Genomic DNA, 461,373 nt, shown 5'->3' with positions numbered 1-461,373 from the left:
GCATCGACGGCGCGGGCAAGACCACCCATCTGGGCTGGTTCCGCGAACGGCTCGAGGCGAAGCTCGCGCCGAGCGGCCGCTCGGTCGTGATGACACGCGAGCCGGGCGGCACGCCGCTCGGTGAGCAGATCCGCGATATCGTGCTGCATCAGAAGATGGATCTCGAAACCGAGGCGCTGTTGATGTTCGCGCTGCGCCGTCAGCATCTGGCCGAGGTGATCGAGCCGGCGCTCGCGCGCGGCGACTGGGTGCTGTCCGACCGTTTTACCGATGCCACTTTCGCCTACCAGGGCGGCGGCCGCGGCTTGCCGCGCGACAAGCTGGAGACGCTCGAGCGCTGGGTGCAGGGCGGTTTCCAGCCGGATTTGACCGTGCTGTTCGATTTGCCGCCCGCCGTCGCCAACGAGCGGCGCAGCGCGGTGCGCAATCCGGATCGTTTCGAGAGCGAGTCGGCGGCGTTTTTCGAGCGCACGCGCGCCGAATACATGCGCCGCGCCGAAGAAGCGCCATATCGATTCGCTATCATCGACTCTTCGCAGAGCATCGTTCGAATTCAGAAGCAGCTTGAGGAGTTGATTGCAACCCTCTGATTCGAAATAGATATAACCGCTTCTTATAATTTCGTGCAACGTTCACTCGACATCTGAAGTAGCGCCTACAACCGATTGATTCAAAAAGACAAACGATGATCTATCCGTGGCAAGCCGATGACTGGAATCGCCTGCAGCAGCTGCACGGCCACTGGCCGCACGCATTGTTGCTGCACGGCCAGGCGGGCATCGGCAAGCTGCGTTTCGCGCAGCACCTCGCGCAGGGTCTGCTGTGCGAGGCGCCGCAACCGAACGGCGAGCCGTGCGGCGCGTGCGTGGCCTGCAACTGGTTCGCGCAGGGCAATCATCCCGACTACCGCATCGTCGTGCCGGAGGCACTCGCCGCCGAAGCCGGCCTCGCGAACGCCGCGAACGGCGCCGACGACAAGGCCGAAAAAGCCGATGGCGACGAAGGCAAGAAGACCCGCACGCCGAGCAAGGAAATCAAGATCGAACAGATCCGCGGTCTGCTCGACTTCGTCGGCATCGGTTCGCATCGCGGCGGCGCGCGCGTCGTCGTGCTGTATCCGGCCGAGGCGCTCAACGTCGCGGCCGCCAACGCGTTGCTGAAGACGCTGGAAGAGCCGCCCGCGGGCGTCGTGTTCCTGATGGTGTCGGCGCGCGTCGACCGTTTGCTGCCGACCATCATTAGCCGCTGCCGTCAGTGGCCGATGAGCGTGCCCGCGCCGGACACCGCCGCGCAGTGGCTGGCCGCGCAAGGCGTTGACGACGCCTGCGCGCTGCTCGCCGAAGCGGGTGGCGCGCCGCTCGCCGCGCTCGCGCTCGCCAGCGACGAAAACCGTCCGCTGCGCGACTGGACGCTCAAGCAGCTCGCGGCCGGCGCCGGGTGCGACGCATTCGCGTGCGGCGAGGCGCTGCAGAAGCTCCCAGTGCCGCTCGTGCTCGGCTGGCTGCAGCGGTGGATGTACGATCTGCTCGCGCAGCGCACCGCCGGCGCGCCGCGCTATTTCCCGCAGGCGTCGGCCGCGCTCACCCGCTGCGCCACCCAGGCCGACGCCAATGCATTCGCGCGTTTTCTGCGCACCGTCACGCGCCAGCGCGCGGTCGAGAACCATCCGTTGAACGCGCGGCTCGTGTTCGAGGAACTGTTCATCGGCTATCGCGCGCTGTTTGCGTGAGCCCGCAGCCGGACAGCCTTCCGTCTTTTTTTCATTCAAGCCAACCGCCATGAGCCTTTCCTACCGCGACGCCACGCTCGACGATCTGCCCGCGATCGTCGCCATCTACAATTCGACGATCCCGTCGCGCCAGGTCACCGCGGACCTCGAGCCGGTCAGCGTCGAGAGCCGGCATGGGTGGTTTCATGCGCACAGCCCGCAGAAGCGGCCGCTGTGGGTGGTCGAAGATCCGAAGCAGGCGGGCCGCGTGATCGCGTGGCTCAGCTTTTCCGATTTTTATGGCCGGCCGGCTTATCAGCGCACCGCCGAAGTCAGCATCTATCTCGACGAAAGCGCGCGCGGCCAGGGACTCGGCAAGCAACTGCTGGCGGCGTCGCTCGACGCGGCACCGGGTCTTGGCATCGATACGGTGCTCGGCTTCGTGTTCGGTCACAATGAAGCGAGCGTGCGGCTGTTCCGCGGCTTCGGCTTCGATGCATGGGGCACGTTACCGCGCGTCGCGGTGCTGGATGGCGCCGAGCGCGATCTGGTGATTCTTGGCAAGCGTCTTGCGCACGCCGGTTGAGCACGCTGCGCAAGCAGCGCCACCTGAGCTGTCCCAAGCGGCCCCGGCCACGCCATCGCCCAGCCGCAAGCCCCTTTTTCGCAGGACCTGACCATGTTTGTCGATTCACACTGCCACATCAACTTCGAAGGACTCGCGGACCGTCTGCCGCAAGTGCTCGAAAACATGCGCAGCCATTCGGTCTCGCACGCGTTGTGCGTGTCGGTGGATCTTGAAACGCTGCCGTCGGTACTGGACATCGCCAGCCGCTATGACAACGTGTACGCGTCGGTCGGCGTGCATCCCGATCACGAGCACATGCGCGAGCCGAGCGTAGCCGAGCTGGTTGAACTGGCCGGGCACCCGAAGGTCGTCGCGATCGGCGAAACCGGGCTCGATTACTACCGCCTCGAAGGCCGCTCGATCGCCGACATGGAGTGGCAGCGCGAGCGCTTTCGCACACACATCCGCGCCGCGCACGCGACCAGCAAGCCGCTGATCATCCACACCCGCTCGGCGTCGGAAGATACGTTGCGCATCATGGCCGAGGAGCGCGCCGGCGTGCCGGGCGGCGTCATGCATTGCTTCACCGAACCGTGGGCCATCGCCGAGCAGGCGCTCGCGCAGAATTTTTACATTTCGCTGTCGGGCATCGTCACGTTCAAGAGCGCGACCGATGTGCAGGACGTCGCGCGCCGCGTGCCGCTCGACCGTCTGCTGATCGAAACCGACTCGCCGTACCTGGCGCCGGTGCCATATCGCGGCAAACCGAATGAACCTGCGTACGTCAGTTATGTCGGACGCTTCATCGCGCAGCAACGCGAGATGCCGGACGAGGCGCTGGCCGCCGCCACCACGCAAAACTTCTTCAGACTGTTCGGACTCGCCGCACCGGCCGGAATCTGATCCACAAAGCCGCGTAACATCAAAGGGATAGGAAGATTTCCTAAAGTACCATATGAAAAATATTTCGACGTCGTCCGCTGATTTCCAACCGCTGTCCGCCGGGTCGGCCGCCCGGGCTCTCGCGCCGGCGCGCCGTCTCGCGTGCGCCGCCGCGCTCGCGTGCGCGGCGCTCGTCGCGGTGCCCGCGCATGCGGCGCCGATCGACTCGCTGATCAAGTCGGTCAAGTTCGACGACGTCGACGGCGTCAACAAGCTGCTCGCGAAGGGCATGGACCCGAACAGCGTCGACAATCAGGGCATCCCGCTGCTCGTGATCGCCGCGCGCGAGAAATCCGACAAGGTCGCGGCCGCGTTGCTTGCGAATCCAAAGACCGATATCGAGATTCAGGACAAGGCCGGCGAAAACGCGCTGATGATGGCGTCGCTGGTCGGCGACCTGAACTTCGTGAATCTGCTGATCGCGAAGGGCGCCGAGGTCAACAAGAAGGGCTGGGCGCCGCTGCACTACGCGGCCGCGAACGGCCACGACGACATCGTCAAGGTGCTGCTCGACCACTCGGCCTACGTCGACGCGGGCTCGCCGAACGGCACCACGCCGCTGATGATGGCCGCGCGCGGCGGCCACGTTTCCACCGTCAAGCTGCTGCTCGACAACGGCGCGGACCTGTCGGTGAAAAACCAGATCGGCATGACCGCGCTCGATTTCGCCAAGACCTACAAGGAGCCGGACGTCGTCGAAGGGCTCACGGCGCGCATGCAGCAGACGCAGCAGCAGAAGCAATGACGTTTTGTCGGCAGGCGGCGCGGTGCGCCCGCGAAGCGTCAGGCGCCTCGCCATGCCGTGCCGCTTTGCAGCCGTTTTGCCCGAGCTGCGCGCCTGCCGGCCTGCTGCCGCCGCGTAAAACAGTGCAGAATGACGACTTCGGCGCGCCGCGTAGCGCGCCGTCCGGACGCGGCAGAAAGACCGCGTGAATAAACAACCCTGGAAAGGAACACCATGCTGCGGGCTTTGATTTTCGCCGGCGCGCTTGCCTTGCCGCTTTCGGCAGCCGCGTTTACGGGAGGCGACCTCAACAAGCTGTGCACCAAGACGGACGTGGCTTCGCGTAGCGCCTGCGCGGCCTACATCGAAGGCGCGGCCGACGGCATCTTCAACACGATCGACGCGATCGGCGGCACCACCGGTCCGCGCGTCGGCCAGTACTTCTGCCTGCCGCCGGATGCGCGCTCGGCGCAGTTGACCGACGCGGTGCGCAAGTACATCGCCGAGAACCCAAACGCCGCGGGCTACAACGCGAGCACGGCGATTTCGCTGGGTCTCGGCAAGGCGTTTCCCTGCAAGAGCGGCGGCTGATCGATAACCGCGGCGCATCGAAGAACCCGTTGTAACGCCCAGGCGCGGTCGTGCCCCCCGGATGTCAGTAGTCGCGCAGGCGCGCCGCCGCTCATCGAGCCCGGAGGAAGATGCCCGTTATGCCTACTATCGACGACTTCTACCGCGTGGCGGCCGCGCCGCTGCATACGTGGCTCGGCACGCTGATCGTGACGGCCATCGTGGCGATCGTGGCGAGCGGCATTCACCGCTTCGGCGCGCGCGTCGTGAAGCGTCTCGCGCGGCCGCACGCGCTGACGAGCGTCGTGCTGCGCTACATCGACAAGCCGTCGCTGTTCGCCCTCGTGATCCTCGCGTTCGCGTGGGTCTGGTCCGAGGCACCCGACACCCTCAACTTCATCGAACCGGTGCGCGACATCACCGGCATCGCGCTGATCGCCGCGCTGACGTGGCTGTCGGTGCGCTCGGCCGCGGCGATTGGCGAAGCGATCATCCGCGCCCATCCGCTCGATTCCGCCGATAACCTGCAGGCGCGCCGCATCCATACGCAGGCGCGCGTACTCGCGCGCTCGGTGATGATCGTGATCGTGATCATCGGTGTCGGCGGTGCGCTGATGACCTTGCCCAACGTGCGGCAGATCGGCGCGAGCCTGCTGGCGTCGGCGGGTGTCGCCGGTCTGGTCGCCGGTATCGCGGCGCGGCCGGTGCTCGGCAACCTGATCGCCGGTTTGCAGATCGCGCTGTCGCAACCGATCCGCCTCGACGACGTCGTCGTGATCCAGGACGAGTGGGGACGCATCGAGGAGATCACCGGCACGTACGTGTCGGTGCGGCTGTGGGATCAGCGCCGTCTGATCGTGCCGCTGCAATGGTTTATCGAAAATCCGTTCTCGAACTGGACCCGCAGCAGCTCGCAGATCATCGGCACCGTGTTCCTGTTCGTCGATTACCGGATGCCGCTCGCGCCGCTGCGCGAGGAGCTTGCGCGCATCGTCGAGAACGCGCCCGAGTGGGACCGTCGCGTGCAGGTGCTGCAGGTGACGGACTGCACCGAGCGCGCGATGCAGTTGCGCGCGCTCGTCAGCGCGCCCGATTCCGGCCTTGCGTGGGATCTGCGCTGCCGCGTGCGCGAAGGGCTGCTCGATTTCGTTCATCGGCATTACCCGGAATACCTGCCGCGGGCGCGTGCCGAGGTGTCGGCGGAGCTGGAGACCGGTGGCGCTGGCCCGAGCGACTGGCTGCCGCGCAGCCGCCAGGCGCCAGCCGGCAGCACCGCCGCGCATACCGAAGCCGATCCGGTGGCGAGCCGCATCGACCGCACTGGCGCGGGCGAGGTCGCGCAGAAGGCGAAGGAGCAGGCTTAGCCGGACGTTGCGGATCGCGAATCGCGCGTGGCGAGTGGCAAATCGCGAGTTGGGTATCGCGAGTGGCGTGCGGCGACCGCCCTCGGCAAGCCCGGCGATGCGCGGGCACGCCGATTGCTACTAACGGGCGCGCCACGCCTGCTCAGGCGTCGCGGCGCATCGCAAGAATGACGGAGGACATGCACTATGGGCCGATTGATCGTCGTGTCGAATCGCGTCGCGACGCCGACGGAGACCAAGGGATCGGCGGGTGGACTCGCGGTCGGCGTATTCGGCGCGCTGAAGGATGCAGGCGGCGTCTGGTTCGGCTGGAGCGGCGACGTAGTCAGCGAAACGGTCGCCAACGCGGGGCCGATGCTCGAGCAGGACGGCGCGGTGACCTTCGCAACCGTCGGCCTCACGCGCAAGGACTACGACCAGTACTACCGCGGCTTCTCGAACGCGACGCTGTGGCCGGTATTCCACTACCGCAACGACCTCGCGCGCTACGAGCGCGAGGAGTACGCGGGCTACCGGCGCGTCAACGCATGGCTCGCTCACAAGCTGGTCAAGCTGCTCGAACCCGACGACATCATCTGGATTCACGACTACCATCTGATCCCGTTTGCCGAGGCGCTGCGCAGCGAGGGCGTGACGAACCGCATCGGTTTCTTCCTGCATATTCCGTTTCCCGCGCCGCAGATCCTGCTCAACATTCCGCCGCACGAGGAACTGGTGAAGTCGATGTCGTGCTACGACCTGCTCGGCTTCCAGACCGCCACCGACCAGCAGGCATTCCACGACTACGTGACGCGTCACGCGCGCGGCACGGTGAGCGCGGACGGCATCGTCGAGGCGTTCGGGCGCAAGCTGCGCACCGGCGTCTACCGGATCGGCGTGTTCCCCGACGAAATCGCCGAGCAGGCCAAGCGCTACGAAAGCCGCCAGCACGTGCTCGAGCTGAAGCAAAGCCTCGAGGGGCGCAAGCTGGTCATGAGCGTCGACCGGCTCGACTATTCGAAGGGACTGGTCGAGCGCTTTCGCGCGTTCGAGTTGCTGCTCGAACGCTCGCCCGAATGGCGCGGCAACGTCACGCTCGTGCAGATCGCGCCGCCTACGCGCTCGGACGTCGCGACCTATCAGAAGATCCGCCAGGATCTCGAATACGAGGCAGGGCGCATCAACGGCCGCTACTCGGGGCTCGACTACACGCCGATCCGCTATCTGAACCAGCAGTACGACCGCTGGAAGCTGATGTCGCTGTTTCGGGAGTCGCAGATCGGCTTCGTCACGCCGCTGCACGACGGCATGAACCTCGTCGCGAAGGAGTACGTGGCCGCGCAGAATCCCGACGATCCCGGCGTGCTCGTGCTGTCGATTTTCGCGGGCGCGGCCGCCGAGCTCTCTGGCGCGCTGCTCGTCAATCCGCACGATGCGATCGGCATGTGCGAGGCCTTGCAACGCGCGCTGCAAATGCCGCTCGACGCGCGCCAGCGGCGTCACGAGATCGACATGGCCGCGCTGCGTAAGAACGATCTCGGAGTGTGGCGCGACAGCTTCCTCAGGGATTTGCGCAGCATGCCAGTGCGCGGGTCGGCCGAGGGCGGCGGCCACAAATGACGGCGCGTGGTCGCGTGTCACCGGATGTAAGCCGCTTGTAACAGCACCGAGCAATTGCAAGACCTGCGGCTTTTCGACCGATGTCAGGGAATAATTCCCCGTAGCGACGATGCATGCGACGCTTAGGGACCGCGTTAGGGACCGCGCGCATTGTTCCGACGTCATGGCGCTGTCATACTCGGCGTCGCCGACGGCATCGCGATTGCGCGCCAGCCGCCGGCTCACGGAGACACAATATGAAGATTGCGCAGATCGCCCCGCTGACCGAATCGGTGCCGCCGAAGCTCTACGGCGGCACGGAGCGCGTCGTGTCGTACATCACCGAAGCGCTGGTCGAGCAAGGCCACGACGTGACGCTGTTCGCGAGCGGCGACTCCGTCACGAGCGCGAAGCTCGAAGCGGTGTGGCCGCGCGCGCTGCGGCTCGATCCGGGCATTCGCGACCGCGTCGCGCCGCATATGCTGTTGATGGAACTCGTGCGCCGCCAGGCCGAAGAGTTCGACGTGCTGCATTTCCACCTCGACTACTACTCGTTCTCGGTATTCAAGCGGCAGGACACGCCGTTCGTCACGACGATGCACGGCCGGCTCGATCTGCCCGAGCAGCAGCCGGTGTTCGACACGTTCAACACCGCGCCCGTGATCTCCATTTCGAACGCGCAGCGTCATCCGCTGCCGCAGGCGCGCTGGCTCACCACCGTCTATCACGGCCTGCCGGCGCAGCTCTATACGCCGCAACCGGTCGAGCAGAAGTACCTCGCGTTTCTCGGCCGGATTTCGCCGGAAAAGCGCGTCGATACGGCGATCCGCATCGCCGGCCGCTGCGGCATGCCGATCCGTATCGCCGCCAAGGTGGATGCGGCCGATCGCGAGTACTTCGAGCGCGATATCCGGCCGTTGCTCGACCTGCCGTACGTCGAGTACATCGGCGAGATTGCCGATCATCAGAAGGCCGAGTTTCTGTCGGGCGCGCATGCGCTGCTGTTTCCGATCGACTGGCCGGAGCCGTTCGGTCTCGTGATGATCGAGGCGATGGCTTGCGGCACGCCGGTGATCGCGTTCAACCGCGGCTCGGTGCCCGAAGTGCTCGAAGATGGCGTGACCGGGTTCATCGTCGAGGACGAGATCGGCGCGGTGGCGGCCGTGAACCGGCTGCACAAGGTGTCGCGCGCGGGCGTGCGGCGGCGTTTCGAGGAGCGCTTCACGTCGCACCGGATGGCGCGTGAGTATGTGGAGGCCTATCAGTTGGTGATTCGCGCACAGAAGCGCTCGAGGTTCAAGGTGGTCGATTCGTCGGGCGGTTGACGCGGGATCGTTCGGACGTGTCGAAGAAGGACGGCGGTGCGCGATGCGCGGCGCCGTTTTTTTTTGCGCGCGAGTTTTTCCGTTCCCGAGCGCCGGCATCGGCATACATAACAAAAAGACCGCGCGACGACCCGCACAGGGTCCACCGCGCGGCCTTCGCCGCGATGCGCGCGCAAGTGATCAGTGAAGCGCGCCGATGAGCGCGCTCAGATCTTCAGCCGCGTGACCTTCGTGCCTTGCAGCGAGACGTCGCCCATCAGGCCCGCGTTCGTCAACACGAAAACCTGCACCGGCGCAGTGGCCGTGGTCGTGTCGACGGCGCCATTCGCGCCGATCTTCACGAGCGCGACCGATGCATCGACGCCGGCCGACCAGCCCTCCGCGTTGCGGAATTTGTCGAGCGAATCCTGCGTCATGAACAGGAAGATGATCGCCTTCGACTGCGCGCCCGCCTGCAGGCCGAACGAGCCCGACGCGGTGCTGTAATAGCCGACCGTCGCGCCGCCCACCCGCAATGCGCCTTCGCCATACTGGCCGCCGACGATCAAGCCCGCCTGCAGCACCGACGGGAACACCAGCACGCCGCGCGCCTTCGACACCAGCTCGCGCGAGCCCGGCACGGTCGTGAATAGCTTGGACAGCGTGCCGTCGACGCTGGCGTCGATCGACTGTCGTTTCGAGGCGTCGACATGAGCATTTTCCGGCGTGTTGCCCGTCGTCGTGCAGCCGGCGAGTGCAAGGCCTCCGAAAGCAAGCGCAGCGGTCGTCTTCAACATGAAGTGTCGTCTTTGCATCGTTTTTCTCCGTCATGGATCCGGGGCGCAACCGTGGTGGTGTCGCCTGGTTGCCTTTGAGTTATAACACAGGCTGGTGCAAAAGGCGCGTTGCGTGACAACGCGAAAAGCCTTATGGGACAAGGGTTTGAGCCTGATCGCAAAAAGTCTTCCCAGTAAATTTGACCGGCCTTGCGCGCGACTTCCGAGCACGCGTCGAGCGACGATCCGAGGGGCGACGCTAAACAGCGCCCGAGTCGCGGCGATTGTGGGGACGCTTCGGCGTGGCCGCACGATGGGCCGGTTTTTACCGATTTTCGCGTTGCGCGGCGGCCCATCGACATGGCAATGAGAGTGTTGTTTCGGCGCAGCAAATTGCGGCGAAGTGTAAGCGGCGCGGCCGCCGCTCACCCGTGATTCGCCGGACTCTTGACCGCGGGCGGGCGCCGCAGCGCGCGGCGCACCATGCCGATGATCGCGCCGATCGCGAACAGCATAGCCGCCGGCACGATCCAATAGCCGACGAATGCGTGCCACAGATAGGCCAATAGCGTCGAGCGGCGCACGCTGTATTCGTTGATCGCGTCCTGCTGGCGCGGCGCGTTGGCGGCCAGCACGTCGGCCGGGCAGCCGGCCGCCTTGGCCTCGTCGGGCTTGCCATGGCAATGCGCGGGCGCCCCGGCGGTGCGCTGCGCCTGGGTGAAATTCCAGGTGGTCAGCGCGCGGTCGAGATCGACCGCGTTGTACGACATTTCCTCGCGAATCTCGTTGACCGCCACGATCGCCACAGGCACGGCCCAGAATATGATGACCAGCAACCACCGCCTTAACCAGCGGTTTTTGTGCTTCGATACCATCCTTGCCTCCGATCGATGCTCAGTAGCACCAACGACAAGATGGCGGCCCGCGTAGTTGTTTGGTTCTATATGAGTGAGGGTGGGCCGTCTCCGCAGCCATCATAGAAGAAAACGGCGCGTTGCGGCGGGTGGACGACGAAGCGGGGGGACTCGATCGGAGCGCCGCGTGGGCGCAACGATGCGCCGGCGCGGCGTCGATCGGAGGGCGCCGGCGTGGGGGACGGCTCCGCCTTTCGCTCAGTTGGCCGGCGCCGAGGAGGACAGGCAGGTCTTCATGAAGGCCTTGCGGTCGTCGCCTTTCTTGTCGGCCGCCTTCTTGTTGCACACCTTCATCTTGTCCTGCTGGCTCATCGGCGCGGCGGCGGCCGGCTTCGCGGAAAGACAGGTTTGCATGAACGCCTTGCGCTCGTCGCCTTTCTTTTCGCCGGCCTGCTTGTTGCAGTCGGCCATCTTGGTTTGCTGGCTGTTCTGCGCAAACGCCGGCGATACGAGTACCGCGCCCAACACCAGCGTAGCGATAGCGGATTGAATTTTCATGGGACACTCCATCGGTGGTGAAAACGTTTCTGATCGTTCATGCGCGCGGGCGACGACGGCATTCATGGGCCCATCGGCGCATCCATTATGGCAAATGCCGTCTGCGAGAACGGCTCAAAATGCATTCCGGTTGACAGCGGTCCGCGCTCGTTTTCCCTGAGCAGCGTGGCGCAACTGGCGCCGCGGCGTTTGAAACAATCGAATGAACGAGAGCGCGAATTTTGTCATGCAATGCAGATTGCTCGTGACGTTTATTTCAAGCTTATTGAAACGAAATTACGGTTTCCGCTATTTTGATCTATGGTTAACAGGCAATGAGAATTTTCATATTGCTGCGAATGCAACTGAATAGAAAATAGGCATGAAATTCGGTAGTCGCCGTTATCCTCGACTGCGCTCCGGTGCATGCCGCTCCCTGCCAACCCTCAACCTCGCGAGGAGACTCACCATGCATTACCTGTTGATGTACGAGTTGGTACCCGACTATCTGGAGCGGCGCGGCGAGCATCGCGACGCGCATCTGAAACTCGCATGGGCCGCCGCCGAGCGCGGCGAACTGCTGCTCGCCGGCGCGCTCGCGGAGCCGACGGACGGTGCGGTGCTGCTCTTCACCGGCGCGTCGCCCGCGGTGGCAGAGGCCTTTGCTACCGCCGATCCGTACGTACTCTCCGGACTGGTTACGCGTTGGCGCGTGCGCGAATGGACCACGGTCGTCGGCGAGCACGCATCGAAACCAGTGCGCCCGTAACGTCGTTCGAAGCGACTTCGTCGCTTCTGTCACGCCTCGAACTCCGCGCATGCGCGGCCGCCGCGTGTGCGCCTCCGGTTGCCTCCATGTCACCGCGCGGGCGCGTCGCAGTCCGTTCGCCGACGCTCGAAACCGATGTCACATCAATCATCAAAGCGCATAGAAATGCATGCTGGATCGGCAATTACATTTCTAAAGCCCATTCTGTTCGGTGATGCGGTATTGTGCTTTGCAATAGACAGATCCGATGCCGGATAAGCAGCGGCTTCTGTTACGGCAATACGAGAATCGACGCAGCGAAACCGACAAGATTGTTTCTATCCGTAACACTTGTCTCAACTGTACTCATGCAAAGATTGGAATGGTATGCTTCGTGCACAAATTTTCCCACGCACGAGTGAGACCGCGTTTTGTGCTTCGTAATAGGGAAGAGCCGCACCACGTGTGGGCGGGCTGCTCCAGCGAGCCGAACGGACCAAACAAATTTGTGCAACCGAGGGCCGCACACGGGTCGTGAACGCTGAGAATCCGTGGCAGGCCCAACGCCGCGGCCAGGCCAGGCCGCGTGGAGAAAATCCAATGTTTTTCGATGAGCTAAACAACGACGAATGGGCGCTGCTCGCGCCGCTCGTCTCCGACGAGCCGGCCGTCCGTCTGAACCGGCGCGGCCGGCCGCGCGCCGAACCGCGCATCGTGACGAATGCCGTGCTGTGGATCATGACCACCGGCGAGCCGTGGTCGAAGCTGCCGGGCCGCTATCCGTCCGGTCCCACCTGCCGCCGCCGCTTCGAAGAGTGGCAACTGAACGGCACACTGCTGGAAATGGTCCGTCTGCTGTCGCAGAGCGGGCGCACGTTCGCATACATTCCCCAACCGGCGCCGCCCGTTACGGCCAGACCTGCGGCACCGGTTGCGCAAACCCCGAGCCCGCGCGAAGACAATAATCTGCGCGGCGTGTCGTGGAAGAGTCCCGAGTCGTGGCAGGCGCCCGGCGTCGCGAGCGCGTTGAGCCAATGGCGTACGGCCGATCCGATCGGCGACATCACGCGGCAATTGTCGGGGCTTGCGCCGGCGAGCGCGGTGGCGACATCGGCGTTCGCGACGTCCGCAGTGGCGAGGTCCGCGACGGCGGCGCAGATGCGCGTCGAACCGGCCGCATCCGGCACGGTCGAGCCCGTCGCGGTCGACGACCCGCGCCCGTCGCTGACGATGGGCCTCGCCCCGCGCGGCATGCAGGTCGCCGATTCGCGCGGTTATCTGATCTACGTGGTGGTCGAGGAAGTGCCGAATGCGATGTATCGCGGGTGGGCGGAGATCATCAGGGACGGCAAGCGCGTCGAGCGCTCTGGCCTCGTCGGCCCGCGCTTCGCGGATGCGCAGCACGCGCAGCAGTTCGCGCTCGACTGGGCGCGTCAGTGGATCGATCGCGAATGCGCGACCGACGCGGCGGCCACGACGATGGTCCACGCAACGGCCGCGCCCGCGTCGGCGAACCTTGCGCAGCGGTCCGCGGAGCGTTCGTTGTCAGGCCTGCGTCATGCGCCGGAACCGGCATCGGTCAATGGCATCGCGAATCACCCGGGCAATCACGGCGCGCCGTTGCACGGGCCGCTGAAGCCATCACTGAATGCATTGCGCGGGACGCTGCGCCGCTATCCGTCGGACACCGCGACCGCGGGCGGGGCAAGCACGCCCACGGTGACGACCGACAGCGGCACCGCCGAGCGCTTATCCGCAACCTACAAAGAACTCATCTCATACGTGGGATGAGCCCGGCGGTCCCCGCGGCCGCTTTGCGCCGCCGCAGGTTCCCGCTTCGTCATTGCGACCGGTCGCGCCTCATTGCCTTCCGTACGTATCGTCGAAGCGCACGATATCGTCTTCGCCGAGGTACGAACCCGACTGCACCTCGATCATTTCGAGCGGCATCTTGCCCGGGTTTTCGAGGCGATGCGTAACGCCGAGCGGAATATAGGCCGACTCGTTTTCGGACACGATAAAGCGTTCGTCGCCGCGCGTGACGAGCGCGGTGCCGCGCACGACGATCCAGTGCTCCGCGCGGTGATGATGCATCTGCAGCGACAACCGCGCGCCCGGCTTCACGACGATCCGCTTGACCTGGAAGCGCTCGCCGGTGTCGACGGAATCGTAGTTGCCCCACGGCCGATGCACCTTGCGATGATTGGCCGCTTCGAGCCCGCCATCCTCGCGAATCCGGTTGACGATCTTCTTGACGTCCTGCACGCGTGATTTGTCGGCGACCAGAATCGCATCGGCGGTCTCGACGACGACGAGATCCTGCGTGCCGACGCAGGCAATCAGTCGTCCTTCGGAATGCGCGAAGGTGGAGTTCGCGCCTTCGAACATCACGCGGCCGCGGCTCACGTTGCGATCGGGGTCCTTCTCGCTGATGTCCCAGATCGCGTCCCACGAACCGACGTCGGACCAGCCGGCCGCAAGCGGCACGACCACGCCCGACGCGATGCTCTGATCGGCGCCGAGCTTTTCCATCACCGCGTAGTCGATCGAATTCGACGGCGAGCCGCTGAACGCATCGCGTTGCAGCCGGAAGAAGTCGCCGTCCGCCGTGCTGCCCGCGAAGGCCGATTCGCATGCTGCGTAAATGGCCGGCTGAAAATGGCCGATCGCTTTGAGCCACGTCGATGCGCGCACGATGAAAATACCGCTGTTCCACCAGTATTCGCGTGATTCGACATAGCGCTGCGCGAGTTCCAGATGCGGCTTTTCGACGAAACGGTCGAGGCGATGCGCGACCGGGCGAGCCGCTGCTGCGGTCTGCGCATCGTCAGAACCGAGCGGCGCGCCGATGCGGATATAGCCGTAGCCGGTTTCGGCACGCGTCGGCACGATTCCCATGGTGACGATGTGGCCAGCGGCCGCATGCTGTACGCCGGCGGCGAGCGCCGCGTGAAATCCTGCGCTGTCGGTGACCGCGTGATCGGCGGGCATCACGACCATGATGCCGTCTTCATCCTGCGCGGCGACGGACAGCGCGGCCACCGTCAACGCGGGCGCGGTGTCACGGCCCACGGGTTCGAGTATCAGCCGGCTCGGCTTGGCGCTCGTGCGCAATTGTTCGGCCGTCGTGAAGCGCTGTTCTTCATTGGCGACGACCACGAGCTGGCCGGCAAGCGGATAACCGGCTTCGAGCCCATCGAGACGGCGGGTCGTCGATTGCAGCAGCGACTCTTCGCCGAGCAGGCCGATCAGCTGCTTCGGATGCTGCTCGCGCGACATCGGCCACAGCCGGGTGCCCGAGCCGCCCGCGAGAATCACGGGATGAACCTTGAGCTTGACGCTGGTTGCGGTTGAGGGCATGGGCGATTGGGCGGGGGTGGGCCGGGTGCCGGCAGGCGTGACCGGGGCCGGAGCTGTCATGGTGAACTCTCCTCGAGGCTGGATGAATGCGTCGAGTTTTATCACGAAGTCGCGAATCAATAAAAGCGCGTTAAATACAATTCCGATAAAAGGCGCGTCGAATTTATTCGAAATTCACCAAAAAATGTCTCGTCGATTTATTTATAAATAAAAATTACCTGAAAAAAATCAGCAAGCATTTTTTTCGCTTAATGATGCGCAAGAATGACAGCGCGAGTGGCGCCAGAGCTTCGCGCCAGAACTGTTGGCAAAGCGAAAGCTTCTACATGAAAGCGCTCGAATGGGCTGCCCGGAATGTTATGTCGGGCCGCATTGCGGCAACAATTGCCGCACAAAATGCATAAAAAATGGCGAAATTTTGACCGATACAATTTGAGATTTTTTGCGGTCTTGTCGTGGGAATTTTAATACCGCTTTATTGAGGTATGAACAAGGGTATTCACTCATTCGCATTCGGAATTTGCGGTCTGGCCATTCAGGCTCATTCAGTCCAGTCGCGCCGCCAGGCAGATCGGAAATAAAAAAGCCCAACGATGAAACCCGCATGCAACAGCCATTTCAACCAACCGACGGATCGCACTTGACTGACGAACAGAGGGGCGGCGCATGCTGAGCGTTCTAGCGAGAATCATCGACATCGCCATGGTCGCGCTCGCCGCGGTGCTGGCGGCGGGCGTGCACAGCGGCAGAGTGGTATGGCTCGACGATATGCAAAGCGTGTCGCTCGCGTTCGGCTGCCTGCTCGTGGTGGTGTTCTTCCCGCCGCTCGGTATCTATCAGTCGTGGCGTGGCAAGCCGCTCTACGATCTGCTGTCGCGCGTCACGGGCGGCTGGCTGATGGTCGAAGTGACCGGCGTGCTGATCAGCTTCAGCGTGCACCGCGCCGACAGCCTGTCGCGGCTGTGGCTCGTTTACTGGGCGCTCGCGTCGATCGTGCTGCTGGTCGTCACGAAGGTGATCGTCTATTCGATCCTGCGCGGGCTGCGCCGCGAGGGCTTCAATCAGCGCGCGGTCGCGATCGTCGGCGGCGCGCCGTACGGCCGCTTCCTGATCGAACAGATGCGCGGCCGTCCCGAAGCTGGCTTCAAGCCCGTCGTCGTGTTCGACGAGGACGGTACGATCAATCCCTACGAAGACCCGGACGCGGCGCACGCGGTCGCGGGCGTGCCGGTCGAGCGCGACTATCAGCGCATGATCGAACTGGTACGGCAGCGCGCGATCCGCGAGTTGTGGCTCGCGCTGCCGATCTCGAAGGAGAGGGCGATCCATCGCTTCGTGATGGATCTGCGCAACGACTTCGTGAACATCCGCTTCATCCCCGACGTCGGCAGCCTGACGCTGTTCAATCAGCCGATGGTCGAGTTGCTCGGCGTGCCCGCGATCAATCTGGCCGCCTCGCCGATCACCGATCTGCGCGTGCTGCCCAAGCGCGTGTTCGACAGCCTGTTCGCGTTCGGCGCGTTGCTCGCGCTGTCGCCGCTGATGCTCGCGATCGCGCTGATGGTGAAGCTCAGCTCGCCGGGGCCGGTGTTTTTCCGCCAGCGGCGCAAGGGCATCGACGGCCGCGAGTTCGAGATCTTCAAGTTCCGCTCGATGAAGGTCCACACGGAAGCGGCCGGCAAGATCACCCAGGCGACGCGGCGCGATCCGCGCATTACCGCGGTCGGCGCGTTCCTGCGCCGCACCAGCCTCGACGAGCTGCCGCAATTCATCAACGTGCTGCGCGGCGAGATGTCGGTGGTAGGTCCCCGTCCGCATGCGCTCGAACACGACGACATCTACAAGGATCTGGTGAAGGGCTACATGCACCGCTACCGGATCAAGCCGGGCATTACCGGCTGGGCGCAGATCAACGGTTATCGCGGCGAAACCGATCGCATCGAAAAGATGATGGGCCGCGTAAAGCTCGATCTGTACTACATGCAGCACTGGACCTTCTGGCTCGACATCAAGATCGTCGTGCTGACGCTGTGGAAGGGCTTCGCGGGCAGCAACGCCTATTGAACGCGGGGTGCCGGGCCGCGCCGATGCCACGCATCGCGCGAGCGCATTCCTGAATCAACTTTTTTACCGAGGTGCAATCCATGAACCTGACGATCATCGGTAGCGGCTATGTCGGCCTCGTGACCGGCGCGTGTCTGGCGGACATCGGCCACGACGTGTTCTGTCTCGACGTCGACGCGCGCAAGATCGACGTGCTCAACAACGGCGGCGTGCCGATCCACGAGCCGGGGCTGCAGGAGATCATCGCGCGCAATCGCCGCGCCAGGCGCCTGACGTTCTCCACCGACGTCGAGGCCGCGGTCGCGCACGGCGACATCCAGTTCATCGCGGTCGGCACGCCGGCCGACGAGGACGGTTCCGCCGATCTGCAATACGTGCTCGCGGCCGCGCGCAACATCGGCCGTTATATGACCGGCTTCAAGGTGATCGTCGACAAATCGACGGTGCCGGTCGGCACCGCATCGCGCGTGCGCGAAGTGGTGGCCGCCGAGCTGGCCGCGCGCGGCGTCGAGCCGATGTTCTCGGTCGTGTCGAATCCGGAGTTCCTGAAGGAGGGCGCGGCCGTCGAAGACTTCACGCGGCCCGATCGCATCGTGCTCGGCTGCGACGAGGACGTGCCCGGCGAAAAGGCGCGCGAACTGATGAAGCGCCTCTATGCGCCGTTCAACCGCAATCGCGAGCGCACACTGTATATGGACGTGCGTTCGGCCGAATTCACCAAGTACGCGGCCAACGCGATGCTCGCGACGCGCATCTCGTACATGAACGAGCTCGCGAATCTGGCCGATCGCGTCGGCGCGGATATCGAGGCGGTGCGCCGCGGCATCGGTTCCGATCCGCGCATCGGCTATGACTTCCTCTACGCGGGTTGCGGCTATGGCGGCTCCTGTTTTCCGAAGGACGTGCAGGCGCTGATCCGCACCGCGGCCGACCACAATGCGAACCTGCGCATTCTCGAAGCGGTGGAAGCGGTCAACGATGCACAGAAGCAGATCCTCGCGCAGAAGATCGTCGCGCGTCTCGGCGAGGATCTGTCGGACCGCACGTTCGGCGTCTGGGGTCTCGCATTCAAGCCGAATACCGACGACATGCGCGCGGCGCCGAGCCGCGAGCTGATCGCCGGGCTGCTGGGCCGCGGCGCGCGCGTGAAGGCCTACGACCCGGTCTCGATCGACGAAGCGAGGCGCGTGCTCGCGCTCGATCTGAAGGACGTGCCGCAGCAGCATGCGCGACTTTCGTTCGTGAGTGAAGAGATGGAAGCGGCGAGCGGCGTCGATGCGCTCGTGATCCTGACCGAATGGAAGGTCTTCAAGAGTCCAGATTTCGATGCGCTGAAGCGCATCCTGAAGACGCCGCTGATTTTCGACGGCCGCAATCTGTACGAGCCGGACGTGCTGCTCGAACTCGGCATCGAGTATCACGCGATCGGCCGGCGGCACGCGTTGCGCAACGCGCCGGCGCGTGTCGGCGCGAAAGGTTCGATGCAGGTGGCGGACCTCGCCGCGACGGCAGCCTCCGGCCGCTGAAGCCGCCGCGATCGCCGCGCGAGAGAGTCCGCCATGTTCGACAACGTTCTGATCGTGTGCCACGCCAACGTGTGCCGCTCGCCCGCCGCCGAGATGCTGTTCAAGGCGAGCCAGGCGCGCGCGCCGCGCTCGGGGGCCGCACCTATCGCGTTTCATTCGGCGGGCATTCGTGCGGTGAACGGCCACGGCATGGACCCGGTGATGCGGCGCCTGCTCGAAGAGCGCGGCGTCGCGGCCGGCGTTCACCACGCGCGGCGCCTCGAACGCTCGCTCGTGCGCGCGGCCGATCTCGTGCTGGTGACCGAGCGCGCGCAGGTGAGCGAGGTCGAAGCGCTCGATCCGTCGGCGCGCGGCAAGGTCTATCCGCTCGGCAAGTGGGAAGCCGATTCGGACGTCGCCGATCCGCACGGCGGCGCGGAAGACGAATACAGGGAGAGTCTCGTGCTCATCGAACATCTGGTCATGGGATGGCTGAAAAAAATATGCTGAAGAAACCCCGCATCGAAAACTCATTCGCGAGCTTGCGCACGAAGCTCGCCGCCTCACTTCTGCTGACGTCCTTTCTGTCGGCCTGCGCGACCGCACCGGGCAATTACCTCGACACGTCGCGGCTCAAGGACAACGATCAGGCGCCGAGCGAAACCTATCCGGTCCATCTGATCGACGCGAACCTGATCATGGCGCAGGCGCAAGCCGCCGCCGCGAAAATCCAGCCGTTGCCGCCAGCGGCGCTGTCCGATCCGTCGCTGTACGTGTACCACCTCGCGCCGCAGGACATTCTCGGCATCACCGTGTGGGATCACCCCGAGCTGACCACGCCGCAGGGCAGTACCTTGTCCTCGGGCGGCAATACCACGCAGACGATCGCGGGTGCGTTGCAGCAGCCGTATACGGCCGCGCTGCCGGGCCAGGCCGATCCGTACGGCCAGACCATCGCCGCCGACGGCACGATCTTTTTCCCGTTCGTCGGTCGCATCCAGGCCGCGGGCAAGACCACGACCGAGCTGCGCGATCAGCTCGCCGCCCGCCTCGTGCCTTATATCCGCAATCCGCAGGTCGACGTGCGCGTGCTGTCGTATCGCGGCCAGAAGGTGCAGGTCACGGGCGAAGTGAAGCAGCCGGGACCGCTCGCGGTCAGCGACGTGCCGCTGAAGCTGGTCGACGCGATCACGCGCTCGGGCGGCACGAACCCGGACGCCGACATCCAGCGCGTGCGACTCACGCGCAACCACAAGCTCTATGTGCTCAATGCCGATCGCATGCTCGATCAGGGCGATACCACCCAGGACGTGATGCTGCAGAACGGCGACGTGGTCAACGTGCCGGACCGCACCGACAGCCGCATCTTCGTGTTGGGCGAAGTGAAGACGCCGATCCAGGTGCCGATCGCGCGCGGCCGCATGACGATCGCCGACGCGCTCACGCAAGGGGGCGGCATCCTCAACACCGACGCCAATCCGCGCCAGATCTACGTGATGCGCGGCATGCGCGAGCATCCGACCACGCCCGAGGTGTTCCGCCTCGACATGACGCAGCCGGACTCGATCATGCTGTCCTCGCAGTTCCAGTTGCAGCCGCTCGACGTCGTGTACGTGGGCACCGCCGCGTCGACCACGTTCAACCGTGTGTTGCAGCAGGTGCTGCCGAGCGTGCAGACGCTGTTCTATCTGAAGCAGCTGACGCGCTGAACGTTTGGCCTGTAACGTCCCGCGCCGCTGTTGTCCGGGCGGTGCGGGACGTGCAACGAAAGCAGAAGTACCGCTGACGCGAAAGCCGAAGCCAACGACACGGGATGGAACAGTGAGCAATCAACTCTCTCCACACATGGCTGGTCCGATCAAGACCGAAGAAGAAGACGTCGTCCTCGGACAACTGGTGCAGGTGATCCTCGACGACATCTGGTGGCTGCTCGCGATCACCGCGATCATCGTCGCGATGGCGGTCGCGTACTGCTACCTCGCCAGGCCGACTTATTCGGCCGATGCGCACGTGCGCGTCGAGCAGTCCGACAGCATGTCGCAGGCGCTCACGCAAACGCAGACCGGCGCCGCGATCACCAGCGGCTCGACGTCGCTGCCGACCGACGCCGAGATCGAAATCATCAAGAGTCGTGGCGTGGTCGCGCCGGTCGTGCAGCAGCTCAAGCTGAACTTCAGCGTTACGCCGAAGACGATCCCGCTGCTCGGCAGCATCGCCGCGCGCCTCGCCACGCCGGGCCAGCCCGCGCGCGCGTGGCTGGGGCTCACGTCCTACGCATGGGGCGGAGAAAAAGTCGACGTCGATTCGATCGACGTGACGCCGTCGCTCGAAGGCGAGAAGCTGCTGCTGCGCGTGATCGACGCGCAGCACTATGAACTGTTCGCGCCGAACGGCTCGCTGCTGCTGCGCGGCCAGGTCGGGCAGCAGGCACAGGGCGGGGGCGTGACGATGGTCGTCAACACGCTGATCGCGCGCCCCGGGCAGGAGTTCACCGTCGTGCGCTCGAACGATCTCGATGCGATCACCGCGTTCCAGTCGGCGATCACGGTGCAGGAGCAGGGCAAGCAGACCGGCGTGATCCAGATCTCGCTGGAGGACAAGAGTCCCGAGCATGCGGCGCTCGTCGCCAATGCGCTCGCGCAGTCGTATCTGCGCGAGCACGTGTCGAACAAGCAGGCCGACGCGAGCAGGATGCTCGACTTCCTGAAGAGCGAGGAGCCGCGCCTGAAGGCCGATCTCGAACGCGCGGAGGCCGCGCTGACCGCTTATCAACGTCAGTCCGGCTCGATCAACGCGAGCGACGAGGCGAAGGTCTACCTCGAAGGCAGCGTGCAATACGAGCAGCAGATCGCCGCGTTGCGTCTGCAGATGACGCAGCTCGCCGAGCGCTACGGCGACGACCATCCGACGCTCGTCGCCGCGCGTCAGCAGATGGCCGAATTGCAGGCGCAGCGCACCAAATACGCGGACCGCTTCCGCAATCTGCCGGCCACCGAAGTGAAGGCCGTGCAGTTGCAGCGCGACGCGAAGGTCGCCGAAGACATTTACGTGCTGCTGCTCAATCGTGTGCAGGAGCTGTCGGTGCAGAAGGCGGGCACCGGCGGCAACGTCCATATCGTCGACGCCGCGCTGCGCCCCGGCGCGCCGGTCAAGCCGAAGAAGATGCTGATCATCTCGGCGGCCGTGATTCTCGGGCTGATCGCGGGCACCGGTTTCGTGTTCCTGCGCCGCAATCTGTTCAAGGGCATCGACGACCCCGATCACGTCGAGCGCGCGTTCCATCTGCCGGTGTTCGGGCTCGTGCCGCAAAGCGCCGAGCAGGTGCAGCTCGAAAACAGCTATGCGCGGGGCGGCGAACGGCTGCGTCCGGTGCTTGCGAACGCGCGGCCGAAGGACGTGACGATCGAAAGTCTGCGCAGCCTGCGCACCGCGATGCAGTTCACGCTGATGGACGCGCGCAACCGCATCGTGATGCTGACGGGGCCGATGGCCGGCGTCGGCAAGAGCTTCCTCAGCGTGAACCTGGCGATGCTGCTCGCCCATTCGGGCAAGCGCGTGTTGCTGATCGACGGCGACATGCGGCGCGGCACGCTCGAACGTTACGTGGGCGGCTTGCAGGAAAACGGCCTGTCCGAGCTGCTGAGCGGCCAGATCTCGCTGGAGGAGGCGATTCGCGGTTCGAGCATCGAAGGCCTGAGCTTCATCTCGTGCGGCCGCCGTCCGCCGAATCCGTCCGAGCTGCTGATGTCGCCGCGTCTGCCGCAGTATCTCGACGGCCTCGCGAAGCGCTACGACGTGATCCTGATCGACACGCCGCCGGTGCTCGCGGTGACCGATGCGTCGATCATCGGCGCGTATGCGGGCTCGACGTTCTTCGTGATGCGCTCGGGCATGCACAGCGAGCTCGAGCTGGCCGATGCGCTGAAACGCCTGCGCTCGGCGGGCGTCCACGTGCAGGGCGGCATCTTCAACGGCATGCCGGCGCGCTCGCGGGTCGGCTACGACCGCGGCTACGCGGCGACTCAGGCATACCTGAGCACGTGACGCGGACTCCGCACTCGAGCACCGACTTCTGCACGACAGGAACAGAGGACATCACGATGAAACTGACGGTACTGGTACCGACTTATCGCCGCCCGGCCGATCTGGCGCGCTGCCTCGCGGCGCTCGAGCGGCAATCGCGCGCGCCCGACGAAGTGATCGTGGTCGCGCGCGTCGACGACGACGCGACCCATGCGTGCCTGCGCGATCCGTCCACGGGCGGCCGCCTGCCGCTCGTGATCGCGCCGGTGGACATACCCGGCCAGGTCGCGGCCCTGAATCGCGGGCTCGACGCCGCGAGCGGCGACGTGATCGCGATCACCGACGACGACGCCGCGCCGCGCCGCGACTGGGTCGAGCGCATCGCGGCCGCGTTCGAAGCCGATGCGCGCCTCGGCGCGCTGGGCGGGCGCGACTGGGTGCACGAGAAAGGCCGCGTGCTCGACGGCGAGCGGCCGCTGGTCGGCAAGGTGACCGCGCACGGCAAGATCATCGGCAATCATCATCTGGGTGTCGGTGCGGCGCGCGAGGTCGACATCCTGAAGGGCGCCAACATGAGCTACCGGCGCGAAGCGGTGCGCACGATCCGCTTCGACGCGCGTCTGCGCGGCGCGGGCGCGCAGGTGCATAACGACATGGCGTTCAGCCTCGCGGTGAAAAACGTGGGCTGGAAGCTCGTGTACGACCCGCAGATCGCGGTCGATCATTTCCCGGCCGAGCGTTTCGACGACGACAAACGCGACGCGCAGACGATGGCCGCGCTGCGCAACGCCGCGTTCAACTTCCATCTGATCCTGCGCGACCAGTTGCCGCCGCTGCGCCGCGAAGCCGCGTGGTGGTGGTGGACGCTGGTCGGCACACGGCTTTATCCGGGCCTCACGCATGCGGCGCTCGCGCTGCTGTCGAAGCAGGCGCAGTTGAAGCTGTCGCGCTGGCGCGAGGTTCGCGCAGGCGCCCATGAGGCGCGGCGCGCGCTGTCGAAGAGCGGAGTGTCCGCATGAGTACGAAGGTTCACGTTCATCTCTTTTACGGCGCCGATCCGCGTTTTTATCGCAAGGGCGACGATATCGGCTGCCTGTACGGTTATCACCATGCGCAGTCCGAAGCATTCGCGCTGACTTATTCGGAAGACGCGCGCGAAAGCCGGCCCGTGCGGCTCGTACGGCGCGCGCTGAAGGCCGCGCTCGGCTTCGATTTCATCCATACGTGGCGCAATCGCGCGCAGATGCTGCGCTCGGACGTGATCTGGACGCATACCGAGCAGGAATGGCTGTCCGCCGCGCTGATGCTGCTGCTGTGCGGGCGCAAGGCGGGGCCGGGTGCGTCGCCGTTGCTGCTCGCGCAAAGCGTGTGGCTGCTCGACAAGTGGCCGTCGTACGGCATCGTGCGCAGCTGGTTGTATCGCAAGCTGTTGACGCGGGCGGATCGCTTGACCACACTCGCTAGCGAAAACGCCGGGTTGTGCCAACGCTATTTCCATCGCGACGCGACGCCGCTGCTGTACGGCCTGAACACGCGCGACTTCCCGGTCACCGCGCCGACGCAGTGGACGCCGCGCACGCCGCTGCGCATCGCGGCGATCGGCAACGATCGCGACCGCGACTGGGAGACGCTGATCAAGGCGGTCGGCAACGATCCGCGCTACACGGTGAAGCTCGCGACGCGGCGGCGCATTCCCGCGTCGCTGCGCGCGTCGAATGTCGAGATCGCGCTGTTTTCCGGCATCAAAAAGCAGCACGAGCTGTACGACTGGGCCGACGTGATCGTCGTGCCGCTGCGGCCGAACTCGCACGCGTCGGGTATCACGGTGATGCTCGAAGCGGCGGCGCTCGGCAAGCCGATGGTCGCGACCGACGTCGGCGCGCTGCGCGATTATTTTCCCGCCGACGAAGCCGCCTACGTGCCGCCGTTCAATCCGCAGGCACTGCGCGATGCGCTCGACCGGCTCGCCGCCGAGCCTGACGAGGCGCTGCGCCAGGCACAGGCAGCCGCGGCCGGTCTGCTCGCGCGCGATCTGACCACCCAGCACTACGCGATGCAGCACGTGCGGATCACGCGCGAGATGCTGAGCGCGCGCGGGCAGGCGAGCGCGCATGCCGGCGCGGCCACGCACGCGCAGCCCGCCGCACCCGGGCGCGAATCGCGCGGAGGCCTATAAGCGATGTCGACGATTCCGCGCGCGAACCCGTTGCCGCCGCCAGACGCGGCCAACGCCGGCCCTGCAAAAGACGCCGCGAGCGGGCTGCTGTCAGGCGGCCCGCGAGAATGGCTGCCGCCGCTCCTGCTGTGGCTGATCGCCGCGGTGCTGATCGTCGCGCATCAGGGCACGGTGCTCACGCTGGCGTTCCCGGTGCTGGCGATCCTCACGGGTCTGTGGCTCTACTTCAAGAGCCCGGCGCGCTACATCGGCTTCATGTGGTGGCTGTGGTTCCTGAGCCCCGAAGTGCGGCGTCTCGCCGACTGGTCGAAGGGCGCGTTCACGCCGACGAGCCTGATCCAGGTCGCGCCGCTCGCCGTCACGATGATCAGCGGGCTGTCGCTGCTGCGCTACTACCGGCTGCTCGCGCAGCGCCGCGGTTTGCCGGTGCTGCTGATCCTGCTCGGCCTGATCTACGCGTTCCTGATCGGCGTGATGTCGAGCGGCCCGCTCGCGGCCACCTACGACCTCGCGAACTGGCTCTACCCGATCCTGATCGGCTTTCACATCATGGCGCACACGCGCCAGTATCCGCAGTATCGCGACACGATCATCAACACGTTCATCTGGGGGATGCTGGTGATGGGCGGCTACGGCCTGATCCAGTTTTTCATCATGCCGCCGTGGGACGCGCTGTGGATGCTCGGCTCGCAGATGAACTCGCAGGGCGACCCGGTGCCGATGGGCGTACGCGTGTTCAGCACGATGAACTCGTCGGGCCCGTTCGCGTTCGCGATGATGGGCGCGATGGTGTTCGTGATGGCCGCGCAGCATCGCGTGCGCTGGATCGCCGCCGCGCTCGGCTTCTTCTCGTTCGCGCTGAGCCTCGTGCGCTCGACGTGGGGAGGCTGGGTCATCGCGCTCTTGATCCAGCTCGTGAAGTCGAACAACAAGGTGCGCGTGCGCATCGTCGCGAGCGCGGTACTGCTCGCCGGCTTGTGCGTGCCGCTGCTCGCGGTCGGCCCGGTGGCCGAGCGGATGCAGGCGCGGCTAAACACGATCGTCAATCTGCACGACGACCAGAGCTACGCGGCGCGTAACGAGTTCTACGCGACCTTCGCGAAGACCGCGTTTACCGACGTCTCGGGCGAGGGCATGGGCGCGACCGGCACCTCGACGAAACTGTCCAACGACGGCGGCCAGCTCGGCCAGTACGGCAACTTCGACAGCGGCGTGATGAACATTCCGTTCGTGCTCGGCTGGCCCGGCACCTTGCTGTACATGTCCGGCATCGTGTGGCTGCTGACGCGCGCGGTGCTCGGCTCGTTCAGGCTGCGCGACGACAAGTTCGTCTCCGCGTGCCTGAGCCTGTGTCTTGCGACCTTCGCGATGCTCGTGTTCACGAACTCGCTGGTCGGCACCGGCGGCCTGCTGCTTTTCATGGGCGCTTTTTCGATTCTTTCCGCGGTTCACCACGAAAAAATGAACCGCGCACGCACGCTATTTCTCCACGGAGGCACGGATTGAGAGTCGCCATTGTCACGCACGTAGTGCGCCATAACGACGGCCAGGGGCGCGTCAACCACGAGATCGCGCGCGCGGCGCTCGACGAGAACATCCGCGTGACGCTGGTCGCGTCGCACGTGGCGCCCGAGCTGCTCGCGCATCCTAACGTGCGCTGGGCGCCGGTGAAGATCGGCCGCTGGTGGCCCACCAATCTGCTGCGCCAGCAGGTGTTCGCGGCGAAGAGCGCACTGTGGCTGCGCGCGCATCGCCGCGACTACGACGTGCTGCACGTGAACGGCTTCATCACCTGGATGCGCGCCGACGTCAATACCTCGCATTTCGTGCATAGCGGCTGGTTCGCGAGCAAGTACTACCCGTTCGGTCTCACGAAGGGCGTGTGGTCCGCGTACCAGTCGGTCTATACGCGCTGCAACGCGTTGCTCGAGCGCTGGGCGTACCGGCGCTCGAAGGTGATCACCGCGGTGTCGCAGAAGGTCGCCGACGAAATCCGCGCGATCGGTCTCACGCCGCGCAACCGCGTGGACGTCATCTACAACGGCGTCGACACGCAGGGCTTCGCGGCGGCGAGCGGCGATCGCGCAAAGTTCCGGCTACCAGACGATGTGTTCCTGCTGCTGTTCGTCGGCGACCTGCGCACGCCGCGCAAGAATCTCGGCACCGTGCTCGCCGCGTTGAAGCATCTGCCCGAGCATGTGCAGATCGCGGTGGCCGGCTTTCTGCCGGGCAGCCCGTATCCGGACGAGGCGAAGGCGCTCGGCATCGCGCATCGCGTGCATTTTCTCGGGCTCGTGAAGGAGATGCCGGTGCTGATGCATTCGGTCGACGCGTTCGTGTTCCCGTCGCGCTACGAAGCGATGAGTCTGTCGCTGCTCGAAGCGATGGCGGCGGGGCTGCCCGTCGTGACCGCGCGCACGGCCGGCGGCGCCGAGATCATCACGCCCGAGTGCGGCATCGTGCTGGACGATCCCGACGACCCGCAAGCGCTCGCTCGCGCGGTCGCGCAACTCGCCGGCGACGACGGCGCGCGCCACGCGATGGGCAAAGCCGCGAGCGAACTCGCGACCGGCTTCGGCTGGGCGCGCATGGCCGCGCAATACATCGCGCTGTACCGGCAGCTGGCCGGGCAGCAGGAAAACCGCCGGCGCAGCCAGACGGAAGCGACGGTCGTCGCGCAGAACGATGCGCTGACGCTGAACCATCTCGCCGGACAGAAGAGCGTGGAATGACCGCGCGAAGCGGGCCATCCACGTCTACACATAGCAACTCACCGCAAGCAACACACAGGGGCACACCATCATGACGACTGGCTCAATCAAATCACTGCAGATCGGGATGCACTGGTTTCCCGAACGCGCGGGCGGCCTCGACCGCATGTACTACTCGCTGGTCGGCGCGCTGCCGGGCGCGGGCGTCGCGGTGCGCGGCGTCGTCGCCGGCTCGCCGAAAGTCGCGGCCGATACCGGTGGCGCGATCAACGGCTTCGGCCCCGCCGCGCAATCGCTGCCGCTGCGGCTAATGGCGGCACGCCGCGCGCTACGCCACGAAATCCGCACGTCGCGGCCCGATGTGATTTCGTCGCACTTCGCGCTCTATACGTTTCCGGGGCTCGACGTGACGCGCGGCATTCCGCAGGTGTCGCATTTTCAGGGACCGTGGGCCGACGAGAGCCACGTCGAAGGCGCCGATTCGTTCGGCCAGCGCGCGAAGCGTTATCTGGAGCAGTCGGTATACGCGCGTTCGTCGCGGTTGATCGTCCTGTCCGACGCGTTCGGCAAGATTCTCACGACGCGCTACGGCATCTCGCCGGAGCGCGTGCGCGTGGTGCCGGGCTGCGTCGATGTCGAGCAGTTCAATCTGCCGATCACGCAGGCCGAGGCGCGTCTGCGTCTGCAATTGCCGCAGGACCGACCGATCGTGCTGGCGGTGCGACGGCTGGTGCGGCGCATGGGTCTCGAAGATCTGATCGATGCGGTGAAGCTGCTCAAACGCAGCGCGCCCGACGTGCTGCTGCTGATCGCGGGCAAGGGTCGGCTCGAAGGTGAGCTAGAGGCGCGCATCGCCGACGCGGGGCTCGAACACAACGTGAAGCTGCTCGGCTTCGTGCCCGATCAGCATCTGGCGGCGCTGTATCGCGCGGCCAACATCAGCGTCGTGCCGACCGTCGCGCTGGAAGGCTTCGGCCTCATCACGGTCGAATCGCTTGCGTCGGGCACGCCGGTGCTGGTGACGCCGGTCGGCGGATTGCCCGAGGCGGTGGCGGGATTGTCGCCCGATCTGGTGTTGCCGGAGACCGGCGCAGCTGCGATCGCCGCGGGTCTCGCCGGCGCGCTGAACGGTACGCTGAAGTTGCCCGATGCGGATGCATGTCGCCGCTATGCGCGCGAACGCTTCGATAACGCGGTGATCGCGAAGCGGGTCGCGGCGGTGTATGCCGAAGCGATTGCGGGGAACGTGCTGCATTGAAGCGCAGCGGCCGCGGTTCAATCGAATGAAAAAAGGGCGAGGCTCGGATCGCTGCGTTCGGGCCTCGCGTTCATGTCGCCGCAAGACCGGCAAAAAAACAGGCCATCAATAACGGCACTTTTCTGTTGAACTTGAGCCCGAATCAGCCCTTGGCCGCGATTTTCCGATCTTATTTTTCAAATCCCTGAAACGTGGCGCCCGGCGTCGACTTCGTCACGTTTACGTCACACATCCGCGACGATAATCCCCGCGCCCGAAAGTACAAAAACACACGGGCGTCCCGCCAGAAAGCGGGGACCTTGTATTTTCAGATCTCGGGGATTTTCAGATGACCATCCGCCACCGCATTACGCTTCTCGTCATTCTGATGCTTGTCGCGCTATCCGCCATCGGCGGATACGCCGTGCTTCAGACCCGCAACAGCGCCGCCAACGTCAGGCAGGTCACCCAGGGCGTCGTGCCGAGCGCGCTCGCGTCGGCAGACCTCGTATCGCAGGTCAAGGACGTGCAGCTCGCGATGATGACGCTCGTCTATGCGCCTGACGCGAACATGGTCTCGCAGGCTCAAGACCTGCTGAAGAGCAAGGAAGCGTCGTTGCAGGCGGCGCTCGACGTGCAGGCGAAGGCCGCGCAAGGTCAGGCCCAAACCGGGCTCGTGAGCCAGGCGCGCGACAGCCTCGCGAATTATTTCAACGCGGTCAACGACACCGCGAAGATGAAGGCCGACGGCAAGAACGAACTGGCGCAGGCCTATCTGTTCGCGAACGTCGCGCAATACCGCGATGAACTCGAAGGCATCGTCGAGACGCTGCGGATCGAAAAGAACCGCCAGAAAGATGCCGCGATCGACGAACTGAACAGCGCGCTCGCCACCACGACGACGGCGATCGGCGCCGCGACCGGCGCGGCCATCGTCGTGCTGTTGCTGATCAGCGCGCTGCTGTATCGCCAGATCACCCGGCCGCTGAGCCGCATGCAGGTGGAGATGAGCGAGATCGCGGCGAGCCAGGACTTCACGCGCCGCGTGCCGGTCGGACGCATGGACGAGATCGGTCATTCGATCGTCGCGTTCAACGGCATGATCGAGAAGATCCAGCAAAGCTCGCTGCAACTGAAGCAGAAGACCGCCGATATCCAGGCGATGCTGCAAAACATGCAGCAGGGGATTCTGACGGTGGTCGAAGGCGTGGTCGTGCATCCGGAGTACTCCGCCTATCTCGAGGCCATCTTCGAGACGCGCGAGATTGCGGGCCGTCCGTTGCTCGATCTGGTGTTCGGCGGCACCGAGATCAACAGCGATGCGCTCTCACAGATCGAAGCGGCGCTGCAGGCATGCATCGGTGAAGACAGCATGAACTTCGAGTTCAATCAGCACCTGCTCGTCAACGAGATCGCCAAGCCGATGGCCGATGGCCGCGTGAAGACGCTCGACCTGAGCTGGTCGGCGATCACCGACGAACACGACGTCGTGCTGCGTTTGATGCTGTGCGTGCGCGACGTGACCGAACTGCGCGCGCTCGCCGCCGAGGCCGGCGAACAGAAGCGCCGGCTGGAAATGATCGGCGAGATTCTCGCGGTGAGTCAGGAGAAGTTCCATCACTTCGTCGAAAGCGCGACGGGCTTCATCAGCGAGAACGAACGGATCATCCGTCAGCATCACGAGCCAAGTCACGAAGCCGTCGCCGAGCTGTTCCGCAACATGCACACCGTCAAGGGCAATGCGCGCACGTACAGCCTTCAGCATCTGACCGGCATCGTCCACGAAACCGAACAGCGCTACGACGCATTGCGCCGCGCTGACAGCAGCGAAGCGTGGGACCAGCAGCTTCTGATCGAGGATCTGCAGCGCGTGAAGGCCGCGCTCGAAACCTACGCGACGATCAACGAAGTGAGCCTCGGCCGCAAGGGGCCGGGCCAGAGCGGCGCGGTGGATCGCTACCTGATGGTCGATCGCGAGTTGATCCAGAAGCAGCTGGATCTGCTCGAAAGCGCCGATCCGGCCGACCGGGACGCGCTCGTGTCGATGCGCGAATCGTTGCAGCGCGAACTGCGTCTGTTGGGCACCGAATCGATCTACGAAGCGCTCGCGGGCGTGCTCGACTCGCTGCCGTCTCTGGCGGCCGAACTCGGCAAGGAGGCGCCGGTCGTCAGCATCGACAACAACGGCTACCGCGTGCGCAGCGAGGTCAGCCATACGCTGCGCAATGTGTTCACGCACCTGCTGCGCAACTCGGTCGACCACGGCATCGAGCCTGCCGCCGAGCGTGTCGCGAACGGCAAGGACCCGGCCGGCGTCATCGAACTGGAAGTGGGCGTCGACCATCACGCGCTGCAGATCACCATCAGCGACGACGGCCGCGGTCTCGCGCTCGCGAAAATCCGTGGGGCCGCGATCGAACGCGGCTGGATCGACGCCGATGCCGCGCTCAGCGACGAAGCGATTGCCGAGATGATTTTCCGTTCCGGCTTCTCGACCGCGCAGACCGTCAGCGAGATTTCGGGCCGCGGCGTCGGCATGGATGCCGTGCGCGATTTCGTGCGGCGCGAGCATGGCCGCATCGAATTGCGTTTCACCGACGATCGTCGCGGCGCGGACTATCGCCGCTTTCAGACCGTCGTGTCGTTCCCCGAGGACTGGGCGGTGGACAGTCTCGACGCGTCCGCCGATGCAGCGCGCGAGCGTGACGCGGATGCGGTAGCAGGCTGACGGCCTGATGGATTGATCGAAGCGATGGGAGCAGGTTGTGCTTGAAAGTTATCTTTTGGCGGCAGGCGTTGGCGGTATTCTCTGCGCACTCGCGACGGGAATTTTTTATCGTCGCAAGCTTCGCGCGGGTGCGCAGGCGCAGCGTGTCGACGCGCTCGCGCGGCAGGCCCTCGAGCAGCAACTCGACGCGGCGGTCCGGCTCGGCGAGCAGGCCAACAGCGAGCGCGCCGCACTGGAGTCGGTGCTCGCCGATCTGCGCGCGCAAGCCGGGCAGTGCGCGCACGATCGCGAAGCGTTGCAGACGTCGCTCGACGCCGCGAGTTCGCGAAGCGACGAATGGCTGCAGCATGCGACGCGGATCGCGCACGAGGCGGGCCGTCTGAAGACGCTGACCATCACGTTCGAGCGTTGGCACGAGCAGATGATTTCGCTGATGTCGCAGAACCGCGACATGCACAAGAAGAACCAGGAGCTGTCGGCGATCGTGCAGCACGTGCTGATCGTTTCGCTGAATGCGTCAATCGAAGCGGCGCGCGCCGGCAGCGCGGGTCGCGGCTTTTCGATCGTCGCGGGCGAAGTGCGCTCGCTGGCGTCGCGCTCGCAGGAGTTGTCGAAGAGCTATCGCGAGAGCCTGCATCGCAACGACCTGACGACGGCGGCGACGTTCCAGGACATCCAGGCCGGCGGCAAGATGATCACGGCGTCGCTCGGCGGCGTCGAAGTGCTGGCGACCCAGTTCCAATCCCGGCTCGAGCAGGCCGCGGCGTGATTACCGATCAGGCGAAGCAAAGCATCGCGGACATCTTCTGTCACGCGGCCCGCGCGAGATTGCCCGCGACGCCGGGCGATTCGTGCGAGATCACGGCGGTTCCGAGGTGGGATCGCGATCATCCGGCCGGACCTTGCGCGATGGCGTTGACGATCTCGTCGATCGGCTTTCGTCTGCTGTTCGTGCTGCATTTCGGCAAGGACGACGCGACGCACGCCTACTACGCCAGCGGCGACACGACGCGTTCGCTGTCGGAAACGCTGATGGAACTCGGCAACCTGTGCTGCGGCTACATGAACCAGCAACTGGTCGATCATTTCCCCGATCTTGGCATGTCGACGCCGTATGAATTGAACAGCGCCTGTGTCGAGTATCTGGACGAGTTGCGGCCCGATCACGTGTGGGCGTACGAGCTGACGATCGGCGGTGCGGCCCGGCTGGGTGTCACGTTATGTCTATGCGCGCAGGCGCCCCTCGATTTCAAGGCTGAACTCGCCACGGCCGACGAGGCCGAAGGCGAGCTCGAACTTTTCTAGCCCCTCAACACTGCATTCGCAGACTGAAACACGATGAATACCAGCAAGCCCGTCAGCAAGGTGCTCGTGCTCGACGACTGTCCGGCACACGCGCAAGCGCTGAAGCTCTTTTTCGACGAACACAACCTGATCGCACTGAAGGTGCGCGACAGCAACCGCCTCGGCTCGGTACTGGCCACCAATATCGATCTCGGCGGCGTTCTGCTGGCGGATAACTACGGCGGATCGGTCGAGCAGGCGGCGACGAGCGCCGCGCGCATCAATGCCTTGCGCCCCGAACTGCCGGTGATCCTGCGTTCGAGCGGCCACGCGCCGCTCGAACGGCTTCCGAAGCCGTTGACGAACGCGGCATGCGCGCATTTCGATGCCGCCGATCTGACGGCGCTGCGTGAAGCCGTCGATCGATACATCTTCAGCCTCGACTTCCCGAACGCGCTCGTGCGCGGTATCGCGGAGATCACTGAAGCGCGGCTCGCCACGTCGTTCGACGGCGTCACGGTGCAACGCGACACGCCCAGTATCGTGCGCGATCGAATCATCTTCGGCGAGGTCTTCAGCCTGATTCCGCTCGAAGGCAGCTGGTGTCGCGGCTATATGTTGATGCGGGCCGAAGAGGAGCCGCTGCTCGGCATGATCGATCGCGATCGCGCGGCACGCGAGCCCGGCATGGGCGCGGGGCAACCGGGCTTTCGCGATCTGAACGACGTGCTCGGCGAATTGACCAATCTGATCTGGGGGGCATTCAAAAACCGCTTCCTCGATCAGCAGAACGCTCGCGATGCAAGTCAGGTGCAGGTGCAGGTGCCACTGCTGGTCAATCACAAGCATCGCTACATCTCGTTCGGCTCGGACAATCCGCAGTTGCGGTTTCAATATCGATTGAGCGACACCGCGAGCGGACAGTCGGTGTCGATCGACCAGCGCTTCGTTTTCAACCTGAGCTGGTCACCCGAAGATTTTTCTGAAAACGCGGTGGATGTCGACGATCTCGTCGAGTCCGGCGAACTCGATCTGTTTTGATACGACGCGTCGGTGACGCAAGGGAATGGTTATGGCAAAGATTCTGGTGGTGGACGATTCGAGCACGGTACGCGATGAAGTCGCGGGTTTTCTGGCGAAAAATGGTCTCGACGTCGCGACGGCCATCGACGGCAAGGATGGCCTTGCGAAGCTGAAAACGGATTCGAATATCCGCCTGATCGTCAGCGACGTGAACATGCCGAATATGGACGGCCTGACGATGGTCGAAAAAATCCGCGGCGAACTCGCGAACAAGACCGTCAACGTGATCATGCTGACGACCGAAAGCAGCCCCGCGATGAAGGAGCGGGGCAAGGCCGCCGGCGTGAAGGGCTGGATCGTCAAGCCGTTCAAGGGCGATGCGGTGCTGGAGACGTTCCGGAAACTGGCGGGTTGACGGGGCAGTGTGCGGCGAGCCCCGCCGCACACGGATGCCGGGTTAGAACGTCTCGTGGTGCTCGTTGCGCGCGATGTCCGCCTGCACCATCATCTGGCAAAGCTGTTCGAGCGAGGTTTGCGGTTGCCAGCCGAGCGTGTCGCGCGCCTTGTCCGCGCAGCCGATCAGCAGGTCCACTTCGGCCGGCCGATAGAACTTCGGATTGACGCGCACGAGCGTCTTGCCGGTCGCGACGTCGATGCCGGTCTCGCGCTCGTCCTTGCCCGCCCATTCCAGCTGATAGCCGGCCGCCGTGAACGCCATGCGCACGAAATCGCGAACCGTTTCGGTGCGGCCGGTCGCGAGCACGAAGGTGTCGGGCGCGTCGGCCTGCAGCATGCGCCACATGCCCTCGACGTATTCGAGTGCGAAGCCCCAGTCGCGCTGCGCGCTCAGGTTGCCGAGTTCGAGCACGTCCTGCTTGCCGAGCTTGATCTTCGCGACCGTGTCCGAGATCTTGCGCGTGACGAATTCGCGGCCACGTAGCGGCGATTCGTGATTGAACAGAATGCCGCTGCTCGCGAACAGGTCGTACGATTCGCGATAGTTGATCGTCGACCAGTGCGCGAACAGCTTCGCGACGCCATACGGGCTGCGCGGATAGAACGGCGTGCTTTCGCGTTGCGGCACCGCCTGCACGAGGCCGAACATCTCGGAGGTCGACGCCTGGTAGAAGCGTGTCTTCGGGCTCAGGATACGCAGGCCTTCGAGCAGATTCAGCGCGCCGACGCCGGTCACTTCGGCGGTGGTCACTGGCTGGTCGAACGACACGCCGACGAAGCTCTGCGCGGCGAGGTTGTACAGCTCGTCGGCCTGCGTGCCGTCGAGCAGGCGCAGCGTCGAGCCGAGGTCGGTGAGGTCGTGTTCGACGAGACGCAGATTCGGATGATCGAGCACGCCAAGCTCACGCATGCGCCAGAAGTTGACCGAACTCGTGCGCCGGTAGGTGCCGGTCACGTGATAGCCCTTGTCGAGCAGCAGCCGGGTCAGATAGGCGCCGTCCTGTCCGGATACGCCGGTGATGATCGCTTTGCGTGGTTGGCTCATAGCTTGCCTTCTAGTTTGTGGGAGAAAAGAGAACGGAACGCGCGTAAGGGCCTGGCTCAATGCGCGTTGTCCAGCAGCCGCCGCACCACCGGTTCGACGACCCGATAATCCTGTTCGGCCTTCAGCCGGTACAACTCCGGCTTTGGATGCGCGCCGTCCGACATCAGCGACTTCCAGTCGGGCAGGCTGCTCACATACGCGTATTGATCGACGAGCGGCACCTGCTGTTCGGCGGCCACGCGTCGCGTCATCGCTATCATCGCGGCGAGCCGGGCGTTGAGCCGGTTATCGGGCATCGGGTTCGAGGTCTGCAAAACAGGCTCCTTGCCGAGCGCTCGCGCGGTTTGCACGAGCGACGTCTCGGCCGCGTAAAACTGCTCGGGAGTCTGGTTGTGCATCACTTCGTTGATGCCGTAGTTGATCAACACGATCCGCGCGGGCGAGGCGGCGAGACGTTCGCGCCACGGCAGTCCCGCCGTCGGCCCCGCGCGACGATTGCCGGTGCCGTCGCGCAACTGCCAGGCCATCGTGCCGCCGACGCCGTAGTTCGTGACGCGCACGCGCTCGCCGTCATGCGCCTGCAACGCTTGCTGCAGAAACGTGACGGCGTTGCGGGCTTGCGGGCCGCAGTGGCCATCGCTGCAGGTGATGCCGAGCGTGGTCGAGTCGCCGTACGCGTCGATCAGCAGTTGCGTCGGCGATGGCACTGCCGGTCCGGCCACGGCCGCGCGCGTTGTCGGCGCGACCAGCATCAGCGCCGACACGACACCCAGCACGTGGGCAGCAACAACGGCCGGGCGGCTCATGCGCGGCCTTGCGGTGCTTGCCGCGCAACGTTGGCGCCGGCGCCGGTCGTCGCTCTCGACCCGCGCGCGCCGAAAATCAGGCGCTTCTCGAATGCGAACCACGTGATGCTCGCGTACACGAGCGTGATAGCGAGCGCGATCGCGGCGCTCAGATAGCGATTCAGATGCAGCGGCCACACCATGTACAGCACGCTCAGGTGGATCAGATAGATCGTGTAGCTGATGGTGCCGATATAAACGAGCACGCGATTGCACAACAGCCGCTTCACGATGCCCTTGCTCTGCAGCGCGATCACGACGATCGATGTACACAGCACCAGCGACACGCTATACAGCCCGGCATTCGACAACGGTGTATTCGCTGCGCGAAAACGCGGGTAGTGCAGATGCAGCCATGCCAGCACCGCGAGCGCGGCCAGAGCGCCGAGCACCGCGAGTCCCTTGAACGGTTCGAGCGCATTGCGATCGCGCCGCACGGCAACCGCGAGCAGCGCGCCGGCCGCGAGCAGATCCATGCGGAACGGCGTCAGGTAGTAGATCGGCCAGAACGAATCGAACCACGGCGTCGCGAGCGCGCGCAGCAGCGGCACCAGCACGATCAGCGCGGCCGCCACCAGCCCAAGCAGACGCTCGGGCACGAGCAGGATCACGAACGGCCAGAAGATATAAAACTGCTCCTCGACCGCGAGCGACCACAGCACGTTGAGGCTGTCATGACCGCTTTGATTGAGCGCATCGCCGATATTGGTCGCGAAGAACGCGTACCAGTACCAGTGCCGCGCCCACGCGAGGCCGAACAGCAGCGACGACACGGCCATCAGCAGCAGGTACGGCGGCAGGATGCGGCGCGCGCGCCGCGCATAGAAATAGCTGAAATACGACTGCTGGCGCGACTTGCGATCGAGCAGGATGCCGCTGATCAGAAAGCCGCTCAAAACGAAGAACAGATCGACGCCCATCCATAGCGGCGCTTTCAACGCGTGCTGCGCGAACACCGCGAGCACGGCGATCGCGCGCAGACCGTCGAGCTGCACGATGCGGGAATGGGAGGGCGCGAGGGGCAATGCGCTGGCTGTCATGAACCGTCCATGGTGTAAAGCGGATGAGCCGGGCGAAGCGCCGCGCGGTTCGCCACGGATTGCCAGCGAACAGGCACGCGCTTCGCGTCGCAACTGAAGTGCAATCGATTCTAGGGAAAAGAAACTCGAGAAAAAACCCGTTGGAATGGGCTAATTGAATCAGATTGAAACAGGGTATTTCTTTGGCCATTCCCGAAAGATTTATATGTTTATGTGGTGAGCATCGGGCAATCCGTAATAAATGCGCATTGCGTGATATCACATCGGTAGGAACGGGGGATCGTCGCGACAGAGGCGACTGACGGCGAGGCTTGCGCTTTTATCGATTTTTAAAATCGTTTCTTTTTCGACGTATAAGCGGACGAATATTTTTGAATTATTTTCGATTTTCGTCACCGCATTTTTTCCGCGTAACTTAGCCGTGCGGACGGCTGCCTTCAGGCGCCGCGCTTCAATCGGTTGCGCTTCGTTTCGCTTTGCCACATCACTGAATTTCGCCCCGAGCGGGCGCAGGTCCGCGTGCATCGCGTTGACCGGACATCGACTGGAGGTTCCGCCTTGCGCCGTATCACGTTCAAAAGCTGGTTCGCCGTGACAGCCTGCGCTGCCGGCGTCGTCGCCGCATCGGCCAGTCTGCCGGCGCGCGCCGAAACCGCTTTGAACGCGAAGACCTCATGGATCGGCAACAGCTTCGGCTTTGGCGATGGCACATGGACGCAGATCGATATCACCGCGATCGCGGTCACGCCCGACGGCAAGGTCTATACGAACGCGCCGTGGGACGAAAGCGGCGCTGAAGCGAGCGTCTATCAGGACGGCAAGATGCTCGGCTTCGCGGGCGGCACGCATGGCTGGGGCAACGCCGGCGGCAATGCGATCGCGGTCAACCGCAAATATGCATTCGTTGCGATCGCGGTCGGCAATGAGAAGGGGCATCTGGTCGAGCCGGGCGTGTGGCCGGACAAGGGTAAGCAATGGTTTGGTATCTCGCGGCGCCTGATCGACGAGCCGAAGCGCGTGGCACCGTTTCAGCCCGCGGCTAAAAACGCGGACCCGCACGCGCAGCTCGCGGCCGGCTTTCTGATGATGAACGAAGTGCCGACCGGCACGAACGCCGAGATCGGCGGGCTCGCCGCGAACGACACGACGCTGTTCGCGGCCAATACCGCGCGCAATCGCATCGAAGTCTACGATGCCGAATCGATGCAGCAGAAAGCAACGTGGAACGTGCACGAGCCTGGACGAATCGCGCTCGCGCCCGACGGCACGCTATGGGTGCTCAGCGGCACGCGCGGCGATCGCGCGCCGGGTATCGGGCATTACACGGCGACCGGTCAGCGCATCGACGAGACCATCACGCTGCCGGCCGATACGGTCGCGGTCGGCCTCGCCGTCGATGCGCAAGGCCGCCTCCTGATCGCCGATAACGGTCCGCGCCAGCAGGTGCTGTTCTTCACGAAGCGCGACGGCCGCTACACGGAGTCGGGCACGCTCGGCGAGCGCGGCGGCATTTTCAGCGGCGTCGCGGGCAAGCCCGGACCGTTGCGATTCAACGGGCTGACCGGCGTGGGTGTCGATGCGCGCGGCAACGTGTACGTGTCGACCAATGGCATCGGTCCGCGTTACGAGCCGATCGGCGCGGGCCTCGGCGCGACGCTCGAAAGTTATGCGCCGAACGGCAAGCGCAACTGGCAGGTCGAGGGGCTGCTGTTCGTCGACGGCGCGTGGATCGATCCGGCCCGGCCCGACAGCGTCTATACCGGCAACAAGCGCTTCGAACTCGATTTGTCGAAGCCGTCTGGACAGGACTGGAAATACGCGGGGTTCCTGTCGAATCGGTTCAAGTACCCGGACGATCCGGTGTTCCATACCGACCAGTATCCGGGTCTGCCGATCGCGCGGCGGTTGAAGGGGCACACGTTCCTCTATCTGACCGACATGTATGCGGATCATCTGAAGATCTATCGCTTCGATCCGCAGCATGACGGCGAGACCGCGATTCCCTCGGGATTTATCGCAGGTCGCGAGCGCGCGGTCGCGAAGGTGCCGAATGCACCGCCGGGCGGTGACTGGATCTGGCGCGACACGAATGGCGACGGGCGCTTCGATCGCGACGAATACACGCTGAACACGAGCGGCACGAAGCTCGCCGGCGGCTGGGGCTGGTGGGTCGACATGGCCGGCGACATCTGGCGTACCCGGGATACGAAAGGCATCTATCGCTTCCGTTTCGGCGGACTCGATGCGAAGGGCAACCCGGTCTACTCGTACTCGAACCTGACGCAGTACCCGGTGCCGGCACCGTTCAGCGAACTGCATCGCGCGATCTATGAATCGGACACGGACACGATGTACGTGAGCGGCTATACGGCCGATATGCCGACCGCGCAGGGCTTCTGGAAGGAAGTGGGGCGCGTGCTGGTGCGCTATGACAAGTGGTCGAGCGGCAAGCCGGTGCAGCGCTACGCGATCACGCTGCCGTGGCAGACGCAGAGCAAGCCCATCGCGACGATCATCGGCGTCACGGTCGAGGGGCAATACGTGTTCGGCGTCGAGCCGGTCGGCGCGGTGCACGTGTGGGACAAGGACAGCGGCAAGGAACTCGGCGTGATCCGGCCGGGCCCCGAAGTGGGCCGCGCGTCGGGTTGGGTCGACGTGCCGAACGGTATCAGCGCGACGAAGCGCGGCGATGGCGAGTACCTCGTCTTCGTCGAGGAAGACGCGCGCGGCAAGGTGCTGATGTATCGCTGGAAGCCTTGAGGTGCGTTGGCCTCGCTGACGCAGCCCCGCACGCAATCTAACCGCAAAACCGAAGGGATTCGATGGACAAAGGCATTCTCAGGAACGTGGCGATCAATTTTTTCGGGCTCGTGCTGCCGACGTTCGTGTCGCTCGTGACCGTGCCGTCGTATATCCGGCTGCTCGGCGTGGAGCGCTACGGTGTGATCAGTCTCGTGTGGACGCTGATCGGCTACTTCGGGATTCTCGATCTCGGCATGAGCATGGCCGCGCAGAACCATATTTCGAAGGCGCGCGCGTCGGGCGATCAGCAGGAAAGCGCGCGCGTGTTCTGGAGCGCAACCTGGCTCAATCTGACGACCGGGGTTGTCGGCGGTCTGATCATCTACTTCGGCGCGTTCCTGTACACCGCGTATTTCACGAAGGTATCGCCCGAGTTGCAGCACGAAGTCTATATGGCGCTGCCGTGGCTCGCGGTTGCGATTCCGATCGCGAACGTGTCGTGGGTGTTCGCGGGCGCGATCAATGGCGCGGAACGCTTCGGCGTCTACAACACGAACCAGACGATCGGCACGTTCCTGTTCCAGCTGCTGCCGCTCGGTGCCGCGTGGTGGCTCGGCGCGACTTTGCAGAACGTACTCGCCGCGGCAGTCGTCGCGCGGATTCTCGCGGCGTTGCTGCTCGGCCGCTACGCGCTGAAAGTGCTTGAAATACGCAGCATTCAGCCGCCGCGGCTCGGCGTCGCAAAGGGGCTGTTCAACTTCGGTGGCTGGATGCTGATCGCGAGCGTGACGACGATGGTCGCCGATTCGCTCGATCGCGTCATGCTCGGTTCACGGCTCGGCGCGCGTTTCGTCACGTACTACACGGTGCCGCAGAACCTCGTCACGCGTCTGAACATCGTGCCGACCGCGCTGGTACGCACGCTGTTTCCGCGGCTTTCCGCAGTCGGCCGCGCCGACGCCGACACGATCACGCAGCAATCGCTCGAATTTCTGAACGGCGTGTTCACGCCGGTCGCGCTCATCGCGATGCTGGTGCTCGAACCGTTCCTGCATCTGTGGGTCGGCAACGAGATCGCGACGGTCGCGGCGCCCGTGGGCCGCATCATGATCGTCGCCGTGTGGCTCGTCGGCCAGGCGAACGTGACGCGCATCCTGATTCAGTCGCAGGTCAATCCAGCCACCGCCGCGCGCATCGGCCTCGTCGAGTTGCCGCTTTTCGCCGGCGCGTTGTGGCTCGGTATCACGCATTTCGGGCTGACGGGCGCGGCGGTCGCGGTCGCTGCCCGCGCGTTGTTCGACTACGCGGTGCTGCTGCGTTTCGCCGCGATCCGCGCGCGCCAGATCGTGCTCGACATGCTCGCCCATCTCGCCTTCCTGCTCGCCAGCCTGTGGCTCGCCAGCTTCCTGCCGAGCCTCGCGCTCGCGATCGCCGCCGGTGTGCTGATGGTCGGCGCGAACGTCGCGTGGTCGATCACGATGACGCCCGCCTTGCGCAATCTTGCGCGTTCACTGCTATTGCGACTGAATCCGAGGAAAAGCGCATGAATCAAGACGTCCTTGAAAAAGACCTGTTGAGGCCCGCGACGCGCAGCGCGCTCGACGAGCTGACGAGCGTGCCCGGCATCCAGCCGGCACCGCGCCGTACCGCACCGCGCGCGAGCAAAAGCGTGCGCATCGCGATCGTGCACGACTGGCTCGTCACCTACGCGGGCGCGGAGAAAGTGCTCGAGCAGATCATCGCGTGCTTTCCCGATGCGGACCTGTTCAGCCTCGTGGACTTTCTCGACGATCGCAGCTTCCTGCGCGGCAAGCCGGTGACGACGTCGTTCATCCAGAAGTTGCCGCTCGCGCGCAGCAAGTACCGCTCGTATCTGCCGCTGATGCCGCTCGCGATCGAGCAGCTCGACGTGTCGGCGTACGACGTCGTGATCTCGAGCAGTCACGCGGTCGCCAAGGGCATTCTGACCGGTCCCGATCAGGTGCATATCAGCTACGTGCATTCGCCGATCCGCTATGCGTGGGATTTGCAGCATCAGTATCTGCAGCAGTCGAAGCTGACCAACGGCCCGAAGTCGGCGCTGGCGCGGCTGATTCTGCATTACATGCGCAACTGGGATATCCGCACGTCCAACTCGGTCGACGGCTTCGTCGCGAACTCGGCGTTCATCGCGCGACGCATCAAGAAGGTGTATCAGCGCGACGCGCAGGTGATCTTCCCGCCGGTCGATGTCGAGGCGTTCACGCTGTGCACGCAGAAGCAAGACTTTTATCTGACCGCCTCGCGCATGGTGCCGTACAAGAAAATCGATCTGATCGTCGAGGCGTTCGCGCGGATGCCCGAGCGCAAGCTCGTCGTGATCGGCGACGGGCCCGACATGGCGAAGATCCGCGCGAAGGCGGGGCCGAACGTCGAGATCATGGGCTATCAACCGTTCGAGGTGCTGAAGGACCGCATGAGCCGCGCGAAGGCATTCGTGTTCGCGGCCGAAGAGGACTTCGGCATTTCGGTGGTCGAGGCGCAGGCTTGCGGCACGCCGGTGATCGCGTACGGCAAGGGCGGGGCGCTCGAAACGGTGCGCGATCTGTCGGAGCCGAAGCCGACCGGCATGTTCTTCGATGAACAGGATACCGACTCGATCATCGCTGCCGTGAATCGTTTCGACGAGCTTCGGCACCGGTTCCTGCCGGAGAATTGCCGCGGCAACGCCGAGCAGTTTTCGGCCGCGCATTTCCGCGAGCGCTTTTTCTCGCAGGTGCGCGCGGCGGTGCCCGCGTTGCGCACGGCGACGCTGCCGGCCTATACGCCGTATCGGCCGGCCGTGCAGGGCGCCGCGAACGTGCCGCGCATTCTTGCCGTCGATCAGAGCGGCGTGCTCGGCGGCGCCGAACTGTCGCTGCTCGAAATCGTCAAGGCGCTGCGCTCGCGCATCGAGGTCGTGCTGTTCGACGACGGGCCGTTCAACACCGCACTCGCGAAAACCGGCGTCGAGGTCACTGTACTCGATGCCGGCGCGCTCAAAAATGTGCGCAAGCAGGGCGGTTCGATGCCCAAAGGTCAGGCGTTGAAGGGACTCATCTCACTCGTGCGTGCCACCGCGAAACGCGCGCGCAAGGTGGATGTGATCTACGCGAACACGCAGCGTGCGATGGTGATCGGCGCCGTGGCCGGCAAGCTCGCGAGACGGCCGGTGGTCTGGCATTTGCGCGACATCGTCAGCGCCGAGCATTTCGGCGGCAAGCAGCTTGCGATCATCAAGTGGTGCGCGCGGCTCGGCCTCACGCACGTGATCGCCAATTCGGCTGCGTCGGCGCAGGCGTTTGCGAAGCTCACGCGGTTCGACAGCAAGCGCATCGACGTCGTGTTCAACGGGATCGCCGCGGAACCGTTCGACGCATTGCGCACGGTGCCGCAAGCGGTGCTGCGCGAGCGCCTGAATCTGCCGCGCGACGCGTTTCTCGTCGGCTCGTTCAGCCGGCTTGCGCGTTGGAAGGGGCAGCATGTGCTCCTCGAAGCGATGGTGCTCAATCCGCAGATGCATGCAGTGCTGGTCGGCGCGGCGCTGTTCGGCGAGGACCAGTATGAGAGCGAACTGCGCGCCTTCGTCGCCGCGCACAAGCTTGGCGAGCGCGTGCATTTTCTCGGCTTCCAGCACGATATTCCGGCCTGCATGTGCGCGGTCGACGCGGTCGTGCATACGTCGATCACCCCGGAGCCGTTCGGTCGCGTGATCGTCGAGGGGATGCTCGCGCAGCGGCCGGTCGTGGCGTCGCGCGCAGGCGGCGTGCTCGAAATCATCGACGACTACGAGAACGGCGTGCTGTGTACGCCGGGCGATGCGCATGCGCTCGCCGATACGCTCGCCGAATTGCGCTCGAACGGCGAGTTGCGCGACAAACTGGTCAGGAACGGCCATCGGACCGCGCAGGAGCGCTTCGGCACGCGCAGCTATGTGGATGGGGTTGCGCAGATTCTGACCGGCGTGGCAGCGCGGTGACGAGGTGATTTTTACGCGAGGGTAGACGAGGGCTTGGCCAGTCCTTGCTTGGCGTAGCGGAGCGAAAGTCTCGAACGACTTTCGCTCCGTTTTTTTTATTCCTCGCGCAGCGACAGGTTGATTACTCGCTCAGAAGGCGCTTGAGTTCGTCAAGGAATGAAGCAGTAGTGTGGCCCCACAGATTGGGATCAATCCCTGCGCCGTAATCTCTTTCGAACGCAGAATCGAGGTCGGACGGATGCTCATTCATGAATGAATTTATTTCATCAACTATTTCCTTTTGATATTCCAGTGGGCTATCATTTCTATAGCATGAGACAATTTCAGAGATTGTGTTTCCCCACAAATCAAAATCCTCATTGAAATACGCACCGAAAAGCTCGTACATTCTAGGGTAGCGATCTGATAGCATTGGCTATCCTTAGCCCACGTGGGCGGTAAATATGTAATACGGCATATTATTATATTCCTGAAACTTCAAAATTACGGTGACTTCGTTCATCTTGGTCAGTTCGTTGGTTTTTCTCGTTACCCCGTATCCTATATCGCCACAAACTTTCTTGACCAATGTAAGGGGAATGCGGTTTTTCGGAGATTGTATCCAGCTCTGTATTTTCAAGGCATTTGAGTTCATTACATCAGATATCGCCAACTCTGCCACCTGAAGATTATAAAACGATGAAACAACCCTTTTTTGGGGTTCCCGTTTAAGGCGTTCCCGTAGCCATGCCTCGTCCTTCTCAACATGCTTCAGAATCGTATGCCCGCCAAGCCTTGGATTAATGGCCTTCGCCTCATGCATTTGCAGATTGATCCTGCCCATCGTGACGCTGGCCACGCGTGCAGCCTTGATCGAGCCAGCGAAGCCAAACGGCACGATCATATCAACTGACAGGCCGATCTTGTTTGCCAGGTCAGGACTGGCCTTCATCGCCTCGGCCAGTTTCGTCGTACCTTGCTGGGTCAGCGTGGCCGTATCCCGGCCCGTCCAGATTTGTCGCAAACCTGCCGACGCCGTATCTGAGCCATGCACGCCGAACACAACGCACCCCGCCTTGCTCGCCATCGTCGGTTCGGGCAGCACACACAGAGCCGCCGCCCCGACCATTTCCAATACCCCGCCGACAACCTGCAAACCGCCCCATAGCCGGTTGGAAAGCATTTCGGTGGGGCTGATCGACTGGCGGGAGAGCACCGCCGCCAGTTGAGGCGCACTGAGTACCACTCGCACGGCATCCGGATCGTGTTGATACGACATTACGATGTCCCCTGGAGTTGTTGGGCTACCACGCTAGCAGGCGACTACAGGGAGATGGAATGGGCGACGGATGATTTTAGGGGGCTTTGCCTGTGTCAATCAAACGGCGCGCGGCGAGTGGCGGTCGAAATCGAGACTTCGGCATGCGCGCGAAGCGCCTCAGCCACAAGTTGCCCGCATCAAGCTGGCACGCAGGATTATCCGCGAGCCGCAGCGCGCCGCTGCAATGGATGCAATAGCGCTGATCACGCAGAACACCGGCACACCGGCCGAACCCCGGGCGGCATCGATTCCTGACGGTAAAGGTGGCTCAACGCCGCCCTTTTTGTTGAACCGCGATTGCGGAAATATGCATTGAAAATGAGATACGCGAAATCATCGTGAATATTTGTCAAAAAGTCTTAATCTCAAATTAAAGGTGTTGACCGTGGCTGCTTCGGATGATTAATTCGTCGGTGTGTTCTGGAAAATCAGCAGAGGTCAAATGGAACAACAGAATCAGAAAAGTGCCATGGACGAGGAGGAAGAGTGCCAAGTTTGCCGTATCACCTATTCAATCTACTCAAACTTCCCGCCAATGCCGTCTGCAATGGTGCTGAACGCCGAAACCGGCGAATGGCTTCCGTTCGATAGGTTGAAGTCGTATTCAAACGGTTACGACATGGCCGAAGCCCTCGGTTACGCATGGGCGTGCGATTGTCGCGGACGCTCACGGAATCGTTTCGATCAGCGGTTCACGCTAACCGATGCTGGAGGTAATGCACTCCCTAATACGTATTACACCGCCCAACTTCCATCGGGCGCACTTGTTCACGGCATTACCGATTCGCAGGGACGCACCAAGCGCTATCAGACACATGGTGCGCGATCCATTCACGTCTTTATTGGTCATAGGGAGGCGTAATGCGTGATGCACTGGAGCAGCACTAACAGATACAAACCCGAATTCACTTGTAATTCTCCAGTCGGACAGGATCGGCAAGCCGTGGAATGTTTCCCAAGCTGGAGTTCAGTTCACTGCGCAGTGGGAGGCCTTTCGGTCGCATTTGTACGATAAGGATGGAGGTGGCGGCGGCGGAAATTCCACGATCGGATACGGACATCTGGTCCATATCGGACCAATATCCGGTGCACCTTCCGAAGCGCTTTACGGAAATGGAATTACCGAACCGCAGGCGCTGAAACTGCTTCATCATGATCTACGCGAAGCCGAGCGAATTGTAAATAGCAGAATTTTTGTTCCGTTGTTTCAGTACGAGTACGATGCGGTTGTTGATTTCATCTTCAATCATAGAAGTGGAAATAACGAGTTTTTCGCGCTCGTTAATACCGGTCATTACGATCAAGCGCCGTCGAAATTTCTGCAATACACAGCGGCGCATGGCAAACACCCACTGGGGTTGGTCAGGCGCCGTCGTGCTGAGGGCCGACTGTTTGCTACGGGGAATTATGATGCGACTCACTAAGATAACGGTTGCAGTGATCCTATCATGCGGCACGTCGGCCGCCTTTGCAGACGCGACTTGCGAGGCATCCGCGAAAACGCGCGATGACTATCTGGCGTGTACAAATGCCGACACGAAAAGCATGCTAAGTGACGCTGAAAAACTCTATCGAAATCTCCACGCCAACGCTAAGGGCGAAGCGCTCGCGGAACTCGCGAAAAATCACAAGCTGTGGGAAGAAAAATTGCAATCCGATTGCAAGTTATTTGGGATGGCATTCAACGACTGGAAAGGCGGTTATATGCCTGATACAGACTTCCAGGTGGCGGCCTGCAGGCAGGATGCGGCAAAACAGAGGCTCGAATTTTATGAATGGTTGTCTTGTCCGGACGATATGGAATCGTCGGAGCATCCGGAATGCTCAACGGTTAAAACGATTCTTGGACGCAAGAAATAAATCGAAATTGAGTTGAGTCCGATCTGTAACGAGAGGGAACTGCGCGTGGATGTGCGACAAGCTGTTGAACTGCGTACGGACACTCGTTGAGGACGTGCCGCTTGCAGAAGGGAAAACGCGTTCAATTCCGGTGAAGGATCATCCGAATCTGATCGTCGTGGCTTGGCGTGCAGGGAATGGGCGATGAGTGATCCGATCAATAAGGATCTGCGATTGCTTTTCCAGTGCTGCCCACGGAAGCACGATTTTCTGGACGCTTAACCCCGACTATCTGAAAGCGACAGGCGCCAAAGCATACCGATGACAATCACTACGATACTGGTGGCGGCTATGGCCGCCCTATCTGGCAGCGCACATGCGGCTCAGTCTTACGACAGCTACGAAGCCTTGTACGTTGCCCAGGCGGGGGCAGTGTTTGGCGACCCGATCAAACGAAACGGTGACCCGACCGATCAAAACGCCGGCGTGGTCTATTCCTACCCAGGCGAGCCAGGCACTTTTATGAAGCTGCAAGCCAAACTGGAACGGAAAACGCTAAACATTGAACTCTGGAAGGATCGCCTGGCAGTCGACGGCAAATCCTATCGCTTTGCGCACGCTACGACATTCCCCGGAGAGCATGTGTCGGAAATCTTTCCGCAATCAGCCAACGTATTCATTGCAGCGCGAACCGATACGCATCCGCCCTTACTCTGCGTGGAAGGGCACGGCAACGGTTCGGGCGAAGCCGGAAGTCGATACCGGCAGATCTCGCTGCTGGTCAACCCTCTAGCGCGCAAGCCGACGTTTCTTCATCTGCCGAGTTTACTTTCGTCATGTCGGGCCGTCGTGGCGACGAAGGAAGGGAAGCTTGCCTTTCCGAATAACAGTTACGTATTCGACGATGCACAGGCATCCCGCGTTGGCCTGTTAGTGTCGTACTACACGTTTAAGAATCAGCGATTTGTCCCGGTCCCGGCTCTAAAGCAACTCCGGCTCAAATTTACGCATCCAGAGATACCGTTTCAATTTTCCATTCAGGACGAGCACCAGGTATCGACGTTGCTATTCAGCGAGATCAAATGATGGTGAAGCACCCGAACGCGCGGGATTGATCCAATGTCAACGTTCTATCAGCGCCCTTTAGGCTTAAAACTCGCCGACCACCTCATCGCAGGCAACTCAACGAGCCGATAGAACACATAGGCGGCCGGCACCGCGACCAGCATATAGCCGAACGACGGCCAGATCGACATCTGCAGTGACGAACGAAACAGCCACGCCGACAGCAGTACGAAGATCGGCAGATGGATCAGATACAGCGAGAAGCTGAAGTCGCCGACGCGCGACAGCAGGCGCGCTACTGCATCCGACCCGGCACGAAGCAGCGCGTGCACGCCGCCCGTTTCACGCCGGGGGGCATGACGTCCATCGAGCGCCTTGTACAGATAGCACGCGAAGCCGAGAGCCCATATCTGGAACGCGCCGTACTGGCCGAAATGAAACGCGACGCAGCCTGCCGCGATCAATACCGCCGCGAGCACGTACAGCGATGCCGGCGCACGCGCCGCTTGCACGCTGCGCGCTTTGGCGTCGGCGATCCACGCACCGAGCGTCCAGGAGAACCAGTACGACGTGAAGAACTGCAGATCGTGGCGCTCCAACCCGTACGCGGACGCAACGTTGATCGCGCCGACGAGCGCGAGCACGGCGTTCATGCCGATGCGTCTGCGTAGCGCGAACAGCAGCGGATAGATCGCATAGAACTGCACTTCGAGCGACAGCGTCCACAGCGCGCCGTTCGAGCCATACGTTTTACCCGCCACACCCTGCAGCGAAAACAGGTTGACCAGAAACGGATGCCAGCCGATGTCGCGAATCTTGTGACTGACGGGCGGCAATTGCAGGCTCAACGAATCGAGCGCGAAGGTCAGTACGAGCGCCGCGAGCAGCACCGGGTAGATGCGCGCGAAGCGCCGCAGCCAGAAGTTGCCTGCATCGAGCCGGTAAGCGGGATTGCCCGCGAGCCGCAGCGCGCCGCCGCGATGGATGCAGTAGCCACTGATGACGAAGAACATCGGCACACCGGCCGAGCCCCATGCGATCGGAAACGTCAGATACGCGGCGAGACTACTGGGACTCAATGAATGTCCGACGCTCTGATGAAACGCCTGCATGCCGACCCACACGATCTGGCGGCAATGAAAGTAGGCGACCAGCAGCGCGGCGAAGCCTCGCATCGCGTCGATCGCGTGCTCCTTGCCGGCGCTATCGACACGCGCGTCGCTGCGCGCATGCGCCGTGGCCGGGTTTCTCTCCGGGCGCGGCAGCGGGGAGAGGGGCAGGGATGAGCCGGCGGCATCCAGTGCTGGGTCGCTCATACGCGGTCCTTATCTGAAGCGGAAAAAAGAAAAAATTGCGCGGAACAAGCCTTCGAGCGGGCGTCTTGCGCACCCGCGACGCATCCATCCTAGAGCACCGCAATCCTGAAAAATGATTAAAAAATTCCATTTCGCATTGAATCAGATATCGATTTTGTGACGAATTGTAATTGCGCGTCGACGTATGGGGTATCGAATTATTTATCGCTTTTGTCGTGCTAATTTAAAGCAAGGATTTTCTGACCCCGAGGTGAAGTCATGAACCTGCATTTACTGGCCGGCGTGGCCGTCCTGCTGATCCTGGTGGCCGCCTCCGCCTACCGCGATGCCTTGCGCAACGAGCCGATCCGTCGTTACCGGATGAACCCAGGCAAGCTGCCACCGGTCGACGAACAGGAATGACGTGCTGCCGAAGCCGGTCATCGGGTCGCCAGGCGACCCGTGGCAGGGGTCGTCCGAAAGGTAAGACTTTCGGATTTGCTCGATCACCAACTGGCAATGGATACGTAATAATTTCCTCAATTTGTCACAATATCCAATTGCGATTAATGCGTGAATTATCCGAATTAAATCGGAGAAAAACGCTTGCGTGAACCTCGCAGTTTTTCTGCTAGTCTTGCGCCGGCGTTGATTGGCCGCCAGGTCCGCGAACACACCAATTTCTAACCGATGTGGGAATGCCTACCATGCTGAAAGTCACCAAAGCCGTGTTTCCCGTAGCGGGCCTCGGGACACGATTCCTGCCGGCTACCAAAGCAAGTCCGAAGGAAATGCTGCCGATCGTCGACAAGCCGCTGATCCAGTACGCGGTCGAAGAAGCGATCGACGCCGGCATCACCGAGATGATCTTCGTGACGGGCCGCAGCAAGCGCGCGATCGAAGATCACTTCGATAAATCCTATGAGATCGAGTCCGAACTCGAAGCGCGCAACAAGCAGAAGCTGCTCGACCTCGTGCGTAGCATCAAGCCGGCCAACGTCGACTGCTTTTACGTGCGCCAGGCCGAAGCGCTCGGTCTCGGCCATGCGGTGCTGTGCGCCGAAAAACTGGTGGGCGACAGCCCGTTCGCGGTGATTCTCGCCGACGACCTGCTGCATAGCGCGAAGCCCGTGATGAGTCAGCTCGTCGATACCTTCAACCACTATCACAGCTCGGTGATCGGCGTCGAAACGATCGCGCGCGAGGACAGCCGCTCGTACGGCGTCGTCGACGGCCGCGAGTGGGAAGACAACGTGATCAAGCTGTCGGGCATCGTCGAGAAGCCAGCGCCGGATGAGGCGCCGTCGAATCTCGGCGTGGTGGGCCGCTACGTGCTGATGCCGACGATCTTCAAGCATATCCGCGCGCTGAAGCCGGGCGCGGGCGGCGAGCTGCAACTGACCGACGCGGTGCAGTCGTTGCTGACCGAGGAGCAGGTGCTAGCGTATCGCTACTTCGGCACGCGCTTCGATTGCGGCAGCAAGCTCGGCTATCTGAAGGCGACCGTCGAATTCGCACTGCGCCATCCCGAGGTGAAGGCTGAATTCGAGGCGTATCTGCAAGCCTTTATGAAGAACGAAGCGTCAGGTGGCGAGGCGGCGCAATTGACGGCAGAAGCCGCGTGAAGTGACACGACCTGGAAGGAAAAACGGGCGCCGCATTGCACGGCGCCCGTCGTCGTTTCGGCCGGACGGCCTCAACCCTGCTTCTTCACCGCGAGCCGGAACTTGTGCAGCAACGGCTCGGTATATCCGCTCGGCTGCTGGCGCCCCTCGAAGACGAGCGCCTGCGCGGCCTTGAACGCGATCGTGTCGAAGCCGGGCGCCATCGGCTGGTAGAGCGGATCACCGGCGTTTTGCGCGTCCACCACCTTGGCCATGCGCTTGAACGTCTCCTCGACGAGCTCGCGCTTGATCACACCGTGATACAGCCAGTTGGCGATGTGCTGGCTCGAAATACGCAGCGTCGCGCGGTCTTCCATCAGGCCGACGTTGTGAATGTCCGGCACTTTCGAGCAGCCGACGCCCTGGTCGATCCAGCGCACCACATAGCCGAGAATGCCCTGCGCGTTGTTGTCGACCTCGGCGCGGATTTCGTCGTCGCTCCATTGCGCCTTTTCGACGACCGGAATCGTCAGCAGGCCGTCGAGCAGTTCGTCGCGCACCGTCGCATAGTCGGTGCGTTCGAGTTCCTGCTGGACCGCCTGCACGTCGACCTGGTGATAGTGCAGCGCGTGCAGCGTCGCCGCGGTCGGCGAGGGCACCCACGCGGTGTTCGCGCCGGCCTTCGGATGGCCGATCTTCTGCTCTAGCATCGCGTGCATCAGGTCGGGCATCGCCCACATGCCCTTGCCGATCTGCGAGCGGCCGCGCAGGCCCGCGCTCAAACCGACCAGCACGTTGCTGCGCTCGTACGACGTGATCCACTTGCTCGACTTCATGTCGCCCTTGCGCATCATCGGGCCCGCTTCCATCGCCGAGTGCATCTCGTCGCCGGTGCGATCGAGGAAGCCCGTGTTGATGAACGCGACGCGCGCCGACGCTTCGGCGATACAGGCGAGCAGATTCACGCTGGTGCGGCGCTCCTCGTCCATGATGCCCATCTTGATCGTGTTGCGCGGCAGCTTCAGCAGGTCTTCGACGCGCGCGAACAGTTCGCTCGCGAACGCGACTTCGGCCGGTCCGTGCATCTTCGGCTTCACGATATAGATCGAGCCGGTGCGCGAGTTCAGCTTGTTCTGGCGGTCGCGCAGCGCGCACAGCGTGGTGATCACCGCGTCGAGAATGCCTTCCGGAATCTCGTGGCCATCTTTTGTCAACACGGCCGGGTTCGTCATCAGATGGCCGACGTTGCGGATGAACAGCAGCGAGCGGCCATGCAGCTTGACCTGCGACTTGCCGTCGGCGCCGATGTATTCGCGATCGGCGTTGAGCCGGCGCGTGAAGGTCTTGCCGTTCTTCGTGACCTGTTCGGTCAGGTCGCCGTTCATCAGGCCGAGCCAGTTGCGATAGAGCTGCACCTTGTCGTCGGCGTCGACGGCTGCGACCGAGTCTTCGCAATCGATGATCGTGGTGACGGCCGCTTCGACGACGATGTCCTTCACATGGGCCGCATCGGTCTTGCCGATTGAATCGTTCGCATCGGTCTGGATCTCGACGTGCAGGCCGTTGTGCTTGAGCAGCACCGCCGACGGCGTGCTCGCGTCGCCCTGATAGCCGACCAACTGCGCGGGTGTCTTCAGCGCCGTGGTGCCGCTCTTCAGCGCGACGACCAGTTGGCCGTTCTCGACGCTATAGCGCGTTGCGTCCGCGTGCGAGCCGTTCGCGAGCGGCGCGGCCTGATCGAGGAACTTGCGCGCGTACGCGATCACGGCTGCGCCGCGCACCGGGTTGAAGCCCTTCTGCTTTTCCGCGCCGTCCGTTTCGGGGATCGCGTCGGTGCCGTACAGCGCGTCGTACAGGCTACCCCAGCGCGCGTTTGCGGCGTTCAGCGCGTAGCGCTGGTTCGACAGCGGCACGACGAGCTGCGGGCCGGCCTGTCCGGAGATTTCGCTGTCCACGTGGTCGGTCGTGGCCTGGACGCTGGTGGGCACGGGCACGATGTAGCCGATGCCTTCGAGAAACGCACGATACGCGCGCAGATCCCCCACCGGGCCGGGATTGGCCCGATGCCAGTTGTCGAGTTCGCTTTGCAGGCGGTCGCGCTCGGCGAGCAACGCCCGATTTTTGGGCGCCAGCTCGTGCACGAGGGCGTCGAATCCCGACCAGAAAGCGGCGCTGTCGATACCGGTGCCGGGCAGGGCTTCGGATTCGACGAACTGGTCGAGGTTGGCGGCGACCTGCAGTCCGCCGCGCGGGTTCATCTGAGTCATCGACTGCTCCATCTGTTATGGGACCGACGAGGGGGCATCGGTCCGCGTTGTGTCTCGGGATTGCTTTGGCGCTCGGCGCTTTACACGCCGAGCGCCTGAATGCCGGCTTTCGCGATCTGCGCATCCTGCTCCGACTTGACGCCCGACACGCCGACCGCGCCGACCACGTGGCCGTCGACGATCACCGGCACCCCGCCTTCGAGCGTGCCCTGCAGCGGTGCGCTGAGGAACGCGGTGCGGCCGTTGTTGATCATGTCTTCATAGACCTTGGTTTCGCGCCGGCCGAGCGCCGCGGTGCGCGCTTTTTCGGTCGCGATATACGAGGTGGAGGGCGCCGCGCCGTCGAGACGCAGCACCGCGAGCGGATGGCCGCCGTCGTCCGCGACGACGATCGCGACAGGCCATTTGTTCTTCTCGGCCTCCGCGCGGGCGGCATCGACAATGCGGGTCGTCTCGGCGACGGTCAACACGGGTTTGCTCAGCATAATGAATTTCCTGTCTCGGTGATGGGAAGGTGGCGTCTACAGCTTCTTTCGGTAACCGGCGATGCGGCGCTTCAGAAGATCCTCGGGGCTCCGTTGCAAGCTTCTTGCGGCTCTCCGGCGCGCGCCTGATCCGACGATTTTACTTCCGCGCGAGGCAGCGCGAAACGGCGGCCTCGCCAGGCAGCTCTGCCCGTGCGCTCGACAGTGCCGCCGCAACGCCACGCGCCGGGCGGTCCACAAGCGCGGCCTGGTTCAGAAATAACGAGGTAGACCAGCCGATGAGCTGGTTTTCGAAGCCTTCAATGCGGCCAGACAATGGTCGCGCCGCCAGCCGTAGCGGGGGCGACGGCTTCGGTTCATCGTTGGATGACAGCGGCCAAGCGAACGAGGCCCGGTTCACGCTTTCACGAGTGATCCAGACCCGCGCATGGGCGACGCGAACACCGCTTAGCCGCCCCCGAACCAGTCGAAACCAGTGGAAGGCAGCCGAAACTGGCTGATACGCCCGAAGAAACGTTCGATCTGCGTTCGACCTCTATCAGGTCGGTTTCCCGCACTCGCCGACAATGAGGCCAACCGGGGCAGCAGCATTGACTATGATCGCGCTGTCAGTCCGGACCAAACGATGACGGCTCGGCGGTGCGACCCAGTCAGCGATCGGGGGGCGTTGATGAATCGCGATCGTGGAGAAATCCTTGCAGCCAGTTTTCGGGGCGACGTCCGAGGTCGGGTGCGCGATGGCAAGGTGGGCGAAGCCCAAACATATTCCAGCGCATAGTGCAGGCAGCGTACGCATGGTGTGTCCTCCTTGTGCGAGAGAACCAGTAGAGTGCCAGTCAACTGTCTGTCAGCTTCGATCAGTGGGGCTCTGCAGCGATCGACCTTGCTCCGCGTCGGCAGTGGCGGATCGATCGTTGGCTCGTTGAAGGCACGACAGGCCTGGTACGCTTTCAATCTATGCAGTGGCGATTAAAGCAGGCTTAAAGGCTTTCCCCGTGCCGGCACGATGATCGCCCGTTCTCTCCACGGTGCGGGGACGCCTTGTGGCAGGTGCATGCTATCCATACGCTGAAGGCCCCGGCAAACGAAGAATCTCGCGGATGTGAGCGCCGATGGCCGACCCGCATTGCAGGGCCGCGGCGTCAATATCAATCGGACGATCCAGCAGTCCCGCCGAAAAGGGGTGTCTGTTGAACCTGAAACTGCCCCAGCGCCCAACCGAATGACTCGATTTCCCGCTTATGCAGCATCGCGAGCTTCAACAGGCACCGCTCGCCTTTTTCCGTCAGGTGGACCTGCACGAGTCGCCGGTCGGAAGCGTCGGGGTGACGCTCGACGAGCCCGGCGGCTTCGCGGCGGGACACGAGCGCCGCGGTGCCGTTGGGCGCTGCCTGCAACCGTTCAACCGGTTCGCCGATACTGGCCCAGGAGCGGTCGGGAAATCCCCTGACGTGAAGCAGCATCTGATATTGCAGAGGCGTGACTCCTTCCGCGTGAGTAATTTCTTCCGAATACCGCAGGAACCTGCGTAACTGGTAACGGAATGCCGACATGGCTTCGAGATCCTGCTTGTTGGGCATGCCGACCCGGATGTGCGGTGATGTTTGCTTCACTTTGCTACCTGGTATTGCGTGACCCTAGCAGGAACTTCCCGCGTCCTCGACCGTATGCCGCGGCTATGCCTCCTCGCCTTTTTCATCCTGTCCGATAACGACGCTCGTCGACGACGCAAACATGTAACGCGGCACATCCAGATTCTGGGGCGCGGGTTTGTCTTTGAACACTCGACCGGCCAGGTCGTAAGTCGAGCCGTGACAAGGGCACAGAAAGCCCCCGGGCCAATCGTCGGGCAGACTGGGTTGCGGCCCGGGCTGGAAGCGGGGCAGCGGGGTGCAGCCGAGATGGGTGCACACGCCGATCACAACGAGTATGTTGCGATGATCCGGGCGCGACCGGTATTCGTTGTTGCAGTAGGCCGGCAGCGGTATCGAGAACGGATGCACGGTATGCGGGTCGGCGACCATCGGGTTGGCCTTGAGCACGGCCGCCAGCATCTCGTTGGTTCTGTTGACGATGAAAATCGGCTTGCCGCGCCACGCCACGGTCATCATGCTGCCAGGCTCGAGTCTGCTGATGTCGGCGCTGACTGGCGCCCCGGCTGCCCTCGCACTCGCTGGCGGCGCAAACGAGTCGACAAAAGGAACGACGACCGCCACGCCTCCTATGGCGCCGACGGCCGATGTGGCGATGAGCCATCTGCGGCGGGTTTCGTCGAGAGGCTCGCTGGAACCGTTTTTCATGGCAAGCTCCGAGTCGGTTCGGTTGCCCATCGCGACTTTTCACGAGTACCGGTTACGAATGCACCACCGCGGTCGTCATGCGCCGGAAAGCCGGCGAATCGGATCGCGTGCGGCCAGAAAGGCGAAACGCCGGTCTACATCGACCACAGGAACACTTCATGCACATGCGACGACGGAGCGATATTCACGTCCCTGCGCTCCGTCTTGCCGTTATATGTGGCGCTTACGCTATACCGGCCGTGAGGCAGCGACGCCAACAGGAAAGGACCCTTTGCGGTGGTCTGCAATATCGTATTGCCGTGCATGTCGGATAGCGTCACCGGGATATTCGCAAGGTATTCGTTGCCGCTAGCCGCCTTGCCCGCAAACTCGAGCGTGAGTGGATACCTTGGCATGACCTCCTTGATAGCGGTGGATTGGCCAAGGCCGATCCCGCCGCTCAGGAACGTAACCTCACCCTCGTGCTGTACCGCGGGTAAAGGCTGAGTTGCCGCGAACGCGTATTGGACGCTTGCACTCAGTGCGAGTGCCGTGAAGCCAACTTTGACGATTGCGTGCTGGTTCATTTCGAGCTCCTCGTAAGGTGTGGCGATGAGGTACGCGCCGCCACTGCGCTGCCAGGGTCTATTTACATATATAAACAGACCCTAGCCCATGTCGATGGTGACGAACATGCGCTGTCCGTCGCGTTGGACCAATAGCGCGACCGCGTTACCGCTGTTCGCCGCTTTCCGCCGGAACTGGGCGGGACTTGCTACATGAGTGCTGTCGACCATCAGGATGATGTCTCCCGGTTCGATGCCGGCGAGCGCGCCGGCCCCCGTGCTTTTTTCGACCAGGACACCACCTTCGACACCTGCGTCGTGTCGCTCCTGTGCGGTCAAACCGCGCACGGTCAACCCATCGGGAGCTGCGACCTGCGCAATGGCCGGGATCTCGGCAGGAGTGGCATTCAGACTGCCAAGCGCGACTGTCGTATCGTGCGTGGCGTTATCGCGCCAGTACGCGAGATGGACGGACGTGCCCGGTTTGAGATCGGCTACTGTGACGGGCAACTGGGTCGAATCTGGAATATCAACGCCATTGACCTTCATGATGACGTCGCCTGGTCTGAGACCGGACCTGGCAGCCGGTCCTCGCGGGTCGACCGAGCTGACGAGCGCCCCTTGCGGCCTGTTCAGACCGAAAGATTGCGCAAGCGGCCAACTGACATCCTGAATCGTGATGCCGAGGCGTCCGTGTTCCGCCTCGTGGTGCAGTTGCAACTGTCGGGCAACTTTCATCGCTTCATCGATCGGCAGCACGAACGCGGCTCCTTCAACGTCGCCGATCTCTTTCGTGATAGGCATTTCGATCCCAATGACGTTGCCGTTCAGACTGAACACCGGGCTGCCTGCATCGCCCGCATTTTCGGTCACGTCAGTCTGGATAAGCGGTACATACGACTCGCCTGGCAAAGCCCGCGACATGTTGCTGATGATGCCTGCCGTCACCGTGTCGTTCAGTCCATAAGGGGAACCGATCGAGACGACCCACTGACCGGCCTTGTTCGCGGACGGTGAGCCAATTTTGACTGTCGGCAGTTTGGTGGCGGGAATCTTGAGCAGCGCGATACCGCTCGCTGGGTCGTCGCCGACCACCTTGGCCTTGAACTTGCGACCGTCCTTTAGCGTCACGCTGATTCGGGTTGCTTTGGTTATCAGGCTGGAGTCGGTGAGAATGTAACCATCGGCGGCGATGATGAATCCAGAGCCGCTGCGTTGCGAAGCCAGGCCTGGCGCGCCAGGAGGGGCGTAGGCGAACTGCTGGAACTGCCGGGTAAAAGGATCGTCTTCGCTGCCGGCCGGCGGCCAGAGGGGAGTGAAGGTGGCGACGGGTTGAGCCGCTGTCACGCTGATATTGACGACTGCTTTGCCTTCTTCGCTGACGAGGCGCGAGAAGTCCGTCACTATCGCGGGCGCCGTGTCGTGGCCTGGAAGCCTGGCAGCCGGCACATTCGCGCCAGAGCTTACGTTGTTCGGAGGGGATTGCGCCATGCAGCCCGCGGACACCGCCACGGTCAGACATTCCACGATCAGGAAGTACTTGAGGTTGTCGCGTCGCATCACATGCCCCCCGACACGAGCAGTTGAATCGGTTGAGTCGGAGTAACGCGTCTGTCCGATGCGTTCTCCATGCTGCTGTGATTCGACTCTAGGTCGCCACTTTTAAAACAAGCTTAAAAAAAGCCCGATGAGAGGGTCCGGCTCGCACGTCCACGTCAACGCTAATTTCGGTACTATACGGATCTACTTTCAGTCCCCGATTTTCGCCGGAACTGCGCTCCCGACCCGCGTGCAACCATGCCTACCATCAACGAACTGTTCGTCTATCCGATCAAATCCTGCGCGGGCATCGCGCTCACCGAGGCGCGGCTGTTGGCGACGGGCCTCGAATACGACCGCAACTGGATGATCGTCGATCCCGAAGGCGCAATGTTCACGCAGCGCGCGTATCCGCGCATGGCGCTGATCAAGGCCGAACTCGGCGCAGAGGATCTGATCGTCAGCGCGCCGGGCATGCGTAAGCTGCGCACGCCGCTCGATGCCGCGCGGCTCGCCGCGGCACCCAGGGTCGCTACCGCGGTGTGGCGCGACGCGGCCTACGGGCTCGACACCGGCGCAGAAACGGCGGCCTGGTTCACGGAGTTCCTCGGTCTGCCCGCGCGCTTGCTGCGCTTCGATCCCGAGCGGGAACGCGTCGTCGATCCGGACTATACGGACAGCACGGGGGGCGCCACGACCTTTTTTGCCGATGGCTTTCCGCTGCTGGTGGTCGGCCAGGCCTCGCTCGACGATCTGAACGCGCGCCTGAACGGCAAAGGCGCACCGTCGATCAGAATCGATCGCTTCAGGCCCAATATCGTGCTCAGCGGCCTCGATGCCTATGAAGAGGACTATGTCGAGACACTCGCCGTCGGCGCGAATGCGGACTCGAGCGCGCGCGTCGAGTTACGGCTCGTCAAGCTGTGCTCGCGCTGTCCGATGCCGACCATCGATCAGGCGCGCGGCGCGCCCGATCCCGACTGGCCGAACGAACCGACCGACACGATGCTCGGTTACCGAGTCAGCGAACGCTTCGACGGCGCGGTCACGTTCGGCAACAACGCGCTGGTCGCGAGCGGGGCGGGGGCCTGGCTGCGCGTCGGGCAGCAGGTCGACGCGGAACTCGGGTTCGGCGATTGATGGGATGAAAGGCGGGCGAGGCCCGCTTCGAGCGCCGATCAGGCTGCCCGCGCCATGGCCGACGCGGGTAGTGTTTGCCCATCTCGATTGCCGCGAGCTTCGCGTTCCCAGCAAGGCGCTTCGGCGCTCTCGCCAACCGCATTGCCCACCAGAATCACCGCCGGACTGCCGAAGCCGGCGCCGAGCGCATCGGCGGCGAGCCGATCGAGCCGCGTCAACAGGCGCCGCTCGCCGCCGCCGCCGGCCCACTGCACGACCGCGGCCGGCGTTTCGGCCGGCAGGTGCGCGAGCAACGCAGCGGCGATGCCGTCGATGCGCCGCATGCCCATATAGATCGCGAGCGTCGTGCGCGTCGCGGCAAGGGCGCCCCAGTCCGGCTCGCCGTGATCTTCGGTGTGCGCCGTGACGAAGCTCACGCCGTGGCAATGCCGCCGATGCGTGAGCGACATGCCGAGACCCGCGGCGGCCGCGAAGCCCGACGAGATGCCGTTGACGATCTCGACCGCGAGGCCCGCATCGCGCAGCACCGCGAGTTCCTCGCCCGCGCGACCAAACAGCAGCGCTTCGCCGCCTTTGACCCGCACCACGTGCAGACCCTTCAGCGCATAACGCCGCATCAGCCGCTCGATGAACGCCTGCGGCGTTGAGCGGCAGCCGCCGCGTTTGCCGACGCGAATCACGCGCGCCTGCGGCGCGAGGGTCACGATGTCGGGATTCGCGAGGTCGTCGAGCAGCACGACGTCAGCGGCCGCGAGCGCCTTGACGGCCTTCAGCGTCAGCAAGTCGAGCTCGCCCGGGCCCGCGCTCAGCAGCGTGACCTTGCCGGTGTTGGTGTTCATGTCGGTGTCCTTATGCCGTTGGTTTCCGTCGGCCCGAAACGAAAACGGCGCCCGCCCGTGAAGATCACGAGGGGACGCCGTTGTCCATTGCATTGCCTGTCGACGGTTGAGTCTGCGCGTCGCGACGACGTTGCCGCGATGACGTTGCGCAAGAGCAATGCAAGGACCACGCCATCGATCCGATCAAGGCGCACAAGCCGTTGCCACACATTGCGATTCACGCGGAAAACATGACGGCGATCGCACGCCCGTGCGCCTTCGTTTCGCACGTCGACAGTGCTGCGTCGCACCATCCCTGTGCCTGGCCGCCTCAAAACGCGTCGCGCGCGGGCTCCGGTCCGAAGCCGCGCGACTTGCCGCAAATCCCCGCCACACCGCGCTTTCGGGCGCATTTATCGAAATTGGCACAGCCCTTGCAATAAGCGTTGCCATCGGACCAACGTGGGTTCGTCGCGCTTGCAGCACAACTGCACGCGCCCCGCAGCACCCAACAGGACAACGGCGTCCCCCGAATTCGGCCCCTCGGCTGGATTCGCGGGACGCCGTTTTTATTTCCGCAATCGCTTTCGCCAGACACCAGAGGACAGCGCGCTCATGAAAATCATCGTTATCGGTCACGGGATGGTCGGCCACAAGCTGGTCGAATGCCTGGCGCAACGGCCCGCGCACGATCTCGACATCACGGTGCTGGGCGAAGAATCGCGACCGGCCTACGATCGCGTGCATCTGTCCGCGTTCTTCTCGGGAAAGACCGCCGATGACCTGTCGCTCGTCGAGCCGGGCTTCTTCGAGCGCCACGGCGTGCAACTGAAGCTGAACGCGCGGGCGGTCGCGGTCGATCGCGACGCGCGCACGGTGACGGTCGCGACCGGCGAAACGCTGCCGTACGACCGCCTCGTGTTCGCGACCGGCTCCTATCCGTTCGTGCCGCCGGTGCCGGGCCGCGAGCGCGGCGACTGCTTCGTCTATCGAACGATCGACGATCTCGAAGCGATGCGCGAATGCGGCGCCCGCTCGAAAACGGGCACGGTCGTGGGCGGGGGCCTGCTCGGTCTCGAATGCGCGAAGGCGCTGCGCGACATGGGTCTGCAAACGCACGTGGTCGAATTCGCGCCGCGCCTGATGGCGGTGCAGGTCGACGACGGCGGCGGCCGGGTATTGCGCGGCCGGATCGAAGAGCTTGGCGTCACGGTGCACACGCAGAAGAACACGACGGCGATCGTCGACGGCGAAGCGGGCACGCACCGCATGCAGTTCGCCGACGGCAGCCATCTCGACACCGACATGATCGTGTTCTCCGCCGGCATCCGTCCGCGCGACGATCTCGCGCGCGCATGCGGCCTCGAACTCGGCGCGCGCGGCGGCATCGCCATCGACGACGCGTGCCGCACCAGCGATCCGCACATCTATGCGATCGGCGAATGCGCGCTGTGGCACGGCCAGCTGTTCGGGCTCGTCGCGCCCGGCTACGAGATGGCGCGCGTGGTCGCGAAGCAGTTGCTCGGCGACCCGGCCGAATTCGCCGGCGCCGACATGAGCACGAAGCTCAAGCTGATGGGCGTCGACGTCGCCAGCATCGGCGACGCGCACGGCAATACGCCGGGCAGCCGCACCTACCAGTTCAGCGACGAACGCAAGCAGATCTACAAGAAGCTCGTCGTGTCCGATTGCGGCAAGCATCTGCTCGGCGGCGTGATGGTCGGCGATGCGAGCGAATACGGCACGCTGCTGCAGATGATGCTGAACCGCATCGAACTGCCAGCGTCTCCCGAATTCCTGATCCTGCCGCAAGCGGACGGCAGCGCGAAGCCGGCGCTCGGCGTCGAGGCGTTGCCCGCGGCCGCGCAGATCTGCTCGTGCAACAACGTGTCGAAGGGCGAGCTGTGCGCAGCCGTGTGCGCGGGCGCGACCGACATCGGCGCGTTGAAGAGCGCGACCGGCGCGGGCACCTCGTGCGGCGGCTGCGTGCCGCTCGTCACGCAGGTGATGAAGGCCGAGATGAAGAAGCAGGGCCTCGCGGTGAACAACCACGTCTGCGAGCACTTCCCGTATTCGCGCCAGGAGCTGTATCACCTCGTGCGCGTCGAGGGAGTGCGCAGTTTCGGCGCGCTGCTCGCCAAGCATGGCCGCGGGCTCGGTTGCGACATCTGCAAGCCGGCGGTCGCGAGCATTCTCGCGTCGTGCTGGAACGAATTCGTGCTGAAGAAGGAGCACGCGTCGCTGCAGGACACCAACGACTACTACCTCGCGAACATCCAGCGCGACGGCACCTATTCGGTCGTGCCGCGCATGCCGGGCGGCGAAGTGACGCCCGACGGCCTGATCGCGGTCGCGCAGGTCGCGAAGAAATATGGCCTCTACACGAAGATCACCGGCGGCCAGCGTGTCGATCTGTTCGGCGCGCGCGTCGAGCAATTGCCGTCGATCTGGGAAGAGCTGATCGCGGCCGGCTTCGAATCGGGTCACGCGTACGGCAAATCGCTGCGTACGGTGAAGTCGTGCGTCGGCTCGACGTGGTGCCGTTATGGCGTCGGCGATTCGGTCGGTCTCGCGGTCGAACTCGAGAATCGCTACAAGGGCCTGCGCACGCCGCACAAGATCAAATTCGGCGTGTCGGGATGCACCCGCGAATGCGCGGAAGCGCAGGGCAAGGACGTCGGCGTAATCGCGACCGAGAAGGGCTGGAATCTGTACGTGTGCGGCAACGGCGGCATGAAGCCGCGTCACGCGGAACTGCTCGCCGCGGACCTCGATAAGGCGACGCTCGTGCGCTATATCGACCGCTTCCTGATGTTCTACGTGCGCACCGCCGACCGACTGCAACGCACCAGCGTGTGGCGCGACAACCTCGAAGGCGGGCTCGACTATCTGATCGACGTGATCGTCGACGATCGCCTTGGCGTCGCCAACGAGCTCGAAGTGGAGATGCAGCATGTGGTCGACACGTACGAGTGCGAATGGAAAAAGGCCGTCACCGATCCCGAAACGCGCAAGCGCTTCCGCCATTTCGTCAACAGCGGCGAGTCCGATAGCAACGTCGCGTTCGTCGAGGAGCGTGGACAGATCCGGCCGGCAACGCCCGCTGAGCGGCAGGTGCAGCGCATCGAGATTCCCGTTGTCGTCGAGACGGTTTGACCTCATCCGATTCCCGCTTAACTCAAAAGGAGCCCAGTCATGAAGAACGAACGCTTGCCCCGCGCCTGGACCGCGATCTGCGCACTCGACGACATCGTGCCGAACACCGGCGTTTGCGCGCTCGTCAATGGCGAACAGGTGGCCGTGTTTCACGTCGATGGCGGCCAAGTCGAGTCGCCGGCCGAGCCCACGGTCTACGCGATCGAAAACTTCGATCCGGGTTCGCACGCGGCGGTGCTGTCGCGCGGACTCGTCGGCAGCCTCGGCGAGCGCATCGTCGTCGCGTCGCCGATCTACAAGCATCACTTCGATCTGCGCACCGGCGAATGCCTCGAAACGCCGTCGTATTCGGTCAGCGCATTTGCCACGCGCGTCGAAAACGGCCAGGTGTGGGTCGCCGTTTGAGGTAGCGGCCTTTGTCCATCGTTCTGATGTTTCAACCCGATCATTCGCGCATGTCTGCTACCAGCGTAAAGAGCGTGTGTCCGTATTGCGGCGTCGGCTGCGGCATGGTGCTGCACGTCGAGGACGGCCAGGTCGTGAAGATCGCTGGCGACAAGGAGCATCCGGCCAACCTGGGCCGGCTCTGCACCAAAGGGCAGTCGGCCCACGTCGCGCTGCGCAAGTCGGGTCGTCTCGAAGGCGCGTTCGTGCGTCGTGCGCGCGACGAAGACCCGGTGCCGCTGCCGATGGCGCAGGCGCTGAGCGATACCGCCGCGCGTCTGCGGCGCGTGCTCGACGAGCATGGTCCAGATGCGCTGTCGTTTTACGTGTCGGGGCAGATGTCGCTCGAAGCGCAGTATCTGGTCAACAAGCTCGCGAAGGGCTTTATCGGCACGAACAATATCGAGGCGAATTCGCGCCTGTGCATGGCGAGCGCGGCGAGCGGCTACAAGCTGTCGCTCGGCGCGGACGGTCCGCCCGGCTCGTACGAAGACTTCGATCACGCGGATCTGTTTTTCGTCAGCGGCGCGAATATGGCCGACTGCCACCCGATCCTGTTCCTGCGCATGATGGATCGCGTGAAGGCGGGCGCGAAGCTGATCGTCGTCGATCCGCGCCGCAACACGACCGCCGTGAAAGCCGATCTGTTCCTGCAGATCAAACCCGGCACCGACCTCGCGCTGCTGAACGGTCTGCTGCATCTGCTGCACGAAAACGGCGCAACGGATGCGGCTTTTATCGCCGAACACACCGAAGGCTGGGACGCGATGCCCGCGTTTCTGGCCGGGTACACGCCGGAGAACGTCGCCCGCATCACGGGCCTCGCCGCCGACGACATCCGTCGCGCCGCGCAGATGATCGCGTCGGCCAAAGACTGGATGAGTTGCTGGACGATGGGCCTGAACCAGAGCACGCACGGCACGTGGCACACCAACGCGCTGTGCAATCTGCATCTGGCGACGGGCCGCATCTGCCGGCGCGGCAGTGGACCGTTCTCGCTGACGGGCCAACCGAACGCGATGGGCGGCCGCGAAATGGGCTATCTGGGCCATGGTCTGCCGGGGCAGCGTTCGGCGCTGGTCGCCGCAGATCGCGCGTTCGTCGAAGCACTGTGGGGCATCGCACCGGGCACGCTCAAAGCGGACGCGGGCCACGGCACGATCGACATGTTCGCGCGCATGGCCGCGGGCGACATCAAGGCGTGCTGGATCATCTGCACGAATCCGGTCGCGACCGTCGCGAACCGGCAGACCGCGATCGCCGGTTTGCGCGCGGCCGAACTCGTGATCGCGCAGGACGCGTTCCTCGATACCGAAACAAACCGCTACGCCGACGTGTTGCTGCCCGGCGCGTTGTGGGCCGAAGCCGAAGGCGTGATGGTCAACTCGGAGCGCAATCTGACGCTGATGCAGCAGGCCATCGAACCGCCCGGCGCGGCGCTGCCCGACTGGCAGATCATCGCGCGCATCGCGTGTGAAATGGGCTTTGCCGATGCGTTCAGCTATGCGAGCGCCGACGAAGTGTTCGCCGAACTCACGCGCGCGGCGAATCCGGCGACCGGGTACGACCTGCGCGGCGCGAGCCATCGCCGCTTGAAGGACTCGCCACTGCAGTGGCCGATCGCGTCGGCCGATTCGTCCGAGCGCAATCCGCTTCGCTATCTGAATGACGGCGTGAGCCAGACACTCAGGGAGTCGGAAGATGGCGGCCACCCGCGCATTGCTTTTCCGACCGCGAGCGGCAAGGCGAAGTTTTTCGCGCGTGCGTACCAGCCCGCGGCCGAGTTGCCCGATCGCGAGTTTCCGATCGTGTTGAACACGGGCCGTCTGCAGCATCAGTGGCACACGATGACCAAGACCGGCAAGGTCGCGATGCTGAACAAGCTGAACCCGGGACCCTTCGTCGAAATTCATCCGGACGACGCGGCCGAACTCGGGATTCGCGCGAAGGACGCGGTCGAGATCCGTTCGCGGCGCGGCCGCGCGGTCCTGCCCGCCGTCGTCACCGATCGTGTGAGCGCGGGTCAGTGCTTCGCGCCGATGCACTGGAACGACGTGTTCGGCGACGAACTGTGCATCAATGCGGTGACCAACGACGCGGTCGATCCGGTTTCTCTGCAGCCCGAACTGAAAGTCTGCGCGGTCGCGCTGAGTCCGGTGACGGCGGATCGCGACGCGAGCGCTCGCAATGACGACGATGCGCTCTCTACCCCCGCCGACGCAGCGGTTTTAGCGCCAAGCGCCAAGGATCAACCCATGCCTCGTATCGAAGCCCTCACGACTTTGCTGCAACTGCCGCCCGAGCCCGCGCCCATGCTGTCGCTCAGCGATGCGGAGCGCGCGTATCTGGCGGGTTTCGTCAGTGGCCTGCGCTCGGCCGAAGCGCAAGGTCTCGCCAACGTGCCGGTGCTGCCGCACAGCGCACCGTTCGATGCGGTGAAGCGGCTCTATGTCGATGGTCTGCTTGCGGGACTGTATAGCCGCAGCGCGACGACAGCCCAGACGTCGACCGCTGCCTTGCGGCCGAATCTCGCACAGGAAGAGCCACGCGAATCGGGTGTGCGCATCGTGCGCATGCGGCCGAAGGTCACGCTGTTGTGGGCCTCGCAAACCGGCAACACCGAGTCGCTGACCGAGCGTTACGCGACGCGTCTGATGGAATCGGGCTTCGAAATCCGCACCGCGTGCATGGCCGACTATTCGTTCGCGACGCTCGCGAAGGCGCAGTACGTGCTGCTGATGACGAGCACGTTCGGCGACGGCGATGCGCCCGACAACGCGCAGGACTTCTGGACGCAACTGAACGCCGCCTCGGCGCCGCGCCTCGACGGCGTGCGTTTCGCGGTGCTCGCGCTCGGCGATCGCAACTACGATCAGTTCTGCGGTCACGGCCGCCGTCTGGACGAGCGGCTCGCCGCGCAGGGTGCGCTGCGTCTGAGCGAGCGCGTCGATTGCGATATTGAATATCAGCAGGGCGCCGATGCATGGCTCGAACGCGTGATCGTCTGCATCAAGCAGGCGGATGCCGCGCTGTACGCGGTGCCGCCGGGCGGCATGATCAACGCGGTGGTAGGCGCGGTGCCGACCAAGGCGCGGCCGGCCGCGTCGCGCGTCGTCGGCAATCTGCGCCTGAACCGGCAGGGCGCCGCGAAGGATACGCGCTACGTGTCGCTGCAAACGGGCGAGACGAACCTCGAATACGAAGCGGGCGATGCGCTCGGCGTGTGGCCGAGCAACTGCCCCGAACTCGTCGACGAACTGATCACGCTGAGCGGTCTGCACGCGGAGGCATCGGTGCACGTCGCGGGTATCGGCGACATGCGGCTCGCCGATGCGCTCGGCAAGCACTACGAGATCGCGCGGCCGAGCGCCGAAGCGCTGGCGTTCGTCGCCGCGCGCAGCGGCAACGGCGCGCTGGGCGATCTGCTCGCGCCCGAACGCAAGGCGGATCTGAAGCAATGGCTATGGGGACAGCAGCTCGCCGACGTATTGCACGAGTTTCCGGTAAGCCTCTCGGCCGCCGAGCTGACCGGCATGCTGAAACGCCTGCAGCCGCGTCTGTATTCGATCGCATCGAGCCCGAAGGCGCATCCGGGCGAAGTGCATCTGACGGTATCGGCGGTGCGTTACAGCAACGGGCGGCGGCACCGCAAGGGCGTGTCGTCGACGTTTCTCGCGGATCGCGCAAGCGACACCGACGTGCCCGTATTCGTGCAGAAGTCCGCGCACTTTCGTCCTCCTCATCAATCGGACACGCCGATGATCATGGTCGGGCCGGGCACCGGCATCGCGCCGTTTCGCGGCTTTCTGCACGAACGGCAGGCACGCGGCGAGCGCGGCCGCAACTGGCTGTTCTTCGGCGAACAGCATGCCGCGACCGACTTCTACTATCGCGACGAACTCGAAGCGATGCGCGCGAGCGGTCTGCTGACCCGGCTCGACGTCGCGTTCTCGCGTGACCAGGCCGACAAGATCTATGTGCAGGACCGCATGCGCGAACACGGTGCGCAACTGTGGGCATGGCTCGAAGACGGTGCGCATTTCTATGTATGCGGCGACGCGAACCGGATGGCGCGCGATGTCGATGCGGCGCTGAAGGACCTCATCACGACTCACGGTGGCATGAGCGAAGAGAAAGCACTCGAATACGTGAGCCGTCTGACGCGCGAAAAGCGTTATGCACGCGACGTGTATTGAGCCGCCGATGCGTTGCAGAAGATGCCTTTAAAAAGGCCTCGTAACAGACAGCCCGATGGCATGACGCTTGCGTGTCGAGTCCCAGTGAAAACTCTGGGCGACATGCCGGCGCAAAACACAAGTAACGCAGCAACTGGACTACCCGTCATTTTATTTACTGAGGATCTCTGATGAAAAACGTGATGCACTCCCTGCGAAGCGGTGATTGGCGCGCACTGGTCGCCTGCTTTCTGTATTTCGACACGGGCTTCACCGTCTGGGTGCTGTATGGGCCGCTCGCGCCGTTCATCAGCAAGAGCATCGCGATGACGCCCGCGCAGCAGGGTCTGCTCGTCGCGGTGCCGGTGTTGTCCGCGGCGATTCTGCGCGTGACGCTCGGCAATCTGTATCAGTCCGCGCACGGCAAACGCATTGCGTTGATGGGCGTGCTGCTGTCGGCGGTGCCGACGATCGTGCTGCCGTTGCTGCAATCGGTGCCGTCGTACGAAATGCTGCTGGTGCTCGGCGTGTTCCTTGGCGTCGGCGGCGCCAGCTTCGCGGTCGCGCTGCCGATGGCCGGCAGTAACTATCCGCCGAAAGTGCAGGGCCTCGTCTTGGGGCTGGCCGCGGCCGGCAACATCGGCGCGGTGCTCGACGGCTTCCTGTTCCCGCAACTGGCGACGCGCTACGGTTGGCAGCTCGCCGCGGGCGGCGCCTTGCCGCTGCTCGCGATCGCCGCGATCACGCTGTACTTCTGGGCCAACGACGCGGGCGTCAAAACCGGCAGCGTGCTGCGCGCCTTCGGCAGTTTCGCGACGACGCTGGTCGGCCTGATCGCGCTCGTGCTGCTCGTCGAAGCGGGGCTATTCGGCGCGGGCAAGACCGGCGTGCTGCTGCTGCCGGTGATCGGTGCGCTGCTGGCGATCGCGGTGCTGCCGCAACGCTACCGCTCGGTGCTCGCCGAGCGCGATACGTGGGTCATCATGCTCGTCTATAGCATCACGTTCGGCGGTTTCGTCGGCATGTCCTCGTATGTGTCGCTGCTGCTGACCAACCTCTATCAACTGTCGAAAATCGACGCGGGCCTGTTCATGGCGCTGCTCGCCGCGACCGGCGCGATGGTGCGCCCGCTCGGCGGCCTGATTGCCGACCGCGTGTCGGGCGTGCGCGCGCTGACCGTGCTGCTGGCGATCATCGCGGTTTGCGATTTCCTGTTCGCGGCGGCGATGCCGTCGCTCGCGGGCGGCATTGCGTTGCTGCTGTGCCTGTATGTCGCGTTCGGACTCGGCAATGGCGCGACGTTCCAGCTCGTGCCGCATCGCTGGGCCGGCCGCACCGGGCTGATGTCCGGCATCGTCGGCGCGGCGGGCGGCATCGGCGGCTTCTATCTGCCGGTGGTGATGGGCATCGCGAAGGAGAGCACCGGCAGCTATCAAATGGGCTTCGCGACGTTCGGCACGCTGTCGGCTTGCGCGTTCCTTGCGATCGTCGCGCTGCGCCGGCCGTGGATGGCGTGGTCGATGCAAACCGGCGTCATGCACGCGCATGCGACGGAGTAAGGCGCGGCGCGCGGCGTCCGGTCGTGCCGGCGCCGCACGCATCACGCTCTGAACAAAGCGCAGTCGAATGCTTGCATATCGGAGGCGGTGCTTCTAATATGCAGTCAGGAGGCTGCATATGAACTCATCGACCGATCGCATCGAAAAGCAGGTTTTGTTGAAGGCGCCGCGCTCGCGCGTCTGGCGTGCGCTGTCCAACGCCGAGGAATTCGGCAAATGGTTCGGCGTGAATCTCACCGGCAAGCAGTTCGTCGCGGGGCAATCCACGCAGGGGCACATCACCTATCCAGGCTATGAGCATCTGCTGATGAACGTGCTGGTCGAGCGTGTCGAGCCCGAGCATCATCTGTCGTGGCGCTGGCATCCGGCCGCGATCGACATCACGATCGACTACACGCCTGAGCCGACCACGCTCGTGGAATTCGATCTGAGCGACGTCGAGTCGGGCACGCTGCTGCGCGTCGTCGAATCGGGCTTCGACCAGTTGCCGATCGGGCGCCGCGCGCAAGCGTTCCGGCTGAACGACGGCGGCTGGGAGCAGCAGATGGTCAACGTCGAGCGATATGTCGGCGCGAGCTAGGGCGGCCCCCGCGAGGGCGGGCCTCAAGGCGGCGACACTGCGCAGTTCGGCGGCGGTGTTCGCGGCGCTCGGTGACGAGACGCGTCTGCGGCTTGTCGCGGCGTTGTGCGCGGGCAGTGCGATGTCGATCGCGCAGCTGACGGCCGGCACCGACATCACGCGGCAGTCGGTCACGCAGCATCTGCAGGTGCTGGCCGACGCGGGCCTCGTGCACGACGTGAAGGTCGGACGCGAGCGCCTGTGGGCGTTCGAGCCCGCGCATCTCGACGCGGCGCGCCGCGCGCTCGACGCGATTTCGCGGCAGTGGGATCAGGCGCTGCTGAAGCTGAAGACGATGGTCGAAGAATGAAGGGCGGGCGTCCGTGGTGATTGCACGAACCGAGCCGGCACGCGGATTGGCCGCCTGCCGGTAGGCTGTGCGCGACGGCGGGTGCCGCATTTTTTACCGACTGCGAGCGGCACATCGTGCACGGAAGCGCGGAACAACGCAAAAAGGGGCCAAAAAATTGGCCCCCAATCCGCTGTAAAAAAGGAAGAAAAACGAGCCCGCGACTAATCGGCGATCCGCTTGTCGGCCAGCGCGTTCTGGCAGTCGGCCAGAACCTGCCGGACGAGCCGGGCTTGCGGGTCGAGTTCGTCGGTATCGAGAATTTCTTCAACCGCGTCGCGCGCCCAGTCGGCATCGACGAAGCGCGCGTGGCGCCGCGCGATTTCGACCGCGGTGGCCGACAGCTTCGCGACGCACAGCCAGTCGGCTTCGCGCGCGCGGCGGTCGAGCCACTTGTGCGCGGACTGCACGTGAAACGCCGCGTCGGGCCAGTCTTCGTTCAGATAATAAGCGCCGAGGCTTCCGCATGTGAGCCAGCACAACAGCTCCAGGCGGTCACGGGGACTCAGATGTTGGCGTACATCACTCATGGCGACGCTCGCTGCAGTAAATGGCTTCCCGGTGAGGCCGGCGGGCGCCGTCCTCCGCTTTTTACACACGCTTTTTACAAACAGTAGCATGCGGAATTCCCGGGCGGCAATTCCTGACCACCCTTAGCGTGCGGCGCCGCCACAGGTGCGGTTTTCGGGCGGTGCGTCAGCGTGGTGCGCCGGCGATCTGATCGCCGCGGGACGACCCGCCGCAGCCGAAGTGCCGGCATTTACCGGCTCGCAGCGGTTCCCGGCGCGGCTTCAACGTTCGCCGCGCGTCGTCGCGACGATGAAAAACCGCGGAAACGGCAGCAGCACCGTGCCATCGGCGAGCGCCGGGTAGGCTCTGACGATTTCGTCGCGATAGCGTTGCACAAACGCGCCGCGTTCGGCGTCGTCGAGCGCGGCGAGAAACGGCCGCAGCGCGCTGCCCTTGAACCATTCGACCACCGCGTCGGCGCCCGCGAGCGGGTGGTGATAGACCGTGCGCCACACGTCGACGCGCGCACACAGCGGCTTGAGCAGCGCGTAGTACCAGTTTGCGTCGTAGCGCATGGTGCGCTCGATACCGTTCAGCTTCGTCGCCCAAGGCCCGTCGATGGCGATTTCGCGCAGCAGCCGGTGCGCCGGTTCGTCGAGATTGTCGGGCATCTGCACGGCGAGGCTGCCGCCCCTGGCAAGTTTGGCCACCAGCGCGGGGAACAGCCGCTCGTGGTCCGGCACCCATTGCAGCACCGCGTTCGCGAGGATCACGTCGTAGGGGCCGTGCGCGTCCCACGTCGAAACGTCGCTGATGTCGAAGCGACATTGCGGCAGCCGCCGACGGGCCGCCGCGATCATGTCGGCGGAGCTGTCGATGCCGCTGACCGACGCGCCCGGCACCCGCTCGGCCAGCACCTCGGTCGAGTTGCCCGGGCCGCAGCCGATGTCGACCGCGAGCCGCGCGCCGTTCAAGGGCACCGCCGCGAGCAGATCGCGGACCGGCCGCGTGCGCTCGTTCTCGAACAGCATGTACTGCTTCGCGTGCCAATCACTATGCTCGTTGGTGGTTTTGTCGGTCATCTTTTGCTCCTTCGCGGGGTTCGTTGCGGCCATTCTCGGCCGCTGACAGCCCAGAGTAAAATGAATTTATGATCCCGATTACTTCATTTTTCTAATGAAAATCGACACGCTCGGCGTGCAGGCTTTCGTCGCGATTGCCGATCGCGGCAGCTTCCAGAGCGCGGCGGATTCGCTGCACGTCACGCAAACCGCGATCACGCAGCGGCTGCGCAAGCTCGAAAGCTATCTCGGCGTCACGCTGATCGAGCGCACCACGCGTTCGATGGCGCTCACCGAAATCGGTCGCAATTTTCTGCCGCAGGCGCGTCGGCTGCTCGGCGAGCTGGCGGACGCGCTCGTCGAGATCCGCGAAACGGGCATCGCGCGACGTGGCGACGTGTCGATCGCGTGCGTGCCGACCGTCGGCGTGCAGTATCTGCCGCGCATCCTGCAGGCGTATTCGGCACGCTATCCGCACAATCGCATCAAGATTCTCGATCACGCGTCGTCGGCGGTGGAGGAGGCCGTGTTGCGCAGAGAGGTCGAGTTCGGCATCAACATCGCGCGCGAGCATCATCCCGATCTCGCCACCGTGCCGCTCACCGAAGACCGCTACGTGCTGATCTGCCACGAGGACCATCCGCTCGCGAAGCGGCGGCGCATCGCATGGCGGCAGTTGCAGCCGTTCCCGCTGATTTTCGCCGGCGAGGTCAGTGGTAATCGCGCGCTGCTCGACGTCGCGCTGGAATCGAGCGAGCTCGCGCTGCGTTCGTTCTACGAGGTGCAGCGCAGTTCGACCGCCGTCGGACTCGTCGCGCAACGCGTCGGCGCGGCCGTGGTGCCCGCGCTCGCGCTGCAGAACGGCGCGTATCCGAGCGTGCGCACCGTCGAGCTCACGCAGCCCACCGTGTCGCGCACGCTGGTGCTCGTCGCGCGCAAGACCGCGCAGTTGTCACCGGCCGCGCAGGCGCTGTACGACATGATCCGCGAACAGGCGACGCTGAAAACCGGATGACGGCGCGCCGCGCGCAAGGCAAACTGGCTGGCTTCCGAGTTTCATTCCTTCAACCCGTTCAATCCACGCGACACCCAACGACTCATGCTGCAGATACTCGGCAAGACCACCTCGATCAACGTGCGCAAGGTGTTGTGGACCTGCGCGGAACTTGGGCTTGCGTTCGAACAGGAAGACTGGGGCTCGGGCTTTCGCTCGACCGAGGTCGCCGAATTCCGCGCGCTGAACCCGAACGCGGTGGTCCCCGTGATCCGCGACGGCGACTTCGTATTGTGGGAATCGAACTCGATCATCCGTTACCTCGCGAACCGTTATCGGGGTGACGGGCTATATCCGGCCGATCCGGTCGAGCGCGCGCGCTGTGATCAATGGATCGACTGGCAGGCGAGCGAATTGAACCGCTCGTGGAGCTACGCGTTTCTCGCGCTCGTGCGGCACTCGCCCGAGCATCAGGACCCGCGCCAGATCGCCGCGTCGTGCGCGAACTGGTCGAAGCATATGGCGATCGTCGAGCAGCAACTCGCGCGCACCGGTGCGTATATCGCGGGCGACGCGTTTTCGCTCGCCGATATTCCGATCGCGCTGTCCGCGAACCGCTGGCTCGAAACGCCGCAGCAGCACGACGATTTGCCGGCGCTGGCCGCTTATATGGCGCGCCTGGCCGAGCGCGACGGGTATCGCAAGCATTGCCGAAACGGCACACCGTGATCGTTGATTCGCGCGCTTCTGCAATCTGTCGGTGCTTACAGAATCCGCCTTTGCTTACGCTCTGCTTGTGAATTCCCGCGCTCGACGGCTTCTGCGCGGTGCACCCGCGTCGCCTACAATGGCGGCCATCTAGCGACATTGAAGGTTCAACGATGCGGTTAACGAAATTCGCGCTGGCTTTGCTGGCGGCGTGCTTCACTCTGAACGCGAGCGCGGAAATGACGGCCGCGCAATACAAGCGCTGGGCACACGCCGACAACAACTCGATCTATGCGGCGTACATCACCGGCACGATCAACGCGTTCGGCTGGGCGAACGGCGATCTGGTCGCGAGGAAACAGCCGCAGCTGTTCTGTCCGCCACCAACGCTCGCGATCGGCAACCAGACGGTCTATCCGTTGCTCGATGCGTTCTTCGCGAACCATCCGGGCATTTCCGAGGATTTTCCAATCGGGCTCGCGATTCTGCGCGCGTTGCAGGGCGCGTATCCGTGCTGACGTGCTGACGTGTTGAAGGAGTGAGGGGAGGCAGGCGAGGAGGGGCAACCTCAGGGGCAAACTCGCGAAGCGGGCCCGCCCCCGGTGGATCAAACCTGCACGAGATTCGGAATCTGCACGTCCGGATTGACGTCCGCGTCGTAATCGACGCCCTTCATTTCAAAGCCGAACAGGCGCAGGAAATCGGTCTTGTAGCCCGCGAAATCGGTGAGTTCGTAGATGTTGTCGTTGCTCACCTGGTTCCACAGCTCCTGCACGCGGCCTTGCACCTGCGGATCGAGTTCCTTGTAGTCGGCGCGCAGACGGCCTTCGTCGTCCAGATGCGGCTGGCTGCCATAGAGGCTGTCCTTGTACAGGCCGTAGACCTGCTCGATACAGCCTTCGTGCGTGCCTTTTTCCTTCATCACCTTGAAGAGCAGCGACAGATAGAGCGGCATCATCGGAATTGCCGAGCTTGCCTGCGTGACGACTGCCTTCAGCACCGCGACGCGCGCATCGCCGCCCTTGGCCGCGAGCTTTGAGCGGATGCCGAGCACTTTCTGGTCGAGATCTTTCTTGGCCGCGCCGATCGAGCCGTTCCAGTAGATGTCGTGGGTGATCTTCTCGCCGAGGTAGGTGAACGCGGTGGTCCTGGCGCCGTCGGCGAGCACGCCGGCTTCGCCCAACGCGTCCATCCACATCTGCCAGTCCTCGCCGCCCATCACCGCGACCGTGTGCGCGATTTCTTCCGGCGTCGCCGGTTCGAGGACGGTTTCCTTGATCACTTCCTTGTCAGTGTCGATGCCGCGCAGATTGACAGCCTTGCCGATCGGCTTGAGCACCGAGCTGAACACTTCACCGGTCTTCGGGTGCTGGCGCTTCGGCGCCGCGAGGCTATAGACGACCAGATCGACCTGGCCGAGATCGCGCTTGATCACTTCGATCGTGCGCGCCTTCACTTCGTCGGAGAACGCGTCGCCGTTGATGCTGGTCGCGTACAGGCCTTCGGCGGTGGCGAACTTCTCGAACGCCGCGGTGTTGTACCAGCCGGCCGTGCCAGCCTTGGTTTCGCTGCCGGCGCGCTCGAAGAACACGCCGAGGGTCGACGCGCCCGAGCCGAACGCTGCGCTAATGCGGGCGGCGAGGCCATAGCCGGTCGACGCGCCGATCACGAGCACCTTCTTCGGGCCGTTGGCGATGGGGCCGCGTGCCTTCACATACTCGATCTGTTCCTTGACGTTGGCTTCGCAGCCGGTCGGATGGGTCGATACACAGATGAAGCCACGCACACGCGGTTTGATGATCATGAAGCACCTCTTGTCGGAATTGGCGACATTATAGTGGCCCCGCCGGAGCCGCACTCCATGCCGCGAACGAGGCAAAAACCGGCGCACCCCCCACATCTTGGTACGATTGCGCCTTTCCCAGCCGACGACAGCAAGTGAAGCGCCTCTTTTCCTCCTTTCTGGCGGCCCTCGACAAAGGGCTGACGCTCGCGAACCCGCTGTTCGCGAAGGCCGCATGGCATCTGCGCCATCCGACCCGCCGCACGTTCGCGTGGGGGCTCGCCGCGCTGCCGGTGCTATTCGTACTGTACGTGCTGCTGCTGATTCCGTTCACCCCGAGCATCGGCGACATCCGCAAGGCCAAGATCGAGCAGCCCGCGCAGATCGTGTCGGCGGACGGCAAGCTGCTCGCCGAGTTCAAGCCGTCGAACCGCGAGTGGGTCAAGCTGAAGGACATCTCGCCGAACGTCGTGAACGCGCTGATCGCCACCGAGGATCACCGCTTCTATCAGCATTTCGGGCTCGACTGGCGGCGCACCGCTTCGGCCGCGCTGCACACGTTCTCCGGCGACCGCCAGGGCGGCTCGACGATCACGCAGCAACTCGCGCGCAATCTGTATCCCGACGAAATCGGCCGCGCGCCGACGTTGACGCGCAAGCTGAAGGAAGCGATCACCGCACTGAAGATCGAGGCGTTCTACACGAAGGACGAGATCCTCGAAACCTACCTGAATACGGTCCCGTTCCTGTACAACGCGTACGGCATCGAGATGGCTGCGCGCACCTATTTCGACAAGTCCGCATCCGACCTGAACGTGCTCGAAGCGGCGACGCTGACCGGCATGCTGAAGGGCAACGCGTACTACAACCCGGTGCTGAACCCCGAGCGCGCCTTGCAGCGGCGCAATACGGTGCTCGCGCAGCTGGTCAAGTACGGCAAGCTGACACCCGCCCAGTACGACACGCTCGCCCGCAAGCCGCTGCGTCTCGACTTCGAGCGCCAGATCGAGCCGCCCGGACCCGCGCCGCATTTCACGCAGCAACTGCGCAAATGGCTCGTCGCGTGGGCCGATCGCAACGACTACAACATCTATTCCGATGGACTCGTCGTGCGCACGACGATCGACTCGCGTCTGCAGACGATGGCGACCCAGGCGGTCACGCTGCAGGGCAACCAGTTGCAGAACATCGCGGACTCCGCGTGGGGCACGCGCGCGGGCTGCTCGGCGGACAAGGACCTGCTGCGCACGTTCCTGCGCGAAACGCCTGACTTCCGCGCGGCCAAAGACACGGGCCTCGCCGACGACGACGCGCTGAAACGCCTGCTCGCCGATCGCAAGCTCGTGCAGAGCGTGTGCGACACGAAGACGCGCGTTCAGGCCGACTTCCTCGCAATGGACCCGCGTACCGGCGAGATCAAGGCGTGGGTCGGCAGCCGCGACTTTGGCGTTGATCCGTTCGATCACGTGCAGCAGGCGCGCCGTCAGCCCGGCTCGACCTTCAAGCCGTTCGTCTACGCGGCGGCCTTCGAGGCCGGCGCGAAGCCGGACGACAAACTGCCGGACAATCCGGTTCAGATCGAACTCGCCGGCGGCGAAATCTGGAAGCCGAACGACGAGGACGAGCCGAGCGGCCGCATGATCAGCCTGCGCGACGCGCTCGCCTATTCGCGCAACCGCATCACCGCGCAGGTGATGGAGTCGGTGGGTCCGAACAGGGTCGCCAGGCTCGCGCGCGCGATGGGTGTGCGCGACAGCCAGCTCGATCCGGTGCCGTCGCTCGCGCTCGGCACGAGCCCGGTCACGCTTAAGGAAATGGTGTCGGCGTACGGCACGATCGCGAACCTCGGCGGCTACGTCGAGCCGCTGATGGTCACGCGCATCGAGGACCGCAACGGCAACCTGCTCGCCGAATTCAAGCCGGCCACGCCGAGTCGCGAGTTGCCCGCCGACACGGCGCGCACGCTCGTCGACGTGATGCGCGACGTGATCAGCCGCGGCACCGGCGCGAGCATCCGCACGCGCTTCGGCGTGCGCGGCGATGTCGCGGGCAAGACCGGCACGACCCAGGGCAACGCGGATGGCTGGTTCATCCTGATGCAGCCGCAACTGGTGGCGGGGGCGTGGGTTGGTTTCAACGACAGCCGCGTGACGCTGCGCAGCGATTACTGGGGGCAGGGTGCGCATAGCGCGCTGCCGATCGTCGGCGATTTCTTCCAGCGCGCGCAGCGCTCGCGGCTCGTCGACAGCCACATGAAGTTCGATACCGCGCAGCAGCCGGGCTGGTTCGCCGAGCGCGCCGAACGCTTGCGCGACTGGATCGGGCACCTGTTCACGCGCACGCCGGCGCAGCCGGACAAGCAGATCGTGGCGCGTGCTCCGGCGCGGCGCGCGCCGGTGGCGTCGGTGCAGCCGCCGACGTCTGCCGTGGCGGCACCGGCGGCGGCGTCAGAGGCAGCGGGTGCGTCCGCGGTGCAGGGCGAAGCGCGCGCGTTGCCGCCGTTGCTGCCGGCGCCGGGGTCGGGGTCGGCTCCCGCGCCGGCGCCGAGTAATACCGTCGACGGTGAAGCGCACGGCGGCGGTGCGGCAGCGCTCGCGCCAACCCCGACGCCGGACGACATCGTGCCGCCCGATGCGGGCGGTCAGGGCACAGAAGGGTCGAATAACGGCAGCGGGGCGAATTGAAGGCGACCCGGGCGGGCTGCCCGGGTGCGTATTGAACGGCGCGTGGGACTAGCGCTAAGACCTCGCGACCCCCGCTTCACCCGGCGGTCGCGCATGCGGATTGCCATGCGTCGTCTCGAGCGACGTGTCGTGATGCAGCAGCAACACCGCCGCCATGCCGATGAGTCCCGCGCCCGACAGGCATAGCAGCCCGGCGCCGAAGCCGCCCGTGCTGTCCTTGATCCAGCCCATCGCGAACGGCCCGAAGAAACCCGCCAGGTTGCCCAGTGAGTTGATCGCGGCGATGCCGCCCGCGGCCGCCGCGCCCGACAGGAACGCGGCCGGCAAGGTCCAGATTACCGGCAGGCAACCGAAGATGCCGAAGCCGGCAATCGATAGCGCGATCATCTTCTGCACCGGATCGTCGAGGCCGGCCGCGGCCGCGATGCCGGCCGCCGCGACGAACAGCGCAATGGCGACGTGCCAGCGGCGTTCGAGGTGGCGATCCGAATGCCGTCCCCACAAAATCATGCTGACGAGGCCGACCACGTACGGCAGCGACGTCACGAAACCCGTCTGCAGATTAGTGAGGCCGAACGACTTCACGATCTGCGGCAGGAAGAAGCTCAGGCCGTAGTTGGTCGCGTTCGCCCCGAAATAGATCAGCGCGATGGCGAGCACGCGCGGATTGATCAGCGCCTCCTTCACGCTGAAGTGGCGCACCGCCTCGCGATGCTCGCGCTCCTGCTTCTGCCGCGCGATCAGCCAGTCGCGCTCCTCGGCGCTGAGCCAGGTGGCGTCGGCGGGCTTGTCGGTCAGATACAACAGCACCGCGACCGACAGCAATACCGCCGGCACCGCCTCGATCAGATACAGCCACTGCCAGCCGCCGAGTCCGCCGCGGCCGTCGAGCGACAGCAGCGCGCCGGAGATCGGGCCGCCGATCACCGTCGACAGCGGAATCGCCGCCATGAAATAGCCGACCACGCGCCCGCGATACGCGGCCGGAAACCATAAGGTCAGCAGAAAGATGATGCCCGGGAAAAAGCCGGCCTCGGCGACGCCAAGCAGAATGCGCAGGCCGAAAAACACGTGCGCGGGCGAGAGCCCGGTGAAGCGCGCGATGTCCGGGATAAACGCCATCGCGCCCGCGAGAATACCCCACGTAAACATGATCCGCGCGATCCAGCGGCGCGCGCCGAATCGTTCGAGCAGCAGGTTCGACGGCACTTCGAAAAAGAAGTACGCGATAAAGAACACGCCCGCGCCGAAGCCGAACGCGCTCGCGGACAGATCGAGCGCCTTGTTCATCTGCAAGGCCGCGAAGCCGACGTTGACGCGATCGAGATAGGCGATGAAATAGCACAGGATCAGGAACGGCACGAGCCGAACCGTGACGCGCTGAAGGGTACGTGCCTCGAGATCCATATATGTCTCCTCCGGTTCGGCGACCGGTGTATGCCGCTATGTGGTGGGGTCCGTCTGCGGTTCGAAATGCCTGTCCGTCGAACAGGCATCGTTACAGACTAGACGCTCAAAAGGGATTCTGGAAGGTCTTTTGTGAACCATGTGGTCCGCTCATTGCCGACGCCGTCGCGGCGTGGCGCTCGCGTCCATTGTTAGGACTCGCGCAACAGTGTTTTCGGTTGTATCGGCTGATCTTGGGCGAACGATTCCGGATAATTGCTGCCTGACTAATCAGTTAAAAATGCAGGTGATCCACGATGTCGAATCAGGGTTCGGACACGCTCGCTGAGGCGCGCAAAACGGTGCGGGTACGCGAAGTGGCGTCCGTCGCTCGAGCGGAAAGCACGAAAAGGAAGAGGGCGCCGCTGCCCACGCGCATGCGCGCGGTGGCGGCGGTGGCGCTCGCGTGCGCGAGTCTCGTCGGGTGCGTGTCGAGCACGGATGTGGTCGCGAGCGGCAAGCCCGGCAGCTACACGGTCGCCGCCAGCGCGACCGGAGGACGCATGGCCTGGGCGCGCGCGCACGAACTCGCGATGAACGAGGCGCGCGACTACTGCGATCGTCTCGGTATGCAAAGCAGCGTGAATACGGAGACGGTCAGCGGCGTCAGCGCGATGACCGAGCACGGCTCGTCGGTCAGTTTCGAGTGTCATCCGCGGTTCTGACGCAGCGTTGCGCGCGGGCGGCGGGTGCCGCCGCCCCATGACGATCACTTTTTATCGAACGTCACCAGGTGTAACCACTTATCGCGACTCGCGTGGTGACATGCCGCCGGGGCGCCGGCAGTCGTCAGTCTTCGCGTGGTTTGGTGTTGGTCGAACGTTTGACGAACGGTGCGCCCGAGAAGCCCACCGTCGCGCGGCCCTGCACGGGTGATGTTTCGCGGGCGCGGCGGGCAGGGCGCGCGGACGTTTTTTCTGTTCGCGCCGTCTCGATCTGCCGCGAAAGCGTGTCGATACGCTGGCGCAACAGGTCGGTCGCCGCCACCCGTTCAGCCAGCAACGCATCCTTTTCCGCAAGCTGCCCGCGGGTCGCGGCATGCCGCGCAGCGGAGGCAGCCAGTTCTGCCTTTGATGCGGCCAACTCGTCCCGAATCGCGTCGCGCTCGGCCCGCGATTCGGCTTCGAGCGTCGCCGCCCGCTCGTGACTCGCCTGGAGCTCCTTGCGCAGACGTTGCGCCGCCGCTCGTTCACCGTCGATTTCGAGCAAGGCGCGCTTTTCCGCCGCGGCGAGCCGCTGCTCGTTCTGCTCGTGCGAGCGGCGCAGCTTCGCGAGTTCGTCGGCGAAATCGCGGCGGGCATCGGCGAGCGCGGCGGCTCCTGCCGCGATTTCTTCCTTCGATGTCGCCAGTTGCGCCGTCAGCATGTCGTTGGCCGTCTGCAGCTCGACGACGCGCGCGTCGAGTCCGGCAATCCGCGCGCGCAGGGTCGCGACATCGTTGGCCGCCTGTTCGGCTTTGTCGAGGGCGTCCTGACGCTGCCTGTCGTGTTGCTTGGCCTTTTCTTGCGCGGCGGCGATTTGCGCGTCCGCGTCCTGCCTGAACACGTCGAGCGCGGCGTTCGCGGCGTCGCTCGACAGACGCCACAGCTGGGCCGCGAATTCGCCGGCAGCCGCTGCGACCTCGGGCGGCAAGTCCGGACGGCCGACGTCCACACGCGTCTTGTCGCGCACGTCGGTCCAGAAATCGCGCAACGCCTTGGCCGGCGCGCTCATGCTGCCTTTGCGCACCAGTTGGTACAGGCGGTTCGCGGTCGGTGTTTCGCCGTAACGGAAAAACAGCAACGCGCAGACCTCGCGATAAAGCGTCTGCGTGTCCGACGCGTTTTGACGGACGACTTCGATGTCGGCTTCGAGGGTCATGTGGAAGCGGCTTTGGGGAATATGGATGTGTTGATAATACAACGTAAAACGCACCATATACTACACAACTCAACCATCAACACGACATTAGTACTATAATGTCGTGTTTAAGATTTGGCTGCGAATTGTCGATCGTTAGCGTCCGTCTGTTAGCGCGTGGAACTAAATTTCCAACATTCAGGGAACTAAATGACCCACAAACATGCAGCGCAGGTTTGCGCGATATTTAGTTCCAACGTTTATTCCAGCGGCAGACACGACTTCGAGGCTTTTTGGAACTAAATTGTGCGCAAAACACGCACCGGTAGGAATGTCGTGAATTTAGTTCCAAAAGCGGACCAAGCCGGCCTGAGTCGGATCTGGATACATAGAGCCTTCCCCGGAGTAAAGTGACCACGAACCTGAACCGCGCCACCGGGTAGTTCGTGAGGGTCTCTCTTGAGGGGGCAGATCATGAGGCCAATTTCGGAAATCGTGCCAGTTTGCCTCACCGACTTCCTATCCCAGCAGAGAGATTTCGACGGGAGCTCGGGCACGAACCGTCTTCCTCCGGAACTCCGGCCGAACACTCCATCCAACGACCTTGAGGCGGTGCGTGCATGGATCGAGCACTGCGCGCGCAACAAGTCGACATTCGAAAATTATCGTAAAGAGGTTGAACGACTTTGGTTGTGGGCGCTTACCCAGTGCCACAAGCCCCTCTCATCACTAACTACCCAAGATTTGAAAGTTTATGCGGAGTTCATAAAAGCCCCAAGCCCTCCTAGTCTTTGGATATCGGCCAACGGTGCTAGGTACCCTCGTTCCGATCCGCGCTGGAGGCCTTTTAGTGGCCCGCTTTCGGAGTCCAGCCAGCGGCAGACCATGGTGATTCTCGGTGGGATGTTCGGTTGGCTGGCAAGTATTGGATACCTGCGAGCCAATCCGATGGCTCTGTGCAAGATCGTGAAAAATCGGAGATTTTATTCTGAAAGGTATTTGTCAGATTCATTATGGAATGACGTTAAGTGCTTTATTGAACAACTGCCTCAAGATACATCCTATTACTTCCGCTGCCGGTGGCTAACAACCTTGTTCTATCTGCAGGGCATGCACATTTCCGAGGTTGCGAAAGGTCAGATGAGGCAATTCGTTTGTCTCTCAGGACCAGACGGGAACGAGCAGTGGTGGCTAAAGATGCCATCCAAGGGCGGAAACCCACGTCTCGTGCCGGTATCTCTCGAATTGATTGAGGAGTTGCAACGGTACCGCAAAGCAATGGGCCTATCCTCGATGCCTTGTCGTGCGGAGAAGACACCCTTATTACTTCCGCTTGGAGGCCCCAGGCGATGTCTGCATCGCTCGACGGTTCACGACGCGATCAAAAGCGTTTTCAGCAATACCGCATCTTGGCTTCGTTCCAAGGGCCCTGATTTTGAGGCTCGCGCCGACCAGGTGGAAAAAGCGTCCGCGCATTGGCTACGACGCACCGCCGGTTGGGATATGGTTGGCAACGGCGTTTCGCTTCAAACTGTTCGCGATAATCTAGGCTATGAATCAGCAACAAGTGCTTTCAATCTTTACTTGTACCCCAGAAGTCCTCAAGTGCACCCTTTGCCCGACGACCGCTATAACGAGACGACCAGGCTACACAAAATCCGATGGGAAGTCGCTAACCCGGACACGGACAGGACGGATCGCTGACCTGATACCGTCACGCATTCCGTCGCAACTATAGAGGTCGCTGTTCCCGGACAGCCGACGGCTGATCGTCTTACGGTGGTCTACCGAGCGAACGTCTGAATTACAACTTAGCCACCACAACACAACGGTTGTCGAGGCCAGATAGAAATGTCCGGGTTCCAGCAAGATACAGATGTCGGGGTTGAGGGTCGGTTTTGGGTGGTGGGTTAGGGTCGTTTTGCAGTCCTTTTATCTCTCTCTGGATGGGTTTTTAGCACCGAGCCTCCCGGGTTCTGGTGTGTCCCCATGACTGCCGCATTCCAGTCCTCGAGCGTGACTTCGCGCTGCTTCCTCGTGCCAGGCAGCCGCGCCTTCGTACGCACGGGTTCACCGCGGTTCGTGCGTGACGGTGAGCCGGATATCCGGCGGTTGTCGCGCTGTGCCTGGATCGCCTGGGCGACCTGCAGCGCATGACCAAGACGCTTGTGCTCCACCACCGCGCCCTGGTCGATCTCGGCAAGCTTGTCGTACTGGACACAGGGCAGCGCGACACCATCGGCGCGGATCTCGAGGCGTCCGTCCGGATACTCCCACACGTCGATGTAGCGGTGAATCAGCCTGCGGTTGGCCGGCGTATCGTCAAGCAGCCAGATCACGCGGTCGTTCAGCAGCGTCAGTGAATCCGAGACCTTGCGCAGAACCCGCCAGGTCAGGATCGCGTCGAGATTCTCGTCGGCGCGCACGGGTCGATGCGCATCGAAAGCGCTGCGTGGCGGCTTCGCAAAGCGCGCGTTATAGGCTGCCATGTAGGCGGGCGCCCAGGCGTTGGCGGCCTCGATGGTGCTGATGCCGCGCAGCCGGAGCTCCTTGACGAGCCGATCCTGCAGCGTCAGGTGGGCGCGCTCGACGCGCCCCTTGGCGGGGCTTGAGTTCGCGCAGAACGTGTCGATGTTCAGCTCGTACATCGCCCGGCCGAACTGCGTGACACCTTTGCCCGCTGTCTCCGAGCGTCGCTTCACGTAAAAAACGCTGGCCCTGTCGCTGTAGAACGCCACCGGCTTGCCATGCTGCTCCAGATACGCGCGCGTCGCCTCGAAGTAGCTGAAGGTCGATTCGGTCGCCGTGAAATGCAGCATCATCAGGCGGCTCGTGGCGTCATCGACGTACACCAGCAGCGTGCAGGCCGGCGCCCGGTCCTCGAACCAGCGATGGTCGCTGCCGTCGATCTGCACCAGCTCACCGAAGCACGCACGCCGGGCCCGCGGCTGGTAGACCCTGGGCGGCCGCTGCCGGCGCGGTACCCACAGGCCGGCGTCCGTCATCAGGTGTCGCACGGTTTCCTTCGACAGCACGAGGCCATGACATTCGCGCAGCTTCTCGCAGGCCAGCGTCGGCCCGAAGTCGGCGTAGCGCTCGCGAATGGTGGTCAGAGCCCGCACAGCCAGTCCTTCATCGAGCTTCCGGTTGCCGGGCGATTTGCGCTTGCGTGAGGCCAGTCCCGCCGCGCCAGATTCACGATACCGCGCTACCAGCCGCTCGACCTGACGCACGGTCAGGCCAAGTCGCCCGGCGGCACGCCCGGGCTTGAGCCCGATGTCCACCACGGCCTGGATCACCTTCAGACGGTCGAGTTCGCGCATGTTCAATGTCACCAGTGCGGCTGGGCTCATGACTGGCTCCTGCGATCGCGCAGCAAAATGCCAGCTTGCCAGTCACGGTAAAACACGACATTTGTATCTTGCTAGAACACGACATTCTCATATTGCCGCTACAACGGTGCCGGTGATAATAAAGATTATGTCAAATGATCCGCTGCTCGTCGATGAATCTTTACGGCGAGCTTTCGCTGCGCATGCCGGCTGTGTCGATCTGGACGACGCCCGCCGTGCCGCTGCTCGAGCCGCGCTTTCGTGAAGGCACGCTTAAGCAGCTGACGCTGCACGGCGGCACGCCGCGCATCGGCATGTATCTCGGGGTATTCGTCCTTTTCGTGCAAAATCTGGCGCTTTGCTCTGAAAATTCTTGAGTTTTCACTGGCTTGAAGGATCAGGCGTCGCGTAACGAACGCAAAAGCGAAAGCCTTACCGGACGGGGCTCTCCGGGAGACAACCGCCAGATTTTGCACGAAAACGACGAATACCCCAACTGGGAGTCACACCGGCGGTGTGGGAATTGTACGCTGCGCGCGACGAGACCCGTCGCGAACATCTGCAGGAACTGCTGACCAGACAACTAGGGAAACACTGATTTATCAGGCTCGGCCGTCATCGCTGACGTGTCCGAGTACGTTATAGAAGGAAGCTCACGGAACGGACCAATAGTGATGAAGCGGCAGATCAGCTTTGCAGAAGCGGAGAGTGCGGGCAAGAAACGGGTGACCAGGCGCCAGCGCTTCCTGACAGAGATGGAGAGGGTCGTACCGTGGCCGCGGTTGCTGTCGGCGATCGAGCCGTATTACCCGAAGGGTGAGCGTGGCCGTCCGCCGATTGGTCTGGAGCGCATGCTTCGAATCTACTTTCTGCAGCAGTGGTACGGCCTGTCGGACGAAGGTCTGGAAGACGCGCTGTACGATAGCATTGCGATGCGCGCCTTCGCCGGCATCGATCTGGCCGTCGAGAACGCGCCGGATGCGACCACGCTGTTGAAGTTCCGCCGCCTGCTGGTTGAGTACGATCTGACGCGGAAGTTGTTCGACGAGATCGGCATCTCGCTGTGTGAGCGCGGACTGATGATGAAGGAAGGCACGTTGGTCGACGCGACGATCATCGAAGCGCCGCCGTCGACCAAGAATGCGGAGAAGAGCCGAGACCCGGAGATGCATCAAACGAAGAAGGGCAACGAGTGGCACTTCGGGATGAAGGCCCACATCGGAGTCGACGCCGATTCGGGTCTGGTGCATAGCGTGGTCGGCACGTCCGCCAACGTGTCGGATGTCTCGCAAGCCCACGCGCTGCTGCACGGGCACGAAGAGGAAGCGTTCGGCGACGCGGGCTACATCGGCGTAGACAAACGCGACGAAATGAAGGGCAAGTCGGTGAAGTGGCGCGTGGCGGCCAAGCGCGGAAAGATCAAGGCGATGCAGGATGGTCCGCTGAAGGATCTGGTGATCGCGGTCGAGCGGACCAAGGCGCAAATTCGTGCTCGGGTCGAGCATCCGTTTCATATCGTCAAGAATCTGTTCCGTCATCGCAAGGTGCGCTACAAGGGGCTGGCCAAGAACACGGCGCAACTGTTCAGCCTGTTCGCCTTGGCCAACCTGGTAATCGCCCGAAACCGGTTGCGGTCAGTTCACGGGAGTAGTCCGTCATGTGCATGAAAAAATGCGAGGAGTGGGCTCCGAATCCGGGCAAACCCCGCCTCGCTTGCGACCGAATTCCTTCGACATTCTGATAATTGCAAGCTGACTCGTCGGCAACGCCGGCGACGAGCTTATTGATCAGTGTTTCCCTAGCGGTATTCCGGCACTTTTCTGTTAGCACAATTACTGACCACGGCTCGCGGAATCATCGCACATCAACACGTGCTGCACAGATAGCGCTCAGCCATCTGTTCAATCCAAATGAGGCAGTCGGGTGTGTGCGATGCTACAGATCCAGCACAATATCGGATGTAGGCTTACTGCAACACATCAGTCGAAGACCTTTGTCGATCTCACGCGGGCGAATCCCTCCGTTGTGCTTCATGTCAACGGTTCCCTCGAGCAGCGTGGTCTTGCAGGTGCCGCATATGCCCTGGCTGCAGGACGAAGGTAGCGGCACACCCGCCTTACGCGCTGCAGCAAGCACCGTCTGCGATGCGTCCATCGTGAAAGTCTTCCCGGAACGTGCCAGACGCACAGTAAAGCAGGACTGAGCGCTAGCCGTTTCCCCTGGAGCGGCTTCGACAACTTCGACGGTCTCCGCGAAATTGAAGCTTTCCTGGTGATACCGTGAAGGGTTGTGGCTTCCGTCGAGGAGTGTCTTTCTGACTGCCTCCATGTAACCCGCCGGACCGCACGTAAAGACCTCCCGTTCCTGATAGTCGGGCACGCGCTCCTTCAGCAGATCGAGACTGAGTCGTCCCAGAGGACCTCGCCAGTCGCCTTTTTCACTCTGCGCTTCACAGATGTGGATTACGCGGAGCGTCTTCGACATCTGTTCGAGCGCAGCAAGCTCTTTGGCAAAGATGATGTCATCGGGCGTTCTGGCACTGTGAACAAAAACTATATCGCGATCCTGTCCGAGGTCGAATGCCGCACGCGTCATCGCCATCAGCGGCGTGACGCCGGACCCGGCCGACAGATAGAGCGCTTTTTCCGATGGCCCGGCCGAAGGCGTGAAGATGCCAGACGGGCCGTAAGCAGACAGCGTCCTGCCTTCGGTCATGTTGTCATGCAGCCAGTTCGACATGACGCCACCCGGCGCCCGCTTGACAGTTATCGAGAGCGTGTAAGGGCGGGTTGGCGGCGACGATATGGTGTAGCACCGACTGACCGGCTTACCTTCGATCTCCGCGGTGACCGTCACGAACTGCCCCGGCTCGAAGCCGAACGGTCTTCCCCGTTCGGCTGCAAATACGAATGTGCGGACGTCGTGCGTCTCGACCAGCACGCGGCAGCAAACCAGCGTTCGTTGCTCGTGGCTTGGCCACTGCGCATCCGCACGTTCCCATGTCGAGGCAAGACTGAAGCGGTCTGCCAATTCGGATCTCTGTTCAGGAACGCAAGTATCCACGGCGATGTCCATATCGTTCTCAGACCCCGCTCTGTTTCAGGCGCGCGACGTACCAGCGCGAGAATTCGTCCAGCGGCGCTTCAGTGAACTGTGAGAACGGCCCAGGCCGGTAAGCAGGATCCTGCGTCCCGTTATGAGCGTTGGCAACAAGTTCGGCATCCTGATTGGTCGTGGCATTCCAGACCTCGGTCAACTTCTGCAGGTCATAATCGACACCCTCAACCGCGTCTTCGTGAACGAGCCATACGGTGCGAACCAGCGTCTTGTCAGGCGCAAGCGGCACGATGTAGGCGATCACAGCATGGTCGCTCATCACATGCGTCCACGAGTGGTGACCCCACATGTGCACGTCGCCGAGGTCCCGACGGGAAACGTTGCCTAGCAACTTCGTGCAGGCCACTTTCGTGTCCATCGTTTGCGACTCGTTCGCGCCGGCAATCACCAGCCGCTGCGTACGGAAGTTCGTATGAACGCTTTCATCCACCGACTCGAACCGCTCGCAGATCCAACCGTCTTTTTCCCATGCTTGCTGAGTGGCCGCGTTGCGCGTCACGTAGTCGTCGTAAGCTTTCAGGGCGTCCTCACCCTGGCCGTCCGGACAGAAACCAAAATCCTCCGGCTGGAACGAGTTCACGAGTTCGGGATGCGTGCCCGCGCAGTGATAGCACTCGCGGTTATTTTCCATCACGAGCTTCCAGTTGCCGTTTTCGATGATCTCCAGCTCATGCGCGACCTTTGTGCCCGTGAGATCGTACGGAGCGAAGCGCGGCGCCATGACCGTTTCCAGCTTCGAGAAATCCTCCGGCGGTTCATCGGCGAGGCAAACGAAGACGTGCGCTCCAACGGTCTTCAGATGAACCGGAATAAGGCTGTGACAACCCGGGTCGAAATCTTGGCCCATGTGCGAACTGTGGCGCAGGCTTCCGTCGAGATCGTACGTCCATTGGTGATACGGACACACGAGCATGCCTACGGTTGCCTTGCCCGCTTTCTTCATGATGCGCGAGCCGCGATGGCGGCACACGTTCCGATAGGCGCGAATGTTTTCGTCGTCGTCGCGAACAATGATAATCGATGCCTTGCCAATGTCGACGGTATGGACGTCGCCCGGCTCCGGCACATCGGCCGTCACGCCGACAAGAATCCAGAGCTTGTGAAAGAAGACCTCGACATCGGTCTCGAACACGTCCTGGCGGCCGAACAACTCCCCTGGCATGCCGTGTCCCGGTTGCCGGCTGTCGAGCAGTTCGCGATGAGTTTTGATCTTGATTACGGATGACATGGTCGGTCTCTTCGTCGGTATGCGCCGCAGCGCTTCGTGCAGCATTGCATTGAGTATTGGATCGCCAATATGCACCGTCAATGCGCTTTATTTGCCTCCTCCTATTCCTTTAAGTCATGCGAAAATCAAGCGCGGGCGACGTGCTCGCGCAAGCCCGGGAACACATGTAAACCCAGGCTTCGCTGCACGGGAGTGCCCGTCACATGGGGCTGTCCAAACCTTGGCAGATGCCCACCTTCTTACGACTACAGCATCGAACAGAGACATAAGATGAAAAGTTCCAGAGGAACGAAGGGCTACCGCAGAATTGTTCCGTCGCTTACGGCTTTGGTGGAGTTCGAGGCGGTGGCTCGTCTGGGCAGCTTCACGCTTGCCGCGGCTGAACTTGGCGTTACCCAATCGGCTGTCAGTCGTCAGATCAGGTTCCTGGAAGAAACGCTGGGCGTGCGTCTGTTCCATCGTGGGCATCGTTCCATTGAGCTGACCGCCGAGGGTGAGGCCTTGTATCTTGTGGTTGCGGAGTCCATGCAGAAGATCGCGGGCGTGTTCGATCGCCTCGCGACAGGCGAGCAGCGCGAACTGGTGCTGGCATCAACCGCAGCTTTTTCGCAGTTCCGGCTTCTGCCGCGACTGGCCAATCTTAAAAAGCTGAAGCCGCCACTTCAACTGCGCCTGACAACGCAGATGTTCACTGCGGACCTGCGGCATGTCGAAGTCGACGTTGCCGTACGTTATGGAGACGGGCAATGGTCGGACGGGACCTCGACACTGCTCTTCGACGTCGAGATCTTTCCGGTTTGCTCCCCCGCATTCCTTAAAGAGAACGATGCGCCGGAGTCACTCGAGCAGCTTGCCAGCATGGCGCTCGTCGAGTCTGACTCGACCACAGAGGGCTGGATGGACTGGACAGAGTGGTTCCGTGCGGTCGGCCACCGTCCGCCGCGCCTCAACAAGGTGCTTCGCTGCAGTCTTTACACCGACGCCGTGCAGGCGGCCAAATATGGACAAGGTATTGCACTTGGATGGAGCCGACTGGTAGAAGACCTGTTGGCATCTGGAGAACTCGTTCGACTCGACGTTGCCACCTTCAAGCCAGCAGATTCATACTTTGTGGTTGTGCCCCACGGCCGGACCATCTCGCCGGTGATCACGCAACTGATCGACTGGCTTCGCGGAGACCTGGCGGTTCGCTAATGAAGCGCTGAACTCGCAAGGCATGCACGCGGCACTCCTTGGGTAACTTAAAGTCATGCGAGAAGGAAAATAAAGGCCGTTGACCGACTTTTTCGTCTTTCCGATACTGCCTTGGAGAAGCATGCCGACGCCGGCCCAACCGGCTCATTCAAAACCAGAGCCGCAACGCATCTGATCGGCCCCGCCCTCGCACATTCAATGAGTTTCCGGCTCGCTGCGCCATGACTCGATCGCCCCACGGAACACAACAGGAGAATAATTTATGCCGGGGATTTCCTCGCTTCACGGCGCGATGCCCGAGTCCGCTGTTCCAGGCTGCCTGCCGCCAGGGTTGCTTGATCGCGTCCGTCACTATCGGTTGGAGCGCGTACGCCGCCAGCTAAGAAAGGGTCGCCTACCGGCAATCGTCATGTACGACCCGGTGAATATCCGGTACGCGACAGACACGTCCAACATGCAAATCTGGACGGGCCGCAATCCCACGCGTTACGTGCTCGTGTTTGCTGATGGACCAGTGATCGGATTCGAATTTCACAACTGCGAGCATGTCTGGAACGACGTGCCGGTCGATGCGGAAATCCGCAGCGCGGTGTGCTGGAACTACTTCAATGCTGGGCCAGAAGCCGCCGCGAAGGCAAAGCAGTGGGCGCGCGAAATTGCGGACCTGCTGCATCAACACGCTCCATCGGAACGGCGGATCGCAGTCGACCGACTTGATCCAGAAGGTTTGCATGCCCTCGGCGAGGAAGGTATCAGCGTTGTGGATGGTCAGGCTCTCATGGAAGTGGCTCGAACCATCAAGTCCGACGATGAACTCGTGGTGATGAAAGCCGCGATCGACGTTTGCGAACAAGGCATTCAGCGAATGCACGAAGCTTTGCGGCCGGGCATGAGTGAGCAGGAACTGTGGGCGCACCTGCACTTCGAAAACATCAGACTCGGCGGCGAGTGGATCGAGACGCGGCTGCTGGCGTCGGGCAGCCGTACGAATCCGTGGATGCAGGAGTGCGGCCCGAGGTTAATGCAGAAAGGCGAACTGGTTGCGTTCGACACAGATCTGGTCGGCCCCTTTGGATACTGTGCGGACATCTCGCGAACCTGGACGGTCGGCCACGTCCGACCGACCGATGATCAGCGGCGGCTTTACGCGGCAGCCTACGAGCAGCTGCATACCAACATGGTACTCATCAAGCCGGGCATGACGTTCAATGAATTCGCCGAACGAAGCTGGGCAATGCCTGACACGTTCTTCAAAAACCGGTACAGTTGCCTCGCACACGGCATCGGCATGGTCGACGAGTATCCATCCATCTCGTACTTCGAGGACCGGGGCTATGACGGCATGTTCGAGGCCGGAATGACTCTCTGTATCGAAAGTTATATCGGCGATGAAGGCGGTAAGGAAGGAGTAAAGCTCGAGCAGCAGGTGCTACTCACGGACCATGGCTGCACGCCGCTATCGACGTTCCAGTTTGAGACCGACTGGCTTTGACTGTTGGAATGTGCAGGCGCACCGTAATGGTCGCCTGCGCCTATTTGATGTACGCCCGCACGCGATCCATAACGTCCGCAGGAACGTCTACCTCATGAACCTTGATATGGCTGCCAGGGATGCGCACGCCGGACTGCGCAAGCCTGTCGATATGCGCTGAGAGACGTTCCGTGAATCCGGCCACCAGTGCCTCCGGTCTGAATGCGACGAGAAACAGACCGACTCCGGGACTCTCGCTGCCAAGCGCATAGTGAGGTGCGTCCATCGACCAGTTGGCGCCCGTCATTCCGGCCGCGAGTATCTCCATGATCATGGCGATATTCGCGCCTCGCGCGCCACCGAACGCGAGCAGTAGTCCTTTCACCGCTTCTCTGGCATCAGTGGTGGGGTGGCCGTTCTGATCGACCGCCCATCCTTCGGGAATCGACTCCCCGCTTTCCGCCGCTTTGCGCACGCTAACGAACGCTGTCGCGCTGGAGGCCTGATCGATGACCAGTGGCTGCCGGCCCCGCGCCATCGGCGCAGCGAATGAAAGAGGGTTGGTTCCGTAGGCGGCTTTGCCAGATTCCAGCGTCGTCATCTGCGCAGTGGCGTTACAGGTAGCAAGAGCGACAAGTCCGCGTTCGGCGCAACGCCTCGTGTAATACCCGAGCTCTCCGACAGTGAAACTGTTGGCGATGGATAGAACAGCAACGCCGTAATCCGTCATCCGCATCGCCAGGTCTTCGCAGCTGCGATCGAACGCAAGTTGGGCGATGCCCTGCTTCGCGTCGATTTTTATGGCCGCCGGGACTGTAGCGTCGATATCGGGCTCTGCATTCTTCGAGATCCGCCCCTTTGTAAAGCCGTCCAGATAGTCCGGAAGATGCGCAAAACCGACAGCCTTGCTACCCGCCAGTTCGGCAGAAATCACCGCCGCGGCGAGCGACCGCGCGACTGCGTCGCTCGCTCCAACCGCTTTGAGCGCTCCGTACGCGGCTCGTCGTGCGTCTTCAGGTTCGTATCGCATCGTTGCCACAGTCTATCTGCCTGCCGCCAGGCGGATTGCATGCTGCGCTTCAGGCCCACATGTCACCCATCGTGAAGCCATTCGGGAAAGGATCGTCCGGATCGAGCACGTATGTGTTAAAGCCGTAGATCCATGAGCGTCCGGAGATGGTGGGCACCACCGCATGAATCTCTCCGACATTCACCTGCTCTACGAGGCGTCCGGTGTAGACCGTCCCCAGAACGCCCTCGTGACGGAACGGCTGGTTTATGTCCAACTGGCCTTTTGCATGCAGTGTTGCCATCTTGGCCGACGTGCCCGTGCCGCACGGGCAGCGATCGATCGCTCCCGTCCAGGTTGCAGGGTTGGCAAAATCAATTGCCCCGCTAGCGACGGTTACGGCGTTTCTCCAATCGGCGTTCGGGTTGCTTGTGGGACCTGAGAGTTGGGCGATCGTGATCCCATAGCCCGGATAATGCGGATGCGCGACGGGCAGTTGTTCCTGTGCCGCCTTGAGAACAAGTGCCGACACGCGCGTAATTTCACGGCCGTGCTCCGGGATCAATTCAAGTCCTTTGAACTGACGCACGTCGGCGATCACATAAAACATGCCGCCCCAACCGACGTCAACCGTGACTTTTCCCAGATGTGGCACATCGATGACTTTCTCGATATGTGCTGCAAAGGCCGGAACGTTCCTGAACGTTACCTGCGTCACTTTTCCGTTCGCGCATTCCGCCCGGATTCCAATCAGGCCCGCGGGCGCCTCGAGCTGGAATTCGGTCACAGGCTCCTGCATCGGAATCATGCCCGTTTCGAGCAGCACTGTCGCGACAGAAATCGTATTGCCGCCGCTCATGACCGGTCGTCATTCACCTCCAGCCACTTCATCTGCTCATACACTGTATTGCCGGGAATATGCGAAACGCCGCCGGTGATAACCCGCATGGGCTCGCCCGAGTGAGTTTCTACAGCGTGAAAGATCCGTTTGAACGTCATGGTTTTCTCGACACTTCAGCGAAGCGCCAGGGGCTCTTCCATGACGGATTGCGCCGTCGCTGAGCCTGGCATGATTGGCGCCCGGTCAACATTGGAAGCGTCCCGATTCCTGGCCTGGAACAGCGGCGGCCAGTATTCGATATCAGTTTCGTGCAACACCCGTAGCGTGCCTCTACGGTTAGGTCCTGCCAAAAAAGAGGCGTACGGATTCGCACGCCTCAACTTCCACCTTGGAGATACCTCAAGCCGTTCGCGCAGAGCGCACGAGCAGTATTACTTCGTGCCCAGCCAAACCGCGAATCTCTGGTTCAGATCGTCGGCATGATCCGCCCAGAAGTTGATATCGATGTTCACTGCGTCCTTCTGGTTTGCGGGGTTGGTCGGAAGGTACGGCATTACCTTCGGATCGACCATCGCAATCGACGATTTGCGCATGGGTCCCAGAGCCGTCGCCGTCGCAAGCTTGGCGAGCGATTCGGTCGTCGTCGAATACTTGACGAAGTCCTGCGCTGCCTTCAGGTTCTTCGTGCCCTTGACGATCGCGAGACCTTCGATGTTCATGACCTCGCCATCCCACAGGAAGCCAAATGGCTTGTTGTTCTGAACAACCGCAACCCAGATCCGGTTCGGATAGGCGCTGGTCATCGCGACCTCGCGGTCGGCGAGCAGTTGCGGCGGTTGAGCACCGGCTTCCCACCAGACGATCGACGACTTGATGGTGTCGAGTTTCTTGAACGCGCGATTGAGGCCTTCGGGGGTCGCCAACACCTTATAGATGTCCGCCGACTTGACGCCGTCGGCCAGCAGCGCCCACTCGAGCGCACCCTCCGGCGACTTCCTCAGACCGCGCTTGCCCGGAAAACGCTTGAGATCGAAGAAATCGGCGATCCTGGTCGGCTCGCCATTCTTGAATGCGTCCTTGTTGTAGGTGATCATCGTGGACCAGCCCACGTTGCCGATCATGCAGTCGGACAGACCGCCCTGCAGGAAGTCGGCCTTCGCCGCTGCGCCCGTTTTTGCACCGGGCGGCAGCGACGCCGGATCGATCTTCTCCAGCAATCCCTCGTCGCATGCGCGCGTTGCGTCGGCGAGTTGCATGTCGACGACGTCCCACGTGACGTTCTTCGTTTGCACCTGACTGCGGATCTGCGCGATGCCGCCGTTGTAGGTATCGGTCTTGACGTCCGTTCCCGATTTCGCGGCGAACGGTTTCGCCGCCAGTTCCACTTGCGAATCCTGGTACGAGCCGCCCCACGTCGCGAAGACGATATCACTGGCGTAAGCGGAGGCGCTTACCGCGCCTATTGCAACCAGAGCTGCGATCCGCGCGATCAATTTCGTGTGCAGTTTCATTCTCTATGTTCCTTCTCGTCGTCTGATGGCACCGTATCGCCATTCAATTTAGGATTTAAAAAGACCACTTGTGCTGCTACGACCTCACTTCTTTTCGCTGCCACGCGGAGCCGATCATCCGGAATCTCCGGGCAGACGTGTAATCGCCCGTCGATGAGCCAGTGCGCGTTACGCGTCCCGTCACTGTTCTCCCTCACTCAACACCATCAACTGGGTATTACCTCCTGCCGCGCTCGCGTTCACCGTGGTGATCCGCTCACGGACAAGCCCGGTGAGATCGCAACCCTCGGAAAAATCGGTTTTGAGCAGTGCAATGCGCTGTCTGATGCAGGCTGCCGAAAAAGCTGGCGCAACGCGCGCCTTTCGCGAAACCAGCACGACGTCAGGCCGGGCTCCTGGCTGTTCAGTCTCCAGGAGGTTTTGCAGATCGGACGTTGCCGCGATGACGCAGTGTTCACCAAGCACGCGCTTCACCGCTGTCGCTACATCGTCTGCGGGAAGCACAACCTTGTTGCCGAACGCGCTGGCGATCATCGCCTGGAAGACCCTTTCGTGGGGCTCGCCTGCGACACATAGGGCGGTTCCACGGGGCAGGAATTCAAGTGTGTTTTCCTCACCGGATAGCGCGGGCAGAGCAAGCGGATCAGACAACGCGATCAGGCGGATGAGCGAGTCGCGAGCGCCGGCCACCTGGTCTGTGTTCAGACGATCTCCTGCTCCGGCGCAGACAAGCGCGAACAGGTCCTCGATGGCCTTTGTGCGGCGGGCCTTTTCTGCCGCCAGCGCGTTGCGACGCGCAATGAAACGATCCTTGCCCGACTCAACTGGAATCTCGTAGAACTTGCTGTCGAAACGGTCGCAGCGTGCGAACGGTCCCGCCTCAGAGGAAAGCTGACGCGCGCCGGCTTTAGTCAAGGCGGACAACGTGAGCGGACCAGCCAGCATCGGGCCCGTTCCCGCCGCTCCAACTCCGGCTGAAGGTTGCATACCGACGAAGGTGGAATGCATCGCGCGATTCACGCACACGCTGCTTGCCGTCGTCCTCGATAGCAGCTTGCCCGCCGCTTCGTTGATGCGCGTATGCAGTCCGATTACGCCGCATCCAATACGATTGAGCTGTTCGAGTAATTCGTCCAGTTGACCCGTGCGATAACGAACGACGTGGAGGATCGGACCGCTCACATCCGCTGCAATCGACGCGAGGTTCCCGGTCGTGCCAAGATCGACGATCGCCGGGCATACGTAGTTTCCGCTCCTGTCGCCCCTCACCGGCCTGCCGCGGGTAATCGCAAAGCCCGCGCGTTGCAAGCGCTCGAGATAGGCTTCTGCCTTTTGTCTTACCTCGGGGGTCGCGACCGGTCCGATGTCGGTGGACACGTCAAGCGGGTTGCCTGTCGCCCGCTCGCTCAGGATGCCCTTGAGCATTCTCAGCGTTTTCTCGGCAGTCGAATCCTGCAAGCACAGAATTCGCAACGACATCGCCGCTTGTCCGGCGGACCTGAACGCCGACACCGTCGCGTCGAAAATGACCTGCTCCGGAAGGGCCGAACTGTCCACGATCATCGCGTTGGCACTGCGTAGCGTGAACAGAAGCTTCGGTGCGTTGGACAGAGTGGCTGCGTGCGCCGCAATCTTCGCCGCCATGTCCTGATCGCCGGTGAAGAGCACCGCCTGGACACGCCGGTCGATCACCAGAGTACGACTCAGGTCGTCTTCGCCACCGGCAAGCAGTTGCAACGCGCCGGCAGGCACACCGGACTTCAGGAAGGTTCTAACCGTCTCGAACGCTACCATCGAGCCACACGCTGCCGGCCTTGCGATGACCGCGTTGCCCGCTGCAAGCGCAGGCGCGACCTGCCCAACCAAGCCCATTAGCGGATTGAATGCGGAAGTGATGGACGCGATCACGCCGAGCGGCTCGCTGGTCTGCAACCAGCGTTCGTCGCGAAGTTCGCACGCATAGAGCCGGCACAGATTGACTGCGCTGCGCACTTCTTCGGCCGCTTCGGACATCGTTGCGCCGGTTTCCTTCACGAGCAGCGCTGCAAGCGCCGGTCCGCGTTCCTCAAAACCGTTCGCGACTGCATCCAGTATGTCTGCCCGCGACTCCGCGGTGGTGCTCGTCCAATCCGTAGCGCCGCCTGCTTTTTGCAAAGCGTCTTCGACCGTCGCGGGACGGCATGCTTCGATACTGCCGATCACTTCGCTCGAATCTGCTGCGCTATAGACAAGGGTGGTCGCACCGGCGCCGGAAATCAGCTCGCCCCCGACGATGGAGCGTACGTTTATCCGCACGGCACGGAGCTCAGCAATCGCCATGCTGAATTCCGTCGATGTCGCGAGGTCTAACGACGCGGCGTTCAGACGTCCCGGCAGAACATTTCGCGGGCTCGGAATGCCCTCATGCATCCGCCCTTGCGTGCGGGCGGCCTTGTCGATCGGACTGGCGACGATGTCGGCGATACTCACCGACGGATCGACCACCTGGTTGACGAACGAAGAGTTGGCGCCGTTTTCCAGCAGCCTGCGTACGAGGTAGGCCAGCAACGTTGCATGCGGGCCGACGGGCGCGTACACGCGGCACGATCTGCCCAGCTTGCCAGATCCGACGATCTGGTCATAGACGCTTTCACCCATGCCGTGCAGACACTGGAATTCGTATTCGCCATCGCCTGCCAGCGTGTGCACCGCAGCGATCGAAAACGCATTGTGTGTCGCGAACTGCGGGAAAATCGCGTCCGGTGCGGCGATCAGAATTTTTGCACAGGCGATGTAGCTGACGTCCGAATGGACTTTTCGCGTGAACACGGGGTAGCCGTCGCTACCGGCATCCTGCGCGAGTTTGATTTCGGTGTCCCAGTAAGCGCCCTTGACCAGCCGGACATTGAAGCGGCGACCCGTCGCGCGCGCGAGCGCAATCATCCAGTCGGCGACGAACCGTCCGCGCTTCTGATAGGCCTGCAGTGAGATGCCGATGCCATTCCATCCCATGAGACTCGGCTCGTACGACAGCCGCTCGAGCATTTCCAGCGTCAGATCGAAGCGCGCCGACTCTTCCTGATCGAGGTGAAAACCAATGCCGTATTTCTTCGCCAGTTGCGCGAGGCTCAGCAACCGCGGATAAAGCTCCTCCATGACGCGCGCGCGCTGCGACAGTTCATAGCGCGCGTGCAGGCCGGAAATCTTCACCGATACGCCCGGTCCGTCAATCTCGCCGCGTAGCGACGCGTCCTTGCCAATCGCTTCGATCGCGTGGCGGTAGGACTGAAAATAGGCCTCGGCGTCTTCTTCAGTCAGCGCCGCCTCGCCGAGCATGTCGTAGGAGAAGCGGTAGCCCTGTCCTTCCCGCGTTTTCGCCAGACGGATCGCTTCTTCGATCGTCTGGCCGGTGACGAACTGTTTGCCCAGCAAGCGCATTGCATAGGCGACGCCCGATCGCACTACTGCTTCGCCGCCTTTGCGGACTACGCGCGTCAATGCCTCCGACAGTGATTTTTCGTCGGGCTGCTTGAGCAGCTTACCGGTGACAAGCAGTCCCCATGCAGTCGCGTTGACGAAAAGCGAGGGTGACTTCCCGAGGTGGGCACGCCAATCCGCATCGACGATCTTGTCGCGGATCAGCTGGTTTCGCGTGGGCGTGTCGGGGATACGCAGCATCGCCTCCGCAAGACACATCAGCGCAATACCTTCGCGGCTATCGAGTGAAAACTCCTGGGTGAGGAGGTCCACCCCTCCCGCGTTGATGCGCGTATCGCGTACGCCCTGGGCAAGGCGCGAAGCCAAAGCCTGCACACGGGTAAGCGTATCGGGATCCAGGTACGCAGTGTTGATCAACTCCCGAACGACGACGTCTTCCGGGAGGCCGGATGCATCCCGTATCCGTTGACGAAGAATCGACAGATCGGATGTCTGCGCCTGCATTTCCTGAATTTTGGACAGCATGATCGATTGAACGGTAAGAGGCGTAGAAGAAATGACGGCTGTATTCGGCAACATGAATTCAGGCAACATGACTGCTGCTGCCGCGAAGTCGCTCCGTGCGACGACGCAGCGCTTCGAGCGTCAACAGCAGCAGCGTCGAGATCACCACCAGCAGACAGGCGACCGCAAGAATCGTTGGGCTGAGTTGCTCGCGAATGCCCGCCCACATTTGCCGCGGAATAGTGCGCTGGTCCGGACCGGTCAGGAAAAGCGCGACGACAATTTCGTCGAAGGAAGTCGCGAACGCGAACAGCGCTCCCGATACGACGCCGGGGGCGATGATCGGCAGCTTCACCTGCAGGAACACGCGCAACGGAGAGGCGCCCAGACTGCGGCCTGCCCGGCTCAGCGTTTCATTGAAGCCCGCCAGCGTCGCCGTAACGGTAACCACGACGAACGGCGCGCCCAGCGCAGCGTGCGACAGGATGAGACCGACCAGGCTGCCAGTGAGGCCGAGCGGACTGAAGGCGAAGTAGACGCCCACTGCGGTGATGATCAGCGGCACGATCATCGGCGAGATAAGGACGGCAGTAATCAACTGCTTTCCCCGGATGCGGCTACTGGTCAATCCCAGCGAAGCAGTCACACCGAGCAGGGTTGCAATGACGGTCGATACGACGCCGGTGATCATGGTGTTCTTCAGCGCCAGCATCCAGTCCGAGCTCCCGAAGAACTCCTGATACCAGCGCAGGCTCAGTCCGGGAAGCGGATAGGTAAAGTAAGGCTGCGAGTTGAAAGACAGCGGCATGACCACGAGAATCGGCAGCACGAGGAATAGCAGCACCGTGAGCGAAAGCGCGACAAATGAGACGCGCCCGACTCTTCCCCAAACGGTCACGTAAGCAGGAAAGTTGAACATGTGCATTACCCCAGTTTCACGCCGGCACCGCCGGTGATGCGCACGAAAATGCCGTAGATGAGCAATACGCCCACGAGGAGGACTGAAGCCAGTGCACTCGCCAGTCCCCAGTTGAGCGTGGCGTTCACGTGATTGGCGATGTAGTAGCTGGCAAGCTGATCATCGGGTCCGCCCACGATCGCGGGCGTAATGTAGTAGCCCACCGCCAGAATGAACGTCAGCATTCCGGCCGCTCCGACGCCAGGCAGCGTTTGTGGAAAATAGGCCTGGAAAAACGAGCGAATCGGCCCTGCTCCGAGCGAGCGTGCGGCCTTCACGTAGACCGCCGGGACGCCCTTCATCACGCTGTACAACGACAGGATGGCGTAGGGCAACAGGATGTGCGTCATCGAGACCAGTACGCCGAACCGGTTATAGATCAGCGCCATTCTGCTAATGCCGAGCTGAACGAGCAGATCGTTCACGACCCCATGCGTCTGCAGCACGACAACCCACGCAGTCGTTCTCACGAGGATCGAGGTCCAGAAAGGCAGCAGGACCATGATCATGAACAGATTGCCGTAGCGCGCGGGAATATTGGCAAGGAAGTAAGCGACCGGGTAACCAAACAGCAGGCATAGAAAACTGACGAATACGCTTACCCACGCTGTGCGGACAAAGACATCGACGTACAGGCGTTGCCCCTCGCCCTGACGGACGATCGCGCCGGACGCGTCCCGCTTGAAGTCGAAGGCTTTCAGGTAATAGTCCAATGTCCACGGAGAGGCCGCGTATTTCAACGTGCTCCAGACGGCAAGGTCGTCCCAGCGCGAATCGATCGTCGTCAGGCGGCTGTGCCAGGAGCCTGACTGATCATCGCCAAGGTGTCGCGACGTTTTCATGATGAGGCTGCGCAAACCGGCTTCGTCGTAATTGAGCCGCGACGCAACGCGGCTCACGCCGTCATTGCCCTTTGCCGCCGTGAGATCGTTGCCGAATGCAGTGAAGACTGCATCGCCCGGCACCTTGCCTGAGGCAGGATCCCAATTGCGAAGCAGCGCAGCCGCGTGCGGCAGTTCGTTTGAAATCGTCGGGTCCCGAAAGCTCTTGAGCAACAGGCTTCCGATTGGAACCAGAAACGTGACGAGCAGGAATGCCAGCAGCGGAAAGACCAGCAGAAAGGCCTTCGCGCGCTCGGTGCGTTCCGCCCGGCGCAGTCGGGCCTTAAGCCCTTGCAGGTCGTCGGCAATCGCTGGAGGGGCGTCACCCGCCGGGACGGTCATATCAGTGGGAAGGATCATTTTGCAGTACGGCAGAAATTCCGCCTTGTCTGGTTGGCGCGGAGTCTCTGGATGACATCAGAGACCAGTACAGCCTGATGGCCAGGCTGGGCTAGAGGTCGCCGGGCGTCGGATGATGCCGGCGTCATGTCCTCACAGACCCGGTTCCTATTGCAATGCCCTGCACGCGTCGGCCATCCAGCCGATGTTCACTGAATCCCCGACTCGCAGCGTGCGGGCGACGCCGTCATTCGGGAGCTTGACAATGAAGTCGTCCTTGCCGCAGATATGCATGACCAGACGAAGATGATCGCCGTAATAGATCAGGTCTTTCACACCGCCGCTGAACACGTTGTCGCAGCCCTTGGCCGACTCGCCGATTGCCACGCGTTCCGGTCGCAGCGACACGCACGCGTTGTCGGAAGCCCGAATGGCCACGCCGGTGCTTGCCTTGATGGTATGACCACCGTTGAGCTTGACGGTGCACCGCTCCTGTTCGACCTCGGCGATGATGCCCTTCAGCTCATTACTCTCGCCAATGAAGCGCGCTACAAACACGTTTTCCGGCTGCTCGTACAGCTTCGACGGCGTAGCGAGTTGCTGGATGATCCCGTTGTTGAAGACGGCGATGCGGTCGGACATCGTCATCGCTTCGCTCTGGTCGTGCGTGACATACACGACCGTCAGACCGCTTTGCGCATGGATCTGCTTGATCTCGTACTGCATCTGTTCGCGAAGCTGCTTGTCGAGCGCGCCAAGCGGCTCGTCCATCAACACGAGCGCAGGCTCGAACACCAGCGCCCGCGCAACGGCGATACGCTGCTGCTGCCCTCCGGACAACTGACCCGGCATGCGATTGGCGAACTTCTCCATGTTCACCATCTTCAATGCGCTCCTGACCTTCGTTTCGATGTCGGATTTGCTGACCTTGCGCACTTTCAGCGGGAAGGCGAGGTTCTCGGCCACGGACTTATGAGGAAAGAGCGCATAGCTCTGAAACACCATGCCGATATTTCGACGCTCGGGCGGGATGCGGTTGATCGGGCGCCCCTGCAGCAGGATCTCTCCGTGAGTCGCCGTTTCGAATCCCGCCAGCATCATCAGGCAAGTGGTCTTTCCCGAACCGGACGGCCCCAGCATCGTGAGAAATTCACCTTCCTTGATGTCAAGGTTCAGGTTTTTCACTACCAGAGTTTCGCCGTCGTACGTCTTCTGGACGTTTTTGAAAGAGACAATTGTCGACATCACCGTTCCTCAAGAAAAGCTCTTAAATCGTTCGCAACCTTTCGCTCACCGCACTGTTACCAAAGCGTCTCGCGGCGCCCGGGCCGGATGCAGTTTCGACATGCTGCGCTAGCCAACTGAACACACGATCAGGCGAATTCCCGCTTAAGCTCTCAGATGGGGCATCGTAGCCTGAACGCATGTTCAATTCATTTGGCGTTTTCCCTACTATAACGAAGCTGGGAATGTGTCAAAAATAATTTCTCCCTATACTTTGTGCCCAGTCTTCCTGCGCTCGGCCGAGACGGACCAACTCAACGCGTTGATTTTGGTCGACGCTAAATGAACGGATGTTCAGTAATATGGGGCCTTGGTAGCCCGTGGTTCGGTAAACATTTGTTCAAACCAATCCCACCAAGTAAGATGGCTGCATGAGACGCGTCAGTTGGCTGCCCACCTGCGTGATGCTCGGTAACTCAAACTCAGGATCTTTAAATGCAAACGGCGTCTGAGGTCGCAACGGCCAACTCCCGGAAGGAAGACGGCTGGCAATATGAGGGAATGCGAGCGAGACTGCTCGACGCCACACTGGCGGTGGTCGGAGATGTCGGGCTCGAAAACCTCACGATTCGCAAGGTGAGCGACTACGCCGGTGTATCGGTCGGCCTCGTGCACCACCACTTCGAGAACAAAAGCAATCTCGTGTACAAGACGTTCATGTATCTGATCCGACGGATGCGCGAACGGTTGACGAGTGGCCGCCGCACCATCGCCGACCCTGTCGAGCGCATGAAATTCACGGCGGACATGTGCTTCAACCAGGAAGTCATGAGTCCAGGCGCCGCGAACGTATGGCCGCATATGTGGAGCTCGTCCGCGCACGAAGCGGAAGTCCAGAGGTTGTGCGCCGCGTTTTCGCGCCGTCTGCGGTCCAACTTCCTGTTCGACCTGAAGCAGGCCGGCTGTGATCCGGCGATGGCGCGCATACACGCAATCCAGGCCATGGCGCTTGTGCATGGGTTATGGATCGAGCACAAGGTCGCTGCCAGCATTTCGATGGATGAAGTCATTGGAATATTCCATGGCATGATCGACAACGCCACCCACTGGGTCTGGAAGTCGAACATGAAGCGTGCGGCTTCGGCGCCTTCGGCGCATTAGTGAGCATCGTCTTGACAGGCGCGATGTCGTCCCCGCTCTACATGTTTGAGTAGTTCGGGCCGCCACCGCCTTCAGGCGTCACCCACACGATGTTCTGCGTCGGGTCCTTGATGTCGCAGGTCTTGCAGTGCACGCAGTTCTGCGCATTGATGACGAGCCGCTCGCTGCCGTTGTCGTTCTTCACGAACTCGTACACTGCGGCCGGGCAATAACGCGACTCCGGTCCCGCATAGGTCCGCCAGTTCACGTTGACCGGCACGGTCGGATCTTTCAGCGTCAGGTGCGCCGGCTGGTTTTCTTCGTGATTGGTGTTCGAGATGAACACCGAGGACAACCGGTCGAACGTGAGCTTGCCATCCGGTTTCGGATACATGATCGGCTTGCACTGCGACGCCGGCTTGAGCATTTCGTGATCCGAATGCTGGTGATGCAGCGTCCACGGCACGTTGCCGCCCAGCAGCTTCTGCTCGATGCCGACCATCAGCGTGCCCAGATACAGGCCCTTGCCCATCCACTGCTTGAAATTGCGCGCGCGATGCAGTTCGGTGTGCAGCCACGACGTCTTGAAGCTCTCCGGATAGGCGGTGAGTTCATCGTTCTGGCGCCCCGCCTGCACCGCTTCGAATGCGGCGTCGGCGGCCAGCATGCCGGTCTTGATCGCCGCGTGCGAACCCTTGATCCGCGAGGCGTTCAGGAAGCCCGCATCGTCACCCACCAGCGCGCCGCCCGGGAACACCAGCTTCGGCAGCGACATCAGGCCGCCAGCGGTAATCGCCCGCGCGCCGTACGACACGCGCTTGCCGCCTTCGAGAATCGCGCGGATCGCCGGATGCGTCTTGTAGCGCTGGAACTCCTCGAACGGTGACAGATACGGATTCGTGTAGCCGAGGCCAACCACGAAGCCCACCACCACCTGGTTGTTGTCCATGTGGTAGAGGAACGAGCCGCCGTAGGTGTCGTTTTCGAGCGGCCAGCCGGCCGTATGCATCACCAGACCCGGCTTGTGCTTCGCGGGATCGATTTCCCACAACTCCTTGATGCCGAGGCCATAGACCTGCGGATCGGCGCCGTCGCGCAGCTTGAACCGGTCGTTAAGCTGACGGCCGAGGTGGCCGCGCGCGCCTTCGCAGAACAGCGTGTACTTCGCGTGCAGTTCCATGCCGAGCTGGAAGTTCCCGGTCGGCTGGCCGTCCTTGCCGATGCCGAGGTTGCCGGTCGCGACGCCCTTGACCGAACCATCGCCGTTATACAGAATCTCCGCCGCCGGAAAGCCCGGGAAGATCTCCACGCCCAGCGCCTCGGCCTGCTGACCCAGCCAGCGCGTCACGTTCGCGAGGCTGATCACGTAGTTGCCGTGGTTCTTGAAATTGTCCGGCAGCGCCCAGTTCGGCACGCTCTTCGCGCCCGTTTCCGACAGAAACAGGAAGCGGTCCTCGGTCACGTCGACCGTCAGCGGCGCGCCTTTTTCCTTCCAGTCAGGAATCAGTTCATTCAACGCACGCGGATCCATCACGGCGCCCGACAGGATATGCGCCCCGATCTCCGAGCCTTTTTCCAGCACACACACGCCAAGCTCGACGGCCTTTTCAGCCGCCAGCTGCTTCAGCCGGATCGCCGCGGACAGCCCAGCCGGGCCGCCGCCGACGATGACGACGTCATACTCCATCGACTCGCGGTCGATCGCGTCGCCCGCTTGAGTGCCTGTGTTCATGTGTCCAAACCCCATGTGGTCAAAACATTTCGCAGCGCATCGTAGTTGGCGACAAAATGTCTTGCGACGTTATCAATGGTGCTGATGCTGCAAACAAGCGGCTGTTGGATTGATGTCGCTCGTTGGGCGACAAGTTTGGTGCAATCCCCTACGGAGCCTCCGTACAAACCCGAGAAACATCATCTGCGAAGCGCAACTGCACGAACCGTACTTTTGCTAAACATCGCGCTGGTTGATATTCGTGCGGCTTCGGTTCGGAGACCTCACACTGCGCTAACTGTGGGTAACCCAAACAAGGAAGCGGAATCGTGAATACCTATGATGTGGTGGTGATCGGAGCGGGTGTGATCGGCAGTTCGGTCGCGTTTCACCTGCAGAAGCTCGGCGCGCGGAACGTACTGGTGCTCGATCGCGCCACGATCGGAGCGGGCACGACGTCGCAGTCGTCGGGCATCTTGCGTACGCACTATTCTGTAAAGGAAAACGTCGAACTCGCGCGCAAGTCGTGGTCGGTGTTCAGCGACTTCGCCGCCTATATCGGCGACGACGAAGCATCGTGCGGCCTCGTGAAGTGCGGCTATATGATCGTCGCGGCCGACGGCGACAAGCTCGAGCCGTTGCGCGCGTCGCTCGACCAGCAGAAGGCGCAAGGCATCCCGCTTGAACTGCTCGATGCGCGCCAGGCGAAGGAACTCCTGCCGATCGCGGAATTCAACGACGCCGCGTTGATCGGCTACGAGCCGGAAGCCGGCTTCGCGGACGCGTATCTCACGGCGACCAGCTTCGCGCGCGCAGCGCGGCGTGGCGGCGTGACCATCCGCGAGAACGTGACCGTGAACAAGCTGCTGATCGAAAACGGCAAGGTGGTTGGCGTGTCGACCAGCGCGGGCGATTTCGCGTGCTCGACCGTCATCAGCACACAGAACATCTGGACGCCGGAGCTCGCCAGCTGGACCGGCAAGACGCTGCCCATCGCGCCGGAACGCCACGCAGTCCTCGCGCTCGATTGCGCCGGCGCCGCGTACACGTTCAAGATGCCGGTGTTCAAGGATCTGGCGTCCGAAGGCATGCTCTATTACCGCAGCTACGGCGGCAACCAGATGCTGGTGAGCGAAGGCGTGGTCGGCGAGAAACTCAGCGCCGCGGACACCGAACAGGGCGACATTCCGATGGACTATATCGTCGATGTCGGGGCCCAGGTCGCCGAGCGCTTCCCGGCCTACGAGGCGGCGGGCATCGCGTCGTCGTGGACGGGCGTCTACGACGTGACGCCGGACTGGAATCCGGTGCTCGGACCGCTGCCGGGCATCGAGGGGCTGACGGTCGGCTACGGCTTCTCGGGTCACGGCTTCAAGCTCTCGCCTACCGTCGGCAAGATCCTGGCGCAAAGCGCGCTCGGCGTGACGACGGACGTGTCGCTCAAGCCGTATTCGATCGAACGCTTTGCCGCCGGCGAGCTTCTGACCGGCAAATATGGCCTTGGCGCCGTTTCCTGAAGGGCGCGTGCCGACCGGCCTCACGATCCGGCCGCTTGCGTCGTACGCGTTGCAGCCGTGGCGTAACGGCGGCGGTCGAACTCGCCCTCTCGCCGAAGGCGCCGACGGTGCCTGGCGCATCAGCCTCGCTGAAGTGGAGCGCGATGGTCCGTACTCACGTTTTCCTGATATGGACCGGCTGTCGCTCGTGGTCCAGGGCCCGGGAGTCGATCTGCGACACACCGGAAACCACGTCATGCTGGAGCCGGGTCGTGCTGTTGAATATGACGGCGGAATCGATTGGCAGGCCACGCTGCGAGGCGGTCCGGTCATCGCGCTCAACACGATGGCGGCGCGCGGGCGCTTTCGCTCGCGCGTTGTCCCGTTGCGTGAAACCACCCTCATACCGACCGGCAGTTTTGCGCTCGTGTTGCCGTTGAGCGGAACCTGCGCCTGGCGAACGGAAGACCGGACCAGGGCGATGGCGCTAGCGTCAGACTCCCTGATCACGCGGCACGTCGACGGACCGGACCTGCTGGTCACACCGCTGGCGGATGCCGTACCAACGCCGTTGTTTCCGTCAGCTTCGGGTGCCGCCGTTGCGCTGGTCCTGATCGAGTCAGTGGGTCAATTAAAACTTCGCAATGAAGGAAACGTCACATGAAGATCTTTGCTGCAGTCAAACGCGTTGTCGACTACAACGTGAAGGTCCGCGTGAAAGCGGACCAAACGGGCGTTGACATAGGCAACGTGAAGATGTCGATGAATCCGTTCGACGAGATTGCCGTGGAAGCGGCCACACGCCTCAAGGAAGCAGGCAAGGCGAGCGAAGTCGTCGCGCTCACCTGTGGCCCGGCGCAGAGTGCCGAAACGCTGCGTACCGCGCTCGCGATTGGCGCGGATCGTGGCTTGCACATCCAGACCGATGTGGAGTTGCAGCCGCTTGCCGTGGCCAAACTGCTGAAAGCGGCGGTCGAACGCGAGCAGCCGCAACTCGTGATTCTCGGCAAGCAGGCCATCGACGATGACGCCGGCCAGACCGGCCAGTTGCTCGCCGCGCTTCTGGACTGGCCGCAGGCAACATTCGCGAGTCATATCGAGATCGGCGCCGAAACAGCGACGGTGACGCGCGAAGTAGATGGCGGACTGGAAATCATCGAATTGCAGCTGCCCGCCATCGTCACGACCGATCTGCGGTTGAACGAACCTCGCTACGTGACGCTTCCCAACATCATGAAGGCGAAGAAGAAGCCGATTGACACGGTCAGCCCTGCCGAGCTCGGCGTCGATCCGGCTCCCCGCCTCAAGACGCTAAAAGTGGTGGAGCCAGCCGTCCGCCAGGCCGGCGTGCGCGTCGCCGATGTGGCTGCGCTCATCGACAAACTGAAAAACGAAGCGAAGGTAATCTAAATGACCACTCTCGTCATCGCAGAACACGACAACGCGCAGATCAAGGCTTCGACCTTGCACGCCGTCGCAGCAGCGCGTCAATTGAACAACGGCGTCCATGTACTCGTTGCCGGTCACAGCGCCGAGGCCGCGGCCCGTGCCGCGAGTCAGATCGCAGGCGTGGACAAGGTGATCCTGATCGACGCACCCGAGCTGGCTGACGGTCTCGCCGAGAACATCGCGGCGCAGGTTCTCGCGCTCGCGTCTTCTTACTCTCACCTCCTTTTTCCCGCGACTGCGGCGGGCAAAAACGTGGCGCCGCGCGTCGCGGCGAGGCTCGATGCATCGCAGATTTCCGATGTGATCGCAATCCACTCGGACGATACATTCGACCGGCCGTTCTACGCCGGCAATGCAATTGCCACTGTGCAGTGCGACGACGCAGTCAAGGTCGCGACAATCCGGACGACCGCGTTCGAGGCCGCGCCAGCGACAGGCAGCTCAGCGTCTGTCGAAAAGAGGGAGGCGACCGCGACCACGGCGCGCGTGCGGTTCGTCCGCAGAGAAGTGTCGACCAGTGAGCGGCCGGAGCTGACGTCCGCCCGAATCGTCGTCTCGGGTGGTCGCGGCATGGGGAGCGCGGAGAACTTCGCCCTGCTCGATCCGCTCGCCCAGAAGCTGGGCGCTGCCGTCGGTGCGTCACGTGCCGCGGTCGATTCCGGGTTTGCTCCGAACGACTGGCAGGTCGGGCAGACCGGCAAGATTGTCGCGCCGCAGCTTTACGTCGCCGTCGGCATCTCCGGCGCGATCCAGCACCTCGCCGGCATGAAGGATTCGAAGGTCATCGTCGCGGTGAACAAGGACGCCGAAGCGCCAATCTTCAGCGTCGCGGACTACGGTCTGGTTGCCGACCTGTTCGAAGCGGTGCCGCAACTCACTCAATCACTCTGATTAACCCGAGGGCCGGCGGCATCACCTGGCCACCGTCACCGCTGATCCGCGGTGACGGCTTTCTTGCATCTACTCTCGTCTCTATCAGGACAGACGTCGCATGGCTTCCAGCGCCGCCGACATCATCTGCTCCACGACTGGCTTTATGCTTGCCGCGATGTCTGGCCGATAGTCGAACGGCGCGTCCTCGTTCATGTAGGTCGACTGACACATCTCGAGCTGGATAGCGTGAATTCCCTCTTCCGGCCGCCCGTATTCGCGCGTGATATAGCCGCCTTTGAACCGGCCATTGGCAACCCATGAAAATGGCTGCCGGTTCAGGGTTACCGTCACCGCATCCAGAACCTGCGGCGCGCACGACTTGCCGGAGTTCGTGCCCAGGTTCAGGTCGGGAAGCTTGCCATCGAAGAGACGGGGCAGCACGCTCGCAATCGAATGCGCTTCCCAAAGCAGAACCTGCCCATGCTCGGCCCTCAGCTCTCTGAGCGTCTCGCGTAGCTTCGCGTGATAGGGCGCATGGAATGCCTGAAGCCGTGCCGTTATCTCTTCGGACGAGGGCACTTTCCCATCGGCGTATATCGGCTCACCACGAAACGTTTCGCAAGGGCACAGCCCGGTAGTGGTCTGCCCTGGATAGAGACTCTCGCCGGAAGGCGGACGGTTCAGATCGATGACGTATCGAGAGACGCGCGCACTCAGGACGGAAGCGCCGGCTTGCGCGGCGAAGTCGTAGAGCTGGTCGAGGTGCCAGTCCGTGTCAGCGACGGTGCGTGCGGCATCCGTGCATCCGTCCAGCAGGTCGTCCGGGATGATGCTGCCCAGATGCGGAATGGAAACCAGCAATGGCAAGGAGCCCGCCTTGAAATCAAACACCCGTGAGTCGGTCATGTCTGGAATTCTCCACTATAGACTTGCGCATGGCGCGACTGACCGCCTGGGATCGGAGGGTTCGCACGGAGCCCTGCCAGCCTCCGCCATTACGACGACTGAATAAAAAAACCGCGCGAATCGACGATCCGCGCGGCTTTCTGCCCAGGTTAGCTTAGCTGCCGAAAGACCACTCGCGCGGCGGCAAATAGGTTTCCTTCACGACCCGCGGCGACGTCCAGCGCAGCAGATTCAGGTACGAACCGGCTTTGTCGTTGGTGCCGCTCGCGCGGCCGCCGCCGAACGGCTGCTGACCAATCATCGCGCCCGTCGGCTTGTCGTTCAGGTACAGGTTGCCGGCCGCATTGACCAGCGCGGCTTCAGCTTCATGCAGTGCGAAGCGATCGGTGCAGAAGATCGAGCCGGTCAGCGCGTACGGGCTTGTCGCGTCGATCAGCGCCAGCGTCTCGGACCACGCATTGTCCGCGTAGACGAACACCGACAGCACTGGGCCAAAGAGTTCCTGGGTCATCAATGCGTGCCCCGGATCGCTGACTTCGAGCACCGTCGGCGCGACGAAGAAGCCCGGCTCTGACCACGTCTTGCCGCCCGCGACGATCGTAACCTTGCTGTCGTCCTTCGCGGCGTTCAGGACGGCGGTCAGTTTCGCATGCGACGCCTGCGAGATCACCGCACCCATGAACGTCTTGCCCAGATCGGCCGGATCGCCCACCTTCAGCTGCGCGAGGCGTTCGACGAGCTGTTCGCGCACGGCTGGCCATAAGCTCTGCGGGATGTACGCGCGCGATGCGGCGCTGCACTTCTGGCCTTGATACTCGAACGCGCCGCGGATCAGCGCGATCGCCAGTTCCGCCGGATGCGCCGACGGATGCGCAAGCACGAAGTCCTTGCCGCCAGTCTCGCCGACCAGGCGCGGAATCGTGCGGAACGCACCGACCTTCGAGGCGACACCCTTCCACAGCGACTGGAACACTGCCGACGATCCGGTGAAGTGGATGCCCGCAAGATCGGGCGAATCCAGCACGGCGCGGGTGGTCAGTTCCGCATCGCCCGGCACGAAGTTGATGACGCCAGCGGGCAGACCAGCTTCTTCGAGCGCTTCGTAGAAAATCCAGTTGGCGAGTGCCGATTTCTCGGACGGCTTCCACAGCACTGTGTTACCCATGATCGCAGGCGCGGTCGTCAGATTGCCGCCGATCGCCGTAAAGTTAAACGGCGACACGGCATACACGAAGCCTTCGAGTGGACGCCAGTCCGTGCGATTGACAGCCGTCGAGACGGACAGCGGCTGTTCGGCATACACGCGATGGGCGTTGAATGCGTTGAAGCGCAGAAAGTCGATCAGTTCGCATGCCGAGTCCGGCTCCGCCTGATCGATGGTCTTGCTCTGCCCGAGCACGGTCGCGGCGTTGATGCGCATGCGCTGGCGCGTTGCAATAATGTCAGCCGCGCGATGCAGGATCGTCGCGCGGCTCGCGTACGACAGCGCCGCCCAGTCGCGCGAAACTGACTTCGCATTGGCGATCGCCTCGCCGATCTGCGCGTTGGTCGGACGGTGAATGCGCGCGAGCAGACGCGAATGGTCATGCGGTGCGCGGACCTCGACGACGTCATTGGAGAAACAACGTTTACCACCGATGACGGTCGGGATCTCGACGACGTCGCGTACGCTCAATGCCTCGGTAAGCTGCTCGGCGGCCTTGGAGCCGGCACCGAAGTGCACTTCGGGCTCATTGGCCGGAAGTGGAAAATTTGGACTTGAGTTCAACCCCTGCTCCTTCAAAAACGATGGGACGAATGGCCGGTCGACGCGAGTTTGTCCTCGAAGGCGGAAAGGCGAGGCCGGTCGGTTCAGGTACAAGACTAGCCCGTCTTTGTGCGGGAGTTGATTAAGCCAATGTCTCTTATGTATAGAATCGGCGGCGTTTGTGCAGCGGACTCTGGATCAGGCCCCGTCCATCGTATAGACGTCTTCGGGCGCGAGCGAAAGCGCGGCCGCAATGTCTCGCCCCACCTGCCGCTGAAACGCAAGTCTCAGCATGTCATACATGTCGACGGGCAGCCGGCCAAGTTCGTTCTCGCGAAACGCGAGGTAGAACGACCGGCTGAGTGTCTGGTAGGGGCGGCCGTGCCGCGAAAACGACGTCAGCGGCACGACGCGGACATCGTTCAGATACTGACGCGACTGCCATAGGCACATGGGCGTGGTCAGCGCAAAACCGAGTCCGGCTGCGACCAGACTCAGTAACGGGTCCGTCGCATCGAGCTCGTACGTGCGTTCGATACTCTCTGCGTTCGCCGCCAGATACCCATCGACGTGCTGACCGATGACCGACCTCGCGCTATAGCGGATCAACTGGAGATGCGTTGAGAGATCGGTCAGCGTACCGTAACGGTCGATCTCGAAGTTGCGCGGCAGGACGACCAGATAGGGTTCGGAAAAAAGCCTTTGCCGGATGATTCCCGGCGCGCCCGTCTGGCCAGACGTGGTCACTGCGATGTCGACCTGCCGTGCTTCCAGCTGGGCCTCGAGCACCGGACCAATGCCCGACCACAGACGGATCTGATGCGACGTGCCCGCAAGCGCGCGAATGACGATCGGGCCCATCGTGGCCGCGAAAGAGTCCACGCAACCCAGCCTTACGACCACACGTTTCGCGCGCGTGACGCTGCGCACGCTCTCCACCATCTGGCTCGCGCCCTGCAGTAGCACGGTGGCGTGTTCAAAGAGCCTTTGCCCCGCCGAAGTGGGGCGGGCGGGACGGGTCGCCCGGTCGAGCAAGGTGGTATCGAGCAGCGTTTCCAGCACCTTGATGCGATGGGACACACCGGCTTGCGAGATGTCGAGCCTGATTGCTGCGTCGGAGATCGACCCTGCTTCCACGACGGCAACCCAGCTTGCGAGCAAGTCCCAGTCGGGAAACTGTTCAGGAAAGCGCTCTTTCATTTCCGGCGGCTCATGGGTGACTGAATGTAGCACGATGTTCAGCGAGGCGATTTCCCCGCAACGGGAACTCTACAACTGATGCGCACCGGTATGCCGGTCAGCCTCCGTCCGGACGGCCGCGGGCAGACCTCGCAGAACATTTTCGAAGGTCTCAAGCAGCGGCGCCATGGCGGTGTCGACGAGGCTCGTGTTTCGGTCCCGCGACGCTCGCAATGCACCGCCATCCGCCGGTCCCGCCAGCGCCCGGTCAGCCTCGGATGCGCAATCGACTCTCCATTGGCCCGAAATCTCCAGGTTCAACACATGAATGCCGGATGCGGGGTTTCCGTAGTGCTCCGCGGTAAAGCCATCGGCGATGTTCCCGTTAACCACCCACGAGCGTCCCTGGGCCTTGGCGGATTCCGTCAGCGCGCCGACGAGTTTCCGGTCGCAGGCTTTACCGTTGTCGGTTCCGACGTTGCAGTCGCGGCCGGCGGACTCCTCGCGAAATGGCGAAAGCCAGCAGCTCGCATGCGGCACAAGCAGCAGAATATGGTCATGCAGCGCGCGAAGACGCCGAATTTCTTCTGCGACGGCCAGATGAAATGGTCGCCACAGTCGTTCGACGCGCTCATTCACCTCGGCGGTAGTCAGCGGCATATCCGGCTCATATAGAGACTCTCCGCGTGACGTGTGCGTTCGACACAGCCCTCCACGATCCACTCCAACAGACAACGGAGGACCATCCGCGGACACCATGAAATCGATCACGCATGGATGATATCGGGCGGAGATCAGGGTGGTGCCGCAGCGGCGCGCGGCGTCATGAAACAGAAGTCCGGCAGGATCGGCCAGCCGGCCCTCGACAGGCACCCAGCCAGCGTGCTTGCGCAACTCTTGGGGAATCAAGGTACCCGTGTGGGGCGTAACGACAAGGACAGGCGAATCGCCACGAAGCAGCGTGTCGCAACCGGGGTTCGGCATATCAGTTTCCATGGCTTATAGGCGCAAAAGCCCTCTCGCGATTACACCAGGGCACCTGAAACTTAGCATTTCCCGCTCTCCTGCGGAATTGCACAAGCCCGCTTTGCGCTAACTATAAGCCGCATGAAATTCGATTGGCGCGTCGCGGCTCGCGAATACACTCCCGCACAGCTTCTACGTTGCGGCAGTCGCTTGATGCCGGCCCCTCCAAGGGAAGCAAGAGCGCTCGTCGCGCGACATCCTCTCCGAGAAGCATAACCGCAGCAGGGAAAGACCGTGATTCGGATTTACGCTGCCTTCGCACTTCTCGGAGTTTTTTGGGGCTCGAACTTCATCTACATGAAGTGGGCGTCAGGACTCGTAACTGCAGGACAGATTTCCCTGTTGCGCGTCTTCTTCGGGTTCGCGCCGCTCGCGGTGCTTGCCTGGCGTAAAAGAGTCGTCCGTTTCGCCCAGCTCAGATACCTCCATCACTTCACCATCATGGCGGCTTTTGCGACGGCGTTCTCATACTTTGCGATGGCGCAAGGCACTGCGCTTCTGCCATCCAGCATTGCGGGCGTTCTCGGCGGATCACCCGCGCTCTTCACGTCGATTGCGTCGGGCGTCTTTCTGCGCAATGAACGCATGAACCGAATGATGGCATCCGGCGTGCTATCAGGAATCCTCGGTATCGCTCTCATCTCGCGACCATGGACGAGCACGAGCCCCGATGCTGCGATCAGCGCGATCGGGGTAGCGTGGATGCTGGCCGGATCGATTGTGTTCGGTCTATCCTACATTTATGTGCGCCGGTATCTGTCTGGGACTAGCGTTCCTCCGCTGGCAATCGTCACATGGCAGATGGGACTGGCGTTGCTGATTCTCGTTAGCCTGACGGATCTGCACGGGGTGAGCCGAATTCTGCAAGACTGGAAGGCCGCGACGGGACTTGCTTTTGGTCTGGGACTGCTCGGCACCGGCGCCTCTTTTCTGCTCTATTACTACCTGCTCGAGAAACTCGGGGCAATAGCCGCCGCGAGCGCTGTGTACGTCACGCCGGTCGTCGCGCTGCTGATCGGCTGGAGTGCGGGCGAACGCGTCGGCCCGCTCGAACTCATAGCCGTATTCATGATTTTCGGAAGCATTGCGCTCCTTGAGTTCGGTCGCCAGGCAGGCGCACGACAAAAAGCCGCGCCTATAGCGCCACCTGCCGTCAGCTTTGACTGACTGGACGAGCCATGTACGCACGACAGAAAACCCTGCAGGATTTCATCAACGTTGCGCACGTTCTTTTCCAGAACCAGGCTTTACCCCAAGCTGCACGGGAACTGTCCTGCAAGGTGTTCAGGCGTCTGGCAACAGAGAGCGATGACGGGAAAAGAAATCTGACAAGCTACCCTGCGTGCACCTACCTCGACCGCGCGCTTGCATCTGTGCCGCCAGGTGATACGCCCTTGGCTTGCGCAGCACGATCCGTCAAGGAGCTCGAACCGTTCATTGGATGGCAGCGCCGAACGACGGGACTGAACGGAAGCGAGAACTATGTCGAAGACCATGTGAATGGGATGATAGTTGGCCCCGGCGGAATGGAAAGTCGTTACGACGTTCAGCTTGGCTTTTCGTTGCTGGCGCCGAACACCCGGTACCCGGACCATCAGCACGTCCCGGAGGAGGCCTATGTTCTTCTGACGGCGGGGGAATTCAAACAGGGAAACGGTGACTGGTTTGAACCTGGAATCGGCGGTGGGCTGTACAACAGGTCCAACATCTCTCATGCGATGAGATCGAGGAACCTACCGTTTTTTGCATTCTGGTGCCTGCTGGTCTAGAACGTGCTGCGCGGGAACGCGGCTACGCGACGATCAACGAAGTCTTCGCGCCGGGCAGGACCGCAATGGCCGCGCCCGTGCAACGGCGAGGTTATCCCGCGATCGGCGTAGCGTTCCGCCCAATACTACTGTGTCACAAAAACATGGGAGTAACGCAGCAATACGGGGCACCTCCGTAATCGTCTGGAGATGTCCGCAGCAATTCGCCAGCGCAGCGTTGCAATCGAGTCAGGTACGTGTCGCTGCATGCGCTGGGGAGCCGCGTGGGATATATAGTCCGTGGGTAAGGCAGGTTCGCTGCGGATTTGAGGGCACCCGATACGCTCGCTTCGGAGGCTTTACGCGCGACCCTCACGGTGTCGCGCGCCCTGCTTCAGATCGGAGATGAAGATTTCGGCGCACCCGTTCAAGCTGGCTGAGGAAGCTGGTCGACCGCCCCGTGCCCGTGTAGCCCGCTGTGCCGATTGCCATGTATTGCGCGGGCGACAGGAGCAAGTACGGCGAGTAGCCAGTTCCCGCTCAACCGTGCTTTTCCCCGAGGCAGCCTCAATGTGTCTCACCGAGCCGTCAGCCGTAGACCAGGATCCTTTCGCCCACCTTCGAGCGCGGAACAGGCGATTCGACCACTTCGCCAGCCTACTTCGAGTGCTCTAATACGAACTCGGTCGTTTCTTCGATAAGTGCGTCGACTGTCTTGGCACTTTGCTCGACGTCAAATCCGTGATCCACCGGTCTCGTCCAGAGTACATGTGGTCCGTGGTGATAGCTCAGGAGCCCCTCCGCTGCAAGAGGCTGCGGATATACGATCGTATCCTTCGTACCTACCGCCAGCAGCAACGGACCACGATATTTTTCGATTTCTGCTGCAGGAACCGTCGTGTAGAGGCTCTTGAAGAATGCGGATTTTAACTTGACGGTTTTCCCACCCCCTCTCATGGTCACGGCAATTGCCTGATCGCCGCTACCCAACCCGGCTTTCATGACGTCTTCACCATAGATCGAAGTAAATGCGGCAGGCAAATTGATGCCGGGATTCCAGAGTACGACCGATCTGAGCGGATGCGTCGTCCGACCGGCTACCGCGGTCGCTACCGCGCCGCCCAGGCTCATGCCGACAACAGAGATCCGCCGGCTGTCGATGTCATGCCGCGACGATAGAAAGTCCAGCGCTGCAAGTGCATCCTTGATCTCACTGTCAACAGTCATATCTTCAAACTTGCCATCGCTCTCGCCGCTACCACGAAAATCAATACGCAGGCTCGCCACGCCCTTTTCGGATAGAGCTTTCGCGCCGCGACCAAACAACCCGTCTTTGACTACGGGCGACGACCACTCGTTGCGAGTACCGGTGAAGCCGTGCAGCATCAATAGGACCGGCGGCGTTTGTACATTTTCGGGAAGTTCGAGCGTCCCGGATATCTTCTGACCATCGACGGTGAAACTGATCGCCGTCTCTGCTGCATGACCCACAGCGGCAGCGCTCAGGCCGGCGACAAACAACGAGCACGTCAGGGCTCTTCTCAATCCGTACATAGGTACCTCTCCATGAAGCGAGTCTTTTTTAATGGACCGTCGTTATCAGACAAGCAAATCGGAACACCGTCGCCAGGACGGCCGATATTCTCTTGAACCATCAAGCGAAGTTGGCCTCCGCGAATGGCCAATTGATCAGATTGTCGAGGAAGGCCTCGACGTAAGACAGCCGCGCGTTGCGATGATCGATGTAGTAGGCGTGTTCCCACACGTCGATCGTAAGGAGCGGCCGCACATCGCTCGTGATCGGCGTGGCAGCGTTGCTGGTCGACACAATGTCCAGTGAGCCGTCGGCTCTTTTCACAAGCCAGGTCCACCCGGAACCGAAGTTCGAGACTGCTGCGCTTGCGAACCCACGCTTGAATGCCTCCAGCGAGTTCCACCGGCCCTTGATCGCATCCGCAAGTGCACCGCCCGGCTCCCCGCCACCCTGCGGCGATAGGCTGTTCCAGAAGAACGTGTGATTCCATACTTGAGCGGCGTTATTGAACACGCCACCCGATGATGTTCTGACTATCTCTTCCAGCGCCAGATTCTCGAACTCGGTGCCCTGGATCAGTTTGTTCAGATTTGTGACATACGCCTGGTGATGCTTACCATAGTGGTAATCGAATGTCTCCTCCGACATGTGAGGGGCCAGCGCATCCTTCGCATAGGGGAGTGGGGGAAGTTTGTGTTCCATTGGGTTTCTTTTTTTGTGCAGGAAAAAATGTATCCGGCTTCCGCGCCAGCGAAACGGTTCGAGCACGGGCTGCCAAACCGAGCCGGCTTGTTTGACAATATGCGCCGCAGCCCCTGCTGTAAAACGACGATTCATGATGGGTAACTTCACTGACAGTGAATCATCATCCCGGTCATCCGTCCCGGCGCAACACCGAGTTTCCTCCTGGTACGGCATCGTCATCCCGGACATCGATCGCGAATTGGCAGTAGTTCATCAAAAGCGATCGTCACCATCACGAATCGTTATTTGATGCGTAAAAATGGCCGGCATATCGTCTAATCCACACAGCGCTGCCATCCCACGCCAACCGAATATCATGGGCTGCAGCAAGCACCGACAACCACACGCAAATGGAGCAGCCAAATGGCGACAACTACATGTTCCGGGGTCGCGCAGGCCCCCCTGTTCGATATCCTCGTCAGGCGCCGCAGACGATTCGTGGCTTGTCTCACCGCAGCGACGATCATCCCCTACTACGCCTTCATTCTTGTCGCCACATACGCGCCCTATCTCCTCGCCACCAAGATTTCCAGCACAAGCATTGTGAGTACCGGATGGGTGATCGGCGTAACGCTAATCGTCGGGACCTGGCTTCTCACCGGTTTGTACGTCCGTCGCGCCAATGGTGAATTCGACGGAATTACCGCGCGGATTCTGGCGGGAGAGCAGAAATGAACCGCGTGCGGCAGTTCCTTCTTTCCGCAACGATCCTTTGCCTGTCTACGACAGGCTATGCGGCGTTTGAGACCGTGCATGGGGTTAAAGCGCACGCGATCAACATTCCTGCGATCGTGATGTTTCTGATATTCGTCGTGGGGACACTGGGGATCACCTGGTGGGCGTCATCAAAAACGCAGTCGATGGACGATTTCTACACTGCGGGCGGCGGAATCACCGGGTTCCAGAACGGGCTCGCGCTAGCTGGCGACTACATGTCGGCCGCGGCGTTGCTTGGCGTGACCAGCATGATTTTCTTTAACGGTTATGATGGCATGATCTACGTGGTCAGCTTCTTTATCGCGTGGCCGTTACTTCTCTTCCTGTTTGCAGAACGCATCCGGAACCTGGGGCGCGTGACGATAGCCGATATCGCGTCCTATCGACTCGACCAGAATCGGATCCGCTCGCTGACGGCAATCGGTTCGCTGACCGTCGTCTGCTTCTATCTCGTGGTTCAAATGGTTGGCGCAGGCCAACTGATCGAGTTGTTGTTCGGCCTTCCTTACAACTACGCGGTGATTTGCGTCGGGTTGTTGATGGCAGTCTATGTAACCTTCGGTGGCATGGTCGCCACGACATGGGTTCAGATCATCAAGGCGACCTTCATGTTGTTCGGGGGGACGTTGCTCGCAGTGCTCGCACTCAGCAAATTCGGTTTCTCCTTTGACGCATTGTTCGAGAGCGCAGTGGCAACGCACGCGAGCGGAGCAGGTATTATGCTGCCGAGCAAGCATGTGTCGGATCCGATCGCGATGCTTTCCCTTTCTTTCGCACTGGTTTTCGGAACGGCGGGTTTGCCGCACATCCTGATGAGGTTCTTTACCGTTCGAGATGCCCGCGAAGCAAGGAAGTCGGTCTTTGTCGCGACCGGGCTGATCGGTTTCTTCTTCCTCGTCATCGTGATACTCGGCCTTGCTGCAATCGTGATCGTAGGCCGGAATCCGGCCTTCTACGAGGCCGGTCGCTTGGGCGGAAAACTTATCGGCGGCAACAATATGCCGGTGATGTATCTCGCCAAAGCACTCGGCGGAGACCTGTTTCTCGGCTTCCTGTCAGCCGTCGCATTCGCGACCATTCTCGCGGTTGTCGCGGGACTGACCATGGCCGGCACTTCCGCCATTTCGCACGACCTTTACGGGACGGTCCTCAAAAAGAACCGTGCCAGTCAAGCGGACGAACGACGTGTGTCGAAGATCGCAGCGGTTTGCATCGGCGTGATAGCGGTGGTGCTGGGCATCCTGTTCAAGGGACAAAACATCGCGTTCCTCGTCGCGCTTGCGTTCACGATCGCGGCCTCCGTGAATTTCCCGATCCTCGCACTCTCCATGTATTGGAAGGGACTCACGACTCGTGGTGCGCTGCTAGGGGGTCTTGCCGGACTGGCAAGTTCCGTTGCCCTCGTCGTTCTCTCGCCGGCTGTCTGGGTCAAAGTGCTCGGCAACGCTCACGCGATTTTTCCGTACGACTATCCGGCCGCCATCTCAATGAGCATCGCATTCTGCTTCAGTTGGTTAGGCTCTGTTACGGACGGCAGTCCTCGCGCCATCAGGGAACGGGCCAGCTTCGAAGAACAGTTCGTTCGAGCGCAAACAGGGCTCGGTGCATCTGGCGCAACGAGTCACTAGCTCGCGTTGCCCACCCCGAGCATCATTCAAGGAGACAAGCATGCAATTGCGAGATAACGGCCTCGGGTTCTCGCCTCTCACTGTGGTACTGCATTGGTTGGTAGCAGCGTTGCTCGTTTCAATCGTTGCATTGAGCATCGCCGTCTCGTTCCCGGTCGATGCCGCACCTGCGATGAATTTGATAAAGATCCGGAATTTGCTGGGCGTTCTGCTTTTTCTGGGATCAGTCTATCGATTCTGGGCGAGAATTTCTTCCTACCATCCCCTGCCTCTAGGCACCCCCAACCCTATCGAAGTCATCGTCAGCAGATCGGTCGCGGTCGCACTGGCGTTGGCAATGGTATTGCTGCCCGTCGCCGCATGGCTGTCGTGGTCGACCGCTGGAACGGCGATGCCGCTGCCGTGGGGAATCGCGATACCGGCAGTCATCGGGCCCAACGCGCAAGCACATCGAGTTATCGAATTCCTTTTCAGATTCGGTTCGACAGCCTTTCTCGCGGGCCTGAGCCTGCATATCTTCGGCGCGCTCAAGAATCACTTCGCTCTTCGGAACGATGTGCTGAAACGCATGCTTGGCAAACACGTGGAGCTTTGAAATCATGCGAAACATTGAAAACGGGTTTCTCGGAAACGATGTGACCCGGCTATGCGGCGTGCGATACCCAATCTTTCTCGCAGGCATGGCAGCAATCTCGGGGCCGAAGCTGGTCGCCGCGGTCGCGAACGCAGGGGGCATGGGCACGCTCGGCGGCCTCCGATTACCGCCGCGTGTCCTGCGTCAATGGATACGTGAGACCCGGCAACTAACGGAACGGCCTTTCGGCGTCAACCTCGTTCCCTCCTTCGGCGGCCCGGATGTATTCGAAGCGCAGTTCCGGGTCATTCTCGAAGAAAGACCGAGGATGCTCTCGCTGTTCTATGCAGAGGACTACGCCGACATGATTCCCCGCGCCAAAGATGCCGGCCTGGCAGTAATGGTGCAGGTTGGCTCCGTCCAGCTCGCCCGGTTGGCGATCCAGCGCGGAGCAGACATCATCGTTGCGCAAGGCAGCGAGAGCGGCGGACACCTCAATCGCGGCACCATCGGGCTGCTTTCTCTGCTGCCCTCGATTATCGACGTTGCGCAAGGACGCCCCGTGCTTGCGGCAGGGGGCATCGTGAGTCGCGCCGATGTGGCAGCTGCGATGGGATTGGGGGCATCCGGCGTGCTGGTCGGTACCGCATTCGTCGCCAGCGAGGAGTCGAACGCTCATCCTCTCTACAAGCAGAAAATCGTTGATTCCACGGTCGACGATACCGAATATCGGACGGGCTACTCGTTCGGCTGGAAGTACGGCACGCCACACCGGGTGATTCCCAATCGCAACAAGTGGAATCTGCTTCGTTTCATCGGGGGCGGCGCCCGAGCGATCGACAAGCCGCGCATGGCACAGAAACTGTCCCTTTATGCCGGACAGGGTGTGGGGAAAATCAGTGCCGTCGTTCCCGCGGCCGATCGAGTCGCCGAGCTCACCGAGGGATTGCCCCATACATCCGTTTCCCGGGAAACTGCGAACGACGAGGCCGCCTGTCAATCGCTGCCCTCGTCGATACGGCAACTCATCGTCGCAGGGGGCGCCAACTAATGAATACCGCCGGCCGCCCTTCGGCTGGCGGATCATTCCGGAAATCTAGTGAACACCGGTCTCGATCGTGCCGGCAACCATGTGATCGAGTGAAATGCTTTCGTCGAGACCGGATTTAATGTCGCCGTTTGGCGGCGTGAGCTGACAGCGCGCCAGATCGATGAACGCGGTCAGTGCTGGACTAGCGAAGGTGTCGTTCCTGCGAATGAAAACCGTCTTGACGATGGCGAATTCGGTCGGCAATTGGTGATATCTGATCTCCTGCCTCGACCCATAGCGCTCCACGATTGCCTTGGGCAGCAAGGTAACGCCCATGCCCGCAGCCACACACGAAAGAATACCGTCCAAGGTCCCAAGCTCCAGGATCTCCTTTGGCATCAGACCCGCCTGATAGAACCAGTTCTCAAGCGTAGATCGATAGAAGCACCCCGTGCGAAAAACCAGCACAGTCTGAGCAGGCATAGTGTGGATCAGCGCAGTCAACGAATCGATCTCTGAGCTGCTGGCTAGAACGAGCTCCTCCTCGAACACCTCCTCCTGGAGCAGCGTCAGGTTCTGGTGAATCCCGCCCACAAACGCGCCGTCAAGCTCATGATTCTCGATGGCCTTGATCAGCTCGACGGTCGTACCGGTTACCAACGACAGCTGCACCTGCGGGTACCTCTGCCGATACTTCGTCAACACCTGCGGCAGACGTATCGCGGCCGTCGTTTCCATAGACCCGAGACGAAGCTGTCCGCCAGGCGTCGACGTATCCAGCATCGCAGCTCGACTCTCATCGGCCAACTGAAGGATACGGCGCGCGTAACCCAAAAAGGTCCGCCCCGCGGATGTAAGCAACACGCCGCCCTTGTTACGGATGAACAGCTGCTGATTGAGCTCCTGCTCGAGTTCCTTGACTCGCATGGTGACGTTGGACTGGACAGTGTGCACCTTCATGGCGGCGGCGGTGAAACTGCCGCACTCCGCTACCGCGCAGAAGATCTTCAAATGACGCAGTTCCATGACACCACCTAATCATCACCGAGAGTGATTCATTTCATCTCTTATTATCACTTTACTGGGTCTCCGGGGCACGGCACAGTGGCGTAAACACCTAACGGCAGTAACCGCGACCATGACGCTTAGCTCGACGATTGAATGCCTCTTTGCAGGAGGAACTGGCGCCCTTGACCTCGAAGGACACCGGAGCGGCATTTTCAAACGACAGATTCACGGCCACGCACGCATTGAGGTAGACGGCTTAGTCGGGGATGAGCACGCCGACTCAAGGGTGCACGGCGGCCCTGAAAAGGCAGTCCATCAATACGCCGCCGAAAACTATGCACGGCTCGCAGACGCTTTCGCGGAGCGCGCAAATGCACTGGTTCCCGGCGCCCTTGGAGAAAATCTTTCGGCGTACGGGCTGTCGGAATGCAACGTGCACATTGGCGACGTGTTCGCAGCCGGCACGGCAGTGCTGCAGGTTTCTCAGCCCCGCAGTCCCTGCTGGAAGATCAATCATCGCTTCGGCGTCGACCGTATGTCCGTCTATGTGATGCAGACCCGCATCACGGGTTGGTACTATCGGGTCATCAGTCCAGGCGTCGTTCGAGCAGGCGATCAGATGACACTTCTGGAACGTCAGACGGACCAGGTCTCTATCGATCGTTTCTGGCAGGTGCAATTGGCCCACCGCCCCACCATTGAAGATCTCACAATCCTGGCCAACGTCCCGGGCCTCGCTCCCGATTGGAAGCGGCGTCTCAGTGAGCGGATGAGGTGGCTTTCAGCACAATCCTGTCCCCCGTCCTGAAAATTCGAAAACGCTGGAGAACTGCCACTGCAGTCAACGCACGGACGCAGCCACTTGACGCGCTGAAAAATCCTTCCGGCTCAAAGTCGTATGCAAACCAGGCGCGGGCAACCCTCGTCTGTCGCTCAACAACATCAGCGCATCACCCGCTTATCCCTCGCGTCACAATCATATCGGAACATTGTCGTAGTACGCGTACGCCTAACGCGCGTTGCTCTCATTGACTTCATGGGAGAGCAGGACCACGCACTCAACCGCCGTCGTCCGCACGATTGTTCGATCGCTTTCACACGAGCGTCCACGCGACATAGCGCTCGCGGGCACGGGAGGCTCTGAACGCTCGGATCGCCGGCGCGTGCTCCTCGTTAGTCGTTACGTTCGTCATTTACTCTCGCCGCACAGATTCCAGGCCGAATTGCCCTCCTTTCGCGCGACTACATCACCGGCCGAGATGGAACGAATCAAAACAAAGAATTTCACCTTTTTATTTCGGATCGCAACCATGTTGGCAGCCGATGAGAAAACATCGGCAAAAGATCATTGCAGCATGCACCGAGATGAGCCAGCAATCAGCTCATTCTCTGCGCACTCTGCATTTGCCATTCAACTGACGAACGGGCGACCATGGAGGGTAGATCAATGAAATTTACACATAACGGAGCAATCGCAATCGGCGCTGCGGGAATGGTGGCCGCCCTCGTTGTATCGGGATGCGGAGGCAGTACCACCACCTCGTCGTTCCCGACCACTGCGCAGAGATCGGCCTGCTCAGGATTGGTAGGCTCATCCTTTGGTCCGGCCACCGTCACAGCAGCATCTATTGTCGCCGCCAGCGGTGTGGCGCCGGAATACTGTTCAGTGATCGCAAACGCAAACGGCAACCCGAACGGATTTCAGATGGAGGCCTATCTGCCGACCACGTGGACCGGCGATCTGATTCATGGCGGTGGCGGCGGGCTCGACGGAAGCTTGCCGAATGGCAACGCGCTATGGAATAGCCGCCAGCCGCTGCAGGATGGATCCGTCTTTATCGGCTCCAACGGTGGGCGAAGCGATCCGACGGGCACCGGTGCCGGCTTGACCGACAATCAGGCGCTAACGGACTATTCCTATGCCGCTATCGGCGATACTTATGCATTCGGGAGGGCAGTAGTCAAGAGCTACTACAAGATGGATCCTTCCTACAAGTACTTCGTCGGTTGTTCAAGGGGAGGCGTCGAAGCCGCGGTGGCGGCCGAGACGTACCCCGACAATTATGATGGTGTCATCTCTCAGGCGCCCGCCCTTCCTTTCCTTGGCTTTCTCATCCGTGCCGAGTCCCAGGTCGCGTCAACGGCAATGTCCAATGACGACTGGACAAAGATAAACAACGCATACATTTCGCAGTGCGACTCTCTGGACGGCGTCACCGACGGCATCGTCAGTAACCCGTCGGCGTGCAGGTTCGATCCAACTACCATTACGAGCTGGTCACCAGACCAGCTTAAGGCGATCAAAACGCTCTACTCGGACATGGTGCTGGCGGACGGTACAACCGTGGCCTATAAGCTCGGCTTCGGACCACAGCAGCTGGGCTATAACGGGCTGAACATGTACCAGGCAATGGCATCGGTTGGCGCGGCGATTGCAAAGTACGTCGTATACAAGGGAACGTCATATGATCCCGCCGCATTCAATGTTGACACCGACTGGCAACGACTCGTGACCGCTGCCGCACCATATCATCTCGAGGTGGACCCTGCCGCAGTAGCGTCCTTTCTCAAGAAGGGGAAAAAAGTCCTCTTTTACCAGGGCACCGACGATGCAGCGCTGTCCGTTGATGCAACAGCCAACTGGTACCAACAGATTGCATCATTGGCCGGCGCTTCCGGAGCTAACACACAGATGCGGCTTTTCCCAGGAGTAGGTCATTGCGGGTACACGGGACCTACCATGAAAGGTCCCGTGCAGGCGGATATGATTGGGCAATTGCGCAACTGGGTGGAAAAAGGCGTGCCCCCCAGCGAGCTCACCGCCTCCAACGTGGATTCATCCGGTAACGTCACGCTGTCGCGCCCCATCTGTCAACTCGGAAAGTATCCAAAGTACAACGGCTCCGGCGATCCCAATCAGGCTCAGAATTTCTCGTGCGTACCAGTTGGAACTTAAACGGCGTAGCTCGATCCGACCGGGTCGGGTTCGCACCTCTCGGTCGGTATCTGCATCCATTCATATCGTTGTGCACGACGTGTGTGTCAGCGTCCATCTCAAACGATGTCAACGCGTGTCGCGCCATGACGGTGTTTCAGTCAATCTTCAGATTCTTCGGAGCTGCCCGGCAAGATTCTGGAATGCTGGCACATCGTAGTCGTTGCGCCAGATCAGGCAGGTTTCCGCGTAGCCCGCATGCAACGTCTTAAGAGACTGCGGCGCTTTGGCCAGCTCAAGGACACTTTTGGGCAGCAACGCAACGCACGCACCGGCGGACACGCATGCAATCATTGCGTGGTATGAGCCCATCTCCTGTACGTTCCAGTCGGTCGTGTCGGCTATGCCCAACCGCTCTTCCGCGATAGCGCGATACGTGCAGCCCTGCGAAAATGCTGCCAGCGATCGCGCCCGGACATCGGCCGCCCGACGCACCGACGATTCGCCGGGAGGCAACAGCAACAGCAATTCTTCCCGCCACACGCTTTTGGCCAATAGCCCCATATCCTCCAGTGTGACGTCATCGCCGATACCGGGGGGCAGAGCGAGAAAGGCACAATCGAGGCGGCCGGTGCGGACCTGCTCGAGCAACTGCCGCGAAGGCCCGGTCGTTACTTCCAGGCGGGTCGCCGGAAAGCGTGTGTGATAGCCCGCCAAAAGGACGGGGAGGCGACTGGCAGCAGTACTTTCCATGCATCCAATGCGCAATGCCCCTCCGTCCAGTCCGCCCGTCACCACGTGACGCGCCTCTTCCTCCAGCGCCAGAAGACGCTGCGCATAGCCGAGGAAGCATTCGCCCGCCGTAGACAGGCTCATGCGTTTTCCGGTCCGAACGAACAATTCGACCCCTACGTCTGCTTCCAACTGCTGAATGCGCGTCGTTACGTTGGACTGAACACGCCCTAGACGTGCGGCGGCGCGCGTGATGCTCAGCTCCGCTGCTACGACACAGAATATCTTGAGCGACTCCAAATCCATGCTATTCTCTATTGAGGAATTATTTAATGATTATATTCTATTTTTGGGATTCAATCAGACTCCGCGCATGTATTCTTGAAAGGAGATATTTCATGAGTTTGTCCAGCGACTTCACCGCTCGACTCGGCGTTCAGTACCCAATCATTCAGGCACCCATGGCCGGCGTGGCCACCCCTCGACTAGCGGCGGCAGTGTCCAATGCCGGAGGACTAGGCTCACTCGGCCTGGGCGCGAGCACGACTGCACAAGCGCGCAAGATGATAGAAGAGACGCGGGCACTGACGAACCTGCCATTCAACGTGAACGTCTTTTGCCACCGGGCTGCCCAGCGAGATGTGGCGCGCGAATCGGCCTGGCTACAGCATCTCGCGCCTCTATTTGCGGAAAGCGGGATCGATGTGCCGGCGTCCCTTGACGAGATCTACAAGACATTCGTTGGCGATGAAGAAACGTTCAACATGTTGCTCGAACAACGACCCGCCGTCGTCAGCTTCCACTTTGGACTTCCCCCGTCCGATTGCATCGACGCCCTGCGCAAGGCAGGCATCGTTACGATCGCGAGCGTGACCAACGAAGCAGAAGCCACTTTGGTTGAGCAAGCTGGCATCGACGCCATCGTAGCCCAGGGAATCGAAGCCGGAGGTCACCGGGGGATGTTTGATCCCGACGCTGTCGATGAGGGCCTCAGCACAGCAGTGCTCGTACGCATCCTGGTCCGCCAGACAAAGCTGCCGGTAATTGCCGCTGGGGGAATCATGGACGGTCGAAGCATCCAGGCCGCACTGGATCTCGGAGCGGCAGCAGTACAACTCGGAACTGCATTCATTCTTTGCCCGGAATCCGCGGCGAACGAAAGTTATCGGACAAATCTGAAGCATGAGCGAGCAAAGACGACTCGACTTACGACGGCCCTATCAGGGCGCCCAGCGCGTGGCATGGTCAATCGCCTGATCACCCACGGCAGTGCTATCGGCAGCCCCATACCCGCCGACTATCCAGTCGCCTACGATGCAGCGAAACGGCTCCATGCCGCCGCCGCCAAACTCGGCAATCATGAGTTCGCTGCACAATGGGCGGGACAGGGGGCACCACTGGCTCGTGAACTGCCCGCCGGCGAACTGGTACGCACACTGGTCGAGGAGTGGCAGAGTGCGGTCGAGTAACGCCACTTTCGATCCGTATGCCGCGACTTGACTTTTGTCCTTGCTGTCGACGATCCGCGCATTCGTGCGCGGATCGTCGACAGCAAGATTTAGCTCCATCGCAAAAAAGCGTTCGCTGCGCGGGGCCGGCAAGTAGGCTGTCAGGTGGAATCGTAGCGTGCAGCCATCAACCACCAAAAGATCCACGCAGCGCCCGAGCAAGATCTTCCCGCAAGTCGTCCGCGCTTTCCAGACCAATCGAAAAGCGCACCAGATGACCTGTATAACGTCCCGCACCGTCGCGGATGCTCGGAAGGTCATAGGGCATCACAAGGCTCATCGGCCCGCCCCAGGATAGCCCAATTCCGAAAAGCCCTAGCTGGTCGCAGAATGAATCGACGTGCGATGATGTATAAGCGTCGTCGACGAGAACGGAAAAGAGTCCCGCCGCAAGGCTGCAATGTGTCGCCCAGTGTTCGTGGCCCGGACTCCCTTCAAGCGCCGGGTGGAGAACCTTTAGGATGGCGGGTTGCGCGGCCAGCCATGACGCAAGATCGCGAGCGGTCGCATCATGCAGATGATATCGCGCCTCCATCGTCGGAAGACCACGCAGCACGAGCTCGACGTCATTGGCGCCTACACCCATGCCCAAATCCAGGTATGCGATCCGAAGCCGGTCATGCAGTGCATCATCGTTGGTTGTCACCGATCCCATCAATACATCGGCCCCGCCCGAAGGATATTTCGTCAAGGCGTGGATGCTGATGTCGACTCCGAGCTCGAAAGGCTTGAACGCGATGCCCGCCCCCCACGTGTTATCAAGCGCAACAACTGCGCCTTTGTTTTTCGCGATCGCTATCAGCTTACGAAGATCAGGGAACTCCATGGTGACAGAGCCCGGTGCCTCCACCCAGACGAGCTTCGTCCTTGAAGTCAGCTTGCGCTCCAGGTCGGCGGGGTCCATTGGGTCGTAACACTGGTGCGTGATGCCTAGCGGGGGCAATGTAGTACGTGCGTGTCGCAACGCGGGCCCGTATACATTCGAAGGAAGCAATAACTCATCCCCGACCGAAAGGAGGCCAAGATTGACGAGTGCGATGGCTGCCTGTCCGCTAGGCCCCAGCAGGCAGTGACGCGCGCCTTCCAGCGCGCACAGACGCTGCTCGAGCGTGTACGTCGTCGGCGTTCCGTAAAGGCCGTAACTGTATCCGTCGCGCAAGCCAAATGCCTTAACTCTCTCGCGCACCGTGGCCGCGTTGGGGAACAGTACTGTCGAGCCCTTGAATACGCCCGGCGGAACCGCCTTGTAGCCTGCAGGCGGAACGTAGTTGTTGTGAATGAGCTTGGTACTGGTATCTTTAGCCATGGGCAAACCCGCAGTCAGGAAAAAATGCGAACGAAGTTCTTCGTTTGCGACAGTTGAACGCGCGGCCCCGAAAGACTGCGGCAACGCGATCGTATCCGCATGACCGCAAGGTGCCGCAATCTTGATTTCGCACTGTACGCGCAGGAATCGCGTTTCACCACCCGGAAAAGAATCACTGGCCAGTGCAAATTTGCACAGCCACAATATTCACCAGCTCTTCTCTGGAAAGACTCATGAATATCAACCGGCTGAGCTGGGATGATCTGCGCGTTTTTCTGGCCGTCTCGCGCGCCGGCAGCTTTTCGAATGCAGGCCGTAGTCTTTGCATGGACCACGCCACCGTTGGCCGCCGAGTTTCTGCACTCGAGTTCGCAATGGAAACGCCACTCTTCGAGCGAGACCGTCATGGTTGTCGCCTCAATGCTCAAGGGCGCATGATACTGGCTCATGTTGAAGCGATCGAAGCGAATCTGCTCTCGCTCACTGACACGCTAGAAAACGGCACTCCCGCTCCCGCCGGGCACGTGCGCGTTGCAACAATGGAAGGGATTGCGTCGCTTTATCTGAGCGAGCAGTTCGCCCGCTTCAAGCAGGTACAGCCAAGCATCACTATCGAACTCGTGACGTCGTCTCACGACGTGCGCATCTCACAGCGCGAAGCCGATATCTTTCTCAGCTTCTTCGAGCCGCATGGCCTCAATCTCGAAGTGTCGCGGATCGGACGTTTTCCATTGCATCTCTATGCGAGCGCCGATTATCTCGGGCGGCACGGAACACCGATTTCGGTTGATGCATTGCGCAATCACGCGTTCGTCGGTTACATCGACGATCTGATCCAATTGGACGCCGTGCGGTGGCTCGATGAAGCGATCGCCGGGCCGGCGATCGCTTTCTATTCGAGCAGCATGCTCGCGCAGATGTTCGCGGCAGTCGCTGGCGCCGGGATAGTCATGTTGCCGGCGTTCGCGCGCACTGAACGCTTCGGTCTCGTACCCGTGCTGCCTCAGCTTATCCAGGTAAACCGCGATGTCTGGGTGAGCACGCATCAATATCTGAGCCGGCTGCCACGAATCAAAATCGTGCTCGCCTTTCTCAAGGAAACGTTTGCGGCGGAGTTTCCGTTTTAGGCGATGTCGTCAATGCGGACATCGACCCGCCACTGTTCGCCCCCGCCGCCGGGATGCCGACGGAAAATCAGCGTCGGTCGCGATGTTCCGTATCTCGCGGAACGCGCGTAACACGACGGCACGATTGACCAATCCAAGTCAGCTCCTACCCCGTGTTGCGTGTGGGCCAAGCAACAACAGCGACTCCTTAGGCAAGGCGGCGGGTGAATCCGATCGCCTTTCACATTCTCGTTGTGAGAATATTGTGATACTATCATTTCCTCTTTAAGAACCAAAAAAGCGGCGCTTGGACATTCATGATTGGTAGCCGACGAGGCGAACCTCGCTCACGACAGACGCGTTCAGTTGTTCACGCGAACACGAGCGTTCCTATCGCCGTCGGCGCGAATCATCGCTCGATATTGCGAATGTTAAATGGAAGATTCAACAAATGGATCCGGTGAGCTTCAGCATCCCGGGAGAAACAGCGTGAATGCCTCGTCATCAATATTTGCCCAACGCTATGCATTGGGCCCATCGCTCGCCGCTGCTGCAGTCCTGGCTATCGGCATGGGATTCGGGCGCTTCGCCTTTACCGGCCTCTACCCGTTGATGATCAGTGACCAGATCCTGACCGTTCATAGCGGAACCTTGGCCGCATCCGCAAACTATGCAGGTTACCTGGCTGGCGCGCTGCTGGTGGCACGTGCCCGACCTTCCGACGCGCGCGGTCTGTCCATCGCAACCGCCATCATCAGTATCATCTGCATGGGTGCGTTGGCCTGGGTTCACGGTCCGTGGGCTATCGTCGTGATTCGTGGACTCGCTGGTATTGTCAGTGCGATTTCGATGATTGCTGCGTCACTCTGGCTGCTTCAGCACATGGGGCACGCCCACGGCGCGCCGCTTTTGTATTCCGGTGTCGGCGCGGGTATTGTCCTGTCCGCGGAACTGATCGCGGCAGGCCATGCCACCGGGCTTGACAGTTCGATGATATGGCTCGTCCTGGCAATCAGCAGCTTGGTCATGGTGCTCGTCGCGATGCCCGCCCTGGGAACCCAGCCGAAGCCCGAGTTGCATTTTGGCCGCGATGGCAGCGGCGCACGCGAGGACAATAGCTCCATACTCGACGCGGTCCGCCTGATTGTCATCTACGGCCTTGCCGGGTTCGGATACATCATCACCGCAACTTATCTTCCTCTCCTGATCAAGGGAGCCTTGGGCTCGGTGAATCCGATACAGGTCTGGGCCGTCTTTGGTCTTGGCGCCGTGCCGTCGTGCTTTCTTTGGCACACGCTGCAGGTCCGGTATGGCACGCGTTTTAGCCTCGTACTCAATCTTGTCGTACAGGCGATCGGCGTCGTGCTCCCGGCACTGGATCATTCCGCACTGTCGTACCTCACAAGCGCCTTACTCGTAGGCGGCACATTCATGGGAACCGTGACCATCGCAATGCCGGCTGCGCGGCGTGTGGCACATGCAGTACGTTTCAACATGCTCGCCGGCATGACAGCAGCCTATGGGATCGGCCAGATCGTCGGGCCACTTGTGGCCAATGCGCTGTACACGAGTAGCCACACCTTCACTGGATCACTCTTTACAGCAATGGGCACGCTGATCCTCGCGGCAATCCTGGCGATCGGCGTCGGCCCCGCCCATATCCGTTGATCACTTGTATGCGGTCCACGAACGACGCCACTCAGAGGTGCTCTGAAGCGTAAATTGTGTGGCAGGGAGAAGGGTCAGCGGAGATTGGCGGGCATCTTCCACGGCAACAGCGCGTCGTAGTCGTCGACGGTCTTCGCCAGTGGCAGACGTTGGAACAGCCAGGTGAGGTAGCAGTACGGGTCGATGCCGTTGGCTTTTGCCGACTCGATCAGCGAATAAAGATTCGCACTCGCATGTGCGCCAGCAACTGTATCGGCAAACAGGAAGCTTTTGCGTGCGACGACAAACGGGCGAATGGAATTTTCGCAGGGATTGTTCGATATGGGCCAGTTGCCGTTCTCGACGTAACGGATCAGCTTGGGCCACTGCCCATGCAGATAGGTCAGCGCCTTGCCGAGTAAACTTTGCGGCACGACGCCGGGCGACTGTTCGAGCATCAGCTTTTCGATGGTATCGAGTACGCGCGCACTGTATCGTCGTCGCAATCGCTGTCGTCGTTCAGCCGGCCACGTTTCACTGCGCGCCTCCGCTGCGAACAGCTTGCCGATCAGTTTGATGAAGCGTGTGGCGAGCAGATCGGGGGAGCGGGCCGCCTTGGGCACGTTATCTTCGGCCTTGACCAGATACCGTCTCGCATGAGCCCAGCATCCGAGATGCACGAGCTGATACTGTTGCGCGATGCCGTTGTAGGGCTCGTATCCGTCGGTCATCAGAACCGCACCCTTGCGAATGCCGGCGAACAGTTTGTCGGCCAGCTTCGCGCCGCGACCAGCCGTATAGGCGAAACAGCGGATAGGCGTTCCCGATCCGGTCATTTGCGCCCAGAGATAGCTTTTCGTTTGCGGCTTGCGCCCTTCTTCCTTCAGGACCTGGAACGTCGTCTCGTCGCAGTAGATCACGTCAGCATCGAGCAACGCGTCGCGCATCAGATTGATAACGGGCTGCGTCGCGTGACCGACGCGGACCATGCTCGCGGCGAGCGTGTTCGACGAGATGTCGCCACCGAAGCGTCGCAGCAGACCAGCCTGGCGATAGATCGGCATGCCGAACTGATACTTGCCGGTGGCGACCCACGCGAGTGCCGATTCCGTCAGCAGCCCACGCGGGATGATGCGCGCCGGCGCCGGCGTAACCTTGATGCCGAGGTCGCAGCACGGACAGGCATATTTGACGCGCTGGTGCTGGATGACTCGAACCTGCTCGGGGATCACGTCGAGCTGCTCGCTCGTTTCGACGCCGATCTCGACGAGCGCGTGTCCGTCGTGGTTGCAGAAGCGTTCGGCTTCGGGAAGTTCGTGCCGAACGACTTCGCGCGGCAGACTGGGATCGAGCGGTTTGCGATGACCGCGCTTCTTGCGCGTGTGCGCTGCGATCGTGGTTTCGCGAGTATCTTCCTGCGCGGGTGTTGCGTTCGTGCCGAGCACTTCGGCTTCATTGAACAGACCGGGCTGATCCGATGCGCGGGCTTCGCTCTTCGCGCCGAACAGCTCGCGCCGGTAAGCGCGCAGTCGTTCCTCGGCCAGGTCGCGCTCCGCAGTCACGAGACGCAGTGCGCTGCGTAACCCGTCACGCTCTGACTGAAGGGCGTCGTGCTCCTCACGTATCGCGAGGAGCGCCCTGAGTTCGTCAGCGTCGATGGTCACGTTGATCGGCATGCCACTTAGACCGGCACGCCGATGCCGTGTTCAACTCACGCGAGCATAGTGGCGTTTCGGATGCCGCTGAAGAGCAGCAATGTCGGCACCTTCGAGAAGCCAGTGCAGCAGATCGACGGTCAACGTCACGACTTCGGTTTTGCTGTCAGGCCAGACGAAGCGATCATTGGCCTCGAGTCTCTTGAGCATCAGCCAGAAACCGTTGTGCTGCCAACCCAGGATCTTGACGCGATCGCATCGCCGGTTGGTAAAAACGTAGAGCGAGGAATCCATCGGATTCAGGCGCATCGCCTGTTCGACGAGAATCGACAGACTGTTCATTCCGTACCGGAAGTCGACGGGATCGCGGTGCAGGTATACCGTCAGCTTTTCGTCGAACCGGAACACGGCATCCTCCCGAACATCTGGACCACGGTGCTCAGCTCGTCGATGCTCGCTGCACTGAGATCGAGCTCCACGCCGTTCGACAGACATACATGCAGTGAGAGCGTCATCGGCGGTGCCGGAGATACGGGTGGTGGCGGCAGTGCCGGTGGTAGTGGCACGACAGGAATAAATGCAGAGGAGGATTCTGCCGGCGCGGGCCGCTTACGTGAATCCGGCATATCGATGGCTTTGCCATCCATTACTTCGACTGCGGGTGGTGATGGGGCGCGCTCGTCGGCGTCGTCCTTCAGCGATGCCAATGAGATGCCTTTCTCACGCTCCATCAGGTACTTCGTAGTCCATTTGCGCAGCAGGTTGGCGTTGATCCCATGCTCCTGTGCCAGACGGGCTACCGACACGCCCGGGCGCAATGCAGCCTCGACCAGCGCGCGCTTACCGTTTTCGTCATAGCGACGGCGCCCGTCGCGGCTTAGACGAACTACTCTTAACTCTGAGTCATTGCCAGCCATTGGTGTCCACCTCCACGTAGGTGGACACCAATGCTCCTCGCTCATGCCGCCAGCCGATAGACGTCGAAGATGGACCGCTTACGATCACTTCACACGGACGGGCTCTGGGATCGTGACCGGCTGGACGAGCTGTTTACGCGATTGCTGGCAACAGATATCAACGCGGCAGCGAGCTGCGACTTCACGTCATCGCAAAACATCCGCGTCACAACCTGCCGTGTTGCGCTGGGGAAAATCACTGACAGTGAAACGAGGCATCATCAATTGGCATTTTACGTAAAGTGCCGTCTCGCCTATCGTTCGAGGGGTCCCGCGCGAGTCGCCAAAGAAGTGCGACGACCGCCCGAATGATCTGTGGCTGGCAACTCTGGGTGCCTTGAAAACGGCACCGGGACCAGCCCCTCGAGGAGTGGCTTTTCCATGCTGACAAACGCCCAACGCGATATCATCAAATCGACTGTCCCGCTGCTGGAAACGGGCGGGGAGGTGCTCACCTCCCATTTCTACAAGCTTCTGCTCGCCGAAAACCCACAGGTGCGCCCCCTCTTCAATCAGGCGCACCAGACAAGCGGCGTGCAGCAGCGCGCACTAGCCAACGGAGTATTGCAGTATGCCCGCCACATTGATCAGCTCGAAGCGCTAGGACCACTCGCGGCACAGATCGTCAACAAGCACGTGGCGTTGCAAGTTCAGCCCGAGCACTATCCGATCGTGGGTGCATGCCTGCTGCGGGCGATCAGTGAAGTACTCGGCCCGGAAATCGCCACCGGCCCTGTGATCGAGGCTTGGGGCGCGGCGTATCAGCAACTCGCCGATCTCCTCGTTGCGGAGGAGCGTCAGGTTTATGACAGACTCGCGATGGCGCCGGGAGGATGGCGGGGCGCTCGACCGTTCCGCGTCGTACGCAAGGTCCCGGAGAGCGCAGAGATCACTTCATTTTACCTAGAGCCCGTTGATGGCGAGCGCGTCGCGGACTTCGCTCCAGGCCAGTACATTGGGCTGCGTCTGACTATCGACGGCGAGGAAATTCGCCGAAATTACTCACTGTCTGCCGCACCGAACGGTCACGGCTACCGCATAAGTGTCAAACGCGAGCATGGCGGCAAGGCGTCGAACTACCTGCACGACCACGTATTGGAAGGCAGCACCGTGGACCTGTTTCCTCCGGCAGGCGAATTTACCCTTCTGGATAGCAGCGCTCCCGTAGCCCTGATCAGCGGCGGCGTCGGCATTACGCCAACTCTGGCGATAGCCGAGACTGCTTTGACATCCGGGCGGCCAGTTGTTTTCATCCACTACGCGCGCAATGAACGGGTTCACGCCTTCGGCGGCTTGCTCGACGATTGGACCGCACGTTACCCTCAACTGCAGGCGTACGTTGTCTATGAGCATGTCGATTCGGCAGACAAACGCACACCTGACGCAGTCGGCCGGCCCACTTTCGAGCAGTTGCGTCAGTGGCTTCCGGCCGATCAGGCGTTCAATGCGTATTTCCTCGGCCCGAAGCCGTTCATGGGTTTCGTGAAGCGAACGCTGCGCGATCTGGGGCAGCCCGACGAGCGTTGCCGATACGAATTCTTCGGCCCGGCAGAGGCGCTGGATTGACAACGAAAAGATAGAGTCGACTCCTGATCTCGCTGTATTCGGTCTGCAGGAGACTCGCGCCCGCGGACAGGAACTCGCTATCCGGCGTCGTGCTCGCCAGAGTCCCACCGGGTCAGGACGCCGGAGCAGGCTCGCTTTCGCCGAGGAGATCTATTGATTCGGATAAGGAACAAGACCGTCTCGGCGAAGAGTGCTTGTCGTACGACAGGCCGCCGAAGTGGCGTGGGAATGACTCAACGCACCGGTTGTACGATCCTCTCGATGTGTCGTACCTGGATGCACCCGCACCAGTCAACAACACACGGGACGATGCAGTTGTCGTGAGGCCACAGCAGCCTGTCTGCGCGAGTCCGAAACCTGTCCGCACCGTACCCCTCCTCCTCGCGCAGCAAGATCAGGCATGAAGCGGATTTACGACTCACTGGACCAGACGCGGGTCGTAGTCGAACTCCGCCCGAATGCCGCCAGGCTCGTACACCATTGCATGGCGCTTCGGTCCGGCTCCGAGCGCTTTGGGCGAAAATGCGACTCGCACTCCAGGCCACTGGGATACTTTCGAAAACACTTTCACAAGGGCATCTTCACTCGCGAGACGAAGCGCAAGATGGTGAAGCCCGATGTTGGTCTTGCGATCGAATTCAACTAGCGAAGTCCGGTTCTTGACTTCCCACAACGTCAATGTCACCGCACCGTCCGACACGAAAACGGCGGGATACTCGGACGCTCGCCTACCTAGCGCCAGCCGAGACATTCAATAAAAATCACGTGTGGTCGCAAGATCAGGGACGGTCAACCCGATATGGTCGATACCGGCAGTCAACGGGGCGTTGCTCATGCACCCTTCTCCTCACGCGTGTTTACGCATTCGATCTGCTTGACCGACCACCATGACCGCCCTATCCGACTTTTCCTCGCTGTCCGACGTGCCACCGTAGTCCGGCGCCAGCCGCTGACGCGAAAAATGCCCAAACGTCCACCGGCTCGCAAATGATTCCGCCCGGACGCGCTACACAACACAACTTCCCGCCGACCGGTATGGTGTTCGAATGTCCTCAACCCCGGGGCAGGCGTCGCATGAAGCCGTGAACGAGTGCTGCAATCGCGTCGGGCTGTTCGTCCAACGCGAAATGACCGGCGTCGATCACATGAATATCAGCTTTCGGAAGATCCCGAGCGTAGGCTGCCGCTTCCGCGATCTGAAACGACGGGTCGTACCGGCCCCACACGACGAGCGCCGCCGGTTGCGCCCTCCTCATCCAGTCCTGCCATGCCGGATAGGACGCGACGTTCGTCCGGTAATCATAGAAGAGCTCCGTCTGTATTTCCTTCTGACCCGGTCGATTCAGAAACGCGTACTCGTCGGCCCACAGATCCGGGTCATACCGCTCGGGATTAGGCGTCGATCCCAGATGACGTTGTTTCGTCGCCTCCAGAGAAAGGAAGTTGCCCTGCAGGGCGGCTTCGTTGGCTTCGCGGTCAGCCCAGAACGCACGGCGCTTCTCCCACAGAGGGCCAAGCCCATCCTCATGCGCGACCGCATTTTGCACCACCAACCCGGCGACCCGCTCCGGATGCGCCATCGCAAGCCGGAAGCCGATCGGACCGCCATAGTCCTGCATATACAGCACGTAACGCCTGAGCCCGAGCGCTTCAACGAAGTCATTGGTCACCGAAGCAATGTGATCGAATGTGTAGGCAAAGTCCGTCTGGGAAGGTGCAGAGCTATGACCGAAGCCTGGATAATCCAGTGCAACGAGGTGATATCGATCCGCCAGCCGCGCGAAGAGCGGCTCGAACATGCGTGATGAGGACGGAAAGCCGTGCAGCAGCAATATCGTCGGCGCATCGTTTGGGCCAGCTTCGCGATAGAAAATATCGAGGCCGTCGACCTTCACCGTTCGATATGTGGTCGGATAACGCGCAGCACTACTGTGCGCGGATAAATGGGTGTTGTCGTTCGCCGCAACCGCAAACGATGCGGCCAGCGATGTGATCAACGTCAAAAAACTCTTCTTCATCATCGACTCCCGTGAAATTTACAACTCGCTTGACGAGTACAGCGAACGCAAACCCGAGTATAGGGACCTGCGGGTTTGTACAGAAGCCGTCGATCGTTCGACACAGTGTCCGTTTTAACAGGACAATCTGGTGGCGGGTGTGCGTTACAGAAGTACTCGCACGGCGGTGCGCGTGGCTACACGCTGGCATCCGGAACGCTACAACCGTATCTCTGGACAGACGAATCTTCGATGGTGCTCAAGGCGAAGACCGGTTCGGCGACTGCCAAGCCGGGTTCGCCCCACGCAAGATCATCTATCGCCGGTGCACTCCTGTCCTGGTTCGCCTGGGCTGCCGCAAGCAGACACCGGCGCGTTGCGTCCAATCATTCGGCAGGTTGCACCTTTTCAATTACAGTGAAAATTCGAAGTCAACAAGAGTATTCGATAAATCCGGACGATACGTTGAAGAGCGATGGCCGAACTTGTCTCGATGAAACGAGATCTAGCCGTCGCGCTTCGGCACGAACGGGAGGCCGGAAAACTTCGCAGTCCGCTATAGCTAGCATCGGCTATGGCCGCTCCAAAGAGCGCACGTTCCTTGGAAACTCCAATCTGAGCAGCCGCCTGGCCGGCGAAAGGCAGCGGCTTATCAAGGAGGCATTGGAGCGCTGAGCGCAGGATCGTACCCGCGCAGCCGCGCGTTGCTGCATCGCGAGTTCCATGCGATAACACCACACATGAAAGGCTGAGCGGAAAGGAAGTTTGCCGGCTCGCGCGCAAGAAACAATTGGTTGGGCAATCTCATTTCGAGCGTGCTATCTCTTTGCCCGCTCGATTCTCAGCTGATACTGGAACGCATTGCCGCAATAGCTCAACGCTTCAGAAAAAACGGTGCGCCGTCGCCGCTGCGCGAGCAACGCCCCGGACAGCGTGTCTTGATCGTTGTTCTTGCTTTGTCGGGTATCAGATTGCCCGTCAGCGGATCATAAAGACGCGCCCTCCCCTGGTTACATCAAGAAGGGTTTCATCGGCCTTTACGTGTCAACGAGCGGTCGCCGCGCGGCATCAAAGCTGGCCGGCATCACGTCAGTTCCTTGGTAATGAACTGCGCGCGCCCCCTGCCGAAAGACCAGTCAGCGTCGTCGTTCTCGACAATCGAAACGATCACGTCGTCCGGCGAGATGCCACACTGCGTTTGCAGGTTCTCGACGAGCAACCGGTAGAACTCAATTTTCTGCGCTTCGGAGCGCTTCCGGCTCACCGCCGTCAGCAATACGACGTCTTTTGAACGCCTGTAGCCGAGCCCCGTATCCTCTAAGACCAACTCGCCAGGGCGATGCTGCGTGACGCATTGATATCGGTCGGAAACCGGTACATTGAAGGCCTGTACCATCGCCTCGTGCGTTGCATCGAGAAGGTTGCGCACCTGTTCGTCGGTGCGGCCCTGGATGAGGTCGAATTTCAGCATCGGCATGGGAATTTCTCCTTGGAAAAGACAGCTTCACGGCGGCACCCCGGCATCGGGACACGCCCGGTGTGCCGTGTTTCGGGAACAATGCCTACGAGAAGGTCGACTGATCTGTCAATACCGCATCACGAACGGCTGACCGCATCGCTTGTCGTCGGCTCCCGTTGCGTCGCGCGTACGATCGAAGCAAATTTTCACGCAGGGTTATCACGCTCAATCAAAGCAACGTCGCCAGTTGATGAATCTCGGCAACCACCATAGTGAATATCAGCTTTGCCGCGTCATTATTTGCGTAGCAATGGGGTGCATCTGTCTTCGCCGCTGCCGACGAACCGGCAGAGACGGCAAGCTCCGCATCCCCTACCGTCATCGTGAGTCGCCCATGCTCCACATGACATAGCTCGAACGTTCCCTGCGGATGTCCGGGCGACTCAAACCGCTCTCCAGGCTGCATTTCCCAGCGCCACAATTCAATCATGTTCGGCCCGCTCGTGCCTGCAAGCAGACGCGCCGACCCGCCCTTGGGGCCGGTCCACAAAGTCGGGATGTCCGTGTCCGCGATCAGACGCATCGACGGCGCGCTAGCTACGTCGACGATGTCCGCCACCGACACACCCAACGCCGCCGAAATCCTGCACAGGATCGCAATGCTTGGATTGGCAGCGCATTTCTCAATCTCGACCAGCATGCCTTTGCTAACGCCAGCGCGCCGCGAAAGCTCATCGAGCGAGAGCTTGCGCTCCTTTCGGTACCCTTTGATCCGGGCGGCAACCGCCGCACTGACGGCCTCGACGTTTGCTCCCGAGTCGGTCGATATATTGACTTTTTTGGTCATTGGTCGGTATTATAGGACAAGAATAGTCACTGGTGCAGTTTCCAATGTTCAGAGTTCTTCCGTCAATCGATCCGGCCATTGCGAGCCTCGCGCCAGGGTTTCGCGCGCTCAGCATCAGCGTTGAGCCCACCCGGATCGTCGACCCGAGTGTCGGCGCCAAAGCTTTGGTACGAGCTTGCCAAGCATTGACTGCCAACGACTCAGGATGGAAAGAAACTCATCTGTCGGCCTGGGCGGAGTTGTTCAGGAGGTTCGGAGCCAAGCCACAACGGACGCCATGTTCGGCTGATGCCTTGCGAAAACGAGCGATGCGCGACGGCAGCGTTCCAGGCGTGAACCCGGTAGTCGACCTGTACAACGCCGTCAGCATTGAATACGCCGTTCCCGTCGGCGGCGAAAATTTTGCCGCCTACATTGGCATGCCGAGGCTCGTGATTGCCAACGGAACGGAGCACTTCGACACCGTAAAGGACGGTGCGCCCGTCCACGAAATGGTTGACGCAGGAGAAGTCGTTTGGCGTGACGATCACGGCGTCACATGCCGGCGCTGGAACTGGCGTCAGGGCACCAGAACCAGGCTGGATTCCGATGCAAAACAGATGTGGTTTATTCTTGAAAGCTTGCCGGCCATGCCATTGGAAGCGCTTCATGAAGCAGGCGCTCGATTGACCGACGGACTCAATCTTATGATGCCAGGTGCAATGATCGATTCGAGATTGATCGGCTTCGGCTCCGACTAGCGGAAACCGGAGCGGCCGCTAGTTTCCTGCTGCCGCCCGAAGCCACGCAGGTCGTCGCACTCGCCGGGAGGGGCGCCGCCCTCTTCGCTGCGGATGCCGCCGTGCACAACAAGGGCAAAAGATATCCACCACCGGAGAATTGCCGGGAATCGCGCGTGCTCCTCCTGGCCCGCGCCGCGATGCTGCGATTGTCGTTGCCAATGGAAGGCCATACCTCCCGGAACGCCGCAATACCCATAAACGTTCGCGTGAAAAGATGGATTCATTCTCTTTCTGCGCCCACATCCACAGACCGAGCCGACATGTATCTACCCTCCCACTTCGCCGAGTCCCGAACCCGCGTTCTGCATGAACACATTGTCAAACGCTCGCTTGGCACCCTGTTCACGCACGGCAGCAACGGACTCGATGCGAACCACATCCCGTTTGACCTTGCAGCCAACGAAGGGGAACTTGGCGTGCTAAACGCGCATATCTCGCGAGCGAATCCCCTATGGCACAACGTCCTGAACGGCGATGAAGTTCTCGTCGTCTTCCAGGCAGGAGACGCCTATATCTCGCCAAACTGGTATCCGACCAAACAGGAATCGCACCGGCAAGTGCCGACGTGGAACTACATTGTTGTTCACGCACACGGACGTGTGCGCTTCCGCGACGACGAAAGATTTGTACGAAGCGTGGTGGCCAGACTCACTCGCGCACATGAAGCGTCGCAGCCAGTCCCGTGGAAGATGAGCGACGCGCCGGCAGACTACCTCGACGAATTACTTCAACGTCTGATCGGACTCGAGATCGAGATCACCCGCCTCGTTGGCAAAAGCAAACTTGGGCAAGACGAAGTTGGACGTGACGCGCAAGGCGCTGGCAATGCGCTCGTGCAGCTGGGAAACCACGAAATCGGCGACGCAATGCTCGCTCACGCTACAGGAAAACCGGAGTAGCGCTGGCGCCCTTGCGTCGCGCGCATGGAAGGTCACACGAGTTGCGGTCATCGCGTGTTGCAAAAATGCACGACACCGTGCGGATTCGCCTGTTTTCGGGATTCCACCGGCAATGTAATCTCGATGTCCAGGGATGTGCGGGTCGACGCCCGCTTCGGCGACTGACGCACAAGACGCGGACTGACAAGGATAGCGATGCTCGAGACAAAAGTAACGGAGTCCGGAGAGGTGACGCTCACTCGCGAGGGATACGCGTTGCGGTATCCCGAGCATGGAGTCGCCGACCTTACGTCCTACGTTACAGACGACGACACGCTGTTTGTTGTTACGCACATGGCGCTGGCAAGCATTCGACCTGAGACCTGGCGCCTTCACATAGGTGGCCTGGTGGCCCGTGAAAGAACCCTCACGCTGGCGGACATTCTGCGATTGCCGCAACATGAAATTGTCTCCGTGCATGAGTGCGCCGGCAGTCCGCTCACACCGAGGGAACCCAAACGGCGCGTGGGCAATGTTGTGTGGTGCGGCGCGCGGTTGCGCGACGTCCTGGACAGTTGCGATCTTCTGCCTGAAGCGGCGTTCGTCTGGACTCAAGGTCTCGAATGGGGCGAGTTCGCCGGTCTGAAAGACGAACCATTCGTAAAAGATCTCCCGCTGGCGAAGGCGCTTTCGCCGGATGTCCTGCTGGCGGTGTCGATGAACGGAAAGCCGCTTACGTCGGACAGGGGCGGGCCGGTGCGGCTCGTCGTTCCAGGTTGGTATGGAACGAACTCCGTGAAGTGGGTCGGGCGGATATCGGTGTCGAGCACTCGCGCGCCCGGACCCTATACAACCCGGTTCTATAACGACATCACCGCGACGGGAACGAAACCGGTCTGGGAGATTGCGCCGGAGTGCGTGATTGTCTCGTCAGGCGCTGACGCCATGGTGCGAGCCAACCATGAGTTTCGCGTCACTGGATGGGCGTGGGCGGAAGCCGGTGTGTCGCGCGTCGAGGTCAGCGTCGACGGCGGACAGAACTGGCTTGCGGCGATGGTTGACGCTCGCGAGGGATTCGGGTGGCAATCGTTCTCGATCCCCGTGTCGCTTGGACCGGGAAAACACACGCTGTCCTGCCGCTGTTTCGATGCAAACGGCCAAGGGCAACCCCAAGCGCACGCGCGTAACGCCATTCATTCCATCGAACTTGCGATAACGGAATGACTTGCAGTCCCGAAATGGGACTCGAACGTTAGGGTCGAGACCGGATTGGGCGTCGACCCGGTTCGACGCCCACAATTGTTGTCGGCGGCGCAAATCCGACACTAAACGGCGGCGTAAATCCGCTTGCATGGGAGCGGACGTCGCCGCTCCCATGTCTCAGCATATCGCCCCTTCGCGACGTCAAGGGTCCGCTTCGCCAAGCTCCGCTTGCCCTTGACCCCGCTACGGGACTTTTCGTCAAACAACGCCAAGCAACAAGCGTGCTCAAAAAACACGCGCCGCCATTTAGTGTCGGATTTCGACCGCCGTTTACAACAATACATGATCGGAGAAAGCCTGATTTAGTAAGTATCCCTACATTTATGCAGGTCTAGGTACACACGGTCTCCAGACCGCAGATGCGAGTTTTCCATCGAGCCACTATCGAGCACAACATGACACTTCCAACCGTAAAAGTCGCAGCCGCACACGTCGCCTCCGTATACATGAACGCACCTGCCACGGTGCAAAAGGCGCTATCCCTTATCGAGGAAGCAAGCAGAAACGGTGCCGAACTGATTTCGTTTCCTGAATCCTTCATCCCTGGGTTCCCTGTATGGGCAGCGCTGTGGGCGCCGATTTACAACCACGAGTGGTTCAAGCGCATGGTCGGGAACAGCATCCACGTCGACGGCCCGGAAATCGCACTGATTCGGGCTGCGGCGAAGCGATGCAGCGTTTTCGTTTCGATGGGCTTTAGCGAAGCCACCGACGTCAGCGTGGGCTGCCTGTGGAACTCCATCATCCTCATCGGCGATGATGGTCAAATCATCAATCATCATCGCAAGCTCGTTCCGACGTTCTACGAGAAGATGGTCTGGGCACCCGGCGACGGCTTCGGACTAAAGACTAAAGGTCAGCAACACCAGAATTGGCAAGATCGGCGCGCTCATCTGTGGCGAGAACACAAATCCCCTCGCCCAGTACTCCCTCGCGGCGCAGGGCGAGCAGATTCATATTTCCGCATGGCCCGCTATCTGGCCGACACGCCCGCCCGGCTCCGGCACGAACTTCGACAACCTCGCGGCAAATCGGATCCGTGCAGGCGGTCACTCGTTCGAGGCGAAGGCCTTTGGGATTCTGAACGCAGGATTCATGGACGACACAATGCTCGACGCTCTCCATTCGAACGGCGACAAGCAGGCACGCGAGGTGCTCGAGACGACGCCCCGGGCAGCGACACAATTCCTCGACCCAACCGGCGCCGTGATTGGCGACACATTGCAAACCGAAGAAGGCATTGCTTACGCGACCTTCGAGCTGGAACAGTGTGTCGAGCCAAAGCAATTTCATGACATCGTCGGCTACTACAACCGGTTTGATGTCTTCGATCTTGTGATCGACCGTCGACGACTGAGCCCTGCCACATTCAAGGAGAAGCGAGCTATGGAGCGCACCGTACCGCCAGTTGTTGAAATATCCGCTTTCGATGGGGCTGGTGAGCGGGCGGAGCGTTAGTCAATTCGTGATACAGCCTTGTTCGGGCACTGGCAGGTTCATACCGCGGCGCAACTCCCAGTATGGCGGGTCGGTGCCCGAGAGTACTGAGGCTCGCGATCGGGACGTCAGAGGGTTTTCTGACCATAGCGTTGCTGTTAGACCTGTTGCAAAACTCCCTCCCCGGGGCAAAAACTTCCACCTCATCATCGCTACTCGACTGCGCTCGCGCGCACATGGGCTACGCCAGTTTCAGGTCGTAGGCGTGAACAACGGGCGACGACATCAGGCCGCGGGGGCCGCTTCTGCTGCCTGCCAGTCGCCGGGACCAACTGACGGCTGCTCCGCTCCGACCTCGCCGCACTCTGGACCGAGACGTATGTGCCTTGTTGTCGTGGGTCGCTTGACGTCCAGGCGGCAGCGAAACGATGTAGATCTGCCGTTCTTCGCTCACGGACGTGCAATGGTTCGTCCGGCTGTCGATCGGTTCAGCGCCTGATGGTTGATGCTATCGACGCTGCCGCGCCTTCGCCGAGATCCCACCACACGCCTGCCATTAATGCGAGTGCTTCACGCGCGACCGAGGCAAGGAGGTGTTCATTCGGCGCATGCTGCGAACAGGCGGGATACGAATGCGGAATCCATATGGTGGGCAAGCCAAGCGTCTGCGCGAATACAGCGTTAGGCACGGTCCCACCAAGATTAGGTATAAGCGCCGGACGCTTGCCAGTGGTGCGCTCGATCGATGTCATGGCCCAATTGACCCAGGGATGCCTGACGTCGAGACGAGTTGCCTTCGATACCGACGTCACCGTCACCTGTACGTCGCTGATCCCGCATTCCTTCAAGTGATTCGTAAGGTGTTGTCCGGCGTTCTTCCAGTCCGTTCCAACGACAAACCGCATCTGACAGTAAGCCTTGGCAGTCGGGGGAATGGAGCCGACCGGAGCCTCGGGGTTACCCGCGGTAAATGCCAGAACTTCGATTGTGTTCCATGCGAGAACCCGTTCCGCGATTGTTAAGCCGGGCTGCCCCCAGGCAGGATCTATATACGGCGCGTTACTGTCTTTGCCAATCTCAATACCCGCAATTGCATCGCGCACGGCGTCCGGTATGGGCGGAGGCAGCAGCTCCTTAACCTGAAGTCGGCCGTTGTTATCGATGATTGATGAAATTGCGCTCGCCAACACAGTTGCAGGATTTCGAAGGATTCCGCCCCAGTTCCCTGAGTGATGCCCCCCTTCGCGCAGGGCCACCGTCAGTTCAAAGTTCAGTTCGCCTCGCGATCCCAGGAAGACCGTCGGCCGCTCGGCGGACACGCGCGGACCATCGGACGCGATGAACAGGTCGCCGGCGAGAAACTTCCGTTCGGAAGCGCACAGCGCGTCAAGGCCCGGCGAATCAATCTCCTCACCGGTCTCGAAGATCACTTTCACGTTGTAGCCGAGCTTGCCTCTGCGGGCCTCAATCACTGCCGCCAGTGCGGCCAGGTTGATCGAGTGCTGCCCTTTGTTGTCCGCGATCCCCCGACCGTACCAGCGATCGTCTTCCACCACGATGCGCCACGGCTCCAATCCGAAGCGCCATTGCGCATCCTGGCCCCGCACTACATCTCCATGCGCGTACGTGACAATTGTAGGCAGTGATTCGCTCTCCCACCGCGAGGCGAGCAGAATTGGCGCGTCCACGCCAGAAGGATTGCGCACGCATCGCGTCTCGAACCCCAGCCTTTGCAGCGTGGGGGCAATCTCATCGGTGAGATATGACAGCAAAGTCCCCGCCTTAGCAGAATCCTGGCTTTCCGTCCGGTAGTGTACGCGTCGGTCAAGGTCGGCCAGGAAATCGCCGGAGTCGAAAACCACCTCTGCCAGCCTGATGGCTGTTTGCCGGTCACCTGTCTCGTTCATCATGTCTTCGTACCAAGTCACAGTTGTGCGGAATACGCGGGGTGCCTACCTGCCAGCAAGCGCCACCCGAACGACCTCTGCGAAGTAGCGAGCACCCCTATCAAGAATGTCGTCGTTGAAATCGTAAGCCGCGTTGTGCAATGGAACATTGCCGCGCTGCGACTCATCCCCGTTACCGATGAAAATGAAGTTCCCAGGCACAACCTGAAGGAAGGCGCCGAAGTCCTCGGAGATCATCATCGGTTGGACGTTAGCGTCCACCTTTTCTGAACCGGCTACGTTCGCGGCTGCGGTTACCGCTGTGTCTACGAACTCTGCGCTGTTCACGGTCGGGGCGAACTCATGCGTATAGCTGAAGTCGCACTCGATACCGTTCGTGCGGCAGATACCTTCGCTAATCTCACGCATCCGGGTTTCAAGCAGGCGCTGCACTTCAGGGAGATAGCTACGCGTGTCCCCCTTGATCGTCACTGTCGATGGAACCACATTGCGAAGTCCATCTGTTATGAACTCGGTGCAAGAGATAACGGCAGAAAGACTCGGGTCGAGATTGCGCGAGACGACCGTCTGGAGCGCAAGCACGATCTGAGACGCGACGACGATCGGATCGACGCCCATATGCGGACGCGCGGCATGCGTGCCTCGCCCCCGGACGACGATGACGAAGTTGTCCTCGCTCGCCATGATTCCGCCTCGGCGGGTCGCAAAACTGCCTGCAGGCATGCCTGGCATATTGTGCGCGCCGAAGATCGCTTCGACCGGGAAGCGCTCGAACAGTCCATCCGCCATCATTGCTTTCGCACCGCGACCGTGTTCTTCGCCGGGTTGAAAGATGAACCGGACCGTGCCATCGAAATCCTTACTTTCAGCTAGCAGCCGCGCGGCTCCGAGAACCATGGCCATGTGCCCGTCGTGACCGCACGCGTGCATTTTGCCCGGCGAGCACGAGGCGTAAGCCCGACCAGGTGCGTTTTCGGCGATCTCCAGTGCGTCCATGTCGGCACGCACGCCGATGGCTCGATGACTGTTGCCGACCTTAAGGTTGGCAACCAACCCCGTGCCACCGATATTGCGATGTACTTCGAGGCCGAGCGCGGAAAGAATCCGTGCGACATAGTCGGAGGTCCGGACCTCCTCAAAGCCCGTCTCCGGGTTCCGATGGAGGTGGTGTCGCCAATTGCGCAAGCTTTCCTGCAACGGACGGCCGAACGCGTGATCCAGTTCAACAGTCATATTCATCACTGTCACCGTACAGCGCAGCCCTGCAGCCACTCCTGCTGCCGCGCCAGCACCGATTGAGCGGATTCTCCAACAAGTTCGGAGTAGGTGTTCGGTGCCGTGGCCCCTTCCGTACTGATCACCAGCACCCGCGATTCGGACGTCAGGCCCACCTCGCGAGCTTGCTCTGGGTTTTGCGCCAACACTGTCACGCCGGCGTATCCCGCAGCGCCGGATTCGCCGACAACCAGCGGCGCATCCCTTTCAGTGCCTCGTGCCAGTGTTTGCATCGCCTTCACCGCGTCATCGTCTGAAATCGTCATGAAATGGTCGACGCATGGTTCAAGGAACTTCCATGCGAGTGGAGAAGCTTCACCACAAGCCAAACCCGCCATCACGGAGTCGACCGAGCCGGTGGCCGTAGTCGCGTAGCCTTCGATTGCGCTCTGATAGAGGCAATCCGCCTGTTGAGGCTCAACCACGATGAAAGTTGGGCGTTGCACACCGTAGTGCTCCCAGAAATACGTCGCAATGCCAGCCGCGAGGCCGCCAACGCCGCCCTGCAGGAACACGTGTGTGAAAGGAGCCTTCGATGGTGAGCTTTCCAGCTGTGCGACAACTTCGTCAGGAATGACGCCATAGCCTTGCATGACATCGCGCGGGATGGCTTCGTACCCTTCATAGGAAGTGTCGGACACGACATGCCAGCCGTTTGTCTGGGAGAGATGCGCTGCATGTTCCACTGATTCGTCGTAGTTGCCCGAAATCCGGATGATCTCGGCGTTGTATGCAGCAATCGACTTTTCACGCTCAACGCTGACATTGGCGTGCAACACGATCACGCAGCGGCACCCAATGGCTTGAGCCGCCGCCGCAAGCGACTTTCCGTGATTACCATCGGTCGCACTGATCACAGTGAGACCTTCAAGCAGGCCGGAATAGCCGCCATTGATCAATACTCGTGGATCGAACATCGCTTCCGAGCTCCACAGCCGAGCGATAAGGCGCATCAACGCCACGGGAGCGCCAAGCGCCTTGAAGCTGCCAAGAGGCGACCGCACCGACTCGTCTTTGAGACACAGTTGTGCAATCCCGAAAGCTTCTGCTGCGTCCGGAAGATCCCACAACGGCGTGACCGACCGGTTGATCTGATTCCAGTGTGAGAGCCAGATACCGCTTTCCTGCGCTGACTTGATATTCATCACTGCGCGCAGGTCGTCCGGATAGGCGCGGCGGGACGCTTGGGGATTTTTGATCAGCATCGCTATCTTTACTCCATGTGAGGTGCCGAACAGGCACGCGATTCTTCCGTGACAGCCAAAACGGCTTCAATAGGCGACACGTGTCAGTCACAATAATATTTCATCACCCCGGCAATTACGTCTCTATTAACGGAGCTCAAATGCAAATTTTTATCGTCGTCGGCTTTGATCACTCTCGACTCATTCGATCGCATGCTGCCCGCACAGACACAGCGAGATTCCAAAGCGCCGCAGGGCGGTGCGGCGCAGGGTGGGCTCAGCGCGAGGGTTCAATCTCCGGGGCTGCGCCGTCCCACGGGTGACGTAAAGGCTGTGTGAACTGTGGCGCCGCCTGTTTCTCATCGTTCGAAAAGAACGCGGGGCGAACGCGTCAATCGTTCCCCACCATCCTTCCTGACGACTACCGTCTCACTTAGCGCGATCCCTGCCGCTGAGGTATAGACATGAAACACCATGCCCGCTTCGAGTTTCCAATCAGCTTTCGGATTGAAGCAACGATGAAGATCGCTGGTCCGCTGGGTGGTGATCGGGGTCAAGCCGAGCGTGTATCCAGTGATGTTCTCGTAGGTTTCACGCAGGCCGGCTTCGATTACTCCCCGTCGAACAATGCTGTCTATCTCGGATGCAATCGCTCCCGGCCGCATTGCTTCGATCTGCCGATCCTGAATCTCGGCAAGCAACGCCGTTATGCGCTTCTGTTCAGAGCTGGCACCGCCCACAGCGACACAACGCATGATGCGAGCGGAGTAACCCCGCAGGCGCGGCAAAAGCTCGATATGAACCAGGTCTCCGGCTTTCAAAGGCCGTTCGGGCATGAATCCATGCAACGAATCCCATCCTGTAGCGACCGTAATCGGGCCAATGAATCCGTCGTCGAACCCGAGCTTATAAACCTGTGCTGCCGTCTCGGCTGCAACGATGCGAGGCAGTACACCCTCACCGATCGAAGAAACAGTGTGCTTCAGCGCCTGGTCGACAAGCGCGGAAGCTCGCCGCATCAGTGTAATTTCTTCTTCGGACTTGCAGCGGCGCAGATCCCACAGTGAGCGGTTCAAATCGCAGATATCTGCGCGCGGAAGAAGCTCGCGCAGGTCCCTCATCCGCGCAACGGTAAATGAGTGCGATTGAAAATCAACCGCCACACGCTCAAGTGCGAAATTCAGCGTTCGGGCAGTTCCAACCAAAAGCGGCAGTGGATCGTCCCAATCAAGAAAGCCAACAATGTGTTTGAACCAGCTCCGCTCCTTCGCGGGTGCCATGTCCAATTTCCTCACGAGCAAAACCGGCTCGCCGACAGCCGGAACTGCACACGCGCGCCAAAGGTTTTCGGTCGTCCAGTAGCCGGAAAGCCAGCCCATCATCTCCGGCTCGTCCAGAATTGCGACGTCGATCTGCTGCGCGCGAAGTTCTCGTTGAATTAATTCAAGTCGGTTGCGGTATTCGTCGATGGTGAAAGCAAGGTCCGTCATGGTTCGTCCTACGGTCTAAATGCTCAATTGATGGCCCACATCTCTCGCGGGGCCCGAACGGTCAGGACGTCGGCAAAACCGTCCTCTGTAATGGTGATGTTCTCTTCATGGACAATCATCTTTCCTGGCTCGTACTCCATACCAGGCTCGATGGTGATGACCATGCCAGGCTCCAACACTGCCTCGTCCGCGGCACTGTTTGACGGAGGCTCGGTGACCTGAAGGCCAAGTCCGTGACCGAGCCGTCCGACGTTGTTGCCGCGCATACCAGCCCCTTCGAGAACTTCCATCATCGCCTTCCAAAGATCCCGGACCTTTGTGCCGGCTCTCGCGGTGTTGATCCCAACTTCAGTTGCGACCCAGACTGCATCGTGAACTCGACGAGCATCGTCCGAGATTTTTCCGACGGCGTAGTTGCGATCGAAATCGCAAAAATATCCATCGATGGTCGCGCCGACGTCGATAATCAGCACATCGCCGTCCCTCAACTCACGCCGGCTTCCGCGTGCGATGATCTGATCGTATCCGCCGGGCCCCGATGCACACGCCACGTACGGCACCGTGTCGGCACCACGCAAGAGAATATCCACCGTCAGATCCCGAGATGCCTGCGCTTCAGTCACCCCCAGCTTCGCAAATTCCGGGACCGATGCGAAGGAGCGGCTGACGATCTGACCGGCCTGACGGATTTTCTCGATTTCGGCACGTGACTTAATGTTGCGCACTTCCCAAATGCAAGGCGACCCGTCAACCGCCTCAGACGTCAACAAGTCGCGCAGCCGCAGAAAGTCGAGTACCGGCATACGCAAGGCGAACTCACGACCCAGCTCGAATCCAACCTGTCCGAACCGGCGGGGCAGATCGTTCACGACGGACGCGAGAAGCGACACGCCCTCGTCTTCGGGCCGAGGCGAGGGCCACGTCCTCACGCTGCCCGCTACACACTGCTTCACGACAACTTCAGCAATGGCCGGGACAATCGCGATGGTCGGGCCGCTGGCTGGAATCACGAGAAACCAGGGACGGGTGGGGCTTTCCCAGAACTGACTGTCCAGACCTGTGAAGTAACGAAAATTCGCAGGCGTCGTTAGCACGAGCGCATCCAGTTCCGCTTTGCGCATAGACGCCTGCGTTCGTTCTAAGCGAGCATCAAACTCGCTTACCGGGAATGGCAAAGAGGTCATCGTTTTGTTCCTGTCGAAGCTGAGAGGTCCGTTATCAAGCCGTTGCCGTGACGTGCTCGTGCTCTTCCCGGCATCCCTTCAAGAAGCGGGCCACGCGGGAATCACGCGGCATGGCCTGGTACTGCGCGGGCGTCATGTCGTGGGCGACGACGCCACCCTCCATGAAGAGAATTCGATCGGACACTTTCATTGCGAAGTCGATTTCGTGCGTGACGATGATCATCGTCATGCCTTCCCGAGCAAGGTCTTCGATGACACGCAAGACTTCACCAACCAGTTCGGGATCAAGCGCCGACGTCGGCTCGTCGAACAGCACGATGGACGGCTCCATGGCCAGCGCGCGCGCAATGGCAACTCGTTGCTGTTGGCCTCCGGAGAGTTGGTGCGGATACTTGTACGCATGCGCCCCCATGCCCACCTTGTTGAGCAACTTCAGACCGTGGCGCTCCAGCATCTCGCCCTTGAGTCGGGAATGATATTGCGGGGCTAGGGTAACGTTCTCCAGGACGGTCCGGTGAGGAAAGAGATTAAAGCTCTGGAACACCATGCCGATGTGCAGAATGCCTTCGTGATAAGCGGCACGCGACTGATGGGAGCTTTTGTGATTCGAGAGGAACGGCCTGGTGTTGAGTCTTACTTCACCATCGTCGATCAATTCGAGTCCGTTCAGCGTTCGAATCAGCGACGTTTTGCCCGATCCGGACGGCCCGATGACAGAGATTACCTCGCCCGTCATCACCTTCAGATTGATCCCTTTCAGTACATGGTGGCTGCCGTAATGTTTACGGATATTCGCTGCCTCGATAGCGGTCGTTGGCTTGCAATCGGGCACAACAATCGGGACTACCTTTTCCGCGACGGCCGCGTCTCCGGTATGAACGTCTCCGCTTCGGCGCGTGAAATCGAGGTGTTTCTCGACATAACTTAGGAGATACCCGAAGACCGTTACGATGAGGACGTAATAGACCGCCACAGCGAGCATCGTTTCCAGAACTTTGAAGTTCTGGGTATACAAGCGCTGGCCGACGAGCAAGATTTCCTGAAGCGAAATAACAGACACCAGCGACGTCAGCTTGACCATGCTGATGTACTCGTTGATGAGGGCCGGAAGGGCGACACGGAACGCCTGCGGCAGAACGACGAGCCGTTGGAGACCGATGTAGCCAATCCCGAGTGCTTTTCCAGCCTCAAGCTGACCCTTATGAACGCCGGCAAGACCGCCCCGGTGGATTTCCGCTACGTATGCGGTCTCGCTGAGTGACATGGCTATCAGCCCGGCCCAAAACGCATTGGAGAGAAACGAGCCCGTCCATGGAAAAATCTGCGGAAGGTTGTAGACAAAAATCAGCAGCACGAGCAAAGGCAGGCTGCGGAAAAACCAGACGTAGCTGCGACACGCCCATGAGAGCGGCCGCCACGTGGACTGCTTTCCGAGAGCGAGCAGGAAGCCTGCCACAATGCTGATGAGCCATGCGGCCAGACTCAGTTTGATGACCAACCATACGGCGTTCCAAAAGTCTGCGAGGGTCAACAGCGAGAGAGCGTAGTGCCAGTCGAAAATCATGGGGTGTCTCCTACAAAGTCAGCCGATTGCTGTTAAGGAACCTTATTACTGTGCGGTTCCCATCGCCTTGGCGATTTCGGCCTCGGTCGGTGCAGCAACGTTGTATTTCTTCAGAAGCGCCTGATATTCGCCCTTTGCCTTCATCTGAGCGATTGCAGATTCGATTTGAGACTTGAGTTCTGTGTTGCCTTTCTTCATCGCGAGTCCACATACGACGGGATCGAGCGGACCGTTCGACGTGATCTTTAAACGGCCGCCGGACTTGTCGACGATGAGGCCCGCGATCGACACGTCTTCGTACTGTGCGTCGATGCCTTGCGAAAGGATGGCTTGAGCCGTCTCAGCGGATGTGTCGTACTCGCGCACCTGAACGGCCGGTTTGCCTTGAGCAACGCAAGCCTTATCTGACGCGGCATTGATGTATTTGATCCATGCTGCGCCCTTGATCGAGCCGATTCGCTTTCCGCACAGATCGCCAACGGTCTTGGGGTTCAGCCCACCCGTTGAGCTAACCATGATGGAACCGCCGGTCATAAAGTACGGCACGAAGTCGACGACCTTGGTGCGCTCCGGCGTGACGTACAGGGCCGATGCAACGATGTCGTAACGCCCGCCCGTAACGCCCAGAATCAGATTCGCAAATCGCGTGTCGACAAACTTCGTCGTGTCGTTCATGTAAGAGGCGACCTTGCCGACAAACTCCGGATCAAAGCCGGCCGGTTTGCCGTGATCGAGATAGGTGTGAGGCGGCAGCGTCATGTCGCTGCCTACCGACAGCACGCCGGGAGTCAGCGTAGCCGCGGCGTTCGCGGCGCCGCATGCCAAGGCAGACGCTGCGGCAAATGCAGCCAGTTTCAGTAAGCCTGCGGACGAACGATTCTTCATGCTGGACTCCATGTGTGTCGCGTGGAAAAGCAAGCGCTGCCGGTACACGATGAGCTGGAGCGAGGATTCGTCTTCAGCCAACCGGTGTGATATAACGCTTGATGAAGAAAGTTTATTTCGCCGTCGAATTTAAAAGTTATCTATTTTTGCCAGTTAAACGAGAAAATTTCTCATGCCTACCCGCCGATCTAGCTTAGAACTGGACGACTTTGATCTAAAGATTCTGGAGATTGTGCAGCGCAACAACCAGACTCCGCACCGAGAAATAGGCCAGCAGATCAATCTCTCAGTGCCGTCCGTCGCGCGGCGTCTGCAACGCTTGCGGGGTACGGGGGTGATCGCATCGGATCGCAGTGTCTTAAACCCCGACGCTTTGGGGACACGGATCACGGTCATCGCACACGTGTCCGCCGAGAATGAAGCCATCGAGTTGTTAGACGAGATGCGAGCCCGATTCGAAGCGTGCGAACAGGTCCAACAGTGCTACTACGTCACCGGCGACGTCGACTTCATCTTGATTCTTTGCTGTCGCGATATGGCTGAGTACACGGCTTTGACTCGCTCGTTGTTCTTCGCTGAAGGAAACGTCAAGAGCTTCCGTACTTTCGTTGCGATGGAGCGCGTCAAGATAACCCTCAATGTTCCCGTCGTGTAGGCGTCGCGGTTGAGCGAGCCAATAAGTCCAGCCATTCGTCCTGCCGTCTGTCACCTACGTGGCAGCCCCGGCTTTACGCTAGTTGGACACGAGATACTCAACTTCTGGTCTGTGAGGTAAGGCCTGTACGCGCATCGATGAATCTAGCGGCCGCACGCGAAAAACTGGCAGACTGAGAGTCACTGCCTCACGAGCATGGCGTGACGTGCTGGCGTGGCATTTGATAATCATATAGCCGCCGGGTTGGGTAAGATGTTGCGATGAAAAAGACGAGATCGCTCTATCAGGGCCACCGTTTTCCCGCCGTCGTCATCAGCTGCGCGGTTCGCTGGTATTTCAGGTTCAGCCTGAGCCTGCGCGACATCGAGCAACTGCTGTTCGAACGGGGCATCGTCGTGACCTACGAGACGATCTGCTGCTGGTGCGAGAAATTCGGCGCGGTGTTTGCCCGTCAGGCCAGGGCCGCCCGACCCAAGCCCGGCAGCACCTGGCATCTGGATGAGATGTTCGTGACGCTGCGTGGCGAGCCCTATCTGTTGTGGCGTGCGGTCGACGAGCATGGTGCCGAGCTTGACGTGCTGGTTCAGAAGCGGCGCGACAAGGCGGTGGCCAAGAGCTTCTTCAGGCGGGTGCTGCGTTCAAACCCGATGCCGTGCAAGATCGTGACCGACCAGTTGCGCAGCTATCCTGCCGCGAAGGCGGAGATCCCGGAGCTCGCTCACGTCAGGCATGTATTCGTCAAGGCGGCAGCGCGTTAACAACCGCGCAGAGAATCGCCACCAGCCCACCCGCCGACGAGAACGCCAGATGGGGGGTTCGCGACCCCCAACACACGCAGGCATTTCTTTCCAGCTTCGGACCGATCCGCCAGCACTTCGCGTTGCCCAGACACCGGATGAATGCCTCGTGTCATCGTATCGAAGTCAAGGCGCGCCTGGCGGCATGGCAACGCTGGAGTGTGGACGAAGCCTGCATCAATACCAAGTGATTAGGATACCAATGCACTTTCACTCCGATTCAGCCGGTATCCGCCAACCTGACAATGCCCTCTGACGGCATCAAAGTCCAGTACGGGACCGGTCCCTGACCCTGCAGGTGATCTAGGACGAGATTCGCGACGCAAACGGCCGCTTCGGCAAGCGTCTACACGGCATCTCGATCGATTTCGGCCGGCGGGCCCCTACCGCGCTTGGCGCGCTGAAGTTCGATGCAGGCTACCAGTATCCGGGCGCGCCGGAATCTTCTGACGCAGGCTATTGCGGTAGCGCAACGCCGACGGCGCGGCTTGGGGGCGTCTCGCTGCCCACTGCGGTCGATCCCGTCTGGCTCGGCATGACGGGGCAGGTGAATCCTGCGACGCTAACGGACGCGGTCTATCACGCGAACGCAAACCATGGCAACGGCAATGCGGCGATGGTCACGCTCGCCAGCACATACAGCCTGTCGAAGCAGACGCTCTTGTGCTCGGAAGTCGGCTATCTTCGCAACAACGCAATCTCGAATCGGGGCCTGAACGGCGGCCAGTATGGCGCGAGCACCATCGACGATCCTGCTTCGGGCGGCACGTCGAGCAGCGACCCGCGTTGCGGCCATAGCCAGTTCACTACGTTCGCAGGCAAAGCTGTCAGTCACGTTCTAACGTATCAGCCAGCCCTACCCGGTTCGGTGCGATACTCGTGGCCTCCGATCGCGCCGGGCACCACACATCGGCGGAAATGATCCAGCCGCCTCGAAACGGGCAAAAAAAGCGCCACGCAGTAACATCGCGCGGCGCGTGACTGACTAAAGCAACGCGCGTCGGCCTTACTTCGCTGTCGGCATCGCGAACTCAGCGCCCTTTTCGATGCTTTCCGGCCAGCGTTGCATGATGGATTTTTGCTTCGTATAGAACCGGACGCCTTCTTCACCGTACGCGTGCGTATCGCCGAACAGGCTGCGCTTCCAGCCGCCGAACCCATGCCAGGCCATCGGAACCGGAATTGGCACGTTGATGCCGACCATGCCTACCTCGATCCGACGGCCAAATTCGCGTGCGATATGACCGTCGCGCGTATAGCATGCGACGCCGTTGCCGAACTCATGCGCATTGATCAGATCGACGGCCTCAGTGAAATCGTTGACGCGAACGCACGCGAGAACCGGTCCGAAGATCTCTTCCTTGTAGATGCGCATGTCAGGCGTGACGTTGTCGAACAGCGTGCCGCCGGTGAAGAAGCCGTCCTCATGTCCCTCGACCTTGAGACCGCGACCGTCGACCACCAGCTTTGCGCCTTCGTCGACGCCCGTCGCGATGTAGCCCTCGATGCGCTCCAGTGCCTGACGTGTGACGATAGGGCCCATTTCGGCGTCGGGCTCCATGCCGTTCTTCACGACCAGGTTGCGTGCGCGTTCGGCCAGGCGCGGAATGATCTTGTCGGCGACGTCACCGACCAGAACCGCGACCGAAATCGCCATGCAGCGTTCTCCGGCTGACCCATATCCGGCGCCCACCAGCGCATCGACAGCCTGATCGAGGTCCGCATCGGGCATCACCACCATATGGTTTTTTGCACCGCCGAGTGCCTGTACGCGCTTGCCATTCCTTGCGCCGGTCTCGTAGATATATTTTGCGATCGGAGTGGAACCTACGAAACTCACAGCCTTGACGTCCGGATGGGCGAGCAGCGCATCGACGACGACCTTGTCGCCTTGAACCACATTGAAAATGCCATCGGGCAGTCCTGCTTCCTTCAGCAACTTCGCCATGAACAACGAAGCGGATGGGTCACGTTCGCTCGGCTTCAGGATGAAAGCGTTACCGGCGGCAATCGCAACCGGGAACATCCAGCACGGCACCATGCACGGGAAGTTGAACGGTGTAATGCCGGCTACAACGCCGAGAGCCTGACGAACCGTCCAGTTGTCCATTCCCGTCGAAACCTGTTCGGTATAGTCACCCTTGAGCAATTGCGGAATACCGCAGGAAAATTCGATCACGTCGATGCCGCGTGCCACCTCGCCCTGTGCGTCGGAAAACACTTTGCCGTGTTCGGCTGTGATGATCGCGGCCAGTTCGTTGCTATGCCTGTTCATCAGTTCGAGGAAACGCAGCATCACGCGGGCACGGCGGATCGGGGGCGTGTTGCTCCACTTTGGAAAGGCGGCCTTCGCACTTGCGACCGCCGTGCCGACATCGGCCACCTCGCCCAACAACAACTGACGCGGACGCTCGCCCGTCGCAGGATTGAAGATAGGCTGGGTTCGCTGCCCCGACCCACGGACTACTTCACCGTGAATGAAATGCGCCACATCGGTCGTATCGTTAAACGCTTGCATGTCGACTCCTCTAGTTTTGGTTTCGATGAAGCAGTGTATGAAGAACCATTGACCCTGCAAAGGCGCTAAGATTGAAATGACTGTTTTGAATAGTGAACAATACACTCATGGATATCGAAAAGGTCGAGGGCCTCTGGATGCATTTGCACTGGTTGACTGTGCTTGCGGAACAAGGAAGCTATACTGCCGCCGCGGCTCGCCTCGGGGTAAGCAAGGCGGCGATGAGCCAGCGCATCGCGGAGCTGGAACGCGTCGCGGGCGTTTCACTGGTACAGCGAACTACGCGTAGCGTGCGCTTCACCGAAGCCGGACAGCGGCTCGTTGAAAACATACGGGGAGAGTACGAACACATCGCGACCAGTTTCGCGACGGTCCGGGAAATGGCCGGCGTGGCACGCGGATTAATCCGGGTGACAGCGCCTGTGGCATTTGCCCGACAGCAACTAGTGCCGAAAGTGTCGGACTTTCTGCGGGCGAATCCTCAAGTCCGCCTGCAACTCGAAGTGTCCGACCGACTCAGTTCGATTGCCACTGAAGGATTCGATCTCGCAGTCAGGCATAGCGCACAGGTACCGGAAACACATGTCGCCTGGAAACTGTGCGAAACACGCTCTGTGATCGTTGCGACGCGGGCTTACGTCAAGCGGCGAGGCCTTCCAGAATCCCCCGCGGACCTGGCGTCTCACAGTTGCCTGTTTTACCCCCGTGCGCTAGGTGCAGGAATCTGGTCATTTGACCGCAGGACGGCACGCAAATCAGATGCCGGACCAGTCACGGTCACGGTAAACGGGCAGTTTTCAGCCAACAACAGCGAGGCTTTGCGAGACGCCGCGCTTGATGATATGGGCATCGCACTCCTCCCTGACTTTACCGCCGAGACGGCCATTCGAGCAGGCAAACTGGTCGTCCTTTTGCCGGATTGGCGCCCCGTTGGGGCCTTCGCCGAACAGCTCTATGTCGTCCGACCCTACGCGCCTCACGTGCCGCGTGCCGTCGCACTGTTCGTCAAGTATCTTCGTGAAACGTTTGCCGGGGGCTTTTCAGTCCAATAGCGGCGTCAACAACAACGGCAACGGCGTTCATTAATTCTCTGGAGGAGGCTAAAAATTGGCGGAGGACGGCCGCCTGCACCAACCTTTTCGAAACGCGCGTCGGTGGAGGTGACGAATGAATCTCCTGAGCTTCGCGCCGTACTTCGCTTTCCAGAGGACGCGGGTTATGCTGCCGTATCCTTTGCATGCCGGGCCTCGAGCCACTCTTACATAAGCTCGATTGGCGACGACAAAGCCGAGCGACGGACGAAGGCGACCGTACGTCGGCCGGCCGCTTGCGCTGCATGGTGGCACCATGCTTCCATGCTGTATCTCGCCGCCGGTCCCTCACGGATATACTGTGCGACCGTGCTCACTACTCGCAAACTGGATCCCCAAACAGATCCAAGGTCGTGCAATCTGCTGCGCTGGCATTGCATCGCTGCGGACCTGCGCAACTACTTCCGGCGGTACCCACTGGTCTTCCATCGCTTCGATGCCCCTGTCGATCAACTGCTTGAGAAAATGCGACTGGCTGCGGCCTGTGACTTCCGCCAACTGCGTCAATCGCTGTTCGATCGCCGCCTCCACGCGTACAGCGATGACGTGCGACCTGTTCTCTTGCTTTCTCCTAAACCTTTACTCCTGATGCATCTGTGCGCCGCAGCCTGGCGTCGGGCGGAGTAAGGAGAGTTACCGACACTATGTCGATGTGAACACCGGCACATCCCTCACAAAGGGGTCCGCAGAACAATCCGTGAAGATGTACTCCCCTCAAAATAACGAGCGCCCAATAGCACTCTTAATATAAGTTTTCTTCTGTTTACGGCGGCATTTCGTTGCATAAGTTGGGCAATACAACACGAGGCGGCTGATGACGCGGCCGCGCCAGTCCGGCCCTGATCAGTCATTGATGCAGAGCCCCGCGGCGACGAGCTATCCGTCACCGCCGTCTGCCGCGCGAACAGATCATGGCCCGCTGTAGCCCGCTGTCAGGCGCCGTTCACGGCATCCTTGAACGCCTTGCCCGCCGTTGACTTGACCGTCTTCGCCGCAGCGATCTGGATCTCGGCACCGGTCGCCGGGTTACGGCCGACCCGCGCTGCGCGCGCGCCCGTTGAAAACGAGCCAAACCTGATCAGCTGCACGGTGTCGCCCTGGATGACCGCCGTCGTGATGGTGCCGATCAGCGCATCGAGGGTTTCGGCGGCCAACGCCCTGCTGGTACCGGTCTGCGCGGCGACGGCGTCAACGAGTTCCTGCTTGTTCATCTGGATTCCCCGTTAAGGTGATAGGAAGCCGCCCCCTACCCAATTCACAGGCCCGCGCGCAATGAGCGTTCAACGTCCGCAGTCGTGACCGATGCCCGGACAGGACAACCTCCAGTGCCAGGCCGTTGCGGGTTGCGGCATTGATACCAACCGCGTGGTCCGACTGGGACTTCCAACCGGCCGACGGAAAATACGCCCAGTTGCATCGCCTCTTGGCGCGCGGATTAGCCGCGATAAGGGCGTTTATCATGGCGGGCACGTTTTTAACTGCGACAAATGCGGTTTTCTTGCGTTAGCGCTGTGCGTAATCCACACTGGAAATCCCGCCCTGCGCCCCGTGCCGCGGATTCCGCCCGTCGCCCCTGGCGCGCTGCACTGCTGCAGTGCTGGTTTCCGGAGTCCGCCATGGCCCGCCCCGCCGCTGTCACCCCCGATGCGATCCGCACCACCGTGCTCGCGATGCTCGCCGAGGCGGGCGAGACCGCGCCTGCCTCCGACGCCCGTTTCCGCCGGATCGTATCAGTCCGCAAACTGCGCGCGCGCCTGGGCGCCGGTGACCCCGCCACGCTGTCGCGGCACCTGAACGCCATCGAGGCCGAACTCGTCCACGCAGGCCTCGCCGGCTTCGCCGTGCCGGACGTGCCGCCGGCGATCGCTGCGCAGATGCGTGCCCTGTGGGAAGCCGCAGTCGCGACGCAACTCGAGGGTATTGTCCAGCTGCGCCGCGAGACCGAAGCCAGGGTGGAAACCGCCACCGAGGCGCAGCGCAACGCCGGGCTGAAGGTCGAACTGCTGCGGGTCGAACTCACTGACGTGCGCAGCCAGCTCAGTGCGCGCGACGCGGAACTGGCCGTCGCCCGCGCCGCGTTCGAGGCGGCCGAGAAACGTGCCGCTGTTGTCGAGAACACCCTGGGACAGCTGCAGACGCAGCTGAAGAACGCTGAGACAGCGACGGCCGAGTCCGCCCGTCGGCATGCCAGCGGACTGGCGGCCGAACGGGCACGCTATGACGGCCTCTCGAAGCAGTTGCTGCGGGAAACGGCGCACCAGCGCGAGACGTTCCAGACCGAACGCGTGCGCCTCGAAGCGGAAATCGCTCGCGCGGCGGAGCGCCTCGCGGCCTTTGAATCGCTGCGGGATCGGCTGCTCACCGAACTGGCGGAGGAGCGAAATTCGCGGCAGCACGCCGCGGCGGAGGCGGCCGCGCTCGCCACCGTGGTGGAGCAGCAGCGGCAGACGCTGGCGCTCGTCGGCACCGCGACGGCAAAGAAGCAAACTGCCGGTGGCCGGCGGCCAGCGCGCAGCGCGACCCGAACGACAACGGCGGCCCCCAGCACGTCGCCGAGGAGAGCGCGATGATTCCCTCCGACTGGCTCGATACCGGCTGCCGTCCCCCACAGCGTCTGCCCGATTCCGTCGAGGCCGCGCTCGAGTACCTCGCGCACGCACTCGGCCACCCGCTATACCTCCGCTGGACCCTCACCGCACTCAAGCGTGGCTGCCCGTCGCTGGCCGACGCGAAGCGCGAGCACCCCGCCGTGTTCGCGCTGCTGCTCGGGCACGACACCGCCATCGAGTACTGGGAACGCGGGCGTCTCAAGGTCGTGCCGGAAGCCGCGGCGCCCTCCGCCGCTACCGTGCTCGAACGCGTCCTGCGGCAGCACCGCTGGCGCTTCCGCCCCGCAGCACCGGATAACACACCGGATGACGCACACGACGGTGTCTGCGTCGCACGCACTGGGCCTCACAGTGAGGACCTCGCGCCAGTGCCGGCCGGGGTCGAGCCGGCGTGGCTCGCGCGCGCCGGACGTTTTGTAAATCCGCTACGGCTCACCAACACGCTCGGTGTCGCCGATGACGCACAGGCAGCGAAACTGTTCCTGCGCGAGCGCGCGTCGCACTCCCCGCACACGCTGCGCGCCTACGTCTCCGAACTGCGGCGCCTCGCCGCCTGGTGCCGGCGCGAGGGGCTCGGTCCCTTCTCGGATCTCACCCGGCAGGACCTGATCGCGTACCGCGACGCGCTGCAGGCGCCCCGCGACGACGCAGCAGGCCACGTCACGCGGCCGGCGCCGGCGAGCGTGTCGCGCGCGCTCGCGGCCGTCTCGAGCCTGTTCGCGTGGTGGCACCGCACCGGCTATCTCACCGTCAATCCGGCCGAGGGACTGGCCGCCGGGCGCCGCGCGCGCCTGACCTGGACCCCGGTGCGGTTCCTGCCGGCCGCCGCGCTCACGCACTGCGATGCCGTCGCCGCCGGTGACGCGCCACCCGATTTGCCGGCGGTGCTCTGGATGAGGCGTCGCGCGATCTGGGCGCTGTACCGCTATGGCGGCGTGCGGCTCGCGGAACTGGTGTGGCATGAGGAACTGGCGCTGCCCCGGATCGATGTCGACGAGGCCCGGCAGTGGACGCTGCACGTCACCGGCAAGGGCGGCAAGGAGCGCGCAATTCCCCTGCCGTCGGCCTGCCTGCCGGCCCTGCGCACGTACCGGCGTTTGCGGGGGCTGCCCGCGGAGCCGCCGCCAGGCGAACGATTACCGCTGATCCACAGCGAGCGAGGTCGCGCGCTCGGCGTGAGTGGGCTTTATGACGAGGTGCGGGCCGTGTTTGCGCTGGCCGCTACGCACGTGCCGATGGGAGACAGCGCGATGCGCGCGGCACTGGAACGGGCCTCCACGCACTGGCTGCGCCATGGCTATGCCCGTACACTCGTGGTCGACCACCGCGTGCCGCTGCCGGTCGCGCAGGCGCTGCTAGGGCACGCGTCGGTGCAGACCACCGCCGCCTATGCGCGCACCGGGCAGAGCGAGGCGCGGGCGTTCGTCGAGGGGAGTTTTCCGACAACTTGACCCGAGACCCGCTGGCTCAAGATCTTCGCGGGCGATCAGTCTCATCTATAGGCAATAACCCGACCCACGGCTACGTCAAATCTCGCTGCACATAACGTGCTGACTAAAATTGATCGAATTCGCGTATTGGCATCACCGATATCGCCAACCTGGCGCAAAGGCTTGCATTGCTTTCCGGCCGAATCCATTGTGGCTAGACATACACGTAATGGTACGCGTTGCGGAATTGCGACTCATGATTGCGAGCGGCAAACAGCAAGCTTTCGTCCGTCACGTCCCCGCGCGCGCGAGCATACGCTGCGGGAGCCCGCGCCATCGGCATACCGCTGGATCGTCGCTTCGAACACCGTTCCAAGGCGATCGCTGAAAACTGCGCAGCAGAAGGAATCAGGCAAACCACCTCCTTATGCCCCTCGCTTCCGACAACAACGTGTGGAATGCGCTTTAGCACGGATCCTTCGGCTGATAATTCAATTTTGCATGCCGACACAGATGCGCAATGCTCTATTTGCGCCCAGATGCGGAGAAAATTCGCAAAGTTGAGGAGCTCATAATTGCCGCCGGGCGCCAGTGAGCCAACAGATTCAACGACGTCGAGCCGCGGACGGGAAACCCGTTTAACAAGGGGGTCAAAAATTGCAATTTGTCCCTCATGCGCCGCGCGCCAACTCAGAAAGGCAAGGCACACAGTGCATAGAGTAGAGCGGTCAAGCGATATCCTCTCGAAAGCGTCCATCGCCTGCAATTCAGTCAAGCATTCTGCATGCGGCAAAATGAATTGCCGAAAAATACACTTCCGGACCAATCTGTAGGCCCTGTGATATTCCGCTGCGTCCAGACACTGGGCTCCTTTTCGCACAGGAAATCGCAGAAAGGACCCGGCGGCAGACGTGGAGGGAGTGATGCCCCACCCTGGCGGCGGAAGGCAGACTCCTGCCGCCCAGTTGAGTCGCCACATCCAGTCACAGTCAAACGGCCGAACGGTATTCGCTAGCGGATCTAGCAGGGCCGATGCGTCGCCGGCTGCCCGTTGAATTGTCGTCCACCAATCGATCAAGCGTTGACAGTGAACGCGAATTTCGTTTTCTGTCTCGTCCGATATCCGATTTACATTCCGGACTGCGTCGAGGTCAACAACATAACCGCAATCTGGGCAATTCCATCGCGGCAAGTCTCTCCCGGGTCGCCAACCTCGACGTGTTGGCGACCTCCCGCAACGATCGCAGCCGTGTACCAATTCCTTCTCATGCCAAGGACAACGCGAAACAATCGGCAAGTTGAACAATGTGCAGTGATAGTTCACCGCCATGCAGTCAGGGCAATGGCGTACCGCGTACTGCCCACCCTCGGGTGCTGGAAAACCTAGACAGTCAATAAACGCCGTGCGAATTCGCGAGATGTCCACGTGCAGGCAAGACGCGATGCGTAGAACGTCCCAATCCGAGTGGGAAGTGAACAGCCGACGGGTCTGACCGTCTCGGTAAGAGACTAGACCCAGTTGGCTCAGTTCGTCAAAACCAACGGCATTAAGTAGCTGCACCTTTAACAGTAAGTTCCACGCAGATTCGAAAGGCGCGGGTCCTTTGTCACTCCAGGTTAGGCGCTCATTATGTGGCGTCCCTTGCGAAGTTCGCTCCATTATCCAAACCCGGCATAAAATCGAGCCTTCAAGCGCAGCCAGACATCTATCCCGTCAGCGACGCGCGGGGAAAACCGATCGGAGTCCAGAAATCCGGCGCACGGAGGCGGGCCAACACTTGTTGTCCCCTGGCGGTCTCAAGAATCAAGTGCAACGTTTAGCCAATCCAGCGGCGGCCAATTCCATCGCCATCGCCTCTTCAGGAGTTTTCCAGTTGAGGTTTGACGAGGACGGCCGTTCATCAATCTGGCAATGTCGTTCAGGTGCGTCTGCGTCACGCCTGACAGGTCCGCGCCCTTGGGCAGAAACTGACGCAACAGGCCGTTCGTGTTCTCATTGCTGCCCCGTTGCCAGGGAGCGTAGCGATCCGCAAACCAGATGTCCAGATTCAGCCGCCTGGCCAACTCGACATGACAGGTCATTTCCGATCCGCGATCGTACGTCAGACTCTCACGCAAAAAGGCCGGGAGCTTCTGCATTTGGCGCGTGAAGCCTTCCAGCGCGTCCTGAGCCGTGCAGCCGCCCATGCGGCACAGCACCACGAACCGCGTCTTGCGCTCGACCAGCGTGCCCACGCAAGAACGATTGAAAGCGCCTTTGATGAGATCGCCTTCCCAATGACCCGGCCACCGGGGCGTTTCGATCTGCCCAGGCCGATGGATGATGCGTAGTTCCTCCGGCACGAAACTCCAGCGGCGCGCCAGCGTCTTGCGCGTGTTGCCGCGCGCCGGCTTCTCCTGGCGCAGGGCTTCGATCATCGCCTGCTTCAAACCACCGCGAGGATGGGTATAAATCGCGGCGTAGATCGTTTCGTGACTGACACGTTCGTTGGGGCTGTCGGGATGCATCTGGCGAAGTCTGGCAGCAATTTGCTGCGGCGACCAGCGCCGATAAACCAGATCATGATGCACCTGCCAATACAGTGCACTTCCGGCCGCCAGCTTCGGTTGACGCCGGCTGCGCTCACGGCGCCGCGCGGTACGCTCGGGCCGCGCACGTCGCGTCATAACCGCGCGCCGATTCAGTGTGATTGCGCGCCAGCTCCCGCGTGATCATCGACGCACTGCGACCCAGCAATCTCGCAATCGCCCTGACACTCGTGTTCCTGGCCCTCTGGATCATGATGGCCGCGCGCTCTTCGGCGCTCAGATGCTTGTATTTCTTCATCGCAACACCCTATCTTATTCCAGGTGTTGCACTTGAAACTAGAGTCTAAGCCTTCATTAGACATCAATGATGCGTCTAGACGCTCGGTGTTTGTGGTAAGACGCTCGCGTAATGCTCCCACGCACAATAAATCTCGAGGTCGTCTGGAAAATTGGCGATCAGATATCCGCCGATGACAACGCATTGTCAATGTCCTCGGGGGAAAGGACCATCCCGGCCGAATCGAATCCCCTCTTTCCAATATAAATCCCATTTACAGTCAATGTTATAGACTCCATCGTAAAGCCCCAAGTCCTGCTTGGCGATGCGGTCACAAGAGCGTTCCAGATAGGGTTCGCGTATTGATGGAGCCTGAAACCTGCGCGGAATGCCTTCGGAAAGAAAAAATTGGTATAGCTACAGCCTGACCCTTCTGGCCACTCTGTTTGTTCGTCAAGACTCTGCAGCACAGCGGCGAGTGTTTCCTCGGAATTACAGCATAGAAAAGGTACAGGTTTTCGAAAAAAGCGAGCGATTATTTGGAACTCTTCACTTATCCGCAGGCTGGAAATCAAGTTCAGAACTGTTGATTGTCCAAACGAAATCGTCGTCATCTTGACGCCCTTCATCTCAAGCTTATTGTGAATTTGCAGTAGCTCCGTCAAGTCTAACTCGTTGCAAAGATTGACCTCGTCCAGAATAAGTACAAACTGGTCGCCACCCAGGTGCGACACATTGGTCAAAAGGTCAGAAATTACGGTCTGGAACAGGTCATCAGGCTTTGAACGGGCAGCGAGTATGTGGTCACTACCCTCCAAGATCAGCCGCGACATTAGTCCTTCGCGTGGGGTTTTGGAACGTCGACAACTAGCCATCGTAATATAGATCGATTCAAATTCTTCTCGTAGCAAATACATGACGCTTCTGGCGCAAGTTGTCTTCCCAACCCGCGGCTCGCCATAAAACACAATTCCGGTTCTGCGCGTCCAAACCCGGTCGCGCGATTCTTCGTGTGCGTGTACCACCATCGGTGTTGGTATCGTGTAGCGCCGCTTTACGACTGGGTGATCGGCCAGGCATTCGTCACGACGCTCAATTGACCACGAACGGACTACATCAGTTTCATCGCCTTTCGGGGCATTGCCAGATGCTGCCTGCTCCGTGCCAGGCAAATCGCTTTCTGAAGCCCTTTCTTCTGGTAATGAACGTGGCTTGTCGTCGGAAGGTATGGACATGTGGTACCTCTTTATCGGTTCGTAACCTTGTACCGTTTCTGCGATGGCGGGACCAGGCGGAGGTGCGACCTTTCAGTCGATTCAACCGCAGGATCTATCGGTACTCCATCAGAAGAAGCGCTGGCCAACGTCGGAGTCACATCGGCCTCTTTCGCAACTCGCGCAAGGTCCGTTGAATCTTTTAAGGAACCTTTCCCACCTTTGCTAGACTTCTCAACGTGCTTTGCCAAATGTAGTAGGTAAACCTGCACTGGATCAGCCGATTGACTTAAAACTAGGATCCGTCTGCTTACCAACTGAAATATCGCTTTGCGCGTTGCGAGGCTGTGCTTGGTCAGATTCCATCCACGCGTTGCGGTCAGGATTCCGAGTTCATATCCATTCGACGTGAATGCCTTGACCGTACGAAGATCTTCATCGTCAACGTAGATTGTCAATTCGGTATTGACAAGCTTTACACTTGTACTCAGAAGCGGACTGGTATAGAGCACATTTTCGAACTGAATATAGGGTTTCCGGCCGCTTTTGACGCCGCCTCGTACAGTGCAAAGCTCCCGCCTGAGCAGCAAACGGGCACGGGTTGATCCCGCGAACGGCAACTTTCGGAGCATCACTCTGGGCGAGGGGCCGTTCAGAAAATACTGTAGCGTCTCAAGCGGAGAATTGTAGAAATTGCCTTGCCCGGGCAATCCATTGTGTTCGGCAAACACAACGTCTAATAGTTGTTCTACATCATCGGCGCGAATTCGGTAATGCATGGCCGCCCCGGCTGCGTCGTCCGCACGCCCCGATTTCGGATCGGATCCTGTCGTAGATGGCAAACGAAGAAATATATCGTCAGTAATCCGTTTGAACGTCCGTTCGACGTTTGGGCGACGTTCAAAGTGGCCGGGCGGACCCCAATTGATCACAAACCCGATCTCTCTGCGAAGCGTGTCATGCACGAGCTTTGATAGATGCGCAAGAGCACCATCGAACATGGTAACCGTCCAAACGGCCCCATCGGCCTCGGGTATCACGCTGCTCGGGAAGCCACCCCGTGCAGGGTATTTCAGCCCTCCTATTGTTAGGTCCTTCGGTATCCAACGCTTACCTATCGCGTCACGAATCAAGAGCTAACGTCAAGAGTGGTGTATGAACATTTTGATGGCGGTCGATTTCAAGCGGCGAGTTTCTGCTGAACCGGTCGATCGTCTTGCACCGGTTCGCCGTCCTTGAAGGCCACACCCTCGAGCAACAGCTTGATCTTTTCCGGGCCGTTGATACGGCGCCAAGTTTTCTCGGCTTCCTCAATCAGCTTGAATGCCAGGCCGAGGAAGGTAGGTCGCGACACGCAGTTACGCGTACGTGTCGTACGGTGGCGCACCGTCGCGAACGTCGATTCAATCGCGTTGGTGGTACGCAGATGCTGCCAATGTTCGGCGGGGAACTCGTAGAAGGCCAGCAAGCTCTCTCGGTCCTTCTTCAGCGTCTCCGCCGCCTTCGGATATTTGGCCGCATAGATCGACACGAAACGATCGAACGCGGCATGGGCTTCGGCACGCGTCGCGGCCATCCAGATCGATTGCATGTCGGCCTTCGCGCGCGCCTGCTGCGACTTGGGCAGCGCGTTGAGCACGTTGCCCATCTTGTGAAACCAACAGCGCTGACCACGCGTTGTCGGAAACACTTCCTCCAGCGCCGCCCAGAAGCCCATCGCGCCGTCGCCGACCGCCAGCCGTGGACCCGCCTTCAGACCGCGCTTTTTCAGGTCGAGCAACAGTTCCAGCCACGATGCTTTCGTCTCGCGATACCCATCGCCGATCGCCACGCGCTCTTTGCTCCCATCCGGCCTCACGCCGATGATCACGAGCAAGCATTGACCGTCCGAGTTCTCGCTGCGCAGCCCGGTGTGAATGCCGTCCACCCACCAGTACACATAGTGTGATTCCGACAAGTCCCGCTTGCTCCAGGCCGCATGATCTTCAGCCCATTGCGCCTTCAGCCGACTCACCACGTTGGCCGACAAGCCCTTGGCGTCATCGCCCACGAGCACCTTTAACGCTTCGCCCATGTCGCCCGTCGAAATACCCTTCAGATACAGCCACGGCAGGGCTGCGCTTACGCGGGGCGACTTCCTCACGTACGGCGGCACGATCGTCGAGTTGAACTTCACGCCGAATCCTGATCGATCACGCACCTTCGGTACCTTCACCTGAATCGGCCCGGCCGCCGTCAACACATCGCGTTCCGGCAAGTAGCCGTTGCGGACCACCGCGCGCTGTCCATGCATGGTCTTGACGTTCGCGAACCGCTCCATCAGCTCTGCCAGCTCCGCTTCAATCGCTTGTTGAATCACTTGCCGTGCCCCTTGACGAACCAAATCGTCCAGCCCCAGGCCGGCGCCCAATAGACCGACAACTGCTTTTTCCGTATCCTTGCTCATGGTGGATGGTTTGTTGTTTGCTGGTTTCCGACTTCGACAATCAGATTCTCAGCTGAAACCTCCACCGCCTTCAACTTCCCGCCTCAACTCCCCCGTACACCAGATTCGACTTTAGCTCACGAATCAATCCGGCAACGTCGACAGCGGTCACTTCCGTTCTATAAATAACCCGATATGCGAGCACAGCGGTAGACAGTCGTTCGACTATAGCAATCAGCCAAAGTCTTTCTAGGACTGATTCGACCTCCGTCCCCATTGGAGTTTTGAACGCAACTGTGAAGAGCGCGTCGATATGATGCGCGTCAATCTCGACGGCATCATAGGGCTCTGAAAACGGAATTATGGGCGATACTCCCGAACCGGTCGCAAAATGCGCTTTCGCGTCCTTCTCACCACGCGCACTCACAGCCGCGGCGGCGTCATTTTCGAGCACGGCACGCATAAACAAATTAATGCTCTTCCTTCCGTTATATTTCGCCGAAAAAGGCCATTCATTCTCACCAACGCCTGCGCCCTTTAGGAACGCCGTGAATATCCGATGTAAGTCGGTTCCCTTGATTCTAAACTCTGGAATCGTCCCTTGCTCTTTCTCCTTACGAATCTGCCTGATCATCTTCTGCTCAAGGTCGGGGAACCGAGCAAGAATGCTTTGCAACGCGCAGGACATCCCACCCTGTTGATCTCTCCGTTTCGGAGCTATCGGATTTCTGCGGATATTGTTGTTCAATCGCGTGAACGGCAGCAGCCCCCGAAATCCCATAATCCTTCCGTCTTTGGCGGGCGAAAGGCAAAGCATCGTGATTCGTCTGGCCTGGTCTCTACCTATCCCGGTGACGTCTCGAATGTCTTTATATTTTCTCCCTGCAATCACCATTCGGACCGCGTTTTCCCTATTCTCGAGAAATTCCTGATCCTCCTTTGACAGCTTGGAATAGTCAAGTTTCGGCCATTCATCGGGTGGAAGTACATTCGCCCGGGCCGCCTTTTTCGACCATTTCATAATGCTGCCCTCCAAACCCACGGGGAGGAAAATGTGAAACCCGCCGTAGAAAGGTCCAGCGCGACGTGACCCAATACCGCCATACGGGAAATGATCCCAATGGCAATCTGGGAATCGAAATCCCGCATTGCTTGGACTACGTCACGAATGGTGCCACTGCCCAGCCCGCGCATGATTGTGATCGCAGTTTCACTGGCCCCCGTTTGCGCCTCATCGCGAATAGCGGCACTGTAAGACAGAACCTTCAGCCACCTCATAGCCTCTTCGGCACGCGCCGAAAGGTCGCCCTCTGTGAAGATGCGTACATTCTTTTTGTCGGACTCGTTGACCTCCAAGGGAAGACCGCTTCGGTCTTCAGCGGTCGCTCCGAGCAGGAGCTTATGGTACTCACGCCCACCCGCCGTCAGATCTGCTGCAGCGTCAAAATCCAGCTCCTCCGATCCGCCTGCTGGAGGATTATCGTCAGGTTCTAAGGCAAACGACCGGACGTCAGGGTTAGTTTCAAGAAAGAGGATCCAATGCACAAGATGGCGATCACTGCCCAAGATCCAATCGCGGTTCATTTTGAGGCTATAAACAAGCCATAAATTTCGATTGGCTCTGCCACGCGAACGATAGGCGAGCAGCACACGCGCTCGCTGCCGTGACGGCAAGGTGCGACTCTTAGGCATCGTACCTCCAAATGAAGCCCGGTTTTCCAGGATCCTATTCAGGAGAGAGGCAATCCGAGTGTAGGTCAGCCCGCAGAGATGCGCAAAATTTAGTTCCATGCGCAGAGATGCGCGAAATTTAGTTCCAGAAAATGGAACTGATTGGTGCGCATTTCAACCAGTGCCGACTGCGCTGTCGCTCTGGAACGCCCGCAGCACGAGGCGTCTCATATCGTGGAAAGTTGATTATTTAGTTCCACGCGCTCTGTTTGCACAATTTTGTTACCGACAGCTGGAAAGAGTCCGCGAAGCCTTGGCGAAGTACCAGCTTCTGGACGCGCAATCGTCGCCATTGGCACAGGCCCAGGCGGACCTCGAATTTCACGACACAATTCTGGTGGCAGCAGGCAGCCATATATTGACGACGATCACGCGACAGGTACTGGCGGTCACCATCACCCACCGGTCACGATACGCGTACACGCCTGAACAACTGAAGCAGGCGCAAACTCAGCACGAGTCAATATTCAATGCGATCAGCACTGGCGACTATGCGTTGGCCAAGTGGCTGATGGCCGAGCACGTGAACAAGTCTAGCGATCTGGCTGCTCAACATCTTTCGTCGTTCGCGTAGTCTTGTGCGACCCCACGGGGAACACCACGTTCTCCCGTGGCTCTGCGGTAGTCTCGCCCTGGGCGCTCCCTCATCTGCGCAGTACGCAGCGGGATGCATCCGACAGCAGCAATCCGGCTAACCCGAACTTTGGCCCCTCAGACAGCCGGAACCGGGGTGATCGCCCTTTTCCTGCAGTTTGATACGGTTAATCAGCGCGGGTTGCAGCTGATCCGCCTGGTCTCATTGCGGTCATCCGAGCCATCGTCGTACAGTTCGTATTCGTCAGCGCATCCCGTCTTGAACGCACGTACGCGCGGTGCGAAGGTGTAGCCATCGTAACGACGGAGCAATGCGATGGAGAACACCAGCGCTCAGCGCGACAAAGGACGCGGCGAATGCGCGCACGCATGCGCACCCAGCGCGGTGGCCGCTTCATCTTCCGGCTCCGCGGACAGATCCCGCTTGAAAGTCTCGGCGAGGAAAAACGCGCACACCAGGCTCAGCAACCCCGTCGCCGCGATATAGATCGAAATGGGCAGCGTCTGGCCATACGTGGCGAACAGATAAGTGGCGATCAATGGCGTCGGCCCTGACGTGATGATGCCGGCGATCTGATACGGCAGCGACGCACCCGTATAGCGCACCCGCGTACCGAACAGCTCCGCAAACCACGTCGATTGCACGCCGTACACGGACGCCTGGCTTAACGCGATACCGCAGACGTACGCCACGAGAATCAAGGTCGGATTGCGTGTCTCGAGCAACGGAAAGAACGCGAATCCGTAGATCGCCACGAACACCGCCCCGAACATGAAGACGGTCCGGCGTCCGATCAGATCCGACAGTTTGCCGAACAATGGCAGCGTGATCAGCGCGAAGGCGCAGCCGAGAATGATGGCGTTCAGCAGGAGTCCGCGCGGCAGGCCGAGCCGCGTCGTGCCATAGACCAGCACGAACACATTGATCACGTTGAAGGTGATGTCGACCGCGAAGCGCGTGCCGATCGTCAGCACGAGGTCTTTCGGATGCCGGCGCAGCAATTCGATCAGCGGCGCCTTGACGACCTGCTTGCTCGCCTTGATCTGTTCGAATACCGGCGATTCCATGACGCGCAGCCGGATAAACAGGCCGATCGCGATCAGCGCGACGCTCAGCAGGAACGGCAGGCGCCATCCCCAGGTATAGAACGCGTCCGACGGCAGACTCGACACGGCTTTGAACACCGCGGTCGAGAGCATCAGCCCGAGCGGCACGCCCAATTGCGGGAACGCGCCGAAGAAGCCACGCTTGCTGGCCGGCGCCGTTTCTACCACCATCAGCACCGCGCCGCCCCATTCGCCGCCCACGCCAAGCCCTTGCAGAAAGCGCATCGCCACCAGCAGGATCGGCGCCCAGACGCCGATCGAGGCGTAAGTCGGCAGCAGTCCGATCACGAAGGTGCCGACGCCCATGATCGTCAGCGTCGCGACGAGCGTCGCCTTGCGTCCGATGCGGTCGCCAAAGTGCCCGAAAAACACCGCGCCGAAAGGCCGTGCGAGATAGCCGACCGCAAAACTCCCGAACGCCGCAATGGTGCCGACCACCGGATCGAACGAGGGGAAGAACAGCCTGGCGAAGACCAGCGCCGAAGCGGTGGCATAGAGAAAAAAGTCGTACCACTCGATGGCGGTCCCGACCACCGAAGCGACCAGCACACGGTTGACGGCCGAGCGGCTGATAACCGGCGCGTTGCCGGATGAAACGGGCGATGTGTTCATGTCTCCTCCCTTCTCTGGGAATCTATGTTTTGAACTGCTGCGTGTCGGCGGCGCGGGTCCGCCGGCACGTTACGATAAATTCACTGTGCTCACCAGTGCAGTTCCATCGGGAACTGGTCAAGCGTTTCGACGCCGCCCGAGGTCAACCGCACGATACGTTCCGTGCGCAAACCGCCGACGTTCGGCACCGTAATGGTCGCCTTCAGGGTAAAGACCATGTTTTCCTGCAGCACGGTCCTGTTGCCCGGCCCGATCCACGGCGCTTCTTCTTCCGGGTCCATGCCGGTGCCGTGACCGGTGCCATGGCCGCGCGCTTCGCTCGAGTATTGCTCGTAGTTCGATTTCACCAGCGCCTGCTGGATCACCGCATTCAGTTCCATGGCCGCCATGCCGGGACGCGCGGCGGCAAGCCCCGCTTCGACCGCGCGCGCCGCTGCCGCGACGATCGCCATCTTCTCGGGATTCGCCGGACCGTAGGTAAAACCGCGTCCGCCATCGGCCACGTACCCACGATAACGCGCGCCGATGTCGGTCATGATCAGGTCGCCCGGTTGCAGGATGCGGTCGGTGGGGCGCGCCAGGTTATACGCCGAGCGCGGACCGGATTGCACCATCGAATCAAACGCGGTCCGGTCTGCTCCTCCCGCGAGCATCGCGCGGTCAGCGATCAGAGCGAGTTCACGCTCGGTGTAGGGACGGCGGTCGGCGAGCGCGTCGCGAATCGCTGCCATCGCCGAATCGGTCAAGGCGGCGGCTTTGCGCATCAGTGCGACTTCGGCGTCGCTCTTGATCGCCTTGATTTCGGCCAGCACCATCGTCGGTTCGAGCTTCAATTCGTTGAGACCGGCGTTCAGGCGCTGCAACAGGTCCGCGGGGATATAGGCGGCGCCGGCGAGGCCGACCGTGCCGCTGCGATGCCGCGCCGAAAATGCCTGCACCTGTTGCGTGACTTCACGCAGGCTGCGCACTTCGAAGGCGGTCACGCTCGTCGCGTAGTCGAAGCATTGATCCGACACGAACAGCACGGGGTCGCCGTCCACGGGCAGCAGCAGGATCGCGTTGGCAATGTCCGATACGCCGTCGAGCGGGCGGAATTCGGTAAAGTAGCCGATGTTCGCGCCACGCCAGCAATCGCCGAAGGCAAGCAGGCCGACCAGCCCCGCCTTGTCGAGTGCGCTGCGGACCTTGGCGACGCGGCCGAGGAACTCGTCGGTGGTGATGCCTTCCGGCGGGATGTCTGTGGTACGAGTGTTCATTACTTCTTCGTCTCCTGTGTGGCTGCAGGATGCAGCCCGCCTCAATGCCCATGAAGGGAATTCGCCCCGCCTTGGAATGCAGGCCGTCCTCTGCATAGTAGAATCGACCGATATGCTTTGATAATGAAAAATAACGCAAAACCTATATCGATACGGAATACATGGAGGCGACATCGTGACCTCGGCAATTCATCCGGACACCGGCGCAGGGGCCATCGCGACGAGCCGCTTCGACCCCACGCGTCTGAAGACACGTCAATTGGCCCTGATCATTCAGCTCGATACCCATCGCTCGGTATTGCGGGCGGCGAACGCCGCGCACATGACGCAGCCCGGGGCGACCAAGTTGCTGCGTGAACTGGAAGAGACGATGGGTGTGGAGCTGTTCGAACGGCATCCGCGCGGTGTCGAGCCCACCTGGTACGGCGAGGTGCTGATCCGCCATGCACGCAGCGTGCTGGCGGAGTTGCGGCACGCGTACGACGAAGTGTCAGCGCTCAAAGCCGGCCTGACCGGGCAGGCGATGATCGGCACCGAGGTCACGGCGGGCACCAACCTCGTGCCTCAAGCGGTGGCGCTGCTCAAGAAGCGCTTCCCGCAGATTCGCGTCAACATCGAGATGGAGTTCAGCGAGGTGCTGGTGCAGCGTCTGCAGGAAGGCAAGTTGGATATGATCGTCGCGCGAATCCGCAATCCGGACGACCTTGCGGAGCTGCACTATGCGCCGCTCGCAGAAGCACAGCACGCGCTGTTCGCACGCGTTGGCCATCCGCTCGTCAAGCGCAAGGCGCTGAGCTGGGACGAACTGGCGCCGCAAACGTGGATCTTGCCGCCAAAAGGCAACGTCATGCGCAATCAGTTCACGCAACTGTTTCTCGAACGGAAGCTCGCGTTGCCGACGGATGTGGTCGAGAGCTCGTCGCTGCCTGTCATCACGAGTCTGCTGCAAATGAGCGATATGATCGCGCCGCTTGCGCGCGAGCCGGTGCGGCCTTATTGCATTGCCGGTGCGCTCGAACCGCTACCGTTCGAACTCGATCTGAAGCTCGGACCGGCGGGCATCGTCACACGGCGCGGCGACAGGCTCTCGCCGGGCGCGCGGGCGATGCTGCAAGCGCTGCGCGAGGCCGCCGGATTCGACACCCAAGGCCCCGACGCCGACAGCGATTGACTTACCGCAACGGGACTCAGCGCGCGCCGTCCACCGCGACCCTTGCGCCGGGTTGTAGTAACCATTCATGAGCCGGCTCGTTATGTACGTGCCAGGCGCGGCGCGGGCCGGCCATCACGTTCAGGTAGTAGAGGTCATAGCCGTGCGCGGCGGCAACCGGGTGATAGCCGCGCGGCACCAGCACGACATGCTTGTCGTACGCCGCGAGCGTTTCGTCGAGACTGCGGTCGTCGGTATAGACGCGCTGAATCGCGAAGCCCTGCGGCGGCGAGACCCGGTGGTAATAGGTTTCCTCGAGATAGGTCTGCTGCTCGCCATTGTCGGTATCATGCCGATGCGGCGGGTAGCTCGACCAGTTGCCCGCCGGCGTCACCGATTCCACCACCAGCAAGCTCTCCGCCGGCTCGGTTTCCGGAAGGATGTGGCGCACGTGACGCAGATTGGCGCCAGCGCCACGGGTTTCCTGCCTGACCTCGTCAGGTGCAATGAAGCGCGGCGGCAGGCCACCCTTCGCGGGCGCGGAACAGATGCCGAGTTCGACGTCGTGCGTGGCCACGACCGTGTAGCGCGTATGCGGCGGCACATACATGGACCACGGCGCGCCATCGAACGGCGATATCCGTGCGCCGATCGCGCGGCTCGCGAGCCCTTCGCATCCGACTATTGCGCGCCCCCTGACAAGCACGACCACGACTTCGCGATCGCCCGTCTCCCGCGTAAGCCTGGCGCCGGCGTTCAGGTCGAAAACGTCGAAGCCGACGTATTTCCAGCCGGCGCTCGCCGGCGTGATATGGATGATCTGGCCGTCTTCGGCATGCTTTGACGGTCTGACGAGCAGGTCGCTCATGTCTTCCTCCCGTTATTTAGGGCTGCTACTCTGTCTGCAGAACGTGGCGGTCGCTGCGGCTACGTGCATGGCCGTGAAGCGGTACAAGCGCCCATGGCTTTGACGACGCCTTGTGCGCGAATCGCCGCCAGATGGCGTGCGACCTGCGTGACGAAGCGCGGCTGTGCGCGCAGATCGCATCCGAAAATCGACTCGATTTCGAACAGTGTTTGTACCGCATCGATGGCATCCGCGTGCAAGGTCGAGCGGACCGCCTCGGCCAGTGTGTCGGCGAGCGGGTCCGCGATGGCGTAGGTGCGGCCCGTCTCGTCCTGACCGCTGAGGTACGCGATCCAGCCGGCCAACACAAATGCGAGACGTTCGGTCGGCGCGCCGCTTTTCAGGTTGGCGCGCACGCTTTCCAGCCAGCGCTGCGGCAGTTTCTGCGAGCCGTCGGTCGCGATCTGTTGCAAGCGGTGATCGAGCGCAGTGTTGCGAAAACGCGTGAACAGTTCAGCGCGATAGCTGGCCAAAGCGGGGCGCGACAGCGTCGGCTCCACCTCGTCGCGCAACATGTTTTCGACAAAGTTCCGCACGGCCGGCGCCGCGATCGCCTGATCGACGGTGTCGTAGCCGATCAGCGACCCGAGGTACGCGAGCGCCGAATGCGCGCCGTTCAACATCCGCAATTTGGCCTGCTCATAGGGACGCGCGTCACCCACGAGCGTCGCGCCTGCGCGCTCCCACGCCGGCCGCGGCCCCGCGAAGCGGTCCTCGATCACCCATTGCGAAAACGGCTCGGTCATCACCGGCCACGCATCGTCGGCACCAAGTTGCTTCGCCACGTGCATGCGATCGGCGTCGGTGGTGAGCGGCACGATCCGATCTACCATCGTGTTGGGAAACGCGCCCTCTCGCTCGATCCAGTCGGCCAGCACAGGATCCGCTTCGCGCGCGAACGCCAGCGTCAACGCGCGCATCGTGCCGCCGTTGGACGGCAGGTTGTCGCACGACAGCACGGTAAACGGGCCCAAACCGGCCGCGCGGCGCAGCGCCAGCGCGCGCACGACGAAGCCGATCGCGCTACGCGGCGCGGCGGCCTCGCGCAGATCATGAACAATCTCGGGATGATCGAACTGCAACGCGCCGCTGGCCGGATTGCGGCAATAGCCTTTCTCGGTGATCGTCAGGCTGACGATATGGCAGCGCGGATCGCTCATCGCATCGAGCACGGCGGCGGGCGACTGCGGCGCGACCAGCGAAGCGATCAGCGCACCGACCACCTGGAACGAATCCGCATCGCCGTTTCGCACATTCACGGTATACAGATGGTCCTGCGCAGTGAGCGCCTCCGACGTGTCCGCACGCCGCAACGAAACGCCGACGATGCCCCAGCGCTGATCGCCAGCGCGCAATGTGTGCTCGGTGTACACGGCCTGGTGCGCGCGATGAAACGCCCCGATGCCCAGATGGACGATGCCCGGTGCAAGGCTCGTGCGATCGTAGGCGGGAACGACGACTTCGCCAGCGGCGCGCGGCGCGAGCGAAGCCACGACGGCATTACTCAGCTGCATGATAGGCCGGATGTTTGGCGAGGCCTTCCCAGATGCCGTTCAGGTAGACCGCACCCAGCGCGCGATCGAACAGCCCATAGCCGGCGCGGCCCGTTTCGCCCCAGATCATTCGCCCATGGTCCGGCCTTGCATAGCCTTCAAAGCCGGTTTCGAAATAGGCTTTGACGATTTCCGCCATGTCGAGCGAGCCGTCGGCCGAACGATGCGAGGTCTCATGAAAGTCGCCTGCGGCATTGGTTTGCACGTTACGCAGGTGCGCGAAATGAATCCGGCCACGCGCGCCGAACTCGCGCACCAGTGCCGGAATATCGTTCTGCTGGTCCGCGCCTAGCGAACCGGAACACAGTGTCAGGCCGTTGGCGGAATCGTCGACGATCGCCAGCACGCGCTGCAGGTCAGCGCGATTCTTCACGATGCGCGGCAGGCCGAAAATCGGCCGCGGCGGATCGTCGGGGTGGATCGCCATCTTGAGGCCGGCTTCTTTGGCCACCGGAATGATCGCGCGCAGGAAGTAGTCGAGATTGGCCCAGAGATCGGCTTCGTCTAGCGCTTCGTAGTCGCGCAGCAGGACTTTCAACTGTTCGGGCCGATAGCTCGCGTCCCAGCCGGGCAACTGGATACCCTGGCTGACGTCGAGCTCGCGGATCGCTTGCGTGTCGAACGCGAGCGTCGTCGAGCCATCGGGCAGGTGCATTTCCAGCGAGGTGCGGGTCCAGTCGAAAACCGGCATGAAGTTGTAGCAGACCACCTTCACGCCGCAGGCGCCGAGGTTACGCAATGTCTCGCCATAGTTGGCGATGAGCCTCTCGCGCGTCGGTCGGCCCAGCTTGATGTCCTCGTGCACCGGCACGCTTTCGATCACTTCCAGTGTCAGCCCGTGAGCCTCTATCTTCTGCTTCAGCGACAGGATCCTGTCGATCGGCCACACCTCGCCCACAGGCACGTCATAGATCGCCGAGACGACCCCGACCATGCCGGGGATCTGGCGGATATAAGCGAGCGGCACAGGGTCCGCGTCGCCATACCAGCGGAAGGTCATTTTCACGATCGAGTCTCCTCCTCGTACGCTCGCCTCGCCTTCGACGCAGGCAGCGCATCAATGAATGGTCGGTTCGGCCCTTCCGTATTGGCCCACGGCGGCGAGGCGGCGTCTGGACGCCTTGCGCCTGGGTTCACGCGTCGGGGCGCAGCCAGGAGTCTGCATACTAGCGGGGATCGACATGCCTTTATAATGAAGAATAACGCTTGATCTATACCATTATGGAATACATGAGGCTGCGCGGTTGCCGCTCGCCTGCTGCCAGAAACAGTACGCGCGACTCGTTCAAGCCATCTGCAGCCTGCCAGTTCTACTCGTTGGTGACGTACGCTATCCTCATCATGTCGTCTTTGTACGACTCAACCGCCTTACCGCGACAGCCCCCCTGATCGAACGGCGCAAGGTGATTAGCTCGCTACCGACTCACGACGACAGATCCGCCAGCCGCCCTAACCACAGACCTTCAGGCACGTTCCGCTCGAGGAATATGTTGCAGGCGAAGTCCGCGTTGCGCTCGGGAAAGTCTTCGCGGTAGTGACCACCCCGGCTCTCGCGCCTGACAAGCGACGCCGAAGCCATCAATTCACCGACCTGGATCAAGTTCGCCAATTCGATGCCCCGCATGAGCTCAGCCGGCGTGCCGATCACCGTGTCGTGAAACAACTGGTTTCGCGTCTCCCTGCAGACACGGCTGAAGGTCCGGAGCCCGGCTTCCTCGCGCACGATCAGCAAATACCGGTTTGCACACTGCTGAATCCGTGCTTTCAGTTCGTCCAGCGTGTGCCTGCCATTTCGGCGGAATTGCTTGGCGACCGTGCGGTTGTCGTCCAAGGCCCCGGTCATCGCGCGGTGCGTCATCTTTTTCGCGCGTTCGGCCGCGGCCAGGCCCGCCCGGCGGCCGAAGACCTGGCACGTCAGGGCCATATTGCCGCCGAGACGGTCTGCGCCATGTGGACCCGCTGCCACCTCACCCGCAGCGAACAGACCCTTCAGATTGGACTGTGCGTTTTCGTCTATAAATAATCCGCCGTTGATCGCATGCGCGGAACAGGTGATCTGCACTCGGTCCCGATAAAGGTCGACGCCGTGCTCCTTATACCATTGGCAGGTTAGCGGCCACATCCTTGCGATGCTTCGGCTCTTGTCGGCCAGTATCGATTCGAGATCGCATCCGGCGAAGTCGAGAAACACGCCTCCTTCAGCCGTGCCGCGGCCATCGTTGAGTGCCTTCTGAATCGAAATTTCGACGTAGCGTGAGATGTCGCTCGAGCTGAACGGAAAGTGCCGCTCTTTTTGCCGAATGACATCTTCCTGAGCCAGCCCCGTCGGCAGATAGTCAGGGACGAACGCCCTGCCATCGCGGTCGGTGAGATTCGGGTGCGCGTCCCACAGGTAGTTGCCGAACAGGTTGACGAAAGGCGTCAGCACGCTCACACCGGCCTGCATGAACTCCATGTTGACCAGTCGCGCGCCCGCGCGATAAGCCATTGCATAGCCGTCGCCGGTAATGTCCGATGGATACAGGTTTTGGGCGAACAGCTGACTTGCACCCCCGGTGGTAAGAATCGTCGACTTGGCACGGATCAGCATCGGGTTTCCATCCGAATCGATCGCGTATGCGCCGAGACATTCGCCGTCCTGCGACAGCAGGTCGACGATCATCAACCGGTCCATGACCTTGATGCCGCGCCGGGACGCTTCGGTCCCCAGCGATTTCACGATTGGTTTGAAGTGCTCATGAATCACATGCGAGCGCGGTTTGGAAGAAAAGCATGCGCGAAAAACCAGGTAGTGGTCGTCCTCGCGCTCAAACTTTACGCCGTATCGTTCGAGGTAGCGCAGAGACTCATGCGCTTCGTTCGCGAGAATCGCGCTCAAGCGCGGGTCCGCCATGCCTTGAGCGGCATGCAGGATATCGGCGAGAAAAACATCAGGATTATCGCTGTGATCCCCTGCTCCGTCCGGCACATTGAAGGCGCCTACTTCAGCTACGCTATGAAACGTCGCGCCGCTTTTGCGAAATGCCCCTTTGATCGCAACCAGCACGTCAGCGCCGCTGGAATCCGCCTCGAGCGCGGCCCGCAGCGCAGCGCCGCCGCTGCCAACGACCAGCACATCCGTACTGACTTCCCTGCACCTGTCACTCATGCCTGCTTCCCCTGTTTTCATCGACGCGTACGGCACGCTCGCCGCATGGATGGCTTCAAACCCGCTTCACGCGACTCCGCCTTTTGCCGCGGCCGCCGCAACGGCCTCGGCGTCCTCGGCAACGCCGATTACGCCGTCCGCCAGCAGCGAGTCGATCATCGGCCGGTTCATTCCCACCCCTGACAAGATGTCGATCGTGTGCGCGCCCAACCGTGGCGGCGGCATACGGATAGCTGGCGCGCTGCCGTTGTAGCGCACCGGGTGATTGACGAGCGTCACGGGGCTGCCGGTTGCACCCTCGACTGTCTCGAAGCTCTTCAAGTGGCGCACCTGCGGATCGGCGACCACCTGCGCATAGTCGTTGACGCGCGTGTGCCAGACATGATGCCGTTCGAATAGTGGCAACCAGTGCGCCGTCGTGTCCTGCGCAAGCCGGCGCGCAAGCCGGTCGGAGATTTCCTGCTGCTCGTCGAATGCGCGCTTCGCGGGAATCCGTTCCTTTTCCGGGATCCCAAGGATCCGATAAATGATGTCGAGAGGACTCAGCGACAGTGCGATGAAACCGTCCGCAGTGGCATATATGCCGTACGGTGCGGGGAAGTACCAACCTGATACACGCCCCGCCTGTCGCACGTCGTCATGGCCGTCGCCGTTCAGGAAACACGTGAGAGACTCCTGTTGCAGATCGAGCGCAGCCGCCAGCAAGCTTACGTCGACCCGGCAGCCCTTGCCCGTACGCTCGCGGTTGAGCAGTGCCGTCAGGATACCGTTCGCATACAGCGCAGCGCCGTGATGATCCACGACAGACACGCCCACCGCGCGTGGACCGTCCTCCCGGCTTCCGGTGATTGTCGCGATACCCGACATGGCCTGAATGATCAGGTCCTGCCCCGGCCGGCTGGCATAGGGTCCATCCGGACCGAATCCCGAGCCGGACGCATAGATGATGTCCGGCTTGACTGCCTTGAGCGCCTCGTAACCCAATCCCAGCTGTTCCATCACACCGGGACGGTAATTCTCGGCGACCACGTCGACTTGAGGCAGCAAGCTCATGACGATATCGATCGCCCGCGGGTCCTTGAGATTCAAAGCCAGACTGCGCTTATTGCGATTACCCATCAAAAGCAGCATCGTCTGCCCATCGATGGCGCGGTTCGCGCCGCCCCACTTGCGCTGAAATGCGCCGTCGACGGGTTCGACCGATATGACGTCGGCCCCGCAATCGGCGAGGTGCTGCACGCCCAAAGGCCCCATCAGAAAATGATTGAAGCTGAGAATGCGGATACCATTCAGCCCGTTCATATAATCTCCGTTACGTCGTGAGTCCGGCTGTCGGGGTGAGGTGGAACAGGGTTCTACTGAACTCCGCGTTCGCCCTGAACATTCGGAAGGCCGCGGCGTGGATATCTGCATCGATGCCGGTCAGAACTAAAGGAAAGCGTTGCCGATCGCGTCGAGAGGCGCATGCGCGAGGCACCAATGGTCAGCGACCCTTGAAGCGCGGCGGCCGCTTTTTGACGAATGCGCGGTGGCCTTCGGCGCGATCCTCGGTCTTGAACACGTCGAGATTCGCCTGATGCTCGCACTGCAGGCCTTGTTGGAGGTTGGTCTCGAACGAATCGAGCACGGCGCGCTTGGCCAGTCGGACCGCGAGCGGCGCGCGGGCGGCGATCAGCGACGCGATCTCGACGGCGCGTGCGATGCTGCGTGCCGGCGCGACGACCTCGGTCACAAGTCCGTGGCGCTCGGCCTCGGCTGCCGTCAGCGGCTCGCCGGTAAGCACGAGTTTCATCGCCAGTGTCTTGCCGAGCACCCGCGGCAGGCGCTGGGTGGCGCCATCGCCCGGAAGCGCGCCGATGACGATCTCTCGCTGCGAGAAGGTCGCGTCGTCCGCCGCGACGACGATATCGGCCAGCATCACCAGCTCGTGGCCACCACCGATGGCGAAGCCGTTGACCGCGGCGATCAGCGGCTTCGGAAAGGTTTCAATCGCCTTCCAGCTCGCGAGGCGCACCGGGTCCGCATACGCTGCGACCCCGCGTGCCGCCATGTCGGCAATATCCGCACCGGCGCTGAAGAAACCCTCGCCGCCGGTGAGTACGACAGCCCTGACTTCGTTGCTGACTTCGGCTGCCGCGAGCACGCGCGCCAGTTCCACCAGCAGCGGCACACACAGCGCATTGCGCTTGTCGTGATGATTCAACGTGATTAACCAGACGAAGCGAAGTGGTTGTTCCAGCTTCAGGTACTTCAGGTCCTCGAATGCGGCCAGCGGGACCGGCGCCGCGCCGCTTCGCTCGACGTGAGTCGTGTTCATGATGAGCCTCCGTTCTCGTGTTATTTGATTGCCAGCAAGTTCGGCAGGAAGCGTGGGATATGCGGGAAGACGATGATCAGCAGCAGGTCGACCGCCAGCGCGAAGATGAACGGCAGGATCGCCCGAGTCGCTTTTTCGACGGACACGCCGCCGATGGACGCAGCCGTAAAGAGGCAAAAACCAATCGGTGGCAGGTTGATGCCGATGGCTGAGTTGACCAGTACGATGACGCCGAACACCACCGGATCGATATGCATTTGCACGACGAGCGGCAGGAACACAGGGATCACCACCGCAATACTCGAGATCGTTTCGAGTACGGTATGGGCTACCAGAAGGAAGAGATTGATCAGGATCAGCAACACGAACGCGCTGGTCGTCACGGCCAGGAAGCTGTTGGCGACGTGTAACGGAATTTGCGCCTCAATCAGATAGCGGCCGAGCACGAACGCGAGCCCGAGAAGAAACGATACCCGCGTGGTATTGATGGCCGTGCGCGTGAGTATTTCCCCGAACTGCGACAGCTTGAGCGACTTGAAGATGAAGGCGCTCACCAGCGTCACATAGAACGCCGCGACGACGCCTGCTTCTACCGGCGTGAAGACGCCGCCAAGGATCCCGCCCAGAATGATCACGGGCGTCAGCAATGCCCAGATCGCCTGTCTGAAAGTCGTCCACAGCCGCCTGGCGGAAAACGCTTCGACCGCCGTATAGTTCTGGCGCACCGCAGTCAGGTAGTTCACGAGCATGAAGGAAACGACCACCAGCAGCATCGGCACTATCCCCGCGACGAACATCGTTCCGACCGAAACGTTGGCGGTGTAGGCGTACACCAGCATGCTCATCGACACGGGCGACAGCAATCCGAGTGAGCCCGCTGCCGACTGCAGCGCGACTGCGAACGCGCGTGAATATCCCTGCTTGACCATCCCGGGGATCATGACCGAGCCGATCGCTGCGGTATCCGCAGTCGCCGAACCGGAGAGGTCGGCGAAGAACATACTCGCAACGATCGTCACCTGTCCGATGCCGCCGCGCATGAAGCCGACAAGCGCCTGCGAAAAGTCGATGATCCGGCGCGAGACGCCGCCCGCATCCATGATTGCGCCTGTCAACATGAAGAACGGGATGGCCAGCAGGCCGACGTTATTCAGGTTCGAAATCAGCTGCTGCGGAATCACCAGCAGCGGGGTTCCATTCAGCGTCAATGCAATCGTCGCCGCAATGCCGATGCAAATGGCCACCGGTACACCCAAGCCGAGGAACCCGGCGCCTAGAGCGAGTGCCCACATGTTGATTCACCTCAGATATGTTCGGAGACGCCCTGCAACAGAGACTGCCTCGTTTGCGCGCCGGGCGCGAAATGAGAAACCGCGATTCGGACCGCGGAATGAAAGACCAGCAATGCGCCGCAGACGGGAATCGAGAGATATGGGTACACCATTGAGATCGGCAGAGAGGTCGCAGTTTCGGTGCCCATCAGCTCCAGCATGTCGCCACCGTACATAAGGAAGACCACGCCGAGCGCGAGGACTACGCAGTCGGTAAGGTCCGTCAGTGTCTGCGCGAAAGCGGGCGGACAACGGTCGGCCAGTACCCGCACCTCCGGATGAACCCGCAGCTTGGCTCCTGCCGCCGCACCGAGGCACGTGAGCCACACGAACAGATAAGCCGCGAGCTCGTCGGACCACGACAGCGAGTTGTGCAGGATGAAGCGGAAGACCACCCCGAGGCCAGCGACGAACACCATCATGAGAAGTAGTCCACCGCATAGGAACAGCGTGATCTTCAGGACCAGGTCATCGATAAACAGGAGATTACGGGCAAGCTTTTCCATGGCACTCTCCCTTCATTTCGAAGCGACAGCGGACTTGTCGGCCGCCTTGATTTCCTGATAAAGCGCCTGGCCATCGGGAATGTCGCTGAGCAGGCCCTCGCGCGCCCTTGCGGTCGCGGCGGCCCACGGCACCGTGTTTATCTCGGTCACCTGGGTGCCATTCTTCTTCATCGTTGCGAGCGCGTCGTCGTACTCGTGCTTGTATTCCTTCATGTCATAGTCCGCGGCGACGGCGGCAGCGGCATGAAACGCCTGCTGCTCGTCAGGCGAAAGACGCGTCCAGGCGCTCTTGCTGATTGCCAGCACCACGGGCAGGTAGTTCACGTGGGTCAGGTAGTAATGCTTCGCGACATCGGAAAATTTGTCCTGGATGAACTGCTCCGGTGACGTATCGCCGCCGTCGACCAGGCCTTGCGAAAGCGCCAGAAATAACTGGTTATAAGGCAGCGGCGTCGGATTTGCGCCCAGTGCCTTATAGCCCGCGATATAGCCGCGACTCTGCATCACTCGAACTTTCATATCCTTCATGTCATCGAGCGAGCCGACGGGCTTTTTAGCCGTGAACAAATTGCGTTCGCCCACCGACAGCCACGTCAAGCCGATCATGTTGACCGCCGGCATCATGTCGAGGAACTTGCGGCCGACCGGTCCTTGCAGAAGCCGGTTGGCGTCGTCGATGCTGCTGAAGAGATAAGGCGTATCGAAGATCTGCCACTGCTTGATCGTGTTTCCGATCGGCGCCTGTGCGGAAATCATGAGCTCCTGGGTGCCGGTGCGCAGCGCTTGTGCCATCTGCACTTCGCCGCCGAGCTGTGACTGCGGAAAGATCTCGATCTTGACCTTGCCGTGGGTTCGCTGCGCGACCTCCTTCGCGAACACTTGGGCAGTCAGCTGATAGTGGTTGTCCGGGGCGAGGGTGTGGCCCAGCTTCATGACGATCGGCTCGTCCGCACGGGCAACGCTTGCGACAACGACGCCCGCTGCGAGCAGCGTACCCACCATCATGGTGCGCCATGCGCGGCGCGCGCTGAAGAATGATTTCATTTCGTCTCCTTCCGTACTGGAATGTAATTTTCGCGCCGCGTCAGGCCGATCCGTCTGCAGGCGCTCCAAGTATTCGTGAGTGCACGCAACGGGCGTTAGGACCGGCCGACCGATTTCTTGTACTTTTTTACGGCGTCTTCGATAGCACGCGTTTGCCAGACTGCCTGGCGATTTATCCGGCGCACACGAGGCGAAAACCCTTGGTGGTATTGACTGATAGCTGACCGGGGGCAGTCTTCGGCCGCTTGCGGATCGGCCGAAGACTGCAATCACTGCGTGCATACAGTCAAAAAAGTCCAAGCATTCGCCCAAACCGTCCTAACGGTCAGCAACCCGCACTCATTAAATTTGAGTCACACCCGCCGGCCCCAATCAACAAAGAACAGGCCGGCTCCGCAACCGACTCTCACTTCCAGAACCACCATGGCCAAACGCCCGCACATGGATTGTTACGCGGTCGGCGACACTGCCGATTTCGCCAAGACCGTAACTGAATTCGATATCTACGGCTTCGCCGGGATCGTCGGCGATTTCTATGCGGTGCATTTGAACGAGGAATTCGCCAAAACCACGCGCTTCGAGAAGCGCATTGCGCAAGGATGTCTGTCGGTCGGCTTCTTATCGACCGTGATGGGCTATATGGCGCAAAAGGCGCCGAGCCCCGGTGCGGTTTCTTACCGATACGACATCACGTTCAATGCGCCAGTATTTATCGGCGACACGGTCACCGCCCGCCTCACGCTGCGCGAGAAGGACGACGATCGCAACATGTGCGTTTTCAGGGCAGACGTCACGCGCCAGGACGGCACGCTGGTCGCATCTGGCGATACCTATCTGAAGGTGCTGTAACGCAGCCCCCTGCTTCAACCCATCTCCCGCTTTTTCACAGAGTCGAACATGCCGCATTGGTTAAACGAACAACACACCGCGATACGCGACGCCGTGCGCCGTTTCGCGGAAAACGAAATCGCTCCTGTCTCGGAAGAGCTTTGGGAAGCGGAAGCCTTTCCTTACGACATCTGGAAGCGTGCCGGCGAGCTCGGCTTCGCCGGCCTGCCTTATCCGGAGAGTTGGGGTGGCGGCGGTGGCGAATGGCTTTCCTATGTAATCGTGTTAGAGGAACTCGCACGGGTAGATTGCGCAATCGCCAACTCTCTAATGGCCAATTCGACGGTCGCAAGCCTGCTTTCCAACTATGGCACCGATGAGCAAAAGGATCGTTATTTGTGCCCTATCCTCGACGGCCGCAAGGTCGGCGCAATCGGATTATCGGAGCCCAACGCGGGCTCCGACGCGGCCAACATCGCGACGCGTGCGACGCTGGAAGGCGACCAATACGTCATCGATGGATCGAAGACCTTCATTAGCAATTCCGGCACGGAAGTGACCGGGCCGGTCGTCATCGCCGCGGTAACGGGAACGCGCCCCGACGGCCGCAAGGAAATTTCTAACTTCATCGTGCCCAACGGCACCCCCGGTTTCAGCTACGGACGCAAACTGCGTAAGATCGGCTGGCGCGCATCGAGCACCTACGAGTTGTTCTTCGAGCGCTGCACGATCCCGACCGCCAACCTGCTCGGCGAACGCGGTGCGGGCTTGCGACAGACGCTCGCCCAGATCAGCACGGGCCGAATCCTGATCGGCGCGCTCGCGCTAGGCATCCTGCAGGGTTCACTGGATCGGTCGATCGCGTACATGAAGGAGCGGCGCGCATTCGGCAAGCCGATCGCCGAGTTCCAGTCGCTGCAGTTCAAGATCGCTGACATGGCGGCCCACGCGCACGCCGCGCGACTGATGCTCTACGATGCCGCCGCGCTCAAAGATGCAGGCGTTCGCTTCGATCAGCAGGCGTCGATGGCCAAGCTCTTCGCCACCGAGCGCGCGATGGAGGCGGCTCATCAGGCGTTGCAGATACATGGCGGTTACGGCGTGATGAGCGAGTACCCAGTGTCGCGCGCATTCGGCGACGCCAAGGTGCTGGAGATCGTCGAGGGCACCTCGGAGATTCAGAGAATGATCATCTCGCGAAACCTGCTTGCCTGAACCCTCAGTCAAACAGATACGGACACGCGGTCGGGAGACAAGTCATGCTGGAAGGCATCAAGGTGTTAAGTTTTACTCACTTCTTGCAGGGCCCCGCCGCCGTGCAGATGTTGGCCGACGTCGGCGCGGGCGTGATCAAGATCGAACCGCCGGGCGGCGCGTTCGAGCGCAGTTGGACCGGCTTCGATGCGTATGTCGAAGGTGTGAGCATGTTTTTTCTGCTCGGCAACCGCAATCAGCGCAGCATCTCGCTGGATCTGCGCGACGAGCGCGCGCGCGAGATCGTCTGGCGGCTGATCAAGGAAGCCGATGTCCTGATCGAAAACTACCGGCCAGGCGTCCTGCAGCGCATGGGCTTCGGTTACGACGATGTCCGCGAGATCAACCCGCGGCTCGTGTACTGTTCGTGCACCGGCTACGGGTCATCGGGACCGTATCTCAAGCGGCCAGGGCAGGACCTGCTGCTGCAGGCCATCAGTGGCATGACGATGCTCTCCGGCGAGGCCGATTCCCCGCCCACGCCCGTCGGATCCGCGATCGTCGACCAGCACGCGGCGGCGTTGGCAGCCTTCGGCGTGGTCGCGGCCTTGCAGGCGCGTGAACGCACCGGCAAAGGCACGCTGGTCGAAAGCAACCTGCTCAACGCGGCGCTCGATCTTCAGATCGAGCCGTTCACCTACTACCTGAACAAGGGACCACTCTGGCCGCGCACGAACCCGCCGACCGGCAGCCGGTTCCATCCGTCGCCCTATGGGGTTTACAGGACTCTCGACGGCTGGATCGCCGTTTCGCTCACGCCCACTGAGAAGCTGGCGGCGGCCTTGTCTCAGCCCGTGCTGGCCGGGTTTTCGCACCCAAAGGACAACGTGCGCCGCCGCGACGAATTGAACCGCATCGTTTATGACGCGCTGACTGCGCGCACGACGGCCGACTGGATGACGACCTTCGATGAGCACGACATCTGGTACGCGCCCGTGAACGACTACCATCAGGTCGAGGCCGACCCGCAAGTGGCGCACAACCGCATCATCATGGAGGTCGAGCATCCGCAGGCCGGGCCGATTCGTTTGCTCGCACATCCGGTTCGATACGACGGCGCAGCACCACCGCTCACCCGTCAGCCGCCGCGGCAAGGCGAACACACCCGCGAGGTGCTCGCCGAACTGGGCTACGAGCCGGACGAAATCGATACGCTGGTCGAAGCGGGCGCGGCGCTGACCGGGCGGAGAACTGCATGAACACTCATCTGAATCAGTGCCACGAGATGCTGCGCTTTGACGATATCCAGATTGGCCGCTGCCAGGTACTCGTGCGTACCATCGCGGAAAGTGACGTGAACGCTTTCGGCCATCTGTCGGGCGACCTCAATCCCTTACACATGGATCAGCACTTCGCGGCACGCACGCCATTCGGCCACCGCGTGGCGCACGGCCTGCTGACCGCGGCATTGGTGTCGACGACCCATACCGGGTTGACCGGTCCCGGCTTCGTCTACGTCGGGCAGGAGTTGCGCTTTCTCGGACCCGTCTTCATCGACGATACGATCAGGATCCATGTGACCGTAGTCGAGAAGAAACCCGCCAAGCGCATCCTCGTGATGGACACCATGGTTCGCAATCAGGACGGCAAGCCGGTGCTGACCGGACTGTCGGCGCTGAAGGAATTGCGTTTCCAATGATCTGACAATCGGCAGGCGAGGCCAAACCTTTGCGGGTTTTCGACAACAGCCGTCACGCCGATTTGCTATTTACAATTACACTACGTTCGATGCCGACCGGCGAAGGAGAAACAGCACGCTTGATTTAGCCAAGGAGTGAGCTGGCTAAGCGAGCCAAACAAGTGAGCTGGATGCAGGAGACAAATTAAATGCTTAAAGGTTGTGGTTGTCAGTTGCCGGTCTTCAAGATCGCCAACTATGAGTATGGGTCGCGAATCAAGTCGATCGACTTTCATTTCGCACCCCTCGAAGATATGAAATCGACGTTGCCGTATCCTCATCGGCACGAGTTCTATCACATCGTCTGGGTCGTGTCGGGCAGCGGTCACCACATCATCGACTCGATTCGCTACGAGGTGCGGCCCAATACGCTGTTCTTCATGGCGCCAGGCCAGATCCACGACTTCGCATTGTCCGAAGATACAGTCGGCCACGCGATAAGTTTCTCGTCCGAATTTTTCGCCTTCAAGGTTCAGAACCGCCATTCGCAGACGGAAATTCCGGTCTACGATTTCGAGCGAATTCCGAACACGGTTTATATGAGCGACGCACAAGCTCAGGACCTTCATCATGTGCTGGATGGAATCGATGCGGAATATCAGGGTGAAGAGGCAGGCTACGAGGACGTCATCTGGTCATATCTGCGCATTATGCTAATCAAGTCCGTGCGTCTGGGCGGCGACGCCGTGACCGACGTCAATTCGTCGCGTAGCGTGCTGTTGTCGCGACGCTTCAAAAGCCTGCTGGAAAAACATTTCACCACGGTCCACGACGTCGCTCGCTACGCATGCCTGCTGAACGTCACAGAACGCGCGCTGAACGATGCGACGCGCCAGGCGCTCGGCAGCACGGCGGCCAAGCTGATTCGTGAACGCGTGATGCTGGAAGCGAAGCGTCTGTTGCTGCATTCGGAGGTCAATGTGGCGGAGATCGCAACACAGCTTGCCTTCGACGACCCGGCCTACTTCAGCCGATGTTTCCGCAAGCACACGGGCCGCTCGCCAATCGACTTCCGCCGCAGCCTGGAGAAACTGAGCATTTGAAGCAGTGGGACGATAGGCGTCCGGCTGCGACGTAGGAAAGTCCAATATAAAGCCGCGCTTCGTCCTAACCGCTGGAACCGCCGCGCTCCTAGAATTTGCGTGCCCCCGTCACTCGGGAAACGCGAAAGTCATCAGGAGACAAAGGCGTGAATGCTTCGTACCAAGACCAAGGACTGTCCTCTGACCGGTCCGCCCTCTTCACCGATATCCTCGATCGCATTGCGACCAAAGTTGCAGAGGACGAGCCGACGCTCGGCGTCGAATTCCCCCAGATCACAGCGCCCGACGGAAAGTGGGTCCGGCTTCCGGCGTCGCTGTCCGCAGGCTACAGCGGTTCAGCGTGGAGCCACGGCAATTGGTTTTGCGGGTTCTGGGTCGGACTTTTGCTAACGTCGTATTTGCACACCGGCAACGACAAATACCTCTCGTGGGCCCGCGAGCGCATGCGTCTCGTCGCGCAGCGCGCGCAGGATCCTAACACGCACGACATCGGCTTTATCTTCGACAGCAGCGCCGTCCCGGGCTACGAAATCACCCGCGACTCGTGGTACGCGCAAATTGCGATGGAAGCCGCGGACAAACTGCGCGCGCGTCTTGTCACCACGCGCAGCGGCGCCTATCTCGCTTCCTGGGGCCCGCTTGACGATCCGCGCGGACGCAGCGCCTCGGCTATCGACACGATGGCTAATCTATCGTTGCTTTACTGGGCGGCGAACCATTCCGGGGACGGCAGTTATCGCCTCGCCGCCGAAGCGCACTCCGTCATGACCGCCAAGGCGTTTATCCGCCCCGACGATTCGACGTATCACGCGGTGGAGTACGACGTGACAACAGGTGCGCGCCAGCGCGGCTACACGTTTCAAGGCGCATTCGACGAATCGGCGTGGAGCCGGGGCCAGGCGTGGGCCGTCTATGGCTACGTGAACACGGCGCGTGAAACCGGCAAGCGCAACTGGCTAGACCTTGCCGGGCGGCTAGCGGCGTACTATCTGCGCCGGCTCGATGGACGTCCTGTGCCACCGTGGGATTTCGACGCCACTGGCGCGGACGCGGAAATCAAGGATACTGCCGCAGCAGCGGTGATGGCGTCAGCGCTGATCGAGATGGGCCGTCTGCATCCCGACCCTGCTGATGCGGTTCGCTGGCGCGAACACGGACTCGCGATGCTCGAAGCTCTATGTCGTGACGAGTTTGCCTACGAACCTGCGCAGCGGGGACTTTTGAGGAATTCCTGCTATTCGAAGCCGCACAATGAAGGCGTCGATGGCGCGACGATGTTCGGCGATTTCTTCTTCGCGGAAGCACTGAGTCGCGTGATGCTGCCAGGCAGGCTTCGGCCGGCCGACCCGCAACGCGTATCGCTCGCTTGAAGCGTATCTCCCCTCGCGGTTCCCAACTCTCGCTAGCCAGGCCGTCCATGATATCGAACGATCTTCCGCATTTTGTACCTACTGACCTACCCGATGCCCTGCTGGTCGGACGCATCTGGCGAAACGCGCCGATAGACGGGCCGTCGGTCGTCGTTGTTCGTGCCGGTCAGGCCTTCGACATCACGGCGTCGGCGCCGACGACCTCCGACCTGTTCGAGCACGTGGACCTCGTCGAGTTTGCGCATCACGTCGAGGGCGAGGCGCTCGGTCCCGTCGAGAACATCGGCCGCGCATTGCTGGCGCCGTGCGATCTTCAGGCCATCAAGGCATGCGGCGTGACCTTTGCCGTGAGCCTGCTCGAACGGGTCATTGAAGAACAGGCTAACGGCGACGCGACTCAAGCCGACACGGTCCGGGCGACGATCGCGCAACTGATCGGCACTGATCTCTCCAGGATTCGCCCCGGCACGGCAGCTGCCGACTGTCTGAAGCGGGAACTGGAACGGCGCGGCGCATGGTCGCAATATATGGAGGTCGGCATTGGGCCGGACGCAGAGGTGTTCACCAAGTCTCAACCGATGTCGGCGGTCGGCTACGGCGCGGACGTTGGGCTGCACCCGGCCTCCCGATGGAACAATCCCGAGCCAGAAATTGTGCTGGCGGTAAACAGCCGCGGAACGATCGTCGGCGCAACCCTCGGCAACGACGTCAATCTCCGCGACATCGAGGGCCGCAGTGCGTTGCTGCTCGGCAAAGCGAAAGACAACAACGGCTCATGCGCGATCGGTCCTTTTATTCGGTTGTTCGATGAACGCTTCACCATGGACTCGGTGCGGGCGGCCAGCGTGTCGCTCAGGATAGAAGGCGCGGACGACGGATTTATTCTCGAAGGCGTGAGCCACATGCGCGAGATCAGCCGTGACCCAGAGGAACTTGTGGCCCAGACTGCCGGGCCGCATCACCAGTATCCAGACGGCTTCATGCTGTTCCTCGGCACGATGTTCTCTCCAATTGAAGACCGGCATGCTCCGGGCAGCGGCTTCACGCATCACCTCGCGGACAAGGTGACGATTGCAACGCCGGAGCTCGGCGCACTTGTCAACACCGTGCAGTCGTCAACCGAAATCGCGCCCTGGCGATTCGGCGTACGCGCTCTTTACGAGACCCTTGCAAAACGGCGGGCGCTTACCCGCGCCATGGCGTAGGTACCATTCACGTGGACCGCCTCCGCGGATTCCAGCCTCGCCAAGCTACAAAGACTTTGTTCGCGAATCAGCGGAACGGGATACTAAATTTAGAAGCCCGGCGTCAGGACGACTTTCCCTGACGCCGTCCTGCCGTTCTGCAAATCGTCGAACGCCTGGCTTCCGGCATCGAGCGGCCGCACGTCGAGCCAATCCAGCGAACCGAACGCGCCTTCGTGCAACGCCGAAACCGTCGCGCGAAGATCCGCCATCGTATAGGTGTACGTACCCAGCAGCGTGATTTCAGCGAGCGTCAGCTTGCGCATATCGATTTCGCTTGCCCAGTCCTGGAGGCCGATGTGCATCACGACGCCGCCAGGCTTCACCGACGATAACGCGAGCGCGCGTGTCGGCTTTGCGCCCACGGCATCGATCACGAACTCAAACCGGCTTTCAGGCGCCGGCGCGTGCAACGGATCCCATGTCTCGCACTGCGCATGCTGCTCCGCCGATCGTCGACGCAGCGGATTGACCTCCGCCATTTCAACCGACCGGCAGCCGTACGATTTCAGTAACAACGCCGACAGCAATCCAATCGCCCCGCCGCCAATGACCAGCGCGCGGGTTTCCGGCAACGGTCTTTGCAGCGCGCGCATCGACAGATTCAGCGCATGCAGCGCCGTAGCAGCCGGCTCGGTCACCGCGGCGTGCGTTGCGGGCATCTCCTGCGGAATTTCGACAACGCATCCCGCAGGCAACGACATATATTGGGCAAATGCACCCGGACGCGTCATGCCGACCATCGTCCGGTTCGCGCACAGATTGTCGCGCCCCTGCACACAATATTCACAGTGCCCGCAGGTGATCAACGGATTGCCCGTGACGCGCAAGCCTTTCATCAGATGCGGTGCGCGCGTCTCCACGATCGTGCCGGCGAACTCATGACCGAGAATGAGGCCGGGTTTGCGTCGCGGATCGTGGCCGTGGAATGCATGCATATCGGAGCCGCAAATACCGACCGCATCGATCCTGAGTATCACCTCGCCGTCGGCTGCCAGCGGTTCGGGCCGATCCAGCAACTGGACCTCATTGGGCTGCGTGTAGACAAGTGCTTTCACAAGCGTTCTCCGTCGTGCAATTGCGTTACCGCCTACCGCGCGGTGTACCCGCCGTCGACCATGATGGTCTGGCCCGTGACGTACGCGGACGCGTCACTCGCAAGAAACACCGTGACGCCATACAGATCGTCGAGTTGTCCATTGCGTCCGATGCACGTGTTCTGCGCGTGCATGTCCGCGACGCGCGCGTCGTTGAAAACGGGAGCCGTCAGCGCAGTGGGGAAAAAGCCCGGCCCAATCGCGTTGCACGTGATGCCGTAGCGTGACCACGCCTGCGCGATAGCACGCGTCAATTGCACGACACCGCCCTTCGCCGCGCCGTATGGCGCGCTATCGTTGAATGCACGGTATGACTGCAGCGACGCGATGTTGATGATGCGACCATGTCCGCGCGCCTTCATCGAGGGTGCGAGCGCCTGCGTCATGAAGAACGGCGCGCCAAGATGCAGTGCGAGCTGCTGTTGCCACGCTTGCGGCGTCACTTCATCGAATGGTTGACGCAGATTGACGCCCGCCGCGTTGACGAGAATGTCAATCTGGCCGTGCTGTGCCGCTGCATCGAGCGCGCAGGCGCGCGCCGCATGCGCGTCGCTCAGATCGCATGCGTGCATGTGCGCATCAATACCGTCATCCCGCAGCCGCATTGCCGCTTCGTCGAGCGCATCACTTCGCCGCGCCACCAGCACGACGCGCGCACCCGCCCCGCCCAACGCGCGCGCCATCGCTTCGCCGACGCCCGAGTTGCCGCCGGTCACGAGCGCGGTTCTGCCATTCAGGTCGAATAGTCGAGCGATATTCAACGGTGTCCTCCTTTGTCGTACCGATTGCACATGCCGATGGCGTTCATACCTGTACCGGTTCGCCACGCACGAATGCTTCGTCGGGAAAGTACTTCTGCAAGCGGTCGTCAGCGGTACGGGCGTGGGCTTCCATGCCTTCGAGCCGCGAGATACGCGCCGTCACTTCGCCAATGCGCTTCGCCGCATCGCGCGTCATGCGCTGCCACGTCAGCGTCTTCACGAACTTGTGCACCGAGAGCCCCCCTGAATAGCGCGCTGCGCCCTTGGTGGGCAGAACGTGATTCGGACCGCTCGCCTTGTCGCCGAATGCGACCGTCGTTTCTTCGCCGAGAAAGAGCGAGCCGTAGCAGGTCAGATGTTCGAGCCACCAGTCCAGATCGGCAGCCTGCACTTCGAGGTGTTCCGATGCATAGCGGTCAGACACGTCCACCACTTCCTCTCGCGTGTCACACAGGATCACTTCGCCGTAGTCGCGCCACGCGGCGCCTGCGGCATCGTGTGCGGTCGGCGGCAACGCATCGATGAGTTGCGGAACCCGCTCAATGACCTCGTCGGCGAGCGCCTTCGACGTCGTGAACAACCAGGCCGGCGACTCGTGGCCATGCTCGGCCTGGCCGACCAGATCGCTCGCGACCATCGCCGGGTCGGCACTGGCGTCGGCGATCACCGCAACTTCCGACGGCCCCGCGAAGACGTCGATCCCAACCTTGCCAAAGAGCGCGCGCTTCGCCTCCGCGACGAACTTGTTGCCCGGCCCCACCACAACGTCCGCCTGCTTGCCGGTAAAAAGCCCATACGCCATCGACGCGATCGCCTGCACGCCTCCCAGCGTCATCACGACATCGGCGCCTGCCGCCTTGAACGCATACAGCACATACGGATGGATGCCGCCTCCGCGAAACGGGCTCGAACAGGCAATCACCGTCTTCACGCCCGCTGCCTTGGCAGTCGCAACGCCCATGTATGCCGACGCGATATGCGCGTACCTGCCAGCAGGCGCATAACAGCCGACCACGTTGACGGGCACCACTTTTTGCCCTGCCGTCACGCCTGGATACAGTTCGACCGAGAAATCCCCAATCGAGCGCCGCTGTGCGAGCGCGAAGTCGAATACCTGTTGCGCGGCGAAATCGATATCGGCCTTCACGTGCGCGGGCACTTCGAGCGCACGCCGTTCGATCTCATCGGCGCAGACGATGATCGGACCGTCCCAGTTATCGAGTTTCTTCGCATACGCACGCGCGGCGTCTTCGCCATGCGCCTGAATCTGCGCAAGCATTTCACCGACCACCTGTTGCGCCGTCGCGGTCTCGGTTTCCGGCGTCTTGGCTGCTTTCTTCAGGTAAGTCACGCTCATCGCCTTCTCCTTCATCGATGTTAAAAATAATGCAAGCGCTTGCAGCGAGGGGCTTTTAAAAGGCCACACCGTGGCCTTTTTGCGCGATCGCGACCGCGCGTTATTTGCTGCCGTCCATTGCGAACGCCGCGAGTTTAGGGTCGCCCAACACACGCTTCATCGCGCTGTCGTCGATATAGTCTTTTGCTTCGGGGACGGACGCGAGCGCGCCCGATGCATGCATGAACTGCGCGATCTTCGTGAACGAATCGTCGGCCTGCGATGCGCCTTTCGTGCGGTCCATCGCGGCGAGTTGCTGCTTCAGGTCGAAGGTCGGGCGCGTAGCGAATTCCTTGCGCATCGAATCGTCGCTGATGTTGACGCCGCCCTCCTGGTAAAACTTCTTCATCATCGCGACGGCCTGGTCAGGGTGCGCCTTCATCCACGCCCATGCATGCAGATAGACGGCGAGAAACTTTGCCACCTCATCGGGATGCTGCTTCTCGAATTCGCCACGCGTGACGAGCGCGCCGGGCACCGATGCGCCGCCGTCCTTACCGGAGCACAACACGCGCGCGCCCGCCTTCTCTTCGAGCGTATAGTCATACGGCGCCCACACGCCCGCGTAATCAGCATTGCCCGACGACACAGCGGAAATGATCTCGGCCTGGCCCATGTTCTTGAGCGTCACGTCAGCCTTCGTCAGCCCATACTTTTTCAGGCATGCCTGTACCGCGTAATCACCCGTCGAGTTGGACGTCAACACGATGGTTTGGCCTTTCAGCGACGCCGGATTGCGGCGCACCGCGTCATAACGCGCCTTGCTCGCCATCAGAACGTTGCCCTGCGATTCGTCGTTTGTCAGGCCGATCACCTGAATGCCGAAGCGCTTGTAGCCGAGCACCGCCGGCACGGAACCCGTGCCGCCCACGTCCCAGGATTTCGACGCCGCCGCCGCAATCTGCGGCACGCCTGCGGGAAACACCGAAAACTCGGGCTTCAATCCGACCTCTGCCCACCACCCTTTTTCGGTTGCGACATAGAACGGCAACGCCCAATACAGCGCGGGCTGATAGCTGACCCTGATCGGAGTGAGATCGGCGGACCACACCGTGCCCGGCAACGCCGCACTGCCCGCGCAGAGCAACGCAATGAAAGGGATCGCGCGCAGACGTTTCATGTTGGTCTCCTGTTTTATGGGGTATTGCGCTCAGCCGTTGGAACCGGTGGCAGTTTTATGCAGCTTCATGCAGCGACACGTTCGACAGCGCCGTGTTCGTCGCGCAACGACTTCCAGATATGCGTGCGCAACCGGACGAACGATTCGAGATCCATCACGTCTTCGATCCGCTTGCACGCGTCCCAGCCATGCTGCTCGCGCACGGACTTCACATCGATCACTTCTTTCACGCGCCCCGGCCGGCCCGTCATCACGACGACGCGATCCGCGAGATACACCGACTCTTCGACCGCGTGCGTGATGAACAGCACCGTGCGCGGATTCACGCGCGTGAGCCGCACCAGTTCTTCCTGCATGACGACCCGGGTTTGGGCATCGAGCGCGCCGAACGGCTCGTCCATCAGCAGCACGCCGGGGTCGAGCGCATACGCGCGCGCGATCGCGACGCGCTGCTGCATGCCGCCCGATAGTTGATGCGGATACGCCTGCTCGTAGCCGCGCAGATTCATCAGCGACAGATAGCGTTCGATCGTTTCGCGTCTTGCGTCGGCGGCCATGCCCTTCGCGCGCAAGCCGAGATCGATGTTGTCCCACACTGTCTTCCACGGGAACAGCGCGAACTGCTGAAAGACGACCGCGCGATCGGGTCCTGGCCGTGTCACCTTGCGGCCCGCCACCGTCACGCTGCCCGACGTCGGAAACTCGAGACCCGCGACCATCCGCAGACACGTCGTCTTGCCACAGCCCGACGGCCCGACGATCGCAACGAATTCCTTGTCGGCGATTTCCAGTTCGACGTGTTCCAGCGCGACGACGCTCGCCTTGTCGCGCCTGAACATGCGGGACACATCATTGAAACGAATCATGCTCATCGTGCGCTCCGTCACGGTTGAGAGAGTGAAGCCACGGGTGCTAGTGCCGGGCGACGCGCCGGTTGCGCATCGCGTACGCTTCGATGCGTCCAAGCAGCAGGTCGATTGCCGCGCCCACCATACCGATTGCGATCATCGCGCTCATCACCGTCGCAGTGTCGATTGCCGCTTGTCCCTTGACCATCATGTAGCCAATGCCGCTCGACGCGACGATCAGTTCGGCGCCGACCAGCGACATCCAGCCCAGTCCCGCCGCGACGCGCACACCTGCGATCACCGACGGCAACGCGCCTGGCAGCAGCACTTCGCAGACGATCATCCGGTTCGACGCGCGCCGAGCATGCGCGCCGCTTCGAGCAGCCTGCCGTCGACCTGCTGCGCACCGCGATAAGCATTGACGACGCACGGCGGAAACGCACCCGCAAAAATGATCAGCACCGGGCCACCGATGCCCGTGCCGAACCACAACGCGGCAAACGGCACCCATGCAATCGGCGCGATGAAACGCACGGTTTCGAAGAGCGGCGTCACGCAGTAGTCGAGCCAACGGAACCAGCCCATCGTCAGACCGAGCGGCACACCCAGCGCGACGGCCAGCAAAAAGCCCATCAGATAGCGCTGCAAGCTCGACCACAGATGCACTTCGAGCGTGTAACCGACAAACGGATGCGTGAGCAGATCGGCAAACTTGTGAACGACTGCAAGCGGCGTCGGTAGAAAGATCGCGGGGACGAGTTCTGCTGCCGATGCCAGCCACCAGATGCCGAAGAACGCGATCAGCCCCGCGGCATTCAGCGTCCAGAGCGGCACGTTGCGTCGAGCCACAGCACGCCCAGGCTCGCTGACCATCTTGCGCTGGCGCAACGTGCGTGCCGCACTGCCGGACTCGCGATTGACGCCGACGGGCTCGATGTCAGGATGCGCGACACCGCGCAGATGACCCGGTTTCATCTGTTCGCTCTCCAAGGCATGAGTTGCCGTTCGATTTGCCCAAGCGCGACCGTCATCAACCATCCACACAGCGCGACCGTCAGCATTGCAACGACGATCATCGCCGGATAGATGTCGAGCGAGCCTTGCGTCAGCAGATGCCCGAGACCTCTGACCGCACCGATCAATTCGCCCGCCACGAGCGTCGTCCATGAAGCCTGCAATGACAGGCGCAAGCCTGTGAAAATCATCGGCAGCGCGCCGGGAATCATTACTTCCAGCACGAAGCGCGAACGCCGCAAGCCCAGCATCTCGGCGGCTTCGAGCATCGGCACGTCGAGATTGCGCACGCCCGCGAAACTGTTGATCACGCATGGCACGAACGCCGCGAACCAGATCACCATCACCTTCGCGGAGTCGCCGAGTCCAAGCCAGACGATCGCGAGCGGAATCCACGCGAGCGGCGGAATGGGTCGCAACAGCAGAAAGATCGGGTTGAAGAACGCTTGCGCACGCGCCGAGTAGCCCATCCATAGGCCGAGCGGCACGCCCGTCACCGCCGCCGTCGCGAAGCCGTATAGAACGAGCTTCACGCTCTGCACGATGTGCTGGTCGAGACGGCCGTCGGCATAACCGACCGTCACCACCTGGGCAAGCGCCTGCCAGGTATCGAACGGAGTGGGGAATCTCGACGCTGCGACGATGCCTGTGAGAGCCGTCAGCACGTACCACGCGGCGAGCGTTGCTGCGAGCGTGCCGATGCTGCACAGGAAGCGCGGTGAACGGAATGCGGGGAACACATTGTCTCCTGCCTGTTCAGCGGCGTGAAATGCAACGCGCCGCGCAATGAAATGTAACCGCTTGCATTTGAATATAGACGCTATGATCACGGGTCACATCGGGATTTATACCGATTCGAATGATGTTGCACTGTCGCTCGCTTGCAATCGGGCACTACAATCAATTGAGCCTATCCAAACCGGTCTGATCTGCCGCAATGAATACCTTGCCACGCGCCCGTATCAGCGATGTCGCCACACTCGCCGGCGTCTCGACGGCAACTGTGTCGCGCGCTCTCTCCAACCCCGACATGGTGAAAGCGGACACGCGCGCGCGCATCCGTGATGCGATCGCCACGCTGGGATATGTGCCCGACGGCGCGGCGCGCGCGCTTGCGCTGGGCCGTGCGCGAATGGTCGGCGCAATCGTGCCGACGCTCGACAACGCGATCTTTGCGCGTGCGGTGCAAGGCTTGCAAACCACACTGTCGAATTCCGGCTATCAGTTGCTGATCTCCGCGCACGAGTACAACCTGTCCGCGGAAATCGAAGTCGTGCGCGCGCTGCTGGAACGTGCTGTCGACGCAATCGTTCTGGTCGGCACCGACCATGCACCGCAAACCTATGAACTGATTCGCGCGAGCCACGTCGCGCTGCTGCTGACCTGGTCGCACGCCGAGCGCCCCGGCGCAGCCGGCAGCGGCGACGCAGATACACCGCCGTCGATCGGCTTCGACAACCAGTTGATCGGGCAACTGGCCGCTGAACATCTGCTCGAACTCGGTCATCGCCGCTGCGGCGTGATCTCGGGCTTCACGCGCCATAACGACCGCGCGCGTCAGCGGATCGAAGGCTTCCGGCGAACCCTTGCACAGCACGATATCCGTCTGCCTGATGCGAACATCATCGAACAGCCATTCGGCTTCGAAGGCGGTCGCGCCGGGCTCAAGCTACTGACGCAATTGCGCCCTGCTCCAACCGCCATTTTCTGCGGCAATGACGTGCTCGCGCTGGGTTGCCTGTTCGAAGCGCAATCGGCCGGTATCGCCGTGCCGCAGCAGTTATCGATTGTCGGTTGCGACAATCTGCCCATCGTCTCGCAGATCACGCCAGGTCTCACTACCGTGCTGTTGCCCACTTACGAACTCGGCGAACGCGTCGCGCGCGCACTGCTGCGCTGGCTCTCGGACGGCGTGCCGCCGCAGCGCGAGTGTCTGCCGATCGAACTGATCGTGCGTGGCACGAGCGGCCCGGCGCCCGCGTGAAGTGCGCCGGGTTCCTTTCGGCGCATTCGCGCATCACGCGACCAAGGTCTGCAACTGTGTGAGCAACGCATCGGGAATCTCGATTCCATCGCGGCTTGCCGCGTCGGCCAACGCATGCCGCCGTTGCCCTGGCAAACGGACATCCGCATCCTGCAACATCGCCGCGACAAGCGCCTCGACCCGTTCTACGTACATCTCATTGCCCGCCAGCGCGCCCGGATCGATGGCCCAGAACAGATGGCCGATCCGCGAGCGTGCCCCCTCCTCGGTCAGGAACGATCCCGCTTCATAGCCGAAGTTCGCGCCCGCCAGCGCCGCCGCCAGCAGTTCGACCATCAGCGCGAGCATCGCGCCTTTCGCGCCGCCGAACGGCAGCATCATGCCGTCGAGCGCCGCCTTGGCGTCGGTGGTCGGCGTACCGTCGCGGGCGGTCGCCCAGCCGGACGGTATGGGCTTGCCTTCGCGCGCCGCAACCATGATCTTGCCGCGCGCCACTTGCGACAGCGACAGGTCGACCATCAATGCGTCGCCATTGCGGCGCGGAAACACGGCGGCAATGGGATTGGTGCCGAATAGCGCATGACGCCCGCCCCACGCGGGCATCGCCGCCGGGGAATTGCTGAACGCAAGGCCCACCATGCCCGCCGCGCCGATCGGCTCCAGGTGATATGCGCCGACGCCGAAATGATGGCTGCGGGTCACGCTCGCCACTGCGCTGCCGTGTTCGCGTGCACGGCCGATCAAGGTCTCGACAGCAAGCGCGCAGGCGGGAAACGCCATGCCATCGGCGGCATCGACGAGCACGGCGGCGTTGCGCGTCGCAACAATGGAGGGCTTCGCCTGCGGATCGACGCGCCCGTTGCGCAACTGCGCGACGTACATCGGCAAACGCGAAACACCGTGCGACGACAACCCGCACGAGTCCGCATACACCAACGCGCGGGCCGTGGCCGTTGCGGTCTCCGGCGTTGCGCCCGCGTTGCGGACGGCGCGCGTCGCGAGTTCGAGCAGTTCGTCGGCTGAGACTCGCGTCATCGTGAAATTCCTTCGGTTACGTGTGAGTCATGCTGCGCAAGCAGGGCCTCCGTCACGCGCGCCGCAACGAGCGTGCTGACACGTTCGTTCGACTGCATGGTCAGCCCCGCAATGTGCGGCGTGAGAATGAGGTTTGGTGCGTCGGCCAGCGGGGAACGGGCGGCGAGCGGCTCATCGTTGAAAACGTCGAGCGCCGCGCCGCCAATGCGGCCTTCGCGCAGCGCCAAGGCAAGCGCCGCTTCATCGACGATCCCGCCGCGCGACGTGTTGACGATAATCGCGTGGCGCTTCAGCGCCGCGAGTTGCGATGCGCCGAGCAGATTGCGCGTGCTGTCGACGAGCGGCACATGCAGCGTGATCACATCGGCGGCACGCAACGCTTCGTCGATGCTCACGCGGCGCGCGCCGGTCGCGGCCCAGCACGCCGCATCGGCCGGCTGCAGCGGATCGTAGGCGAGCACCTGCATGCCCAGCGCGCGCGCGAGTTGCGCAACGAGTTGCCCGATGCCGCCGAAGCCGATTACGGCAAGCGTGCTACCCGCCGCTTCGCGGCCATTCGAAAGCGCCGCGCGCGGCCATTTGCCCGCCGCGACCTCCATGCTCGAACGGTATGCACCGCGCAGCAGCATCAGTGCCGTGGCGAGCACGTACTCGGCCACCGCGCGTGCATTCGCACCCGTCGCCGGGAACACCGATACGTTGCGTTGCGCGCATGCGTCCAGATCGATGTTGTCGAGCCCGACGCCCAGACGCCCGACTACGCTCAGACGCGGCGCGGCATCGAGCAGCGCGGCCCTTACCTGCGTGCGATTACGCACGATCAGCGCGTCGGCATCGGCCAGCAACGCGTTCAACGCAACGGGTTGATCGACAAGCGACGCATCGGCATGCACGTCGAAGCGCTCGCTGAGCGCTGCGACTGCGCAAGCGTCGATGAATTCGCTGATGACGATCTTCTTGCGCGTCGCGCGCGGATTCGTATTCAGGTTCGTGCTCAATTCGAGCGCTCCTGTACATACGCGGGCGGCGCCATGTCGTTGACATCGCTTGCGTTCGCTTGCGGCTCGCCGCGTTGAACTTCCGGCGGCGCGGCCAGCAGTTTGCGCGCGGCCTGCACATCGAATGCGCCTTCCCAGCGGGCGACGACAATCGTCGCCACCGCATTGCCGATCATGTTCACGATCGCGCGAATCTCGTTGAGCACGCGATCGATACCGAGTATCAGCGTAATGCCCGCAACCGGAATGATGTTGTGCGTCGACAGTGTCGCCGTCAGTGCGACCAGCGCCGCACCCGCCACGCCCGCGCCGCCCTTTGACGTCACCATCAATATCGCCAGCAGCCCGATCTGTTGCAGTAGCGTGAGATGGGTATTGGTGGCCTGCGCGATGAAGAGCGAGGTCATCGTCAGATAGATCGCGGCGCCGTCGAGGTTGAACGAATAGCCCGTCGGCAGCACGAGCCCGACTACCGGCTTCGGACACCCAAGCCGTTCGAGCTTTTCCATCAAACGAGGCAACACCGATTCCGTTGTAGACGTGCCCAATACGATCAGCAGCTCCTCACGCAGATACTTGAGCAGCGGCCACAACCCCACGCCCGCCCAGCGGCAGATCGTGCCCAGCACCAGGGCGATGAAGAGAATGCTCGTCAGATAGAAGCACACGATCAACAGACCGAGTTGCTGCAACGTCGAAATGCCATATTTTCCGACTGTGAACGCCATCGCGCCGAACGCGCCAAGGGGAGCCAGGCGCATGATCATTTCGACGATCCGCATCAGCGCTTCGCCGCTCTGTTCGATCACGCGCGACAGGAAGCGGCTGCGCCGCGACATGATCGATAGCGCGATGCCGAACAACACCGAGAACAGCAACACCTGCAACAGATCGCCCCGCGCGAACGCGCCCACGACCGAATTCGGCACGATCTCTTCGAGGAAGCTGGTGTTCGACTGCGCGTGAACTTCCGTCACGTAATGGCTGACTGCATGCGTATCGAGCGTCTTCGGATCGATGTTCAGCCCGGAGCCGGGGTGCAGCAGATTGGCGACGACAAGGCCGATGACCAGCGCCACCGTCGTCACCGCTTCGAAGTACACGATGGTTTTGAGGCCGACGCGCCCGACCTGCTTGAGATTCTCCATCCGCGCGATGCCGACGGAGACGGTACAGAAGATCACCAGCGTGATCAGCATCTTGATGAGCCGGATAAAGGTATCACCGAACGGCTTCATCTGGACGCCGAGATCCGGCCAGAAATAACCGACGAGAATGCCTGCCGCAAGTCCGATCAGAACCTGCACGTAAAGATGTTTTAGCACGCGCAAGATGGTGTCTCCTCCACTCGCTGCTGCTGGAAAATGGAACAGCGCCGTGCGGCGCGTGCCGGGCTTCTCGGGCCCGAGACGTCACGCGTGTGCGCGCTGCTGCGAAAACTCCATTGAATACAGGGGATCCGAAGCTGACCCGAAGCTAACTGTCATCGCAGCCGCCTGCGCGATCAGGATTCGTGCGCTATGCAGCGCGGCCCGTCGCGAGGACGGGCCCGGAGAAATTACGCGCTTTCGAACAGGCGCGTCAACACGAACTCGCGGTGGCCCAGCGCTTCCGCCGACGTAAAGCGCCCGTTCGCGGTGCGCAGCATCGATTCCAGCAGTTTGTCTCCAGCCTGATCGAGATTCTGTTCGCGCTGCAACAGTCCCGACACATCCACGTCGATATGCTCGCTCATCGTGCGCACCGTACGCGGGTTCGCGCAAATCTTGATGACAGGCACGATCGGATTGCCGATCACGTTGCCCTGCCCGGTCGGGAAGAAATGCACGGCAAAGCCCGACGCGGCGCACAGCGTAACCATCTCGGCCGCGGCTGACGACGAATCCATGAACCACAAGCCCGGCCCCGTCGGTTCCTCGGCCTTGTCGAGCACGCCGTCGACTCTGCACTTCTTGCCGATCTTCTGGATATTGCCCAGCGCTTTTTCTTCGATGGTCGTCAGGCCGCCCGCGATGTTGCCTTTGGTCGGCTGCGACTCCGACAGATCGTCGGTCTTCCAGCGGTTGATCATGTCCTGATAGCGGTCGAACATGAACTGGAAGCGCTCGCGCACCTGGTCGTTCGCGCAACGCGCGGCAACGATCTGCTCGCCGCCCGTGAGTTCGGACGTCTCGCCGAAGACGAGCGTCGTGCCCAACCCGTAGAGCTTGTCGAACGCATTGCCGACAGTCGGGTTCGCGCCGCAGCCGGACGTGGTATCGGATTCGCCGCACTTCGTGGATACCCACAGGTCCGAAATCGGGCATTCTTCGCGATCGAGCGACGTGGCGTACTGCACCATCTCTTTCGCGGTTTTCGAGGCACGCATGATCGTATCGTGATCGCCATGCAGTTCGATGCCGAAGCCCATCACCGGCTTGCCTGACTTCGCAATGCCGTCTACGACGCGTTTGGTCCAGCCTTCCTCGATCCCGATCACGACGACCGCCGCGACATTCGGGTTGCAGCCGGCGCCGATCAGCGTGCGGAAATGCAGATCGAGGTCGGCGCCGAACTGCAGGCGGCCGTATGGATGCGGTAGCGCCATCGTGCCTTTGATGGTCGTTTCGACGGCCAGCGCGGCGGCGTTCGACAAATCGTCGACGGGCAGGATGATCACATGGTTACGCACGCCGACGCGTCCATTGGAACGGCGAAACCCGCGGAAAGTGGTGTTCTGGTCAATCACGCTCATGGTGGCTCTCTTCGATCTGGCTCTGTTGAGTGGGGAAGCTCGCTCGCAATGTCGATGCGCGAGCTGGTCGATCCTCGCGCCGGCTACCAGCGCTTCGTCTTGATGTTGTGAACATGCGCATGTTCACCCGCGCGGATCGGCGCAACGACCTTGCCGATGTCCACGCCGTACTTGAACACCGTGTCGCCGACCGCCATGTCTTTTAGCGCCACCTTGTGACCGATCGGAATGTTCTGTTTCGCCGAGATCGTCACGAGCTCGTCGTCGTCCATGATCCACGCGTTCAACTGGGTCCCCGCCTTGATGCCTTCGACAACCGCCACACCGACGGTGTCTTTCGCTTCGTGCAGCACGATATGAATCGTTTTGCGGTCTGACGAAGGGCTGGCGGAAGATCCTTCACCGGATTGTTGCGGTGCACCTGCTGCGGTGTGGCTCATCAGTTGTCTCCAGTCTGTTGGTACGGTTTGGTTCGCCTGCGTGAACCCATCTTAGGCGGCACATTTGCATATGTCAACCATATCATCTATATGTGTTTGATGAACCGTATGAAGTAGAATCAATTGAAAGACAGCAGCAATGAAGATGCAACGACAGGATGAGATCGATGAATACGTTGACGACGGGTATCAATCTACCGAACGGTGCGGCCACCACGCCGGCAATCGGCGGCACGCGCTACAAGGAAGTGAAGAATGCGATGCTGGCCGCGCTGGCCGCGCACGAATGGAAGGGCGGCGAAACGATTCCTTCGGAAAAGCGGCTGGCCGAACGCTTCGGCGTATCGATCGGCACGCTGCGCAAGGCAATCGACGAACTGGTGGCCGACAACATTCTGGTGCGCCATCAGGGGCTCGGTACTTTCGTCGCGCAACACCAGCGTGATCGTCATTTCTTCCGCTTCTTCCGCATCGTGCGCCAGGACGGCGACAAGACCTACCCGAGCGTAACGCTCGTGCAGTTCAGGAAGGCCAAGGCTACGCGCGATATCGCGACGCTGCTGAAAGTCGAAACGGGCGCGCGCGTGTTCACGTTCATCAACCGTCTGGCGCTGCATGGCGAAACGGTGATGATCGACAACATCACCGTACCCGAGGCACGTTTTGCGGGCCTGACGGAAGCCGCGCTGCGCAGCCGGCCGAGCACGCTGTACAACTTCTATCAGGATGCGTTCAACATCAACGTGCTCGGCACCGAGGAACGCGTGCGCGTCGCGGTAGCCAATGAACTCGAAAGCAAGCTGCTGGAAGTGCCGCACGGCACGCCGCTTCTTGAAGTGCGGCGCGTCGCGTATTCGTATCATCAGGCGCCCGTCGAAGTGCGGATCTCGCATGCGAACACCGCACGCTACGAATACGTCGGTGCTTCGGCATCGCACGAAGAGCCGCTCTGACAAGGCCGGAAGCCAAGCGCGGTGCGCAGCGCCAAAAGCCGCCGGCCGCGCGCCGCACATGTCACGTTTTCCCGCATTTGCAATCAACAGCACGATCACCTACACTCGCTACTCATACAGATGAGTTAAATCACACGGCGCTGAATTCGCTGAATGCCACAGTCACCGAAGCAAGGCATTTCACGCGCGATCCGGTTGCCCACAACACACCATCTGTGAACCTGATTCCGGCCGCGTCGCGCAAACCGTTTTGTCGCGAGCAGGCCGGCAACAAGGAGACACTCACGATGCGTACCCCGCCTCATCGTCATCCCGCTCATGTCCTTCATGTCGCGCCTTGCCGCGTGACGCATGCGTTGCGCCGGCCGCAGCCACGCGAGACCGAATAGGCACACGCAGCCCCCACCCATCCGGTTTATCCGGTGTCGCATTTCAACAGATTGGCCGTGCCGTTCCTGTCGCAAGGAGTGTCCAGCGATGAGCCTTCGTAAAGTTGCCGTATTTCTCTCAACGCTGCTCGCTCTCGGCGCAGCTCTCACCAGTGCGCCCGCCCGCGCCGAACTGTCGGAGATCCGGATCGCGCGCCAATACGGCGTCAGCTATTTGCCGCTGATGCTGATGCAGGATCAGAAGCTGGTCGAAAAGCACGCCGCGCAACTGGGCGTGCCGAATCTGAAAGTGTCATGGGTCGAATTCGCGGGCGGCAACGTGATGAACGACGCGCTGCTGTCCGATTCGTTGCAGATCGCGTCAGGCGGCGTCGCGCCGCTCGTGCTGCTGTGGGCGCGTACGCGCGGCACGCCCGTCGAGGTCAAGGCGCTGTCGGCGATCAATTCGATGCCGCTGCTGTTGAACACCAACAATCCGACGGTGAAAACGTTGAAAGACTTCACCGGCAAGGACAAGATCGCGCTGCCCGCAGCGAAGGTGTCGATCCAGGCAATCACGTTGCAAATGGCCGCGGAAAAGGCCTTCGGCGCCGGCAACCAGGGGCAGCTCGATAAATACACTGTCTCGCTGGCTCATCCCGATGCGCAGCAGGCGCTGCTGTCGGGCAATAGCGAAGTGACCGCGCATTTCGGCTCGCCGCCGTTTCAGGAACAGGAATTGGCCCACCCTGGCGTGCGCACCGTTGTGAATTCGTATGACGTTCTGGGCGGCAAGTCGACATTCAATCTGGTCTGGTGCATGACGAAGTTCTATCAACAGAATCCGAAACTCGTGCAAGCCTTCATGGCCGCGCTCGACGATGCCGAAGCGCAGATCACCAGGGACAAGCACGCGGCCGCACTCGCCTACCTGCGCATCAGCAAGGACAAGAGCAATGTCGCCGACATCGAAAAGATGATTTCGTCGCCCGATGTCGCCTTCACGACCACGCCCGAAAACACGCTCAAATACGCGGATTTCATGGCACGCACGGGCCTGATCAAGACCAAACCCGCCTCGTGGAAGGACATGTTCTTTCCGACCGCCCAATCGCTTCAAGGGAGTTGATCATGCATCGCACGCGTGCTGGAGCCACCCGCGCCACATCCTCGCCGAGCGGCATGCCGTTACTGGATGTCGCCGGCGTAACGCTGCAATACAAGACGCCGCGGCATCTCGTGATGGCAACGTATCGCGTCGACTTTCAGGTATTCGAAGGCGACCGTTTCGTTTTGCTTGGGCCATCGGGTTGCGGCAAGTCGACGTTGCTCAAGAGCGTCGGCGGCTATCTGCTGCCGACGGAAGGTTCGATCACGCTGAAGGGCAAGACGGTGACGAAGCCGGGCCCCGACCGGATGATGGTCTTTCAGGAATTCGACCAGTTGCTGCCGTGGAAGACGGTCAAGCAGAACGTGATGTTTCCGCTGCTCGCTTCGCACCGGCTGTCGGCGCGCGAAGCGGAACAGCGCGCGATGCATTACATCGACAAGGTCAACCTCACGAAATTCTCGGACAGCCATCCGCATACGTTATCGGGCGGCATGAAGCAGCGCGTGGCGATTGCGCGCGGCATGGCGATGGAACCGGACATCCTGCTGATGGACGAGCCGTTCGCCGCACTCGATGCGCTCACGCGCCGCAAGATGCAGGACGAACTACTGACGCTATGGCAGGAAACGCGCTTCACCGTGCTATTCGTCACGCATTCGATTCCGGAAGCGATCAAGGTCGGCAGCCGGATTCTGTTGCTGTCGCCGCACCCGGGGCAGGTCAAGGCAGAACTCGATACGGCGGCGGCAGGCGAATCCGCTGCCACGCTCGAAAAACGCATCCAGCACATGCTGTTCGAAGACGAAATCCACGAGGCAGAGAATGTCTGACGCTACCGCACACGGTTCCGCATCCGTCCATCCGCCCCGTAACGACATGATCACGCACGCGCCGCGCGGCGAGATCATTCGCGAACCCAGCGATGCACAGCATTTCAGCGTCGTCGAAAAGCCGCTGTCACTGTTCGAGCGCCTGTACAACCAGAGCTGGCTGCGCAAGTTCCTGATCCTCGCGCTGCTCGCGCTGGTCTGGGAAGGCTACGGACGCTGGCTCAACAACCCGTTGCTGTTTCCCACTTTCAGCGCGACCGTCGACGCGTTCTGCACGAGCATCGCAAACGGCGAACTGCCCGGCAAGGCATGGGCGTCGATCCACGTATTGCTGCTCGGCTACGGCTGCGGTCTGCTGCTGGCCGCGTTGCTGACGGCCGCCGCGATCACCTCGCGCATCGGCACGGACTTTCTCGAAACGATGACGTCGATGCTCAACCCGCTGCCCGCCATCGCGCTGCTGCCGCTCGCGCTGATCTGGTTCGGGCTCGGCAACGGCAGCCTGATCTTCGTGCTCGTGCATTCGGTGACATGGTCGGTCGCGTTGAATACGCACTCGGGCTTTCTGTCGGTGAGCAACACGCTGAAAATGGTCGGGCGCAACTATGGGTTGCGCGGCGGGCGCTACGTCGCCGCGATTCTGGTGCCCGCTGCGTTCCCGAGCATTCTGACCGGCCTGAAGATCGGCTGGGCCTTCGCGTGGCGCACGCTGATCGCGGCGGAACTCGTGTTCGGGGTGAGTTCGGGTTCCGGCGGCCTCGGCTGGTTCATCTACGAAAACAAGAACCTGCTCGACATCGCGAACGTGTTCGCGGGTCTGTTCACGGTGATTCTGATTGGCCTCGCCGTCGAAAACCTGATCTTCCGCGTACTCGAACGCCATACCGTGCAACGCTGGGGCATGCAGTCGTGAAGCATGACGTGCACGCACGGGAGGCTCGTTGCTAAGCGCCGACATCGCGCTGCTGGTGATTGGAGGCAGCGCGGTCGCGGGCTTCGTGTCCGGGCTGGCGGGATTTGCGTTCGGTCTCGTCGCGATGGTGTTCTGGGCATGGGCGCTGCCGCCGCAAGCGATCGGGCCGATGCTCGTGGTCGGCTCGCTGGTCGGACAGATGCTAACCGTGCATACGGTGCGCTCGCAGATACGGCCGAAGATCATCGGTCCGTTCATCGCAGGAGGCATCGTCGGCGTGCCGATCGGCGCGACGCTGCTGCCGTTCATCGATCCCGTCGGCTTTCGGATCGGCGCCGGTCTGCTGATGATCGTCTATTGCGGCGTGATGCTCGCCGCGAAAGATCTGCCGACGGTGACGGCAGGCGGTGCCTGGGCGGACGGCGGCGTCGGTGTGGTCGGCGGCATTCTGGGCGGCATTGCGGGGCTCGTCGGTCCGGCACCGACCATATGGTGCATGCTGCGCGGTCACAACAAAGATACGCAGCGCGCGATCTGCCAAAGCTTTTTCATCGCGATGCAATCGCTGACGCTCGTCACGTATGCACTGACGGGCCTGATCGGCAAGCAGACGCTAGTACTCTTCGCCTGGATGCTGCCGTCGTCGCTGCTGTTTGCGTGGCTCGGCTCACGGCTTTATCGGCGTCTGTCGGACACCGCGTTTCGGCGGGTGCTGCTTGCGCTGCTGTTCGCTTCGGGCGTGGCGCTGCTGGGCTCATCGCTTGTTCACGCGATAAAGTAATGCCGATGCGGCAACGTCAAGCGGAGTGAGCGTCATGAGTGCGATTCGCTATTTCGTCACGTTTCTGTCCGTCGCGCGCCACGGCTCGTTCGCCGCAGCCGCCGACGAAGTGTGTCTCACGCAGGCCGCCGTGAGCCTGCAGATGCGTTCACTGGAACGCGATCTCGACATGGTGCTGTTCGAACGGGGCGCGCGCTCGGTCGCATTGAGCGAACGGGGACGCACGATCGTGCCGCTCGCCGAAACGCTGGTCGCCAACTATCGGCGGATTCTGGCCACGGCGGGCCGCGACGAACTGGCGGGCGTCGTGCGGGTCGGCGCGCTGGTGTCGTCGCTGATGGGCGCGTTCGCCGATGCGATGCTGAATCTGAAACGCCGCTACCCGCGCCTCGAACTGAAGCTTTTCACGGGCCTGTCGAGTGACTTCACGCTACGCGTGGAGAACGGAGAACTCGACGCCGCCATCGTCACGCAGTCGCCCACCGGCTTTCCCGCCGCGTTGAAGTGGACGGTGCTGTATCACGAGCCGATGGTGCTGATCTCGTCGGCTGACAATCCGCGCGCGCAAGTCGACACGCTGCTTCGTGAGCCGTTCATCCGTTTCGACCGGCAGACGTGGACAGGCATGCTGATCGACGACGCGCTGCGCGGCCTCGACGCTTCCGTGCACGACATCATGGAGTTGAACTCGCTCGAATCGATCTGCGAAATGGTGAAGCGCGGTTTCGGCGTTTCGGTAGTGCCGCGTCTCGCGAATGCGAACTGGAATCACGAATCAGGGCTGCGCGTGACCGAGTTGCCCGAGCGGATCGCGCCGCGCCGCGTCGGCCTGCTGGAACGGCGCGAACACGGACGCGAAGCGTTCACGGCCGCCGTGAAGCGTCACTTCACGACGGCGGCCGACGTTTCCGCCAGTGGCAATGATTCGTCGAGCAGCGACTGACCAGGCTTCACGCGCGTGAACTGCACGCGCCGGCGGCTGGTTTCGAAGGCGTTCTGCTGAAGCCGCAGGCATACATACTCGGATGTGTCCAGATCTCCGGCATCGGGAAAGTCTTCGCGGAAATGCGCGCCGCGCGAATTCTCGCGCAGCAACGCCGACTCGGTGATCGCGCGGCTCACGAGCGTCAGGTTGTGCAGGTTCATCCAGTCGTGCCACGACAGGTTGAAGCGCAGATCGCGTCCATCGACACCCGTGCGGTCCAGCCGTTCGCCGATGTCGATCAACGCGCTTCTCGCGCGCAGCAAGCCCTGCCCGTCGCGCAGGATGCCGACGTCGCGCCACATCAACTCGTACAGGTCGTCGCGTATCGATTCGAGATCGCCCGCAGGCTGGCCGAGCGGCCGCGTGCAACGTTCGATGGCGCGCTCGATCTGACTGGCATCGGCGGTGGCGAGGCGCCCATGGCGCGGCACCCAGCGCGCGAGCGTCTCACCCGCAATGCCGCCGAACACCGTCGAATTCGCGACGCCGTTGCCGCCCAGCCGGTTCGCGCCGTGCACGCCGCCCGCATCCTCGCCCGCGACGAAGAGGCCCGGCAGCGTCGTCGAACAGTCGGTCTCGAACAACACGCCGCCCATCATGTAGTGCGCGGTCGGCACCACTTCGACCTGGCCGCCCGCCAGATCGAAGCCGCAATCCGCGCAGCGTTCGACCATGCCCTTGAAACGCTGGCGCACGCTGTCGGGTCCGAGATGATCCATGCGCAGATAGACGCCGCCGTTCGGCGTCGTGTTGCCCGCGCGCAGTTCACGGAAAATGCTGCGCGAGACGATGTCGCGCGTCGCGCGCTCGCCGCGCGGATCGTAGCGGTGCATAAAGCGCTCGCCGTCGCCCGTCAGCAGGTAGCCGCCCGCGCCGCGCAGCCCTTCTTCGAGCACGGTGCCCGTCATGCGCGTATGAGTGCCCGCCAGCAAGCCCGTCGGATGGAACTGCACCATCTCCATGTCGCGCAACGTGAGGCCGGCACGCAGCGCCATCGCCATGCCGTCGCAACTCTTGTCTGCGCTCGGCGTGTGGTACTTGTACATCGTGGGGCCGCCGCCCGTCGCGAGCAGCACGGCCTTCGCGCGCACGAAGACGAATTCGCCGCTGCGAATGTCGATCATCAGCACGCCGGCCAGTGCGCTGCCGTCTTCGGACTCGATGAATTCCACCGCGCGATGTTCTTCGAGCCGCTCGATCCCGCGCGCCCACACCTGTTCGGCAAGCCGGTTGATGATCTCGATGCCAGTCTGATCGCCCTTGTGCACCGTGCGGTCGAAGGTTTGCCCGGCGAATGCCTTCTGCTTCAGCGTGCCGTCCGGGTTGCGGTCGAAGAAGCAGCCCAGTTCGTTTTCGAGTTCGTTGATCCGCTCGACCGCGCGTGTCACCAGCGTCCACGCGAGTTCCTGGTTCGACAGCCATTTGCCGCCTTCGATCGTATCCATGAAGTGACGTTCGATCGAATCGCCCTGTGCCAGCGCGACGTTATAGCCGCCCTGCACCATGCGCGTACAGCCGCATTTGCCGAGCAATCCTTTCACGGCGATCGTGATGCGCAACTGCGGCGCGTCGGCCTGCGCATGCAGCGCGGCAAACAGGCCCGCGCCGCCGCTGCCGAGAATCAGGATGTCGGTATCCACGTGCTTCATGGTCGGTTCCCCGTGATGAACGACGCTGCGTTCGTTCAGCTTCTGATGCCCAGCGACGCGAGCACCGCTTCGCGCCGCTCACGCGTGCTCTGCTGGACCTTCGTGTAGACGCTGTCGCCGTGACTATCCATCGCGACGAGCAGCGGGCCGAATTCGCCGATCCTGAAGCGCCATAGCGATTCGGGGTTCAGGTCGTCGAGATCGACGTCTTCGATCTGTTCGATCCATGTCGTCTCCAGCGCCGCCGTGCCGCCGACGATCGCGAGATACACGCCGCCGTATTTTGCGAACGCATCGCTCGACGCCTGCCCGAGCCCGCCCTTGCCGATCACGATGCGCACGCCGTATTGCGCCATCAGCGCCGCGGTGAAGCGCTCCATGCGTGCGGACGTCGTCGTGCCGACGCAGACAGGCTCGTAGCCCGCCGGATGTGCGTCCGAGCGTGGCACCTTGCGCACGTTCGGCGCGGTGTGAATCACCGCATGGCCGCGCAGATCGAAGCGAGTCGTGCGGCCACGGTCGAACATGTGGATCTGCGTGGCGTCGCGGATGCCGAACAGCGTGCCTGTCAACGTAACGGTGTCGCCCGTGCGCAACGCGCGAATCTGCGCTTCGCTAGCGGGCATGGACAGCGTGTGATGAGTCATCGATCGTTCCTTGACGGTGTGCGTGCCGATGCGGACAGCCCGCGCGTCAGTAGCCGTACTCGACGCCCGCCGGCGTCAGCGTGGCGCGCGCGCGGCGGGCCGAATGACACTGCATGTTCACGGCAACCGGATTCATCGTGATATGCGTCGCCGCCAGTTCGAGGTGGACCGCGAACGATGTCGCGTCGCCGCCGAGCCCCTGCGGGCCGACGCCCAGGCGGTTCACCGCGGCCGACAGTTCCTCCTCCAGCGCGGCCGCCGCCGGATCGTCGCAATGCGTACCGAGCGCGCGCGTCGCGGCACGCTTGGCGAGCCACACGCACAGATCCGAGGTACCGCCGACGCCCACGCCTACAATCGTCGGCGGACACGTCTTGCCGCCCGCATCGACCACGCAGTCGATCACGAAGCGTTTGATCGCGTCGACACCTTCCGCCGGAATCGCCATTTTCAGAAACGAGTTGTTTTCCGAACCGCTGCCCTTCGGAATCATTTCGATCACGAGCGTGTCGGCTGTCGAGTCGAAGTCGATATGGATCGCGGGCATCAGCACGCCGCAAGACGAATGTTCGTTGTTCCGCGTCAGCGGATGCACGACCGACGAGCGCAATGGATGCTCGCGCGTGGCCCGTTCGCAGCCGCGCCGGATCGCTGCTTTCAACGCGACGCCGTCGAGCGCGAGGCCCGTGCCGATCGTCACGTTGTAGATCGGCAGCCCGGTGTCCTGGCACAGCAGGTTGTCCTGATCTTCGGCAATCGTGATATTGGTGCGCATTGTGCCCAGCACGCGGCGCGCGGTGTCGTCGGTTTCAGCGCGTTCGAGGCGCGCGATACCGTCCTTGATGTCGGGCGGCAAATGCTTCAGCGCGCGTATGTACAACTGCTTCGCGACCTCTTCGATCTGCTGCATGTCCATTGATGAATCTCCGTCGGGGGACCGTGCGTTCACGACGTAAGCGACAGCGCAAACGCCAGCCCGATGACCAATGCGCCGCCCGCTGTCGCCGCGATCAGGTTCTTGCGCAAACCGCTCCATGGCCGGTATTCGATGAGCAGAATGCGCACGCCGCCGAACAGATGCGCGGCCAGCAACGTGACGAGGCCCCACTCGGCGAATACGAAGGCGGGTTGCCTCGTCACGGCGAGAAACGACTCGAACGATGCTGCGCCGTGCAAAGCGGTGCCGAGCGCCCAGAAGTGCAGCGGCAGAAAGAAGGCGAGCGCGAGTCCGGACAGACGGTGCACAAGAAAGGCCCACCACGCGGGATGGTTGCGCGCGCGCGAGTCGGCGCGCCGGCCAGGGGTGCGGTGTCCGGCGTGGTTCGTGTCTGTTGCCGGTTTCGCTGCGCGTGCCATGTCGCTCATTGCGGCCCTCCTACCAGCGCGAAGACCGCGCGCAGACCGGCAATCGCCAACGCAATGCCGACGATCACGCTCGCCACCCCGACGCTGCGCCCGCGCCAGCCGAGCCACTCCTCGGCGATCCTTCTCAAGCCGACAGGCACATGCGCGGACGACGCAAGCACGAACACTGAATAGAACACCGCCCACGCCGTATTGCCGTGCAGACGCGCGATCACGTTCGCCGCGCTCAGCCCGCCATGCACGACGATAATCATGGTGACAAGATGGACGGCCACGCATAAGGTCAGCACCATCGCCGACAGGCGCTGCAACTGCCAGCCGCTCATCATCGCGGTTCTCCTTTCGGCGCATGGCCGCGAAGCCGCTTCAGGCCAGCAATGCTGGCCGTCGGCTGCAGCGACTTGGGACACCGTTCGGTGCACGAGCCGAGCGTATGGCACGAATGACAGCCTGCGTCGTTGGAGACGGCTGCGACGCGGGTTTGCTGCTGGATGTCGCGTACGTCGTTGACGAGCGTCCACGCACGGTTGAGCGCGGCGGGTCCGAGATAGTCGGGGTTCCATGCGACGACGTCGCAGCTCGCATAACAGACGCCGCAGCCAATGCATTCAATCCCCGCGTCGGCCGCCTTGCGTTCGGCGGAGGCGGGATCGACGCAAGCGGCAGGTTCGTGACGCGTGTGCTCGCCCTTGAAATAGCCCTTCGCGTCGCGCCATTTGTCGAAGAAGGCGGTCATATCCGTCGCCAGATCCTTGATGACAGGCAGGTGATTGAGAGGCGCGATTTCGAGCACGTCACCGGCGTGCTTCATGACTTTGGTGACGTGCGTGCGGCAGGTCCATCGCGCGCGGCCGTTGACGGTCATTGCGCATGAACCGCACATGCCGACCCGGCACGCAAAGCGATAGGACAGCGTCGCATCCAGATGGCGCTGGATGTGGATCACGACGTCGAGCACGGTCTGACTTTCCATGCGCGGCACGTCGAAGCGCTGAAAGCTGCCTTCGTCGTTACCGCGCCAGACGTCGACCTTGAGTTGCGGGGGAGTGGTTCGCATCGTGACCGTTGAGGTTCGAATGATTGCGAAGCCAGTCTAAGGGGCGCGCGCCGCCCGTCAAAGCCAAAGATTCTTGTTGCAAGCTCAAGGTTTTTTTATGCTCGCGGGCGTGCGAGTGCCTGTGAGAACGCTCTTGAAACCGCCCCACCAGGCTTGTCATTTCAGAGTGTTCGAAATTCCGCGCTAACATATGTTCGATTGCCCAATTGGAGTGCGTACGCACTCGTCGACGCCTGGGAACGCCGCCGCGTCCGCGGGTCTGGTGGATCCTGAGTTGCCGCAACACGCAACTAATCCACGAAGTCGGACAGCTTTAGTCAAACGGTCTGCAGAATGAGAAAACGATTACCTCCGCTTAACTGGTTGCGCGCATTTGAATCCTCTGCCCGGCATCTCAGTTTCACCCATGCGGCGACCGAGCTGAGCCTGACCCAGGCGGCGGTAAGCCAACAGGTGAAGGGACTCGAGTCGCAGTTGGGGGCAGTCCTCTTTAAGCGCTTGCCAAGAGGACTCGAGCTCACTGAGGCCGGGCTAGCCTATTTGCCGGTTGTCCACGAGGCCGTAGAGCGACTGGCGGCCGCAACTGAAGAGATCTTCGGGCAAGGTCACGGCAGAGTCCTTACCGTTCGGGTCAGCCTGGTGTTTTTTACCCATTGGCTGGCAATGCGCTTACCCGACTTTCGTGAACGCCACCCCGAGGTCAATCTGCGTATCACCAGCAACATATGGGGGGGCGATTCGAGCGTGACCGACGTCGAAGCCGATATGGAAATCCGCTATGGACATGGAGAATGGACGGGACTCAAGGCCGAGCGGCTGACCTGGGATACGTTGCTGCCGGTCTGCGCCCCATTCTTGCCCTCCGAACAGGCGCCACTGGCTACGCCGAAGGATCTCCGTTACCACGAACTACTCCACGTCCTGGGCTACGAGGAGGGCTGGGGATACTGGTTGAAGAAAGCAGGCGCGGGACAGGTCGACTCTTCGAAGGGAATGCAGTTCGATACCTTGATCTCTGCTTTGAGAATGGCCGAGCTTGGTCAAGGGGTGGCCTTGGCGCGCTCGTCGCTGGTCCAGTCGATGCTGGACACCGGGCAACTGATAGCGCCTTTCGAATCCCGGCTTACGACCAGTGAAGCTTTCTACCTGGTCTATTCTCCGCACAGCATCGTCAACCCTGATGCCGCGGCGTTCGTGGCCTGGCTGAGTGCGAAGGCTCAGGAGGGGCGTGCGCGGAACTGATCAGGCAGGTGGACATCGCACGTCCATTTCGCCGGGCTGCCAGTGATCGACTGGTCATTTTCCGGCGCATTCACTCCGCCGGCCTCAGCCATAAATAAAATAGCCCCATCCTCGGTTTTTTTATTGCTTTACCGGCTCCCCGTTGTATCCGACAGTGATCCCCAGTTCGTCGCCAAGGCCCCTCGCCTCGCATTCGAAATGCGGTTGATTGGTGCTGGCGGCGACCCACCACAATGATGACCTGCGTTTCGGAAGATCTGCAGGTCCTGGAGATGAGTCGGTGAGCCATGGGAAAGCATGATCAACTGCCTTTTAGCGGCGTGAAAGTCATCGACTTTGGCCAGTACATCGCCGGCCCGGCCGTGGCGATGATCCTGGCGGATCTCGGCGCCACCGTCATTCACATCGATCCCCCTGCTGGGCCGCTTTGGGACAGCCCGGCCAATGCCGTACTGAACCGCAACAAGTATTGCTTGCAGCTTGACCTGAAGTCCGCGCAGGGGCTCGAGGCGGCCATGGCATTCATCGCGCGTGCCGATATCGTGATCGAGAACTTCCGGCCGGGCGTCATGACCCGGTTGGGTCTGGACTTCGCCGAGCTGCGTCGTCAAAGGCCCGAGCTCATTACGCTGTCCATCCCTGGCTTCGCCAGCAACGACCAGTTGCGTCGTCATTGGCGCGCCCTCGAGCCGATTATTGCGTCGGCCTCCGGGGTATTCACCGATATGGGTCAGAACCGCGTACTGATGGGGATAAACCCGAGCTTTTCGCCGCTGCCGCTAGCCTCGTCCTACGGCACCATGCTGGCTGTCTCCGCGGTGGCACTCGCTCTGCAAGCGCGGGAGCGCACGGGAGTGGGTGATCAAATCGAGGTGCCTCTGGCCGCGGCGGTGATGGAGGGACTGTCTTACAACTCGATCAAGATCGACGGTTATCCCGAACGCTACAAGACCTTGCGCGAAAAGGAAATTGAGCGGCGGCGGTCGGAAAATCTTCCGATGAACCTCGGCTACGAAGAACTGCAAGAATATCTCGACCCCTTTTACCGCACATACGAGTGCGCGGACGGTCGCAAGTTCTATGCGGTATGCCCGTCACACCGCTCGCACGCCAGGCGTTGCCTTCAGGCGATGGGCTTGTACGAGGAAATGCTATCTGCCGGGCTGCCGACAGTGAGCGACCCCTACCTTCCTATCTCTCAGTGGGAGGGGGACGCCTCACTCGGTGTCTACCCGTTGCCTGACCATTGGGCACGGCGCATTTCGGCACGCATGAAGGAGGTGTTCCTGACCAGGACAGCGACCGAGTGGGAAAAAATTTTCGGCGAAGGCCGGTTTCCCGGTGCGCCCCACCGATCGACTCAAGAATGGTTGCATGACGAGCACGCCAACGCCGCGGGTCTCGTGGTCGATGTCGACGACCACCAGTACGGCAATATGAAACAGCCCGGCGCGATCGCCTGGCTGGAAGACAGTGCCGACTTGATGCTCTCGCCCGACTCACGCCGCACGGTGAGTCTCAAAGAAGCCCTGGCCATCCTGGATAAGTGCGCGCCCACGGCACTGCCGCCCCCATCTGAACAGCATGTTGGCGGCTGGCTTGACGGTGTGCGTGTCCTCGATCTGACCAATGTCATCGCGGGTCCGCATTCGACCTCCTACCTCGGCCGGTTCGGCGCCGAGGTTATCAAGCTCGACCCCGTAACGCCCAACTATGATCCCTGGAACACAGTGGTCTTTGGCATGTCTTCGGGCCGCGGCAAGCAAAGCGTCCTGGTCGACCTGAACCACCCTGACGGACGCGAGGTGTTTAACCAATTGGTTCGTTCGGTTGATGTGATCGTGATGAATGCACCGGATCGTCAACTGGCACCTTTGGGTCTTGACGAAGCCAGTCTCCAGGCCGTCAACCCTGGCGTGATCTTCTGTCAACTGGATTGCTTTGGGGGACCGCGTCGCGGCCCGCGGACCGATTATCTCGGTTACGACGACTTGATCCAGGCCAGCACCGGCATCATGCTGCGCTTCGGCGGCGGCATGGCTACGCCAGAGGAACACGCTCACGTCGGAACCATTGACGTGAATTGCGGGTTCGCTGCAGCGCTCGGCATTGCCGCCGCGTTATATCGCAAAGCCAGAACCGGCCAGATCAGCCGTGCCCGGACCTCCCTGGCATCGCTCGGCAACCTGGTGCAGATTCCCTTCTGCTACGACTACGCACGCCGGGCCCCGTTCGATGAGCCTTCCGGCCGTAGCGCCCAGGGCTTTGGCAACCTGTCACGCTTCTTTCGCGCCGCGGATGACTGGTTGTATGTGGACGCCAGCGAAAAGGAACTGGACAAGCTAAACGCCGTAGAGGGGCTGACGGGCATCCGTGACGCGGCAGATCCCGCAGCGTTTCTCAGCTCCGCGTTCGCCACGGCCTCCGCCGAAACCTGGCAGACGCGGCTGCAAGCGGCCAATGTGGCGGCAGCCATTCCGGACAATATCGACAACTTGCGCCAACGCTACAGCCGCCCTGCAGACAATCGTCCGGGTATCGATAACGCCAGCTATTCATTCAGTGTGTATGCCGAGCATCCGAGTGGACGACGCGTCATCCAACTCGATCCTTTTGCGATTCGCCCTCACGTTGCTCCGATCCGCGCACTGGCGCCAGCAGAAAAGTTTGGTGCCTCGACCCGAGGGGTTCTGCGCAAGATGGGCTACAGCGATACCCAGATTGCGACGTTGATTGCGCGAGGGGCAGTCGGCGAAAGCTGGAGCGAGGAGTACTTGCCCAGCTGAACACGTCACCGTTGCGGGCAAGCCGGAACAAATCGCGACCGCTCCGCTGATGTGTGGGCGCGGCCGATAGCAGCAAGCACCTTAGAAGAAAAAAGGCTGTAGCGAAGGGGTGTTCGAATATTTATAAGATTGGAGACGAAGATGCACGTACGACACCGCAAGCTCCCGGGTACCGAAAACACCCGGCGAGGCGCAGAAATCGTTATCGAGAACCTCAATCGAGCTACGCAGCACATGGCGCGAAAACGCCCATGGCGAGGCACGGGGAAGGAAGTACCCTGCGCGCCTCCCTGTCGCCGCAGCCGATCTGCAGACACAGCACTACCGCCTGCGCTGCCAGGTGCCTTCCGCACCGAAAGACATTGAGGGTAACGATCATGCAAGACCAGGGCAACACATTTGTGAGCTTCCGCAATGTTCGGAAGACATACGACGGAGAAACACTCGTCGTCAAAGACCTGAATCTCGACATCCAGAAGGGGGAGTTTCTCACTTTGCTTGGTCCGTCTGGCTCGGGAAAGACCACCTGTCTCATGATGCTCGCCGGGTTTGAATACCCAACCGATGGAGAAATCTGGCTGGATGGTCAGTTACTTAATCGTATTCCGCCGCATAAACGCGACATTGGAATGGTATTTCAGAACTATGCACTCTTTCCACACCTGACCGTCGGACAGAACCTCGAGTATCCCCTCAAGGTTCGCAAGATGCCGCCAGACGAGCGGGCCGCGCGCGTCAAGCGGGCGCTCGAGATGGTCCACATGGAAAAGCTGGGTAAGCGAATGCCAGGTCAGCTCTCAGGCGGTCAGCAACAGCGAGTGGCGCTTGCGCGTGCGTTGGTGTTCAATCCAAAGCTTGTGCTGATGGACGAACCGCTTGGCGCGCTGGACAAACAGCTGCGCGAGCACATGCAGATTGAGCTCAAGGCATTGCACGAATCTCTTGGCCTGACCTTTGTGTACGTCACACACGATCAAGGTGAGGCGCTCACGATGTCTGATCGAGTAGCGGTCTTTGATCAGGGGGTGATCCAACAGCTCGACCGGGTCGACTCGCTCTACGAATCGCCGAGGAATCTGTTTGTAGCCAACTTCATTGGTGACAGTAACCGGGTGGAAGGCACCGTCGTAAGCCGGGATGGTAATTATTGCGAGTTGCGCATCGCAGACGGTACGACCGTACGTGCGCTGAATGTTGCCGGGCTCAATGTCGGTAGCCACGCCACAGGGGTGATCCGTCCCGAGCGGCTCTCGATTGGACGGCAATCCGAACAGCAGCGCAATGTCATCAACAGCGAAACGCTTGGGATGATCTACTTCGGCGATCACGTCCGGCTACGCTGCCGCTGCCCCGGAGAAACAGAGTGTTTCGTGAAGGTTCCGCTCGGGCAGGACGGGGCGGCCCATGTCCAACCGGGAAATCGAATCGCGTTGTCGTTTCATGAAGATCATCTAAGAGTTTTCAATTGACCACGCGTAGCGAAATCACCTTGTGCCAAGGAGAACGAAATGAGGTTCTTTAGAAATACGGTCGGCGTGGCTGCCATGATGTGTTGTTCCGCTTTCGCATTGGCCGACGGCCTTACGACGGTCAATTACGGCGGCGCCGTGGGGAACGCCGAGAAGGCTGCCTGGGTTGAACCGTTCTCGAAAGCGAGCGGTATTCCGACGAATGCGATTGAGTACACGGGCGAAATGGCCAAAGTCAAAGCGATGGTCGACGCCAAAGATGTCACGTGGGATGTCGTTGAAGTCGAGTCGGCAGACATCGGACGCGGCTGTCAGGACGGACTCTTCGAGAAGCTCGACTGGTCGAAGATCGCGAAAAAGGGTGATCTGGTGCCTGGATCGGTGACTCCCTGCGCTGCCGGCACATTCGTGTGGTCGACCGTGCTGGCATACAACCCGACGCTGACGAAGGGCACGCCACAGGGCTGGAAGGATTTTTGGGACGTCAAGAAATTTCCTGGCAAGCGTGGCATGAAGAAGGAGGCGCGTTATAACCTCGAGTTCGCACTGATGGCAGATGGCGTTCCGGCGAAAGACGTGTACACCGTGCTGGGCACGGAGGCTGGCGTCAATCGGGCGTTCAAGAAGATGGCCGAGCTCAAGCCATACATTCAGTGGTGGGAGGCTGGCGCGCAGCCGCCCCAGTTCCTGGTCGCCGGTGATGTTTCGATGTCCACCGCGTATAACGGCCGCATCGATGCCGCAATGCGGGCGGGGAACAAGAACCTGGGTATTTCGTGGTACCAAAGCATCTATGAGCTGGACTATTTCGTAATTCCGAAGGGCTCGAAAAATAAGGACGCAGCCGAGAAGTACCTTGCCTACGTGCTCGAACCGCAGTCCCAAGCTGCGTTCGCGCAGCACATTCCGTACGGGCCAACCAACAAGGGCGCCTTAAAGTTGCTTGATGCAACCACTCTTGCAAACCTGCCTAACTCGCCGAAGAATGGCAAAGATGCTATCCCCAACGACGTAGGGTTCTGGACCGACCATGGTGATGCGCTAGAACAGCGTTTCACCGCGTGGGCAGCGCAATAACGCGAATCGCGTACCCATCGCTCGAACACATGGGTACGCGAAGGAGAGAGACATGAGCGCGGTAACTACTCAGCAGCAGGATTGGCATTTGCGTGAGCTCAAGCGATCGCTTAGGAACGTGAATTTACGTAAACAGATGGCGGCGCTGGCGCTGGTCGCTCCTCTTGCTATTTTCATTTTTCTGGTATTCGTGATGCCCGTTGCATCCATGATTTCGCGGTCGATTCAGAGTCCGGAAGTCGTTGACGCGTTGCCAGACACGACGGCGGCGCTGCGAAACTGGGATCGGAAATCGGCAGTTCCGGATGACGCTTTTCGCGGGCTGATGCTGGATATCGAGCGCAACGGCGGGAACAACAGTTCGGGTACCGCTGCCGGTCGACTGAACGGGCAGAAGGAGGGTTTCCGTTCGCTGTTTTACAAGACTTCCAGCGCACTTCCGTTCGGCGACGATGATTCAGCGCTGCCTGCGCACGAGGTGCGACAAAAGCTGATCGAAATCGACCGGCGTTGGGAAGATCCCGGTTACTGGCAGGTAATCGCTAAAGATTCATCCCGATACACAAGCCAGTATCTCCTCGCGACGATGGACTACCGTCGCAATTCTGCCGGTAACATCGTTCCGGTTGATCCAGGCGCCTCGGCATATCGGGAGGTATTCATGCGAACGTTCGTGATTAGCGGCCTGGTAACGCTCGCCGCGCTGCTCCTCGGCTACCCCCTGGCATACTGGATTTCCAGTCTGCCGGCGGGTAAGGCAAATCTGCTGATGATCCTGGTGCTCCTTCCCTTCTGGACTTCGATCCTCGTGCGGATCTCCGCCTGGATCGTCATCCTTCAAGGATCGGGCCTCGTCAACAAGGCGTTGCTGTCGCTGGACCTGATATCGTCTCCATTGACACTGCTGTTCAACCGGACGGGGGTGCTGATCTCGATGACTCATATCCTCCTGCCGTTCATGATTCTGCCGCTGTACAGCGTCATGAAATCAGTGCCAGCCAGCTATACGAAGGCAGCGATCTCGCTGGGTAGTCACCCGTTCGGCGCGTTCTGGAAGGTCTACTTTCCGCAAACGCTGCCAGGAGTCGGCGCCGGCGGACTGCTGGTATTCATCACGGCTTTGGGCTACTACATTACTCCGGCATTGCTGGGCGGAGCCGGCGACCAGATGGTGAGCTACTACATCGCCTATTTCACGAATGTGGCCTTGAACTGGGGCATGGCGTGCGCACTGGGAGCGGTTCTGCTTCTCGTGACGTTGATACTCTTCGCTGTTTATCGAAAGATCGTTGGCAACGAACTGAAGGTAGGTTAGGACCATGAAAACGACCGTATTGCGTTTTGCACCTTATACATCGGCTCCCGAGATCGCGTGGCACTACTTTTTGCGATCGACCAATGTCATGATCCTGCTTTTTCTGGTCTTGCCGATACTGGTGATCATCCCGCTTTCTTTCACGGACAATACATTCCTGGTCTATCCGATACACAAGTTCTCGTTCAAGTGGTACCACAATCTGTTTACGTCCATTGACTGGCTTCGTGCCGGAAAAAACAGCTTCATCGTAACCCCGCTTGCCACGATCCTGGCCACTGTCCTCGGGACGTTGGCCGCGTTGGGCCTCAACAAGGCGACGTTCAAAGGCAAGGGCGCGCTGATCGGCATTTTGATCTCGCCGATGATCGTGCCGGTGATCGTCACTGCCGTCGGGATGTATCTGTTCTTTGCGAAGTGGGGCTTAGCCGGGTCGTACCTTGGTCTGATTTTGGGTCATACCGCTATCGCTGCTCCATTCGTGGTGGTCACTGTCAACGCCACCCTTGCCGGGTTCAACCAGAATTACGTGCGCGCGAGCCTGAGCCTCGGTGCGTCGCCCGTCAGGACGTTCTTCTCCGTCACCCTGCCGATCATTGCGCCGGGCGTTATTTCTGGAGCCCTGTTTGCATTCGCCACGTCGCTCGATGATGTCGTCATCACGATGTTCATCGCGGGTCCGACACAAGGTACATTGCCGTTGCAGATGTTCATCGGCCTCCGGGAAAACATTACGCCGACGATTGCTGCCCTTGCGACAATTCTGATTGTATTTTCGAGCCTGCTTCTGGTGACGATGGAGTGGCTGAGGTCCAGAAGCGCGGCGCGGCAGATAGCGACGTGACATTGCTTGCCGCGGCACCTGTCGCCTTATGCCCGTGGAAGCCGTCAGGCATGGCGCAGTGGTACATCCTTGAATGGTTTATGTTGTCCGGATGTATCACTTCGCCATGCCTGACCGCCTGCGTTTTACCGTCAAAGAGGTCAAGCATGGCTTTTTCAGCCCTTTATCTGCAGCAGAATGACAGCGGTTTTTCGGCCGGGGTTACCAGCCTCGATGACCGAACCCTCGACGAGCATCCCCTCGCAGCCGGCGAAGTGCTCCATTCGTATCGCGCACTCGACGCTTAACTACAAGGACGCGCTAGCGGTCACGAACCGCGGTCCGGTCGTACGCGCCTGGCCAATGGTCGCGGGTATCGATGGCGCCGGCGAGGTGGTGACATCGACAGATTCTCGCTGGAAAGCGGGAGATATTGTCCTCGTCAACGGATGGGGCCTCGGCGAAACACACTGGGGGTGCCTCGCAGAGAAAGCCCGCCTGAAGGCCGACTGGCTGATTGCGGTACCGCAGGGACTATCAACGGCCGAAAGCATGGCAATCGGGACGGCCGGTTACACGGCGATGCTATCCTGCCTTGCGCTGGAACAGGCCGGTGTCAAGCCGGCCGACGGTGAAGTCCTCGTGACCGGCGCGAGCGGCGGTGTGGGCAGCGTGGCAATCTCGCTATTGAGCAGTTGGGGATTTACGGTCGTGGCATCGACGGGCAAGCCGGAGCAGGCGCATTTTCTGAAGCGTATCGGCGCCGCCGATGTGGTCGATCGGGACTCGCTGTCGGCAGCCGGCAAGCCGTTGCAGAAAGAGCGCTGGGCGGCGGTGGTGGATTCTGTCGGCTCGCATACGCTTGCCAACGCATGCGCACAGACGAAATATGGCGGCGCCGTAACGGCATGTGGTCTCGCGCAAGGCATGGAGTTCCCGGCGAACGTTGCGCCTTTCATTCTGCGCGGTATAAAACTGTTGGGCATCGACTCGGTTATGTGTCCGATCGCTCATCGTCAGATAGCGTGGAATCGGCTCGCTGCGGATCTGGATCGAGCAAAGCTCGCCGAACTCACGCACCGAATAGCGTTGCACGACGTGCCGGAGGCAGCCGTGCAAATGATGGATGGAAAGCTGAGCGGTCGCACGGTTGTCGACATTTGCCGCAGCGCATGATGTCGGGCGCTTCCGTTCGGATTTGAAGGTCTGCGACTTCAGGACCGGTGGTGTGCTCTCCCGTGCCGGGATGTGGCAGCACGGGAGCTGTAGCGGGTTTTGCAGTGGAAAGACTACCTCGCCGTCGGCATCGCGAATTCGGCACCTTGCTCGATACTCTCCGGCCAGCGTTGCATGATTGACTTCTGACGCGTATAGAACCGGACGCCTTCTTCGCCATACGCGTGCGTGTCACCGAACAAGCTACGCTTCCAGCCGCCAAATCCGTGCCACGCCATCGGTACCGGAATCGGTACGTTGATGCCAACCATTCCAACCTCAATTCTCCGGCCAAACTCGCGCGCGATGTGTCCATCGCGAGTGTAACAGGCGACGCCATTGCCGAATTCGTGCGCGTTGACCAGGTCGACGGCCTCTGTAAAGTCCTTCGCACGGACGCAGGACAGCACCGGTCCGAAGATTTCCTCTTGATAGATGCGCATCTCGGGCGTGACGTGGTCGAACAACGTGGCACCGGTAAAAAAGCCTTCCTCGTGCCCCGGAACTTTGAGGCCACGTCCATCGACAACCAGCGACGCGCCTTCTTCGACGCCAATCGCGATGTAGTTTTCAATGCGTTCCAGCGCCTGACGTGTGACGATCGGCCCCATCTCGGCGTCGGGCTCCGTGCCGTTCTTTACTATTACGGAGCGTGCTCGATCAGCGAGCCGCGGAATCAGCTTGTCCGCAACGTCGCCTACGAGGACTGCGACCGAGATCGCCATGCACCGTTCACCCGCGGAGCCGTAGCCTGCGCCGACCAAAGCGTCGACGGCTTGATCAATGTCAGCGTCGGGCATCACAACCATGTGATTCTTCGCTCCGCCAAGCGCCTGGATCCGTTTTCCGTGCTTTGCTCCCGTCTCGTAGATGTAGTTGGCAATCGGCGTCGAACCGACGAAACTGATCGCTTTTACGTCAGGATGTTCGAGCAGAGCATCCACGACTATCTTGTCCCCTTGCACGACGTTGAACACTCCGTCAGGCAACCCGGCTTCCTGCAGCAAGCGGGCCATGTAGAGCGACGCTGAGGGATCACGCTCGCTGGGCTTCAGAATGAACGCATTGCCTGCGGCAATCGCGATCGGAAACATCCAGCAAGGAACCATGCACGGAAAGTTGAAAGGCGTGATTCCCGCGACAACGCCGAGTGGTTGGCGGGTCGTCCAGTTGTCGATGTCGGTCGACACCTGTTCCGTATGGTCACCCTTCAGCAATTGCGGAATGCCGCAGGCAAACTCGATCACATCGATGCCCCGTGCCACTTCGCCTTGCGCATCGCTGAACACTTTTCCGTGCTCGGCGGTCATGATCGCTGCCAGTTCGTCCTTGTGCTGGTTCATCAGTTCGAGAAAGCGGCGCATGACGCGCGCGCGACGGATGGGTGGCGTATTACTCCATCCCTGGAACGCCTGTTTCCCCGACGCTACGGCGGCACTTACGTCGGACGCGTCGCCGAGGTGCAGCATGCGTGCCGGAGAACCGGTCGCGGGGTTGAATATCGGCTGCTTTCGAGTGCCTGAGCCAGGCACGCGGCGACCGTTGATGAAGTGAACCACGTCTGCGTCGTCGTTGAAGGGCTGCATTTCATACTCCTTGCTGGGATCGGAACAGGCTCTAAGGGCCACAAAAATGGGCGATGGGAATAGGGTTCTGCTTCCCGATGCCAAGAGTTGTTGTCGCATCTGAATGACCTTCACTTCGATAGCTCAGATGCGGTTTTTTTGAGGGGGGAATTTGCTTACCACAGACCGCGGTAAAGCTCGACCATTTCCTCGACCGAGGGCACGCGTGGGTTATTGCCAGGCGAGCCGGAGGCCAGAGCCTGCCGCGCCATGGTCGGCATCAAGCTGAAGAAGCGCTCGCGGTCGATACCAAATTGTTCGGGCGTCGGCACCTGAAGGTCATCGTTGATCGACCGCAATTCAGCGAGCAACCTGGCGTTGGCGGCCTGCGTACTGTCCTGGCTGTCGGCCACGCCCATGGCACGAGCGCAATCAGCGTAGCGTTCTTCCGCCGCCGGGATCGAGAACGCGGTCACACTGGGCAGCAGCATGGCGTTGGACAGCCCATGGGGAACGTGGAAAAAGGCGCCGATCGGTCGACTCATGCCGTGTACCAGCGCCACGGACGCAGCGGAAAACGCCACACCGGCGAGCGTCGAACCGAGCATCAGGGCTTCGCGGGCGGCTGTATCCTGGCCGGATCGATAGGCTTTACGCAGATTGGGGCCAATCAAGCGCATGGCCGCCAGGGCCTGACTGTCGCTGTACAGGTTGGCTTTCTGGCTGACGTAGGCTTCGATCGCGTGGGTCAGCGCATCAATACCCGTATCGGCGGTGACGCGCGGCGGCAGGCTGAGGGTCAGGTTATAGTCGACCAAGGCTGCCACGGGCATGAAGCCGATGCCCACACAGAGCATTTTTTCGTCGTTCTGCTGGTCAGTGATGATCGTGAAACGGGTCACTTCCGAGCCGGTTCCCGCAGTGGTGGGCACCGCGATAATGGGCAACCCAACCTCGGTAACAACGCGCGGAAACTTATAGTCGCGCATTTCTCCACCATGCTTGGCAAGAATGCCAATCGCCTTGGCGCTGTCGATCGGACTGCCGCCGCCCAGTGCAATGATACTGTCGTAGTCTCCTGCGCGAGCCTTCTCCACGCCAGCTCGAATCGAGTCAACCGTGGGCTCGGGGACCGTATCAGCGAAAATTTCGGCTGTCATGCCATTGGCGGCGAGATTTTCCTGAATGCGCCCGGCATAGCCCAGCTGCACCATCATCTTGTCGGTGATGATCAGAGGTCGACTGCAGCCGAGAGTCGCCAGAACCGTGGGAACTGTCTCGCTGGCGTTGGCGCCGACCTGGAGGATGCGCGGCAAAATCACATGGTTAGACATATCGAATCCAGTATGAATGTCGGTTAAATATAAAAAGCAATCCGGGATCTAATCATTAATTGAAGTCTTCATCTCGATGCCTTGTCTTTCTGATAATTTAGATAACCAGACATCGATATCTTTGCTATTGGGAATGGTGAAACTTGCCGGAGCGGTATGGTTTTCGGTGTTCGTTAATTCCCAGTTAGGCATCACCCTTTCGAGAGGTCCCTGCAGGCGTGCATCGCGATGACGCAATAAATCCAGCGTCATTAACAGAGATAGCGGCAAAGTGATATGCCCATGGCCGGGCCGACCGTGCGTTGCCCGAAGTGAATGGCCCTGACTTCGTAAGCCGATAGTTGATTAAGCTTCCACATGACTCATCGTCTCGTCTCCCGGACCCGCAGATTTGCTGCAATGCAGGTCATCATTGTCGTCGGTAGCCGTCAGCACTGATCAATCGCGTTTCGGCTGCAAGCTGCCGTGGCGGCGCGCTGAGGTTACTGTCGGTTAGAACGAGGAGCGGGTAAAGCAATAAAAAAGCCGATGATGGGTCCGCTTTACTTATGGCTATGCCCGTCGGGGCGAGGTGGAAGGCTATTTTTGCCCGTCCCCGCCGAACTGAGCGATCTGAAGAAGCAGTTACATTGATCTCGTCCACGTCATGTGAGCGGTCGCCGCGCGCGAGAGCGACCTACGGCGGGGACATCTGCGCTGATCCGCCCCGCCGCCCTCGATCGATATTACAAGCAGTTCTTCTCCGCTTCGAACACGATGTCGGTCGCGACGTTCGGCTGGTGCGAGCAGGAATGCTTTACTTGCATATAGGACTTCAACGCCTGATGCCCTCCAGTGGCGCCACACAGACTGAACGTTCGGCGCTGCAATGGCCGTTGCCAAGCCGGATCTTGAGGCGGGTGCCGCGCCTCACAGCGATCTAGCGCCGCTGTCTCAGCAAGTCGAATTGGCGCTGTTGTCTCAGCGAATTCAGTTCGCGCTGCTGCCTCAGCAAATCCAGGTCGCGCTGTTGTTTCAGTAATTGGAGTTGTTCGTTCTGGAGTTCGATCTGTTGCTTCTGCGCTTCCAATTGCGCTCTATAGGCCCCCATGCTTTGGTCAGCCAGCGCTCCCTGCGGGTAAGTATGCGCGTAGGCGAGGGAACAGCCAGCCGTCAATGTCGCAGCAACGATAAGTGCTTTCATGATGCCCCCGGGCGGATGCTCTTTTGAGATATTTTAGGCCAGAAAGGTGGGGCATCGGCGGGACCGACGTGGCTGTCGGCGTCGTGCCTGGATCGGTGATTGCGTATGTTGAGCGAGCGGCGTGCGTGGCAACGAGAGGCCGGCATCGACCCATCGGAGACGTAAGTTAGTAATACCTCCAACGGCCGAACTTGGCCGGGCAACCGACATCTACCGGTCCGCGAGATAAGTGCCGCGGCTCTCCTTTCGGTGAGTACGATGTCTCAATTGACGCTCGCCGTCGGTGCCGCAGTGAAGAAACAGTTGGGCATCGTCCATCGGCATTTGCAGCAAAACAATGGGGACGTGATTTTTCCGAAGATGCAAGACTTGACCGACGGGGATGACAAATGCCCATGGGTAAACCCGCAGCCGTAGATCGTTCCACCTACGAACAAGCAATCGCCGAATTTGACCTGGCGATATGTGAAGCAATCGCCGTGAGCCAAGCATCCTCTTGGCGTCAAGCGACGATGAACGTAGGCTACGCTTCCTATGTGTTCACGCGCATGTGCGGTGCAGGTGTATCGTTCATACGCGCTGCACCTAAATCCCGGTGGGTCCGCGCCGACTTTGACGACTGGCAACTTGGGGCTGTGGCAGGACACGCGCGATCGCTGTTAGACGGTTTCTTACTCTTCAACTATTTGATCGAGCCTGCGAAGAGCGAGGCAGAGATGGGGGCGCGCATCAACGTGATGCACCTTAACGATTGCACTAGGCGCATCGAGCTACATACAAATCAAGGACTGACGCAGCACCTCGAAGGTTTTGGGAAACAGCGCGAGGAGTTGCGCCAACGCCTCGAACAGAACGAATATTTCAAGTCATTGCCGGCTGGAGTGCAAAAGAATTGCCTCAACGGCCGCTTCTTAATGATCGACACTCGGGACGAGATGCTCGCGAAGGTCGGCTTCCAGAAGGGACAGTTCGATGCTCTCTATGACCTGTGGTCACAGCACGTGCATGTTCTCCCACTATCGTTTTACCGCATGGAGCCAAATGGGCGGGGAACGGGAGTCGAGAACGAAGCAGACCGCGGTTATATTGCACAGGCCTTGAGAATCGGTGCTGCGCTGCTGACCCAAGCGACGGACAAGATGGTCGAGCAGTTCCCCGAAACTGCGAGCGTCAGAAAGGGCACAAAATCGAAGTTCCGCCCTGGGCCTTCAGAAAATTTACCGCCAAAACCTGCACCGGTTCAGAAGAGCTCGCCGCCTGCGCCGGTTAAGGAATCGTTGCTAGCCGCAGCCATGAAGAAGATCTATGGCAGATAAGGCTATTGAAGCGTCGGCGTATTCCTCAGCGTCCGCTTCCGAAGCGCTACCGACGCTCGGATGTCCAACTGCGTCTGACAGCGAAGGTCGCTTGTTGGCCGACTATCGCCTCATGCGCGCAGCGTTTGCCACTCCGCAAGTGGCGCTCGGCTTTCTCACGCACGGTCGCTGGCGAAAGGTTGGTCTCAGGTAGTTCCGCGGCGCGCGCCACCCCAACGAGTAACCGGCAGCAGGCCGCTGCCGGTTTCAACTACACTCTCATCCGTCAATTTGCTGAATGCCGGCCAGTCGCCACGCCTGGTTGCCACGTGCGTCGCTGACCATGTTCCAGACTTCCTGGAACGGCTGGGCAGTCGGCGCATCGTCTTCCCGCATTTGACCGTAAAAGCGAACGCTAACCAGCGTTTCATCCGCATTGCATTCTGTGCCAAGCACTTCCGCGTCAAGTTGCGTGACTTCCGTATGACTCACCTGGCGACCCCGAGCTTCGAGATCCCGCTTGATTTGCGCGAACATCTCCGGCGTCGTCAATTCGAACAGGTCACCCTGCTCGTTCCGGTCCCATGCGCCTTGAAGGCGCATGAACAAGGTCTTTGCCGATACAAGAAACGCCGCCTGATCTTGCTCGCGTGGTAGTCCCGTTGTCCTCTCCGTGTCCGCTGCTCCCGTCGAACCCATCGCCGCGTTCGGCCAGCCCCGCAAGTTCGCTTCAGGCCGCGCTTGCGGGATCTGATTCAGAAACCGTGAGCCGTTCGTTTGCTGGCGGTTCACGGGACCGTGTCCATAGGCAAGATCCGGACGACGCCGGTTGGCGATAAAGCGGAATAGCATCACGCCGGCGAAAATCACCGCCCCGATCAGCAACGCATTCGACAGCATCTGCGCCAGCCCTTCGCCCAGGCCAAACGACGACAGTAATGCTGCAATCCCAAGGCCCGCAGCGAGACCCGCCAGCGGGCCCATCCAGCGGTTACCCGCTGCCGCAGCAGGCGCCTGCGCGGCCTGTTGTGCCGGCTGTGCCTGTTGTGCCTGTTGGCTTTGCTGCGCTTGTCCAGACGGCGACGCCGTCTGCGACTGCCGCCCGATGCTTTGACTCCCGCCTACGCGCTTCGCCTCGGCGTCGTTCGACGCCACGGCGCCCAGCGCCAGCAGTCCCGCCAGACCCAGCACGGCCGTCCCGCGCGTGACTGCACCGGCAGCAAGTCGTAATTTGTTGATGATTTGCGTGTACATAAAAACCTCTTTCGATGAGTCGCGAAACTGCCCGCAACGCGCTCCATTTGCGCGCGCAAATACATTACGAACAGTAATATTTTTAGCTACGCAAGCTCGCCGCTAGTTGTGCCTTCGATCCATCAAAAGCGGCGTGAAAACCGTTGCCGTGGATGTAGTGCTCCAGTTGCCGGATGGTGTGTTCCTGCTCGGAAATCAGGTTCTTGATCAGGTCGCCGATCGACACCATTCCTGTCACCTGCCCTGCCCTGATCACAGGCAGATGGCGAATCCGATGTTCTGTCATGATCGCCATGCACTCGTCCGTCGTCTGCTCCGGACTGACATAACGCACCGCCGTCGACATGATGTCGCGCACAGGCGTATTCGTTGACGAGCGTTCCATCAGAACGATCTTCCGGGCGTAATCGCGCTCCGTCACGATGCCGGCTATGCGCCCGTCGTGCGTGGCGATGAGCGCTCCAACCTCCCGGTGAGCCATGATCGATATCGCGTTGCAAACCGAAGCGGATGCCTCGATCGACCACACTGTCCGGGAAGCTTTCGCACGCAGCAATTCTGCAACCGATGCCATATGTCACCTCTGTCAGCTGTCATGAAACGCCCGCCGACGCTTCGGGGCGAGGTTTCAATCTAACTGAACCCATGCCAACATAAAATTCGTATTTTTATTGTTGATACTTCGAGAAAAACGTATCTTTCCGTAATCGGTGGAGGGTTCGTGAATTTCAAGCATCTCTATTACTTCTGGGTCGCGGCTCGCGCGGGCGGCATCGTGCGCGCGGGCGAGCAGTTGCACATCACGCCGCAAACGCTCAGTGGCCAGATCAAGCTTCTCGAAGAGGCGCTGGATAAGAAGCTGTTCAGGAAAACCGGCCGCACGCTCGAACTGACCGATGCGGGGCGCCTCGCGCTCGACTACGCCGACGAGATATTTTCGTTAGGTTCGGAACTCGAAAGCGCTGTGCGGCGCGAAAGCGAATCCGGTGCGCAAACGCGGTTTCGCGTCGGGATCGCGGATTCGGTCCCCAAGGCGATTGCGTACCGGCTGCTGGAACCCGCGCTGAGCGCGTCGGCGTCGCTGCGCATGATCTGTCACGAAGGCAAACTGCACGCGCTGCTCGCGCAACTGGCCGTGCACCGCCTCGATCTGATCATCGCGGACGCCCCCATTCCCGTCGACGTCAACATCAAGGCATTCAATCACCGCCTCGGACGTTCGACGCTAAGCTGCTTCGGAACCCAGGCGCTGATTCAAGGCAGCAAAAAACGCTTCCCGATGTCGCTCGACAAGCTGCCTGTGCTACTGCCCGGCACGGAATCCGCCGTGCGGCGCAAGCTGGATCACTGGCTCGCCTCGCACGCCATTTCGCCGCGCATCGTCGGCGAGTTCGACGACGGAGCGATGACCATGGCATTCGGCCGCGAAGGCCGCGGCCTGCTGTTCGCGCCAACCGTGCTCGAAAGCCAGTTGCAGACAGAGCACAACCTGACGATAGTCGGGCAGATCAATTCGATCGTCGAGGAATTTTTTGCAATCTCTATCGAGCGCCACATCAGCCACCCGGCTGTCGCGATGATCATGGACGCGGCGCGTAGCGAACTGTTCAACGTTTAGCGGGGTCGTTTCCGATGTGAACGCGACGTTCGAATGTCCTCGTGAGAGGACGTGCCGGTGGGTGGCGATGGCCGCACCCGGCCGGATGGCCACGCACTCGCATAAGCACCACGAATTGAGCAGCGGCGATAAATGAATAGGCTCCAGCAAAACGGTGGCGTTGGTATCAGGCGGAATGCCAGCAGGCGGAACCCGACTAAGGCGCCGGCGTCGTCCGCGATACGGCTGCGCTGACGATGATCGCAATGCGATAGTTCGATTGGGCCGATCGCGCCTTGCGAGCCGAGAAATGGAACGGTGCAAAGGTCGCCCATCGACCCTTTATGTCATTCGACAACAGCGCTTGCCACCGTCTCTTCCTGAAGTACTGCGGTCGTTCGTTCACTACTTTACCAACGGATGCTGGTGGAAAGCCGGCAGTACGCTGTTTCGCGGGTATTGACTGCAGTCGCACAATCGATCTCGCCTTTATCGCGGCGACGTCCCGGCAATTCGTCGCCGCGTTCGCCGGTTGCAACCGACTGAGGGGCCCGATATGGCAATGCCAGGAAGCGAATTACCCGGCGGCCGCCAAGCTCCGGTGATAGGTAGCGCCCAGCGGTGCGTTGCTATCCGAGCCTTCCAGAACCAATCGAGCGGCATTGTTTTAGGGGCAGTCCGCTAGGCCTTGTCGCGCCTAGAGGCCGCTACCCCGGTAAACGGCATCGAAATCACGGGGACCCCGAGTCGCAATGCGCGCCTGCTGCCTGCGGATGATCGAACGCGCCGCGCGGGCCAGCGCGAGATCGAGTGCGCCGCGCCAGTCTCTTGCGATCGACGTCACGACGACAGGCGTCGCATCGGGCGTCTGCACCTGCACCTGGCAGCGTTTGTCGAGTCCGCCGCGCGGGCCGTTGATGTCCGACATGCTGACGGTCGCCTTCGAAATCAGCCAGTCCATGCGGCGAAACACGAACCGGATGCGTTGGCGCGCGAAGCTGCGCAGACGGACGGCTTCACGGTCGCGGGACTTGAACAGGACTTGCATGAGACACCTCCTTCGTGGGTACGGCTCAAGAGTACGGTGAGAAGGCGTCGAGGAAAAAGCAGAAATAACGGAAATGCAGCTTCGGAAAAACCGAACCTTCTTTTTCGTGATCACGAACGCGCTCACGCATGCGCCGCACTCAACACCTTTTGCGTCAAAGGAGCAAGAATGGCATGGACGGCCAGCTTCGAAATGCCATCCGTCAAGCCGACCGCGAAGCGCGCGACGGTCCCGCTGGCCGCTTCGCGCACTTCGTCGTGCAACGCGCGCCCGGCCGCGTCCGCGGCCCTGCACCTGCATCAAATGCGCTCGCCAACACGAGCAGGGCACCGCCGGGAACCCTGTCCGCTTACGCGCCGGCACCCGTCTCATCGAAGAATGAGGTTTTGTCCGTCCCGTTCGCTTTGGCGCGATACATCGCGCTATCGGCCTGGCGCATCAGGGCGTGTACATCAAGACGTTCGTCCGCGCTATTGGCACCGAGCATGCGCACGCCAATGCTGGCCGATACGGCGACGGGATGACCGCCGATCTCTCGAAGCCCATGAAGGATGTCGTGAATACCGTCGGCAATCGCGCGCGCGCCGGCGTCGCCATGCACGTGGCGGGCGAGCACCGCGAACTCGTCGCCTCCCAGGCGGGCAACCGTATCGCCGCGGCGAATGCGTGTCTGCAGACCGTTGGCGAAGCACTGCAACAGTTCATCACCCACCGCATGCCCATAAGCGTCATTGACGTACTTGAAGCCGTCGAGATCGATGAACATCAAGACAGACTGTCCTTTATCGTCGTCTCGCGCCGCAGTCGCTTTAGCGATCGCCTGCTCGAGGCGAATGCGGTTGCTGAGTCCTGTCAGAGGGTCCGTCGCAGCCTGCCGTTCGAGCCGATGCACGAGGGCCATCAAGTACACGGAAGTCGCCGCGATGCTGAGCATGATGCCCAATCCCACCGCGAGGTTTTCTCTCCACCACGGCTCGACGTGCATCAAAATCACGACGCCTGCAAGCGCAACTGCACATGAAAGTAGCAACGGCCGCTTGCCGTGGCGGCAACCGGCACCCACAAGGAACCAGAACACGACCCAGAGCAAGGGCAGCGCCACGCGCCCGCCGAGCGCCAAGGCAGTCATGACAAGCGCCTGGTCTGCAATGGTGGTGACCGTCAATCGAAGGCGCGGCCGAACTGTCGCGGCGGCCGCGGCTATGTATGTCACCACGCCGAATACCACGTATGCGAAAACCACACCCAGAGTGTCATACGCGGCGGCCGTGCGTTGGAGCGCGGCGACGGCGATATAGCCGATCAACACGACCGTGCCCAGGCATATCCGGAGGAGCGCCTGCTCCTTCTCAGGTTGTCCGCGAAAGACACCTAGAAACGTTTGCTCATGCCAACGCTGCGCGCCCGGCCGCTCCATGCCGTGTACCCCGTCAATATTGTCTTTTGCAGAGCGGGCATTCTATCGCTTTTGCCGGCGACCAATGCTTCTTGCCGCTCTCTCCGTCTACTCACAGGCCCGGCTTAATGCAGTAGCAAGGCGGCTCAATGAACGCCCCCGGAAAACATTAAACTTCGACACACCAGCTGAGCGATTTCATCAAACTGTTGCATCGACCGGTTGAATCCGCAAGCCAGAACGGCCGAAAGATCGATCAAAGCAAGAGGGCGACTTTCCGGCGAAGACGCTTTGAAGGGGGCAAACCAGGGTGCTTTCCGGCAACGCTCGCTCGGCGACACCACGCCTCGCAGACGAGGCCACAACCGGTTCGACCCCCCGCAACCGAGGAGTTCCACGATGCCAGCTCATTCGCTCAACTTAAACGATCGTGTCGCCTTGGTGACCGGCGGCTCGCGCGGAATCGGACGCGCCATTTCGATCGCGCTTGCCTCAGCCGGCGCAGCAGTCGCGGTCAACTATCGGCAACGCGAGAACGACGCGGCCGACGTCGTCGCGGAAATCGAACGCGCCGGAGGCCGCGCGATCGCGGTATGCGCCGATGTATCGGTCGCAGACGACGTCGAAGCGATGATCGCCGAGGTGGAAAACCGCCTCGGCCTGATCGACGTGCTCGTGAACAACGCGGGCACCGCGACGATCGTCGACATAGACGATCTCGTGGAAGCGGAGTTCGATCGAACGCTCGCCGTCAATCTGAAATCGGCGTTTCTCTGCACGCAGGCAGTGCTGCCCGGCATGCGCGCGAGGCGCTGGGGCCGCATCGTCAACGTCTCGTCGGCCGCCGCCCGCGGCCCCGGCTTGGTTGGCGTTCACTACAACGCATCGAAAGCCGGCCTCGAAGGCTTGACGCGCGGCTATGCGGCACGGCTCGCCCGCGAAGGGATCACCGTCAACGCCGTTGCACCGGGACCGATCGACACCGAAATGGCTGGACCGCTTAAGGCGTCCAACGTCGCAGAAAGGCTGCCCGTCGGGCGCTTGGGCGAAGCGAGCGAGGTCGCGGAGGTCGTGCTGATGGTCGTCGGCAACGCATTCATCACGGGCCAAACGATCCCCGTCAACGGAGGCGCAAGCTTCATATAGATCCTTGGCCGCATCGCGCGCGGGCAAGATCCGATATGGGCACCGCTTGGACCACGCAGCCGCAAACGGTCCAGTTTGAGGATGCGTTTAAAGCAGATTGCTTGACGTGACGCGACAACTGCGTTGACAGCCGCCGGTCCGCTGATAGTCAATGAAATATCAGCGGACCCACGGGCAATGGAGCGACTACGACTCCGCTTTCCCGGTATGCCCACGAAGAATGCTGGCGAGCAGTGCGCCGACCCCAAACTCCCAGGGCGCAATGCGATGCGAATGGTTGACCGTGTTGATGAGCGCACCGAATCGCGGGCTCGATACCGTCACCGTATCGCCGATCTGATGCGTGAATCCTTGCCCTGGCACGCTACGATCCGCGGTCGGTGCAAACAACGTCCCGAGATAAAGCATCATTCCGTCCGGGTATTGATGGTGAGAGCCCATCGCTTGCGCAACGAGTTCTGTCGGGTCCCGGCTGATGCGTTTCATGGAGCTCGCCCCTGTCAGAACATATCCATCTGTTCCTTCTACGCGTAGCGAAAGCTCCGCAGCCCGAACATCATCGAGACCGAATCTACTGTCGAAGAGGCGAATGAACGGGCCAATCGAAGCTGACGCGTTGTTGTCCTTCGCCTTACCGAGCAGCAGCGCACTCCGGCCTTCGAAATCCCGGAGATTGACGTCGTTCCCAAGCGCGGCGCCGACGATTTCCGCCCGGCTGGTCACCGCCAGCACGATTTCAGGCTCCGGGTTATTCCACTGCGAATTTTCATGAATTCCGATTTCGCTGCCGGTACCGACAACGGACATGGGCTGCGCTTTCGTGAAAATTTCCGCATCGGGACCGATGCCGACTTCCAGATACTGCGACCACATTCCTTCCTGAATAAGTACGTGGCGCACCGCTTCGGCTTCGGCAGACCCCGGGCGAACGCTTGCGAGCCGATCGCCCAGTACTGACATGACCCGCGCGCGCACTTCGTCGGCCCGGCTCGCGTCGCCTCCCGAGCGCTCCTCGATCACCCGCTCCAGAAGGCTTTCGACGAACGTCACACCGCTCGCCTTGACCGCCTGAAGGTCACATGGCGCGATGAGCCAAGGAGTTGACGGATCGCGCCGATCGAAGGCGGAATTGGCAAGAACCAGGTCCATTGTCGCAAGTCTCGGCAGGTTCGCAGCGGCCTCCTTCAGCCGAAGGCCGATTCCTGGCTGCTCAAGCAGCGTGCTGGTCGTCAGCGCGAACGACGACACATCCACCAGTGCGCCACCGATAACGGCAACAGGACACGGCGCGCCGATATCGGGGCACCACGCGCGCCCCACGAGCACCGCCTGCTCCAGATCGTCAGGCAACGCGGATCGGTCATTCAATGGCATCTAATCTTTTTCCAACCTGGTATGGGTTATTGCTGAGCATCAGTGCGGTGCACGCTCTACTTGTGCCTGACAACAGCGGCTCACATGATTGCGCTGATTTGCCAAGGCACGAATTCGTTTTGCCCGTAACCGTGCTGCTCGCTACGAGAGCGTTTCCCGGAGGCCACGTCGAGCAGCAGTTGGAACAGCACTGCGCCAAGTTGCTCGATCGTTGTGCTGCCTTCCAGCACTTCTCCGCAGTTCAGGTCCATATCGTCGGACTGACGTTGCCACAGCGCGGTGTTTGTCGCGAGCTTTACCGATGGCGAGGGCGCGCAGCCGTAAGCCGAACCGCGTCCCGTCGTAAAGCAGATCAGGTTCGCACCGCCGGCAACCTGGCCGGTCGCCGACACCGGATCGTAGCCAGGCGTGTCCATGAACACGAGACCGCGCGCCTTGACCGGCTGAGCGTATTCGTACACCTCGACCAGGTTCGTGGAGCCTGCCTTTGCGATGCCGCCCAACGATTTCTCGAGGACGGTCGTCAAACCGCCGGCCTTATTGCCCGCCGACGGATTGTTGTTGATCTGCGCCCCTTGCCGCTGCGCGTATGCTTCCCACCACCTGATGCGATCGACCAGTTTCTGTCCCACTTGGGGCGTTACCGCGCGGCGGGTCAATAAGTGCTCGGCGCCATAAATCTCCGGCGTCTCCGAGAGAATCGCGGTACCGCCGCGCCGCACGAGCAAATCGACGGCTGCACCCAGCACAGGATTGGCCGTGACGCCCGAATATCCGTCCGACCCACCGCATTGAAGGCCAATAGTGAGATGACTTGCCGAAACCGTTTCCCGCTTAACGTCATTCGCGTCGGGCAACATCTGCCGAACCAGTTCGATACCTTTTGCAATAGTCAGGGTCGTGCCACCGGTGTCCTGAATCGTGAAGGTTCGCAAGCGGCCGTGTTCCCTGAGCCCCTGAGTTTCGAGCAGCCGCGAAATCTGATTCGTTTCACAGCCCAGGCCGATAACCAGCACGCTCGCGAAGTTGGGATGGCACGCATAGCCGCCAAGTGTGCGCTGGAGGATCGCGAGGCCGTCGCCTTCGGAGTCAATTGCGCAACCCGAACCATGGGTGAGCGCGACGACGCCATCGACGTTCGGAAACGCGGCCAACGCTTCAGGATGAATGTCACGGCGGAAATAGTCGGAAATGGCTCGCGCGACCGTGGCGGAGCAGTTCACCGAGGTAAGGATGCCGATGTAATTGCGCGTTGCCACACGGCCGTCTTCACGCACAATGCCGCGAAATGTCGCCGATTCAGTTGACGGGACAGTGGCACGTACGCCCTGACTGAATGCGTAGTCACGGGCGAATTCGCCCATCGCGAGATTATGGGTGTGAACGTGCTGCCCCGCGCGGATCGGCTGACTCGCAAAGCCGATGATCTGGCCATAACGGTGCACCGCTTCACCTTCACCGATGTCGCGTGTCGCCACTTTGTGACCGGGCGGGATCAATCCCGAGACCGTCACCGCTTCCTCATCCAGCACCGTGCCGGACATGAGCTGATCGAGGGCGATGACGACATCGTCAGCGGGATTGAGTCGAATGACGCGAACCGGTCTGACTGCGGTCGATGCGACGGACTTGCCCGCAACAGGGGACGACATGGAACTACTCCTTCGTTTCTCAATGCGTAACGACGGTTTCAGGATCGGCTGCACGACGTCGCATTACGCGCGGTGCAGCCGTGTTCAAACGACGTTTCAGCCAGCGCTCCACGGTGTCTTGCAGCGCGTGTACTCGAGTTGATAGAGCGTGGAGTCCGGCGCAACCGCAGCGGCCCCTGGCAAAGCAGTGAGCCCGGCAAGGAAAGCGTCCACTGTTGTGCGGACATAGTCGGCACGGCATCCTTCGATCATCACGATCCATGTCGGCACCTGGGTGCCTTCCGAACGCGCCTTCTTCTCAGCAGTTTCGACCTTGCTGACGGCCTCATCGGCCAGACACAGGTGCACGCCCGTGATCCCTGGCCGGTCGACGAGCGGCGGCAAGACCCGTTGACGCAATCCCTTCACGATATCGGCCCGCGCCGCGGAAGGCACGTCGAAGCGCACCGTCATGAGACTGGCGCCCTGCCCAACACCTTCCGAATACGCCACATGGCAGATCGAGCGGGCCACGCTGCGAAACGAGGCGACGACCTGCTTCGTCCACGGCGTCGGCGAATTGAGCCGAAGCAGGTAGTCCTGCGCGCCGAGCACCTCCACGGTGTCGGCTTCGTACAGATTGAAGTACTCGGGGCCCGCATCCAGCGCAATGTAGCGCCGCCCGCGCCTGAACCCCGGAATCCCGGCGCGTTCCGGCATGTGCTCGCGGTTGTGCCACTCGTAGAATTCATCCTTCGCTTCCGGCAGCAGGTCATGCCAGATTGCGACGACGCCCGTTCCAGCAAGGCTCATATCTCCTCCTTCTACAGATCGAATCGTTTTATCGTGCCAACGGATATTCGCCACGGCCCCATGCCGTGCCAAGCGAATCCGCATACCGCACGACCTTCTGGCTCTGCTCGCCGAGTCCGCTGCCGCCGAGGGTCATGGTGTCGCCCGCTTTCAGAAAGACGGGCGGCTTCTGACCGAGGCCGACACCGGGAGGCGTCCCGGTAATAATGACGTCGCCAGCCATCAGTGGCATGAAGCGGCTGAGATACGCCACGATATGCGCGACGTTAAAGATCATCGTGCGTGTGTTGCCCGTCTGACGACGTGTGCCGTTGACGTCGAGCCACAGGTCGAGCACCTGCGGGTCGGGCACTTCATCGCGCGTTACGAGCCACGGGCCGAGCGGCGCAAAAGAGAAGCCGCTTTTGCCCTTGGTCCACTGGCCTTCGCGTTCGAGCTGATACGCGCGTTCGGAAACGTCATTGGCAAGGCAGTAACCCGCCACATGATCGAGCGCGGTGGCTTCATCGATCTGCCAGGCGGGTTTGCCGATCACCACGCCCAGTTCAACCTCCCAATCCAGCTTTTGCGCGTCTGCCGGCAAGATGACCGGATCGTTCGGACCGCTGATCGAACCCGTATGCTTGTTGAACACGACAGGTTCCCGCGGGATCGGCGTATCGGTTTCAGCGGCATGGTCGGTGTAGTTCAGACCAATGCACACGAGGTTACGGACATTGCCGATACAGGCGGCGAGGCGCGTGCCCGCTTCCACGACGGGCAGGCGATTCAGATCGAGTTCGCTCAGCTTCGCAAGGGCCGCAGGCGAAACAGTCGTTCCGTCGATGTCGTCGACGACGCCGGTCAGATCGCGGATCACGCCGCTCGAATCGATGACACCGGGATGCTCCTGACCAGGCTGGCCGAAACGGACGAGACGCATTGAAGACTCCTATCAAGACAAAAAAAGTATCGGCAACGTGCCGAGATCACCGAAGCCGATATGCAACTCACAACCAATCGGTAACTCGAGCACGCCCGCGTAAGAGCCCGTGATCACTGCCTGGCCGGCATGCAATCCAAGGCCGCGGACGCGGAGAAAATTGACGAGCCAAACGATCGGCGCGAGCACGGTGCGATCAGGGTGGCGGCCAGCAAAACTGACCGTGTCGTGTCCGGCGCGAGTCAGACTGACGGTGAATTCGACCGGGAGATCGGCCGGCGTCGCGCCCTCGCGCAATTGAACGCGCGGCCCCATGACAAGACCGGCGTTGAACAGACCGTCTGCCAGCAATTCAGGAAACGTCAGCGATTCTGGATGCGCATAGCGACTGCCCAGCAGTTCGAGCGCGAGGTGAACATTCCCGAGAGCGTCGAGCACCTCGGCTTCGCCATACGATTCGCGCCGTGGCGGCAGATCGCGAGCCAGCAAACAGGCGAGTTCAGGCTCTGCCCTTACCAAGGACTGCCCAGGCATGGCGCGAATGCGGCATTGGGCGCCTCGATGGATGACGGCGTCGTAGATTGGCGCAGCGATGAGTTTGCCCGCCGGCGGCAGCGCACATTTCCACGCGCCAGCCTGCCGGCCGAGCTGATCGCCCACCTGTTGCTGGATCGCGAAACCCTCGTCCAGATTCGCGGGCCGCAGCTCGATGGGAAGGCGCTCCACGAGCGTGCCTTGCCGGCGCGCCGCGACGAGGACACGTGCTGCCTGCTCATCCAACGCGGTGAGTCGCTCGAGAGCCTGAGCTGCGCCCGGCGCGTTCATGCCGCCTCGCTCGCATGTGCACCGACGCCCTGGCGCGGCCATACGGCACCCAGCTTCGCGGACGCTTGCTGCAATAGCGCGTAAAAGGCCTCGTAACGCTCCGGCTGAACCCGTGTGACCGGCCCGGCAATGCTCATGGTGCCGACCACCGCACCGTCAGGCAGCGCACGCACCAGCACCGCCAATGCGACGACACCCGGCTCGGCCTCTTCGACGACAAGGCCATAGCCACGCTGCCTGGTCCGCTCCAACTCCGGAATCAGCTGCTCGACGCTGGTAATGGCCTTCGGCGTCCATGCGCCCGCGGCGGTCGCTTTTCCGAGTCCACCACGCAGGGCGTATTCGATCGCCTGGTCGTTCGGCATTCCAGCCAGCCACGCCTTGCCAACCGATGTGGCATGCAAGACGATGGGACTATGCATGGACGGCGAATACATCAGGCCCGGTGCCGCGCCCTGGGACGCTGCCAGCCATGCGAGTGTTCCTTCGTTGACCACCGTCAGCCGGACCAGCTCGCGGCACTGACCCGCGACCTCATCGAGGATCGGCTGCACCAGACCCGGCAGACCAAGCCCATGCAGGTACCGCTGACCGAGCAGGGACAGCTTCAAGGTCAGACGGTACTGGGAGGTCTGTTCATCCTGTTCCGCCCAGCCCTGCTCGCACAGTTGCGCGAGTACGCGATGCGCGGGGCCCTTCTCCAGCCCGAGTTCGGCGGCGATATCGGAGATGCGCATCCAGCGCGCCTCACGTGCGAGCAACTCGATCGCCTGCAGCGACCGGTCAACTGCTCCCTTGACAACTCTCATAATTGACGTAACATGATTCTTAATGGAACGGTGTTACAACAATAGACAAACAGCGCCGGAAAGTCAATCACGATGGAGACAAGCATGAATCGGAACACCCGGGTTAAGCCTCACGGCAAGCGCCAGTCGAAGATCGCCGCGGCCAGCGGCTGGATCGGCTCGGCGCTGGAGTACTACGACTTCTTCATTTACGCGACTGCGGCGTCGCTGGTGTTCCCGCAGCTCTTCTTTCCCTCTGATAATCCAACGGTCGCCATCATCGCCTCACTGGCAACCTTCGGTGTCGGCTATATCGCCCGCCCGGTGGGCGCCGTCGTCCTCGGCCACTGGGGCGACCGCCACGGCCGCAAGACGGTGCTGCTCCTCTGCATGTTCCTCATGGGCTTTTCAACGATGGCCGTCGGGGTCCTGCCAACCTATAAGCAGGTCGGCATCTGGGCGCCGGTGCTGCTCGTGGTTCTTCGCCTCATCCAGGGCTTCGCGGTCGCCGGGGAGCTCTCCGGCGCCAGCTCGATGATTCTCGAGCACGCACCGTTCGGTCGGCGCGGCTACTTCGCGAGCTTTACCCTCCAGGGGGTGCAGGCCGGACAGCTCATGGCGGCAGCGATCTTCCTGCCTCTCGCGCATTTCATGCCCAGGGACCAGTTCACCTCCTGGGGCTGGCGGATTCCGTTCCTGCTCAGCATTGTCGTTCTCATCGCGGGCTACGTCATTCGCCGCAAAGTCGATGAGACCCCGGCGTTCGCCGAGGAGCGCGTGCACGGCGAAATTCCCGCCTCGCCAGTCGTCGAAGTGCTCCGGCAGAGCTGGGACGATGTCGTGCGCGTGGTCTGCATGGCGCTTACCGCCGTAATCGCCCTTGTCGCCGCGGTCTTCGGCACCGCCTACGCGGTTCAGCCGGCGTACGGCATCGGCTTCCCTCCCGGCATGTATCTGTGGATCCCTGTTCTGGGCAATATCTGCGCAGTGATCCTGATTCCCTTCGTCGGCAACCTCTCAGACAGGATTGGTCGCAGGCCGCCAGTCCTTGTCGGCACCCTCAGCGCCGGACTGCTCTCGTTCGTGTATCTGTACGCTATCAGCATCCATAACGTATGGCTGGCGATGGTTCTCTCGGTGCTCATGTGGGGCATCGCCTATCAGGGCTTCAACGGCGTATTCCCGAGCCTGTTCTCCGAACTGTTCCACACGCGCGTGCGCGTGTCCGGGATGGCCATTGGACAGAACGTCGGGACGACGCTTTCCGCGCTGCTCCCGGCATTCTTCGTCGCGGTCGCGCCCCCCGGCTCCGCCAATATTCCACTGAAGATCGGAGCCCTGACATTCGGCATCTGTGTCGTGGCCGCGATTGCCGCCTTTACCACGCGCGAGACGTACCGGGTCCGGCTCCACGATCTCGGCGACCGCAACGCGGTCCCTGTACCCAAAGGCGAATACGATCGTCTGCGCGCCGAGATGTTGCGTGAGACGACCGGAACAGCCGGCTCACAGGATCTGACGAACCAACTGCGCTCGTAGCCGAAAGCAAGGGCCATCTCGGCAGCGACCGCCCGGCGCAACTTACGCTGTTCGGACGAGCCGGGCAGGAACACGCGGCCGCGGCACTCGCCAATATCTGATGCCACACAGGAGAAAGACACATGCACAACCAAGGTACGCCACGTTACGATGGCCCGCGCGAACTCGCGCAATCCCTGACTCCGTTCGCACGTGTGAGCGCATCCGCAGCGGTCTGGAACAAGGAAGGGCTGCGCGCGGACTCCGAGTATCGCGACCTCGGACTCGCCGCGGTGACCAACGGTCGCATCGGCGCCAAGCACATTCGCGCACTGACCCCGTTCACCGATGCCACGGGCTGGCATTGGCACGACATGACTGCGCACTATCTGTATGTGCTGCGCGGATCGGTGACGTTCCGTTTCGCCGGCGTCGAGGGCGATGTGACTCTCAATGCCGGGGACGACCTCTCGCAACCCGCCGGCGTTCCGCACAATGTGATCTGGCGCTCCGATGACCTTGAAGTCATCGAGATTAACGAGCCCGCTGTCTACGGAACATGGGATCTCGCCGAAGCCCCGGCACCCTGGAAGTGAGCAGTAAGCTATGACTGCACCTTCCGTCAACATCGGACATGAGGCCGCAATGCATCCACATATCACGGGAAGAACGCGACTTTACGGGTTAGTGGGCGATCCGCTGACGGCAGCCAGGTCGCCGCAACTGCTGAACCAGCTTTTTATCGAACAGCGCGCGGACGCGGTCTGCGTTCCGTTTTGGGTCAAGGCGGAAGACCTGTCCGCATTCGTCGCCGGCGCACGAGCGTTACGCAATCTTTCCGGCCTGCTGGTCACAATGCCTCATAAGCAACGGATGCTGGATTTTGTCGACGAACTCCATCCCACTGCTTCCAGGGTCGGCGCACTCAACGTGATACGTTGCAACGAAGATGGACGCTGGGTCGGCGCCATATTCGATGGCGTGGGCTGTGTGCTTGGCATGCAATGGGAAGGCAATCATCCGGCGAATAAGTCCGTTCTTCTCGTCGGTGCCGGAGGCGCGGGCAGGGCTATCGCATTTGCAGTCGCGGCGGCGGGCGCCCGAACGTTAACCATATCCGACGTTGACGAGCAGCGGGCTGGCGAGCTCGCGGAATCCGTTGCTGCCGAAACCGGTTGCATCACGCATTCCGGACCTCCCGACCCGCACGGTTTCGAAGTCGTGATCAATGCCACACCGCTCGGCATGAACGCGAATGACGCCATGCCGGTAAATCCCGAGCGGCTCGCACCCGGCACCATCGTCGTAGACATCATCAATGCGCCAGAGCCGACGCAGCTTCGCCGCGCCGCGCATGCGCGCGGCTGTCGTACCCAGGACGGGGGGCCGATGCATGAAGGGCAGGCAGTGCATGCCCTACGCTTCCTTGGGTTCGATTACCACCCTGCTGGCAGGTCAGCACCGGACGACGGCGTGCTTTTCGCGCCTGCAACGAACGCAAGTCGTTAATGCCCTAACGCCTCTGGGAAAGCGCCCGGAATCGACAGTTTTACCAGTTTGAATGGAGGGAAGATGCGATGAACAGTTTCAACGTTTCCACATTGGTATGTGCGGCCAGCTTTAATGCGCGCATCGCGCAAGCACGGAGTCGATTCGTCGACGGTGCGAAGGGAGAACACGCATGAAAGTCGCATTGCTGGAGGCCAGCCATTGGCATGTCCCACTCTATCTCGATGCGCTTGAGGCGCCCGGTATCCAGGTGGTAGCCGTTTCAGATGCGGAGCAAGTAAAAGGACAGGCAATTGCCGCGCGCTTTGGGAGCACGTTGTACTCGTCGGCGTATGAGTTGCTCGAGCGCGAGGATGTCGATTTCGCGTTTGTGTTTGGGCGGCATTCCGAAATGCCGACGCTCGCGGAGGCGGTGATCGAACGAAAAATTCCGTTCGCGCTGGAGAAACCCTGCGGCGTAAACATGTCGCAGGTCACGCGGCTGCGCAAACTGACCGAGGAAGCCAATCTTTATTGCGCCGTACCGTTGATCTTCCGGATGAGCGAGTTGCTCGGCGCACTGGAAGATGCGGAGGATTGCATACCGTCGGACTTTAACTACATGTCTTTCCGTTTCATTGTAGGTGCGCCTGGTCGTTACGAAGCTGCAGGCGCAGGTTGGGCACTCGATCCTGTGTATTCCGGAGGCGGATCCACGATCAATGTCGCAACCCACTTCATCGATCTCTTCAGATTACTGACTGGCAAAGAAGTCGCGCGAGTCTCCGCCACCATGAACTCCCGAACGCATCGAGGCGCCGTCGAGGACTACTCGTTGCTGACAATGCAAACCGAAGACGGCGTGATCGGGCTCGTGGAGACCGGATACAGCTTTCCCAGTACTCAAGACGAGCAGCGCGAATTCTCCTTCACCCTTTCATCCGATCGCATGTACGCAAAATCGGGCCCCGACCGGATCGAGATTCGGGACCGGAACAATCTTGCCGCCGGCACTCGCAGTCGCCGTCTCCAGTTAGAGACCGACATTTACTACCCACTGTTCGTCAAGCGAGTGCTTGGTGAATGCCGCACAGGTGCAAGGCCGATCGCGTCCTTGCGCGACGCCGAGGCGATGATGCAGGTCATGGATGCGGCCTACGCTTCTGCTCGGCAGGGGGGTGCGCTTCAGACTCTTGAACCGATTTCCGGGTAATCCAGGCCATCGGATTGCGTCGCACGCCTATGCCGCTAACGAGATATTGCAATTTGGCCGATTATCCTGCACCGAAGGAAGGCGACTGGATCGCGCGAGACTTCCGTTTCCACACCGGGGAGGTGATGCCGGAGGTGCGGCTACACTACCGAACCATCGGCGACCCGTCCGGCGAGCCGGTCCTGGTCCTGCACGGCACGACGGGCACAGGCGCCAGCATGCTGACGCCCGCGTTCGCGGGAGAGCTGTTCGGGCCCGGACAGCCGCTTGATGCCAACAATTATTTCATCGTCCTCCCGGACGGAATTGGAGCCGGCGGATCGTCCAGGCCGTCGGACGGGCTGCGCACGCGGTTCCCGGCTTACAACTACGACGACATGGTGCTCGCGCAGTACAGGCTCCTGACCGAGGGCCTGGGCATCAGGCACTTGCGCCTGCTGATCGGCAACTCGATGGGCGGCATGCACACGTGGATCTGGGCGGTGCGATATCCGGACTTCATGGACGCGCTGGTGCCAATGGCGTCGCAACCGACCGAGATGTCCGGCCGCAACTGGATGCTGCGCCGCATGCTCACCGAGATGGTCCGCGACGACCCGGAGTACCTGGATGGCAATTACGCCAGCCCGCCCCGCTCCTTGCGCATTGCCAGCGCGTTCTTCGCGCTGGCCACCAACGGTGGAACGCTGGCCTACCAGAAAGCAGCTCCGACAATGGAGTTGGCCGACAACTTCCTGGACACCCTGTTGGCCCAGCCTTTCACGTTGGATGCCAACGACTTCTTATATCAATGGGGTGCCTCGCGCGGCTATAACCCGGCACCCGGCCTGGAGCAGATCCGGGCTATGGTGCTCGCCATCAACGCGGCCGATGACGAACGCTATCCGCCCGAGACCGGTCTGATGGAGCACGCGATGCAGCATGTGCGCCACGGCCGGCTGCTTTTGATCCCTGCCAGCGAGGATACGTGCGGCCACGGTACCAACGGCCTGGCGCGTTTCTACAAAGCCGAGTTGCAGGAACTGCTGCAATCAGCCCCACGCCGCGCCTCCAGGCGATGCTGCCCGGACAATACGGCGCCCCTTCGTCCGGCGCCTCGCTATTGAGCTGGACCTACACAACATGTCTTTCGAGCAACGACCATGTTCCGTTCGGCGATGGGCTGTTGCTGTCGCCGTGCGGCAGCGGGATGTGACGCATACGCTGCCCTCGCGTCCGCCTTGAGCGTCCGCCCGATGGTGTTGTCGCTGCGGTGCTCGTTTCTGCCGCTCGTGGATCAAGCGAACTGGCGCCAAGGCCCGTTGCGCCACAGAGGCGCAGCGGGACGAATGGAAGCGTCCCGCGAATGGATTTACGCCGGAGGGATTCCAGCATCTCGCGTTCAGGTTCATCGTTGGCCCGATAGCTCGGTATGAGCGCGGCGGGTGCAGTTGGATGCTGGATAAACGGCACGCAGGTGGAGGGTCCACGTTGAATGTCGGGGTTCATTTCATTGACCTGATCTCATCCCTCACAAACAGATCCCATCACCCACGTCTCGGCGCAGATGCGAACGTATCGACCTGATGTGACCGTCGAGGAGCAAGCCGTGTTCACGTGCCGAAACGCTGCGGGACAAATCGGCGTGGTTGAAACGGGTTACCTGTATCCATCGACAGCGGAGGATCAGCGAGACTTCGCGTTTTCCATCTCGCATACCTCCTCCTACGTCCGGGGTTATGCCGACCAGCTTTACATCAAAGCGCGGGGCCAACAGCAACGGCGCGCCACGAAGGTGGAGTACAACACGGACGAGTTTTATTCGGTGTTCTTAAAGCGCAGCTGGGCCGATCTGGCGAATGGTTGTCCTCCCGTTGCAGGGTTGCGGGAGGCCGAGCATGCGATCGCTGTCGTCGAGGCAGGATACCGCTCTGTAGCCAACGGCGGCGCACCAGAACCGGTCGACAATGCCTTCCAGGACCGTTGCCGCCTAACGGCTCTACCCGCCGCTACGCCTTGCGACGAGTTGTTGTGCGAGTCAAATTTCAACGCAGACCTTAACTCCGCCGCCAAGGGGCCGCTCTTCGCCGCTTGCGGAAGACCGCACCACGCGCGCCCGCCCTCGCCTCTCGACATTTGCCGATCCTGAACCTCTCGACGGATGCGATTGTTCTGGTTGGCAAGACGGTTGTTCACTTCGACGCGCCGGGGATGGTTGGCGGCCCATTGCCCCGCTTGCGCAGTCGATGCGATGGCGAGTGTCCCGGCCATCGCGACGACGACACTGCCAATCAAGGTTTTGCGGCGCGCGGCAATCGAAACTCGCGAAGCGATCGCTGCATTCCTTGTGGCGCGCGAAGTAGTATTCTCGCAATGCACGCGGTCGACCGATCATCTGACTTGAGGAGCCGGGCCAATGGGAAGCATCGACACACTTGTCGTGGCGGCATTCGCTTTTGTCGGCAGCCACTTTCTCCTGTCCCATCCGCTGCGGGCGGGTATGGTCCGGGCAATCGGCGAACGGGGTGCCATGGGCGTCTATTCGCTGATTGCGATACTGACGTTCGGCTGGATGGTCATGGCTTACGACAGGACGCCCGTCTCCGCGCCGCTATGGCCGGCAGGCAACGCGCTGTGGGCAGTTGTGACCGTGCTCATGCTGATCGCGTCGATCCTTCTGATGGGCTCCCTGATCCGCAACCCGGCGTTGCCCACCGGCGGCCGGCCCACCGCGTTTCCCGACGCGGCGCGCGGCGTGTACGCAGTGACCCGTCACCCGATGATGTGGTCGTTCGCGCTTTGGGGACTGTGCCATATCGCCGTGTTCCCGGTCACCCGGAACATCGTGCTTGCCGGGGCGATCATCATCCTCGCGCTGGTCGGTGCCGCGCTACAGGACCGCAAGAAACGGCGGCTGCAACCCGATCTGTGGCCCGCATGGGAATCGAAGACGAGCTATCTGCCGTTCGCGGCGATCGCCGCCGGCCGCGCGCGGCTGGGCGGGTTCGGCATGCACGCGCTGGTGGGCGGCGTCGTTTTCTGGCTCGTGGCGACGTGGGCTCATATCCCGCTCTCCGGTTGGCCGGCGGGCATCTGGCGCTGGCTCTAGCCGCACGGTTCCACGAGATTTGTTCTCGTGGCGCAAGACTCTTTGTCCACGGTGTGTGTTCGAATTCGCGGCGGATGCGCCTACAGTGCCCTCCATCGGGTCCATCGATTCGAACGGCCAGCAGGCCAGATCAATCACACTGTGAGACAAACCATGAGCACTTCCAAAGTCGTCATCGTCACCGGCGCATCGCAAGGCATCGGCGCTGAAACCGTCAAAGCCTTCCGCGCGCAGGGTCATCGCGTCGTCGCCACGGCTCGTTCCATCGCACCGGCCGTCGAGGCCGACTATGTCGCCGTGGCCGGCGACATCGGCGACGCCGCTACCGCCCGCCGCGTCGTCGACGCTGCCATCGAGCACTTCGGACGCGTCGATACGCTCGTCAACAACGCGGGCATCTTCATCGCGAAGCCGTTCACGCAGTACACCGCCGAAGACTACGCGGCGATCCTGAACGTCAACCTGAACGGCTTCTTTTACATTACCCAGTACGCGATCGACGCGATGCAGAAGCACGGCAGCGGTCACGTGGTCAGCATTACCACGACGCTCGCCGAAAAGGCGAACAGCAAGGTTCCGTCGGTGCTCGCGTCATTGACGAAGGGCGGCCTGAATGCCGCGACGCGTTCGCTCGCCATCGAATATGCGCGCGCCGGTATCCGCGCCAACGCGGTGTCGCCCGGCATCATCAAGTCGCCGATGCATCCCGCCGAATCACACGCGACGCTCGCCGGGATGCATCCGGTCGGGCGCATGGGCGACATGAGCGACATCGTCAATGCGATCCTCTATCTCGACTCGGCACCGTTCGTGACCGGCGAGATCCTGCATGTGGACGGCGGCCAGAGCGCAGGCCAGTAAGTGGTCTGGCGTCACCCGCACTCGCCCGGCAAGCCGACCCACACCGCACCCATGACGCGATTCATCGTCAGTGCGGGTGTCCGCACATTGCGCGCATGATCTGATTCGCGCGCTCGACGCCCCACTCAAGGAGCCCACCATGTCCGTCCAACAGAAACTCGCAGAACTCGGTCTCGAACTGCCCTCTCCTGCGCAACCGCTGGGCAGCTATACGGCTGTCAGCGAAGCCGGAAACCTGCTTTTCATCTCGGGACAGGTGCCGCTGTCCGACGGCAAAATGGTCTATTCGGGGCGTGTGGGCGAGAACCTGACGCTCGAAGAGGGCCGCAAGGCTGCCCAACTCGCCGCGCTCAACGTACTCGCGCAGATCTCGCGTCATCTCGGCGGTTTCGAGCGCCTGCATCACATCGTTCGCGTCGAGGGGCACGTCAGTTCCGCCGATGGATTCTACGGGCAGCCCGCCGTGGTCGACGGCGCTTCGGATCTGTTCGCTGCCGTGCTCGGCGACAAAGCGGGACATGCGCGTTCAGCGTTCTCGCATAGCCAGGGTCCCGCCGACGCCGCTGTCGTGATCGTCGTCATCGCCGAATTCCTGCCCGCCTGATCAACGCGCGCCAGGCGTGACGCACGCCCTTCCCGCTTGGCGGCGCGGGCCTCGAAACGCCTCCAAACGTGCTTGCCGCCAGCCTCCCGCTGATCGCGAGACGGGATGAAAGGCCCGGTGATCATCTCCGCATAGCTTTGTCCCGGCCCGACCATGGGAAACACATCGGCGTTCTGGTCGATCATGACTTCGAGGAACGCCGGTCCGGCGAATTCAATGAACGCCCTGAGTTTCTGTTCCAGTTCAGCGAGCGATTCGTCGGCGCGGCGGTCGGTTACGACGAAGCGGCTTCGGATGGCGGCGGCAATCGCGCCGCGGCCCATGCCTGGCGTCAGCGATCCGCCCGCCGCGATACGCGCGCGGGCGTCGTTGGAGTCACCACTCCTTGACGGCCACCTCGTAGTTGTCGTCGTAGAACGCGACGAGAAATTCCTCGGGCATCAGCCACGAGTCGACGCTCACGCTTTGCGTGCCAACGTCGACCGCGACTTTCGCGTCGGGATCGACCGACTTCATCGCATGCTCGAGCCTGGTAACATCATCTGCACGGATTTCAGTTTTCATCGAGAACTTCATGTTTCACCTCACCAGTCATCTACGTTCGAACCAGGCGGCGGCTCGCGATCAATCCGGGCTCGCCTGGACCTCGACCACCGTCCCGCGAGGCGTGCCGATCCAGTGAATCGCGGCGGCGAGACTGCCGAGCGCGATACCGAACGCGACGATGCCCGTCCAGCCATAGCGTGTCATCAACCAGCCGCTGACCGTCGCGCCGACAGCACCGCCGAAAAAGGTGGCCGTCATATAAAGACTATTGATACGGCCCTGCGCTTTCGGATCGACCGCGAACGCGCGCGTCTGGTTCGATACGAGACCGGACTGCACGCCGATATCGAGCACGATCACGCCCACGATCAACAGCGTCAGCGAGTTCGCCGCGCCCGACAGCAGCAGATACGCGAGCGTGACGATGCCGATACTAGCGCCGATCACCTTGCGGAATCCGACGCGATCGGTCGCATTGCCGCCGAGTGAAGCGGCGAACGCGCCGGCCGCGCCGATCACGCCGAAGCCGCCTGCCCATGCGCTGCCGAGATGCCACGGTCCGCTCGCGAGAAGCGCGGCGAGATTGACCCAGAACGCATTGAAGCAGGCCCACAGCAAGGCCTGGATCAGCATCGATTCCCGGATCGGCCGATTGTCCCTCGCGAGCGGCCACAGCGAAGCGAGCAGGCGCCCATAGGAGAGATTCGTCGACGGCACGCCGCGCGGCAGCAGCGCCGCGGCCGCGATCCAGACCGGCACCATGAAGGCCGCTTCGGCGACGTACACCGCGCGCCATCCATACGCCGCGCCGATCACGCCGGCGATGGTACGGCCGCTCAGGATGCCGACCATGATCCCGCTCACGACGGTGCCGACGTTGCGCCCGCGCTCGCTCGGCAACGACATCACGGCGGCGAACGGCACCAGCTGCTGCGGAACGCAGCTCACGATGCCGAGGCCGAACGACGCCGCGACGAGCGCCCAGATGCCGGGCGCGACGGCCGCGGCGACGCCGAACACGCAGGCGAGCGCGATCTGGATCAGCACCAGCTTGCGGCGATCGAACCGGTCGCCGAGCGGCAGCAGCAACGCGAGCCCGCTCGAAAAACCGAGCAGTGCCGCGGCGGCGACGAGATCGACCGTCGTCACGTCGACGCGCAGACCCGCGGCGATCAGCGGAAGGATCGGCTGCGTGCAGTAAATGTTGGTGATCACCGCGCCGGCGATGATCGCCATCATGACGATCTTGCCGCGCGATGCGAATGCGGGCGTGGCGGCACTATCGGCTGAATGGGTTGAATCGCGCATGACAAGCTCCTTGTTGTTCGTTCGCTCCCGTATTCGCAGCGACATGCCGCGATCCGGTTCCAGTATTGAACGGCGGGCGGCACGTTGCCCGCTATCCGCCGTAGGTCGACTCCCATCCCCCTCCCAGCGCTTTACAGAGCGTGATCAGATTGGTCGCGGCGGTGGCTTTGCTCTTCTGCAGATTGCTCTGCGCTTCGAGCAATTGCCGCTGCACGTTCAGCACGTCGAGATAGTCGAGCGCGCCCGCCTTGTAGCGTTCCCGCGCAACGGCCAGCGCGCGCTCGTTCATGCTGACGGCCGTGGCGAGCCGATCGCGGCGGCGTTGTTCGGCGTCGTAGGTGACGAGCGAATCGTCGACTTCCCGCCACGCGCGCAGCACCGTCTGCCGGTAGACGATGGCGGCTTCCTGTTGTTGTGCTTCACGCAGTTGCAGCGTGCCCTTCAGACGGCCTCCCTCGAATATCGGCAACGTAATCGAAGGCCCGACGACGAACTGCCCGGACGCCCAGCTGGCGAGATTCGACAGTTGAAGACTCTGAAACCCCGCGCTGCCGTTCAGCGTGATGCGTGGATAGAAATCGGCCTTCGCGACGCCGACGGTCGCGGTTGCCGCATGCAGGTCCGCCTCCGCCTTGCGGATATCGGGCCGGCGCTGCACGAGCTCGGACGGGAAGCCGATCGGCACCTGCGCGGGCAGCACCGGCACCTCGCGCGGTTCGGCAAGCGTCTGCCGCAGCGCACCGGGTTCCTGCCCGAGCAGCAGCCCGATCGCGTTGATCGTGGTCTCGCAGTGCGACTCCAGCGTCGGAATCAGGCTTTCGATGTTTTCCACCTGTGCGGCAGCGTTCGACACGTCGAGATCGGTCGTGACGCCTTCATGCGCGCGAACCCGCGTGAGCTTCAGCACATCGTTGGCGATGTCGAGGTTCTGTCTCGCGATCTGCAGCAGATCCTGCGTGTCGCGCAGCTCGATATAGTCGCGCGCCAGTTCCGCGCGCGCTCTCAACAGCACCGCGTTGCGGTCCTCGTATGACGCCTGGGACAGCGCGCTCGCCGCTTCGACGCTGCGTCGCACGTGCCCCCACAGATCGATCTCCCACGACGCATCGAACCCGGCCTGATACAGGTTATAGGCGGGCGAGCCCGCCGAGCCGGGCAACGGAGCCACGCCCAGCGGCGCGCTGCCGGAAGCCGATTGCGGTTGGCTTTGCGTCGGCGTGACGCCGAGCAGCGACAGGATGCCGTTCTGGCTGCCGCGTTCGCGGTTGTACGAGGCGGCGCCGTCGAGCGTCGGGTATTCGGCGGCGCCGGCAACGCGCCGCTCGGCCCGGCTTTGCAGCAAACGCGCGGAGGCCGCGGCCACGTCGAGGTTGGCGTCGGCCAGCTGCTTTTCCAGCTGGTTGAGTACCGGATCGTTGAACAGCGTCCACCAATCCGGACCGAACTGGGATTCCACCGCCCGGCTCGGCGACTGCGCGGTTTGCGTACGCTCGAAGACCTGCGGCGTGGCGGTCTGTGGACGTTCGAAATTCGGACCCACCGTGCATGCCGTCAGCGCGACACAGGTCAGAAGCGCTGCGACGATCGCGCGCGCAGAGTAGTTGCTCGTGTTCATTCTCTTTGCGCTCCCTCGGCCGTCGCCTCGCCACTGTGGCCCACCACGACGTCCGCTTCGACCGAGAGCCCCACGCTCAATGCCGCTGCACTCGCCTGGCCGCGATCGATCGTGATCTTGACGGGCACCCGCTGCACGACCTTCGTGAAGTTGCCGGTGGCGTTGTCGGGCGCGATCGGCGCAAAGCTCACGCCGGTCGCCGGCGCGAGGCTATCGACACGGCCGCGGATCACGATGCCGGGCAGGCTATCCACCGTCACGCGTACGCCTTCACCCGGTCGCATATTGGTGATCTGGCTCTCCTGGAAGTTGGCGACCACGTACGCGTCCGACAGCGGCACGATCGCCAGGACTGGCGCGCCGGGCGTCACGAATGCGCCGACCCGCGCCGAACGGCGGCCGACCTTGCCGTCGACGGGTGCGCGGATCTCCGTGTACGACAGGTTGAGCTTCGCCTGCTCGAGCGCCGCCTCGGCGTGTTCCAGCGCGCCCGCGGCCTTGTCGCGCTGCGTGCGCAGCACGTCCAGATTCTGCTCGGTGGCCAGCAACGCCGCCTGGTCGTGCGACTGCTGCGCAAGCTGCTGCGCGAGCGTGCTCGAAGCGCGTTGTTGTTCCTGCGCCGTCCCCGCGCCGGCGTCGGACAGGTTCTGGTAGCGCGACGCGTTGGCCCGCGCAAAACCGATCGATGCGTCGTCGGCGCGCAGCGTCGCGCGCGCCTGCTCCACCAGCGACGGCTGACGCGCAATTTCCGCATCGAAGTTCGCCACCGATGCCTTCGCCGCGACCACTTCCGCCTCGGCGCTCATCAACGCCGCGCGAAAGTCGCGGTCATCGATGCGCACGAGCAGTTGGCCCGCTTTCACGTCCTCATTGTCTTTGACCAGTACGTCCGTGATCTGACCCGGGACGCGCGGCGCGACGAGCGTGAAGTCCGCGGTGACGTAGGCGTCGTTGGTGGACTCGGTATTCGGGCTCGAGAGCAGCCTCGTGCAGCCCCATGCAGCGAGGCCGACGACGCCGATGACCGCGGCAGCACGAAAGATCTTCAATGGGGATGGCATAGTCGATGACATGGGAATCGTTCCTCAATGCGAAGCAGGCGGCGTCGTGCTCCACGGCGGATAGATACGCACCGGCAGCACTGGAACCAGCAGAAGAAGCGCAACGGCGACACACGCCATCAGGCGGTACAGATCGGCGGAAGTCAGAACGACCGCCTGTTCGTGGATCCGGTGCGCGAGCTGACCCAGACCGTAGTTCGCGTCGACGCCCTGATTCGCTATCAGTGGGCGGTTGCCCAGTTGGTCGACCAGCATGCTCGAATGGAAATGCTCGCGCGCGGTCCCCACACTTTCGATGAGCCCGCTCGCCACCGCCGCGGAAAACGTCTTCAGGGAATTGAACATCGCCGAAGCAAACGGACCCTCGGTGGGCGGCAGCCCCGTCGTCACGCCCATCAGGATCGACATGATCACCATCGGCTGCGCGACGATCTGCAACGATTGCAGCAGGTAGAAATTGTCGCGAATCCACTCGGTCGTGATGAAGCTTCCCATCGCGCAGGTCACGAACATCAGCGCGAGACCCGTGGCGATTACCCAGCGGTGATCGGCGCGGCGCGTGTTCAGCAAAGCGGCCGTCAGCGGCAGCGTGATCAACAGCGGCACGGCCAGAAACAACGACAGCGGCGCGGTCTGCAGCGGGCGGTACGTATGGACTATCGCGAGATACTGGGCCGGTATTGCCGCCATGCCCACCAGCAGGATCACGGTGCCGAGCAAGGTCGATAGTCCATGCGTGAAATTCCTGCGCGCAAGCAGTTGAAGCTTGAAAAACGGCACCGGCTGACACCATTCGTTGACGAGAAATGCAACGAGCAGCGGCACCCCCGCGCCGAACATCACGCAAATGAACCCCGAATCGAACCAGTCGAGACGATCGCCCTGCAAAAGACCGGTCACCAGCATCGCGACGGCGGGAAATCCGGTCACGAAGCCGATCCAGTCGAACGAGCGAAACCGCTCGAGCTTCATCGGGTCCGCGGGAAGCCCCCGCTGAATCGCGATGCAGCACAGCACGCCGAGCGGAACGATCTGCCAGAACGCCATGCGCCAGCTGACGAACTCCGTCCACACCGCGGCGAGCGGCGTGCCCAGGGCCGGCCCGAAGGTCGCTGTCAGCGCATAGCCGGCGAGGCCATACAGCTTGAGATTGGGCGGCAGATAGCGCAGCGCCACGATGATCAGCATCGGCGGAAGACATCCGCCCGCGATTCCCTGAAGAATGCGCAGCACGTAAAGCGTCGGCAGATTGGGAGCGAACGGGCACAGCAAGCCGAAGAACATCGTCGCGAGTACGGCGCCGATCGTGAACCGCTTCAGCGTGAACGTGATGCCGAACCACGGCGCAAACACCATCGTCGCGACGTTCGCTGCTTCGAACAGCGAAGTGAGCCAGGTGCCGTCGTCATGTCCGATCAGGAACGCGCCCTGGATATCGGCCAGCGCGGCCGCGGTGACCTGCTCGTTCAGGATCGCCAGCAACGACGCGAACAGCATGCCGACGAGCCCGAGCGCAATACGCCTGGTAAAAGCCAACTGCGCAGGAGCCGTCCGGGGCGGCGCCGCTACCACGCGTACAGGACCGCTCTCCAGCGATCGCGGGAGACTCGGCGCTTCCGTTTCAGTCGTCATAGGTTTCAACCCGCTCTGGTTTAGTTAGCTGTACTGCCCGACGCGGACAGTCAGCTGTCGGCTCACCGCTCTTCGTTGCTGTTCACCGATTGCTTAATTGTCAGAGATCGGACCGATTTCTTAAAGCTTCGGCTAGGCGGGTTTTGGGCCATCCAGTACGGAAAATTGGCCAGGCCGTGCTGTGTCGACCGGCTGTGCGCCGCTCGCGCGGCATGGGCGGAAAAGCGTGCGTCGTGACGAACCATGGTGGTTCGTCACGGGCCATGCGATTCAGGCGCTGGTTTGAGTCAAGCGGAACGCTGATGCGCGACCAGCCGTTACAGGCTGCGTGGAACCGACCCGCAGGGCTCGGGCAAAAGCGTGAGACGCGGCTTAGCGCGCCGCAAAAGGCAGCAACGCCCGCCTATGGCGGCAATCGCCGTCTAGTCGGGAAGCGCCAGTTTCGCAGCCAACCGGAGCTCACGGTAGGCGCTCACGAGTGCATCGAGGCTGAACGATCGGTTCAGTCCGCTTGGGTTTGGCAGGACCCATGCGCGCGCACCGGCGAAATCACGGGCTTGCAAGCCCCATTCGATATCACGCTGGCCGGACATTTCGGCGAGCGCCACCTTGCCAAGAAACGCGATGAAGCGCGGCGCGTAGTGTCGAATCTTCAGTTCGAACTGCGCCGCGGCGGCTTGAATCTCCGCCTTCGACAGTTGGTCCGCACGAGCCGTGGGACGTAAGACCGCCGTGGTAAGACCGTATCCACGATTCAACAGTTGCCGGTCGTTCTCGGGGCGAAACTCCTCGTCCGTGAAACCGGCGCGATGGAGAACTCTCCAGAACCGATTACCCCTGCCTTCGAAGTGGTGCCCTGTCGACGCCGCGCGTAATCCCGGGTTGATGCCGCAGAAGAGGATCGACAAGCCGGACTGAATGATGTCGGGAAGCAATTGCGCCGAATCGTCGTTGGTCAACGACGACACGTCCGCCAGCGCCGCGGTGGGCTCACTGTTGTGCACTCGCCTCCCCTCTGAATCGCATCCGATATTGCTTCGGCGTGACGTTGAGCCGCCGCGAGAATGTCGTGCGCATATGCGTGGCGTTGTGAAAGCCGCATTTGAACGCGACCGTCTTCAGCGGAGCATCGGTATCCTCGAGCAGTTTTCTCGCCGTATCGACGCGCACCTGCTCGACGAATACCGAGGGCGTCACCTTCGCGTGCTTCGCGAATACCCGCGACAATGTACGGCGGCTCACCGAGGCCGCGCTCGCGAGCTCCTCGATCGACAGCGTCCCGGTAATATGCTCGCTCACATATCGATAGACCTTGTGGAGGATCGGATCTTCGTCCTTGCCCGCGCCGATATAGGGGCTGTACTGCGACTGACCGCCTTCCCGCTGGATATACACGACCAGACGCTTCGCGACCCGCACCGCGAGCTCGTGCCCCCAGTCCTCGGCGACGAGCGCCAGACACAGATCGATGCCCGCGGTCACGCCGGCTGACGTGAAAAGCCGACCGTCGCGAACGAAGATCCTGTCCGGCCGCACGTTGGCTTGCGGAAATTCATTGGACAGCCGATTCGCGTCCGACCAGTGCGTCGTGACTTCCTTGCCATCGAGCAGCCCCGCATGCGCGAGCACGAATGCACCATTGCATACGGAGCCGAAGCGGCTCGCGCTGCGCGCCTGATTCTGCAACCAGGTCAGGAATTCATTCGAAGGCTGCGCATCGGGCAACTGAGGTCCGCCCGCGACCAGCAGCAGGTCCCATTGAATGTCACGGTCGGCATAGCCAAACGAAACCGCCAGTTGCATGCCATTCGAGCAGGTCACGGTGCCCGCTTCGCGTCCGACCAGCGAGACCTCGTAGCGCTGATGCTCGGGAAGAAACGTGTTCGCCTCGGCGAACACATCGAGTGGGCCTGCTACATCCAGCGCCTGCACACCATCGAATACAACAATGGCGACTTTCATGCCGTGACCTTCATGGTGGAAACTATGTTTGCGATGCCGTGGCGCAGCTTACCGCATCATCGGCCGCTGATGCCGTCAGCGCCCGGAAAAACTATTGTGTCTGGGCGTAACAAATCTCTCGCCGCAACGATGCCCGACACGAGGTAAGCCAGCACTGCGCGCGTGGCCCAAAACTTCGACTAGTTGGCAGACGAACGCACCATCCGCGCATTTCCGCCACAGCATCGATTAACTAGACTGTCTACACGACTGCGACTGGGGATATCACCCGGGCGTGCCGGGAGGTCTCCCGCCAAGGACGGCGCTTGTGACGCGCGTCGATGCCTGGCTGTTCGGTGGGTGGCTACAAGCAACGATAGTCGTCACTCCATATGTTGCGGCCGGCTCACGGCCGCACAGCGAGCAAGGGCAGATTCATCATGTTGAAGGAACGTCAGAGCTCTTTCCTGTTCGGGGGCAACGCCCCCTACGTCGAAGAGCAATATGAACTTTACCTGGCTGACCCGAATGCGGTCACAGCCGAGTGGCGGACGTGGTTCGACGCGTTGCGCGACACCCCCGCCATCGATGGCAGCGATCGTGACGACCAGCCGCACGCACCGGTGATCTCCAGCTTCGTCGATCTGGCTAAACGAACGCCGCGTGCCGTCGTCGCGGCCAGCAACGAAGCCGGTAGCGAGCCCGATAAGCAGGCCAATAAGCAACCCAATAAGCAGGCCAACAAGGAGGCCGCCGACGCGCTGGGCCTCGCGAGAAAGCAGGTGGCGGTGCAAACGCTGATTGCCGCGTTCCGGATGATCGGCACGCGCGTGGCCGATCTCGACCCGCTGGCGTGGACGCCGCCACGCTCCTACGCCGAATTGACGCCGGCCTACTACGGCCTGACGGCCGCCGACATGTCGACCACGTTCAGCACCGCCGACACGTTTCTCTTCGAGGACGACGCGACGCTGAAGGATATCGTTGCCGCGCTCGAGCAAACGTACACCGGCACACTCGGCGCCGAGTTCATGCATCTCGCCGACGCGCAGCAGCGGCGCTGGTGGCAGCTACGGCTCGAATCCTCGCGCGCCACGCCGTCGCTGCAGGCCGCTGAGAAACTGCGGCTGCTGGAGCGTTTGAGCGCAGCCGAAGGGCTCGAAAAACACCTGCACGCGCGCTATGTCGGACAAACGCGCTTCTCGCTCGAAGGCGGCGAGTCGTTGATCGTGCTGCTCGACGAACTGGTCCGGTATGGCGCGTCGAAGAAGCTGCGCGCGCTCGTGATGGGCATGGCGCACCGCGGCCGCCTGAATGTGCTCGTGAATGTCGTCGGCAAGCCGCTGCGCGCGCTGTTCGACGAATTCGACGGCAAGGACGCCGAAAAACTGACGGCCGGCGATGTCAAGTATCACAAGGGCTTTGCCAGTTCGGTCGAGACCGACGCCGGACCGGTCGAGGTGACGCTCGCGTTCAACCCGTCGCATCTGGAAGTCGTCAACCCGGTCGTGCAAGGCATGGCGCGCGCGAAGGCGGATCTCGCCGGCAGCGCCGACGGCGACGACGTGCTGCCGGTCGAAATCCACGGCGACGCGGCGATGAGTGGACAGGGCGTGGTCATGGAAACGCTGAGCCTTTCCTACACGCGCGGACACGGCACGGGCGGCACCGTCCACGTCGTCGTCAACAACCAGATCGGTTTTACGACTTCCGATCCGCGCGACACGCGTTCGTCGTTCTATACGACGGACGTCGCGAAGATGATCGAGGCGCCGATCCTGCACGTCAATGGCGACGACCCTGAAGCGGTCGCGATGGCGGCGCGGCTCGCCCTCGACTATCGCAGCAAGTTCAAGCGCAGCGTCGTCATCGATCTCGTCTGCTTTCGCAGGTACGGGCATCAGGAACAGGACACGCCCGGCATCACACAACCGCTGATGTATCGCTCGATCGCGGGTCATCCGGGCGTGAGGACACGCTACGCGAACCGGCTGATCCAGCAAGGCGTGCTGACGGCCGACGAGGCGCAACGCTACGTCAGCGCGCGTCGCGAACTTCTCGAGCGCGCGCACGAGACCGTGGGTTCCTATGCTTCGCCGCTACACGAGGAAGCCGGCGAGCGCTCGCGCTCAGCCGCGCAAACCGGCCCGGCCCGCCACCTCGCCCCGTCGGCCGACGATCTGCGCGGCCTCGCGCAGCGGATCTCGACCGTCCGCGCGGACCTGACGCTGCATGCGCTCGTCAGGAAGATGATGAACGGGCGTCAGGAGATGGCATCCGGAAAACGCCTGCTCGACTGGGGCATGGGCGAACATCTGGCATTCGCATCGTTACTCGCGGCCGGGGTCGGTATCCGACTGAGCGGGCAGGACAGCGCACGCGGGACGTTCAACCACCGGCACGCCGTTCTGCACGATCAGACACGGATACATCGTCCCGAAGGGGTCTATGTTCCACTCGATCATCTCGGCGCAACCCAGGGCCGGTTCACCGTGACGAACTCGATTCTCTCCGAGGCCGCCGTGCTGGCATTCGAGTATGGCTATTCGACGGTGAATCGCAATGCGCTGGTGATCTGGGAAGCGCAATTCGGTGATTTCGCCAATGGCGCGCAGGTCGTGATCGACCAGTTCATCGCGGCGGGCGCGGCCAAGTGGGGACAACACAGCGGCCTGACGCTGTTCCTGCCTCACGGGCAGGAAGGCCAGGGTCCCGAGCACGCGTCGGCGAGGCTCGAGCGCTACCTGCAATTGAGTGCGCAAAACAATATGCGGGTTGCGGAACCGACCACGCCCGCGCAACTGTTCCATTTGCTGCTGATGCAGGCCCGCGCCTTCGAACGGCGCCCGCTCGTCGTGATGACGCCCAAGTCGCTGCTGCGCCACCCGGAGGCGACCAGCACGTTCGACGAGTTGAGTCACGGCGAATTCCGCGAGGTTCTGCCGGACACCCAGATCGACGCGTCGCGCGCGACTGATGTGGAGCGTGTGATCGTGACGAGCGGCAAGGTCTATTTCGAATTGCTCGCGCATCGCCGCAGCGCCGGTATGACCGACACCCCGATCATCCGCGTCGAGCAGCTCTATCCGTTTCCGGCGCAACAACTGGCCGCCGAGCTCGCTCGCTATCCGAACCTGAAGAGCGTGGTCTGGTGCCAGGAGCAAGCGCGCAATCAGGGCGCATGGAGTTTCGTCGAGCCGCTGCTACGCGAGATTCTGCCTGCCGGCACGACGCTGCTGTACGCGGGACCTGATGCTTGCGCATCGACCGCGCCGGGATCGCATGCGGCGCATGTGGCGACACAATCCGCGCTCGTGTCGCGAGCGTTCACCGGCTGAGTGCGCATGCGTGTCGCGATGATGCTCTATGCGGGATTTCAGCTGCTCGAGGTCAGTGGTCCGATGGATGTGTTTCATCAGGCCAACCGCCTGTATGGCGGCGTCCTCTATGAGGCGCATCTGATCGGGCCGTCGCCGGGGCCGGTGTTTTCGTCGAACGGGACGGCCGTGGGTACGACCGAGTGCCTGTTCGATACGCGCCCGCCCTTCGATATTGTCGTGGTGCCTGGCTCCCCGGTGGTCGGTTCTGCCCGTGAGCATCGCAAACTCGTGGACTGGTTGAGCGATGCGGGACCAAGGACCCACAGGCTCGCCTGCATTTCGAACGGCGCGTTTCTGCTTGCAAGAGCCGGTCTCGCCGATCGCCGCTGGCTGACCACGCATTGGCGCGACGCTGACCGCCTCGCGGCCGAATATCCGCTGGTCCATGTGATGTCGAATCCTGGCTGCCTGAAGGATGGCAACCTGTACTCGTCGGGCGGCGCGAGTGCGGGCATCCATCTCGCCCTGTCGCTGGTGCGGGAAGACCTCGGCGAACATGCCGCGGGAACGATCGCCACGGCGTTGCTGACGCCGCCGGCACGAAGCGCCGGGCACACACGGAGTAATTGATGATCGACACGAACCTGATTCACAAGGCTCTCGCGAATCCGCTGCGGCGCGACATCCTCGCGTGGTTGAGAGCCCCCGCCGAGACCTTTCCGAACGGCTATCTCAACCATGGCCGCGGCGTACCCGTGCACGTCATCCAGGCGCGCAGCGGTCTGGCCCAGTCGACGGTATCAATGCATATCGCCGTGCTCGTCGAAGCGGGACTTCTGGTTCCGAAGCGAGTCGGCCAATGGATTTTCCTGTCGCGCAATGAAGAAGCGATACGGACATTTACGGAACAGGTTCGCGTGCATTTGTAATGGACAAGCTCAACATGATGCGGATATTCGTCCGCATCACCGAAGAAGGAAGCTTCACGGCAGCGGCCTCGCGCCTGAACATTCCGACAGCCAACGTGTCGCGGGCGGTCGCGCAACTCGAGACGCATTTGCGCACGCGTCTGCTGCACCGAAGTACCCGGCGCCTCGCGCTGACCGAGGCGGGCGAGCGATATCTGGACCGCTGCCAACAGATACTCACCTCTGTCGACGAGGCCGAAGCCGAGGCAGCCAATGCGCAAGTCAGACCCTCGGGGCGGCTGCGCGTGCATGCGTCGCCAGGCTTTGGCACGACCTGTCTGGTGCCGGCAGCGGTCCGGTATCAGGAGCGCTATCCTGCCGTGTCGGTCGAGCTGACGTTATCGTCAGGCACGCCGGATCTTCTCGACGATGGCTACGACCTGATGCTTCGATTGAGTGCGACGCAGCTGCCCGACTCGGGGCTCGTTTCGCATCGGCTCGGAGAGGTCCACAGCGTGCTCTGTGCAGCGCCCGCTTATCTGCACGCGCGCGGTACGCCGCACACGGTACAGGACATTCGGGGTCACACTTGCCTACAGCTCGTTATGTCGATTTTCCCGCGCGATCGCTGGCATCTGGACGGACCCAACGGCCGTGAAACGGTCGAGCTTCCGAAGGCGGCGGTCGAAATCAACCTTCCTGACGCGCTCGGTGTCGCGCTGCGCGAAGGGGTGGGTATCGGAGCGCTGCCGATGTCGAGCGCGCTGCCCTTGCTCGACAGCGGCGCACTGGTGCGCGTGCTGCCGCAGTATCGGCTGCAGAAACTGACGGCCTTCACGGTCCATGCGTCGCGCCAGTATCTGGACGCCAAAATCAGGACTTTCGTGGATTTCCTGCGCGAGGCCGTACCGACGGCATTGGCCGAGGACGAGGCGGCGCTCGGCCGTTGAGCCCCGCCTCGGTGACCTGCCGCTTCACGCTGTGTCGCGACAGGCTGCGCTCGACGCGCTTCAACCCGCATTTGCCTTGTGTTCGTGCGACGCCACGCGTTGCGATTGCGATTGCGATTGCGATTGCGATGGCGATGGCGATGGCGATGGCGATTGCGGTTGCGCGGCCATCGCGCGGGAGATCATTTCGTTTTGCTTGATGATCTTGTCGATCTCGGCGTCGGCCTGCGCATCGTAGTGCGCGAAAACATCGGTGCGATAGCGCGTGTTCTGCGCCGCGCCCAACTGCGAACCGGATTCGTCGCGCGTGTCGGCGTCGACCACCATCGACAGGCCGATACGCAGCGGATGCGCGGCCAGCTCGGCCGGGTCGAGCGCGATGCGAACCGGCAGCCGCTGCACGATCTTGATCCAGTTGCCGGTGGCGTTCTGCGCCGGCAGTGTCGCGAACGCGCTGCCGGTGCCGGCCGAAAAGCCCTCGATACGCCCGTGATATCGCGCGCCGCTACCGTAGACGTCCGATGTCAGCGTGACCCGCTGGCCGATCCGCATTTGCTTGAGCTGCACTTCCTTGAAGTTCGCGTCGACCCATACGCCGTCGAGCGGCACGATCGCCATCAGCGGCGTGCCGGGCGCGACGCGCTGGCCGACCTGAACCCGGCGCTGCGCGACGTAGCCGGTCACCGGAGCCGGCAACGTATCGCGCGCATAGGCGAGCCACGCGGTCCGCACTTTCGCGGCGGCGGCCTGCACGTCCGGATGCTGTTCGACCGTGGTGCGGTCGGTCAGCGCGTGGTTGGCTTCGCCCTGCTGGCGCGCGGCGTCGAGCGCTGCCCGCGCGACGCTGACCGCGTCGCGGGCGTGCGCGATGTCTTCGGCGGACACGGCGCCCGTGTCCGCGACGGCCTCGCGACGATGCAGGTCGTCGCGGGCGCGGCCCAGATCCGCTTCGCGCTGAGCGACGTTCGCCGCGTAGAAGTCGTTGTTGACATACAGGCCGCTCACGCGTCGCACGGTCTGGCCGAGCTGCGCTTCGGCATCGGCGAGCGCAAGTTTCGCATCGGCCGGATCGAGCGTGACGACGGGGTCGCCCTGCTTCACGATCTGCGTGTCGTCGGTGTTGACGGCGATCACCGTGCCGGTGACCTGCGGCGTCAGTTGCACGAGATTACCGCTGACGTACGCGTCGTCGGTCTCCTGGTGATAACGGCCCTCGGTGAAGTAGTACGCGCCGTAAGCCGCGCTCATGACCACGACCGTGGCGCCGAGCAGCGCGATCAGGCGCTTGCGGCGTGCCGGGGGCGTGGCCTTGTTGTCGCCTTGGGGCGTGGCGGACGCTTGCGCGCCGGTCTTCTGTTCGTCTTCGTGATCCGCCAGTTCGCGGTCGGTCGTGATCGAATCGCTCATTGCAATTCTCCTGATAGGGTTCGCGACGTGCCGTTCAACGTGCGGCAACCGCGGGATTGGCTTGACTGGTGGGGACGGCGGCGACGTCGGCGTGATGGACGGTGCTCGCCGACGTATCGACATAGCCGCCGCCCAACGCCGACGCGAGCTCGATCTGCTGGTCGCGGCGGTTCATCTTCAGATTGGCGATCGCCTCGTCGGCGTTCAGCGCGGTGACGTCGGCATTGAGCACGGTCAGCTGGTTGGTCAGGCCGGCCTTGTATTGCGTGGTCGCCAGTCGATCGGCATCGCTCGCGGCCTGCTGCGCGCCCTGCGCATCGCCGAGCTGCGCGTCGCTCGAGCGGATCTGCGCGATCTGCGTGGCCACGCCGCTCAGCGCGCCGATCAGCGTCTGGTTGTAGGTCGCCACCGCATAGTCGAACTCGGCGTAGCGGCCCTTCAACTGCGCGCGCAACTCACCCCCATCGAAGATCGGCAGATGGATCGCCGAGCCCACCGAGGCCGTGCGACTCGCGGCGCTCAAAAGGCGGCCGAAGCCGAACGCGTCGAAACCGATCGCGGCGCTCAGGTTGATGTCGGGATAGAACTCGGCCTTCGCTTCCTTCACCTCGTGCGTGATCGCATCGACGCGCCAGCGCGCCGCGACGATGTCGGGCCGGCGGCCCAGCAGATCAGCCGGCAGGTTGTCCGGCAGACGCACGTCGTCGCCGACGCCGAGCGTCGGCCGCGTGATCGCGAGTCCACGGTCGGGACCCTTGCCAAGCAGCGCCGCCAGTTGATACCGGGTGGTCAGGATGCTGCCGTCGAGCGCGCTGACGCGCGCACGGCTCGTGAACAGATTCGCCTCGGCCGTCTTGCGCTCCACTTCGGTATCGAGGCCGTTTGCGATGCGGCTCGCGGTGATGCGGTCGATCTGCTCGCGCCGCGCGACTTCCTGCTGCGCGATGTCGCGCAATGCGTAGAGCCGCGCCAGCTCGTTGTAAGTGCGGGCGATCGAGGTGTCGAGCGTGAGCCTGACGACTTCCACGTCGGCCTCGCTCGCGGACGCCTCCGAGACAGCCGCGCGCAGCGCCTCGCGGTTCTTGCCCCACAGGTCGAGATCGTAAGAAGCGCTCAGCAGCCCCTTGTTCTCCGTCTGCCAGGAGCCGGCGTACGGCGGCGGAATCAACGCGGTGCTGCTGTACTGCTGGCGCGTCAGCGTGTACGACGCATCGACGCGCGGCAGCGTGTTCGCCTTCGCCGTTTCGCTATAGGCTTGCGCCTGCTCGACTCGCGCGCGCGCCTGGCCGAGCGTCGGGCTACCTTGCAGTGCCTCGGCGATCAATGCTTTCAGTTGCGCGTCGCCGAACTGGTCGACCCAGTCGGCGGATGGCCAGTGCCCCTGCTCTTGCGGGAGGCTCTGGGACGTTTCCAGCTGCCGTGGTTGATCGATCTGCTTGTCGCTGTGGATGCCCGCATAGTTTGCACATGCCGCCAGCACCGCGAAGGAGATCACCGAAACACCGAGCTTCAGCGAACGGGCGACGGTGTTTGCCCTAGAAGTCTGCGTTTTCATTTTCTGACAAATCAGATTAATGGGTGAAAAAAGCGCGGCACACGGCCGCGCCGTTCAATCGCCTGTGAACTTGCGAAGCAGGCGGTCCAGCTCGGCAAACTCGGCCTTCGTGAATTTGCGCAAGCGGGCGTTCAACACATGCGGTGCGACTTCCGGAATCCGCGCGGCGACTTTCTGCCCCTCCGCGGTCAAGGTCAGATTGACCACGCGGCGATCTTGCGGGTCGCGCGATCGTACCAGCAGCCCCTTCGATTCCAGCTTGTCCAGCATCCGCGTCATCAGGCCGGTGTCGATTCCGAGCAGCTTCGACAGCTCGAAAGGCGTGGTTGCCACACCCTGCTTCAGCGAAAGCAGGATGCCCATCTGCTGGCCGTTGATTTCGAGGTCCTTGAGCGCCGCGTCCATTTCCGCGACGACGACGTTACGGGCCTTGACGAGCCTGAAGCCGATACTGTTCGTAAGCATGAAGTTCTTCGTCGTGTAATGGTCCATGGCGGTGTCCTCCTCGTTGATTTGAACAATATCTGCATTATCAGATAATGTCAAGAAGAGGATGGTCTGTTTCATTTTCCGTCCGAACCAGGTTGCCAAATTGGATTCAATGTCCGCCGGCGGCTGCCGCGCCCGCGGCACCACCCTTGGCCGGCTTCGTCACCCAGATCAGCGGGATGATGACGACAAAGATCACCGCCGAGATCCAGAAGATGTCGTTCAGGCCGAGCATCGTCGCCTGCGCGTTCAGCGAGGCTTCGTAAAAGGCCGTGGCCTTGGGAACGCCCGCGTCCAGCGCCGCCTGCAGGTGCGCGATCGCGCCGGTAAAGCCAGGATCGTCCACGCTCGATTGTTCGGCAAGTCGCGCATGGTGCAGAATCGTGCGGTCGTTCCACGCGGTGCTCATCAGCGACGTGCCCACCGCGCCGGCAAAAATCCGCGCGAAGTTGGACAGACCCGCCGCCGCCGGAATCTCCTCCGGCTTCAGACCCGACAGGATGATCGCGGTGAGCGGCGTGAAGAACAGCGCGGTCGGAATGCCCTGCAGCAAGGTGGGCAGCACGAGCGTCCAGGCGTCGACGCTGGTCGTGTAGTTCGAGCGCATGAAGAACACGCCGGCGAATCCGACGAACGCAAGCGTGGCAAGCACCCGCATGTCCGAGCGCGGCATGATCTTGCCCATCACCGGGGCGAGGATCACGGCGAAAATGCCGAGCGGCGCGGTCACGAGCCCCGCGTCCACCGCCCGGTAGCCGAGAAAGCCCTGAATCCACTGCGGCAGGATCACGAGATTGGCAAAGAAGATGGCATAGGCGACAGAAATCGCAATCGTGCCGCCGAGAAAGTTACGTCTGGCGAAAAGCCGCAGGTTGACGATCGGCTTTTCCTCCGTCAATTCCCAGATCAGGAAGAACAGGAAGCTCACCACGGCGACGATCGTCAGCGCCCAGATCACCGGCGAGCTGAACCAGTCGAGGTCGCGGCCCTTGTCGAGCATGATCTGCAGCGGTGCGACCCATGCGATCAGCGAGATCAGGCCGACCTTGTCGATCGGGAGCTTGCGGGCCGGCGTCTCGCGGTCGCGGTAGATCGCCCAGATCGCGCCCGCGGCGAACAGGCCGACCGGCACGTTGATGTAGAAGATCCACGACCAGCTGTAGCTGTCGGTGATCCAGCCGCCGAGCGCCGGGCCCGCAATCGGCCCGACCGTCGCCGTCATCGCCCACAGCGCGAGCGCGCTCGAGCTTTTTTCCTTCGGAAACGACGCAAGCAGCATGGCCTGCGACAACGGCACCAGCGGCCCTGCCACCGCGCCCTGCACGACACGGGCGGCGAGCAGCACCATCAGGTTCGGAGCGAGGCCGCACGCCGCCGATGACAGCACGAACAGCAGGATCGCCCCGACGAACAGCCTGACCTGGCCGATGCGCTGCGTGAGCCACCCTGTCAACGGAATCGACACCGCGTTGGCCGCGGCAAACAGCGTGATGACCCATGTGCCTTCGTCGATCGACACACCGAGGTTGCCGGACAGCGTAGGAATCGCGACGTTGGCGATCGACGAATCCAGCACATTCATGAAGGTGGCGAGCGCCACCGCAAACGTGCCGAGTGCAAACTTTGCGCCAGTCAGTTGGGCCGGCGCGGCTGGGTTGCTCGATGGATTCATGTTGCGTCCTCGTCTCGGTTCGAAGCGCCCGTCAGTGGCGCGTTATTATCTGCAATATCAGATAAATGGTTAAAAAAAATGCCGCCTCAGCGGTCCAGCAGCCTTGAAAGAAGCTGGCTCAACGCGTCGAAATCGGACTTCGAGAGATGCGAAAGCCGCTCGCTCCATGCTCCCTGGATAACCCGTGTGTTCCGGGCGGCGACGGTCTGCCCTTCCTGCGTCAACGACACATCCACGAGGCGACGATCCCTGCCGTTGCGGGCGCGCTCGATCAATCCGCTGTTTTCGAGCTTGTCCAGCACGCGGGTCATCCGGGCCGGGTGGACACCCGCCAATTTCGACAGTGCGGCCGGTGTTTTCACGCTGCCGCGCGCCAGCGTGAGCAGAACGCCGCGCTCCTGCAGATTCAGTCCTGCATCCGCGAGCCCCGCCCTGAGTTCGCTTGCAATCAGCTGACGCGCCTGACCCAGCACGGACGCCAGCTTCTGCGTGCGCTCAAAGTCTTCGTTGATCGAATCATCCATCGGTCGCCTCCTCGATATCTGACTTTAATATATTTGACTATGCAGATTGATGCAAGCGGATTTCCTCGCCGTATGCGCTACATGGTGTAAAAACTGAATTGAACTGCCGGCGACTATTGTCGCGATTCCTTGGGGCGAAAATCTTTCCGGCGCGGATTCGGGCGCTGCCCGCTCTCACTTCAGGAGTGACAGAAGGATGACTGACAAACCGCTTACGCTGGGTATCGATCACGTCGGACTCACCGTCCGCGATCTGAACCTCACACGCGAGTTCTTCGTGAAGTGTCTGGGCTGGCAGCAGGTGGGAGAAAGGCCTGCCTATCCGGCTGCGTTCGTGTCGGACGGACACGTCGTGGTGACGCTCTGGCAGGTCACCGATTCAAGCCGCCTCGTCGAATTCGATCGCAAGGTCCATGTCGGACTGCATCATCTTGCGCTGCGCGTGGGCAGCGAAGAAGCACTGCAGGACATCTTCGCGCGCGTGTCCGCCTGGCCGGGCGTCAAAGTCGAATTCGCGCCCGAAGACCTCGGCGGCGGGCCCAAACGCCACACGATGGTGTACGAGCCGGGCGGCATCAGACTCGAATTCGATCACGACCCGCGAACGCAGGCATCGTGAACGCGGATGCGCGCGACAGACCGGCCGACACCAACAGGACCACTGCCGCTACGCGCCATCACTCACCGCTTGTTCCTGCGGCTCACAACTGTTTGTCCGTGCCTTGTGTGCAAAAGCGGAGCACGACCGCATAAATTAGTAGCCATTGGAGCCATCAGTCCGATCACAGATTGCTGATCCAACCTACTTCGAGGTTCACTATGAGTCAGTCTCCCAAAGTCATCGTGGTCACCGGTGCATCGCAAGGCATCGGCGCCGAAACCGTCAAGGCATTTCGCAAGCTCGGCCATAACGTGGTCGCGACATCGCGCGGCATCAAGCCGTCTGACGATCCCAACCTCGTCACCGTGGCCGGTGACATCGCCGATCCGGCCACGGCTCGACGGGTGATCGAGACGGCCGTGGGGCGCTTCGGTCGTGTCGACACGCTCGTCAACAATGCGGGCATTTTCGTGGCCAAGCCGTTCACCCAATACACCGCGGAAGATTACGCGACGATCACCGGCATCAATCTCGCGGGCTTCTTCCACATCACGCAGCTCGCGATCGCCGAGATGGAAAAGCATGAGCGCGGGCACGTGGTCAGCATCACGACGAGCCTCGTGGATCACGCGATTGACGGCGTACCGTCCGTGTTGACCTCGCTGACCAAGGGGGGCCTCGCCGCCGCGACCCGCTCGCTCGCGATCGAGTATGCGAAGCGCGGAATTCGCGCCAACGCGGTTTCGCCCGGCATCATCAAGTCACCGATGCACGCGCCCGAAACGCATGCGGCGCTTGGCGCATTGCATCCAGTAGGTCATATGGGCGAGATGAGCGACATCGTGAATGCGATCCTCTATCTCGACTCGGCGCCGTTCGTGACCGGCGAGATCCTGCATGTGGACGGCGGCCAGAGCGCCGGCCACTGAGCGGGCCATGCGATGAAGCGGCGCGCGCCGGTCAATGCGCGCGCGTGCTCGGCGCGGGCGTCGCGGGTTTGGCCAACTGCTCGACGAGAAATTCGACGAAAGCCCGCACGCGCGAGGTCAGGTAGCGCGCGTGCGGATAAAGCAGGATGAATGGCCGCGTGCGTCCGCCCGCTTCGCGCAACACTTCCACGAGCCGACCTTCGCGCAGGTCGTCCTCCACGACGAAGCGATACGTCTGAAACAGGCCCGCGCTGGCACGCGCGAGCGTCACGCCGGCGAGCGCGTCGCCCGAGGTTCCATAGCTGCCCTGCGTCAGCACGTCGCCATCTTCAGGCGAACCCTCGAAGGTCCAGGCGAGATGGCGCCCGCTGCTCGGCAGTTCGAACTGGATGCACTCGTGCGCCCGCAGGTCCTCGACGGTTTTCGGCACGCCCGCGCGCTTCAGATAGGCGGGCGCCGCCACCACGACCATTTCCGCGTCTTCGAGCTTGCGCGCGACGAGATTTGAATCGGCCAGTGCGCGACCGCGTATCGCGAGATCGAAACCTTGTTCCGCAAAGTCGATGTTGCGATTGCTCAGGTGCGTCTCGACCTGGACTTGCGGATAGCGCTCGCGAAACGCCGGCAATAGCGGCAACACGCGATAGTGTCCATACGGCGTCGGCATGCTGATGCGCAGCACGCCGGCCGGCGTGGTCTGCTCGCCCGTCACTTCGCGCTCGGCGTCCATCAGTTGCGACAGGGCTTGCCGGCACTGCTCGAAGTAGCGCCGCCCCGCGTCGGTCAGACGGATCTGGCGTGTAGTGCGCACGAACAGGCGCACGCCGAGCCGTTCCTCGAGCCGCGCCACCGAGCGGCTCACCGCCGCCGGCGTGACACTCGCGGCGTTGGCCGCCAGCGTGAAGCTACCCAGCTCCGCCGCGAGGCAGAAGAGCTCGATGCTGCCCAACAGGAGATCGTCGAATTTGCGTTGCATGCCTGTCCGCCTTTGTTTTGTTGGCTCGAGAACCCGTCGATCGCGGCCGCGCTGGACCGAATGCATGGGGTGCGGAACTGAGGCGGGAAGCTAATCGGACATCGGCCCGCGCATGCCCACGCGTGCCGATGTGTTCCATCTGTGCGCTGGTATTGAAGCTGGACTGCTAGTTCCACACCGATTGCAACCGCTCGATACTTTCTCGCGTTTCGCGTTCCAGTTGCGCCATCAGTTCGCCGGCCGGCAACGAGCGCGCAAGCGGCGCGGCCTGGCCCGCCCATTGCGCGCCGTAGCCGAATTCACCCTTGGCCTTGGCGGCTGCATTGAGCGCCTTGCCCGCGTCATAGGTGATCGGATAGGACGGCGTGCGCGGGGCTTGCGGGTCCTCGCCGAGCGCGGTGAAGCGATTGACGATGCTGCGCGCGAGCCGCCCCGAAATGACCGACGTGAACGTCGTCGAGCGTGCTGCATCGCTGAGCAGCGCGCGGCGATAGCCGTCGTCGATCGAGGTTTCCGGGCACGCGACGAACGCCGTGCCCAATTGCGCAGCCTGCGCGCCCAGCGCGAGCGCGGCCGCGATGCCGGCGCCGTCCATGATGCCGCCCGCCGCGATCACGGGCAGGTCGAACTCGCTCGCGAGCAGGCGCGTCAGCGCGAACGTGCCGAGGCGTTCGTCGCGCCCGGTCGTGTCGAACACGCCGCGATGACCGCCCGCTTCGATGCCCTGCGCGACGATCGCATCGACACCCGCCTCGACGGCCGCCGCCGCTTCGTCGAGATTCGTCGCGCTCGCCAGCAAACGGATGCCCGCGTGCTTCAGTTGCGCGATCACCGCATCGGGCGGCAAGCCGAAATGGAAGCTCACGACGGCCGGCTTCTCCGCGAGCAGCACCGCCTGCATCGCGGTGTCGACGACGAAGCTCGTGTAGATCTCGCTGAGCGCTTGCGGCGGCGTCGCGCCGTATTGCCGGAACACCGGTTCGAGCCAGTCGAGCCATGCACGCTCGACGGCCGCATCGGGTGTCGCCGGGCGATGGCAGAACACGTTGATGTTGAAAGGCTTCGTCGTTAGCTCGCGAGTCTGTTGGATCGCGCGGCGCGCGTTCTCCGCGTTCATCGCGGCAACGCCGAGCGAGCCGAGGCCGCCCGCGTTCGACACCGCGGCGGCCAGCGCCGGCGTGGTGACGCCGGCCATGGGCGCCTGAATGATCGGCTTGTCGATGCCGAGCGTGCGCAGTAACGCGCGATTATCCGCTTGTGTGCTCATGTTCCCTTCCCACCGGATGCGTTAAACGATTCGATGTGCCTGCCAGCTTGCCAGCATGTCAGGCCCCAGCGCGGCGGTGCGCCCAGCCCGCGAGGCCGCCGCAAGCGATCAGCAGCGCGCCGGTCACGAAGAACACCGCGTGCAGCCCGAGATGAACGCCGATCACGCCGCCGATCACCGGTCCCACCACCTGGCCGCTGAATTGCGCCGATTGCAGATAACCAAGCATGCGGCCGGTCCTGCTTTCATCCACCGATTGCCGCGCCAGCTTGCCGATCGAGGGCAACAGGCCCGCGAGCGTCATCCCCATCAGCACGCGCAAAGCCGCGAGCTGCCACCAGTGCGTGACGAAGGCTTGCGGCACCATCGCCAGCCCCGTGAGCACGAGGCAGACAACGATCACGCGCCAGCTCCCGAACCGGTCGGCCAGCGCGCCGAGGCGCGCGGCCGTCAGCATGCTTCCGAGCGCCGAGCATGCCATAACCACGCCGGCCACGCGCGCAAGATGCGTGGCATTCACGCCAAGGCCGCCGATATACACGGTGATGATCGGCTCGATCGACATGTTGGCGAGCAGCACCATCATCGCGGTCACGAGGAGCGCGGCCACCACCGCGTAATTGGTGCGTCGGGCGGGCGCGTCGGCGGTGCCGCGCGCATGAGCTTTCGCGTCGCTATCCGGGTGAAACTCTTCCTTCACCACGAAGATGGTGAGCAGCGCCGCCGCCGCGATCATCGCCCCGCCCGCGAAGAACGTGCCGCGAACGCCGATCCAGTCTGGCAGCACGCCGCCGATGAGCGGCCCGACCAGATTGCCCGCGAGCGCGCCCGTCGAAAGTATGCCGAGCGCCCAACCCGCGCGCTCGCGCGGCGCCTGGGTGCCCACCATCACCGTGGAAGCCGATGCATAGCCGCCCACCAGACCAGCGATCAGACGCAGCGCGACCAGTTCGTAGACATTGTGCGCCACGCCGATCAACGACATCACCAGGGCCATACCGATCGCCGCGCGAACGAGCATGGGTTTGCGGCCGAAACGGTCGGCCAGACGCCCCCACAGTGGCGCGGTAAGAGCGGTGCCGAGGAAGGTCGCGCCGAAGGCGATGCCCGACCACTGGATCACCGCGGACGGCGAGCTGACGCCGAGTTGCCGCACGTAAAGCGGCAGGAACGGCAGCAGCATGCTGAGGCTCACGAGCGTCGTGAACGAGCCGATCACGCAGACGACCAGATTGCGCCGCCAGTACTGGAGGTTGCGCTCGGCGTAGCCGCGTGGCCGCGCGTCGTGCTGCAGGTGCGTCGGCACGAGCGCCGCCGGTGAAGAGGAAACCGTGGCATTCATTTCACGCTCCGTGCGGAAAACAGATCGACGGCGAGTGCGAGCAGAAGCGCCACCGCGCCAATCGCGTAGAGCACCAGATAATTGCCGCCGCTTGAAGAGAACACGAACGAAAGACCGTAGGCCGCCAACGCCTGCATCACGGCGAAGCTCGTCGTCGCGCGGCTCCATGCGTCCTTGACGGCGGACGGATGGTGCGCGAGCAGCTCGTTCACGCGACCGAGCGCCAGCGGCACGATGCCCGGCGTGAACGCGCCCACGACAAATGCGGAGACCATCAGCCCCGTCGACCCGAATAAGCCCGCGGCCAGGATCGCGACCGCAGCGGCCTGCACCAGATACGCGACGCGCAGCGCGCGGCCGAAACCCGCGCGATCGGCGAGATGCCCTGCCGCGAGCGGCCCGACGATCGCGCCCAAGCCGTACAGCACCCAGAACTCGGCGCCCGCATCGACGCCGCGGCCCAGCCCGCGCGCCACGAAATCGACGAGGAACAGCATGTGCGGCACGAGCCCCACGGCGTTCAGGCCATATTCGACATAGAGCGCGCGCAGGCCGGCGCGGGGATACGCAGGCGCTGTTTCGAAGCGCGAATGAGCACCGGCGTGCGCGGGCGCCGCGTGCTCGGGCCAGCCGTTCCACGCCACGGCGGTCAACACGAGCGAAACGGCCGCGAGCCCGAGCCACGTCCACGTGAGCCCCTGACGCAACAGAATCGGCACGATCGTGCCCGAGGCCGCGATGCCGAGCCCGATCCCCGTGAAGATGCCACCGCTCGCGAAGCCCCGGCGCGCCGCCGGCACGTGCGCGAGGATCGTGGGTGCGGCGAGCACCATCAACGCGCCGCCCGAGAGCCCCGAGGCCAGGCGCCAGATGAAAAACCACAGGAACGACACGGGCACCGCGCAGGCCACGAAGGCGATGGTCGCGAGCAGCATCATCGCGCGCAGCACGGTGGCGGGTTTCGCCACGCGTACCATCGCGCCCGCCAGCAGTGCGCCGGCCAGATAGCCGCCGAGGTTCGCCGCGCCGAGATAGGCCGCGCTCGAGGCGGGAAACCAGTGCGCGCCGATGATAGCCGGCAAAAGCGGCGTATAGGCAAAGCGCGCGAGACCGATGCCGATCAGGCTCGCGCTGGCCCCGGCGAGCGTGCCCCGCCAGACGTTGTAGCCGGCCGGAGCGGCCGGATTCGAGATGGCTTGCTGCATGACGACTCCCATGTACCGGCGCTGTTAAGCACCCGATGAATATGGGAGCCAGTCTAGAACGACTCGCATCTCGGGAGAATCACCGCACTGCGTAAGTCATTCTTCCGCGCGGCGATCGAATCAGCGTCGATCGGCGTCGGTGATTTGCTGAGCCCGCTCGAAATACTCGCGCAGCAGCGGCGTGGCGAAATCGACGAAACCGCGCACCTTCGGCACCGCAAGGCGCCCGTGCGGCGTCACCAGGTTGACGGGCAACGGCGCATGCTCGCTGTCGCGCAGCACCATTTTTAGCGCGCCGGCCTTGACCTGCTCGGCCACGTGATAGGAGAAAAGCCGCGTGACGCCATGCCCGGCCACGGCCGAAGACAGCGCAGCGCGAATCGTGTTGACGATGAAGCGCGGCGTGAACCGGACGACCTGCGGCAGCGCCGTTAGACGGGCCGCCGGAAAGCTCCACGAATCGAGCCCGAAATGCGTCATCGAGATGATCGGATGGCTGGCCAGATCGGCGGGGACATCGATGGCCGGGTGCGTGGCGAGATAGTCGGGCGAAGCGACCACCACCCGCCTCACCTCGCCCACCGGAATGGCGACGAGCGTGGAGTCCTGTAGATGAGCGATGCGCAACGCCACGTCGATGCCCTCGTCGACGAGGCTCACGGGCCGGTCGAGCAGGTGCAGGCGGATCGACGCCTGGGGATGGCGATCGAGAAACGAATCGACAATCGGGCGCAACACCTCCTCGCCCACCGCCACCGCCGCCGTCACGCCTAGCAGTCCGCGCGGCGCGGAGCGCTCGTCGGCTGCGAGCAGGTCCGCCTCCTCCAGATCCCCGAGGATGCGCCGGCACGCCAGCGCATAGCGCTCGCCCGCCTCGCTGAGCCGGATCGTGCGCGTGGTGCGGTGTAGCAGCGGCGTGCCCGTGTGCGTCTCCAGAAACGCGATGGCCCGGCTCACAGCCGCGGGCGAGCGGCCCAGCCGACGGCCTGCGCCCGCCAGACTGCCCTCGTCGAGCGTGGCGACGAATACCTTCATGGCGTCGATACGGTCCATTGCGTGTTTGAGCTTGAGATTGGGCCTAGGTGGCGCCGCAGTCTTTTAGGGCGGTGAGTTCCGGCACGATCTTAGCGGAATACGAGAAGCGACAGCGTGGCATGCACGGCTGCACAATCGTAAGACTGAATGTGGCGCTAGTGGGGCGCTTGGCATACCCTGAAGAAGTTGTTCAGCAGATCCTGGTACGCTCCGCTGCCGCTAGCGGGCTGGGTACGTCAAATGTCGCGAGCACCGCGAGCTTGCTGCGCCCGTGGTGATGGCACTCCGCGTGCAAGCTCAGCCAGCGTTTTTTGTGGCGTCTCAGCCTCAACGTTTCCATCCCGTTCGCTCGACCCGATGACCAACCTCAAACATTCATCCGCGACCGCGACGGCGACGCGAATCGCAGCCGGCGATGACCGCACGCAATACGACTCTTTCTCGATCCTGTTGCATTGGATCACGGTGATTCTGGTGTTGGCCCAATTTGGACTCGCCCAAACCTGGGGGTTTGCGCCTAAACCCACGCGTCACCTGATGATCGTTTCCCACATGTCGTTTGGAATATTGCTTTCGGCCGTGTTGATCGTGCGCATTGGGTGGCGTCTGATACCCGGACATCAAACTCCCGTGTCTGCCGCGGGATGGGTCGAGCGGGCCGCGAAAGGCGTCCACTATGTTCTGTACGCGCTGCTGGTCGGCGAAGCGGTACTGGGTTTCGTACTGCGATGGTCCGGCAACGAATCGATGAGCTTTTTCGGGCTGCTGATGCCCTCTCCGTTCGCGCCGACCAGTAAGGCGACGCATCACGCCATTGGTGAGGCTCATGATTTCGTCGGCTGGGCCATCATCGTCATCGCGGCGGGACATGCCGCCGCCGCGCTGTTTCATCACTATGTGCTGCGCGACGACGTGCTCAAGCGCATGCTGCCGGGCAAAGCGGGCGACGCGTAGGCCGCTCACTTGCCCGCCCGGCGCTCGACCGATAACGAAACAATCGGCTTGCTCGCGCTGAAGCACACCCATTCGGGTGTGAAGGCGCGCGAGCGCTTTCCTGCAGACTGGCGCGCGCTTCAGCCGGACCTTCGCCGCAACAAAAGGGCGCGCCCGTGACAGCGCGCCATCCTCGCGTGTCAGTCGATGGTCAACCGCTTGCGATCGCCCGACGCCTTTTTCGGCAAGCTGAGCGACAGCACGCCATCCCTGTACTCGGCTTTCGCGTTCGCCTCGTCGACCTCGCCGCCGAGCGCAAACGAGCGGCTGAAGGTGCCGGCGTAGCGCTCGCGGCGGATCACCCGCCGCGACGACGCGTCGTTGATCCACGTCAAGCGTGCCCGCCCGACCCGTCACGCGCAAAACCTGAAAAACCCGCTATGCAGCAGCACGGGCCTGGCGCCGATCTCGTCGAGCAGACGCCGGGCGGCCTGTTCGATCTGGGAACGGTGCGCGAGGAACGCCTGGAGCAGATCGTCTTCCCGCAGCGAGCGCGCGCCGAAATGGTCTTCGAGCGCCTCGGCCGTGATCGCGCACTGCACGGGCCGATCGTCGACGAGCGCCGCAAACGCCAGCACCAGATCGCGGGCGCAGTATTCGGGCATGCAGGACGGAAAGGAAATGTGCATGGTGACGCCCCCCACGGGCATGAAGTGCCGCATCGGCGGATGCGAGGTAGCGGACCCGCCGCGACGTCTCCAGCTTAATCACGCAATCCACGGCGGATTTGACGTACGTCAAGGCGGAGTCGCGCACGGTCCGCGCAGGCCCCGTTTGCCGCGGCCCTGTCAGCGCGAACGGGTCATTCGCCCGTGCGCGTCACGGAACCCACAGCGGCGTCGCTGCGTCGAGCGGCGGCGTCGATCGTCTGCCGCAACGCCTTCAGTTCAGCGTGCAGGCGCACGATTTCATCGTTCAGATGCTTGATATCCCGATGCATCTCGCGTCGCAACGCCCTCTCTTCCTTGCCGATGAATGCCGCGGCGATGCTCGCGAAGACCAGCGACAACATGCCGTAGCCGAGCAGCACGACAAATGCCGCGAACACACGCGATGCGGGCGTCGTCGGCGCGATGTCGCCATAGCCCACCGTCGCGCTGCTTTCGAACGCAAGCCACAGCCCTTCGGAGTACGAGTGCACGTGTGGTTCGAGCCAGTAAAATCCGGCGCCGGCCATCGCGAGCACGAGCGCGCCGGCGAGCAGCAGCCACATCAATCGGTTCGGCGTGACGAATTCGCGCAGCGACAGCACGATGCGCAACGCGACGACACCCATGAACGACAGCCGCAGCAGCCATTCGACGGGCTGCCACGGCGGCGTTCCGAAACCGGTGCTGAGCGCCGCGCCCAACGCGATGAGCAGGTCGAGCCAGTTGTTCGCGAGCAGCGTCTTCGGCCGTCTGCTCAGATGGGCCAGCCAGGTGAGCGACAACGCGAAGCCGGCGAACATGCCGACGTATAGTGTCCGCGACAGGCTCAGCGCCAGCGGCGTGGGCACCGTCAGTTCGACGTAGAACGCGGGGATCGCGCAAAAGCTCAGCGCGCACAGCCCCCAGCGCAGGCGGCGCCATGCCCGCACGGCGCGCGGACCGTCGTGCGCGCTGGCACCGCCCAATCCGTAGCCGCCGAGGCCGTGGTCGATCATGTGGTCCGTCATCGCGCGAATGGCTTCCGGCCTGTCGGGTTTCGCGCGATATCGTCGTGGTGCCGCAAACGCACCGAGGCCGCGCGATCATCGTTGCAGGCTAACCGACCCGCGGCTGTCAGCCTTGATGCAGATCAGTGCTGGTGCAATGCGTGCGCGATCAGCCTGTCAGAACGGGTGCAGCACCGCTTGCGCGACGCCGGCCGCCACACACAGCACGACGACCGCAAGCGGGGGCACCTTCCAGCGCAGCAACAGCAAAAAGCCGATGCACGCCACGGCGAAATCCGTCGCCGACAGGACCGCGCTCGTCCACACCGGCGAATAGAGCGCGGCGGCCAGCAGGCCGACCACCGCGGCATTGACGCCGGCAAGCGCCGCCGCCATCGCCGCACGCGCGCGCAGCGCCTGCCACCACGGCAATGCGGCGAGAACGAGCAGCAGACCCGGCAGAAAGATGCCCACTGTCGCCAGCAGTGCGCCGCTCCAGTGTCTGGGTGGCAGCGCCATCATCCAGCCGAGAAACGCCGCGAACGTGAACAGCGGTCCGGGTACGGCCTGGGCCGCGCCATAGCCGGCCAGGAAGTCGTTGGGCGCGACCCATCCGGTCGCGACGGTTGCCCGCTGCAACAACGGCAGCACCACGTGGCCGCCTCCGAACACGAGCGCGCCGGAGCGATAGAACGCATCGAATACGCGGATGCCTTGCGAGGTCCCGCTTGCCGCCCATAGCGGCAACGCGAACAGCAATGCGCAAAAGACCACTAGCGCGACGATGCCTGCCGTGCGCGACACCTGAAAATCGCCGGCCCGCAGAGGAATGGCGCGTGGCGCCTGCACCGCCGTGGTCCGGCACAGCGCGACACCGAGCACGGCGCCGGCGCCGATCACGATCAGTTGGGCGTAGACGGTGCCAGGCACGCTGAGCAATCCGAGCGATGCGAGCGCGATCGCCGCGCGGCGGCGATCCGGACACAGACGCCGCGCCATGTCCCAGACAGCCTGCGCGACGACGGCCACCGCGACGAGCTTCAGGCCGTGAATCACGCCCGTGCCGAGCGCGCCGCCCAGGTCCGGCGCGATCGCGGCAAAGGCCAGCATCACGAGTACCGACGGCAGCGTGAAGCCGCACCAGGCCGCTAGCCCCCCACCCCACCCGGCCCGCAGCAGCCCGATAGAAAACCCCGCCTGGCTGCTCGCGGGTCCCGGCAGAAATTGGCACAGGCCGATCAGGTCGGTGAAGGCTTCATCGTCGAGCCAGCGGCGCCGCTCGACGAACTCGCGCCGGAAGTAGCCGATGTGAGCGATCGGACCGCCGAAACTGGTCAGCCCGAGTTTCAGGAAGACGATGAAAACCTCGATCACGCGCGTGAGCCGTGAGCGGCGCGGCGACGACAAATCAGTATCCATGGATGTGCGGGTTCGAGCGCTGCCGATTTCGAGAGCCGGCGGGCAAGGCGCCGTCGACGGGCTTCGTGTTTGACGACGCACAGTATAGAGGCCTACGGCGCGACCACGCGCCGCACCCGCGCTTGATCTGGGTCAATCGCGCCCCTTGCTTCCCGCAACACACTGGTCGCGACATCCAGAGCACTGTTCGAGTCATGCGCGCAGCCGCGCCGCCGATCGTTGGATATCGGCAGTCGCGGTGTGCCCGTCGCATATCACTCATTCAAGCCAGCGAGGAGACTATGTCCACTGTCGCCATCAACCATCAAGCGCCGGAAACGGCGGCCCCGCCGCTTCTGACGGACACGGCCATCGACGGCATGGCCGCCTACGAAGCGCTCGTCAACGAAGCGCGCAGCGACCGGACCGGCTTCTGGGCGCGGCTCGCGCGCGAGCATCTGAGCTGGCACCGGCCCTTCACCAAGGTACTCGACGAATCGAGCGCACCGTTCTTCAAATGGTTCGACGACGGTCTGTTGAACGCGTCGTACAACTGCCTCGATCGTCATCTGCACGACGGCAATGCCAACAAGACCGCGATCATTTTCGAGGCCGACGACGGCAGCGTGACGACAATCACCTACCGGCAACTGCATGCGCGCGTGTGCCGCCTCGCGAACGCGCTGCGCGCGCGCGGCATCGCGTGTGGGGACCGCGTGATGATCTATCTGCCGATGTCGATCGAAGGCGTCGTCGCGATGCAGGCCTGCGCGCGCATCGGCGCGTTGCATTCAGTCGTGTTCGGCGGCTTCTCAGCGAAGTCGCTGCATGAACGGATGGTCGATGTCGGCGCCGTCGCCGTCATTACCGCCGACGAGCAGATGCGCGGCGGCAAGAACCTGCCGTTGAAATCCGTCGTCGACGAAGCGCTGAAAATGGCAGGCACCGACGGCATCCATACCGTGATCGTCTATCGGCGTACGGGCGGCTCGATCCTGTGGGACGAACCGCGCGACTGCTGGCTGCACGAACTCGAAGCGGCCCAACCCGACACCTGCGAGCCCGAATGGGTCGGTGCCGAGCATCCGCTGTTCGTGCTGTACACGTCCGGTTCGACCGGCACGCCGAAGGGCGTGCAGCACAGTACGGCGGGCTATCTGCTGTGGGCCGCCGTCACGATGAAGTGGACCTTCGACCTCCGCGCGGACGACGTGTACTGGTGCACGGCCGACATCGGCTGGATCACGGGACACAGCTACATCTGCTATGGCCCGACCGCGGTCGGCGCGACCCAGGTGATTTTCGAGGGCGTGCCGACGTGGCCGGACGCGGGACGGTTCTGGGAGATGATCGCGCGGCACAAGGTCAGCATCTTCTATACGGCGCCCACCGCGATCCGCTCGCTGATCAAGGCCGCCGAGACGGACAGCGGCGTGCATCCGCGCCGCTTCGACCTCGACTCGTTGCGTTTGCTCGGCACCGTCGGCGAGCCGATCAATCCGAGCGCGTGGGAGTGGTTTGCGCGCGAAGTCGGCGGCGGGCGCTGTCCGGTGCTCGACACCTTCTGGCAAACCGAAACGGGCGGCCACATGATCACGCCGCTGCCGGGCGCAACACCGCTCGTCGCGGGATCGTGCACGTTGCCGCTGCCTGGCATCGAGGTGGCGATCGTCGACGAAACCGGCTGCGAACTGCCGAACGGCCAGGGCGGGCTGCTGGTCGTCAAGGAGCCGTGGCCGTCGATGCTGCGCGCGATCTGGGGCAATCCCCAGCGGTTCCGCAGCGGCTACTACCCCGCGGACCTGGGCGGCAAGCTCTATCTGGCCGGCGACGGCGCGATCCGCGATGCGCAGACCGGCTACTTCACGATCACCGGCCGCATCGACGACGTGCTGAACGTGTCCGGCCACCGCATGGGCACGATGGAAATCGAATCGGCGCTCGCCGCGCATCCGCTGGTCGCGGAGGCCGCGGTCGTCGGCAGGCCCGACGAGACCATCGGCGAAGCCATCGTCGCGTTCGTCGTGCTCAAGGGACCGCGCCCGCAAGGCACCGAAGCAAGGCAGCTCGCCGACCAGCTGCGCGCGTGGGTCGGCAAGGAAATCGGGCCGATCGCCAAGCCGAAGGAAATCCGCTTCGGCGACAGCATGCCGAAGACGCGCTCCGGCAAGGTCGTGCGGCGTCTGCTGCGTTCGGTCGCGAAGGGAGAAACGCTCGCGCAGGACATGTCCACCGTCGAAAACCCCGCCGTGCTGCGGCAGTTCGGCCACCACGAGTAAGCCCCCCCGGATCGATTCAGGAGACTTCACGATGAAACTCACCACACCCAACCCCGCATCGCTCGGCCTTGCGGCTTTCGCGCTGACCACCTGGCTGCTCAGCATGATCAACGCAGGCTGGTTCAGCGGCGGCTCGCTCGGTCTCGTGCTCGCCGTCGCGTTCGCGTTCGGCGGCAGCATGCAGATCGTTGCCGGACTGATGGAGATTCCGCGCGGCAACACGTTCGGCGCCACCGCGTTTCTGAGCTATGGCGCGTTCTGGTGGTCGTTCGGGCTGTTTGCGTTGTTCCTGCACGAGCAGGTGCCGGCCGCGTTCGTCGGCTGGTATCTGCTGTTGTGGGGCGTCTTCACGTTCTATATGTGGATCGCGACGTTCCGCTCATCGCGCGCGCTGCAGTGCGTGTTCGTCGCGCTGTGGGCAACCTTCTTTCTGCTCGCGGCCGGCGAATGGCTCGGTTCGGCGACACTGCGGCACGCGGGAGGCTATGGCGGACTGCTGACCGCGCTGCTGGCGTTCTATCTGTCGGCGGCGGAGATCATCAACGAGTCGTTGGGCCGCACCGTGCTGCCAGTCGGCGCGAAACCCGGGCTCGTCAAAATGCAAACGGTCGGCGCCGCGGTGGTGACGCGTTTTGCGGAGTGACTGATTGCGCGCATTCGGCGCTTCACCAAGCCCGTCGCGAATCCGACATGCGCGGCGGGTTTTGTCGTCTGGCCGTGCTCATTCAGGCGCGCAATTCGCCCTCGATCGTGCAACGGGGCGCCATCCCATGCCCCCTGGCTTTGCCACGTCCCCGGGACGGATACCACTTGTGGCGCGCGCACGTCCAAGCACGATGCCGATCACCGTTTCGATCTGCCTCGCCTAAGCGGTACGGCTTTCGTTCTCACCGAGCTTGCTGGTCATCGGGGTTCCCTGCCGCTTGCGTCGCGCCCGCGCGTTCGTGCGTCGCCCGTTCGACGAGCGCGCGAATGCGCCCGCTCAGACTGTCCCGCAGCGTGTCGTCGAGCGCGTTGCGCAGCCACGCCGCGGGGGCCGCGTCAGTGTGCGCGTCGTCCGCCGAGCTCAGCTTGTCGCGCACCCACGTCGTCACCTCCGGCGCGACGCCGTCGAACACGCCGGCGGCGAGCGCCGCGAGCAGCGCGATCTGATCGACAACGCGCAACGCGTTGAAACGCGGCTGCGTTAGCAGCGCGCGAATCCGCCTGCCCCGCTCGATCTGCGCGTTGACGCGTGCGTCCGCGAGACCGCCGAAGCGGCTGAACATCTCCAGTTCGAGAAACTGCGCATAGTCGAGCCGCAAGCGGCCCGCGACGTCGCGCAGCGCCGCATGCTGCGCCTTGCCGCCGACCCGGCTCACGCTCAGTCCGACATCCACTGCGGGCCGCTGGTTCGCGGCGAACAGCGCGGCGTCGAGCACGATCTGTCCGTCCGTGATCGAGATCAGGTTGGTCGGAATGTAGGCCGACAGATTGCCGGCGTCGGTCTCGGCGATCGGCAGCGCGGTCAGCGAACCGCCGCCGAGCGCGGGCGACAGTTTCGCCGCGCGTTCCAACAGTCTCGCGTGCAGATAGAAAATATCGCCGGGATACGCCTCGCGTCCGGGCGGCTCGCGCGTGAGCAGCGCGAGTTCGCGATGCGTCGCCGCGTGCTTGGTCAGGTCGTCGATCACGATCAACGCGTGCTGGCCGCGATCGCGAAAGAACTCGGCGATCGACACACCCGCGAACGGCGCGATCCATTGCAGTCCGGGCGGCGCGGCCGCCGAGGCGACGACGAAGATGCAGCGCTCGAACGCGCCATGCTCGCGCACGGCATCGATCACGCGCTGAACCGCCGTCGCGCGCTGCCCGACGGCGACATACACGCAGATCACGTCGCTGTGCTTCTGATTGACGATCGCCTCGACGGCGAGCGAGGTCTTGCCCGTCGCGCGATCGCCGATGATCAGTTCGCGCTGCCCTCGCCCGATCGCGAACAGCGCGTCGACGACGAGCACGCCCGTCTGCAGCGGTTCGCTGACGAAGTCGCGATCGATGATCGCGGGCGCCGCGCGCTCGACAGGCAAACGCGCGGTGGTCCCCACCGCCTCGCCGTCATCGAGCGGCCGGCCGAGCGGATCGACGACGCGGCCGAGCAGCGCGTCGCCGACCGGCACGTCGAGCACGCTGCCGGTCCCCACGACGCGCATGCCGGCCCGCACCGCGTCGCCGCTATCGAGCAGCACGACGCTCGCGCTCGCCACGTCGAGCGAATGAATGAAGCCGCGCACGCCGCATTCGAGTTCGACGACCTCGTCGAGCGCGGCGTCGGGCAGACCCGACACGAACGCGATGCCATCGGCGATCTGTTCGACGCGGCCGATGCTCGCCGCCCGCGGTTCGAGCGCGACGCGCGCGAGCGCGGCGCGTTTGCGCACGAGCCACGCGTCGGCGGTGTCAGCGCGCGTGGCCATCGTCGCGAAGCAGTTCACCGTGAATCTGGTCGAGCTGATCGCGCCAGCTATTGCGCACCACGGCGTGCGCGCCCGACAGTTCGAGCCCCGCGAGCAGCGTGCGGTCGATGTCGGTATCGAACTCGAGGCGCTGTGCGAAGGCGGCCGCGAGCGCCGTTTCGCACGCGGCGCGCTCGTCCGGCGTCAACGCGCGCGGCGCGCTAACACGCAGCGGCACGTCCCCGGCAAGCGCGGCGCGCGCGCCGGGCGACAGCCGGCGCACGCCGTCCGCGAGTCCGTCGATGAACCCGGCAACGCGCAGGTCCTCGGGCGAGCGGTCGAGCAACTGGTCGAGCAGCTTGCCCGCGATGTCGACGGCGAGTTGCGCGGCCGCCGCCGACGCGGCTTCGGCCTCGCCCGCGCGCTCGCGCTGCCGGGCCGCGGCCGCCTGGGCGCGCAGCCGCTCGGCCTCGTCGTGCGCGGCGTCGAGCAGCGCCGCGTGCTGTGTGCGCGCGTCGGCCTCGATCGTCGCGAACGCCTGCGCGCGCTGCGCGGCGAGTTGCTCTCGTTCGGCCCGCAGCGCCTCGCGTTCGGCCTGCGCCGCGAGCTTCGCGGCGTTCGCGTCGCCGGTCAGCGCATTCGCGCTCGCCTGTCGCTCCGCGATGATCTTCGCGACCGGACGGAACAGGAAGCGCGCGAGCAGCCAGACCAGAATCAGCGCGTTGAGCGTCTGCAGCGCGAGCGTCGACCAGTCGATTTTCATCGCATGCCCTACTTGACGAACGGGTTGGCGAACAGCAACAGCAGCGCGACCACGAGGCAATAGATCGCCATCGTCTCGATCATCGCGAGCCCGACGAACAGCGTGCGCGACAGCGTGCCCGCCGCATCGGGCTGCCGCGCGATCGCGTCCATCGCGGCGGCGACCGCGCGGCCCTCGGCGAGCGCGGGCCCGATCGCGCCGAACGCCACGGCGAGCGCGGCGGCGGCGATGCTGACGATTTCGATGAGGTTCATGCCGGTCCTTTCTGATTGTCGTGAACGGCGGCGCGCGACTCGCCGACGGCGGCGCCGATGAATACCATCGCGAGCACCGCGAAAATGTAGGCCTGCACCGCGCCGGTCAGCAGATCGAGCGCCATCAACGGAATCGGCACGAGCAGCCCGGCCAGCGACAGCACGATGCCGACCACGAAGACGCCGCTCATCACGTTGCCGAACAGGCGCACCACCAGCGAAAACGTGCGCGTGATCTGCTCGACGACGTTCAGCGGAATCATCACCCAGGCCGGTTCGGCGAACGTCGCGAGATAGCCGCGCCAGCCGCGCGAGCGCACGCCGCACACGAGCGTCGCGGCGAGCACGACGAGCGCGAGCGAGGCATCCGTTTCCAGGTGCGCGGTGGGCGGCTCGACGCCCGGAATCAGCGACGACCAGTTCGCGATCAGCACGAACAGGAACAACGTGCCGATCAGCGCGCGATACGGCGCGGGCTCGGTCTGCATCGTGTCGCGGATTTGCGCGTCGAGCGTGCCGACCAGCAGTTCGAGCGCGGTCTGCGTGCGCGACGGCATGATGGACAGCTTGCGCGTGAGCCACAGCGAGACGACCGTCATGACCGCCATGATCACCCACGTGACGACCACGGGCGTGGTGATCACGAGCGGACCGAGGCGTACGAGCGGCTCGGTGACGAGCGGCGAATGAATCACGACGTCGCTCGCCGCATGCCGAGCGCCACACCGCGCGCCCACAGGAAACCGCCGATGCCGCCGAGCAACGCGAACGCGCCCGCTTTCGCCAGCAGGACGAATAAGGCGGCCGTCAGCGCGAGCCGCGCCAGTTGCAGCGCGAAGGCGCGCAGCACGCGTCCTCGCGCGAAGTACGCGACGTTCCAGCGCAGCGTCGCGAAGTGCAGCGCACCGCTCAGCAAGCCGACCGCCATTCCCGTGGCGGCAAGCGCGAGCGTGTCGGTGAAATGAAACGTGGTGGCGTCAATCACGATCTCTCCTTTGCTGTCGATGCATCCAGCGCCATGCGGACCATAGTCCGATGCCCGCGCCGATCATCAGAAGCGGCGCCGCAAAAAACACCCGCGTACCGGCGATGCGGTCGAGCCAGCGCCCGAGCGCGAGGCAAAGCAGGATCGGCAGCACGATCGTCCAGCCGAGAATGCCGATCTGGCCGAGTCGCGCGCCCAGCGACGGCTCCGGATTCGCGCGCCCGGTCCGCTCGCGGCTCGCCGCGCGCTGCGCGGCTTGCGCGACGCGATCGGCGGGTTCGCCAGGTTCGGCGCGTTTGCCATCCGTTTTCCCGTTTGCCTTGCCGCCAGCAGGCCGCATCGTCATCCCGGTTCTCCACGTGTGGCTTGCGGGCGCAGATAGCGCAGCATCTGGCGCACGGCCTGCGCGTGCAGACGCGTCTGCTCCACGCGCGCGCGCCGCATCGCGTCGAGCTGCGCGGCACGCGCGCGGCGCACGTCCGCTTCGAGCGCTTCGAGCGAGTCGCCCTGCACCGCTTCGCGGCACGCAAGCGAGACGGCCGTGCCGTGCGACACGATCAGCACGCCACCATCGACGGCACAGTAATGCTCGCCGCCATCCGCCGTGCGCCAGCGCACCACCGATGCGCTCAACAGCGTGACCATGTCCGCATGCCCCACGCGCACGCCAAAAGCTCCGCTTTCATCCTCGGCGCGCAACGACACGACCGGCAAGCCGTCGACCATGACGCGCGCCGGTGTCGCGATCGTCAGAGACAGGCCATGCCGGGGCATCGCACACTCCTCGTCACGCCGCGACGGCGCTCGCGGCCGCCGACCTGCCGCGGGCTTCGTTGTCGCGCGCCTCGTCCAGCGCGCCGACCATGTACAGCGATCGCTCCTGCCAGTCGTCGCACTCCCCGGCGAGAATCGCCTTGCAGCCGACGATCGTCTCGGCGAGCGCGACCGTTCTGCCGGGCTGTCCGGAGAACGCTTCGGTGACCGCGAACGGCTGCGTCAGAAAGCGCTGCAGACGGCGCGCGCGCTGCACGGCGCGGCGGTCGTCGATGCCGAGTTCCTCGATACCGAGCAACGCGATCACGTCCTGCAGCTCACGCTGATGTTCGAGCAGGCGTCGCACCTCGTTGGCGAGCGCCGCGTGCTCCGCGCCGACGACGAGCGGATCGAGCAGGATTGACGACGACGCGAGCGGATCGATCGCCGGATACATGCCCTCGGCGGCGAGCGCGCGCGACAGCACGATCATGCTGTCGACGTGCGAGGCGATCGTCGTCACGGCGGGGTCGGTGAAGTCGTCGGCGGGGACGTAGACGGCCTCGATCGCCGTGACCGCAGCGTTGCCCACCGACACGATCCGCTCCTGCAACGCTGCTACCTCGCTCGCGAGCGTCGGCTGATAGCCGACCCGCGACGGCATGCGCCCGAGCAGCCCCGACACTTCCGCTCCCGCCTGCACGAAGCGAAACACGTTGTCCATCAGCAGCAGCACGTTCTGGCCGCGCTCGTCGCGGAAGTACTCGGCGATCGTCAGCGCGGTGAGCGGCACCCGCCAGCGCGCGCCAGGCGGTTCGTTCATCTGTCCGTAGACGAGCACGGCGCGCGGCAACACGCCCGAGCCGCGCATGTCCGACAGCATTTCGTGCCCCTCGCGGGAACGCTCGCCGACGCCGGCGAACACCGACATGCCACCATAGCGCGCGGCCATCGCGTGAATCAGCTCCATCACGAGCACCGTCTTGCCGACGCCCGCACCGCCGAACATCGCGGCCTTGCCGCCATGCGCGAGCGGTGTCAGCAGGTCGACGATCTTGATGCCGGTCTCGAACAGCCGCGTGGCGCCGCGCTGCGCCGCGAGCGGCGGCGCGGCGCGATGGATCGGCCTGCGTTCCACGGTCTCGGGCACAGGCTCGCCGCCATCGCGCATCACACCGGCGACGTCGAGCAGTCGGCCGAGCACCGCGTCGCCGACCGGCACCTCGATGGGGCCCGCGCCGACCCGCACGGCGGCGCCGCGCGCGAGGCCCGCGGTGGCCTGCAACGCCAGCGCGCGCACCGTGCGCTCGCTGGTGTGCGCCTGCGCTTCCGCGAGGATCGAGGTCCCGTCCGGCCGCGTGATCCACAGCGCGGTATCGACTGGCGGCAGTTCGTGCGTGTCGAACTGGACATCGACGACCGCGCCGCGCACGGTGCTCACGCGCCCGCTTGCTGCGACCGTAGCCGTGGGCGGTGCGGTGTTTTGACGGCCTGCGCTCTCTGCAATTGGCACGTGGCGCTCCAACGATCAGTTGCAAACCCCTTCACGCTGACGAATCGTCCAGCATCAAATCGGGACCGTCTATGACGCTTCGATCAACACCTTCAGCGCGCGCGTGCTCGACGCGCGGGAGAACGTTTCGTAAGCCGAAAGAATATCGTCGAGCCGGAAGCGATGCGTGATCAGACGCGTGGGATCGATCCGCCCCGCCTTGACTGTCTTCATCAGCATCGGTGTACTGACGGTATCGACGAGACGCGTCGTGATCGCGATGTTGCGATCCCACAGTTTTTCCAGATGCACATCACACTTGACGCCGTGCACGCCGATGTTCGCGATCGTTCCACCCGGCGCGACCAGTTGCTGGCAAAGCTCGAACGTCGGCGGAATGCCGACCGCCTCGATCACGCAGTCGGCGCCTACCGATTCGGTCAGCTTCAGCACTTGCGCGACCGCATCGGCACGCGCGTTGTCGATGCAAGCGGTCGCGCCGAAGCGTTGCGCGACCTCGAGCCGGTTCGCGTCGGGATCGATCACGATGATCTGCGCCGGCGAGTAGAACTGCGCGGTCAACAGCGCAGCGAGACCGATCGGCCCGGCGCCGACGATCGCCACGGTGCAGCCCGGCTGAACCTTGCCGTTGAGCACGCCGCACTCGAAGCCGGTCGGCAGAATGTCGGACAGCATCACGAGCGCCTCTTCGTCGAGGCCAGCCGGAATGCGGTACAGACTGCTCTGCGCATGCGGAATGCGCACATATTCGGCCTGCGTGCCGTCGATCCGGTTACCGAGAATCCAGCCGCCCGTCGTGCAATGCGAATACATGCCGCGCCGGCAGTAGTCGCAGCGGCCGCACGAGGTGATGCACGAGATCAGCACGTGATCGCCGGCCGCGAGCCCGCTCACCGCCTCGCCGACCTGATGCACGACACCGACGCCTTCGTGGCCGAGAATGCGGCCCGGTTCGCAGGTCGGCACGTCGCCTTTGAGAATGTGCAGATCGGTGCCGCAGATCGTCGTGCGGGTGACTTTGACGATTGCATCGGTGGGCGCCGTGAGTTCGGGTATCGGCCGTTCGTCGAGCGACTTTTTGCCGGGACCGTGATAAACGAGTGCTTTCATGACGGACTTCTCCTATGGCCGGAATGAAACACGATGCGTGGCGGCAAACGTGTTCGCGCCTGAACCTCGTCGTGTCATGCGTCGGCTAGCGCCGGCGGGAACGTAATGCGTCACGCGCTTGCATCATGGGCCCCGGCGTGGCGGGCGGCTTGATCTGGGTCAAGCACTACGAAAACAACGCCGACGCGTCGATGTCGGCCATTTTCTCGAGTTCTTGCAGATAGAGGCCGGGAAAGGAGCCCGCGCCTGCCTGCACATCGGTCGCGAAGAAGCTGCACGCGCGAGCACCTCGGTCACGTCGCCGAAGTCGGAGATGATGGCCGCGTGCGAACTGGGCGCGCGGCGGAACCAGAGTGGCGTCGGATTGCTCGACCTGATCGGCTCGGATGATCGCCCAAAAACCGAAGACATCGCTATATCACGGCATACGGTTTGCCGATATTGGAGGTTGCGGGGACGCGTGCGCCGCGAGCAGCTGCTGATGACGTGCTTCGGTGGCGTCGTCGGCGGGGAACATGCATTCGATGCGCAACTCCTGCGCGGCCACGTTTTGCGGTGTGCCCACGGTCGTGACCATCGAGAAATAGCGCAGCACCACGCCCTCGCTGATGAAGCCGAGCGGAACCATCGGCAGCGTCGCGGGTGTCGCGGACGAGCCATGATGCGTCTTCCAGTCGCGCGGCACGTCGGGATACGCAAGCAGTTCATCGAGTAGACGCTTCGTGTTGGCGCCGATTACATGACCGACCGACTCGCGATACACGCGTTGCAGCAGACTTCGCGCGACCTCCTGCCAATCGGCGACGAACGGACGCATGCCATGTGGATCGAAGATCAGATGCAGCATGTTGCGCGGGCCTTCGCGCGCGGTCATGTCGATGAAGCAGTTGAAGAAGCGCGGGGCCGCGTCGTTGGACATCAGCACGTTCCAGTCGCGGTCCATCACGAGCGCCGGAAACGGCTCATGCTGACGCACGACCCGTTCGAGCGCGCGAACCACGCCGTGCATTTCCTGCGCATTCCACGGTGCTTCCGAATAGATCGGTGCATAACCCGCGGCAAGCAGCAGCGCATTGCACTCGCGCAGCGGCACGTCGAGGGTCTGCGCAAGCGTCAGCAGCGTGTCGCGGCCCGGCACGCTGCGCCCGCTTTCGATGAAGCTGATCTGCCGCTGCGAGATGCCGGCCTCGAGCGACAGATCGAGCTGACTCACGCCACGCACGTCACGCCAATAGCGCAACAGACTGCCGAGATCGCCCGGCTGCACTTTCGGATCGTGACTCGTGACGTTCATGGTGTTGCCCTCCTGTTGATGCCTGAACGGGATCGCTTCAGCGCGCGGGCGCGTGCCACGCGAATTCGGCGAACTGCGCTTCGAGCGGCGGCTCGGTCACGCTGCCGGTGTAGTTCGTGATCGTCGACGCGGCGACCGCCGCAACCACCTCGAGAATCTGCTCCGCGATGAAACCTGCCGCGAGGAAGCGTTGCCGGTCCTCATCGTCGAGGCGGCCGCGTTTTTCGATCAGCGTGCGCGCGAGCGTCGACAGCGCCGCGAGCCTCGCGTCGTCGGGCACGCCGCCGTGGCGGATCGCCTCGACATCGGCGCGACGCAGGCCCGCGTTCAAGCCGAGCGCGGTATGAAACGCAACCGCCCATTCGCTCGCGTTCGTCACGGCGTTGGTGAGCAGCAGCGTCTGGATCTCCGGTTCGGTCAGACTGCTCGCATGCACGCGCTCGAACAGGCCGATGAAGCCGTTGATCAGCACCGGTGAAGCCGCCATCTTGGCCGCGATGTTCGGAATCAGGCCGAACGCCTGTTGCAATTTGCGGAGCACGGGTTTCGATTGCTCGGGAGCGGACTCGATCGTGTGAACGGGATAGCTGGACATGGTATCTCCTTGACGTGTGCGCCATCGGAGCGACGGCGCGGTAGTCGAAGAGTAGAGGCAGCCGCGCGGCTCGCCAATTACATCGGATGTCATCGCCATCAGCCATGCGGCGGCGGCTTCTTTCTGGCGAGCCGCCTGGACGCGGAATATCATGTTGGAGTTTGTTCCCCTCTTGTCCCGTTCGTCACTGGAAAGGAAGAACATCATGCCCACAATGAAAGCAGTCGAAGTGAAGCAGGCCGGCGGCCCGCTCGAACTGGTCGAACGCGAAGTGCCCGAGGCGGGCGCGGGTCACGTGCGTATCAGGATTCAGGCTTGCGGCATCTGCCATAGCGATGCGATGACCAAGGAAGGCCTGTGGCCGGGCCTGGCCTATCCGCGTGTGCCCGGTCACGAGATCGCGGGCGTGATCGATTCGGTCGGTGCGGGTGTCGAGGGCTGGCAGGTCGGGCAGCGTGTCGGGGTCGGCTGGCACGGCGGGCATTGCGGCAAATGCGAACACTGCCGCCAGGGCGATTTCGTGCTGTGCAAGTTCGCCCTCATCCCCGGCATCAGCTACGACGGCGGCTACGCCGAATACATGGTGGCCCCGGTCGAAGCCCTGGCGCGCATTCCCGACGATCTGTCCGACGTCGATGCCGCGCCGCTGCTCTGCGCGGGCATCACGACGTTCAACGCGATACGCAATAGCGGCGCGCGCGCTGGTGACGTGGTCGCGATTCTCGGGATCGGCGGCCTCGGTCATCTCGGCGTGCAGTTCGCGCGCAAGATGGGCTTTCGCACGGTGGCGATCGCGCGGGGTCAGGACAAGGCCCCGCTCGCGCAGCAACTGGGCGCGCATCACTACATCGACAGCAAAACGGAAAACGTCGCCGAGAAGCTGCAGGCACTGGGCGGCGCGAAGCTGATACTCGCCACGGTGACGAGCGGCAAGGCGATGACCGCGACGCTCGGCGGTCTCGGCCTGAACGGCAAGCTCGTGATGGTCGGCGTGTCCGAAGAGCCGGTCGAAGTGCCGATCGTGCAGTTCATCATGGGACGCAACTCGGTGCAAGGCTGGCCCTCCGGCACCTCGGCCGATTCGCAGGACACGCTCGCGTTCAGCGCGCTCACCGGTGTCAAGCCGATGATCGAAGAGTATCCGCTCGCCGAGGCAGCGCAGGCCTTCGACCGGATGATGAGCGGTCACGCGCGTTTCAGGGTGGTGTTGAAGATGGTCTGAGTGGCAGCCTCCGGTGGGGCAATGGAAATTGCATGACCATTCTGGTTACGGGCAGCACGGGTGTCATCGGCACCCGGTGCTCGCACATCTGAAAGGCGGCGGCGCAGAAGCAGTGACGAGGCGAAGAAAAAGCGCGCTTGCCGGCATCCCGGCAAGCGCGCTCGATGACTTCGCAAATCACCTTCAAAAACTGCGTCGACGTGGCAAAGAACCACTCGCCAGCACTGGCTGGATCAAGCCAGATCGAAACGATCCAGATTCATCACCTTGACCCACGCGGCAACGAAGTCGCGCACGAATTTCTCCTTGCCGTCCTCGCTCGCGTAGACCTCGCCCAAGGCGCGCAGCACCGAGTTCGAGCCGAACACCAGATCGACGCGCGTACCGGTCCACTTGACCTCGCCGCTCTTCGTGTCGGCACCTTCGAACGTTTCCGCGGCCTCCGACACCGGCGTCCATTCCGTGCCCATGTCGAGCAGGTTACGGAAGAAGTCGTTGGACAGCGTTTCCGGCTTGCTCGTCAGCACACCTTCGCTGCCAGCGCCCACCTTCAGCACGCGCAGGCCGCCGATCAGCACCGTCATCTCGGGCGCCGTCAACGTCAGCAGTTGCGCCTTGTCGATCAGCAGCTTCTCGGCCGCCACCGGGAACTTGCCGCCCAGATAGTTGCGGAAGCCGTCGTGGACCGGCTCGAGCATCCCGACCGATACGACGTCGGTTTGCTCCTGCGACGCATCCATCCGACCCGGCGAGAACGGCACCGTCACCTGCTGGCCGGCGTTCTTCGCGGCCTGCTCGATGCCGGCGCCACCCGCCAGCACGATCAGGTCGGCAAGCGAAATCTTCTTGCCGCCGGACTGCGCACCGTTGAACTCGCTCTGGATGCCTTCGAGCACCGTCAGCACCTTCGCGAGCTCAGCGGGCTGGTTGACGGCCCAGTCCTTCTGCGGTGCGAGCCGGATGCGCGCGCCGTTGGCGCCGCCGCGCTTGTCCGAGCCGCGGAACGTCGAGGCCGAGGCCCACGCGGTCGTGACCAGCTGCGACACCGACAGCCCCGACGCGAGGATCTTCTGCTTCAGCGCCGCGACGTCCTTGTCGTCGACGAGCGGGTGATCGACGGCCGGAATCGGGTCCTGCCACAGCAGTTGCTCCGACGGCACTTCCGGGCCAAGATAGCGGGCGCGCGGACCCATGTCGCGGTGCGTCAGCTTGAACCACGCGCGCGCGAACGCGTCGGCGAACTCGTCGGGGTTGGCCATGAAGCGCCGCGAGATCTTTTCGTAGATCGGGTCGAGGCGGAGCGACAGGTCGGTCGTCAGCATCGTCGGCAGCACTTTCTTCGATGGGTCGTGCGCGTGCGGATACGTGGCCTGCGCGTCCTTCGCGACCCACTGGTTCGCACCCGCCGGGCTCTTCGTCAGCTCCCACTCGTGGCCGAACAGGCTCTGGAAGTAGCTCATGTCCCACTGCGTCGGCGTCCCGGTCCACGTGACTTCGATACCGCTCGTGATCGTGTCGCCGCCCCGGCCGGTGCCGAAGCTGTTGCGCCAGCCGAGCCCCTGGGCCTCGAGACCGGCACTTTCCGGTTCCGGACCGACGTTATCGGCCGGCGCCGCGCCGTGCGTCTTGCCGAACGTGTGGCCGCCGGCGATCAGCGCGACCGTTTCCTCGTCGTTCATCGCCATGCGGCCGAACGTTTCGCGGATGTCGACTGCCGCGGCGAGCGGATCGGGATTGCCGTCCGGGCCTTCCGGATTCACGTAGATCAGGCCCATCTGCACCGCGCCGAGCGGGTTTTCGAGGTTGCGGCCGGGCGGATCGGTACGGCTCTTTTCGGTGCCGTGCAGCTCCTCGTCGGCGACCAGTACGCCTTCGTCGTCTTCCCTGCCGGCCGCTCCCTTGCCGTAGCGCACGTCGCCGCCAAGCCAGGTCTTTTCATTGCCCCAGTAGACGTCCTGATCCGGTTCCCATGTGTCCGCGCGGCCGCCGCCGAAACCAAAAGTCTTGAAGCCCATCGTTTCGAGCGCGACGTTGCCGGTCAGGATCAGCAGGTCGGCCCACGAAATTTTCTGGCCGTATTTCTGCTTGATCGGCCATAGCAGCCGGCGCGCCTTGTCGAGGCTCACGTTGTCAGGCCAGCTATTGAGCGGCGCGAAACGCTGCTGGCCGCGCCCTGCGCCGCCGCGGCCGTCGCCGATGCGGTACGTGCCGGCGGCATGCCATGCCATACGGATAAACAGCGGGCCGTAGTGGCCGAAATCCGCGGGCCACCAGGGCTGCGAATCGGTCATCAGCGCGGCGAGGTCTTTCTTGACCGCGGCGTAGTCGAGGCTCTTGAATGCCTCGGCGTAGTTGAAGTCTTCGTCTAGCGGATTGGAGCGGTTCGAATGCTGGTTGAGCAGGTCGAGGCGCAATTGCTTCGGCCACCAGTCCCGATTGGTCGTCCCGCCGCCGGCGGTATGGATGAACGGGCACTTTGCTTCGTTTGACATGCGTTCTCTCCTTTGGAGGATGTCTCCGTTGTCGATCGGAGTCGGTGCCTGGGTACTTTCTCCAATCCCATGCAAGGTACTTGTTATGCGTTTGTCATCGTGTCAGGCTTGCGTGGCAATTTGACGACCCGAAAACCCGACAGTCAGCCGAATGGCCCGGCAGTGCACTCATGAAATCCAGGGCCGAGGGCAACGAAGCCGATGTCCGTAACGGCTGACTGCGGTCGGCGCTCCACTCCTATTCGAATATAGGCGAGGACAAAGTTCAATAGAATTCGAATACGGCAATGCCGCTAATAGACGGCGACTATAGCGGGCGGAAAACGAGCGCCGCCCTGCATCACTATATGCCGATCGATCGTCACCGCGTCGAAGCTTGAGCGCACCCGGCTGTTTTGCGCCAGGCGCAGCCGACTGTGTGATAGGGTTTCGCGTTTCGTCCGCAACAGAGTGGGCACTGCTTTCTTTTCAGGCAAGCGCTTCTGAGAGCACCTGAGCGAGCAGAATGACGCCAACCGGCGTGCGCCCGAGGAGTGTCCCGAACCGTGTCCAAAGCCGTGCCGAAAGCTGCCCCGAACGCTGAGCTCGCCACCGTCCAGCCCGTCGAATCGCTCGTCGTGCCGGAACTGCTCGATGGCCGCGACGGCACCAATCGCGGCGCGGCGGAAAACTCGCAGCTATCGGCGCGCAACGACCTCGACGCCGTGCGCGCCTGGCTGTCCAATTACGCGGACACCAAGACCACCTTCGACAACTACCGCAAGGAAGCTGAGCGGCTGCTGCTGTGGGCCGTCGTGCAGCTCGGCAAGCCGCTGTCGTCGCTGACGCACGAGGATCTGCTGCTGTTCAAGGCGTTCATCGCCGATCCGCAGCCGGCCACGCGCTGGGTGTCGGCGAACGGCGGCAAGTACGCGCGCGGCGACGCACGCTGGCGGCCGTTCAACGGGCCGCTGTCGCCGGCCAGCCAGCGCCAGGCGCTGATCATCCTGAACGCGATGTTCACGTGGCTCGTCAATGCCGGCTATCTGCGCGGCAATCCGATGGCGCTCCTGCGACAACGCGCGAAGCGCTCGGCGCCGCGCGTGACGCGCTATCTGTCGACGTCGCTGTGGGACGAAGTGAAGCTGTTCGTCGAGCAGCTGCCGCAAGATACCGATGCGCAACGCGCGTACTACGCGCGTTGCCGCTGGCTGACCACGCTGTTCTATTTGCAGGGCATGCGCATTTCCGAGGTGGCCGGCGGGCAGATGGGCCAGTTCTTCAGAAGGCTCGGCGCCGATGGTCAGGACCAGTGGTGGCTCGAGACGCTCGGCAAGGGCGACAAGGAGCGGATCGTGCCGGTGTCGGCCGAACTGGTTCAGGAGCTGCGCAGCTACCGCACGCTCAATGGCCTCGCCGCCCTGCCGACCCGCGCCGAGGAAACGCCGCTCGTGCTGCCGTTCAAGGGCCGCAACCGCTGCCTGTCGCGCTCGGCGATTCACGACGCGATCAAGGGCATCTTCGCGGGCGCGGCCAAGTGGCTGCGTGCGCGCGGTCCCGAATTCGCCGATCGCGCCGACGAGCTCGAGCGCGCGTCGGCGCACTGGCTGCGGCATACGGCCGGTTCGCATCAGGCGGACGGCGGCGTCGATCTGCGCACGATCCGCGACAATCTCGGCCACGTTTCGCTGAATACGACCAGTCTTTACCTCCACACCGAGGACGACGCGCGGCATACCGAGACCGTTAATCGACACCGGATGAACTGGGACGACGCGAAGTCTGAAGACGGCAATGCGGGCGGCAATTAGGCGCGGATCGGGCGGGTGAAACGCGCCGGAATTTTTGCGTTATTTCTTTCTATTTCCCAGTTGGATCAATTCATCAGGCGATGCGCGCCGGGCATGCGTTTGCGCCTGCGCGTTTACCCGCTCGTTTCCCCGCTCGTCGATTCATATCTCAAGAATGCAAAACGCCGACCGTTAAACGGGCGTCGCTCGACAAATAACCAATACAAACCGGGGAATGAACTTGAAAACCATCACCAACGCGCTATTGGCGTCGGCTGCTTGCGCTACCTTTCTCGCGGGCTGCGTGACCAGTGGGCAAGGCCGGCTCGTCAGCGCCCCGAACCGGGTCAACGAAGTGAGCGTGACCGCGTATCAGCCGTTGCCGACCGATGGGTACGTCGCCAATGTGGTCGATCGCGATGTGGTGATCGTCGGCGGCGATACGTATATCTGGGTCGTCGGCCGGGACGGCGTCCGGCATCGCCAGTTCTATTCTCATGGCGATCATCGCGCCGAGGTTTTCCATCGCCGTGAGGAACTGCATCGTGTGATGGCGAGCCATGACGGTCATCTGCCGGAGCATCCGGGCGGCGCGCATCCGCCGCTCGGGCACCCGGGCGGCCCCGCGCCGGCGATGGCCGCGCACGGACAGCCGCCGCGAGCCGACAGGCACGCCGCCGGACCGGTCAGGTCTGCGCCCGCGACCGGCGCGCACGGACAACCGCACCGCGCCGTCATGCACGTCGCCGGGCCGGTCAGGCCCGCGCCCGCACCATCGGCAAAGCGGGTGTCGAAGGATCCGAAGAAGTCGTAACGTCGCTGATAGGCGCGCTGCCAAAGCGCCTTCCTGCATCGCCCGCTTCCCCCAACTCCCCGCCAATCCCACCCCATTGCCCGCTAGAATTGCCGGCTTTGCCCGCGCCGGGCGCGCCGCAAGGCAAAATACGGGTTTTGCGCGCGCCGCACGCGCGGCCGATCCGGTCGCGAAGCGTCCCCAAACCGTTTTCGGGCCCGGCGGTTGCATCGTCGCCCCGGGCCGCGCGCCGACCCGCAACATCACAGCCCCGCCCGGCCCGTCAGCTTCGCTGCCCGGCGCACGCGGCGCGGCGAGGACCGCTCGTCCCCAACAGAGCAGATCAGGAGCCTTTATGAGCGATTCGAATCCATCCTTCCTCGGCCGCATTTCGCTGGCCGTCGGCACGTTTTTCAGCATTCTCGGCAATGGCGACTTCGCCGCCGACGTCCTGCGCCTGCGCAACGGCGAAAAGATCGGCGCGGCCCCGGCAGCCGCCCCCGCCGCCACGCCAACCCCGGCCCCCGCCGCCCCGCAACCGAAGCCGCAACCCGCGCCTGTGCTGAAGGAGGCCTCCCCCGACGCCGCGCTGCAACTGCTCGGTCTGCTGCAACGCGACGCGCGCTTCATCGATTTCGTCGAGGAAGACATCAAGGCCTATAGCGACGCCGACATCGGCGCGGCCGCGCGCCTCGTGCACGAAGGCTGCCGCGCGACGCTGCGCGAGCACTTCACGATCCGCCCGGTGCGCGACGAAGCCGAAGGCAGCCGCGTGACGCTGCCCGCAGGCTTCGACGCGAGCTCGGTCCGTTTGACCGGCAACGTGGTCGGCAGTGCGCCGTTCAACGGCAGCATCAGCCATCGCGGCTGGCGCGTCGAGGATGTGCGTCTGCCGAAGCTGGCGGACGGTCATAACGCAAAAGTCATCGCACCGGCGGAGGTGGAGCTATGAGCGACGCACGCTATTCGATCGGCATCGATCTCGGCACCACGCACTGCGCGTTGTCCTACGTGGACACGCACGCGAGCGACGGCGAGAAAACCACCCAGGACGTGCTGTCGATCGCCCAGCTCACGGGCCCCGGCGCAATCGATAATCTGCCGCTGCTGCCCTCGTTCCTGTACCTGCCGCATCCCGACGAACTGGCCTCCGGCGACCTCTACCTGCCGTGGACCGGCCAGCGCGAATTCGCGGTCGGCGAATTCGCGCGCAGCCGAGGCGCCGGCACGCCGATCCGGCTCGTGTCGAGCGCGAAAAGCTGGCTGTGCCATCCGGGCGTCGACCGGCGCGCGGGCATTCTGCCGAACGATGCGCCGCCCGAAGTCGCGCGGGTGTCGCCGCTGGAAAGCTCGGTGCGCTACCTGACGCACCTGCGCGAGGCGTGGGACCACGCGCATCCGGACGCGCCGTTCGGCGAGCAGGACGTCACCGTGACGATCCCGGCGTCGTTCGACCCCGCGGCGCGCGAGCTGACGGCGGAGGCCGCCGAGGCCGCCGGCTTCACGCGCATGACGCTGCTCGAAGAGCCGCAGGCGGCGCTCTATAGCTGGATCCAGAAGAGCGGCGGGCAGTGGCGCAAGCAGGTCAAGATCGGCGACATCATCCTCGTCGTCGACGTCGGCGGCGGCACGACCGACCTGTCGCTGATCGCGGTGATCGAGCGCGACGGCAATCTCGAACTGCATCGCGTCGCGGTCGGCGATCACATCCTGCTCGGCGGCGACAACATGGACCTCGCGCTCGCGCACGTGGTCGCACGCAAGCTCGCCGCGCAGGGCACCCAGGCCGACGCGTGGCAACTGCGCGCGCTCACCTACGCGTGCCGCGCGGCGAAGGAAACGCTGCTCAGCGATCCCGCCACCGACACCGTGCCGCTCGTCGTGCCGAGCCGCGGCTCGAAGCTGATCGGCGGCTCGATCCGCACCGAGCTGACGCGCGCCGAACTGACACAGACCATCCTCGACGGCTTCTTCCCGCAGGTCGACAGCGCCGCGCGTCCGGTGAGCCGCGCGCGGGTCGGTCTGACGCAGCTCGGCCTGCCGTATGCGCAGGACGCGGGCATCACGCGGCATCTGGCGGCGTTCCTCGGGCGTCAGGTCGGCGCGCTGGCGGAACTCGAAGGGCTGCGCGAGCATGTCGCGCCCAACGCGAGCTTCCTGCATCCGACCGCGGTGCTGTTCAACGGCGGCGTGTTCAAGTCGACGCTGCTGGTCGAACGGATCATGGGCACGCTGAACGGCTGGCTCGCGACCGAAGGCGCGGCGCCGGCCCGTCTGCTCGAAGGCGCGGACCTCGATCTGGCGGTCGCGCGCGGCGCGGCCTACTACGGCTACGTGCGGCGCGGCCGCGGCGTGCGGATTCGCGGCGGCACCGCGCGCGCGTACTACATCGCGATCGAATCGGCGATGCCGGCCGTGCCCGGGCTCGAGCCGCCGGTGCAGGCGCTGTGCGTCGCGCCGTTCGGCATGGAAGAAGGCACCGACGCCGAGCTGCCCGCGCAGGAGTTCGGGCTGGTCGTCGGCGAGCCCGTGCATTTCCGCTTCTTCGGCTCGTCGGTGCGTCGTCAGGATCAGGTCGGCACGCTACTCGATTACTGGGGCCCCGAGGAGTTGCAGGAACTCGAGGAAATCCAGGCGACGCTGCCGGCGGCCGGCCGCACCGCCGGCGAAGTCGTGCCGGTGAAGCTGCACGCGCGCGTGACCGAAGCGGGCACGCTCGAACTCGAAGCGATCCCGCGCGGCTCCGACGAGCGCTGGAAAGTCGAATTCGACGTGCGCGGCAACGCGAATGCGTGATTGACATGAAGCGGTACAGCGTCGGCATCGATCTGGGCACCAGCAACACGGTGCTCGCGTACGCGCAAGCCGGATCGCAGCAGATTCGTGTGTTCGAGATCGAGCAACTCGTGAGCCCCGGCGAAGTCGCCGCGCGGCCGCTGTTGCCGTCGGTGCGCTATCAGGCGGCCGACGGCGAACTGAGCGCGGCCGATCTGCAACTGCCGTGGTCCGGTGCGCGTGCGGCGTCGGGCCTCGGCAAGGACGCGACGCAGCCGGTCGTGGTCGGCCGGCTCGCGCGGCTGCTCGGCGCACAGGTGCCGGGGCGGCTCGTCGCGAGCGCGAAAAGCTGGCTGTCGCACGCGTCGGTCGATCGCGTCGCGCCGATCCTGCCGTGGGGCGCGCCCGACGACGTCCGCAAGATTTCGCCGCTCGACGCGAGCGCGAGCTACCTCGCGCACGTGCGCGCCGCATGGAACCAGCACTTTCCGAAGGCGCCGCTCGAACAGCAGGACGTCGTGCTGACGGTGCCCGCTTCGTTCGACGAAGGCGCGCGCGCGTTGACCGTCGAAGCGGCGCGGCTCGCGGGGCTGCCGTCGCTGCGGCTGCTCGAAGAGCCGCAGGCTGCGTTCTACGACTGGCTGTTCCGGCATCGCGACACGCTTGCCGACGAGTTGGCGGACACCCGGCTCGTGCTGATCTGCGACGTCGGCGGCGGCACCACCGATCTGACGCTGATCGAAGTCGGCCTGTCCGACGACGGCGAGCCGCGCCTGACGCGCGTCGGTGTCGGCAATCATCTGATGCTCGGCGGCGACAACATGGACCTCGCGCTCGCGCATCGGGTCGAGGCGCGGCTGTTGGGTGGTGCCGGCGGCGGTGCGCAGGCGCCGCAACGGCTATCGGCGGCGAGCCTGTCGCAGCTGGTCGAGCGATGCCGCGTCGCGAAGGAGCAATTGCTCGGCGCGCAGGCGCCCGAGTCGGCGCCGGTCACCTTGCTCGGCGCGGGCTCGAAGCTGATCGGCGGCGCGCGCACGACGCAGGTCACGCGCGACGAGGTCGAGAAGATCATCGTCGATGGTTTCTTGCCGCGGGTGGCCGCCGATGAGCGTCCGGGCCGGCCGCGCGGCGCGATCGTCGAATTCGGCCTGCCGTACGCGACCGATGCGGCGGTCACGCGGCATATCGCGGCATTTCTCGAACGCTTCGCCGCGCAGTCGCGCAAGGCCCTTGGGGCGGATTCCAGCACACCGGACGCATCCGGCACAGCCGCCCTGCCCGTTCCCGACACGCTGCTGCTCAACGGCGGCGTGTTCCGCGCCGACGCGCTGTCGCGGCGTCTGGCCGACACGCTCGGCGGGTGGCGCGGCGCGCCGCTCAACGTGCTGCACAACGACAACCCCGACGTCGCGGTCGCGCGCGGCGCGGTCGCCTATACGCTCGCGCGCGCGGGCTTCGCGCCGAAAATCGGCGGCGGTTCGCCGCGCAGCTATTTTCTGGTGCTCGACGAAACGCCGGCCGGCAAAGACGACGCCGAGCCGGACGCGGCGCCGGCGCAACGCGGCATCTGCCTGCTGCCGCGCGGCACCGAGGAAGGTCACGAGATTCTGATCTCGGACCGCACGTTCGCGCTGCGGCTCCGGCATCCGGTGCGCTTTCACCTGGTGTCGTCGAGCGCGGACACCGCGTATCAGCCCGGCGAACTGGTCGACCTCGCGGGCGGCGACTTCGTGCGCCTGCCGCCGATCGCGACGATCGTCCAGCCACGCGACGGCCATCGCGCTCGCGAAACCGCCGTGCGCATCGCGACGTCGCTGACCGAGGTCGGCACGCTCGACGTCCATTGCATCGAGCTCGACGAGCCGTCGCAACGCTGGCTGCTCGAATTCCAGCTGCGCCACGCCGACGCGCAAGTGGAGCTATCCGCCGAGGGCGCACCGCAACGCCACCCGGCGCTCGATCGCGCGATCGAACTGATCGACCGTTGCTTCGGCGCCCGCGCGCAAAACGTCGACCCGAAGGAGATCAAACGACTGCGCGCGCAGCTCGAACATCTGCTCGGCCCGCGCGACAGCTGGAACAGCGCGTTGCTGCGCGAACTGTTCGGCGCGCTGTGGGAGCGCGCGCGCCGCCGCCGCCGCTCGGCCGATCACGAACGGCTGTGGCTGAATCTGGCCGGCTATTGCGTGCGGCCCGGCTTCGGTTATCCGCTCGACCAATGGCGCGTCGAGCAACTGTGGACGCTGTTCGACGATGGCATCCAGTACGTGACCGACAGCCAGGTATGGTCGGAATGGTGGACGCTGTGGCGCCGCGCGGCCGGCGGCCTCGGCGAAGATGCGCAGCTGCGCGTGCTCGACGCGATGGACTATCTGCAGAAGGCCGCGCAATCGCGTCACAAGCTGCCGTTCGATGTCGCGAAGACCGGCTTCGCCGATATGGTGCGCCTGTCCGCATCGCTCGAACGGATTCCGGCCGAACGCAAGATCGAACTCGGCGAGGCGGTGCTCGCTCGCCTGAAAAAGCCCGCGGAAAACCATCAAAGCTGGTGGGCGGTCGGACGGATCGGCGCGCGCCAGCCGTTTTACGGCAGCGCGCATAGCGTCGTGCCGCCCGAGGTCGCCGCGCAATGGCTCGATGCGATCCTCGCGCTCGACTGGAAGAAGGTCGACCCCGCCGCCTTCGCGGCCGTCCAGATCGCCCGCATGACCGGCGACCGCTCGCGCGATCTGCCCGACGCGCTGCGCGCGAGCGTCGTGCGACGCCTCGAAGCGGCGAGCGCGCCGCGCGCCTGGGTCACGATGGTCAGCGAAGTCGTCGCGCTCGACAACGCCGACGAAGGTCGCGTGTTCGGCGAATCGCTGCCGGTCGGGTTGAAGCTGATCGGCGGCTAAAGCGTTTTGCGCGGCGCGAAGCTCAGCACCGCTCGTGCGGCGTCCAGATGCACAGCAACGCGCACCCAGGCGGATACCCGTGTGCGCGCATTGCTTCAGCACGCGCCGCTCAATTCGGCACGTTCACGGCGCCATTCGTTGCGGAAATCGCATTGACACCCGGGGTCGCCGCGATCGCCGGCAGGTTGGCCGTGGTCAGCGCCGGTGCGGCTCCGGGCCCTCCGCCGCGCGGTATCGTGTGGATCACCTGCGACGGCGGCAACGGCGTGCCGCTCTTCAGATGAGCCCACATCAGGTTGAGCGCCTGAAGATTGTAGTAATGCAACGGCACGAAACGCGTATCGAAACCGGTGACGCCGAGGAACGCATCAAAGTGCTGAGCGTTCGTGACTTCGTACAGCGCCAGCTTGCTCGCGCTGCCCTCGACCACCTGATTCAATCCGAGATACGGCCGCGACGCGTGATTGATCGGCACCAGCGCATCCGCGCGTCCTTGCACGATGATGGTCGGCTTGCCATGCAGATTCGCATTCACACGAATTGCATCGACGCTGGCCTCAGACGATCGCTCGCGACAGCGGTGGCGGCACGAGCTCACGCCTCGCTCGATGCAAGCGCTCGAGCGTCTTGTGGAAAAAGTTCGACTTCAGCCTCGATCTCCACGGGAATGTTGAAGGGAAGCTCGGCCAGTCCCACCGCGCTGCGAGCGTGAACGCCGCGCTCCTCGCCAAAGACAGCGAGTATCAGTTCCGAAAAGCCGTTGATCACCGCGGGCTGTCGGTTGAACCCGGGTGCCGAGTTGACCATGCCGAACACCCTCGTCCAACAGGCGATGCGCTCCAGACTTCCGAGCTCGCGCTTGAGGCTGCCCAGAATAGCGAGCGCGGTGAGACGAGCCGCCACGAAGGCCTGCTCCTGCGAGACCTGACTGCCCACCTTGCCAAGTGGCTCGGCCAGCGAGCCGTCCGCGTTGGTCGGTCCATGGCCCGAGATGCAAGCCCTGTGGCCGACTATCCGCACCCATGGGAACGGAAGCGTCAGGCCGGGAGGAAGCCGCAACGGTTCCGGCAAGACGTAGCCAAGTGCGTCCAAGCGATCTTCAACGGTCGACATATTCAGACTCCACGTGAAGGCCCGACCGCGTTTATTCGCGCGCGCGCCTCGATAATCGCGCAGCGGCGTGGCTGCGGCACGTCGCTGCGGTGACAGCGCTTTCAGATGCCCGCTTCCCTCACGCTCCGCCCTGCTTGCGCATCTGCCCGATAGCGCGAGCGCGTGCAGCCTCGGCCTCCCGGACGAGCCGGTACGCAACGTAATATTTGAAGACATTGCGCACGTACGTCGTTGGCTCGATACCGATTTTCTCGGCGACTACGATTTCGACATTGTTGAACCACTTGTTAGGATCGAGACCGCGCGCCACCGCTTCCTTGCGCATTCTGGCGATCTTTGCGGGTCCTGCGTTGTAGCTTGCGAATGCGAACAGCGAGCGGTCCCGTTCCGAGAAGTGAGCATCGGGAAAGTAACGGGCCATCAGCACATCGAGATATTTCGCTCCCGCATGTATGTTGGACTCCGCCACCCTGATGTCGCCAACCGCAAGTTCCTTCCCCGTGGCTGGCATCAACTGCATGATCCCGATTGCGCCAACGTGACTGCGGGCGCTCTGGTTCAGCTGCGATTCCTGATAGCCTTGAGCCGCCAGCAAAAGCGGATCGAAGCGGTACTGCGCACCGTATTTTTCGAAAAGACCGACCGTCTGCCCGAACCGCTTCAGCTTCGCTGACTCCGTATTGTTGGAGATCTGCTTGATGCGCTTCATTTCCTGCTGCAGACGGACTTCCGCGACACTCTGCTTCTTCACGTAATTCAGGTAGAAGTCGTTGATCGCGTCCCGCAGTTTGGGGCTCTTGAAGCGCACCGCCCAGCCGATGTAGCCTGCGTCGCGCACCGAAATATCGTTATGCACGACGATTCCAGCCAGTACCGGCGCCCATACCTTTGCCTTCCAGTCGTCCACGACGAGGATCTGGAGCAGCCCGACATTGAGCATCTCCATCGCGTCCTCGTCCTCGAGCGCGTCGGGCAGCGGCACGAGTTTCACCGGAGCTTTGCCTTCCTTGCCAAAACGCGCGTTCAACGCGTTCAGGCTCTCGTAATAGCTGCTGCTGGGCCGCACATGGACCGTCTTACCGCTGAGATCGTCGAGCTTCGCGAGGGCCGGCGACTTCGGCCCGGTCACGACCACTTCGCGTACTGCTGTCCGGTCACGCGGCGCCACGAAGTCGACCTGCTTCAGGCGAACCTCCGTGACCGTCAGATTGCCCGCGGCAATGTCGCCCCGGCCCGCTATCAGCCCCGGGAGCAACTGGTCGCGAGTCGTCGGAATGATGACCAGGGTGAGCGGACGCTTGCCGAGCGTCGCCCGGTACTTCTTGTTCACATAACGCTCGAAGTCCCGCATGAGACCGGCGGTCAGCCCACGTTCGTGACCTTGCTCATTCAGATAGAGCGTTCGACTGTAGGGAACCAGCACGCGGATCAGACGCCGGTCGAGCATGGCGTCGAAATCGCCCGTGAACGGTTGATTGCCGAGATCGATACGGCGCGCTGCGGGAGCCGACGCCGCGGCGGTTGGGGATGCCGGGAGGGCCGACGAGGCGGCCGGCTGCGCGGCGGCACTTTGGGCGGCGACGCACGCCGCGGGGCCGACGATCATGCCTGAGCAGAACGCCGCGATGTACAGCAACGTTTGAATGATGCGCATCGTAAAACACCCTGCTGTCGCACCCGGCGACTGCGTCGACGTTCACTACGCGCATCCATATTGCCACGCTGGCAACGGGTGAAAATGGGACGATGGTCCTATAAGCAATGCGCCATGACTGAAGATAGAGCCGTACCGACGCAATCGCCAACGCCCGCTACGCCATCGTCACGCGATTTCGTCCTTGATGCTTCGAGCGATACAACGCACGGTCAGCGCTCGCGAAACCGTCGCGATGCGCGGGGCGCGACAGGTCGCTGATACGCGTGAGCGACGCGCCAATGCTGACCGTCACCACCCCAAGCGGCGACGCGCGATGCGCGATCGCGAGGTCCGCCACGCGCTGGCGCAGCGTTTCGAGCGTGTCTTCGAGCATCGATGGTTGCGCTTCGAGCACCAGCATTCCGAACTCCTCGCCGCCCATGCGCCCGACCACGATGCGCTCGCTGTCGGCGGCGGCCTGCATCACGGAGGCAACCAGACTCAGACAGTGATCGCCGGCCTGATGACCGTAGGTGTCGTTGTACTGCTTGAACCAGTCGACGTCGACGACCACCGAGCCCATCACGTCGCCGTCGCGCGCCTCCTTCCAGCGGCGCGCGATGGTTTCGAGCAGGAAGCGCCGGTTGTACAACTGGGTAAGCGGATCGATCGCGGTGGCCGTGCGCATCTTCAGATCGTTTTCGATCATCGCGCGCAAGTGGTAAAACACGCCGCGCCGGCCCGCGTCGAGCCGGCCCGGCGCCGGGTCCATCGCGCACAGCGCGCCGACGATCTCGCCGTTCGGCGCGCGCAATGCGATCGCCGCGTAAAAGCGCACGAACGGATGACGCTTGACGAGCATGCATTCGCCGAAGCGGCTGTCGTTGTGCGCATCCTCGATCACGAACAGGTCGGCATCGCGCACCGCGTAGTCGGCGAGCGAGCGCGCACGCGTGACGAGCGGCATCGCCATGCCGACTTCGGCGCGATAGTGCTGATGCTCCTCGTCGAGCAGCACGATCGCGGTAATCGCCGCGCCGGTCACGCTCTTCAGAATCTCCGCCGCATGCGTGAAGCACTCGCGCATCACCTGGTCGTCGTGCAACAGCCACTCGATGACCGAAGATTCGACCTCGGGTTCGCCGGCGGCGGTCGAGTCGACTGGCATCCGGCTGGAGAGGCGGTCGTTACTGTAAGCGAGTTGCACGGAAGGGTTCCAGAATGGGCTTAGCTTATGTCAACGGCATAGGCACGCGAAACTTGAGCACAGAATGTGGGATCGCGCCCAAGCGCCGGAGCGCATCCGGGAGCCCCAAAGAAAATGGGCCGGCTCTCGCGAGCCGGCCCATCAATCGATGCGACGTTCAGGTAATCAGACGCGCCGCTTTACTCCTTGTCGCCCTTCACCTGCGGCAGCGCCGACGTCTCGTTCGACGACAGCAGGCCCACCTGCGAGTAGATGCGCAGCTTGTCGCGCGTGTCGGTGATGTCGAGGTTGCGCATCGTTAGCTGGCCGATGCGGTCGCGCGGCGAGAACGTCGATGCGACCTTTTCCATCGACAGACGCTCGGGCTGATACGTAAGGTTCGGCGACTTCGTGCTGAGGATCGAGTAGTCGTTGCCGCGACGCAGCTCGACGCTCACTTCGCCGGTGATCGCGCGCGCGACCCAGCGCTGCGCGGTTTCGCGCAGCATGATCGCCTGCGGATCGAACCAGCGGCCCTGATACAGCAGACGGCCGAGGCGGCGGCCGTTCTCGCGGAACTGCTCGATCGTGTCTTCGTTGTGGATGCCAGTGACCAGACGCTCGTATGCGATGTTGAGCAGCGCGAGGCCCGGGGCTTCATAGATGCCGCGGCTCTTCGCCTCGATGATGCGGTTTTCGATCTGGTCGCTCATGCCGAGACCGTGACGGCCGCCGATCCGGTTCGCTTCGAGCAGCAGCTCGACCGCGTTCGGGAACGTCTGGCCGTTCAGCGCGACCGGCTGGCCTTCCTCGAAGCGGATCGTCACTTCTTCCTTCGCGATCTGCACGTCGTCGCGCCAGAACGCGACGCCCATGATCGGGTTCACGATCTTGATGCCGGACTCGAGGCTTTCGAGGTCCTTCGCTTCGTGCGTCGCGCCGAGCAGGTTCGAGTCGGTCGAATACGCCTTTTCCGCCGACATCTTGTAGTCGAAGCCCGACTGGCGCATGAACTCGGACATTTCCGAGCGGCCGCCGAGTTCGTCGATGAACAGCTGGTCGAGCCACGGCTTGTAGATCTTCAGGTCCGGATTCACGAGCAGACCGTAGCGGTAGAAACGCTCGATGTCGTTACCCTTGTACGTGCTGCCGTCGCCCCAGATGTTGACGCCGTCGTCCTTCATCGCGGCGACCAGCATCGTGCCGGTCACGGCGCGGCCGATCGGCGTCGTGTTGAAGTAGGTGACGCCCGCCGTCGAGATATGAAACGCGCCGCACTGCAGCGCCGCGATGCCTTCCGCGACCAGCTGCGCGCGGCAGTCGATCAGGCGCGCGCCTTCGGCGCCATATTGCGTGGCGCGACGCGGGATCGAATCGTAATCGTCTTCGTCGGGCTGACCGAGGTTGGCCGTGTAGGCGTACGGCACGGCGCCCTTCTTGCGCATCCAGTGCAGCGCAGCGCTAGTGTCGAGGCCGCCGGAAAACGCGATACCGACCTTCTGGCCGATCGGAAGACTTTCAAGGATTGTACTCATAAGCAGTAGCGTTAAACTCGACGTACGGGGAGATTTGGGGGTAACAGCTGAGTATCGGGCAAGCCTGGCGATCAGGCAAGTTACGCGGGAGTATACCGTGAACCGCCGTCCGGCCTTGGATTTTGCCGGTCGGCGCGGCCTCGCGCCGCAATCTCGCCGCGCCGAATTTCCGGATTAATTCACGCTGTATTTGCCGTAACGGGGGCGGATTTATTATCGTCTAAGGGTAGCATCGCGGGTTGCGTCAACGCACCGGCCGTTCACCCCTTTCATCCCGCTCATTCCCCTTGCCCGCCGCCCATGACCACGACCGCCCCGCGACCCACGACGAACGCCTCGCTGGTCACCCACGTGCGGCTCGCCGACGGCAAGCGCGCCGAGGTGTCGATCGTCGATGGCCGGATCGCCGCGCTCGGCGCCGCTCTGCCATGCGAGCCCGGTGTGCCGGTCGAGGACGGCGGCGACGCGCTGCTGCTGCCGGTTTCGTCGAAGGGCATACGCATCTGGACAAGACCAACTGGGGCTTGCGCTGGTATCGCAACGAAGTCGGGCCGAAGCTGACCGATCGCATCGAAAACGAGCGCCGCTGGCGCGCCGAAAGCGGCCACGCCGCGCGCGCATGCGCCACGCCGTCCGCTACAACAAAGACGTTTTTTGGACTCGAATGATCAATCTTTTTCAGGCCATGCAGGCCTTTGTCAAGGTGGCCGATGTCGGCAGCTTCGCGCAGGCCGCCGGGCAACTGAACGTGTCGACGTCGGTCGTCACGCGTCATGTGTCGAGCCTCGAACAGCATCTCGGCATTCGCCTGTTTCAGCGCACCACGCGCAAGGTCGTGCTGACCGAGGCCGGCGCCCAATACGCGGACGGTTGCCGCGTGCTGCTCGCCGAACTGGAGGAAGTGGAGTCGCGCGCGACCACGGCCTCGCGCGACGTGGCGGGCGACCTGCGCATCGTCGCGCTCGGCAGTTTTTCGCTGTTTCGGCTAACGCCGCTGTTCGCCGAATATCAGGCGCGCTTTCCGCAAGTCAACCTGCGCGTCACGCTGACGGAAAAACGGGTCGATCTGCTCGAAGGCGGCTTCGATGTCGGCATCGTGACCGAGCATATGATCCGCTCGGAGTCGCTGGTGGCGCGGCGTCTGATCAACTCGCACGCGGTGCCGGTAGCAGCGGGCGCGTATCTCGCGCAGGCCGGTCATCCGCAAACGCCGGCCGAACTGGACGCGCATCGGCTGATTGCCGCGCCGTTCGACACGACCGGCCCGATGTGGATCTTCCGCAAGGGTGACGGCGATGCCGAAAGCGCGAGCGAGGACGGCGACGACAGCGGCGAGAGCATCGCCATCGATGCATCGTTCACGGTCAACAGCATGATCATGCAGAAGCAGGCCGCGCTGGGCGCGATGGGCATCGCGCCTGCTGCCGCTCGAAATGGTCGAGGACGAGTTGCGCGCCGGCACGCTGGTGCGCGTGCTCGACGGCTATGCGGTGCTCAATGGCGACGTGGCCGTGTCGCTGGTGTATCCGAGCCGCGAGTTCGTGCCGCGCAAGGTGCGCGAGTTCATCGATCTCGCGGTCGGTTTCTTCAAGTGACGCTTCAAGGCCGCTCGCCGCGCGCGAGCCGTGCGTCGATGTCGTACACGACCGGCATCAGATCCGCGACGCTATCGATCACGTAATGCGCGCCCGCCGCCTTCAGCCTGGCCATCGCGGCGTTGCGGCGCGCGGCGAATTCGTCGGCCGGCAACGCCTTCACCTCCGCCTCGCTCATGCCGAACGCGTTGCCGCTCACCGCGACACCGACCGCCCACGTGCCGGCGTTGATGCCTTCTTCGATGCCGACCTCGGTGTCGTCGACCTTGATCGCCTCTTTCGCGCGCCACACGCCGAGCAGCGGCAGCGTCCGGTAGATCATGTACGGTGACGGCCGCCCTTCCGGCGTATCGCCGGTGCACACGATGCTGTCCGGCGCAAAGCCTTGCGCGGCCGCGCCCGGTACGATTTCGTCGATGATCTCGCGGGTATAGCCGGTCGTCGTGCCGATGCGGATATCGTTCTGACGCAAGGCGCTCGCGACTTCGGCGACGCCCGGGATCACCGCGCTGTAGCTCGCCGCGACCGCGATGTTCTTCGGCACGAACACGTCGTACACGGCGTCGATATCGGCGTCGGTCGGCGTATGGCCGTGGCGCTCGGCCCAAGCCTGCGCGACACGCGGCAGCGCCATCAGCGCCGCGATATGCGGCCGCTTGGCCATGCCCATCGGGCCGCGCGCTTCGTCGATCGTGATCGGCACGCCGAACTGCTCGAAGGTCTCGACGAAGGCGCCCATCGGCGCGCGTGAACCGTAGTCGACCACCGTGCCGGCCCAATCGAAAATCACTGCCTTCACGTGTTTCATCTGCTTGAATCCCCAGGAATCCGAATGTATTGGGTTTGCCGTCGCGGGTTTGCTGTCGCGGCTCAGGCCGCCTGCGCGAGCGCCTTGCGTTCGTCGAGCGCGGCGGGCGGCGGCCCCGCGTGCGTGACGCCCATCGTGCGCAGCGCTTGCGCGCAGGCATCGACCACGCGTCGCATCACCTGCTCGTCGACCTGACCGATGCAGCCGATGCGGAAACTGTCGACCACCGTCAGCTTGCCCGGATAGATGATGAAGCCCTGCTCCTTCATCAGTTCATAGAAGCGCGCGAACTCGAACGACGGATGCGCCGGCGAAAAAAACGTCACGATGATCGGCGAGCGCCAGCGCCCGTTGAGCAGCGGCTCGAAGCCAAGCTCGTGCATGCCGGCCACCAGCACGTCGCGATTGTTGGCGTAGCGCGCGAGCCGCGCGGGCTGCCCGCCTTCGAGCTGGTAGAGACGCAGCGCCTCGAGGAACGCGGCCACCGTATGCGTGGGCGGCGTGAAGCGCCACTGGCCCGTGCGATCCATCACGTCCCATTGATCGTAGAGATCGAGCGCGAGCGAATGGCTGCGGCCTTTCGCCTCGCGCAGGGCGCTCTTGCGCGCGATCACGAAGCCGAAACCCGGCACGCCCTCGATGCACTTGTTCGCCGACGACACGAACGCCTCGCACGCGATCTGCCGCACGTCGAGCGGCACCGCGCCGAAGGCGCTCATCGAATCGATCAGCAGTTTGCGGCCGTGCCTCGCGACCGCGGCTGCAATCTCATCGAGCGGATTGAGGATGCCCGAGCTCGTTTCGCAATGGATCGCGACCACGTGCGTGATCGATGGATCGGCGGCAAGCATGCGCTCGACTTCGAGGCCGCGCGGCGGCAGGTAGTCGCCCTTGTCGAGCAGTGTGCAGGCGCGGCCGAGATAGCCAAGCGTGATCGCCGCGCGCTTGCCGTACGCGCCGTTCGCGAGCACGAGCGCGTGGCCGTCGCGCGGAATCAGGCTGCCGAGCATCGCTTCGACGCAGTAGCTGCCGCTGCCCTGCAGCGGCACGCAGTCGTAGTCGCCCGCGGTGTCGCCGGCGATCGCCAGCAGGCTCGCGCGCAACTCGGCGGTCATCGCGCGGAAGTCGCCGTCCCACGAGCCCCAGTCGCGCAGCATCGCCTGTTTCGTCGATAGTGCCGTGGTCAGCGGGCCCGGCGTCAGCAGATAAGGCTCGCCGCCAGCCGGCGCGGCGCAGGGTGTGGTGCAACGGGTCGATGTTGCCGCGGCTGCCACGGCCAATGTCGCCGCCGAACCGCCGATCGCGCTTTCCATGTCCGCCACTCCGATATCGCTATGTCGATAGCTCACACGATACAGAAGCGTTGTCCATCGGCAAAATCGATATAATCGATGACGGTATCGCAAAAACTTATTTGCTGGCGAGGCACACGTGCAATACGCGCAATTGCGGGCGTTCCATGCGGTCGCGGAACATGGCGGCTTTTCGAAAGCGGCGCAGGCGTTGTCGCTGACGCAGCCGGCGGTGTCGGATCACGTGCGGCGGCTCGAACAGGATTACGGCGTCAAACTGTTCGAGCGCGGGCCGCGCGGCGTGGAGACGACTGAACTCGGGCTGCGCCTGTTCAGCGTGACGCGGCACATGCTCAGTTGCGAGCGGGACGCGCGCCAACTGCTCGAATCAGCGGGCGGGCTGGAGTCGGGTTCGCTATCGCTCGCGGCCGATGCGCCCGATCTCGCCGTCGCGCTGATCGGCGCGTTTCGCCAGCGGCACCCGGGCATCGTCGTCAGGCTGTCGATCGCCAATGCGGCAGAGTGCATGCAGCGCGTGCTGTCGAGCGCGGTCGACGCGGCGATCACGGCCGCGCCGCAGGTGCATAGTCGCTTGCAGTCGCGCGTGTTGCGGCGCGATCCGCTGGTCGCGATGGTGCCGGCGAGCTACCCGGCCGCGAAGAAGCGTCGGCTGAGTTACGCGGAGCTCGTCGAACAGCCGATGATCTTCCGCGAGCCGCAATCGGTCACCCAACAACTGCTCGAAATCGAGCTCGTGCGCGAGTCGTTGCAAGTCGAGCCGGTCATGTACGTGGATGGCCGCGAGGCGCTGGAGGAAGCGGTCGCGCAGGGAATCGGCGTCGGCGTCATTGCGCGCGCAGAGTTCAACGAGTCGCGGCGGATCCGGATGGTGCCGCTGCTCGATTGCCGCGTGCAGATGATCGAATCGCTGACGCGGCTCGCCGAGCGGCCGGGTTCGAATCTGCTCGACGCGTTTTTTGCGGTGGAGTTGCCGGGAGCCGAAACAGAGGTCTTGGGGGGCGATGTTCAACGCGCGTAGCTCGCGCGCCTTCGCCGCGAGGAGCGGCGTGGCCTTCATGCTGCCGGCCCCGCCGCCCGCGATCGCGCTCGAATTGTTGCGCGGGTTGCCACCAGCGTTGGCAACCCCTCCAGACTTAACGCGAGCCGCCGCTCGCGATCAGGCTCTCGCCCGTCAACCAGCGCGCGTCATCCGACGCGAGGAACGCGACGACATCCGCGATATCGTCGGGTTGGCCGATACGGCCGAGCGGCGTCGTGCTGATCGCCCACGTTTCGAAGTCCGAGCCGATCACGCCGGCGCTGTGGGTGCCCTCGGTCTCGACCATGCCCGGATTCACCGAATTCACGCGGATCTTGCGCGGTCCGAGTTCCTTCGCGAGCACGCCGGTGATCGCATCGACCGCGCCCTTGGTCGCCGTGTAGACCGCGGTGGTCGCCGGCGTGATGCGGGTCACGACCGAGCTCACGTTGACGATGCTGCCGCCTTCGCCCAGATGCCTGGCCGCCGCCTGCGACACGAGCAGCAGCCCGAGCACGTTGACATCGAAGTGCTTATGGAAGTGCGCTTCGGTGATCTCTTCGAGCGCCGCGAATTCATAGACACCCGAGTTGTTGATGAGAGCGTCGAGCCGCCCGTACGTTTCGATCGCCGTATCGATAATGCCGTTCGCGTCCGCGGCCTTCGACACGTCACCGCCAACCGCGACCGCCTTGCCGCCCGCCGCCGTGATATCGGCGACCACCTTGTCGGCACCCGCGCGGCTCGACGCATAGTTCACCACGACCGACGCGCCTTGCGCCGCCAATGCCTTCGCAATCGCCGCTCCGATGCCTTTCGATGCACCCGTTACAACCGCTACCTTGCCTGTGAGCTTGCTCATCATCGTGTCCTTTCAATGGTTCGCGCCGGCATGCCCCGCGAGAAGCCGCGGGGTCCACGCCAATAAAAGCCGGAAATGCAGTGGCGCTGTCACTGGTCGTTAATTTAGGCATGGCGCGAGGCCGGATAAAGCGGCTCGAGACGAATTGATACGCCGCTTCCGACGAACAATCGATTCGCATCAGACCTCGATGGCCCCGTTTCCGCGTGGCTTACGACGATTGACGCTGTTTGGCTTGCGCCGCGGCGTCGGCGTCGGCGTCGGCGTCGGCGTCGGCGTCGGCGTCGTGCAAGCGCGCGCTGACCGACTGCAAGAGCGGCACGCGGCAGCAGAGACGTGCAACCGCTCAAGACTCCTACGGGCAGACGCCACGATCAGGCGCTACACACTCAAAGCGCTTTTATTCATCGCGCTTTTGTTCGCTGCTGAGCAGCAGCGCGATGTGCGCGGCCACGCTCGCGAGCACCGCGAGCGCGCCGAGCGTATCGAGAATAATGGGCCACACGATCTCCCTCCTCCGCGATCCGCTGCTCCCAACGTCTTTTAAACGGATGCGCGCGCCATCGATTGAACGCCGGGGCCGAGCAGACAGATAAAGAACCAGCGACGAAAACTCGCCGCACTGATACGCCCGCGCACGCGCTGACCGAGCTGCCGCAACCAGCGTGCCGAGTACGATGCCCGCCAGCATCGGCCATAAGCGTCCGACGAGCGCGCGCACGCCCGATCCCGCAAACAGCTGCCACTCTTTGGTGACGAACGACGGCAACAGCATGCGCGAGCTGAATGCGCTGCCGCGCGCGGAAAAGGCGCTCGTGCGTCATCTGGCCGGTATTTAGCGGCGCTGTTGCTATCATTCGTTGCCCTCGCGCAGCGCCGCGACGGCAGCACCGTACCGCAACCGGCAGCGCCCAAGGCGCAGCAGACCAACGCAACACCAATCGCCGACGCATCACATCTCAGAGGCATGCATGGAATTTCGCCAACTTCGCTACTTCATCGCGGTCGCCGAGGAGATGAACATCACGCGGGCGGCCAATCGTCTGCATATGACACAGCCGCCGCTGTCGCGGCAGATCCAGCAGATCGAGGAAAGTGTCGGCCTGCCGCTGTTCGAGCGCGGCTCGCGGCCGTTGCGACTCACCGAAGCCGGCCGCATTTTCTACACGCAGGCGAAACGTCTGGTCGATGAAGCCGACGAGCTCGCGCCGCTCACGCGCCGGCTCGCGCAACTCGCGGAACGCATCGTGATCGGTTTCGTACCGTCGACGCTCTATGGCGCGCTGCCCGCGGTGATCCGCTCGTTTCGCGAGGCCGCGCCGCACATCGAGCTGTCGCTGATCGAGATGTTCACGATCGAGCAGTTGGCCGCGCTCAAAGGTGGCCGCATCGACGTCGGCTTCGGCCGGCTGCGCTTCGACGATGCGCAACTCGCGCGCGAAGTGCTGGTCGAGGAACGGATGATCGCCGCGTTGCCGCAGGACCATCCGCTCGCGCGGCAAAAGAAGCCGCTGACGCTTGCCGCGCTCGCCGAGGAAACGCTGATCGTCTATCCGAGCACGCCGCGGCCGAGCTATGCGGACCAGCAGATCTCGGCAATGCACGATCAGGCGCTGGAGCCGAAAGCGATCCATGAAGTGCGGGAGTTGCAGACCGCGCTAGGGCTGGTCGCCGCGCAGGTCGGCGTGTGTCTCGTGCCGGAGAGCGTCGAGGGCTTGCGCGCGCATGGCGTCGCGTACCGGCCGATTCCGTCGGCAAGCGCCGCGTCGCCGATCATCATGAGCCGGCGCCTGCAGGACGAATCGCCGGCGACGCTGCTGATGTGCTCGCTCGCCCGGCAGTTGTTCAAGCGCGTTTGAGCGCCGCGTGCGTGAGCACGGCGATGCGGCGCCGCGCGCCCGGTCAATAGAGCGAACCGTCGACGGCAAAGCCGCCCCGCACAGGCGACAATGCCTTCACCTGGCTTCCCGCACGGAGTCTTCATGAAAGCGCAGCGTCCGCGGCCTCCGCACTTTCCCGCCGAACCTACGCGCGCCGAATGGCGCGAGCACCTGCTGCCCTACTTCGTCACGGCGCTGCTGATCGCGTTCGCGATCGTGCTGATCGTCTGGATCGCCAATCCGGCGCCGCCGCGCACGATCACGATCAGCGCCGGCCCGCGCGACAGCTCGTTCGTCGTCACCGCGAACCAGTACCGCAAGATCCTCGCGCGCAACGGCATCCGCCTGAACGTGCTCGAATCCGAAGGTTCCGTGCAGAACCTGCAGCGGCTGCTGGATCCGAAGCAGCACGTCGATATCGCTCTCGTGCAGGGCGGGGTGGCCGAAGGGCTCGATATTTCGTCGCTGGTGTCGCTCGGCAGCGTGTTCTATGTGCCGATCGTCGTGTTCTATCGCGGCACGGCGCTCACGCAACTGGCGCAGCTCGAAGGCAAGCGGATCGCGGTCGGCCGCGAAGGCAGCGGCACGCGGCTGCTCGCGCTGCAACTGCTCGCGGCGAACGGCATCGAGCCGGGCGGCGCCACGACGCTAGTGCCGAGCGACGGCCTGCAGGCCGCCACGCAGCTGGTTGCCGGCGAGGTCGACGCGGCGATTCTGAGCGGCGATTCGGCCACGCGCGGCCTGATGCTGCGGCTGTTGCGCGTACCCGGCATCTCGGTGATGAATTTCGACGAAGCGAGCGCCTATACACGCGTCTTTCCGTTTCTCGACCAGATCGACTTGCCGCCCGGCGTGCTCGATCTGAAGCGGCGCATTCCGCCCCAGACCGTTCACCTGATTAGTCCGACGGTCGAACTCGTCGCGCGCAGCACGCTGCATCCGGCGATTTCGGATCTATTGATCGAGGCGGCGCAGGAAGTGCACGGCGCCGCGGGCCTGTTGCAGCACGCCGGCCAGTTCCCGAACCCGGTCGAGCACGAATATCCGATCAGCGACGACGCGCAGCGCTATTACCGGACCGGCAAGGGCTTGTTGTATCGGACGCTGCCTTTCTGGCTCGCGAGCATCGGCGATCGTACGCTCTTCCTGCTATTGCCGGTCGCCGTGCTGCTGTTGCCCGCCATGCGCGTGATTCCGGCGCTGTACCGGTGGCGGGTGCGCTCGCGCATCTATCGTTATTACGGTTCGCTGATCGCGATCGAGCGGCACGCGCTCGCCGGCGCAACCGACGAGGAGCGCACGCAGCTACTGGGGCAACTGGACGAGATCGAGGCGGCGCTGAGCCACCTGCGCATGCCGCTCGCGTATGCGGATGCGTTTTACGTGCTGCGCGAGCATGTGGGATTCGTGCGCAGCCGGTTGACGGCTGCGCCGCCCGTCATGGCCTCGTGATCGAGGCCATGACGGGCTGTGCCAAGGTTAGGCTTGGGAGGGGGGCGAGGCGGGAGCGGTGGCTTGCGGTTCGTGTTGCGCGCTGGTCTGCGCCTGGGTGTCCGCGCTCCCGGCGGCATCCGCCGCTACGGCTTCCGGCGACGCAGCAGCGACATCCGCTTGGCGGGCCGCTTGTTCCGCGACTGCCGCTACCGCTGCTTCGGCATGTGACGCTTCAGCGGCCGCGCCCTCGGCCGGCGTACCTGCATCGGTCGGCGCATTCGCGCTTGCCGTCGCGGTGGCGGCCTTCTGCGCGCCCTTCGCCGCACGATGCGCGAGCAGGCGCTGAGCACCCGCCGCTTCCTGCGCCGTGACCTTGCCGGCTTCGACGCCCGCCAGGTCGACGCGCGCCGCGCCTTCGACGAGGCTCTTCCAGTAGCGCCCGCCACGGCACCACGTCTTGATCGCGTCGCGCAGTTCGGCTTCGCTCAGCGACAGCTCCTTCGCATGCACGACGAGGTCTTCGAAAATGCCGATCTTCAGCGGCAGCTTCGGGGCCGGATTCTTCGGGAAAGCAACCGGGAAACGTTTTTGCAGACGACCGATCGAGCGCACCACCGGGTCCACCGGCTTGGCGTCCACCGCCGGCTTGGCGGACGCGGTGTGGCGCGCCGGCTGCGGGCCGCCGGCTCGGGTACCCGGCTTGCCGTCCGGGCGAGCGCCGGCCTTTGCGGCCGGCTTCGCGCCGGGCCGGCCACCGGGCTTCGTGCCCGGATTGGCGCCACGCTCGGCATGTGAACCAGGATGTGCCGCTGAATTTGAAGCGGGCTTGCCAGCGGACTTCGAAGCGGGGCGCGCGGCCGATTTGCGATCGGGCTTGCCGGCGGACTCTGCGGCGGCGCGCGCCGCGGCCAGTTGCTTCTTCAGTTCAGCGAGTTGTTCGAAACCCATAGTGCACAACCAATCTGTCGATCTGTAAAAACGAGATTGTAGCAGCGTGCGCTCACGTGCTTGTGACAACCCCGAACCGCAGTGACGATCGTCAATTCGCGGCCGTGACGGGCGCGTGGGCGGCGGGCGCGCGCAGCCCCGTGACCGACACCCGCAAACCGGGCGCCCCGACATTGTTGCTCAGCGACAGGCCGAGCTGATGCCGCTCGGCGATCCGCGCGACGATCGCGAGACCGAGCCCGCTGCCCTCGCCCTTCGACTCCTCGCCGCGATAGAAAGGGTCGAACACGCGTTCGAGTTCCGCCTCGGGAATTCCCGAGCCGCTGTCGACGACCTCGAAGCCCACGCGCTCGCCCGTGCGTCGCAGCACCACGTCGACACGGCCGCCCGCCGGCGTATGACGGATTGCGTTATTGATCAGGTTCCCTAACAACACGCTGATACTGTGCGGCTCCGCGAGCACCGTATAGGCGTCGTTCGGCGTGCGCGCGTGTTCGCATTCGAGGCCGAGATCGATCTCGCGCAACTCCGCGAGCACGGAACAGTCGCTGACCGCCTGCTCGCCGATGCGGCGCAGGCTGACCGGCACCGTCGACGTGACCGGCTGCGCGTCTTCGCGTGCGAGCGTCAGCAGTTGCTGCACGAGGTGGATGATCCGGTTCACCCGATTTTCGACGCGCTCGAGCGTCTGCCCCTCGCCTCTCAGCGATCCATCGCGCGACGCCGCCTGCAGTTGCAGCTTCAGCGCCGCGAGCGGCGAGCGCAACTCGTGCGCGGCATCGGCGATGAACGTGCGCTGCGCCTGCGACGCCGTATGCAACCGTTGCAGCAGATCGTTCAGCGCTTCGACGAGCGGCCGGATTTCGACCGGCAGGTTGCCGTCGAGCCGCAGCGGTTCGAGCGAATCGATCGAACGCGTCGCGAGCGCGCGCGACAGCCCGCCGATCGGCGCGAGCCCGCGCGCGACCACCAGCAGCACCAGCGCGATCGTCACCGGCAGCAGCACGCCGAGCGGCCACAGCGTGTGCAGCGCGAGCTGCAACGCGAGTTCTTCGCGCACCGAGACCGGTTGCGCGACCTGCACGTAGCGGTCTGTCTGCGCGACGCCGAAGATGCGCCAGTGGTATTCGCCGCGCGGCACTGTGTGAAAGCCCGGCGGCAGACGCTCGAACACCGGGGCCCGCGCGGAGCGATAGACGAGCGTACCGCCGCGGTCCCAGATTTCGATGACGATGCGGTCGTCGGCGAGATCGCCGAGGTCGGGTTCCCGCCGCTCGCGGCTGCCCGCGCCGCTCAGCGCCGACGGCAGCGACAGCGCGACGGTGCGCAGTTCGTAGTCGAACAGCTCGCTCGCCTCGCGCCGCGCGGTATGGAAGATCGCGAAAGCCGCGATCATCGACGCCGCCGCCATGCCGAAGATCAGCCAGCCGAGCAGCCAGCGGCGAATCGACGTCATCCGCACCTCTTCAGGCGGTAGCCGACCCCGCGCACGGTCACGACCTGGTCCGCGCCGATCTTGCGCCGCAGACTGTGCACATGCACTTCGATCGTATTGCTGCCGACTTCCTCGCCCCAGCCGTACAGCTTTTCTTCGAGCTCGGCCTTCGTGAACACGCGGGTCGGCTCCTCGATCAGCGCCTGCAGCAACGCGAATTCGCGCGGCACCAGCGGCAGCGGCACGCCGTCCTTGGTGACTTCATGCGCGGCGGGGTCGAGCATCAGTTCGCCGTGACTGTAGACCGGCTGCTTCTGGCCGGTGCGCCGGCGCAGCAGCGCGCGAATGCGCGCGGCCAGTTCGTCGAGATCGAACGGCTTGATCAGGTAGTCGTCGGCGCCGGCATCGAGACCGCGGATGCGCTCGTCGACCGCGTCGCGCGCGGTCAGGATGATCACGGGCGCCGCGCCGCCGTTGCGGCGATACGCGTTCAGCACGTCGATGCCGTCTTTTTTCGGCAGGCCGAGGTCGAGCAGCACGAGGTCGTACACGCCGTTATCGAGCGACAGTTCCGCCGCGCGGCCGTCCTCGGCCCAGTCGATCGCGTAGCCGGCGCGGCGCATCGCGCCCAGCACCGATTCCGCGATCATGTCGTCGTCTTCGACCAGTAGCAGGCGCATGGCCTCTCCTCTCCTTGGTGCGGTTTTGGCCGCCGCATTATCGGCCGTCGCAGCTTAACGAACCCTTACGGGGGTACGGACGACGCGTCGATTTCGCACGGCCCGGGTCGCGCGATTCGACGTTAAGGCTGTCTTAAGCGCGCGCTGCGGAAAATCAGCCCTCTCTGCGAGGCCTCGTTCGCGAGTCGCTCGCCCCTTCCGATGATTCGCAGGAGCCGGATTTTGCCCGATTTCCATCCCGTGGCGGCGCTGCGTCGGCGCGCACTGATGCCGTTGTGCGTGCTGCTGATGAGCGGCTGTGCGACCTATCACCGCGAGCCGCTCGCGCCGCAGGACACCTCGACGTCCGCGCGATCGCTCGAACGGATCCGCATCGATCCCGCCAGCATGCCGCTGCCCGGACTGGCCGCGCATCGTTTCGATCCCGCCGACGGGCTCGACATCGATGAAGTCGCGATGCTCGCGGTCGCCAACAACCCCGGTCTGAAACTGGCCCGCGACGATCTCGGCATTGCCGGCGCGCAGGCATATTCGGCGGGTCTGCTGCCCGACCCGCAACTGAGCGTGTCGAGCGATTATCCGGGCGCGGCCGGCACCACGCGCGCGTTCAATTATGGCCTCAGCATCGACGTGATGGCGATCGTGCTGCGCAGCGCGAATAAACAGTCCGCCGACGCGACGCTCGCGAAGACCGATCTCGGCCTGCTGTGGCAGGAATGGCAGGTCGTCGCGCAAGCGCGGCAGCTGTTCGTGAAGCGCTGCTTCCAGCAGCGCACGCTGCTGCTGTTGCAACAGCAGCGCGAGCTCGCGCGCACGCGCTACGAGCGCATGGCCGCGGCGCGCGCCGCTGGCAATCTGACCGACGATACGCTCACCGCCGCGCTGCTCGCCTACGGCGACGCACGCAAGCAATACACCGATGCCGAGCGCGCGGCCGCGCAAACCCATCACGATCTGAATGCGTTGCTGGGCCTCGCGCCCGACGTGCAATTGCAATTGCGATCGGGCAGCGACGATGTCGTCGCGCCGCTCCCCGACGCCACACTCGACTCAGCGCTCGCCGAGCTCGCCCGCCGCCGCCCCGACCTGATCGCGCTGCAGGCAGGCTACGAAGCGCAGGAGCAGAAATATCGCGCGGCGATTCTGAGCCAGTTCCCGAGTCTGTCGGTCGGCTTCGTGCGGGCGCGCGACACGTCGAACATCTACACGAGCGGCTTTCAGGTCAACCTGAGTCTGCCGATCTTCAACCGCAACCAGGGCAATGTCGCGATCGAAAAAGCGACCCGCCAGCGGCTTCGCGACGAGTACCAGACCCGCCTGAACCAGGCGTATGCGGACGTCGCCCGGCTACGCGAAGACAGCGCGATTCTCGCGCGCCAATTGCAGCAGACCGAAGCCGCGCTGCCCGGCGTCGAGCGCGCCGCGCGCGAAGCCGCGGCGGCCTACGCCGAACACAACCTCGTGCTCGGCGCATACACCGATGCGCAAAGCGCCGCGCTCGCGAAACGCATCGACGTCGCGACGCTGCGCGAAGCGCTCGACGAACAACGCGTCGGCTTGCAGGCGCTGCTCGGCAGCGCGATTCCCGATGCTTTCTCTTCCGCTCAGACTTTCATCGACACTCATGCGAAATAGCCTCTTCTCGTCGCGGCATCCGTGGCCGCGCGTTGCGGCCGTCGCCGCGCCGCTCGTTTGCGCGATCCTGCTGTATGCATCGGTCCATCCGGTTCGTGCGGACGACAACGCCGCCAGCGAAGCTCAACCGTCGGTCGCGGTACAGACCGTGCGCGTGCAGCGCGCCGCAATCGCGCAGCCGGTGCGCGGCTTCGGGATCGTCGCGGCCACCGCGTCGAACCTGACGACGATCAACCTGCCCTACCTGTCGCGTATCGTGCAGATGCGCGTGCAGGCGGGCGAGACCGTCAAACGCGGCACACCGCTCTTCGTCGTGCAGGCCGATCCTGCCGCGGTGCTTGCCGCCACCCAGGCGAGAAGCGCGCTGACGCTCGCGCAAGGCGAACTCGTGCGTACCCGGTCGCTGTACGACAAGGGGCTCGCGACGCAATCGCAGCTCGCCAGCGCGAGCAAGGCCGTCGACGATGCGCGCGAAGCGCTCGCCGCGCAGAATCAGACCGGCATCACGAGCGGCAACAAGGTCGTAACCGCGCCGTTCGACGGCGTGGTGCTGCAGCTATCGGCGGCACAAGGCGACCAGGTGCAAGCGGGCGCGGCGATTCTGCAACTCGCGAGTGGCGCGAGCCGCGACGCGCGCGCAAACGTGACGCTCGGCGTCGAGCCCACCGACGCCGCCTCGATCCATCCCGGCGACATCGTCACGCTGCACGGCCTGTCCACGGCACTCGCACAGACGTCGATCGAAGGCCGCGTGGTGCTCGTCGGAGCCGCGATCGATCCGCAATCGCAACTGGTCAACATCGGCGTGACGGTACCGCTCGCGCAGACGCCGTTCATCCCCGGCACACGCGTTTCTGGCGACATCGCGACGCGCACCGGCACGCACTGGATCGTGCCGCGCGCGGCCGTGCTGCAGGATGGCCAACACGCGTACGTGTTCCAGATCACGCCGCAAAACAAGGCGCGCCGCGTCGCGGTGAGCATCGCGGTCGAAAACGGCGAGCGCTACGGCGTCGACGGGCCGCTCGACCCCATGCTCGGCGTCGTGAGCAGCGGCAACTACGAGCTGAAAGACGGCATGGCGGTACGCGCCGGCGGGGATGGCGCGCGATGAACTTCGGTCAATGGATGCAGACGCATCGCCGCTCGCTGCTGTTCGTCATCGCCTTGCTCGCGATAGCCGGCGCGCTGAGCGCATTCCGTCTGCCGATCTCGCTGTTTCCGAACGTCGCGTTTCCGCGCGCGGTCGTGTCGCTCGACGCGGGCGACCGCCCCGCCGAGCAGATGACGACGCTCGTCACGATGCCGGTCGAGGAAGCGCTGCGCCGTGTGCCAAACGTGCGCGACGTCGAATCGAGGACGAGCCGCGGCGCCGCAGAGATCTCGCTGAACTTCGACTGGGGCACCGACATGGCGCAGGCGACCTTGCAGGCGCAATCGGCGATCAGCGAAATTCTCGCGACGCTGCCGCCCGGCACGACGATGCATGTGCGGCGCATGGACCCGACCGTGTTTCCGGTGCTCGCGTACAGCCTCACGTCGACGCGGCAGTCGCTATCGGCGCTGCACGATCTCGCGCAGTTCCAGATGCGGCCGCTGCTGTCGTCGGTGGAAGGCGTCGCGCGCGTCGAGGTGACCGGCGGCGCGCAGGACGAGTTCGAAGTCGCGGTCGATCCCGCCCGCCTCGCTGCGTACAAGCTGTCGCTCGCCGATGTATCGAAGGCGATCGGCGCGAGCAACGTGCTGATGGCGAACGGCCGCATCGAGGATCACGACAAGCTGTACCTCGTCGTCACGAACTCGACGATCACGCAGCTCGACGAATTGCGCAACGTCGTCGTGTCCGCCAACGGCAATGCGAACGGCGCGCAGATCCGTCTTGGCGACGTCGCGGCGGTGAGCCGGGGCGTGGTGCCGCAATGGATGCGCGTCACCGCCGATGGTCAGGATGCGGTGCTACTGAACGTGTACCAGCAGCCCGGCGCCAACAGTGTCGCGATGGCGCGCGCGATCCGCGCGAAGATCGCGGCATTCGAGCCGCAGATGCCCGCGGGCGTGCATCTGTCGAACTGGTACGACCAGAGCGAACTCGTGATCGCGTCTGCCACCAGCGTGCGCGACGCGATCATGATCGGCATCGTGCTCGCGGCGTTGACGCTGTTCTTCTTCCTGCGCAACTGGAAGATCACCGCGATCGCGGTCGCGCTGGTGCCGGTCGTGATGGCCGCGACGATCCTGCTGCTCGACGTGTTCGGCATGGGCTTCAACATCATGACGCTGGGCGGTATGGCGGCCGCGGTCGGCCTCGTCATCGACGACGCGATCGTGATGATCGAGCACATCGTGCGGCGCATGCGCGAAGCCGGCGCGCGCGCGTTCCACGGCCGCGTGATGGCCGCGGCGCTCGAATTCACGCGGCCGCTCGCGGGTTCGTCGGCGGCGACGCTGATCATCTTCGTGCCGCTCGCGTTTCTGTCGGGCGTGACGGGGGCCTTTTTCAAGTCGCTGTCGCTGACGATGGCGAGCGCGCTGTTCATTTCGTTCCTCGTCACATGGCTCGCGGTGCCGATCCTGTGCGACCACTGGCTGAAGCCCAAAGACGCCGAGGAGCACCGGGAAACACGTTTCGCCGCGTGGCTGAACCGGCGCTATGCGGTGACGGTCGGGCGCGTGATCGCGAGGCCGCCGCTCGTGCTGCTCGGCGTCGTGCCGTTGATCGTCATCGCGGCGTTCGCGTTCACGCGGGTCGGCAGCGGCTTCATGCCGAGCATGGACGAAGGCGGCTTCGTGCTCGACTATCACACGCAGCCGGGCACCTCGATCACCGAAACGGACCGGCTGATGAAGCAGATCGAGCAGATCGTGCGCGCGAACCCGAACGTCGCGACCTATTCGCGCCGCACCGGCGCGGGCCTCGGCGGCGATCTGAACGAGCCGAACAAGGGCGACTTCTTCGTGCGGCTGAAGTCCGGCAAACGCGAGCCGATCGACGCCGTGATGGAAGAAATCCGCTCGCAGATCGACATGCAGGTGCCGGGCGTCAGCATCGAGCTCGCGCAGCTGATGGAAGACCTGATCGGCGATCTGACCGCGGTGCCGCAGCCGGTGCAGATCAAGATCTTCTCCGACGACCCGCGCACGCTCGACACGACCGCGCGCAAGGTCGCCGCGCGCATCGGCCGGATTCAGGGCATCGTCGACGTGAACGACGGCATCAATCCCGCCGGCGACGCGATCGAGCTGCACATCCTGCCCGCCGCTGCCGCGGCCGAAGGCATGGACCCGCAAGCGATCGCGCAGGCCGTCACCGACATGCTCGAAGGCAATGTCGCAACGCAGTTCCAGAGCGGCCCGAAAACGGTCGGCGTGCGCGTGCGCGTGAACGGCGCGCGCCAGATGACCGATACGCAACTGGGTCAGCTACAGGTACGCGCGCCGGACGGACATCTGTTCGCGCTGAAGCGCGTCGCCGATCGCGTGAGCGTCACCGGTCAGCCCGAGATCAGCCGCTCGAATCTGAAGCGGATGGTCGCGGTCACCGCGCGCATCGACGGGCGCGATCTCGGCTCGACGATCGCCGACGTGCAGAAGGCGCTCGGCGATGCGAACCTGCTGCCGTCGGGCGTCTATTACGAGCTCGGCGGTCTGTACCAGCAACAGCAGATCGCCTTCAAGGGTCTGTTGACCGTGTTCGGCGCCGCGATCGCACTCGTGTTCGGCCTCCTGCTGTTCCTGTACGAGCGCCTGCGCGTCGCGCTCGCGGTGCTGGCGATGCCGCTGCTCGCGGCCGGCGCGGTGTTCATCGGCCTGTGGATCACCGGCATCGAGTTGAACATCTCCGCGATGATGGGCATGACGATGATCATCGGCATCGTCACGGAAGTCGCGATCTTCTATGTGTCGGAATTGCAGGCGCTGGTGCGCGACGACGAGATGCCCTTCGACGACGCGTTGCAGGCCGCCGGCCGCAACCGTCTGCGGCCGATCGCGATGACGACGATCGCCGCGATCCTCGCGCTGTTGCCGCTCGCGTTCGCGCTGGGGCAAGGCTCGGCGATGCAGCAACCGCTCGCGATCGCGATCATTTCGGGACTGATCGTGCAGTTGCCGCTCGTGCTGTTGCTGCTGCCGGCGTTGCTGAAGCTGTTGATGAAAAAGCAGCAGGTGTGAGCGTGGCCAAAGTTTTCCGCGTTTCGCGAAGCATGGCGCTACGCAAGCACATCCGCGAACCCGCCGAGCCGCCCCCCAAGCGCGCGGATCGCGGCGGCCACCCGTGGCGACAGCAGCGCCTGCAACTCGTCGGCATGCCGGTAGTCGTGCATGCCGTCGCTCAGCGCGTCGCCGGCCAGCGCCGGATGACAGTAGATTTCGCCGACACCCTGCGGCAGATTCGCGAGCGCGGCGAGCCAGGTCGCCTCATCCATGCGTCCGCTCGCCGCGATGCCGACCACGTAGTCGTTGTGCGCGATCCCCGCGCGCTCGAGCCGCGTCTTCACGTGCGCGATCCACGGCCGCAGCCACAGCGGCGCGTTCGCTTCGAACGGCAGACGCATCGCCTTCATGCCGTAGTCGCGGCCGATGTCGAGGATCAGGCCCAGCACGGTCGGATGCAGATGAAAATGCTTGTGCGTGTTCACGTGGTCGAGCGTAAGGCCGGTCGCGGCGAAGGCTTCGAATTGCGCGCGAATTTCGTGCGCGAGCTGCCGGCGCACGTGCGGCAGAAAAAAGAAGCGCACACCGTCACGCACCATGTTGCTGCCGAAGCGGCCATTCTCGTCGAGCAGCGCGGCGACCTGCTCGCGCGGCGCCAGCGCGGCGCCGTCGGCCAGCACCAGATGCAGGCCCACGCGCAGTTCCGGCAGCATACGCGCGCGCGCGACCGCGTCTTTGGCGGCCGGCGCGCCGACCATCAGACTCGCGGCGCGCAGCACACCGTTGCGATGCGCGCGCTCGACCGCGATATTGACACGCTGATGCAGACCGAAATCGTCGGCGGTGGTGATCAGTCCGCGCGACTGGGTGGGTTTTGCGCTCTCCATCACGTGAGGCTGTCCAGCCGGCCGCTGCGCTCGGCCGACGGCGTGCCGAGCTGCATGCGCTCGCCGCGCCACACGACGTGCGAACCGAACGCGCTGACGAGCCACTGGAGCGCGAGCAGCGTATCGCGCAACGGCACCAGCGGCAGATCGCGCCAGAACGTGCGCGCGCGGCGTGCCGCGCGCAGGTGCAGCAGCAGGCGCGCGCCAACGCAGACCGCGGTGGCCGACGCGCTCGCGACCACCGCCGCGAAAGGCGCGTGAGCACACGTAGCGAGCGACACGGTCAGCCCCGCGCTCGTCAACAGCCACGGCGTGGGGAACGTGATCAGCAGCGACACGAAGCCCGGCGGATTGACCGAGCGGATCGTGCGCAGCCAGCGCGTTTCGCGCTGCCACAGCGCCGCGAAGGTCGGCTCGATCACGTCGGTCGCGACCATCACGCGCGACAGCACCGTTTGCAGACCGAGCGCGCGCACGTGCTCGGCGAGCCAGTAGTCGTCGGCGAGGCAGTTTTTCAGCGCTTCGAAGCCGCCGATGCGCTCCAACGTCGCGCGCCGCAACGCGAGCGTCGCGCCGAAGCCGAAGCGGCGCGAGCCCATTGCATGGGCGACCCGCACCGAGGGCGCGAACCACTCGTTGATGAACAGCGCACCGACACGCGGCCAGAAGCCGCCGACGCCGCGCGCGACGTACAGGCACGTGACCACGCCGACGTTCGGGTCCGCGAGCGGCGCGGCGACGCTGTCGAGATAGTCCGGGTCGACCGCGATGTCGCTGTCGGCGATCACGATCACGTCGTGGCGCGCGCGTGCCGCCATGTTGATCAGGTTGCTGACTTTCAGATTGCTGCCGTGTACGCGTGTGTCGATTGCAAGCTCGATGTCGCACTTCGGATAGGCGGCCTGCAATCGGCGCACCACCGCGATGGCGGGATCTTGCGGGGACGACACACCCAACACCAGCTGAAAATGCTGATGTCGCTGCTCGCAGAAGGTTCGCAGATTTTCGTAGAGACGCGGCTCGGCGCCGCACAGCGGCTTCAGCACGCTGACACCGACCTGCGCGAACCGCCCGGTTGGGCAATCGAGCGAATCCGTCAGCGAACGGCTGAGCGCGCGATTGACGGCCCTGCCCCCATGATGGTTCGATTTATGTCGGGCGGTGAAAAACGGCATGGCGAGCGCGGCGGCTGCCGTGTAGATCGAAGCGCTAACGCAGGCGGCTAACAGAAGCCATTGACATGCAATCAACGCGTGCGCCGCCATTGTGTGCCGTCCGTGTCCGTCAGTGCTCGGCCAGCACGAAAGGTTGCCCCGTTAGTCGCAGATGAAGCACGACGAGCCACCGGCGCGGACAATTCGCTGCGATCACGGCGGGCCATGCGCCGCGAGCAGCGCGAGTCGCGCAGTCGCGCCGCACCGCGACTTCAAAGGCGACCTCGGCAAATTCGCGCGCGATCACCACGCCGCCGATGATCAGCGCGAGCGCGAACAGCCTGAACGATGCCGAAGCGAAAAAAGCGTCAGAGACCGGCAGTACCGGCAACGCCATGCACAACAGCGCTTCGGTGCCCGCGGCCGTCAGAGACGCCACTAGCAGATGGGCTCGTAGCATGTCGATGGTGACTCGCTTCATAACGTGCCTCGTGCGCGGCCTTGCGGCCTGACCGGATGCTGGCAATGGCGGGACTCGTCGAGATCGTCCGTTGACGCCATCGACCAGCATAAAGAATGCCTCGCGCGTCGCTCCATCGAAGTCCTTACGATCAGGTTGCGATGGTCTGACGACAACGTGGTCTCGCACATGCATTACGATCTGCGACGACCATTTATAGCGCGTCGATGGTATCGATTCAAGCTGAAGGAAACCTTAACCACGCGCATGGCATGAAGCGGCTAACGAACGGCGTGGTTACACTTCGGAACGCGGCAGATGGTTCGTCGATGTGCATCAATGCCGCTTGCTTCAAAATGCTCGACGTTATGCAAAGCCCCACAATGGAATATTTGCCTCATGCGCTTACTCCTCGTAGAAGACGACGAACTCATCGGCTGCGGTGTCGAGGCAGGCCTTCGTCAGGCCGGCTTCACAGTCGACTGGGCACGCGACGGCCACAAGGCCGGCCTCGCGCTCGACACGACTCAATATGCCTTGGTAGTACTCGACCTCGGCCTGCCGCGCGTGAGCGGCACGGAGCTGCTCAAACGCGTGCGCGACGCCGGCAATGACGTGCCGGTGCTGGTGTTGACCGCAAAAGGCACGGTCGTCGATCGCGTCGGCGGACTCGAAGCGGGCGCCGACGACTATCTCGGCAAGCCGTTCGATCTCACCGAGCTGGTGGCGCGGTGCCGCGCGCTGTTGCGTCGCGCACAAGGTCGCAGTATCGATCTGATTCGTTACCAGAATCTGACAGTGAATCCGGCCGCCCAAACGGTGCAGATCGACGAGGCGCGCGTGCCGCTCACGTCGCGCGAATGGGCGATCCTGCTGCAACTGCTGACCAATCTCGGCATTCCTCAGTCGCGCTCGCGGCTCGAAGAAAGCCTGTACGGCTGGCAGGAAGAAATCGAAAGCAATGCGATCGAGGTGCACGTGTCGAACCTGCGCAAGAAGCTCGGCGCAAGCCTGATCAAGACCGTGCGCAACATCGGCTATGTGATGGAGAAAGAATGATCGGTCCGTCGATTCGGCGGCGCCTCGTGCTGCTCGTGCTCGCGAGCATCGCGATCGTATGGGGCGGCGCGCTCGTGTCGAGCTACCGGCAAGCCATCCACGAAGTCGCCGAGTGGGAACGAGCGCGTCTCGCCGAACTCGCGCAGATGCTCGCGCTGCTCGATTCGACGAATCTGATGACGCTCGCCAATGCGCGCATCGACGTGCGCGAAGAAGAGAGAGGCGGTGAGCCCGGCGCGAGCGATCTCGACGACGACGACACGCTGCCGCGCGACGCCCTCTTCCAGGTGCGCGCGGCCAACGGCGCCATTCTGGCGGGCAGCCCGCAACTGCATGCGCTCGCCGCGTGGGATTTGCCGTTGCCGCCCGCGAGTGGCGCGCAGGACGTCACGTTGGGCGGCCAGCTCTATCACTCGTTCACGTTGCGCGAAACGGCGCTCGGTCACAGCGTGCGCGTGTTCGAACTGGCCAACACCCGCAGCGACCTGGTGAGCGGTGTCGCGAGCCGCATCGCGCGGCCCACGCTGATCGCGCTGCCAGTGCTCGCGGTGCTCGTGTGGCTCAGCATCGGCTGGAGTCTCGCGCCGCTGAAGGTGTTGTCGGCCGCGATCCGTTCGCGCGACATCAACCGCATGGACCCGGTCGGCATCGGCCGCACGCCGCTCGAGGTGCGCCCGCTCGTCGACGCGATCAACCAGATGCTCGCGCGTCTGCACCATGCGCGCGAGCTAGAGCGCGCCTTCACCGCCGATGCCGCGCACGAACTGAAGACGCCGCTCGCCGCGATCAAGGTACAGGCGCAGGTCGCGCTCGCCGAGCCCGACATCGCGCTGCAGCGGCTCGCGATGGAGCGCGTCGTGCAAGGCGTCGATCGCAGCGCGCGGCTCGCCGAGCAACTGCTGCTGCTCGCGCGGCTCGACGTGCAGGAGAAGCTGCCCACCGAGCCGCTGAGGCCGGCGGCGATCGCGAAAGATACGCTGCTCGCGAACAGGCGCAATGCGCAACAGAAGCACATCAATGTGATGCTGGTCGGCGACATGCTCGCCGAGATCGACGCGGAGCCCGTGCTGATCGGCATCCTGCTCGACAATCTGCTCGATAACGCGATCAAGTACGGACGCTCGGGCGGCACTGTCGAAGTGGCGGTGCGCCATGCCGACGAGCAGGTGCAGCTGATCGTGCGCGACGACGGCCCCGGCGTCGCGCCGGACGATCTCGCGCGGCTCACGAACCGCTTTTTCCGCGCGACCGGCAATCAGGCGACCGGCAGCGGGCTCGGTTTGTCGATCGTTGCGCGGATCGCCGAGCATTTCGGCGCGAGTCTGCAGCTAGGCGCCGGGATCGGGGACCAGGGGCTTGCGGTGCGGGTGTCGTTTCCGGCCTATCGCGCGACGCGCTGAAGGCGCGCGCCAATCGCTCAGCGCCGCTCGCCGCCCCGGTTCGCGTCAGCGACGCCCGAACGCTGCTTGGCCAGTTCGGCGCGCACGCCGTGCGGTGCGGCATGCGGCCGCGCGCTGCCGGACGCCTCGAACAGCTGCCACGCGATCAGGCCCGGCACGAATATCAGCAGATCGCGAATTCGCCGCGCGGCCGCGAGCGCGAGACAGGTGGCGGGGTCGAGCCCCAGTGCGCCGCCAATCAGTATGAAAGCGCCCTCCTGCACGCCGAGACCGCCCGGCACGAAGAACGCGGCGCTGCTGACCGCCTGGATCAGCGATTCGATCACGATCGCCTCGACGAGCGTCACGCGCGCGCCGAGGAAATACAGCGCGAGCCAGATTTCGAGCGAGGTCAGCACGCATTGCAGCGGCTGCCAGAAGAACAGATAGCGCAGCACGACCGCGCGGCGGCGCCAGATCACCTTGATCGACTGATCGATCTGCGCGGACTGGCCGACCAGCGCGGTTAGCTTGCCGCTCGTCACGCGGTTCGCCACGCGCGTGATGCGCTCGAACGGATTGGCATGCTGGACGAGCCCGAACAGCAACAGCACCGGCGTCAACGCGACCACGCCCCACGCGAGCTGCCCGGCGAGCCGCAGCGCGCCCGATTGCGCATTGGCGAACAGAAAACCAATCCCGACCATCGTGAACATCAGCTGGCTGATCACGGTCAGTTGCATGTCGACGATGGTGCTGGCCACCGCTGTCGACGGCCTGACGCCCCAGCGCTTGAACATACGGAACGACACGAGTTCGCCGCCGATCCGCGCGACCGGCAGCATGCAGTTGACCGATTCGCGCACCCACACCAGATGCAGCATCCTGCCGAAGCTGGGGCGGTTCGCGCCGCGAATCAGCGAGCGCCAGTCGCACGCGTTGGCGATCATTGGCAGCACATGCGCGAGCGCGGCCACCACGAGGCCCGCGCCAGCCGCGCGCAACGCGCTGAGCACCGCGCGCGGATCTTCGCGCCAGACGAGCCACAAAGAGATCAGCAAACCCGCGAGCGCAGCCGCGCGGCCCAGATGCTTCATCATGCGGGCACCTCGCACACGACCTCGGTATACGTGATGCGCCGCACGCCGCGTGTCGCCGGGGCGCTGCCGTGCGTCTCCAGGGCGCTCCCATTTCGCCCGTTCGAAGCTTCTTCGTTCATTGCCAGCCCAATCTGCCGTTCGTTCGTCATTCGTCCTGCGCCGCCGACAGCAGCCCATCGCCGTCGACCTTGAAGCTGAAGCCCCGCCAGATCACCCGCGACGAGCGGAAGCTCGCGACGAAAATCGCAAACGATACGATATCCCATAACGGCAGAAGCCACAGATCGCGGCAGCGCTGACGCAACGCCCGATCCGCGCGCCACTTCAACGCGAGACGCGCGATCACCGTCACTGCCGCAAGCAGCCACGCCCACGGCGCGCCGCCCGAGCACGCGAGCGCGAGCAGCGCGAACGGCAACGGATGCACGAGCGCCGTGCCGAAGTGTCCGAGCGGATCGATGCGGCGAATCGTGCGGCTCCAGCGCAGTTCGTGCGTCACGAGTTGCGCGGCGCTTGCTTCGACACACGCATGCGCGATTGCGAACGGCGGAATCGTGACCTGCTCGCCCGCCGCGCGCACCGCCGCGCCGATCTCGTAGTCCTCGGCCAGATGCTGCACGAACGGCTTGAAGCCGCCGATCCGCTCGTAGGTGTCGCGCCGCATCGCGATGGTCTGGCCGAAGCACGGCCGCGCGAGCCCGAGCGCGAGTCCGGTGACGACGCCCGGCAGGAACTGGTAGTTGGTTGCGATCGCCGACAGCCGCGGCCAGAAACCCGGATCGGGCTGGCCGCGATATGCGCAGGTGACGAGCCCGACGCCCGGCTGCTGCAATTCGCCGATCACGTTGCGCAGATAGTCCGGGCCGACGCACACGTCGCTGTCGGCGAACACGAGCACGTCGTGGCGCGCCTGCGGCACCATGTTGAGGATATTGCTGATCTTGCGGTTCGGGCCGTACAGACGCGCATCGGCGACGACGGTGATGTCCGCCTGAGGATGGAGACGCCGCAGTTCGTTGACGGTTTGCAGCGCGGGGTCGGCGCAGTCATGCACGCCGAACAGGAATTGCACGGGCCCGGGATAATTTTGCGCACAGAAGCTCGACAGATTGTCGAGCAACGCCCACTCGTTGCCATGCAACGGTTTGATCACCGTAATGGGTGGAAAGCTGGAGGGTTCGGCTACATCCCTCGCGAAGAAGCGCCCGATCAGCGCGCTCGCGAGCACGGTGTAGCCGATGCCGACAACGGTCGCCGCCGCGCACGCGTACGCGAGCGTGACGGCGGCGAGGTGTGCGGCGCTCACGCCTCGTGCGCGCGCAGGAAGCGGAAAAATTCGACGCCTTCGCGCAGGCGCCGTTTCATCATGTCCCAGCTCGTCAGCATTTCGCGCAGGATCTCCCAGATCTTCGACGGCCGGAAATAAAAGCGTTTATAGAAGTTTTCGAGCTGGTGGTACATCTCGTCTCGCGACAGATGCGGGTAGCCGATCGCCGCCAGCTGCACGCCTTCCTTGCTGACGAGATTGATCACCTTGTTCTCCGCGAGCCAGCCGTTCTCGACCGCCTGGTTATAGAGCGTAGTGCCCGGGTACGGCGCGGCGAGCGACACCTGGATCGTCAGCGGATTGATCTCTTTCGCGTACTCGATGGTCTTCTGGATCGTTTCCGGCGTCTCGCCCGGCAAGCCGAGAATGAAGGTGCCGTGCACCTTGATGCCCAGCGTGCGGCAGTCCTGGGCGAAGCGCCGCGCGATGTCGGTACGCAAGCCCTTCTTGACGTTCAGCAGGATCTGATCGTCGCCGGATTCGTAGCCGACCAGCAGCAGGCGCAAGCCGTTTTCCCTCATGATCTTCAGCGTCGAGTAAGGCACGTTCGCCTTCGCGTTGCACGACCATGTGACGCCCAGCTTGCCCATGCCTCGCGCGATTTCTTCGGCGCGCGGTTTGAAGTCGGTGAACGTGTCGTCGTCGAACATGATCTCCTTGACTTCGGGCATGTTGTCGCGAATCCACTTGACTTCCTCGAGCACGTTCTCGACCGAACGCACCCGATAGCGATGGCCGCCGACCGTTTGCGGCCACAGGCAGAACGTGCACTTCGAGCGGCAGCCGCGACCGGTGTAGAGCGACACGTACGGATGCTTCAGGTAGCCGTTGAAGTAATTCTTGATGGTCAGATCGCGCTTGTAGATCGGCGCGACGAACGGCAGCTCGTCCATGTTCTCGAGGATCGGGCGCGCTTCGTTGTGCTCGATCGAGCCGTCGGGGGTGCGATAGCTCAAGCCCAGGATCTGCGCGAACGGCTTGCCTTCGGCGATTTCCTTGCAGGTGAAATCGAATTCCTCGCGACACACGAAGTCGATGGCCTCGGTCGCGGTCAGCGAATTGTGCGGATCGACCGCGACCTTCGCGCCGACCATGCCGATCAGCAGCGACGGCTTGCGCTTCCTGAGGTCCTGGGCGAACAACGCGTCGGTCGGGAAGGATGGCGTGCTGGTGTGGATCACCACCAGCTCGTATTGCGAGGCGATGTCGAGGGCGGCGTCGACGGACAGGCCGTCTGCCGTGGCGTCGAGCACGCGGCTGTCGGGAACCAGTGCCGCGGGTTGGGCGAGCCACGTCGGATACCAGAACGAGCGAACTTCACGCTTGGCCTGATAGCGCGAACCCGCACCACCATCGAAGCCGTCGTACGACGGCGCCTGCAAGAACAGAGTTTTCATGGATGCTCCAGCAAGCCTTTATAGGCGCTTTCGGTTTTCAGTCGGGAATCTATTCTGTTCCATTGCCCGAATGCAGGTCGGAAAAGCCTGTGCTCGACCTGCACGTAGCGGTGGCCGCGGTCCGGAAAGGCCACGGGCAGTGGCGCAAATAGTACGGAGCAAAGCTGAAGGAAACCTGAAGAATAATACTGCGTTCAGACCGCGCGCGGCATGCTCCGATGGGGCGATTTGTGTAATCGACGCGCTCGTGCAATCGCGTCGCATCGATGTCGTATCGGCGTGGTAAATGGATAGGTTCTCGCGTGGCGTGCGGGCGAGCCCCGCCGGCGCCGCCGATTCACGCCACCTTCACGGGCGCGAACGCTCGGCCCGACGCGTCGCTCATCGCGCGAGATGCCTCGCCCATTCGAGCCAGCCGAGATTGAGGGCCGCGTTTACCACTACGCCGAGCGCCGACGCGAGCGCGGCGATCATGGTCCAGAAGGCCGAGCGCCGCGCCGCGCGCGCCGACGTGTGGGCGGCGGCCGCAGCGTCGCGCGACGCGCTCGCCGCCGCCTGCGCGATATGCGACGACGCCTCCATGCGCGCGAGCGACCTCAGCGCGAAACCGCGCTCGTCGTCGCGCGTGGCGGCGGCCGCCTCATGCGCCGCGTCGTCGCGCTGCGCCTGCTCGAACAGATAGCGATGACAGAACGGCGTCAGCGCTTCGTCGGGATAGCGCGCGGCGAAGGTTTTCGCATAGGCGGCGCCGCCATTGCGCTCGATCTCCGCGTAGGCGGCGTCCTTATCCATGGTTGCCTCGCATGCGGATGAGCCGCCCGGCGGACGTCACACGGGCTTGATGTCGGCCGCCTGTTTGCCTTTCGGCCCCTGCTTGATTTCGAAGCTGACTTTCTGGTTTTCCTGCAACGACTTGAAACCTTCGGATCGAATCTCCGAAAAATGGGCGAACAGATCTTCGCCGCCGTCATCGGGAGTGATGAAGCCGAAGCCCTTTGCGTCGTTGAACCATTTCACTGTTCCGGTTGGCATGGCGATGTCCTCGTGATGCGCTGTAGTAGCGGTTGAATGGATGAAGCGCTGCGTCCTGCAAGCGTTTCGTGCGGCGCTGACGCGGCGCCCCGGCACGACCCGCAAAATCGCTCCGGTGCCAAACCTCAGCAAGCCGCATGCCGCGACCGGGCACCTGCGGGCCGCGCCGGTGCGATTGCCCGCAATCAGATAAGATAAATGGTATCCGCAATTCATTCATGGCCGCGCAGGAATGTCGCCTCGTGCCGCACGTCCGCGCGGCCAGTTGTCTTCCCACTCACAGGAACCCAGCATGGCCATCTCGAGCTATACCGATACCCGTCTTCTGATCAACGGCGAATGGTGCGACGCCGCCAGCGGCAAGACCCTTGACGTGATCAACCCCGCCACCGGCCAGGCCATCGGCAAGGTCGCGCATGCCGGCATCGCCGATCTGGACCGCGCGCTCGAAGCCGCGCAGCGCGGCTTCGAAGCCTGGCGCAAGGTGCCGGCCAACGAGCGCGCAACCGTCATGCGCCGTGCCGCCGCCCTCGTGCGTGAGCGCGCCGCGGACATCGGCCGCCTGATGACGCAGGAACAGGGCAAGCCGTTCGCCGAGGCGCGCGGTGAAGTGCTGGCGGCCGCGGACATCATCGAATGGTTCGCGGACGAAGGCCGCCGCGTGTATGGCCGCATCGTGCCGTCGCGCAACCTTGCCGCGCAGTCGCAGGTGCTGAAGGAGCCGATCGGCCCGGTCGCGGCGTTCACGCCGTGGAACTTCCCGGTCAACCAGGTCGTGCGCAAGCTGTCGGCGGCGCTCGCCTGCGGCTGCTCGTTCCTCGTCAAGGCGCCGGAAGAAACCCCGGCGTCGCCGGCGGCGCTGCTGCAAGCCTTCGTCGAGGCCGGCGTGCCGGCCGGCACGGTCGGCCTCGTGTTCGGCGATCCGGCTGAAATCTCGAGCTACCTGATCCCGCATCCGGTGATCCGCAAGGTTACGTTCACGGGCTCGACGCCGGTCGGCAAGCAGCTCGCGGCGCTGGCCGGCTCGCACATGAAGCGCGCGACGATGGAGCTCGGCGGCCACGCGCCGGTGATCGTCGCAGAAGACGCCGACGTCGCGCTCGCCGTCAAGGCAGCCGGCGCCGCGAAGTTCCGCAACGCGGGCCAGGTCTGCATCTCGCCGACGCGCTTTCTCGTGCACAACAGCATCCGCGAAGAGTTCGCCGCGGCGCTCGTCAAGCACGCTGAAAGCCTTAAGCTCGGCGACGGTCTCGCCGAAGGCACGACGCTCGGGCCGCTCGCCAACGCGCGCCGTCTGACGGCGATGGCCAAGGTCGTCGACGACGCCCGCAAGACCGGCGCGAAGGTCGCGACGGGCGGCGAGCGCGTCGGTACCGAAGGTAACTTCTTCGCGGCCACCGTGCTGACCGACGTGCCGCTCGACGCCGACGTGTTCAACAACGAGCCGTTCGGCCCGGTCGCCGCGATTCGCGGCTTCGACAAGCTCGAAGAAGCGATCGCCGAAGCGAACCGTCTGCCGTTCGGCCTCGCCGGCTACGCGTATACGAAGTCGTTCGCCAACGTGCACCTGCTGTCGCAGCGCATGGAAGTCGGCATGCTGTGGATCAACCAGCCTGCCACGCCGACGCCGGAAATGCCGTTCGGCGGCGTCAAGGATTCCGGCTACGGCTCGGAAGGCGGCCCGGAGGCGATGGAAGCCTACCTCGTGACCAAGGCGGTCACGGTGATGTCGGTTTAATCACGGGTTTAATCACGCCAATCACGCGCTTCGGGAACGGCGCCGCGGTTTTGCCGCTCGCATCGTTCCCGAGCGCGGCTCAACCGATCTGCCAGGTCCACGAGTCTTCCGCTCGCGGACCTTTTTTATTGCCATGAACGATATTTCCGCCGAATCGATGCAGCCCACGCTGAGCGGCTCGTTCGTCGAGCTGCGGCCGCTGCGCGAGGAGCACGCGCAGGCCCTCGTCGACGCCGCCGCCGACGGGCAACTGTGGGACATGAAGCTGACCGTCGTGCCGGGCCCGGCGACGATCGACGCCTATATCGCCACCGCGCTCGCCGGCCGTGCGGCCGGCAAGGTGATGCCGTTCGTGGTCGTGCGGCGCGACGAGGATGACGAGAATGACCGTGCTGGCCGGATCGTCGGCAGTACGCGGTTCTGGAAGATCGATCGCGCGAACCGCAAGCTCGAAATCGGCCATACGTGGCTCGCCGCCTCGGCGCAGCGCTCGGTCGTGAACACCGAGGCGAAATATCTGCTGCTGTGCCACGCGTTCGACGTGATGCGCTGCGTGCGCGTGCAGTTCACGACCGACGAGCTCAACGACAAATCGCGCGCGGCGATCCTGCGCATCGGCGCGCAACAGGAAGGCATTGTGCGGCACGAGCGGATCATGCCCGATGGGCGCAATCGCAACTCGGTGCGCTTTAGCATCATCGACGACGAATGGCCGGCGGTGAAAGCGATGCTCGAAGCGAAGCTGGCGCGCTGAGCGGCGCCGGCTTCCTGCTACCGACTCATTCAAACCGGCGCATCGCGCTGCTCGTTGAGCGGCGCCGCCTGCGTCGCGGTGGCGAACTCCTCGCGCAGCCCGTCGCGCGCGTGATGCCGGCGCACCCACAGCGCCGTGAGGATCGGCACCAGAATCGCGGTCACGAGGCAAGCGGTGGCGACCATCGCGGTCGCGGCCGGCACCAGCGGTTTGAAGCTCGGAATCATGTCGGCGATGATCGCCGGATTCGCGACCGCGGCCCCTGCCGTCGACGACGCCGCCAGCCCCGCCGCGCCATTGCCGCCGGCAATCCAGCGATCGGCGAGAATCAGCGGCACGCCAGTCACGACGATCACGCCAAGCCCCAGCACGATGCCCGGCAGGCCGCTCGTGACGATCACGTTCAGATCGATGCCGTTGCCGAGCGCAAAGCCGAAAAACGGAATCAGCGGATGCACGCAACGGCCGAACAGCTCGCGCAGCTCGCTATCGAAGTTGCCGAGCGCAAACCCGATCAGAAACGGCAGGACCGCGCCGACGAACAGGCGCGGCTCGAAGAACGCGACCCCCGTCGCACCCAGAATGATCATGCTGATCAGCGGCCCCGATTCGACCGACATCAGCACGAACGCGCCCGCCTCTTCCTTCGTGCCGTACTGTTGCATCACGGCCGCGTACAGCCCGCCGTTGGTCATGTCCATCGACGTAGTGATCGCGAGCATCGACAGTCCCGCGAACAGCCCGGTCTTGATGCCATCGATCGGAATGAAGCGCGCCGCGATCAGCGTGACGATCCACGCGACCAGCATCTTGGTGACGAGCAGCGTGCCCGACTTGCGCAGCACGGTGCCGGTCGCGCGCAGGTCGATCGTCGCGCCCATGCAGAAGAACCATACCGCGAGGATCGGCACGGTGCCGGTAATCAGGCCGTTGGTGAACGAGCCGAAGTATTTGCCCGCGCCCGGCGCGAACGTATGCACACAGGCGCCGAGCAGCAGCGGCACCAGCATCAGACCGCCAGGAATGCGGTCGATGGCCTTCTTGATCTTCATGCCTCCTCCATGGACGGTGACGTCCCGTTGACGGGCCAATGACCCGCGTTGGTGTCCCGTTCTACGCCGGGCTCTCCCTGTCCGGCGCAATATAGCATCATGAAAGGAACGCCGTTCCGTTTTATTTCTTAAACCTGACTATCGTTTACCCGGTCGTTCGCGCTATGCGTTGCCAGCCGCGATCACCCGTCACAATCTTTTCGGACCGGTGTTCCGAAATCAAGATTCTGCGTTACAGTCTCGGCCACAAGGAAGGCGGCGCCGCGCCCCGTATACCGACAGGAGAACGATCAATGGACGTGAGACAGGCCATCAACAGCGAATACGCGAAGACGCTCGACACCACCGGGCTGCGTCGCGAGTTTCTGGTGGAGCAGATCTTCGAGCGCGATGCGTTGAAGCTCACGTATAGCCATATCGACCGGATCATCGTCGGTGGCGTGTGGCCGGTCGAGCGCGCGGTCGAAGTGCCGGGCTCGCTCGGCAAGGCGATCGGCGTCGACTATCTGCTCGAGCGGCGTGAACTCGGCGCGATCAACATCGGCGGCGACGGCTGGGTCGACGTCGACGGCACGCGCTACACGGTGCGCCGCGAAGAGGCGATCTATATCGGCAAGGGCGCGCAAGCGGTCGCGTTCGGCAGCGCCGACGCCACCCGGCCGGCGAAGTTCTATCTGAACTGCGCGCCCGCGCACACCACCTATCCGACCCGCACGATCTCGCTCGACCAGGCCTCGCCCGAAACCCTCGGCGATCCGGCCACGAGCAACCGCCGCACCATCTACAAGTTCATCGTGCCCGACGTGCTGCCGACCTGCCAGCTGTCGATGGGCATGACGAAGCTCGAACCGGGCAGCCTGTGGAACACGATGCCCTGCCACACGCACGAGCGCCGCATGGAAGTGTATTTCTACTTCGACGTCGCCGACGACGCCGCCGTCTTCCACATGATGGGTGAGCCGCACGAAACCCGGCACATCGTCGTGCGCAACGAGCAGGCGGTGATCTCGCCGAGCTGGTCGATCCATTCGGGCGTCGGCACGCGCGCGTACACATTCATCTGGGGCATGGTCGGCGAGAACCAGGTGTTCGGCGACATGGACCATCTCGCGGTCCGCGAGCTGCGCTGAGCGAACATGAGTCCGAACACAGTGAACACTTTCGATCTGACCGGCAAAGTCGCCATCGTGACCGGCAGCAACACCGGCCTCGGCGCCGGCATGGCCGTCGCGCTCGCCGCGGCCGGCTGCGACATCGTCGGCGTCAGTCGCGCGGACGCGGGCGCGACCGCCGCGCGCGTCGAGACGCTCGGGCGCCGCTTCGCCGACGTGCGCGCCGATCTCGCGTCAACCGTTTCGGTCGACGACATCGTGCGCGCCGCGCTCGAAGCGTTCGGCCGCATCGACGTGCTCGTCAACAACGCAGGCATCATCCGTCGCGAAGACGCGCTCGAGTTTGGCGAAGACGACTGGGACGCGGTCATGGACGTGAATCTCAAGAGCCTGTTCTTCCTGTCGCAGGCCGCGGCGCGTCAGTTCGTGCGCCAGCAAAGCGGCGGCAAGATCATCAACGTCGCGTCGATGCTGTCGTTCCAGGGCGGCATCCGCGTCGCGTCGTATACCGCATCGAAAAGCGGCGTGCTCGGTCTGACGCGACTGCTCGCGAACGAATGGGCCGCGCGACGCATCAACGTGAACGCGATCGCGCCCGGCTATATGGCGACTGCGAACACCGCGGCGTTGCGCGACGACGCGCAGCGCAACGAGGAGATACTCGGCCGCATTCCGGCCGGCCGCTGGGGCGCGCCCGACGATCTCGCGGGGCCGGTGGTTTTTCTCGCCTCGTCGGCGTCGGACTACGTGCATGGGCATACACTGGCGGTGGATGGCGGCTGGCTCGCGCGCTAGGGACGGCACAAGCTCGCCACGAGTGCGCGCGACGCGCTATGCTCTCGCGCCGGTGAGCATCGGCTCGATGCGGCAGCGGCGAGTTGGCACAGACAGGGAATGACGGACATGGCGGCAACGGGAACACCCAGGAATACTGCGAGGAATATTGCGAGGAACACTGCGCGCGACAAGACGCTCGACAAGGCGCTCGATAAGACCCGCGGCAAAGCCCGTAAGGAACCCGCCGGCGCAGCGTCGCTCGATGCGGACAGCGGTGAGCGCGGCGAATCGGCGTCGTCGATCGGGCGCGTGTTCGCGATTCTCGGCGCGATCGGCGACACCGGACAGATCGGCATCAGCGAGCTGTCGCAACGGCTCGGCATGTCGAAGACGACCGTGCATCGTGTGATTCAAACACTGAAGGCGCTCGGCTACGTGACCCAGGAAGTCGAAACCGAACGCTATCGGCTGACGATCCGTCTGTTCGAGCTCGGCGCGAAAGCGCTCGAAAGCGTCGATCTGGTGCGCGAGGCCGACATCGAGATGCGCCGCATCGGCCAGATGACGCGCGAAGCGGTACACCTGGGCGCGTTCGACGACGACGCGATCATCTACATCCACAAGATCGACGCCGACTACGGGCTGCGCATGCAGTCCCGGATCGGCCGACGCAATCCGCTGCATAGCACGGCGATCGGCAAGGTGCTGCTCGCATGGATGGTCCCGGCCGACGCGCGTGACGTGCTCTCGCACATCGAATTTCGCAAGTCGACGCAAAAAACCCTGACCTGCGCCGAAGCGGTGTTGAGCATCCTGCCGCGCGTACGCGAGCAGGGCTACGGCGAGGACAACGAGGAGCAGGAAGAAGGCCTGCAATGCGTCGCGGTGCCCGTGTTCGACCGCTTCGGCCGTGTGATCGCCGGTCTGTCGATTTCGTTTCCGACGATGCGCTGCGGTGCCGACACGAAGCAGCATTACGTCGCGTTGCTCAAAGAGGCCGGGCTCGCGATTTCGACGCGGCTCGGCTATCGCGAAGCGACCGCCCCGGAGCCCGCGGCCGCGCAGTAGGTTGCGCGCGCGATGCGTTTTTACCTATCCCACCGAAGCTTAAGACAAGCTGATGACGCTACAGGTGTAGCGTCTTTCCATCACGCTCGCCCGAGCGCACTACCGAACTTCTTACCCAGTCTGCAACCGAATGTATCTGCGCCGCATACATATGCCGAAAATCGATGCGCTTCTTTTTTCAGCAATCGAGGCGCCGAACCTTCGCTTCGAATCCATGCTTCGTCTGCCATTGAATGCGGTTTTTTTCATAGACCCTTCAAGGGTTTGACCGCGCGCTTGACAGTCGCCCGGCATTTCGACCCGTAAGCCACGGCGCCTTCCCTCCTCGTTCATCGCACTCGCATCGACGTTTCGGCGCGAGCTCGGATCGACACGTCCTGTTACACACAAACACACCGGTAATCGCGCCGCTCAGTAGAGTTCGGTTCAAACGAAAGCGGATCAGATGAAACGCTTCGCACGACAGGCACTCGCATCACAGATTTCAGGGAGCAACATCATGAAAAAAATCCTCGCATTGGTCATTCTTGCCGCCACGCTCGGTGGCGCGTTGAGCGGCTGCATCGTCGTCCCTGACGATCATCCGCATCATGACCACTACTACGAACGTTATTGATCGGGCCATCACGCGCAGTAGGTGCGCGTCCGGCTCGCCACTCCATCGCAGACATCCACACAACAAACAGAGAACAATCATGAGTCTTTCACGCAACCGCTGGGTATCGTTGACCGTCGTCGCGGGTCTCGCGATCGGCGCATCGACGGCCGCTTTCGCGCACGTCGATGTCGGCGTGAATATCGGCGTGCCGGGCATCGCGGTCGCGCCCGCCGTGGTCGAGGCTCCGCCGCCCGTCTATGTGCAGCCCGCGCCCGTCTATGCGCCTGCGCCGCCTCCCGCGGTCATAGTCGCTCCGGGCTGGTACGGCGAACGCTACTACGATGGTCATCGCTATTGGGAGCGTCGCGAGTGGGAGCGTCATCACAACGAATGGCGCGATGCACGCGGACCGCACGGCGATTGGCACGACAACGGCTGGCACGGTCATGGTCATGACCATGACGATCGCGGGCATGACCATTGATAGACGGCAGGTGGCGTCCATCGCGCCAACGTGTCGCGCCTGCATTCGCGCCACCCCTTTGAAAGGAGCGACGACGTGCTACGCAATGATCCGAGACGAGTAACCGCGCAGGTCGACGGCGCGCACATTTGCGCCGAATACAGCGAGCTGACCGGCCAGCTGTGCCTGCGCCAGGACGGCACGCTGGTGCGCGAATGGTTTCCACCGCATTCGTGGATGGCGATCGCGTCGGTGGCCGGCGCGCGCCACTGGGGCACGCGGCCAACCGACGACGAATTGCTCGCGCTGCTGCACAACGAAATGGCGTTGCTGCGCGCGCCCTGAGCGGTCGCGCGTTGTTCGAGCGTAGCGGCACGCCCGACGCCGCGCTCATTCGATCGCTATGGCGCCGACGTTTTCATCGACCGATGCGTGATCGAGCGGCTCGCGCCGCATCATCAGTACCACCCCGCCCGCCGCGATCACGGCCGGCACCGCGAGCAGGCTGAACACGGCGCCGAAGTGCCAGCCGAGCCCCATCAACGCCGCACCGACGAGCGCGCCCGCCACGCCGCCGACGCGGCCGATTCCCAGCATCCACGCCACGCCCGTCGCGCGCGCCCGGGTCGGGTAGAAGCTCGCCGCGAGCGCCGACATCGACGTGACCGCGCTGGTCGCGACCGTGCCGGTCAGGAAGATCAGCGTCCCGAGCCAGACCTGATGGCCGACGCCCCGCCCGACCAGCAACACGAGCGCGCCGACGAGGACATAGGTGAACGCGATCACGCGATGCCCGGCGAAGCGATCCATCACCCAGCCGACGCACAGATTGCCGAGGATGCCCCCGAGCGGAAACAGCGACGTCATCAACGCGGCCTTTTCACCGGAGAAGCCGGTGTCATTGAACAGCGTCGGCAGCCAGTTGGTCAGCAGATAGTAAATCAGTAGCCCCATGAAATAGGCGAGCCACAGCATCAGCGTGCCGAAGCGGTAGCGCGTCGACAGGATGATCGCGAGCGCCCCTTGCGAACGTGCGTCGCCGGTATTGCGGCACACGTCGACCGCGAAAAAACGGCATCCGTCGAAGCGGTCGTGGGGCGCGATGCGTTGCAGGATTCGCGCGATCCGTTGGTCGGCGCGCTTACGCACCGCGAGAAATTGCGCCGATTCCGGCAGAAACAGTATCAACATCACGCTCAGCACGAGCGGACCGGCACCGCCGGCGACCAGCACGCTCGGCCAGCCGAAATGCGGAATCAGCCATGCGGATGCGAGACCGCCGATCGCGAGACCGCCTGAAAAGCCGCAGAACATCGCATTGACGGCGACCGCGCGAATCCGCGCGGGTGCGTACTCGGCCATCAGCGTGACCGCGTTGGGCATCGCCGCGCCGAGACCGAGGCCGGTGAAAAAGCGCAGCAAGGTCAGCGATTCGATCGAGCTCGCGCGGGCCGCCGCGAGACTCCACAGCCCGAAGAAGAACACCGACAGCACTAGCACCGTCTTGCGTCCGATGCGGTCCGCGCAGGGGCCGGCCGCGAGCGCGCCGATGCCGAGTCCCACCAGCGCCGCGCTCATCACCGGGCCGAGCGCGCTGCGCGCGATGCCCCACTGCTGCACGAGCGACGGCGCGATGAAGCCGACCGCGGCGGTGTCGAAACCGTCGGCGGCGACGACTAGAAAGCACAGCACCAGAATCGTCCATTGAAACGGCGAGAAGCGCTGTCCATCGATAAAGGCCTGCACGTCTACACTGCGTTCGGAGCGGCTCATGTGCGTGCTCCTTTCAGCTGGTTCATTGCGATGTCTCCTTGAGATGAAGAGGTGTTTTCTTATTGTTCGAATTGCTGTTCAACGCGCGGACGCCGCGACGGTGGTGGCGACCGTGCTTGCGAGCGTCGCGCTGTCCGTTCGTTCATGCCTGTCTCCTCCTCGAACGGCGGCTAGCGCAGCATCGTCAGCGTCCTGAAGTCGACTCGCCTGATGATGCGGCTCTCCTGCGCGACGATCAGATGCGCGGACGCCTGCAGATACGCGGGCCACTCCGGATCGGCATCGCGCGCGGTGCGGCGCTGGTCGTAGTCGCCGATGCTCTCGTAGCCCCACAGATGCACGACCTGGTTCAGCGCGCCGATATCGCTCATGTAAAAGCCGACTGGCGCGCCCAGATACTTGAGCTGAATCGGCATCGCGAGCCGGTCGAAAACGTCGATGAACTCCGCCATGCCGCGCGGCCGGATCGTGTAGATGCGATGATCGACGAAAGGTTTGCCCTGGCTCATGTGCCGGTCCTCAATACGGTTTCGGCTGCGCGGGGGTCCGCGTTGCTTGCGCTCTTCGCGCTTTTCACACTCGCGCCCGCGAGATGACGACCGGTGATATAGCCGAACGTCATGATCGGCCCGAGCGTGATACCCGCGCCCGGATAGTTGCCGCCCATCACGCTCGCGCGATCGTTGCCGACCGCGTACAGGCCGGCGATCGGTGCGCCTTTCACGTCGAGCACTTCGCCGGTGACGTTCGTCGAGATGCCGTCGAAGGTGCCGAGATCGCCCATCACGACCTTCAGCGCGTAGTACGGACCGTCGCCGATCGGCGCGACGCAGGGGTTCGGCTGGTGCTCCGGGTCCCCCAGATAGCGATTGAACGACGTCGTACCGCGGCCGAATTCGCGATCTTCGCCACGCACCGCGTCGGCGTTGTAGCGCTTCACGGTCGCCTCGAGCGCCGTGCCGTCGAGACCCGCGTTGCGCGCGAGTTCCGCGAGCGTGCGGCCCTTGCTCAGATAGCCGTTGCGCAGCAGCGGGCCGAGCGGCACGGGCGCCGGCTTCGCATAACCGAGCCCGTATTTGCGGATCGTCGCGTGATCGCAGATCAGCCACATCGCGGTTTCGCGTTCGTTCGCGCAGGCCTCGATCATCGCGGCACCCACGTCGTGATACGAATTCGCTTCGTTGGTGAAGCGCTTGCCCGCGCGCGTCACGCCGATCACGCCAGGCTTGTAGCGATCCACCAGATGCGGAAACACGCCGACGCTGCCGTCGCTCATCGGCACGCGCGACACCGGCATCCATGCGGCTGGCTGCGGAAAACGGATCGCCACCCGCGCACCGAGACGTTCGGCCATGCCGACGCCGTCGCCCGTATTGCCGCGCGGCACCGGTGACAGGTGTTCGCCGCCGCGCCGCAGATGCGGATACGCGTGGGCGATCCGTGCGACGTCACGCGAGAAGCCGCCGCACGCGAGCACCACGCCGCGTCGCGCGACGATGCGCATCTCGCCTTGCGGTCCGGCGACGAGCGCGCCGGTCACGCTGCCGTTCGCCACGGTCAGCTCGCGAGCGGCCGTGTTCGTATGGATCGGAATGCCGAGATCGAGCGCGGACTTCGCGAGCCGCGCGGCGAGCGCGTTACCGCTCGTGATCTGGACGCCGCGCCGGTACAGCGCAAGATCCTTCAGATGGCTCGCGAGGCGCTTCGCGACGTACAGCGCGGAGGTGAGCGAACGCGTCGCATTGAAGAAGTGCTTCAGGTCCGCGTTCGACGAGTTGAACATCATGCCGATGAACGTGATCGTCTTCAGCGGCGGCCGCAATCGCGAGATGTCCTGGCCCAGCGCGCGCGCATCGAACGGCGCGGCGACGACCGAGCGGCCAATGTCGACACCACCGCCCACGTTCGGGTGATAGTCGGGATACAACGTCGGCACGAATTTGACGGTGGTTTCGCGCTCGAAGAAGTCGAGCATCTCAGGGCCCGTGTCGAGAAACGCGTCGACGGCGGCGGCATCGAAGTACGCGCCGGTTTCGCTGCGCATATAGGTCAGCGCCGCTTCGCGCGTATCGCTGACGCCGTTGCTCTTTGCGTGACGGTTGCCCGGAATCCACAGCACACCGCCTGAAAACGCGGTCGTGCCGCCGAAGAACGGCTCCTTCTCGATCACGACGACATCGAGACCGTGTTTGCGCGCGGTGATCGCGGTCGACAGCCCTCCCGCACCCGAACCGATCACGAGCACGTCGCACGTGAGTGTCGCGCCGCGTGTTGCGTTGGTCATGATGGTCTCCTTACGCTCGGACCTGGCGGTCGGCCTGGGTGGCTTGCGCGGCCTGGTTGGCTTCGAAGCCGGGACGCGGCACGAGGTCCATCAGCATGCTTTCGAAGCCGCCATCGACGACGACTTCGGCGCCGTTCACATAGGCCGCGCGTTCGCTCGCGAGAAACGCGACGACATCGGCGATATCGTTCGGCTCGCCGATCCGGCGGCTCGCGGTCATCGCGCTGCGCCGGCGTTCGATATCGCCGTGCTCGTAGAACGCCGCCGACAGCGGCGTGCGGATCATGCCCGGGCACACGGTATTGCTGCGAATACCGCGTGGTCCCCACTCCGCCGCGATCTGCTTCGACAGCATCGTGACACCGGCCTTGCCCGCGCTGTAAGCGCCGCTATAGGTCTGCGGATGATGCGCGGCCACCGACGCGACATGCACGATCGCGCCAGCGCCGCGCTTCAGCATGCGTTGACCGAATTGCTGCGAGCACAGCATGTAGCCGGTCAGATTCACGCGCAGCATCGCATTCCATGCATCGAGTCCAATCTCTTCGATGCCCCCCGGCCGCAACAGGCCCGCGTTGTTCACGAGCACATCGGCGACGCCGAAGCGCGCTTCGAGCTCCGACACCGCGCCGCGCACGCTATCGATGTCGCCGATATCGCAGGCGAGCGCCAGCGCTTCGACACCGCTCGCGTTCAGCGCTTGCGCGACGTTACGGCACTTCTGCTCATCGCGATCGAGCAGCGCCACGCGTGCGCCAGCGTCGCCCAACACCTGAGCAATCGCGCTGCCGATGCCGCCCGCCGCGCCGCTCACGACGCAGACGCTGCCTTCGAGCCCGAGCCAGTGTCGCGCGTTGGCGGGTGTGTCGCGCCGATCTTTCCGTTGATTCATTTGCTTAGTCATCCCGATCTCCATGTTCACGATCGCGGCGAGCTTAGGTTGGCCGGCTTCACCAAACTGCATCATTCGACCGCGTCTTCGATGGAAAAAAGTATAGCCACGCGGTTCGGGACGAAATTGGACAAAGGCAGCGCATCGCAGGACAATTCGAACATTGGAGACAAAACCGCATGAGGAATATCCCTAACTACGATCTGTACGGAGAGTCCGCGCGGCCGCCGTGGTACGACGCGTTCAATTTCGAATGGATCGTCGAGCGCAGTCGTCCGAACGACTGGCATATCGCCGCGCACCGGCACGATGCATTGCTGCAGATTCTCTATATCCGCAGCGGTTCGGGCCACGTGCTGATCGAAAGCGAAAAGCTCACGATCGACGCGCCATGCCTGATCCTGATTCCAGCGCAAACGGTGCACGGTTTCGTGTTTTCGCCGGAGATCGACGGGCTCGTGATTACGGCCGCGCAGCGCGCGCTGGAGTCGATTTCGAAAGCAGTGTCGCCGGGCCTCGTGCCGGTGCTGCAACGGCCCGCGCTGATTCCCGTGCGGCCCGCGGTCGGCGAGCGCACGTTGATGCCCTTGTTCGGTTTGCTGGAGCAGGAATTTCGCGGCAGCGCGCGCGGCCATATCGCCGCGGGCATGTCGCTGATGATTGCACTTTTCGTGCAGGTCGCCCGGCTGACCGATGCCGCGTCGAGCGCGGGCGCGACCGTCAACGACCGGCGCGCCGCGCAGATCAAACGGCTACGCGAACTGATCGCCACGCATGTGCGCGAGCATCTGCCAATCGATTTTTATGCGGAAAAATTGGGGGGTGACCGCAGCGCAACTGGGGCGCATCTGTCGTGAGGAGCTTGGCCATTCGCCGCTGTCGCTCGTCAACGATCAGTTGATACGCGAGGCGCAGCGCGATCTGGTCTACTCGGGTTCGAGCATCAAACAGATCGCGCATGCGCTCGGTTTCGAAGATGCGGCCTATTTCAGCCGCTATTTCCGTAAGCAGACCGGCGTCACGCCCAAGGAGTTTCAGGAGGCCGCGCACCGGGATCTGTCGATCAATTAGCGATCCCGATGATCGCGCGGTGCTTGCAGTAGCGCTTACAGCTGCGCCTGCATCTGCGCGCCGGCGACGCCGACGTAGTTCTCCGCCAGTACTGTCGCGGCCGTGCGCGACGTCGTCACGTACTCGAGCTCGGCGACATGCAGTTGCTGCTCGAACGCCGAAGCGCCTTCGATACGATGCAGCATGCTGGTCATCCAGTACGAGAAGTGCTCGGCGCGCCAGATGCGTTTGAGCGCGGTTTCGCTGTAACGGTCGAGCAGATCGGCGCGGTTTTCCTTGTAGAACGCGTCGAGCGCCTTGCTGAGCACGTTCACGTCGGCGACCGCGAGGTTCATGCCCTTCGCGCCAGTCGGCGGCACGATATGCGCGGCGTCGCCAGCGAGGAAGAGGCGCCCGTACTGCATCGTCGTCGACACGAAGCTGCGCATGCCGACGATGTTCTTCTGAAAGATCTTGCCGTCGATGATCTTGTGGCCTTCGTCCGAATCGGCGCGCGCATGCAGCTCGGCCCAGATGCGATCGTCGGACCAGTTGTCGACCGAGTCCTTCGGATCGCACTGGAAATACATGCGCTGCACGTTCGGCGAGCGCGTGCTGATCAGCGCGAAGCCGCGCTCGTGGCGCGCGTAGATCAGCTCGTCCGACGATGGCGGGCCTTCGCACAGAATGCCGAACCAGCCAAACGGATAGACGCGCTCGAAATCCTTGCGCAGCGTCTGCGGGATCGCCTGGCGCGACACGCCTTGCGAGCCGTCGCAGCCGATCACGAAGTCGCATTGCAGTTCGTGCTCCGCGCCTTCGTGGCGATAGCGGATCGACGGCTTATCGGTATCGATGCCGCGCACCGACGTCTCCGATACGCCGAAACGCAGTTCGGCGCCCGCGGCGACGCGCGCCGCGACTAGATCCTTGATTACTTCGTGCTGGGCATAAACCGTGATCGCATGACCGGTGAGGTCGGTCAGATCGATGCGGCGACGCTTGCCTTCGAACGCGAGTTCGAAACCGTGATGCAGCGCGCCTTCGGCTTTCATGCGTTCGCCGAGACCGGTTTGCGTCAGCAGGTCCATCGTGCCCTGCTCGAGCACGCCGGCGCGAATCGTCGATTCGATCTGATCGCGCGTGCGCATTTCGAGCACGACCGAGTCGATACCGCGCAAATGAAGCAGATGGGAAAGAAGCAGGCCAGCGGGCCCTGCACCGATGATGCCGACTTGGGTGCGCATGTAGTCTCCTGAATGCGGTGATGAAATTTGCGCTCAGTGTGACGATCGCGACGCCTATCCCGCAATGCGATATAGCGGATAGGCCGTATCGCGTTGCGCGATAGAAGGTGTAAGGCGGGAGCCAGCGCCGCGCGGCTGTTTCGGCCGAAAACGCAAGACTGGCGGGGTTTTCCGGCGACTTGAACGACCCGCGGCTCGTGCTGCGGCATGGCGTGCCCTCAGGTAAACCCCGATCCGCTAAACGAGCGTCAACTCGCCAAGAAATAGTCGATAGACCGGATTCTTCGTCTCTTCCCAGCACGGATAGCCGAGCGTTTCGATGAAGCGCTCGAACGCCGCGTGGTCGCTCCCGGGCACCTGAATGCCGACCAGAATCGAGCTGTAGTCCGCGCCCTGGTTGCGGTAGTGGAACAGGCTGATGTTCCAGTTCGGCGCCATCGACGACAGGAATTTCATCAGCGCGCCCGGGCGTTCGGGAAACTCGAAGCGAAACAGTCGTTCGTCGCGCGCGAGCGGCGAGCGGCCGCCGACCATGTAGCGGATGTGCTGCTTCGACAGTTCGTCGAAGGTCAGGTCGACGGTGGCGAAGCCGTGCGCTTCGAAGGCGCCGGCGATCTGCGCCGATTCGCTGCGATTGCGGATCTGCACGCCGACGAAAATATGCGCCGAGTTCGCGTCGGCGATCCGGTAGTTGAACTCGGTGACGCTGCGCGTGCCGAGCAGCTCGCAGAAGCGCCTGAAGCTGCCGCGCTCTTCGGGGATCGTCACCGCGAAGACCGCTTCGCGCGCTTCGCCCACCTCCGCGCGTTCGGCGACGAAGCGCATGCGGTCGAAGTTCATGTTCGCGCCCGACGTGATCGCGATCAGCGTCTGGTTCTCGATGCCTTCCCGTTCGGCATACTGCTTGGCGCCGGCCACCGCGAGCGAGCCCGCCGGTTCGAGCACGCTGCGCGTGTCCTGGAACACGTCCTTGATCGCGGCGCACAGCGCATCGGTGTTCACGAGCAGCACTTCGTCGAGATATTCGCGGCACAGACGGAAGGTTTCTTCGCCGACGAGCTTCACCGCAGTGCCGTCGGAGAACAGGCCCACTTCGTTCAGCGTCACGCGCTCGCCCGCCTGCAACGACGCGGCCATCGCGCACGAATCGTCGGTCTGCACGCCGATCACCTTGATCTCGGGGCGTACCGATTTCACGTATGCGGCGACACCGGCCGCGAGACCGCCGCCGCCGATCGGCACGAAGATCGCGTGAATCGGCCCCTGGTGCTGGCTGAGGATTTCCATCGCGACGGTGCCCTGGCCGGCGATCACGTAGGGGTCATCAAACGGATGCACGAAAGTCAGGCCGCGCTCTTCCTGCAGCTTGACCGCGTGACCATAGGCGTCGCTATATGACTCACCGAACTGCACGATCTCGACGGTCGGCCCGCCATGCGTGCGGATCGCGTCGACCTTGAGCTGCGGCGTCGTCACCGGCACGACGATGATCGCCTTCACGCCCATGCGTGCCGCCGATAACGCCACGCCCTGCGCATGATTGCCCGCCGACGCGGTGATCACGCCGCGGCTGAGCGCCCCGGCCGGAATATGCGCCATCTTGTTGTATGCGCCGCGCAGCTTGAACGAGAACACCGGCTGGTTGTCCTCGCGCTTCAGATAGACCGGGTTGCACAGCCGCGCCGACAGGTTCGGCGCGCGTTCGAGTTCGGTCTCGCGCGCCACGTCGTAGACGCGCGCGGTCAGGGTCTTTTTCAGGTAGTCGTGAGACGGCGCGACGCGCCCGGCCGCTGCGGCGGCCTGTTCGAGTTCGTTTAACAGCACGGCAAGCTCCTGGGTGGCAACATTCGATGCAACAACGCATCAACGACGATCGACATCGAACGATAGCAATCGCGGCATGTTCGCCAGGAGGCAGGCAGAGAATGAACCTGAAAGCGGACATAAAAAAACCCGCCTCGTTTGGCGGGTTATGTGTGACTGCAAGTCGACGCGCGCTAACCCACCATTCGATGAATGATGCTAATAATCAGCGCAATACGGATGTCGAGGCAGTTCATGTCGGCGATCTTCGTCGACTCGGCAAGCTTTGTCAATCTCCGCGCAGTGCGGCAGTGCCACACAAGAAAAACGGGGCGCACCGGCAAGCGCGCCCCGCAGAGACGACCAACACCGACATCAATCGCGCACGCCGCTCTGCTTTTTGAACGCCGCGAGAATGCGTTGCTCGAGCGCGTTGTAATCGCGGCCAAAGTGATGATCGCCGGTCGTGCGGATGACTTCGACGCCGGTTTTGTCGAGCGCCGGACACAGCGTGTCGGTCTCGCTCTCGCCATAGAAGCATTGAACGATCGACGGCGGCACATGCGTCAACTCGGGGCGCACGTTCAGCGCCTTGTCGCTCGCGGGCATGCCGAGCCAGCCGCCGACGCGGATCTGGAAATCGGCTTCGGGCGCGAAGCCGAGCAGCGAAATCAGCGACACCTTATCGCGCTGCGCCTGCGGCAGACGGTTATACGCGAACGGCAGCACGTCCGCGCCGAACGAATAGCCGATCAGCGCGATATGCTGCGCGTGCCAGCGCTCGCCATAGGTTTGCATCACCCGCGCGAGATCGCGGCTCGTTTGCGCCGGCGGCTTCTCGCTCCAGAAATAACGCAGGCTGTCCCAGCCGACCACCGACACGCCATCTTTCTGCAGTGCCTGCGCGATCGTCTTGTCGAGATCGCGCCAGCCGCCATCGCCGGAAATCACGATTGCCATCAAGCCGTTCGGATGCGCGGCCGGCAATTCGATCAGCGGCAGGTCGGACACGTCGTCGGCACTGATCGAGGCCGGCTGCAGATGCGGCGTCAGCAAGGCAACGAGACGCGCGCGATCGGCATTGCCCGTGCTCGCCTTTTCGACGAAGCCCGGTACCTTGTCGCGAATCACGGTCGGGTCGGGCGGACACGGTTCGAAGCGCGCGTCGAGCTTGTGATCGGCGTCGACCGACACCGCGCCCGCGATCGTATTGGACGGCGCCTGCTCGAGCACGTGCATCGCGAGCGTCGCGCCCTGTCCCGTACCCGCGACGATCGGCGCGAAGTAGCGGCTCGACTGCGATTGCCGTTCGAGCTGATGGCTCAGCGCCTCGGCATCGCCCACCAGCTGATGACAGGTTTCCTTTTTCGCGGCAAGGTTGGCCGCGTAGTGCGCGGTATCGACGCCGACCGTCATCGCGCCCGCTTTCGCGAGCGCATCGGCGCTCTGCTGATCGGCTGCGCTCCAGCCGCTTGCCTGCGAATACAGCACGACGAAGCCGCGCAGCGGCCCCTCGGGCTGCGTCACGCGCACGTCGCCATAGCGGCCGCCGGGCACGGTGGTGGTGGCCGCGTGCGCGAGCGCGCCGCAACTCAGAACGCTCGCCGCGACGGCGAGCCGGAACAACGGATGCAATGTCATGAACGCCGGCCTCCTGCCAGCAGCGACAGGTCCGCGAGCGTGAAGAACACGCCCGAACCGGATGCCGCGAGATAACGCGGCTCCCAGCGCGGCTGGAACTTGCTCTTGAAAGCACGCAGTCCGCGGAAGTTGTAGAAGCGACCGCCGAAGCGCCACACGATGCCGGCCAGCCGATGCCAGCGTGACGCGAGCGGCGTCGGCTGCACACCGGAGAGCGGCGCAATGCCGAGACTGAGCGAGCGGAAACCCGCCTGTTTCAGATGCAGCGCGAGCTGCGTGAACAGATATTCCATCGCATACGGCGACGCGCTTTCGACGTGACGCATCACGCCGACGGTCGCCTCGGTATTCATATCGGTCGTCATGAAGGTCACGAATGCGACCGGCTCGCCGTTCTGGCGCACCAGCATCACCGACTGCGCGGCCAGGTATTCGTCATGGAAAGCCGCGACCGAGAAGCTCTTCTCGCGCGCGTCGCGGCTGTCGAGCCAACCGTCGGAAATGCCGCGCAGCGTTTCGAGCGAGGCCGGCACATGGGCCTGATCGATCACTTCGACGCTAAAGCCGTCGCGCTCGCCGCGCTTGAGCGCATAGCGCAGATGCGCGCGATGCGAGCCCTTCAGATCGAAGTCGTCGAGCACGACGTGCGCTTCCTCGCCGAGCTTCATCAGCGTGAGGCCAGCGTCGAGATACAGCGGCAACGCATTCGCGCGCACCTGGTAGAACGCGGCGCGGCCGCCATGCGCATGCGCGAGCGCGACGAACTTGCTGATGAGACCCGCCCACTCTTCGCGCGGCCCCACCGGATCGTGCAACGCGGCCCACGTGCGGCCGTATTTCGCGTACATCAGGAACGCTTCGCGCGACTCCGAAAACAGGAAGCTCTTGTCGCCCATCAACGCGAGACCGGCATCGCTGCGTTCCTGCGCGCGCACGATGCGTGCGGCGTCGTGCAGATCTTCGGGCGCCGGCTTCACGAAGCGGCCCGGCGCCGGACGCAGCAATTGCCAGAACGAGAAGGTCGCGGCGAACACGCTCGCGGCGAGCGTCGCGCGCAGCGCGCGCGGCGCGCGCTCGTCGAACGCGAATTGCCACCACAGATCGCCCGTGTACGGCACGTCACGGAAAGCGAACAGCATGACCCACGTCGCGAGCATCAGCACCATCGCGACCGACACGAGCCAGCCGGCCGTGAAACGCTCCGCGAACAGCGACGAATGACGGTTGAAGCGCTTGCGCGTCGCGAGCAGCAGCACGATCAGCATGCCGAGCACACTGGCTTCGACGAACGCGAGACCCTTGGTCAGCGACAGCGCGAGGCTCAGCAACGCGAGCGCGAGCGTCATCCACCATGCCGCATCGAGCCGCCGCAGCAGGCCGCGCGCGACGAACAGCAGCAGCACGCCGAGCACGCTGCATAGCATCTGCGAGCTTTCGAGCACCCACAGCGGCACCAGGTCGCGCAGCATATGAATGCGCTGCCAGAACGCCGGCGTCGCGCTCGAAATGACCAGCATGCCGCCGACCACGAACGTGACGAGGCTCAGAAACAGCGGCGCGAGTTCCGACACGCGCTCCGCCTGCAACATCGACAGACGATGCTTCAGCGCGCGCCCCTCGAAGCCCGCGAGCAGCGCCGCGGAGACGATCAGCGGCACGCCGAAATAGATCGCGCGATACGCGAGCAGCGCGGCGACCATCTGATGCATCGGCACGCTGCCGCTCAGCGTGAACACCATCGCCGCTTCGAACACGCCGACGCCGCCTGGCGTATGGCCAATCAGGCCGAGCAGCATCGCGGCCGCGTAGACGGTGATGAAGCCGACGAAGCTCACGTTCGCATGCGGCAGCAATGCCCACAACGCGAGGCCCGCGGCGACCACGTCGAGCACCGCCAGCGCAACCTGCGCGAGCAGATCGCGGCGCGCGGGAATATCGAACGAGAGCCACTGCCAGCGCGTGCGGATCGGCCGGGTTTGCCGACGGCACGCGGCCGCGGCGAGCGCCAGCGCGAGCAGCAGCGCAGCGCCGCTCCAGCGCAGCGCGACTGGCGACAGATGCAGCATCGGCGCGAGCTGGCCCGCCATGCAGACCATGCCCAGCGCGGTCATCAAGACGAGGGCGAGCGCGAGCGACACGCTCGTAAACACCGTCATGCGGCCGATCTGCGCGGGTGTGATGTTCGCGACGCCGTACACGCGCGCGCGCACCGCTCCGCCCGTCAGCGCGCCGAAACCGGTCGCATTGCCGAGCGCCGAACCGGCCGTCGCGCCGACCCACAGCGCCGCGCGCGGCACGCTCGCGCCGAGATAGCGCAGGCCGACCGCGTCGCGCCCGACCAACGCGACGTAGCTGAGCGCGGTCGCGCCGAGCGCACCGATCCACTCGCGCGCCGACAGCTGGCGCAGTTCGCGGATCACCGAACGGTAATTCACTGCCTCGGACAGATGCTGCAGCACGACCAGCAGCAACCCGCAAATGACGAGCGCGAGCACGGGCGACAGAAGTCCCCGGCTGCCAAGCGCTTTCGATGCACGGCCGAGCAGCGCCGGGAGGCGCTCGAAGCTGTGTTGAAGTCGGTGGAACATGGTCAATGCGGGCCTTGCGAGGAGCGGTCGCGGCGACGGGTCGTCACGCGCGGTATCGCCTGTGGCGGCGATTACAAAGTGATAACGGCAAAACGTGCAAAAGGTTGACAGCATTAGCAATTTTGCCGTCAGTTCACCTGCGCGTCGCGTGTCAAAAGCGCGCGATTGTAATGCTTCCTCGCGTGATGCGAGGCATCGGGCCGGCGCAACCGCGGCATCAAGATCACGGCTGGGCGTGCCGTCATCAGGAGCGGAAGCACGATATCAGGAAGGGAAACGGCGATGGCAGCCCGGAATTGGCTGACGGCGGGCGTCTATCTGGTGGGACTGGGGAAGCGACTCGCTGAACGTGCTCCGCTTGACGGGGCCACAAAGCACAATGCCCGCTACTCGAGCGGGCATTGACACGACAGCAGGGGCTTGCGTGGCCCGCGCGGGAAACTCGCGCTTAGTTCGGGCGACGGTACGCTTCGGCGATCACTGCGCAGTTCTGCAGATGCAGGTTCAGCGCATGCAGCGCCAGCGCGCGCAGCTTGCCGAAGAACGTGTTGGCAGCGGGGGTGGAACGGACGGCATTCGATGCGGTGTTCATGGCGACTCCTGATCAGGGTTTATACCTACGGAATAACCCGATTATAGCGATCTCGTGCCGCAGCGCAACAAAACAATATTTTTTGGCGACGTCGTGATGCCAACGTCGCGTACCGGCTACGGAAAATTCGTAAAGGGGCGGCATCGGTCGTGCAGGTATTAACAATCCGCACCGTACAGGTGCATAATGCCCCCTTTGCCTGCGACGCTTCGCCGCAGGCTCGCCGATATGACCGTCGCCCAGACCCAAAAAGCTCTGATTGCGCCTCTTATCGTCGCGTGCGCGATGTTCATGGAAAGCGTCGACGCCAACGTGATCGTCACCGCGCTGCCGGCCATGGCACGCGATTTCGGGCGCGATCCGGTCACGCTGAAGATCGCGGTGACAAGCTACGTGCTCGGGCTCGGCGTGTTCATCCCGGTATGCGGCTGGCTCGCCGACAAGTTCGGCGCGCGCACGGTATTCCGCACCGCGATCGGCGTCTTCGTGACGGGTTCGCTGTTGTGCGCCGCGTCGAACTCGCTTGCCACTTTCACGGTTGCGCGTTTCATCCAGGGCGTCGGCGGCGCGATGATGGTGCCCGTCGGGCGCATCATCATCTTTCGCGTGGTGGAGAAAGCCGACTTCATCCGCGCGATGAATTACCTGAGCGTGCCCGCAATGCTCGGCCCTGCCGCCGGTCCGCTGCTCGGCGGCTTCATCACCACGTATCTGCACTGGCGGCTGATCTTCTTCATCAACGTGCCGATCGGCATTCTGGGCATCTATCTCACCAATCGCTATATCGCCAATACGCGCGAGCCCGACCCCGGCCCGCTCGACTGGATCGGCTTCCTGCTGTCGGCGGCGGGCGCGGTGCTGCTGTTGCTCGGCTTGTCGCTGGTCGGCGGCGAACTGATTTCGAACACGGACGCGTTCGGCATGTGCGCGCTCGGCGCGGCGCTGCTCGCGATCTACGTCGCGTATGCGCAGCGCGTCGCACTGCCGCTTCTGGATTTGCGTTTTTTCAAGGTGCCGACTTTCCAGGCGAGCGTGCTCGGCGGCTCGCTATTTCGCATCGGTCTCGGCGCGTTGCCGTTCCTGCTGCCGCTGCTGCTGCAGGAAGGCCACGGCATGAGCGCGTTCCAATCGGGGCTGATCACCTGCGCGTCCGCGTTCGGCGGCATGTTCATGCGCACGATCGCCTCCACGGTGCTGCGCCGCTTCGGCTTTCGCCAGGTGCTCGTGTTCAACGCCGCGCTATCGGGCATTTCGATCGCCGCGTGCGGGCTGTTTTTCCCGCACACGCCGACGTGGATCATCTGGGTCGTCGTGTTGCTCGGCGGCTTCTTCCCCGCGTTGCAGTTCACGAGCCTCAATTCGCTGACCTACGCGGAGATCGCGAGCCGCGACGTCGGCCGCGCGACGAGCCTCGGCAGCGTCGTGCAGCAGATGTCGCTCGGCCTCGGCGTGACGGTCGGCGGCATCGTGCTGCAGATTTCGCGCGCGCTGCATGGGCATCCGAGCATCACCTGGTCGGATTTCTGGCCCGCGTTTCTCGTGGTCGGGCTTTGCTCGTTCGCGTCGATTCCGGTCACGCTGCGCCTGCCGCGCGGCGCGGGCGCGGAGATTTCGCGAGGCGGGCGCGGCTGAGCCGGCTACCGTGTCACCGCGCGAGCGCCCCGCTCTTCACGGGTTCGGGCGCTCACGCGCGCTTGCGAATCACGCTCACTTCGCCATTGCGTTCGAGAATCGCGGCGGCCACGTCGTCCATCGAGCGCGAGCCGGTTTTCTGCCGCACGCTTTCCTCGATGTCGGTGCGCGTGACGAGCGCCGCGTGCATTTCGTTCGCGTGGAACTTGCCGTCGCTGAACACCTCGCGCTCGGCGCCGCCCACCAGCAGCTCGAAGCGGCGCGAGCGTATGAACGACCACGCGAGCACCCGGTGACACACGACGATCGCGAACGACGCGACCACGGTCGCGATAAACGGCGACGCACCGACGATCGCGCGGCTCAGCGTCGCGCCGAGCAGAATCACGACGACCGAATCGAACGGCGAGCGCTGCCCGAATGAACGGCGCCCCGATACACGGATCAGCGCGAGCGCGATCACGAACACGGCGATCGAGCGCATACCCATCTGCAACGGATCGAGCTCCCTGCCTTGGCCGAATAGAACGAAAAACGCGTCCATCATGTTCGCCCTCCCCGCGGCGGATTGCCGTGCGAATGTTCTGGTGTCCGGATAGTTGCGAGCGAGACGAGCCCGCGACGCGTCGCCGTCGCTCAGGCCAGCGCGCCGTCCGTCGCCCACGAGATGAGCGTATCGCCGAAACCGCCGCGCACGCGGGCCACGGTGCGCGCGCTCGTGGTCACGCGCGGCGCGGCGCTCCACGCGATGCGCGCGCCAGTCGCGATCAGGCGATCGACGAGCGCGGCATCCTCGCTGCACTTGAGCGGCGGAAAGCCGCCCGCGCGCCGATAGGCGTCGGCGGAAACGCCGAGATTCGCGCCGTGCACATGACGATGTCCGTCGGCGTCGACATACGTCTTGCGAAAATATTCGCGCACGCTGTGCGGATGCGCGCTCCAGTCGTCGACGGCGATCGAGCCGCACACCGCATCGGCGCCGAGCGCCAGTTGCGCGGCCAGCCAACCGGGCGACACGCGGCTGTCGGCGTCGGTAAACGCCAGCCAGCGCGCGCCGTGCGCGAGCAGCAGCGACGCGCCGAGCGCCCGCGCGACGCCGACGTTGCGCGCCTTCAGCGTCAGCGTCTGCACGCCGTAAGCGCGCGCGATCGCTCCGCTGAAATCGCTGCACGCGTCGAGCGCGACGACGATCCGCACCTCCTCGCCGGCGAGCGCTTCGTGTCGGGACGCTTCGAGCAAGGCCGCGAGGCACCGTGCGAGCAACGCCTCTTCGTTATGCGCCGGAACGATCACGCCGATCATAGAAGCCCCTCGCGCTGCGCGACCGAACGTGCGTCGCGCGACCACACGTCGATCAGCAAGTCGGCTTCGTCGTGATGCGCGAGACGCGCGAGACCGCAGCGCGCATCGAATAGCGCGTGCGCATGGTCGGCGGATTCGCGCGCTTCGGCGAACGGCCGGCGCCAATGACAGGCGAGCAGCGTGCCGTCCGGCGTCAGCGACCCGGCGATGCGCGCGGCCAGCGTTTCGAGTTCGGCCGCGTCGAGGTAGTACGCGAACTCGCTGATCACGATCAGATCGAACGGCCCGTGCTCCGTCGGCCAGTCGCGCGGCAGCCTGCGCTGCTCGATCCGCACGTTCGATGCGCCCGCCATGCGTTCACACGCAAGCTCGACGGCGCGCGCGTGCAGATCGGCAGCGAGCAGCGCGTCGCAGCGCGTCGCGAGCCCGGCCGTCAACTCGCCGTTCGCGCAGCCCGGTTCGAACGCGTTGCGATAGCGCGCCCGCGGCAGCAACGCGAGCGTCAGCGAACGCTTGCGGCGTTCGTACCAGCCTTCGCGCAAACGCCACGGATCGTCGCTGCGTCGGTAGAGTTCATCGAAGTACGGCGCCGTCGAGTTCATCTCAGCGATCCTCCCAAGGCAGGGGGAAAAAAGTCATGGCGTCCACGGCGCGAGTGTTTGCGAAGACGCCTGATGCGATGCCGGCGCGGCAGTCGCGTCAGCGGCCTCGACGAGCCGTTCGCCGAGCGCTGCGAGGTCGCGTTCCGCGTGGCTCTGCCGCAGAAACACCGGCAGGTCGGCGAGCGCCCGCGCGAAGCGCGCGTCGCGGCACAACGGGCCCGCGCCGAGCGCGCGTGTCGCGTGCTCGATCACGGCGCTCGCGGCCTGCTCGACGGCCAGACGCGCGCGCAACACGCGCGTCGCTGCATCGGCCGACGGCTGCGCGTCGATCCACGCGGCGGTTTCGCGCAGCAGCGCGGCGGCCGACTGCAAGGCGACATCGGTCGCACCGAGATGAGCGAGCCGATGCGCGTCCGCGTGCCGGGCGCACGCGTCGCGCAGCGTGCGCGCGATCTGCGCGGCCGCGCCGTACCAGCACGCGGCGATACCGGCGCCGCCATGCCAGAAGCCCGCGCGGCGCAGATACGCATGCGGCGCACCGACGAGCGTCGCCACGGTGTCTTTGAACGTGACATCCGCGCTCGCGGTCGCCTGCATGCCGACGGCCTGCCACTTCGATGTATCGATCGAGATCGAGCTCTGGTCCAGCGCGAGCGCCGCGAGCACGGGCTCATCGTCGCGCCATGCGCTCACGAGCGCATGGGTGAGCGCCTGCGCGCCGGAGCACCAGGCTTTGGTGCCGGACAGGCGCACCTGCGCGCCCTCGCCGGCAACGGTCTGGATTCCTTCGTCGATGGCGCGCACCCGCGCGTGCGGCGCTTCGGCGGCCCACACGCCCCAGCGGCTTGCCGCGGGCGGCAGCGGACCATTGAGCTCGGCGAGAATCGCAAGCGCATCGGTATGGCCTTCGAACAGTTTGACGAGGCCGAGGTCGCATGCGGCAACGGCGGCCAGCGCGCGCCAGCGCACCAGCGTCTCCCCATGCCCCGGCCATGGCAAGGTCGGCGCGCGATCGTAGCCGCGCTCGATCAGATCAGCGAGCAGTGCTCCGAGGGCAGCGGGATCGTTCGCATCGAAACGCGCGTCGCGCAGAAAATCGTCGAGCGAGATAGCAGGCTTGCCGGGCTGCGGCGCGCGGGCGCTCGCGCGTAGTGCGCGGCCACCGTGTTGATTTGAGACCTGCCGTGACTGGGCCTTGAAGCTAGCCGCGTGGTCGCGTATGTCGAGCATCGTGCCTCCCTGCACCGGTTCGATCCACGGCCCGCCGAGCGGCGGACCGGAATGTATGCAGAGTGGCAGCAAACACCGTGCCCCGGCTGGCGAGGCAGCCGCGCAGCGAAACAGCGGCTACGTCCCGCCACTTCCGCTCAGACGTCCATCCGCCTTCGCGAGCAACGCGTCGAGGACCGCCATCTCGACCGGCTTCACGAGGTGCGCATGGAAACCCGCGTGGCGAGTTCGATCGAGATCGCTCGCATGGCCGAAACCCGTCATCGCCGCGTACATCGTGCGCGACATCTCGGGCCGCGCGCGCATCGCCGCGAGCGTCGCATAGCCATCCATCTTCGGCATCGCGAGGTCGATCAGCGCGAGATGCGGCGAGAAGCGTGGCGAGATCTGCAGCGCCTGCTCGCCCTCGTAGGCGATACGCACCTCGTGGCCCTTCAGTTCGAGCAGCATCGCGAGGCTGTCGGCCGAATCGCGATTGTCGTCGACGAGGAGAATGCGCAACGGCTGCACGTGGGGCGCGGCATCGATCGTGCCGCTCTCCGCGGTGTCGGACTGCGCGGAGGCGAGCGGCAGACTCAGCGTGAACGTGCTGCCGAGTCCCAGTCCTTCGCTGCTCGCGACGATGCTGCCACCATGCATTTCGACGAGCGACTTGCACAGCGTCAGGCCGATCCCAAGGCCGCCCTCGCCGAAACTTTGCCCTTCCTTCTCCTGCGCGAACAGTTCGAAGATCTTGTCGAGCGAGCGCACCGGAATGCCGCAGCCGGGGTCGCGCACTTCGAGCACCGCCATACGAAAGTCGACACGTCCCTGCATCTCGATCGCGCTGCCGTTCGGCGAAAACTTCGACGCGTTGTGCAGCAGGTTTTGCAGGACCTGCACGAGCCTCGTCATGTCGCCGCGAATCATCACGGGAGCGTCGGGTACATGCGCGACCACGCGCTGCTCGCGCGAGTCGGTGAACGGCCGCGCCGCTTCGATCGCGCGCGCGACGAGCTCGGCGAGATCGACGCGCGCAATACGCAGTTCGACCTTGTCGGACATGATGCGGCCGATATCGAGCAGATCGTCGACGAGTCGCGTCAGGTGGGTGACCTGGCGATCGATCAGATCGCGCGCCCGCGCGACCACCGGGCTCAGATCGGTTTCCATCTGCATCGTGCCGACCGCGTTGCGCACCGGCGCGAGCGGATTGCGCAGTTCGTGCGCGAGCGTCGCGAGAAATTCGCGCATGCGCTCCCCGGAGCGCTCCAGTTCCTCGCGCCGGCGCCGCTCGGTCAAATCGCGCGTGACCTTGGCGAAGCCGCGCAAGCGTCGCGATTCGTCATAGACGGCCGTGATGATCACGTTGGCCCAGAACGTCGAACCGTCCTTACGCATGCGCCAGCCTTCGTCTTCGACGGCGCCGATCTGCCGCGCGATCGCGAGCTCGCGCGCGGGCTTGCCGGCCGCGGCCTCCTCGGGCACATAGAACTGCGAGAAGTGCCGGCCGACGATTTCGTCGTGCGTATAGCCCTTGATGCGCGCGGCGCCCGAATTCCAGCTGACGACGAAGCCTTGCGGATCGAGCATGAAGATCGCGTAGTCCTTCACGCTATCGACGAGCAGACGGAAGCGCTCCTCGCTCTGGCGCAGCGCTTCGAGGTATTCGCGCTGCGCGGTCAGGTCGCGCGTGATCTTCGCGAAGCCCGTGACCGCGCCCTTCTCGTTGCGTATCGCGGTGATCACGACGTTCGCCCAGAACGTCGTGCCGTCCTTGCGCACGCGCCAGCCTTCGTCTTCGAAACGGCCGGTCAGCGCAGCCTGTTCCAGCTCGTACGTCGGCCAGCCGCGCGCGACGGCTTCCTCGGTATAGAAGCGCGAGAAATGCTGACCGACGATCTCGCTCTGCGCATAGCCCTTCAGCTTCTGGGCGCCGGCATTCCAGCTGACGATGTTGCCCTTCGCATCGAGCAGAAAGATCGCGTAGTCCGAAATCGCCTGCACGAGCGACAAATAATCGATGCCGACGGGCGCCGACGGCGCGGCCTCGGCCGGCACTCGAGCGCGCTCGGCGTAGTCGTGGGAAGAAGAAGCTTCGAGCTGGGTCATGGCGGACACGTCATTGGAACTTTCGTTTTAAGCAAGCCTCGCGCCTGGCCGGCGGCGAAGCCGTCGCGCAAGCGCTTGCGCGGTCCACGGAGGGGGCCGGGATGCGCCGCCAAGGGCGCTCGCGCGCCGGCTGACAAGGCGCCAAGCTTATAACGGCGAGCACCGCGATAGCTAGCGGGTCATGACGGAAAACGTCGCCGCGCTGCGGTTTCGGCTTTCCGTTTTGGCCTTCGTTGGCAAAAACAGGCGTGTCAATTGAAAAAGGTATTCACGACGCGGCGGGCTGCGCGATCGGCCGCTGAGAATCGGCACACGTCGCCAATCGAAACGGCTGCTGCGCTGGCGCGCCCGTCAAGCCGCCGCGCCGATCTTTTCCGCGAGCTTCGCGTCGTAGCTCGAATGGACATGCACGCGTTTCCTGTCGGGATACGCGTACGCGTACGCCTTGCGCAGCGCGAGCGACGCCTCGTGAAAGCCCGACAGGATCAGCTTCTGCTTGTTCGGATAGTTCGCGATGTCGCCGACGGCGAAAATGCCCGGCCGCGAGCTTTCGTAGTTCGAAGTATCAACGTCGACGCGCCCGCCATGAATCGTCAGTCCCCATTGCGCGATCGGTCCGAGATCGGCGACGAGTCCATACAGCGCGATCAGATGGTCGGCTTCGAGCTGTGTCTCGCCGTTGACCTGCCGCAGCGTCAGCGAACGCAGCGCGCCGTCTTCCACATCGAGCGCCGCGATCCCGCCGACGACGAAGTCCATCTCGCCAGCGTCGACCACGCGCCGCATCAGCTCGACGCTCGAATCGGCCGCGCTGAAGCCGGCGCGCCGATGCACGAGGGTCACGCGCCGCGCGACCTTGCGTAGTGCCAGCGCCCAGTCGAGCGCCGAATCGCCACCGCCCGCGACGACCACGTTTTTGTCGGCGAAATCGGCGAGGCGCGGCACGCTGTAGTGCACGTAGCGCTGTTCCAGCGGCACGGCCTCGGGGAGCGGGAGCTTTTGCGGGACGAACGCGCCGTTACCGGCGGCGAGCAGGATCGCCGCGACGTCGAACACGAGGCCGCGCTGCGTGCGCACGGTCCAGCGTCCGTCGTCGCGCTGCTCGACCGTGTCGACGCGCTGTTCGAGATGAATCGGCACATCGAACGGCTTGCATTGCGCGACCAGTCGCTCGACCAGTTCGCGCGCGGTGCACGCCGGAATCGCGGGGATATCGTAGATCGGCTTGTCGGGATACAGCTCGATGCATTGGCCGCCGACCCGTCCGAGTATGTCGACGATCTGACAGGTGAGGCCGATCACGCCGGCCTCGAATGCCGCGAACAGAGCCACGGGACCGGCGCCGACGATCAGGACATCGGTGCGGATCGGCGAGGTGGGCACAGCGGACGGATCGGTGGCAACGGTCATGGGGCAGGTCTCCGGATCACGGTGAAAGGCGGCAATGGAAGCGTCGATGACCCACCATACCGAATCGGCCCGCACGCGGCAACGATGCCATCGTCGACGGTAAGGGTGCTGGGCGTGCCCGCTCAACGCCCGAAAGTGGCTACCTGAAAATACCTGGAATCGGCCATTCTTATGATCCAAACGACGGACTAAGCTAACACCTGTCCGATGCATCGCATCGTCAAACCCGCCCAGGAGCCCATCATGGAACAACGTCTCGACTTCTACAAAGCCAATCCCGCCGCGATCAAATCGCTGCTCGGCGTCGAAGAGCGCATCGGCAAATCGTCGCTCGAAAAATCGCTGACCGAACTGGTGCGGTTGCGCGCGTCGCAGATCAACGGCTGCGCGTATTGCGTCGATATGCATACGGCGGACGCACGCAAGGGCGGCGAAACCGAGCGGCGTCTCGCGACCGTCGTCGTGTGGCGCGAAACGCCGTTCTTCACGGACCGCGGACGCGCGGCGCTCGAGTGGACCGAAGCGCTCACGCTGGTGTCGCACGATCATGTGCCCGACGCGGTATGGCAGGCGGTGCGGCCGCATTTCAGCGACGAGGAACTGGTCGACCTGACGCTGCTCGTCTCGGCGATCAATGCATGGAACCGCTTCGCGATCTCGTTCCGGAAGATGCCGGCCTGAGCCTCGGCATGACGGCAGCATGAGGCGACGCACTGCCCCGCCTCACTCCCCGATCCACGACCCGCGCAGGTCGCTGTCATGCAGCAACTGCAGCAGCGTGCCCGCCGGGCGACTCAAGCGCTTCGCCGCCAGCGCGATGAATTCCACCGACGGCAGCGTCGGCAGTCCGGCCGCATTCAACGGCGGCGCGAGGCCGCGCGCGGTCAGATACTGCGGCCGCACGGTGATGCCGAGTCCGCCGCGCGCGGCCGCGATACAGCCGGAATGACTGCTGCTCGTGCAGACGATCTGCCAGCTCGCGCCGGCTTCGGCGAGCGCATCGAGCACGACCGCGCGCGTCACGCTCGGCTCGGCGACCAGAATCAGCGGCAGCGGCTGACCCAGATCGACGAGCGTGCCGGTCCGCGCGAGCCATTCGAGACGCCCGGTGAAAAGCGCCACGCCGCGCCGGTCACCGAGCCGGCGCTTGCCGACCAGCAGATCGATCGCGCCCGCGTCGAGCAACTCGTAGAGCCTGCCCGTCATGCCGATAGTGATTTCCAGTTCGACGTCGGGATGCGCGTTGCGAAACGCCGCGAGCACGGTGGGGAGCGGGCCGAGCGCGATGTCGTCCGACGAGCCGAGCCGCACGCGCCCCTTCAGACGCGGCGCGCGAAACTGCGATTCCGCGCGCGACAGCGCCTGCAGGATCACGCTCGCATGCGCGAGCATCGCTTCGCCGTCGGGTGTCATCGCGAGCGAATGGGTGTCGCGCAGGAACAGGCGCCGGCCCACGCTCTGTTCGAGGCGCCGGATATGTTCGCTGACGCTCGACTGTGTCAGGTCGAGCCGCCGCCCCGCTTCGGTGAAGCTATGGCAAGCCGCGACGGTCGAGAAGGTCTTGAGCCAGATTGGATTGAGCATGCGTGATTGTCGCGCTGCTTATCGGCATTGTCGATAACAGTCAGCGGGCTTAGTGGGGTTCCCGATTGACGAGGATGTCAATAAGATGACGGAATTCCCCCTGGCCCCGCTCTGGCGGCGCTTTGCCGCCGCCGCGCCCGCTGTCGAAAACATGACCAAGGATTCCTCTCAAACCGCCCTACTATGGATCGTCGCCGCCGGCTTCTTCATGCAGTCGCTGGACACGACGATCGTCAACACCGCGCTGCCGTCGATCGCGAACAGCCTGCGCGTCGCGCCGCTCGCGATGCAACCGGTCGTCGTCGCCTACACGCTGACGATGGCGATGCTGACGCCCGCCTCCGGCTGGCTTGCCGACCGCTTCGGCACCCGCCGCGTCTATTTCGCCGCCATTCTCGTGTTCGTGCTCGGCTCGATCTGCTGCTCGAGCGCGCACACGCTCGGCCAGCTCGTGACGGCGCGCGTGCTGCAAGGCCTCGGCGGCTCGATGCTGCTGCCGATCGGACGCCTCGCGGTGCTGCGCAGCGTGTCGGGCGAGCAATACGTGTCGGCGCTCGCGTTCATATCGATCGCGGGGCAGCTCGGCCCGATCGCCGGGCCAACGCTCGGCGGCTGGTTCGTGCAGGCGATCACGTGGCACTGGATCTTTCTGATCAACGTGCCGATCGGCGCGCTCGGTCTGTACGCGGTGCATCGCTTTCTGCCGTCGCATGACGAGGCGCAGGCGCCGCCGTTCGATGTGATCGGCTGCGCCCTGCTGTCGTCGTGCATGATCGCGTTTTCGCTCGCGATCGACGCGCCGGTCCCCTCGCATCGCGCGGCGTGGTCGGCGGGGCTGTTCGCGTTGGCCGTCGCCAGCGCGCTCGCCTACATTCCGTACGCCAGAAACCGCCGCGATCCGCTGTTCAAGCTGTCGCTGTTCGGCGAGCCGAACTTCAGCGTCGGCCTGATCGGCAACCTCGTATGCCGGGTCGGTTCGAGCGCGGTGCCGTTCCTCGTGCCGCTGCTGCTGCAATTGCAGCTCGGCTACTCGCCGCTGCACTCGGGTCTGATGATGCTGCCCGCGGCACTCGCCGGCACGCTCGCGAAGCGCTGGATCGCGCCGCTCGTGCACCGCTACGGCTACGACACGTTCCTGCTCGTCAACACGGTCATCGTCGGCTCGGCGATCGTCGCGTTCTCGCTGATTTCGCTCGGCACACCGCTCGTGATCGAAATCGCGATCCTCGCGGTGTTCGGCGCGGCCAACTCGATGCAGTTCGCGGCGATGAACAGTGTCACGCTGAAGGACCTGTCGCACGAAGACGCCGGCATGGGCAATAGCCTGTTCTCGATGGTGCAGATGCTTGCGATCGGGCTTGGCGTGTCGATCGGCGGCGGGCTCGTCAATCTGTTCGCGGCGCAATGGTCGGCGGCGCTCGGCTTCCGGCTCGCATTCGTGTGCGTCGGCGCGATCACGCTCGTGTCCGCGTGGATCTTTCGCCACCTCGACGACCCGTCGGGCACGCGCGTGATTCGCGGCCAGGCTGCGCCGAGCGCGGGGCGTTGAGACGCGACGCGTTTCATCGCGTGCCGGCGCATGCATTCGAAAGGTCTTGGCGTTAGCATGTCGGGCATCCATGGCTACCAGGCAGGGAGCCCCGATGCCATTCGATGAGCGCGTGCTGAACGGCATGGGCGTCCTGACTGCGATCGTCGATTGCGGCAGTTTCGCGGCCGCCGGTGAAGCGCTCGACATGTCGCAATCGGGCGTAAGCCGCTCGGTCGCCCGGCTCGAAGCACGCCTCGGCATTCGTCTGTTCGACCGCACCACGCGCTCGGTCACGCTGACCGACGAAGGCCGGCGTTTCTACGAGCAGATCGTGCCGCTGCTCGGCGGACTCGAGGAAGCGGCCGCCTCCGCCGCGCACGGCGCGACCGCGGTGCGCGGGCGTCTGCGCGTCAACATGGACCCGTTCTTTTCGCGGCTCGTGCTCGGGCCGCGCCTCGGCGGCTTCATCGACAAACATCCGGACCTGCAGCTCGAACTCGTCACGCGCGACCAGTTGGGCGACATGGTCGGGGACGGCTTCGATGTCGCGATCCGCTTCGGCGACCCGCCGGTGTCGACGCTCGTCGCCCGCAAGCTGCTCGATACGCGCATCCTGACCGTCGCGGCGCCGTCGTATCTGAAGAAGCATGGCAAGCCGGCGAATCCGGGCGAGCTCGAAGACGGCCGGCATATCTGCATCAAGTTTCGCGATCCGCTCACCGGTTATCCGTTCAGCTGGGAATTCCATCGCGGCCGCAAGCAGCTCGCGCTGACGCCGCAGGGGCGGCTGACCGTCAACGACGTCGGCACGCTGCATAGCGTATGCATCGCGGGCCAGGGCATCGCGCAGATTCTCGCGCTCGGCGCGGAGTCGCTGCTTGCGAGCGGCAAGCTGATCGAGCTCTTTCCGGATTGGGGCGACGAGGTGTACCCGCTGTATGCGCTGTATCCGTCACGGCACCATCCGCCGGCCAAGGTGCGCGTGTTTCTCGACTTCATCATGTCGCTGACGGGCGGCAGGCCGCGCCACGCGGGTGCCTGAGCGCGCAACGTCTGTTTGCTCCCGCCCGGGTCCGCGTCTTGCTGTCGGAGGCTTGTCTTCCCTCCAGGAGAGCAGCGATGAGCAAAACGACGGAAAAATCCCAAGGCGAAGCAAACAGTGCGGCCGACAACGAATCGAAAAGCGAGGCCAGCGCCCAGACCGAGGATTTCGCGCATCCGCACCGCGCCGTGCATAGCGACAACGCGAAGAGCAAGATGCCCGAGCGCCACGACGAAGGTCATAAGCAGTCTCCGGCGGACCGTCCGGGCAAAAAGCCCGGCGAGGGCGAACCGTCAGTCGGTTGAAAAAATAGAACCTATGAGCGGCCCTGGCTGCGTCGCGCACCCGGGCCGCATCACTTTTCCCTTCCAGCACCTTTCTGTAAGCAAACATTTCTTCCTCATTTTTACCGAATATTTTTTTGACGCCTTGGACTATTTTGCTGCTTGCAGCAAGGTGTGCGCCCTGCGAACCGGCTGCCGCTTTCCGCCGGTTTTTGCCGCTTCCGATCGATAAAAGGCGTCATCATGTCCAACGCGTCAAGTTCTCCCCTCGCCCGTGCGGCGCTCGCCCATGTGTCCATCTGCGTGCCCACCTGCAATCGTCCCGACCTGCTGATCGAATGTGTCGACTCGTGCCTCGCGCAAAGCTATCCGCATGTCGAAATCGTGATTGGCGACGATTCGACGGACGCGCGCTCGCGGCAACTGATCTTGCAGCGTTACCGCGACGAGCCGCGCGTGCGCTACGAGAAGCACGAGCCGCCGCTTGGCCAGGCGCGCAATGTGTCGAGCCTGTTCGAGCGGGCGCGCGGCGACAAGATCCTGCTGATCCACGACGACGATCTGCTGACGAGCGACGCCGTCGACAAGCTCGTGTCGCTATGGCAGCGCTATCCGCGGCTCGATGCGGCATTCGGTGCGCAATACGAAGCGGATCACGACGGCGCGATCGATCTCGCCGCGAGCGCGCGCCTGAACGAGGCGTTCCGGCGCACTGAGGCCCGCGAGGGTCTCCAGCCGCTCGCGGGCCGCACCGGCCTGATCCAGATGTTTCCGAACAATGGCTGGATGGCCGACGCGCGGCTCGTCAAGCGGGTCGGCTACGACGCGCGGTATGGCGTCTGCTGCGACTACGTGTTCGGCACCGAGCTATGCCTGGCCGCGCGAGAGGTGTTTTATCTGCACGACTATGTGTCGGTGTATCGGAAGACCGCGACGTCGGTCTCGCACAGCACGCGCGGCACGAGCATGGCCGCAACGTTGAGCGCCTATGCGTTCGTGAAGTCGCTGCGTCTGCCGGCGCCGCTCGAACCGTCGCGGCGGCAGGCGCTGCGGCGGCTCGCACCGATCGTGGTGTCGATTCACGCGAGCAACGGCGAGGCGCGCGCGGGCTGGCGCATCGCGCGCGCGCATCTGTTCGCCTACAACTACGGCTTTAGCGCGCGGCTTTACTACCATCTGCTGATGCTGGCGCGCGCGGCCTGGCGTGGCCGTCTGCCGATGCCGCGCGCCGCGGCCGATGCTGTCGCCGGCGTAGCGGCAACGCCTTCGATGGCGACGGTCGCGGCGGTTGGCGCGGCCACGGTGAATGAGGCCGCGAGGGTCGATGAGTTCGTCGACGATGGAACAGGCCGAGAGCTTGTGCGACCTGCTGCATGCATGGGGGACACGGATCGTCGTCAATTAAGCGAAGCGCGCTGCTCCTCGCTTGCGGATTGACGCGCAAACGTCGATGCCATGAAAAACGGCGGCCCGGTTGCCCTGGACCGCCGCCTGAACGCTGCCATCGCGGCACGACGTTTCGCCGTGTCCGACTAGCGGTTCACGGCTCGTGCCGCAGATACCCTTCCGACGAGGGATCGGGCATGCGCAGCGACACGATACCCGCGAGTGCACACAGCGCCGTCACGTACCAGAAGAACATCGTCTCGACACCGGCGGACTTCAGCCACAGCGCGACATATTCCGCCGAGCCGCCGAAGATCGCATTGGCGAGCGCATACGACAGCCCTACGCCAAGCGCACGCACTTGCGGTGGAAACATTTCCGCCTTGATCAGGCCGCTGATCGACGTATAGAAGCTGACGATCGCGAGCGCCACCACGACCAACGCGAAGGCCGCATACGGGCTCGTCACGTCTTTCAGCGCATGCAGCAGCGGCACCGTGCCGAGGGTCGCGAACAGGCCGAAACACAGCATCGAGCGGCGCCGCCCGATGCGGTCCGACAACGCGCCGAACGCCGGCTGCATCAGCATGTAGACGAACAACGCGGCGGTCATCACCGAGCTCGCGGTCTTCGCGTGCATGCCGGCCGTGTTGACCAGGTACTTTTGCATGTAGGTGGTGAACGTATAGAAGATCAGCGAGCCGCCGGCCGTGAAGCCGAGCACCGTCATGAATGCGGTCTTGTGCTCCCACAGCCCGCGCAGCGTGCCCGCTTCCTTGCGCTGGCGCATCGCCGCGGTGGTGGTTTCATCAAGGGATTTACGCAGATAGAGTGCGATCAACGCGGCGAAGGCGCCAATCACGAACGGCACACGCCAGCCCCACGCCTTCAGCTCTTCGGTCGTCAGCGTCTGTTGCAGGGTCACGAGCACGAGCAGCGCGCACAGTTGGCCGCCGATCAGCGTCACATACTGGAACGACGCGAAAAAGCCACGCCGGCCCTTCAACGCGACTTCGCTCATATAGGTCGCGCTGGTGCCGTATTCGCCGCCCACCGACAGCCCCTGCAACAGCCGCGCGAGCAGCAGCAACGCCGGCGCGAGCGCGCCGATCTGCGCGTAGGTGGGCAGCATCGCGATCACCAGCGAGCCGCCGCACATCATGAATACCGACACCATCATCGCGGTGCGGCGACCACGTTTGTCGGCGAGCCGCCCGAAGAACCAGCCGCCAATCGGCCGCATCAGGAAGCCCGCGGCGAACACGCCGGCCGTGTTCAGCAACTGCGTGGTCGTGTTGCCGCTCGGGAAGAACGACGGCGCGAAGTAAAGCGCCGTGAACGAATACACATAGAAGTCGAACCACTCGACGAGATTGCCCGATGAAGCGCCGACGATTGCAAAAATGCGGCGCCGCGTGTCGTGCGCCGAGGCCACGACGTATTGTTCGGTTTGGTCGTTCATGCTGGTGTCTTTCCTTATTTAAACGAGGAGGACGGTCGTGGTGCCGCCTTGATGTCGCGCGCCCAGCCTGAGCGGCCGCCGCGGGTGCGCGAATTTTACATAAATGAAAGCACAGGAAGGTTTTTTGTCAGCATGGCCTGATGAAAGCCCTGGGTCGGCCGGATTTGCGCACCAATAGAACAAAGCCCCTGCCAGTTGGGGACTGGCAGGGGCTTGACGGGCGACACGAACCGCTCAGGCGGGAGTCAGGCGGCGCTCATATTCTCACGGACGGCGGCATATACCGGCAGTCATAGCGTTTTCTGACGGTACCGTTTTCGTCGACGCTCTCGAGGTACACGTCGAACTGCCACAAGCGCGCCATGTGCTTGAGCACCTCCTCGCTATCCGACGACAGGTGCCGGTTGTCGCTCATGAAATGCCTCAACGTCAGGCTGCGATCGCCGCGTGTATTGACGGCCCACACCTGAATGTTCGGCTCGCGGTGATGCATGTCGTACTGCCGCGACAACGCCTGGCGCACGTACTGGTAGCCGCTATCGTCGTGAATCGCCGACACTTCGAGCGCGTCGCGCATGTCGTCGTCGAGCACCGAGAACAGGCGCATTTCGCGGATCAGATGCGGCGACAGATACTGCGCGATGAAGCTCTCGTCCTTGAAGTTGCGCATCGCGTAGTGCATCGCGGGCAGCCACGGACTGCCGGCCAGATTCGGAAACCACCTGCGGTCTTCGTCGGTCGGCGCTTCGCAGATGCGCCGGATATCGCTCATCATCGAAAAGCCCAGCGCATACGGATTGATGCCGCTGTAATACGGCTTCGTGACCGGCGGCTGATAGACGACGTTGCTGTGTGAATGGAGAAACTCCATCATGAAGCCGTCTTCGAGCTTGCCCTGGTTGTACATCGTATTGAGCAGCGTGTAGTGCCAGAACGTCGCCCAGCCTTCGTTCATCACCTGGGTCTGCCGCTGCGGATAGAAGTACTGACCGATCTTGCGCACGATCCGGATCACCTCGCGCTCCCACGCTTCGAGCAGCGGCGCGTTTTTCTCCGCGAAATACAGCAGGTTTTCCTGCGGCTCGGGCGGATAGCGCCCCTCGACCTCTTCGGGCAGCGGCGTATGGCGCGTGGGCAATGTGCGCCACAACTCGTTGACCTGCGACTGCAGATACGCCTCACGTTCGCGACGCGCGGCGAACTCCTTCTGGAGCGACAGCTTCTGCGGCCGCTTGTAGCGGTCCACGCCGTAATTCATCAGCGCGTGGCACGAGTCGAGCAATTCCTCGACGCGATCGAGCCCATAGCGCTCCTCGCATTCCGCGATGTAGTTTTTCGCGTAGACGAGGTAGTCGATGATCGCGTGCGCGTCCGTCCATAAGCCGAACAGATAGTTGCCCTTGAAGAACGAGTTGTGACCGTAGGCCGCATGCGCGATGACGAGCGCCTGCATCGTCATCGTGTTCTCTTCCATCAGATAGGCGATGCAGGGGTTCGAATTGATGACGATTTCGTACGCGAGCCCCATCTGGCCGCGGCGATAGCTTTTTTCGGTAGCAAGGAAATGTTTGCCGAACGACCAGTGACGGTAGTTCACCGGCATGCCGACGGACGCATAGGCATCCATCATCTGTTCGGCGCTGATGAGTTCGAGCTGGATCGGATATACGTCGAGCTCGTATTGCTCCGCAACACGGGCAATATGCGAGTCGTACTCTTCGATCAATTCGAAGGTCCAGTCGGACGGGCACGGCAGAGGCCGTCTATCGGCTACGTTCATACGGACTTCCCTTTGCCCTCGTTGGGCGTTCCGGTGTGTCCCGTGCTGCAGCATCGCGGACTGCTCCGGCGTGAGCGGCTCCCGTGCTGGCCGCTCCTGCCTCGGCATGCCCCGACTGTCGCTGCGGCACGCCTTTGTTGCGCTGCGGCGCGATCATTCGGCGGGTCGCCCCTGGGTCACCCCTTGTCGTACGAATCGCCGCGCGCTTCGTCGTTCAGGCGCTTCGTGCGCCACCAGCATCCCATCAAGAAGTCGCCGCCTGCTTCTCGAACAGCTCGCGAAACACCGGATAAATATCGGCCGCGGTTTCGACCTTCTTCATCGCCATGTGCGGTTGCGACAGCGCCAGTTGCGCGTATTCGAGCCACAGATTCTGCTCTTCGGGCGTCACCTGAATATACGCAAAATACCGCACCTTCTCCAGGATGTCATCCGAGAGTATTTTGCGGCACTTCGGCGAGTCGTCGGTCCAGTTGTCGCCGTCGGACGCCTGGGCGCCGTAAATGTTCCATTCAGTCGGCGAGTAGCGCTCGTCCATCACCTTGCGCATCAGTTCGAGCGCGCTCGACACCACGGTACCGCCGCTTTCGGTCGAGTGGAAGAACGTGTCTTCGTCGACTTCCTCGGCGCGCGTGTGGTGGCGGATGAACACGACTTCGATGCGCTCGTAGTTACGCTTCAGGAACAGGTACAGCAGGATGAAGAAGCGCTTCGCGAGATCCTTGCGCTGCTCGTCCATCGAACCGGACACGTCCATCAGGCAGAACATCACCGCCTGGCTCGACGGCGTGGGCTGCTTCACGCGATTCACGTAGCGCAGATCGAACGGATCGATGAACGGGATCCGCCAGATGCGTCCTTTCAGATGGTGGATATCGTCCTCGAGCAGCTTGATCTCGTCGCGGCGATCGGCGGGATCGGCCTTCAACTCTTCCAGCTGCCGCTCCATTTCGTGCAGCTGGTTGACGAGCGGCGCGCCGAGCGCGATGCGCCGGCCGAGCGCGCTACGCAACGAGCGCACCACGTCGATATTGTTTGGCGTGCCCTCCGCGGCCCAGCCCGCGCGGACGCTTTTCCACGTCGGCACGGCCATCAGATGGGTCTTGACGAGACGCGGCAGTTCGAGGTCGTCGAAGAAATACTGCATGAACTCTTCGCGGCTCAGCTCGAACACGAAGTCGTCCTGACCCTCGCCCTCGTTGCTGGCCTGACTGCCTCCGCCCCCACCACCGCCGCCTTGCGGGCGCTGGATCTTGTCGCCGCGGATGTAGTCCGAGTTGCCGGGATGCACCATCTCGCGCCGGCCGCCCGGTCCATGACGGAACGACGGCTCCGCGATGTCCTTGCGCGGAATGGTGATGCTCTGGGTGTTCTGGATGTCCTTGATGCTGCGATCGCGCACTGCCTCCGAAACGGCACGACGAATATAGTTTTTGACGCGGCGCAAAAAGCGCTCACGGTTCGCAATACTCTTGTTCTTGCCTGCCAACCTGCGGTCGATGATTTGATGAAGCACGCCCGGTCTCCCGTCCATGCAACCGCGATTCCCTGCGGCCGCACTAATATTTCGGGTGCGCGAGACGCCCGCCGCGCAGTGCAATGCTATGCGGCTTGCGCCTCGCCGGTTGCCCGTACGGTCGGACCGTACGGGCGGCACACCATGAGTATCATGCGCGCATCATGACGACTTGCGCACGCGCAGATACCAGTCGCACAGCAAGCGCACCTGCTTCGGCGTATAGCCCTTCGCCACCATGCGATTGACAAAGTCTTCATGCTTGCGCTGCTCTTCGGCCGAGCCTTTCGCGTTGAACGAGATCACCGGCAACAGCTCTTCCGTGTTCGAGAACATCTTCTTTTCGATCACGACGCGCAGCTTCTCGTAGCTGATCCACGCGGGGTTCTTGCCCGCATTCGCAGCCCGCGCACGCAGCACGAAATTCACGATCTCGTTGCGGAAGTCCTTCGGATTGCTGATGCCCGCGGGCTTCTCGATCTTCTCCAGCTCGGCGTTCAACGCGGCACGGTCGAAGCTTTCGCCGGTGTCGTGGTCGCGGAACTCCTGATCCTGGATCCAGAAGTCCGCGTACGTGACATAGCGGTCGAAGATGTTCTGACCGTACTCGGAGTACGACTCCAGGTACGCGGTCTGAATCTCCTTGCCGATGAACTCCGCATAGCGCGACGCGAGCACGTCCTTGATGAAGGACAGATACTTCTGCTCGGTTTCCGGCGGGAACTGCTCGCGTTCGATCTGCTGTTCGAGCACGTACATCAGATGCACCGGATTGGCCGCGACCTCGGTCGAGTCGAAGTTGAACACGCGCGACAGAATCTTGAACGCGAAGCGGGTCGACACGCCGGTCATGCCTTCGTCGACGCCCCCGAAGTCGCGATACTCCTGATACGACTTCGCCTTCGGGTCCGTGTCCTTCAGATTCTCGCCGTCGTAGACCTGCATCTTTGAGAACAGGCTCGAGTTCTCCGGCTCGTGCAAACGCGTGAGCACGGACAACTGCCCCATCATCTTCAGCGTGCCCGGCGCGCAGACCGCGCTGGCGAGCGCGACGAGTTGCGCAGCAGCTTCTCGTAGATCTTGACCTCTTCGCTATAGCGCAGGCAGTACGGCACCTTGACGACGAAGATCCGGTCGAGCAGTGCCTCGTTGTTACGGTTGTTGCGGAATGCCTTCCATTCCGACTCGTTCGAGTGAGCGAGGATGATGCCGTCGAACGGAATCGCGCCGAAGCCTTCCGTGCCCTTGAAGTTGCCTTCCTGGGTCGCCGTGAGCAGCGGGTGCAACACCTTGATCGGCGCCTTGAACATTTCGACGAACTCGAGCAGGCCCTGATTGGCGAGGCACAGGCCGCCCGAGTAGCTGTACGCGTCGGCATCGTCCTGCGCGTACTGTTCGAGCTTGCGGATGTCGACCTTGCCGACCAGCGACGAAATGTCCTGATTGTTCTCGTCGCCCGGTTCGGTCTTCGAGATAGCGATCTGGCGAAGGATCGACGGATAGCGGCGCACCACGCGGAACTTGCGGATGTCGCCGTTGTACTCGTGCAGGCGCTTGACCGCCCACGGACTCAGAATGCCTCGCAGGTAGCGACGAGGAATGCCATATTGCTCTTCGAGGATCGGACCGTCTTCCTCGTAGTCGAACAGACCGAGCGGCGATTCGTTGACGGGCGAGCCCTTGATCGCATAGAACGGCACGCGTTCCATCAATTGCTTCAGACGTTCCGCGATCGACGACTTGCCGCCGCCGACCGGTCCTAACAGATACAGGATCTGCTTCTTTTCTTCGAGCCCCTGGGCCGAATGCCGGAAGTAGGCGACCACCTGCTCGATCACCTCTTCCATTCCGTAGAATTCACGGAATGCGGGGTATACCTTGATGACCTTGTTCGCGAAGATACGCGATAAACGCGGATCGTTGCGAGTGTCGATCTGTTCCGGTTCTCCGATTGCCGTCAACATGCGTTCGCCCGCAGTGGCGTACGCGGCGGGATTGTCTTTGCAGAGCGCGAGATACTCCTCGAGCGAGAGTTCGTCCTCCCGTGTTTTCTCGAAGCGGGTCGCGAAACTGCTGTAGATATCCATGCTACCTCCTCGCCGAAGTCTGGGGCGATGTCGTGCGCGGCGCGCTATTCGGAAACGACATCGCTCGAATTCATCCTAAACCCTTTTAAATTTTTTTTCACGGACTACGTTGCGAAAATCGCGCCGTAACCGCCACCGCTACAATCCTCACTTGGAAACAGAGATTCGACCACCTACAATTTTTTTGCTCACGCAGCAACCAGTCACATCATCTGCTGCACCGCTGTATCGCTACTTTCTTCAGCACCGCATCGCTATTCAGTGCTCCTGCAGGACTTCGCCGGACCGCTTCATCGCGTCAAGTCACCGCGTTGCTATTGCACATCCCGTACCCGCACCGTCGACCGTCCACCAAAATGCGGCTGTCTGCGCACGCACACTTCGTCACAAGAAGCATGCACGTGATGAGCTCGCGGCGCTCTCATAGGTGTGGAAGCGGCGAAGTTGCAACAAATGCATTCGAACAGGTGGACGATTCAAAGACTGCCACCGTTTCAAATTCGCCAAAATAAAAACGGCTGCACGCGGGCAGCCGTTTGGAATCAAGCGTTGTAATTTGCGGTTACAAGCGCCGCAGCATCGATCAGGTCAGTTCAATTTCCACTTCACCCAATCCGTCGATATGACCACGCACGATGCCGGGTTCGTCGATCTTGTGCGCGCCGACGTATGAACCGGTGGTCAAGGTCCAGTTGCGCTCGATCGTGATGCCCATCGCCGCGCAATGGTTGACGAACCACACGAGCAGCTCGCGCGGATCGCCTGCCGGATTGCCGGTCACTTCCGGTATCAGCGAGCGGCCGTTGAAACTCAGCTCCAGTTCCGGCGACACGAAGTCGAAGCCGCGCGCGAGGCTCGCATAGACGGCCGGATGGCCGGTGATCAGCGCGCCGTTGTTCTGCGCGTCGGCCAACTGCGCGAGCGGCGCGACGTTCGGCCATTCGGCGAAACGGCTGTCGACGATCTCGATGGCCGGCAGCACGGCGCCGACCTTCGACAGTACCTCGTCGCGCGCATACGCCTGAGCGCGCGGCTCGATCGTCACGTCGAAGCGGAACGCGATCTCGAGCTCCACCAGCACGCGAAAGAAGCCGTCATGCGCGAGCCTCGCTGGCGACGGCATCACCAGCGAGGCCGGAATCGGTGCGCCCGACGCGGCGCCGCCCGGCGACTTCGCGCCGATCTTCCAAGCGCCGGTCGACTCGCCGAGGCCCTCGATCACCGCCTGCTGGATCGCGTAGGCGGTCGCCGCGTCGGGCGGCAGGCTGTCGGGTGCGGGCGCGTCGATCGGCCGGCGCTGCCGGCGTGCCTCGACGAGGCGTTGCGCAAGATCGTATCGCGTCATGTCGGTTCTTTGTGGCTGGCGCATGGCAGGGTTCGCAGGACGTAGCAATATGTGGGAACCACCTGTTGGAGGTGCGGGCAGCCGCGCGCCGCGCAAACGGATCGGGGCCGTGCCCGTCAATGTACCGGATCGCGACACGCGCCGGTGAAAGGCGGCGGCGCGCAAACGTTAATTCTTGCCGCAGCTGAAAAAAACCGCGCATGGGGTGTCCAGGCGCGGCTTTTCGCGAAGCGATCGTCGCGGGTGCGACGCGGATGCCGGACAGCTAGCGAACGGGAACGCGAACGGCTGTTGCGCCGAACGTCGCGTCTCGACTCACCTGACGCACGACAGCGCCGCCGCCCATGTACACCTGATCCGAGCCAGCTCAGAAGGTCTCCCAATCCTGGTCGCTGCCGGCCGTCGCCGCGGACCTGGCCGGCGCGCGCGTGGGCGTGGGCGTGGACGCGGCCGCTACCTGCGGCGCGACAGCGCCCCCGGCCGGGTTCGATGTCTTCGCCGGCAACGCCGCCTGCGCGGTAGCCGGCGCGAGCTTGCGTGCGCATGTAGCTACCGGGCGCGTGGACACCGGGCGCTTCGGCGCCGCAAGCGCCGACGCCGCTTCGTGACCGCCACGGCCGCTGTCGTCGACCTGGAACACCGCGACCGCGGTGCGCAGCCGCGCCGCCTGCTCTTCGAGCGACGACGCGGCGGCGGCCGCTTCCTCGACGAGCGCCGCATTCTGCTGCGTGACCTCGTCCATCTGCGTGACCGCGCGCGCGACCTGGTCGATGCCACCGCTCTGCTCCTCCGACGCCGCTGCGATCTCGCCCATGATGTCGGTCACGCGCTGCACCGCGCCGATGATTTCGCTCATCGTGCGGCCGGCCTCGTCGACGAGCGCCGAGCCCGACTGCACGCGCTCGACCGACGTATCGATCAGCTCCTTGATCTCCTTGGCCGCCGCCGACGAACGCTGCGCGAGGCTGCGCACTTCGCCCGCGACGACCGCGAAGCCGCGCCCCTCCTCGCCGGCGCGCGCCGCCTCGACGGCTGCGTTCAAGGCGAGGATGTTGGTCTGGAAGGCAATGCCTTCGATGATCGAGATGATGTCGGCGATCTTCGCCGAGCTCTGGTTGATGTCGCCCATCGTGCCGACCACCTGGCCGACCACCGCGCTACCCTTGTTGGCGATCTCGGACGCGTTGGCCGCGAGCGCGCTCGCCTGGCGCGCGTTGTCGGCATTCTGCCGCACCGTGCCGGTCAGCTGCTCCATGCTCGAGGCGGTTTCCTGCAGCGCCGACGCCTGCTCCTCGGTCCGCGACGACAGGTCGATGTTGCCCGCCGCGATCTGGCGCGTCGCGGTCGCGATCGACTCGCTACCGCCGCGCACGCTGCGCACCGTTTCGGTGAGGCTGCGCTGCATTCTGGCGATTCCTTCGAGCAGTTGCCCCATTTCGTCGCGCGATGTCGCGATCACCGGACGACGCAGATCGCCGGCCGCAATCGCATCGAAGTGGCCGAGCGCTTCGTCGAGCGGACGCGCGATCGAGCGGCTCAGCGTCAGATACGACAGCGCCGCCGCCAGCACGCCGACCACCAGCGCGCCGATGCTGACCACGCGGAACGTCTGGAAACTGCTCTGCGCGGAGTCGAAGCCCTCCCTGGCCGAATCGAACTGGTATTTGCGCAGTGCGTCGTCGGCGCCGACGAGGTCGTTGAAGACGACCTGCAGATTCTTCGCGTGCTCGACCAGCTTGCCCTGATCGTTCGCCGTGATCGCCACCGCGAACGTTTCGAGTTGCTGATGCAGCGCGTTGCGCTTCGCGGCGACGTCCTGCGCAAGCCGGTCTTCGTCCGCGTTGCGTGGCAGATCGAGATATTTTTTCCACCACATGTCGGACGTGCCCCCGAGCATGCGCCCGCGCTCGATGGTGGTGGCCGCTTCCGGTGTGCCGACGAGGAACGCGGCGCGGTCGAGCGCGAGTCGTTCGCGCGCCGCGTAGATTTCCGCGTTGCCGATGTTCACCGCGCCCGGCATCGCGTTGGTGAACGTGTCCTCATAGGCGTCGTTCGAACGGCTCATGCCGAACAGACCGAAAACGCCGATCGCAACCAGCAACGCGGCGAGGAACGCCATCGTGAGGCCAATTCGCGCCTTGATCGTGATGCCTTTATTCAACATGCTGGGTCCTGTGTGCTTTGCTCAATGAGAGGCTGCTGCCTACGCAGCGTGGGGGCGGCGTGTGTTGGGTCCGGCGCTTTTTTGAAAGAGCGCTCTAATTTCCGTTTACGGCAGCGCACTCATAGACTTGAAGCATTTAAAAGGTATGAACAAAGACGTTGTAAGACGTTGAAAGCAAGTTGACTGGAAATGAGTGTGTTCGCGGCGCGCAGGGAAACGCGGCGATATTCGTCAAAGCACGATTTTTGACGGTTTGGCGGCGGGAATGGGTGGAGATGCGAGCCGTTCGGAGTCGCCCTAAGCGGTGGCAGGACAGTTCGATCAGGCAGCGTGCGCGGTGCCAATGCCGCCGCGGCGTCAGTCCGATGCGTCGACCTCGGAGCGCGTCGGAATCGATGGCTGTGCGCCCGCGCGCGTCACCGATAGCGCGGCGGCGCGCTGCGCGAAGCGGATCGCCGCATCGACGCTCGCGCCCTGCGCGAGCTGCGCCGCGAAGCCGCCGATGAAGGTGTCGCCGGCCGCGGTCGTGTCGACCGCCTCGACGCGCGGCGCGTCGTACAGCGTCGCGGCCGCGCCTTCGAGCGACGCATGCACGCCCCGCGCACCGAGCGTGACCAGCACGTTGCGTGCGCCGGCCGCGCGCAATGCGGCGGCGGCCCGTGCGGCGTCCTCGGGCGAGTCGACGGGCAGACCGCTCAGCGCGGCGGCTTCGAGTTCGTTCGGAATCAGGTAGTCGATCAGCGGCAGCCAGTCGGCCGGCAACGGGCCGGTGGCGGGCGCCGGATTCAGGATCACGGTCTTGCCGAGCCGCCGCGCCGCCGCCAGCGCCGCGCGCACCGATTCGGGCGGGGTTTCGAGCTGACAGACCACGACGGCGGCGGCGGCGAGCGTCGCTTCGTGTCGCGCGATGGTGGCCGGCGTGACCTCGCCGTTGCTGCCCGCGACGATCACGATCGTGTTCTGGCTCGCATCGTCGACGACGATCAGCGCCACACCGCTCGGCTCCCTGCCGGTTTCGAGCGCGGCGCAGTCGATGCGCTCCGCTTCGAGGCCCGCGCGCAGCTGCGCGCCATTCGCATCGGCACCGACGCAGCCGAGCATCGACACCTGCGCGCCGAGCCGCGCGGCCGCGACCGCCTGGTTGCCGCCCTTGCCGCCCGCGACCTGCGCGAAGCCGTGGCCGGCCAGCGTCTCGCCCGGTTGGGGCAGGCGTGGCGAACGCACCACGAGGTCCATGTTCAGACTACCGACCACCGTGACGCGTGCGCGCGTTGGGTTGCTTGCCACTCGAGTGTCCTCCGTTGCGCGACGGGTCGCGTCGCTATTGCGCGCGCGTCCTTCGAGCGCCCCTCATGCGTCCTTGATCCGGCGCATCAGGCCGCCAGATCCCGCCGTTCCTCGCCCGCCCATGTCGCGGTGGACTCCCGCACGATCAGCCGCGGCGACACCACGCGGCGGCGCGCAGGCGCCCGCGCGGTGCGGTTCGACGACGCCTCGGCGATCCGGTCGATCAGCGTCTGCGCGGCCGTGTCGCCAAGTGCGCGCACCGACTGTCCGACCGTCGACAGCGACGGGAACGTGAAGCGGCCCAGCTCGATATCGTCGAAACCGATGATCGAGCAATCGCGCGGCACGCTGATATTGCGCTCCGCCGCCGCGCGCAACGCGCCGATGCCCATCATGTCGTTGCCCGCGAAAATCGCCGACGGCCTGACCGTATCGAACAGCTGCGCGGCCGCGCGATGTCCGCCCGTCCCCGAAAAATCGCTTTCGACGATCGCATCGGCCGGAATCTCGATGCCACGTTCGGCCATCGCGCGAATGAAGCCGTGCACCCGCATCGCGCTGACCGCTGTCTGCACCGGCCCCGTGATGCAACCGATCCGCACATGCCCGAGCTCGAGCAGATGCCGGGTGGCCAGATACGCGCCCTTCTCATGATCGATCTGCACGAGGTCCGCGCTGACACCCTCGATGTTGCGGTCCACTACCACGAGCGGCTCGCGCGCGTCGGCGAGCGCCTGCGCGAGCACGGCGTCGTCGCCGGCCGACGCGACGATCAACCCGTCGATGCGTTTTTCCTGCAGCACGCGCAGATAGTTGCGCTGCTTAGCGGGGTCATCGTCGGAGTTGCAGAAGAACACGCAGTAGCCATTGCGCGCGCAGCCGTCCTCGATGCCGCGCGCGAGCTCCGCGAAATACGGGTTCGTGCTGTTCGGCACCACCAGTCCGATCGTCGCGGTCGCGCGCGACTTCAGCGAGCGCGCGACCGCCGACGGCACATAGTGCAGTTGACGGATCGCGTGCTCGACTTTCGCGCGCACATCGGCCGACACCGGCCGCGAGTTGTTCACGACGTGCGATACCGTCGTGAACGACACGCCCGCCACCGCCGCTACATCCTTGATCGTCGTCATAACCTGTTGCTCTCCTGTCGATCGGAGTTAGCGCTTTAGCGCTTACTCCGATCCCATGCAGTTTCATCGCGGTCGATCGGAGTTAGCGCTTTAGCGCTTACTCCGGTCCCATGCAGTTTCATCGCGGTCGATCGGAGTTGGCGCTTTAGCGCTTACTCCGGTCCCATGCAGTTTCATCGCGGTCGAACGGACTTGGCGCTTTAGCGCTTACTCCGATCCCATGCACTCAATCATCGTTGCGCGGCGGCTCCCACCTCAGGCGCGTTTGCGACGGCTGCGGTACGTATCGAGCACCACCGCCACCACGATCACCGCGCCGGTGATCATGCGCTTGGTCGGCTCGTTCGCGCCGATCTGCGCGAGACCCGCCGCCAGCACCGAAATGATCAGCACGCCAAAGAACGTGCTGATAACCGAACCACGCCCGCCCATCAGACTCGTGCCGCCGATCACGACCGCCGCGATCACCTGCAGCTCCAGGCCGACACCCGCATTCGGATCGGCCGCCTCGAGCCGCGAGATCTGGAACAGCGCCGCGAGTCCGGACAGCGCGCCCATCAGCGCGAACACGATCACCTTGTACGGCCGCGGATTGACGCCCGCGAGCCGCACCGCTTCCTCGTTGGTGCCGATCCCGACCAGATAGCGCCCGAATACCGTGCGCGTCAGCACCAGCTGCGCGATCACCATCACCGCGACCGCCATCAGAAAGGCCGGCGAGATGCCAAGCGCGATCGGGTTCGACAGAAAATCGAACGCATCGCCGATATACGCGGTGCGCGAATTGGTCATCTGATACGCCATGCCGCGCGCCGCCTCGAGCACGCCGAGCGACACGATGAACGACGGAATTCGCCAGCCCACCGTCACCGCGCCGGTCACGGTGCCGGTCAGCGCCGCGACCGCGACCCCGAGCAGCGCGCCGGCAGCTGGCCCCCAGCCCCACTTCAGCGTCACCACGCTGACCACCGACGCCCCGAGCGCGAGCACCGAGCCCACCGACAGATCGATCCCCGCGATGATCAGCACGAAGGTCATGCCGACCGACATCACGACGAGATCCGGAATCTGGTTCGCGATCGTGCTGAACGTGTCGTAGGTCAGAAAGTGCGAACTCAGCAGCGAGAACAGCACGATCATCGCGAGCAGCGCGCCGGCGAGGCCCAGGTAGTTCGAAAAGCCGAGCCGCGTGCCGGCCGGCTTGCCGCTCGCGAGCGGCGCCGACGGATCGGCGGGCGGCGTCACGGCGGGCGCGTCCGGCGCACCGCCTTGCTTGCCGTCCTGCTGGCCGCCCAAATGGCCGTCCTGTTTGACACCCGCTGCCTCGCGCCACGATTGATCGGTCATCACAGACTCCCTGCTTCGTTGACGCCGTGCGTGTGCAGCAGCGCGTCACGGCCGCGGTAGCCGGCGAACGCAGCCGCGAGCAGCGCATCCTGGCTCCAGCTCGCGCGCTCGAACACGCCTGTCATGCTGCCCGCCGACATCACGCCGATCCGGTCGCAGATCAGCATCAGTTCGCGCAGATCGCTCGACACCACGACGAGCGCGCGGCCGTCGCGAGCGAGCGCGCCCATCAGGCCGTAAATATCGAACTTCGCGCCGACGTCGATGCCGCGCGTCGGTTCGTCGAACAACAGCACGCGGCACTCGCGCGCGAGCCAGCGGCCGATCACGACCTTCTGCTGGTTGCCGCCCGACAGCTCGCCGACAACCTGCGCGGGCCCCGAGCTGCGAATCCGCATCGCGGCGATCTGCTTGTGCGCCAGCGCGTTCTCGCGCTTCGCGTCGACCACGCCGTGCCGCGCGACGCTGCCGAGATTGCCGAGCGACAGGTTGGCCGCGATCGGTTGCGGCAGCAGCAGGCCTTCGCCCTTGCGGTCTTCGGTGATCAGCGCGATACCCGCGCGTACCGCGTCCGCCGGCGAGTCGATTCGCACCGGCGTAGGCGGCGCGCCCGGCGTCGCGGCGAGCGACACGCTGCCGCCGTCCTTGCGGTCGGCGCCGTAGATGAGCCGCATCAGCTCGGTGCGGCCCGCGCCGATCAGTCCGCTCACACCGAAAATCTCGCCCGCGCGCACCTCGAACGACACGTCGCGCACGACCTTGCCGCGCGCGAGCCGCTCCACTTTCAGGAGCGGCGCGCCGATGTTGCGCTCGCCGAGATCGATATGCTCGCCGAGTTCGCGGCCGACCATCCACGTGACGATCTGCTCGCTCGTCAGGTTCGCCATCGCGTCGACATGCACGAGGCGGCCGTCGCGCAGCACCGCGACCCGTTCGGCGACCCGCGCCAGCTCTTCGAGCCGGTGCGAGATATAGACGAGCGCGACGCCGCGAGCCTTGAGCCGCCCGATCTGCTCGAACAGCAGATCGACCTCGCGCGCGGTCAGCATCGCGGTCGGCTCGTCGAGGATCAGCACGCGGCAGTCGTCGATCAGGTTGCGGGCGATCTCGACCATCTGCTGATGACCGATGCCCAGTTCGCCGACCAGCGTTCCGGGATCGATCGCGTCGAGCCCGACCTGCGCCATCGCCTCGCGCGCGTTCTCGCGCAGCTTGCCGCGATCGATCCAGCCGAAGCTGAACGGGCCCGCACGCGGCAGCCGGTTCAGGAACAGGTTCTCGGCGACCGACAGCGTAGGCAGCAGATTCAACTCCTGCATGACCATGCGCACGCCGAGCGCCTCGGCCTCGGTGCGGCTCGCGGGCGCGTACGGCGCGTCGGCAAGCCGCATCGTGCCCGCGCTCGCTTCGACCAGCCCGCCGATGATCTTCGACAGCGTGCTCTTGCCCGCGCCGTTCTCGCCGGTCAACGCCAATACCTCGCCCGCTCGCAGCGACAGCGATACGTCGGCGAGCACCGGTTCGGCATAGGTCTTGCCGATGCCGCTGACGCTCAGTACGACAGGCAAGGCGTCGTGGTCGGTCGAATCCATCGCGCTCCTGGTTGCATGGCGCTTCTGGCGCCTTCGTGGCGCCCCATTGCGCGGAATGCACAGCTGCTCATGGCCGCGCTCCCTCTCACCACGCGAGCCGCCGTCATGACGCTTATCTCTGGGATTAACGGCGGTGCGGCGGGATTCTTGAGCGTTCGTTGAATAAAAGCGGATCGCTGGGTGGTGGTTTGCCTCTAAAACACGCTATCCATAATTCGTGGTGATTTTTGCGGCTTCCCGTGCGTTTTTCCGGCTGCGCCCGGCTCGTGCTTCACGCCGGGCGCGGCGCGCTTACTTCAGGGTGTCCTTCGTCACCAGAACGACCGGCGTTTCGACGACGCCCGACAGCTGCGACTGCTTCTTGTTTTCGCTCAATGCCTTCAACGCGGTATCGATCCCGAACACGGCCTGCTTCGCCGCGAACTGGTCGGCGGTGGCGAGCACGCGGCCGTCCTTCAGCATCGGATGGATCGCGTTGATGTTGTCGTAGCCGACCACCAGCACCTTGCCCTGCTTGCCGGCCGCGCGCACGGCCGACACCGCGCCGATCGCCATGTTGTCGTTGCCGGCGAGCAGCGCCTTCAGGTTCGGATACTCGTTGAGCATGGCCGATGCGACCGCGTTGCCCTTGTCGATTTCCCACTCGCCCGACTGCACCGACACGACTTTCGCGCCGACTGCCTGCATCGCGTCCTTGAAGCCCGCGGTACGCTGCTGCGCGTTGGTGGTGGTCGACACGCCTTCGAGGATGCCGACCTCGTCGCCGGCCTTCAGGCGCTTCGCGAGGTAGTCACCGACGAGCCGCGCGCCCTTGCGATTGTCGGGGCCGACGAACGGCACGTTCAGGTCTTTCGACTTCAGCACGTCCGGATCGAGCCGGTTGTCGATGTTGACGACGATGATGCCCGCGTCGACCGCCTTCTTGACGACCGGCACCAGCGCCTTCGAATCGGCCGGTGCGAGCACGATCGCGTCGACCTTCGACACGATCATCTGCTCGACGATGCGGATCTGGTTGGCGGTGTCGGTTTCGTCCTTGATGCCGTTGGTGATCAGGTCGAACTTGCCGGGGTTCTGCTTCTGATAGTCTTTCGCCCCGGTCTCCATGGTCAGGAAGAACTCGTTGGCGAGCGACTTCATCACGAGCGCGACCTTCGGCTTATGAGCCGGGGCGTTCTGCGCGTGGGCGGCGGAAAAAGGCAGGACGGCGGAGGCGGTGGCGAGAACTGCGGCGGCAAGAATGCGACGACGGGTTCGATGGCTCATGCGTATCTCCAAGGTTGTCAGGCTCGCGGGCGAGCCGTATTTTTTGTGATGCGCAAACGTTTGCGAGGCCCATTCTCAGCGCAAGCTCTTCGGAATGTCAACGATTCGCGCTGTTGCAACGCACCGGCGCGCAACATCTGCGGCGCCGCAATGCGCTCGATCGATCCGGGCAGCGTGTGGCAAGGTTCCCTCGCTCAGTTCGTGCAGTCGATGACGCCTGTGCGTCGCGTGCGGCGCGACACACAGGCCGCTTATGCTGGCCTGGTATCGCGCGCGCCGCAAGTGAAACCCCGAGGAAATTGAACGGCGCGCCAGCTACAGCCAGCCGGCCTTGCGAAAACGCCGGTACAGCACGCAGTCGATCGCCAGCATCACCGCCAGCACGACCGGATAGCCGAACTTGAAATGCAGCTCGGGAATGCGCTCGAAATTCATCCCGTAGATGCCGGCGATCATGGTCGGCACCGCGAACAGCGCCGCGAACGAGCCGAGCCGCTTGGTGATTTCGCTCTCGGCGAGCGAGATCATGCCGAGGTTCACCTGCACCGCCGTGACGACGATTTCGCGGCGCCCCTCGATGGTTCTGACGATCCGGTCGAGGTGGTCGTAGACGTCGCGGAAGTACGCCTGCATGCCTGCGCAAACACTCGGAATGCGGCCGCCCGTCAGTTTGCCGACCGCTTCCTGCAGCGGCACGATATGGTGCTGGAGGATCACGAGCCGGCGCTTCATCGAGTACAGGTCCTGCACGATCGCGCGCGAGGCGGCCGAATCGTTCTTCTCGAAGATGCGGTCCTCGAGCGTTTCGAGTTCGGTGCTCATCGCCTCGATGATCGGGAAATAACGGTCGACCACGTCGTCGATCAGTGCGTACAGCACGAACGCCGAGCCTTCCTTCAACAGATGCGGCTCGCGCTCGCAGCGCGTCCGCACGCTCTGGAAACCGGTGCGCGTGCCGCGGCGCACCGACAGCACATAGTTGGTGCCGGCGAACACATCGACTTCGCCGATCACCAGCTCGCCTGTCTCATCCATCTCGACCGTGTGCATCACGGTGAAGACCGAATCGCCGTACTCCTCGATTTTCGGGCGCTGATGACCGTGTTGCGCGTCTTCGATCGCGAGCTCGTGCAGATTGAATTCGTCTTTCATGGCCGCGAGTTCCTCCGGCTCCGGGTCTTTCAGTGCGACCCAGACGAAGCACTCGCGCCGCGAGACGTAGTCGCTGATGCTGTCGATATCGATGTCGGCGAGTTTCCGGCCGTCCTGATAGGCGGCGCAATTGATCAGCATGTTCGGATTACCTTGCATACAAAAGCAGACCTCGCCACCCTCTCACGTAAGCATTGCGTAAGACGGTCGACGGGTCTGCATGAACGGACAAGCACGCTTCCAGCCGGCTTGAATCAGCCGCCATGTTAAGACGTGCCGCGTGAGCCGCGCGTTTCCAATTGTTAATGCGCGACGACAGGCTACTGCGCGACCCGCTGCAGGCCGATGCGGTGATCGTCGTTGAACGTGACCGAGGCGCGGTTCGTGTAGCGCGGGTCGGCCGTCACGACGAAGTTCAGCTCGATGACCGGATCGAACTGCGTCGATACGCCGATCCGATGCGCGCCGGGCCGCAGATAGAACACCACGTGCTCGCCGTTCATCAGGTCGGTCACGCGCTCGCCGTCGATATAGACGAGCGCATTGCGGAACCGCACGATCACGTCGCGCGAACGCTCGCGCCGCACGTCCACCGCGACGAGGCCGGGGCCCGGCGCCGTATAGCCCTGTCTGACGATGCGCTCGGCAGGCACCGGTTTGAACGGTACCGGCTCGGCCGGCGTCGACGCGCAGCCGGCCAGCGTGAGCACGCTGAGCGCGACGCATGCGGCCAACGCGGCGCAGCGTGCGGACCCGGCCATCCGTGCGGCCCGGCAGCGGCAAGACAGGCGCCTCGGCATGCTGGTTCTCCCCTGTGCTCTCGATTGCGGCCCGAGTTTCCGACTACGCGGTGTGGGTCGTCGCTCCGTGTCCGCCGGTTCGGCGGACACGGTACGCTCGTACGCATCACCGTTGCGCATCATAGCAACGCGCGGACATACCGCCAGCCCCGGCGCACGGAGCTCGGGCGCCGCGCCTCTTGCATGGCGCGGCGTTCTTCTTCATGATCGGTGCAGGCGGCCGCGCTCGCGGCTGGCCATCGTCGGTTGCCGGCATGCCTGTCGATCCGCGTCGCCGGACGCACGATCAAGGAGACTGCGATGTGGTATTTCACCTGGATTCTCGGCGTGGGTGTGGCGCTCGGCTTCGGCATCATCAACGTGATGTGGCTCGAGGCCAACGGCACGTTCGCGCGCGACCCGCGCCCCGATGACGCCGCCGCGCCGCGTGAGGACAAGCCTGCGTGACTTCTCTGGTTTTCTTTTGCGGTCATGCGGGCACGGGCAAGACGACGCTGGCGAAAAAACTGCTCGGCCCGCTGATGAAAGTGAGCGGCACCCCCTTCTGCCCGCTCGACAAGGACACGCTGTACAGCGGCTATAGCGCGGCCGCGATGGCGATGCTGACCGGCAATCCGAACGATCGCGACAGCCCTCTTTTCCTGCAGCATCTGCGCGACCCCGAGTATCGCGGCCTCATCGATACGGCGCGCGACAATCTCGAACTCGGCATCAGCGCGTTGGTCGTCGGCCCGCTGTCTCGCGAGGTGCGCGAGCGGCGGCTGTTCGATCATGCGTGGCTCGGCGTCGCGCCCGACGTGAGGTTGCGTGTCGTGTGGGTGCGGACCTCGGAGGACGTGGCGCGGCAGCGGATCGTCGCGCGCGCGAATCCCAACGATGCGTACAAGCTCGCGCACTGGGACGACTACCGGCGGCGGCGCTTCGAGCCGAGCGGCGCGAGCCGCGAGGGTCTGCTGATGTTCGACAATACCGCGCCCAGTTCGGCGGACCATGAAGCGCTCGTCGCGCAAATCGTGGCTGGATGACGGCCCTCCCTTCTGTCTGGCGAGTGCCGCGCTGGTCCGATGATGGCTGAAAAACGGAAAATCCCCGTACCTCGGCGACGTACGGGGATTTTCATTTGACGCGAGCCATGCCGGCCTCAAACCGTCGCCATTGCCTCCAGCGACTGCCCTTCGTACAACTTGCCGAAGCGGTTCGCCAGAAAATCGCCGAGCGACACCTGCTCCTGGCGCACGAAGCCCTTTTGCGGCAGCTTGCGCTCGCGGAACAGATCGAGCACCGCGCACATCGCGCCGGCGGTCGTGATCTGAATCGCGCTCATCGGCACCCCGCAGACGGTCTTCGCGAAGATCTTGCGCGTGAACACCTCCTGCACCAGCTGACCGTCGCGCATGCCGCTCACGGTGATGAACACCAGCACGACATCTTGCGCGGTCGACGGCACCGAGCGGCGCATGATGGTCTTCAGCGTATCGCGGTCGCTCGACAAACGCAGGTCTTCGAGCAGGAACTGCATCAGGTTGCGATGACCCGGATAGCGCACCGACTTGTAGTCGAGCGATTCGACGCGGCCCGCCAGCGTTTCGCACAGCGTGCCCAGCCCGCCCGACGTATTGAACGCTTCGTACTCGGTGCCGTCGAGCGAGAAATGCTCGAGGCCTTCGAGCGGCTGCACCCATTGCGTGCGGCCATCGCGGATGGCCTCGCACGGCTGGCAGTACTCGTTGATCAGGCCGTCGACGCTCCACGTCAGGTTGTACTTCAGCGCATTGGTCGGAAACTCGGGCAGCGCGCCGACGCGCATCTTCACGTCGCGGATTTCCGTGAAGCGATTCGCGAGCTCGTGCGCGGCAATGCCGATGAAACCCGGCGCGAGACCGCACTGCGGCATGAATGCGTGATCGGCATCTGCGGCGATCGCGCGGATCGCGTGCGTCGCGCGTACGTCCTCGGTCAGGTCGAAATAATGGACATCCGCGCCCTTCGCGGCCGATGCGACGTTGACCGCGAGGTAGTACGGCAGCGCGTTGATCAGCACGTCGAAGCCCTGGATCGCGGCGCGCAGCACGGCGGCGTCGGCGGAATCGATGCGGCGGGTGGGAATGCCCTGGGCGGCGAGCTTGTCGAGCGCGTGCTGATCGCGGTCGAACGCGACGACTTCGTAGTCGCCCGTCTCGCGCAGCATATGGGCAATGGTGTGACCGATCAGACCTGCGCCAACGATAGCTACTTTCATCTGCTTCTCCTTGTTATCCATGTGCTGTCTCTGAGCTTGGGAAGTGCGCCGCGTGTTGCGCGCGGCGCCTGCGGGCCGAACCCCTGAATGACAGTGTAGGAAGAAGCAAAAACAGTTCATACGCGCAAAATGCTGCGGTATGACCATGCGGTTCGACGTTCTGACGAATCGGTCAAACGATTTGTCGAAACAGCGTAAAAAAGGCGTCAACGATGAACTCTCGCAGCACTCGCGAAGAGGTTACGCCGCACGCCGACTCACACCGCGCCGCGGTCGATCTTGCGCGCGAGAATGATCGACGTCGTGGTTCGCTCGACGCCCTCGAGCCCGCCGATCTGATCGAGCAGATCGTTGAGCCGCTCGGGCGAATCGGCGCGCAGCCATGCCACGTAGTCGAACTCGCCGCTGACCGCGCACAGCATCTGCACTTCGGGCATTTTGCCGAGGCGTTTCTGCACGGCCGGTCCGTGCTTCGGCGCGATGATGATGCCGACATACGCAACGATGCTCGAATCGAGCACGTCCTGGCCAAGCCTCACGCTGTAGCCGGCGATCACGTTGCTGCGCTCGAGCCGCGCAATGCGCGCGATCACGGTCGTGCGCGCGACGCCGAGCTGCCGCGCAAGATTCGCGACGCTCTCGCGCGCGTTGGCTTGCAGCAGTGCAACGAGGTTGCGGTCGAGGTCGTCGAGCTGGTCGAGGCGCGGAGGTCTCATCGAAGAGGAAGGAAGTTGGTGTGGAATGTCGCGGATTATCGCGCGTCTGCACGCAGCGGCGCCATGTCACGCGCTACGGTCACAGATGCACGGCACACTGTGGGGCGGCCCCGGCGCAGTATGCCGGCGCGATTGCCGCTCAGGCGCGAGCCGTTTCGCGTTCGTTTCGGTTGTAAGCGTTTGTCGCACACGCACCGTATTGTAGGGTTAACGTGTTACTAATAGCGGCGCCGGGCGAATGCGGCAGCCGCTTGCGGTGCGGCGCCATTCGCCGCTGGCGCGGGGCAAGACGCTCGCCGCGCGCCGTGTCTCAATAACGAACAGACATCAGGAGTTTCGATGAAAAAAGCACTGGTTATGCTGGCTACGGCCGTTTCGATGGGGGGGGGGGGGGGGGGGGGGTGGGGGGGGGGGGGGGGGGGGGGGGGGGTGGGGGGGGGGGGGGGGGGGGGGGGGGGGGGGGGGGGGGGGGGGGGGGGGGGGGGGGGGGGGGGGGGGGTGGGGGGGGGGGGGGGGGGGGGGGGGGGGGGGGGGGGGGGGGGGGGGGGGGGGGGGGGGGGGGGGGGGGGGGGGGGGGGGGGGGGGTGGGGGGGGGAGGGGGGGGTGGGGGGGGGGGGGGGGGGGGGGGGGGGGGGGGGGGGGGGGGGGGGGGGGGGGGGGGGGGTGGGGGGGGGGGGGGGGGGGGGGGGGGGGGGGGGTGGGGGGGGGGGGGGGGGGGGGGGGGGGGGGGGGGGGGGGGGGGGGGGGGGGGGGGGGGGGGGGGGGGGGGGGGGGTGGGGGGGGGGGGGTGGGGGGGGGGGGGGGGGGGGGGGGGGGGGGGGGGGGGTGGGGGGGGGGGGGGGGGGGTGGGGGGGGGGGGGGGGGGGGGGGGGGGGGGGGGGGGGGGGGGGGGGGGGGGGGGGGGGGGGGGGGGGGGGGGGGGGGGGGGGGTGGGGGGGGGGGGGGGGGGGGGGGGGGGGGGGGGGGGGGGGGGGGGGGGGGGGGGGGGGGGGGGGGGGGGGGGGGGGGGGGGGGGGGGGGGGGGGGGGGGGGGGGGGGGGGGGGGGGGGGGGGGGGGGGGGGGGGGGGGGGGGGGGGGGGGGGGGGGGGGGGGGGGGGGGGGGGGGGGGGGGGGGGGGGGGGGGGGGGGGGGGGGGGGGGGGGGGGGGGGGTGGGGGGGGGGGGGGGGGGGGGGGGGGGGGGGGGGGGGTGGGGGGGGGGGGGGGGGGGGGGGGGGGGGGGGGGGGGGGGGGGGGGGGGGGGGGGGGGGGGGGGGGGGGGGGGGTGGGGGGGGGGGGGGGTGGGGGGGGGGGGGGGGGGGGGGGTGGGGGGGGGGGGGGGGGGGGGGGGGGGGTGGGGGGGGGGGGGGGGGGGGGGGGGGGGGTGGGGGGGGGGGGGGGGGGGGGGGGGCGGCGCGTTCGCCCAAACCGCCGCGCCGGCCGCAGCGCCGGACACCACGGCCTCGGCCTCCGCGGCCAAGGCCGGCCACGAACGCAACGTCGAAGACCGCATCGCTTATCTGCACTCGCAACTGAAGATCACGCCCGCGCAGGAAACGCAATGGAAGGCGTTCGCCGACGTCATGCGCAGCAACGGCGAAACGATGGGCCAGTTGTTCGAGCAGCGCAAGGCGGCCACCAACGTGAGCGCGCTCGACGACATGAAACAGTACGCAACGATCGCGCAGGCGCATGCGGACGGCATGAAGAAGCTCGTCGATGCGTTCGATCCGCTGTATAGCAGCCTGTCGCCGGAGCAGAAGAAGCTCGCCGACGCGACGTTCCACCAGGGCGGCCCCGAGGGTCATCATCGCGGCCACCATGGCAAGGGCAAGGGCGGCAAGCCCGCGGCAGCCGCGAGCGACGCGACTGTCAAGCCGTAATGAAAGAGCGCCCGCGGCGGGGTTGCCCCGTTGCGGGCGCGGGTCCGTTCGGACGCGGTTGATTTCAGCGATTCCGCCGGCGCCCGAAGAGCGGCTTTCTCACCACGCCTCAGCCTTTCGCCTTCCCCCGCCCGGCTCATGCATCTGGCATTATTCGGGGCGCGCTGTCTGGGCCGGCTACCCGTCCCAGCGACTCGACGCACGATCGCCGCAAAGCGGCAAGTCTCGCCGCAACGCTCACCCGCTAATCTTCCACCCGCTTCATGACCGAACTCAGAAATCTCGATTTGCGTGACGATCCGCACGCCCAACGCGTCGTCAAGGACGAAACGGTAAGCGTCGAATTCGCCGCCGCCGAAGGCCAGTTGATGAGCCTCGAAGGCCCGAACCGCTATGTGCGCGGCGATGCGCTGATCACCGGCTCGACCGGCGAGCGCTGGGTCGTGTCGCGCGAGCGCTTCGATGCGAAGTACCTGCCCGCCGACGCCGCGCTCGCGCACGGCGAAGCCGGCGCCTACCGCAATCGCCCGGCGGTCGTACTCGCCCGCCGGATGGACGAGTCCTTCTCGCTCGCGCGCTGCGCGAGCGGTGGCGACGTGCTGCACGGCGCGGCCGGCGACTGGGTCATGCAGTACGCGCCCGGCGACTACGGCGTCGTGCAGGCCGCGCGTTTCGCGAAGGTCTATCGGCTCGCGGATTGATTCCGCTTCGCCCGCGCTTCATTCGCGCTTCATTCGCGCGTCACGCGAACTCTTCGCCGAGATCGACCGTGACTTCGCGCGGGACCGCCTCGCCATTCGCGTACATTTCTTCGAGCGAGCCCAGGCTCGCTTCGACGTACGCGCGCAATACCGCAAAGCTGCGGCCACGCAACCGCGCCGGCATCGCGCGATAACGCGCGAGCGCCGCCGGCGCGATCGCGACCGTCATCACGATACGGCGCGCGGTGGAACCGAAGCGCATTGCTACCCAGTGAACCGTCAGTGTGGGCGTGCCATCGTCGGCGGCACGCTCGATGAACTGCGTCTGCTCGGGAAACAGATCGCTGATGACGCGCGCGAGCTCGTCGAACTCCGGATGCGCGCAGTCGTATTGGTAAGCTTCCATGAAGGCTGCCGGGAAAAGAAGGTCCTGAAACGTAGGCGCATTTTAGAGAAACGCTGAAGGGATAGCGAGGCGGCTGCTGTCCAACGGCTCATCCGCTCACGCCGCCGCCGGCCGCCGGTAAATCCGTATCAGCAGTCCCGCGACGAACACCGCCGCCACCCCATAGATCGTATCGGCCGCCGCGAGCGGCAGCAGCCGCGCCTGCGTCATTGCCGCAGGCACGTCGATCAGCGCGTGCACCCCGATCGCGAGCGGCAGGATGCCGCGCGAGCCGGCCCGCACGCCGCGCCACATCAGCACCGACAGGCCGATCTGGAACACCAGCGCCGCGATGCGTTCGAGCGCGAAAATGCCGGCCAGTTGCGGCGTCAGGCTCGCGAGAATCAGATGCACGCGCATCACCGCTTCGGCCGGCAGATTGCCGAGGTAATCGCCGAGCCGGCCACGGTTTTCGAGGACCGCGAACACGAGCCACTGGAACTGCACGAACACGCCGACCATCCACGCTTCTGCGCCGCCGTGGCCGAGGCCGTAGCTGAGCGCGGCGCCATCGTCGGCGCGCAATGCGGCGGTGCGCGTGTCGGCGGTCGTGCTGGCGGCGGGGCTCGCGCCCGCGCTTGCAGCGACGCCGGCGGGCGCGTCGACGTTCGCCTTTTTGCGCACCGCCGGCCGCGCCGCCGCGCGCTTCATGAGCAGCCACATGCCGACGAACCGCCCCACTTCCTCGCAAACGCCCGCGGCCAGCGCACCATAAACGACGAACGCGAGCGGCTGCGAAAGGAACGCCGCGGTCGTCTCGTTGCCACGCAACAGATAGTCGTGCAGTGCACGCTCGATGACCATCGCGAACAGCGCGAACACCGCGACGCCGGCGATCGCATCGCGCGGCCGAAGCGCGAGCGGACGGCGCAATTGTCGGTAAATCAGAAACGGTAAAGCGGCGATGACGAGCGTGGCGAGCGCGAGGCTCGCGAGGGTAAGCGGTGGCACGACCATGAGTATCCTTGCGGGGTTCCTTGCAATCCCCGGCGCGCAACCGCTGCGCGCCGCAGCCCGCATCATCGCAGATTGGCCGGAAATCAGCGTGCGGTCGACGCACGCACGATCAGCTCGCCGGGCAGCAGGCAGTCGCGCGCGCCCGTCTGCGCGCCTTCGATGCGCTCGTGCAGGAATTCGACCGCGCGATAACCGATGTCGTAGGTCGGCTGGCGGATCGTCGTGATGCCGGCGAGCTCGGCCCAATCCGGATCGTCGATGGAAAGCAGCGCGACGCGGCTCTGCCAGTGCGCGCCGTAACGCGCGTTCAGATGCAGCGCGAGACGCAACGCGACCGGTGCGTTGGCCGCGAACAGCGCGACGCGTGGGGAGGCGCCGGCGGGCTCGGCACCGGCCCCGCCTGGCGAGTCGATCGCACGATCCAGCTCCGCGAGAGCGCGCTCGAGCGCAGTTGCATCGGCGAGATCGAGCACCAGCGTACGACCGCGCGCGCGGCCATCGTCGCGCATCGCCCGATCGAATGCTTCGACGCGCAACTGCCGCGAGCTGACCTGCTCGAACGGCTGCACGACGAACCAGATGTGCTCGAAGCCCCGTTCGAGCAGATGCCGCGTACCGAGCGCGGCGGCCGCGCCATTGTCGAGACCGACCATGTCGGCGACCAGCCCCTCCACGCGCCGATCGACCAGTACCGCCGGAATCCCGCCGTCGCCGACCGGCCGCAACGTCTCCTCGCGCACGCCTAGCGCGTTGACGATCACACCTTCCACGCGGTACGTGGTCAGCAGTTGCAGATAACGCCGCTCCATCTCGACTTCGTTCGCCGCGTGGCAAATCAGCGGCATCAAGCCGAGCGCGTGGCACGCGGCCTCGACGCCTTGCAGCACTTCGACGGAGTACGGATTGGTCAGGTCGGCGACCAGCATGCCGACCAGCCGGTTGCGGCCGCGCTTCAGGCCGCGCGCCATCTGGTTCGGCTGATAGTCGAGCCGCGCGATCGCGGCTTCGATGCGCGCGCGCAGCTCGGGCGACAGCGCGCTGAACTCGCCGTTCAGATAGCGCGAGATGCTGGTCTTGCCGGTGCCGGCTTCACGCGCGACATCGGTGATGGTCGCGCGGCGCGTCGGCGCGCTCGGGGGACCAGGCGGCATGCTGGCCGGGGGCGGGGTCGTGCTCATTCGCTCATCGCTCGTGCCGGTCCGAGGACGGGAGCTTGCGCGCCGCCCTGCGAATCACTTCGCCAGGACTTCACGGTTGACGATGTTGGTCGTCAATGTGCCGTCGAGCGCGGCGACCAGGTTCTCCGCCGCGTTGAGCGCCATCGCATGACGGGTCTCGTGCGTCGCCGAGCCGATATGCGGCAATGCGACCACGTTCGGCATGGCGAGCAACGGCGAGTCGGCAGGCAACGGTTCGGTGTCGAACACGTCGAGGCCCGCGCCGTGAATCGTGCCGTTGCGCAGCGCCTCGATCAGCGCCGGTTCGTCGACGGTCGCGCCGCGTGAAGCGTTGATCAGGATCGCGCTCTTCTTCATCGCGCGCAGTTCGGCGGCGCCGATCAGATGCCGCGTCTCTCGCGTGAGCGGCACCTGCAGACAGACGAAATCGGACTGCGCGAGCAATTCAGCCAGCTCGACGCGCCGCGCGCCATACGCCTGCTCCGCTTGGTGGTTCGCGCTGCGGTTCGTATACAGCACCTTCATGTTGAAGCCATGCGCCGCGCGTCGCGCGACCGCGCCGCCAATCCGACCCAAGCCGACGATGCCGATCGTCTTGCCCTGCACGTCGAGCCCGAACTGCGCGGGCCCGATGCTCGTGCGCCACTGCCCTGCCTTGACCCAGTCGGCCAGCTCGACGACGCGCCGCGCGGACGCGAGGATCAGCGAGAACACGGTATCGGCGGTCGATTCGGTCAGCACGTCCGGCGTGTGCGCGAGCACGATGCCGCGGCGCGTGAGGTCGGCGACGTCGAACTGGTCGTAGCCGACCGAGATCGTCGACAGCGCCTTCAGCCGGCTCGCGCCTTCGAGCATCGCCGGCGTGATCTGCACGCTCGCGCCGATGCCGCCGTCGGCGTCGCGCAGCGCGGCGACCAACGCATCATGCTGAGACGGATCGACCTGCACGACCTGCGCATGCTGTTGCAGATAGGCGAGCACATCCTCGGGCAGCGACTTCCAGGCGACGATCTTGTTCATCAGCTAATTTTCCTTGTGACGGTGGGACGAGCGGAGCCACGTTGTTCGGCGGCGGCCGGCTTGACGGCGAGCGTGAGGATCACCGCGGCGACGAGCGCCACGCTCATGAATGCATACGATGCCGCGGGCGACCCGGTCGCGCCGTTCAGATAACCGACCACGTACGAGCCGACGAACGAACCGAGCGCGCCCATGCTGTTGATCAGCGCCATCGCGCCGCCCGCGACGTTCTTCGGCAGCAGTTCCGGAACGATCGCGAAGAACGGTCCATACGGCGCGTACATCGCCGCGCCCGCGATCACGAGCAGCGCATACGAGACCCAGAAATGCGCGGAGCCGAGCCCGTACGACGCCGCGAACGCAATCGCACCGATCAGCAGGAACGGCCACACGAACACCTTGCGGCGGTTGAGTTTATCCGATGCCCACGAAGCTGCAAGCATCGCGATCGTCGCGGCCAGATACGGCAGCGCCGACAGCCAGCCGGTTTCCACCATGCCGAACGACGAGCCGTTCTTCAGGATCGACGGCAGCCACAGCACGAAGCCGTACACGCCGATGCTCCAGCAGAAATACTGCGCGCACAGCTTGATGACCGCGGGCGTGCGAAACGCCTCGCTGTAGTTGCGCACCGGCTTGATCGCGGCCTGCTCCGCGCGCAGCGTCTGCGCGAGCGCGTCTTTTTCCTCTTGCGTGAGCCACGACACCTGCTCGGGCTTGTCCTTGACGAGGAACCACCAGCAGATCGCCCAGATGATCGCGGGCGCGCCCTCGGCGATGAACATGTGCCGCCAGCCGAACGAATGCACAAGATAGCCGGACACGACCGACATCCACAGCACCGTGACCGGATTGCCGAGGATCAGGAACGTGTTCGCGCGCGAGCGCTCGCTCTTGGTGAACCAGTTGCTGATGAAGATCAGCATCGCCGGCATTACCGCGGCTTCGACGACGCCGAGCAGGAAGCGGATCGCCATCAGCGACGGAATGTTGCTGACCATGCCGGTCAACGCCGCGCAGCCGCCCCACAGAACGAGGCTCCAGAACACCAGTTTCTTCACGCTGCGGCGCTCGGCATAGATCGCACCCGGAATCTGGAAGAAGAAATAGCCGAGGAAGAACAGCGCGCCGATCAGCGACGCGAGCCCCTTGCTGATGCCGAGATCCTGGTTGATGCCGGCCGCCGACGCGAAGCCGAAATTCGCGCGATCCAGATACGCGAGGCTGTAGGTGATGAACACGATCGGCATGATCGTCCACCAACGGCGAATCGCAAGCGATGAGGTCATGGAAGTCTCCTTGGACGGCGTCGTCCCGAATCAATGATGAAAAAATCTGGGCGCGCTGTGGGCGCTCTTGTTGTCGTCGATGCTGGTTGTGGATGCAGCGCTATCGATGCGGTCCGATCCGCGTCAGGCCGCGCTTGCGATGTCCGGTACCTCGGCCAGCTCCAGCGCGTCGAGTTCGGCGCGGCTCGGCAAACCTTCCGAATCGCCGATCACCTGGATCGCGAGCGCGCCGATCCGGTTGCCACGCGCGACCGCCTGCGCGAGCGTGCGGCCTTCGAGCAGCGCGCTGATCACGCCGACCGCGAAACCATCGCCCGCGCCGACCGTATCGACGACGCTCGCGACCGGCCGGCCAGCGATCGTCGCGGCATCGGTCGCGGTGCGGTAATACGCGCCCTGCGCGCCGAGCTTGACGATCACGCCGCGCGCGCCGCGCTCGAGATAGAACTTCGCGATGTCCTCCGGCTGCGTGTGGCCGGTCAGAATCTCACCCTCGCCGATGCCGGGCAGCACCCAGTCGGCGAGCGCGGCGAGCGCGTTCAAGCCTTCGACCATCGCCGCGCGCGAGGGCCACAGCGTCGGACGCAGGTTCGGGTCGAACGAGATCGTCCTGCCCGCAGCGCGCATTTCGCGGGCCAGATGGAATGCGAGTTTGCGCGAGCTTGCCGAGATCGCCGGGGCGACGCCGGTCAGATGCAGATGACGCGCGGGCAGCACGTAATCGGCGAGGTAGTCGTCGAGCGACAGATGGCTCGCCGCCGAGCCCTTGCGGAAGTATTCGACCGCCGGGTCGCTGCCGTCGTCGCTCTTCGACTTCAGCTGGAAGCCGGTCGGATGCCGCGCGTCGGTGCTCACGCATTGCTGGTCGATGCCCTCTTTCGTCAGCGTGTCGCGCACGTACCGGCCGAACGAATCGTCGCCGACGCGGCTCATCCAGCCCACCCTGAAGCCAAGTCGGGACAAGCCGATCGCGACGTTCAGATCCGCGCCGGCGATGCGCTTCGTGAAGTGCCCGACGCCCGCGAGCGGGCCGGATTCGGCGGCGACGAACATCGCCATCGCTTCGCCGTAGGTGATCACGTCGAGCGCGGGGTAAGGGTGCGTCATGCTGGGCTCCTGGTGGTGCTGCTGATGCGGTGATTCGTGTTGCGTGGAATGCGTTCTTTGCTGCCTGGGTTGCTGCCTCGTCTGCTATACGGCTTCGACCGAGGCGCTTCGTGATGCCGCGTCGCGCGTCTACACGCGCGCAAGCCAGCTCACATAACGCGCGGCATCCGCGTCGATCCGGCTCGGATCAAACGGAAACTCGATGCCGCGCGGCACCTCGCGCGGCAGCCGGTCGAGGAGCGCGCGCAATGGCGCGTCATCCTCGGCCGGCGCGCTCGCAAAGCGCCGCGCGCCCTCGCCCGTGGTGGTCTTGCAATGGATGTACTCGACGTACGGCGCGAGCTGCGGCGCGATGGATAGCGGCGCGACGTCGAGCCACGCCCAGTTGCCGGTATCGAAGGTCATGCCGAGCACGCCAGCGTGGCCTTCACGCGCGAGCGCATCGAACAGCCCGACGAACTGCGCGGGCGAGCCGCCCTGCGCCAGTTGCCCGTTTTCGACGACGAGCCGTGGCTGCGCACCGCCCGTGGTGCCCGAGCCGCTCGCGACGTGCGCGACGATGGCCGCGCCGTGAGCCTCGCCCGCGAAGCCGCCGAGTTGCAGCTTGACGAAGCGCGCGCCGAGCGCGGCCGCCTGATCGAGCGCGACACGCAGTGCGTCGGTATCGAGCTGGCCGTCCGCCGCGTACAACGATGCCGGCGTCGAGAACACCGACCACAGCCCGAGATCGGCCAACGCCGCGCCGAGCGCGCGCAGCCGTTGCGGGTCCGCGTCCGCGTCGCTCGCGAACAGCTCCCGGCGCACTTCGAAACCCGCTGCGCCGGCGCTCTTTGCCGCCTGCGCCCATTTCAGATGGCCGTCGGCGCGCACGGCGTTCACACCGAACGCGCTGGCGACGACCACGATCTCCACTGCATCAGCCATATCCAACTCACGCAATTCTGAAGCGAAACCGCTTTTGGAACCGGTTCCAACTAAACTTCGAAAAAAAGCGCCGAGGCGCTGCGATGTGCGAATGGTGCTCGGGACAGCCATCGCGCACCATAGAGGAAATCCCCAGGCGCGGCCGGCATACGGCGAGCGTAAAGCGAAGCGCGCCGGCCACGGCAGCGCCCCCCGCGGGTTCGGATTCTCGACCCCATACGCTGCCAGCGCGGTAATCAGCCGCCCTCGTCCGCGACGCACATCGCCAGAAACTGCTCGACCACCCGCGACGGCGCGCTCGCATGCGGCACCAGAATCGACAGCCGCCGCGTCAGCGGCTGCGGGCTCAGCGACATGAGCCGCAGCGCACCGTCCTCATGCCGCATCGACATCGCCGACACGAAACCGACACCCATCCCCGCCCGCACCGCCTCCTTCACCCCTTCGACCCCCGCGATTTCGAGCGCCACGCGCATCGGCACGCCCGCGCGCGCGAACTCGCGCTCGACCGTCTGCCGCACGCCCGAGCCTTCCTCGCGCAGCACCAGCGGATACGCGCCGAACGCGGCCAGTTCGATGCGCCCGCCATTGTCCGCCTGCGCGAGCGGATGCGAGCGCGGCATGATCGCGACGATCTCGTCCTCGCGCCACGCATGGACGACCGTGTCCGGCGGCAGATCGGCGCCGGCGGGACCCTCGATCATCGCGATGTCGACCGAGCCGAGCGCACCGACGATCTCGGCCGTGTTGCCGTTGGCGGTATGCACGCTCACGTGCGGATAGCGGCGATGGAATTCGGCGATCAGGTACGGCAGCAGGTAGCTCGCCGGCGTCGTGCTCGCGCCGATCCGCAAGGTGCCCTGTTCGAGACCGCGCAGCGCGTCGCGATAGGCATGCGCCTGCCGCCAGGTGTCGCGCAGCCGCGCCGCATAGGCGGCGAGCTGTTCGCCGGCTGGCGTCAGCCGCACCCCGCGGCCATCGCGCTGATACAGCGGCTCGCCGAACTCGTCCTGCAATTGCCTTAGCTGGCCGGACACCGCCGGCTGCGACAGATGCAGCGCCACCGCCGCCCGGCTGATGTTGCGATGCTCAGCGACGGCGGCGAACGTTATAAGTTGATCCGGGGTCATCTCGATTAAATATCCGTTTAGCCGATACTTAACATTCTAAATCACGATTTTTCATATCGATATATCTTATTTAGGATTAGCTCCATTGCTGCTTATGCAGTCCCACGCAAGTCCGTTACGAAACCACCGATCATGTCCACACCCACCGCCCCGCTCGCCGCCGCCTCCCCCGCGCTGTCCACCCGCGGCCAGCTCAACGGCGTACTGTTCGTCGCGCTGTTCGCCGCCGCGGTCACGCGCATCGCGGCGATTCCGGCGATTGCCGGCCTTGGCCTGAGTCCGCTGATCGTCGGCATCGTCGCGGGGGCGATCTACGGCAACGCGCTGCGCGACAGCATGCCGGTCAGTTGGGCGGCCGGCGTGAATTTCTCGGCGCGCAAGCTGCTGCGCATCGCGGTCGCGTTCTTCGGCTTGCGTGTGAGCCTGCAGGAAATCGCCCAGGTGGGCCTGCCGGGTCTCGCGGAGTCGGTGCTGATCGTCGTCAGCACGCTCGTGATCGGCACCTGGGCCGGCATGAAAATCATGAAGCTCGATCGCGACACCGCGCTCCTGACGGCGGCCGGCAGCGCGATCTGCGGCGCGGCCGCGGTGCTCGCGTTCGAATCGACCCTGCAGTCGAAGCCGCACAAGAGCGCGATGGCGGTCGGCAGCGTCGTGCTGTTCGGCACGCTGTCGATGTTCCTCTACCCGGTGCTGTTCAACGCAGGCTGGCTGCATCTCGACACGGTCGGCGCCGGCCTGTTCTTCGGCGGCACGATCCACGAGGTCGCGCAGGTGGTCGGCGCGGCGAGCAACGTGAGCCCCGAAGCGACGCACATCGCGACGATCGTCAAGATGACCCGCGTGATGCTGCTCGTGCCGGTATTGCTGGTGGTCGGCCTGTGGGTGAACCGCGCGACGCGCGGCGCGAAGGATGGCGGCACGGACGGCGCCGCCCCGCGCAAGCTGGCGATCCCCTGGTTCGCACTCGGCTTCCTCGCCTGCGTGGCGATCAACTCGCTGCATGTGCTGCCGGAAAGCGCCACCTCGACGCTGAACCTGTTCGACACCTTCGCGCTGACGATGGCGATGACCGCACTCGGCATGGAAACGCGCTTCTCGCAGATTCGCGAAGCGGGTCCGCGCGCGCTGACCACCGGCCTGATTCTGTATGTATGGCTGATCGCCGGCGGACTCGGCATCACATGGACCGTCCAGCACCTGTTCCACTAAGCCGTCGCCGGCTCTCCCGCCTTCCCCGACACCCCGCCGCGCGCGGGGTTTTGCGCTTTCTGGCGCACCATCCCGGCCGATCACACGGCATACTCGTTGCTGCGAACTTTGCCCCCCAACCCGCCCGTGCGCGACGTCCGATGGCAGCGGTGAAACCGCCTTGCCGCGACGCGTCCGGGCGACCGGAATGAGGATCGATCGATGAGCCTGGAACTGTACTACTGGGATGGCCTGCAAGGCCGCGGCGAATTCGTGCGGCTCGCGCTGGAGGAAGCCGGCGTCGACTATGTCGAAGTCGCGCGCGGCAAGCCTTCGAAGGGCCTTGGCACCAAGGCGATGATGGCGGTGATGCAAAGCCCCGACGAGCCGTATCCGCCGTTCGCGCCACCGTTTCTGAAAGACGGCGATCTGGTGATCGCGCAGACCGCCAACATCCTGTTCTATCTCGGCCCGCGGCTCAAGCTGGCGCCGGAGGTGGACAGCCTGCGCTATGTCGCGAACGGCCTGCAGCTGACGATCGCCGACGTCGTCACCGAAGCGCACGACACCCACCATCCGCTCGCGAGCGGCCTCTACTACGAGGAGCAGAAAGACGCGGCGAAGGTGCGCGCGCACGATTTCATCGACCATCGGATTCCGAAGTTCATGTCGTACTTCGAGCGCGTGCTCGCGCAGAATCCGGCCGGCGACAGCTTCATGGTCGGCGACACGCTGACCTATGTGGACCTGTCGATGTTCCAGCTGATCGACGGTCTGCTGTACGCGTTTCCGTGCGCGCTGAAGCGCTTCGGCGAGCACTATCCGCGGCTCGCCGCGCTGCACGACGCCGTGATCGCAAGACCGAACATCGCCGCGTATCTGGACTCGGACCGGCGCATCGGCCATAACGAAAGCTGCATCTTCCGGCACTATCCTGAACTCGACAAGGCGGCGACTTGAACCGCGCCGCCCGTCCCCGCCCGCTCGCCGCCGCGCGCCCGCCATTCGAGGCGGGCGCGCTGCTGTTGCGCCGCGGGTTTTTCAACCTTCCTTCACGCCCCGTACCGACGACGTGCTTTCATTCCTGCTGAAGCTGCGCACCCGCGCCCAAAGCGTTTTCCGCCTCTCAGAAGCCCATACGGTGCTGGTCTGGGCTGTTGTGGTCGGCATTGCCGGCGCGTTGGCGACCATCGTGTTTCGCAAGGGCATCGAACTGCTGCAACTGGCGATTGCCGGCCGCTCCGGCAGCTTCGTCGACATGGCGCGCAGCCTACCGTGGACCATGCGCATCTGGCTGCCGGCCGCGGGTGGTCTCGTCGCCGGCATTTTCCTGCTGATTGCGCAGCGTCACGCCGACACGAAAACGCACACCGACTACATGGAAGCGGTCGCGATCGGCGACGGCGTCGTGCCGGTGCGCCTGAGCCTGTGGCGCAGCGTGTCGTCGCTGTTTACGATCGCGAGCGGCGGTTCGATCGGTCGTGAAGGTCCGATGGTGCAGCTCGCGGCGCTCGCCTCGTCGCTGATCGGCCGCTGGGTCCACTTCGATCCGCCGCGGCTGCGCCTGCTCGTCGCGTGCGGCGCGGCGGCCGGTATCACGTCCGCGTATAGCGCGCCGATCGCGGGCGCGTTTTTCGTCACCGAGATCGTGCTCGGCTCGATCGCGATGGAAAGCTTCGGGCCGGTGCTGGTCGCGGCGGTCGTCGCGAACATCACGATGCGCGAGTTCGCCGGCTACAAGCCGCCCTACGAGATGCCGGAGTTTCCGACCGTGACCGGTCCCGAGGTGCTGCTGTTCGTCGCGCTCGGCGCGCTGTGCGGCGCGGCCGCGCCGCAGTTTCTGCGGCTGCTCAACGCATCGAAGGCGGCCTTTCGCAAGCTGCCGGTGGCGTTGCCGGTGCGGCTCGCGCTCGGCGGTCTCGTGGTCGGCATCATTTCGGTCGCGGAGCCCGAGGTGTGGGGCAACGGCTACAGCGTCGTGAACTCGATCCTGCATTCGCCGTGGACATGGTCCGCGCTCCTGCTGGTGCTCGTCTGCAAGCTCGCGGCGACCGCGGCGACGGCCGGCTCCGGCGCGGTGGGCGGCGTGTTCACGCCGACGCTGTTCGTCGGCGCGGCGGTCGGCTCGCTGTTCGGCCAGGGCATGCACGCGTTGTGGCCGCATGCGACGTCGGCCGCTTACGCCTATGCGATGGTCGGCATGGGCGCATTCCTCGCGGGCGCGACCCAGGCGCCGCTGATGGCGATCCTGATGATCTTCGAGATGACATTGAGCTATCAGGTCGTGCTGCCGCTGATGCTGTCGTGCGTGGTCGCGTATTTCATCGCTCGCGCGATCGGCAAGACCTCGATGTACGAGATCACGCTGCGCCGCAATCGCGAGGAGCAGGAGCGCTCGCGATTGCGCGCGACGCAGATGCGCGAGCTGATCCGCCCCGCGCAGACCGTCGTGCCGCCGAACGCGACCGTGCACGACATGACGCGCGTGTTCCTCGAGTATCCGGTCAAGTATCTGTACGTCGCGAACGACTCGGGCGCGTTTCTCGGCGTGGTCGCGCTGAAGGACATCACGTCCGATCTGCTCGAGCGGCGCGAAACGTCGATGAAAACCGCCGCCGATTATCTGCAGCCGCATTTCGACGTGCTGACGCCGGACATGTCGCTCGCCATCGCGTTACAGCACTTCATGGCGTTTCAGGGCGAGCGGCTGCCGGTGATCGAAAGCACCGCGCATCCGAAGCTCGCCGGCGTCGTCTACAAGACCTCGCTGCTCGATGCGTACTTCCGCATGAGTCCGTCGCGCTAGAGCTTTCGAAGACTTCGCGGGGCGCGATGCAAAGCGCCGCGGATTCTCTACAATGGACAGACCCGCCGGCCCTTCACGCGGCCGGCACGCGTGAGCCCAGCTTGGGCGCAGCGACAGCGCCCGCCGTAGCGTCGGAGCGAAGATGAGCGAACCGTCCCCCGAGGCCGTACGCCGCGATCAGGCCGGCTGGATTTTCGTGCATATCGAAGGCGAGCCGTACGATCGCGGCGAGCAGCACGGCCAGTTACTCGCCGACGAAATCAGAAACGCGATCCGCACCGCGCGCTATCTCGCCAAATGGGACACCGGGGAGGAGTTCGACACCTTCGTCAATGCCGCGACGAGCCAGTTCGCGAGCAAGCTCGACACCGAATTCGCCGATGAAATCCATGGCATCGCCGACGGCGCGAAGCTGCCGTTCGCCGAAGTGCTCGCGTGGAACGGCTACATGGATCTGCTGCAAAGCTGGTGGCCGACGCACGCCGCGCAGGCGCAGCCGCATCTGGGCGCCAAACTGTGGCGCGGCCGGCGCGGTCACCACTGCAGCGCGTTCATCGCAACCGGCAACGCGACGCGCGACGGCCGCATCGTGATGGCGCACAACTCGTGGGACCGCTATGCGGCCGGCGACGCGTTCAACGTCGTGTTCGACATCGTGCCCGACCGCGGCAACCGCATCCTGATGCAGGGCCTGCCGGGCTGCATCTCGAGCCTGACCGATTTCTGGGTCACGGCGGCCGGCCTGATGATCACCGAAACGACGATCTCGAACTTCGCGGGCTACAACGCGGCCGGTGCGCCCGAGTTCTATCGCTCGCGGCGCGCGTCGCAATATGCGAACAGCATCAAGGAATGGTGCGACATGTTCTCGCTCGCGAACAACGGCGGCTACGCGAACAGTTGGCTGCTCGGCGACACGAAGACCGGCGAGATCGCGCGTTACGAACTCGGGCTGCACTATGCGGGCTTCGAGACCACCAAAGACGGTTTCTACAGCGGCTACAACACCGCGACGGATCTGAAGATCCGCAACCAGGAATGCATCGGCGAAGGCGAGGACTATACCGACGTGCGCAAGAACGGCGCGCGGCGTCTGCGTTTCATGCAGCTCGAGGAACTGCATCGCGGCAGCATCGACGTCGAGCTCGCGAAGCAGATGATCGCCGATCATCACGACGTCTATCTCGATCGCAACGACAACCCGTGCTCGCGCACGATCTGCGGGCATCTGGAGCTCGACGACGCGCGCTTCGGCGGCACCGATCACGGGCCGTTCAATCCGTGGGGCGCGAACGACGGCAAGGTGATCGACAGCGAAATGGCCCGCGAGATGGCCTTCACCGCGCGCTGGGGGCATCCGTGCGGCCGGCCGTTCGACGCACAGGCGTTCATGAAGCGGCATCCGCAGTGGAACTGGCTGAACGGCTATATGCGCGACCGGCCGTCGTGGCCGTGGACGCGCTTCGACGTGCTGCGCTAGCGCATGGCGGACGCGCGCGCCTGTTCGTGCGATGATCGAATCTACAATCCGGTTTTGTCGCAAATGTGCGCGCGTTGCAGTATTTGCCATCTAAGATGGTAAAGAGCCTGGGCCGCGCAGCGCCATGCCGTCCTCGGCTTGCACCGTCCTCTCGACGCGGGACGGCACAGGGTTTGCTCGATTGTCAGCGCCGCATGAGCTTTAGGAGGTCGGGCGATGAAAACCTCGACACTGTTAATCATGGTGACGCTGTCAGCCTCGTGCTTTGCCGCGCCGGTTCATACCGCCTCGGACAGCACGGATTCCATCACGCTTGCGCAACGCGCGAACGCCGCGCCGGTCGCGCCTCCGGCCCCAGACGTGTCGAGCACCGACGCCAGCCGTCCGCAGCACTGGGAGCATATTGCGCTGCCGAAGTCCCGACATCTGGACCGCAGCCTGACCGGGCAGAACGAGCATCTGACCACGTGAGGGCCGCCGCAACGGCGGGCGGCGGCGCGGCTACGACGGCGCGCCTGCCCGGTTTGCGCCGGCTGTCATGACGATGGGGTGGCAATGCGCGCGGGATTGCAACAGACTGCGAGAAACTCATCGCGGCGAGGCGCTGGCTTTTCGTGGCAGCAATAACGACGTGACTAACTCAAGCTCACCAGGAGCATGCGCATGACGGCCTCGGACATCCCCGGCGAATCGATCGATCTGCAGATCGCCGATCTTCTCAGCGAAGTCGAATTCCCGACCAACAAGGACGCACTCGTCGACGCCGCGCGCGAAGCCGGCGCGAGCAACGAGGTGTTGGCGATGCTCGATGGTATGCCGGAGCAGGATTATGTCGACATCGAGTCGGTCACGCGCCTGATCGGCGGCAACTATGGCCCGGGCCTGGGGATCTGAACCCGGATTCAGCCTCGCCTCAGCTCACACGTCAGAACTGCGACGACGCCGCGATCCGCGCGCGCGCCACCCGCGTCACACGGCGCGTCGTGCGGCTGTTTTCGAGCGCGTCGTCGGCGATCTCGCGCGCCGTCGGGGCGTCGGACCCGCTCACCCCGGCCACCACCCGCACCGGCGCCACGCTACGGGAATCCCGCGCCTGCGCGCTGTCCGGCTGGAAATGCTCGACCAGATGGTCGATGAACGTCCGCACCTTCGCCGGCAGATGTAGCCGGCTCGGATACGCAATCGTGATTTCGATGGGCGGCAGACTGTACGCGTCGAGCAGACGCACGAGCCGCCCCGCCGTCAGATCACGGCCGATCAGGTAGCTCGGCAGGATCGCCACGCCCATGCCGAGCAGCGCGAACTGCCGCAGCATCTCGGCGTTGTTCGCCGCGATCGCGTTGGTCGGCCGCACCCGCACTTCGCCGTCCGGCCCATTGAACAGGCGCTCCTCGCCGCCCTGCTCGGCCGGCCTGCTCAGGCACGAATGCCTGAGCAGATCCTCGGGGCGCTTCGGCGTGCCGTGTTGCGCCAGATACTCGGGCGTCGCGCAGACCGTCATGTAGCCGGTCGTCAACCGCCGCGTGACGATGCTCGCGCTGCGCATGTGCCGCGCAGCCAGGATGCCGACGTCGAAGCCCTCTTCGACCAGATCGACGTGGCGGTCGGCGAGCGTGACGTCGGGCACCACGTCGGGATAGCGCGCTGCGTACGACTGCACGACCGGCGCGAGACTGTGCAATCCGAACACGACCGGCGCGACGATGCGCAGCGTGCCGACCGGCTCGTGATTGCGCGCCACCACCATCTGCTCGACGCTTTCGAGATCGGCGAGGATGTGGCGTACGCGCTCCAGATAGGTCGCGCCGGATTCGGTCAGCGAAAGACGGCGGGTGGTGCGGTTCAGCAGTCGCGTGCCGAGCCGCGCTTCGAGATCCGCGACGTGCCGCGTGACGACCGCGGTGGACAGATCCAGCGCGCCCGACGCGCCGACGAAACTGCCGAGGTCCGCCACCTTGACGAACACGCGCATCGACTGCAGTTGATTCATGGGACCACTCCTGCCTCGGTGAAGCCGGGCCGGCGCAACCGTTGCCGCCTGTGTCGACCCGCGCCGCATGGGCGCGCGCGGGTCCGCCCAACGCAACCGATTCTAGCGATAGGACATGTCCCAACCCTGACCAAGACATGACATTCCGGTCAGATTCGGCGCGGCGTGTCCATCGCGCCACTATTACGGCGTCTATCGTGGATTTTAGCTAGGTATAAACCCTAGTTTGCTGGTAAGATGGCGGCCAAAGAAAGTTACCGCTACACCGCCATGCCACATCGTTTTCGTCTGCTGGAAAAGATCGCGTTTTCGCTGGTTTGCTGGTCGGCCGCCGCGAGCTCGGCCTATATCGCTTACGAGCGCTGCCCCGATATCAAGGTTGCCCTGCACGCCGGGGAAAAATTCCTCGACGCCAGCGGCCAGTACGCGTTCGCGTGCGCGGCGCCCGCCGCCGAGGCCTGCGCGCGACTGCCGGTCGAATGATTTTTCCGCCTTGAACCGTATCTGATGCGCGATCCCTCCGGGTCGCGCATTCGCGCATCTGCGCCTCCAGGCTCAACGCCTACCGTTACGCATCGCGCCCGAACACCACGCGCGAGAAAAACCCCGCCAGCACCGTTTCGGCCATCTCCGCCGGGACATTCTGCGGATCGACCGTGTAGAAGAACTGCACGCCGTCGCACAGACCCATCAGGCCGATCGCGAGCTGCTCGGGCGGCATCGACATCGGCGTGCCCACGCGCTCCGAGAACTCGCGCACATAGGCGCTCAACTGTTCGATCTTTTCGTGCATGAACGCGTTGAAGCGCAACCGGAAACGGCCGTCGCGCACCGCCAGTAGCTTCGCCTCGACCCACAACAGAAAACACTTGTTCTCGCGATGCAGCGAGCTGTAGTAGCGCAGCACGCGCGCCTCCATCTCCTCGCGCGACGCCGCGCTTTCGAAGATCGCATGCAGGCCCGCCTGCATCGCTTCGTGATCGCGCCGCAATAGCTCCAGAAACAGCTCGGTCTTGCTGCGGAAGTTCGAATAGAACGCGCCGCGCGTATAGCCGGCCGCCGCCGCGATGTCCTCGACACTCGCCGCGACGAAGCCCTTCTTCATGAAAATTGCCTGCGCGGCATCGAGCAGCCGCTCCCGCGTCTGGTCCTTGCTCTGCTCTCTTGTCAGTCTTTGACGTTTCATGGCCGCAAGCCTAGCACCCAAAAGAATTCAAATCCATCCATGCATTCAGATACATGAGTGTATTAGAATGCATTCCGTCATTCAAAGCCATCCCTGTATGCCATTAGCATGACGCGGCATGCGGGTCTTCGCTGGCGGGCCGCGCGGCTTGCCGTGTTCGTTCGCTGTCTCCAGTTGGGGTAATTGTGAAGCGTCCCGGTTCTCCCGCATCGTCAGCGATGCGCCAGCAGTCTCCCCCATCCTCTCACCGCGGTTTCTCCAGGCAGACCTGCGCGCTGGCGCTGGCAGGCGTGCTAGCGCTCGCGGCCTGCTCGAAGAAGGAAGCCGCGGCGCCCGCGCCGCGCCCGGTGGTCGCGCTCGCCGTGCATGCGGACGGCCACGCGCTGCAGGCGGCGTCGCTGCCCGGCGAAGTGCAGGCGCGCTATTCGACGCCGCTGTCGTTCCGCGTCGCCGGCAAGATCATCGAGCGGCGGGTACGGCTCGGCGACACGGTGAAAAGCGGCGAAGTCGTCGCGCTGCTCGACCCGGCCGATGCGCAGAAAAACGCCGCGAGCACGCAGGCGCAGCTCGACGCCGCGCAGCACAACCTCGTCTATGCGCAGCAGCAGCTCGAACGCGACAGGGCGCAGGCCAAAGAAAACCTGATCGCGCCCGCGCAGCTCGAACAGACCACCAACGCCTACGCGTCCGCGCTCGCGCAGCGCGATCAGGCGCAGCAGCAGGCGGCACTCGCGAAGAACCAGCTGCAGTACACGACGCTCGTCGCCGGTCATGCGGGCGTCATCACGGCTGAACAGGCGGACACGGGCCAGAACGTGTCGGCGGGTCAGGCCGTCTACAACCTCGCGTGGAGCGGCGACGTCGACGTGCTGTGCGACGTGCCCGAAAGCGCGCTCGCCGCATTCGCGGTCGGCCAGAACGCGAGCGTCACGCTCGCCGCGCTGCCGGGCCGCAAGCTCGGCGCACGCGTGCGCGAGCTGTCGCCGGCCGCCGATCCGCAGAGCCGCACCTGGCGCGCGCGTCTGACCCTGCTCGATGCCGGCGCCGACGTGCGCCTCGGCATGACCGCCGACGTCACGCCGGCCGTGCCGCTCGCCGCGGCGGCCGCGCAGCACGGCGTGTTCACGCTGCCGGTCACCGCGCTGTTTCACGAGGGGCGCGAACCGGCCGTGTGGGTCGTGCGCGCAGCGGACAACACGCTCGAGCTGCGTCGCGTGACCGTCACGCGCTACTACGAGCGCAGGTTCGTCGTCAGCGATGGCCTGAAAGATGGCGAAAGCGTCGTGCTGCAAGGCGTGCACACCGTGAGCGCCGGCCAGAAAGTCCGCGCGATCGCGCCGCTGCATCCCGAGGACTTCGCTTCATGAGCACGTCGCACGAAGAAGGACGCTTCAATCTGTCCGCGTGGGCGCTGCGTCATCAGGCGCTGGTCGTATTCCTGATCGCGCTCGCCACCGCGTTCGGCATCCTCGCCTACACGCGGCTCGCGCAGTCGGAAGACCCGCCCTTCACGTTCCGCGTGATGGTGATCCGCACGTACTGGCCGGGTGCCACCGCGCGCCAGGTGCAGGAGCAGCTGACCGATCGCATCGGCCGCAAGCTGCAGGAAACGCCGTACATCGATTTCGTGCGCAGCTACTCGCGTCCCGGCGAATCGCTGATCTTCTTCACGATGAAGGACTCGGCGCCGGTGAGCCAGGTGCCCGAGACGTGGTACCAGGTGCGCAAGAAAGTCGGCGACATCGCGTCGAGCTTGCCGCCGGGCATCCAGGGCCCGTTCTTCAACGACGAATTCGGCGACGTCTACACCAACATCTACACGCTCGAAGGCGACGGCTTTTCCGCCGCGCAACTGCACGATTACGCGGACCAGCTACGCTCGGTGCTAGTGCGCGTGCCGGGCGTCGGCAAGGTCGACTATTTCGGCGATCCCGATCAGCACATCTACATCGAGATCGCGAACACGCAGTTGACGCGTCTCGGCATCTCGCCACAACAGCTTGGGCAGGCGATCAACGCGCAGAACACGATCGCTCCCGCGGGTACGCTGACCACCACGGACGACCGCGTGTTCGTGCGCCCGAGCGGCCAGTTCAACGACGTGCGCGCGCTCGCCGACATGCTGATCCGCATCAACAACCGCACGTTGCGTCTCGGCGACATCGCGACGATCAAGCGCGGCTACGACGACCCGGTCGTCACGCAGATGCGCTTCGGCGGCAAACCCGTGCTCGGTATCGGCGTGACGATGCAGCCGGGCGGCGACGTGATCCGCCTCGGCCGCGCGCTCGATCAGCAGATGACCCAACTGCGCGCCGCGCTGCCCGCCGGATTGAATCTCGTCGAAGTATCGAGCATGCCGCACGCGGTCGCGCGCTCGGTCGACGACTTCCTCGAAGCGGTCGCCGAAGCGGTCGGGATCGTGCTGGTCGTGAGCCTCGTGTCGCTCGGCGTGCGCACCGGCATGGTGGTCGTGATCTCGATTCCGGTGGTGCTCGCGGTCACCGCGCTGTGCATGTACCTGTTCGATATCGGCCTGCACAAGGTATCGCTCGGCACACTCGTGCTCGCGCTCGGCCTGCTCGTCGACGATGCGATCATCGCGGTCGAAATGATGTCGGTGAAGCTCGAGCAAGGCTGGAACCGCACGCGCGCCGCGGCCTTCGCGTACTCCAGCACCGCGTTTCCGATGCTGACCGGCACGCTCGTCACCGTGTCCGGCTTCCTGCCGATCGCGCTCGCGAAGTCGAGCACCGGCGAGTACACGCGCTCGATCTTCGAGGTGTCGGCGATCGCGCTGATCGCGTCGTGGCTCGCGGCGGTCGTGCTGATTCCGCTGCTCGGCTATCACATGCTGCCCGAGCGCAAGCGCCATGCGCACGAGCCTGACGATCACGAACATGACATCTACGACACGCGCTTCTACACGCGCTTGCGCGGCTGGATCGGCTGGTGCATCGAGCGGCGCTTCGTCGTGCTCGCGATCACCGTGCTGCTGTTCGTGCTCGCGATGGCCGGCTTCTCGCTCGTGCCGCAGCAGTTCTTCCCGAGCTCGGACCGGCCGGAGTTGCTGGTCGATGTGCGGCTGCCCGAAGGCGCGTCGTTCGATGCAACGCTGCGCCAGGCGCAGCGCCTCGAGCAGGTTCTCAAAGGCCGGCCTGAAATCGATCACTCAGTCAGCTTCGTCGGCACCGGCGCGCCGCGCTTCTATCTGCCGCTCGATCAGCAATTGCAGCAGCCGAACTTCGCACAGTTCGTGATCACCGCGAAGTCGGTCAAGGATCGCGAGAAGCTCGCGCAGTGGCTCGAACCGGAGTTGCTCAACAACTTCCCGGCGATCCGCACGCGCCTGTCGCGCCTCGAGAACGGGCCGCCGGTCGGCTATCCGGTGCAGTTCCGCGTGAGCGGCGACGACATCGCGACCGTGCGCTCGATCGCCGAACGCGTCGCCGCGACGATGCGCGCCAATCGCGGCACGCGCAACGTGCAGTTCGACTGGGACGAACCCGCCGAGCGCTCGGTGCGCTTCGAGATCGACCAGAAGCGCGCGCGCGAGCTCGGCGTGACGTCCGAAGACATCGCCAGCTTCCTCGCGATGACGATGTCCGGCTACACGGTCACGCAGTATCGCGAGCGCGACAAGCTGATCAGCGTCGATCTGCGCGCGCCGCGCGCCGAACGCGTCGACCCGTCGCAGCTGACCGCGCTCGCGATGCCGACGCCCAACGGCCCGGTGCCGCTCGGCACGCTCGGACATCTGCGCAACGACCTCGAATACGGCGTGATCTGGGAACGCGACCGTCAGCCGACCATCACCGTGCAGTCGGACGTGTCGGCCGGCGCGCAAGGCATCGACGTCACGCACGCGGTGGACCGCGCGCTCGCGCCGATCCGCGCGACGCTGCCGGTCGGCTACCGGATCGAGATCGGTGGCTCGGTCGAGGAAAGCGCGAAGGGTCAAACCTCGATCAACGCGCAGATTCCGATCATGGTGATCGCGGTGCTCACGCTGCTGATGATCCAGCTGCAAAGCTTCGCGCGCGTGCTGATGGTCGTGCTGACCGCGCCGCTCGGCCTGATCGGGGTCGTGCTCACCTTGCTGCTGTTCGGCCAGCCGTTCGGCTTCGTCGCGATGCTCGGCGTGATCGCGATGTTCGGCATCATCATGCGCAACTCGGTGATTCTCGTCGATCAGATCGAGCAGGACATTGCGTCGGGGTACAAGCGTTTCGATGCGATCGTCGGCGCGACCGTGCGGCGGTTCCGGCCGATCACGCTGACCGCCGCGGCCGCCGTGCTCGCGCTGATTCCGCTGCTGCGCTCGAACTTCTTCGGGCCGATGGCCACCGCGCTGATGGGCGGCATCACGAGCGCGACGATCCTCACGCTGTTCTATCTGCCCGCGTTGTACGCCGCGTCGTTCCGCGTACGCGCCGACGAGCGCGAGCCGCAGACGCCGTCCGGTGCCGGCGCCACGCACACGGGTAACTGAGCATGAGCACGAGCATGACTATTCCCGCCCTATCCCGCCACCGCCGCGCGCGCTTCGACGCGCTGGCCCGCACCACGCTTGCCGCGAGCATCGCCAGCATCACCTGCATGCTCGGCGCCTGCTCGTTCGGACCGAACGGCGACGCGCCCGCGATGCCGCAGCCCGCGCACTACGGTGCCGAGCCGCTACCGACGCAAACCGTGCCCGCGCAGGGCGTCTCGCAGCAGTTCGTGACCGGCGCGCAGCCGGTGCCCGAATGGTGGAAGCTGTACCGCTCGGATGCGCTGAACGCGCTCGTCGACGATGGCCTGCGCAATAGTCCGACGCTCGACGCGACCGACCGCAGTCTCGCGGCCGCGCGCGAGCAATTGCGCGCGCAGGTCGGCAGCTCGCTGCTGCCGACCATCGACGCCGGCGGCCAGGCCACCCGCAATCGCGCGCTCGCGATCCCCGAGATCGGACCGAACACGTTTCTGTACAACGTGTTCGTCGGCCAGTTGCAGGCGCACTACACGTTCGATCTGTTCGGCGCCGCGCGTCTCGCGAACGCGGCGCTCGCCGCGCGCGTGAACGTGCAGGTCTACCAGCTCGAGGCGGCGCGGCGCGCGCTCGCCGCGAACATCGTGACCGCGACGATCACGAGCGCCGCGCTGCATGCTCAGATCGACACGACCGAGCGGCTCGTGGTCCTCGCCAACGATCAGGCGCGCGATACCGAGCGGCGCTTCGCGCTCGGTGCGGTATCGCATGCCGATCTGCTGAACGCGCAGCAGAGCGCGGCGAGCGTGTCGGCGAGTCTGCCGGCGCTGAAGCAACAGTGGCTCACTACGCGTCACGCGCTCGCGGTGCTGCTTGGCCGCACACCCGATGCCGCGCCCGACGACATCGATCTCGCGCAGTTGCATGTGCCGGAGCAGGTGCCGGTGGTGGTGCCGTCGGAGCTGCTGCGCACGCGGCCCGACATCGAGGCCGCCGACGCCGCGCTGAAGGCCGCTGCGACCGATGTCGGCGTCGCCACCGCGCAGATGTTCCCGAGTCTGTCGCTGTCGGCATCGATGGGACAAGGCGGGTTTAGCTGGCCGGTCGCGATGTCCGGTGCGGGGGCCATCTGGAGCATCGGCGCGTCGCTGTCGCAACCGCTGTTTCATGGCGGCGCGCTGCTCGCGCAGCGCCGCGCGGCGCAGCACACGTATGAAGCGAGCGTGTCGCAGTACAAACAGACCGTGCTGGCCGCGTTTCAGAACGTCGCCGACACGCTCGCCTCACTCGAGCACGACGCGCAGTCGCTCGACGCCGCGAACGTCGCCGCGCGTTCGGCACAGGGCGTGTTCAACGAAACCTCGGCGCGCTATCGGCTCGGCGCGCTGCCCGTCGCCGCGACGCGTTCGAGCGAGCAGCAATGGCGCAACGCGCAGCTCGATGAGATCCGCTATATGAGCGCGCGGCTGACGGATACGGCGGCGTTGTTTCAGGCGATGGGGAATCCGCTGGTTGATCAGGCAGGCGCATCATCGGCTGCGGCGACTTCGGCTTCTGCGCCTGCATCGGTTGGGACGACGAACACGGCGACATCCAACTAAATCTCGGATTCCGTACGGAACGCGGCGCACTTATCCCCAGTTCGTGTTGATGAGCCTGTTGAAAACTGTCTGAACAACGGACTAACGCATTGAACCTAATACGATTTGTTTGTACGGTGCGAAACGAATCAGAAGCAAGCCACAGGACACGTGCTCTGCAGCGCCTCAACGGTGTTTATCGATCACTGAATCGTGCTATCAGATCGATGCATGCTTGAGGCGCGAAAGAACTTGCCCACTCTTGCGAGCTTTTGAACTCGGGCTCAAGACGAGCAAGCGCCTCAGATAGCCACTGCGACCGTTGCGCTTCGAGAGGCAAATGATCGGTCTCTGATCGAATGACGACGAAGATTCTCCTTCGCTCTATCCCTGAGCGATAAGGGTCTCGTCGTGACAAATCAGCAAGGCGAGCAACACATTGCCTGGGAAGATATTCGCGAAATCGTCGCTACGCGGTCAGAACAATGGATTGGAAATTCGATCGTATTGCTCGTCCGGCTAGACGATCGCCGTACCATGACCGTGCCGGAAGGCGATTCAGCCTGGCATGATCTGACCATGAAGTTATCGGAGCATCTTGCCGGCGCGAAACGCTACGAGGAGTGGGCACTTCAGTCCGCTTTTTCCGACGATGTGCCTCGCGTCGAGGTGTTTCGCCGCTGACATGACGGTATGCGGCGAGAGCGGGCCGGTGCCCGTATCGCTTAAGAATCCGCGGCCCCCCGCGCACCCGCCATCCGAGACATCAAGGCTTGTTCGATTCGAACAGATCCATGATCTGCTTCTTCTCGGTCGTCGACACGCTCGGCGGCGGCACCACCGGCGGCGTCATGCCCGCCGGGCCGACCCCGCCCACCGCATCGGTCGCGCCGGCCATCGGATTGCCCGAATCGAGACCGATGCTCGCGACGAAGCCTTGCCCCGGCAACTTGTCGGTAAAGAACAGCTCGCCGTTCATCACCGTCACACCGTCGGGTTGCTGCGGCTCGGCCTGTGGCACACCGCGCAGCGCGCGCTGCATGTACTCGACCCAGATCGGCAGCGCGAGCTGCGCGCCGAATTCGCGGCTGCCGAGACTCTTCGGCTGGTCGTAGCCCATCCACGCAACCGCCACCAGCGACTGCTGATAGCCGGCGAACCAGCCGTCCTTCGCGTCGTTGGTCGTACCGGTCTTGCCCTGCAGGTCCGAGCGCTTCAACACGTTGGTGCCCGCGCCCGTACCCGCGGTCGCGACCGAGTGCAACAGGCTGTTCATGATGTATGCGTTACGCGGCTCGAGCGTGCGCGGCGCGTCGTGCCCAGCGACGAGCGGCTGCGCGCGCGAGATCGCCACGCCACGCGCGTCGGTCACTTCGTTGATCAGATACGGATTGATCCGGTAGCCGCCGTTCGCGAACACCGAGTACGCGCCCGCCGACTGCAGCGGCGTGACGAGGCCCGCGCCCAGCGCCATCGGCAGATACGGCGGGGTCTTGTCGGCGTCGAAGCCGAAGCGCTGCGTGACGAAGTCCTGCGCGTATTTGGTGCCGATGAACGACAGGATGCGGATCGACACGAGGTTCTTCGACTTCTGCAGCGCGAGGCGCATCGACATCGGACCATCAGGCTGATCGTCGTCCTTCGGCTCCCACGCGTCGCCGCCCGGCGTGCTCGGCGGGAAGTACAGCGGCGCGTCGTTGATGATCGTCGCCGGTGCGAGCCCCTTGTCGAGCGCCGCCGAATAGATGAACGGCTTGAAGCTCGAACCCGGCTGCCGCCACGCTTGCGTTACATGGTTGAACTTGTTCTTGTTGAAGTCGAAACCGCCGATCAGCGCGCGGATCGCGCCGTCCTGCGGCGTCAGCGACACGAGCGCGCCCTCGACCTGCGGCAGCTGCGTGATCTGCCAGTTGCCCTTGTCGTCGGCGACGAGGCGCACGATCGAACCCGGCTTGATGCGCAGCGTCGCGTTCGCGCGCGGGCTCAGCGCCGCGGCGACGAAGCGCAGGCCGTCGCCCGACACCGTCACCTGCGTACCGTCGACCAGTTGCGCGGCCACCTGCTTCGGGCTCGCGTCCGTCACCACGCCGGCGATGATCTCGCCGTTGTCCGGGTGATCGGTCAGCGCGTCGTCGATCGTCTGGTCGCGGTCGTCGCCCGCCTCGGGCAACTGCACGAAGCCTTCCGGTCCGCGATAGCCGTGGCGCCGCTCGTAGTCCATCACGCCCTTGCGCACCGCGCGATACGCGGCGTCCTGATCGGCGGAATCGATCGTGGTGGTCACGTTCAGGCCGCGCGTATAGGTTTCGTCCTTGTACTGCGCGTACATCATCTGCCGCACCATTTCGGCGACGTACTCGGCGTGCACGCTGTACTCGTTGCCCGGATTCTTCGTGTGAATCTCTTCCTTCACGGCCTGGTCGTACTGCTGCTGCGTGATGTAGTTCAGCTCGAGCATGCGTCGCAGGATGTACTCCTGACGGATCTTCGCGCGCTTCGGATTGACGACCGGGTTATACGCGGACGGCGCCTTCGGCAGGCCCGCGAGCATCGCGGCCTGGGCCAGCGTGAGGTCCTTCAGGTCCTTGCCGAAGTACACGCGCGCGGCCGCGGCGAAGCCGTACGCGCGCTCGCCCAGATAGATCTGGTTCATGTACAGCTCGAGGATCTGGTCCTTCGTCAGCGCGCGCTCGATCTTGTACGCGAGCAGCATCTCGTAGATCTTGCGCGTGTACGTCTTCTCGCTGGAGAGGAAGAAGTTGCGCGCGACCTGCATCGTGATCGTGCTCGCGCCCTGCGACGCGCCGCCATGCGCAAGGTCGGCGAAACCGGCGCGCAGGATGCCGACGAAGTCGACGCCGCCGTGTTCGTAAAAGCGGTAGTCCTCGATCGCGAGCACGGCTTTTTTCATCTGGTCGGGGATGTCCTGGAAGCGCACGAGGCTGCGCCGCTCCTCGCCGAATTCGCCGATCAGCACGTGATCGGCGGTGTAGACGCGCAGCGGCACTTTCGGGCGATAGTCGGTCAGCGCGTCGAGCGACGGCAATTGCGGCCCCATCACGACGAGCGCATAGCCGACGATCAGCGCCCCGACCACGACGACGGTCGCGATCAGGCCGAAGAACCACAGCACGAGCGACGCGCCGATCGAACGACGGCCGCGCCCGGGCTCACGCGAAGCGGCATTGCGTCCAGGGGTGCGTTGGTGGGAGTCCCGGTCTTCACCGGCCGGAGAGTTCGAGGAATGCGGTCGTTTGATGATTGGCATGACTGGAATAATGGGCCCGCAACTGCGCGCCTGTCTGCACGCGCTCGCGGCGCGCGCATGGGTCGTGTTCGACATCCTGGCAGGGACGTACGCCGCCCTGCGGACCTTGCCCCCGGCTGGCCGCACGGCACGCCACGGACCATGTCCGGCGCAACGTAACAGCGCATTTTAAAGAAATCGGCAGCGGTCCAAGGCAGTTTTTTTGTAAGAATTCCCTTTGCCGGCCGCCTTTTCCTGGTAAGGGTCTGTAATTTCGCGCAGCGCGCATTGCAGCGTGCGCGCGACGCGCAGCTTCTGCGGGGTTATCAACATTTTCTGTTGAAAGGGCTGTGGACAAACCGGCCGCAAACACTACAACTCGTTGATGCCACGGGATTTTCGCACCGCGCTTGTTCCGTGGCGGCGCAACTCGTCATATGATGAACCCCGCGCGCGTCCCTCGATGCGCGCGATGGGGACCCCAACGGCGGGATCCAACGGCAGTTCCGATGACGGGTTCCGACACCGTATCCGAAGGCACGCGCCGATCCGCCCATGCTAACAAGACTGCGAGTCGATCATGTCCAAGCCCAGTGAGCGCATCGTCGTATTCGTCACGACCGCGCAGAAACGTGCGATCACCGCGACTGCCGAGGATCTGGGCATCAGCGTGAGTGAACTGATGCGGCGCGCGGTGCTGAGCTTCGGCGCGACCAGCGAACAGGTCAAGGCCGCGAGCATCGTCGACCGGCTGCGCGCGCCGCGCGCGCCCGATCCGCTGAACGCGGCGCTGCAGCGCGTCGCGCGCGGTACGCGCTATGCGCGCGCCGCGCTGCCGGTAGCGCTGCAAGCGGATGAGAAAGACGCGGCGGCTCCGGCGGCTGCCGGCGCGGCCGATGCCGTGGCTTCGCCCTCGATGCAGCAAGCCGGTCGCCCCGCTCCCGTGACCGACGCTGTGGATGCCCCCGCCCCGCTGCTTCCCGCGGGCGTCGCCGCCGCGCTCGCCGCCGGGCAGGACGAACAGGCCGCGGCCACCGCCGAAGCCGTCGCGCGTCTGACGGCAGCACGAGCCGCCGAAAACGCGGAAAACGCCGAAGCGGACGCAATCGACAACGCCGCGTCGAAACGGCTGCCCGGCACGTCGGCGCGTCTGCGCAACTCACTCAAGCGCCGTCCCAACGACCAGGACTCCGACGACGACGAACCGCACAGCGACCCGAGCGCCGAAGGCGGCCGTTTCGCGTGACGCAAAGCGTGACGGAAAATTACTGCGCACCGAGCCGCAATCACTGCATCCGAGCGATGCAGGCGAGCGTACGCAACGGGTCCCCGTTGCATATCGTTACATCAGTGACACCTGCGTGAAACGCCGCTCGGTAACGCCCGCCCACACCGCAAACAGCGGCTTTTCGCGCATCGTTCGAGCCTTCGGGTAGCCGCATCGATTAAGCCATCTTTAAGACAGCCGGTGGTGTAATATCCGCCGTCAAGTAAATGATCCGCCGTCAAGTCCATGCCCATCGCGGCTTTCCATCATCGCGGCAATCCTCAACCGGCGTTGCGCTCAACAAAAACGGACCGCGCTATTGCAATTGGCAAGTGCGCCCCGAACTCCGGTCCGAACGTTGCGCAGCATGGCGCACGGCGGCGTAAAGTAGCAGTAGTTCAAGGCAGTCAGGCGCGCACGCATCGTCGGCGCCGCTCACATTCTCTGGAGGTTTTCATGTCGCTTTTTGACAGCATTTCGCGCACGCTCAAAGGTCTTTTGAACGATGCGGCCGATTCGGTGCAGGATCCGTCGCGCGACTCGCGCCAGATCGTGCGCGAACTCGACGACAGCATCGGCAAGGCCGAAAACTCGCTGATCGAGATTCAGGCGCAGGTCGCCACCCAGCAAAGCAAGCGCGATGTTGCCGCGGACAAGGCGAAGAAGTATGAAGACGGTGCTCGCCGTGCGCTGCAGTCCGGCGACGAAGCGCTCGCGCGTGAAGCGCTCGGCGCGCAGGCCACGGCCGAAGCCGAACGCGATGCGCTGACCAAAGAACTGACGTCGCTGGAGCCGTCGGTCGCGCAACTGAAGAGCCAGATCGAGGACATGCGCACGCGCCGCAACGACCTGAACGCGCGCTCGAACATCCTGCAAGCCAAGCAGCAGATCGCGCAGGCGAAAGATACCGCGGCCACCGCACTCGGCGGCATCGGCGGCAAGAACCTGTCCGAGGATTTCCAGAAGCTCGAAGATAAAGTCGCGCTGTCGAACGCGCGTTCCGACGCACGTCTGAACTCCGCCGACGAGAAAAGCGGCAAGGCGCTCGACGACAAGCTCGCGGATCTGAACCGCGGCCCGTCCGTCGACGATCGGCTCGAAGCGCTGAAGAAGCAGCTCAATACGCCGGCGCAGTAAATGCTGGATGCGTGTACTTCCTCGCAGCAAGTACACGCAGCAATGACTGCAGTAGCAGTACATGGCGGTGCGCTCGCTTCTGAACGCACCGGCATACCGGCCGCCACAGGCAGCCACCGCAATCGACTGATGGAGACGGGCGCGTCCCGCCCGGTCCGCAAATGAAAAAACTTTTCGCAACCGCCTTCGCTTCGCTGCTGCTCGTGTCGGCCGCGGCGTTCGCGGTGCCGACCGCTCAGCAAATCGAATCGGCGATGTCGCAGGGCAACTGGCAGCAGGCCGACGCCGGGCTCACCGAAGTGTTGCAAGCGCATCCGAACAACGCACACGCGCACTATCTGTACGCCCAGGTGCTCGATCGCGAAGGCCGTTCCGCCGACGCGCTCGCGCAGCTCCAACAGGCAAAGACGCTCGATCCGCAGGTCCGCTTCACCGACCCGAGCCGCTTCGCGCAAACCGAAGCGCGCCTGCGCCGCGACGCGGAACGCGCGGGCGGCAACGTCACCCGTCACGCCGCGAATCCGTTCGCGCAGCAGAATGCGCCTGCTGTGCAGCAACAGTCGGCGATGATGTCGCAAGAGCAACAACGGCATGGTCCGGGGGTGGGTATGTGGATCGGTATCATTGTTCTGATCGCGGTGATCGCGCTCGTGCTGCGCTGGACCTTGCGCCGCGCGCGCAGCCAGGAAGACACGCGCGCCGACGAGGACCGCCGCGCACAATTGAAGCGCGCCACCGACATGCTCAACACGGTGCGTTCGATCAAGCTCGACGTGAAGCTGTCCGCCGCGCCGGGTCACGAGTTGCTCGAGAAAGACGTCGAAGCGACCGAAGAACAGTTGCGCGGCGCCGTCGAAACGCTGTCGAACGGCAAGAATCCGCTGCCGCCCTATGCACTCGATGAATTCGAGCAGCGCATCGCGAGCCTGCGCGCGCGCGCCGACGGCCGGCCCGATCCGACCGCCGCGTCCGTGGGCAGCGCTCAGCAATCGACGTACGCGCAGGAGGCCGAGCGCTTCGGCAACCCGCAAGCGCCTTATCCGCAACAGGGTCCCTATCAGCAGCAGCCGCAGGTCATCGTGCAGCAAGGCGGTGGCATGGGTGGCGGCATGGGCGGTCTGCTGACCGGCGTGCTGCTTGGCGAGGCGCTCAGTCATGGGCGTGACCGCGTAGTCGAGCGCGACGTGGTCGTCGACCCCGACGAACTGCGCCGGCGCGGCAACGACGGCGGAAACGGCGGCGGCCTCGACTTCGGTCAGGGTTCGAACGACTGGAACGATGACGGCAGCGGCGGCGGCATCGACATGGGCAGCAACGACGATTCCGGCGGTTGGACCGATACCTGATCGAACCCGATCGATCCGCGTCGAATGAAAAGACAGGCTCCTTCGCGGAGCCTGTTTTTTGCCTGCCGGTTTTGTGTACCGCCTTGGTTCAGGTCAGGCCCGCGCCGACTCCGCCTGGCTACCCTCGTGCTGCGCGAGCACGACCGCCCCCGCAAACAGCCGCACGATGAAACGTTCCGCGTAATCGATCAACGCGTCGCGGCGCGCGGCGTTCGCATCGATGTATTCAGCGGATAGATGAAACAGTTGCAGCACGATCTGCGTGCAGACTTCGTCGACGGTCTCGCGCGCGAGTCGCGGCATCAATTCGAGCTGCACGACGTCGTCCGCCATCTCCGCCGACACCTCGTGCAGGTTCGCGCGCACCGCTTCGCGCAAAGCCGGCGACGTGCCGTGGTATTCGGCCAGCGCGCTCAGGAACGCCTCGCGGTTCGCGAGCGCGAACGCGAAAAACGCAACGCACGCGCGCCGCGGCACGCTGTGCGGTTCGTCGTGCGCGGCGAGCCAGCGCTCGCGCCGCAGCATCGGCCGAAGCCGTCGGCTCACCGAGGCGACGGCTTCGCGCGCAAGCTCGTCGAGCGCGCTGAAATGGCGGTAGAACGTGTTCGGATTGAGCCCCGCCTCGCGTGCGAGCTCGCGCAAGCCGAGGCTCGCGAAACTGCGGCCGCCGGCGGTCAACCGCAGCGCGGCTTCGATCAGCTTGCGCTTGCCGGGCGGCAACTGCGGGCCGGCGACGGACGCTGCTTCGGGGACGGTCGTCATCGTGCGTTCAATCGTCGCGCGGTATGCGCGTTTAATAGCTGCACTCTAAACGATCTTGACGCGATGTGTACAGTTGTCTACCCTGCGCGTTAAGCCGTGTGTAGACAGCTGTAGACGCGCGATTTCGCCCCTGCCCGTCGCGCCGCGCGAGTCCAGCGTGCCATAGCCGCTATAGTTTCACCCGCCGCTTTCGCCCCGTGCCGGAGACCGCCGTGACGCCTGCCCCTTCCGCTTCATCCACCGCGCTGCGCATTGCGATCATCGGCAGTGGCTTTGCCGGCATCGGCATGGCCATCCGTCTGCAGCAAATGGGCATCACGTCGTTTACGGTCTATGAGGCCGCGAGCGGCATCGGCGGCACGTGGCGTGACAATACCTACCCCGGCGCGGCCTGCGATGTCCCCTCGCATCTCTATTCGTTCTCGTTCGAGGCGAATCCGGCGTGGTCGCGCTCGTTCAGCAGCCAGGCCGAAATTCTCGCGTATCTGCAGCACTGCGCGCGCAAGTACGGCGTCGATCGCTACGTGCGTTGCAATGCGAAAGTGAGCGCCGCGCGCTTCGACGAAGCGCGGCAGATCTGGCTCGTCGAGCTCGACACGAACGGCGCGCGCGAAATCGTCGAGGCCGACGTGCTGATCGCCGCGAACGGTCCGCTGTCGCGTCCCGCGCTGCCGCGCATCGCCGGCATCGAACGTTTCGAGGGCAAGCTGTTCCATTCGGCGCGCTGGGATCATGCCTATCCGCTCGACGGCAAACGCGTCGCGGTAATCGGCACCGGCGCGAGCGCGATCCAGTTCGTGCCGAAAATCCAGCCGCGTGTCGCGCATCTGGCTCTGTTCCAGCGCACCGCGCCGTGGGTGATGCCGAAGCGCGACAAGCCGATCGGCCTGCGCGCGCAATGGCTGTTCCGTACGCTGCCGTTCACGCAGCGCTTCGTTCGCAGCGCGATCTATTGGCAGCTCGAGTCGCGTGGGATCGCGTTCGTCGTCAATCCGAAGCTGATGAAGATGCCGATGAAGTTCGGCCTCAGCTATCTGCAGCGACGCGTCAAGGACCCGGCGCTGCGCGCGAAGCTCACGCCGAACTACCGACTCGGCTGCAAGCGCGTGCTGCTGTCGAGCGACTATTACCCGGCCGTCTGTCAGCCGAACGTCGACGTCGTGACGAGCGGTATCCGCGAGATCGTCGCGGATGGCATCGTGACCGACGACGGCGTGCATCACCGCGCGGACGCGATCATCTGCGGCACCGGCTTCCAGGTCAACGACGTACCCGCGCCGTTCGAAGTGACCGGCCTCGACGGCACCGACCTCAGCACGCTATGGCTGCGCGATGGCCCCGAGGCCTATCTCGGCACGAGCATCGCGAACTTCCCGAACTTCTTCATGATCGTCGGCCCGAACACGGGGCTCGGCCATAACTCGATGATCTACATGATCGAGTCGCAACTGCGATATATCGGCGATTGCCTGCGCGTGCTGCGCAAACAGAATGCGCGCACGATGACCTTGCGCGCCGACGTGCAGCGCGATTTCAACGCGCGTTTGCAACAGGAGATGCGGCACGCGGTGTGGACTAGCGGCTGCCACAGCTGGTATCAAACTCAGAGCGGCAAAGTCACCGCGATCTGGCCCGGCTTCACGTTCAGCTTTCGCAAGCGTACGCGCCGCGTGCGGCCGCAGGATTACCGCTTCGCGCGTTGAGTCCGCACAATGGCAGTCCGGCGCCGCGGGCATGGGCCGGCGCATTCGTTACCCGCCACCGCTCAGCAACTGCAACAGCTCCCACAGGAACTTCGCGATGATCACGATCAGTTCCCACAGCCGATAGAGCGGCTGCCAGTCCAGCACGCGCAGAAGGGACTCGATCATCGCTATCGTCAGAAGAAGTGAGGGCCGCGATTTCCAGTTCGATCACGCGTCGCGCGCGATGCCCGCGCGTCGCGCAAGCTCAAACCGCCATCACGGCCCGCCTGCGCTCCGCGCGTTGCATGAAGAAGTTCGCCGCGACGACGCCGACCGTGACGACCGCGATGAACAGCGTCGCGAGCGCATTCATCTCCGGATTCAGACCAAGTCGCACGCGCGAGAACACGACGAGCGGCAAGGTCGTCGAACCGGGACCCGACAGGAACGCGGACAGCACCACGTCGTCGATCGACAGCGTGAACGACAGCAGCCAGCCCGACACCAGCGCCTGTGAGATCAGCGGCAGCGTGACGAAGAAGAACACGCGCAGCGGTGTCGCGCCGAGGTCGAGCGCGGCTTCCTCGAGCGACGGATGCAGTTCGCGCACGCGCGATTGCACGATGATCGCGACGTACGAAATACACAGCATCACGTGACCGATCCAGATCGTGAAGATGCCGCGTTCGGCCGGCCAGCCGATCCAGCGCGCCATTTCGATGAACAGCAGCAATAGCGAGATACCCTGAATCACTTCGGGGATCACCAGCGGCGCGTTGATCATGCCGGTGTACAGCGTGAAGCCGCGAAAGCGCCCCATGCGCGCGAGCACGAAGCCGGCCCACGTGCCGATGATCACCGACGCGAACGCCGTGAGCAGGCCGATACGCAGCGACAGCCACGCCGACGTGATCAGCTCGCCGTCCTGCAACAGCGCCGCGTACCAGCGCGTCGAGAAGCGCGTCCACACCGTCATCAGTTGCGATTCGTTGAACGAATACACGACGAGGCTGACGATCGGGATATACAGAAACAGAAAGCCGATGCCCAGAGCGATCAGCTGCAGCATGCGATTCGGCTTCATTGGCGGCCCTCCTCCAATGCCTTCGCCTGGGCATGCTGGAACAGCGCCATTGGCACCAGCAGCAGCAGCACCATCGCGCATGTGACGGCGGACGCCATCGGCCAGTCGGCGTTGTCGAAGAACTCATTCCACATCACGCGGCCAATCATCAGCGTGTTCGCGCCGCCGAGCAGCTCGGGAATCACGTACTCGCCGACCGCCGGAATGAACACCAGCAGACAGCCCGCGATGATGCCGTTCTTCGACAGCGGCAGCGTGATCTGCCAGAACGCCTTCCACGGCTTCGCGCCGAGGTCGTAGGCGGCTTCCAGCAAGGTCAGGTCCATTTTCACGAGATGCGCGTACAGCGGCATCACGAGAAACGGCAGGTACGAATAGACCATGCCGATATAGACCGCCGTGTTCGTGTGATACAGCTCGATCGGCGAATGGATCAGGCCGACCGACATCAGGAAGTTATTCAGCAGCCCGTTGTTCTTCAGAATGCCGATCCATGCGTACACGCGGATCAGGAACGAGGTCCAGAATGGCAGCATCACGGCCATCATCAGCAGGTTGCGGGTGGCCGGATTGGAGCGCGCGATGTAGTACGCCATCGGATAGCCGATCAGCAGACACAGCACGGTCGAAATCGCCGCGACCACGACCGAATTCACATAGGTCGCGAAGTACAGGCTGTCGGTCAACAGAAACGCGTAGTGCGACAGATCGAGCGTGATGTGCAGCGCGCCTTCCGCGAAGGTGACGAGCTGCGTGTACGGCGGAATGCCGAGCTGCGAATCGGCGAAGCTGATCTTCACGACCAGCAGGAACGGCACGAGGAAGAACAGCAGCAGCCAGATGAACGGCCCCGCCACCACCGCGGTGCGTCCCCTGAACTTCAGACGCCGCACGGGCCACGCGAAAAACGACGAAAGCGCCTCTTTCATGACGTCAGCACCACGCCGGCCGATGCGCTCCAGCGCACGTAGACTTCGTCGCCCCAGGATGGCGGATCGATTTCAGTGAGCGCCAGGCTCGTCACGTTCGCGATCACGGTCTTGCCGCCGTCGAGCTTCACGTGATACAGCGAATAGCCGCCCATGTACGCGATATTCGTGACGACGCCCCTGCCCCAGTTGTAGGCGCCCTCCGGCGGCTTACGCGTGAGGGCGATGCGTTCGGGGCGCACCGAGATCGTCACCGGCATGCCGAGCGGACCGGTGATGCCGTGATTGACGTGCAAATGGCACGTCAGATCCGGCGTTTCGATGAACACGTGATCGGGCTCGTCCTCGACCGTGCGGCCTTCGAACAGATTGGTCGAGCCGATGAATTCCGCCGAGAAACGGCTGTTCGGGTACTCGTAGACTTCATGCGGCGTGCCGAGCTGCACGATCTGGCCTTCGCTCATCACGGCGAGGCGGTTGGCCATCGTCATCGCTTCCTCCTGATCGTGCGTGACCATCATGCAGGTGACGCCGACCTGGTCGAGAATGTTGACGAGCTCGATCTGCGTGCGCTGGCGGATCTGCTTGTCGAGCGCCGACATCGGCTCGTCGAGCAGCAGCAGCTTCGGCCGCTTGACGAGCGAGCGCGCGAGCGCAACGCGCTGCTGCTGCCCGCCCGACAGCTGATGCGGCTTGCGCTTCGCGAAGCGGCCCATCTGCACGAGTTCGAGCGCGTTGTGCAGGCGGTCTTTCAGCTCGGCCTTCGGCACGCCTTCCTGCTTGAGGCCGAACGCCACGTTCGCCTCGACCGTCATGTGCGGAAAGAGCGCGTACGACTGGAACATCATGTTGACCGGCCGGCGATACGGCGGCAGTTGCGCGAGATCTTCGCCATCGATCAGGATCTTGCCCGATGTCACGGTTTCGAGCCCGGCCATCATGCGCAGGAGGGTCGACTTGCCGCAGCCCGAGCTGCCGAGCAGCGCGAACAGCTCGCCCTTCTTCACCGTCAGATTGACCCCTTTGACCGCGACGGTCTCGCCGAACTTCTTCACGACATCGACGATCTGGATGAACTGCTCCGCTGCGTCGCCCGTCACGGCGTTCGAGCCCGTCGACGGCACCGCCGTCCCGGCCAGCGCGCCCGGCTGGTCACTACTCATCATAATGCTGCTTCACTCCGGCGTTTGACGAACAAAGCCCCCGGTGAACACCGAGGGCTTCATAGGCTGCTTATCTGTTTGTTGTCGCGCTTAGCGGCCGGACTTGAACTCGGTCCACAGCCGCGTTTGCAGCCGCTGGATTTCCTGCGGCAGCGGTTTCAACAGGAACAGCGTCTTGATGGTTTCCGGCGACGGGTACACGGCCGGATCGTTCGCGACGTCCTTGTCCACGTACTTGCGCGCTTCCATATTGACGCTCGGGTAGTACACGGCGTTGGTGATCGCGGCGTGCACCTGCGGCGTCTCGATGTAGTTGATCCACTCGAGCGCGGCTTCCTTGTGCTTCGCGTCCTTCGGAATCGCCATCACGTCGAACCACACCGGCGCGCCGCCCTTCGGCACGAAGTACTCGATCTTGTACGGCTTGTTCGCCTCGATCGCGCGATGCTTGGCGATCACGACGTCGCCCGACCAGCCGTACGCGAAGCAGATGTCTCCGCCGACGAGGTCGTTGATGTAGCCCGACGAGTTGAACTGCGTGATGTACGGGCGGATCTTTTTCAGCATCGCGAGCGCGGCGCGGTAGTCGGCCGGGTTCGTGCTCATCGGGTCTTTGCCTATGTAGTGCAGCGCAGCTGCGAACATCTGGTCCGGCGCGTCGAGCACCGACACGCCGCAGGCCTTCAGCTTCGAGATGTATTCCGGCTTGAACAGGATGTCCCAGCTATCGAGCGGCGCGTCCTTGCCGAGGATCTGCTGGACCTTCGTCACGTTGTAGCCGAGGCCGGTCGTGCCGTACGCCCAGGGCACCACGTACTTGTTGCCCGGATCGGCGCCGGCGACGAGCGCCATCAGCGACGGGTCGAGGTATTTCAGGTTCGGCAGCTTCGATTTGTCGAGCGGCTCGAAGATGCCCGCGGCGATCTGCTTGCCCGCGTAGTTGCTGGTCGGCACGACGATGTCGTAGCCCGAGTGACCGGTGAGCAGCTTCGCCTGCAGCGTGTCGTCGCTGTCGTAGTTGTCGTACTTGACCTGGATGCCGGTCTGTTTGGTGAAGTTCGGTATCGTGTCCTTCGCGATGTAGTCGGACCAGTTATACACGTTGAGCTGCGTATCCTTCGCAGCGGCCGTCAACCACGGCGCCGCGCACAAGATCAGCGCCGCCATATGCCCCACTATCCGCTTGTTCATCCCGTTCTCCGATCCTCTCGTCACTCAAGCCGCGCCGTCGCCCGCACGGTCCCCTGAAAACCCCGAAAACTACCACCAATTATTGCCCGCACAAAAAAAAACCCGGAGCTGTCGCGCAAACGGTACAGGCTCTGGCCGCACCCTTGCAAAATGGGCGCAATTTTAACGGGTTATCGGCCCGTGTCTACCGAAAAATACGCGGTCGTCGGCCGCGCTTTATCCGCGCTGGGCACAGGCTGCGAGGGTTTCATCGCGTCGCTGTTATCTGGTTGTCAGCTCGGCGTTGGCTCGCGCCTGGACGGTACGCCGCTCTGGCGCGCGCGAGTGCCGGACGGTGCTTGCCGGTGTAGAGCCGCGTCGTCGTCCGGCGCGCCTTTCATGCGCCGCGGCGCCGCCACGACGGCTCGAATGCTCCTATCATGATCTTTTGATGCGTATTGCGCGACATCGTCGCGCGATGGCCGGCCAGCCGCTGCGCGCGTGCGATGGGCATGTGACTTGCAACAGGATGCGTTTCCCACAAGCTCTGGCACGATGAACACCAATCCTTTCGCGATGCGTCCCAACCGGCGCCGGCGCCTGCCGGGCGAGCCGACGCGTCCCGCGCACTGGTTCTCGTTCCTCGGCGCCGGCGCGCTGATCGCGGTCGGCTATATCGATCCCGGCAACTGGGCGACCGCGCTCGGCGCCGGCGCGGGCTACGGCTACCGCCTGCTCGGCATCGTGCTGCTGTCGAGCCTGATGGGGATGCTGATGCAGTGGCTGTCGTCGCGCCTCGGCGTCGTGACCGGGCGCGACCTCGCGCAATTGTGCCGCGAGCGCAATGGCCGGCGCGCGACGCTGTTCCTGTGGCTGACCAGCGAGGTCGCGATCATCGCCTGCGATGTCGCCGAGGTGGTCGGCAGCGCGGTCGCGCTGCAACTGCTGCTCGGCGTGTCGCTGACGGTCGGCGTGCTGATGTCGGCGGTCTGCACCTTCGCGCTGCTCGCGCTCCAGCAGAAAGGCCGCCGCAGGCTGGAGGCGGTGATCGCCGCGCTGATCGGCTTCGTCGGCCTGTGCTTCGTCGTGCAGCTCGCGCTCGCGCGACCCGACTGGCACGCGGCGCTGGCCGGCACCGTGCCGAGCCTGGAGCTGATCAGAAGCGCGGGCATGCTGTGGCTCGCGGCCGGCATCGTCGGCGCGACGGTCATGCCGCACAACCTGTATCTGCATTCGGCGCTCGTCAAGCATCACGCGCCCGACAGCAGCGACGCGCAGATCAAGGCCGCGCTGCACGTCGTCAATCTCGATACTTTCGGCTCGCTTGCGTTCGCGTTCGTGATCAACGCGGCGCTGCTGATCGTCGCGGCGGCCGTGTTCTATGCGAGCGGCCATCGCGACGTGACCGATCTGGCCGATGCGCATCGGCTGATCGCGCCGCTCGTCGGCAGCCGCTGGGCCGGCATCCTGTTCGCGACGGCGCTGCTCGCGTGCGGACTCAGCGCGACCGTCACCGGCACGCTGGCCGGTCAGACGGTGATGGAGGGCTTCCTGCGGCTGCGGTTACCGCGCTGGAAACGCGCGCTGCTCACGCGTGCGCTCGCGATCGGGCCGGCCCTGCTCGCGGTGGGCGTGTTCGGCCAGCATGGCTCGAATCAGTTGCTGGTCGCGAGCCAGGTCGTGCTGAGCTTGCAATTGCCGCTCGCGGTCGTGCCGCTGATCCGCTGCGCGTCCGATGCGGCGCTGATGCGCGGCTGGCGCGTGCACGGCGTGCCGCTCGTGCTGTCATGGCTGTCGGCGGCGTTCATCATTGCGCTCAATGGCGCGCTGATGTGGCAACTGGCGACTTCGGCGTGATCGCAGACGCAAAGGTCAGCGCAATTGACATGAAGTTCGCACGACGCTGAGCGGCGCATGCAAGGCGCACGGCGCGCATCGGTTAACATAGCGGGACTTCGCCTCCCCGCCTCAAGGTTTCCGATGACTTCGAATCTCCACGATCTTCCCGACAGCCCGTGCATCGGCGTCTGCTCCACGCTCTTCGACGAGGTCTGTAAAGGCTGCGGCCGCACCGCCACCGAAGTGTCGAACTGGGTGTTTCTGAGCGACGAGGAAAAGCGCGCGATCTGGACTCGGATCGAACGGGAAGGCACGGCGATGCGGTTTCAGAACGACAAGGTGTGAGGGTGTTCGTTGCGCGCTTGAGCGTTGATGCCGGTTGCGGCCATAAAAAATGCCGGGACCTCCCGGCATTTTTTATGGCCCACGTTTTCTGATGCGAGCATCAGAAGCGCATGCCGACGCCGACGATCAGCGGATCAATTGTCGGGCTGCGACCGAGGGTCGCGTTACGCAACGTGCTATACGTTGGACAGAGCCGGCTAGCGGCCATAGACGCTTCAGATCCCGACGCAACTGAACCTGAAAACGCCTCGCAAAACTTCGGCTACATGACCACCGCCAAGGACTTCGTTCAGTGCCTCGCAGAATGGCGCCGCATGGCGAACGTGTTCAATCCATGGTCCGAGACCGATGAGCGCGATCAGCCCGGCATCAACGCGCCGCGGATTCGCCAGCAACAACTTGCGGCCTACCTGCAAGCCCGCCAAAGGAGTGTCGAGATCATCCTGATTGCGGAGGCGCTGAGCTGCCGCGGCGGGCGTTTCACAGGCATCGCGATGACCTCCGAGCGGATTCTGCTTGGCAACGATACGAAGCTCAACAGCTTCGCCACGGGATCGGACCACAGCCCACTACCGGACTACCTCCCTGGCCCGGCAGCCCGCACCAGTTGCCGTGATGCGCTGTCTCGAATGACGGACCGCGACTACGGGGTCTATGAGAGAACCGCCTCGGTCGTCTGGCAGACGATGCTTGCCAATGGATTCGGACCGACTGAGTTTGCGCTATGGAATGCGTTCCCGTTTCATCCGTTCGCGGACGAAGATGCCCAGAGCAATCGCCGCCCAACGAATCACGAGCTACATGCGACGGGCCAGATTCTGGCCGACTTCATCAGCCTGTTCCCTCGAACCGTACGGTTCGTTGCGCTTGGGCGGGAAGCGGAAAGCGCGTTGCTCAGTCACCCGATGCGGCCTCTACACGAACTCGTGCGGCACCCTACGGCGAGAGCGGCGAAGCCTGCAAGCGAGGCGCTTCAAGGAAAGGTTCGCCATATGGCCAAGCTGGATGAGGTGATTCGACGGCTTGCGTCGAGCCGGCATTAGTCCGGTGCTTGTCGCGATCGAATCATTGAGCGGTCTTCACTGTGAACGCATGTTCGCCTGGGGCGCCGGATAGCCACCAAAAGCAAAAAAGGCCCACGCCGGCAAACTGCCAGCGTGGGCCTTTGCGAATAGCTGAAGACCAGCAACCAGGCGCTTATTGCACGCCCTGACTCGTCAGGAAGTCCTCATAGTTGCCGCCGAAGTCGTTCAGCGTGCCATTGGTCTTCACTTCGATGATCCGGTTCGCGAGGCCGCTCACGAACTCGCGGTCGTGCGACACGAAAATCAGCGTGCCGTCGAACTTGTCGAGCGCGATCTGCAGCGACTCGATCGACTCCATATCCATGTGGTTGGTCGGCTCGTCCATCAGCAGCACGTTGTGGCGGCCCAGCATCAGCTTGCCCCAGATCATGCGGCCCTTCTCGCCGCCCGACAGCACCTTGACCGACTTGCGGATGTCGTCCGCATTGAACAGCAGCCGGCCGAGCGTGCCGCGCACCATCTGCTCGTCGTCGCCTTCCTTGCGGTACTGGTCGATCCAGTCCATCAGCGTGACGTCGCCCGGAAACTCTTCGTACGTGTCTTGCGGCATGTAGCCAACGTTGGCGTTTTCCGCCCACTTCACCGTGCCGTGGTCGAGTTGCAGATTGCCGAGCAACGAGCGCAGCAGCGTGGTCTTGCCCGCGCCGTTCTCGCCGATGATCGCGATGCGCTCGCCCGGCTGCACGCTGATGCTGAAGTTATTGAAGATCGAGCGCTCGTATTTCTTGGAGATACTGTCGGCGACCACCGCGATGTTGTGCAGCTTCTTCTCGAACTCGAAGCGGATGAACGGGTTCTGCCGCGACGACGGCTTGAATTCCTCGATCTTGATCTTGTCGATCATCTTCAGACGGCTGGTGGCCTGGCGCGCCTTCGACTTGTTCGCCGAGAAGCGGCGCACGAAGTCCTGCAGATCGGCCACGCGCTCCTTCGCCTTCGCGTTGGCGGCCTGCTGACGCTCGCGCGCCTGCGTGCTGGCGAGCATGTAGTCGTCGTAGTTGCCCGGATAGACCTTCAGCGTGCCGTAGTCCATGTCGGCCATGTGCGTGCAGACCTGGTTCAGGAAGTGCCGGTCGTGCGAGATGATGATCATCGTCGAGTTGTACTGGTTGAGAACATCTTCCAGCCAACGGATCGAGTTGATGTCGAGGTTGTTGGTCGGCTCATCCAGCAGCAGCACGTCCGGCTTCGAGAACAGCGCCTGCGCGAGCAGCACGCGCAGCTTCCAGCCGGGCGCCACGTTGCTCATCGGGCCGTTGTGGTCTTCGATCGCGATGCCGATGCCGAGCAGCAGCTCGCCCGCGCGCGCTTCGGCCGTGTAGCCGTCGTACTCGGCGAACTTCGCTTCGAGCTCGGCCGCGTGCATGTAGTCGTCGTCGGTCGCGTCGGGGTTTGCGTAGATCGCGTCGCGCTCGGTCATCGCGGCCCACATTTCGGCGTGGCCCATCATCACGACGTCGAGCACGCGCACGTCTTCGTACGCGAACTGGTCCTGGCGCAGCTTGCCCAGACGCACGTTCGGCTCGAGCATCACGTTGCCCGAGCTGGGCTCGAGATCCGAACCGAGAATCTTCATGAAGGTGGATTTACCGCAGCCGTTCGCACCGATCAGGCCATAGCGATTCCCTCCCCCAAATTTGACCGAAATGTTCTCGAAGAGGGGCTTCGGCCCGAATTGCATGGTGATATTGGCAGTAGACAGCACAGCGCGTCCCTTTGAATGTGATATCGGCGAAAAACCCAATATTTTAGCAGGTTTAGAGATTTCAACCCGACAGTTGGTCCGGCGCGGCCCGCGTCACCCGTTCGAGCCGCCGCGTGGCGTCTGCAGAATGTCGATGAAGGCCGAAAAATCCGCGTCGGCGAGCCCATCGCGGCACCCTGTCGCAGCAATTGCTGGACCGTCGACGCGACCGGCATCGGCGTGCCGGTCTCGTAGGCGCTCCCCCGCCGCGCCGTCCGTCCCCCGCCCGCCTCGCCGAAATCCGCCACCCGCCGCGCCAGCGCGCGCGTCGCGGCCGGCGCAATGCTCGAATGATCGACGATCCAGCGCATGCGGCGCGGCGCAGCAGGTGCCGGATCATCGGCGCGCCCATCAGGCCGGCGCCGCAAAAACCAGTTTCCACGTTCGAATCTCGTCGGTTATCAGATTGAATGGCTTATGTTGCGTACAGATGATAGCGACCGCGCCCCGCGCTGAAGTCGCGCGATACCGGGCATGCGATGTGCAGTATCGATGGTTCGAGCGGCGACGTCTGGTCCGCCGCGCAGGCGATTGCGCTGGCGAGGACGCATATGTCCGTCGGACTGCGCGAACCGTTGCCTATACTTTTTTCCATGCACGTTTCCGAGCAGCGTTTTACTGACCAGCGGCGCACACCAAGGAGGAACTCATGTCAGAACACGTTTACAAGAAGATCGAACTGACCGGTTCGTCGAAGAAATCGATCGACGACGCGATCACCACCGCGATTGCCAAAGCGTCGGAAACGCTGCGCAATCTGCACTGGTTCGAGGTCACGGAAACGCGCGGCCAGATCGAGAACGGCAAGGTCGCGTACTGGCAGGTAACGTTGAAGGTCGGCCTGCGCATCGAGGACTGAGCGGCGACCGCACGACACGCTTGCCCCTTGCCACGCGCAAGCCGCAAACAGAAAAGCTGCGTCCAGGCGGGGCTGGACGCAGCTTTTTTTCAACAACGGACCGCCCGATTTACTTCGGCAGCGACCCGTCGACACCCTCCACGTACCAGTTCAGGCGCTGCAGTTCCGGATCGGTCAGCGTCTTGCCTTCAGGCACCTTCACCGTGCCCGACTGATCCTTGATCGGGCCCGTGAACACGTCGCGCTTGCCGCTCGCGAGTTCGTCGCGCTTCGCGGCAACCTGCTTCTGCCCATCGGGCGGAATCGCCGACGTGTTCAGGTCCTCGAGGTTGACGGCCTTCTGCGGAATGCCCCACCACACCGGAGCGTTCGTCCACTTGCCGTCGAGCACCTGCTGGATCACCGCGCTGTAGTACACGCCCCAGTGCGCGACCACCGAGCCGAGATGCGCGTCAGGACCGAACTTCTTCATGTCCGAATCCCAGCCGAACGCGTGCACGTGCTTCTCCGACGCGGTCGCGAGCGTCGCGCTCGAATCGGTGTTCTGCAGCAGCACGTCGGCGCCCTGGCCGATCAGCGTTTCGGCGGCCTGCTTTTCCTTGCCCGGATCGAACCAGCTGTTGATCCAGATCACCTTCGTATGCACCTTCGGATTCACCGAGCGCGCGCCGAGCGTGAACGCGTTGATGTTGCGCACCACTTCCGGAATCGGCACCGACGCGACGAAGCCGAGCGTGTTGCTCTTCGTCACGTAGCCTGCGGCGACGCCGGCCAGGTACGCGCCCTGATACATGCGCACGTCGTAGGTGCCGAAGTTCGGCGCCTTCTTGTAGCCGGTCGCGTGCAGGAAGATGGTGTCCGGGAAGTCCTTCGCGACCTTCAACTCGAAGTCCTGGTAGCCAAAGCTCGTGCCGAAGATGATCTTGTTGCCCTTGTTCGCGAGATCGCGGAACACGCGCTCGGAGTCGGCCGATTCGGGCACGTTCTCGACGCGCGTGATCTTGATCCTGTTGCCGAACTTCGCTTCGGCTTCCCGCGAGCCCTGATCGTGCGCGAAGGTCCAGCCAGCATCGCCCGGATTGCCGAGATAGACGAACGCGACGCCCGGAACGTCAGCGGCCTGCGCGGTTTGCGCGAGCGGCGCCGCAAGCGCCAGCGACGCCGCACCCCAAGCGAAAGCGGTCAGCAGATTTCTTCTCTTCATGTTTTCTCCCCTGTCGTGATGAGCGAATAGTTTGAGCGGATCGATAAAGGACCTGTGTCGCCGTCAGCCCGCCGAGAAAAACGGCTTGCCGAGCGACGCGGGTGCATTCAGGCGAATCGTGTTCGGATTGCGCGAGATCAGCGCGAGCACGACGATCGTCGCGACGTACGGCAGCATCGCGAGGAACTGCGTCGGCACCGGCACACCGATCGCCTGCGCATAGAACTGCAGCCCCGTCACCGCGCCGAACAGCAGCGAGCCGATCAGCAGTCGCCCAGGGCGCCACGTCGCGAACACCACGAGCGCGAGCGCGATCCAGCCGCGGCCCGAGGTCAGGTTCTCCTGCCACAGGTGCAGATTGACGATCGAATAGTAGCCGCCCGCGAGCCCCGCCATGCCGCCGCCGAACGCGACCGCCCCATAGCGCACGCCGACCACCGGAAAGCCGACCGAATGCGCGACCTGCGGCGATTCGCCGACCGAGCGCAGCACGAGTCCCGCGCGCGTGCGATAGAGGAACCAGCCGATCGCGGCGAACATCAGGAACGCGAGGTAATCGAGCGGCGTGAGGGTAAACAGCGCGGGGCCGAGCACCGGGATGTTCGACAGCCCGGGGATCGTCCACGTATCGATCGTCGCGCGCACCGCCGCCGACGTGTACGGCTTGCCGACGTACGCGGACAGCCCGATGCCGAAGATCGTCAGCGACAGGCCGGTCGCGACCTGGTTGGCGAGCATCGTCAGCGTGAGGAACGCGAACAGCAGCGACATCGCGAGACCGGCGCCGATCGCGGCGAGCACGCCGAGCCACGGGCTGCCGGTGATCGACGTGACCGCGTAGCCGCTGACGGCGCCCATCAGCATCATCCCTTCCACGCCAAGATTGAGTACGCCCGATTTTTCGGCGACGAGTTCGCCGGCGCCCGCGAACATCAACGGGATCGACGCGGTGATCGCGCTCGACGTGAGCGCGCTGGCTTGCTGGATATCCATATCGAGTCTGAAAGCGGATTGGCGAGCTGATTGGCAAACTTAACGAGCCACTGCTGCGGCCGAGCGGCGCCGCACGCGGTAGTTCACGAACAGGTCGGCGCCGAGCAGGCAGAACAGCAGCAGCCCCTGGAACACGCCCGAGAGCGCCTGCGGCAATTGCATCGAGGTCTGCACCGCTTCGCCGCCGAGATACAGCAACGCCATCAGCAGACTGGCGAGCACGATGCCGAGCGGATGCAGCCTGCCGACGAACACGACGATGATCGCGGTGAAGCCGTAGCCCGGCGACCACGTCGCCTGCAACTGGCCGATCGGACCGGCGATTTCGCCCATACCGGCGAGGCCCGCGAGGCCGCCGCTAATCAGCAGCGACGTCCAGATCGTCTTCTTGTCGGAGAAACCGGCGTAGCGCGCGGCGAGCGGCGCAAGTCCGCCAACGTTCATCCGGTAGCCCGCGAAGCTCTTGCGCATGAACAGCCAGACGAGCGGAATCGCGATCAGCGTGAGGAACACGGACGCGTTCAGGCGCGTGCCACGCAGAAATTTCCAGTGCCAGTCGCCATACAGCGTCGGAAACAGCGCGTCGCCGCTGAACATCTCCGACAGCGGGAAGTTCATGCCCTGCGGATCGCGCCACGGGCCGCTCACGAGATAGATCAGCAGTTGCGTCGCGACGTACGTGAGCATCAGGCTCACGAGAATCTCGTTGGTATTGAAGCGGCTCTTCAGAAACGCGGGAATCGCGGCCCACGCCATGCCGCCGAGGATGCCGGCCGCCATCATGGTCGGCAGGATCCACCAGCCGCTCGCCTGATCGAAATAGATCGCGACGCCGCTCGCCGCGATGCCGCCGAGCAGCATCTGCCCTTCGGCGCCGATGTTCCACACGTTCGCGCGATAGCCGATCGCGAGACCGAGGCCGATCAGGCACAGCGGCGACGCCTTCAGCAGCAGCTCCGACCAGCCGTTGATGCTCGACAGCGGCTCGATGAAAAACCCGTGCATCGCCTGCAACGGGTCGCGGCCGACGAGGCCGAAGATCAGGAAGCCGATCGCGAGCGTCAGCAACGCGGCGATCAGCGGCACGGCGAGCTGCATCGTGCGCGACGGCGACGTGCGGGCTTCGAGTCGATAGGGAAGCATCATGGGTAGCGTGTATTTGTTCGGGTTCTGTTCTTCAGGGTCCGCATTCGCGTGCGTGGTTAGCGTGTTAGCGTGTTGGCGTGGCCGGCGGGCAACGCCTCGCCTCATGCATGCGCCGGTTGATCCGCCGCGGGCGCCGCGCCCTCGCGGTCGCCGAACAGCCCCGCCATCCAGCGGCCGATTTCCTCGGCGTTGGTCGCACCGGTCGCGCGCACCGGCGAAAGCCGCCCACCCGCGAGCACCGCGATGCGATCGCAGATATCGAACAGCTCTTCCAGTTCCTCCGAGATCACCAGAATCGCAACGCCGCGCGCTGACAGATCGAGCAGTTGCTGACGGATGAACGCCGACGCGCCGACATCGACGCCCCACGTCGGCTGCGCGACCACGAGCACCTTCGGCGCCTGCAAAATCTCGCGGCCCATGATGTATTTCTGCAGATTGCCGCCCGACAGACTTTGCGCGAGCGCGTCGGGGCCGCCGCAGCGCACGTCGAACGCGTCGATGCAGCGCTTCGCGAATGCGCGCATCACAGCCGTTTTGATCCAGCCCGAGTTGACCATGCTCTGCCGATGCGCGGTGAGCAGCGCGTTGTCGGCAAGGCTCATCGCCGGCACCGCGCCGCGGCCGAGCCGCTCTTCGGGCACGAAGCCGAAGCCGAGCGCGCGCCGAGCGCCCGCGCCGAGGCGCGCGGCCGGTTTGCCGCAGATCGTGATCGCGTCGGCCGGCAGGCTGCGTTTTTCAGCGCGCTTCTCGCCGGACAACGCCGCGAGCAGTTCCGCCTGCCCGTTGCCCGACACACCGGCAATGCCGAAGATCTCGCCCGCATGCACGCTGAACGACACGTCGCGCAACGAGGTGCCGAACGGATCGTCGCTCGCGACCGACAACTGCCTGACGTCGAGCAGCACCGCGCCCGGCTTGTGCTCGCGCCGCGTGTAGTCCGGCAGCGAGTGGCCGACCATCAACTGCGCGAGCGATGCATGCGTCTCGTTCTTCGGCGTCACATGGCCGGTCACGCGACCGCCGCGCATCACCGTCGCGGTGTCGCACAACTCCTGGATTTCGTCGAGCTTGTGACTGATGTAGAGGATGCTGCGGCCCTCGGCCGCGAGCCGGCGCAGGGTCGTGAAGAGCTTGCGGACCGCCTGCGGCGTCAGCACCGAGGTCGGTTCGTCCATGATCAACAGACGCGGATTCTGCAGCAGGCAGCGCACGATTTCGACACGCTGCCGCTCGCCGACGGTGAGGCTGTGGACATGCCGCTGCGGATCGATGTCGAGCCCGTAGTCGGCCGACACCTCGCGAATGCGTTTGGCCAACGTCTTCAGATCGAACGGTTCGTCGAGCGCGAGCGCGATGTTTTCGCCGACCGTCAGCGTCTCGAACAGCGAGAAGTGCTGGAACACCATGCCGACGCCGAGCTTGCGGGCGGCCGCCGGACTCGCGATGTCGACCGTCTCGCCTTCCCAACGGATCTCGCCGGCGTCGGGTCGCACGGCGCCGTAGATGATCTTCATCAGCGTGCTCTTGCCCGCGCCGTTCTCGCCGAGCACCGCGTGGATTTCGCCGGGCGCGACGACGAGCGTGACGTCGTCGTTGGGCGCGCACGGCCGGGTACTGCTTCGTGATGCCCGTCAGCGCGAGCCGAGGCACCGCCTGGCCGGTGAGTTGCGCGCCGTCGCTAAGTGGAGTGTCGCTCATGAGATTCCGTAGTGCGTTCGTGACGCTGCTTGCCGCCGGCGGGCGATCCGTCACCACAACCGGATGACAATACCTAATTCGCCCCACTCAGTCGAGTTGACAAAATTCCCGCAAACCCCCGCCGCTACAAGCTCTGCGGGTATATCGCCCTTGACGCCGTTTTTCGTCCATATTAAAACGCATATACCCCCACGTTCGTTCGATCAGCCTGCACATATATTCGGAGAATCCATGAGCCAGCAACGCGAGGCGATCGACACGTACCTGCTGCGCGTGTTGCACACGCTACTGATGGAGCGCAGCGTCACCCGCGCCGCCGTCAAACTGAACCAGTCCCAACCCGCCATCAGCGCGGCGCTGCGCCGTCTGCGCGACATCACCGGCGACCCGCTGCTGGTGCGCGGCAAGTCCGGCATGGTGCCGACCGAGTACGGTCTGCGCCTGCTCGAACCGGTGCAGAACGCGCTGCGCGAAATCGAGCGCATCAAGTTCCAGCAGCACAACTTCGATCCGGCCACGTCGATCCGCTGCTACCGGATCGGCTGTCCCGACTACCTGAACGTGCTGTTCGTGCCGACGGTCGTCGAACGTTTCCGCAAGGCCGCACCGAACGCGACGCTCGAATTCCATTCGCTCGGCCCCGCGTTCGACTACGAACTCGCGCTCGAGGACGGCAAGCTCGACATCGTGGTCGGCAACTGGCCGGAGCCGCCCGAGCAGTTGCATCTGTCGAACCTGTTCGTCGATCAGATCGTGTGCCTGATGAGCAACACGCATCCGTTCGCCAAACGCGGCGGGCTCACGCTCGACCAGTACCTGAACGCGCCACATCTCGCGCCGACGCCGTATTCGGTCGGCCAGCGCGGCGCGATCGACGTGCACCTCGCGCGCGAGCGGCTCAAGCGCCATGTGGTCGTCACGCTGCCCTACTTCAATCTCGCGCCGTACGTGCTGATCAAATCCGATCTGATCTTCACGACGACGCGCCTCTTTGCCGACTACTACGCGAACTTTCTGCCGCTGACCGTGATGCCCGCGCCGCTCGACTTTCCGCCGATGCAGTACTACCAGCTGTGGCACGAGCGCGTGCATTATTCCGATGAAGTGCGCTGGCTGCGCGGCGTGGTTGGCGAGGCGACCCGGACGTTGATCGACAAGTCCTGACGCCGCATGCGGCGCCGTTCGCACTGGCGCCGCCGCTCACGGATCAGCGACTCGCGGCTTGCGCGCGGCGCGGCGCGAGTGCCGCCCCTTCCGCTTGAGCTCAAGCGGCCGCCTCGTAAAGCTGCCGCGCGAGCGCGTTATGCCGCTCGATCACCGGCCCGAGTTCGAGCGTCGCCAACTTCCCATTCTTCACCACCACCTTGCCGTCGATCACGCTATGGCTGACCTGCGACGGCGCGCAGAATACCAGAGCCGCCACCGGATCGTGCAGCGCGCCGGCAAAATGCGGCTCACGCAGATCGAACGCGACGAAATCCGCGGCCATGCCGGGCGCGAGCGCGCCGATGTCGTCGCGATTGAGCACGCGCGCACCACCCAGGGTCGCGATTTCGAGCGCCTCGCGCGCGGTCATCGCATCGGGCCCAAAACCGACGCGCTGCAGCAACAGCGCCTGGCGCACTTCGGCGACCATCTGCGCACCGTCGTTCGACGCCGAGCCGTCGACGCCGAGCCCGACCGGCACGCCCGCGAGCCGCATGCGCTTGACCGGCGCGATGCCCGACGCGAGCCGCATGTTCGAGCACGGACAGTGCGCGACGCCGGTGCCGGTGCGCGCGAACAGCGCGATGCCCGCGTCGTCGAGTTGCACGCAGTGCGCATGCCATACGTCATGGCCGACCCAGCCGAGATCGTGCGCATACTCGGCCGGCGTCATGCCGAACTTCTCGCGGCTGTACGCGACGTCGTTGAGGTTCTCCGCCAGATGCGTATGCAGCGACACGCCATACTGGCGCGCGAGCGCCGCCGATTCGCGCATCAGGTCGCGGCTCACCGAAAACGGCGAGCACGGCGCCACGACGACGCGCAGCATGGAGTAGCGCCCATCGTCGTGATACGTCTCGATCAGACGCTGCGTGTCCTTCATGATGTCCGCTTCGCGCTCGACCACCGAATCGGGCGGCAGGCCGCCGTCCTTGCGTCCCACGCTCATGCTGCCGCGCGCCGCATGAAAGCGCATGCCGATTCGGCGCGCGGCCGCGATGCTGTCGTCGAGACGGCTGCCGTTCGGATAGATGTACAAATGGTCGCTCGACGTCGTGCAGCCCGACAGCAGCAGCTCGGCCATCGCGGTCAGCGTCGATACTTCGATCATGTCAGGCGTGAGGTTCGCCCACACCTTGTACAGGTTCGTGAGCCAGCCGAACAACTCGGCGTTCTGCGCGGCGGGAATCGCGCGCGTGAGGCTCTGGTACATGTGGTGATGCGTGTTGACGAGGCCCGGAATCACGAGATGGCCGTGCAGGTCAAGTACCTCGTCGGCCGATTGCGGCAGTTGCGCGGTCGGTCCGACCGCGACGATCCGGTTGTCCTCGATATACAGCCCGGCGTCGCGCAGTTCGCGCCGCTCGTCATCCATCGTGACCAGCACGTCCGCGTGCTTCACGAGCATCGTTTTACCGGGTTGTTTCAGTGCTTCATTCATCGTCATTCGTCTGTCCGCCTGATTGCCTGCATGCAAAGCCGTTCGAACGCGATGCGGCGGCACGCCACCGTGCCGTCGCGTTCCGTTGAACGCCATTGGCCCGGTTACCCAGCGTGAGTCGCCGTCTTCGGGGTTGTCCGTGCCAAAGGCCTGCCTTTGCACGGGTGTGTCGCGACGCACAGCGCTTACCTTCGGTAGCCAAAATCCCGCTGACAACCCGCGCGGTTGCGATACCCAACTTCACACCGCCAATATAGTGGTGCATTTTTGGCGCCGGTACGATCGGCCGATGAGCCGGCGCGGCTTTCGTCTGGCTGTCCATCATGCGCGAACTATTATCTTTCCTATCGCTCGCGCTCGGGACAGAGCATCCTTTCTACAATGGCTGCCACGGCGCTCGCTTCGATTCGCCGACGGGTATGTAGCCACTGACGTGGAGCCTCGATCCGCCGCAAACGTAATGGATCGGGCCGCCGCCGACACCTCGCATTCACACAAGGACAATTGCGAATGGGCAAGCTCACTACCCACGTGCTCGACACCGCGAACGGCCGTCCCGGCGCAGGCATCAAGGTCGAACTCTTCGCGCTCGCGGGCGACACGCGCCGCGCGCTCAAAACCACTGTCACCAATCACGACGGCCGCTGCGACGAGCCGCTGCTCGAAGGCGACGCGCTCGTCGCGGGCGAGTACGAACTCGTGTTCAGCGCGGGCGACTACTTCGCGTCGCTCGGCACGAAGGTGCCGGAACCACGCTTCGTCGATCGCGTCGTGCTGCGCTTCGGCGTCGCCGATGCCGACGCGCACTATCACGTGCCGCTGCTGGTGTCGCCGTTTTCGTACAGCACGTATCGGGGCAGCTAGCCCTGCTGGATGCGAGCCGCGTCCGAACCGGCACGAATAGACCTGGACAGGCACAACGCCCCGCGATACCCATAACAACCCGCGCTGCGTCTTCTATCCGCAGTCGGCGCGATGACCGACGACGTCGAACGTCATCGCGCGCGCAACGAATCAGAAGTGGAGGAGTTTCATGGAAGGCTTTATCACCGACTGGTTGAACCTCGCGATTCGCTGGTTCCACGTCGTCGCCGCCATTGCATGGATCGGCGAATCGTTCTATTTCGTCGCGCTCGACAACAGCCTGAAGCCGCCGACCGATCCGAACCAGCGCCGTCGCGGCGTGTTCGGCGAACTGTGGCACGTGCACGGCGGCGGCTTCTACAACATGCAGAAGTACACGGTCGCGCCGCCCGAAATGCCCGAAGACCTGCACTGGTCGAAATGGCCGTCGTACACGACGTGGCTGTCGGGCTTCGGTCTCTTTACCGTGCTGTATCTGTTCTCGCCGAGCACCTACCTGATCGACAGGAACGTGCTCGACATGGGGCCGGTGGTCGCCGTCGCCTCGGCGATCGGCTTCCTCGCGGCCGGCTGGATCGTCTACGACTCGCTGTGCCGCATTCTCGGCACACGCGACAAACTTCTCGGCATCTGCGTCGGCGTTTATGTGCTGATCGCGGCGTATCTCGCCTGCCATATCTTCGCGGGCCGCGCAGCGTATCTGATCATGGGCGCGATGCTCGCGACGATCATGTCGGCCAACGTGTTCTTCGTGATCATTCCGGGCCAGCGCAAGATGGTCGACGCGATGCTGAAGGGCGACACGCCGAACCCGATCTACGGTAAGCGCGGCAAGCAGCGCTCGGTGCACAACACGTATTTCACGCTGCCGGTCGTGTTCGCGATGCTGTCGAACCACTACGCGATGACCTACACGCATCCGTACAACTGGGCGGTGCTCGTCGTCATCATGCTGGCCGGCGCGCTGATCCGTCAGTTCTTCGTGATGCGCCATCGCGGCCAGGTGTTGTGGTATCTGCCGATCGTCGGCGTCGCGCTGATGTGCACGGCGCTCGTGTGGACCATGCCGCGTCCGGTGGTGCCGCAGGCGCAGGCCGCCAACGCGCCGACGCTGAAGGTCGCCGACATCGCGCCGGTGCTGCAGCAGCGCTGCGTGGCCTGCCACTCCGCGCATCCGACGATGATGGGCAGCGCGCCCGCCGGCGTGCTGATGGATACGCCCGACGAAATTTCGCAGAACGCGCAGCGCATTTACCAGCAGGCGGTCACGTTGAAGGCGATGCCGCTCGGCAACGTCACGCATATGACCGACGACGAGCGGATGAAGATCGCCGCGTGGTTCGAAGGCGGCGCGGCGAAGTAAGGACCTCTGTCCGGATCACGGAGCCGGTGCCGAGGCAGAGGCTGGAGTGCGAAGCGGGCTTGTCGCGAGAGCGGCAAGCCCGTTGTTGTTTGGGGAAGGTGACGTGCGCGGTGAGCGAGATCGATAATCGGAATTTGTCGCCCTTGGGCCACAAAAATCGCCAAAGATACATAAAATGTAGCCTTGGAGACACAAATACGAATAACCTTGTTGTGTCTCTTGGGCTACAATAAATGCCAAATACGCTGAATTTGACGCCCTGAGGCTACAAATGACCAACCTCGCCGATGTCTCGGACATGCTGAAAGCCGTGCGACGCGACAGCAAACTATCGCAGGAAGAACTTGGGCGCCGCGCGGGCGTGGCCCGCACGACCGTCGCGCGGATGGAAACGCTCGCCAGGAACGATATGAGCGTGTCCGTGCTCGTGCGCCTGCTCGAGGCTGCCGGTTACGACCTCAAGTTCGTCGCGCATGGACATGGCCGCACGCTGGAAGACATCCTCGCTGAACAGCGCAACCCGGACGCGCAGCCATGAAGCTCGACGTTCAGGTGCTAGGCAAGAACGTTGCCACGCTGTTTCGCGAGCGCGACGACTATGTCCTCAAATATCACGGCGATGCGAGCGCGGCCGACTTCGTCAGCCTGACGATGCCCGTGCGCGAAGAGCCTTGGCGCTGGCCACGCGACCTGCATCCGTTTTTCCGGCAGAACCTGCCCGAAGGCTATCTGCTGAATCTGATCCGCGAGCAATTCGGGCCCTTGCTCGACGGAACCGACCTGTCACTGCTCGCCGTCGTGGGCTCGATGGGGATCGGCCGGGTCACCGTGACGCCCGAAGGCGTGGCGCCGGGCACCGAACTCCAGGCGCTCGACGTCCAGCACATCCTGCACGGCGACAACACCGCCGACCATTTCGCGCAACTCGTACGTGAATACGCGCGAGCGGCCATTTCGGGCGTCGTGCCGAAGTTCATCGCGCCGCAGGCGCAGTCTGCCGCATCGACACCGTTGCAGCTCGGTAAGCCGACGATTCGAACGAGCCGTCACATCGTCAAAGGTTCGGACGACAACACGCCCTTTCTCGGTTTCAACGAGTTCCATTCGATGCGGGTGCTGGAGCGGCTGGGGGTGGCGCACGTTGCGCGCACGCGGATGTCGGACGATGGCAGGGCGCTCGTCGTCGAGCGCTTCGATGTCGACGCGCAGGGACTGCCGGCGTATGGCGTCGAAGACTTGTGCGGTCTGCTCGGCTTGCCACCGCACGAAAAATACAATTCGACGAGCGAGAAAATGCTCAACGCGGCAAGAGCGTATCTGCTCGATCGCGACACCATGCGGATGCAACTCCAGCAGCTCGGCTGGCATTTGCTGACGAACTACGTCGTGCGCAATGCGGACTGCCACACCAAGAACGTCGCACTGTTCTATACCTCGGTCGACGATGTCGCGTTCACGCCCGTCTACGATGTCGTGACGACCCAGGCTTATCCGCGCTTCGCAGCCAATCCGCCCGGGCTGCCTGTCGACGGCCGCAAAACCTGGGCAGCGGGTAAAACGCTGGAACGATTTTTCAATACGCGCATGGGCATCGCCCCGCGGCAATATGCGCAGATGGTTGAAGCGCTGTGCGACTCCGCTGTCGACGTCGGCCACGAGTTGATCGAAGCAGCGCGCAACGAACCGCAGTGGCGTGCGGTCGCCAAGCAGATGCTGTATGCATGGGACGACGGCATGACATCGCTGCGCTCGCCGAAGAAAAGCCTGCAATTCAGGGGGCTCAAGCCGGCCATCGAAGCAGCGGGATTTTCGGCGCCGGAGCCGCCCGAACGGTCAAGGGAAGTCATTGGGCATTCGCCGCTGCTTGGCAGGCGCAAGTGATCGCCATCCATGCAAAAAAGCCCACGACGTAACGCACATCGCGGGCCTGTTCTTCGAACCACAACGCTGCCGGCGACCCGGCAGCTGCATCGCCATCAAACCGCCACCGCGCTCAGCGCATCTTCCGTGAGCCACAGCGACTCCGCCAGATCCTGCTCGTTCAGATTGAGCCCCTCGCCGCCACGATCGACGACGATAAAGTCGCTCGTCTCGCCCAATGCGATCAGCGGATGGTGCCACACGCCTTTCGCGTAGTTGACGCCCTGCCAGCCAGTGGTGACGAACGCGCGGATCTTCTTCGTGTCGAGTTCGCCCGCGGGCGCGACGACGACCAGATACGGCTTGTCGTTGAGCGGCACGAACGCCTGGCTGCCAAGCGGATGACGCTCGAGCATCTTCACTTCGAACGGCAGCGTGCGCGGCTGGCCACGAAACAGATTGACGAGCGTGCGGCCGTGCTCGTCGGCCACGTCGACTTTCGCGAGGTCGTGATAGCGGATCGTCGTGCCGAGGTTGATCGGAATCTGCTTCGCGCCTTCGAGTTCGATCACGTCGCCGAATGCGGCGAACGCCGCTTTCGTCAGCGCTTCGATGGCGAGCGTTTTCATTCGAGCGTACCCCACAGACGCAGACGCGACACGCCACCGTCCGGATAGATGTTGAAGCGCACATGCGTAACGGGCCCGAGCGCCGCGATCTCGCTCTCGAAGAAATGCTGCTCGTCCATCTGCAGTTTCTGTTCGCCGAGCAGCACCGGCCAGAACATCGCCTGCGTGACGAGCGAGCTGTCGGTCCCGCCCTTCACGTACGCGGCCTGGATCGAACAGCGATCCGGATAATTGCCCTTGAAGTGCGCGGTGTCGACTTCGATCTTGCGGATCACGCCCGGCTGCGCGAGCGCGATGATCGCCCAGTCGTTGCCCGGCTCGCGACGACGACGCGTTTCCCAGCCGTCGCCCATATTCACGCCGCGCCCCGGCATCAGCAGCGTCGAGGCCGCGCCGAAGTGCTGGTTGTTCGCGCCGACCAGATACGCGCCGTTTTCCATCGCCGCGAGATCGAACTGCTCGGTGCGGCTCGCGCCGGCCCAGTCGACCTGCGGCTGACCGTAAACACGCAGACGCGCGATGCCGCCGTCCGGATAGATGTTCACGCGCAGATGCGTGTACGCGCTCGCGTCGCCGACTTCGAGGTAGTGGTGGCTATTGCCCTGCAAGGTGGTCGACGGCACGATCTCGGTCCATTGCGTCGCCTGATTCGGCTCGCCATCCGCAACGCGCGCCGCTTCCACCGACGCCGCCGGCGGGAAGTTGCCGGTGAAGTGGCTCGTGTCGAGGTCGAGTCCCTTGATCACGCCGGGCCGCGCGAGCTTGACGATGCACCAGTCGTAGCCGGTCGTGCGCTTGCGACGCGTTTCCCAGCCGTCCATCCACTTGCCGTTGTCGTCGTACTTGCCCGGAATGAAGACGGCCGGTTCCGGATTCAGCATGCGGTCCTTCGGCGCGAAGAATTCGTCGCTGGCCTCGAGCGCCTGCGCGCCCAGACGCGGGTCCGCCAGGTTCACGTAACGGCGCGTGAATTCCGGTGCGTTGGGGTCGAGAATCGGAAGTGCCATCTTTGTCGTCCTTGAGATCGATTGGTGCGGGAAAAACGTTACGGCTCGCTGCGTGACGCAGTGCGCGTCACGCGCCGATCAGGTCGTCGAGCCGCAAACGTGCAATGCGATAGATCTGATCGAGGCTCGCGCGCAGTTCGTCGGCGCGGCTGTTGTTCACGCGCGATTCGAAGTCCGCGATGATGCCGTGGCGGTCGTAGCCGCGCACCGCGAGAATGAACGGAAAACCGAATTTCTCGCGATACGCGAGATTGAGCGCATGCAGCTTGTCGAACTCTTCCTGCGTGCATTGCGCGAGACCCGCGCCGCTTTGCTCGCGCGTCGACTCGGCGGTCAGCTCGCCGCGCACCGCGGCCTTGCCGGCCAGCTCCGGGTGCGCGTTGATCAGCGCGAGCTGCTTGTCCTCGCCAGACGTTTCGACGATCTGCGACATCCTGCGATGCAGCTCGTCGATGCTCGCGAACGGCCGCTCCCGCGCCGCGACTTCGGCGACCCACGGCGAGTGCTCGAAGATGCCCGACAGCGCCGCGACGAACGCGTCGGTCGAGATACTGTTGAGTTGGTCCAGGGTGTATTGCATCGCCTTCATGCCGCAGCCTCGCGGTTGTCTTGCTGGTAAGGATGAGTTTCGTGCCAGTGCCGGGCGATATCGACGCGCCGCGACACCCACACGCGATCGTGCTGTTCGATGTGATCGAGAAAACGCTGCAGCGCCCGGAAACGCCCCGGCCGCCCGAGCAGCCGGCAGTGCATGCCGATCGACAGCATCTTCGGCACTTCGTCGCCCTCTTCGTACAGCACGTCGAACGCGTCGCGCAGGTAGGTGAAGAAGTGGTCCGCGGTGTTGAAGCCTTGCGGGGTGGCGAAGCGCATGTCGTTGGTGTCGAGCGTGTACGGCACGATCAGCTGCGGCACGGTCTTGCCGCCCGCCACCTCGACGTCCATCCAGAACGGCAGGTCGTCGCCGTAGTAATCGGAGTCGTACAGGAAGCCGCCATATTCGGCGACCAGCCGATGGGTATTCGGACTGTCGCGGCCGGTGTACCAGCCGAGCGGCCGCACGCCGGTCACGCGCTCGATCGCCTCCATGCCGAGGCGCATGTGCTGCGCTTCCTGCTCCGGCGACATGTCCTGATAGTGAATCCAGCGATAGCCGTGGCACGCGATCTCATGTCCGAGTTCGACGAACGCCCGCGCAACTTCTGGATGCCGTTCGATCGCCATGCCGACGCCGAACACCGTCAGCGGCAGGTCGCGCCTTTCGAATTCGCGCAGGATGCGCCATACGCCCGCGCGCGAGCCGTATTCGTAGATCGACTCCATGCTCATGTGCCGCGCCGGATACGCCGCCGCGCCCACGATCTCCGACAGGAACTGCTCGGAAGCGGGATCGCCGTGCAGCACACAGTTTTCGCCGCCCTCTTCGTAATTGAGGACGAATTGCACCGCAACGCGCGCTCGCCCCGGCCAGTTCGGATGCACCGGGTGGCGGCCGTAGCCGATCAGATCGCGCGGGTAGTTCGGGTCGAGTGGCATGGTTTGACGGATGCGTAGTGACGAGACCAGGAATGCGCGTGAACGCGGTTCGAAACCCCTCGGCAACGGTGCGGGGTTCACACGTGTAGCCACGCAACAGGCGGCTTCGGCGGCTGCGGAAACCGCAGCGCCGAGTTGACCAAGTGTAGCGAAAACACCCCGGTGCGCCCATACAGCCGGGCAGATAGTGCGTGTTACAGCGAGTGTATGTGCGTGTCCGCCGACTCGGCGTTTACCCGCAGCGGACCGGGGCTGAACGACGCGAGCGCGCCGTCGTAGCGCTTCGCGAGCGGCCGCGCGTAGTCGCCGCGCTTGGCCGTCGCGAGACGCAGCGTCACCAGCGCCTCGGTCCATTTGACGGCCGCCGTCACGCCTTCGATCACCGGCGCGCCGAGCGCATCCTCGATCTCCGCGCACAGTTCGGCCATGCCCGCGCAGCCGAGCACGATCGCGTCCGAGCCGTCCTCGGCGAGCGCGCGCCGGCATTCGTCGAGGATGATGCGGCGCGCCGCCGAGCCCGGCTGGTCTAGATCGAGCACGGCGACGTCGGTCGCACGCACGTTGCGGCAGAAGCGCTTCATGCCGTAGCGCTCGGCCAGATGCCAGGCCATGCCGCAGGTGCGCGCGAGCGTCGTCACGACCGAAAAGCCCGGCGCGAGCACGCTCGCCGCGTGCATCGCCGCCTCGGCGATGCCGATCACCGGGCCGCGCGCCAACTCGCGGGCCGCATAGAGACCGGGGTCGCCGAAGCACGCGATCACGTAGCCGTCACAGCCGTCCCGTTCGCCCGCCGCGACTTCGGCGAGCAGACCGGGCGTGGCGAGCGCTTCGTCGTAATAGCCCTCGATCGACGGCGGCCCCATCGTCGGATTGACGGCGATCACTTCGGTGCCGGGCGCGGCGACGTCGCGCGCGCAGCGCCCCATCGCCTCGGTCATGCGGCGCGTCGTGTTCGGATTGATCAGTTTGATACGCATGGCGACTCCTGTTCGACTCGTTATTGCAGCGACGAAAGCCAGTGAAACTCAGCGTGCGAGCATCCGGTAAAACAGCATGCCGAGTCCCGCGC

At 63.4% G+C, this 461,373-nt stretch carries 398 protein-coding genes and 17 pseudogenes (2 of these 415 running past the window's edge); 190 read left to right on the top strand and 225 right to left on the bottom strand.

The genetic code is table 11. The features are described from left to right. From tmk to OKW35_RS37205, 9 genes are all read left to right on the top strand, one after another. Positions 1-590, top strand: partial view of a dTMP kinase gene (tmk, locus tag OKW35_RS37245; protein WP_090804781.1) — the 3' portion only. 31 nt of this gene lie to the left of the window's left edge; 590 of the gene's 621 nt are visible here — the last part of the coding sequence; its start codon lies off the left edge, out of view; it ends in the stop codon at positions 588-590. A gap of 95 nt (positions 591-685) precedes the next feature. Then, the gene (locus OKW35_RS37240; RefSeq protein ID WP_429554681.1) at positions 686-1,729 is read left to right on the top strand and encodes a DNA polymerase III subunit delta'; all 1,044 of its coding nucleotides are present in this window, start codon (positions 686-688) and stop codon (positions 1,727-1,729) included. A gap of 49 nt (positions 1,730-1,778) precedes the next feature. Continuing rightward, entirely contained in the window at positions 1,779-2,294 is a 516-nt protein-coding gene (locus OKW35_RS37235; RefSeq protein ID WP_429554680.1) for an N-acetyltransferase family protein, read from the top strand. Positions 2,295-2,387: 93 nt separating this feature from the next. After that, positions 2,388-3,179 (top strand): TatD family hydrolase, encoded by a 792-nt coding sequence (locus OKW35_RS37230; protein WP_429355513.1) that lies wholly within the window; start codon positions 2,388-2,390, stop codon positions 3,177-3,179. A gap of 52 nt (positions 3,180-3,231) precedes the next feature. After that, positions 3,232-3,963 carry an ankyrin repeat domain-containing protein gene (locus OKW35_RS37225; protein ID WP_090804793.1) on the top strand — a complete coding sequence of 244 codons (732 nt, stop codon included), beginning with the start codon at positions 3,232-3,234 and terminating at the stop codon, positions 3,961-3,963. A gap of 213 nt (positions 3,964-4,176) precedes the next feature. Beyond that, positions 4,177-4,533 (top strand): Rap1a/Tai family immunity protein, encoded by a 357-nt coding sequence (locus OKW35_RS37220; RefSeq protein WP_090804794.1) that lies wholly within the window; start codon positions 4,177-4,179, stop codon positions 4,531-4,533. A gap of 119 nt (positions 4,534-4,652) precedes the next feature. Beyond that, complete coding sequence (locus OKW35_RS37215; RefSeq protein ID WP_429355515.1) at positions 4,653-5,876, top strand: mechanosensitive ion channel family protein; 1,224 nt, start codon at positions 4,653-4,655, stop codon at positions 5,874-5,876. A 186-nt stretch (positions 5,877-6,062) separates the two neighbouring features. Beyond that, positions 6,063-7,475, top strand: coding sequence for an alpha,alpha-trehalose-phosphate synthase (UDP-forming) (gene otsA / locus OKW35_RS37210; protein WP_429554679.1), 1,413 nt, complete (start codon positions 6,063-6,065; stop codon positions 7,473-7,475). Between the two features lie 236 nt (positions 7,476-7,711). Then, positions 7,712-8,779, top strand: coding sequence for a glycosyltransferase family 4 protein (locus tag OKW35_RS37205; RefSeq protein ID WP_429554678.1), 1,068 nt, complete (start codon positions 7,712-7,714; stop codon positions 8,777-8,779). A gap of 206 nt (positions 8,780-8,985) precedes the next feature. Here OKW35_RS37205 and OKW35_RS37200 read toward each other — a convergent pair whose 3' ends face one another. The 3 genes from OKW35_RS37200 to OKW35_RS37190 all read right to left on the bottom strand — a co-directional run bounded on the left by OKW35_RS37200 (position 8,986) and on the right by OKW35_RS37190 (position 10,946). Continuing rightward, positions 8,986-9,573, bottom strand: coding sequence for a BPSL1445 family SYLF domain-containing lipoprotein (locus tag OKW35_RS37200; RefSeq protein ID WP_184066672.1), 588 nt, complete (start codon positions 9,571-9,573; stop codon positions 8,986-8,988). Positions 9,574-9,959: 386 nt separating this feature from the next. Continuing rightward, positions 9,960-10,409 carry a hypothetical protein gene (locus OKW35_RS37195; protein WP_184033559.1) on the bottom strand — a complete coding sequence of 150 codons (450 nt, stop codon included), beginning with the start codon at positions 10,407-10,409 and terminating at the stop codon, positions 9,960-9,962. A 237-nt stretch (positions 10,410-10,646) separates the two neighbouring features. Beyond that, positions 10,647-10,946 (bottom strand): PsiF family protein, encoded by a 300-nt coding sequence (locus OKW35_RS37190; protein WP_184066667.1) that lies wholly within the window; start codon positions 10,944-10,946, stop codon positions 10,647-10,649. A gap of 39 nt (positions 10,947-10,985) precedes the next feature. Between OKW35_RS37190 and OKW35_RS37185 the strand changes: the two genes are divergently transcribed. From OKW35_RS37185 to OKW35_RS37175, 3 genes are all read left to right on the top strand, one after another. Then, a complete protein-coding gene (locus OKW35_RS37185) occupies positions 10,986-11,243 on the top strand; it encodes a hypothetical protein (protein WP_184066664.1) in 258 nt (85 codons plus the stop codon). A gap of 151 nt (positions 11,244-11,394) precedes the next feature. After that, positions 11,395-11,694 carry a YciI-like protein gene (locus OKW35_RS37180; protein ID WP_018418036.1) on the top strand — a complete coding sequence of 100 codons (300 nt, stop codon included), beginning with the start codon at positions 11,395-11,397 and terminating at the stop codon, positions 11,692-11,694. A 579-nt stretch (positions 11,695-12,273) separates the two neighbouring features. Then, complete coding sequence (locus OKW35_RS37175) at positions 12,274-13,464, top strand: transposase (RefSeq protein ID WP_429554677.1); 1,191 nt, start codon at positions 12,274-12,276, stop codon at positions 13,462-13,464. Between the two features lie 69 nt (positions 13,465-13,533). On the opposite strand, the gene OKW35_RS37170 is transcribed toward OKW35_RS37175, so the two are convergent. After that, complete coding sequence (locus tag OKW35_RS37170; protein ID WP_429554676.1) at positions 13,534-15,093, bottom strand: mannose-1-phosphate guanylyltransferase/mannose-6-phosphate isomerase; 1,560 nt, start codon at positions 15,091-15,093, stop codon at positions 13,534-13,536. A 606-nt stretch (positions 15,094-15,699) separates the two neighbouring features. On the opposite strand from OKW35_RS37170, the gene OKW35_RS37165 reads away from it, so the two are divergent. The 15 genes from OKW35_RS37165 to OKW35_RS37095 all read left to right on the top strand — a co-directional run bounded on the left by OKW35_RS37165 (position 15,700) and on the right by OKW35_RS37095 (position 34,199). Next, positions 15,700-17,097, top strand: a complete 1,398-nt coding sequence (locus tag OKW35_RS37165; RefSeq protein ID WP_429554675.1) for an undecaprenyl-phosphate glucose phosphotransferase — start codon at positions 15,700-15,702, stop codon at positions 17,095-17,097. A gap of 80 nt (positions 17,098-17,177) precedes the next feature. Then, on the top strand, positions 17,178-18,623 hold the full coding sequence (locus OKW35_RS37160; RefSeq protein ID WP_429554674.1) for a UDP-glucose dehydrogenase family protein: 1,446 nt from the start codon (positions 17,178-17,180) through the stop codon (positions 18,621-18,623). 33 nt (positions 18,624-18,656) lie between these two features. Then, entirely contained in the window at positions 18,657-19,112 is a 456-nt protein-coding gene (locus OKW35_RS37155) for an exopolysaccharide biosynthesis protein (protein ID WP_090804816.1), read from the top strand. Then, a complete protein-coding gene (locus tag OKW35_RS37150; protein WP_429554673.1) occupies positions 19,106-20,311 on the top strand; it encodes a polysaccharide biosynthesis/export family protein in 1,206 nt (401 codons plus the stop codon). Before OKW35_RS37155 ends, OKW35_RS37150 begins: the two co-directional genes overlap by 7 nt. A 136-nt stretch (positions 20,312-20,447) precedes the next feature. Further along, positions 20,448-22,646, top strand: a complete 2,199-nt coding sequence (locus tag OKW35_RS37145; protein ID WP_429555125.1) for a polysaccharide biosynthesis tyrosine autokinase — start codon at positions 20,448-20,450, stop codon at positions 22,644-22,646. A gap of 56 nt (positions 22,647-22,702) precedes the next feature. Continuing rightward, on the top strand, positions 22,703-23,644 hold the full coding sequence (locus tag OKW35_RS37140) for a glycosyltransferase family 2 protein (RefSeq protein ID WP_429554672.1): 942 nt from the start codon (positions 22,703-22,705) through the stop codon (positions 23,642-23,644). After that, entirely contained in the window at positions 23,641-24,801 is a 1,161-nt protein-coding gene (locus tag OKW35_RS37135) for a glycosyltransferase family 4 protein (protein ID WP_429554671.1), read from the top strand. The genes OKW35_RS37140 and OKW35_RS37135 overlap by 4 nt, the downstream gene beginning before the upstream one ends. Before the next feature lie 3 nt (positions 24,802-24,804). Beyond that, entirely contained in the window at positions 24,805-26,307 is a 1,503-nt protein-coding gene (locus tag OKW35_RS37130; RefSeq protein WP_429554670.1) for a glucose-6-phosphate isomerase, read from the top strand. Next, positions 26,304-27,533 (top strand): glycosyltransferase family 4 protein, encoded by a 1,230-nt coding sequence (locus OKW35_RS37125; protein WP_429554669.1) that lies wholly within the window; start codon positions 26,304-26,306, stop codon positions 27,531-27,533. The genes OKW35_RS37130 and OKW35_RS37125 overlap by 4 nt, the downstream gene beginning before the upstream one ends. 70 nt (positions 27,534-27,603) lie before the next feature. Next, positions 27,604-28,770 (top strand): glycosyltransferase family 4 protein, encoded by a 1,167-nt coding sequence (locus tag OKW35_RS37120; protein ID WP_429405965.1) that lies wholly within the window; start codon positions 27,604-27,606, stop codon positions 28,768-28,770. A 328-nt stretch (positions 28,771-29,098) separates the two neighbouring features. After that, positions 29,099-31,477 carry an ATP-binding protein gene (locus OKW35_RS37115; RefSeq protein WP_429554668.1) on the top strand — a complete coding sequence of 793 codons (2,379 nt, stop codon included), beginning with the start codon at positions 29,099-29,101 and terminating at the stop codon, positions 31,475-31,477. A gap of 37 nt (positions 31,478-31,514) precedes the next feature. Beyond that, a complete protein-coding gene (locus OKW35_RS37110) occupies positions 31,515-32,246 on the top strand; it encodes a methyl-accepting chemotaxis protein (RefSeq protein ID WP_429554667.1) in 732 nt (243 codons plus the stop codon). After that, positions 32,243-32,782, top strand: coding sequence for a hypothetical protein (locus OKW35_RS37105; RefSeq protein ID WP_184043715.1), 540 nt, complete (start codon positions 32,243-32,245; stop codon positions 32,780-32,782). The genes OKW35_RS37110 and OKW35_RS37105 overlap by 4 nt, the downstream gene beginning before the upstream one ends. Positions 32,783-32,815: 33 nt before the next feature. Beyond that, positions 32,816-33,802, top strand: coding sequence for a chemotaxis protein CheX (locus tag OKW35_RS37100; protein ID WP_429554666.1), 987 nt, complete (start codon positions 32,816-32,818; stop codon positions 33,800-33,802). Positions 33,803-33,833: 31 nt separating this feature from the next. Further along, positions 33,834-34,199 (top strand): response regulator, encoded by a 366-nt coding sequence (locus OKW35_RS37095; RefSeq protein ID WP_018418019.1) that lies wholly within the window; start codon positions 33,834-33,836, stop codon positions 34,197-34,199. 42 nt (positions 34,200-34,241) lie between these two features. Here OKW35_RS37095 and gmd read toward each other — a convergent pair whose 3' ends face one another. The 4 genes from gmd to OKW35_RS37075 all read right to left on the bottom strand — a co-directional run bounded on the left by gmd (position 34,242) and on the right by OKW35_RS37075 (position 37,695). Then, complete coding sequence (gene gmd / locus OKW35_RS37090) at positions 34,242-35,285, bottom strand: GDP-mannose 4,6-dehydratase (RefSeq protein WP_184043711.1); 1,044 nt, start codon at positions 35,283-35,285, stop codon at positions 34,242-34,244. Between the two features lie 56 nt (positions 35,286-35,341). Then, on the bottom strand, positions 35,342-36,091 hold the full coding sequence (locus OKW35_RS37085) for an SGNH/GDSL hydrolase family protein (protein WP_429554665.1): 750 nt from the start codon (positions 36,089-36,091) through the stop codon (positions 35,342-35,344). Then, positions 36,088-37,170: an acyltransferase family protein gene (locus tag OKW35_RS37080; protein WP_429554664.1), complete on the bottom strand. Its 1,083-nt coding sequence runs from the start codon at positions 37,168-37,170 to the stop codon at positions 36,088-36,090. Before OKW35_RS37080 ends, OKW35_RS37085 begins: the two co-directional genes overlap by 4 nt. A gap of 258 nt (positions 37,171-37,428) precedes the next feature. Next, complete coding sequence (locus OKW35_RS37075) at positions 37,429-37,695, bottom strand: hypothetical protein (protein WP_429554663.1); 267 nt, start codon at positions 37,693-37,695, stop codon at positions 37,429-37,431. A 33-nt stretch (positions 37,696-37,728) separates the two neighbouring features. On the opposite strand from OKW35_RS37075, the gene OKW35_RS37070 reads away from it, so the two are divergent. The 3 genes from OKW35_RS37070 (at position 37,729) to OKW35_RS37060 (ending at position 43,909) form a co-directional block, all read left to right on the top strand. Then, positions 37,729-39,930, top strand: coding sequence for a hypothetical protein (locus OKW35_RS37070; protein WP_429554662.1), 2,202 nt, complete (start codon positions 37,729-37,731; stop codon positions 39,928-39,930). A 62-nt stretch (positions 39,931-39,992) separates the two neighbouring features. Then, on the top strand, positions 39,993-41,459 hold the full coding sequence (locus OKW35_RS37065) for a flippase (RefSeq protein WP_184033630.1): 1,467 nt from the start codon (positions 39,993-39,995) through the stop codon (positions 41,457-41,459). Continuing rightward, positions 41,456-43,909, top strand: coding sequence for a glycosyltransferase family 4 protein (locus tag OKW35_RS37060; RefSeq protein WP_429554661.1), 2,454 nt, complete (start codon positions 41,456-41,458; stop codon positions 43,907-43,909). The genes OKW35_RS37065 and OKW35_RS37060 overlap by 4 nt, the downstream gene beginning before the upstream one ends. Positions 43,910-44,030: 121 nt before the next feature. Here OKW35_RS37060 and OKW35_RS37055 read toward each other — a convergent pair whose 3' ends face one another. Next, positions 44,031-44,321 (bottom strand): contact-dependent growth inhibition system immunity protein, encoded by a 291-nt coding sequence (locus tag OKW35_RS37055; RefSeq protein WP_429355535.1) that lies wholly within the window; start codon positions 44,319-44,321, stop codon positions 44,031-44,033. A 9-nt stretch (positions 44,322-44,330) separates the two neighbouring features. Further along, positions 44,331-45,167 (bottom strand): RNase A-like domain-containing protein, encoded by an 837-nt coding sequence (locus OKW35_RS37050; RefSeq protein WP_429405945.1) that lies wholly within the window; start codon positions 45,165-45,167, stop codon positions 44,331-44,333. A gap of 70 nt (positions 45,168-45,237) precedes the next feature. On the opposite strand from OKW35_RS37050, the gene OKW35_RS37045 reads away from it, so the two are divergent. The 5 genes from OKW35_RS37045 (at position 45,238) to OKW35_RS37025 (ending at position 48,134) form a co-directional block, all read left to right on the top strand. Next, positions 45,238-45,525 carry a hypothetical protein gene (locus OKW35_RS37045; protein ID WP_184066596.1) on the top strand — a complete coding sequence of 96 codons (288 nt, stop codon included), beginning with the start codon at positions 45,238-45,240 and terminating at the stop codon, positions 45,523-45,525. A 126-nt stretch (positions 45,526-45,651) separates the two neighbouring features. Beyond that, entirely contained in the window at positions 45,652-46,071 is a 420-nt protein-coding gene (locus OKW35_RS37040; RefSeq protein ID WP_184066594.1) for a hypothetical protein, read from the top strand. Between the two features lie 52 nt (positions 46,072-46,123). Further along, complete coding sequence (locus tag OKW35_RS37035; protein WP_429555124.1) at positions 46,124-46,633, top strand: lysozyme; 510 nt, start codon at positions 46,124-46,126, stop codon at positions 46,631-46,633. After that, entirely contained in the window at positions 46,617-47,069 is a 453-nt protein-coding gene (locus OKW35_RS37030) for a hypothetical protein (protein ID WP_184066590.1), read from the top strand. Before OKW35_RS37035 ends, OKW35_RS37030 begins: the two co-directional genes overlap by 17 nt. A gap of 300 nt (positions 47,070-47,369) precedes the next feature. After that, on the top strand, positions 47,370-48,134 hold the full coding sequence (locus OKW35_RS37025) for a hypothetical protein (RefSeq protein ID WP_184066588.1): 765 nt from the start codon (positions 47,370-47,372) through the stop codon (positions 48,132-48,134). Between the two features lie 47 nt (positions 48,135-48,181). Here the strand turns inward: OKW35_RS37025 and OKW35_RS37020 are convergent, their stop codons facing one another. Then, positions 48,182-49,429 (bottom strand): acyltransferase family protein, encoded by a 1,248-nt coding sequence (locus tag OKW35_RS37020; RefSeq protein WP_429554660.1) that lies wholly within the window; start codon positions 49,427-49,429, stop codon positions 48,182-48,184. Between the two features lie 258 nt (positions 49,430-49,687). Here OKW35_RS37020 and OKW35_RS37015 point away from each other — a divergent pair, with 258 nt between their 5' ends. Further along, a complete protein-coding gene (locus OKW35_RS37015; protein WP_008921966.1) occupies positions 49,688-49,831 on the top strand; it encodes a hypothetical protein in 144 nt (47 codons plus the stop codon). Between the two features lie 284 nt (positions 49,832-50,115). After that, positions 50,116-51,033, top strand: coding sequence for a UTP--glucose-1-phosphate uridylyltransferase GalU (galU, locus tag OKW35_RS37010; protein ID WP_184066584.1), 918 nt, complete (start codon positions 50,116-50,118; stop codon positions 51,031-51,033). Positions 51,034-51,104: 71 nt separating this feature from the next. On the opposite strand, the gene OKW35_RS37005 is transcribed toward galU, so the two are convergent. The 6 genes from OKW35_RS37005 to OKW35_RS36980 all read right to left on the bottom strand — a co-directional run bounded on the left by OKW35_RS37005 (position 51,105) and on the right by OKW35_RS36980 (position 58,169). Further along, a complete protein-coding gene (locus OKW35_RS37005) occupies positions 51,105-53,279 on the bottom strand; it encodes a malate synthase G (RefSeq protein ID WP_429554659.1) in 2,175 nt (724 codons plus the stop codon). 80 nt (positions 53,280-53,359) lie between these two features. After that, on the bottom strand, positions 53,360-53,764 hold the full coding sequence (locus tag OKW35_RS37000) for a heme-binding protein (protein ID WP_184003617.1): 405 nt from the start codon (positions 53,762-53,764) through the stop codon (positions 53,360-53,362). A 1,148-nt stretch (positions 53,765-54,912) separates the two neighbouring features. Next, positions 54,913-55,344 carry a MarR family winged helix-turn-helix transcriptional regulator gene (locus OKW35_RS36995; protein WP_429554658.1) on the bottom strand — a complete coding sequence of 144 codons (432 nt, stop codon included), beginning with the start codon at positions 55,342-55,344 and terminating at the stop codon, positions 54,913-54,915. Between the two features lie 96 nt (positions 55,345-55,440). Then, positions 55,441-56,064 carry a ubiquinol-cytochrome c reductase iron-sulfur subunit gene (gene petA / locus OKW35_RS36990; RefSeq protein ID WP_187610070.1) on the bottom strand — a complete coding sequence of 208 codons (624 nt, stop codon included), beginning with the start codon at positions 56,062-56,064 and terminating at the stop codon, positions 55,441-55,443. A 134-nt stretch (positions 56,065-56,198) separates the two neighbouring features. After that, positions 56,199-56,630 (bottom strand): carboxypeptidase regulatory-like domain-containing protein, encoded by a 432-nt coding sequence (locus tag OKW35_RS36985; protein WP_429554657.1) that lies wholly within the window; start codon positions 56,628-56,630, stop codon positions 56,199-56,201. An 81-nt stretch (positions 56,631-56,711) separates the two neighbouring features. After that, positions 56,712-58,169, bottom strand: coding sequence for a trypsin-like peptidase domain-containing protein (locus OKW35_RS36980; protein ID WP_429554656.1), 1,458 nt, complete (start codon positions 58,167-58,169; stop codon positions 56,712-56,714). A gap of 237 nt (positions 58,170-58,406) precedes the next feature. On the opposite strand from OKW35_RS36980, the gene OKW35_RS36975 reads away from it, so the two are divergent. Then, the gene (locus tag OKW35_RS36975; RefSeq protein WP_429554655.1) at positions 58,407-59,288 is read left to right on the top strand and encodes an MOSC domain-containing protein; all 882 of its coding nucleotides are present in this window, start codon (positions 58,407-58,409) and stop codon (positions 59,286-59,288) included. A gap of 38 nt (positions 59,289-59,326) precedes the next feature. Here OKW35_RS36975 and cobA read toward each other — a convergent pair whose 3' ends face one another. Further along, the gene (cobA, locus tag OKW35_RS36970) at positions 59,327-60,127 is read right to left on the bottom strand and encodes a uroporphyrinogen-III C-methyltransferase (RefSeq protein WP_184066570.1); all 801 of its coding nucleotides are present in this window, start codon (positions 60,125-60,127) and stop codon (positions 59,327-59,329) included. Between the two features lie 594 nt (positions 60,128-60,721). On the opposite strand from cobA, the gene nirB reads away from it, so the two are divergent. From nirB to OKW35_RS36940, 6 genes are all read left to right on the top strand, one after another. Then, entirely contained in the window at positions 60,722-63,262 is a 2,541-nt protein-coding gene (gene nirB / locus OKW35_RS36965; RefSeq protein ID WP_429554654.1) for a nitrite reductase large subunit NirB, read from the top strand. Positions 63,263-63,301: 39 nt separating this feature from the next. Next, entirely contained in the window at positions 63,302-63,667 is a 366-nt protein-coding gene (nirD, locus tag OKW35_RS36960; RefSeq protein WP_184066563.1) for a nitrite reductase small subunit NirD, read from the top strand. 50 nt (positions 63,668-63,717) lie between these two features. Further along, positions 63,718-67,902, top strand: coding sequence for a molybdopterin-dependent oxidoreductase (locus tag OKW35_RS36955; RefSeq protein WP_429554653.1), 4,185 nt, complete (start codon positions 63,718-63,720; stop codon positions 67,900-67,902). Positions 67,903-68,072: 170 nt separating this feature from the next. Then, positions 68,073-69,440 (top strand): MFS transporter, encoded by a 1,368-nt coding sequence (locus tag OKW35_RS36950; protein ID WP_187610065.1) that lies wholly within the window; start codon positions 68,073-68,075, stop codon positions 69,438-69,440. 118 nt (positions 69,441-69,558) lie between these two features. Next, on the top strand, positions 69,559-70,020 hold the full coding sequence (locus OKW35_RS36945; protein ID WP_184074052.1) for an SRPBCC family protein: 462 nt from the start codon (positions 69,559-69,561) through the stop codon (positions 70,018-70,020). Then, on the top strand, positions 70,004-70,369 hold the full coding sequence (locus OKW35_RS36940; RefSeq protein ID WP_184033686.1) for an ArsR/SmtB family transcription factor: 366 nt from the start codon (positions 70,004-70,006) through the stop codon (positions 70,367-70,369). Before OKW35_RS36945 ends, OKW35_RS36940 begins: the two co-directional genes overlap by 17 nt. Positions 70,370-70,572: 203 nt before the next feature. On the opposite strand, the gene OKW35_RS36935 is transcribed toward OKW35_RS36940, so the two are convergent. Continuing rightward, positions 70,573-70,938 carry a hypothetical protein gene (locus OKW35_RS36935; RefSeq protein ID WP_026225375.1) on the bottom strand — a complete coding sequence of 122 codons (366 nt, stop codon included), beginning with the start codon at positions 70,936-70,938 and terminating at the stop codon, positions 70,573-70,575. 261 nt (positions 70,939-71,199) lie between these two features. Continuing rightward, entirely contained in the window at positions 71,200-72,000 is an 801-nt protein-coding gene (tam, locus tag OKW35_RS36930) for a trans-aconitate 2-methyltransferase (RefSeq protein WP_429554652.1), read from the bottom strand. Positions 72,001-72,094: 94 nt separating this feature from the next. Here tam and OKW35_RS36925 point away from each other — a divergent pair, with 94 nt between their 5' ends. The 3 genes from OKW35_RS36925 to OKW35_RS36915 all read left to right on the top strand — a co-directional run bounded on the left by OKW35_RS36925 (position 72,095) and on the right by OKW35_RS36915 (position 74,199). After that, positions 72,095-72,994 (top strand): LysR family transcriptional regulator, encoded by a 900-nt coding sequence (locus OKW35_RS36925; protein ID WP_090804878.1) that lies wholly within the window; start codon positions 72,095-72,097, stop codon positions 72,992-72,994. Positions 72,995-73,078: 84 nt separating this feature from the next. Next, positions 73,079-73,702: a glutathione S-transferase family protein gene (locus OKW35_RS36920; protein ID WP_429554651.1), complete on the top strand. Its 624-nt coding sequence runs from the start codon at positions 73,079-73,081 to the stop codon at positions 73,700-73,702. A gap of 152 nt (positions 73,703-73,854) precedes the next feature. Further along, complete coding sequence (locus OKW35_RS36915) at positions 73,855-74,199, top strand: hypothetical protein (RefSeq protein WP_090804882.1); 345 nt, start codon at positions 73,855-73,857, stop codon at positions 74,197-74,199. Between the two features lie 89 nt (positions 74,200-74,288). Here OKW35_RS36915 and fabV read toward each other — a convergent pair whose 3' ends face one another. After that, positions 74,289-75,485 carry an enoyl-ACP reductase FabV gene (gene fabV, locus OKW35_RS36910; protein WP_184043658.1) on the bottom strand — a complete coding sequence of 399 codons (1,197 nt, stop codon included), beginning with the start codon at positions 75,483-75,485 and terminating at the stop codon, positions 74,289-74,291. 134 nt (positions 75,486-75,619) lie between these two features. Between fabV and OKW35_RS36905 the strand changes: the two genes are divergently transcribed. Next, on the top strand, positions 75,620-78,148 hold the full coding sequence (locus OKW35_RS36905) for a penicillin-binding protein 1A (RefSeq protein WP_429554650.1): 2,529 nt from the start codon (positions 75,620-75,622) through the stop codon (positions 78,146-78,148). A gap of 54 nt (positions 78,149-78,202) precedes the next feature. Here OKW35_RS36905 and OKW35_RS36900 read toward each other — a convergent pair whose 3' ends face one another. Further along, positions 78,203-79,555: an MFS transporter gene (locus OKW35_RS36900; RefSeq protein WP_429554649.1), complete on the bottom strand. Its 1,353-nt coding sequence runs from the start codon at positions 79,553-79,555 to the stop codon at positions 78,203-78,205. A 296-nt stretch (positions 79,556-79,851) separates the two neighbouring features. On the opposite strand from OKW35_RS36900, the gene OKW35_RS36895 reads away from it, so the two are divergent. Then, complete coding sequence (locus tag OKW35_RS36895) at positions 79,852-80,259, top strand: hypothetical protein (protein WP_429554648.1); 408 nt, start codon at positions 79,852-79,854, stop codon at positions 80,257-80,259. Positions 80,260-80,383: 124 nt separating this feature from the next. Here the strand turns inward: OKW35_RS36895 and OKW35_RS36890 are convergent, their stop codons facing one another. Further along, the gene (locus OKW35_RS36890) at positions 80,384-81,454 is read right to left on the bottom strand and encodes a DNA-binding protein (RefSeq protein WP_429554647.1); all 1,071 of its coding nucleotides are present in this window, start codon (positions 81,452-81,454) and stop codon (positions 80,384-80,386) included. A gap of 864 nt (positions 81,455-82,318) precedes the next feature. On the opposite strand from OKW35_RS36890, the gene OKW35_RS36885 reads away from it, so the two are divergent. After that, positions 82,319-83,137 (top strand): tyrosine-type recombinase/integrase, encoded by an 819-nt coding sequence (locus tag OKW35_RS36885; protein ID WP_429554646.1) that lies wholly within the window; start codon positions 82,319-82,321, stop codon positions 83,135-83,137. Between the two features lie 206 nt (positions 83,138-83,343). On the opposite strand, the gene OKW35_RS36880 is transcribed toward OKW35_RS36885, so the two are convergent. Continuing rightward, positions 83,344-84,786, bottom strand: a complete 1,443-nt coding sequence (locus OKW35_RS36880; protein ID WP_429553761.1) for an ISNCY family transposase — start codon at positions 84,784-84,786, stop codon at positions 83,344-83,346. A gap of 134 nt (positions 84,787-84,920) precedes the next feature. Between OKW35_RS36880 and OKW35_RS36875 the strand changes: the two genes are divergently transcribed. Both OKW35_RS36875 and OKW35_RS36870 read left to right on the top strand, forming a co-directional pair. Further along, a complete protein-coding gene (locus OKW35_RS36875) occupies positions 84,921-85,142 on the top strand; it encodes a hypothetical protein (protein WP_429554645.1) in 222 nt (73 codons plus the stop codon). A gap of 297 nt (positions 85,143-85,439) precedes the next feature. Then, positions 85,440-86,432, top strand: a complete 993-nt coding sequence (locus tag OKW35_RS36870; protein ID WP_429554644.1) for an IS5 family transposase — start codon at positions 85,440-85,442, stop codon at positions 86,430-86,432. A 268-nt stretch (positions 86,433-86,700) separates the two neighbouring features. On the opposite strand, the gene OKW35_RS36865 is transcribed toward OKW35_RS36870, so the two are convergent. Continuing rightward, on the bottom strand, positions 86,701-87,840 hold the full coding sequence (locus OKW35_RS36865) for a 2Fe-2S iron-sulfur cluster-binding protein (RefSeq protein ID WP_429554643.1): 1,140 nt from the start codon (positions 87,838-87,840) through the stop codon (positions 86,701-86,703). Positions 87,841-87,847: 7 nt separating this feature from the next. Beyond that, positions 87,848-89,110: an aromatic ring-hydroxylating oxygenase subunit alpha gene (locus OKW35_RS36860; RefSeq protein WP_429554642.1), complete on the bottom strand. Its 1,263-nt coding sequence runs from the start codon at positions 89,108-89,110 to the stop codon at positions 87,848-87,850. 270 nt (positions 89,111-89,380) lie between these two features. Between OKW35_RS36860 and OKW35_RS36855 the strand changes: the two genes are divergently transcribed. Together OKW35_RS36855 and OKW35_RS36850 are read left to right on the top strand one after the other, a co-directional pair. Continuing rightward, complete coding sequence (locus tag OKW35_RS36855) at positions 89,381-90,304, top strand: LysR substrate-binding domain-containing protein (RefSeq protein ID WP_429554641.1); 924 nt, start codon at positions 89,381-89,383, stop codon at positions 90,302-90,304. A 292-nt stretch (positions 90,305-90,596) separates the two neighbouring features. After that, a complete protein-coding gene (locus tag OKW35_RS36850; protein ID WP_429555123.1) occupies positions 90,597-91,796 on the top strand; it encodes a M24 family metallopeptidase in 1,200 nt (399 codons plus the stop codon). Between the two features lie 40 nt (positions 91,797-91,836). On the opposite strand, the gene OKW35_RS36845 is transcribed toward OKW35_RS36850, so the two are convergent. The 8 genes from OKW35_RS36845 to OKW35_RS36810 all read right to left on the bottom strand — a co-directional run bounded on the left by OKW35_RS36845 (position 91,837) and on the right by OKW35_RS36810 (position 102,480). Then, positions 91,837-92,805 (bottom strand): Ldh family oxidoreductase, encoded by a 969-nt coding sequence (locus tag OKW35_RS36845; RefSeq protein WP_429554640.1) that lies wholly within the window; start codon positions 92,803-92,805, stop codon positions 91,837-91,839. Positions 92,806-92,854: 49 nt separating this feature from the next. Next, the gene (locus tag OKW35_RS36840) at positions 92,855-93,643 is read right to left on the bottom strand and encodes a proline racemase family protein (RefSeq protein WP_429554639.1); all 789 of its coding nucleotides are present in this window, start codon (positions 93,641-93,643) and stop codon (positions 92,855-92,857) included. Then, the gene (locus OKW35_RS36835; RefSeq protein ID WP_429554638.1) at positions 93,640-93,783 is read right to left on the bottom strand and encodes a proline racemase family protein; all 144 of its coding nucleotides are present in this window, start codon (positions 93,781-93,783) and stop codon (positions 93,640-93,642) included. The genes OKW35_RS36840 and OKW35_RS36835 overlap by 4 nt, the downstream gene beginning before the upstream one ends. A 273-nt stretch (positions 93,784-94,056) precedes the next feature. Then, positions 94,057-95,136 (bottom strand): ABC transporter substrate-binding protein, encoded by a 1,080-nt coding sequence (locus OKW35_RS36830; protein ID WP_429554637.1) that lies wholly within the window; start codon positions 95,134-95,136, stop codon positions 94,057-94,059. 180 nt (positions 95,137-95,316) lie between these two features. Next, entirely contained in the window at positions 95,317-99,078 is a 3,762-nt protein-coding gene (putA, locus tag OKW35_RS36825; RefSeq protein WP_429554636.1) for a bifunctional proline dehydrogenase/L-glutamate gamma-semialdehyde dehydrogenase PutA, read from the bottom strand. A 58-nt stretch (positions 99,079-99,136) separates the two neighbouring features. Then, complete coding sequence (locus tag OKW35_RS36820; RefSeq protein ID WP_116119564.1) at positions 99,137-99,976, bottom strand: ABC transporter permease; 840 nt, start codon at positions 99,974-99,976, stop codon at positions 99,137-99,139. Between the two features lie 5 nt (positions 99,977-99,981). After that, complete coding sequence (locus OKW35_RS36815) at positions 99,982-101,256, bottom strand: ABC transporter permease (RefSeq protein ID WP_429554635.1); 1,275 nt, start codon at positions 101,254-101,256, stop codon at positions 99,982-99,984. 147 nt (positions 101,257-101,403) lie between these two features. After that, on the bottom strand, positions 101,404-102,480 hold the full coding sequence (locus OKW35_RS36810) for an ABC transporter ATP-binding protein (RefSeq protein ID WP_429554634.1): 1,077 nt from the start codon (positions 102,478-102,480) through the stop codon (positions 101,404-101,406). A 474-nt stretch (positions 102,481-102,954) separates the two neighbouring features. Between OKW35_RS36810 and betI the strand changes: the two genes are divergently transcribed. Then, positions 102,955-103,620 (top strand): transcriptional regulator BetI, encoded by a 666-nt coding sequence (gene betI, locus OKW35_RS36805; protein ID WP_429554633.1) that lies wholly within the window; start codon positions 102,955-102,957, stop codon positions 103,618-103,620. Between the two features lie 37 nt (positions 103,621-103,657). Here the strand turns inward: betI and OKW35_RS36800 are convergent, their stop codons facing one another. After that, the gene (locus OKW35_RS36800) at positions 103,658-105,331 is read right to left on the bottom strand and encodes a 4Fe-4S dicluster domain-containing protein (RefSeq protein ID WP_429554632.1); all 1,674 of its coding nucleotides are present in this window, start codon (positions 105,329-105,331) and stop codon (positions 103,658-103,660) included. 308 nt (positions 105,332-105,639) lie between these two features. On the opposite strand from OKW35_RS36800, the gene OKW35_RS36795 reads away from it, so the two are divergent. The 4 genes from OKW35_RS36795 to OKW35_RS36780 are packed head-to-tail and all read left to right on the top strand — an operon-like array spanning position 105,640 to position 109,146. Then, the gene (locus tag OKW35_RS36795; RefSeq protein WP_429554631.1) at positions 105,640-106,827 is read left to right on the top strand and encodes an NAD(P)/FAD-dependent oxidoreductase; all 1,188 of its coding nucleotides are present in this window, start codon (positions 105,640-105,642) and stop codon (positions 106,825-106,827) included. A gap of 7 nt (positions 106,828-106,834) precedes the next feature. Then, positions 106,835-107,470: a HutD/Ves family protein gene (locus OKW35_RS36790; RefSeq protein ID WP_429554630.1), complete on the top strand. Its 636-nt coding sequence runs from the start codon at positions 106,835-106,837 to the stop codon at positions 107,468-107,470. Further along, positions 107,467-108,216, top strand: coding sequence for an electron transfer flavoprotein subunit beta/FixA family protein (locus OKW35_RS36785; protein ID WP_429554629.1), 750 nt, complete (start codon positions 107,467-107,469; stop codon positions 108,214-108,216). The genes OKW35_RS36790 and OKW35_RS36785 overlap by 4 nt, the downstream gene beginning before the upstream one ends. Further along, complete coding sequence (locus OKW35_RS36780; protein WP_429554628.1) at positions 108,217-109,146, top strand: electron transfer flavoprotein subunit alpha/FixB family protein; 930 nt, start codon at positions 108,217-108,219, stop codon at positions 109,144-109,146. An 84-nt stretch (positions 109,147-109,230) separates the two neighbouring features. On the opposite strand, the gene hutG is transcribed toward OKW35_RS36780, so the two are convergent. The 4 genes from hutG to OKW35_RS36760 form a co-directional block, all read right to left on the bottom strand. Then, positions 109,231-110,034, bottom strand: coding sequence for an N-formylglutamate deformylase (hutG, locus tag OKW35_RS36775; protein ID WP_429554627.1), 804 nt, complete (start codon positions 110,032-110,034; stop codon positions 109,231-109,233). 154 nt (positions 110,035-110,188) lie between these two features. Beyond that, the gene (gene pruA, locus OKW35_RS36770) at positions 110,189-111,802 is read right to left on the bottom strand and encodes an L-glutamate gamma-semialdehyde dehydrogenase (protein ID WP_429554626.1); all 1,614 of its coding nucleotides are present in this window, start codon (positions 111,800-111,802) and stop codon (positions 110,189-110,191) included. A gap of 177 nt (positions 111,803-111,979) precedes the next feature. Next, on the bottom strand, positions 111,980-112,981 hold the full coding sequence (locus OKW35_RS36765; protein WP_429554625.1) for a LysR family transcriptional regulator: 1,002 nt from the start codon (positions 112,979-112,981) through the stop codon (positions 111,980-111,982). A gap of 69 nt (positions 112,982-113,050) precedes the next feature. Continuing rightward, positions 113,051-113,944, bottom strand: a complete 894-nt coding sequence (locus OKW35_RS36760; protein ID WP_429554624.1) for an N-formylglutamate amidohydrolase — start codon at positions 113,942-113,944, stop codon at positions 113,051-113,053. 276 nt (positions 113,945-114,220) lie between these two features. On the opposite strand from OKW35_RS36760, the gene OKW35_RS36755 reads away from it, so the two are divergent. The 3 genes and pseudogenes from OKW35_RS36755 to OKW35_RS36745 all read left to right on the top strand — a co-directional run. Then, the gene (locus OKW35_RS36755; protein ID WP_429554623.1) at positions 114,221-115,153 is read left to right on the top strand and encodes a DMT family transporter; all 933 of its coding nucleotides are present in this window, start codon (positions 114,221-114,223) and stop codon (positions 115,151-115,153) included. An 11-nt stretch (positions 115,154-115,164) separates the two neighbouring features. Continuing rightward, a complete protein-coding gene (locus OKW35_RS36750; RefSeq protein ID WP_429554622.1) occupies positions 115,165-115,755 on the top strand; it encodes a dimethylsulfonioproprionate lyase family protein in 591 nt (196 codons plus the stop codon). Positions 115,756-115,760: 5 nt separating this feature from the next. Then, positions 115,761-115,865, top strand: a pseudogene (locus tag OKW35_RS36745) (IclR family transcriptional regulator); the annotation flags it as partial. Positions 115,866-116,391: 526 nt separating this feature from the next. Here the strand turns inward: OKW35_RS36745 and OKW35_RS36740 are convergent. Next, on the bottom strand, positions 116,392-117,288 hold the full coding sequence (locus tag OKW35_RS36740; RefSeq protein ID WP_429554621.1) for an alpha/beta hydrolase family protein: 897 nt from the start codon (positions 117,286-117,288) through the stop codon (positions 116,392-116,394). 100 nt (positions 117,289-117,388) lie between these two features. Further along, positions 117,389-117,970, bottom strand: a complete 582-nt coding sequence (locus tag OKW35_RS36735; RefSeq protein ID WP_429555122.1) for a superoxide dismutase — start codon at positions 117,968-117,970, stop codon at positions 117,389-117,391. Between the two features lie 405 nt (positions 117,971-118,375). On the opposite strand from OKW35_RS36735, the gene OKW35_RS36730 reads away from it, so the two are divergent. Genes OKW35_RS36730 through OKW35_RS36715 form a run of 4 tightly spaced genes read left to right on the top strand, consistent with a single transcriptional unit; the run spans position 118,376 to position 121,982 of the window. Then, entirely contained in the window at positions 118,376-118,687 is a 312-nt protein-coding gene (locus OKW35_RS36730) for a DUF485 domain-containing protein (protein ID WP_116117529.1), read from the top strand. Then, entirely contained in the window at positions 118,684-120,357 is a 1,674-nt protein-coding gene (gene actP, locus OKW35_RS36725; protein WP_429554620.1) for a cation/acetate symporter ActP, read from the top strand. The genes OKW35_RS36730 and actP overlap by 4 nt, the downstream gene beginning before the upstream one ends. A 40-nt stretch (positions 120,358-120,397) precedes the next feature. Then, a complete protein-coding gene (locus OKW35_RS36720) occupies positions 120,398-120,952 on the top strand; it encodes a cytochrome b (protein ID WP_116117531.1) in 555 nt (184 codons plus the stop codon). A 4-nt stretch (positions 120,953-120,956) separates the two neighbouring features. Continuing rightward, positions 120,957-121,982: an NAD(P)H-dependent flavin oxidoreductase gene (locus tag OKW35_RS36715; RefSeq protein ID WP_429554619.1), complete on the top strand. Its 1,026-nt coding sequence runs from the start codon at positions 120,957-120,959 to the stop codon at positions 121,980-121,982. Between the two features lie 45 nt (positions 121,983-122,027). Here OKW35_RS36715 and OKW35_RS36710 read toward each other — a convergent pair whose 3' ends face one another. After that, positions 122,028-122,987: a LysR substrate-binding domain-containing protein gene (locus OKW35_RS36710; RefSeq protein WP_429554618.1), complete on the bottom strand. Its 960-nt coding sequence runs from the start codon at positions 122,985-122,987 to the stop codon at positions 122,028-122,030. Between the two features lie 112 nt (positions 122,988-123,099). On the opposite strand from OKW35_RS36710, the gene OKW35_RS36705 reads away from it, so the two are divergent. Together OKW35_RS36705 and OKW35_RS36700 are read left to right on the top strand one after the other, a co-directional pair. Further along, positions 123,100-123,777 (top strand): MOSC domain-containing protein, encoded by a 678-nt coding sequence (locus tag OKW35_RS36705; protein ID WP_429554617.1) that lies wholly within the window; start codon positions 123,100-123,102, stop codon positions 123,775-123,777. A 639-nt stretch (positions 123,778-124,416) separates the two neighbouring features. Then, positions 124,417-125,925, top strand: coding sequence for a tannase/feruloyl esterase family alpha/beta hydrolase (locus OKW35_RS36700; RefSeq protein ID WP_429554616.1), 1,509 nt, complete (start codon positions 124,417-124,419; stop codon positions 125,923-125,925). A gap of 147 nt (positions 125,926-126,072) precedes the next feature. On the opposite strand, the gene OKW35_RS36695 is transcribed toward OKW35_RS36700, so the two are convergent. Next, a complete protein-coding gene (locus tag OKW35_RS36695; RefSeq protein WP_116117536.1) occupies positions 126,073-126,942 on the bottom strand; it encodes a LysR substrate-binding domain-containing protein in 870 nt (289 codons plus the stop codon). Positions 126,943-127,034: 92 nt separating this feature from the next. Here OKW35_RS36695 and OKW35_RS36690 point away from each other — a divergent pair, with 92 nt between their 5' ends. After that, entirely contained in the window at positions 127,035-128,105 is a 1,071-nt protein-coding gene (locus OKW35_RS36690) for an NAD(P)H-dependent flavin oxidoreductase (RefSeq protein WP_429554615.1), read from the top strand. A gap of 166 nt (positions 128,106-128,271) precedes the next feature. On the opposite strand, the gene OKW35_RS36685 is transcribed toward OKW35_RS36690, so the two are convergent. After that, positions 128,272-129,450 (bottom strand): PLP-dependent transferase, encoded by a 1,179-nt coding sequence (locus OKW35_RS36685; protein ID WP_429555121.1) that lies wholly within the window; start codon positions 129,448-129,450, stop codon positions 128,272-128,274. Between the two features lie 233 nt (positions 129,451-129,683). Here OKW35_RS36685 and OKW35_RS36680 point away from each other — a divergent pair, with 233 nt between their 5' ends. Beyond that, positions 129,684-130,577 (top strand): LysR family transcriptional regulator, encoded by an 894-nt coding sequence (locus OKW35_RS36680; RefSeq protein WP_429554614.1) that lies wholly within the window; start codon positions 129,684-129,686, stop codon positions 130,575-130,577. Between the two features lie 414 nt (positions 130,578-130,991). Beyond that, the gene (locus OKW35_RS36675; protein WP_429554613.1) at positions 130,992-132,224 is read left to right on the top strand and encodes a YbfB/YjiJ family MFS transporter; all 1,233 of its coding nucleotides are present in this window, start codon (positions 130,992-130,994) and stop codon (positions 132,222-132,224) included. Between the two features lie 74 nt (positions 132,225-132,298). Here the strand turns inward: OKW35_RS36675 and tnpC are convergent, their stop codons facing one another. The 3 genes from tnpC to OKW35_RS36660 are packed head-to-tail and all read right to left on the bottom strand — an operon-like array spanning position 132,299 to position 134,775. Then, a complete protein-coding gene (tnpC, locus tag OKW35_RS36670) occupies positions 132,299-133,879 on the bottom strand; it encodes an IS66 family transposase (protein WP_429552617.1) in 1,581 nt (526 codons plus the stop codon). Positions 133,880-133,909: 30 nt separating this feature from the next. Next, a complete protein-coding gene (gene tnpB / locus OKW35_RS36665; RefSeq protein ID WP_167368694.1) occupies positions 133,910-134,266 on the bottom strand; it encodes an IS66 family insertion sequence element accessory protein TnpB in 357 nt (118 codons plus the stop codon). Next, positions 134,242-134,775: a transposase gene (locus OKW35_RS36660; RefSeq protein ID WP_429551151.1), complete on the bottom strand. Its 534-nt coding sequence runs from the start codon at positions 134,773-134,775 to the stop codon at positions 134,242-134,244. The genes tnpB and OKW35_RS36660 overlap by 25 nt, the downstream gene beginning before the upstream one ends. A gap of 420 nt (positions 134,776-135,195) precedes the next feature. Between OKW35_RS36660 and hmpA the strand changes: the two genes are divergently transcribed. Next, positions 135,196-136,380 carry an NO-inducible flavohemoprotein gene (hmpA, locus tag OKW35_RS36655; RefSeq protein ID WP_429554612.1) on the top strand — a complete coding sequence of 395 codons (1,185 nt, stop codon included), beginning with the start codon at positions 135,196-135,198 and terminating at the stop codon, positions 136,378-136,380. A gap of 418 nt (positions 136,381-136,798) precedes the next feature. Here hmpA and OKW35_RS36650 read toward each other — a convergent pair. The 4 genes and pseudogenes from OKW35_RS36650 to OKW35_RS36635 form a co-directional block, all read right to left on the bottom strand. Next, positions 136,799-137,215 (bottom strand): annotated as a pseudogene (locus tag OKW35_RS36650) (VOC family protein). A gap of 217 nt (positions 137,216-137,432) precedes the next feature. After that, positions 137,433-138,398, bottom strand: coding sequence for an alpha/beta fold hydrolase (locus tag OKW35_RS36645; RefSeq protein ID WP_429555120.1), 966 nt, complete (start codon positions 138,396-138,398; stop codon positions 137,433-137,435). Between the two features lie 1,063 nt (positions 138,399-139,461). Next, positions 139,462-139,854 (bottom strand): tautomerase family protein, encoded by a 393-nt coding sequence (locus OKW35_RS36640; protein ID WP_116117543.1) that lies wholly within the window; start codon positions 139,852-139,854, stop codon positions 139,462-139,464. Positions 139,855-140,065: 211 nt separating this feature from the next. Further along, complete coding sequence (locus OKW35_RS36635) at positions 140,066-140,683, bottom strand: cupin domain-containing protein (protein ID WP_429554611.1); 618 nt, start codon at positions 140,681-140,683, stop codon at positions 140,066-140,068. 44 nt (positions 140,684-140,727) lie between these two features. On the opposite strand from OKW35_RS36635, the gene OKW35_RS36630 reads away from it, so the two are divergent. The 4 genes and pseudogenes from OKW35_RS36630 (at position 140,728) to OKW35_RS36615 (ending at position 145,064) form a co-directional block, all read left to right on the top strand. Beyond that, positions 140,728-141,423 (top strand): B3/B4 domain-containing protein, encoded by a 696-nt coding sequence (locus OKW35_RS36630; protein WP_116117545.1) that lies wholly within the window; start codon positions 140,728-140,730, stop codon positions 141,421-141,423. 302 nt (positions 141,424-141,725) lie between these two features. Next, positions 141,726-142,364: an FMN-binding negative transcriptional regulator gene (locus tag OKW35_RS36625; protein ID WP_429555119.1), complete on the top strand. Its 639-nt coding sequence runs from the start codon at positions 141,726-141,728 to the stop codon at positions 142,362-142,364. Between the two features lie 195 nt (positions 142,365-142,559). Further along, on the top strand, positions 142,560-143,567 hold the full coding sequence (locus OKW35_RS36620) for a molybdopterin-dependent oxidoreductase (RefSeq protein WP_429554610.1): 1,008 nt from the start codon (positions 142,560-142,562) through the stop codon (positions 143,565-143,567). Between the two features lie 434 nt (positions 143,568-144,001). Then, positions 144,002-145,064 (top strand): annotated as a pseudogene (locus OKW35_RS36615) (carbon-nitrogen hydrolase family protein). 467 nt (positions 145,065-145,531) lie between these two features. On the opposite strand, the gene OKW35_RS36610 reads toward OKW35_RS36615, so the two are convergent. The 7 genes from OKW35_RS36610 to OKW35_RS36580 form a co-directional block, all read right to left on the bottom strand. Then, a complete protein-coding gene (locus OKW35_RS36610; RefSeq protein WP_429554609.1) occupies positions 145,532-146,953 on the bottom strand; it encodes a M20 family metallopeptidase in 1,422 nt (473 codons plus the stop codon). Positions 146,954-146,995: 42 nt separating this feature from the next. Then, positions 146,996-148,183, bottom strand: a complete 1,188-nt coding sequence (locus OKW35_RS36605; protein ID WP_429555118.1) for a M20 aminoacylase family protein — start codon at positions 148,181-148,183, stop codon at positions 146,996-146,998. Between the two features lie 11 nt (positions 148,184-148,194). Beyond that, entirely contained in the window at positions 148,195-149,430 is a 1,236-nt protein-coding gene (locus OKW35_RS36600; protein WP_429554608.1) for a diaminopropionate ammonia-lyase, read from the bottom strand. A 338-nt stretch (positions 149,431-149,768) separates the two neighbouring features. Continuing rightward, the gene (locus tag OKW35_RS36595) at positions 149,769-150,899 is read right to left on the bottom strand and encodes a M24 family metallopeptidase (protein WP_121325552.1); all 1,131 of its coding nucleotides are present in this window, start codon (positions 150,897-150,899) and stop codon (positions 149,769-149,771) included. 23 nt (positions 150,900-150,922) lie between these two features. After that, positions 150,923-152,083: a M24 family metallopeptidase gene (locus tag OKW35_RS36590; protein WP_429554607.1), complete on the bottom strand. Its 1,161-nt coding sequence runs from the start codon at positions 152,081-152,083 to the stop codon at positions 150,923-150,925. A gap of 34 nt (positions 152,084-152,117) precedes the next feature. Continuing rightward, positions 152,118-153,647: an amino acid ABC transporter permease/ATP-binding protein gene (locus OKW35_RS36585; RefSeq protein ID WP_429554606.1), complete on the bottom strand. Its 1,530-nt coding sequence runs from the start codon at positions 153,645-153,647 to the stop codon at positions 152,118-152,120. Between the two features lie 45 nt (positions 153,648-153,692). Then, positions 153,693-154,406 (bottom strand): transporter substrate-binding domain-containing protein, encoded by a 714-nt coding sequence (locus OKW35_RS36580; protein ID WP_429554605.1) that lies wholly within the window; start codon positions 154,404-154,406, stop codon positions 153,693-153,695. Between OKW35_RS36580 and OKW35_RS36575 the strand changes: the two genes are divergently transcribed. The 4 genes and pseudogenes from OKW35_RS36575 (at position 154,405) to OKW35_RS36560 (ending at position 156,906) form a co-directional block, all read left to right on the top strand. Continuing rightward, a complete protein-coding gene (locus tag OKW35_RS36575; RefSeq protein WP_429554604.1) occupies positions 154,405-154,665 on the top strand; it encodes a hypothetical protein in 261 nt (86 codons plus the stop codon). The genes OKW35_RS36580 and OKW35_RS36575 overlap by 2 nt on opposite strands. Positions 154,666-154,704: 39 nt before the next feature. Beyond that, the gene (locus OKW35_RS36570; RefSeq protein ID WP_121325548.1) at positions 154,705-155,187 is read left to right on the top strand and encodes an Lrp/AsnC family transcriptional regulator; all 483 of its coding nucleotides are present in this window, start codon (positions 154,705-154,707) and stop codon (positions 155,185-155,187) included. A gap of 260 nt (positions 155,188-155,447) precedes the next feature. Next, a pseudogene (locus OKW35_RS36565) lies at positions 155,448-156,175 on the top strand (IS6 family transposase). A 356-nt stretch (positions 156,176-156,531) separates the two neighbouring features. After that, entirely contained in the window at positions 156,532-156,906 is a 375-nt protein-coding gene (locus tag OKW35_RS36560) for a hypothetical protein (RefSeq protein WP_429554603.1), read from the top strand. An 84-nt stretch (positions 156,907-156,990) separates the two neighbouring features. On the opposite strand, the gene OKW35_RS36555 is transcribed toward OKW35_RS36560, so the two are convergent. Next, positions 156,991-158,502 carry a CoA-acylating methylmalonate-semialdehyde dehydrogenase gene (locus tag OKW35_RS36555; protein WP_429554602.1) on the bottom strand — a complete coding sequence of 504 codons (1,512 nt, stop codon included), beginning with the start codon at positions 158,500-158,502 and terminating at the stop codon, positions 156,991-156,993. A gap of 107 nt (positions 158,503-158,609) precedes the next feature. Here OKW35_RS36555 and OKW35_RS36550 point away from each other — a divergent pair, with 107 nt between their 5' ends. Together OKW35_RS36550 and OKW35_RS36545 are read left to right on the top strand one after the other, a co-directional pair. Next, positions 158,610-159,554, top strand: a complete 945-nt coding sequence (locus OKW35_RS36550) for a LysR family transcriptional regulator (protein ID WP_429554601.1) — start codon at positions 158,610-158,612, stop codon at positions 159,552-159,554. 303 nt (positions 159,555-159,857) lie between these two features. Continuing rightward, positions 159,858-160,220, top strand: coding sequence for a hypothetical protein (locus tag OKW35_RS36545; RefSeq protein WP_429554600.1), 363 nt, complete (start codon positions 159,858-159,860; stop codon positions 160,218-160,220). Positions 160,221-160,525: 305 nt separating this feature from the next. Here OKW35_RS36545 and OKW35_RS36540 read toward each other — a convergent pair whose 3' ends face one another. Next, positions 160,526-160,804: an HU family DNA-binding protein gene (locus tag OKW35_RS36540; protein WP_429554599.1), complete on the bottom strand. Its 279-nt coding sequence runs from the start codon at positions 160,802-160,804 to the stop codon at positions 160,526-160,528. Between the two features lie 405 nt (positions 160,805-161,209). Between OKW35_RS36540 and OKW35_RS36535 the strand changes: the two genes are divergently transcribed. Both OKW35_RS36535 and OKW35_RS36530 read left to right on the top strand, forming a co-directional pair. Beyond that, positions 161,210-162,163 (top strand): DNA-binding protein, encoded by a 954-nt coding sequence (locus tag OKW35_RS36535; RefSeq protein ID WP_429554598.1) that lies wholly within the window; start codon positions 161,210-161,212, stop codon positions 162,161-162,163. Further along, entirely contained in the window at positions 162,160-163,653 is a 1,494-nt protein-coding gene (locus OKW35_RS36530; protein WP_429554597.1) for a tyrosine-type recombinase/integrase, read from the top strand. Before OKW35_RS36535 ends, OKW35_RS36530 begins: the two co-directional genes overlap by 4 nt. Positions 163,654-163,846: 193 nt before the next feature. On the opposite strand, the gene OKW35_RS36525 is transcribed toward OKW35_RS36530, so the two are convergent. The 7 genes and pseudogenes from OKW35_RS36525 to OKW35_RS36495 all read right to left on the bottom strand — a co-directional run bounded on the left by OKW35_RS36525 (position 163,847) and on the right by OKW35_RS36495 (position 171,727). Continuing rightward, positions 163,847-164,407 (bottom strand): hypothetical protein, encoded by a 561-nt coding sequence (locus OKW35_RS36525; RefSeq protein ID WP_429554596.1) that lies wholly within the window; start codon positions 164,405-164,407, stop codon positions 163,847-163,849. Positions 164,408-165,436: 1,029 nt separating this feature from the next. After that, positions 165,437-166,459, bottom strand: a pseudogene (locus OKW35_RS36520) (IS30 family transposase). Between the two features lie 158 nt (positions 166,460-166,617). Next, positions 166,618-167,673 carry an ATP-binding protein gene (locus OKW35_RS36515; RefSeq protein ID WP_429554595.1) on the bottom strand — a complete coding sequence of 352 codons (1,056 nt, stop codon included), beginning with the start codon at positions 167,671-167,673 and terminating at the stop codon, positions 166,618-166,620. 11 nt (positions 167,674-167,684) lie between these two features. Beyond that, positions 167,685-168,653, bottom strand: a complete 969-nt coding sequence (locus tag OKW35_RS36510) for a hypothetical protein (protein ID WP_429554594.1) — start codon at positions 168,651-168,653, stop codon at positions 167,685-167,687. A 179-nt stretch (positions 168,654-168,832) separates the two neighbouring features. Further along, a complete protein-coding gene (locus OKW35_RS36505; RefSeq protein ID WP_090812446.1) occupies positions 168,833-170,098 on the bottom strand; it encodes an IS256 family transposase in 1,266 nt (421 codons plus the stop codon). A gap of 70 nt (positions 170,099-170,168) precedes the next feature. Further along, the gene (locus tag OKW35_RS36500; RefSeq protein WP_429554593.1) at positions 170,169-171,098 is read right to left on the bottom strand and encodes a hypothetical protein; all 930 of its coding nucleotides are present in this window, start codon (positions 171,096-171,098) and stop codon (positions 170,169-170,171) included. Continuing rightward, complete coding sequence (locus OKW35_RS36495) at positions 171,095-171,727, bottom strand: hypothetical protein (RefSeq protein WP_429554592.1); 633 nt, start codon at positions 171,725-171,727, stop codon at positions 171,095-171,097. The genes OKW35_RS36500 and OKW35_RS36495 overlap by 4 nt, the downstream gene beginning before the upstream one ends. 139 nt (positions 171,728-171,866) lie before the next feature. Here OKW35_RS36495 and OKW35_RS36490 point away from each other — a divergent pair, with 139 nt between their 5' ends. After that, positions 171,867-172,382 (top strand): FadR/GntR family transcriptional regulator, encoded by a 516-nt coding sequence (locus OKW35_RS36490; protein WP_429554591.1) that lies wholly within the window; start codon positions 171,867-171,869, stop codon positions 172,380-172,382. Between the two features lie 353 nt (positions 172,383-172,735). Here the strand turns inward: OKW35_RS36490 and OKW35_RS36485 are convergent, their stop codons facing one another. Together OKW35_RS36485 and OKW35_RS36480 are read right to left on the bottom strand one after the other, a co-directional pair. Beyond that, positions 172,736-174,121, bottom strand: a complete 1,386-nt coding sequence (locus OKW35_RS36485) for an MFS transporter (RefSeq protein WP_090812492.1) — start codon at positions 174,119-174,121, stop codon at positions 172,736-172,738. A gap of 89 nt (positions 174,122-174,210) precedes the next feature. Continuing rightward, positions 174,211-175,377, bottom strand: a complete 1,167-nt coding sequence (locus OKW35_RS36480; RefSeq protein WP_429355553.1) for a M24 family metallopeptidase — start codon at positions 175,375-175,377, stop codon at positions 174,211-174,213. Positions 175,378-175,552: 175 nt separating this feature from the next. Between OKW35_RS36480 and OKW35_RS36475 the strand changes: the two genes are divergently transcribed. Continuing rightward, positions 175,553-176,548: a LysR substrate-binding domain-containing protein gene (locus OKW35_RS36475; RefSeq protein WP_429554590.1), complete on the top strand. Its 996-nt coding sequence runs from the start codon at positions 175,553-175,555 to the stop codon at positions 176,546-176,548. A gap of 16 nt (positions 176,549-176,564) precedes the next feature. Here the strand turns inward: OKW35_RS36475 and iolB are convergent, their stop codons facing one another. The 9 genes from iolB to OKW35_RS36430 all read right to left on the bottom strand — a co-directional run bounded on the left by iolB (position 176,565) and on the right by OKW35_RS36430 (position 187,606). Continuing rightward, positions 176,565-177,395 (bottom strand): 5-deoxy-glucuronate isomerase, encoded by an 831-nt coding sequence (iolB, locus tag OKW35_RS36470; RefSeq protein WP_429355554.1) that lies wholly within the window; start codon positions 177,393-177,395, stop codon positions 176,565-176,567. A gap of 59 nt (positions 177,396-177,454) precedes the next feature. Further along, positions 177,455-178,948, bottom strand: coding sequence for a mannitol dehydrogenase family protein (locus OKW35_RS36465; protein ID WP_429554589.1), 1,494 nt, complete (start codon positions 178,946-178,948; stop codon positions 177,455-177,457). Further along, positions 178,935-179,993 carry a mannonate dehydratase gene (gene uxuA, locus OKW35_RS36460; RefSeq protein ID WP_311734902.1) on the bottom strand — a complete coding sequence of 353 codons (1,059 nt, stop codon included), beginning with the start codon at positions 179,991-179,993 and terminating at the stop codon, positions 178,935-178,937. Before uxuA ends, OKW35_RS36465 begins: the two co-directional genes overlap by 14 nt. Before the next feature lie 417 nt (positions 179,994-180,410). After that, the gene (locus tag OKW35_RS36455; protein ID WP_429554588.1) at positions 180,411-182,171 is read right to left on the bottom strand and encodes an FAD-binding protein; all 1,761 of its coding nucleotides are present in this window, start codon (positions 182,169-182,171) and stop codon (positions 180,411-180,413) included. Between the two features lie 30 nt (positions 182,172-182,201). After that, the gene (locus OKW35_RS36450; RefSeq protein ID WP_429554587.1) at positions 182,202-183,548 is read right to left on the bottom strand and encodes a CaiB/BaiF CoA transferase family protein; all 1,347 of its coding nucleotides are present in this window, start codon (positions 183,546-183,548) and stop codon (positions 182,202-182,204) included. A gap of 70 nt (positions 183,549-183,618) precedes the next feature. After that, positions 183,619-184,452, bottom strand: a complete 834-nt coding sequence (locus tag OKW35_RS36445; RefSeq protein WP_429554586.1) for an enoyl-CoA hydratase-related protein — start codon at positions 184,450-184,452, stop codon at positions 183,619-183,621. A gap of 20 nt (positions 184,453-184,472) precedes the next feature. Beyond that, positions 184,473-185,744: a TRAP transporter large permease gene (locus OKW35_RS36440; protein ID WP_429554585.1), complete on the bottom strand. Its 1,272-nt coding sequence runs from the start codon at positions 185,742-185,744 to the stop codon at positions 184,473-184,475. A gap of 11 nt (positions 185,745-185,755) precedes the next feature. Further along, positions 185,756-186,289 carry a TRAP transporter small permease gene (locus tag OKW35_RS36435; protein WP_429554584.1) on the bottom strand — a complete coding sequence of 178 codons (534 nt, stop codon included), beginning with the start codon at positions 186,287-186,289 and terminating at the stop codon, positions 185,756-185,758. 12 nt (positions 186,290-186,301) lie between these two features. Then, a complete protein-coding gene (locus OKW35_RS36430) occupies positions 186,302-187,606 on the bottom strand; it encodes a TRAP transporter substrate-binding protein (protein WP_429554583.1) in 1,305 nt (434 codons plus the stop codon). A gap of 3 nt (positions 187,607-187,609) precedes the next feature. Between OKW35_RS36430 and OKW35_RS36425 the strand changes: the two genes are divergently transcribed. From OKW35_RS36425 to OKW35_RS36395, 7 genes are all read left to right on the top strand, one after another. Then, on the top strand, positions 187,610-188,182 hold the full coding sequence (locus OKW35_RS36425) for a MaoC family dehydratase (RefSeq protein WP_244144791.1): 573 nt from the start codon (positions 187,610-187,612) through the stop codon (positions 188,180-188,182). A gap of 48 nt (positions 188,183-188,230) precedes the next feature. Continuing rightward, positions 188,231-189,376 carry an acyl-CoA dehydrogenase family protein gene (locus OKW35_RS36420; RefSeq protein ID WP_090804968.1) on the top strand — a complete coding sequence of 382 codons (1,146 nt, stop codon included), beginning with the start codon at positions 188,231-188,233 and terminating at the stop codon, positions 189,374-189,376. Between the two features lie 44 nt (positions 189,377-189,420). Beyond that, a complete protein-coding gene (locus OKW35_RS36415) occupies positions 189,421-190,614 on the top strand; it encodes a CaiB/BaiF CoA transferase family protein (protein WP_429355557.1) in 1,194 nt (397 codons plus the stop codon). Then, positions 190,611-191,054 carry a MaoC family dehydratase gene (locus OKW35_RS36410; protein WP_018424295.1) on the top strand — a complete coding sequence of 148 codons (444 nt, stop codon included), beginning with the start codon at positions 190,611-190,613 and terminating at the stop codon, positions 191,052-191,054. Before OKW35_RS36415 ends, OKW35_RS36410 begins: the two co-directional genes overlap by 4 nt. Positions 191,055-191,242: 188 nt before the next feature. After that, complete coding sequence (locus OKW35_RS36405; protein ID WP_429554582.1) at positions 191,243-192,136, top strand: helix-turn-helix domain-containing protein; 894 nt, start codon at positions 191,243-191,245, stop codon at positions 192,134-192,136. A gap of 146 nt (positions 192,137-192,282) precedes the next feature. Further along, positions 192,283-193,506: a glycoside hydrolase family 88 protein gene (locus OKW35_RS36400; protein WP_184066481.1), complete on the top strand. Its 1,224-nt coding sequence runs from the start codon at positions 192,283-192,285 to the stop codon at positions 193,504-193,506. A gap of 47 nt (positions 193,507-193,553) precedes the next feature. Then, entirely contained in the window at positions 193,554-194,711 is a 1,158-nt protein-coding gene (locus OKW35_RS36395; protein ID WP_429355558.1) for a fumarylacetoacetate hydrolase family protein, read from the top strand. A gap of 89 nt (positions 194,712-194,800) precedes the next feature. On the opposite strand, the gene OKW35_RS36390 is transcribed toward OKW35_RS36395, so the two are convergent. The 8 genes from OKW35_RS36390 to OKW35_RS36355 all read right to left on the bottom strand — a co-directional run bounded on the left by OKW35_RS36390 (position 194,801) and on the right by OKW35_RS36355 (position 201,726). Next, positions 194,801-195,808, bottom strand: coding sequence for a galactitol-1-phosphate 5-dehydrogenase (locus OKW35_RS36390; RefSeq protein ID WP_429405886.1), 1,008 nt, complete (start codon positions 195,806-195,808; stop codon positions 194,801-194,803). A gap of 32 nt (positions 195,809-195,840) precedes the next feature. Beyond that, a complete protein-coding gene (locus OKW35_RS36385; RefSeq protein ID WP_184066472.1) occupies positions 195,841-196,608 on the bottom strand; it encodes an SDR family oxidoreductase in 768 nt (255 codons plus the stop codon). A 43-nt stretch (positions 196,609-196,651) separates the two neighbouring features. After that, positions 196,652-197,965, bottom strand: a complete 1,314-nt coding sequence (gene hisD, locus OKW35_RS36380; RefSeq protein ID WP_184043548.1) for a histidinol dehydrogenase — start codon at positions 197,963-197,965, stop codon at positions 196,652-196,654. A gap of 100 nt (positions 197,966-198,065) precedes the next feature. Further along, positions 198,066-199,124 (bottom strand): ABC transporter substrate-binding protein, encoded by a 1,059-nt coding sequence (locus tag OKW35_RS36375; RefSeq protein ID WP_429355561.1) that lies wholly within the window; start codon positions 199,122-199,124, stop codon positions 198,066-198,068. Positions 199,125-199,189: 65 nt separating this feature from the next. Continuing rightward, the gene (locus OKW35_RS36370; protein ID WP_018422900.1) at positions 199,190-199,996 is read right to left on the bottom strand and encodes an ABC transporter ATP-binding protein; all 807 of its coding nucleotides are present in this window, start codon (positions 199,994-199,996) and stop codon (positions 199,190-199,192) included. 40 nt (positions 199,997-200,036) lie between these two features. Then, complete coding sequence (locus OKW35_RS36365) at positions 200,037-200,315, bottom strand: ABC transporter permease (protein ID WP_429554581.1); 279 nt, start codon at positions 200,313-200,315, stop codon at positions 200,037-200,039. Then, positions 200,312-200,947, bottom strand: a complete 636-nt coding sequence (locus OKW35_RS36360; protein ID WP_429554580.1) for an ABC transporter permease — start codon at positions 200,945-200,947, stop codon at positions 200,312-200,314. The genes OKW35_RS36365 and OKW35_RS36360 overlap by 4 nt, the downstream gene beginning before the upstream one ends. Beyond that, a complete protein-coding gene (locus OKW35_RS36355; protein WP_429405881.1) occupies positions 200,944-201,726 on the bottom strand; it encodes an ABC transporter permease in 783 nt (260 codons plus the stop codon). The genes OKW35_RS36360 and OKW35_RS36355 overlap by 4 nt, the downstream gene beginning before the upstream one ends. A 197-nt stretch (positions 201,727-201,923) precedes the next feature. Here OKW35_RS36355 and OKW35_RS36350 point away from each other — a divergent pair, with 197 nt between their 5' ends. Continuing rightward, on the top strand, positions 201,924-202,970 hold the full coding sequence (locus OKW35_RS36350) for a LacI family DNA-binding transcriptional regulator (protein ID WP_429554579.1): 1,047 nt from the start codon (positions 201,924-201,926) through the stop codon (positions 202,968-202,970). Positions 202,971-203,003: 33 nt separating this feature from the next. Here the strand turns inward: OKW35_RS36350 and OKW35_RS36345 are convergent, their stop codons facing one another. The 5 genes from OKW35_RS36345 to OKW35_RS36325 all read right to left on the bottom strand — a co-directional run bounded on the left by OKW35_RS36345 (position 203,004) and on the right by OKW35_RS36325 (position 208,090). Further along, positions 203,004-204,005 carry an Ldh family oxidoreductase gene (locus OKW35_RS36345; RefSeq protein WP_429554578.1) on the bottom strand — a complete coding sequence of 334 codons (1,002 nt, stop codon included), beginning with the start codon at positions 204,003-204,005 and terminating at the stop codon, positions 203,004-203,006. Continuing rightward, positions 204,002-205,003: a hydroxyacid dehydrogenase gene (locus OKW35_RS36340; protein WP_429554577.1), complete on the bottom strand. Its 1,002-nt coding sequence runs from the start codon at positions 205,001-205,003 to the stop codon at positions 204,002-204,004. The genes OKW35_RS36345 and OKW35_RS36340 overlap by 4 nt, the downstream gene beginning before the upstream one ends. Next, positions 205,000-206,334, bottom strand: a complete 1,335-nt coding sequence (gene dctA, locus OKW35_RS36335; RefSeq protein WP_184040210.1) for a C4-dicarboxylate transporter DctA — start codon at positions 206,332-206,334, stop codon at positions 205,000-205,002. The genes OKW35_RS36340 and dctA overlap by 4 nt, the downstream gene beginning before the upstream one ends. A gap of 227 nt (positions 206,335-206,561) precedes the next feature. Next, on the bottom strand, positions 206,562-207,737 hold the full coding sequence (locus OKW35_RS36330) for a UxaA family hydrolase (RefSeq protein ID WP_429554576.1): 1,176 nt from the start codon (positions 207,735-207,737) through the stop codon (positions 206,562-206,564). Between the two features lie 83 nt (positions 207,738-207,820). Next, on the bottom strand, positions 207,821-208,090 hold the full coding sequence (locus OKW35_RS36325) for a UxaA family hydrolase (protein ID WP_018422892.1): 270 nt from the start codon (positions 208,088-208,090) through the stop codon (positions 207,821-207,823). A gap of 254 nt (positions 208,091-208,344) precedes the next feature. On the opposite strand from OKW35_RS36325, the gene OKW35_RS36320 reads away from it, so the two are divergent. From OKW35_RS36320 to OKW35_RS36295, 6 genes are all read left to right on the top strand, one after another. Continuing rightward, complete coding sequence (locus tag OKW35_RS36320; protein ID WP_429405870.1) at positions 208,345-209,130, top strand: GntR family transcriptional regulator; 786 nt, start codon at positions 208,345-208,347, stop codon at positions 209,128-209,130. A gap of 477 nt (positions 209,131-209,607) precedes the next feature. Next, a complete protein-coding gene (locus OKW35_RS36315) occupies positions 209,608-210,627 on the top strand; it encodes an ABC transporter substrate-binding protein (RefSeq protein ID WP_184066444.1) in 1,020 nt (339 codons plus the stop codon). A 2-nt stretch (positions 210,628-210,629) separates the two neighbouring features. Then, complete coding sequence (locus tag OKW35_RS36310; RefSeq protein ID WP_244144794.1) at positions 210,630-211,439, top strand: ABC transporter ATP-binding protein; 810 nt, start codon at positions 210,630-210,632, stop codon at positions 211,437-211,439. Beyond that, complete coding sequence (locus OKW35_RS36305; RefSeq protein WP_429554575.1) at positions 211,432-212,352, top strand: ABC transporter permease; 921 nt, start codon at positions 211,432-211,434, stop codon at positions 212,350-212,352. Before OKW35_RS36310 ends, OKW35_RS36305 begins: the two co-directional genes overlap by 8 nt. A gap of 28 nt (positions 212,353-212,380) precedes the next feature. Beyond that, positions 212,381-213,133, top strand: a complete 753-nt coding sequence (locus OKW35_RS36300; protein ID WP_018422887.1) for a sulfite exporter TauE/SafE family protein — start codon at positions 212,381-212,383, stop codon at positions 213,131-213,133. 34 nt (positions 213,134-213,167) lie between these two features. After that, positions 213,168-214,076, top strand: a complete 909-nt coding sequence (locus OKW35_RS36295) for a LysR substrate-binding domain-containing protein (RefSeq protein WP_429554574.1) — start codon at positions 213,168-213,170, stop codon at positions 214,074-214,076. Here the strand turns inward: OKW35_RS36295 and OKW35_RS36290 are convergent. The 6 genes from OKW35_RS36290 to OKW35_RS36265 are packed head-to-tail and all read right to left on the bottom strand — an operon-like array spanning position 214,016 to position 218,836. Beyond that, the gene (locus tag OKW35_RS36290) at positions 214,016-215,767 is read right to left on the bottom strand and encodes an L-aspartate oxidase (protein ID WP_429554573.1); all 1,752 of its coding nucleotides are present in this window, start codon (positions 215,765-215,767) and stop codon (positions 214,016-214,018) included. The two genes, OKW35_RS36295 and OKW35_RS36290, sit on opposite strands and share 61 nt — an antisense overlap. A 35-nt stretch (positions 215,768-215,802) precedes the next feature. Next, positions 215,803-216,414, bottom strand: a complete 612-nt coding sequence (locus OKW35_RS36285) for a FumA C-terminus/TtdB family hydratase beta subunit (RefSeq protein ID WP_429355571.1) — start codon at positions 216,412-216,414, stop codon at positions 215,803-215,805. 46 nt (positions 216,415-216,460) lie between these two features. Beyond that, a complete protein-coding gene (locus OKW35_RS36280; RefSeq protein ID WP_429554572.1) occupies positions 216,461-217,330 on the bottom strand; it encodes a fumarate hydratase in 870 nt (289 codons plus the stop codon). Positions 217,331-217,359: 29 nt separating this feature from the next. Continuing rightward, positions 217,360-217,779, bottom strand: coding sequence for a succinate dehydrogenase, cytochrome b556 subunit (gene sdhC, locus OKW35_RS36275; protein ID WP_090805014.1), 420 nt, complete (start codon positions 217,777-217,779; stop codon positions 217,360-217,362). Next, the gene (locus OKW35_RS36270) at positions 217,776-218,108 is read right to left on the bottom strand and encodes a hypothetical protein (RefSeq protein WP_018422881.1); all 333 of its coding nucleotides are present in this window, start codon (positions 218,106-218,108) and stop codon (positions 217,776-217,778) included. Before OKW35_RS36270 ends, sdhC begins: the two co-directional genes overlap by 4 nt. After that, on the bottom strand, positions 218,105-218,836 hold the full coding sequence (locus OKW35_RS36265) for a succinate dehydrogenase/fumarate reductase iron-sulfur subunit (RefSeq protein WP_429554571.1): 732 nt from the start codon (positions 218,834-218,836) through the stop codon (positions 218,105-218,107). The genes OKW35_RS36270 and OKW35_RS36265 overlap by 4 nt, the downstream gene beginning before the upstream one ends. Before the next feature lie 333 nt (positions 218,837-219,169). Here OKW35_RS36265 and gcvA point away from each other — a divergent pair, with 333 nt between their 5' ends. The 7 genes and pseudogenes from gcvA to OKW35_RS36230 all read left to right on the top strand — a co-directional run bounded on the left by gcvA (position 219,170) and on the right by OKW35_RS36230 (position 228,724). Then, on the top strand, positions 219,170-220,078 hold the full coding sequence (gcvA, locus tag OKW35_RS36260; protein WP_184066433.1) for a transcriptional regulator GcvA: 909 nt from the start codon (positions 219,170-219,172) through the stop codon (positions 220,076-220,078). 287 nt (positions 220,079-220,365) lie between these two features. Beyond that, entirely contained in the window at positions 220,366-222,864 is a 2,499-nt protein-coding gene (locus OKW35_RS36255) for a CoA transferase (protein ID WP_429554570.1), read from the top strand. A 377-nt stretch (positions 222,865-223,241) separates the two neighbouring features. Next, on the top strand, positions 223,242-224,333 hold the full coding sequence (locus OKW35_RS36250) for an ABC transporter ATP-binding protein (protein ID WP_090805787.1): 1,092 nt from the start codon (positions 223,242-223,244) through the stop codon (positions 224,331-224,333). A gap of 39 nt (positions 224,334-224,372) precedes the next feature. Then, positions 224,373-225,410, top strand: coding sequence for an ABC transporter substrate-binding protein (locus OKW35_RS36245; RefSeq protein WP_429405856.1), 1,038 nt, complete (start codon positions 224,373-224,375; stop codon positions 225,408-225,410). A 52-nt stretch (positions 225,411-225,462) separates the two neighbouring features. Next, positions 225,463-226,725 carry an ABC transporter permease gene (locus OKW35_RS36240; protein WP_429554569.1) on the top strand — a complete coding sequence of 421 codons (1,263 nt, stop codon included), beginning with the start codon at positions 225,463-225,465 and terminating at the stop codon, positions 226,723-226,725. A 4-nt stretch (positions 226,726-226,729) separates the two neighbouring features. Continuing rightward, on the top strand, positions 226,730-227,569 hold the full coding sequence (locus OKW35_RS36235) for an ABC transporter permease (protein ID WP_184043501.1): 840 nt from the start codon (positions 226,730-226,732) through the stop codon (positions 227,567-227,569). 146 nt (positions 227,570-227,715) lie between these two features. Next, positions 227,716-228,724: pseudogene (locus OKW35_RS36230) on the top strand (MDR family oxidoreductase). 113 nt (positions 228,725-228,837) lie between these two features. Here OKW35_RS36230 and OKW35_RS36225 read toward each other — a convergent pair. The 3 genes from OKW35_RS36225 to OKW35_RS36215 form a co-directional block, all read right to left on the bottom strand. Then, entirely contained in the window at positions 228,838-230,349 is a 1,512-nt protein-coding gene (locus tag OKW35_RS36225) for a CoA-acylating methylmalonate-semialdehyde dehydrogenase (protein ID WP_090805035.1), read from the bottom strand. A 155-nt stretch (positions 230,350-230,504) separates the two neighbouring features. Next, on the bottom strand, positions 230,505-231,662 hold the full coding sequence (locus tag OKW35_RS36220) for an iron-containing alcohol dehydrogenase (RefSeq protein WP_429554568.1): 1,158 nt from the start codon (positions 231,660-231,662) through the stop codon (positions 230,505-230,507). A gap of 919 nt (positions 231,663-232,581) precedes the next feature. Further along, positions 232,582-232,845 (bottom strand): hypothetical protein, encoded by a 264-nt coding sequence (locus tag OKW35_RS36215; protein ID WP_429554567.1) that lies wholly within the window; start codon positions 232,843-232,845, stop codon positions 232,582-232,584. 395 nt (positions 232,846-233,240) lie between these two features. Between OKW35_RS36215 and OKW35_RS36210 the strand changes: the two genes are divergently transcribed. Then, entirely contained in the window at positions 233,241-234,161 is a 921-nt protein-coding gene (locus tag OKW35_RS36210; protein WP_429554566.1) for a hypothetical protein, read from the top strand. 258 nt (positions 234,162-234,419) lie between these two features. Here the strand turns inward: OKW35_RS36210 and OKW35_RS36205 are convergent, their stop codons facing one another. Together OKW35_RS36205 and OKW35_RS36200 are read right to left on the bottom strand one after the other, a co-directional pair. Continuing rightward, positions 234,420-235,394 carry a Tim44 domain-containing protein gene (locus OKW35_RS36205; RefSeq protein WP_429554565.1) on the bottom strand — a complete coding sequence of 325 codons (975 nt, stop codon included), beginning with the start codon at positions 235,392-235,394 and terminating at the stop codon, positions 234,420-234,422. 82 nt (positions 235,395-235,476) lie between these two features. Continuing rightward, on the bottom strand, positions 235,477-235,968 hold the full coding sequence (locus OKW35_RS36200; protein WP_429355586.1) for a CBS domain-containing protein: 492 nt from the start codon (positions 235,966-235,968) through the stop codon (positions 235,477-235,479). A gap of 147 nt (positions 235,969-236,115) precedes the next feature. Between OKW35_RS36200 and nhaR the strand changes: the two genes are divergently transcribed. Further along, positions 236,116-237,012: a transcriptional activator NhaR gene (nhaR, locus tag OKW35_RS36195; protein ID WP_018419936.1), complete on the top strand. Its 897-nt coding sequence runs from the start codon at positions 236,116-236,118 to the stop codon at positions 237,010-237,012. 676 nt (positions 237,013-237,688) lie between these two features. Here nhaR and OKW35_RS36190 read toward each other — a convergent pair. The 3 genes and pseudogenes from OKW35_RS36190 to OKW35_RS36180 all read right to left on the bottom strand — a co-directional run bounded on the left by OKW35_RS36190 (position 237,689) and on the right by OKW35_RS36180 (position 239,456). Continuing rightward, positions 237,689-238,039: an HPF/RaiA family ribosome-associated protein gene (locus OKW35_RS36190; RefSeq protein WP_184066411.1), complete on the bottom strand. Its 351-nt coding sequence runs from the start codon at positions 238,037-238,039 to the stop codon at positions 237,689-237,691. Positions 238,040-238,200: 161 nt separating this feature from the next. After that, positions 238,201-238,311, bottom strand: a pseudogene (locus tag OKW35_RS36185) (LysR family transcriptional regulator); the annotation flags it as partial. A 77-nt stretch (positions 238,312-238,388) separates the two neighbouring features. After that, positions 238,389-239,456, bottom strand: a complete 1,068-nt coding sequence (locus tag OKW35_RS36180; protein WP_429554564.1) for a diguanylate cyclase domain-containing protein — start codon at positions 239,454-239,456, stop codon at positions 238,389-238,391. A gap of 79 nt (positions 239,457-239,535) precedes the next feature. Here OKW35_RS36180 and OKW35_RS36175 point away from each other — a divergent pair. Next, a pseudogene (locus OKW35_RS36175) lies at positions 239,536-239,661 on the top strand (IS30 family transposase); the annotation flags it as partial. A 173-nt stretch (positions 239,662-239,834) separates the two neighbouring features. Continuing rightward, positions 239,835-240,581, top strand: a complete 747-nt coding sequence (locus tag OKW35_RS36170; RefSeq protein ID WP_184146021.1) for an SDR family NAD(P)-dependent oxidoreductase — start codon at positions 239,835-239,837, stop codon at positions 240,579-240,581. A gap of 186 nt (positions 240,582-240,767) precedes the next feature. On the opposite strand, the gene OKW35_RS36165 is transcribed toward OKW35_RS36170, so the two are convergent. From OKW35_RS36165 to OKW35_RS36140, 6 genes are all read right to left on the bottom strand, one after another. Beyond that, on the bottom strand, positions 240,768-241,955 hold the full coding sequence (locus OKW35_RS36165; RefSeq protein ID WP_429554563.1) for a fumarylacetoacetate hydrolase family protein: 1,188 nt from the start codon (positions 241,953-241,955) through the stop codon (positions 240,768-240,770). 80 nt (positions 241,956-242,035) lie between these two features. Next, entirely contained in the window at positions 242,036-243,607 is a 1,572-nt protein-coding gene (locus tag OKW35_RS36160; RefSeq protein WP_429555117.1) for a UxaA family hydrolase, read from the bottom strand. Between the two features lie 96 nt (positions 243,608-243,703). Continuing rightward, positions 243,704-244,399: a hypothetical protein gene (locus OKW35_RS36155; protein WP_429554562.1), complete on the bottom strand. Its 696-nt coding sequence runs from the start codon at positions 244,397-244,399 to the stop codon at positions 243,704-243,706. 28 nt (positions 244,400-244,427) lie between these two features. After that, positions 244,428-245,321 carry a fumarylacetoacetate hydrolase family protein gene (locus OKW35_RS36150; RefSeq protein ID WP_429554561.1) on the bottom strand — a complete coding sequence of 298 codons (894 nt, stop codon included), beginning with the start codon at positions 245,319-245,321 and terminating at the stop codon, positions 244,428-244,430. 12 nt (positions 245,322-245,333) lie between these two features. Beyond that, the gene (locus OKW35_RS36145) at positions 245,334-246,146 is read right to left on the bottom strand and encodes a 2-keto-4-pentenoate hydratase (protein ID WP_184067540.1); all 813 of its coding nucleotides are present in this window, start codon (positions 246,144-246,146) and stop codon (positions 245,334-245,336) included. Then, positions 246,143-246,955: an IclR family transcriptional regulator gene (locus OKW35_RS36140; RefSeq protein ID WP_429554560.1), complete on the bottom strand. Its 813-nt coding sequence runs from the start codon at positions 246,953-246,955 to the stop codon at positions 246,143-246,145. The genes OKW35_RS36145 and OKW35_RS36140 overlap by 4 nt, the downstream gene beginning before the upstream one ends. An 84-nt stretch (positions 246,956-247,039) precedes the next feature. On the opposite strand from OKW35_RS36140, the gene OKW35_RS36135 reads away from it, so the two are divergent. From OKW35_RS36135 to OKW35_RS36095, 9 genes are all read left to right on the top strand, one after another. Further along, positions 247,040-248,473, top strand: coding sequence for an MFS transporter (locus OKW35_RS36135; protein ID WP_429554559.1), 1,434 nt, complete (start codon positions 247,040-247,042; stop codon positions 248,471-248,473). A gap of 122 nt (positions 248,474-248,595) precedes the next feature. After that, entirely contained in the window at positions 248,596-249,048 is a 453-nt protein-coding gene (locus OKW35_RS36130; protein ID WP_090805074.1) for a cupin domain-containing protein, read from the top strand. A 10-nt stretch (positions 249,049-249,058) separates the two neighbouring features. Continuing rightward, positions 249,059-249,961, top strand: a complete 903-nt coding sequence (locus OKW35_RS36125; protein WP_262419986.1) for a shikimate dehydrogenase family protein — start codon at positions 249,059-249,061, stop codon at positions 249,959-249,961. A gap of 172 nt (positions 249,962-250,133) precedes the next feature. Next, a complete protein-coding gene (locus OKW35_RS36120; RefSeq protein WP_184067549.1) occupies positions 250,134-251,153 on the top strand; it encodes a Gfo/Idh/MocA family protein in 1,020 nt (339 codons plus the stop codon). A 29-nt stretch (positions 251,154-251,182) separates the two neighbouring features. Next, positions 251,183-252,259, top strand: a complete 1,077-nt coding sequence (locus OKW35_RS36115) for an alpha/beta fold hydrolase (RefSeq protein ID WP_429554558.1) — start codon at positions 251,183-251,185, stop codon at positions 252,257-252,259. Positions 252,260-252,720: 461 nt separating this feature from the next. Next, positions 252,721-253,281: a hypothetical protein gene (locus OKW35_RS36110; protein WP_429554557.1), complete on the top strand. Its 561-nt coding sequence runs from the start codon at positions 252,721-252,723 to the stop codon at positions 253,279-253,281. Positions 253,282-253,548: 267 nt separating this feature from the next. Further along, the gene (locus OKW35_RS36105; protein WP_429355599.1) at positions 253,549-254,241 is read left to right on the top strand and encodes an NnrU family protein; all 693 of its coding nucleotides are present in this window, start codon (positions 253,549-253,551) and stop codon (positions 254,239-254,241) included. Positions 254,242-254,394: 153 nt separating this feature from the next. After that, positions 254,395-255,102, top strand: coding sequence for an SDR family NAD(P)-dependent oxidoreductase (locus tag OKW35_RS36100; RefSeq protein WP_184067560.1), 708 nt, complete (start codon positions 254,395-254,397; stop codon positions 255,100-255,102). A 139-nt stretch (positions 255,103-255,241) separates the two neighbouring features. After that, positions 255,242-255,706: a RidA family protein gene (locus tag OKW35_RS36095; RefSeq protein WP_429355600.1), complete on the top strand. Its 465-nt coding sequence runs from the start codon at positions 255,242-255,244 to the stop codon at positions 255,704-255,706. 68 nt (positions 255,707-255,774) lie between these two features. Here the strand turns inward: OKW35_RS36095 and OKW35_RS36090 are convergent. From OKW35_RS36090 to OKW35_RS36055, 8 genes and pseudogenes are all read right to left on the bottom strand, one after another. Beyond that, a pseudogene (locus OKW35_RS36090) lies at positions 255,775-255,960 on the bottom strand (biosynthetic-type acetolactate synthase large subunit); the annotation flags it as partial. Between the two features lie 121 nt (positions 255,961-256,081). Then, positions 256,082-256,282, bottom strand: coding sequence for a copper chaperone (locus OKW35_RS36085; RefSeq protein WP_184067569.1), 201 nt, complete (start codon positions 256,280-256,282; stop codon positions 256,082-256,084). 48 nt (positions 256,283-256,330) lie between these two features. After that, the gene (locus tag OKW35_RS36080) at positions 256,331-257,560 is read right to left on the bottom strand and encodes an MFS transporter (RefSeq protein ID WP_429554556.1); all 1,230 of its coding nucleotides are present in this window, start codon (positions 257,558-257,560) and stop codon (positions 256,331-256,333) included. 91 nt (positions 257,561-257,651) lie between these two features. Continuing rightward, the gene (locus tag OKW35_RS36075) at positions 257,652-259,175 is read right to left on the bottom strand and encodes an efflux transporter outer membrane subunit (RefSeq protein ID WP_187612804.1); all 1,524 of its coding nucleotides are present in this window, start codon (positions 259,173-259,175) and stop codon (positions 257,652-257,654) included. Then, complete coding sequence (locus tag OKW35_RS36070; protein WP_429554555.1) at positions 259,172-260,248, bottom strand: HlyD family secretion protein; 1,077 nt, start codon at positions 260,246-260,248, stop codon at positions 259,172-259,174. Before OKW35_RS36070 ends, OKW35_RS36075 begins: the two co-directional genes overlap by 4 nt. Positions 260,249-260,260: 12 nt before the next feature. Continuing rightward, positions 260,261-261,733, bottom strand: coding sequence for an MFS transporter (locus tag OKW35_RS36065; RefSeq protein WP_429491928.1), 1,473 nt, complete (start codon positions 261,731-261,733; stop codon positions 260,261-260,263). A gap of 557 nt (positions 261,734-262,290) precedes the next feature. Continuing rightward, complete coding sequence (gene mug, locus OKW35_RS36060) at positions 262,291-262,827, bottom strand: G/U mismatch-specific DNA glycosylase (protein WP_429488890.1); 537 nt, start codon at positions 262,825-262,827, stop codon at positions 262,291-262,293. 31 nt (positions 262,828-262,858) lie between these two features. Further along, on the bottom strand, positions 262,859-263,830 hold the full coding sequence (locus OKW35_RS36055; protein ID WP_187612800.1) for a GlxA family transcriptional regulator: 972 nt from the start codon (positions 263,828-263,830) through the stop codon (positions 262,859-262,861). Between the two features lie 419 nt (positions 263,831-264,249). Between OKW35_RS36055 and OKW35_RS36050 the strand changes: the two genes are divergently transcribed. From OKW35_RS36050 to OKW35_RS36035, 4 genes are read left to right on the top strand one after another with little or no spacing between them, the layout of a single operon-like run. Further along, positions 264,250-267,147: a 2-oxoglutarate dehydrogenase E1 component gene (locus OKW35_RS36050; protein WP_429554554.1), complete on the top strand. Its 2,898-nt coding sequence runs from the start codon at positions 264,250-264,252 to the stop codon at positions 267,145-267,147. A gap of 6 nt (positions 267,148-267,153) precedes the next feature. Continuing rightward, positions 267,154-267,759 carry a GlxA family transcriptional regulator gene (locus OKW35_RS36045; RefSeq protein WP_184067593.1) on the top strand — a complete coding sequence of 202 codons (606 nt, stop codon included), beginning with the start codon at positions 267,154-267,156 and terminating at the stop codon, positions 267,757-267,759. Next, positions 267,759-268,058, top strand: a complete 300-nt coding sequence (locus OKW35_RS36040) for an ArsR/SmtB family transcription factor (protein WP_184067597.1) — start codon at positions 267,759-267,761, stop codon at positions 268,056-268,058. The genes OKW35_RS36045 and OKW35_RS36040 overlap by 1 nt, the downstream gene beginning before the upstream one ends. Continuing rightward, positions 268,058-268,987: a LysR family transcriptional regulator gene (locus OKW35_RS36035; protein WP_429554553.1), complete on the top strand. Its 930-nt coding sequence runs from the start codon at positions 268,058-268,060 to the stop codon at positions 268,985-268,987. The genes OKW35_RS36040 and OKW35_RS36035 overlap by 1 nt, the downstream gene beginning before the upstream one ends. 60 nt (positions 268,988-269,047) lie before the next feature. On the opposite strand, the gene OKW35_RS36030 is transcribed toward OKW35_RS36035, so the two are convergent. From OKW35_RS36030 to OKW35_RS36010, 5 genes are all read right to left on the bottom strand, one after another. Next, positions 269,048-270,394, bottom strand: a complete 1,347-nt coding sequence (locus OKW35_RS36030) for an HlyD family efflux transporter periplasmic adaptor subunit (RefSeq protein ID WP_429554552.1) — start codon at positions 270,392-270,394, stop codon at positions 269,048-269,050. A gap of 34 nt (positions 270,395-270,428) precedes the next feature. Continuing rightward, positions 270,429-271,949 carry an efflux transporter outer membrane subunit gene (locus OKW35_RS36025; protein ID WP_429554551.1) on the bottom strand — a complete coding sequence of 507 codons (1,521 nt, stop codon included), beginning with the start codon at positions 271,947-271,949 and terminating at the stop codon, positions 270,429-270,431. A gap of 54 nt (positions 271,950-272,003) precedes the next feature. Beyond that, positions 272,004-272,441 carry a MarR family winged helix-turn-helix transcriptional regulator gene (locus tag OKW35_RS36020; RefSeq protein ID WP_184067764.1) on the bottom strand — a complete coding sequence of 146 codons (438 nt, stop codon included), beginning with the start codon at positions 272,439-272,441 and terminating at the stop codon, positions 272,004-272,006. 106 nt (positions 272,442-272,547) lie between these two features. After that, positions 272,548-274,110 (bottom strand): DHA2 family efflux MFS transporter permease subunit, encoded by a 1,563-nt coding sequence (locus OKW35_RS36015; protein WP_429554550.1) that lies wholly within the window; start codon positions 274,108-274,110, stop codon positions 272,548-272,550. 86 nt (positions 274,111-274,196) lie between these two features. Continuing rightward, the gene (locus OKW35_RS36010) at positions 274,197-274,634 is read right to left on the bottom strand and encodes a MarR family winged helix-turn-helix transcriptional regulator (RefSeq protein WP_429554549.1); all 438 of its coding nucleotides are present in this window, start codon (positions 274,632-274,634) and stop codon (positions 274,197-274,199) included. A gap of 196 nt (positions 274,635-274,830) precedes the next feature. On the opposite strand from OKW35_RS36010, the gene OKW35_RS36005 reads away from it, so the two are divergent. Beyond that, positions 274,831-275,253 (top strand): VOC family protein, encoded by a 423-nt coding sequence (locus OKW35_RS36005; RefSeq protein WP_429554548.1) that lies wholly within the window; start codon positions 274,831-274,833, stop codon positions 275,251-275,253. Between the two features lie 200 nt (positions 275,254-275,453). Next, positions 275,454-276,164 (top strand): SDR family NAD(P)-dependent oxidoreductase, encoded by a 711-nt coding sequence (locus tag OKW35_RS36000; RefSeq protein WP_429554547.1) that lies wholly within the window; start codon positions 275,454-275,456, stop codon positions 276,162-276,164. A 31-nt stretch (positions 276,165-276,195) separates the two neighbouring features. On the opposite strand, the gene OKW35_RS35995 is transcribed toward OKW35_RS36000, so the two are convergent. The 5 genes from OKW35_RS35995 to OKW35_RS35975 all read right to left on the bottom strand — a co-directional run bounded on the left by OKW35_RS35995 (position 276,196) and on the right by OKW35_RS35975 (position 282,007). Then, positions 276,196-277,140 carry a LysR family transcriptional regulator gene (locus tag OKW35_RS35995; RefSeq protein WP_184067618.1) on the bottom strand — a complete coding sequence of 315 codons (945 nt, stop codon included), beginning with the start codon at positions 277,138-277,140 and terminating at the stop codon, positions 276,196-276,198. Between the two features lie 166 nt (positions 277,141-277,306). Then, positions 277,307-278,407: an NAD(P)H-dependent flavin oxidoreductase gene (locus OKW35_RS35990; RefSeq protein ID WP_429554546.1), complete on the bottom strand. Its 1,101-nt coding sequence runs from the start codon at positions 278,405-278,407 to the stop codon at positions 277,307-277,309. A gap of 58 nt (positions 278,408-278,465) precedes the next feature. Further along, a complete protein-coding gene (locus tag OKW35_RS35985) occupies positions 278,466-279,749 on the bottom strand; it encodes an MFS transporter (protein WP_429554545.1) in 1,284 nt (427 codons plus the stop codon). Then, a complete protein-coding gene (locus OKW35_RS35980) occupies positions 279,746-280,954 on the bottom strand; it encodes a YbfB/YjiJ family MFS transporter (protein WP_429554544.1) in 1,209 nt (402 codons plus the stop codon). Before OKW35_RS35980 ends, OKW35_RS35985 begins: the two co-directional genes overlap by 4 nt. A 120-nt stretch (positions 280,955-281,074) precedes the next feature. Beyond that, the gene (locus OKW35_RS35975; protein ID WP_429554543.1) at positions 281,075-282,007 is read right to left on the bottom strand and encodes a LysR family transcriptional regulator; all 933 of its coding nucleotides are present in this window, start codon (positions 282,005-282,007) and stop codon (positions 281,075-281,077) included. A 339-nt stretch (positions 282,008-282,346) separates the two neighbouring features. Here OKW35_RS35975 and OKW35_RS35970 point away from each other — a divergent pair, with 339 nt between their 5' ends. Further along, positions 282,347-282,943 (top strand): cytochrome b, encoded by a 597-nt coding sequence (locus OKW35_RS35970; protein ID WP_429554542.1) that lies wholly within the window; start codon positions 282,347-282,349, stop codon positions 282,941-282,943. A 179-nt stretch (positions 282,944-283,122) separates the two neighbouring features. On the opposite strand, the pseudogene OKW35_RS35965 reads toward OKW35_RS35970, so the two are convergent. From OKW35_RS35965 to chrA, 4 genes and pseudogenes are all read right to left on the bottom strand, one after another. Further along, positions 283,123-283,290 (bottom strand): annotated as a pseudogene (locus OKW35_RS35965) (Hsp20/alpha crystallin family protein); the annotation flags it as partial. A gap of 45 nt (positions 283,291-283,335) precedes the next feature. Continuing rightward, the gene (locus OKW35_RS35960) at positions 283,336-283,611 is read right to left on the bottom strand and encodes a DUF1488 domain-containing protein (protein ID WP_429488918.1); all 276 of its coding nucleotides are present in this window, start codon (positions 283,609-283,611) and stop codon (positions 283,336-283,338) included. Positions 283,612-283,784: 173 nt separating this feature from the next. Then, positions 283,785-284,639: a potassium channel family protein gene (locus OKW35_RS35955; protein WP_429554541.1), complete on the bottom strand. Its 855-nt coding sequence runs from the start codon at positions 284,637-284,639 to the stop codon at positions 283,785-283,787. Between the two features lie 156 nt (positions 284,640-284,795). Further along, the gene (gene chrA, locus OKW35_RS35950; protein ID WP_429554540.1) at positions 284,796-286,037 is read right to left on the bottom strand and encodes a chromate efflux transporter; all 1,242 of its coding nucleotides are present in this window, start codon (positions 286,035-286,037) and stop codon (positions 284,796-284,798) included. Positions 286,038-286,396: 359 nt separating this feature from the next. Here chrA and acs point away from each other — a divergent pair, with 359 nt between their 5' ends. Further along, positions 286,397-288,295, top strand: coding sequence for an acetate--CoA ligase (acs, locus tag OKW35_RS35945; RefSeq protein ID WP_429555116.1), 1,899 nt, complete (start codon positions 286,397-286,399; stop codon positions 288,293-288,295). Positions 288,296-288,326: 31 nt separating this feature from the next. Next, the gene (locus tag OKW35_RS35940; protein WP_429554539.1) at positions 288,327-288,938 is read left to right on the top strand and encodes an acetate uptake transporter; all 612 of its coding nucleotides are present in this window, start codon (positions 288,327-288,329) and stop codon (positions 288,936-288,938) included. 244 nt (positions 288,939-289,182) lie between these two features. Here the strand turns inward: OKW35_RS35940 and OKW35_RS35935 are convergent, their stop codons facing one another. The 11 genes from OKW35_RS35935 to OKW35_RS35885 all read right to left on the bottom strand — a co-directional run bounded on the left by OKW35_RS35935 (position 289,183) and on the right by OKW35_RS35885 (position 297,997). Beyond that, positions 289,183-290,751: a F0F1 ATP synthase subunit alpha gene (locus OKW35_RS35935; protein ID WP_429555115.1), complete on the bottom strand. Its 1,569-nt coding sequence runs from the start codon at positions 290,749-290,751 to the stop codon at positions 289,183-289,185. Further along, positions 290,735-291,493, bottom strand: a complete 759-nt coding sequence (locus OKW35_RS35930) for a F0F1 ATP synthase subunit B (protein WP_429554538.1) — start codon at positions 291,491-291,493, stop codon at positions 290,735-290,737. Before OKW35_RS35930 ends, OKW35_RS35935 begins: the two co-directional genes overlap by 17 nt. Positions 291,494-291,501: 8 nt before the next feature. Then, complete coding sequence (locus tag OKW35_RS35925) at positions 291,502-291,747, bottom strand: F0F1 ATP synthase subunit C (RefSeq protein ID WP_090805166.1); 246 nt, start codon at positions 291,745-291,747, stop codon at positions 291,502-291,504. After that, on the bottom strand, positions 291,744-292,442 hold the full coding sequence (locus tag OKW35_RS35920) for a F0F1 ATP synthase subunit A (protein ID WP_187612782.1): 699 nt from the start codon (positions 292,440-292,442) through the stop codon (positions 291,744-291,746). The genes OKW35_RS35925 and OKW35_RS35920 overlap by 4 nt, the downstream gene beginning before the upstream one ends. Beyond that, positions 292,439-292,732 (bottom strand): ATP synthase subunit I, encoded by a 294-nt coding sequence (locus tag OKW35_RS35915; protein WP_311540827.1) that lies wholly within the window; start codon positions 292,730-292,732, stop codon positions 292,439-292,441. Before OKW35_RS35915 ends, OKW35_RS35920 begins: the two co-directional genes overlap by 4 nt. Further along, the gene (locus tag OKW35_RS35910) at positions 292,725-293,078 is read right to left on the bottom strand and encodes an AtpZ/AtpI family protein (protein WP_429509848.1); all 354 of its coding nucleotides are present in this window, start codon (positions 293,076-293,078) and stop codon (positions 292,725-292,727) included. The genes OKW35_RS35915 and OKW35_RS35910 overlap by 8 nt, the downstream gene beginning before the upstream one ends. Then, on the bottom strand, positions 293,075-293,506 hold the full coding sequence (locus tag OKW35_RS35905; protein WP_090805169.1) for a F0F1 ATP synthase subunit epsilon: 432 nt from the start codon (positions 293,504-293,506) through the stop codon (positions 293,075-293,077). The genes OKW35_RS35910 and OKW35_RS35905 overlap by 4 nt, the downstream gene beginning before the upstream one ends. A gap of 13 nt (positions 293,507-293,519) precedes the next feature. Next, positions 293,520-294,926: a F0F1 ATP synthase subunit beta gene (gene atpD / locus OKW35_RS35900; protein WP_429554537.1), complete on the bottom strand. Its 1,407-nt coding sequence runs from the start codon at positions 294,924-294,926 to the stop codon at positions 293,520-293,522. A 141-nt stretch (positions 294,927-295,067) separates the two neighbouring features. Beyond that, positions 295,068-296,108 (bottom strand): zinc-dependent alcohol dehydrogenase family protein, encoded by a 1,041-nt coding sequence (locus tag OKW35_RS35895; RefSeq protein ID WP_429554536.1) that lies wholly within the window; start codon positions 296,106-296,108, stop codon positions 295,068-295,070. A 418-nt stretch (positions 296,109-296,526) separates the two neighbouring features. Further along, positions 296,527-297,402 (bottom strand): helix-turn-helix domain-containing protein, encoded by an 876-nt coding sequence (locus OKW35_RS35890; RefSeq protein ID WP_429554535.1) that lies wholly within the window; start codon positions 297,400-297,402, stop codon positions 296,527-296,529. A gap of 37 nt (positions 297,403-297,439) precedes the next feature. Next, positions 297,440-297,997, bottom strand: coding sequence for a carboxymuconolactone decarboxylase family protein (locus OKW35_RS35885; protein ID WP_429554534.1), 558 nt, complete (start codon positions 297,995-297,997; stop codon positions 297,440-297,442). Positions 297,998-298,202: 205 nt separating this feature from the next. On the opposite strand from OKW35_RS35885, the gene OKW35_RS35880 reads away from it, so the two are divergent. Further along, complete coding sequence (locus OKW35_RS35880) at positions 298,203-299,219, top strand: alcohol dehydrogenase (protein WP_184022783.1); 1,017 nt, start codon at positions 298,203-298,205, stop codon at positions 299,217-299,219. A 233-nt stretch (positions 299,220-299,452) separates the two neighbouring features. Here OKW35_RS35880 and katG read toward each other — a convergent pair whose 3' ends face one another. Next, complete coding sequence (gene katG, locus OKW35_RS35875) at positions 299,453-301,711, bottom strand: catalase/peroxidase HPI (RefSeq protein WP_429554533.1); 2,259 nt, start codon at positions 301,709-301,711, stop codon at positions 299,453-299,455. Positions 301,712-302,256: 545 nt separating this feature from the next. Between katG and OKW35_RS35870 the strand changes: the two genes are divergently transcribed. The 5 genes from OKW35_RS35870 to OKW35_RS35850 all read left to right on the top strand — a co-directional run bounded on the left by OKW35_RS35870 (position 302,257) and on the right by OKW35_RS35850 (position 309,942). Then, on the top strand, positions 302,257-303,501 hold the full coding sequence (locus tag OKW35_RS35870; protein WP_184067648.1) for a tyrosine-type recombinase/integrase: 1,245 nt from the start codon (positions 302,257-302,259) through the stop codon (positions 303,499-303,501). Positions 303,502-303,715: 214 nt separating this feature from the next. Then, entirely contained in the window at positions 303,716-304,294 is a 579-nt protein-coding gene (locus OKW35_RS35865) for a hypothetical protein (protein ID WP_429554532.1), read from the top strand. A 334-nt stretch (positions 304,295-304,628) separates the two neighbouring features. Further along, a complete protein-coding gene (locus OKW35_RS35860; protein WP_187612774.1) occupies positions 304,629-305,225 on the top strand; it encodes a DUF2760 domain-containing protein in 597 nt (198 codons plus the stop codon). Next, positions 305,222-307,069: an Hsp70 family protein gene (locus tag OKW35_RS35855; protein WP_429554531.1), complete on the top strand. Its 1,848-nt coding sequence runs from the start codon at positions 305,222-305,224 to the stop codon at positions 307,067-307,069. Before OKW35_RS35860 ends, OKW35_RS35855 begins: the two co-directional genes overlap by 4 nt. Before the next feature lie 5 nt (positions 307,070-307,074). Beyond that, positions 307,075-309,942, top strand: coding sequence for an Hsp70 family protein (locus OKW35_RS35850; protein ID WP_429554530.1), 2,868 nt, complete (start codon positions 307,075-307,077; stop codon positions 309,940-309,942). 109 nt (positions 309,943-310,051) lie between these two features. On the opposite strand, the pseudogene OKW35_RS35845 reads toward OKW35_RS35850, so the two are convergent. The 5 genes and pseudogenes from OKW35_RS35845 to argG all read right to left on the bottom strand — a co-directional run. Further along, positions 310,052-310,498, bottom strand: a pseudogene (locus tag OKW35_RS35845) (3-hydroxybutyrate oligomer hydrolase family protein); the annotation flags it as partial. 38 nt (positions 310,499-310,536) lie between these two features. Next, positions 310,537-311,055, bottom strand: coding sequence for a RidA family protein (locus tag OKW35_RS35840; protein WP_429554529.1), 519 nt, complete (start codon positions 311,053-311,055; stop codon positions 310,537-310,539). Positions 311,056-311,173: 118 nt separating this feature from the next. Beyond that, positions 311,174-312,709 (bottom strand): transglycosylase SLT domain-containing protein, encoded by a 1,536-nt coding sequence (locus OKW35_RS35835; RefSeq protein ID WP_429554528.1) that lies wholly within the window; start codon positions 312,707-312,709, stop codon positions 311,174-311,176. A gap of 157 nt (positions 312,710-312,866) precedes the next feature. Beyond that, positions 312,867-313,898: a diguanylate cyclase gene (locus tag OKW35_RS35830; RefSeq protein ID WP_429554527.1), complete on the bottom strand. Its 1,032-nt coding sequence runs from the start codon at positions 313,896-313,898 to the stop codon at positions 312,867-312,869. A 179-nt stretch (positions 313,899-314,077) separates the two neighbouring features. After that, a complete protein-coding gene (gene argG / locus OKW35_RS35825) occupies positions 314,078-315,412 on the bottom strand; it encodes an argininosuccinate synthase (protein ID WP_429355637.1) in 1,335 nt (444 codons plus the stop codon). A gap of 300 nt (positions 315,413-315,712) precedes the next feature. Between argG and OKW35_RS35820 the strand changes: the two are divergent. After that, positions 315,713-316,032 (top strand): annotated as a pseudogene (locus OKW35_RS35820) (cytosine deaminase); the annotation flags it as partial. A gap of 44 nt (positions 316,033-316,076) precedes the next feature. Continuing rightward, positions 316,077-317,093, top strand: a complete 1,017-nt coding sequence (locus OKW35_RS35815) for a LysR family transcriptional regulator (protein WP_429554526.1) — start codon at positions 316,077-316,079, stop codon at positions 317,091-317,093. Here the strand turns inward: OKW35_RS35815 and phnX are convergent. Beyond that, a complete protein-coding gene (phnX, locus tag OKW35_RS35810; protein WP_184067672.1) occupies positions 317,012-317,815 on the bottom strand; it encodes a phosphonoacetaldehyde hydrolase in 804 nt (267 codons plus the stop codon). The two genes, OKW35_RS35815 and phnX, sit on opposite strands and share 82 nt — an antisense overlap. 62 nt (positions 317,816-317,877) lie before the next feature. Beyond that, entirely contained in the window at positions 317,878-319,128 is a 1,251-nt protein-coding gene (locus tag OKW35_RS35805) for a 2-aminoethylphosphonate--pyruvate transaminase (RefSeq protein ID WP_429554525.1), read from the bottom strand. A gap of 118 nt (positions 319,129-319,246) precedes the next feature. On the opposite strand from OKW35_RS35805, the gene OKW35_RS35800 reads away from it, so the two are divergent. After that, positions 319,247-320,146 carry a LysR substrate-binding domain-containing protein gene (locus OKW35_RS35800; protein WP_429554524.1) on the top strand — a complete coding sequence of 300 codons (900 nt, stop codon included), beginning with the start codon at positions 319,247-319,249 and terminating at the stop codon, positions 320,144-320,146. 115 nt (positions 320,147-320,261) lie between these two features. Here OKW35_RS35800 and OKW35_RS35795 read toward each other — a convergent pair whose 3' ends face one another. Then, complete coding sequence (locus tag OKW35_RS35795) at positions 320,262-321,008, bottom strand: glucose 1-dehydrogenase (RefSeq protein WP_429488945.1); 747 nt, start codon at positions 321,006-321,008, stop codon at positions 320,262-320,264. Positions 321,009-321,685: 677 nt separating this feature from the next. On the opposite strand from OKW35_RS35795, the gene OKW35_RS35790 reads away from it, so the two are divergent. The 3 genes from OKW35_RS35790 (at position 321,686) to OKW35_RS35780 (ending at position 324,340) form a co-directional block, all read left to right on the top strand. Further along, complete coding sequence (locus OKW35_RS35790; protein WP_429554523.1) at positions 321,686-321,847, top strand: hypothetical protein; 162 nt, start codon at positions 321,686-321,688, stop codon at positions 321,845-321,847. A gap of 132 nt (positions 321,848-321,979) precedes the next feature. Continuing rightward, complete coding sequence (locus tag OKW35_RS35785) at positions 321,980-322,867, top strand: LysR family transcriptional regulator (RefSeq protein ID WP_187612768.1); 888 nt, start codon at positions 321,980-321,982, stop codon at positions 322,865-322,867. Between the two features lie 123 nt (positions 322,868-322,990). Continuing rightward, positions 322,991-324,340, top strand: coding sequence for a TAXI family TRAP transporter solute-binding subunit (locus tag OKW35_RS35780; protein ID WP_429554522.1), 1,350 nt, complete (start codon positions 322,991-322,993; stop codon positions 324,338-324,340). A 27-nt stretch (positions 324,341-324,367) separates the two neighbouring features. Here the strand turns inward: OKW35_RS35780 and OKW35_RS35775 are convergent, their stop codons facing one another. The 3 genes from OKW35_RS35775 to OKW35_RS35765 all read right to left on the bottom strand — a co-directional run bounded on the left by OKW35_RS35775 (position 324,368) and on the right by OKW35_RS35765 (position 327,385). After that, positions 324,368-325,270, bottom strand: coding sequence for a ProQ/FinO family protein (locus tag OKW35_RS35775; protein ID WP_429554521.1), 903 nt, complete (start codon positions 325,268-325,270; stop codon positions 324,368-324,370). Positions 325,271-325,361: 91 nt separating this feature from the next. Then, positions 325,362-326,726 (bottom strand): ATP-binding protein, encoded by a 1,365-nt coding sequence (locus OKW35_RS35770; protein ID WP_184067694.1) that lies wholly within the window; start codon positions 326,724-326,726, stop codon positions 325,362-325,364. Next, positions 326,723-327,385 carry a response regulator gene (locus OKW35_RS35765; RefSeq protein WP_429554520.1) on the bottom strand — a complete coding sequence of 221 codons (663 nt, stop codon included), beginning with the start codon at positions 327,383-327,385 and terminating at the stop codon, positions 326,723-326,725. Before OKW35_RS35765 ends, OKW35_RS35770 begins: the two co-directional genes overlap by 4 nt. Before the next feature lie 222 nt (positions 327,386-327,607). Between OKW35_RS35765 and OKW35_RS35760 the strand changes: the two genes are divergently transcribed. From OKW35_RS35760 to OKW35_RS35750, 3 genes are read left to right on the top strand one after another with little or no spacing between them, the layout of a single operon-like run. Then, positions 327,608-329,020: a TolC family protein gene (locus OKW35_RS35760; protein WP_429554519.1), complete on the top strand. Its 1,413-nt coding sequence runs from the start codon at positions 327,608-327,610 to the stop codon at positions 329,018-329,020. Then, entirely contained in the window at positions 329,010-330,134 is a 1,125-nt protein-coding gene (locus OKW35_RS35755; protein WP_184067700.1) for an efflux RND transporter periplasmic adaptor subunit, read from the top strand. Before OKW35_RS35760 ends, OKW35_RS35755 begins: the two co-directional genes overlap by 11 nt. After that, positions 330,131-333,190 carry an efflux RND transporter permease subunit gene (locus OKW35_RS35750; protein ID WP_429554518.1) on the top strand — a complete coding sequence of 1,020 codons (3,060 nt, stop codon included), beginning with the start codon at positions 330,131-330,133 and terminating at the stop codon, positions 333,188-333,190. The genes OKW35_RS35755 and OKW35_RS35750 overlap by 4 nt, the downstream gene beginning before the upstream one ends. Before the next feature lie 38 nt (positions 333,191-333,228). Here OKW35_RS35750 and hpnK read toward each other — a convergent pair whose 3' ends face one another. The 3 genes from hpnK to OKW35_RS35735 are packed head-to-tail and all read right to left on the bottom strand — an operon-like array spanning position 333,229 to position 335,694. After that, complete coding sequence (hpnK, locus tag OKW35_RS35745; protein WP_429554517.1) at positions 333,229-334,059, bottom strand: hopanoid biosynthesis-associated protein HpnK; 831 nt, start codon at positions 334,057-334,059, stop codon at positions 333,229-333,231. Then, the gene (gene hpnI / locus OKW35_RS35740) at positions 334,059-335,324 is read right to left on the bottom strand and encodes a bacteriohopanetetrol glucosamine biosynthesis glycosyltransferase HpnI (protein WP_429554516.1); all 1,266 of its coding nucleotides are present in this window, start codon (positions 335,322-335,324) and stop codon (positions 334,059-334,061) included. Before hpnI (OKW35_RS35740) ends, hpnK begins: the two co-directional genes overlap by 1 nt. A gap of 19 nt (positions 335,325-335,343) precedes the next feature. Then, on the bottom strand, positions 335,344-335,694 hold the full coding sequence (locus OKW35_RS35735; RefSeq protein WP_184043340.1) for a hypothetical protein: 351 nt from the start codon (positions 335,692-335,694) through the stop codon (positions 335,344-335,346). A gap of 378 nt (positions 335,695-336,072) precedes the next feature. Between OKW35_RS35735 and OKW35_RS35730 the strand changes: the two genes are divergently transcribed. Further along, on the top strand, positions 336,073-336,732 hold the full coding sequence (locus OKW35_RS35730; protein ID WP_090805227.1) for a response regulator: 660 nt from the start codon (positions 336,073-336,075) through the stop codon (positions 336,730-336,732). Further along, entirely contained in the window at positions 336,729-338,132 is a 1,404-nt protein-coding gene (locus OKW35_RS35725) for an ATP-binding protein (RefSeq protein WP_429405698.1), read from the top strand. Before OKW35_RS35730 ends, OKW35_RS35725 begins: the two co-directional genes overlap by 4 nt. A 17-nt stretch (positions 338,133-338,149) precedes the next feature. Here OKW35_RS35725 and OKW35_RS35720 read toward each other — a convergent pair whose 3' ends face one another. From OKW35_RS35720 to OKW35_RS35700, 5 genes are all read right to left on the bottom strand, one after another. After that, positions 338,150-339,211: a lysylphosphatidylglycerol synthase domain-containing protein gene (locus tag OKW35_RS35720; protein ID WP_184067713.1), complete on the bottom strand. Its 1,062-nt coding sequence runs from the start codon at positions 339,209-339,211 to the stop codon at positions 338,150-338,152. A 145-nt stretch (positions 339,212-339,356) separates the two neighbouring features. Then, on the bottom strand, positions 339,357-340,517 hold the full coding sequence (hpnI, locus tag OKW35_RS35715; protein WP_429554515.1) for a bacteriohopanetetrol glucosamine biosynthesis glycosyltransferase HpnI: 1,161 nt from the start codon (positions 340,515-340,517) through the stop codon (positions 339,357-339,359). Continuing rightward, entirely contained in the window at positions 340,514-341,935 is a 1,422-nt protein-coding gene (gene hpnJ / locus OKW35_RS35710) for a hopanoid biosynthesis associated radical SAM protein HpnJ (RefSeq protein ID WP_184043334.1), read from the bottom strand. Before hpnJ ends, hpnI (OKW35_RS35715) begins: the two co-directional genes overlap by 4 nt. Before the next feature lie 381 nt (positions 341,936-342,316). Next, positions 342,317-342,727: a hypothetical protein gene (locus OKW35_RS35705; protein WP_429554514.1), complete on the bottom strand. Its 411-nt coding sequence runs from the start codon at positions 342,725-342,727 to the stop codon at positions 342,317-342,319. Between the two features lie 36 nt (positions 342,728-342,763). After that, positions 342,764-342,967, bottom strand: coding sequence for a cold-shock protein (locus OKW35_RS35700; RefSeq protein WP_007181784.1), 204 nt, complete (start codon positions 342,965-342,967; stop codon positions 342,764-342,766). Positions 342,968-343,259: 292 nt separating this feature from the next. On the opposite strand from OKW35_RS35700, the gene OKW35_RS35695 reads away from it, so the two are divergent. Both OKW35_RS35695 and OKW35_RS35690 read left to right on the top strand, forming a co-directional pair. Further along, complete coding sequence (locus OKW35_RS35695; RefSeq protein ID WP_429554513.1) at positions 343,260-344,705, top strand: NAD-dependent succinate-semialdehyde dehydrogenase; 1,446 nt, start codon at positions 343,260-343,262, stop codon at positions 344,703-344,705. A gap of 133 nt (positions 344,706-344,838) precedes the next feature. Beyond that, complete coding sequence (locus OKW35_RS35690) at positions 344,839-345,459, top strand: GNAT family N-acetyltransferase (protein ID WP_429554512.1); 621 nt, start codon at positions 344,839-344,841, stop codon at positions 345,457-345,459. Between the two features lie 29 nt (positions 345,460-345,488). On the opposite strand, the gene kdgT is transcribed toward OKW35_RS35690, so the two are convergent. Further along, complete coding sequence (gene kdgT, locus OKW35_RS35685) at positions 345,489-346,511, bottom strand: 2-keto-3-deoxygluconate transporter (protein ID WP_187612758.1); 1,023 nt, start codon at positions 346,509-346,511, stop codon at positions 345,489-345,491. Between the two features lie 293 nt (positions 346,512-346,804). Between kdgT and kduI the strand changes: the two genes are divergently transcribed. The 5 genes from kduI to OKW35_RS35660 all read left to right on the top strand — a co-directional run bounded on the left by kduI (position 346,805) and on the right by OKW35_RS35660 (position 350,874). Next, complete coding sequence (gene kduI, locus OKW35_RS35680) at positions 346,805-347,641, top strand: 5-dehydro-4-deoxy-D-glucuronate isomerase (RefSeq protein ID WP_429554511.1); 837 nt, start codon at positions 346,805-346,807, stop codon at positions 347,639-347,641. 6 nt (positions 347,642-347,647) lie between these two features. Then, positions 347,648-348,418 (top strand): 2-dehydro-3-deoxy-D-gluconate 5-dehydrogenase KduD, encoded by a 771-nt coding sequence (kduD, locus tag OKW35_RS35675; RefSeq protein WP_429554510.1) that lies wholly within the window; start codon positions 347,648-347,650, stop codon positions 348,416-348,418. A gap of 99 nt (positions 348,419-348,517) precedes the next feature. Continuing rightward, positions 348,518-349,468 carry a DNA-binding transcriptional regulator KdgR gene (gene kdgR / locus OKW35_RS35670; protein WP_429554509.1) on the top strand — a complete coding sequence of 317 codons (951 nt, stop codon included), beginning with the start codon at positions 348,518-348,520 and terminating at the stop codon, positions 349,466-349,468. Positions 349,469-350,163: 695 nt separating this feature from the next. Next, positions 350,164-350,550: a hypothetical protein gene (locus OKW35_RS35665; RefSeq protein WP_184067739.1), complete on the top strand. Its 387-nt coding sequence runs from the start codon at positions 350,164-350,166 to the stop codon at positions 350,548-350,550. Positions 350,551-350,625: 75 nt separating this feature from the next. After that, positions 350,626-350,874, top strand: coding sequence for a hypothetical protein (locus tag OKW35_RS35660; protein WP_184067742.1), 249 nt, complete (start codon positions 350,626-350,628; stop codon positions 350,872-350,874). 45 nt (positions 350,875-350,919) lie between these two features. Here the strand turns inward: OKW35_RS35660 and OKW35_RS35655 are convergent, their stop codons facing one another. From OKW35_RS35655 to OKW35_RS35640, 4 genes are all read right to left on the bottom strand, one after another. Beyond that, positions 350,920-352,302 (bottom strand): MFS transporter, encoded by a 1,383-nt coding sequence (locus OKW35_RS35655; RefSeq protein ID WP_429554508.1) that lies wholly within the window; start codon positions 352,300-352,302, stop codon positions 350,920-350,922. 170 nt (positions 352,303-352,472) lie between these two features. Continuing rightward, positions 352,473-352,811 (bottom strand): NIPSNAP family protein, encoded by a 339-nt coding sequence (locus OKW35_RS35650; RefSeq protein ID WP_018417780.1) that lies wholly within the window; start codon positions 352,809-352,811, stop codon positions 352,473-352,475. Further along, on the bottom strand, positions 352,808-354,586 hold the full coding sequence (locus tag OKW35_RS35645; RefSeq protein WP_429554507.1) for an FAD-dependent oxidoreductase: 1,779 nt from the start codon (positions 354,584-354,586) through the stop codon (positions 352,808-352,810). Before OKW35_RS35645 ends, OKW35_RS35650 begins: the two co-directional genes overlap by 4 nt. Positions 354,587-354,596: 10 nt before the next feature. After that, complete coding sequence (locus tag OKW35_RS35640; RefSeq protein ID WP_429555114.1) at positions 354,597-355,478, bottom strand: SDR family NAD(P)-dependent oxidoreductase; 882 nt, start codon at positions 355,476-355,478, stop codon at positions 354,597-354,599. Between the two features lie 179 nt (positions 355,479-355,657). Between OKW35_RS35640 and OKW35_RS35635 the strand changes: the two are divergent. Then, positions 355,658-356,549 (top strand): annotated as a pseudogene (locus OKW35_RS35635) (helix-turn-helix domain-containing protein). A gap of 35 nt (positions 356,550-356,584) precedes the next feature. Here OKW35_RS35635 and OKW35_RS35630 read toward each other — a convergent pair. Next, complete coding sequence (locus tag OKW35_RS35630; RefSeq protein WP_429554506.1) at positions 356,585-357,775, bottom strand: 4-hydroxybenzoate 3-monooxygenase; 1,191 nt, start codon at positions 357,773-357,775, stop codon at positions 356,585-356,587. A gap of 237 nt (positions 357,776-358,012) precedes the next feature. Next, positions 358,013-359,599, bottom strand: a complete 1,587-nt coding sequence (gene ilvA, locus OKW35_RS35625) for a threonine ammonia-lyase, biosynthetic (RefSeq protein ID WP_429554505.1) — start codon at positions 359,597-359,599, stop codon at positions 358,013-358,015. 101 nt (positions 359,600-359,700) lie between these two features. On the opposite strand from ilvA, the gene OKW35_RS35620 reads away from it, so the two are divergent. Next, on the top strand, positions 359,701-359,982 hold the full coding sequence (locus OKW35_RS35620) for a hypothetical protein (protein ID WP_184022741.1): 282 nt from the start codon (positions 359,701-359,703) through the stop codon (positions 359,980-359,982). Here OKW35_RS35620 and OKW35_RS35615 read toward each other — a convergent pair. From OKW35_RS35615 to OKW35_RS35605, 3 genes are all read right to left on the bottom strand, one after another. Then, positions 359,954-361,219, bottom strand: a complete 1,266-nt coding sequence (locus OKW35_RS35615; protein WP_429554504.1) for a virulence factor family protein — start codon at positions 361,217-361,219, stop codon at positions 359,954-359,956. The genes OKW35_RS35620 and OKW35_RS35615 overlap by 29 nt on opposite strands. After that, on the bottom strand, positions 361,216-363,807 hold the full coding sequence (gene mprF, locus OKW35_RS35610) for a bifunctional lysylphosphatidylglycerol flippase/synthetase MprF (protein WP_429554503.1): 2,592 nt from the start codon (positions 363,805-363,807) through the stop codon (positions 361,216-361,218). Before mprF ends, OKW35_RS35615 begins: the two co-directional genes overlap by 4 nt. 448 nt (positions 363,808-364,255) lie before the next feature. Then, on the bottom strand, positions 364,256-364,399 hold the full coding sequence (locus tag OKW35_RS35605) for a hypothetical protein (protein WP_184056639.1): 144 nt from the start codon (positions 364,397-364,399) through the stop codon (positions 364,256-364,258). A 228-nt stretch (positions 364,400-364,627) separates the two neighbouring features. Between OKW35_RS35605 and OKW35_RS35600 the strand changes: the two genes are divergently transcribed. Then, on the top strand, positions 364,628-366,031 hold the full coding sequence (locus OKW35_RS35600; RefSeq protein WP_184056642.1) for an MFS transporter: 1,404 nt from the start codon (positions 364,628-364,630) through the stop codon (positions 366,029-366,031). A gap of 52 nt (positions 366,032-366,083) precedes the next feature. On the opposite strand, the gene OKW35_RS35595 is transcribed toward OKW35_RS35600, so the two are convergent. The 6 genes from OKW35_RS35595 to OKW35_RS35570 all read right to left on the bottom strand — a co-directional run bounded on the left by OKW35_RS35595 (position 366,084) and on the right by OKW35_RS35570 (position 372,666). Further along, positions 366,084-366,578, bottom strand: coding sequence for a DUF421 domain-containing protein (locus OKW35_RS35595; protein WP_090805813.1), 495 nt, complete (start codon positions 366,576-366,578; stop codon positions 366,084-366,086). An 89-nt stretch (positions 366,579-366,667) separates the two neighbouring features. Next, the gene (locus OKW35_RS35590) at positions 366,668-367,333 is read right to left on the bottom strand and encodes a glycosyltransferase (protein ID WP_429405665.1); all 666 of its coding nucleotides are present in this window, start codon (positions 367,331-367,333) and stop codon (positions 366,668-366,670) included. Continuing rightward, complete coding sequence (locus OKW35_RS35585; RefSeq protein ID WP_429554502.1) at positions 367,330-367,935, bottom strand: SAM-dependent methyltransferase; 606 nt, start codon at positions 367,933-367,935, stop codon at positions 367,330-367,332. Before OKW35_RS35585 ends, OKW35_RS35590 begins: the two co-directional genes overlap by 4 nt. A 33-nt stretch (positions 367,936-367,968) precedes the next feature. Then, positions 367,969-369,165 carry an acyl-CoA dehydrogenase gene (locus OKW35_RS35580; protein ID WP_429554501.1) on the bottom strand — a complete coding sequence of 399 codons (1,197 nt, stop codon included), beginning with the start codon at positions 369,163-369,165 and terminating at the stop codon, positions 367,969-367,971. A 117-nt stretch (positions 369,166-369,282) separates the two neighbouring features. Beyond that, positions 369,283-371,256: a PAS domain-containing hybrid sensor histidine kinase/response regulator gene (locus OKW35_RS35575; protein ID WP_184056651.1), complete on the bottom strand. Its 1,974-nt coding sequence runs from the start codon at positions 371,254-371,256 to the stop codon at positions 369,283-369,285. Positions 371,257-371,607: 351 nt separating this feature from the next. Continuing rightward, positions 371,608-372,666, bottom strand: coding sequence for an NAD(P)/FAD-dependent oxidoreductase (locus OKW35_RS35570; protein WP_429554500.1), 1,059 nt, complete (start codon positions 372,664-372,666; stop codon positions 371,608-371,610). 243 nt (positions 372,667-372,909) lie between these two features. Between OKW35_RS35570 and OKW35_RS35565 the strand changes: the two genes are divergently transcribed. Further along, on the top strand, positions 372,910-373,347 hold the full coding sequence (locus OKW35_RS35565) for a carboxymuconolactone decarboxylase family protein (RefSeq protein ID WP_429554499.1): 438 nt from the start codon (positions 372,910-372,912) through the stop codon (positions 373,345-373,347). A 42-nt stretch (positions 373,348-373,389) separates the two neighbouring features. Here the strand turns inward: OKW35_RS35565 and OKW35_RS35560 are convergent, their stop codons facing one another. Beyond that, complete coding sequence (locus OKW35_RS35560) at positions 373,390-374,250, bottom strand: LysR family transcriptional regulator (RefSeq protein WP_429554498.1); 861 nt, start codon at positions 374,248-374,250, stop codon at positions 373,390-373,392. Between the two features lie 151 nt (positions 374,251-374,401). On the opposite strand from OKW35_RS35560, the gene OKW35_RS35555 reads away from it, so the two are divergent. The 5 genes from OKW35_RS35555 to OKW35_RS35535 all read left to right on the top strand — a co-directional run bounded on the left by OKW35_RS35555 (position 374,402) and on the right by OKW35_RS35535 (position 378,544). Then, positions 374,402-375,799: a DHA2 family efflux MFS transporter permease subunit gene (locus OKW35_RS35555; RefSeq protein WP_429555113.1), complete on the top strand. Its 1,398-nt coding sequence runs from the start codon at positions 374,402-374,404 to the stop codon at positions 375,797-375,799. Positions 375,800-375,893: 94 nt separating this feature from the next. Then, a complete protein-coding gene (locus OKW35_RS35550) occupies positions 375,894-376,823 on the top strand; it encodes a LysR family transcriptional regulator (RefSeq protein WP_429554497.1) in 930 nt (309 codons plus the stop codon). 77 nt (positions 376,824-376,900) lie between these two features. Continuing rightward, positions 376,901-377,128 carry a hypothetical protein gene (locus OKW35_RS35545; RefSeq protein ID WP_429554496.1) on the top strand — a complete coding sequence of 76 codons (228 nt, stop codon included), beginning with the start codon at positions 376,901-376,903 and terminating at the stop codon, positions 377,126-377,128. 13 nt (positions 377,129-377,141) lie between these two features. Further along, positions 377,142-377,339, top strand: a complete 198-nt coding sequence (locus OKW35_RS35540; protein WP_429554495.1) for a hypothetical protein — start codon at positions 377,142-377,144, stop codon at positions 377,337-377,339. An 11-nt stretch (positions 377,340-377,350) separates the two neighbouring features. Continuing rightward, the gene (locus OKW35_RS35535) at positions 377,351-378,544 is read left to right on the top strand and encodes a glycosyltransferase family 2 protein (RefSeq protein ID WP_429554494.1); all 1,194 of its coding nucleotides are present in this window, start codon (positions 377,351-377,353) and stop codon (positions 378,542-378,544) included. Positions 378,545-378,647: 103 nt separating this feature from the next. Here the strand turns inward: OKW35_RS35535 and OKW35_RS35530 are convergent, their stop codons facing one another. From OKW35_RS35530 to OKW35_RS35470, 13 genes and pseudogenes are all read right to left on the bottom strand, one after another. Beyond that, entirely contained in the window at positions 378,648-379,955 is a 1,308-nt protein-coding gene (locus OKW35_RS35530) for an MFS family transporter (RefSeq protein ID WP_429554493.1), read from the bottom strand. A gap of 256 nt (positions 379,956-380,211) precedes the next feature. Continuing rightward, entirely contained in the window at positions 380,212-381,735 is a 1,524-nt protein-coding gene (locus OKW35_RS35525) for a SpoVR family protein (RefSeq protein ID WP_429554492.1), read from the bottom strand. Between the two features lie 244 nt (positions 381,736-381,979). Then, entirely contained in the window at positions 381,980-383,251 is a 1,272-nt protein-coding gene (locus OKW35_RS35520) for a YeaH/YhbH family protein (protein WP_184022725.1), read from the bottom strand. 162 nt (positions 383,252-383,413) lie between these two features. Beyond that, a pseudogene (locus tag OKW35_RS35515) lies at positions 383,414-385,338 on the bottom strand (PrkA family serine protein kinase). A gap of 583 nt (positions 385,339-385,921) precedes the next feature. After that, the gene (locus OKW35_RS35510) at positions 385,922-386,683 is read right to left on the bottom strand and encodes a 2-keto-4-pentenoate hydratase (protein WP_187610538.1); all 762 of its coding nucleotides are present in this window, start codon (positions 386,681-386,683) and stop codon (positions 385,922-385,924) included. A gap of 367 nt (positions 386,684-387,050) precedes the next feature. Then, positions 387,051-388,847, bottom strand: a complete 1,797-nt coding sequence (locus OKW35_RS35505; protein ID WP_429554491.1) for a methyl-accepting chemotaxis protein — start codon at positions 388,845-388,847, stop codon at positions 387,051-387,053. 357 nt (positions 388,848-389,204) lie between these two features. Beyond that, positions 389,205-390,134 (bottom strand): ribokinase, encoded by a 930-nt coding sequence (rbsK, locus tag OKW35_RS35500; RefSeq protein ID WP_429554490.1) that lies wholly within the window; start codon positions 390,132-390,134, stop codon positions 389,205-389,207. An 86-nt stretch (positions 390,135-390,220) separates the two neighbouring features. Then, positions 390,221-391,264, bottom strand: coding sequence for a LacI family DNA-binding transcriptional regulator (locus OKW35_RS35495; RefSeq protein WP_429405648.1), 1,044 nt, complete (start codon positions 391,262-391,264; stop codon positions 390,221-390,223). Positions 391,265-391,519: 255 nt separating this feature from the next. Next, a complete protein-coding gene (locus OKW35_RS35490) occupies positions 391,520-392,611 on the bottom strand; it encodes an ABC transporter permease (protein WP_429554489.1) in 1,092 nt (363 codons plus the stop codon). Continuing rightward, positions 392,611-394,203, bottom strand: a complete 1,593-nt coding sequence (locus OKW35_RS35485) for a sugar ABC transporter ATP-binding protein (RefSeq protein WP_429554488.1) — start codon at positions 394,201-394,203, stop codon at positions 392,611-392,613. Before OKW35_RS35485 ends, OKW35_RS35490 begins: the two co-directional genes overlap by 1 nt. 291 nt (positions 394,204-394,494) lie before the next feature. Then, positions 394,495-395,469 carry a sugar ABC transporter substrate-binding protein gene (locus OKW35_RS35480; protein WP_184022717.1) on the bottom strand — a complete coding sequence of 325 codons (975 nt, stop codon included), beginning with the start codon at positions 395,467-395,469 and terminating at the stop codon, positions 394,495-394,497. A 315-nt stretch (positions 395,470-395,784) separates the two neighbouring features. Then, positions 395,785-396,762 carry a magnesium/cobalt transporter CorA gene (gene corA, locus OKW35_RS35475; protein ID WP_184056692.1) on the bottom strand — a complete coding sequence of 326 codons (978 nt, stop codon included), beginning with the start codon at positions 396,760-396,762 and terminating at the stop codon, positions 395,785-395,787. Positions 396,763-396,941: 179 nt separating this feature from the next. Then, positions 396,942-397,382, bottom strand: coding sequence for a hypothetical protein (locus OKW35_RS35470; protein ID WP_260320941.1), 441 nt, complete (start codon positions 397,380-397,382; stop codon positions 396,942-396,944). A 339-nt stretch (positions 397,383-397,721) separates the two neighbouring features. Between OKW35_RS35470 and cydX the strand changes: the two genes are divergently transcribed. Together cydX and OKW35_RS35460 are read left to right on the top strand one after the other, a co-directional pair. Then, positions 397,722-397,868, top strand: a complete 147-nt coding sequence (gene cydX, locus OKW35_RS35465; protein ID WP_184056699.1) for a cytochrome bd-I oxidase subunit CydX — start codon at positions 397,722-397,724, stop codon at positions 397,866-397,868. Then, positions 397,865-398,446: an AAA family ATPase gene (locus OKW35_RS35460; protein ID WP_429554487.1), complete on the top strand. Its 582-nt coding sequence runs from the start codon at positions 397,865-397,867 to the stop codon at positions 398,444-398,446. The genes cydX and OKW35_RS35460 overlap by 4 nt, the downstream gene beginning before the upstream one ends. Before the next feature lie 116 nt (positions 398,447-398,562). Here OKW35_RS35460 and OKW35_RS35455 read toward each other — a convergent pair whose 3' ends face one another. Then, a complete protein-coding gene (locus tag OKW35_RS35455; protein WP_187610529.1) occupies positions 398,563-399,660 on the bottom strand; it encodes a saccharopine dehydrogenase family protein in 1,098 nt (365 codons plus the stop codon). A gap of 257 nt (positions 399,661-399,917) precedes the next feature. Next, on the bottom strand, positions 399,918-400,376 hold the full coding sequence (locus OKW35_RS35450) for an Lrp/AsnC family transcriptional regulator (protein WP_429554486.1): 459 nt from the start codon (positions 400,374-400,376) through the stop codon (positions 399,918-399,920). A gap of 1,390 nt (positions 400,377-401,766) precedes the next feature. On the opposite strand from OKW35_RS35450, the pseudogene OKW35_RS35445 reads away from it, so the two are divergent. Then, positions 401,767-402,237 (top strand): annotated as a pseudogene (locus OKW35_RS35445) (Spy/CpxP family protein refolding chaperone); the annotation flags it as partial. Between the two features lie 263 nt (positions 402,238-402,500). After that, positions 402,501-402,938 (top strand): PGDYG domain-containing protein, encoded by a 438-nt coding sequence (locus tag OKW35_RS35440; protein ID WP_090805302.1) that lies wholly within the window; start codon positions 402,501-402,503, stop codon positions 402,936-402,938. Between the two features lie 40 nt (positions 402,939-402,978). Here OKW35_RS35440 and OKW35_RS35435 read toward each other — a convergent pair whose 3' ends face one another. The 8 genes from OKW35_RS35435 to OKW35_RS35400 form a co-directional block, all read right to left on the bottom strand. After that, positions 402,979-403,344 carry a DUF3022 domain-containing protein gene (locus tag OKW35_RS35435; RefSeq protein ID WP_429554485.1) on the bottom strand — a complete coding sequence of 122 codons (366 nt, stop codon included), beginning with the start codon at positions 403,342-403,344 and terminating at the stop codon, positions 402,979-402,981. A 96-nt stretch (positions 403,345-403,440) separates the two neighbouring features. Then, positions 403,441-404,340: a YhfC family intramembrane metalloprotease gene (locus tag OKW35_RS35430; RefSeq protein WP_429554484.1), complete on the bottom strand. Its 900-nt coding sequence runs from the start codon at positions 404,338-404,340 to the stop codon at positions 403,441-403,443. 83 nt (positions 404,341-404,423) lie between these two features. Continuing rightward, entirely contained in the window at positions 404,424-405,518 is a 1,095-nt protein-coding gene (locus OKW35_RS35425) for a LacI family DNA-binding transcriptional regulator (RefSeq protein WP_429554483.1), read from the bottom strand. A gap of 54 nt (positions 405,519-405,572) precedes the next feature. Next, the gene (locus OKW35_RS35420; RefSeq protein ID WP_429554482.1) at positions 405,573-406,538 is read right to left on the bottom strand and encodes a 2-hydroxyacid dehydrogenase; all 966 of its coding nucleotides are present in this window, start codon (positions 406,536-406,538) and stop codon (positions 405,573-405,575) included. Further along, the gene (locus OKW35_RS35415; protein ID WP_184056724.1) at positions 406,538-407,827 is read right to left on the bottom strand and encodes an MFS transporter; all 1,290 of its coding nucleotides are present in this window, start codon (positions 407,825-407,827) and stop codon (positions 406,538-406,540) included. The genes OKW35_RS35420 and OKW35_RS35415 overlap by 1 nt, the downstream gene beginning before the upstream one ends. Before the next feature lie 123 nt (positions 407,828-407,950). After that, positions 407,951-408,934: a sugar kinase gene (locus OKW35_RS35410; protein WP_429554481.1), complete on the bottom strand. Its 984-nt coding sequence runs from the start codon at positions 408,932-408,934 to the stop codon at positions 407,951-407,953. 129 nt (positions 408,935-409,063) lie between these two features. Beyond that, the gene (locus OKW35_RS35405; RefSeq protein WP_429554480.1) at positions 409,064-409,858 is read right to left on the bottom strand and encodes a sugar phosphate isomerase/epimerase family protein; all 795 of its coding nucleotides are present in this window, start codon (positions 409,856-409,858) and stop codon (positions 409,064-409,066) included. A gap of 236 nt (positions 409,859-410,094) precedes the next feature. Beyond that, positions 410,095-410,988, bottom strand: coding sequence for a LysR family transcriptional regulator (locus OKW35_RS35400; protein ID WP_184022703.1), 894 nt, complete (start codon positions 410,986-410,988; stop codon positions 410,095-410,097). A 132-nt stretch (positions 410,989-411,120) separates the two neighbouring features. On the opposite strand from OKW35_RS35400, the gene OKW35_RS35395 reads away from it, so the two are divergent. The 6 genes from OKW35_RS35395 to OKW35_RS35370 all read left to right on the top strand — a co-directional run bounded on the left by OKW35_RS35395 (position 411,121) and on the right by OKW35_RS35370 (position 417,359). Further along, entirely contained in the window at positions 411,121-412,200 is a 1,080-nt protein-coding gene (locus OKW35_RS35395; RefSeq protein ID WP_429554479.1) for a YeiH family protein, read from the top strand. 201 nt (positions 412,201-412,401) lie between these two features. Beyond that, positions 412,402-413,139, top strand: coding sequence for a glutathione S-transferase (locus OKW35_RS35390; RefSeq protein ID WP_429554478.1), 738 nt, complete (start codon positions 412,402-412,404; stop codon positions 413,137-413,139). Between the two features lie 112 nt (positions 413,140-413,251). Further along, a complete protein-coding gene (locus tag OKW35_RS35385; RefSeq protein ID WP_184056737.1) occupies positions 413,252-414,985 on the top strand; it encodes a ClcB-like voltage-gated chloride channel protein in 1,734 nt (577 codons plus the stop codon). Positions 414,986-415,127: 142 nt separating this feature from the next. Next, the gene (locus OKW35_RS35380; protein ID WP_090805319.1) at positions 415,128-416,465 is read left to right on the top strand and encodes a C45 family autoproteolytic acyltransferase/hydolase; all 1,338 of its coding nucleotides are present in this window, start codon (positions 415,128-415,130) and stop codon (positions 416,463-416,465) included. A 216-nt stretch (positions 416,466-416,681) separates the two neighbouring features. After that, positions 416,682-416,936 (top strand): hypothetical protein, encoded by a 255-nt coding sequence (locus tag OKW35_RS35375; RefSeq protein WP_090805320.1) that lies wholly within the window; start codon positions 416,682-416,684, stop codon positions 416,934-416,936. 192 nt (positions 416,937-417,128) lie between these two features. Further along, positions 417,129-417,359 carry a DUF2795 domain-containing protein gene (locus OKW35_RS35370; protein ID WP_184003893.1) on the top strand — a complete coding sequence of 77 codons (231 nt, stop codon included), beginning with the start codon at positions 417,129-417,131 and terminating at the stop codon, positions 417,357-417,359. A gap of 31 nt (positions 417,360-417,390) precedes the next feature. Here OKW35_RS35370 and OKW35_RS35365 read toward each other — a convergent pair whose 3' ends face one another. Continuing rightward, entirely contained in the window at positions 417,391-418,455 is a 1,065-nt protein-coding gene (locus OKW35_RS35365; protein WP_429489030.1) for a LysR family transcriptional regulator, read from the bottom strand. Positions 418,456-418,725: 270 nt separating this feature from the next. On the opposite strand from OKW35_RS35365, the gene OKW35_RS35360 reads away from it, so the two are divergent. Next, positions 418,726-418,938 carry a hypothetical protein gene (locus tag OKW35_RS35360; RefSeq protein WP_184056745.1) on the top strand — a complete coding sequence of 71 codons (213 nt, stop codon included), beginning with the start codon at positions 418,726-418,728 and terminating at the stop codon, positions 418,936-418,938. 85 nt (positions 418,939-419,023) lie between these two features. Here the strand turns inward: OKW35_RS35360 and OKW35_RS35355 are convergent, their stop codons facing one another. Beyond that, complete coding sequence (locus tag OKW35_RS35355; RefSeq protein WP_090805323.1) at positions 419,024-419,641, bottom strand: TetR/AcrR family transcriptional regulator; 618 nt, start codon at positions 419,639-419,641, stop codon at positions 419,024-419,026. 218 nt (positions 419,642-419,859) lie between these two features. Between OKW35_RS35355 and OKW35_RS35350 the strand changes: the two genes are divergently transcribed. From OKW35_RS35350 to OKW35_RS35335, 4 genes are all read left to right on the top strand, one after another. Further along, the gene (locus tag OKW35_RS35350; RefSeq protein WP_429554477.1) at positions 419,860-421,008 is read left to right on the top strand and encodes an efflux RND transporter periplasmic adaptor subunit; all 1,149 of its coding nucleotides are present in this window, start codon (positions 419,860-419,862) and stop codon (positions 421,006-421,008) included. Then, on the top strand, positions 421,005-424,133 hold the full coding sequence (locus tag OKW35_RS35345; protein ID WP_429554476.1) for an efflux RND transporter permease subunit: 3,129 nt from the start codon (positions 421,005-421,007) through the stop codon (positions 424,131-424,133). Before OKW35_RS35350 ends, OKW35_RS35345 begins: the two co-directional genes overlap by 4 nt. 14 nt (positions 424,134-424,147) lie before the next feature. Beyond that, positions 424,148-425,713 (top strand): efflux transporter outer membrane subunit, encoded by a 1,566-nt coding sequence (locus tag OKW35_RS35340; protein WP_429489036.1) that lies wholly within the window; start codon positions 424,148-424,150, stop codon positions 425,711-425,713. A gap of 390 nt (positions 425,714-426,103) precedes the next feature. Further along, the gene (locus tag OKW35_RS35335) at positions 426,104-426,376 is read left to right on the top strand and encodes a hypothetical protein (RefSeq protein ID WP_429554475.1); all 273 of its coding nucleotides are present in this window, start codon (positions 426,104-426,106) and stop codon (positions 426,374-426,376) included. A gap of 82 nt (positions 426,377-426,458) precedes the next feature. Here the strand turns inward: OKW35_RS35335 and OKW35_RS35330 are convergent, their stop codons facing one another. Beyond that, positions 426,459-428,960, bottom strand: a complete 2,502-nt coding sequence (locus OKW35_RS35330) for a penicillin-binding protein 1A (protein WP_429554474.1) — start codon at positions 428,958-428,960, stop codon at positions 426,459-426,461. Between the two features lie 559 nt (positions 428,961-429,519). On the opposite strand from OKW35_RS35330, the gene OKW35_RS35325 reads away from it, so the two are divergent. The 3 genes from OKW35_RS35325 to OKW35_RS35315 all read left to right on the top strand — a co-directional run bounded on the left by OKW35_RS35325 (position 429,520) and on the right by OKW35_RS35315 (position 432,689). After that, the gene (locus tag OKW35_RS35325; protein ID WP_184056770.1) at positions 429,520-430,185 is read left to right on the top strand and encodes a hypothetical protein; all 666 of its coding nucleotides are present in this window, start codon (positions 429,520-429,522) and stop codon (positions 430,183-430,185) included. Between the two features lie 477 nt (positions 430,186-430,662). Continuing rightward, complete coding sequence (locus OKW35_RS35320) at positions 430,663-431,343, top strand: PspA/IM30 family protein (protein WP_018417715.1); 681 nt, start codon at positions 430,663-430,665, stop codon at positions 431,341-431,343. 161 nt (positions 431,344-431,504) lie between these two features. Then, positions 431,505-432,689, top strand: coding sequence for a tetratricopeptide repeat protein (locus OKW35_RS35315; protein ID WP_429554473.1), 1,185 nt, complete (start codon positions 431,505-431,507; stop codon positions 432,687-432,689). Positions 432,690-432,782: 93 nt separating this feature from the next. Here OKW35_RS35315 and OKW35_RS35310 read toward each other — a convergent pair whose 3' ends face one another. Next, a complete protein-coding gene (locus OKW35_RS35310) occupies positions 432,783-433,451 on the bottom strand; it encodes a TetR family transcriptional regulator (protein WP_429554472.1) in 669 nt (222 codons plus the stop codon). A gap of 212 nt (positions 433,452-433,663) precedes the next feature. Here OKW35_RS35310 and OKW35_RS35305 point away from each other — a divergent pair, with 212 nt between their 5' ends. Then, positions 433,664-435,154, top strand: a complete 1,491-nt coding sequence (locus OKW35_RS35305; protein WP_429554471.1) for a flavin-containing monooxygenase — start codon at positions 433,664-433,666, stop codon at positions 435,152-435,154. Positions 435,155-435,401: 247 nt separating this feature from the next. Here the strand turns inward: OKW35_RS35305 and OKW35_RS35300 are convergent, their stop codons facing one another. From OKW35_RS35300 to OKW35_RS35285, 4 genes are all read right to left on the bottom strand, one after another. Then, positions 435,402-436,220 carry an ABC transporter permease subunit gene (locus OKW35_RS35300; RefSeq protein WP_184056784.1) on the bottom strand — a complete coding sequence of 273 codons (819 nt, stop codon included), beginning with the start codon at positions 436,218-436,220 and terminating at the stop codon, positions 435,402-435,404. Next, positions 436,217-437,149 (bottom strand): ABC transporter permease subunit, encoded by a 933-nt coding sequence (locus OKW35_RS35295; protein WP_184056787.1) that lies wholly within the window; start codon positions 437,147-437,149, stop codon positions 436,217-436,219. The genes OKW35_RS35300 and OKW35_RS35295 overlap by 4 nt, the downstream gene beginning before the upstream one ends. Next, positions 437,146-438,312 (bottom strand): ABC transporter ATP-binding protein, encoded by a 1,167-nt coding sequence (locus OKW35_RS35290; RefSeq protein WP_184022680.1) that lies wholly within the window; start codon positions 438,310-438,312, stop codon positions 437,146-437,148. The genes OKW35_RS35295 and OKW35_RS35290 overlap by 4 nt, the downstream gene beginning before the upstream one ends. A gap of 90 nt (positions 438,313-438,402) precedes the next feature. Beyond that, positions 438,403-439,503 carry a polyamine ABC transporter substrate-binding protein gene (locus tag OKW35_RS35285; RefSeq protein WP_184056793.1) on the bottom strand — a complete coding sequence of 367 codons (1,101 nt, stop codon included), beginning with the start codon at positions 439,501-439,503 and terminating at the stop codon, positions 438,403-438,405. Positions 439,504-440,037: 534 nt separating this feature from the next. On the opposite strand from OKW35_RS35285, the gene OKW35_RS35280 reads away from it, so the two are divergent. From OKW35_RS35280 to OKW35_RS35270, 3 genes are all read left to right on the top strand, one after another. Continuing rightward, positions 440,038-441,339 (top strand): Nramp family divalent metal transporter, encoded by a 1,302-nt coding sequence (locus OKW35_RS35280; RefSeq protein ID WP_429554470.1) that lies wholly within the window; start codon positions 440,038-440,040, stop codon positions 441,337-441,339. A 123-nt stretch (positions 441,340-441,462) separates the two neighbouring features. Next, positions 441,463-441,666, top strand: a complete 204-nt coding sequence (locus tag OKW35_RS35275) for a DUF1289 domain-containing protein (protein ID WP_090800501.1) — start codon at positions 441,463-441,465, stop codon at positions 441,664-441,666. Between the two features lie 110 nt (positions 441,667-441,776). Then, complete coding sequence (locus OKW35_RS35270) at positions 441,777-442,709, top strand: uracil-DNA glycosylase (RefSeq protein ID WP_260320944.1); 933 nt, start codon at positions 441,777-441,779, stop codon at positions 442,707-442,709. Positions 442,710-442,863: 154 nt separating this feature from the next. On the opposite strand, the gene OKW35_RS35265 is transcribed toward OKW35_RS35270, so the two are convergent. Then, positions 442,864-444,456 (bottom strand): ABC-F family ATPase, encoded by a 1,593-nt coding sequence (locus OKW35_RS35265; RefSeq protein WP_090800503.1) that lies wholly within the window; start codon positions 444,454-444,456, stop codon positions 442,864-442,866. A 93-nt stretch (positions 444,457-444,549) separates the two neighbouring features. Then, positions 444,550-444,695: pseudogene (locus tag OKW35_RS35260) on the bottom strand (NAD(P)-dependent oxidoreductase); the annotation flags it as partial. A 449-nt stretch (positions 444,696-445,144) separates the two neighbouring features. Here OKW35_RS35260 and OKW35_RS35255 point away from each other — a divergent pair. Continuing rightward, the gene (locus OKW35_RS35255) at positions 445,145-445,354 is read left to right on the top strand and encodes a dodecin (RefSeq protein ID WP_018435559.1); all 210 of its coding nucleotides are present in this window, start codon (positions 445,145-445,147) and stop codon (positions 445,352-445,354) included. Between the two features lie 109 nt (positions 445,355-445,463). Here the strand turns inward: OKW35_RS35255 and OKW35_RS35250 are convergent, their stop codons facing one another. The 4 genes and pseudogenes from OKW35_RS35250 to OKW35_RS35235 form a co-directional block, all read right to left on the bottom strand. Then, a complete protein-coding gene (locus OKW35_RS35250; protein ID WP_429355686.1) occupies positions 445,464-446,558 on the bottom strand; it encodes a BMP family ABC transporter substrate-binding protein in 1,095 nt (364 codons plus the stop codon). A 63-nt stretch (positions 446,559-446,621) separates the two neighbouring features. Further along, the gene (locus OKW35_RS35245; protein WP_090800507.1) at positions 446,622-447,551 is read right to left on the bottom strand and encodes an ABC transporter permease; all 930 of its coding nucleotides are present in this window, start codon (positions 447,549-447,551) and stop codon (positions 446,622-446,624) included. A 39-nt stretch (positions 447,552-447,590) separates the two neighbouring features. Beyond that, on the bottom strand, positions 447,591-448,697 hold the full coding sequence (locus OKW35_RS35240; RefSeq protein WP_090805345.1) for an ABC transporter permease: 1,107 nt from the start codon (positions 448,695-448,697) through the stop codon (positions 447,591-447,593). A gap of 101 nt (positions 448,698-448,798) precedes the next feature. After that, positions 448,799-450,398, bottom strand: a pseudogene (locus tag OKW35_RS35235) (ABC transporter ATP-binding protein). Positions 450,399-450,629: 231 nt separating this feature from the next. On the opposite strand from OKW35_RS35235, the gene OKW35_RS35230 reads away from it, so the two are divergent. Beyond that, positions 450,630-451,562: a LysR substrate-binding domain-containing protein gene (locus tag OKW35_RS35230; protein ID WP_184056805.1), complete on the top strand. Its 933-nt coding sequence runs from the start codon at positions 450,630-450,632 to the stop codon at positions 451,560-451,562. A gap of 100 nt (positions 451,563-451,662) precedes the next feature. Here the strand turns inward: OKW35_RS35230 and OKW35_RS35225 are convergent, their stop codons facing one another. Further along, positions 451,663-453,051: an 8-oxoguanine deaminase gene (locus OKW35_RS35225; protein ID WP_429554469.1), complete on the bottom strand. Its 1,389-nt coding sequence runs from the start codon at positions 453,049-453,051 to the stop codon at positions 451,663-451,665. Between the two features lie 504 nt (positions 453,052-453,555). On the opposite strand from OKW35_RS35225, the gene uraH reads away from it, so the two are divergent. The 4 genes from uraH to OKW35_RS35205 all read left to right on the top strand — a co-directional run bounded on the left by uraH (position 453,556) and on the right by OKW35_RS35205 (position 457,153). Then, complete coding sequence (gene uraH / locus OKW35_RS35220) at positions 453,556-453,909, top strand: hydroxyisourate hydrolase (RefSeq protein WP_429554468.1); 354 nt, start codon at positions 453,556-453,558, stop codon at positions 453,907-453,909. Between the two features lie 169 nt (positions 453,910-454,078). Further along, positions 454,079-455,272, top strand: a complete 1,194-nt coding sequence (locus OKW35_RS35215; RefSeq protein WP_429554467.1) for a urate hydroxylase PuuD — start codon at positions 454,079-454,081, stop codon at positions 455,270-455,272. 271 nt (positions 455,273-455,543) lie between these two features. Further along, positions 455,544-455,810 (top strand): helix-turn-helix domain-containing protein, encoded by a 267-nt coding sequence (locus OKW35_RS35210; protein ID WP_184056811.1) that lies wholly within the window; start codon positions 455,544-455,546, stop codon positions 455,808-455,810. Next, on the top strand, positions 455,807-457,153 hold the full coding sequence (locus OKW35_RS35205; protein WP_429554466.1) for a type II toxin-antitoxin system HipA family toxin: 1,347 nt from the start codon (positions 455,807-455,809) through the stop codon (positions 457,151-457,153). Before OKW35_RS35210 ends, OKW35_RS35205 begins: the two co-directional genes overlap by 4 nt. A gap of 95 nt (positions 457,154-457,248) precedes the next feature. Here OKW35_RS35205 and OKW35_RS35200 read toward each other — a convergent pair whose 3' ends face one another. The 6 genes from OKW35_RS35200 to OKW35_RS35175 all read right to left on the bottom strand — a co-directional run. Further along, positions 457,249-457,761, bottom strand: coding sequence for an ureidoglycolate lyase (locus OKW35_RS35200; RefSeq protein ID WP_429334747.1), 513 nt, complete (start codon positions 457,759-457,761; stop codon positions 457,249-457,251). Next, positions 457,758-458,768 carry an allantoicase gene (gene alc / locus OKW35_RS35195; RefSeq protein WP_429405603.1) on the bottom strand — a complete coding sequence of 337 codons (1,011 nt, stop codon included), beginning with the start codon at positions 458,766-458,768 and terminating at the stop codon, positions 457,758-457,760. Before alc ends, OKW35_RS35200 begins: the two co-directional genes overlap by 4 nt. 67 nt (positions 458,769-458,835) lie before the next feature. Continuing rightward, complete coding sequence (gene uraD, locus OKW35_RS35190; protein WP_429405601.1) at positions 458,836-459,357, bottom strand: 2-oxo-4-hydroxy-4-carboxy-5-ureidoimidazoline decarboxylase; 522 nt, start codon at positions 459,355-459,357, stop codon at positions 458,836-458,838. Further along, on the bottom strand, positions 459,354-460,304 hold the full coding sequence (puuE, locus tag OKW35_RS35185; protein ID WP_429293195.1) for an allantoinase PuuE: 951 nt from the start codon (positions 460,302-460,304) through the stop codon (positions 459,354-459,356). Before puuE ends, uraD begins: the two co-directional genes overlap by 4 nt. A 194-nt stretch (positions 460,305-460,498) precedes the next feature. After that, on the bottom strand, positions 460,499-461,281 hold the full coding sequence (locus OKW35_RS35180) for an aspartate/glutamate racemase family protein (protein ID WP_429554465.1): 783 nt from the start codon (positions 461,279-461,281) through the stop codon (positions 460,499-460,501). Between the two features lie 48 nt (positions 461,282-461,329). Beyond that, positions 461,330-461,373, bottom strand: partial view of an NCS1 family nucleobase:cation symporter-1 gene (locus tag OKW35_RS35175; protein ID WP_429554464.1) — the end only. The gene runs 1,438 nt beyond the window's last position; the window shows 44 of its 1,482 coding nt (coding positions 1,439-1,482); the start codon falls outside the window, past its right edge; the stop codon is at positions 461,330-461,332.

The sequence above is a fragment of the Paraburkholderia sp. MM5477-R1 genome, assembly GCF_050436385.1.
In the GTDB taxonomy this organism is placed as follows: Bacteria; Pseudomonadota; Gammaproteobacteria; order Burkholderiales; family Burkholderiaceae; genus Paraburkholderia; species Paraburkholderia tuberum.
This window is presented reverse-complemented; position numbering and strand designations above follow the sequence as displayed.

Coding starts and splice junctions, on each gene's coding strand:
- OKW35_RS37240 (WP_429554681.1), top strand. CDS start 686: ATGATCTATCCGTGGCAAGCCGATGACTGGAATCGCCTGCAGCAGCTG.
- OKW35_RS37235 (WP_429554680.1), top strand. CDS start 1,779: ATGAGCCTTTCCTACCGCGACGCCACGCTCGACGATCTGCCCGCGATC.
- OKW35_RS37230 (WP_429355513.1), top strand. CDS start 2,388: ATGTTTGTCGATTCACACTGCCACATCAACTTCGAAGGACTCGCGGAC.
- OKW35_RS37225 (WP_090804793.1), top strand. CDS start 3,232: ATGAAAAATATTTCGACGTCGTCCGCTGATTTCCAACCGCTGTCCGCC.
- OKW35_RS37220 (WP_090804794.1), top strand. CDS start 4,177: ATGCTGCGGGCTTTGATTTTCGCCGGCGCGCTTGCCTTGCCGCTTTCG.
- OKW35_RS37215 (WP_429355515.1), top strand. CDS start 4,653: ATGCCTACTATCGACGACTTCTACCGCGTGGCGGCCGCGCCGCTGCAT.
- otsA (WP_429554679.1), top strand. CDS start 6,063: ATGGGCCGATTGATCGTCGTGTCGAATCGCGTCGCGACGCCGACGGAG.
- OKW35_RS37205 (WP_429554678.1), top strand. CDS start 7,712: ATGAAGATTGCGCAGATCGCCCCGCTGACCGAATCGGTGCCGCCGAAG.
- OKW35_RS37200 (WP_184066672.1), bottom strand. CDS start 9,573: ATGCAAAGACGACACTTCATGTTGAAGACGACCGCTGCGCTTGCTTTC.
- OKW35_RS37195 (WP_184033559.1), bottom strand. CDS start 10,409: ATGGTATCGAAGCACAAAAACCGCTGGTTAAGGCGGTGGTTGCTGGTC.
- OKW35_RS37190 (WP_184066667.1), bottom strand. CDS start 10,946: ATGAAAATTCAATCCGCTATCGCTACGCTGGTGTTGGGCGCGGTACTC.
- OKW35_RS37185 (WP_184066664.1), top strand. CDS start 10,986: ATGCGCGCGGGCGACGACGGCATTCATGGGCCCATCGGCGCATCCATT.
- OKW35_RS37180 (WP_018418036.1), top strand. CDS start 11,395: ATGCATTACCTGTTGATGTACGAGTTGGTACCCGACTATCTGGAGCGG.
- OKW35_RS37175 (WP_429554677.1), top strand. CDS start 12,274: ATGTTTTTCGATGAGCTAAACAACGACGAATGGGCGCTGCTCGCGCCG.
- OKW35_RS37170 (WP_429554676.1), bottom strand. CDS start 15,093: ATGACAGCTCCGGCCCCGGTCACGCCTGCCGGCACCCGGCCCACCCCC.
- OKW35_RS37165 (WP_429554675.1), top strand. CDS start 15,700: ATGCTGAGCGTTCTAGCGAGAATCATCGACATCGCCATGGTCGCGCTC.
- OKW35_RS37160 (WP_429554674.1), top strand. CDS start 17,178: ATGAACCTGACGATCATCGGTAGCGGCTATGTCGGCCTCGTGACCGGC.
- OKW35_RS37155 (WP_090804816.1), top strand. CDS start 18,657: ATGTTCGACAACGTTCTGATCGTGTGCCACGCCAACGTGTGCCGCTCG.
- OKW35_RS37150 (WP_429554673.1), top strand. CDS start 19,106: ATGCTGAAGAAACCCCGCATCGAAAACTCATTCGCGAGCTTGCGCACG.
- OKW35_RS37145 (WP_429555125.1), top strand. CDS start 20,448: ATGGCTGGTCCGATCAAGACCGAAGAAGAAGACGTCGTCCTCGGACAA.
- OKW35_RS37140 (WP_429554672.1), top strand. CDS start 22,703: ATGAAACTGACGGTACTGGTACCGACTTATCGCCGCCCGGCCGATCTG.
- OKW35_RS37135 (WP_429554671.1), top strand. CDS start 23,641: ATGAGTACGAAGGTTCACGTTCATCTCTTTTACGGCGCCGATCCGCGT.
- OKW35_RS37130 (WP_429554670.1), top strand. CDS start 24,805: ATGTCGACGATTCCGCGCGCGAACCCGTTGCCGCCGCCAGACGCGGCC.
- OKW35_RS37120 (WP_429405965.1), top strand. CDS start 27,604: ATGACGACTGGCTCAATCAAATCACTGCAGATCGGGATGCACTGGTTT.
- OKW35_RS37115 (WP_429554668.1), top strand. CDS start 29,099: ATGACCATCCGCCACCGCATTACGCTTCTCGTCATTCTGATGCTTGTC.
- OKW35_RS37100 (WP_429554666.1), top strand. CDS start 32,816: ATGAATACCAGCAAGCCCGTCAGCAAGGTGCTCGTGCTCGACGACTGT.
- OKW35_RS37095 (WP_018418019.1), top strand. CDS start 33,834: ATGGCAAAGATTCTGGTGGTGGACGATTCGAGCACGGTACGCGATGAA.
- gmd (WP_184043711.1), bottom strand. CDS start 35,285: ATGAGCCAACCACGCAAAGCGATCATCACCGGCGTATCCGGACAGGAC.
- OKW35_RS37085 (WP_429554665.1), bottom strand. CDS start 36,091: ATGAGCCGCCCGGCCGTTGTTGCTGCCCACGTGCTGGGTGTCGTGTCG.
- OKW35_RS37080 (WP_429554664.1), bottom strand. CDS start 37,170: ATGACAGCCAGCGCATTGCCCCTCGCGCCCTCCCATTCCCGCATCGTG.
- OKW35_RS37075 (WP_429554663.1), bottom strand. CDS start 37,695: ATGCACGCGGACCTGCGCCCGCTCGGGGCGAAATTCAGTGATGTGGCA.
- OKW35_RS37065 (WP_184033630.1), top strand. CDS start 39,993: ATGGACAAAGGCATTCTCAGGAACGTGGCGATCAATTTTTTCGGGCTC.
- OKW35_RS37060 (WP_429554661.1), top strand. CDS start 41,456: ATGAATCAAGACGTCCTTGAAAAAGACCTGTTGAGGCCCGCGACGCGC.
- OKW35_RS37055 (WP_429355535.1), bottom strand. CDS start 44,321: ATGCTATCAGATCGCTACCCTAGAATGTACGAGCTTTTCGGTGCGTAT.
- OKW35_RS37050 (WP_429405945.1), bottom strand. CDS start 45,167: ATGTCGTATCAACACGATCCGGATGCCGTGCGAGTGGTACTCAGTGCG.
- OKW35_RS37045 (WP_184066596.1), top strand. CDS start 45,238: ATGATTTTAGGGGGCTTTGCCTGTGTCAATCAAACGGCGCGCGGCGAG.
- OKW35_RS37040 (WP_184066594.1), top strand. CDS start 45,652: ATGGAACAACAGAATCAGAAAAGTGCCATGGACGAGGAGGAAGAGTGC.
- OKW35_RS37030 (WP_184066590.1), top strand. CDS start 46,617: ATGATGCGACTCACTAAGATAACGGTTGCAGTGATCCTATCATGCGGC.
- OKW35_RS37025 (WP_184066588.1), top strand. CDS start 47,370: ATGACAATCACTACGATACTGGTGGCGGCTATGGCCGCCCTATCTGGC.
- OKW35_RS37020 (WP_429554660.1), bottom strand. CDS start 49,429: ATGAGCGACCCAGCACTGGATGCCGCCGGCTCATCCCTGCCCCTCTCC.
- OKW35_RS37015 (WP_008921966.1), top strand. CDS start 49,688: ATGAACCTGCATTTACTGGCCGGCGTGGCCGTCCTGCTGATCCTGGTG.
- galU (WP_184066584.1), top strand. CDS start 50,116: ATGCTGAAAGTCACCAAAGCCGTGTTTCCCGTAGCGGGCCTCGGGACA.
- OKW35_RS37005 (WP_429554659.1), bottom strand. CDS start 53,279: ATGACTCAGATGAACCCGCGCGGCGGACTGCAGGTCGCCGCCAACCTC.
- OKW35_RS37000 (WP_184003617.1), bottom strand. CDS start 53,764: ATGCTGAGCAAACCCGTGTTGACCGTCGCCGAGACGACCCGCATTGTC.
- OKW35_RS36995 (WP_429554658.1), bottom strand. CDS start 55,344: ATGCCCAACAAGCAGGATCTCGAAGCCATGTCGGCATTCCGTTACCAG.
- petA (WP_187610070.1), bottom strand. CDS start 56,064: ATGAAAAACGGTTCCAGCGAGCCTCTCGACGAAACCCGCCGCAGATGG.
- OKW35_RS36985 (WP_429554657.1), bottom strand. CDS start 56,630: ATGAACCAGCACGCAATCGTCAAAGTTGGCTTCACGGCACTCGCACTG.
- OKW35_RS36980 (WP_429554656.1), bottom strand. CDS start 58,169: ATGCGACGCGACAACCTCAAGTACTTCCTGATCGTGGAATGTCTGACC.
- OKW35_RS36975 (WP_429554655.1), top strand. CDS start 58,407: ATGCCTACCATCAACGAACTGTTCGTCTATCCGATCAAATCCTGCGCG.
- cobA (WP_184066570.1), bottom strand. CDS start 60,127: ATGAACACCAACACCGGCAAGGTCACGCTGCTGAGCGCGGGCCCGGGC.
- nirB (WP_429554654.1), top strand. CDS start 60,722: ATGAAAATCATCGTTATCGGTCACGGGATGGTCGGCCACAAGCTGGTC.
- nirD (WP_184066563.1), top strand. CDS start 63,302: ATGAAGAACGAACGCTTGCCCCGCGCCTGGACCGCGATCTGCGCACTC.
- OKW35_RS36955 (WP_429554653.1), top strand. CDS start 63,718: ATGTCTGCTACCAGCGTAAAGAGCGTGTGTCCGTATTGCGGCGTCGGC.
- OKW35_RS36950 (WP_187610065.1), top strand. CDS start 68,073: ATGAAAAACGTGATGCACTCCCTGCGAAGCGGTGATTGGCGCGCACTG.
- OKW35_RS36945 (WP_184074052.1), top strand. CDS start 69,559: ATGAACTCATCGACCGATCGCATCGAAAAGCAGGTTTTGTTGAAGGCG.
- OKW35_RS36940 (WP_184033686.1), top strand. CDS start 70,004: ATGTCGGCGCGAGCTAGGGCGGCCCCCGCGAGGGCGGGCCTCAAGGCG.
- OKW35_RS36935 (WP_026225375.1), bottom strand. CDS start 70,938: ATGAGTGATGTACGCCAACATCTGAGTCCCCGTGACCGCCTGGAGCTG.
- tam (WP_429554652.1), bottom strand. CDS start 72,000: ATGACCGACAAAACCACCAACGAGCATAGTGATTGGCACGCGAAGCAG.
- OKW35_RS36925 (WP_090804878.1), top strand. CDS start 72,095: ATGAAAATCGACACGCTCGGCGTGCAGGCTTTCGTCGCGATTGCCGAT.
- OKW35_RS36920 (WP_429554651.1), top strand. CDS start 73,079: ATGCTGCAGATACTCGGCAAGACCACCTCGATCAACGTGCGCAAGGTG.
- OKW35_RS36915 (WP_090804882.1), top strand. CDS start 73,855: ATGCGGTTAACGAAATTCGCGCTGGCTTTGCTGGCGGCGTGCTTCACT.
- fabV (WP_184043658.1), bottom strand. CDS start 75,485: ATGATCATCAAACCGCGTGTGCGTGGCTTCATCTGTGTATCGACCCAT.
- OKW35_RS36900 (WP_429554649.1), bottom strand. CDS start 79,555: ATGGATCTCGAGGCACGTACCCTTCAGCGCGTCACGGTTCGGCTCGTG.
- OKW35_RS36895 (WP_429554648.1), top strand. CDS start 79,852: ATGTCGAATCAGGGTTCGGACACGCTCGCTGAGGCGCGCAAAACGGTG.
- OKW35_RS36890 (WP_429554647.1), bottom strand. CDS start 81,454: ATGACCCTCGAAGCCGACATCGAAGTCGTCCGTCAAAACGCGTCGGAC.
- OKW35_RS36885 (WP_429554646.1), top strand. CDS start 82,319: ATGGTGATTCTCGGTGGGATGTTCGGTTGGCTGGCAAGTATTGGATAC.
- OKW35_RS36880 (WP_429553761.1), bottom strand. CDS start 84,786: ATGAGCCCAGCCGCACTGGTGACATTGAACATGCGCGAACTCGACCGT.
- OKW35_RS36875 (WP_429554645.1), top strand. CDS start 84,921: ATGATCCGCTGCTCGTCGATGAATCTTTACGGCGAGCTTTCGCTGCGC.
- OKW35_RS36870 (WP_429554644.1), top strand. CDS start 85,440: ATGAAGCGGCAGATCAGCTTTGCAGAAGCGGAGAGTGCGGGCAAGAAA.
- OKW35_RS36865 (WP_429554643.1), bottom strand. CDS start 87,840: ATGGACATCGCCGTGGATACTTGCGTTCCTGAACAGAGATCCGAATTG.
- OKW35_RS36860 (WP_429554642.1), bottom strand. CDS start 89,110: ATGTCATCCGTAATCAAGATCAAAACTCATCGCGAACTGCTCGACAGC.
- OKW35_RS36855 (WP_429554641.1), top strand. CDS start 89,381: ATGAAAAGTTCCAGAGGAACGAAGGGCTACCGCAGAATTGTTCCGTCG.
- OKW35_RS36850 (WP_429555123.1), top strand. CDS start 90,597: ATGCCCGAGTCCGCTGTTCCAGGCTGCCTGCCGCCAGGGTTGCTTGAT.
- OKW35_RS36845 (WP_429554640.1), bottom strand. CDS start 92,805: ATGCGATACGAACCTGAAGACGCACGACGAGCCGCGTACGGAGCGCTC.
- OKW35_RS36840 (WP_429554639.1), bottom strand. CDS start 93,643: ATGAGCGGCGGCAATACGATTTCTGTCGCGACAGTGCTGCTCGAAACG.
- OKW35_RS36835 (WP_429554638.1), bottom strand. CDS start 93,783: ATGACGTTCAAACGGATCTTTCACGCTGTAGAAACTCACTCGGGCGAG.
- OKW35_RS36830 (WP_429554637.1), bottom strand. CDS start 95,136: ATGAAACTGCACACGAAATTGATCGCGCGGATCGCAGCTCTGGTTGCA.
- putA (WP_429554636.1), bottom strand. CDS start 99,078: ATGCTGTCCAAAATTCAGGAAATGCAGGCGCAGACATCCGATCTGTCG.
- OKW35_RS36820 (WP_116119564.1), bottom strand. CDS start 99,976: ATGTTCAACTTTCCTGCTTACGTGACCGTTTGGGGAAGAGTCGGGCGC.
- OKW35_RS36815 (WP_429554635.1), bottom strand. CDS start 101,256: ATGATCCTTCCCACTGATATGACCGTCCCGGCGGGTGACGCCCCTCCA.
- OKW35_RS36810 (WP_429554634.1), bottom strand. CDS start 102,480: ATGTCGACAATTGTCTCTTTCAAAAACGTCCAGAAGACGTACGACGGC.
- betI (WP_429554633.1), top strand. CDS start 102,955: ATGCAAACGGCGTCTGAGGTCGCAACGGCCAACTCCCGGAAGGAAGAC.
- OKW35_RS36800 (WP_429554632.1), bottom strand. CDS start 105,331: ATGAACACAGGCACTCAAGCGGGCGACGCGATCGACCGCGAGTCGATG.
- OKW35_RS36785 (WP_429554629.1), top strand. CDS start 107,467: ATGAAGATCTTTGCTGCAGTCAAACGCGTTGTCGACTACAACGTGAAG.
- OKW35_RS36780 (WP_429554628.1), top strand. CDS start 108,217: ATGACCACTCTCGTCATCGCAGAACACGACAACGCGCAGATCAAGGCT.
- hutG (WP_429554627.1), bottom strand. CDS start 110,034: ATGACCGACTCACGGGTGTTTGATTTCAAGGCGGGCTCCTTGCCATTG.
- OKW35_RS36765 (WP_429554625.1), bottom strand. CDS start 112,981: ATGAAAGAGCGCTTTCCTGAACAGTTTCCCGACTGGGACTTGCTCGCA.
- OKW35_RS36760 (WP_429554624.1), bottom strand. CDS start 113,944: ATGCCGAACCCCGGTTGCGACACGCTGCTTCGTGGCGATTCGCCTGTC.
- OKW35_RS36750 (WP_429554622.1), top strand. CDS start 115,165: ATGTACGCACGACAGAAAACCCTGCAGGATTTCATCAACGTTGCGCAC.
- OKW35_RS36740 (WP_429554621.1), bottom strand. CDS start 117,288: ATGTACGGATTGAGAAGAGCCCTGACGTGCTCGTTGTTTGTCGCCGGC.
- OKW35_RS36735 (WP_429555122.1), bottom strand. CDS start 117,970: ATGGAACACAAACTTCCCCCACTCCCCTATGCGAAGGATGCGCTGGCC.
- OKW35_RS36730 (WP_116117529.1), top strand. CDS start 118,376: ATGGCGACAACTACATGTTCCGGGGTCGCGCAGGCCCCCCTGTTCGAT.
- actP (WP_429554620.1), top strand. CDS start 118,684: ATGAACCGCGTGCGGCAGTTCCTTCTTTCCGCAACGATCCTTTGCCTG.
- OKW35_RS36720 (WP_116117531.1), top strand. CDS start 120,398: ATGCAATTGCGAGATAACGGCCTCGGGTTCTCGCCTCTCACTGTGGTA.
- OKW35_RS36715 (WP_429554619.1), top strand. CDS start 120,957: ATGCGAAACATTGAAAACGGGTTTCTCGGAAACGATGTGACCCGGCTA.
- OKW35_RS36710 (WP_429554618.1), bottom strand. CDS start 122,987: ATGGAACTGCGTCATTTGAAGATCTTCTGCGCGGTAGCGGAGTGCGGC.
- OKW35_RS36705 (WP_429554617.1), top strand. CDS start 123,100: ATGACGCTTAGCTCGACGATTGAATGCCTCTTTGCAGGAGGAACTGGC.
- OKW35_RS36700 (WP_429554616.1), top strand. CDS start 124,417: ATGAAATTTACACATAACGGAGCAATCGCAATCGGCGCTGCGGGAATG.
- OKW35_RS36695 (WP_116117536.1), bottom strand. CDS start 126,942: ATGGATTTGGAGTCGCTCAAGATATTCTGTGTCGTAGCAGCGGAGCTG.
- OKW35_RS36690 (WP_429554615.1), top strand. CDS start 127,035: ATGAGTTTGTCCAGCGACTTCACCGCTCGACTCGGCGTTCAGTACCCA.
- OKW35_RS36685 (WP_429555121.1), bottom strand. CDS start 129,450: ATGGCTAAAGATACCAGTACCAAGCTCATTCACAACAACTACGTTCCG.
- OKW35_RS36680 (WP_429554614.1), top strand. CDS start 129,684: ATGAATATCAACCGGCTGAGCTGGGATGATCTGCGCGTTTTTCTGGCC.
- OKW35_RS36675 (WP_429554613.1), top strand. CDS start 130,992: ATGGAAGATTCAACAAATGGATCCGGTGAGCTTCAGCATCCCGGGAGA.
- tnpC (WP_429552617.1), bottom strand. CDS start 133,879: ATGCCGATCAACGTGACCATCGACGCTGACGAACTCAGGGCGCTCCTC.
- OKW35_RS36660 (WP_429551151.1), bottom strand. CDS start 134,775: ATGGCTGGCAATGACTCAGAGTTAAGAGTAGTTCGTCTAAGCCGCGAC.
- hmpA (WP_429554612.1), top strand. CDS start 135,196: ATGCTGACAAACGCCCAACGCGATATCATCAAATCGACTGTCCCGCTG.
- OKW35_RS36645 (WP_429555120.1), bottom strand. CDS start 138,398: ATGAAGAAGAGTTTTTTGACGTTGATCACATCGCTGGCCGCATCGTTT.
- OKW35_RS36640 (WP_116117543.1), bottom strand. CDS start 139,854: ATGCCGATGCTGAAATTCGACCTCATCCAGGGCCGCACCGACGAACAG.
- OKW35_RS36635 (WP_429554611.1), bottom strand. CDS start 140,683: ATGACCAAAAAAGTCAATATATCGACCGACTCGGGAGCAAACGTCGAG.
- OKW35_RS36630 (WP_116117545.1), top strand. CDS start 140,728: ATGTTCAGAGTTCTTCCGTCAATCGATCCGGCCATTGCGAGCCTCGCG.
- OKW35_RS36625 (WP_429555119.1), top strand. CDS start 141,726: ATGTATCTACCCTCCCACTTCGCCGAGTCCCGAACCCGCGTTCTGCAT.
- OKW35_RS36620 (WP_429554610.1), top strand. CDS start 142,560: ATGCTCGAGACAAAAGTAACGGAGTCCGGAGAGGTGACGCTCACTCGC.
- OKW35_RS36610 (WP_429554609.1), bottom strand. CDS start 146,953: ATGATGAACGAGACAGGTGACCGGCAAACAGCCATCAGGCTGGCAGAG.
- OKW35_RS36605 (WP_429555118.1), bottom strand. CDS start 148,183: ATGACTGTTGAACTGGATCACGCGTTCGGCCGTCCGTTGCAGGAAAGC.
- OKW35_RS36600 (WP_429554608.1), bottom strand. CDS start 149,430: ATGCTGATCAAAAATCCCCAAGCGTCCCGCCGCGCCTATCCGGACGAC.
- OKW35_RS36595 (WP_121325552.1), bottom strand. CDS start 150,899: ATGACGGACCTTGCTTTCACCATCGACGAATACCGCAACCGACTTGAA.
- OKW35_RS36590 (WP_429554607.1), bottom strand. CDS start 152,083: ATGACCTCTTTGCCATTCCCGGTAAGCGAGTTTGATGCTCGCTTAGAA.
- OKW35_RS36585 (WP_429554606.1), bottom strand. CDS start 153,647: ATGATTTTCGACTGGCACTACGCTCTCTCGCTGTTGACCCTCGCAGAC.
- OKW35_RS36575 (WP_429554604.1), top strand. CDS start 154,405: ATGTCGCTGCCTACCGACAGCACGCCGGGAGTCAGCGTAGCCGCGGCG.
- OKW35_RS36580 (WP_429554605.1), bottom strand. CDS start 154,406: ATGACGCTGCCGCCTCACACCTATCTCGATCACGGCAAACCGGCCGGC.
- OKW35_RS36570 (WP_121325548.1), top strand. CDS start 154,705: ATGCCTACCCGCCGATCTAGCTTAGAACTGGACGACTTTGATCTAAAG.
- OKW35_RS36555 (WP_429554602.1), bottom strand. CDS start 158,502: ATGCAAGCGTTTAACGATACGACCGATGTGGCGCATTTCATTCACGGT.
- OKW35_RS36550 (WP_429554601.1), top strand. CDS start 158,610: ATGGATATCGAAAAGGTCGAGGGCCTCTGGATGCATTTGCACTGGTTG.
- OKW35_RS36545 (WP_429554600.1), top strand. CDS start 159,858: ATGCTGTATCTCGCCGCCGGTCCCTCACGGATATACTGTGCGACCGTG.
- OKW35_RS36540 (WP_429554599.1), bottom strand. CDS start 160,804: ATGAACAAGCAGGAACTCGTTGACGCCGTCGCCGCGCAGACCGGTACC.
- OKW35_RS36535 (WP_429554598.1), top strand. CDS start 161,210: ATGGCCCGCCCCGCCGCTGTCACCCCCGATGCGATCCGCACCACCGTG.
- OKW35_RS36530 (WP_429554597.1), top strand. CDS start 162,160: ATGATTCCCTCCGACTGGCTCGATACCGGCTGCCGTCCCCCACAGCGT.
- OKW35_RS36515 (WP_429554595.1), bottom strand. CDS start 167,673: ATGTCCATACCTTCCGACGACAAGCCACGTTCATTACCAGAAGAAAGG.
- OKW35_RS36510 (WP_429554594.1), bottom strand. CDS start 168,653: ATGTTCGATGGTGCTCTTGCGCATCTATCAAAGCTCGTGCATGACACG.
- OKW35_RS36505 (WP_090812446.1), bottom strand. CDS start 170,098: ATGAGCAAGGATACGGAAAAAGCAGTTGTCGGTCTATTGGGCGCCGGC.
- OKW35_RS36500 (WP_429554593.1), bottom strand. CDS start 171,098: ATGAAATGGTCGAAAAAGGCGGCCCGGGCGAATGTACTTCCACCCGAT.
- OKW35_RS36490 (WP_429554591.1), top strand. CDS start 171,867: ATGCGCAGAGATGCGCGAAATTTAGTTCCAGAAAATGGAACTGATTGG.
- OKW35_RS36485 (WP_090812492.1), bottom strand. CDS start 174,121: ATGAACACATCGCCCGTTTCATCCGGCAACGCGCCGGTTATCAGCCGC.
- OKW35_RS36480 (WP_429355553.1), bottom strand. CDS start 175,377: ATGAACACTCGTACCACAGACATCCCGCCGGAAGGCATCACCACCGAC.
- iolB (WP_429355554.1), bottom strand. CDS start 177,395: ATGAGCGACCTGCTCGTCAGACCGTCAAAGCATGCCGAAGACGGCCAG.
- OKW35_RS36465 (WP_429554589.1), bottom strand. CDS start 178,948: ATGCAGCTGAGTAATGCCGTCGTGGCTTCGCTCGCGCCGCGCGCCGCT.
- OKW35_RS36450 (WP_429554587.1), bottom strand. CDS start 183,548: ATGCAGATATCCACGCCGCGGCCTTCCGAATGTTCAGGGCGAACGCGG.
- OKW35_RS36445 (WP_429554586.1), bottom strand. CDS start 184,452: ATGAACACGACTCACGTCGAGCGAAGCGGCGCGGCGCCGGTCCCGCTG.
- OKW35_RS36440 (WP_429554585.1), bottom strand. CDS start 185,744: ATGTGGGCACTCGCTCTAGGCGCCGGGTTCCTCGGCTTGGGTGTACCG.
- OKW35_RS36435 (WP_429554584.1), bottom strand. CDS start 186,289: ATGGAAAAGCTTGCCCGTAATCTCCTGTTTATCGATGACCTGGTCCTG.
- OKW35_RS36420 (WP_090804968.1), top strand. CDS start 188,231: ATGCCGCATTGGTTAAACGAACAACACACCGCGATACGCGACGCCGTG.
- OKW35_RS36415 (WP_429355557.1), top strand. CDS start 189,421: ATGCTGGAAGGCATCAAGGTGTTAAGTTTTACTCACTTCTTGCAGGGC.
- OKW35_RS36410 (WP_018424295.1), top strand. CDS start 190,611: ATGAACACTCATCTGAATCAGTGCCACGAGATGCTGCGCTTTGACGAT.
- OKW35_RS36405 (WP_429554582.1), top strand. CDS start 191,243: ATGCTTAAAGGTTGTGGTTGTCAGTTGCCGGTCTTCAAGATCGCCAAC.
- OKW35_RS36395 (WP_429355558.1), top strand. CDS start 193,554: ATGATATCGAACGATCTTCCGCATTTTGTACCTACTGACCTACCCGAT.
- hisD (WP_184043548.1), bottom strand. CDS start 197,965: ATGAGCGTGACTTACCTGAAGAAAGCAGCCAAGACGCCGGAAACCGAG.
- OKW35_RS36375 (WP_429355561.1), bottom strand. CDS start 199,124: ATGAAACGTCTGCGCGCGATCCCTTTCATTGCGTTGCTCTGCGCGGGC.
- OKW35_RS36370 (WP_018422900.1), bottom strand. CDS start 199,996: ATGAGCATGATTCGTTTCAATGATGTGTCCCGCATGTTCAGGCGCGAC.
- OKW35_RS36365 (WP_429554581.1), bottom strand. CDS start 200,315: ATGATCGTCTGCGAAGTGCTGCTGCCAGGCGCGTTGCCGTCGGTGATC.
- OKW35_RS36360 (WP_429554580.1), bottom strand. CDS start 200,947: ATGAAACCGGGTCATCTGCGCGGTGTCGCGCATCCTGACATCGAGCCC.
- OKW35_RS36350 (WP_429554579.1), top strand. CDS start 201,924: ATGAATACCTTGCCACGCGCCCGTATCAGCGATGTCGCCACACTCGCC.
- OKW35_RS36345 (WP_429554578.1), bottom strand. CDS start 204,005: ATGACGCGAGTCTCAGCCGACGAACTGCTCGAACTCGCGACGCGCGCC.
- OKW35_RS36330 (WP_429554576.1), bottom strand. CDS start 207,737: ATGAGCGTGATTGACCAGAACACCACTTTCCGCGGGTTTCGCCGTTCC.
- OKW35_RS36320 (WP_429405870.1), top strand. CDS start 208,345: ATGAATACGTTGACGACGGGTATCAATCTACCGAACGGTGCGGCCACC.
- OKW35_RS36315 (WP_184066444.1), top strand. CDS start 209,608: ATGAGCCTTCGTAAAGTTGCCGTATTTCTCTCAACGCTGCTCGCTCTC.
- OKW35_RS36310 (WP_244144794.1), top strand. CDS start 210,630: ATGCATCGCACGCGTGCTGGAGCCACCCGCGCCACATCCTCGCCGAGC.
- OKW35_RS36305 (WP_429554575.1), top strand. CDS start 211,432: ATGTCTGACGCTACCGCACACGGTTCCGCATCCGTCCATCCGCCCCGT.
- OKW35_RS36295 (WP_429554574.1), top strand. CDS start 213,168: ATGAGTGCGATTCGCTATTTCGTCACGTTTCTGTCCGTCGCGCGCCAC.
- OKW35_RS36290 (WP_429554573.1), bottom strand. CDS start 215,767: ATGAAGCACGTGGATACCGACATCCTGATTCTCGGCAGCGGCGGCGCG.
- OKW35_RS36285 (WP_429355571.1), bottom strand. CDS start 216,414: ATGACTCATCACACGCTGTCCATGCCCGCTAGCGAAGCGCAGATTCGC.
- OKW35_RS36280 (WP_429554572.1), bottom strand. CDS start 217,330: ATGGACATGCAGCAGATCGAAGAGGTCGCGAAGCAGTTGTACATACGC.
- sdhC (WP_090805014.1), bottom strand. CDS start 217,779: ATGAGCGACATGGCACGCGCAGCGAAACCGGCAACAGACACGAACCAC.
- OKW35_RS36270 (WP_018422881.1), bottom strand. CDS start 218,108: ATGATGAGCGGCTGGCAGTTGCAGCGCCTGTCGGCGATGGTGCTGACC.
- OKW35_RS36265 (WP_429554571.1), bottom strand. CDS start 218,836: ATGCGAACCACTCCCCCGCAACTCAAGGTCGACGTCTGGCGCGGTAAC.
- gcvA (WP_184066433.1), top strand. CDS start 219,170: ATGAGAAAACGATTACCTCCGCTTAACTGGTTGCGCGCATTTGAATCC.
- OKW35_RS36255 (WP_429554570.1), top strand. CDS start 220,366: ATGGGAAAGCATGATCAACTGCCTTTTAGCGGCGTGAAAGTCATCGAC.
- OKW35_RS36250 (WP_090805787.1), top strand. CDS start 223,242: ATGCAAGACCAGGGCAACACATTTGTGAGCTTCCGCAATGTTCGGAAG.
- OKW35_RS36245 (WP_429405856.1), top strand. CDS start 224,373: ATGAGGTTCTTTAGAAATACGGTCGGCGTGGCTGCCATGATGTGTTGT.
- OKW35_RS36240 (WP_429554569.1), top strand. CDS start 225,463: ATGAGCGCGGTAACTACTCAGCAGCAGGATTGGCATTTGCGTGAGCTC.
- OKW35_RS36235 (WP_184043501.1), top strand. CDS start 226,730: ATGAAAACGACCGTATTGCGTTTTGCACCTTATACATCGGCTCCCGAG.
- OKW35_RS36225 (WP_090805035.1), bottom strand. CDS start 230,349: ATGCAGCCCTTCAACGACGACGCAGACGTGGTTCACTTCATCAACGGT.
- OKW35_RS36220 (WP_429554568.1), bottom strand. CDS start 231,662: ATGTCTAACCATGTGATTTTGCCGCGCATCCTCCAGGTCGGCGCCAAC.
- OKW35_RS36215 (WP_429554567.1), bottom strand. CDS start 232,845: ATGAAAGCACTTATCGTTGCTGCGACATTGACGGCTGGCTGTTCCCTC.
- OKW35_RS36210 (WP_429554566.1), top strand. CDS start 233,241: ATGGGTAAACCCGCAGCCGTAGATCGTTCCACCTACGAACAAGCAATC.
- OKW35_RS36205 (WP_429554565.1), bottom strand. CDS start 235,394: ATGTACACGCAAATCATCAACAAATTACGACTTGCTGCCGGTGCAGTC.
- OKW35_RS36200 (WP_429355586.1), bottom strand. CDS start 235,968: ATGGCATCGGTTGCAGAATTGCTGCGTGCGAAAGCTTCCCGGACAGTG.
- OKW35_RS36190 (WP_184066411.1), bottom strand. CDS start 238,039: ATGCAAGTCCTGTTCAAGTCCCGCGACCGTGAAGCCGTCCGTCTGCGC.
- OKW35_RS36180 (WP_429554564.1), bottom strand. CDS start 239,456: ATGGAGCGGCCGGGCGCGCAGCGTTGGCATGAGCAAACGTTTCTAGGT.
- OKW35_RS36170 (WP_184146021.1), top strand. CDS start 239,835: ATGCCAGCTCATTCGCTCAACTTAAACGATCGTGTCGCCTTGGTGACC.
- OKW35_RS36165 (WP_429554563.1), bottom strand. CDS start 241,955: ATGCCATTGAATGACCGATCCGCGTTGCCTGACGATCTGGAGCAGGCG.
- OKW35_RS36160 (WP_429555117.1), bottom strand. CDS start 243,607: ATGTCGTCCCCTGTTGCGGGCAAGTCCGTCGCATCGACCGCAGTCAGA.
- OKW35_RS36155 (WP_429554562.1), bottom strand. CDS start 244,399: ATGAGCCTTGCTGGAACGGGCGTCGTCGCAATCTGGCATGACCTGCTG.
- OKW35_RS36150 (WP_429554561.1), bottom strand. CDS start 245,321: ATGCGTCTCGTCCGTTTCGGCCAGCCTGGTCAGGAGCATCCCGGTGTC.
- OKW35_RS36145 (WP_184067540.1), bottom strand. CDS start 246,146: ATGAACGCGCCGGGCGCAGCTCAGGCTCTCGAGCGACTCACCGCGTTG.
- OKW35_RS36140 (WP_429554560.1), bottom strand. CDS start 246,955: ATGAGAGTTGTCAAGGGAGCAGTTGACCGGTCGCTGCAGGCGATCGAG.
- OKW35_RS36135 (WP_429554559.1), top strand. CDS start 247,040: ATGAATCGGAACACCCGGGTTAAGCCTCACGGCAAGCGCCAGTCGAAG.
- OKW35_RS36130 (WP_090805074.1), top strand. CDS start 248,596: ATGCACAACCAAGGTACGCCACGTTACGATGGCCCGCGCGAACTCGCG.
- OKW35_RS36125 (WP_262419986.1), top strand. CDS start 249,059: ATGACTGCACCTTCCGTCAACATCGGACATGAGGCCGCAATGCATCCA.
- OKW35_RS36120 (WP_184067549.1), top strand. CDS start 250,134: ATGAAAGTCGCATTGCTGGAGGCCAGCCATTGGCATGTCCCACTCTAT.
- OKW35_RS36115 (WP_429554558.1), top strand. CDS start 251,183: ATGCCGCTAACGAGATATTGCAATTTGGCCGATTATCCTGCACCGAAG.
- OKW35_RS36105 (WP_429355599.1), top strand. CDS start 253,549: ATGGGAAGCATCGACACACTTGTCGTGGCGGCATTCGCTTTTGTCGGC.
- OKW35_RS36100 (WP_184067560.1), top strand. CDS start 254,395: ATGAGCACTTCCAAAGTCGTCATCGTCACCGGCGCATCGCAAGGCATC.
- OKW35_RS36095 (WP_429355600.1), top strand. CDS start 255,242: ATGTCCGTCCAACAGAAACTCGCAGAACTCGGTCTCGAACTGCCCTCT.
- OKW35_RS36085 (WP_184067569.1), bottom strand. CDS start 256,282: ATGAAGTTCTCGATGAAAACTGAAATCCGTGCAGATGATGTTACCAGG.
- OKW35_RS36080 (WP_429554556.1), bottom strand. CDS start 257,560: ATGCGCGATTCAACCCATTCAGCCGATAGTGCCGCCACGCCCGCATTC.
- OKW35_RS36075 (WP_187612804.1), bottom strand. CDS start 259,175: ATGAACACGAGCAACTACTCTGCGCGCGCGATCGTCGCAGCGCTTCTG.
- OKW35_RS36070 (WP_429554555.1), bottom strand. CDS start 260,248: ATGTCATCGACTATGCCATCCCCATTGAAGATCTTTCGTGCTGCCGCG.
- OKW35_RS36065 (WP_429491928.1), bottom strand. CDS start 261,733: ATGCTGTTCGCGTCGTTGCTGGCGATCCTGAACGAGCAGGTCACCGCG.
- OKW35_RS36055 (WP_187612800.1), bottom strand. CDS start 263,830: ATGAAAGTCGCCATTGTTGTATTCGATGGTGTGCAGGCGCTGGATGTA.
- OKW35_RS36050 (WP_429554554.1), top strand. CDS start 264,250: ATGTTGAAGGAACGTCAGAGCTCTTTCCTGTTCGGGGGCAACGCCCCC.
- OKW35_RS36045 (WP_184067593.1), top strand. CDS start 267,154: ATGCGTGTCGCGATGATGCTCTATGCGGGATTTCAGCTGCTCGAGGTC.
- OKW35_RS36040 (WP_184067597.1), top strand. CDS start 267,759: ATGATCGACACGAACCTGATTCACAAGGCTCTCGCGAATCCGCTGCGG.
- OKW35_RS36035 (WP_429554553.1), top strand. CDS start 268,058: ATGGACAAGCTCAACATGATGCGGATATTCGTCCGCATCACCGAAGAA.
- OKW35_RS36030 (WP_429554552.1), bottom strand. CDS start 270,394: ATGAGCGATTCGATCACGACCGACCGCGAACTGGCGGATCACGAAGAC.
- OKW35_RS36025 (WP_429554551.1), bottom strand. CDS start 271,949: ATGAAAACGCAGACTTCTAGGGCAAACACCGTCGCCCGTTCGCTGAAG.
- OKW35_RS36020 (WP_184067764.1), bottom strand. CDS start 272,441: ATGGACCATTACACGACGAAGAACTTCATGCTTACGAACAGTATCGGC.
- OKW35_RS36015 (WP_429554550.1), bottom strand. CDS start 274,110: ATGAATCCATCGAGCAACCCAGCCGCGCCGGCCCAACTGACTGGCGCA.
- OKW35_RS36010 (WP_429554549.1), bottom strand. CDS start 274,634: ATGGATGATTCGATCAACGAAGACTTTGAGCGCACGCAGAAGCTGGCG.
- OKW35_RS36005 (WP_429554548.1), top strand. CDS start 274,831: ATGACTGACAAACCGCTTACGCTGGGTATCGATCACGTCGGACTCACC.
- OKW35_RS36000 (WP_429554547.1), top strand. CDS start 275,454: ATGAGTCAGTCTCCCAAAGTCATCGTGGTCACCGGTGCATCGCAAGGC.
- OKW35_RS35995 (WP_184067618.1), bottom strand. CDS start 277,140: ATGCAACGCAAATTCGACGATCTCCTGTTGGGCAGCATCGAGCTCTTC.
- OKW35_RS35990 (WP_429554546.1), bottom strand. CDS start 278,407: ATGAGCACACAAGCGGATAATCGCGCGTTACTGCGCACGCTCGGCATC.
- OKW35_RS35985 (WP_429554545.1), bottom strand. CDS start 279,749: ATGAATGCCACGGTTTCCTCTTCACCGGCGGCGCTCGTGCCGACGCAC.
- OKW35_RS35980 (WP_429554544.1), bottom strand. CDS start 280,954: ATGCAGCAAGCCATCTCGAATCCGGCCGCTCCGGCCGGCTACAACGTC.
- OKW35_RS35975 (WP_429554543.1), bottom strand. CDS start 282,007: ATGGACCGTATCGACGCCATGAAGGTATTCGTCGCCACGCTCGACGAG.
- OKW35_RS35970 (WP_429554542.1), top strand. CDS start 282,347: ATGACCAACCTCAAACATTCATCCGCGACCGCGACGGCGACGCGAATC.
- OKW35_RS35960 (WP_429488918.1), bottom strand. CDS start 283,611: ATGCACATTTCCTTTCCGTCCTGCATGCCCGAATACTGCGCCCGCGAT.
- OKW35_RS35955 (WP_429554541.1), bottom strand. CDS start 284,639: ATGACGGACCACATGATCGACCACGGCCTCGGCGGCTACGGATTGGGC.
- chrA (WP_429554540.1), bottom strand. CDS start 286,037: ATGGATACTGATTTGTCGTCGCCGCGCCGCTCACGGCTCACGCGCGTG.
- acs (WP_429555116.1), top strand. CDS start 286,397: ATGGCCGCCTACGAAGCGCTCGTCAACGAAGCGCGCAGCGACCGGACC.
- OKW35_RS35940 (WP_429554539.1), top strand. CDS start 288,327: ATGAAACTCACCACACCCAACCCCGCATCGCTCGGCCTTGCGGCTTTC.
- OKW35_RS35935 (WP_429555115.1), bottom strand. CDS start 290,751: ATGGCCACGCGCGCTGACACCGCCGACGCGTGGCTCGTGCGCAAACGC.
- OKW35_RS35930 (WP_429554538.1), bottom strand. CDS start 291,493: ATGAAAATCGACTGGTCGACGCTCGCGCTGCAGACGCTCAACGCGCTG.
- OKW35_RS35925 (WP_090805166.1), bottom strand. CDS start 291,747: ATGAACCTCATCGAAATCGTCAGCATCGCCGCCGCCGCGCTCGCCGTG.
- OKW35_RS35910 (WP_429509848.1), bottom strand. CDS start 293,078: ATGACGATGCGGCCTGCTGGCGGCAAGGCAAACGGGAAAACGGATGGC.
- OKW35_RS35905 (WP_090805169.1), bottom strand. CDS start 293,506: ATGCCCCGGCATGGCCTGTCTCTGACGATCGCGACACCGGCGCGCGTC.
- OKW35_RS35895 (WP_429554536.1), bottom strand. CDS start 296,108: ATGAAAGCACTCGTTTATCACGGTCCCGGCAAAAAGTCGCTCGACGAA.
- OKW35_RS35890 (WP_429554535.1), bottom strand. CDS start 297,402: ATGAACGTCACGAGTCACGATCCGAAAGTGCAGCCGGGCGATCTCGGC.
- OKW35_RS35885 (WP_429554534.1), bottom strand. CDS start 297,997: ATGTCCAGCTATCCCGTTCACACGATCGAGTCCGCTCCCGAGCAATCG.
- OKW35_RS35880 (WP_184022783.1), top strand. CDS start 298,203: ATGCCCACAATGAAAGCAGTCGAAGTGAAGCAGGCCGGCGGCCCGCTC.
- katG (WP_429554533.1), bottom strand. CDS start 301,711: ATGTCAAACGAAGCAAAGTGCCCGTTCATCCATACCGCCGGCGGCGGG.
- OKW35_RS35865 (WP_429554532.1), top strand. CDS start 303,716: ATGAACTTGAAAACCATCACCAACGCGCTATTGGCGTCGGCTGCTTGC.
- OKW35_RS35860 (WP_187612774.1), top strand. CDS start 304,629: ATGAGCGATTCGAATCCATCCTTCCTCGGCCGCATTTCGCTGGCCGTC.
- OKW35_RS35855 (WP_429554531.1), top strand. CDS start 305,222: ATGAGCGACGCACGCTATTCGATCGGCATCGATCTCGGCACCACGCAC.
- OKW35_RS35850 (WP_429554530.1), top strand. CDS start 307,075: ATGAAGCGGTACAGCGTCGGCATCGATCTGGGCACCAGCAACACGGTG.
- OKW35_RS35840 (WP_429554529.1), bottom strand. CDS start 311,055: ATGTCGACCGTTGAAGATCGCTTGGACGCACTTGGCTACGTCTTGCCG.
- OKW35_RS35835 (WP_429554528.1), bottom strand. CDS start 312,709: ATGCGCATCATTCAAACGTTGCTGTACATCGCGGCGTTCTGCTCAGGC.
- argG (WP_429355637.1), bottom strand. CDS start 315,412: ATGAGTACAATCCTTGAAAGTCTTCCGATCGGCCAGAAGGTCGGTATC.
- OKW35_RS35815 (WP_429554526.1), top strand. CDS start 316,077: ATGATCAATCTTTTTCAGGCCATGCAGGCCTTTGTCAAGGTGGCCGAT.
- phnX (WP_184067672.1), bottom strand. CDS start 317,815: ATGAAACACGTGAAGGCAGTGATTTTCGATTGGGCCGGCACGGTGGTC.
- OKW35_RS35805 (WP_429554525.1), bottom strand. CDS start 319,128: ATGGAAAGCGCGATCGGCGGTTCGGCGGCGACATTGGCCGTGGCAGCC.
- OKW35_RS35795 (WP_429488945.1), bottom strand. CDS start 321,008: ATGAGCAAGCTCACAGGCAAGGTAGCGGTTGTAACGGGTGCATCGAAA.
- OKW35_RS35790 (WP_429554523.1), top strand. CDS start 321,686: ATGCCCGCCAGCATCGGCCATAAGCGTCCGACGAGCGCGCGCACGCCC.
- OKW35_RS35785 (WP_187612768.1), top strand. CDS start 321,980: ATGGAATTTCGCCAACTTCGCTACTTCATCGCGGTCGCCGAGGAGATG.
- OKW35_RS35780 (WP_429554522.1), top strand. CDS start 322,991: ATGAAAGCGCAGCGTCCGCGGCCTCCGCACTTTCCCGCCGAACCTACG.
- OKW35_RS35775 (WP_429554521.1), bottom strand. CDS start 325,270: ATGGGTTTCGAACAACTCGCTGAACTGAAGAAGCAACTGGCCGCGGCG.
- OKW35_RS35770 (WP_184067694.1), bottom strand. CDS start 326,726: ATGACGTCGATTCGCCGCTGGCTGCTCGGCTGGCTGATCTTCGGCATG.
- OKW35_RS35765 (WP_429554520.1), bottom strand. CDS start 327,385: ATGCGCCTGCTACTGGTCGAAGACGACGACATGATCGCGGAATCGGTG.
- OKW35_RS35755 (WP_184067700.1), top strand. CDS start 329,010: ATGCGAAATAGCCTCTTCTCGTCGCGGCATCCGTGGCCGCGCGTTGCG.
- OKW35_RS35750 (WP_429554518.1), top strand. CDS start 330,131: ATGAACTTCGGTCAATGGATGCAGACGCATCGCCGCTCGCTGCTGTTC.
- hpnK (WP_429554517.1), bottom strand. CDS start 334,059: ATGGAGAGCGCAAAACCCACCCAGTCGCGCGGACTGATCACCACCGCC.
- hpnI (WP_429554516.1), bottom strand. CDS start 335,324: ATGGCGGCGCACGCGTTGATTGCATGTCAATGGCTTCTGTTAGCCGCC.
- OKW35_RS35735 (WP_184043340.1), bottom strand. CDS start 335,694: ATGAAGCGAGTCACCATCGACATGCTACGAGCCCATCTGCTAGTGGCG.
- OKW35_RS35730 (WP_090805227.1), top strand. CDS start 336,073: ATGCGCTTACTCCTCGTAGAAGACGACGAACTCATCGGCTGCGGTGTC.
- OKW35_RS35725 (WP_429405698.1), top strand. CDS start 336,729: ATGATCGGTCCGTCGATTCGGCGGCGCCTCGTGCTGCTCGTGCTCGCG.
- OKW35_RS35720 (WP_184067713.1), bottom strand. CDS start 339,211: ATGATGAAGCATCTGGGCCGCGCGGCTGCGCTCGCGGGTTTGCTGATC.
- hpnJ (WP_184043334.1), bottom strand. CDS start 341,935: ATGAAAACTCTGTTCTTGCAGGCGCCGTCGTACGACGGCTTCGATGGT.
- OKW35_RS35705 (WP_429554514.1), bottom strand. CDS start 342,727: ATGGATAAGGACGCCGCCTACGCGGAGATCGAGCGCAATGGCGGCGCC.
- OKW35_RS35700 (WP_007181784.1), bottom strand. CDS start 342,967: ATGCCAACCGGAACAGTGAAATGGTTCAACGACGCAAAGGGCTTCGGC.
- OKW35_RS35695 (WP_429554513.1), top strand. CDS start 343,260: ATGGCCATCTCGAGCTATACCGATACCCGTCTTCTGATCAACGGCGAA.
- OKW35_RS35690 (WP_429554512.1), top strand. CDS start 344,839: ATGAACGATATTTCCGCCGAATCGATGCAGCCCACGCTGAGCGGCTCG.
- kdgT (WP_187612758.1), bottom strand. CDS start 346,511: ATGAAGATCAAGAAGGCCATCGACCGCATTCCTGGCGGTCTGATGCTG.
- kduI (WP_429554511.1), top strand. CDS start 346,805: ATGGACGTGAGACAGGCCATCAACAGCGAATACGCGAAGACGCTCGAC.
- kduD (WP_429554510.1), top strand. CDS start 347,648: ATGAGTCCGAACACAGTGAACACTTTCGATCTGACCGGCAAAGTCGCC.
- kdgR (WP_429554509.1), top strand. CDS start 348,518: ATGACGGACATGGCGGCAACGGGAACACCCAGGAATACTGCGAGGAAT.
- OKW35_RS35665 (WP_184067739.1), top strand. CDS start 350,164: ATGAGTCTTTCACGCAACCGCTGGGTATCGTTGACCGTCGTCGCGGGT.
- OKW35_RS35655 (WP_429554508.1), bottom strand. CDS start 352,302: ATGAGCCGCTCCGAACGCAGTGTAGACGTGCAGGCCTTTATCGATGGA.
- OKW35_RS35650 (WP_018417780.1), bottom strand. CDS start 352,811: ATGAGCCAGGGCAAACCTTTCGTCGATCATCGCATCTACACGATCCGG.
- OKW35_RS35645 (WP_429554507.1), bottom strand. CDS start 354,586: ATGACCAACGCAACACGCGGCGCGACACTCACGTGCGACGTGCTCGTG.
- OKW35_RS35640 (WP_429555114.1), bottom strand. CDS start 355,478: ATGAATCAACGGAAAGATCGGCGCGACACACCCGCCAACGCGCGACAC.
- OKW35_RS35630 (WP_429554506.1), bottom strand. CDS start 357,775: ATGCGCACCCAAGTCGGCATCATCGGTGCAGGGCCCGCTGGCCTGCTT.
- OKW35_RS35620 (WP_184022741.1), top strand. CDS start 359,701: ATGAACCTGAAAGCGGACATAAAAAAACCCGCCTCGTTTGGCGGGTTA.
- OKW35_RS35615 (WP_429554504.1), bottom strand. CDS start 361,219: ATGACATTGCATCCGTTGTTCCGGCTCGCCGTCGCGGCGAGCGTTCTG.
- mprF (WP_429554503.1), bottom strand. CDS start 363,807: ATGTTCCACCGACTTCAACACAGCTTCGAGCGCCTCCCGGCGCTGCTC.
- OKW35_RS35605 (WP_184056639.1), bottom strand. CDS start 364,399: ATGAACACCGCATCGAATGCCGTCCGTTCCACCCCCGCTGCCAACACG.
- OKW35_RS35600 (WP_184056642.1), top strand. CDS start 364,628: ATGACCGTCGCCCAGACCCAAAAAGCTCTGATTGCGCCTCTTATCGTC.
- OKW35_RS35595 (WP_090805813.1), bottom strand. CDS start 366,578: ATGATGGACGCGTTTTTCGTTCTATTCGGCCAAGGCAGGGAGCTCGAT.
- OKW35_RS35590 (WP_429405665.1), bottom strand. CDS start 367,333: ATGATCGGCGTGATCGTTCCGGCGCATAACGAAGAGGCGTTGCTCGCA.
- OKW35_RS35585 (WP_429554502.1), bottom strand. CDS start 367,935: ATGAACTCGACGGCGCCGTACTTCGATGAACTCTACCGACGCAGCGAC.
- OKW35_RS35580 (WP_429554501.1), bottom strand. CDS start 369,165: ATGCTCGACATACGCGACCACGCGGCTAGCTTCAAGGCCCAGTCACGG.
- OKW35_RS35575 (WP_184056651.1), bottom strand. CDS start 371,256: ATGACCCAGCTCGAAGCTTCTTCTTCCCACGACTACGCCGAGCGCGCT.
- OKW35_RS35570 (WP_429554500.1), bottom strand. CDS start 372,666: ATGACCGTTGCCACCGATCCGTCCGCTGTGCCCACCTCGCCGATCCGC.
- OKW35_RS35565 (WP_429554499.1), top strand. CDS start 372,910: ATGGAACAACGTCTCGACTTCTACAAAGCCAATCCCGCCGCGATCAAA.
- OKW35_RS35560 (WP_429554498.1), bottom strand. CDS start 374,250: ATGCTCAATCCAATCTGGCTCAAGACCTTCTCGACCGTCGCGGCTTGC.
- OKW35_RS35555 (WP_429555113.1), top strand. CDS start 374,402: ATGACCAAGGATTCCTCTCAAACCGCCCTACTATGGATCGTCGCCGCC.
- OKW35_RS35550 (WP_429554497.1), top strand. CDS start 375,894: ATGCCATTCGATGAGCGCGTGCTGAACGGCATGGGCGTCCTGACTGCG.
- OKW35_RS35545 (WP_429554496.1), top strand. CDS start 376,901: ATGAGCAAAACGACGGAAAAATCCCAAGGCGAAGCAAACAGTGCGGCC.
- OKW35_RS35540 (WP_429554495.1), top strand. CDS start 377,142: ATGAGCGGCCCTGGCTGCGTCGCGCACCCGGGCCGCATCACTTTTCCC.
- OKW35_RS35535 (WP_429554494.1), top strand. CDS start 377,351: ATGTCCAACGCGTCAAGTTCTCCCCTCGCCCGTGCGGCGCTCGCCCAT.
- OKW35_RS35530 (WP_429554493.1), bottom strand. CDS start 379,955: ATGAACGACCAAACCGAACAATACGTCGTGGCCTCGGCGCACGACACG.
- OKW35_RS35525 (WP_429554492.1), bottom strand. CDS start 381,735: ATGAACGTAGCCGATAGACGGCCTCTGCCGTGCCCGTCCGACTGGACC.
- OKW35_RS35510 (WP_187610538.1), bottom strand. CDS start 386,683: ATGACGCGATACGATCTTGCGCAACGCCTCGTCGAGGCACGCCGGCAG.
- OKW35_RS35505 (WP_429554491.1), bottom strand. CDS start 388,847: ATGTTGAATAAAGGCATCACGATCAAGGCGCGAATTGGCCTCACGATG.
- OKW35_RS35495 (WP_429405648.1), bottom strand. CDS start 391,264: ATGACGACGATCAAGGATGTAGCGGCGGTGGCGGGCGTGTCGTTCACG.
- OKW35_RS35490 (WP_429554489.1), bottom strand. CDS start 392,611: ATGACCGATCAATCGTGGCGCGAGGCAGCGGGTGTCAAACAGGACGGC.
- OKW35_RS35485 (WP_429554488.1), bottom strand. CDS start 394,203: ATGGATTCGACCGACCACGACGCCTTGCCTGTCGTACTGAGCGTCAGC.
- OKW35_RS35480 (WP_184022717.1), bottom strand. CDS start 395,469: ATGAGCCATCGAACCCGTCGTCGCATTCTTGCCGCCGCAGTTCTCGCC.
- corA (WP_184056692.1), bottom strand. CDS start 396,762: ATGCTGATCAATTGCGCCGCCTATCAGGACGGCCGGAAACTCGCCGAC.
- OKW35_RS35470 (WP_260320941.1), bottom strand. CDS start 397,382: ATGGCCGGGTCCGCACGCTGCGCCGCGTTGGCCGCATGCGTCGCGCTC.
- cydX (WP_184056699.1), top strand. CDS start 397,722: ATGTGGTATTTCACCTGGATTCTCGGCGTGGGTGTGGCGCTCGGCTTC.
- OKW35_RS35455 (WP_187610529.1), bottom strand. CDS start 399,660: ATGAAAGTAGCTATCGTTGGCGCAGGTCTGATCGGTCACACCATTGCC.
- OKW35_RS35450 (WP_429554486.1), bottom strand. CDS start 400,376: ATGAGACCTCCGCGCCTCGACCAGCTCGACGACCTCGACCGCAACCTC.
- OKW35_RS35440 (WP_090805302.1), top strand. CDS start 402,501: ATGACCGAACTCAGAAATCTCGATTTGCGTGACGATCCGCACGCCCAA.
- OKW35_RS35435 (WP_429554485.1), bottom strand. CDS start 403,344: ATGGAAGCTTACCAATACGACTGCGCGCATCCGGAGTTCGACGAGCTC.
- OKW35_RS35430 (WP_429554484.1), bottom strand. CDS start 404,340: ATGGTCGTGCCACCGCTTACCCTCGCGAGCCTCGCGCTCGCCACGCTC.
- OKW35_RS35425 (WP_429554483.1), bottom strand. CDS start 405,518: ATGAGCACGACCCCGCCCCCGGCCAGCATGCCGCCTGGTCCCCCGAGC.
- OKW35_RS35420 (WP_429554482.1), bottom strand. CDS start 406,538: ATGAACAAGATCGTCGCCTGGAAGTCGCTGCCCGAGGATGTGCTCGCC.
- OKW35_RS35415 (WP_184056724.1), bottom strand. CDS start 407,827: ATGACCTCATCGCTTGCGATTCGCCGTTGGTGGACGATCATGCCGATC.
- OKW35_RS35410 (WP_429554481.1), bottom strand. CDS start 408,934: ATGACGCACCCTTACCCCGCGCTCGACGTGATCACCTACGGCGAAGCG.
- OKW35_RS35405 (WP_429554480.1), bottom strand. CDS start 409,858: ATGGCTGATGCAGTGGAGATCGTGGTCGTCGCCAGCGCGTTCGGTGTG.
- OKW35_RS35400 (WP_184022703.1), bottom strand. CDS start 410,988: ATGACCCCGGATCAACTTATAACGTTCGCCGCCGTCGCTGAGCATCGC.
- OKW35_RS35395 (WP_429554479.1), top strand. CDS start 411,121: ATGTCCACACCCACCGCCCCGCTCGCCGCCGCCTCCCCCGCGCTGTCC.
- OKW35_RS35390 (WP_429554478.1), top strand. CDS start 412,402: ATGAGCCTGGAACTGTACTACTGGGATGGCCTGCAAGGCCGCGGCGAA.
- OKW35_RS35380 (WP_090805319.1), top strand. CDS start 415,128: ATGAGCGAACCGTCCCCCGAGGCCGTACGCCGCGATCAGGCCGGCTGG.
- OKW35_RS35375 (WP_090805320.1), top strand. CDS start 416,682: ATGAAAACCTCGACACTGTTAATCATGGTGACGCTGTCAGCCTCGTGC.
- OKW35_RS35370 (WP_184003893.1), top strand. CDS start 417,129: ATGACGGCCTCGGACATCCCCGGCGAATCGATCGATCTGCAGATCGCC.
- OKW35_RS35365 (WP_429489030.1), bottom strand. CDS start 418,455: ATGAATCAACTGCAGTCGATGCGCGTGTTCGTCAAGGTGGCGGACCTC.
- OKW35_RS35360 (WP_184056745.1), top strand. CDS start 418,726: ATGCCACATCGTTTTCGTCTGCTGGAAAAGATCGCGTTTTCGCTGGTT.
- OKW35_RS35355 (WP_090805323.1), bottom strand. CDS start 419,641: ATGAAACGTCAAAGACTGACAAGAGAGCAGAGCAAGGACCAGACGCGG.
- OKW35_RS35350 (WP_429554477.1), top strand. CDS start 419,860: ATGCGCCAGCAGTCTCCCCCATCCTCTCACCGCGGTTTCTCCAGGCAG.
- OKW35_RS35345 (WP_429554476.1), top strand. CDS start 421,005: ATGAGCACGTCGCACGAAGAAGGACGCTTCAATCTGTCCGCGTGGGCG.
- OKW35_RS35340 (WP_429489036.1), top strand. CDS start 424,148: ATGACTATTCCCGCCCTATCCCGCCACCGCCGCGCGCGCTTCGACGCG.
- OKW35_RS35330 (WP_429554474.1), bottom strand. CDS start 428,960: ATGCCAATCATCAAACGACCGCATTCCTCGAACTCTCCGGCCGGTGAA.
- OKW35_RS35325 (WP_184056770.1), top strand. CDS start 429,520: ATGTCCAAGCCCAGTGAGCGCATCGTCGTATTCGTCACGACCGCGCAG.
- OKW35_RS35320 (WP_018417715.1), top strand. CDS start 430,663: ATGTCGCTTTTTGACAGCATTTCGCGCACGCTCAAAGGTCTTTTGAAC.
- OKW35_RS35315 (WP_429554473.1), top strand. CDS start 431,505: ATGAAAAAACTTTTCGCAACCGCCTTCGCTTCGCTGCTGCTCGTGTCG.
- OKW35_RS35310 (WP_429554472.1), bottom strand. CDS start 433,451: ATGACGACCGTCCCCGAAGCAGCGTCCGTCGCCGGCCCGCAGTTGCCG.
- OKW35_RS35300 (WP_184056784.1), bottom strand. CDS start 436,220: ATGAAGCCGAATCGCATGCTGCAGCTGATCGCTCTGGGCATCGGCTTT.
- OKW35_RS35295 (WP_184056787.1), bottom strand. CDS start 437,149: ATGAAAGAGGCGCTTTCGTCGTTTTTCGCGTGGCCCGTGCGGCGTCTG.
- OKW35_RS35290 (WP_184022680.1), bottom strand. CDS start 438,312: ATGAGTAGTGACCAGCCGGGCGCGCTGGCCGGGACGGCGGTGCCGTCG.
- OKW35_RS35285 (WP_184056793.1), bottom strand. CDS start 439,503: ATGAACAAGCGGATAGTGGGGCATATGGCGGCGCTGATCTTGTGCGCG.
- OKW35_RS35280 (WP_429554470.1), top strand. CDS start 440,038: ATGAACACCAATCCTTTCGCGATGCGTCCCAACCGGCGCCGGCGCCTG.
- OKW35_RS35275 (WP_090800501.1), top strand. CDS start 441,463: ATGACTTCGAATCTCCACGATCTTCCCGACAGCCCGTGCATCGGCGTC.
- OKW35_RS35270 (WP_260320944.1), top strand. CDS start 441,777: ATGCCGACGCCGACGATCAGCGGATCAATTGTCGGGCTGCGACCGAGG.
- OKW35_RS35255 (WP_018435559.1), top strand. CDS start 445,145: ATGTCAGAACACGTTTACAAGAAGATCGAACTGACCGGTTCGTCGAAG.
- OKW35_RS35250 (WP_429355686.1), bottom strand. CDS start 446,558: ATGAAGAGAAGAAATCTGCTGACCGCTTTCGCTTGGGGTGCGGCGTCG.
- OKW35_RS35245 (WP_090800507.1), bottom strand. CDS start 447,551: ATGGATATCCAGCAAGCCAGCGCGCTCACGTCGAGCGCGATCACCGCG.
- OKW35_RS35240 (WP_090805345.1), bottom strand. CDS start 448,697: ATGATGCTTCCCTATCGACTCGAAGCCCGCACGTCGCCGTCGCGCACG.
- OKW35_RS35230 (WP_184056805.1), top strand. CDS start 450,630: ATGAGCCAGCAACGCGAGGCGATCGACACGTACCTGCTGCGCGTGTTG.
- OKW35_RS35225 (WP_429554469.1), bottom strand. CDS start 453,051: ATGACGATGAATGAAGCACTGAAACAACCCGGTAAAACGATGCTCGTG.
- uraH (WP_429554468.1), top strand. CDS start 453,556: ATGGGCAAGCTCACTACCCACGTGCTCGACACCGCGAACGGCCGTCCC.
- OKW35_RS35215 (WP_429554467.1), top strand. CDS start 454,079: ATGGAAGGCTTTATCACCGACTGGTTGAACCTCGCGATTCGCTGGTTC.
- OKW35_RS35210 (WP_184056811.1), top strand. CDS start 455,544: ATGACCAACCTCGCCGATGTCTCGGACATGCTGAAAGCCGTGCGACGC.
- OKW35_RS35205 (WP_429554466.1), top strand. CDS start 455,807: ATGAAGCTCGACGTTCAGGTGCTAGGCAAGAACGTTGCCACGCTGTTT.
- OKW35_RS35200 (WP_429334747.1), bottom strand. CDS start 457,761: ATGAAAACGCTCGCCATCGAAGCGCTGACGAAAGCGGCGTTCGCCGCA.
- alc (WP_429405603.1), bottom strand. CDS start 458,768: ATGGCACTTCCGATTCTCGACCCCAACGCACCGGAATTCACGCGCCGT.
- uraD (WP_429405601.1), bottom strand. CDS start 459,357: ATGAAGGCGATGCAATACACCCTGGACCAACTCAACAGTATCTCGACC.
- puuE (WP_429293195.1), bottom strand. CDS start 460,304: ATGCCACTCGACCCGAACTACCCGCGCGATCTGATCGGCTACGGCCGC.
- OKW35_RS35180 (WP_429554465.1), bottom strand. CDS start 461,281: ATGCGTATCAAACTGATCAATCCGAACACGACGCGCCGCATGACCGAG.